This window comes from Microbacterium galbinum, assembly GCF_023101185.1.
Classification (GTDB): domain Bacteria; phylum Actinomycetota; class Actinomycetes; order Actinomycetales; family Microbacteriaceae; genus Microbacterium; species Microbacterium galbinum.
The window spans coordinates 1,548,531-2,005,370 of the sequence record NZ_CP078077.1; the positions used below are offsets into that span (position 1 = coordinate 1,548,531).

The window sequence follows — 456,840 nt, forward strand, 5'->3', positions numbered from 1 at the left end:
ACATACGTATACCTACGCACGATCTTTGAGCTGGCCGCGCGCTATGAGTTCACGAAGTTTGTGATCCTCGTGCCGAGTGTTGCCATCCGTGAGGGCGTCAGCGCGAGCATCCGGCTAATGCGCGAGCACCTCGAGAAGCTCTATAAGCCGCGAGGCATCACTTTCGACACCTCGATTTACAGCAGCAAGAGCGCCGAGGAAGTGCAGTGCTTCGCGACGGCGACCAACGTCCAGATCCTGATAATGACGATCGACTCGATCCGAGGCAATGCGAACACACGCATCATTCATCAGGCCCGCGACAAGCTGAATGGGCTGCGGCCGATCGACTTCCTGAAGGCAACCCATCCGGTTGTAATCATGGACGAACCGCAGAACATGGAGTCGCAACTTTCGCAGTCGGCGGTCGGCGAGCTCGACCCGGTGTTCACGCTGCGGTATAGCGCAACCCATAAGAAGCAGCGCAATGCAACCTACCGGCTAGATCCGGTCGACGCCCACGATCTTGGTCTAGTGAAGCAGATCGTTGTGGCTGAGGTAGCTCAGAAAGGTGCGGACGCGACGCCATACATCAAGCTGGTCGAGGTGCGACGGGAGCCGTCATGGGTGGCTCGACTGGAGCTGTCCTGCCGCAAGGCCGATGGTGCGCTAGAGCGTCGGATCGTAAGCGTGAAGCAGCACCAGGACCTTTCGGATGCGCGTCTCACAAATAACCCCATATACGAGGGCTGGCGCATCAACGAGTTGAGCATCGAGCCCGCCCGCATCGACCTCACCGCGCACGGGTTCCTCCACGAGGGCGAGAGTATCGGCGCTTCGGGGGACGCGATACATAAGGAGATGATTCGCGAGACTGTCCGTGAGCACCTTCGCAAGGAATCAATGCTACGCGTCAAGGGAATCAAAGTGCTGAGCCTCTTTTTCGTCGATAAGGTCAGCGGCTACCTTGGAGACGGCGCAAACAACGATGATGCTAATGGCAACTTCGTGCAGTGGTTCGATGAGGTCTTCCTCGAGGAGCGCGCTAAGTCTGCGCGATATCAAGAAATGTTGCCGTATGCGCCGAGCGAACTTCGCCGCGGCTATTTCTCCCAAATGAAGCGCGGCAAGACCGCTTTCTTCCAAGACTCGTCCGGCATGACGAAGGCCGATGACGACGCCTACGAACTGATCATGCAGCAGAAGGAACGCCTACTCGACGAGAACGAGCCTGTGCGGTTCATTTTTAGCCACTCCGCGCTCCGCGAAGGCTGGGATAACCCGAATGTCTTTCAAATCTGCACCTTGCGTGAGATGAGCGTGGAGACTGAGCGTCGCCAGACGATCGGACGCGGCCTCCGTCTCCCCGTTGCCAAAACCGAGGACGGCTACATCCGCGTGGCTGACCGTGGAATTGCAGCGTTGACCGTGGTGGCGAACGAGTCCTACACTCAGTTCGCGGATGCGCTCCAGCGCGAGTATAAAGATGCGGGCATTGAGATTGGCCGGGTACGCAGAGCAGAATTTTCAAAGATCCCGCTGAGTGACGAGAACGGCTTGCTCACTGACGACCAGCTTGGTTACCAACGCTCCGTTCTCGTCTGGGAGCATCTCAGGGACAGGGGCTTCATTGATAAGGACGGTTCGGTCACCTCGAAGTTTCAACCAAACCAGCTCGGCTTCGATCTCGGCCTCCCAGTCGACATCGTGTGGGCTGAATCGATGATCATTGAGCTAGTTCAGCGCGCCAACATTGGCCAATATATCAAGCGCGTAAGCAAGCGTAAGCCGCGTGTGCTCAACAAGCAGCTGTACTCGAGCCCGGAGTTCGAGGACTTCTGGGAGAGGATTAGTCGGAAGACGACTTATCGCGTCAGAATTAGCCGCGAACAAGTCGTCGAGAATGCCATCCGGGCGATTCGTGAAGCGCCAAACATCGATGCGCTGCGTATTCAGGTCACCCGCGCCGGAGTCAAGGTATTGCGAGGCGGCGCGACGGGAGAGGAACTCGGCACACGCTCGGCAGAACTCAAGGGCAGTTACGAGCTTCCCGACATCATCACGGAACTGCAGGGGGCGACTTCTCTCACCCGCAAGACGATCGTTGACATCCTTATTGGAAGTAAGCGGCTAGGTGAGTTCATCGGCAACCCGAACGACTTCATTGCTATGGCTACACGCGTCTTGAAGAGTGAGCTCGCGAAGATCGTGGTCGAGGGCGTCCAGTACGAGAAAATCGCGGGCTCCGTCTACGAGTTACGCGAGTTGCAGAAAGACGGCGAGCAGGAGAAGGAACGATTTCTCGATCAAATGTATAAGGTGCAGAACACTCGAAAGACCGACTTTGACTACGTCGTCTTCGACTCCAACGTTGAGCGTCAATTCGCTGAGCTGCTCGACTCGCGCGAGGATATCAAGCTGTTCATGAAGCTCCCGGCTAAATTCAGGATTGAGACCCCAGTTGGCCCGTACAATCCAGACTGGGCCATCGTCAAACAGGAAGAGGGTGGAGATCGGGTCTATATGATCCGTGAGACAAAGAGCACTCTTGATGACTCGAAGCTCCGCCCGACCGAGCTCGGTAAGATTCAGTCGGCCATGCGCCACTTCCAAGCTATAGGAATCGGGAGCTACGGGCGCTCTGTCCCTGGGGCGTGGGGTTTATAGGCTCGAAGCGCCGCGCGATAAACGCCATGATGACGTGCGAGGTGATGTACGCCCGTTGTCGTCTGCGTTCTGCGCCGCGATGCTCTTGGTGTCGAACACCTCATGCGTCGTGCCGGCGATCACCGGCGCCCTCCGCAGTCTTTGCCACTGCGCCAGCAAAGACCGCACCGCTCGGCTTCCCCCATTCAGTCGCATACTTCCGATACTGTCTGCATGAACGTGTGTTCAATGTCGATCGGAGTAGCGGTGGAGTTTTCAGAGCGTCTTGATTCGCTGGCGACCAAGGTGAAGAACCAGGCGACGGCGATCGGAACCGAGGAGGCGACGAAGAACGCCTTCGTCATGCCCTTCATCTCGACTATCCTCGGCTACGACGTCTTCGACCCGCTCGAGGTTGTCCCTGAGTTCACTGCTGACGTGGGCACGAAGAAGGGCGAGAAGATCGACTACGCCATCATGCGCGATGGCGAAGTGCAGATCCTCATCGAGTGCAAGCCATCGATGGGTTCACTCAAGATCGAACACGCGTCCCAGCTCTTCCGCTACTTCGCTGTCACGAATGCGCGCATCGCCGTGCTGACGAACGGTGTGGTGTGGCACTTCTACACCGATCTCGACGCTCCGAACCGCATGGACGCCAAGCCGTTCCTCGTGCTCGATCTGCTCGACATCGACGAAACGCTCATTCCCGAGATTCAGAAGCTCAGCAAGGAGAGCTTCGACCTCGACTCGATCATTAGCGCTGCGGAGGAGCTGAAGTACATCGGGGCGCTGAAGCGCGAGATCGCCGGGCAGTTCCGCGAGCCGACTGACGAATGGATCAAGTTCTTCGCCACTCGGGTCTATGAGGGCTCGTACACGCAGAAGGTGCGCCAGCAGTTCACCACGCTTGTCGGCAAGGCGGCGCAGCAGTTCTTGAACGAGCGAGTCAACGATCGGTTGAAGACTGCCCTTGGAGTCAGCGGAATCACGCCCACGACTGACGCGCCTCCCGCAACGAGCGCCCCGGTCGTCGAGGCCGACCTCGATCGCGACACGGAGATCGAGACGACGCTGGAGGAGCTTGAGGGCTACCAGATCGTCAAGGCGATCGCGTGTGGCGAGGTCAAGCCTCAACGCGTCACCCACCGCGACGCCAAGAGCTACTTTGCCGTTCTTCTCGACGACAACAACCGCAAGCCGATTGCTCGTCTCCACTTCAACGGCAAGCAGAAGTACCTGGGTCTTCTCGACAACGGCAAGGTGGAGACGCGGCATCCGATCGAGGATCTCGACGAGATCTACTCGTTCGCCGACGGCATCCGCGAAGCCGTTCAGCGCTATAAGGACTGAGCTGCGGCAGGCGCTGAACGATCGTGGGCGACACCAAGCAAACCAAGACGATCGGCGAGCACCTCGTTGCCTCGGAGCTGGCACGGCGAGGTTGGGCGCCTGCTCTGACTCGAGATGGACTCGAACGCACAGACATCCTTGCGGTTCACACTGGGCATACTCGACGCATGGTCGAGATCCAGGTGAAGTCGGCGCGCTCGGGCCGTTGGGACAAAGCAAACTGGCCCCTCGGAGACAAGTCGCAACAGCCGAGTGCTCATGAGCGCGAGTACTTCGTCATGGTTGCAAGTCCTCAGGACGTGTCGTTGAGGCCACGATGCTTCGTTCTGCCTCGTGCGCACGTCGCCGCCGCGGCGTGGATCGCGCATATGGATTGGCTGACAACGGAAGGCATTCCTGCTGGCAAGAGGAATGCTCCAGTAAGCAGCTCTCGCGTCTCGTTGCCAGTCTTCGCAGCGTACGAAGATCGCTGGGACCTGTTGCATGTTGATGAGAGCGAGTGCCCGGTTCTGTTACCAGCGATCTACCGCGACTACGCACAGTCCGCCCGCGTTGGGCTGCCGCCGGGTCATTCATGGTGGTCAAGCCTGCCTGAGTGGTGATCCGAGCGATACAGACGCCGACAAACAATTCGGCCGAGGTAGCTTCGGCTAGAACGAGACCTTCCCCGGTTCGAAACCGTTCTCGCGAAGATACGCGAGTGCTCGTTCAAGAGTCACGATCTTCTTCTTGAGGTCTTTGAGCGAGGCTGAAGAGCCGTCGGAGAACTCGTCGAGGCGCTCGTACTCGCGCCTCACCTGCGTCTCAGTCTCGCTGAAGTTCTGCCATGCCGAGTGATCTTGATCGAGAGCCTGTCGCTGTCGAAGAATGACGAGGGTGAGCTGACGTTCGGCGAACACTTCCAATGCTTCGGCGCCGGTCCCGAGGCTGGCGAGGCTGTATGCGATGCTGCCGCCGCCAGCGGTCATGAGAGTGCCGGCGGTGAGTAAGCCGCCGATCATCCCTCCTGGCCCGAAAGCCGCCAGCGCGCTGGTCACTGCCGCCGCGCCTGCGAGGCCGGCACCCGCCGCGAGGGCGAGACCTCCGGTCGCGACGACGAGCGCGGTTGCGCCCGCGCCAAGTATCCCGATCTTGACCAAGTTCATTGATCGAGGGCCGGATAGGACTTCTTGCGCTTCTCTCGACGCCACGAAGACATCCTCACCAAAGCGGCTGCTGAGGCCCATTTCGGCGGTCAGCTCTTGCATCGCTGCTTCTCGTTTGCCCTTCGGTACGGCTATGTCGAACGGGCGGATGATGTTCTCTGAGGCGAGCACGGCGAGGAGGACCGCCGCTTCGTCCTTGGGAAGATGTGAACTCGGTGCGGTCGGAGGAACCTCTGCGTCCGGGTCTGAAAAATCGAAGGCAAGTCGAGCGACTATCGAGGGTGTGGACCGCTGGACAACTTCGTTCCGCCGGATGATGCTGTCGACCACCGTCGCCTGTACTTGGCGCATTGCGCCGCGGTATCGGTCACGGAGATCGCCGTCGAGCGTGGCGCTGATGAGGTCGGCGTATCTCAGCGCAAGCACCGCATACGTCTCCGCGGGGTCGAGTGGCACGTCGACGGCCGTCTCGGCGCGAGCGAGCTCCTTGGAACGCGAGCCGAAGATGCCATACCCGATGGCCTCCGCTACGGTCTCGTTCGCGAGGTAGTACGTCGCATCATGCGCGTGAACTGTGGGCAGCGACGTGACGCGAAGGTCTACTAGCCAAGTGAAGACTGAGGAGGCGCCCCGGCTTGCAGCGACGGGGTCGTGTGCGTTCCAACAATTGACCCACCAGCCGAGGTTAGCCGGTGGCTCCGACATCGCCTCGCGGAGCCTATCAACTTCGAAGTTCCCGTTCGCAAGGGGGCTTCCGATCGTCACCATCCCAACGATCTCGATATCGACGGGGAGCCGGCGTACAAGGTCAGCGGCGATCACTGAACCAAGACTGTGCGCGACGATCACGATGCGACCGGAACTTGGTAGCGCTTCGAGGATCTTGTTCAGAACGTGAGCGCGCACATTGGGTTCGTTGAGGTACATGCGCGCTTGTCTGAAGAGCAATGGAAAGTTCACTGCGACATTGACGAGTGCGTCTCCGCCGATAGTTCCGTTCCCGCTGTTGTGGCGCCCGAGGCGAAACTCGACCGCGCCGATCCGCCGCTCGAAGTCCCGACGATTCTTGCGTGCTGCATCTCGCGAGGGGCTCTTGATCGTGATCGGAGGGACGTCTTGTTTGTCGTCGTAGTCCTTGAGCGCGTGAGCGTATTTGGGTGCAATCACCTCGACGCCGTCGAGTGAGGGGTAGCCGATACCGGACAGCGTTTCCGATAGGCGTGCCTTCCACAAGTCATCACGGTCACCCGTGCCGACACCGTGCAGAAAGAGGAGAATCGGTTCGTTCGACAAGGTGACTCCAGCCGAGTAATCGTCGGGTGCGCGGTTCATTCCTGCGCATATGAAATCACCCTAGCGACGATCAGGAGACCGTGTCAGAGTGCGCCGGCCGACACGACCTTCTCCACCTGCCCCCGCAAATCCCGAGCCGAATACCCCGGCCACCCGTGCAACACCCCCACCCACTCCCCAGGCAGCCCCGACGCACCCCACACCGCCCCGCCCAAAGCCCCGGCGATCGCGGCGACCGTATCCGTATCCGCCCCACCCCGCACGGCCCGCTCCAAGGCATCGACCAACGAAGACGCCCCAACAACCGCGGCTAGCGCCCCCTGGAACGCGCGCACGACCCATCCGTTCTGCGGCATGAAGTCCCGCGGATGCGCCCCGGGCATCAGCGCCTCCTCAATCAACCCACCCCAGCGCGCAGCATCCGCCGCCGGCAGCAATGACAGCTGAGCCCGCACGTCGAGCTCGCCGGTGAGGATCGCGTGCCGGATCGCCGCCGACCAGAGGATGCAGGCCGAGGCGCTGTCCTGCTCCCAGTGGGTGAGCTTCGAGATCGCTTCGGCGACGGCCGCGAGTTCCGTGGCGGGCCGGTCGAGATATCCGAGCGCGAGCGGACCCGTGCGCATGAGCGCCCCGTTGCCTCCGCTGCGTCCGGCGCGTTCGTGCTCGGCGCGGGATGCCGCGAGCACATCGGCCTCGGTGAACGGCTGCGGGATGCGCGCGAGCACCGCGCGGGTCTGCGCGCCGACGTCTTTCGCGGTCTGCGCCCATCCGATCCAGCGTCCGACGATCTCCTCGCGCGACGCGGCATCCTCCAGCCGATCGCCGCGCGCGAGCACGTCGAGGATCGGCACGGCCATGCTCGTGTCATCGGTCCACTCGCCGACGCCGTGCCCGAACTGCCCGGCGCCGAACACGGGCGTCACCGCATCGTCGAGCGCCGGACCGAACTCGTACTGCGACCCGAGCGCATCGCCGGCGGCCGAGGCGAGCACGGCGCCGATCGCGCGGTCGAGCTGAGGGGCGGTGAGGGGCATGGGTGGGGCCTTCCGGTCGGCGAAAGCGGATCTCCTCAGAACGCTACAGTTCGATGTATCAATCCCGGAGGACCCGGCTCCTGGGATATGAGGTGCGCGGCATCCGCGCGCCCGTCTTCCCCCACGTCGAGCCATCCGCGCTCGACCCCAGCAGCATGGAGTCCCCGTGAGCAACGTCCCCGCCGGTTGGTACCCGAATCCCGACGACCCCACCCAGGTTCGCTATTGGGACGGAGCGCAGTGGACCCTCAGCACCGCGCCCGCCGTCACGCCCGCACCGGCGGCCGCCGCCGAGACGATGGTGCTGCCGACGACAGGGAACGCCACCTTCGCGCCGCCGCCCGCGCCGGCGTTCGAGGCGCAGCCGGCGGCTCTCGCTCCCGCGCGCCCGTCGTCATCGAAGAAGTGGCTCATCGGCGGCGCCATCGCCGCGGGCGTCATCGTGGTCGGATCCGTCGGAGCCGCGATCGGATCGGGCAATCGAACGGATGCCGCGCCCGAGGCGAGCACCGCCCCGGTGATCTCGACCCCGAGCGCCGAGCCCGTCGTCGAAGAGCCCAGCGCCACGCCGACGCCCACCCCGCAGCCCGTGGTGGTCGAGGTGGTGGATACCGTGGCGTTCCGCGCTCAGGCCGGGTCGCACCTCGACGACATGCAGAAGGACCTCGACGACATCGTCACGACCGTGAACGAAGACGGCTTCTGGCGACTACTCAGCAACAGCGGCGAACTTGCGTTCAACCTGGGACAGCTCGAGGCGCTCGACGTCCCCGCGAACGTCGCCGAGACCTGGCCCGCCGCCCTCACCGGGCTCGAGACCTCTCTCGACGCACTCACCGACGCGATCTCGACGCAGGACGGCCCGACGATCATCGCGGCGGTGGATGCCGTTCGCGGCCAGGTCGAGTCGAGCCGCGGGGTTGTGGGCACCGCGCAGTGAGGCCTGCTGCGAAGTAGACCGGTATTCCTCGCGCCGCTTTCGGCCGGTCGCGCAGAGGTGTCCGCGAGCATCGATACGGTGCCGAAGACACGTGTGTTCGACGAAACGGTAGGTGACGATGTTCGGTCGGTGGCGAAAGCGGAGTGAGGACGAGAAGACGTCGCAGGCTTCGACGGTTCAGCGGCCGTCGGCGGCTGAGATCGATGCGGAGTACGGCGATTACACCGCACGAATCCGCAAATCGTTGGTGTTCGGTGCGATCCTCGGGGTCTTCGGAGCGGGGGCGTTCGGTTTCGTCGCGTGGACGACGCAGACCTCTTCCGCCAGCGAGCGATCCGGAGCCACTGACGTGGGGCCAACGGTGATCCTCGCTGCCCTGCCTGCCTCGATCATGCTCGCCGGCTTCAGCATCCTCGCTGCGCTGGCGATCGCGTTGCAGCTCGCGGTCCGAACTCCTTCGGTGACGGAGACGCGCCCGGCGACTGCTGTCGCCCGCCGCCGCTTCCTCTGCTCGATCGCGAACCTGGTCGTGCCGAGCTCCGTTGCGCTGGCCGCATACTCGACTCCGGCTGCGCTTGCCGGGGCGCCCGAGACCCTCGACCTCGTTCGGGTTTTCGGTCCGTGGTTGTGCGCTGCATTCGTCGCGGTGATCGCGGCGGATGCGGGCGTGGCTTCCGACCCTGAGTACGACCGAGCGGAGATGGGGCGGCTCTACCGAGCCCGCGTCGCGCGCCGGGTGCTCGTCGGTCTGCGGATGGTCGGGGAACGCCGGGACGAAGTGACATCGCGCAGCATTGCGTGGCAATCCTTCGTGCTGGCGGGTGCGCCAGCCGCGACAGCGATCGTGTCGTTCGCCTCGGCCCCCGAACTCTTGCCGAGGCAGGCAGTTGCGCTCGTCATACTCGCCCTGGTCGTCGCCGGTGTCGTCTACGCCGTCGCCACCCGCGTGTACGTCAACATCATCGCGCGTGACTGGATCACCGTCTCGGGAATCATCACCGGGACGATTTTGGTCGGCGCGATCGGCTGGCTCATGCTGATCGGCATCTCCGCACGATGGATGGTCGCGGAACACTCCCTGGTTCCTGCGACGACGACGGTGGCGTGGGCTGTGGTGTACGTGGCCGTTCCGGCGATCGTCGCCGCCTGGTCGTTGATTCCATTCAGCGATGGCCGCCCAAGGCTCCTCGGGCTCGTCGTTCGTCGTGCGCTGCTCAAGAAGCTCAAGAACCGGAACCGGAGCGTGCAGCGGTCCGACGGCGCCACTTTCAACGGACTCGCGCTCGTCGCGCCATGGCTGAGCCCGTTCCTCCCCTTCGGCATCGTGCTCGGCGTTATCGCCAAGCAGCAGATCCGCCGATCGCGGATCGCGCGAGGTCAGCAGGAGCAGAGGGGCGAGTGGGTGGCGAATCTGGCGATCGGTCTCAGCCTGTTCTTCGTGGTCGTACTCATCGTCGCGTTGCTCTGTGTCGGTGCGATCGATACGCCGGAGTGGGATGAGTTCGTCTGGGGCTGAGGGAGGCCGAGTGTCCTCGGGGCGGACCCTTCGACAAGCTCAGGGACCCAGTCTCCGTGTGCGGCCCTTCGTCACTTCGTCTCGCTGCGCTTGCTCAGTACGGCGCTCGTCGGCTCGCACCTCGCTCAGGAACCGGACGTCGCTGTCAACCCTCCGCGACCCCGTCCACCCCACCCGCTAGCCTGGCCCCACCGACAACCGATCCCAACCGGAGGGGACCCGCATGTCATCCGAAGCCACCACCACGTTCCACTCGAACGCCGATGCCGCCGCCACTGCTGCAGCCGTGCAGAAGACCCTCGCCGACACGAAGGCGAAGGTGCTCGGGCAGAGTCCCGACGGCACGCAGATCGACTTCCAGACCCGCAAGACGATGCTCAACTGGGAGCTCATCGGGCGCGCGACGGTCGTGCCCGCGGCATCCGGGTCCGACGTGCACCTGTGGCTGAACGTGCACCACAACCGCCCGGCGGCACTCATGGACGGCGTCAAAAATAAGAAGGCCGTCGAGAAGCTCGCCGGTCAGATTCAGGCGAACCTCGGCTGACGGCATCCGCTGTGTCGTTCGTGCAGGTCGCCGACGGTCTCGCGATCGTCGATGAGATCCTGCGCATCCGCCGGGGTGAGCGTCGCGGACCCGACGGGCGCCCCGACGTCGAGGTCGACTGGCGCGCGCTCAGCCCGTGGATCGTCGAGAACGACCGGGTGAGGATCTTCCCGCTGGCGCGCTCCGAGGGCGACGACTCCGACGAACGGATGCCGGCGCTCCGACGCGAGCTCGAGATGGCGTTCGTCCACTTCTACGGAGGAGACGGGTTCCATGCGGAATCGCCGCTCGACCCCGACGAGGGATACGGCCGCGTGCTGAGTCGGGAGAAGCTCGTGTCGTTCCCGCGAGCGGTGTGGCGGGTGCAGGACTACGCGTTCACGCTCGTGCACGCCGTTGATCCGCACACTCCCGACGCGACGACGCTCGCGCTCCACATCTTCCCCGCCGAGTGGCGCTGGCCGGTGCTCGGCAACGCCGACACCAAACGCGCGGCCTCGCATCGCCGCCGCATCGAGAAGCAGGTGCGCGACGCGAACGCGAGTTGGACCTGGCCGGAGGATGCCGGTGAGTGACCGGCATCCGTGCTGCGATCCGTACCGCGACGGAGACCGCACCGACCCGAACGATGAGCAGCGCGCTGGTCGCGTGCGGATCGTCGAGACATCCGAGCCCGGCTGGTCGATGACCTACCGCGTCGAGTGCGCGACCTGCGCGCGCCGCTTCACCGTGACGCAGATCGACGGCCCGGCGCTGCGGTGGACGTGGGTTCCGCAGGGCGAGAAGCGCCGACGCGCGCACTGATCGGTGCGCAAGCGTGCACCGATCGGTGCCATATGTCGGTTATGGGCGCTCAGAACCGGCATTTCGCACCGATCCATGCACAACCGACCCGTGTACAACCGATCCGTGCACGCGCACCGATCCGTGCACAAGAGGCCGCAGCCCCCGCACCTACGCCCGCCGCACCCGCAATACGAACGCCACCGCCGCCAGCGTGATCACGACCACGCCGTATCCGAAGCACACCGCCTCGAGCCCGACGACGCCCACGAGCAGCCCCGCCGCCACGGCCGGCACCCCGAACGCGAGATACGCCAGCACGTAGATCACGGCGAACGTGTCGGCGCGCTCGGTCGCGGGGATCTTCGGCGCGAGTGACGCGACCACTCCCGAGAACGCGGTGCCGAAGCCCATGCCCGTGACTCCCGCGGCGACGAGATAGAAGGGGAGCGACTGCACCGAGAGCGCCGCGAGCGACAGCGCGGTTCCGACGGCGAGGGCCGCCGTGCCGAACAGGACGGTCGTGCGCGCCGGCATCCGACGCATCGCGAACGCGGTCACCGCGCCGACCCCCGCGAGCAGCACGACGCCCAGCCCCTGCCACACGTGCGCCTCGCCGCCGAGCTCGCCGCGCACGATGTTCGCACCGAGCGAGAGGAACAGCCCGCCGGTCGCCCAGCCCGCGATGATCGCGGGTGCACCGCGCCAGAAATCCGAACGGATGCCGGTGGGCACCGACAACCGGAAACTCAGCGACGCCCAGACTCCGGGCCGACGCGGCGCGGTCTCGGGGATCGCGAAGAACAGCGCGGCGAGCAGCACGTACGCGGTGGTGAGCGGCGCGAAGACATCGAGCAGTGCCTCGCCGGTCACGTCGAGCAGCACCGCCGACACAAGTGCGCCGGACGCGAGACCGATGCCGGGGCTCAGCGAGTTCCAGAGGGCCGCGGCCTTCGGGCGCCCGGCCGGGGCGAAGTCGAGCACCGTCGCCGAGAGCGCCGAGATGAGCAGACCGCTCGCCGCGCCCTGCAGGATACGGGCGAGGAACAGGGTGGCGACGGCATCCGCATGCCAGAACAGCACCATGCTGGCGGCGAGCAGCAGGAATCCGCCGACCGCCACCGGCCGCCGGCCGATGTGGTCGGAGAGCGAACCGGCCGTGAGGAGCGTGAGCAGCAGCGCCACCGCGTACACGGCGAACACCGCACTGATGACGATCGCGTCGAACCCGATCTGCTGCGCGAGCACCGGGTAGAACGGCGACGGCGCGCTCGCGCCCATCATCATCACGATCTGCGCGACGACCGCGAGCGGGAAGCCGAGGTTCCGCCCGGTTGCTGAGCGAGGAGCGGAGCGACGAGACGAAGGGCCCTGAGCGCGCGGCCCTTCGTCTCGCTGCGCTCGCTCAGGAACCGGGGTGGGTACAACCGTGATCGACTCGGTACTGGTCATCCGCTGCTCCTCAACCGTTCGAGTTTTCTCGAACCATCCGACCGTACTCGCCATCCGTCGATTGTTCAACTATTCTCGAACCATGCCTGGCGATCTTCCGCACCCGGAGCGCTCCGAGATCCAGCTGACCGACGTGCTCTTCGCGCTCAGCGACCCCGAACGCCTCGCCATCACCCGCCAGCTCGCCGACGGTCCGCTCGACATGGCCGCCTGCCACGCCACCGACCCGAACCTGCCGAAGTCGACCAAGTCGCACTTCATGAAGGTGCTGCGCGAGGCGGGCGTCATCCGCAACGAGCCCGACGGCCGGCGGCGACGCCTGACCCTGCGCCGCGACGACCTCGACGCCCTGTTCCCCGGGCTGCTGGACTCGGTGCTCGCGACCTGAGCCTCTACTCCTCCGGCACCCACCGCAGCAGGTCTCCGGGCTGACACTCGAGCGCCGCGCAGAGCGCGTCAAGGGTCGTGAACCGCACGGCCTTCGCGCGTCCGTTCTTCAGTACGGCGAGGTTCGTGGGCGTGATGCCGATGCGCTCGGCGAGTTCGCCGACGCCCATCTTGCGCCGCGCCATCATGACGTCGATGTCGACGACGACGGGCATCAGATCACCTCGTCGTCGAGCTCGGAGCGCAGCGCCATAGCCTCGGCATCCCGCGCGATCGCCTGACGGAGCAGCGCCTTCATCACCACGACCAGCAGCGCCATGCCGGCGAGCACCACGCCGATCCCGCCGATCAGGGCGATGATCCCCGGCGCCGCGTCGCCCGGGGCGAGCAGTGCCGCGAGGATCCAGGCGAGCACAGCGGCTGCGAGGATCGCCCCGATGATGACGTCGACGTATCGGAACGACGACGGCCGGAAGATCGACCCACGGCGCACCTTCGTCAGCAGCATCCACACGCACACGCCAAAGACCTGCAGCGTTGCCACCCCCAGCACGGCGATGATCACGAGCGCGATGCGCCCCCACAGCTCGGCGCCCTCGAGGTCGCTCCAGACGAGCGGAACGCCGACCGTCTGCACGATCAGCGAACCGATCAGTGCGAGCGCGATCACGACCCGGAGCGCGGCGATCGTCGCAGTGCCCATGTCTCCACCTTTCGTCGAGGAACAATAGCAATCTATCGTTAATCGTTCGATACGTCGCGATTCTCGCGAAATCGTTGCGATTGATCCACTTCGCGGCGAGGCTCGAAGCATGGCCATCACTGCGACTCGGATCGACGATTACTTCACCCGCTACGCCGCAACGTTGACGAACTTCGACGCCGGCGCGTGGGCCAAGCTGTGGGCCGAGCCGGGGGTGGTCGTCGACGACGCGGCGTCGATGGTGGCCGAGTCCCGTGAGGCGCTCGTGCAGGGGCTCGCGATGTCGTTCCCCCTGCACAAGCGGCTCGGTTTCGCCGCGGCGGGGCACGAGGTGCTCGACATCACTCTCGTGACGGAGAAGCTCGCACTGGTGCACGTTCGTTTCGCGTTCCGTGATGCCGAGGGTGCTCGCCTCAGCGAGATCACCAGCTTCTACCTGCTGCGCGACAACGGTTTCGGGCTGCAGACGGCGGTGTGCATCGAGACGGATGCCGCCGAGAAGACGCGCGAACTCGCCACCGCCCGAGGCGTCGAACTGCCGGGGTGACCGCGGGCTCGCCGTTCACAACTCCGGAGAATTGCACGCCGGACGGGCGTGGTTGCGCAGTTCCGGCCGAATCCGGTGCAGATTCCGGAGTTATGAACGCCGCGCCTACGAAGCCACGCGACCCGGGGCCGCGGCATCCGCGTCGATCTCGGCCCACACGGCGTCGAGGGAAAGACCCAGAACCCCCGCGATCGCGGCGATCGTCGAGAAGGCCGGTGTCGCGACGCGGCCGGACTCGATCTTGCGCAGCGTCTCGGGCGAGACGCCGGCGTCGAGCGCCACGCCCAGCATCGACCGCTCGCCACGCGCGGCGCGCAGCAGGGCACCGAGGCGCTCGCCGCGTTCGACCTCGGCGGGGGTGAGGGGCAGCCGGACCATCATGATGCCAATACTAATCCCGGGATAGGATTGCCGGGATAGTTATTGGTCGCCACCGGAAAGCACCCCATGATCGAAATCCTCACGCCCGACGAACTCGACCGCGCCCGCGCGACCGGCGCCCTCGTCGGCGACATCCTGCACGCGCTGAAGGCTCGGGCATCCGTCGGCACCAACCTGCTCGACATCGACCGCTGGGCGAAGCAGATGATCGAGGATGCCGGCGCCGAATCCTGCTACGTCGACTACGCCCCCTCGTTCGGTGACGGGCCGTTCGGTCACTACATCTGCACCGCCGTGAACGACGCCGTGCTGCACGGCATGCCGCACGACTACACACTCGCCGACGGCGACCTGCTCACCCTCGACCTCGCCGTCTCGCTGCGCGGGATCGCGGCCGACGCGGCGATCAGTTTCATCGTCGGGGAGACCCGCGACCCCGAGGACGAGCGCCTGATCGAGACGACCGAGCGCGCGCTCGCCGCCGGCATCGCCGCGGCCCGCCCCGGCGCCCGCATCGGCGACATCTCGCGCGCGATCGGCACGGTGCTGAAGGCCGAGGGGTACCCGATCAACATGGAGTTCGGCGGCCACGGCATCGGCTCGACGATGCACCAGGACCCGCACGTCGCCAACAACGGACGCCCCGGCCGCGGCTACGTGCTGCGCCCCGGCCTGCTGCTCGCTCTCGAGCCCTGGATCATGGCCGACACCGACGAGCTCGTGACGGATGCCGACGGCTGGACCCTCCGCAGCGCGACGGGTGCCCGCACCGCCCACACCGAGCACACGGTCGCGATCACGGAGACGGGCGCGGAGATCCTGACGCTGCCGACGCGGTAGGTGGGGTCCCCTGGGTGTCGAAGCGTCGCAGGGCAGCATGACCTAGCTGCGATGCAAGGCGCGACGTGCCCTCCGCGCCGACCGCCCGGCCAGGTCGCGCAGTCCCGTGCCCGACCCCTCGCGCTGCAGCTCGACGCCGCCGCTCGAGCCGGTCGTGAGAAGCACGGCGCTGCCGGCCAGCAGCGGTGACGATCCCGCGCGCATCAGCGCACCGGCATCCGACGTCACGGGCACGTCGAACGTCCACCCGGCCCGCCGCACCTTCGCCATCAGGCGCAGGGTCGAGGAGGGGCCGTGGTCGGCGAACACCCTCAACGGATCGATCGCGACCGAGATGCCGGAGCGCGCACGGGGTCGCTCGCTCGCGATGCGACGTTCGTCGCCGGGCTCGTCGCCGAGGAGGAACAGCTCGATCCGGTCGTTGGTGCGCTCCCGCCCGGCGATGAGCGCCTCGGGCGGCAGGTCGGTGAGCGATTCGAGCGGTAGCGACGACAGGCGGTCGGTCTCGGTGTCGAAGACGAGCGCCTCGCGCCCGTCGCGCAGGATGCTGACGTCGATCGACAGGTGCAGTCCGCCGCCGCGCGACCAGTTCGCCGAGGTCACCGCGGCCACACACGACAGCTCCGTCTCGAACTCCGCGAAGCGCACGAGGTCGTCGCGCAGCCCGGCGCGCAACAGCGCCGCGCGGATGCGGTGGGGGAACGACAGTCCGGCGTCCACGCCGGGGCCGAAGCGCCTCTCGACGATGGGGGTCACGACGTCGATCAGTCGGTTCCGGTATTCGGCGGGGTAGCGCAGCATCTGCCGGCCGCTCAGGCGCTTGAGGATCTTGCCGCGGAACCAGTGCCGCAGCAGTCGGTCGCGCAGGGTGCCCGGCTCGGTGTTCGCCTCGACGACGTCGAGCACGTTCTCGAGGTGCGGAAAGTAGGTCTCGGGATCGATGCGCGAAGCGCTCGCGCTGCCCGGATGCTTGACCCACGCGTAGCAGGGCACGCTCGCGAGGATCGAGATCTTCGACGCCGCGAAGTACGCCTGCATCACGTAGAGGTGGTCCTCGAGGCGCACGCGGCCGTCGGGGAAGCGGATGCCGTGGGCGCGCAGGAACTCCGTGCGGAACAGCTTGTGCGGTGTGAGCATCTCGAGCAGCGGGTGCTCGCCGAGCACGGCATCCGGAATATCGCGACGGAAGATGCGGCTCGGCAGGGCGCGTCCGATGCCCACCTCCTTGCCGACGACGACGTCGGAGCCGTTCGCATCGGCGTAGTCGCAGAGGGCCTGGAGGGCGGTGTCGAAGAGGTAGTCGTCCTGATCGACGAACTGCACGTAGGTGCCCTGCGCAGCCGCGACGCCTTCGTTGCGCGGCGTGCCCGGCCAGCCGGAATGCGGCAGATTCAGCACGCGAACATGCGGACGATCCTGAGCGACGCGGTCGAGGCGCCGCTTCGTCGCCTCATCGGATCCGTCGTCGCAGAGCAGGATCTCGAACTGATCCGGGCGCAGGCTCTGCCGGTCGAGCGAGGCGATGAGGTCGCGGAACCCGTCGCCCGGGTTGAAGACGGGCACGATCACGCTGACCCGGATGGACGGCTTCTGAATTCCGATATACGACGACATTGACGCCAGTAGAACAGTCGTCGCTGTGACGCGCACCGGGATTGCATTTCCCCCGGGCGTGTGGTGGGCACGATCGAGGCGGTCGGATCGCGGAGACGGCCTCTCGGCGCAGGGGCCCTTCGACAGGCTCAGGGACCCGGTGTCGGGGGACCCTTCGACAGGCTCAGGGACCCGGTGTCGCGGGACCCTTCGACAGGCTCAGGGACCCAGTTTCGTGCAGGTGCCCACCCCTGGGTCGCTGAGCTTGTCGAAGCGTCGCAGGGGCGGTCTCAGGGGGTCGATGGCCCGTCCGCTTCGCGCGGCGCGTCGGGCGAGGCGTCCGTCTTCTTCTTGTTCTGCGCATCGAACGCCAGCCCGATCGCGATGCCGAGCGACAGCCCGAGCCCCATACCGAGGCCGAGGTTGTCGAAGAACAGCAGACCGGCCACCACGCCGAACGGGATGCCGAGGGCGATGCCCATGACGAGGCCGGTCTGGGTCTCCTTCGCGGACTTCTCTGACTTCTCTCCGGGATCTGTCATGCATACGACGGTACGGAGGCCGGAGGGGCGGCGCATCCCCCTTGTGGGGGACCCGGATTCCCACCCCGCGCCCAGGTGAACGATATATCGTTGAGTATCGTTCACCACCCCATCTGGAGGTCACCATGAACAACGCATTCCCCTTCGGCGGAACCGGCAGCAACAGCAGCAACGCCGACAACCCGCTCGGCAACATCTTCGGCACCGGCGGCCTCGGCGGCCCCAACGGTCCGGCCGGCGCTCTCTTCGACGCCTTCGACCAGCTGCGCAAGTCGTTCGACCAGCAGCGTCCGTCCGGCGGCAGCCGCATGGCCCGCGGTGATGTCCGCGCGGCGGTGCTCTCGCTGCTCGCCGAGCGCCCGATGCACGGCTACCAGATCATCAACGAGATCTCCGAGCGCAGCGGCGGTTCGTGGAAGCCGAGCGCCGGCTCCGTCTACCCGACGCTCCAGCTGCTCGCCGACGAGGGCCTGATCGAGGCCGAGGAGCAGAACGGTCGCAAGACCTACTCGCTCACCGAGGCGGGTCGCGCCGTCGCCACCGAGACGACCGAGACGAAGGCTCCGTGGGAGTCGACCTCGAAGGACGGCCACCGCAACGACCCGCGTTTCCACGCGCTGCCCAAGGCCGGTGTCGACCTCGCCGCCGCCGCCGCTCAGGTCGGCCGCAGCGGATCGCCCGAGCAGGTGCAGGCCGCGATCGACGTGCTCGACGACGCCCGCCGTAAGCTGTACAGCATCCTCGCGCAGGACTGATCCGGCCGGGATGACGCGCTTCTGCCCGCCCGGCCTCCGGGCGGGCGTTCCCGACGGCGGAGGAAGAACACGATGACGGATGCCCCGGCGCAGAGCGCCCACCGCGCTCGCTACCGTCGCATCATCTCCTTCGCCGCTCGGGAGTTCGTGAAGATCTGGTGGTTCGAGCTCGTGCTGCCGCGCTTCGGCATGAGCGGTATCGCGGAGCGCACGCGCGCTCCGCGCATGCAGAAGTTCGCCCGCCGGTTCCACGGCCTCGCGGTCGAGCTCGGCGGCCTCATGATCAAGGTCGGCCAGTTCATGTCGTCGCGTCTCGACGTGCTGCCGCCCGAGATCACCGCCGAGCTCGCCGGCCTGCAGGACGAGGTGCCGGCCGTGCCGTTCGCCGATATCCGGGTGCTCGCCGAGGCCGAGCTCGGGATCCCGCTCGGGCGTGCGTTCGCGTGGGTCGACGAGACTCCTCTCGCCGCGGCATCCCTCGGTCAGGCCCACCGGGCGAAGCTGTCGGAGCAGGATGCCGCCGACACCGGGCTCGACACGGTCGTGGTGAAGGTGCAGCGTCCGGGGATCGACGGCATCGTCGCGACCGACCTCGCCGCCCTGCGCCGGGTCGGCAAGTGGCTCACGCGGGTGCGCATCGTGTCGGACCGGGTGGATGCCCCCGCCCTCGTCGAGGAGTTCGCGGCCACGAGCCTCGAGGAGATCGACTACCTGCACGAAGCGGCATCCGCCGAGCGTTTCCGGGAGGCCTTCGCCGACGACCCGCGCGTCGACGCACCGGAGATCGTGTGGGAGCGGTCGACCCGCCGTGTACTGACCCTGTCGGACGTCACGGCCATCAAGATCAACGACACCGACGCGCTGCGCGCCGCCGGTATCGACCCCGCGCAGGTCGCCGAGGTGTTCGCCGAGGTCATGTTCGACCAGGTGTTCACGCACGGCTTCGTGCACGCCGACCCGCATCCCGGCAACATGTTCGTGACGCCGCGGGCGGCGGGAGCGGATGCCGGTGACCCGCCGTGGCACCTCACCTTCATCGACTTCGGCATGATGGCCGAGGTCCCGGCGAACCTGCGCGCCGGCCTGCGCACCCTCCTGATCGCGGTGACCGCGCGGGACAGCCGCGGACTCGTCGCCGCCGCGAAGGAGATCGGGGTGCTGCTGCCCTCGGCCGACACCGGCGAGCTCGAACGGGCGCTCACCGCCCTCTTCGCACGCTTCGGCGGCATGGGCTTCGCGGAGCTGTCGAAGGTCGACCCGCGCGAGTTCGCCGACTTCGCCGACGAGTTCGGTGACATGGTGCGCCGTCTTCCGCTGCAACTGCCCGAGCACCTGCTGCTGCTGATCCGCGCGGTGTCGCTCACCTCGGGCATGTGCAGCGCCCTCGACCCGACGTTCAACGTGTGGGATGCGGCCGAGCCCTACGCCAACCGGCTGCTGCGCGACGAGAGCGGCAACCTCGTGCAGGACATGGCGCAGCGCGCGATGAAGACCGCCGGCATCACGATGCGCCTTCCCGACCGCATCGACGCGATCATCACCCGCGTCGACGACGGCAACGTCACCTTCGACACGTCCCGGCTCGAACGCCGTCTCGACCGGCTCGACGGCATCGCCCGCCGCATCGGGTCGGGCGTGCTCTTCGCCGCGATGCTCGTGGGCGGCGCACTGCTCGTCGAGCCGGTGCCCGGTCTCGGTTACACCCTGCTCTGGGCATCCGCTCTGCCCCTGTTGCACTCGGTGTTCTCGGGCTTCTTCCGCCGGTAGCCGCGGGGCCGCGCTGCGACGCTTCGACAGGCTCAGCGACCCAGGGCGGGTGTCTTTGAACTGGGTCCCTGAGCCTGTCGAAGGGCCCCGCCGCGGCCGCGAGCGGAGGAGATCTCGCGTTCGGCAGGAGCATCCGCCGCTTTTGGTCCTGCGCAGCGAGAGTTCTCCTCCCGAGCGAACGGATGCTGCCGCCCTGCGACGCTTCGACAGGCTCAGCGACCCAGGGTGGGGGTGTCTCGGAACTGGGCCCCTGAGCTTGTCGAAGGGCCCCGCCCCGCGCAAGCCCCCGTCCCTATGAATGCGCCGTGGGAGAATGGTTTCTCATGGAGACCCCCGAAGAGAAGCCTCCCCGCACGACCGCCACCAATATCGTCCCCAAGGCCACCGAGACGGGCCGCAAGATCGTCCGCGACATGTCGGCCGTTCCGCCGCGCGGACTGCACCCGGCGCTGATCCCCGGCGTCTCGGTCGAAGAGACCGGGCGCACCTATCGCACCGACCACCTCGTGTTCGGCGTTGCGCTCTTCGCGACCGTCGCGTTCATCGCCTGGGGCGTGTTCGCGGGCGACAACCTGTCGGGCACGGCGAGCAGTGTGCTCGCGTGGGTGGTCGAGTACTTCGGCTTCTTCTTCACGACGATCGCCACCGTGATCCTCGTGTTCATGCTGTTCGTCGGCTTCAGCCGGTACGGGCGCATCCCGCTCGGCCGCGACGACGAAGAGCCCGAGTTCTCGATGTTCTCGTGGATCTCGATGCTGTTCGCCGCCGGCATGGGCATCGGGCTGGTGTTCTGGGGTGCGGCCGAGCCGCTCACGTTCTTCGAGACGCCGCCGCCCGGCACCGTCGAGGCCAACACCCTCGAGGCGATGCACACCGCGCAGGCCCAGGTGCTCTACCACTGGGGTCCGCAGGCCTGGGCGTTCTACGCGCTCGTCGGCGGCGCGATCGCGTACGGTGCATTCCGCCGCGGCCGCACCCCGCTGATCTCGTCGATCTTCGCGCCGCTGCTCGGCGAGGGCCGCACGACCGGTCCCCTCGGCCGCACGATCGACATCTTCTCGATCATCGTCACGCTCTTCGGCACGGCCGCCTCGCTCGGACTCGGCGCCCTGCAGATCGGCCACGGCGTGGAGCTCGTCACCGGCATCGGAGAGGTCGGCAACGGCATCCTGATCGCGGTCATCGCCGTGCTCACCGCGTGCTTCATCGCCTCGGCCGTCTCGGGCGTCTCGAAAGGCATCCGCGCGCTCTCCAACACCAACGCCGTGATGGCACTGGTGCTCGCGTTCTTCGTGTTCTTCGTCGGGCCGTCGATGCTCATCCTCAACGTCATCCCCTCGGTGGCCGTGCAGTTCCTCGGAGACCTGCCCACCATGATCGCCCGCTCGGCGTCGCAGGGTGCCGAGGTCGAGATGTTCCTCTCGGGCTGGACGATCTTCTACTGGGCCTGGTGGATCTCGTGGTCGCCGTTCGTCGGCATGTTCATCGCGAAGATCTCGCGCGGCCGCACGCTGCGCCAGTTCGTGGCGGTCGTGATCGTCGTGCCCTCGGCCATCTCGCTCATCTGGTTCGCGATCTTCGGCACCACGGCGATCAGCCAGCAGATGGACGGCGCCGGGCTCGTGGTCGATCCGCCCGAAGAGGTGCTGTTCGGCGTGCTCGAGAACCTGCCGTTCCCGCTGATCACGAGCATCCTGCTGATCCTGTTGATCTCGATCTTCTTCATCACCGGCGCCGACTCGGCCTCGCTCGTGATGGGCACGCTGTCGCAGCAGGGTCGTCCGGAGCCCGCGCGCTGGGTCACGGTCACCTGGGGCGCCCTGGTCGGCGCGATCGCCGCGGTCGTGCTCGTGTCGGGTGACGAGGGGAGCGGGCTGCAATCGCTGCAGAACGTCACCATCATCGCCGCGCTGCCGTTCGCGGTGATCATGGCGTTCATGATGGTCGCGTTCATGATCGACCTGCGCCGCGACCCCATGATCCTGCGCGAGCGGTATGCCCGTGCGGCGGTGCGCCACAGCGTCATGGCCGGGCTCGAGGAGTACGGCGACGACTTCGCCCTCGTGCCCGTCGAGTACGACCACTCGGGTGACGACCTCGCCTGGATCGACGAGGAGACCGTCGACGAGACGCTCTCCGAGGTCTACGAGGCGGCGACCGAGGCCATCGACATCATCCCGCAGGGAGACGTGGACGCCGCGGTGGATGCCGCCGTCGACCCCGAGCAGACGGATGCTCCGGAGCGGCCGCGCGTCGACTGATCGGTGTGCGCGGGGGCCCTTCGTCTCGTCGCTGCGCTCCTCGCTCAGGAACCGGTTCCGGTTCCTGAGCGAGCGCAGCGAGACGAAGGGCCGACCCGGCGAAACCTCAGCCGAGGCGGGTCAGGCGCACGACGAGCAGGCCGACCGAGGTGATCAGCACGAAGTAGCTGAGCACGAGTCCGAGGATCGCGGCGAGCAAGAACCGCCCGCGGTCACGCAGGGCGCGGTGCCCGACGAACACTGCCGCTCCGGCGACGACGATCGCGACGAGATAGCCGATGACGCCGCTCGTGAACGTGAGGAACACGATCAGCGCCACGATCCCCGCGGCCAGCGCGACGAGGTGGCGGTAGGGGTTCGGTTCGGCCTCGGTCATGCCCCCGAGCCTATCCAGGCGCGCTCCGCGTGGTGGGTGCTTCGACAGGCTCAGCAACCCAGTTTCTTGGCTCAGCAACCCAGTTTCTTGGCTCAGCAACCCAGCTTCTTGGCTCAGCAACCCAGAGGCACGGTCGGATCTGGGTCCCTGAGCCTGTCGAAGGGTCCCGCCACGAGTTACTCCGCACCCTCCGCCGTGGCGGTGATGCGAGCGGCCATGCCGGCGAAGATCGCGCCGTGGAAGGGCAGCACCGCGAGCCAGTACAGACGTCCGCTCAGCCCGCGCGGGAAGAACACCGCCCGCTGCTCGTACCGGGCGCCCGTCCCCTCCGGCAGCGCGCGCAGTTCGAGCCAGGCCGAGCCCGGCACCTTCATCTCGGCGCGCAGCCGCAGCAGCCCTCCGCTGGCGGGTGAGGCATCCGTCGTCGTGCCCGGTGCCTCGACGGCTTCGACGCGCCAGAAATCGATCGCGTCGCCGACCCGCGCGTCGGTGCGGCTGCGGCGCCCGCGGCGCAGGCCGACCCCGCCGACGAGGCGGTCCATGAGACCGCGCACCGCCCACAGGAACGGCGACGAGTACCAGCCGTTCGATCCGCCGATGCCCAGGATCACGCGCCACAGCTGATCGACGGATGCCGTCGTCTCGAGCGACCGTGCATCCGTGAACACCGTGCGCCCGGCCCAGTCGGGGTCGCTCGGCAGCGGGTCGCTCGGTGCGCCCGAGACCTCGGCATCCTGCCAGCTCGTCTCGATCGTGTCGTTGTTCGACCGGCCGATCGCGAGCGCGACGGCCCGGCGATACGGGGTCAGGCCGCCCGTCGGCCGCGGGATGAGGTCGTCGACGTCGCGGTTCTTCACGACGCACTCGTTCTGCAGCGAGGCGACGAGCGGGCGCGCGATCGAGCGCGGCACCGGCGTCACGAGGTTCACCCAGTGCGAGGCGAGCCCCGGGGTGAGCACGGGCAGGGCGGCGATCGCGCGCTGGGGGAGTCCGGCCTCGACCGCGTAGCCGTTCATCATCTGTCCGTAGCGCAGCACGTCGGGTCCACCGATGTCGACCGCCCGGTTCACGCCCTCGTCGACCCGTGCGGCGCCGAGCAGATAGTGCAGCACGTCGCGGATCGCGATCGGCTGGATGTGATTGCGCACCCACTTCGGGGCGGGCATGTACGGCAGCACCTCGGTGAGGTGACGGATCATCTCGAACGACGCCGAGCCCGACCCGATCACGACCCCGGCCTGCAGCACGAGCGTCGGCACCCCTGATTCGAGGAACACCTCGCCCACCCGCACGCGCGAGCGCAGGTGCGGCGACAGCTTCACGTCGTCGGGATGCAGTCCGCCGAGGTACACGATGCGGCGGGCCCCGGCCTTCGCCGCGGCATCCGCCACCGTCTGGGCCGCGCGTTCGTCGGCCTCTTCGAAGTCCTTGCCGGCGCCCATCGAGTGGATCAGGTAGTAGACGACATCGACGTCGCGCATGGCCTCGGCCACGGCATCCGCGTCGTCGGCCGAGCCCTCGACGATCTCGCAGTCCGGACCCCAGGGGAAGGATGCCGCGCGCGCCGCGTCGCGCGCCAGAACCCGCACCCGGTACCCGGCGTTGAGCAGGCGCGGGGTGAGGCGTCCGCCGATGTAGCCGGTCGCTCCGAGGACCAGGGCGACGGGGGCGCTGCCGTCGTCTCGGGGGATCGCGCGCAGGTCGTCTTCGCGTCCGGTGGGCTGGGTGAGCTCGGTCATGTCCCGAGCGTAGGTCGGATCACCGGAGATTTCACTAGGCTGGCGTTTCACTAGTCAAACTAGTAATCTTTCTTCCGAGGAAGGTGATTCGATGTCCCCGGCAGTGGAGAAGACCCGCACGATCGGCACCCGACGCGCCCTCCGCCGGACGCCCGGGATGATCCCCGCAGACGGCGTCGACCTCACCCCGCTGTCGGCCCGGCAGGCCGTCGGCCGCATGTCCGGCATCACCGCTCCCGTCGAGCGCCGATCCTTCTGGCGCGCCGCCGGGATCGTCGGCGGCGTCTCGCTCGTCGCCGCGGCATCCGCTCCGCTCATGGCCGGACTGCTGCTCTCCGGATGACCCGGCATCCCCGGATGCCCCACCAGACCATCGCGAACCACCGAGAAGAAAGGAGCCCCCATGGGACTCGACGACAAGATCAAGAACGCCGCAGAGGACATCGCCGGTAAGGCGAAGGAGGCTGCGGGCAAGGTGACCGGCAACGAGAAGCTCGAGGCCGAGGGCAAGGCCGACCAGGCCAAGGCCGACGTGAAGAAGGCCGGCGAGAACGTCAAGGACGCCTTCAACAACTGAGCGAGCCGCAGGAACTTCGGGGAGACGGTGGGTGTACCGTCTCCCCGAACTCTGTCCCGGGGCATCCGTCCCGCGACGGGAAGAAAGTGAGAACGACATGTCCGATCCCGTGAAGAGCGAATCCCTCTGGCAGCGGCTGCTCCGCCGCTTCCGACCGGCGCCCACCGAACCGCGTCGGCTCACGGTCGATGACGTGACGGTGGTCGACCGGCCCATGCTCCGACGGGCGGTCGCCGGAACCGTGGTCGGCAACCTCATGGAGTGGTACGACATCGGCGTCTACGGCTACCTGGCGGTCATCATCGGACGGGCGTTCCTGCCGGATGCCTCGGCCGGGGCGCAGTCGCTCTTCTCGCTCGGCGTGTTCGCCGTGACCTTCGTCGCGCGCCCGCTCGGCGGCATCGTGCTCGGCCAGCTCGGTGACCGGATGGGGCGCCAGCGCGTGCTCGCCTTCACGCTCATCATGATGGCGGCCGCGACGTTCCTCATCGGCGTGCTGCCCGACTTCTCGGTCATCGGGGTCTGGGCGCCCATCCTGCTGATCGTGCTCAAGCTCGCGCAGGGCTTCTCCACCGGCGGCGAGTACGCCGGCGCGACGACCTTCATCACCGAGTACGCGCCCGACAAGCGACGCGGGTTCTACGCCTCGCTGCTCGACCTCGGCTCGTACATGGGCTTCGCGATCGGCGCCGCGTTCGTCTCGATCCTCCAGCTCACGCTGTCGGCCGACGTCATGCAGGGCTTCGCCTGGCGCATCCCGTTCCTGGTCGCGCTGCCGCTGGGACTCATCGCCATCTACTTCCGACTCAAGATCGAAGACACCCCCGCTTTCCAGGAAGCGCAGGATGCCGCGGCCCACGCCGCCGACGAAGCGCAGGCGGCGGCGGATGCGCCCAAGGGTGTCATCGCCCTCATCCGCGCGTACTGGCGCGAACTGCTCACGGCCTTCGTGCTCGTCGCCGCGGCGAACACGGTCGGCTATGCGCTCACCTCGTACATGCCCACGTATCTCACCGGAACCCTCGGCTACGACGAGGTGCACGGCACGCTGCTGACGCTCCCGGTGCTCGTGGCGATGGCCCTCTGCATCCCGCTCACCGGTCGACTCTCCGACCGCATCGGCCGCAAGAAGGTGCTGTTCATCGGCTCGACCTCGGCGATCGTGCTCGCGGTGCCCGCGTTTCTGTTCATGATGCACGGCGAGATCTGGTCGACCGTTCTGGGCCTCGTGCTGCTCGCGTTCCCGGTGACGTTCTACGTCGCCAACCTCGCCTCGTCGCTGCCGGCGCTCTTTCCCACGTCGTCGCGCTACGGCGGCATGGGCATCTCGTACAACCTGGCGGTGGCGCTGTTCGCCGGCACGGCGCCGGTCGTGATGGAAGCGCTCGTGCAGATGACGGGTTCGTCGCTCGCGCCCGCGTTCTACGTGATCGGCACGTCGATCGCCGGGTTCATCGCGGTGGTCGTGCTCAAGGAGTCGGCGCGCCGACCGCTGCCCGGCGCGATGCCGAGCGTGCAGACCGAGCAGGAGGCCATCGAGCTCGTCGAGGGTCAGGACGACAACCCCGACCTCGACCTCGACGAGCTGTTCCCCGAGCGGGTCGAGCAGGCGGCGGATGCCGCGGGTGACGCCGACGGCGCCGAGCCGGCGGAGCCCGAGAAGGTCTGAGGCGGGCGGGCGGGCTAGTCGCCCGCCCCTCCCTCGCCCTGCGCTTCCTCGTGGTCGCGGATCACGTCGCGCAGTTCCTGATCGAGATCGGATGCCTCTTCGATCGCCGAGGTCATCCCGGCGAGGAAGCGGGTGACCACCGCGCGCTCCTTGTCGGACATCTCGTCAACGAGCGAGAGCATCCGCCGGTGCATCGCACCGAGAGTGTGGCGCACCTCGTCATCGCTGCTGACCGTGGGGACGACGATGCCCGCGCGCCGGTCGGTCGGGTGCGCCTCGCGGCGGACGTGCCCGCCCTTCTCGAGGCGGTCGATGAGGGTCGTGGTGGATGCCGTCGAGATGTCGAGCATGCGGGCGATGTCGATCGAGCGCACGATGCGTCCGGCGCGCTGCTCGCGCAGCAGGAAGCGCAGCGCGACGAGATCGGTCTCGTTCATGCGCATCGACGCGCGCGTGCGGGCACGCATCGCGGTCTCGGCCGAGCGGTAGCGGCGCAGCAGGTTGAGCACGTCGACCGTGCTGGCGGACTCGGTATCGGGGTACCAGTAGCCGGAGCGGGTGAACTCCTCGGAACTCTCCATCACGCCACCCCTTCGTTCTCGGCGCTCACGCTCTGCGACTCGCGCTCGAGCATCTCGATCGTGCCGTCCTCGACCTCGGCGGGCACGATCTGCAGCACGCCACCGGTGATCGCGTCGTGCTCGGCGGCCGCGACCTGCTCCAGCCGCCACACCGGCACGGTGGGGAAGCGCTCGCGCAGGCGCTCGACCATGTCGGAATACAGGATGTATCCCGCTTCGTCGAGAGTGAATCGCTCAGCCATGGCATCCTTTCCGGCAGGCGGTATTCCATCTTCTCACCAGAAAGACGCCCTGATCGCCATTGAAAACCGCTAGGCCACCTTGTTACGTGAGCGTCTTGTAGCATGGAGGGGTCAGGGGGTGACACTTGGTGAATGAAACGACGACGATCACATCCGATCTCGTGCACTGCGTCGACGAGTTCCGTCGGGTCGATGCGCAGTTCGCGCGACGCCTCGCTGCGGTGCGCGCTCCGAACGACACCGACCGGGTCGCCATGCGGTTCATCGCGGACGCGCCGGCCGACGCCCCGGTGACGCCCGGTGATCTCGCGGCGCACCTGAGCGTGAGCACCGCGGCCATCACGAGCGTGATCCGCCGCCTGCAGGAGCGCGGTCAGATCGTGGTCGCCCCGCACCCGGCCGATGCCCGGTCGAAGGTGCTGCGCCCCTCGCTGCGCGACATCAACTCGCCCGTGGACGACCTCACGCGCCGCGTCGAGGCGATCGGCGAGGAGTTCACCCCCGAGCAGACCGCCGTGATCACCCGCTTCCTCCGTCGGCTCACCGAGGAGATCGACGACCTTCCGTAGGCTCGCGTCGACCGTTACATCTCTCGATGTTTCAGTCGGCTTTGAAAGTAACTAGGTAACCTAGTAATGTAAATCTCACGCAGTCTCGACCACGAGGAGAGCAGCATGGGACACCTGACCTACGGAAACACCAACGCCCCGATCGACGTGGATGACGCCCTGCTCGTTCACCTCCGGGCCGTCACCGTCACGAAGCTCCGGCGCAACGAGTCGTTCGCCCTCACCGTTCCGACCTTCGACGGCACGGTCCAGACGCTCTGGATCCACGCCTCCATCCCCCTCCGGTTCTCGTTCGACGGCGACCCCCAGCTGCACCGGCCGCTGCTCGCGAAGATGATGGAGGCCGCGAACTCCGCGAACGGTCTCGACCTCTCGCGTGAGGAGTACGCCTCGTCGCTCGAGCAGGCCCGCGAACTCCAGACTGTGAGCGCCTGACATGCCCCATCGAGATCGCAAGGCGTCGCGCGCGTCACTCGCGAAACCGCGCCGCCGGTTCACTGTTGCTCTGCCTCCCCGCGGTCTGTGGGTCGAGGTCGAGCGCGGATTCCACGTCGGCAACGAGCGCGGGGTGTTCCTCGGCTCGGTGAAGGCCGCCGACCCCGAACCCGGTTACCACGCCTTCGGGCCGACCTCCGAGCACATCGGGTGGTTCGACGAGCTCGAAGCGGCGAAGGTCGCCGTGATCGCGGCCACCGGAGTGGGCTCGCTGGCCCGCTGACGGCTCGGCGCCCTTCGTCTCGCTGCGCTCGCTCAGGAACCGGTTCCTGAGCGAGGAGCGCAGAGACGAGACGACGGGCCCGGACACGGAAGAGGGGGCCGCGGGTGAATCCGCGGCCCCCTCTCCGTTCACTCAGACCTGCGCGTTGCGGCGGCGGATCATCAGGCCCGCGCCGGCGAGCAGGGCCAGGATGCCGAGCATCCACAGCAGCGAAGCTTCGCCGCCCGTCGCGGGCAGCGTGCCGTCACCGGCATCCGTCCCGTCTCCGGGGGCGACGACCCCGCCGCCACCCGGCGTGCCGGGGGCACCCGTGCCGGGGTCGGTCGGATCGGCAGGCGGCACCACCGTGACCGCGCTCTGCGCGACCGCCGTCGTGCCGTAGTCGTCGGTCACCGTGTAGACGAGCGCGTACGCGCCCGCCGACGGCCCGACCATGCGCGCCGCGCTGGCCGCCTGCACCAGCTCGACCTCGATCCGGTCGGTCAGATCGACACCGTTCGCGTCCTTCGCCGAGACCCCGGCGAGCTCGTCGAACTCCTCGCCCTCGACGACGGTGCGGGTCGGCGGGACTCCACCGAACGTCGGCTCGACCGCGGTCACGGTCACCATCCGCTCGACGACCGTCTCGTTGCCGGCCAGGTCGGTCACCCGGTAGGTGAGCGTGTAGAGACCGGGCTTGGTGGTGTCGACCGTGCCCTCGACCGTGATCGCCGAGGTCACGTCGCCGTCGATCTCGTCGGTCGCCGAGATTCCGGCGAGCGGCTCGAACGGCTGTCCCTGCGCCACCTCGGACTCGGTGGGAAGGCCCGCGAACTCTGGACCCTTCTCGTCGTTCACCGTGCGGGTGAGCGTCACCTCGTCGATCACCTTGCGATCCATCGTCTGGTAGGTCGTGAGGGTGATCGCCTCGGGCGTCACGTCGACGTCGGTGTACTGCGGCTGGTTCGACTGGTCCTTGATGGCCGCCTCGGGAGACGACGCGTCGAGACCGTAGAACTTGCTGCCGCTCGAGGAGTTGCCGGTCACGTACAGCACCTGCCCCTTCTCGGCCGCGAGCGTCACTCCCGACTTCTCCTGCGCCTCCAGGTCTCCGGCCGGCGTCGTGCCGTCCATGAGGTAGCTGCGCGTGTAGATGTGGTCGTGACCGGCGAGCACCAGGTCGATGCCCAGTTCGCTGAACACCGGTGCGAGGGCCGCACGGCGCTCCTTCACGTCCTGCTCCACGGAGTGGAACGCGGCCGAGTACAGCGAATGGTGCATGACGACGACGATCCAGTTGGCGTCGGCGCCCTGCTCCTCGACGACCTCGCGCAGGAAGGCCGCGTGGTCCTCCTCGTTCGTGCTGCGCGCGTTGGTGTTGATGTTGAGGTAGAGCACGCCGTTGTAGGTGTACCAGTAGTCGCCTCCGGCTCGCCCGTCGATGCCCTCGTACCCGTGGGTCTCGGAGCGGTTCGGGGTGAAGAAGTGCGAGTTGAACTGGTCGGACTGGTTGTCGTGGTTTCCGATCGTCGCCTGGAAGGGCACCTGCTTGAGCAGCTCGGGGGCGATCAGCGAGGCGTACTCGTCTTCGGAACGGTGCGTCTCGATCTGGTCACCACCGCTCACGATCATCGAGGCATCCTTCTCGAACTGGTCGATCTGACCGAGCGAAGCGGCCCAGCGGTCGCGGTCGTTCTGCCAACTGCCCGACGCACCGATCTGCGCGTCCGTCAGGTAGACGAAGCTGTACGTCTCGTCGAACGTGCCGGTCCACAGCTCGTACGAGCGCGACCATCCCATCTCGTCGTTGCCGACCCGGTACAGGTACGAGGTCTCCTCGGCCAGATCGCCGATGACGACCTGGTTCGAGTAGCGCCCGTCGCGGGCCTGCGCAGTGGTGGCGTCGAGCGTGCGCGCCTCGGCGACCGGGAACCCGGCGCCGGTGCGTGCGGATGCCGGGGCCACCTGCACCTGCGCCGCGATCCGACGGTCGGTGTAGAACGTCAGATTGCGCTGCGTCTCGTCGGATCCCACGTGCAGGAGCACGTCGGAGATCGCGGCGGGAGCGCCCTGGGCGGCGATGGTGAGCGAGGTCAGCTGCATGAACACGTCGGAGCTCGTCGCGTTGGTGTTGTGCACCTGCACCGCGATCGTGTTCGTGCCCGCCTGCAGAGCGGATGCCGGAACCGTGAATGCACCCGTCAGCGGCGCCGACCCGTTGTCACCGGCGTAGACCATGTTGCTCGGGCCGTTGCCGATGCGCGCATCCGCGAAGCCGCCGACGAGCTGCCCGTTGACGTACACGCGTGCCGCGTCGTCGTAGGCCAGTTCTCCGTTCAGCTGAGTGATCTGCGCGAGGTCGGCCGCGTCGATGTCGAACGTCGTGCGGAAGAAGAACGCCTCCGTGTTGGTGGTGCCCTCCTTGTACTGGTTCACCAGGGTGCTCGGCGTGTAGCCGCCGCCCAGGTCGCCGATCACGCCGTTCTTCGCGCCGAAGCTGCCGGTGCCGGTCTTCCACGACGCGTCGTCGTAGTCGGCGGCGGTCCAGCCGGTGTGGGTCGCAAGACCCGCGGCGGGGTCGTCGGTCGTGTCGTGGAAGCGCCACACGGTGTCGGCGTTCGTGACCTCGGTGCCGTCGATGTCGATCGGCGCCTGCACGGTCGGCTCGGTCGGCTCCTGCGCATCGGGGCGCGTCGGCAGCGTCGGCTCACCCGGTTCGGTCGCATCGAGCGGGCGCAGTGCGACGTCGAAGACGTGCATGATGCCCTTCGACACGTCGTTCGGCAGGGTGACGCTCTTGACCGTCTTCTTCGTGTCGAGCGGAACGACCGCCGTCGCGAAGAGGGTCGGCTTGGCGGTGTCGGAGCCACCGGCGAGCGTGTTGCGCTTCGTGAGCGGCACCAGGCGGATGTTCCCGGGCTCGGCGCCCGTGTTCGTCCAGTCGGTGAGGCGCACGTCGACCTTCTTCGTCGAGCCGTCGGTGTAGGTCACCAGGGCGGTGCCGCGCGAGGGGCCGTTGGTCGCGAGACCGAGGAAGGAGATCCCGGATGCCGCGACGTCGCCGAAGTCGAGGACCTGGCCGTTCGGGATCCAGTGGTCGACCTCGCCGGCCACCGTGTCGGGCCACGTGAACTCGACACCGGTGTCGCCGAGGGGGAGCTTCGCCCCGCCGGCGACGCCCGCCGCCGCGAGGTCCTCCCGCGAGAGGCCGATGCCACCGGCATCCAGCCCTCCCATGTTGACCGCGCCGTCGGAGGTGATGCCGACCGAGTTGCGGTTGTCGCTGCCGTCGCGGAACGACGGGGGCACGTCGCCCTCGCCGGTGCCCCACATCGAAGCCGTCGCGCCCATCGTGAAGTCGAGCGTTCCGCCCGAGCGCGCGAAGTCGGCGGGCAGCCACGATGCGGTCTGCGCCTGGCCGTTCACCGACAGGCCCGTCGTGTAGCGACGGTCGTCGCCGGCGCCGGGGGCGTCGATCGAGATGGTGCGGTCGGAGCCGATCGAGGTGATCTCGATGTGCTCGAACATCGGTGCCGAGACCAGCAGGTCGGCGGTGCCCCAGATCGCGGGCATCAGACCGATGTTGGCCCACACGTACCAGGCGCTGAACGAGCCGAGGTCGTCGTTGCCGGCCAGGCCGTCAGGAGCCGTGGTGAACAGCTCGTCGGCCGCGCGGTACAGCGTCTCGGTCGTCTTGTGCGGAGCCTGCAGCCAGTTGTAGACCCACGGGAGGCCGAAGCTGGGCTGGTTGGCGATGTACGCGGCGTCGCTGAAGGCGCCGGCGTCGAGATCACGCAGGATGCGGTCGAGCTGCTCGGTGGCCTTGTCCTTGCCGCCGCGCAGGTCGATGAGGTCGGCCATGTTGTGCGACACGTTGAAGCCGTACTGGTACCCGGTCGACTGCTCGAACTGCGCGCCCTGCGTGGTGAGCGAGGTGTTCAGGAAGCCGTTGCGGTTGCGGGCGTCGATGTGCCCGGTGGCCGTGTTGAAGATGTTCTTCCAGTTCTGCGAGCGAGTCGAGAACTGCTCGTACGCGGCCTCGTTGCCGAGGCGCTTCGCCATCTGCGCGATCGCGAAGTCGTTCGTCGTGTACTCGATGGTGCGCGAGGTCGCGGCGCCCTGCTTGTCTCCGTCGATCCATCCGTGGATGCCGTACATCACGGCATCCGATCGTCCGGTGTTCGTCATCGGCAGCGTCTGCGTCGCGAGCATGCTCTCGAGAGCCTTCGCGCGGTCGTAGTCGGTCGAGCCGAAGTCATCCGTCGCCGCGACGATGTTCTGCAGCGAGTCGCCGCTCATCTTCGTCTGGATCTGGTTGTAGGTCGGCCAGCTCGTCCACTTGCCCGACTGCGAGACCATGTCGACGATGGACTGGTTGATGTCGCTCGCGCGCTCCGGGTAGAGCAGGGCCACCAGCTGCGACTGGCCACGGTAGGTGTCCCAGCCCGAGAAGTTCACGTAGAAGTCGCGGCCCTCCTCGACGCTGTGGATCGTTCCGTCGTATCCGGTGTAGCGACCGTCGACGTCCTGGAACGTGTTCGGGTGCAGCAGCGAGTGGTACAGCGAGGTGTAGAAGGTGATGCGGTCCCGGTCGGTGCCGCCGGTCGCGTCGATCGATCCGAGTCCCTCTTCCCAGGTCGCGCGCGACTGAGCGCGGGTCTGGTCGAAGTCGAGGGCGTCGGTCTCTGCCTGCGCGTTCGCGCGGGCGCCGTCGACCGAGACGTAGCTCAGGCCGATCTTGGCCGTGACATCCGCGCCGTCCGCGAAGGTCAGGTAGGCGCCGGCGCCGTGCTTGGTGGCGGCGGATGCTTCGGTGCCGCCGGCCTGCACGCCTGCCGGTGTCCACGTGCCGAACGACTCGACCGGCTGGTCGAAGGTCGCCGAGAAGTAGGCGGTGTACTGCGAGCCGCCGTTGCAGACGATGTTGGCCTTGACCGAGCCGGTGAGCTCACCGGTCGCGGGGTCGAAGGCGATGTCGGAGGCGTGCACCTGGTTGTTCGATCCGCCCGCCTCGAAGAGCAGCGTCGAGGTCGCGGCCGTCTCGTCGAACGAGTAGCGGCTGACCGCGGTGCGGGTGGTGCTGGTGAGCTCGGCCTGCACGTTCTCGAGGCCGACCGAGTAGTAACCGGGCTCGGCGGTCTCGTCGTCGTGCGAGAAGTCGAGGAAGTACTCGCCGATCGCGCTCGCCGGGTTGGTCGGCAGAGCGCCGTCGGTCAGGGCTCCCGTGAAGGGGATGACGGGGAAGTCGAAGCCACCGAAGTTCGACCGGCATCCCGTGCCCGAGAGGCGGGTCATGCCGAAGCCGCGGATCTGGTCGGCGTCGTACTCGTAGCCGCCGAACTGCTGGCCGTTGCCGGTCTCGAACGTGGTGGGGCTGGACTGCACCATGCCGAACGGCACGGTCGCGCCGGGGAAGGTGTTGCCGTAGTGGTCGTTGCCGCGAGTGTTGTTGGCGTCGTTCATCTGGGCGCCGATGAACGGGTCGACGGCCTCGAACGGGGTGAGCGTCGAGACCTCTTCGGCGTAGGCGGCGGGCGTCACGAGGACGGACGACGCTACGAGGGCGGTGATGACTCCGGCGGCGAGGGCCGCGCGGCGTCTTCTCATGTGTCGGCCGGGGGATGCCGAACGCATGGGGGGCATGCGATTACCTCCATGTGGTGGGTGGATGCGCTGCCCGCATTCTGACAACGCTGTCAGGAACACTATGGAGGTTTGTGGACGGGATGTCCAACAACAGGTGAACGAAAGATGTCGGCCCTTCGTCTCGTCGCTGCGCTCCTCGCTCAGGAACCGGGTGTCTTCCGGTTCCTGAGCGAGCGAAGCGAGACGAAGGGCCCGCCCCGCGGCATCCGCTTACTGGGCGGTGTAACCGCCGTCGACGAGGTGGTAGCTGCCGGTGACGAAGCTCGCCGCGTCGCTGGCGAGGAAGGCGATGAGGTTCGCGACCTCGTCGGCCTGGCCGAGGCGGCCGATCGGGTGCTTGCTCACGAGGTACGCCTTCGCCTCTTCGCCCATGGTCGCCAGCAGCGGGGTGTCGATGAAGCCGGGGCCGACCGAGTTCACGCGCACGCCCTGCGCCGAGTACTCGAGGGCGGCCGACTTCGTCATGCCGACGACCGCGTGCTTCGCGGCGACGTAGGCGGGGGAGTTGGCGAAGCCGACGCTGCCGAGGATCGACGCGACGTTGACGACCGAACCGCCGCCGTTGGCGAGGATCGCGGGCAGCTGCGCCTTCATGTTGCGGAAGACGGCGTTGAGGTTGATCGAGATGACCTTGTCCCACGCCTCGTCGGTGTATTCGGCGGTGGGGGCGGATGCTCCGCCGATACCCGCGTTGTTCACGCCGATGCGCAGCGGGGCGAGGGAGTTCGCGAGCTCGACCGAGGAGGCGATCCAGGCCGGGTCGGTCGCATCGCCGACGGATGCCTCGGCGACGCCGCCCGCGGCACGGATCTCTTCGACGACCGCGTTCGCGTGCTCGGCGTTCAGGTCGTTGACGACGACCGCGGTGCCGTTCTTCGCGAGGAGGAGGGCGGTGGCCTTGCCGATTCCGCTGCCTGCTCCCGTGACGATCGCCGAGCGGTCCGAAACGTCGTACTGAGCCATGGGTGGGCTTCTTCCCGGGCGGGCACTGCTTCCGGGAGATCTTCTCGGACGGTCCGTCCTTCTCTCCAGCCTACGCCCGTTCCGAGTGGGTGGATTCGCGTGAATGGAGTTTTCGGGTGGTGTTCGGCATCCGTTCGGGAGGAGTTCTCACGGATGGGAGGAGGAATCTCCCGCATCCGTCCTCCCCACGCGGAGATCTCCTCCCGAACGGGTGCGGGGCGGGCGCTTCGTCTCGCTCCGTTCGCTCAGGAACCGAGGAAGCGGTCAGCGGATGCGGGCGATCTGCAGCTGGATGCGCGCGGTGTCGGGGGTGTGTGCGAGGAGCGTGTCGGCGACGCGGCGCGCGGTGGCGACGCTGCTGTCGTCGGTCGAGGTGGCGATGCGCGTCGAGACGACCGAGGTGCCATCGGGTTCGGTCGAGACGAGGATGTCGGCCACCGGGCCGTCGGAATCCTTCGCGGATGCCGCCGCGACGACCTCCGGCAGGCGGGCGAGCAGCGGCCGCGCCGTGAAGATGTTCGTGACGCCGGGAACGGTGCGCACGTGGCGGGCGAGGTCGACGGGTTCGTCGGGCGTGGTGGTGCTCATGACACATCCTTGATGTCGGTGTGGATGTCTTCGACGGAGATGTTGACGGCGACGACGTTCAGGTCGGTGTGCTTCGCGAGGGCGGCGTAGGCGACCTCGCGGAGCTCGTCGGTCAGGTGCTGGATCGACGTGCCGAAGCGGACGGATGCCGTCAGGTTGATCTCGACGGGAGCACCGAGCGTCTCGGCGTCGCCGACGATCTCGGTGCGGCTGATGAAGACGCCGTCGATCGCGTCTCCGCTGTCACGCAGGAGCGCGCGCACGGCTCCCTCGGTGACCGTGATCTGCACACGCGGATCGGGGTGGCTGATGGGCAGGCTGCGGCCGGCGCGCAGCTCCTCCTGGATGGAGGTGAAGATGCGCTCGAACCAGGACTCGGGAGGTGCGGGCAGCTCGGCGGCATCCGCATCGATGAGGTCGCGCGACAGGCGACCCACGCGTTCGAGCGCCTCGAGCGCGTTGAGGCAGTCCGGGCAGCTCTCGATGTGCGGGTCGCGCGGCGTGCGGTCGCGGTCGAGGTAGTCCGAGAGCTGATCGATGGTCGTGCCGCAGTCGAGCGCGTCATCGTGATCGTGCGCGGTCATCGCCAGCCTCCCATCTGGATCGTGATGCTCGAACGGGCACGAGAGAGGAGTCCTCTGACCGTGCTGGGTGAGGTTTCCATTTCCTCTGCAATCTCGGTGTAGCTGAGCTCTGCGACCTGGCGCAGCAGCCAGCACCGTCGTTGATCTTCGGGCAGCGAATCGAGGGCCTTCGACAGGGCCGCGAGCTGGGCGTTGCGGATCGCGATCTGCTCGGGTTGGGTGCTCTCGGTATGAGGGGCATCGTAGCCGGTGAGCGTGGCATCCGTGGGGCGTCTGCGGATGAAGGCGAAGGCCTCGCGGCTGGCGATGCGCATGAGCCAGGACTTCACGGCATCCGGATCCCGCAGCGAGTCGAGCTGGCGCCACGCCGTGACGAGGGCGTTCTGCACGACGTCGTCGGCCTCGCTCAGGGAGCCGACGATGCGCGACACGTACGCCCGCATCGAACCCGCGTACCGCCGCACGATCTCGCGGAAGGCGGAGGAGTCGCCGTCGACGGAGCGATGCACCAGGACGCGATCCGAGACGACCGTCAGATCGCCGCTGCGCGGATCCGTCGAGCGGGCCATCGGACCTCCACCAGAACTTTCTGAAACTTTTTTGTGACGGATCGCGTGATCCGCGCCTCTTACTTGTGAGCGACGTTATCGCTCCCGATCCGGATCCCCCAGGGGTTGTGGTCGGCCGTCGAAAGAGATAGGACACGTCATGGCAACGCAGGACCAGAAGAACACGTCGACCAGCCCCGCCGAGAAGGAGCTGCCCGACACCACCGGCACCCCGGCGCCGGCCGCCGTCGCTCCCCGCGTGGACCGTTCCGCCGGGTTCTCGACCTCTCGCATCCCCGCGGATGTCGACGCCGCCGGTACGACCACGATCGCCGAGGGCGTGGTGGCCAAGGTCGCCGGTATCGCCGCTCGTGAGGTTCCCGGTGTGTACGCACTGGGTGGCGGCGGAGCACGCGCGTTCGGCGCGATCCGCGACGTGATCAACGCCACCGACCTCGCACAGGGCGTGAAGGTCGAGGTCGGGGAGACCCAGGCCGCGGCCGACCTGACCATCGTCGTCGAGTACCCCGCACCCATCCAGACCGTCGCGAACAACGTCCGCGCCGCGGTCGCCGGGGCGATCACCCGTCTCGTCGGCCTCGAGGTCGTCGAGGTCAACGTCGAGGTCAACGACGTGCACGTGCCCGGTGACGACAACACCCACGAGAACGAGGAGTCGCGCGTCTCATGAGCCCCACCACCACCGGCGCCCTGATCGGCGCACTTCTCGCCCTCGCCGCCCTGCTCTTCGGCTTCTGGGGATTCCTCCTCATGGCCGTCTTCGCAGGGATCGGAGCGATCGTCGGACGCATCGCCTCCGGCAAGCTCGACGTCCGCGGTCTCGCCGACGTCATCACGGGGCGGCGAACCTCCTGATGCGCGTCGACCAGAACGTCATCGCCGGTGGCCGCCCCGCGGGGCAGGCCACCGGCGGGGAGTCCGTCCCGGGCCGCGTCGAGGTGAAGGAACGCGTCTATCGCACGGTCGCGGAACAGGCATCCGCATCGGTGATCGGCGTCTCCCGCAGTGACGTGAAGGCCGACGTCGTCGCGCGAGGTGCGGGGTTCGCCCTGCGCATCTCGTCACCGCTTCCCGTGCCCGATCTCGACGACACCGCCGCGATCGCCCAGACCACCCCGGTGCTCGACCGGGCCCGCGAGCTGCAGGAGCACCTGCAGCGGGAGCTGACCGGCCTCTTCGGCCACGAGGTCACCCGCGTCGCCCTCACCATCACCGGCGCCATCATCCCCGAAAGGAGACGAGTGCGATGAGCACCCCCGCACTTCGCCGCGTCATCCGACGCGAGACCCACTCGCCGCGCACCGTCGCGATGTTCGTCGCGGTCGTCCTCCTCATCCTCGCCCTCGCCTACGTCGCCCTCGAGATCGTGCTGAGCCTCGCCGCTCAGCCCGCGCTCCTCGTCGGCCCGGCGGCAGCCGCGGGCTGGCTGGTCGGCCTACCGACGCAGCCCGCCGGTCTCGTCATCGCCGGCAGCGTCGTGCTCGCGCTCATCGGCCTGGTGTTTGTCATCCTGGCGGTCACCCCGGGGCGACTGTCGAAGCACACCCTCGATGCGGGCGACCGCGCGGTCGTCGTCGACAACGGCGTGATCGCGAGTGCCCTCGCCCAGCATCTCTCCGAGGAGACCGGGATCGCGCGCGACGCCATCACCGTCGGCGTCGGCCACCGCAGCATCGACGTGACCGTGCGCCCCGGTGCCGGAGTGCCCCTCGAGCAGAGCGAGGTTCTCGCCCTCGCCGAGTCCGAGCTGCAGACGTATCGGCTGACCCGCAGCATCCGCACCCGCGTTCGCATCGAGCGCGCGACCGAGAAGGACGCAGACCTGTGAACGCCACTAACCGTGCGCTGAACCGCACCCTGCTGCTCCTCATCGGCCTGATCTTCCTGGCCCTCGGTGCCGTCGGCATCACCCTCCTGAGCTGGCCGACCGCGGCCGACGTCTGGACGGATGCCGGCAAGAACGCCGAGACCTGGCTCGATCAGGCGGGCGCCGCGACCGCGATCGCCGGCGGGGCCGCCTCGTGGATCGGTGTCGGAGCCGTCGTCGCGATCGTCGTCGTGATCGCGCTGCTGATCCTCGCCCTCACGAGCGTCTCGGGCCGTCGGTCGAAGACGGCGCTGCGTTCCTCCGGCGCGCAGAACCCGCTCGGACGCGTCACCGTCACGGAGTCGTTCGTGTCGGATGCCGTCAAGAAGTCGCTCGCGGGCCGCGACGAGATCCTCTCGGCGAGCGTGACCGCCAACGACGTGCGCCACGAGCCGGTGCTCCACGTGGCCGTCACCCCGCGGCAGAACACGGATCCGCGCGAGCTGGTCGATCACCTCGATCGGCTGCTGACAAACCTCGCCACGCTCACCGGCCGCGAGACCACCGCCTACGTGTCGATCCACACCAGCCTGCGCGCCCGTCTCGCCCACGATCAGAGGCGGTTGTCGTGACGGCATCCGCCCGCTGACCGGGCTGCACAGACTCGCCGTCGGTCGCGCATGGGCCGACGGGAGGACGGCGGGGGCAGGACCCCGCCGCCAGAAACACCATCACGAAGGGAAACATCATGGGACTCGACGACAAGATCAAGAACGCCGCAGAGGACATCGCCGGCAAGGCGAAGGAGGCTGCGGGCAAGGTGACCGGCAACGAGAAGCTCGAGGCCGAGGGCAAGGCCGATCAGGCCAAGGCCGAGGTGAAGAAGGCCGGCGAGAACGTCAAGGACGCGTTCAAGGGCTGACATGATTCCCAGCCGCGCGCTGGGTGAGACCTGCTGGGGACAGTGGGAGGGGGCGGGGCCATTCGACGGCCCCGCCCCTGTTTTCGTGCCTGCGGTTCCGACGGCGAGCGCACCGAAGACTGTTGCAGATCGAGAATGCTAGCTAAGCTAGAGATCATGGAAAAGCACGAGAGGCTGCGGTGGGTCGGCCTGGTCTTCATCAGCATCGCGGTGTCGTTGATCATCGTCGACTCGACGATCGTGAACGTCGCGATCCCGGCCATCGTCGACGACCTCGGCATCACCTCCACCGAGGTGCAGTGGGTGCAGGAGTCCTACACCCTCGTCTTCGCCGCCCTGCTGCTGGTGTTCGGCAGTCTCGCCGACCGGTTCGGGCGACGGCGGATGCTGCTGATCGGCGTCGTCGTCTTCGCGGGGTCGTCGGTGCTGGCGTCGCTCGCCTCGGACGGCGGTGCGCTGATCCTCGCCCGCCTCGCCCAGGGCGTCGGTGGGGCGATGATCCTGCCGACCACGCTGTCGATCATCAACGCCACCTTCCGCGGCCGTGAACGCGGAATCGCCTTCGCGGTGTGGGGGTCGACCATCGGAGGCATGGCCGCCGTCGGGCCGCTGCTCGGCGGATGGCTGACGACCGCGTTCTCGTGGCGGTGGGCCTTCGGCATCAACATCCCGCTCGGCGTGCTGATCATCATCGGCGTCGCACTCACCGTCGCCGAGACGCGCAGCGACCGTACCGAGCGCATCGACGGGGTGGGGGCCCTGCTCTCGGTCGTCACGATGGGCAGCCTCGTCTTCGGTCTGATCGAGGGGCGCACCTACGGTTGGTGGGGCGTCGAGCAGCGGCCCGAGATCGGCGACTGGACCTGGCCCTTCGACATCTCGCCCATCCCGTTCGCGTTCGCGCTGGCGCTGGTCGGGCTCGTCGCCTTCATCGCCTGGGGCGTTCATCGTGAGCGCGCCGGTCGCTCGACCCTCCTCGCCCTGCGGCTCTTCTCGATCACGTCGTTCCGCAACGGCAACATCGCCGCCGCGGTCGTCTCGCTCGGCGAGTTCGGGATCATCCTCGCCCTGCCGCTGTGGCTGCAGTTCGTGCTCGGCTTCGACGCGCTGCAGACGGGTCTTCTACTGCTCTCGCTCGCCGGCGGTTCGTTCCTCGCGAGCGGCATCGCGGGGGCGACGAGCGGTCGGATCGCGCCGGTATGGATCGTTCGCATCGGACTCCTCGCCGAGATCGTCGGTGTCGCCGGCGTCGGCCTCGCGATCGGTCCGGATGCCTCGTGGGTTCCGCTCATCCCTCTGCTGTTCGTCTACGGGGTCGGTGTCGGGCTCGCGACCGCCCAGCTCACCGGCGTCGTGCTGGCCGATGTGCCGGTGGCCGACAGCGGCGCCGCCTCCGGCACGCAGTCGACCTCGCGACAGCTCGGGGCGGCGCTCGGAGTGGCGATCCTCGGAACCGTGCTCTTCACCAGCACGGCCGGCATCCTCGCCGCTTCCCTCGACGACCAGGGCGTGCCGGCCGCGCAGCGCGATCAGGTGGTCTCGTCGGTGGTCGACAGTGCGGGCGCGGCGATCAGCGGACTGGCGGCGAACCCCGAGACGGCGGACGCCGCGGATGCCGCGCGCGAGGCCTTCTCGGACGGCACGCGCTACGCGGCGTGGACCGCCGCGGGCTTCCTCGCCCTCGGCCTCCTCGCGACGGTGTCGCTCGGGGGTGCGGCGGCGCGCCCGTCGGAGCGCGAGGAGAGCGGACGCGAGGCCGAGGACCCCCGATAGGTTCCCGGCCCTCGGTGCGGCGTCCCCTCGGTGCGACGTCCCCCGGTGCGACGGCGCGCCGCACCGGGAGCGACGTCGAGTCTCGATGCTGATTAGCGTCGTCGTATGCATCGACCGTTCATGAAGACGCCCGAGCAGCTCGAGTCCCTGGAAGGGCAGCAGTATCTCGTGCTGCGTCCGACGGGGGAGTTGGCGGATCGCTACAGCGCGGAACAGACCGACGCTCTGGCGCTGAGTCGACTCCCGCATCCGCACACCGGCCACGTGACGCTGCGGGGCTTCTACGAACCGGAGCGTCGTGCAGAGCTGAGCGCACTCGTACACGCGTGGGCGATCGAGCAGGACCCGATCGAGATCACCGGCGAAGCCATCGACGCCTTTCCGGAACCCTGGCAGATCCTCATCCTCCGCCTGGCACGCACCGACTCCCTCCTCTCCGCCTATGCGACTCTGACCGACAGGCTCGATGCGACGGATTTCCGGCGGCTCGGCGAACTGCCGCTCGACGAGTGGACGTTCCACATGTCCGTCGTCTACGGCGCGACGCTGTCGGGCCCGGAGTGGAAGGCGCTCGAGTCTGCGCGAGTCTCGGAGTTCGCACGCCCCGTGCGCGAGACGGCCACCCAGGTCGAGCTGGTCTCGTACTCGAACGGCGTGGAACACACCGAGGTGATCCCGCTGGGGCGCTGAGGACGGGTCCCGGGGGCGGGAGCCTACCCTTCGGTTTAGTTCTGTTTAGTGCCTGGCCGACATCGGCAATGTCCTTTTCGCGCGATTATTAGCTCCTTCTGTGTGCGCAGAGCACACTCTTGACGCATGGTTACAAAACCGGTTTACTTAGGTCGAGCGATCCTCCGCGATCGCCCCACCACAGCAGGTAGCCGACCCGAGGCGACCGAACGAAGGAGTTTCTCGCAATGAAGCGTTATGCAGGTGTTCTCGCCCTCGCCGCCCTCGCGCTGCCCCTCGCGGCATGCGGCTCGTCCGGCGGCGACGCGGCCCCCGACGGCGGGGAGCTGACCTCCGGCCCGATCTCGATCTGGTACTCGACGAACGAGCAGGAGATCGAGTGGGCCGAAGCCGTGGTCGAGGCGTGGAACGCCGACCACCCCGACGAGCAGGTCGCCGCCGCGGCCATCCCGTCGGGCAAGTCGTCGGAAGACGCGATCGGTGCCGCCATCACCGCCGGCAACACCCCGTGCCTCGTCTACAACACGGCGCCGGCCGCGGTTCCCGCTTTCCAGAAGCAGGGCGGTCTGGTCAACATCTCGAAGACGTTCGACGACGGCGAGTCCTTCATCACCGAGCGATCCGGCGACGCGGCCGACGGCTTCCGCTCACCCGACGGCGACCTGTACCAGGTGCCGTGGAAGGCCAACCCCTTCATGCTCTACTACAACAAGGACGTCTTCGCCGCGGCCGGACTCGACCCCGAGAATCCCGAGCTCGCGACCTACGACGACGTGCTCGCCGCCGCTGCGGCCGTGAAGGAGAGCGGCGCCGCCGACTACTCGCTGTACCCGCCGGCATCCGGCGACTACACGAACTCGCTCTTCGACTTCTACCCGTTCTTCCTCGCGAACTCGGGAGGCACCCAGCTCGTGAGCGACGGCGCCGCCGCCTTCACGAGCGAGGAGGGCCTCGAGACGCTCGAGTTCTGGAAGACCATGTACGCCGAGGGGTACTCCTCGGCCGAGGCCTACAGCGGTGACGCCTGGGCCGGTCCCTTCGCCGACGGAGTGTCGGCCATGGGCATCGCCGGGCCCTGGGGCGCCGGAGCGTTCGACGGCAAGGTCGAGTACGGCGTCGTGCCGCTGCCGACCGCCGCGGGCACGGCCGCCGCAGACACCTACACCTTCGGCGACTCGAAGAACGTCGGCCTCTACACGTCCTGCGAGAACAAGCAGACCGCGTGGGACTTCGTGAAGTTCTCGATGGATGCCGAGAACGACCTGGCCCTCCTCGAGACCACGGGGCAGTTCCCGACCCGCACCGATGTCGATGCGATCGCCGCCGACTACCTCGCGACGAACCCCGTGCTGGCGACCTTCGCCGCCTCGGTGCCCCTCACGGTCGACGTGCCGAACGTCGCGGACGCCACCGAGATGTGGCAGACGTTCCGCGACGCCTGGGGTCAGGCCGTGCAGGCGGGAGAGGGTGACCTCGAAGAGACCTTCTCGACCGCCGCGGACAAGATCGATGCCCTGATCGCCCAGGGCTGATCGATCTCGACCGGCTCCCCGGCCGGTCACCACCCCGGGGTGCGCGTGTCATGGCGCGCACCCCGGGACTCTTCGCTCCGCCGTCGTGCCGGAGCCCCGCCGCCGCACCCGCAACGGTGCCCGGCAACGCAGAAACCCGGCAAAGGAGCCCCGCTATGAAGCGCATCGCCGCGTTCATCGCCTTCACCCTCGCTCTCGTCCTCGGATCGTCCGCGCTCGCGGCTCCGGCATCCGCCGCCCCGGAGGACGACGTCGCGACCGTCATCGATCGCCTCGAGGAGTACTACCTCGGGCAGGGCGACGAGATCATCATCGCCAACGGCATCTACCTCGCCCGCACGTCGGAGGCGCTCGACTACGTCGCGTCGCAGAACGCCGACGGCTCGTGGTCCGACGTGAACTACGCCGATCGCACCAGCTCGGCGAACGGCAGCGTGTGGTCGGCGTACACCGCGCTCTACCGGATGCTCGCGATGACGCAGGCGTACAAGGACCCGAACGCCGAGGGCTTCGGCGACCCCCGCCTCGTCGACGCGGTCGGTCGGGCGCTGCTGCACTGGGATCGCGTGAACCCGGGCAACACCAACTGGTGGGAGACCGAGATCGGCGAGTCGATCGCGATGGGGCGCATCTCGATGTTCCTCGGCTCGGCGCTGAGCCCCGAAGCGTTCGACGTCGCGCTGAAGCACAACACCGGCAAGCTCGACCCGGTCGGCGCGAACGGCGCATGGCGCACCTCGAACTACATCTTCGAGGCGCTGTCGACCCGCGACATCGCGAAGGTCAAGGAGGGGTTCGCGACCATCGTCGCCACGATCGCGGTCGATCACTCCGGCACCGTGCAGGAGGCCGTGCAACCCGACGGCAGCTTCTGGGCGCACGGCGCGCAGCTCTACAGCGAGGGCTACGGCATGGTGCTCTTCACCTACGCCGCACTGTGGTCGGATGTCGCCCGCGGCACCGGTCTCGCCTTCACGCGCGACCAGCTCGACTCGATCGCGTTCTACTTCATCAGCGGTACGCGCTGGCTGATCCGCGGCGAGATCGGCATGCTCTACCTCAACTACCGTCCGCCGAAGACGGTGAACGACATCACCAGCCATGCCTCCGAGTTCATCGAACCGCTGCAGCGGATGGCGCGCACCGACGCCCTGTACGCCACCGCGTACCAGGCGGTGCTCGATGGCGTGCTCGGCAAGACCGAGACGAACGGCGTCACCGGCAACAAGTACTTCTGGCGCTCCGAGTTCTCCTCGCACCTGCGCGACGGATACGGCATCTTCACGCGCCTCAACTCGTCGCGCACCTTCGGCGCCGAGCTGCGCACCTCGTACCGCGATGAACTCGGCAACCCCGTCTACTGGAACGCGATGGGCTCGACGGCGATCCAGGTGAACAACCGCGAGTACCTCGATCTCGGACCCGCCTTCGACTGGTGGCACTACCCCGGGGTGACCGCTCCGAACGTCAAGCGCACCGAGCGCGGCTTCGAGAACCGCGGCCGCAACGGCGACGGCGGAAGCTTCACCGGCGGCACCTCGAACGGCGAGTTCGGAGCGAGCGTGCTCACCCTCGACACCGCGGGGACCACGGCGCAGAAGAGCTACTTCTCGTTCGACGAGGGCATGGTGGCGCTCGGCGCCGGCATCGCGTCGACCAGCGACGCGGCCGTGCACACGACCATCAACCAGGCAGCCGCGAAGCCGAACGCGAGCGTGGGCGGACGGCCCGTGGCCGGCGGCACCGATCAGCAGGGCGTCGGGTCGGCCACGTGGGCGTACAACGACGAGGTCGGGTACGTGTTCGCCGCGGGCCAGGACGTGAAGGTCTCGAACAAGACGCAGTCCGGCAGCTGGGAGGGCGAGGAGGCGATCAGTCGAGATGCGTTCTCGCTGTACGTCGACCACGGGGCGAAGCCCGCGGCCGGCACCTACGACTACACGGTCCTGCCCGCCGCCACTCCCGCGGAGGTCGAGGCCTACGCGGCGAAGCCCACGATCCGCACCCTGCGCAACGACACCGCGGTGCAGGCGGTGCGCAGCAGCGACGCGGGAATCACGATGGCCACCTTCTTCGCACCGGGATCCCTCGACCTCGGCGACGGCCGCACCCTGACGGTCGACCAGCCGTCGATCGTGCTGCTCGACGAGCGGAGCGATACCCCGGTCGTGAGCCTCTCGAACCCCGACCGTGCCGGCCTGTCGGTCGGTGTCACCCTGGCCGGGGGCGGGGCCGAGAAGCACGCGGTGTTCCGACTCGGTTCGGGCGAGAACCTCGGTAAGACGGTGACCGCGCCGCTCGTCGACGGGACCCTCCCGGCGTCTTCGCCGTTCGCCGCCAGCAGCACCGCCGACGGCTCGTCCGTCGACGCCCTGGGCGATCGGGACACCGCGTCGGTGTGGCGCTCGGCAGCCGGGGGGACGCAGTGGGCCGCGGCCGCGCTGCCCCGTGGATCGTGGGTGACGAAGGTCACGATCGACTGGGCGGATGCTCACGCCACCGACTACGTGGTGCAGACCTCGCCGAACGGCGTCGACTGGACCGACCGCGCGAACATCTCCGGCGGCGACGGCGGCCTCGACGAGGTGCCGATCACCCCCACCGCTGCCGAGAACGTCCGTGTGCTCCTCCTCGGCGGAGAGGGTGCGGGCTACGGCATCCGTGAGCTGACCGTGGCGTCGAGCGTGAATCTCGCTATCGACAGTGCCACGCGGGCGTCCGGCTACGCCGGATACAACCTCGTGTTCTCCCTCGCGGACGGCGACCCCGACACGCGCTGGCGGGGCAACAACGCCGACAGTGCCTGGGCGCAGATCGACCTCGGATCCTCGAAGCCGGTCTCCACGGTGCGTTTGTCGTGGGAGGCGGCGTTCGCCAAGACCTACAAGATCCAGCTCTCCGACGATGGAAGGTCGTGGCGCGACGCGTACACGACTCCGTCCGGCGGCAGCGACGGGGGGATCGACGTCATCACGCTCGACGGGCAGACCGCGCGCTACGTGCGCATGCAGACGCTCACCCGTGCCCTCAACTACGGACCCTCGCTCTGGGAGTTCGAGGTGTTCTCGGACCGCCTGGTCGTCGAGGCCCCGGCCGTGCCCGCCGCCAACGCGAACCTCGCCCTGGGCCGACCGACCACCGTCGACAGCGTGCACCAGAACAACGCCACCATCACCGGGCCCAGGGCCACCGACGGCTCGAAGTCGACCAAGTGGTCGTCGGCGCGCGCGGTCGCCGAGCACTGGCTCCAGGTCGATCTCGGGAGTGTGCGCTCGGTCTCGCGCGCCGTGGTGGCGTGGGAGGCCGGTACGTCGAACGACTACCGGATCGAGGGTTCGGTCGACGGTGCGACGTGGAGGCCGTTGGCCCGTGTGCAGACGGCGCAGCCCACGCTCACCCACACGCACGACTTCGCGCCCGCCGAGGTGCGGTACGCGCGCCTCGCGGGTCTCCCCTCGACGCAGTACGGACTCAACATCTGGGAGTTCGAGCTCTACGGCGGATACACCTTCGAGTGCACGGGTCCGGTGACGGCGCCACGCGACTCGACGGCGGTCGTCGCCGCCACCGTGTCGCCCGTGGCCCCCGACGACGTCTTCACCGCGATCTCGATGGACGAGTCCATCGTCACCGTCGCGGGAGAGGCGCGGGTGTCGCCCGACGGGCGGGTCGAGGTCGACCTCCAGGCCCGCGAACCCGGACGCACGACGGTCGGCATCCGTCATCAGGGCGGTACCGAGATCGCGTGGTGCGGGGTGACGGTCGACGCCGACACCTCGCGGTTGCAGGCGCAGATCGATGCGGCGAACGCCCTCGACAGCACCGCCTACACCCCCGAGAGCTGGGCGCCGCTGCTCCCGGCGCTCGAGGCGGCGAAGCAGGTGCGCGGCACGCCCGGCGCTCCCCAGGAGGATGCGGATGCCGCGGCCGCTGCTCTCGAGGCGGCGCTCGCCGGCCTCGTGCGGCTCGACGCCGTGTCGAGCGCTCCGCGCGATGTCGTGGCGACGGCCTCACGGGATGTCGTGACCGTGCAGTGGTCGGCTCCCGAGCGTCTCGGCGGATCGCCCGTCACCGCCTACGAGGTCACGGTGGGCGATCACGTGGTGCAGGTGGAGGACGGTGCGCTGACGGCATCCGTCGCCGACCTCGCCCCCGGCGACTACGGCGTCACCGTGCGCGCGCAGAACGTCGGCGGATGGTCGGAGCCCTCGGCGCCGGTGACCGTCACGGTCGATCCCGATGTCGTGGCGCCCGTGGTGACGGTCGAGGGATCACCGAAGGTCGGCGGCCGCATCGACATGACGGGCAGCGGCTTCGAGCCGGGCGTCGAGTACGTCATCCAGCTGCGATCGACCCCCGCCGACCTCGGTGTCGTCATCGCGGACGACGACGGGGCGATCGCCTTCCGCGGTGTCGTCCCCGAGGACACCGATCCCGGCGAGCACACGATCGTCGTGATGCAGGCGGATGCCGACATCGCCTCGACTCCGGTGCTGATCCTCGCCGCCGACGAGCCGGGCGTCCCCGGTGGACCGGGCACCCCCGGCACTCCCGGCGGTGGTACCCCCGGCGGTGGTACCCCCGGAGGAGGAGCCGAAGGCCCCGGTGGCCTGCCGGCGACGGGCGGCGACCTGACGTGGTTGCCCTGGACGCTCGCCATCGCGTTGCTGTTGCTCGGATCGGGCGCGGTCGCTGTGCGGTTGCGGAGAGGCGCCACGACCGATTGAGTGCGAGTGCGAAGGGGGCCGTCCCACCCGGGGCGGCCCCTTCGTCGTGGCCTAGCGCGCGTGGCGGGTGCTTCGACAGGCTCAGCAACCCAGTGAGGGAGCCTGTCGAAGGGTCCCGGGTGGGCGTGAGGGTACTGGGTCCCTGAGCCTGTCGAAGGGTCCCGGACGAGGAGCCCGGGCGGGGGGACACGACGAAGGCCGCCTCCCGAGGGAGGCGGCCTTCGAGGTCCGCGGCTCAGAGGTGCGTGAGCTCGGCCACGCCGATCGACGAGTCGGCCATGCCGTAGAACACGAACGTGCGCTCGCCGATCTTCTCGACCGCGGTCGGGAAGACGACGTTCGCGAGCGTGCCCTGCGTCTCCTCGGCGGTCTCGGGCGCGAGCAGCGGCTCGGGCGAGCGCGCGAGGATGCGCCGCGGATCATCGGCGTCGAGCAGGATCGCACCGGCGGAGTACACCGACCCGTGCGCCAGCTCGAAGCCCTTCGGGGTCGCGCCGGAGACGCCGTGGTGCAGCAGCAGCCACCCCTCCGGCACGCGCAGCGGCGAGGGGCCGGCGCCGATCTTCGCACTCTCGTACGCCATCTCGGGCGCGGCGATCATGGCCGAGCCGTGCACGCGGGTGAGGGCGGAGGCATCCGCTCGTGCCGCCTCGACGTCGACGTAACCGATCCAGATCGACGGACGGTCGTCGTCGATCCCGGCCGGCGGGCGCGCACCCTCACCGGGGCGCAGCCAGTCGAGGTCCCACATCGGGCGATGCAGCAGGGCGATGCTCGGGCGGCCGTCGGGGCCGGGGACGAGTTCGGGGAAGAACACGATGTCCTTATTGGCGAACAGGTTGAGATCGCTCGCGAGCTCGGGCTGGTACGCGAACTGGATCGGTCCGAGCCGTTCCCACGAGACGGTGTCGCGTGAGATCGCGAGGGCGGGCCGCGGGCCGAGCGGGCCGTAGGCGATGTAGGTCATCACGTGCAGGCCGAGGGGCTCGAGGAAGGTGATGCGGGGGTCCTCGACCCCGCCGTTCTGGCGCCCGTGCTCCCACTGCTCGTCGGGGGCGAGCACGACGCCGAGGCGCTCGACACCGACCGGCACACCGTCCTCGACGATCACCCTCGCGCGCGCGATGCGCGAGACGTTGCCCGCGGCCACGACGCGCGGGAAGAGGTAGAGCTCGCCGTCGGGGCCCCAGGCCGTGCCGGGGTTGAGCACCCCCTCGGCCTCGAGCGGGTCGTCATCGCTCGCCGTCATGATCGTGCCGAGACGGGTCAGTGCGTAGGGGATCCGCGTCGTGAGGTCGGCGGCGGGTGGGGAGGATGGAGTCATGGCGATGCCTTCGGGATCTTTCGGTGTCGAGTGCTCAGCCCTTGATGGCCGAGCCGAGGTTCGCGGACGTGAAGTGCCGCTGGAACAGGAGGAAGAGCACGACCACCGGCACAGCGAGCACGCAGGCGCCGGCGAGCACGGCGCCCATCGGGTTCTCGAGGAACGAGCCGTTCGTCTGCGAGAAGTTCGCCAGGCTCACGGCCAAGGTCTGCTTCGTCGCGTCCTTCGTGACGAGGAACGGCCACAGGAACTCGTTCCAGGGCCCGATGAAGGTCACGAGCATCGCGGTGAGCACGGCGGGGCGCACGAGCGGGACGGCGATGAAGAGCAGGATGCGCACCTCGCTCGCGCCGTCGATGCGCGCGGCGTCGAACACGTCGCGGGGGATCTGCAGGAAGTACTGGCGGAAGATGAGCACGGCGACCGAGTTGATCGCGAAGGGCAGAATCATGCCGATGAAGTTGTCGGCGAGACCGAAGTAGCGCACGACCATGACGTACAGCGGGATCATGAGCAGTTGGAACGGGATCGCCTGCACGAGCAGCACGAGCGCGAAGACCATCCCTCGACCGCGGAACGAGAGAACCGCGAGCGCATAGCCGACGAGCAGACCGAACACGAGGGTGCAGCCCACCACACCGGCGGTGAAGATCAGGGAGTTCAGCAGTGAGCCGAGCAGGTTCACCGACTGGTTGATCGCGACGAAGTTGTCGAAGGTGAGGTTCTGCGGAAGCGGCAGCAGACCGAACAGACTGGTGTCGCGCGTGCGCTGGAGGGCGCCGATGATCATGTAGTAGAAGGGCACGAGCGCCGCGAGCGCCCCGATGAGCAGCAGCACGAAGCGCAGCACACCGAGCACCCGTCCGCTGCGCGCGGGGCGGGCGGCCTTGTCGGGAGCGGTGCGGGTCGTCGACGTGATCATCGGTTCTTGCCTTCCGTGATGCGGCGCGAGACGAGCGAGACGATCATCACGGCGATGACGAGGATCATGCCGATCGCGGCGGCGATGTCGGGCTTCCCCTGTTGGATGCCCTGCTGGTACATGAGCAGCGCGGGGGTCATCGAGGCGTTGTTGGGTCCTCCGCCGGTGAGCAGGTACGGCTCGGTGAAGATCTGCCCGGTGGTGATGATCGACAGCAGCACGACGAGCGAGGTGACCGGGCGCACGGCGGGCAGCGTCACCGAGCGGAACCGTTGCCAGCGTCCGGCACCGTCGAGCTGGGCCGCCTCGTGCAGTTCCTTGGGCACGTTCTGGAGCGCGGCGAGGTACAGCAGGATGTAGAACCCGAGGTTCTTCCAGGTGACGTACACGGCGATGAGCGGCATGATCAGCGCCGGGTTGGCGAGCCACGACGGGTCGGGGGCGAGAGAGCCGAGCAGGGAGTTCACGACGCCGTTGCCGTTGAACAGGAAGATCCAGACGGCGAGCGTCGCGACGGATGCCGTCACGTAGGGCACGTAGTACGAGATGCGGAAGAAGCCCTTCCAGTGCACGACGGCGTCGAGCCCGGACGAGAGCAGCAGACCGAGCACGACGGTGAGCGGCACGTTGATGACGAGGAAGATCAGCAGGTTGCCGAACGCCTGCCGCACGATCGGGTCGGCCAGCACGGTCGCGAAGTTCTCGAAGCCGACGAACGGATGCTCGACCGCGACGCCCGGGGCGGTGAAGTAGAAGTCGTGCACCGACATCCAGATCCCGAATCCGAACGGGATGAGGAAGACGACGACGACGAAGAGGATGTACGGAGAGCTCAGCAGGAGGCCGAGGGGATTGTCGCCGAGCCATCGGTGCAGCGCGCCGCCGCGACGACGCGGCGGGTCGGCCTTCGATCTCTGCGCTGGTGCGGCACTGCCCATGGCGATTGTTCCTCACTGATACGACCGTTCCGTCGTCGCATCCGGCTGTGGTCCGGTGGTGCGCGACGGTGACAACTCCTTTAGTAAACCGGTTTTGCTGTGCGAGGTCAACCTGCCGGACTTCCGGTGGAAGACGGAGCTAAATCTCGCTAAACGGTCGGTTACACTACAACCATGAACGCGACTCCCCCCGACGGCGTCGGCGCCGATCGGCCCGCCTCGCCCGTGCTGCAGCGCAAGATCACCATCGGCGACGTCGCGGCCAGGGCCGGTGTCTCGAAGAGCGCCGTGTCCTTCGTCTTCAACGGCCGCTCCGGCGTGGGTGAAGAGGCGCGCGAGCGCATCCTCGAAGCCGCTCGCGCTCTCGAATGGCGTCCGGATGCCCGGGCGCGCGCTCTCTCGCGCAGCCGGGCCCAGGCGCTGGGCCTCGTGATCCGTCGCGCCCCCGAGCTGCTGAGCACCGACCCGTTCTTCCCGCAGTTCGTCGCGGGGGTCGAGAGCTTCCTCTCGACCGTCGGCTACGCCCTCGTGCTGCAGGTCGTCGATGGCGAGGAGGCCGAGCGCGAGGCCTACTCGCGCTTCGCCCACGAAGCCCGGGTCGACGGCGTCTTCCTCACCGACCTCCGCGTCGAGGACGAGCGTCCGGCCGAGCTCGCCGGACTCGGGATGCCCTGCGTGCTGCTCGGTTCCGGGACCGGCGAGGGCACGGCCCCCATCGGGCTCGACGACGCCGCCGGCATCCGTCGCGCCGTCCGCCATCTGCACGCCCTGGGTCATGAGCGCATCGCGCACGTCTCGGGTTCCGATCGCTACGTGCACTCGCGCGTGCGTCGCGAGGCCTGGGCCTCCGAGCTCGCCCAGCTGGGGCTGCGCCCCGGCACCGTCGTCGAGGCCGACTTCACCGGCGCGGCCGGCGCGCGCGCGACCCACGAACTGCTCGACGACCCCGAACCGCCGACCGCCATCATCTACGCGAACGACATCATGGCGATCGCCGGCATCTCCGCCGCGATCGATCGGGGCGTCCGCGTGCCCCACGATCTCTCGATCATCGGCTTCGACGACATCCCGCTCGCGCCGTACATCATCCCGCCGCTGACGACCGTGCGACAGGACGTCTTCCAGTGGGGCAACGCCTGCGCGCGCGCCCTCGTCTCGATCGTCGAGGGGAACGAGCCGGGAGCGATCGAGCTGCCTCCGGTCGAGTTCATCGTGCGGGGCAGCACGGGGCCCGTGCGGGGGCAGGGCGAGGCGATCATCGAGGCGGCGGGATGACCGCGCCCGCTCCGCGCCTCGTGGCCTTCGATCTCGACGACACGCTGGCGCCGTCCAAGAGCGCGATCGACCCCCGGATGGGGGCGCTCCTGGTGGCGCTCGCCGAGCGCGTGACCGTCGCCATCATCTCCGGCGGGCGACTCGAGCAGTTCACGGCGCAGGTCGTCGACAGGCTGCCCGCCGCCGGCCCGGAGACGCTGGCGAACTTCCACCTGCTCCCGGCCTGCGGCACCCAGTACTACCGCATCCGTCCGCACGGGATCGAGACCGTCTACGCGCTCGACCTCGCTGCGGGGCGTCGCGCCGCAGCGACGGCCGTGTTCGAAGAAGAGGCGCGCCGGCTCGGCCTGTGGGAGGAGACGACCTGGGGCGACGTCATCGAGGACCGCGGCTCGCAGATCACCTTCTCGGCGCTGGGGCAGCAGGCTCCGCTCGATGCCAAGGCGGCCTGGGATCCGACGGGCGAGAAGCGCAACGCGCTCAGCGCCGCCGTCGCCGCTCGGTTGCCGGATCTCGAGGTGCGCTCGGGAGGGTCGACGTCGATCGACGTCACCGAGCGGGGCATCGACAAGGCGTACGGCATGCGACGGCTGGTCGAGCAGACCGGCATCCCGCTCGACGACATGCTGTTCGTCGGCGACCGGCTCGATCCCGCCGGGAACGACTACCCCGTGCTCGCGATGGGCGTCGCGTGCCATGCGGTCATCGGTTGGGAATCGACGGCGGAGTTCCTGGAGGGTCTCCTCCCTCGGTTGTGAGGCGGGGCCGACACCCGTTCGGGAGGAGATCACACGGATGGGAGGACGGATTCCGAGAATTCGTCCTCCCATCGCGGTGTTATCCTCCCGAACCGAGGGCGGGAAGAGTGCCCGGGATCAGCCGGCGGCCGGCGCGATCTCGTTCGGCGTGACCTCGAGCTCGGTGCTCGCGAGCACCTCGCCGGTGGTGAGGTCGACGGCGTGCACGCTGTTCGCGGCGGGCTCGGTCACGTAGGCGATGTCACCGGCCACGACGATCGCGGGGTGAGCGTCCTGCCACTCGGCGGGGCCCTCCCACGCGTCGATCACGGGGTAGGTGTCGGTGATCTCGCCGGACTCGGGGTCGAGCACGTGGATCGACCCGTCGGATCCGAGGATGTACGCGAGCTCACCCGGGCCGCGGGCGACGTCGCGGAACGTGTACTCCGCGCCCTCGGGCAGGTCGACGACCTCGTACGTCAGCGCCTCGGTGTCGATGAGGGTGACGGCGCCGAGCAGGTAGCCCTCGGCGTCGGGGTCGTTCTTGTAGTCGCCGACGATGATCGGGCTGGATTCGCTCACGTAGGCGTTGCCCATCCGGCCGTAGGGCTGGTCGGGAGCGGAGAGCTTCGTGATCTCGCCGTCGGCGTAGACCAGGGCGCCGTCCTCGCAGCCGAAGACGACGACCTCGTTCGCGGCCGTGCCCTCGCCGTGCACGCCGGGGCACTGGTCCGACGAGGCGATCTCCGCGCCGTCGGCGTCGCGCACGACGATGCCGTTGCGCCCGTCGGCGTTGCCCACGGTGGTGAGGAACGTGCCGTCCTCGAGCACGATCGAGACGCCGTGGTGCGCCTCGACGCCCGCGATCGTCTCGACCTCGGGAAGTCCCTCGGATGCCGCGAGATCGGCCGTGTCGAAGATGGTCGTGTCGCTCGTGCCGTCGGCGTAGAGGATCGTCTTGCCACCGTGGCGAACGACGTGACCGGGGGTGTCGGCCGCGAAGACCGTGTCGGTGAGGGCCGCGTCGTCGGAGGAGCCGGCGCCGGTGTCGAGCACCTGGAAGCCCTCGCTCATCGTGACCATGACGTGCCGGTCGTCGCCGGCCGGATTGAGGCGGGTGAACTCCTCGGAGTCGAAGTCCGCGACGGTCTCGAGGGTCTCGCCGTCCAGCACCAGGATGCCGCCCTCATAGGCGACGGCGACCCGGGGGCCGGCCTCGGTGGCGGATGCTGCGCTCGCCGGGGCATCCGCGGCGGGGGTGGTCGAGCAGGACGCGAGGGTCACGACCGCGCCGAGGGCGACGGCACCGACCAGCGCTCTGCGCAGGGGGAGTTTCTTCATGCAGGTGCTTCTTTCTCTGTGGGGGTGGTCTCAGCGGGTGAGACCGGAAACGATGCGCTCGGTGTTGACGCGCATCATGGTCAGGTAGTCGGGGGCGCCGCCGTCGGCGTCGGTGAGCGACTCGGTGAAGAGCTCGATCACCTCGACGTCGATGTCGGCCTCATCGGCGAGAGCCCGTGCGAGACGATCGGGCGACGACGACTCGGCGAAGATCGCCGGGACACCGGTCTCCTCGACCGCGTCGACGAGGTCGGCGAGATCGGATGCCGAGGGCGCGGCGAGCGTCGTGCCGCCGGGGATCACGGCCCCGACGACGTCGAAGTCGAAGCGCTCCGCCAGGTAGCCGAAGACGTGGTGGTTGGTGACGAGGGCGCGACGGTCGGCGGGGATGCGCGCGAAGGCATCCGTCATCTCGGCATCCAGGTCGTCGAGCTCGGTGCGATAGTCGGCGACGCTCGACTGCAGGGCGTCGGGATCGATCCCCTCGATCTCGGCGAGCGCGGGTTCGAGCGCGTCGACGACGGCGAGCATCTGCGCTGGGTCGGTCCAGAAGTGCGAATCCGGCATGCCCGCGGCATCGCCCTCGCTGTAGTCGAGCACCTCGATCGCATCGCCGGCGACGAAGGTGCGGGCGTCGGAGGCGGATGCCGCATCGAGGTGCTGCTGCAGACCCTCCTCGAGTCCGAGTCCGTTCGAGACGATCAGGTCGGCCTCGCGCAGGGTGGCCGCCTCCTGCGCCGAGATCTCGAAGGAGTGCGGGTCGGCGTTCGGCTTCATGAGCGTGACCACGCGCGCCTGATCACCGACGAGCTGCTCGACGACGTCGCCGAGGATGTTCGTCGAGACGACGACGAGGGGGCGCGCGTCGGTCGCGGGCGGCGCGCACGCCGTGAGGGTCGCGGTGAGCAGGCCGACGGCGGCGAGGGCGGTCGCGGCGCGGGAGTGGAGGCGGGGCGGTCGCATGTCAGCGTCCTGTCTCGGCGACGAAGGCCGGCTCGGTGGCGGTCTCGAACGTGCGGGCGATGCGGGCGGCATCGGCGTAGTCGATCTCGTACAGCTGCCGCTCGACGGGGGCGCTGAGGTAGGCGCGGTGCTGGTCGGCGACGAGCACCGGGGCCGCGCCCGACGCGAGCGAGGCGGCGACGAGGGGCGCCGTCTCGGCGAGCAGCGAGCCGTCGGCGGCGCTGAGCACGAGCATCCGCCCGTCCTCGGCCAGCCCGAGAAGGTGGCCGTCCTCGTCGTCGACCGCGGTCACGTGCACGAGCGGTGCCGGTGCCGTGAGCAGCGTCCAGGTGCGGGCTCGGGTGTCGAGCAGTCGGATGTCGGTCGGGCTCGCGAGGCCGGCGACGGTCGGGCGGCCCTCGCGGTTGTCGAACGAGGCGACCGCGCCGGTGGGAGCATCCGCGGGGTACGGGATGCGCTCGACGACGAGCTCGCCGTCGCCGACGTGGGCGAGCAGGGCGCCGTCGGCGCAGCCGATCACGGCGCCGACCCGGGTCGTGATCGTGCCCGAGGGAGTGGCGCACGTCTCGTCGAGTCCGGTCGGTTCGCCCTCGGCGGTGTAGCCGGCGACGCGTGCCCCGACCCCGTCGACCGCTTCGGTGACGAGCGCGAACGACCCGACGGGAACGACGAGTCCGGCGTGCGGCTCGCGCTCGAGGCGGAACTGCTCGCGGATCTCGCCCTTCGAGAGAGCCTCGGTGCTGAGCAGCACGGCATCCCCCGAATCGGTGAACGAGATGCCGGTGCCGCCGGAGGTCGAGCTGTTCGTCGTGGCGACGGTCGCCGAGCCGTCGCCGTCGACCGTTCCGAGCATGGCCGGGGAGGCGCGGTAGTAGTGGAAGTGGTCGACGTGGTCCCACGTCCACACGCCGCTGTCGACGATCTCGATGCCGTCGCCGACGTCGGCGAAGAGGTAGCGGCCGTCGGTGGTCATCGCCCGCGGTGCGTCGATCGCGCCGATCCCGGTCACGGTCTCGTCGAGCAGGTCGAGGTGCGTGACCGTTCCGGCGGGATCGATCGCCGTGAGTCCGAGCGGGGGTTCGGCGACCTCCTCGGCTCCGGCGATCGCGCCGTGACCGTCGCCGGTGGAGGGGGTGTCGGTCGCGGTCTCGGCTGGGAGGTCGGCGGGCGCGCCGGTGCAGGCGGCGAGGCCGAGCGCGAGGGCGCCCAGGAGGGCGAGGGAGGTCGAGCGGGAACGCACGGGGTCCTTTCGGGGGCGGGTGGGGCCGGTTCGGGCGGTCATGCCGACACCGGTGCGGTCGTGGCGTGGGTCGTCGAGCGGATGCCGGCGACGGCTGCGCGGACGACCCACGAGAGGCAGGTCAGGGCGATCGCCGCGGCGGCGACGGATGCTCCGGCGGCGGTCGCCGCGAACCAGGAGGTGACCAGGCCGAGGAACACGGCGACGATGCCGAACAGGCAGGCGAGCAGCATCCGTGTGGGGATGCGGGTGGTCCAGTGGCCGGCGGCGACCGCGGGGGCGAGCAGCAGACCGACCACGAGCATCGAACCGACGGCCTGGTACGAGGCGACGACCGCGAGGGTGACGAGGCCCACGAGCGCGGCCTGTGCGAGCCGCGGGCGCAGGCCGAGCACGGTGGCGATGCGGGTGTCGAGCGCCAGCGCGACGAACGAGCGGTGGAATCCGCAGGTCACGGCGAGACCGATCGCGGCGGCCGCGGCCAGCAGCACGAGATCGGCCGAGGTGATGGCGAGGATGTCGCCGAAGAGGATCGCGGTCGCGTCGGTGGCGAAGCTGCCCGAGTGGGAGATGATGATGACCCCGAGCGCCAGCATCGAGACGAAGAGCAGTCCGATGCTCGTGTCGTAGGAGAGTTTCGCTCGGCGCTGGAGCGCACCGATCCCGACACTCATGGCGACCGCGCTCAGTGCGCCGCCGACCAGCACGGGCAGGCCCAGCACCGTGGCCAGCGCGACGCCGGGGAGCATGCCGTGGGCCAAGGCCTCACCGAGGAAAGCCATGCCGCGGATCACGACCCACGTGCCGACGACGCCGCAGAGGATCGCCACGAGTGCGCCGCCGAGCATGCCGCGCTGCACGAACTCGAGCGCGAAGGGGGCGAGGAGAGAAAGGGTCACGTTGAGCGAGCCTAGGGCTTTTTGAGAATGATTATCAAACTCATATGATCGAGACATGACTTCGCCCCCTGTGCTCGCCGATCCGATCGCCGTCCTCGACGACGTGCACGTCGCCTTCGACGGCGTCGACGTGGTGTGCGGCGTCGATCTGCACATCGTGCCGGGGGAGTTCGCGGTCATCGCCGGGCCCAACGGCGCCGGCAAGTCGACCCTGCTCGAAGTGCTCGCCGGCACGCGCTCGCCGCGGCGCGGTCAGCGTTCGGTGCCCGGCGCCGTCGCCTTCGTGCCGCAGCGCGCGGCGATTCCGCCCCGGTTGCCCGTCACGGTGCGCGACGTCGTCGCCGTCGGGGTCTGGGGTCGGCTCGGCCCGTGGCGACGGATGGACGGCGAGGCGCGCACGGTCGTGGCTCGGTCGCTGGAGCGACTGGACATCACCCGCCTCGCGTCGAGTCCGTTCGCCTCACTCTCGGGCGGGCAGCAGCAGCGCGCCCTGCTCGCTCAGGGTCTCGCGCGGCAGGCCGACCTGCTGCTCCTCGACGAGCCCACGACCGGGTTGGATGCCGAGAGCAGTCGGCGCATCCGTTCGGTGCTGCGCGAGGAGGCCGATCGGGGCGTGGCGGTGGTGTGCGTCTCGCACGATTCGGCATTGCTGGATGCCGCGGATCGGGTGGTGCGGGTGGACGAGGGGCGGGTCGTTCGGTAGCTCCGCCCCGCCCCATTCTCAGTTCTCAGGTCTCGGTCGGAGTCGGGGCCGACCGCTTCTGCGGCACCGGCTCCCACACGACGAGCAGGAACGCCGCGATCGGTCCGAAGAAGAGCGTGAGCAGGAACCACGTCCACGCCGAGCGGTTGCGCGTGCGGGCGTAGCCGCCCGCGAGCAGCGCCACGGAGGTCCACATCGCGGAGACCAGGGGGAACAGGGAGTTGTAGTCCATGCGCTCGACCCTAGGTCGAGGTTCCGGGCGGTGGCGGCGCCGGTCGGGCGCGCCCGCCGATCACCTGCAGGGAGTTCTGACACGTGCAGGGGGGAACCGGCGGATGCTCCCTGCATATGTGTTCTCTCCCTGCAGGTGAGCGCGGAACTGGGGCGCTTCGACGGGCTCAGCGACCCAGATCGGCGTGGTTCTGGGGGAACCTCTTGACACGCCCCCCGCCCGGGTCTAACGTACAACCAAATGGTTGCACAACGAGAACTCACCGAAGCGGAGGTCGACCGTGTCTTCCACGCACTGGCCACGTCGACCCGGCGCGACATCCTGCGCCGGACGATCGAGAACGAGCAGTCGGTCTCGACCCTCGCCGCCGAGTACGAGATGTCGTTCGCCGCGGTGCAGAAGCACGTCGCCGTGCTGGAGGCCGCGAACCTCATCGTCAAGCGCGCCGAGGGACGCGAGCGCCTCGTGCGCGCGAATCCCGAGATGATCGCCCGGGCCAAGGCGCTGCTCGCCCGCTACGAAGAGCTGTGGCGATCGCGCATCGCTCGCCTCGACGACCTGCTGGCCGCGCCCGCCCCGAGCACCGACAGCACCACGAGCACCACGAAGAACACCGAACACACCGAACACGAACAAGGAGACTGACAATGCCTGTCACCGATGTGATCACGGATGCCGAGAACCTCACCATGACGGTCGTCGCCGATCTGGCGGCCCCGGTCGAGCGGGTGTGGGACGCCTACAGCGACCCGCGTCAGCTCGAGCGCTTCTGGGGTCCTCCCGGATGGCCCGCGACCTTCACCCACTGGGACCACACCGTGGGCGGAAAGGCGAACTACACGATGAACGGACCGCGCGGCGAGAAGGCCTCCGGCACCTGGGAGTTCCTCAACATCGACGGCCCGAACGGCTTCGAGGTGCTCGACGCCTTCGCCGACGAGGACGGAACCCCGAACCCCGACCTGCCGTCGATGCGCATGACGTTCACGTTCACGCCGACCGCCGAGGGCACGCGCATGGTCAACACGAGCTACTTCGCCTCGGCCGAGGCGCTCGAGCAGGTCGTGGCGATGGGCGCCGTCGAAGGCACGACGCTCGCGATGAGCCAGCTCGACGCCGTGCTGCAGGACCTCCGCGACTACGCGCAGGGCAAGGGCACGCGGGTCGAACTGCTCGACGACACCCATGTGCGCATCACGCGCCTCGTCGAGGGTCCGCGCGACCTGGTCTGGCGTGCGCACAACGAGCCCGAGCTCATGAAGCAGTGGCTGCTCGGCCCCGACGGCTGGGTGATGACGGAGTGCACGGTCGCGACCGAGGTCGGTCAGGGCTACGTCACCTCCTGGGCTCCGGTCGGCGACACCGAGGGCGAACCGTTCGGATTCGAGGGGGAGGCGCTGCTGATCGACGCCCCGAAGCGGTCGGTGCAGACCGAGCGGATGATCGGGATGCCGGTCGAGACGCTCAACGACCTCAACCTCTACGAGGAGGACGGCGCGACCCTCATCACGCTGTACATCGAGTACCCCGACAAGGAGACGCGCGACATGATCCTCGCCACCGGCATGGCCGACGGCATGGAGACCTCGTACGCCCGCCTCGAGCGGGAGCTGCTCGCCGTCTGACCGTTCACAACTCCGGAGAAACCGGCCGATTCCGCACGGATCGGCCGGTTTCTCTGCGATTCGGGAGCAGATCTCCGGAGTCGTGGACGGTTGCCGGTGCCCAGCGGAACCTGTCGATGAACCGGCCCAGCCGAGGCATCCGCACGAGGAGGAGCAGGATGCCGTAGCCCAGAGCGCCGCCGGTGATGTTCGAGAGGAAGTCGTTGATGTCGGCGACGTGCCCGCCCGCGAAGAACCGCTGCGCCGCGAGCTGGGAGAGCTCGACGGTAAGGCTCACTCCGGCGCTGATCCCGACGACACGCGGCCACGTCGGGCTGGCGAGCAGCAGGGCGACGAGGATGCCGAGCGGCACGAAGACGAGAACATTCGTGAGAGCGTCGGCGATCTCGTAGTCGGCGAAGGGCACGAGCGCGAGCGCTGGAGTCCAGGGTTCCCCGCTGCTCGGCTTGTTCAGGAAGATCGGAAAGATCGTGTTGCCGACGATGCCTGCTCCGTAGACGGCGAGGGCCGCGGCCACCGCGGCGCGGGGCCACGAGAACGCACGGCGGATCTGCAATCGCCACAGCATCAGCAGGAAGACCACGAGCGCGAGGGGAATGACGACCGGCAGCACCGGCACTTCGCCGAAGGGATTGTCCATCGCATTCGACGTTACGGTCAATGCCGTCGCCGCCGCGTCATCCTGCGGAGTGATGTTCGGCGCTCGCCCGTGGCACCAACTCAGGAGGAATGGACGATCCGGGCCCGAATCCGGGGGTTTCCGTGCCCGACGGCCGCACTCTTCCTGAGTTGGGTACGCCCTCCCGAGGAGCCACCGTCCACCCGGGCGGGATAAAGTGGCGACACGATGAGGATCACGCGCCGCACTCTGCTTCTGGGCGCCGGGGCCGGAGCCCTTTCGGTGCTGCTCGCCTCGTGCACGCCCGAACCCGAGCCCACGCCCACGCGCACTCCGACGCGTTCGCCCGAGCCGCAGCCCACGAACGGCGTGCCGCTTCCGGCCGCCAGCATCCGCTCGACCTGGACGAGCGACCAGTACGCGTTCGGTGCCGTCAGCTTCGTGCCCGCCGGCGTCGGGGCCGAGACCCGCAGCGCCCTCGCGCGTCCGGTCGACGACCGCCTGTTCTTCGCCGGCGAGGCCACCGATGAAGAGGCCCCGGCCACCATGCGCGGAGCGATCGCCTCGGGTGAGCGCGCCGCCGATGAACTGCGGGATGCCGCGGGCGACGGCGAGCGCATCGCCGTGATCGGTGCGGGGCTCGCCGGCGCCACGGCAGCCGCGCGGCTGAACGACGCGGGCTTCGAGGTCACCGTTCTCGAAGCGCGCGACCGCGTCGGCGGACGCGTGTACTCGCGGGTCGACGACGCCTGGCCACTTCCTCCGCAGCTCGGTGCGTGGCTGTTCGGCGAGGCGGATGCCGACCTCGTGCAGACCCTCGAGGCCGAGGACATCTCCGTCGTCGACCTCGCGGGCTCGCTCTGGCGCTCACCCGACGGAGACACGGATGCCGTCGCCACCGAGTCCCTCACGGCGGCGATCGCCACCGCTCAGGCCGCCCCCGTCGACAGCTCGGTCGCGGATGCTCTCGTCGCGGCCGGCGTCGACACGGCCGACCCCACGATCCTCGCCCTGCTCGCGCTTCTCTCGACGGCCTCGGGCGCGGAGGCCGCGAAGCTCTCGAGCTGGTTCGCCCCGCCGCTCCCTCCGACCGAGCCCGGCGCCGCCCGCGACAGCCTGCTGCCGTTCATCGAGCACACGCTCGACGGCGTGCAGGTCGGTCTCAACCAGCCGGTCACCCGCCTCGCCTACGACGACACCGGCGTGAGCGTGCGCATGGGCACCGGTGAGGCGCTGTCGTTCGATCGCGTCGTCGTGACGGTGCCGCTCGGAGTGCTGCAGGAGCAGGGCATCGAGTTCGACCCGCCGCTGCCGTTCGCCAACCGCGGCGCGATCTCGGCGCTCGCGATGGGGTCGATCGAGACCGTGTGGCTGCGCTGGGACGAGCCGTTCTGGAATGCCGAGGAGGCGGTGTGGCACACGGTCGGCGGCGATGTCGGCATCCGCACCTGGATCAACCTGCTCCCCGCGACCGGCGAGAACGTGCTGGTGGGGATCGTCGGCGGCGACGCTGCGGCGAGGTTCTCGGAACTCGGCAAGGACGAGGCGATCACCCTGGCGCTGGAGGCGCTCGGGCCCTACGCCGCCTGACGCGAGGCCGTGCCGCCTGACGCGGCGGCATGCGGCCGGTCCGTCGTCTACTCGGCCTGATCCTGCCGCAGGCGCCGGGGCAGCGGCATCCGACTGATGAGCACGAGCGCGGTCGCGACGGTCGCGAACGTCGCGAGGGCGATGCCCGACGACACCAGGAACTCGGCCGGTCCGCTGATCTGCCGAGGGTCGAGGAAGTAGTACGGGTACCAGCCGATGATCGGGCCGCGGATCATCGTGAACCCGCCCCACACGAGCGGGTAGATCAGCGTCGCCGGGATGACCCGCCACGGCACCGCGCGATGGCCGGGCGCGAGCGCCCAGGCGAGTGCGGCGCAGGCCGGCAGGTAGAAGTGCAGCACCTGATCGGACCAGGGCACGTCGATGCGGATGCCGCGCAGCCCCGCCTGCCAGACGAGGATGGCGAACACGATGCCGGCCGTGATCGTCCAGGTGAGCACGAGGGCGAGGGTGACGGTGAGCCAACGCGGATCGCGGGCCTTGCGGAGCGCGATGATGCCGGCGATCGTGAGCAGCACCACGAACGCGACGTTCGACTGGTTGGTCAGGTAGGCGAAGAAGTTCTGGCTGGCGATCGTGTGCGAGGCGAGCCCCCACGCGAGACGGTGGATGAGGGCGACCAGGCACAGCGCGGCGGCGCCGAGTCGGAGCAGGCCGAAGACGGTACGCGTCCTCACCGCTGCGTCACCCGCCGTCCACCCATCCGCCGAGTCTACTTTTGGTCGGCTCCGCGGGTCGTGGGAACGCGCCTCAGCGGCGCGTGCGGGTCGACCACAGAGCCAGTGCGACCAGCGCCGGCTGGAAGAACAGTCGCACGAAGCGCTTCATGTCGGTGTCGAGGCCGAAGCCGTCACGCTGGTGCATCCACTGCGAGACGTTGCCGGGGAACACCGCGATGAAGAACAGCGCGGCGATCGTGCCGACGCGACGGCGTCGCTTGCGGGCCAGGAGCAGCGCCGAGCCGAGACCGACCTCGACGACGCCCGAGGCGAGCACGGTGACGTCGGGGTCGAGTGGCAGCGATTCGGGAACCTGGGCCTGGAACTCCCGGCGGGCGAACGTCAGGTGCGAGACGCCGGCGAAGACGAGGGAGGATCCGAGGAAGATGCGGCCGATCGTGCGCGCGGTTGTCGACATGAGGCGAGTGTACGCGCGTCAGATCAGACGGCGCAGGGCCGCTTCGAGCGAGATGCCCTGCGCCTCGGCGCGGTCTCGCAGGCGGGCGTGCTCGTCGCCGGTGAGGCTCAGGCGCAGCTCGATCGGGTCGGCCGAGGGAGTGTCGAAGTCGTCGAACAGCGACGACGTCTCTGCCCAGAGCGGGGCATCCGAGGGGGCGGTCGTGACCGGTGCGGATGCCGTAGACGGGGCGTGCTGCGCGGATGCCGCGACCGGGGCGGATGCGGCGACGGCGGCGCCGGCGCCGGACGCGAGCGTGAACCCGGGGCCGCGGCGCGGTTCCTGCTTCGCCTGATAGGCCTTCGCCGCGGCGTTCGCCCGCTCGTCGGCGGCTTCGTTCAGCCGGTCGCCGGCATGCCCCTTGACCCACGAGAACTCGACGTCGCGCCCGCGCATCGCCTCGTCGATGCCCTCGAGGATGTCGCGGTTGAGCACGGGGCCGCCGTCGGACTTGCGCCAGCCCTTGCGCTTCCAGCCCGGCATCCACTTCGTCACCGAGTCGATCACGTACCGGCTGTCGCAGCGGATGAGCAGCTTCTCGTCGGTGCCGGCCGTCGCGCGCAGCAGTTCGAGCACCGCCTGCAGCTCGCCCTGGTTGTTGGTGCCGTGAGGAGACCCGCCCGCCGCCCAGTTGTCGTCGTCGATGTACCAGGCCCAGCCGTTGGGGCCGGGGTTGCCCAGGGCGGAGCCGTCTGCGGCGGCGGTGATCGTCATCCCTCCACCGTAGCCCGGGCCGCCGACGTCACACGGCGGGGGCGCGTCTCGTGAGGGGTCGCAACACGCCGTTGCGGATGCCGGTCGTGCGGCGTGTTTTGACCCCTCACATGAGGGTGTGCGGGCGCGCGGGCGTGAGGGGTCAAGACACGCCGTGTCGGATGCCGGTCGTGCGGCGTGTTGTGACCCCTCGCGTGGATAGAGGGCGGGTCAGCGCAGGGTTCGGCGCATCCGGATCTCGCGGCGACCGTCGGGGAGCAGGTCGCCGGGCTCGTCGAGGGGTGTGAAACCCGCGCGCTCGTAGGCGCGGTGCGCCGACGGGTTGTCTGGCATGACCGAGAGATCGAGGACGGATGCTCCGGCCTCCGTCGCCCAATCGACGATGCGATCGATCAAATCGGCGGCGAGTCCCGTGCCGCGCGCCGACGGAGCGACCCACATCGAGATCAGTTCGGTGCGGGAGGGGTCGTCGGCCACCGGCATGCCGGTGATCATTCCGACGACGTGCTCGCCGTCGACCGCGAGCAGGTCGTGCGCCCCGGGAACCGACAGCCGCTCGCGCCACCGCGACTCGGGCGCCTCGATCCAGTCGGTGAGCTGCGAGCCGAAGGCGGCGGGTGATTCGCGCAGGGCTTCGAGGCGCGCGGCGCGCCACAGCATCCATTCGTCGGCCGTCACACGGCGGACCTCGATGCCGTCGGATGCGGGGGAGGTCATGTCAGTCCTCGTCCGGTTCGCGGTTCTCGGTCGACACCGCGGATGGCGCCGGGGGCGCGACCGGGAACACGATCGAGCCGAGCTCGGCGCCGAGGCCGATCGACAGTGGGTCGACGGCGGGCGTGGTGGCGAGCGCGTCGACGCCGTCACGTTCGAGCGGCTCGGACGGAAGCCCGGCCCACTGGTTCTCTTCTTCTTCCGGGCGGTGCTGGAACAGTCCCATTCGCCCATTGTCTCTCCGTCGCGGCCGGGTGGGGTGGGATTCACACCGGATTGGTCGGTTGTCGCCGGAGGCCCGGTCAGGTCACGGTCAGACCCGCCGCCGTCGCTTCTTCTACGGTGGGGGCATGGCCGAAGACTTCTCGTGGAACCCGTGGCTCTCGACGGTCGTCGCCGTCGGTGTCGCCCTGCTGACCGCTGCCGCCGCGCTCCTGCTTCTCACCCTGATCGTCGTGCTCGTCAGCCGCAGGGTCGAATGGGTGAGGGAGCTGGCGCGTCGCGCCCGCAACGCCCTGTTCGCGGTCGTCGCGGTGGTGGCCGTGTGGATCTCCTGCTCGGTGTCGGAGCCGGCGAACGCGGACTGGTGGCCCGCGATCTCGCGACTGTTCCTCATCGCGACGATCCTCACGGGGGCATGGTTGCTCGGGGCGCTCGCCTCCTTCGGGTTCGAAAGGCTCATGGAGCGCGAGGAGCAGGAACGGATGGGCCCCGATGCGCGGCGCCGCCGGACGCAGCTCCTCGTCATCCACCGGCTCGTGCTCGTCACGATCGCCATCCTCGCGCTCGGCACGGTGCTGTTCACCTTCCCCGAGATGCGAGCGGTCGGGGCCAGCCTTCTCGCCTCGGCGGGAATCGTCAGCATCATCGCGGGCCTCGCGGCGCAGTCGATCCTCGGCAACCTCATCGCGGGCGTCCAGATCGCGTTCACCGATGCGATCCGGGTCGGTGACGTCGTGGTCGTGGAGGGCGAGTGGGGACGGATCGGCGAGATCAACCTCTCGTACGTCGTCGTCTACATCTGGGACGAGCGGCGGCTCGTGGTTCCCTGCAACTACTTCACCACGACTCCGATCGAGACCTGGACGCGGCGGTCCGACAAGATCCTCGGCACCGTGTTCATGGACCTGGACTGGCGTGTGCCGATGGCGGAGGTGCGGGCCGAGTTCCAGCGGATCGTCGAGGAGTCGCCCTACTGGGACGGGCGGTCGTCGAGCGCGCTGGTCACCGACTCGCAGGGCGGGTGCGTGACGGTGCGCTTCGTGATGTCGGCGAAGAACTCCTCGGATCAGTGGGATATCCGATGCGAGGTGCGGGAGCAGATGATGACGTGGCTGCAGCGCACCCACCCCGAGGCGCTGCCGCTCACCCGGGTGGCGATGGAACAGCCCCGCTAGACCCTGAACCGGGGTGCCCGGGGTCAGCGTGCCGGGGTCGGCGTGCCGGGGTCAGCGTGCCGCCGCGCGGACGGCGTCGACGAGGTCCCGCCACGGTCCGGACAGGGCCGTGTCGGGGACATCGCGCTCGCGCCGCTCGCGGGGCGTGCGCGCACGGATGCTCCAGACGAAGCGGTCCGCCCCGGAGCTGCTCTCCAGATCGGCGTCCCACGGGCAACGGTCGATGCGATCGATCCACTCGCCCGCCTGATCGGGGGCGGCCTCGATGGTCCACCGACGGGAGATCCCGGCGATGCCGCCCGTGCGGACGACGGCGATGACCACCGGTGTTGCTTCGTCGTCGGCGGGCACCGATGCCGGATCAGTCGGCTGCGGGGACTCGCTCATCCTCATAGACTCCCACGGTCGTCCAGGCGCGTCGAGCGGCTGTCGCGGTGGCCTCATCGACCTCGGATGCGGCCGCGACCGTTGCGTCGGCGAAGGCCGTGAACGTCGCCGTGCTCGACAGCCCTCCGGTGAGCGCGCGGTACCAGACGGTGCCGGCGGTCTCCCACGCGTTGCCGCCGAGGTCGGTGGCGAAGAGGGCGAAGGCGCGGTTGGGGATGCCGGAGTTGATGTGCACGCCGCCGTTGTCTTCGGTCGTGCGCACGAAGCCGCTCATGTGGTCGGGCTGGGGGTCCTTGCCGAGCTCGTCGTCGTCGTAGCCCGTTCCGGGCGCGATCATCGAGCGCAGCGCCACGCCTTCCACCGCCTCGGTGAAGATCTCGGCGCCGATGAGCCAGGTGGCGTCGGCGGCGCTCTGCCCCTGCGCGTACTGCTCGGTCAGCGCGCCGAACACATCGGCGATCGACTCGTTGAGCGCGCCGGGCTGCCCCTGGTACTCGAGGTTCGCGGTGTGCTGCACGACCCCGTGGGCGAGTTCGTGGCCGATCACCGTGAGCGATCCGGTGAACCCGCGGAACACCTCGCCGTCGCCGTCGCCGAACACCATGCGCTCGCCGTCCCAGAAGGCGTTGTCGTAGTCGACGCCGTAGTGCACCGTCGCGTCGAGAGGTGCGCCGGCATCGTCGAGCGAGTTGCGGCCGAACGCCGAGAGCAGCAGTTCGAACGTCGCCCCGAGCCCGTCGTAGGCCTCGTTGACCGGCGCATCGGCGACGGGCGGGTCGTCTTCGGAGCGCACGACCGCGCCCGGAAGGTCTTGCGTGTTCGCCGCGTCGTTGATCGTGCGGTTCGGGGCATCCGACAGCTGCGCGACCAAGTCGCCGTTCTCGTCGATCGAGAGGTCGATGCGGGCGCGGAACGGCGGCCGGCCCGCGGTGAGGGTCTGCCGCGCGGCGGCGGCCGCACGCGGGAACCGCCCCGATGCGGCCAGCCGGGCGAGCAGATAAGACGGGACGACTCCGTGGCTTTCGATCTGTGCGCTCATGCAGCGACCCTACGCCGGGTCTCCGACACTGCGGCAGGCTCTTGCGCCCGTCACGCCGGTTCGATGCTCATCACCGTCGTGCGCAGCACCCCGCCGTCGAGCGGCACCTCGTAGCGCACCGGCATGCCGGGGTGGGCGGGCGAGAACCAGTACGTCTCCACCGGGGCATCCGGGCCGTCGGACGTGTCGTAGCGCGTGCACTCGACGCGGCCGAGGGGGATGTCGATCGCCTCGGTCGTGACGGTGGTGTGGTCGGCGGGGAACGCCGCGTGGTGCTGCAGATCGGTCCAGGTGACCCGGCTCGTCACGACATCGGCGGGGTTCTCGGCGAACCAGGCGCGGAGGGTGGCGCCCTCGGCATCCGTCTGCTCGAATCGGTTGAACCGCTCGTGCTGAGATCCGTCGGGTGACTCGACGAACAGGCGGATGGTCTTACCGGCGCCGGTCGCCTCGCGGATCTCGTCGGCCGTGAACGGCGTCGGCAGCAGGCCGGGGCCGAGGACATGCGCATCAGTGGGCATGCAGACATTGTGCCCCCGTCGGGTGGCTCGGGTCGAGGGCTGCTCCCGCCCGCAGGGCACGCCCGGGTTTCTCGCGTAAAATCGGCACAATGACCGATGCGCCCCGCGACGACCCCAGCGATTCCGGCGACCTCGGCCCCGGCATCGATCCCGACGATCTCGCCACGACCCTGCGCGTGCTGAGCGAGCTGCACGAGATCGACAACGAGCACCCAGACTTCGTGGCCGTGCGCCACGCGACCGCCGCGATGTTCAAGGCCGTCAAGCGCGTGCGCCGCAAGGAGATCCGCGACGCCATCGCCGAGGCCGACAAGGCCGTCGTCGCCCGCACGGCGACCGGTGCCCCCGACCGCATCGATGACGAGACGCGCGGCAACGACCTCGCCACGAGCGTCGTCGACGCCCCCATCGCCGGCGAGCTGCTCAAGCCCCGCAACTGCTACATCTGCAAGCAGCCGTACACGCTGGTCGACGCGTTCTATCACCAGCTGTGCCCGGACTGCGCCCGCTTCAGCCACGGCAAGCGCAACGCCCGCACCGACCTCACCGGCAAGCGCGCACTGCTCACGGGCGGCCGCGCGAAGATCGGCATGCACATCGCGCTCCGGCTGCTGCGCGACGGCGCGCACACCACGATCACCACGCGCTTCCCGCGCGATGCCGTGCGCCGGTTCACCGCGCTGCCCGACTCCGCCGACTGGCTGCACCGCCTGCGCGTGGTCGGCATCGACCTGCGCGACCCCGCCCAGGTGATCGGCCTCGCCGACTCCGTCGCGGCCCAGGGCCCGCTCGACATCCTCATCAACAACGCCGCGCAGACCGTGCGCCGCTCGCCGGGTTCGTACTCGCTGCTGGCGGATGCCGAACTCCACCCGCTTCCCGACGGCCCGCTCCCCGAGATGGAGACCTTCGGGCACACCGCCGACCCGCACCCGCAGGCGCTGCAGGCATCCGTCGATGCCCACCCGCTGCTGTCGGTCGCGGCTCTCGGCGGAACCGTCGCCGAGCAGGGCGGCCAGGCGCTGACCGCCGAGGACCTCGCCCGCGTCGCGATGGCGCCCGGTTCGTCGTCGCTCGAGAAGCACGCCGACGGCACCGCGATCGACGCCGGCGGACTCGTGCCCGACGTCAACACCGTCAACAGCTGGGTGCAGTCGGTCGACCAGGTCGATCCGCTCGAGATGCTCGAGGTGCAGCTCGCCAACACGACCGCGCCGTTCCTGCTCATCAGTCGCCTGCGCGCGTCGATGGCGGCGTCGTCGGCGCACCGCAAGTACGTGGTGAACGTGTCGGCGATGGAGGGGCAGTTCTCGCGCCGGTACAAGGGTCCGGGGCATCCGCACACCAACATGGCCAAGGCCGCGCTCAACATGCTCACGCGCACCAGTGCGGGCGAGATGCTCGAGAAGGACGGCATCCTGATGACCGCCGTCGACACCGGCTGGATCACCGACGAGCGCCCGCACTACACGAAGGTGCGCCTCGCGGAGGAGGGCTTCCACGCCCCGCTCGACCTGGTCGACGGCGCCGCCCGCGTGTACGACCCGATCGTGCGCGGCGAGGCGGGCGACGACATCCACGGCGTCTTCCTCAAGGACTACGAGCCCAGCCCCTGGTGAGTCGCGCGCCGAGATCCGTCGCCGAGAAGTACGGATACTCTGGCGCAGCGGATGCCGTCGGGCGGGCGGATGCCGTCGTCAGCGGCGTACGAGGTTGGCGGATGCCCAGGTGCCGAGGTCGTCGAGGATCGGCAGCAGTCCCTCGCCGCCGGGTGTGAGTGCGTAGGAGACGGTGACCGGCGGGCCGGCGTCGACGGTGCGTGCGACGAGACCAGCGTCGGCGAGTTCGGCGAGGCGGTCGGAGAGCACGGTGTCGCTGATGCCCGCGACGGCGCGGCGCAGGGCGACGAACGTGGAGGGGCCGCCGCCGAGCGACGACACGATCATGCCGTTCCAGCGCTTTCCGAGCACGCTGAAGGCGAGTGTGACGGCGGCGTCGCACCGGTGCAGATCGTGCTCGATCTCGGCCATGCCCCCATTCTAGCGTGCTACGTTAACCGGTATCGCTAAGAAAAACCGAGCGACTACGAAAACGAGAGATGTCATCCATGTCCCTGTTCCGCCTCGATGCGAGCATCCTTCCCGCGTCGTCCGCCAGCCGGTCGCTCGCCGACCTCGTCGAAGCCGAGTGGACCGCGTCGCACCCCGATTCCCCCGTCACCCGGCGCGACCTCGCCGCCGACCCCGTGCCCGCGACCGCGTGGGCGGATGCCGTCACCGGCGGCTTCGTCGACGAGGCCCAGCGCACTCCCGGACAGGTCGAGGCCCGCGCCCTCGCGACCTCGTTCGCCGACGAGCTGATCGGCGCCGACGCGCTGCTCTTCGCGGTGCCGCTGTACAACTACGGCGTCTCGCAGCACTTCAAGACCTGGTTCGACGTGGCCTACACCGACCCGCGCATCGACCCGACCGGCACCGCGCTGCGCGGCAAGCCCGCCACCCTCGTCACGGTGCTCGGCGGCAACTACGCGCCCGGCACTCCCAAGGAGGGCTGGGACCACTCGACCGGCTGGCTGCGTCGCGTGCTCGAAGACGTGTGGGGCCTCGACCTGCGCGTCGTGGAGCGTCCGTTCACGCTCGTCGGTGTGAATCCCGCGCTCGACGCTTTCGCCGACACCGCGCGTGAACTCAAGGAGAACGCCGAGACGGATGCCCGCACCTACGGGCGCGAGATCGCGGCGCTGCGCGGCAACGTCGCCTGAGCCGGGGCGGGGCGGGGCGGCCGCGCGCTCGTCTGCACGGAGATGTCACGTCTGCACGGAGCATCCGGTGGTTTCGTCGTGCGGGTGTGATCGATCCGTGCAGATGAGACGGCGGGAGGCTCGGTACCGGGGGCCCCGAGGTCGTCGAAGGGCCCGCCGTCGTGTGCACGTGCAGGGAGGATGCACACGTGCAGGGAGGACCGGGGGGATTCTCCCTGCACGTGTGCATCGCACCTGCAGGTGCATGTTCAGCAGCCGGGGGCGGTGGGTTGTTCGGTGCAGGTGTGGGCGACGAGGGCGGTGTGGGCTTCGTAGATGCGGATCTGTTGGGTGGGTCCGGGGATGGTGAGGGTGCCGGTGAGGGGGATCCACCCGGTGCCGAGGTCGATCTCGGCGGTGTAGTGGATGGTGACGGTGGTGTCGTAGATGCCGCGGTCGGTGTAGCTGTGGCTCGTGGCGGTGGGGGTGAACTGGGGCTGGCCGAGGGCGTCCCAAGTGGCGCCGGGAGTGGTGGTGTGGACGGTGATGCCGTCGCCGTAGATGAAGTCGTAGCCGGCGGGGGTGAATCGGGCGGTGAGGGGTGCGCCGAAGAGGGTGCCGGTGCGGGTGTGCACGGATGCGGTCGTGACGAAGTTCGTGGGGAGTCCGGCGATGCCGACGTTGGAGGGGTCGGCGGTCGGCGTCGCGGTCGCCGGGGTGAGGGTGACGAGGTCGGTGATGGAGATCGTCGGGGCGGCGGGGGCGGATGCCGGGGCTGGAGCCGAGGGCTCGGTGCGGCGGCGGGGCTCGAGGCAGACGCGTGCGCGGCCGGCGTCGGCGCGGCAGCGTTCCAGCTCACTCGGGCCGGTGTCGACCGGGGCGCCCGAGGTTCCCGGAGTGCCGGAGTTGGAGGGGGACCAGGAGGAAGACGGGGAGCCGGGGGACTGCGCGGCGGGTTGAGTGCCGGTGACGGTTACTGAGGTGCCGTTGGTCGAGCCGCAGACTCCTGCATATGTCGCCTCGGCGGTGCACGTGTTCTGCGTCGAGACACCCGTGGCGACGCTCGTAACGAGTCCTGAAATGACAACGAGCACGGCAAGCCTTGAGGTCAACACGTCGGATCCTCGGGAAGTTCAGAGTTCGAGATCTGATATCTCCCATCGACAGACACGAAAGTCACTCGCAACAAGGAGGTCTCCGGGCGATCCTTCGGTGTGACGTCTGCGCCTTCGTCGGTGACCACTCGTGTGCGCGTCGCGTCGAGACAGACTGCGGCGACGACTGTGGTGGCGGCGGTGCTCAGATCTGCCGATTCGCCCGAGAACGAAGCCACCACGGAGGTTCCTTCCAGGTGAATCTTCCGTGCGCTGAAGAGGTTCAGAGTGTCAATATCCGCCTCTAAGGCTGAGCCGATCAGATAGTCCTGAGGGTCCGGAGTCGAGGCTCCAGCTATACGGGCAGTCACTGCCTCGTTGTACTCCCGGTACACCTCCTCCGCGGCCGCGAATGCCTCTTCCTCGCTGGCGAACGCCGGCGTCGGGGTGGGCGAAGGCTCCGGGGCGGGTGCGCAGCCGCTGAGGGCGGCGGCGACCACGGCGAGTGCGAGGGTGGCAGTGGGGTATCGAGTCGACATCACCGCCACAAAGTAGCCCGAATCTGAGCGCACCCGCGGGAGTTATCCACAGGTCGCCGTCGCGCATCGCGGGCGGGCCCTTCGACAGGCTCAGGGACCCAGTTCCGGTGCGGGGTGGGGCCTTTTGACAGGCTCTCAGGGGCCCAGTTGCGGTGGGGCGGGACCCTTCGACAGGCTCAGGGACCCAGTTGCGGTGGGGTGGGGCCCTTCGACAGGCTCAGGGACCCAGTTGCGGTGGGGTGGGACCCTTCGACGGGCTCGGGGACCCAGTTCCGGTGGGGTGGGGCCCTTCGACAGGCTCAGGGACCCAGTTGCGGTGGGGTGGGCCCTTCGTCTCGCTGCGCTCGCTCAGGGGCCGGCGGGCCGGGGCAGCCACACCGTCACGATGAGGCCGCCGTCGGGGCGCGGGGTGAGCACGAGACTCCCGTCGTGGGCCTGGGCGATCCGCTCGGCGATCGCGAGGCCGAGACCGACTCCGACATGGTCGTCGCCGCGGGCGCGCTCGGCACCCCGCTGGAACGGTTCGACGAGCACCTCCACGCGATCGGCCGAAACGACCGCCCCGGTGTTCTCGACCACGACCGCGAGCCCCTCGGGGAGGTCATGGGTGCGCACGGCGACGCGTCCGTCGAAGTCGAGGTTGTGCACGATCGCGTTGTGCACGAGGTTCGTCACCAGCTGCTGCAGCAGCGCCCCCGACCCCGAGACGACCGCGGGAACCCCACCGACCTCGACCGTGACCCCGCGGCGGTCGGCCAACGGCAGCAGGGCCTCGACCGCCTCTTCCGACACGAGCGACAGATCGACGGGCTCATGCGTGAACGTCCGCCGGTCGGCACGGCTCAGCAGCAGCAGCGCCTCGGTCAGTTCGATCGCCCGGACGTTGACCTCGTCCAGCCGCGAGATCAGGGCGTCGACGTCGCGATCGGGGTCGGTGCGGGCGACTTCGAGCAGCGTCTGCGAGATCGCCAGAGGGGTGCGCAGTTCGTGCGAAGCGTTCGCGGCGAATCGGCGCTCCTCCTCGACATGGGCCTCGATCCGTTCGAGCATCGCGTCGAACACGTCGGCCAGGTCGCGGAACTCATCGGCCGGCCCCTCCAACCGCACCCGATGCGACAGCGACCCCTGGGCGGCGAGCTGAGCGGCGGCGCCTATGCGCGACAGCGGCGCGAGCATCCGTCCGGCCAGCAGCCATCCGCCGGCGAGCCCGACGGCGATCAATCCGATCATCGCCCAGGTCGCGAACGGGGTGAACGCGCGGATCAGGTCGGAGCGATTCGGCACGAAGAATCCCGCATCGATGTTCTGATCCGGCACGTACCGCAGCAGCCACAACCACACGACCGCCAGCAGCACGAAACCCGCCAGCGCGACGACCCCGGCGTAGCTGATCGCGAGTCGCAGACGTGCGCTCATCCCGCGGTGTCTAAGCATCGGCATCCGCCCTGGCATCCGCCCCGGCATCCGCCGCGGAACCCCCGGCATCCGATACCGCACCCCCGGCATCCGCCGCCGCATCCGTCGCGATCCGATACCCGACGCCCGGCACCGTCACGATCACCCAGGGTTCCCCGAGCCGCTTGCGCAGCGATGACACGGTGATGCGCACGGCGTTGGTGAAGGGGTCGGCGTTCTCGTCCCAGGCGCGCTCCAGCAACTCCTCGGCGCTCACCACCCCTCCCGCCGCGTCGACGAGCACCTCGAGCACCGCGAACTGCTTGCGGGTGAGGGCGACGTACCGCTCGTCGCGGAAGACCTCGCGGCGGAACGGGTCGAGCCGCAGCCCCGCGACCTCGAGCACCGGCGGCCGGGCGCGCTCGCGGCGCCGCCCCAGCGCACGCAGGCGCAGCACGAGTTCGCGCAGTTCGAAGGGCTTCGTGAGGTAGTCGTCGGCGCCGAGCTCGAACCCCGAGGCCTTGTCGTCGAGGCGGTCGGCGGCGGTGAGCATGATGATCGGGATGCCGCTGCCCGACGCGACGATCGCGCGGGCGATGTCGTCGCCCGACGGGTCGGGGATGTCGCGATCGAGCACCGCGATGTCGTAGGAGTTGATGTCGAGCAGCTCCAACGCGACGTGCCCGTCGCCCGCGATGTCGGCGGCGATCGCCTCGAGCCGCAGCCCGTCGCGGACGGCCTCGGCGAGGTAGGGCTCGTCCTCGACGATCAGCACACGCATGGCTGCGATCCTACGCACCCGCGCATATCGGGAGCATATGCAGAACCGCATACGCCACGGCAACAGCCCGGCGACTGCACTGGGGGTTATGAACAGCACCACCTCCACCGCCCGCCGAGCGCGGCGGATCGTCTGGTCGGCGATCACACTGATCGTCGCCGTCATCGCCGCCTTCGCCGTGCAGCAGTCGCTCGCCGCAGCGGATGCCGTGCTCTCGCACAGCTTCACCGCCGGCCCCGGATCCGACGCCTCCACCGACGACAGCGCCGCCGAGACCTCGGCGGGTGCCGCCTCGATCCCGCCGGGAGGATCGGTGCTCGCCCCGAGCGACGCCGACGGTGTGATCCGCGACGGCGACCAGCCGACGGTCTTCGACACCGACCGCGTGGCCGTCGGCAACCTCGACCCGGCGCTGCTCGACGCGCTGCAGCGCGCGGCATCCGACGCCGACGTCCCCTTCCTCGTCAACAGCGGCTGGCGCTCGGCGGCCCTGCAGCAGCACATGCTCGACCAGGCCGTGATCAGCTACGGATCGGCCGAGGAGGCGGCGCGCTGGGTCGCGACGCCCGAGACCTCGCTGCACGTGTCGGGCGAGGCTGTCGACCTCGGCGGTCTTCCGACCCTCGACTGGCTCGCCCAGCACGGCGCCGGCTACGGCCTCTGCCAGATCTACGCGAACGAGTCGTGGCACTACGAACTCCGGCCGGATGCCGTCACTCAGGGCTGCCCCGAGATGTACGCCGACCCGACCGAAGACCCGCGGATGCAGCGATGAGCGCCGTCATCGAGGGGGTCGCGCTCTCGCGGCTGCACGCGCCGACGCTCACCGTCCTGCCGACGGGCGTCGCCGCGAACGTCGCGCGGGTGCGCGCCTCGACGGGCGCCGCCGTCATGGCGGTCGTCAAGGCCGACGGCTACGGCCTCGGGGCCGTGCCGATCGCGCGTGCCGCGGTCACCGCCGGGGCGACCTGGCTGGGAGTGACGGATGCCGCCGACGCCGTCGAGCTGCGTGAGGCCGGGCTCACGGAGCCGATCCTCGCGTGGCTGAATCCCTCGGGCGTCGATGCGCGGCTCGCGCACGAGCATCGCGTCGACATCGCGGTGGGATCGGTCGAGGAGCTGCGACAGCTGGCCGCGGATGCCGCCGCTCCCGTGCGCGTGCACCTGCATCTCGACACCGGGATGGCCCGCGGCGGATGCCCGGCCGAGGACTGGGCCGAACTGCTGCGGGTCGCGCGGTCGGCCCGCGGACGGATCGAGGTCACAGGTGTCATGGGGCATCTGCCGCGGGCCGACGCCGGCGACCCGTGCGCGAACGCGGCGGCGGTGCGGCGATTGCGCCAGGGGAGGGATGCCGTGCTGCGCGCCGGCTTCGGGCCGCTGACCGTGCACCTCGCCGCGACCGCCGGGGCGCTCACCGACCCCGCCACCCACTTCGACCTCGTGCGGATCGGAGCCGGCCTCGTGGGGATCGATCCCTCCGAGACCACGGCGCTCGCCGGGGCCGCACGGTGGACGGCATCCGTCGTGCACAGCGCGCGCGTGCCGGCCGGAACCCCGGTCGGGTACGGCGGAGACCACGTCGCGGAGCGCGCGACGCACCTGAGCGTGATCGGCGTCGGATACGCCGATGGGGTGCCCCGCGAGCTGTCGCCGGCGGCGGGTGTCGCGATCGAGGGGGCGCGGCATCCGATCGTCGGACGGGTGTCGATGGATCAGATCGTCGTCGACACGGGAGGCACCGCGGTTCCGCGCGGTGCGGAGGCGGTGCTGCTCGGGCCGGAGGGCGGTGCGGTGCCGTCGCTGCAGGACTGGGCGCGCTGGGCCGGAACGATCCCGCACACCATCCTCACGGGAATCGGCCCCCGCGTGCAGAGGAGCATCGCATGACCGTGCACGTGCTGGTGATCGGGGGAGGGCAGAACGCCGAGCACGAGGTGTCGCTCGCCTCGGCGGCCGCGGTCGCGGCGGCCCTGCGGATGGGGGACCACACGGTGACCTGCGTCACGATCGACCGGGAGGGGATCTGGCGGGCCGACGGCATCCGGGCGGGAGCGTCGGCGGCGGAGTCGCTGGCGCTCGCGATGCCGCTGATCGCGCAGGCCGATGTCGTGTTCCCTGCGGTGCACGGAGCGCCGGGCGAGGACGGCGCGCTCGCAGCGCTCTGCGCGCTCGCCGGAGTACGCGTGGTCGGCTCGGGGGTACGCGCCGGCGCGCTCGGGATGGACAAGTGGGCGACGAAGGTGGTGGCGGATGCCGTCGGCATCCGGACGGCGCGGGGACGCGTGATCTCGGCCGAGGACATCGGCGACGTGGAGTTCGGCGGTGCCGTCGTCGTCAAGCCGGTCTCGGCCGGATCGAGTCACGGGGTCGCGTTCGTGCGCGAGGAGGCCGAACTGCTTCCCGCGCTGCGCGCGGCGGCGCGACTCGACCGGCGCATCCTCGTGGAGGAGGTCGTGCGCGGACGCGAGATCGACGTCGCCGTGCTGTGCGAGACGGGCGGAATCCGCTGGGCGGCACCGCCGCTCGAGATCCATGCCGAGGGGCTGTTCGACACGGCGACGAAGTACGACGGAACCGCGCGCTTCACGGTGCCGGCGCAGCTCACGTCCGACGAGTCGGCGGGCCTCAAGCGAGCCGCGCTGGCGATGTTCGACGCGCTCGGATGCGGGGGCCTGGCCCGCATGGACTTCTTCCTCACCGACGAGGGGCCGGTGTTCAATGAGGTCAACACCATGCCCGGGCTCACCGCCGCCTCGCAGGCGCCGCGCATGTTCGCCGCCGCTGGGGTGGCGTATCCCGACCTGGTGGCGCGGCTCGTGAAGGGGGCTCGGGTGCCGCGCTGACTCGCTCCCCGTGGCCGACTAGAGCCGGTCGACCGCCGTGACCGTCACGATCGCTTCCCCGGCCTCATCGGATGCCGCGAGGTCGACGGTCGCCGAGATGCCCCAGTCGTGGTCGCCGGCCGGGTCGTCGAAGATCTGGCGCGCCGTCCACGTCGTCTCGCCGGGGGTCAGGATCAGCAGCGCGGAGCTGCGCGCATCCGCCCCGGTGAGGATCTGGTCGTGCTCGGCGAAGTAGCCGTCGAGGGCGTCGTTCCAGGCATCCGCTCCGAAGGCGGGATCGAGTTCGGCGAGGGCGTCGACGTCTTCACGTGCGGCGAGCTGCACCCGGCGGAACAGCTCGTTGCGCACGAGGGTGCGGAACGCGCGCACGTTGCTCGTCAGGCGCTTCGGTGCGGGCGGCACGATCTCGTCGGGGGAATCGACGCGTCCGTTGTCGATGCCGGCCCGCAGCTCTTCCCACTCGTCGAGCAGGCTCGAGTCGACCTGGCGCACGAGTTCACCCAGCCACTCGATCAGGTCGCGGAGGTCTTCGGTCTTGAGCTCTTCGGGGATGGTCTGGGACGCCGCGCGGTAGGCATCCGACAGGTAGCGCAGCACCACGCCCTCCGAGCGCGCGATCTTGTAGAAGGCGACATATTCCCCGAACGACATGGCGCGCTCGTACATGTCGCGCACGACCGACTTCGGGTGCAGTTCGAAGTCGCGGATCCACGGCTGCGCGGCGCTGAAGGTCTCGAACGCGGCGGTCAGCAGCTCGTCGAGCGGCTTCGGGTAGGTGACCTGCTCGAGCAGCTCCATGCGCTCGTCGTACTCGATGCCCTCGGACTTCATCGCCGCGACCGCCTCGCCGCGAGCCTGGAACTCCTGCTGGCTCAGCACGGCGCGCGGATCGTCGAGAGTGGCCTCGACGATCGAGATCATGTCGAGGGCGTAGCTGGGGGACTCCTCGCCGAGAAGCTCGAACGCCGCGAGGGCGAACGGAGACAGCGGCTGGTTGAGGGCGAAGTTCGGCTGCAGATCGACCGTGAGTCGCACTTCGTCTCGTCGCTGCGCTCCTCGCTCAGCAACCGGGCCTTGTGGGACCTGCTCCACCACTCCGGATTCGAGCAGGGTGCGGTAGATGCCGATCGCCCGCAGGGCGAGTTCGCGCTGGCGTGCGCGCGGCTCGTGATTGTCGTATACCAGCGCGCGCATATTGCCGAACACGTCGCCTCCGCGGCCGATGACGTTCAGCATCATCGCGCTGGTGATCTGCATGTGCGAGGTGAGCGTCTCGGGTGTCGCATCGATGAGCTTGCGGAACGAGGGCTCGCCCCACGACACGAAGCCGTCGGGCGCCTTCTTGCGGATGATCTTGCGCTTCTTCTTCGGGTCGTCGCCCGCCTTGCGGATGGCGGCGAGGTTCTCGCTCTCGTGCTCGGGCGCCTGCGCGACCACGGTTCCGGCGGTGTCGTAGCCCGCACGACCCGCGCGGCCGGCGATCTGATGGAACTCGCGGGCGTTGAGCTGCCGCATCCTCGTTCCGTCGAACTTGGTCAGTGCGGTGAGCAGCACCGTGCGGATCGGCACGTTGATCCCGACGCCGAGCGTGTCGGTTCCGCAGATCACGCGCAGCAGACCGCGCTGCGCGAGCTGCTCGACGAGACGACGGTACTTGGGCAGCATCCCCGCGTGGTGCACGCCGATCCCCGCCCGCAGGAAGCGCGAGAGCGTCTTGCCGAACGCCGTCGTGAAGCGGAACGCACCGATCAGATCCGCGATCGCGTCGCGCTGCTCGCGGGTGGCGACCTTCGTGCTCGACAGCGCCTGTGCCCGCTCCATCGCCGCGGCCTGCGAGAAGTGCACGACGTACACCGGTGCCTGGTTGGTGTTCAGCAGTTCCTCGATCGTCTCGTGGATCGGGGTCTGCTCGTAGAAGAAGTGCAGGGGCACCGGGCGCTCGACACCCGTCACCGTCGCCGTGTCGCGGCCCGTGCGCCGGGTCAGGTCGGACGCGAGCGCGGTCACGTCACCGAGCGTGGCCGACATCAGGATGAACTGCGCCTGCGGCAGCTCGAGCAGCGGCACCTGCCAGGCCCATCCGCGGTCGGGGTCGCCGTAGAAGTGGAACTCGTCCATCACGACCTGGCCGACCTCGGCATCCGTCCCCTGCCGCAGCGAGAGGTTCGCGAGGATCTCGGCGGTGCAGCAGATGATCGGAGCATCCGCGTTGACCGAGGAATCACCCGTGACCATGCCGACGTTCTCGGCGCCGAATACCTCGACCAGTGCGAAGAACTTTTCGCTCACCAGGGCTTTGATCGGCGCGGTGTAGTAACTGCGGCGTCCGTCGAGCAAGGCGGCGAAGTGCGCGCCGATCGCGACGAGCGACTTCCCGGTGCCGGTCGGGGTCGACAGGATGAGGTTGTTGCCCGACACGATCTCGATGATCGCCTCGTCCTGCGCGGGGTAGAGGGTCAGGCCGGTCGACTCGGCCCATTCGACGAACGCCGTGTAGACGGCATCCGCATCGGATCCGTCGGGAAGGGTGGCCGGGTCGAGGAGGGATGCCATGGTGCTTCGATCATCCCATCCGGCGCGGGCGGTCGATGCCTCAGACCGAGGTCGCGGCGCGCAGCGCGATGCGGATCATGTCGCCGAAGGTCTGCTCGCGCTCCTGCGCCGTGGTCTCCTCGCCCGTGACGATGTGGTCGGAGACCGTGCAGATCGCGAGCGCGCGGCGGCCGTGGAAGGCGGCGAGCGTGTAGAGGCCCGCGGCCTCCATCTCGACGCCGAGGATGCCGTGCTTCACGAAGGGCTCCGTGAGTTCGGGACGCGTGCTGTAGAACTGGTCGCTCGAGAACAGCTGGCCCACGTGCACGGCCGAATCGAGTTCTTCGCTCTCGCTCGCCTCGACCGCCGCGCGCAGCAGGGCGAAGTCGGCGACGGGGGCGTAGTCGAGCCCGTGGAAGCGCACCCGGTTGATGCCCGAGTCGGTGCTCGCGGCGTTCGCGATGATGATGTCGCGCACCTTGAGCTTCTCGGTCAGCGCACCGCACGAGCCCACGCGCACGATCGTCTGCACGTCGTACGAGTCGAACAGCTCGTTCGCGTAGATCGCCATCGAGGGCTGGCCCATGCCCGAACCCTGCACCGAGACGCGGTGACCCTGCCAGGTACCGGTGAAACCGAGCATCCCGCGGGTCTCGGAGTACAGCTCGGCGTCATCCAGGAAGGTCTCGGCGATCCACTTGGCCCGCAGCGGGTCGCCGGGGAAGAGGACGATGGGGGCGATCTGACCGGGCTCCGCCGCGATGTGGGTGCTCATCATTCCAATGTACTGATGCTCCTTGTGTGCAGAACTGGCGGGTCGCGTCCTCGTTTGACATCATCGGAGCGCGACGCGGCGACGATGCCGGGTCGTGATGCGGCTCACGACGCCGCCGAAAGGGAGACCATGTCAGACCAGATCTTCACGTTCGCCGCTCTCGCGCTGTACTTCGCCGGGATGCTCCTCATCGGATGGTTCGCGTTCCGCCGCACCTCCGACCACGAGGACTACATGCTCGGCGGGCGCAACCTGCCGCCGTGGGTCGCGGCGCTCAGCGCCGGAGCGTCCGACATGTCGGGGTGGCTCGTGATGGGTCTGCCCGGTGCGATCTACGTCTCCGGCCTGATCGAGGCGTGGATCGCCATCGGCCTGACGATCGGCGCGTACCTGAACTGGCTGCTCGTCGCTCCGCGCCTCCGCGCGTACACGGAGGTCTCGCGCAACTCGATCACGGTTCCGAGCTTCTTCGAGAACCGGCTGCGCGACGGCACGCGCCTGTTGCGCATCATCTCCGGTGTCGTCATCCTCGTGTTCTTCACGCTCTACATCTCGTCGGGAATGGTCGCCGGAGGCGTGTTCTTCGAGAGCTCCTTCCAGGGCGACTACCTCGTCGGGATGCTCCTCGTCACCGGGGTCACCCTCGCGTACACGCTGTTCGGCGGTTTCCTCGGGGCATCCCTCACCGACGTCGTGCAGGGCCTGATGATGGTGATCGCGTTGATCGTGGTGCCCGTCGCGGCCATCGTGGCGATCGGCGGATTCGCGGAGACGGGCGACCTGATCGCCGAGGTCGCCCCCGATCACCTCTCGCTGCTGTCGGGCACGGCTCTCACGGGCGGCACCCTGCTGGCGATCGTCTCGGCCCTCGCCTGGGGCCTCGGCTACTTCGGTCAGCCGCACATCATCGTGCGCTTCATGGCGCTGCGCTCGCCGCAGGAAGCCAAGAGCGCCCGCCGTATCGGCATCTCGTGGATGGTGCTCTCCCTCGGCGGCGCCGTGTTCTCGGGCCTGGTCGGCATCGCGTTCATCGCCCAGCGCGGCATCGATCTCGCCAACCCCGAGACCGTCGTACTGCTCATGTCGCAGACGCTGCTGCATCCCTTCGTCGCCGGTCTCGTGCTCGCGGCCGTGCTCGCCGCCATCATGAGCACGGTCTCGAGCCAGCTGATCGTGAGTTCGTCGGCCCTGGTCGAAGACATCTACAGGGTGTTCCGCAAGACGCCGCCGTCGAGCAAGACGCTCGTGCTGCTGGGGCGCATCGGCGTGCTGGGTGTGACCGTCGTCGCGGCCGTGCTCGCGGTCACGCCGAACGACACGATCCTCGGCCTCGTCTCGTTCGCCTGGGCGGGCTTCGGTGCGGCGTTCGGCCCGATCATCCTGCTCAGCCTCTTCTGGCGACGGCTCACCAACTGGGGTGCGCTCGCGGGCATGGTCGTCGGCGCGGCGACCGTGTTCCTGTGGAAGCCGCTGAACACGGGGCTCTACGAGCTGCTCCCGGCCTTCGTCTTCGCGCTGATCGCCGCTGTGGTGGTGAGCCTGCTCACGTATCGTGCGAACGCCGAGATCGACGAGGAATTCGCCGAAGCCGGCGCCATGGTGGCCGCGAAGTAGCTCAGCCCTCGGCTCGCCGCACCATCTCGCCGATCCAGATCGGGGCGAACGGAGAGGTGCAGCCGGGTGCCGTCGGGTAGTCGGCGAGCACCTGCAGGCGGTCGCCGATCGCGAGGGCGCGCTCGCGCAGATCCGGATGATGGATGCCGATCTGCGCGAGCGTCTCGTTCATCGACCATTGCGGCCGTGCCGGGGCATCCTTCATCTGCGCCTCGATCAGGTCGAGCAGACGGTCGAGGTCGAGACCGTCGGCGTCCTTGACGACCCGCACCGAGGTGAGCGACCAGGCCGCCGCAGCGACCGTCGGATCGGCGTCGTCGAACCAACGCAGGCGCATCTCCTCGGCGAGCGGGGTCTTCTTGGCGACGTAGTTCACGAACCAGTCGTTGACCTTCGGCGGATCGGTCTCGCGCAGCATGGCGTCGAGTTCGTCGGCGCTGAAGTCCTTCGGGCGGCAGACGAGGAGGGCGAGCAGGCGGGCGGGCGTCTCGCCCGTCGCCCACAGCTCCTGCGCGAGCGGGTGGTCGACCTTGATGGTCTTCGCCAGCGCGCGCAGGCGGCTCAGGTTCATGCCGTGGTCGTCGCCGCGCTTCTCGTTGGCCGCGCGCATCTTCGGGTCTTCGAGGGCGGCGAGTTCGGCGAGTGCCCGGTCGAGGGTGACGTCGCTCATGGGACCAGAGTAGGCCGCCCGGCCGACATTCCGACGTGCGGATGCCGCCGCCGGATCACTCGTCGTCGACGAGCTCGCCGCGGATACGGCGGAGATCCTCCATGAGCGATCCGATGAGGATCCAGTGCTGGCTCGACGGCGGCCGGATCACGAGCGGCGCGGTGAGGGCCGGGATGGCGGAGGTCAGCGTCTCGGGTTCGGGGGCGACATCGGCGATCTGCACGGCGAGGCGCACGTCGTGCCCGGCTCGTCGAAGTTGCTCGGCGATGGCGATCACCGCGGGTTCCTCGCCGATCGAGTCGTCGTAGTGGTCGGCGTAGGCGCGGGTCATCCCGATCACCTGCGTGACGATCGGCGACAGCCGTTCGAGCAGCGCGCGCATCTCCCGCAGATCTGCGCGGTGCGTGGATCTGCGCGGGTTGAGGGTGAGCGATTCCTCGCCCGCGGCGATCGCGGCATCCGCGGCATCCTTCATCGGGCGCAGCAGGCGGGCCTCGAGCATCAGCTCCTGCATCCGTGCCGGGGGTTGCGGGTTCGGGAGAGCGTCGGCCAGCCGGTCGAGGCTCGCCGCGAGCTCGGCACCGAGCAGGCCGAGGTGGTGACGCGCGGGGGCCACGAGCACGGGCGGCACGATCAGGGCGTTCACGACGATGCCGATCGCGACGCCGATGAGCGTCTCGATGATGCGGGCGAACGCGTACTCTGGGCTCGACGAGCCCAGGGCGAGCACGAGCATGGCCGAGATCGCGACCTGGTTGCCGGTGCCGGGGGAGGCGCGAAAGATCCAGGCCACGAGCATCGCGACGACGATCGCGAGCAGCACGATCCAGCTCGGGGACCCGAGGAGCAGACCCAGGCCCATCGCGATCACGACGCCCGCGATCACCCCGATGCTGCGCTCGAGGGCCTTCGAGAGCGACTGGTTGACGCTCGGCTGCACGACGAGGAGGGCGGCGATCGCGGCGAACACGGGCAGCTGAGAGGGGAAGACCCATCCGGCGACGAGCCAGGCGGCGATGGTCGCCGCCGCGGATTTCACGACCTGCAGCAGCGGGGATCGCTGGCTGGCGCGGATCGCGGCGGGAATGCGCATGTCCCCACGGTAGTCCCGGAGCACCGCTTCTCGCGGTGTGCGCGGGAACGGGTGGATGCTTCGACCAATTGCTGATATACCGGCGTAACCAGTTAGTGGTTCGATGTACCCATGGACCAGGGACAACGGCTGCGCGGCGAGACCGTCGCGGTCTGGGCCACGGTCGTCTGCTTCGTGCTCGGCACCTCCGCCGGCTTCCTGCTGCTGGGCCCCGAGCCTCGGATGCTCATCGGCTCCGGCTCCCTGGCGCTTCCCGCCGCCTCCGCCGCCGGTGTCATCGCCGGCGGCGCCTTCGTCGTGAGCACGCTCCGGCATCGTCGGAACGAGACCGCACCCATGCCGCGCTGGCAGCGCATCATCACCGATATCTCGGCGATCGCCCTCACCGTCGCCTTCGCCGGTGTCGCGGGCATGGGCGTGCTCCTCGGCACCCAGGTGCTGGCGATCGGGCTGCAGGGCCTCGAGCTGACCCTCGTCGGCGGCGCCCTCGTCACCGGGTTCGCCGCGGCCGTGGGCGGACGATTCGCCTTCGCGGCGGGCATCGGGCTGCGAACAGCCGACCTGTCGAGCATCCTGTTCGGCTATCTGGTGATCGGCACCCTCTTCGCGATGGTGACCGCCGCAGACCCCCGATGGTGGGAGATCAACTTCTCGCAGCTCGGCATGGGCGACGACGCCTGGGCGTTCAACGGCACCCTGGTCGTCGCCGGTGCGCTGGTCGGCACGGTCGGTGCGTACATCGGCCGCGACCTGCACCGCATCCTCGGAGACCCGGCGCTCGGACGCATCGCGGTCACCTCGGGACTGTGGATCGTCACCGGGTTCGCGCTCGCCGGGGTGGGCCTGCTGCCGCTGCACCGCTTCCCCGAGGCGCACAACATCGTGGCGCCCATCACGCTCCTGTTCTTCGCTGCGTCGATGACCGTGACGGCGATCGTCGTGCCCGGGGCGCCGCGCGCACTGAGCATCACCACGATCGGGGTGGGGGCGCTGGTCACGGTCGCGTTCGTGCTGTTCGCGGTGTTCGGTCTCATCACGATGACCGCGCTCGAGGCGATGGCCGTCGGTCTCGGGCTGCTCTGGATGACGACCCTCGTGCGCGTGCTCGCGATCCTCTCGCCCGACGTGCCGCGTCCGTCGGCGCGCGCGCACCTGCTGCACGCCTGACCCGGGCGCCGAGCGTCCGCCTTCGAACGGGTGCTGTCAACCCCGTCGTCTCGATCGGCGATGCCGTGCTGAATAGGACTCCGACTTACAAGGAGGAATCACCATGGCGCAGATCATCGAGACCATCGACGTGGACGTCCCCGTCACCACCGCCTACAACCAGTGGACGCAGTTCGAGAGCTTCCCGCAGTTCCTGTCGGAGGTCGAGTCGATCACCCAGATCGACGACACCCACAACCGCTGGAAGGTCAAGGTCGGCGGTGTCGAGCGCGAGTTCGACGCCGAGATCACCGAGCAGCACCCCGACGAGCGCGTCGCGTGGAACAGCATCGGCGGCGACACCGAGCACGCGGGTGTCGTGACCTTCCACAAGCTCTCCGACATCAAGACACGGGTCACCGTTCAGATCGACTGGGAGCCCGAGGGCTTCGTCGAGAAGGTCGGCTCTCTCGTGGGAGCCGGATCGCACGCCGTGAAGAAGGACCTCGAGAACTTCAAGGAGTTCATCGAGACGCGCGGCGCCGAGACCGGCGAGTGGCGGGGCGACGTCGACGCCTGACGTACGCGGGCTCGATCGCCGAGCCACCCCTCTGCAGTCCAGCCACCCCCTTCTGCCCCGTGCAGGAGGGGGTGGCTGGCGCATAAGGGGGTGGGTCGGCCGAAGATAGGGAATCCGTCCGATGTCGGGAGGGGGCCTCAGAGCGTTGTCTAGGGATATCGACAACGAGGAGGCCTCATGTACGAGCAGACCTATTCGCACCAGGTGGTCACTGCATTCGAGCAGCAGCAGCGGGAGCAGGCGATCGAACGGCGCCGGTCGATCCGCGAGCACGCCGACCAGATCGTGCCGCGGCCGGTGGGAGTGATCGGGCGGATGCTGGGGCGTCGGGCGAGCGCACTTCCTGTCGTGCGTGGCCGGCGTCGGGCGCCCGCCCCGCAGGGCTCGACGACGGATGCAGCGCCCGCACGCAGCCGCGCCGCCGGTGTGACGCGCGAGCCGGTCGCGGCCCGGTGAATCCGGTCGTCGCACTGCGCCGAGACCGGCCCGGCGCCGGTGATCGGGCGAGCCCGGCGGATGTCGGAGGGGAGTGGCACGATGAAGGCATGTCCTCCTTCGCGCCGAGCTCCGCGATGGTCGGGCGCGAAGCCGAGATCGGCCTCGTGCGCCGGCTCTTCGAGGGTGCGGCCGACGGGGTCCCGGTCGGTGTGCTGATCGACGGCGAGGCCGGTATCGGCAAGTCGCGGCTGCTGCGCGAGTTCGCGACCGAGGTCTCGACGCGCGCCGACGTGCACGTGGGCTGGTGCCTCGATCTCGGCGCGGCCCGCACCGCCTACGGCCCGCTCACGGCGATCCTGCGCTCGATCGTGGGGCATCTGGGTGCCGAACGCGTGCGCGAGGCCGTCGGCGTCGGTGCCGAGGCACTCGGCATGCTGCTGCCCGAACTCGTCGACGAGCCCGCCGACCGGGCGCGCACGAGCCCCGACCGCCTGCGCGACGCGATCGCCACGCTCATCGAGACCGCGGCCGAGGCGGCCCCGCAGGTGCTCGTGATCGAAGACCTGCACTGGGCCGACGAGTCGACACTCGCGCTCCTCTCCTTCCTGCTGCGCACCCTCGCGCGGGGCCGGGTGCTCCTGCTGCTCAGCTGCCGCAGCGACGACGTGCGCCGGGGTGATGCCGTGAGCCGGTTCATCGTCGAGGCGACGCGGTCCCGCCTGATCGAGCGGGTGACTCTGCCGCGGCTCGACGGCGACGCCGTGCGCGCCCTGGCCGAGCAGCTCACCGGCCGCTCGGTCTCCGACGGCGCTCTCGCCCGCATGCAGGAGCGCGCCGAGGGAGTGCCGTTCTTCGTCGAGGAGATCGCCGACTGCACGACGGGTCCGCTGCCCGACGGCCTGCGCGACGTGCTCCTCACCCGCTTCGACCGCCTCGGCGACGACGCGCAGCGGGTGGTGCAGGTCGCCTCGGGAGCCGAGCGCCCCCTCTCGCACCCGCTGCTGTCGACGCTGGCGGGGCTGCCCGAGGATCGGCTCGACGAGGCGATCCGTGAGGCGGCGCGCGGCGGCATCCTGGTGATCGATTCCGACCTCTACCGGTTCCGGCACGCGCTGCTGCGCGAGGCCGTGCACGACGACCTCCTGCCCGGAGAGCGGTCTCGGCTGCACCGCGCCTACGCCGAGGCGCTCGAGGCGCAGCGCGACGGAACCGACGGCGTCGACACCGCCTCGCTCGCACATCACTGGCATCTCGCGCAGGACGAACCGCGGGCGCTCCTCGCCTCGATCGACGCGATGCGCGATGCGAAGGGGCGCTTCGCGTTCGCGGCCGCCGCGCGCTTCGGCGAGCTCGCGCTCGAGATCTGGCCGAGCGTGCCCGACGCCGCGACCGTCGCCGGGCTCTCGCACGTCGACCTATTGCAGACGCTCGGATCCGTGCTCCGCAACGCCGGTGACGGCGAACGCGCACTCGCCGTGATCAGCGCCGCACTCGACGAGATCGACCCCGAGACGGTCGCGCCGAGGCTCCATGCCCGTCTGCTGCGCGACAAGGCCCAGTACCTCGCCAACCTTGGCCGCCCCGGGGCGATCCCGCTCACCGAGCAGGCACTCGACCTCGCGGCGCGGGTCGGCGACGACGCGCTGCACGCCACCGTTCTCAACCAGCTCGCCAGCCGCTACATGGTCGCCGGGCGACTGCACGATGCGCTCCGCGTCGCCGACGAGGCCGAGCGGATCGCGAGCCGTGCGGGCGACCGCGATCAGATGTCGATCGCGGCGAACGTGCACGGCGTCTCACTCGCACACCTGGGCGACATCACGGGCGGCATCCTGGAGTTCGACCGCGCGCGCGACCTCGCCCGCAGCTCCAACGCCGACCTGCGCTACCGCGTCAACTACTCCGACGCCCTCACCCTGCTCGGTCGCTACGGCGAGGCGGTGCTCATCGCCGAAGAAGGCCTCGCCCTCGCGCGATCGCTCGGTGTCGGTCGCAGCTCGGGCTCGATCATGATGCAGAACATGTCGGTCGCGCTGTTCGAACGCGGCGAGATCGAGCGGGTCGACGAGATGATGTCGCGCGATCACCGGCAGGGAGCGCTGCGGGTCTTCCGCATGTACTCGAGCATGACGCGGGTGCGCGCACTCGCCTGGCGCGGGCGGTCGACCGAGGCCGCCGACATGCTGCGCGAATGGCGCCCGGCCTTCGTCGAGACCGGGCAGACCGAGCGGCAGATCTGGTACGACCTCATCACGATGACCGTCGCCGTGGCCGAGAGCGCGGGCGACCTGCGCGGTGCGCTCGCCGAGATCGTCGCGATGCTCGACGACGACGGCCCCGTGCTGCTGCACCAGAGGCGGCTGCTGCTGCAGGCGGCGGCGATCATCGCCGATCTGCGCGCCGAGGGCGACGACACCGCTGCGGTGTCGGAACGGGTGGCGGATGCCTGGGCGGCGCAGCCCGCTCAGCTGCTCGCCGACTCGTGGTCGCCGATCGTCGAAGCGCTGCTGTCGCCGTCCGACCCCGCGTTGCAGCGAGCGATCGACCTGGCCGAGGGAGACGACGTGCCCGTGGTGTTCCGCGTCATCACCCGTCTCGAGCGAGCGCGACTGCTGCTGCGCACGGGCGACCGAACGGCGGCGGGGACCCTGCTGGCCGAAGCCGCGACGATTGCGCGGACGCTCGGCCACGCCCGCCTCACGACCACGGTCACGACCTTCGCGCACGCGGCGGGGCTCTCGCTCGATCCGGTGCGCGGTGACAGCGCGGCGACGGCATCCGCGTCCGATCCCGACGCGCTCACCGCCCGCGAACGGCAGGTGCTCGACCTCCTGGCCGAGGGGCTGAGCAACCGCCAGATCGGCGAGCAGCTCTTCATCAGCGTCAAGACGGTGAGCGTGCACGTCTCGGCCGTGCTGCGCAAGCTCGGCGTCAGCACCCGCACCGAGGCGGCCATCGCGGCGGGTGCGCGCATGCCCGCCCAGGTGAACTCCCGACCGGGCGTGATACGGTGACCTTGCTCCTCCTTCCGGGGGATCGTTCATCACCGGCCCGCGAATCTCCACGAGACGTGTGCGGCCCTCTACACGGATCCGACTTCTGCGCCGATCGGTTCGGCACGGATTCCGAAAAACCTTCATCTCACGCCTCCTCGCCGGAGAGCGTCACCCTGTACCCATCGGATGCTCCGGTGCGGTGCTGCGGCCGTGTACAACAGCGGCCACATCAAAAAAGAAAGAAGAAAACACATGGCCACTGGCACTGTGAAATGGTTCAACGCGGAAAAGGGCTTCGGCTTCATCGCTCCCGATGACGGCACCGACGACCTGTTCGCCCACTACTCGGCGATCACCGGAAGCGGCTTCAAGGAGCTGCGCGAGAACCAGAAGGTCGAATTCGACGCTGAGCGCGGCCCCAAGGGCATGCAGGCTGCGAACATTCGCCCCCTCTGATCCCTCGTGATCGTATGAGGCCGGTCGGCTCCTTCGGGAGCCGGCCGGCTTCTTCGTTTCCGGGGTGAGGCCCTTCGTCTCGCTCCGCTCGCTCAGGAACCGGATCCGGCTCCGCTCGCTCAGGAACCGGCTCGGGGACCACTGGAATACGGGTAACGATGCGGCCACCCGAATTGAGGTTCGCCTTACTTCAGGTTACATTAGGTCAGCCTTACCAAACCGGCGCGACTCTGCGCCTCACCCCTCCTCAACCCGAAGGGATCTGCTGTGCGCACTTCTCGTCTCCTCGCCGTCGGTGCCGCCGCGGCACTCGCGCTGAGCCTCACGGCCTGCGCGACGTCCGCCTCCGAGAGCGGTTCGGATGCCGGCGCCAACCCGGCCTCCGACGACGCCTTCCCCGTGACGATCGAGCACGTCTACGGCGAGACCACGATCGAGTCCAAGCCCGAGCGCGTGGCGACGGTCGCCTGGGCGAACCACGAGGTGCCGCTGGCGCTCGGCATCGTGCCGGTCGGTTTCAGCAAGGCCAGCTGGGGCGACGACGACGACAACGGCATCCTGCCCTGGGTCGAGGAGAAGCTCGACGAGCTCGGCGGCGAAGAGCCGGTGCTCTTCGACGAGGCCGACGGCATCGACTACGAGGCCGTCGCCGACACGAACCCCGACGTCATCCTCGCCTCGTACTCCGGCCTGACGCAGGAGGAGTACGACACCCTCTCCAAGATCGCTCCGGTCGTCGCCTACCCCGAGATCGCCTGGGGCACCCCGGTCGACGAGATGATCGAGATGAACTCGAAGGCCCTCGGCCTCGAGGAGGAGGGTCAGGCCCTCATCGACGACCTCCACGCCGACGCCGATGCAGCGCTCGAGGAGAACAGCGTCCTCAAGGACAAGAAGGTGCTCTTCGCCTTCTTCGACCCGACCGACCTGAGCCAGATCGGCTACTACACGGCCGTCGACACGCGCCCCGGCTACCTGCACGACGACCTCGGTCTGCCGTTCCCCTCGATCGTCGAGGAGTCCGCCGACAGCAAGGAGTTCTACCTGTCGGTGAGCGCCGAGGACGCCGCGAAGTTCGACGACGTCGACGTGATCGCCACCTACGGCGACGAGTCGCTCATCGCGACCCTGCAGGCCGACCCGCTGCTGTCGAAGATCCCGGCCATCGCCGAGGGACGCATCGCGATCCTCCCCGACGCCACCCCGATCGCGGCATCCGCCAACCCGTCGCCGCTGTCGATTCCGTGGGGTCTCAGCGACTACCTCGCCCTGCTGGCCGCGCCGCTCGCTCAGTAATCGATCAGTCCGCTCGCGCGGAGTGACACCTCAGTGACCGCCACCACCACCATCGCACCGGGCGCCGCAGACCTGCGGCGCCCGGTGCTGGTGCGCACGCTCTGGCTTCTCGCCGGAGTCGTACTCCTGCTGGTCCTCAGCATCCTGTCGGTGTCGTTCGGCGTGCGCGCCGTGTCGTTCGACGACATCGTCGCGGCGTTCAGCGGCCACAGCGACACGATCGAGCAGGCCGCGATCGTCAAGCGCATCCCGCGCACGGTGCTCGCTCTGCTCGTCGGCGCCGCGCTCGCTCTCTCGGGTGCCACGATGCAGGCCGTCACCCGCAACCCGATCGCCGACCCCGGCATCCTGGGCGTCTCGAACGGCGCATCGCTCGCCGTCGTCATCGGCATCGCCTTCTTCGGACTGGCCAACCCCTACGGGCAGATGGCCTTCGCGATCGTCGGTGCCGCTGCCGCGGCGACCTTCGTCTACACGGTCGGGTCGCTCGGCCGCGGCGGTGCGACCCCCCTCAAACTCGCCCTGGCGGGCGCCGCTACCTCGGCCGCGTTCGCCTCGCTCATCAGCGCCATCATGCTGCCCCGCGTCGATCTGCTGCAGACGTTCCAGTCGTGGCAGGTCGGTGGCGTCGGCGGCGCCGAGTGGCCCCGCATCGCTCTCACCGCCCCGGTGCTCCTCGTCGGTGCTCTCATCTGCTTCGCCAGCTCGCGTGGCATGAACTCGCTCGCGCTGGGCGACGACATGGCCAAGGGGCTGGGCGAGCACGTCTTCCGCACCCGGATGCTGTCGGCCCTGGGCGCAGTCATCCTCGCCGGTGCCGCTACCGCCATCGCCGGACCGATCGGATTCGTCGGCCTCGTCATCCCCCACGTCTGCCGCATGCTGATCGGCACCGACCACCGCTGGCTGCTGCCGTTCTCGGCGGTCGCCGGCGCCGCGCTGCTGACCGCGAGCGACATCGTCGGCCGTGTGATCTCGCCGTCGTCCGAAGAGATCCAGGTCGGCATCATCACCGCGATCATCGGCGCCCCGTTCTTCATCTGGATCGTCCGCCGTCAGAAGGTGCGTGAGCTGTGACCACGACCGACCGCACGAAATCCTCGGGAAGCACCGGCCCCGCCGGTGCCCCCGAACACACGCTCGACCGCCCGGAGCAGACGGCATCCGCCCGCGTCGCCGCCATCGTCGCCGGGCGCCGTGCGCGCCACCGCCGCCACGCCAGCGCGACGATCGTGCTCGGCATCCTCGTCTTCGCGCTGTTCGCCGTCGCGCTCATGGTCGGCAACACGTTCTACACGCCCGACGAGGTCATCCGCGTGATCCTCGGCGAGACCGTGCCCGGGGCCTCGTTCACGGTCGGCGACCTGCGTCTGCCGCGCGCGGTGCTCGCGATCCTCACCGGTTTCGGATTCGGCATCGCAGGCGTGAGCTTCCAGACCCTGCTGCGCAACCCGCTCGCCTCGCCCGACATCATCGGCATCTCGGCGGGGGCGGGCGCGGCGGCCGTGTTCGGCATCATCGTGCTGTCGCTCAACGGCCCGGTCGTCTCGGTCTTCGCGCTGGCGGGAGCCGTGCTCACCGCGCTCGTGATCTACCTGCTCTCGATCAAGGGCGGCTTCGCGGGCACCCGGCTCATCCTGATCGGCATCGGCGTCGCGGCCATGCTGCAGAGCCTCATCTCGTACATGCTGTCGCGCGCCGCGAACTGGGACATCCAGACCGCGATGCAGTGGCTCACCGGCAGCCTCAACAACGCCTCGTGGGAGCGGGTGCTGCCGATGGCGATCGCCGCGGCCGTGATCGTTCCGCTGATGCTGTCGCAGGGGCGGGCGCTGGGCGCCCTGCAGCTCGGCGACGACTCGGCATCCGGCCTCGGCATCCGCGTGAACGTCACCCGCCTGCTGTTCATCCTCGGGGCCGTCACCCTGCTCGCCTTCGCGACCGCCGCGACGGGGCCGATCGCCTTCGTCGCGTTCATGGCCGGTCCGATCGCTGCACGCATCACCGGCCCCGGCGCGAACCTGCTGCTGCCCAGCGCCTTCGTCGGCGCCGTGCTCGTGCTCGGCAGCGACCTGATCGCCCAGTTCCTGCTCGGCACCCGCTACCCGGTCGGCGTCGTCACCGGCGTGCTCGGCGCGCCGTATCTGATCTACCTGCTCATCCGCACCAACCGCTCGGGAGGATCGCTGTGACCGTCTCGCACAGCCTGTCGGCCGAAGGGGTCACCCTCTCCTACGGCGACCGCACCATCATCGACGGCCTCGACCTCACGGTCGCGCCCGGCAAGATCACGACGATCGTCGGGGCGAACGGATGCGGCAAGTCGACGCTCCTGCGCTCGCTGGCGCGCCTGCTCTCGCCGGCCGCCGGGCAGATCGTGCTCGACGGCAAGTCCGTGCACGCGCGACCGACCAAAGAGGTCGCCCGCATCCTGGGACTGCTGCCGCAGTCGCCGGTCGCCCCCGAGGGGATCGCCGTCGCCGACCTCGTCGGGCGCGGACGGCATCCGCATCAGAAGACGCTCGCCCGCTGGAGCGCCCACGACTACGAGGTCGTCGCCGATGCGCTCGACGCCACCGGGGTGACCGAGCTCGCCGACCGCAGCGTCGACGAACTCTCGGGCGGACAGCGCCAGCGCGTGTGGATCGCGATGGCGCTCGCGCAGGAGACCGACATCCTGCTGCTCGACGAGCCCACCACGTTCCTCGATGTCGCCCACCAGGTCGAGGTGCTCGACCTGCTCACCGACCTCAGCGTCGCCCGCGGCACCACGATCGTGATGGTGCTGCACGACCTGAATCTCGCCGCGCGCTACGCCGACGAGCTCGTGGCGATGAAGGAGGGGCGCGTGCACGCGATCGGCGCCCCGGCCGAGGTCGTCACCGCCGAACTCGTCGAAGAGGTCTTCGGCCTCGCCAATCAGATCACCATCGACCCGGTCTCCGGCAAGCCGATGGTCACACCCATCGGGAGGCACCATGTCCGCTGAGACCACCACCACCGAGAAGCCCGCGTACATCCTCGCCCGTGCCGAGGTGCGCCGGGTCGAGCGCGTCTCGCCCAACTTCGTGCGGGTGACCTTCGGTGGCGCGGACCTCGACGAGTTCGGCACGCCGGGTGGGGTGTTCGACGCCCGCATCAAGCTGATCTTCCCGCCGGCATCCGGCATCCTGCCCCCGCTGGAGCGCGACACCCCCGACTGGTGGGCGTCGTTCCTGGCCGTGCCCGAAGACGAGCGCGGAACCATGCGCACGTACTCGATCCGCGACCTGCGGGTCGATCCGGCCTCGGGCGACACCGAGGTCGACATCGACTTCGTGCTGCACCTCGCGCCCGGCCTCACCGGTCCCGCGTCGCGCTGGGCGAGCGCGGCCGAAGCTGGCCAGGAGCTCATCATCATCGGACCGCGTCGCGGCGTGGTCGCGGGCGGCGGCACCGAGTACCGACCCGGCGATGCGCCCTCGGTCGTGCTGGTGGGCGACGAGACCGCGGCCCCCGCGATCGCGCGCATCCTCGAAGACGCCCCGCGCGACCTGCGCGGCACGGCGTTCATCGAGGTGCCGTCGGCGGCCGACGAGCTCGCGATCGACGCTCCCGCCGGGGTCGAGGTGCACTGGCTGGCGCGCGACGCCGACCAGGCCCACGGGCTCCAGGTCATTCCGGCGGTGCTCGCGCACCTCGGAGACGCGGATGCCTCGGACGAGATCGCGGTGAAGGACATCGAGAGCGACGATCTGCTGTGGGAGACGCCGGCGTACTCGGGGCTGGGCGAGGAGATCGCGGCATCCGACGCCCCCGGCGATCGGTACTTCTGGATCGCCGGCGAGAGCGGTGTGGTCACGACCCTCCGCCGTCACCTCGTCAAGGACCTCGGCATCGACCGCGGCCAGGTGGCGTTCATGGGCTACTGGCGCCGCGGCGTCGCCATGCGCGGCTGAGTTCGCGAGGCTGAGTTCGCGAGGCCGCCCCACAAGCGCACTGATCGGTGCGAAATGTCGGATATGGCGGTCCAGAACCGACGTTTCGCACCGATCGATGCAGAAGTCCCGCCACCCGGATGGGCGGCGGGACTTTCGCTGGGCCGGACGGATGCCGTGAGGCGGGGTTACTTCGCGAGGAAGTCCTTCAGCGCCGCGTTGACCTCGTCGGCGTGGGTCCAGAGGAGGCCGTGCGGGGCGCCCTCGACCTCGACGTACTCGGCCGCGGGAACCGCCTGGTGGAAGCGGCGGGCGGTGGCGTCGATCGGGAGGATGTTGTCCTTCGTGCCGTGCAGGATCAGCGTGGGCTTCGCGGCGGCGGCCACGGCCTCGACGTCGGCGCGGAAGTCCTCGATCCACGACGAGACGACGGCGTAGGCGGCGACAGGCGCGCTGCCGATCGCGACGTTCCAGCTGCCGGTGACGGCCTCCTGGCTGATGCGCGATCCGAGGTTCTCGTCGAGGTTGTAGAAGTCGTTGTAGAACTGCGTGAACCAGGCGAAGCGGTCGCCCTTGGCAGCGGCCTCGATGCCGTCGAAGACATCCTGCGGCACGCCCTCGGGGTTGTCGTCGCGCTGCACGAGGAAGGGCTCGAGCGAGGCGAGGAAGGCGAGCTTCGCGACGCGGTCGGAGCCGTAGCGGCTGACGTAGCGGGCGAGCTCTCCGGTGCCCATCGAGAAGCCGACGAGCACGACGTCGCGCAGGTCGAGGGTCTCGAGCACGGTGTTGAGGTCGGCGGCGAAGGTGTCGTAGTCGTAGCCGGCGTTGACCTTCGACGATCCGCCGAAGCCGCGGCGGTCGTACGTGATGACGCGGTAGCCCTGGGCGAGGAGTTCGCGGGTCTGGCGCTCCCAGCTGTGGCCGTCGAGCGGGTAGCCGTGGATCAGCACGACGGGCTGACCCGAACCCTGGTCTTCGTAGTAGAGCTCGATCGGGGTGCTGTTCTCGTTCCCGACGGTGATGTAACCCATGATCCTGATCCTTTCGGTTCGGTGAGAACGATCGTTCTCGCCTGATGTGATCAATCTAGAGAACGATCGTTCTCATGTCAAGTAGACTTCTCGCATGACCGAAGACGAGGCACGCGAACGCATCCTCTCCGCCGCCGAGGAGCTCTACTACCGCAAGGGATACGCGGCCGTCGGCATGGACGAGCTGCGCCAGTCCGCCGGCGTGTCGCTGCGCCGCCTCTACGGTCTCTTCCCCGCGAAGAACGACATCGTCGCGGCGGTGCTCGAGCGCAAGCACGGCGAGTGGGAGTCCGGCCTGACGGCCGCCGTGACGGATGCCGGGGGCGACCCTCGCGCCCGCCTGCTCGCCGTCTACGGGTACCTCGAGGACTGGTTCTGCACCGACGACTTCCGCGGCTGCGCGTTCATCAACGCGTTCGGCGAGCTCGGCGGCACGAATCCCGAGGTCGCCGAGATCGTGCGCTCGCACAAGGCGTCGTTCCAGGAGTACATGTCGGGCCTGGTCGCGAGCACGGGCGCCTCGCCCCTCCTCGCCGCGCAGCTGTCGATCCTCGCCGAGGGTGCACAGAGCACGGCGGCCATCTCGGGCGACGCGGCGGTCGCGGCTCAGGCGCGGGGTGCCGCCGAGGTGCTGATCGACGCGGCGGTTGCGGCCTGAATCCGGCCGATTCTCGAAGCGCAGTGCGGCCGGCCCAATTCGCTAGCCAGGCTAGACAATTGCCAGGCGAGAGTCAAGGCCCCTGCGGCGGCGCCGACCCCTCGGTATCGTCCGGGGCATGGAGTCACAGACGAAGGGCATCGCCCGACAGAGCCTGATCATCGCCGCGGCATCCTTCATGCTGATCGCGGCCGCCGTCGGCGCCGGAGCGTTCGGCGGAGCATCCGTCGACGATCTGCAGGACGGCGCACTCTCGGCGCAGGGGTCGTACCTCGCGCCCGCCGGCCCCGCGTTCTCGATCTGGTCGCTGATCTACATCGGCCTGCTCGCGTACACGGTGTGGCAGGCGCTGCCCGCGCAACGGGCGGATGCTCGGCAACAGGCCGTCGGCGGATGGATCGCCGCATCGATGGTGCTGAACGGCCTCTGGTTGGTGACCGCGCGGTTCCTGACGCTGTGGCTCACGGTGATCGTGATCGCGCTGCTGGTGGCGGTGCTCGCCCGGGTGATCGTGCTCCTCGGGCGGTTCCCCGCGAAGAACCTCGCCGACCGCATCCTCACCGACGGCGCCAACGGCCTGCACTTCGGCTGGGTCACGATCGCGACGGTGGCGAACACCGCGGCGTGGTTCACCCAGATCGCCCCGGCGGACTGGGCGGATCAGGCGGATGTCTGGGCCGTCGCCGTGCTCGTGGTGGTGGCGGTCATCGGTGTCGCGGCGGCACTCGTGACCGGCCGCATCGCCCCGGCGCTCGCGACGGCATGGGGCCTCGTCTGGCTCGCCGTCGGACGCTTCACCGACGCCCCGGAGAGCGTGCCGACCGGCATCGCGGCCCTCGTGGTCGCCGTCGTGCTCGTGCTCGCGGGCGTGATCGGGGTCGTGCGGGGGCGGGCGGCTCGCTGAGACATCACTTCGGTATCGTGTGCGCATGGCCACCGAGAAGAAGACATTCACCACGGCGATCGGCGTCGACGTCAAGGGCGAGACGTGGAGTTGCGTCGAGATCCCGGATTCGGCCGAGTTCTTCGGCACGGGGAAGACCGTCAGGGTCGATGCCGTGGTCGACGACCTCATCCTGGAGAACGTCGGTGCGATGGTCACGGGAACCGGCGGTCACATGGTCTCGCTGAGCGCGAAGGTTCGCAAGGCACTCGGCAAGGACATCGGCGACGAGGTTCAGGTGACCGTCACCCCGCGATAACGCGGCTCAGACGACGAGGCGGTAGCCCATCCCCGACTCGGTCAGCAGGTGCACGGGCGCGCTGGGCTCCTGCTCGAGCTTCTTGCGCAGCTGCGACATGTACAGCCGCAGGTAGCCGGAGTCGGAGACCTGCTCGCTGCCCCAGATCTCCTTCAGCAGGTCCTGGCGGGTGACGAGGGCTCCCGGATGCCGCGACAGATGCTCGAGCATCCGCCACTCCGTCGGGGTGAGGTGCACGCGCGATCCGCCGCGCGTGACGGTCTTGGTCGCGAGGTCGACGACCACGTCGCCGAACGCCACGGTCGACTCGCCGCCGGCCGGAACCGCGCGCCGCGACAGCGCCCGCAGGCGGGCGAGGAGCTCGTCGACCTGGAACGGCTTGGTGACGAAGTCGTCGGCCCCGGCATCCAGCGCCTCGACCTTGTCGGCTGAGCCCGTGCGTCCCGAGACGACGATGATGGGCACGTTCGTCCAGCCGCGCAGGGCCTGGATCACCTCGATGCCGTCGAGTCGCGGCATGCCGAGGTCGAGCATGATGAGGTCGGGGTGGGTCTGGGCGGCGGCGGCGACCGCGGCGGCACCGTCGGCCGCGACGACCACCTCGTATCCGTGCGCGGCGAGCGTGATGCGCAGCGCCCGCACCATCTGCGGATCGTCGTCGGCGATGAGGAGCTTCACTCCGTGTCCTCCGTGTCGGCGCCGGCCAGCGGCAGTGAGATGACCATCGTGAGGCCGCCCCCGGGGGTGTCCTCGGGAGTCAGGCTACCGCCCATGCCCTCGGCGAAACCGCGCGACAGGGCGAGTCCGAGACCCAGGCCGGTCGTGTTGTCGGTGTCGCCGAAGCGCTGGAACGGCTGGAAGATGCTGTCGCGCCGCTCCACCGGCACGCCCTCGCCGCGGTCGATGATGCGGATCTCGGCCCGCTCGCCCAGGGCGCTCGTCGACACGAGCACGCGGGTTCCGGCGGGGGAGTGGCGGTGCGCGTTCGCGAGCACGTTCACGATCACGCGCTGCAGCAGCACCGGGTCGGCCTGCAGGGCGGGGAGAGCCGGATCCAGGGCGAGCTCGACGTCGGCCGGCCCGAGACCGAGTTCGTCGACCGCGGCGAGGACGGGGCCGGTGGCATCGAGGCGCGTCGACGAGACCGCGAGCACGCCCGCTTCGACCCGGCTGACGTCGAGCAGGTCGGTGACGAGGGTCGACAGGGTCGCGAGACTCTCGTCGGCCGTGGCGAGCAGCTCGGCGCGGTCGTCGGGCGAGAGGTCGTGGGCTCCGCGCAGTCCGCCGATCGCCGCGACCGCCGAGGCGAGCGGGCGGCGCAGATCGTGGCTGAGCGCCGAGAGCAGGGCGCTGCGCACCTGGTCGGTCTCGGCCAGTGCGGCGGCCTCCTTCGCCGTCTCGCGCAGCCCGGTGTGCTCGATCGCGGCCGAGAGCTGCGCCACGATCGCATCGAGCAGGCGCCGGGCCGGGGCGTCCAGCGCATCGCCGCTGAGTTCGAGCACGGCGTGCGAGGCGCCGACCTCGACCGTCGTGGTGCGACCGTCGGCGAGCGGCTCGCCGTCGCTGGCCAGCACCTCGCCCTCGGCCGTGAGCAGTCGCACGCCGCTCAGCCCGAACGCCTCGCGCGTGCGGCTGACCATCGCCAGCACGGCATTGTCCCCGCGCAGCACGTTGCCGGCGACGGCCGCGAGCAGTTCGGCCTCGGCGGTCGCTCGCTTGGCGGTGCGGGCACGGCGGGCGGCCTGGTCGACGATGATGCTCACGAGGATCGCGATCACGACGTAGAGGGCGAGGGCGAGCACGTGCAGGGGGTGCGCGACGGTGATCGTGAACAGCGGCGCGACGAAGAGGAAGTCGAGGGTGATGCCCGACAGCACGGCCGCGAACACGGCGGGACGGATGCCGCCGATCAGGGCCACCACGACCACGAGCAGTTGATACGCGAGCACCTCGGAGGTGATCGACTCGGGGCTGCGGAACGCGAACATGATCCACGACAGCAGCGGCCCGAAGGCGAGCGCGACCGCGAAGCCGAGCAGTTGCCGTCGCCAGCCGAGCGCCCCGCCGGTGATCCGGGGGAGGGCGATGCGTCCGCCCGCCGCGGCGTGCGTGACGATGTGCACGTCGATGTCGCCCGAGCGGCGGATGACCTCGGACCCGATGCCCGGTCCGGTCAGTGCCGCCATCAGCCGTCCGCGCCGGCTCACGCCGATGACGAGCTGCGTGGCATCCGCTCCCTGCGCGAATTCGACGAGGGCGCCGGGGATGTCGTCGCCGATGATCTGGTGGAAGCTGCCGCCGAGCGACTCGACCAGCGCACGCTGCGCCGCGAGTGCGCCGGGGGTCTCGTCGCGCAGGCCGTCCTGCGTGGAGATGTGCACCGCGAGCAGTTCGCCGCCCGCCGAACGGGCGGCGATGCGGGCGCCGCGACGCAGCAGGGTCTCGCCCTCGGGGCCTCCGGTCAACGCCACGACCACGCGCTCGCGGGCCTGCCAGGTGCCTTCGATGCCCTGCTCGGCGCGGTAGCTGCGCAGGGCGCTGTCGACCTCGTCGGCGAGCCACAGCAGGGCCAGTTCGCGCAGCGCCGTGAGGTTGCCCAGCCGGAAGTAGTTCGAGAGAGCGGCGTCGATGCGCTCGGCCGGGTAGACCAGACCCGCCGAGAGGCGGTCGCGGAGGGTCTGCGGGGCCAGGTCGACGACCTCGATCTCGTCCGCGGCCCGCACCACGGCATCCGGGATCGTCTCCTGCTGCGCGATGCCGGTGATCTTCTCGACCACCGCGTTGAGCGACTCGATGTGCTGCACGTTCACGGTCGTGACGACGTCGATCCCGGCATCCCGGATCGCCTCGACGTCCTGCCAGCGTTTCGGATGCCGCGAACCCGGAACGTTCGTGTGCGCGAGCTCGTCGACCAGGGCGATCTCGGGCCGGCGGGCGATCACGGCGTCGACGTCGAGCTCGGTGAGCGCGATGCCCCGGTGCTCGGTGGTGCGCCGCGGCACCTCGGGCAGACCGATCGTCTGGGCGAGGGTCGCGGCACGGCCGTGGGTCTCGACGACCGCGATCACGACATCGCGGCCGTCGTCGAGCAGGCGTCGCCCCTCGGCGAGCATCTCGAAGGTCTTGCCGACGCCGGGGGCCGCGCCGAGGAGAACGCGGAGACGGCCCCGCCGCTCTCGTGTCATTCGCCCTCCCGCTCATCGAGCGCGAGATTGAGTTCGGCGACGTTGATGCGCTCTTCGCCGAGGAATCCCAGATCCCGCCCTTGAATCCTAGACTCCACGAGCTGGCGCACCGTGCCCTCGTCGAGGTCGCGCGCTGCCGCCACGCGCGGCACCTGCAGCAGGGCGTACGCGACGCTGATGTGCGGGTCGAGTCCCGAGCCGGATGCCGTCACCGCATCGGCCGGCACCTCGGCGGGGCTGACGCCCTCGCGCTCGGCGATGGTGGCTGTGCGCTCCTCGATCGCGGCGATCAGGTCGGCGTTCTCGGGGCCGAGGTTGCTGCCGCTGGAGGCCGCGCCGTCGTAGCCGTCGCCGGCGGCCGAAGGGCGGGACTGGAAGTACTCGGGAAGCGCGTCGCCGTCGGCATCCGTAAAGGACTGGCCGATCAGCGCGCTGCCCCTGTCGTCGGCGAGGTGCGAACCGTTCGCCTGCGCGGGCAGGATCAGCTGGCCGATGCCGGTGACGACGAGCGTGTATCCGACGCCGAGCACGAGGGTGAGGACGAGCATCGCGCGGACGGCGACGCCCGCGGTACGGACGGTGGTGCGGGTGGACGACATGAGGGGCCTTTCGGAGAGTCTTGTGGTGGCCCTTCGTCTCGCTCCGCTCGCTCAGGAACCGGTTCCTGAGCGAGGAGCGGAGCGACGAGACGAAGGGCGGACGGCTAGAAGCCGGGGAGGAGGCTGACGACGAGGTCGATCAGCTTGATGCCGATGAACGGGGCGATCACGCCGCCGAGCCCGTAGACGAGCAGGTTGCGCTGCAGGATCTGCGAGGCGCTCGCCGGGCGGTACTTCACCCCGCGCAGCGCCAGCGGGATGAGGAACACGATCACGATCGCGTTGAAGATGATCGCGCTGGTCACGGCGGATGCCGGGGAGTGCAGTTGCATGACGTTGAGCACCGCGAGGCCGGGGAAGACGCCCATGAACATCGCCGGGATGATGGCGAAGTACTTGGCGATGTCGTTCGCGAGCGAGAACGTGGTGAGGGCGCCGCGCGTGATGAGCAGCTGCTTGCCGATGCGCACGATGTCGATGAGCTTGGTCGGGTCGGAGTCGAGGTCGACCATGTTGCCGGCCTCCTTCGCTGCCGATGTGCCCGTGTTCATCGCCACGCCGACGTCGGCCTGCGCGAGTGCCGGGGCGTCGTTCGTGCCGTCGCCGGTCATCGCGACGAGGCGCCCGCCCTCCTGCTCGCGCCGGATGAGGGCGAGCTTGTCCTCGGGGGTCGCCTCGGCGAGGAAGTCGTCGACCCCGGCCTCGGCGGCGATCGCCTTCGCGGTGAGCGGGTTGTCACCCGTGATCATGACGGTGCGGATGCCCATGCTGCGCAGCTCGTCGAACCGCTCGCGCAGGCCGTCCTTGACGATGTCCTTCAGGTGCACGACGCCGAGGATCTCCTCCTTGCCGGTCCCTGGGCCTGTCGACGGGCCCTTCACCGCGACGACGAGGGGCGTGCCGCCGCTGGAGGCGACGGCATCCGTCAGCTCGTCCAAGAGCTGGGTCCCTGAGCCTGTCGAAGGGTCCCCACTCAGCCACGCCCGCACCGCGGAGCCGGCGCCCTTGCGGATCTGCGTGCCGTCGGCGAGGTCGAGGCCGCTCATGCGCGTCTGCGCCGTGAACGGCACGACGACGGCATCCGTCTGCTCGTCGATGCGGATGCCGCGGCTCGCCGCCAGATCGACGATCGACGCGCCCTCGGGCGTGGGGTCGGCGAGCGAGGCGAGAGCGGCGACGCGCAGCAGTTCGTCGGCGTCGACGCCGGGCAGCGGCAGCACCTCGTGGGCGCGGCGGTTGCCGTAGGTGATCGTTCCGGTCTTGTCGAGGAGGAGCGTGGTGACGTCTCCGGCGGCTTCGACCGCGCGGCCCGACATCGCGAGCACGTTGCGCCGCACGAGGCGGTCCATGCCGGCGATGCCGATGGCCGAGAGCAGCGCGCCGATCGTCGTCGGGATGAGGCACACGAGCAGGGCGATGAGCACCGGGATGCTGACCGGCGACGCCGCGTACGACGCGATCGGGTTGAGGGCGAGCACGACGATCACGAACACGATCGACAGGCTCGCGAGCAGGATGTTCAGCGCGATCTCGTTGGGAGTGCGCTGACGGCTCGCACCCTCGACGAGTGCGATCATGCGGTCGACGAACGTCTCGCCCGGCTGGGAGGTGATGCGCACGACGATCCGGTCGGACAGCACGCGCGTACCGCCGGTGACGGCGCTGCGATCGCCGCCCGACTCGCGGATCACCGGGGCGCTCTCGCCCGTGATCGCCGACTCGTCGACGGTCGCGATGCCCGCGACGATGTCGCCGTCGCCCGGGATGAGCTCGCCCGCCTCGACGATCACGAGGTCGTCGCGCTGCAGTTCGGCCGACGAGACGCTCTCGGTCGCCGTCTCCGCGTCGAGAAGCTGGGTCCCTGAGCCTGTCGAAGGGCCCCCCGCGAGAACCCGTCGCGCCATGGTGCTCGTGCGGGTCTTGCGCAGGCTCGCGGCCTGCGCCTTGCCGCGGCCCTCGGCGACCGACTCGGCGACGTTCGCGAAGAGCACGGTGAGCCACAGCCACACGGCGATCCCGGCGGTGAACGGCGCGGGCACGGGGGTGCCGCCCGACTCTCCGGGGCCGCCGAGGAACGGCTCGGCGATCGCGAGCACGGTCGTGAACGCGGCGCCGACCCAGACGATCAGCATCACGGGGTTGCGCACGAGGGCGGTCGGATTGAGCTTGCGCAGCGCACCGGGCAGGGCGGCGGCGAGCTGCGGCCAGCCGAACGTGCGCGGCGCCTTCTCGGTGGACGGGGCGGATGCCGCGGCATCCGCTTCTCGAGTGGTGATGAGTGTCATGGTCAGACGAGTCCTTCGGCGAGCGGGCCCAGGGTGAGCACCGGGAAGTAGGTGAGCGCGGTGACGATGACCGTCACGGCGAGGAGCAGGCCGACGAACTGCGGCCGGTGGGTGGGCAGGGTGCCGACGGTCTCGGGCACCTTCTCCTGCGCGGCGAAGGAACCTGCCAGGGCGAGCACGAGAACGATCGGCAGGAAGCGCCCGAGCAGCATCGCCACGCCGAGCGCGGTGTTGAACCACGGGGTGTTGGCGGTGAGACCGGCGAACGCCGAGCCGTTGTTGTTCGCCGCCGACGTGAACGCGTAGAGCACCTCGCTCATGCCGTGCACACCGGGGTTCAGGATGCTGGTGGCCTCGACGTCCGCCCGGATGCCGGGGATCGCGAAGCTCAGCGCCGTGCCGAGGAGCACGAGGGTCGGCGTGACGAGGATGTACAGGCTCGCGAGCTTGATCTCCTTCGGGCCGATGCGCTTGCCGAGGTACTCGGGCGTGCGGCCCACGAGCAGCCCGCCGACGAAGACGGCGAGGATCGCGAGGACGAGCATTCCGTAGAGACCCGATCCGACGCCACCGGGGGCGACCTCGCCGAGCATCATGTTGAGCATCGGCATCATGCCGCCGAGCGCCGTGTACGAGTCGTGCATGGAGTTGACCGCACCGGTGGAGGTGAGGGTGCTCGCGCTGCCGAACAGGGTCGAGCCCAGGATGCCGAAGCGCACCTCCTTGCCCTCCATCGCGGCTCCGGCGAGCTCGGGGGCGGTGCCGCGGCCGGCGAGTTCGAGGGCCGAGAGCGCGAACGTCGAGACGAGGAAGATCGTGCCCATCACGGCGGCGATCGCGTAGCCCTGGCGGTGGTCGCCCACCATGCGGCCGAACGTGCGGGGGAGCGCGAACGGGATCGCGAGGATCAGCAGGATCTGCAGCAGGTTGGTGAACCCGGTGGGGTTCTCGAAGGGGTGCGCGGAGTTGGCGTTGAAGAAGCCGCCGCCGTTCGTGCCGAGCAGCTTGATGGCCTCCTGCGAGGCGACGGGTCCGCCTGGAATCGTCTGCGGGTTCCCCGCGACCGTGGTGATGTCGGTGAAGCCGGCGAAGTTCTGCACGACACCGCCCGCGAGCAGGGCGAGCGCCGCGAGGATCGAGATCGGCAGCAGCAGGCGTCCGAGTCCGCGGATGAGGTCGACCCAGAAGTTGCCGATCGTGGTCGAGCCGCGGCGGGCGATGCCGCGGATCAGCGCGACCGCGACCGCGAGGCCCACCGCCGCCGACACGAAGTTCTGCACCGTGAGACCTGCGAGCTGCACGGTGTAGCCCATGGTCTGCTCGGGCGAGTACGACTGCCAGTTGGTGTTGGCCACGAACGACGCCGCGGTGTTGAACGCGAGGCCCTCGGGCACGGCGGGCAGGCCGAGCGACTCGGGCAGGAACGCCTGCAGCCGCTGCAGTCCGTAGACGAGCAGCAGACCCACGACCGAGAACGCCAGCACACTGCGGGCGTAGGCCCGCCAGGTCTGCTCGGATGCCGGGTCGACGCCGATCACGCGGTACACGCCGCGCTCGACGCGGGCGTCGCGCGGGCTCGTGAAGACGTGCGCGATGTAATCGCCGAGCGGGCGGTAGAGCAGCACGAGGGCGACGATGAGGACGGCGGCCTGCAGCACGCCGAACCAGATCTCGGCGCCCATCAGATGCGCTCCGCCGCGACGAGGGCGATCACGAGGTAGACGACGGCCGCGGCAGCGAGGGCCGCGGCGATGATCTCGAAGACGATCACAGCTTCTCCACCCCCTTCGCGGCGAACGAGACGAGGGCGAACAGCGCGAGAGTCAGCGCGAGGTAGAGGATGTCGAGCACGTCACCGATACAACTCCGCGGGCGCCGGGCATTCGACGATCCTCACGGTTCCCGTACGGTGCTCGCGCCGATGCATGCGCCTTGCTCACGGCATCCGCTCCTCCGGGGCTCGGGAGATCTATGCTCACGAGGTGGGAGACAAGACGCGGCGACTCGGGGCCGGCACGTGGATCGTCGGCGGGCTCGTCGCGGTCGCGGTCGTGTGCGTGCTCACCGGCATCCTGCCGGGGGCGGATGCCGGGGCGCTCGGCGCGCGCATCGCCCCTGTTCTCGGGTTCGTGGTCGCGATCACGATCGTCGCCGAGCTCGCCCGCGACGCCGCCGTGTTCGACGTGGTCGCCCAGCGCCTCGCCCGCTGGGGTCGCGGCCGGGTTCTGTTGCTCTGGGGGCTCGTGATCGCGCTCGCCGTGGTGAGCACGGTGTTCCTTTCGCTCGACACGACCGCCGTGATCGTCACGCCCGTGGTGGTGGTGCTGGCGCAGAGCATCGGGGTGCCGCCGATCCCCTTCGCGCTGGCGACCGTGTGGCTCGCGAACACCGCATCGCTGGCTCTGCCGGTGTCGAATCTCACGAACCTGCTCGCAGCGTCGCAGATGGGCGGTCCCGGGACGTTCTTCGCGCTGAGCTGGGCGCCCACGCTCGTCGGCATCCTGATCCCGGTGGCGATCCTCACCCTCGTGCATCGGCGCACTCTGTTCGCCGCCTACGAGGTGCCGCCGCCGCGCCGCTCGGCCGATCCCGTGCTCTTCTGGTCGGCCACCGGCATCCTGGTCGTGCTCATGCCGCTGCTCGCCCTGTCGCACGACGTCTGGATTCCGGCATCCGTCGCCGCCCTCGCCCTGATCGTGCTGTTCGCCGTACGCCGGCGGCGTGCACTGCGGCTCGGTCTCGTGCCGTGGCAGGCGCTCGCGCTCGCCGCCGCGCTGTTCGTGATCGTCGAGACGCTCCATGCCCGCGGCATCCTGGACTTCCTGACGACCCCGATCGCCGGCGACGGTCCTGGCGACCTCTTCCGTCTCGCCGCTCTCGGCGCGGTCAGCGCCAACGCGATCAACAACCTGCCGGCCTATCTCGTGCTCGAGCCGGCGGCCGGCGACCCCGTCGCGCTCATGGCACTGCTGATCGGAGTGAACCTCGGTCCGCTCATCACGCCGTGGGCATCGCTCGCGACCCTGCTGTGGCACCACCGAATCGCCGCTCTCGGCGTCGAGATCCGTTGGGGCCTGTTCATGATGTGGGGCACGATCGCGGCGATCCCGACCGTCGCGGTGGCGGTACTGGCGCTGCTGCTGGTGGCCTGAAACCGTCAGTGCTCGCGGCGCGCCATGGTGACAAAATGCCCGTATCGTCCGCCGGCTTCACGATCAGCGAGCTGTGCTGCCCCGAGGTGCATCGAGCTGTGGATCTCGTCGACCGCGTGGGGGAGTCCGCGGATGCCCGGGGGCACCGCACGCATCCACGCCGCGTCGATCGCGCTCGGGTCGCGCTCGAGCACGGAGTCCAGTGCGGTATCGCGCTCGCGTTCGATCGAGGCGCGGGTAGCCGCGTCTACCCTCCCCCACGCATCGACGATCGCGCCTTCCGTTTCGTCGAGGACGGACTGCAGGACGCCACGGCGGAGGTGATCCGCGTCTCGGTCGGTGAAGCGATCGCCGGCAGCCGTGCGCCTTCGCGAGACGCCCACCGCGAGGGCGAGGGCGAGGCCGAGGACTCCTGCGGCGACCGCGACGCACCACCAGGCGAAGGTGTCGTCCGCCCACTGGCTGCGGCGCAGCTGCAGTGCGACGACGGAGCCGAGGGTGCCGACCGTCGCGATCCAGAGTGCTCCGGCCGCGAATCGACTCGGTACACCCATCCGGGCGGGGCGGACCAGAGAGCCGCCGAGTGCGCCGACGGCGATGGTTCCGGCCACGGCGATCACCACGGCGCCTGTCGCCGGATCGAGCACTGTGCTGCCGCGGCCCAGCCCGAGCCCTGCCAGGATGCCCGCCGGGGTCGCCGCCGCCGCGACGACGCCGATCACGCGCAGGGAGTTCCGCCAGGGTGACGGGGCGAGCTCGTCGCGCGCCCCGGGATTCGACCGGATCTTCTCGGCCACGGTGGACTCCCATCGCGCGCGTGCCTCGGGTTCCATCGCGGCGCGTAGAGCCGCGACCTTCCGCGCATAGGGCGGATGCCACGACACCACCTCGCGATCGATGAAGGCTTCGATCGGGTGGTCGGCGCTGTTGCGGGCGATGGCGCCCAGTGCCTGGCCCCGACCGTCGGTGATGTCCGAATCGGCGGCGCTCATGGCTGCGAGATGTCGGTCCACCGGAAGGTCGCGCTGTCGTCGAAGGTTCCATCGCCGCGACCGGGCCGCTGGGAGAAGTAGAGGATGACGCCGGCGATGAGGGTCAGTGGCCCGAGGCTCAGCCCGGCGGGCGCGAAACCGTCCGATACCGGGATTCCGAAGAAGAACTGCGGGACGGACGCCAGGATGAGCAGGCTTCCGATCCAGATCAGCCACAGACCGGGTGTGCGATACGGGCGTTTGCGGATGCGGCGCCGACGACGGGTCATGCACTCACGATAGCGGCCGGCCCGCCGACGCGAGGCGCTACTCCTGCGGCGGACCCTCCGGCCGGTGCGCGCGACGGCCCGAGACGACCACCGGGGCGACCGGGCGACCGGCTCGCTCCTGCCCGGGCAGCGGGCGGGAGCGACGGCCGTAGATGAGCTCCGACGAGTCGAGCAGCCACGGCACGAGCGTGATCGAGACGCCGTGCACCAGCATGAGCTGGTTCGCGAGGCGGCGGGCGCGGCGGTTGTGCAGGAACGATTCCCACCAGTGCCCGACGATGTACTGCGGCAGGTAGACGGTCACCACCGACGAGCCGTGCTTCTCGCGGTACTGCGTGATGAACTGCGTGACCGGCTGCGCGAACGACCGGTACGGCGACTCGACGATCACCAGCGGGATCGGCACGAGGTGATCCTTCCAGTCCTTCTGCACGGCGGCGGCGGCATCCGCCGAGACGGCCACGTGCACGGCCAGGGTCTTGTCGTGCTTCGCGGCGATCGCGTAGTCGATGGCCTTCATGACCGGCTTCTGCAGGTGGTTGACGAGCACGATGGCGACGTCGCCGGATGCCCCGAACCGCGTCGTGTCGTCGATCGCGATCTCGTGGTCGACGTCGCGGTAGTACCGCTTCACGCCGAGCATGAGGAACGCCAGGATCGGGATGGCGAAGAACACCAGGTACGCGCCGTGCGTGAACTTCGTGATCGTGACGATGAGGAGCACCAGCACGGTGAGCGTCGCGCCGGCCGAGTTGATCACCAGGCCCACGCGGGCGGATCGGCGATCGGATGCCGCGCCCCCGTCGTGAGACGCCGCACCGTGCCCGCGCAGCACGCGCCGCCAGTGCCGCACCATGCCGATCTGCCCGAGCGAGAACGACACGAACACGCCGATGATGTACAGCTGGATCAGCGTCGTCAGCTTCGCCTGGAACACCACGAGCACGACGATCGCGGCGATGCCCAGCAGGATCATGCCGTTCGAGAACACCAGGCGGTCGCCGCGGGTGTTGAGCGACTTCGGGGCGTAGCCGTCGCGGGCGAGCACGGCGCCCAGCAGCGGGAATCCGTTGAACGCGGTGTTGGCCGCGAGCAGCAGCACGCACGCGGTGGCGGCCTGCACGACGAAGAACAGGATGCTTCCACCGCCGAACGTCGCGGAAGCGATCTGCGCCATGAGGCTGGGTTGCGGGTTCGTGCAGTCGAACCCGATGAGATCGCAGGGGTTCTCGGCGTAGTGCACGCCGGTGATGAGCGCGAGGGCGGTGAGGCCGGAGAACAGGCAGATGGCGATCGTGCCCATGAGCACCAGGGTGGACTGCGCGTTGCGTACCTTCGGCGCGCGGAAGGCGGGCACTCCGTTCGACACGGCCTCGACGCCGGTGAGGGCGGAGCATCCGCTCGAGAAGGCGCGAAGGATCAGCAGGATCACCGCGGCCTGGCTGAGGTTCTCGGCCTGCACCGAGAAGTCGGCACTGGAGGCGACCGGCGCATCGCCGAGGAACGTGCGCACCAGTCCGGTCACGATCATCAACCCGACCGAGCCGATGAAGACGTAGGTGGGGATCGCGAAGACGAGGGATGCCTCGCGCACTCCGCGCAGGTTCACGATGATGATGAGGATCACGAACCCGACCGCCAGCTCCACGCGGAACGGGTCGAGGCCGGGCAGCGCCGAGATGATGTTGTCGACACCGGAGGCGACCGACACCGCGACCGTCAGCACGTAGTCGACGAGCAGGGCGGCCGCCACGATCACGCCGGGGATCTCGCCCAGGTTCTTCGAGGCGACCTCGTAGTCGCCGCCGCCCGAGGGATACGCCTTGATGAGCTGGCGATAACTGAGCACGACCACGATCAGCAGCACCACGACCGCCACCGCGACGAGCGGGGTGAAGGAGAGGAACGTGAGCCCGCCGATCAGCAGGATCATCACGAGTTCCTGCGGGGCGTAGGCGACCGAGCTGAGGGCGTCCGACGCGAAGATCGGCAGGGCCATGCGCTTCGGCAGCAACTGGTCGTCGACCTGGGCGCTCGTCAGGGGTTCGCCGATGAGGATGCGCTTGACCGCCGGCGCATCGCCGCCCTCTCTCAATTCTTCCGACACGTCCGGCGACACTACTCCTGCCGAACGGCATCCTGACGGCATCCTCACGGAATCCCTACGGCCCGGGCGGGCGCCCTCACGAAATCCTCACGCGGCGGAACCGTGCCGCAGCATCCACCTCTCCCCTCGATCGATACTGCATCGATCGGTGCGAAATGCTTGTTTACCCGCCCCATGACCGACATTTGCCACCGATCGATGCCAACGACGCGGCGGACGGACGGATGCACAGCCGTTTCCGATCACGGGTGGATAACGTCGACATCATGACCACCCTCCCCGTCGATGAGATCTCGATCCAGGAGACCAAGGCCCTGCGGGACCAGTTCCAGCGGTTCCTGCGCGAGTACGAGTTCGGCATGCGCGAGGTCGAGACGAAGATCTCGATCCTGCGCGACGAGTTCACCCACGACCACGCGTACAACCCGATCGAGCACGTCAAGAGCCGGCTGAAGTCTCCCGACAGCATCGTCGAGAAGCTCGCGCGCAAGGGCATCGACGAACCCGACTTCGAGCTCATCCGCTCCGAGATCACCGACATCGCGGGCGTCCGCGTCACGTGCAGCTTCGTCGCCGACGTCTACCGGCTGTTCGATCTGCTCACCGCGCAGGACGACATCACCGTGCGGGTCGTGAAGGACTACATCGCCACGCCCAAGCCCAACGGATACAAGAGCCTGCACGCGATCATCGAGGTGCCGGTGTTCCTCTCGACCGGTGCGCTGTCGGTGCCGGTGGAGGTGCAGTTCCGCACGATCGCAATGGACTTCTGGGCCAGCCTCGAGCACAAGATCTACTACAAGTTCTCGAACCAGGTGCCCTCGCATCTCGTCGACAGCCTGAGCGATGCGGCCGAGGCCGCCGCCGAACTCGACACCCGGATGGAGCGGCTGCACCGCGAGGCGCACGGGGTGCCGAAGCGCCAGCTCGCCCCGCCTCCCCCGCCGCGCATCGTCGAGGTGTAGCCTCGGCGCCATCCGATCGGTCGTCCGCTCCGAAGAACCGGCGAGCACCGTCACCGGTGGACGAGGAGGGCATCATGGCCGATCGGCGTAGTGGAAAGCGGTTCATCGCGTGGGCGGCGCTGGCGGGCCTGATCAGCGGCGCGGTGTTCCTCGCCGTCGCCGAGCTGTTCGCCCTGCTCGTCGCCCGCGCGGCGAGCCCGGTGCTGGCCGTCGGCGGGTTCGTCATCGACATCGTGCCGCAGCCGTTCAAGGAGTTCGCGATCGCGACCTTCGGCGAGTACGACAAGATCGCCCTGCTCGCCGGTCTCGGACTGGCGGTGGTCATCGCCTCGGCGATCGCCGGCATCCTGCAGCTCGTGCGCGCCCCGCTCGGCGTGATCGCACTCGGCATCGCCGGAGTGCTGTCGACCGCGGCGATCGTGACGCGCGCCGGGGTGACGCCCCTGGCCTTCCTGCCTCCCGTGCTCGGCACGGTCGCGGGCACCGTCATCCTCGTGCTGCTGATCCGCCGCCTGCGCCGCTGGCGCGAGGCCGCCCTGGCCCCGGCCGCGGCGAAGAAGCCCGCCGTCGACCCCTCGACGCCCCCGATCACCAAGCCGTCTCCCACCGACCTCGCTCCCGCCGACACGAAGGTCGGCGTCAGCCGTCGCGGGTTCTTCGGCCTCGCCGCGATCGCCGGCATCTCGGCCGTCGTCGTCGGGGTGGCATCGCGCGCGGTGAGTATGACCGTCTCGTCGGTGGAGAGCATCCGCAAGGCGTTGAAGCTGCCCACCCCCAACAGCACCGTCACCATCCCCGACGGCGCCGAGCTCGACGTGCCGGGGATCAGCCCGCTCTTCACCCCGAACGAGGACTTCTACCGGGTCGACACGGCGCTCACCGTTCCGACGATCGACCCCGACACCTGGCGCCTCGTGATCGACGGAATGGTCGATGAGCGGGTCGAGATGAGCTTCCAGGATCTGCTCGACATGGGGCTCGACGAGTACGTCATCACCCTGACCTGCGTGTCGAACGAGGTCGGCGGCGAACTCGTCGGCAACGCGAAGTGGCTCGGCGTGCCGATCCGCGACGTGCTCGCGAAGGCCGGCGTGAAGTCCGGTGCCGACATGGTTCTCTCGCGCAGCGTCGACGGCTACACCGCCAGCACGCCGTTGGCGTCGCTGACCGACGACAACCTCGACGCGATCCTCGCGGTGGCGATGAACGGCGAGCCGCTGCCGCTCGAGCACGGGTTCCCGGTGCGCATGGTCGTGCCGGGTCTCTACGGCTACGTCTCGGCGACGAAGTGGCTCACCGAGCTCAAGGTCACCACCTTCGCCGATGACGAGGCCTACTGGACCCCGCGCGGGTACAGCGCCGAGGCGCCGATCAAGTTCTCGTCGCGCGTCGACACCCCGAAGCTCGGCGAGGCGGTCGAGGCCGGACGCATTCCGATCGCCGGGGTCGCCTGGGCGCAGTCGGTGGGCATCGACCGGGTCGAGGTCAGCATCGACAACGGCGAATGGACTCCGGTGACGCTGTCGAAGGCCATCAACGACGACACCTGGGTGCAGTGGTTCATGGAATGGGACGCGACCCCGGGCACCCACTACGTGGCGGTGCGGGCGATCAACAAGAACGGCGACACGCAGATCGAGGAGCGCGCGCCGATCGCGCCGAACGGCTCATCGGGCTGGCAGCGCTCGCTCGTGCGGGTCAACTGATCGGTGCGGGTGGCCCCGGCGCGTCCTAGGGTGGACGCATGACCTCGCCCTCCGCCTGTGTGATCACCGTGTCCGACCGATCGTTCGCGGGAGAGCGCGAGGATCGCGGCGGCCCCATCGCCGTCGGGCTGCTCCGCGAAGCGGGATGGCACTGCCCGGATGCCGAGATCGTCGCCGATGGCGCCGACTCCGTCTCCGACGCTCTACGTCGCGCGCTGGCCCGCGGTGTGAAGCTGATCGTCACGACCGGCGGCACGGGGATCGCTCCGCGCGACGAGACGCCCGAGGGCACTCGTCCGGTGATCACGCGCGAGCTTCCCGGGCTCGCCGAGGAGCTGCGTCGTCACGGTCTCGCCGACACCCCGAAGTCGGTGCTGTCGCGGGGCCTCGCCGGCGTCGTCGACCCGTTCGGCGCGCTCGTGGTGAACCTGCCCGGCTCCACGAACGCCGTCTCGTCCGGCATCCCGATCGTGCTCACCGTCGCCGCGCACATCGTCGACCAGCTCGCCGGCGGGGACCACGGATGAACGACGTCCGCATCGCCGCGATCGTCGAGCACCCGCTCGACCTCGACGCGCACCTCGCCGCGGTCGACGACCCGCGGCTCGGCGCGGTGACGACCTTCGTCGGGCGCGTGCGCGACAACGACCCGGATGCCGACACCCCGGTGATCGGACTCGAGTACAGCGCCCACCCCGACGCCACCGTCACCCTGCGGCGTATCGCCGCGGAGGCCGAGGGCGGGGCCGGCGCACTCGTCGCGGTCAGCCACCGCATCGGTCAGCTGGCCGTGGGGGACGCCGCCGTCGTGATCGCGGTGGCATCCGCGCACCGGGCCGAGGCCTTCGCCGTATGCCGCGAGATCATCGAGGCGATCAAGCGCGACCTTCCGGTGTGGAAGCGCCAGCACGAGTCCGACGGCACCTCGTCGTGGAAGGGCATCGGCGGCTGACCTCCCCCAGCCCTCGTAAGGATGGACATCATGAAGACCCGCGTTTTCGCCAGCGTCGCTCTGCTGGCCACACTTCCGCTCTCCGGGTGCGTCGGCACGACGGCTGAGACGGCAGACGAATCCGACGCTTCCCAGAGAGAGGCGTCCTGCCAGATCGTCGTCGACGAGCTCCCGGAGTACACCGCCCAGCTCGCTGAGAGTGCAGATGGCCTCACCACCTACGGCCCGTCCACGATGCTCTCGTTCCACACCGGGGCCGATGAGAAGCTGGCCGCCGTTGCGGCGAAGCTCGATGACACCGAGGTGAAAGACGCCGTTCTCGCCGTGCGTGACGCCGCTGCACGGTTCATCCCGATCTGGGAGAGAGCTCACGAGGATCCCGACACATGGGCGGATGGAACTCTGACCGCCGACATCGCAGCCGCCGATGAGGCCACCACCACTGCACTCGCTGAACTCGGCGACATCTGCCCTGGTGTGAACGACGTCACCCCTTAGCGATCGGGTGACACCCCGGACCGGATTCTGATTCAGTCCAGGTGAGTTCCGTTCTCGTCACCGAATCTCGAGAAGCCGCGAGGGTCACGGACAGGTGACCGTGAAGGATACGGTTCCGTCGCGCTGCTCGAATCCCTGGAAGTCGTACTCTCCGATCGACGTCTTCTGGGGATCGCGAGGAAGAACCGACACCCTTCCGGTTGCCGCGACCGTGGAGTAGTTCGTGCCGCCGTCTGCTGCGGGGGCAGACTCGACCACCCCGTCGGCGAGAACTTGGACGGCGTAATCTCCCTTGATCGCCCACGCGCCGACGTGGGCCGAATCGCCTTCTCCTGCATCGAAGGACACCCCGAGAGTGTCCTCTGGAGACTTGCCGGCAATCACGATCATCCCGTCCTCCGGGCACGACCGCAGACCATCGGGGATCTCGCCCGTCACGGTGTGTCTCTCGCCGTCCACCTCGAACTCGATGGCCACGGTCGGAATGCTGGGGTCGTCCCAGGGCACGGTCGCAGGTACGGTCGCGGAGGCCGTCGGAGAACTGGAGGAGGTCTGTGCAGGACTGCTGAGCGAGGTGGAGCAGCCAGTGACGGCCACGACACTCACCGCACCTGCCACAGCCAGGAACAGATACCGCGTCGTTCTCTGCGTGATCGGTCGCACATTCACAAGCTACACGCCCGCATCGCCACGCGAGAGTATCGATCAGCCGCCCGCGAAGGGCGGGAGCACGTCGATGAGCTCGACCCCGTCGAGAGAGCGATCGTCATCGCTGCGCACGCCGTCGACCATCACGGCGCAGCGCGGCAGGATGTCGGCGAGTGCCGGGTGGTCGGCGACGACCGCGGCCCGGAGCTCGGCCAACGTGGGCTCGGTGCGCTCCTCGGCGTCCGTCCCCGCGGCTTCGGCGGCGGCGGCGAAGTAGCGCACGCGGGTCATGCGGATGCCTCGCCGGGATCGGACTCGCCGGGCCGCACCCAGTCGCCCGAGCGGCCGCCCGACTTGGCGGTGATGCGCACGTCTTCGATCACGACCGAGCGGTCGAGTCCCTTGACCATGTCGACGACCGCGAGCGCCGTGACCGAGACCGCGGTGAGCGCCTCCATCTCGACGCCGGTGCGGTCGGCAGTGCCGACGGTGGCCTCGATCTGCACGCCGTCGTCGACGATCTCGAGGTCGACGCTCGCCCGGTGCACGCCGATCACGTGGGCGAGGGGCAGCAGGGATGCCGTCGACTTCGCAGCCTGGATACCGGCGATGCGGGCGACGGCGATGACGTCGCCCTTCGGGGTGGTGCCGTCTCGCAGGGCGGCGACCACGTCGGTGCTGCAGCGCACGAATCCCCGAGCGGTGGCGGTGCGGACGGTCGGCTGCTTGAGAGTGACGTCGACCATGTGCGCGTGACCGGCGGCATCCAGGTGGGTGAAGCTCATTCCACCAGCATGACATCGATCCGATCGCCGACGGCGACGGCTTCCACCTCGGCCGGGACGATCGCGAACGCCTGCGCCCGTGCGAGTCCTCCCGCCAGGTGCGAGCCGGAGCCTCCTGCGGTCGCGGGACGCACGGTGCCGGCGACGAGGTCGACGACGGCCGGAAGATACTGGCGCCGGCCCGGAGGGGTGGTCCACGCGGCATCCGCGGTCAGCGATGCGAGCGGCCGGTGGATCGCGGCCCGGCCCTGCATCGCCAGCAACGCCGGCCGCACGAACACCTCGAACGACACCGCGACGCTCACCGGATTGCCGGGCAGGCCGAAGACCAGCGTGCCGGAATCGAGCACGCCGAACGCCTGCGGCTTGCCGGGCTGCATCGACACGCTCGCGAACTCGACCTCGCCGCCGCCGTCGAACGCCCCGCGCACGGGCTCGTAGGCTCCGGCGCTCACACCGCCCGTGAACACGATCACGTCGGCGCCGAGGGCGACCGCTTCGGCCGTGACCGCACGCACGGCATCCGCCTCGTCGACCACGCGGGCGACCAGCACCACCTCGGCATCCGCCCCACCGACCAACTGTTCGAGGAGCGGGCCGTTCGAATCGGGGATGCGCCCCCGCACGACGGCATCGCCGGGGGCGAGCAGCTCGCTGCCGGTCGACACGACCGCCACGCGCGGCGCGCGGCGCACGGCGACCTCGGCGATCCCGGCGGCGACGGCCGCGGCGAGCTGGAACGCGCCGAGCCGTTCGCCGGCCCGCACGACGGGGTCGCCGGCGGAGAGGTCGGCTCCCCGGCGTCGGACGAACACGCCCGCCTTCGCCGGCGCGCGCAGCACCCGCACCTCGCCGAGAGAGTCGGCGAGGCCGCCCGTGGTGTCTTCGAAGGGGACGATCGCGTCGGCGTCGGTCGGCGCCGGCGAACCGGTCATGATGCGGGCAGCCTCGCCGGGGGCGAGCGCCGGGTCGTCCGAGACCCCGGCCGGCAGATCAGCGACGACGCGCAGGGTGACGGGGGCATCGGCGGATGCCGTCGCGACATCCGCGTACCGCACGGCGAAGCCGTCCATCGCGGAGTTGTCGAAGAGCGGGATGTCGTGCGCGGCGGTCGCATCGGCGGCGAGGGTGCGGGCGGAGGCGTCGCGGATCGCGCGGGTCTCGGACGGCAACGGACGCACCGCGTCGAGCACGCGCGCGAGCTGCTCCTCGACCGTGCGGCGGCCTCCGGGTGCGGCGCTCACGCCGTGACCTCCGTCGCGACGCGCGCCGGGCCCGCGGGGCGGATCGCGACCTCGTGTTGCCGCGCCGAGAGGGCGTCGATCACGGCCAGGCGACCGAGCAGCGGGTCGCCGGCACCCGTGATGAGCTTCACGACCTCGCCCGCCAGCATCCCGCCGACCTGCACGCACAGCGCGCCGAGCACGCCGACCTGCGCGCAGCTGGGCGGTTCGCCCTCGGTGCCGATCGGGAAGAGGTCGGCCAGCACGACGGCATCCGATGCGGGCGGATCCGACCAGAACACCGTCACCTGCGCGTGCCATTCCTGCACGGCGCCCCAGACGAGGGGAACGCCCAGGACTTCGGATGCCGCGGCGACGGCTCGCCGCGTCTCGAAGGAGTCGCTCGTGTCGACGACGATGTCGGCGCCCACGAGCAGCCTCTCGGCGTTGTCGGGGGAGAGGCGCTCGGAGATCTGCACGACGGAGGTCTGCGGGGCGAGGGCCGTGATCGCGCGCGCCGCAGAGGCGGTCTTCGGGGTGCCGATGTCGTCGACGCGATGGGCGAGCTGGCGCTGCAGGTTCGTGAGTTCGACCACGTCGTCGTCGATCACGGAGAGGGTGCCGATGCCGGCCGCGGCCAGCGCGAGCAGGGCGGGCGAGCCGAGGCCGCCGGCGCCGACGACCGCGACGTGCGCGGCGTTGAGGCGACGCTGGCCCTCTTCGCCGATACCGCCGAGCACGGCGTGACGCGCGGTGCGCACGAGCTCGGTCGGGTCGAGGGTCGGTGCGGGGGCGACGAGCGGGTCCATGGGTTCAGGGTATGCCGTGCGCTCGCCGTTCCGGAGGCCCATGAGGGGTCAAGACACGCCGCGACTCGTGGCCCGCATCCGGCGTGTTGTGACCCCTCACGAAGAGATCGGTTGCGGGCGAGAGGTTTGTGATCCGTTTGTGCGGATTCTTGGGTTCATAATCTCCGCATGTGCGGTAGGTTCGAACCCATGCAGACGTATCGGATCGCACGAGCCGCCCAGCTTCTCGGGGTCAGCGACGATACGGTGCGCCGCTGGGTCGATCAGGGTCTGCTGCCCGTGACCGACTCCACGCCCGCCGAGATCCCCGGCGATGCCCTCGCCGCCCGCGCGCTCGAGCTCGCCGACGAGGCGACCGCGCAGAGCGACTCCCTCTCGAGCGCCCGCAATCGCTTCGTCGGCATCGTCACGCGCGTGCAGATCGAGGGGCTGATGGCGCAGGTCGACATCCAGGCCGGGCCCCACCGGGTGGTGTCGCTCATGTCGGCCGAGGCCGCGCGCGACCTGCGGCTCGAGATCGGCTCGCTCGCCACCGCCTCCGTCAAAGCGACCCAGGTCGTCATCGAGGTCCCGAAGGGGTGACCATGCACCGCTCCCTGCGCCGCTCCACCGCCGTCGGCATCGCCGCGCTCGCACTCGCGCTCGCCGGGTGCGCGAACGCCGCGCCGTCGGCGCCCGCCCCATCGTCGACGGATGCCGCGGCCGACACCCTCGACGGTGAGGTCTCCGTCTACGCCGCGGCCTCGCTGGCGGGCGCGTTCGACGAGATCGCCACGGCGTTCACGGCCGAGCACCCCGACGTGACCGTGGTGCCGGTGTACGACGGCTCCTCCACCCTCGTGACGCAGATCCTCGAAGGAGCCCCGGCCGACGTGTTCGCCTCGGCCGACGAGGCCAACATGGACAAGGCCGGAGATGTCGCCGTCGATCCGGAGCTGTTCGCCTCGAACACCCTCGTGATCGCCGTTCCCGCCGGCAATCCGAAGGGCATCGCCGACCTCGCCGATCTCGCCGACGTGACGACGGTGCTGTGCGCGGCCGAGGTGCCGTGCGGTGCGGCATCCGCGAAGCTCCTCGATGCGGCCGGCGTTTCGATCGAGGCCGCGAGCCTCGAGCAGAACGTCACCGCGGTGCTCACGAAGGTCGAGACCGACGAGGCCGACGCCGGCCTCGTCTACGCCACCGATGTGATCGGCCGTGACGACGTCGAGGGCGTCGTGCCCGACAACGCCGACGACGTCGTGAACCACTATCCGATCGCCGCCCTCGCGGACGCCCCGAACCCGGATGCCGCGCAGGCCTTCGTCGCCTTCGTGCTGTCGGATGCCGGACAGGCCATCCTCGCGGAGTTCGGATTCGGGAAGCCGTGAGCGCCGCCCGCGTGCCGGGGTACGCCCCGCGCACACTCGCGATCCCCGCGACGATCGGGCTCGTCTTCCTGCTGCTGCCGCTGATCGCGCTGATCTCGCGGGTCGAGTGGGCGACGTTCCTCGACGACGTGACCTCGGATGCCGCGCGCTCCGCACTCGTTCTCTCGCTCGGCACGGGACTCGTCGCCACGCTGCTCTGCATCGTCGTCGGTGTGCCGCTCGCCCTGCTCATCGCGCGCTCCGGCCCCCGCGTCGCGGCGGTGCTGCGCGCCGTGGTGACCGTGCCGCTCGTGCTGCCGCCGATGGTCGGCGGCGTCGCGCTCCTCTACCTCTTCGGGCGCGCGGGGTGGCTCGGCGGGCTCGGCCTGTCGTTCAGCACTCCTGCGGTCGTGCTGGCGCAGTCGTTCGTCGCCCTGCCGTTCCTCGTGCTCGCGGTCGAGGGAGCCGTGCGCGCCGCCGGGGTCGATCACGAACGCACGGCCGCCGCGCTCGGTGCCGGACGCTGGACGATCCTGCGCCGGATCACCCTCCCCCTCGCGGCTCCCGGCATCGTCGCGGGCGTCGTGCTGTGCTTCGCCCGGGCGATCGGCGAGTTCGGGGCGACCGCGCTCTTCGCGGGCAACCGGCCGGGGGTCACGCAGACCATGCCGCTGGCGATCTACACCGCGTTCAACGGTGCGGGCGTCTCGCAGGGTGCGGCGGTGGCCCTCGCGCTGCTGCTGCTCGCGACCGCGATCGCGGTGCTCCTGCTCGTGCGGGGCTGGCGGCCGGGGGCGGCGCGATGACGGCGATGCGGGCGCATGTGGTCGTCGAGCGCGAGCACTTCGCGGTCGACGTCGCCCTCGCCGTGGCCGCCGGTGAGACGGTCGCGGTGATGGGCCCGAGCGGGGCGGGCAAGTCGACGCTGCTGCAGGCGCTCGCCGGGCTCGTGCCACTCGGCGGCGGCGAGATCTCCGTCGGTGAGCGGGTCGTCGACCGCACCGCCGCGCCCCGCGTGCAGGTCGCCCCGATGCACCGCGGAATCGTGCTGCTCGGACAGGACGCCCGCCTCTTCCCGCACCTCTCCGTGCGCGAGAACGTCGCCTTCGGCCCGCGGTCGGCCGGCGTCGCGGCTCGCCAGGCCCGGGCATCCGCCGATGCCTGGCTGGAACGCGTCGGCCTCCCCGGCGCCGGCGATCGGATGCCGCACGAGCTGTCGGGCGGCGAGAGCCAGCGCGTCGCCGTCGCCCGCGCGCTCGCCGCCTCGCCGCAGGCCGTGCTGCTCGACGAGCCGCTCGTCGCCCTCGACCCCGACACGGCGGCCGGCATCCGCCGAATGCTGCGCGAGCAGCTCGCTGGCGTCACGACCGTCGCCGTCACCCACGATGCCGCCGATGCGGTGGCGCTCGCCGACCGGCTGCTCGTCATCGAGGCGGGGCGGGTCACGCAGAGCGGACCGGTGCGTGAGGTGCTGGGCGAGCCGGCGTCGGACTTCGTCGCCAGCATCGGCGGGGTGAATCGCCTGGTCGGCGTCGCGGACGGCGGGGACTGGAGGGCCGGCGAGGTGCGACTCGCGAGTGCGGATGGCGCGTCGCGGGCGCTCGCCGCGGTCGATGGGGTCCCGTTGGCCGCGGTGTTCCGCCCGGAGGATGCGCGCCTGGTCGGGGAAGAGCGGGCGGATGCGGACGCCTGGACGGTCACCGTGACGGATCTGGAGCAGACCCTCACCGGCGTGCGCGCGCGGACCGGTCTCGGGGTCGTCGACGTGCCGCTGGCGGATGCCGGGGGGCTGGCGGTCGGGAGCACGGTGCGGGTGAGCGTCGATCCGGCTGCCGTGCGGTTCGTGGCCGTCGACTGAATCGGCGGCGGCATCCGTTCGGCCGGGCCGACCGCCTCGCCCTGGCAATCCCCCGTCGATCGCCGACGCACCCGCCCTGACTGGTATTCCAGCGGCTATCCTCGGAGGATGACGGGGATCGAGGGGGAGCGATGACGGCCGTACCGGTCGTGATCGGCCGCCGAGCGCCCGCTGCCGAGTCCCGTGAGCGGGCGGCGGTCGACCCGCGCGGACTCGTCGACACCCACGGCCGCGTGCACCGCGACCTGCGCATCTCCCTCACCGACCGCTGTTCGCTGCGCTGCACCTACTGCATGCCCGAGCAGGGCAACGAGTGGCTCGCACGCACCAGCATCCTCTCGACCGACGAGATCGTCGAAGTCGCCGAGGTGGCCGCCGCCCTCGGCATCCGCACGTTCCGTCTCACCGGTGGCGAGCCGCTCCTCCGGCCCGACATCGTCGACGTCGTGCGGCGCATCTCACGCATCCAGGGGGAGGACGGCCCGGTCGAGGTCGCGATGACGACCAACGGGATCAGCCTGGCCCAGAAGCTCCCCGCACTCATCGACGCGGGTCTCACGCGCCTGAACATCAGCATCGACACGATCGACCGGCAGCGCTTCGCCGACCTCACCCGGCGCGACCGGCTCGACGACGTGTTCGAGGGCATCGCGGCGGCCGCGGCATCCGAACTGCGACCGCTCAAGCTCAACGCCGTCGCCATGCGCGGCGTCAACGACGACCAGCTCGCCGACCTCGTGGCGTTCGCGATGGGCGTCGGCGCGCAGCTGCGCTTCATCGAGCAGATGCCGCTCGACGCGGGGCACACCTGGGATCGCGCGACGATGGTCACGCGCGAGGAGATCCTCGAAGCCCTCGGTGAGCGGTGGTCGCTCGAGCCGGTTCCCGGACGCGGGGGAGCGCCCGCCGAGAAATGGCGCATCGACGGAGGACCCCACGAGGTGGGCGTCATCGCCTCGGTCACCGCCCCGTTCTGCGGTGCCTGCGACCGCCTGCGGCTCACCGCCGACGGGCAGCTGCGCAACTGCCTCTTCTCGAACGACGAGTACGACCTCACGACGCTGCTGCGGGGCGAAGCATCCGTTCCCGGACAGCGCGACGACCGGATCGCCGACCTGCTGCGGTCCTGCATCCTCGGAAAGCTGCCGGGCCATGCGATCGACGACCCGTCGTTCCTGCAGCCCGCCCGGGGGATGAACGCGATCGGCGGCTGAGCGGGCGGTTCTCCGCGGAGTCATGTGCGGGCGGGTGGTCCTAACTCAGGAAGAACTCGCCGAAACGCGCTGAAAACGGGCTCGAACGGGCAATCCGACCTGTTCTTCCTGAGTTAGTGCACGGGCCCGCCGTCGCCTCAGCCCAGGAACTCCCGCGCGGCGGCCGACATCGCGGTGACCCCGACCTCGATCGTCGGGTGGATGACCGGCGCGAAGTACGGCGAGTGGTTGGTGGGGATGTCCTTGTCGAGCGTGCCGCCGGCCATCGCCGCCGCGAACGTCGCCGGGTCGACGCCGCCCCAGAACCAGAACACGAGGGGCGCGCCGGTGTCGCGGGCGAACCAGGAGACGTCCTCACTGCCGGTGAACATGCCGGGATCGACGACGGATGCCTCCCCGAGAACACTCTGCAGCGCACGGGTGACGCGGGCCGTGGCATCCGCATCGTTGATCGTGGGCGGCAGGGTGTGGTCGGTGCGGATCTCGGGTTCGCGCTCGGCTCCGGATGCCGCGGCCTCGGCGCGCACGATGCGCTCGACGCTCGCGAGCACGCGGTCGCGCATCTCGTCGTTCGGGTAGCGCAGGCTGAGCTCGAGCTTCGCCTCGGCGGGGATGATGTTGTTCTTGAGCCCGGCGTGGATCGAGCCCACGGTCACGACGGCGACATCGCGCGGGTCGACCTCGCGCGAGGCGATGGTCTGCAGGCGCATGACGGTGGCCGCGGCCATCACGATCGGGTCGATCGTGGAGTGCGGGCGAGAGCCGTGCCCGCCGCGTCCGTGCAGGGTGACGGTGAGGCCGTCGGATGCCGCCATCTGCGTGCCGGGGCGCACACCGATCGTGCCGGCGGGCAGCGGGGTGACGTGCTGGCCGAGCACGATGTCGGGCTTCGGGGCGATGTCGAGCAGCCCGTCGTCGAGCATCGCGCGGGAGCCGGCGCCATATTCCTCGGCGGGCTGGATGAGCACGACGAGCGTGCCCGACCACTCGGCGCGATCGGCGACGAGCTTCTCGACGGCACCGATCATCGCGGTCACGTGCATGTCGTGGCCGCAGGCGTGCATGACGGGCACGGTGTTGCCGGCGGGATCGATGCCGGTGGCGGTGCTCGCGTAGGCGAGGCCGGTCTGCTCGCCCACGGGCAGTGCGTCCATGTCGGCGCGCACCCACACGACCGGGCCGTCGCCGTTGGTCAGGATGCCGACCACGCCCGTCACCCCGACGCCCTCGTGCACCTCGAGTCCGAGGTCGCGCAGGTGGCCGGCGGCGATGCCGGCGGTGCGGGTCTCCTGGAAGGAGAGTTCGGGGTGCTGGTGCAGGTCGACGTAGAGCGCTTCGAGATCGATCGTCATGGCCCGAGCCTATCCGGCGGGGAGCGGGTCGCGCCTGGTGCACCGATCGGTGCAGAACGTCGGGAATGCGCGTTGAGAACCGGCGTTTCGCACCGATCAGTGCACAGGGTCGCCCAGGGGTCAGGCGCCCGCGACGTAGGTCTCGAGAGCGGGGCCGGGGCGCAGTACCGCGGTGACGATCGCCTGGATGGCGAAGGCGCTGGTCTCGCCGAGCTCGATGAGGTCGGGGTGCAGCAGCCACTGAAGTTGCAGGCCGTCCATGACGGCGAGGATGCTGGCGGATGCCGCGGCGATCGTGTCGGGCGCGGTGACGCCCTCCTGCGCGCAGAGCTCGTGGAACGCGGCGGTCACCTCGCGGCGGAGGGTCGTGTAGCGCTCCTCGAAGTACTCGCGTCCGGGGTGGTGGTCGGTGACCGACTCCGAGGAGAGCACGGTGTACGCCTGCACGATGCCGGGGCGCAGCTCGTTAGCGAACGCGGTGCGCACGAGGTGCAGGAACAGCTCGGGCCCGTCCGGGATGTGCTTCTCGGCGAGGTCCGCGACGTCGGCCTGGTCGCGATACGCGAGCACTTCGAGCAGCAGCTTCTGCTTCGAGCCGAAGTGGTGGAGCACGCCGGCGTGGGTCATGCCCACCTGTTCGGCGACATCGGCGAGGGTGCCGTTGGTCGATCCCTTGTTGCCGAAGATCTCGACGGCGGCCTGGAGGATCAGCTCGCGCTTGGCGCGGGTCGCCGGGCGCACCCGCGACTTCTCGCTGCTCTCGTTCACGGGACCCCCGTCGTTGGTGTTCAGGCTTGCCATCTTACTCACCAGTAGGTAACCTCACGAAAGCTTACTTTCTCGCCAGTAAGCAAATCACGACGCCGTCGATCGACCGACCGCTCGACGGCAACGCAGCACAATGACCCGTGCCCCCAAGGAGAAGCAATGAAGCTCAGAAGGTCCTTGATCGCCCTCGCGGCGGTCACCGCGCTCGGCACCACCGCGCTCGCCGGATGCTCGTCCGGTGGATCATCGGATGCCGGTGACGGCGCCGGCTCCGCCGCCCTCACGATCGCCAAGCCCGACGGCGCGATCACCACCGAGTCGAACAACCCCTACGTCGGCGACTCCGCCGCCTCGAAGTACGGATACGGCAAGGTCATCTTCGAGACCCTCGGACTCGTCAACCAGACCGGCGACCGCGGCGTCACCCCGTGGCTCGCCGAGAGCATCGAGTGGAACGACGACTACACGCAGCTCACGGTCGTGCCGCGCGAGGGCGTCACCTGGAGCGACGGCGAACCCTTCACCGCCGACGACATCGTCTTCACCTACGAGCTCGTCTCGACCCCGGCGCTCGACACCGCCGGCCTGAAGTTCGAGGGGGCGACCGTCGACGGCGACGCCGTGACCCTCACCTTCGGAGAGTCGAAGTACGTCAACCAGGCGCGCGTGCTGCACGTGCCGATCGTGCCGAAGCACATCTGGGAGAACCTCGACGAGCCGGCCACCGACCCGGTCACGGGTGACGACCTCGTGGGCACCGGCCCCTACGTCCTCTCGAACTGGTCGACCGAGTCGGTCACCCTCGAGGCCCGCGACGACTACTGGGGCGGCGACCTCGCCGTGCCCGAGCTGCACTACGTCTCGTACGGCGACAACACCGCTCTGACCACCGCCCTCGCGCAGGGCGAGGCGGACTGGGCGCAGGCCTTCATCCCGCAGATCGAGGAGCAGTTCCTCTCGGCCGACCCCGAGCACAACAAGTTCTTCGTCGCCCCGACCACGGGATCGGCGACGCTGTTCATGAACCTGCAGGAGAAGCCGTTCGACGACCCGGCGTTCCGTCAGGCGCTCGCCTGGGTGATCGACCGCGACGCCTACGTCGACATCGCCCGCGAGGGCGCGAGCGAGCCGGTGTGGTCGGTGACCGGTCTGTCGTCGATCCTCGAGGACGAGATCCAGCCCGAGTTCGCGGGCCAGAACTACGAGGTGGATGCCGAGAAGGCGCGCGACCTGCTGGAGGGCGCGGGCTACACGTGGAAGGACGACGCGCTCGTCGACCCCGACGGCACGCCCGTCTCGTTCACGCTCTCGGTGCCCTCGGGCTGGAGCGACTGGAACACCGCGCAGGAGCTCATCGCCGAAGACGTCAAGGAGTCCATCGGCGCCGAGGTCAAGATCGACATGCCCGACTGGGGCGGCTGGGCCGACCCGCGCGACAATGGCACGTTCTCGGCGATCATCCACTGGCTCGAGGACAGCGGCACGGCCTACGGTCTGTACACCTCGACCATGGATCCGCGCTGGATCTCCCCGGAGGGCATCGCCGGCTTCAACTTCGGCCGGTTCGAGGACCCCGCCGCGACCGAGGCGCTGAACACCTACGCGAACGCCTCGTCCGACGAGGAGCGCACCGCATCGCTCGACACGCTGCAGAAGATCTTCGTCGAGCAGGTGCCGGCGATCCCGCTCGGTGCGCACCCGCTGCTGGGCGAGTACAACACGCGCAACTACGTCGGCTGGCCGTCGGAGGAGGACCCCTACGCCTCGGGTGACCCGACGCAGCAGAACATCGTGCAGATCCTCACGAAGCTCAAGCCCGCCGAGTAGCCCTTCGTCGAGGAGGCCGGGCTTCGACAGGCTCAGCCACCCATTGGGTCATCGACCACCCACTGGGTCCCTGAGCCTGTCGAAGGGCCCCGGCCTCCTCTTCTGAACTGGGTCCCTGAGCCTGTCGAAGGCCCCGGCCTCCTCTTCGGAACTGGGTCCCTGAGCCTGTCGAAGGGCCCCCACGCCGCACCCCACGAAGGAACCCCCCATGCCAGACCCCCTCCTCACCGTGCGCGACTTCTCGGTCGTGTACGACGTCGATCCGCCCGTCGCGGCGGTCAAGAACGTCACCCTCGAACTGCAGCGCGGCGAGATCCTCGGTCTCGCCGGCGAGAGCGGATGCGGTAAGACCACGCTCGCGTACGGCGTGCAGCGTCTCTTGCGGGCGCCGGCCGTGATCACCGGTGGCGACGTCACGTTCCACGACGCCTCCGGTGCGGATGTCGACATCAACTCGCTCGACGTCGATGCGATGCAGCGCTTCCGCTGGGACAAGGTGTCGATGGTGTTCCAGGGCGCCATGAACGCCCTGAACCCGGTGGCGACGATCGGGTCGCAGCTCGAGGACGTGTTCGAGATCCACCGCCCCGACATGAACCGCCGCCAGCGCCGGGCCGAGGCCGAGGAGCTGCTCGAGATCGTGAAGGTCGGGCGGCAGCGGGTGCGCTCGTTCCCGCACGAGCTGTCGGGCGGCATGCGCCAGCGCGTGATGATCGCGATGGCGCTCGCGCTGCGTCCGCAGCTGATGGTGATGGACGAGCCGACCACCGCGCTCGACGTTCTGGTGCAGCGCGAGATCCTTAAGCAGATCTCGCAGCTGCGGCACGAGTTCGGCTTCTCGGTGATCTTCATCACCCACGATCTGCCGCTGCTGCTCGAGATCAGCGACCGGATCGCGATCATGCGCGAGGGAGAGATCATCGAGCTCGCCACCGCCGAGCAGATCTGGCGGCAGCCGCAGCAGGAGTACACGCGCACGCTGCTGTCGTCGTTCCCCCGGCTCACCGGGGAGAGAGGGGTGCTGGTGCGATGACCACCCTCGAGTTCCAGAACATCACCAAGACCTACACGGTGCGCGGCGCCGGGCAGATCACCGCTCTCGACGACGTGAGCTTCACCCTCGACTCGGGGCGCACGCTCGGCCTCGTCGGTCAGTCGGGCAGCGGAAAGTCGACGATCGCGAAGATCCTCACGCAGCTCGAGACCCCCACGAGCGGTCGGGTGCTGCTCGACGGCGCACCCGTGCCGCGACGCGGCAAGGGCCTGCGGCGGTACCGCCAGCAGTTGCGCATGGTCTTCCAGGATCCGTTCGCCTCGCTCAACCCGTACCACTCGATCCGCTACCACCTCGAGCGGCCGATCCGCCTCGACGACGTCGTGCCGAAGAAGGACACCGAAGACGAGGTGCGGCGCCTGCTCGCGCGCGTCCGGCTCGATGCGGATGCCGTGATCGATCGCCGCCCGCACGAGCTGTCGGGCGGCCAGCGCCAGCGCGTCGCGATCGCCCGCGCGCTGGCCTCGCGTCCGTCGATCCTGGTGGCCGACGAACCGGTGTCGATGCTCGATGTCTCGATCCGCCTCGGCGTGCTCACCCTGCTCGCCGACCTCCAGCGCGAAGAGGGGCTCGGCGTGCTCTACATCACGCACGACCTCGCCACCGCGCGCCACTTCAGCGACGAGATCATGGTGCTCAACCAGGGGCGCGTGGTCGAGTACGGCACCGCCGACGACGTCATCCTGAACCCGCAGGACCCGTATACGCGCGAGTTGCGCGCGGCATCCCCCGATCCCGAGAAGCACTTCGCCTCGGCATCCGCGAACGGAGGCGCGCTGTGAGCACCGCATTCCCCCAGCTCGACGACAACGACCTCATCCAGCAGGACGCGCTCGAGGTCGGCACGACCGCGACGACGGCCGAGCGCGGGCGACGCCCGGTCGCCTGGCGCTTCTTCCTCGGGCGCGCGGGCTTCTACCTGTTCACCCTCTGGGCCGCGATCACGATCAACTTCTTCCTGCCGCGCTTCATGAAGGGCGACGCGGTCAGCTCGTACCTCGCGCGCAACCGCAACGTCAGCCCGGAGGCTGCGGAGTCGCTGCGCATCCTTCTCGGCATCGACAGCGACAAGTCGATCTGGCAGCAGTACATCGAGTACTGGGGGATGCTGTTCCGCGGCGACCTCGGCATCTCGACGCTGCACGGGCTCCGACCGGTGGGCGAGGTGCTCGCCGCCGCCCTGCCGTGGACGCTGGGCCTGGTGGGCCTCGCGACCATCATCTCGTTCCTCATCGGCACCGTCGGTGGCGCGATCGTCGGCTGGAAGCGGGGGAGCAGGCTCGACGCGCTCATCCCGATCACGACCTTCTTCAACACGATCCCGTACTTCTGGCTGGGGCTCATCGCGATCGCGATCTTCTCGTCGACGCTGAAGTGGTTCCCGTCGTCGCACGCCTACGACAAGGGCCAGTCTCCCGAGTGGAGCCTCGACTTCATCGGCCAGGTGATCATGCACGGCACGCTGCCCGCGATGACGATCATCATCGCGTCACTCGGCGGATGGATGCTCGGCATGCGCAACATGATGCTGACCGTTCTCGACGAGGACTACATCACCGTCGCGCAGGCGAAGGGCATGCCGAATCGGCGCGTGCTCTGGGCGTATGCCGCGCGAAACGCGGTGCTGCCGCAGATCCAGAGCTTCGCGCTCTCGATCGGCTTCATCGTCGGCGGCACGATCGTCATGGAGATGGTCTTCAGCTACCCCGGCCTCGGCAAGCTGCTTCTCGACGCCACCAACGCCAAGGACTTCGCGCTCATGCAGGGCGTCTTCCTGGTGATCACGCTCTCGGTGCTCGCGGCCAACATCCTCGCCGATGTCGTCTACGCGTACCTCGACCCGCGCACCCGCCAGACGGAGGCTTGAGATGACCGATACACGCAAGACCTTCTGGTCGCAGCTCGCGCAGGCGTTTGCGATGTTCCGCAACCGCAAGTCGATCGCCGGGCTCATCATCCTCGGTATCTTCGTGCTCATCGCGATCCTCGCCGACTGGATCGCGCCCTACGGCCCGACCCAGAAGGACCGCTCGGCGCTGCGCCAACCGCCGTCGTTCGAGCACTGGCTCGGCACGACGCACATGGGCGAGGACGTGCTCAGCCAGATCATCTTCGGCACCCGCGGCGTCATCGTGGTCGGCTTCCTGTCGGCCGCGATCGCGACGGTCATCGCGATCACGATCGGCGTCATCGCCGGCTACGTGCGCGGCTGGAAGAGCGAGTCGCTGTCGGCGCTGACGAACGTGTTCCTGGTGATCCCCGGCATCCCGCTGATCATCATCATCGCCTCGCAGTTCGACAACCCGCCGATCATCCTCATCGCCGCGGTGCTCGGCCTCACCGGCTGGGCGTGGGGTGCGCGCGTGCTGCGCGCGCAGACGATGTCGCTGCGCAACCGCGACTTCATCCAGGCGGCGCGCGCCAACGGCGAGCCCCTGCGCCGGATCATCACGGTCGAGATGCTGCCGAACCTCATGGCGCTCATCGCGTCGAGCTTCGTCGGCACCGTGACCGCCGCGATCCTGGGCCTGACGACGCTCGCGTTCATCGGGGTGATCCCGGTGAACAACCTCAACTGGGGAACGATCCTGTTCTGGGCCCAGCAGAACGGCGCGTTCCCGCGCCTGTGGTGGTGGTACGTGCCCGCCGGGCTCTGCATCGCGATCATCGGCGTCGCCCTGTCGCTCATCAACTTCGGCATCGACGAGTACGTCAACCCGCGCCTGCGCTCAGCGGGCGAGCGGGCGCGCGCGATGAAGAAGAAGGGGCTCGACGTGAACGACGCCGTCACGGCGGTGCGCAGCATCCCGATGGCGAACACGGATGCTCCGCCCAGCTCGACCCGAGACGATACGACCACGCAGAACTCCTCGACCATCCTGACCCGGAACGCGAAGTGATGACCTCTCCCACCCTCACCACGGCTCTGCCGTACCAGGACCCCGCCCTCTCTATCGACGAGCGCGTCGCCGACCTCCTCGGGCGCATGACGCTCGAGGAGAAGGTCGGGCAGATGCTGCAGCTCGACGCGCGCGATGATCTCGACGACCACGTCCTGCGCCGTCACGCCGGGTCGATCCTGCACACGTCGCCCGAGCGCATCCTGCGCGCGAACGACCTGACCGCCCAGACCCGCCTGCGCATCCCGCTGCTGGTCGCCGAGGACTGCATCCACGGCCACTCGTTCTGGCCGGGGGCGACGATCTACCCGACCCAGCTCGGCATGGCGGCGTCGTGGGATGCCGAGCTCGTCGAGCGCGTGGCCCGCGCCACCGCCGAGGAGGTCGCGGTCACCGGCATCCACTGGACCTTCTCCCCCGTGCTGTGCATCGCCCGCGATCTGCGCTGGGGCCGCGTCGACGAGTCGTTCGGCGAGGACCCGTTCCTCATCGGCGAGCTCGCCTCTGCGATGGTGCGCGGCTACCAGGGCGACGGTCTCGACGACCCGACCGCGGTGCTCGCGACCGCGAAGCACTTCGCCGGCTACTCCGAGACGCAGGGTGGGCGCGATGCCAGCGAGGCCGACATCTCGCGCCGCAAGCTGCGCTCGTGGTTCCTGCCGCCGTTCGAGCGGGTCGCCCGTGAGGGCTGCCGGGTGTTCATGCTCGGATACCAGACGATGGACGGCATCCCGATCACCACCAACGACTGGCTGCTCACCGACGTGCTCCGCGGCGAGTGGGGATACACCGGCACCCTCGTCACCGACTGGGACAACGTCGGTCGGATGGTGTGGGAGCAGCACGTGCAGCCCGACTACGCGCACGCCTCGGCCGCCGCGACGCGCGCCGGCAACGACATGATCATGACGACGCCGCGCTTCTTCGAGGGCGCGCTCGAGGCCGTCGAGCGCGGGTTGCTGCCGGCGGATGCCTTCGACGCCGCCGCCGCGCGCATCCTCACCCTCAAGTTCGAGCTGGGGCTGTTCGAGGACCCGCGTCTGCCGCGCGACGACCTCGACGAGATCGTCGGCAGCGCCGCGCACGCCGAGTTGAACCTCGAGATCGCGCGCCGGTCGATCGTGCTGCTCGAGAACGACGGCGTGCTGCCGTTGGATGCCGCGGCGCCGACGAAGGTCGCGGTCGTGGGTCCGCTCGCCGACGACGCGCAGACGCAGCTCGGCGATTGGGCCGGAGGGTCGGGCCAGGCCGGATGGCTCGACAGTCAGCCGCGCGAGATGATCACGACCGTGCTCGACGGGCTCTCGGGTGTCGGAGGCTGGGAGGTCTCGCACGCGCGCGGCGCCGACATCCTCACCCTCGAGGACGACCCGCAGGGAGCGCTGTTCCCCGACGGGCAGCCGCGCCCGCGCATCGTGAAGCCGTGCGCCCCCGACGAGGCGCTGATCGCCGAGGCCGTCGCCGCCGCAGAGACCGCCGATGTCGTGGTCGCCGTCGTCGGAGACCGCATCGAACTCGTCGGCGAAGGCCGTTCGACCGCCACGCTCGAACTCATCGGCGGGCAGAACGCCCTGCTCGACGCGGTGATCGCGACCGGCACACCCGTAGTGGTGGTGCTGATGGCGTCGAAGCCACTCGTGCTGCCGGCATCCGTCTCGCAGGCCGCGGCCGTGATCTGGGCCGCGAGCCCGGGCATGCAGGGCGGCCGTGCGATCGCCGAGATCATCGCGGGCGAGGTCGAGCCGTCGGGCCGTCTGCCGATCTCGTTCGCCCGGCACGTCGGCCAGCAGCCGACGTACTACAACCAGATCCGCGGGCAGCACGGCGATCGCTACGCCGACCTCACGCAGGCGCCGGCCTGGGGCTTCGGCGAGGGGCTGTCGTACACGACGGTCGCGTATTCGGACCTCGCGCTGGAGCGTTCGGAGCTCGGCCGCGACGACATCGTCGTCGGGCACGTGACGGTGACGAACACGGGTTCGCGGCCGGTGCGCGAGACGGTGCAGGTCTACGTGCGGGATGCCGTGACGAGCGTCAGCTGGACCGATCGCGAACTCAAGACCTATCGCCAGGTCGACCTCGCGCCGGGGGAGTCGGCGCGGGTGCGGGTCGAGGTGCCGGTCGCCGACTGCACGATCGTGGATGCCGCGGGCGTGCGGGTCGTGGAGCCGGGGGAGTTCGCCCTGCTGGTCGGCCCCTCGTCGCGCGAGGAGAAGCTGCTCGGGGTGGGGTTCACGGTGGAGTGACCGTCCGGCGGCGGTACGAGCACGGCGGATAACCTAGCGTCGTGCATCGATATCGCGAGATCGCCCGCGACCTCACGATCCGGATCGCCGAGGGCGCATTCGACGCCACCGGGATGCTGCCCTCGGAGGCGCATCTCGCGGCCGACTACGAGGTCTCGCGCGGCACCGTGCGCAACGCGCTCGTGCTCATGGCGCGGCAGGGCGCGATCGCCCCGCGACGCGGTTCGGGCTGGCTGGTGCGCACGGCGGTGCAGAGCCAGCGGTTCTCGGAGATGCGGTCCTTCGCGCAGTGGGCATCGAGCCGCGGCATGGAACCCGGCGGGCACGTGCTCACGCAGCAGCGCCGCCCGGCGACCGCGACCGAGGTGCGCCGGTTCCGAGGCGGTCGCGGCATCGGCGAGGTGCTCGAGGTCGTTCGTCTGCGGTCTCTGAACGGGCGCGTCGTCATGCTCGAACGAACCGCGTATCCGTCGTGGATCGCCCCGATCGTCGAGGAGCTGTCGCCCGATGAGCCGTCCGTGGTCGGTGCGCTGGAATCGCGCGGCGTGCGCATGGTCTCGGGCGAGCAGTCGATCGACGCGATCGCGGCTCCGAGCGAAGACGCCCGCCTTCTGGGCGTGAGACGTTCGAGCCCGCTCCTGCGCGTGAATCGCGTCAGCTACTCCGCCGACGGTCGTGCGATCGAGGCGGGCGACGACCGCTACCTCCCGGATGTCATGTCGTTCCAGATGCAGGCGTCGCTGCAGGGATACTCGCTCACGCGCGAGCTGGGCTGAGCGGCTCGACCTCGGCCCACGGCATCCGTGGTCCTGGGTGTACAACTGTGCATCGTGGGCTCCGGGATTCGGAGCGGATGCCGCAGCCGTCGCCGTTCGGACGAATCGCGTTCATCGACCGGTCATCTTGCGGCTGTTCTGTCGCTACAGGAGGCGATCACGACCTCCGATGGGCGTCCCGTCGGGGACGCCGACACTGTTCCCGGAAGGATCACGTCAGACATGTCCTCGTCACCTCCCCCCGTGGTGCGCCGTCGTCGGAGCGCGTCCCTGCTCGCCGCACTCGCCGCAGCCGGGGCGCTCCTCGTGTCGCCGCTGCTCGCCGCGTCGCCCGCAACCGCCGCGGCATCCGAGATCACCCTCGAAAGCTCCGACGTCGCCGTCGGGGATACCCTCTCGGTCGCCTACTCGACCGATCGCCCGACGGCCACGAACTGGCTGGCGATCTACCCCGAGTCCCGGCCCGAGCCCTGCGACGCGTGCGGCATGGCCTGGGCGTACGCGCCCGGTGCGACCGGCACCGTGAAGCTGCCCACGAACGACCGTGCGGGCAACCCGCTGGCCGCGGGGAACTACCGCGTCGAGTACCTCTACAACGACGGCTACTCCCGCGTCAGCGAGCCGGCGACGTTCACCATCGCGGCAGAGCCGGGCACCGAAGAGCCCGGTGAGGGCCCGGAGGTCGACCCGACGAAGCCGATCGATCTGTCGGTCGTGCAGCTCAACGTCTGGGGCAAGACCACCGACGCGACGATGCTCGCCGAGATCGGCGCCGACCTGATCTTCGTCGAGGAGGCGCAGAGCGCGGCGGCAGCCGTCGCCCGCGACCTCGGCTTCGATTTCCACTCCACGGGCGGCAGTGCGGGTGTCATCTCGCGCTATCCGATCGTCGACGTGGGCGTCGTCACGACGCCCGGCACCCAGGGCGGATGGACCAAGGCGATCGTGCAGGTGGGCGACACCCAGATCGCCGCGTACGGAGGCCACCTCGAGTACCGCTACTACGCCACCTACCTTCCCCGTGGATACGCGGGCGACGTGCTCGGCTCCGGGTTCCCGACCGAGTGGCGCGGGTGGAACAAGCTGAGCGGTCCCGTGACCGACGTGCCGCAGATCCTCGCGGCGAACGAGGCATCCGGGCGACCGGCATCCGCTGCGGCCCTCACCGCCGACATGGCGAACGAGCGCTCCGCCGGACGCCTCACGATCATGGGCGCCGACATGAACGAGCCGTCGGTGCTCGACTGGACCGAGAGCACGGCGAACCTCTACGACCACAACGGGGTCGTCGCCCCGTGGCAGACCTCCCGCATCCTGCGCGACGGCGGTCTCGTCGACGCGTACCGCGCCGTGTACCCCGACCCCGTGACCCACCCGGGCTTCACGTGGCCGGCCGACACCCCCAACGTCAGCGTCTCGCAGCTCGCGTGGGCGCCCGAGGCCGACGAGCGCGACCGGATCGACTACATCTTCTTCGCGCCGGACGACCGCCTCACCCTGACGGGCACGCGCATCGTCGGACCGAAGGGCGACATCGTGCGCGGTGCCCGCGCCCTGCCCGTCTCGGACGAGGAGATCTTCACCCCGCAGACGCTGTGGACCAGCGACCACAAGGGCCTGCAGTCCGACTTCGTGATCTGCGGCGAGGCCTGCCAGGCGGCGGAGCCCGAGCTCGGCGAGCTCGTCGTCGGCACGCCGTCGATCACCGGAACGGCGGCGGTCGGCGCCGAGGTCACCGCGGTGACCGGCGAGTGGACCGCGGGCACCGCCTTCTCGTTCCAGTGGCTGGCGGATGGCGAGGCCATCGCGGGTGCGACCTCGGCCACGTTCTCGATCCCGGCGGACTTCGCAGGTCGTGCGCTCTCGGTACGCGTCGGCGGGACGCTCGAGGGATACGTCCCGGCCGAGGCGACGAGTGCTGCCGTGAGGGTGACCGCTGCCGAGGAGCCGGGTTCGGATGCTCCGGCGGTGGTGCTCGGATCGTCGAGCGTGGTCGCGGGCGGAAGCCTGAAGGTCAGCGGCGCGGGCTTCGCGGCGGGCGCTCAGCTGAAGCTCGAGCTGCGCTCCACGCCGGTCGCCCTCGGTACGGTGACCGCCTCGGACGCGGGCGCCTTCTCGACGACCGTCACGATCCCGGCATCCGTTCCGGCCGGAGTGCACACGCTCGTCGTGATCCTGCCGGACGGCACCGAGGTGACCGCCGCCGTCACCGTGACCGCGGCGCCGAGTGCGGGTGCGGATGCCGGTGGCGATGCGCTTGCCCAGACCGGTGGAGAGATCCTGATGCCGGCGGTGTGGGCCGCGGTTCTCGCGCTGCTGGTCGGCGCGGGGCTGATGGTGCGCCGCCGGATGCGTCGGTCGTAACGGCATCCGTGCCTGGTGCTGAGCCACCCCTCTCAGTGCGAGCCACCCCCTTCCGCGCCGTGCGGAAGGGGGTGGCTCGTTCGTGAAGGGGTGGTTCGGCCGGGTCAGTCCTCGAGCTGGTCGAGGACCAGTTCTCCTCGCGAGTTGAGCGACTCCATCAGACGCTCGATGCGACGGCCGTCGATCGGCGGCAGCGCAGCCTCATCGAACGCGAAGACCAGAGGGATGCTCGGATGCATCCAGATGGTCAACCGGCCGGCCGGGTTCTTTGCCTCCGGAAGCCACGTCATCATGAAGCTCTCCTGGCGACGCAACTTCGTGCCGATCACGATCTTCAGATGCGCCAGCGTCCGATCATCGATCTCGATCGGAGGGCGGGCGCTGTTGTACTCCAGGGTTCCCATGGAGTAACCATACGTCCTCGCCGGTCGTCTCTTGCAGGTCATCCGTGCGCGCGCAACCCCGGTCGCGCTCGGGTCGGCGCGGGCGTATCGTGCCCGGATGGACGGCATGCGCACGATGGAGAGAACAGAGATCCTGATCGACGGCGTCAGCGCATACCTCGCCCAGGAACAAGACCTCGACGTGCTCCTGCGGCAGATCGAGACGGCCGCGAGCGGACCCGCGGTGTTCGTCGAATTCGTCGTCGTGGGGAATCGGCGGGTGAAGGTTCTCATCACCCCGAGCTCCCGCGTCGTGATCTCCACCGAGACGGTGCAGCACGACCCCCGTGACACGGGGAACGACGCCTTTCCCTACGGGGGTCTTTACGACTTCGACCCCGAGCCGCTCGGCTGACCCTGGCCCGAGCGATCGGAACAGAACTGCTTGACCTAGAGTGCTCTAGGTTTCGAGACTGGGTGCATGACCATGATCGCGCCCGCGTCAGACTCTCCCCACATCACGATGAAGGAGATGGTTCTGCGCTCCGGGCTGAGTGAGCACACACTGCGGTACTACGAGCGCATCGGGTTGCTCGGCCGTATCGCGCGCGATAGGTCGAGTCGGCATCGGTATTACAGCGAGAGCGACGCGGTCAAGGTCGTCACGCTGGCCTGCCTGCGCGCCACGGGGATGTCGATCGAACAGATGCGTCGATACGTGTCGCAGAACGACGCGGGCGTTTCTGCCGCAGCGGACCAGATCGCGCTCTTCGATCAGCATCGAGAGTTCTTGCAGCGTCAGATCACCCGTGCGCAGCACCAGCTGGAGTACCTCGACGGGAAGGTCGCCTACTGGAACGCGCTCTCCCGCGGCGATGGGGAATCGGCGTCGAAGATCGGCTGGAAGAACTTCGAGATGGCCCTCGAGATCAACAACGAAATGAAGGAGGAACAGGCATGAAGACCTGGCTCATCACAGGGACGTCCAAGGGCTTCGGCCGGGTGTGGGCAGAAGCGGCGTTGGAGCGGGGAGACCAGGTGGTCGCCACAGCGCGCAATCTCGACAGCATCGCTCCGCTGACCCAGGCATACCCCGACACCGCGCTCGCCCTCGCCCTCGATGTCACCGACCAGGATGCCGTTCTCGCGGCAGTGCGCCAGGCGAAGGAGCGGTTCGGGCGCATCGATGTGCTCATCAACAATGCCGGCTACGGCCTGTTCGGTGCCGTCGAGGAGATCAGCCCCGAGCAAGCTCGAGCTCAGTTCGAGACGAACGTGTTCGGTGCGTTGTGGGTCACGCAAGCCGTGCTGCCGCTGATGCGTGAACAGGGCTCGGGTCACATCATCCAGATCTCTTCCATCGGTGGGGTGAACGCGTTCCCGTACCTGGGCATCTACCACGCGAGCAAGTGGGCGCTGGAAGGGTTCAGTCAGACCCTCGCCCAGGAGGTTGCGGGCTTCGGGATCACGGTGACTCTGGTCGAGCCGGGTGGATACAGCACTGACTGGGGCACCGCGTCTGCGGACTTCGCCGAGCCGATCGACGCGTATCAGCCGCTGCGCGAGGGTCTCGCGAAGACGCGCGCCAACAGTGCCAACGGTTCCGGCGACCCGGAGGCGACAGGCCCGGCCATGCTGGAGCTGGCGGACATGGAACAGCCGCCGTTGCGGATCTTCTTCGGAAAGGGCCTCAACGCGCTCATCCATGGCGAGTACCAGAAGCGACTCGACGAGTGGGATGCACACAACGCGCTCTCCGAACGGGCTCACGGCTGAGCTCGCGACGTCGCGTCGAGGGCCCGTCTCGTCATCGAGCGGGTCCTCGATCGCGTGGGGGGGGGTGTGTCGCCGGATCACTCGCCGATGGTGCGGACGAGTCGGGCGGGGGAGCCGAGGGCGATCGTCCCGGCGGGCACGTCTTTCGTGACGATGGAGCCTGCGCCGACGACGGCATCGTCGCCGATGGTGACGCCGGGGAGTACGGTGACGTTCGCGCCCAGCCACACGTTGCGCCCGATGGTGACGGGAGCGGGGAGGAGGTCGGCGCGTCGGCGGGGGTCGATGCCGTGCTGCAGTGTGGCGATCGCCACGTTGTGACCGATGAGGCTGTCGTCGCCGATCGTGATCCCGCCCTGATCCTGAAAGCGGCACCCGGAGTTGATGAAGACCCGCTTGCCGATCGAGATGTTCTTGCCGAAGTCCGCGGTGAACGGCGGGAACAGCGTGACCGTGTCATCGACGGGTGTGCCGATCAGCGCGCCCAGGAGTTCTCGCACACGGTTGGGCTCGTGGTATCCGGTGTTGAGTTCGCCGGCGATGCGGAGCGCCTCCTGGCTCGTCTCGTGCATCACCGCGTGGCCGGGTGATCCGCCGGGGATGGTCTCCCCGGCGTTCAGGAGGGTGAGGAGGTCGGTGAGGTTCATGCGACCCACCATAGGTCGGCGCGGCCGGATGAGGGATGCCCTGTCGGTACACGCTCCGATGGGGCGACCTCGCGATGAGGGGGCATGGTACGTCGTGCCGGGGCATCCGTCGAGGGGCGCGGTGAAGTCGCCGCGGGGGCGCACGGTGAGCACCACACCCACAGAGCCGACGGAGGCGCACAATGTATTTCCACGTGCAGGAGTTCATCAACGAGATCGCCGCGGACGAGCCGGATCCCGCAGCGGCGAACGCGCTGCAGGAGGGGCTCGGCGGTCAGTTCGGCGAGATGCGCACCATGATGCAGTACCTGTTCCAGAGCATCAACTTCCGCGGCCCCGACGGCAAGCCGTACAAGGACCTCATCCAGGGCATCGGCACCGAGGAGATCAGCCACGTCGAACTGATCGGCACCACGATCTCCCGGCTCCTCGACGGTTCGCCGAAGTACCAGGGCAAGCCGACCGACCCGGTGGATCAGCCCGGTGCGGGCGGCGCGACGCCGCTGAGCATCGCCGTCGACACCAGCAATATCCACCACTATCTCGTCGGGGCGCAGGGCGCGCTACCGGTGGATGCCGTCGGCAACCCGTGGTCGGGGAGCTACGTGTACAACTCGGGCAATCTCGTGCTCGACCTGCTCTACAACCTGATGCTCGAGTCGACCGGGCGGCTGCAGAAATGCCGGCTGTACGAGATGACCGACAACAAGACCGCCCGCACCACGATCTCGTACCTCATCGTGCGCGACCAGGCGCACGAGAACGCCTACGCGAAGGCGCTCGAGACCCTCGGTGTGAACTGGCGCACGTCGCTGCCGATCCCGAAGACGAACGCCGAGCAGTTCCCCGAGGTGAAGAAGCTCCTCGACCTCGGTCTGCAGAGCAAGAACTACTCGTTCGACCTCACGGCGCAGTCCGAGGCCGGCAAGATCTTCCAGGGCGCATCGCCGTCGAACGACGGCACCGAGCTCGACGCGAGCGAGCAGGCGCCCGAGGGCTTCCCGATGACCATCTCGCCGGAGCGTCCCGAGGAGTTCTCACCGGGCGCCGACGACGAGCTGCGCAAGCTCATCGAGGCGACCGCGGCGATGGAGATGGCCGACATCGATGCGACGTTCGGGCGGATGACGTAACTAAGAGGGAAGACGTCGACTCGAAAGCCAGTCGGTGGATGCTTGCTCGAGCAGGGCCGCGAGGTTGGCGAGTCCGGGGTCGGCGCGATCGGAGGCGCGCGTGACGAGGTGGATGCTGCGGGTGACGGGTGCGTCGAGTTCGAGCAGCTTGACGCCGGCGGGCGTCGCGGCGACGGTAAGGGCGGGGACGAGAGCCACCCCCACTCCGGCAGCGACGAGCTCGAGCTGCACGGCGAAGTCCATCGACTCAGCGACGATCCGCGGACGGAAGCCGGCGAGGCCGCAGGCACGTTCCATCATGTCGAAGCACGATACGTCTGATGTGGGCGCGATCCACGCCGCGGACGCGTAGTCGGAGAGCGTGGCAGTGGCCGCCGCTGAGTGCGCTGGGGCGCTCACTGCCAGCCACACGGGTTCGCTGCCGAGGAATCGGACGTCCACACTGCTCGGAAGATCGCGGGGCACGTTGGAGTAGGAGTGCACCACGGCGAGGTCGACGTCTCCGGCGGCGAGCGCACTGATGGAAACGCTGGGCTCGGCCGTCGTGAGGTGAACATCCAATGCGGAACCGGCATCCGACAACAGTGTTCGATACGCGTCGGCAACAAGGGTTCGCGCGGCGGAGGGGAAGGCGGACAGCGTGTAGCGCCCCACAGTTCCCGCTCTCAGAGCATCCACCTCGAGTTCCGCGAGTGAGAGCCGACCCAGGATGTCGTGCCCGTGGTTCGCGAGTGCTGAACCCGCGGCGGTCAACGTCAGCCGGCGTCCCTGTCGGCGGGTCAGCGCGATCCCCAGCTCCTTCTCGAGAGCGGTGATCTGCATGGAGACGCCCGGTGCGCTGAGGTGAACTTCCTCGGCGACGGCCGCGATCGTGCCGAGGCGTTGCAGAGCGGCGAGCAGTCGAAGCTTGCGAACATCAATCATTTTATTAGTAAGTCTTGTTTAGGTTACTAGTCACAGATCGTCAGTAGTGCTTAACGTGCGATTTTGGCACGCTGACAGCATGAGAGTCAACAGAGCACTCCTCGCGGGACTACTCGTCGTCGTTCTCTGGGCGTCGGCGTTCCCGGCGATCCGAGTTGCCGCGCCCGCGCTGGGCGTCATCGGGCTGTCGTTCGCACGGTTGGCAGTAGCTGCGGTCGCTCTTCTGATCGTCGCGGTGGTTGTGAAGGCGCGATTTCCGAGGCGCGAGGATCTCGGCTGGATCGCGGCATGCGGATTCTTCGGCATGGCCGTGTACCAGCTGCTGTTGAACTGGGGGGAGCTCTACGTCCCTGCGGGCACAGCGAGCATCATCGTCGCGGCGGCGCCGCTCGTTTCCGTCGTGGTCGCCCGTGTTCTGTTCTCCGAACGAATCTCGCCCGTCACGGTCGTCGGCAGCGTCATCGCTCTCGCCGGAGTAGCCCTCGTGTGTCTTGCGCGTGCAGGCGTATCTCTCTCCGCTGCGGTCTGGATCGTCGTCGCCGCGATGGTCGTGCAGGGCATCTATCATCCTTTGCAGCGTCCGTTGCTGAAGAGGTACACCAGTATCGAGGTCGCTTGTTACGCGATGATCGCCGGCACGATCATGACGCTTCCCCTCGTGCCGTTCGATATCGACGCGCTTCTCACGGGGGGACTCGCGCCGTGGCTTGCGGCGATCTATCTCGGTCTGCTGCCGTCCGCGGCGGGGTTCGTCCTCTGGGCCTATGCCGTCGCCCGGATGCCTGTTGCCGTGTCGACATCCCTTCTGTACCTGGTACCTCCCGTCGCGGTGCTCATCGCCTGGGTGTGGCTCGGTGAGCTGCCCATCCTGTCCGAGTTGCTGGGGGGCTTGGTCGTCGTCGCGGGAGTGATCACCATCTCCCAGGTGCCGCGGATACTTGCACGTACGAAAGCCCGTCGAGAAGTCCGCGGCTCGATCGCGGCCGAATAAGGAAAGCAGAACACGCATGCGCATCCTCATCGTGGGCGCCGGAGCAGTGGGTGGGTATTTCGGATCCCAGCTCATCGCCGCGGGCGCCGATGTCACCTTCCTCGTCCGCCCTGCCAAGGCGGAACAGCTCTTCGCCACAGGCCTTGTCATCATCGACCCGGAGGGCCGCCGAGAAACCACGCATGTGACGACAGTGACCGCCGACAGCCTCGGAGTCGGGTGGGACCTCATTCTCCTGGCGGTGAAGGCCACGGCGCTCGACGGTGCGCTCGCCGACATCTCCCCCGCCGTCACGCGCGACACCGCGATCCTCCCCTTCCTCAACGGAATCGACCACCTCGAAACTCTGAGTACCCGATTCGGGCGTCAACACGTGCTCGGTGGTGTGGCCGTCGTTGCGGCGGAACTCACGGAACACGAAGAGATCGCGCTTCTCGCACCCGGCGCGTCCATCGGGTTCGGAGAGCTCGACGGCCACATGACGGACCGAGTCTCACGCATCGCGAATTCGTTCGCCCCCGCGGCGCTCGAGTCATCCGTGTCTGACTCGATCATTCAGGACATGTGGGAGAAGTGGCATTTCATGGCTGCGGGAGGTGCCGCCACGACACTGCTCGGAGGCTCCGTCGGCCAGATCGTCAGCACTCCCGGTGGACTCCAGTCGATCGAACGCATCATCGACGAGGCATCCGCCATCCAACAGGCGGAGGGTCATTCCCCCCGCGCGGCCGCGCTCTCCCGAACACGGGCAATCCTCACCCAACCCGGATCAGGGTTCACCACGTCGATGTACCGCGACTTCGCCGCACACCGTCGCACTGAGGGAGAAACCATCCTCGGCAGCCTTCTTTTCCGCGGAGCGGAACACCAAATCGCCACGCCACTGCTGGAAGCGGCAACGGTCAAGCTGCGCATCTTCGACGCGATCCACGCGTAGCGCAACCACCAACTCCGGAGATGCTCGGCGCTCCCCCTCAGCGTCCACCGCCGTTGAGAATGTCCATCCAGTCGGCGGGAAGCCGGTCGCTCGGACCGGGAACGGCCTGTGATTCGGGATGGCTCGTCGGTGCGGCGAGCGACGGGCCATCGAAAGCGGCCTCGTCACGGAAGTCCCAGAACCAGTCCTCCCCGGGTTCGAAACTCTGCATCACGGAGTGGCCGGTCTCCTGCCAGTGCTTCGTCGCGTGCGTGTTCGGGGAGTCGTCGCAGCATCCGATGTGTCCGCATGCGGCGCACCGTCGCAGGTGAACCCACCACGAGCCGGTCTCATCGCATTCCACGCACCCCGTACCGCTGGGAGGCACTGTCACGTCGATCATCTCGGGATCTGTCGTCATGCCGCCATCATCGCGGTTCCCTCGCCGCTTGGACAGGCCCTCCTGGGGCCACCACCGACGGAGCCGTAACCTGGCTGAGTGAATGTGCTCTTCGTGTGCAGCCGCAATCGGCTCCGCAGTCCGACGGCGGAGAACGTCTTCCGTGACTGGCCGGGCATCCGCGTCGCCTCCGCAGGCCTCAAGGCCGACGCCGAAGAGCGCCTCACGCCCGATGACCTCGACTGGGCGGACCTCGTGCTGGTGATGGAGAAACGGCACAAGAGCGAGATCAGTAGACGGTACATGCCGCACCTGCGGGATGTGCGGATCGTCGTGCTCGGCATCCCCGATGACTTCGAATTCATGGACCCGCAGTTGGTCGACCTTCTTCAGCGCAAGGTCCCTCCGCACCTTCGAGGGCGCTGAGGGTTCGTGTCGAGGCACTGCTAGGTTCGGAGCTTCAGGGGAGAGGAACGGGCATGACCGCACCCGAACATGATGTCTGATGCGTGACGTCAAGGTCGGCGGGATGAACACAGCCGACGAGTTTGCAAGGCCGGCGAAGCCGCTGGGCGCGCTCGCCTGGAGCGCACTGGTCCTGTCGTTGCTGTCCTTGCCGTCACTTATGCCCTACGGATGGCTCGACCCCGTGGGCGCTCTGATGCTCATGCGCGTCGGCGTCATCGCCCTCATCCTGAGCGTCATCGCGACCATCCGGAGATCGCGGCCGCGCGGGGTCGCGATCTCCGCCCTCGTGATCAGTGGCCTGTTCGTGCTGGTCGTCGTTCTTGCTGCAGGGCCGCTCGGGTTCCTGCGTCTCCTGATCGCCTTCTGACTCGGACTAGTCTCCGACAGGGGGGCGATGGACCGCCGCGCATCTTCGAAGGATCCCTGGGGAGGCTTGGTCAGCGGACTCGTGGCCGCGTCCCGGGTCGAACGCAGCGCCGATGCTGTGAACCTCACGTTTACACATTCGCTTCGCGCGAGTAGACTTTCTATCGGTAGCTAGGGATGAAATAGTTCCCCGAGCGCCGATCCGAGGAACCCACGCTTAGGCGTGGGTTTCTGCGTTGTAGGAGATACTAGTCGCGTGTTTCTGGCCTACATCGACGAGATCGGCGAGACCGGTGCGTTCATCAGCAGTGACCACGCCCGATTCAACACGAGTCCAGCGTTCGGCTATGCGGGCTTCGTGATCCCTGCGGACAAGGCGCGACTCTTCGGAGCCAAGTTCAACTTCGTCAAGCGTGGTCTCTTCAAATCGGAGATCGCCGCAGCCGCGCATCCTGGGCGGTGGGAGCGTAAAGGTGCGAGCATCTTTCGCCGGGACACCCATCAGACGTTTCCCAATCAGATTCGAGCGTTTAATGGCCTCGTGGAACAGCTGCGGTCTCTCGGTGGACACATCTTCTTCTACGCAAACGAGAAGCCGCTCGGCACGCCCGGGCAGACGAAGCTCGACACGACAGCTCGCGAGACCGCGGCCATGCAAGAGACCCTCAATCGCATTGCTCGCCACGCAGACAACGCACAGTCCAACGTCATGGTCGTGATCGATCAGATCAACGAGAAGACGCGCGCTGAACGGTTGCCAGTGATGTACAGCCATATCCTCGGTCGCGCTTCGGACCATCCTGAGATGAGACGCATCATCGAGCCCCCGATGCACGTCGACAGCGCCTTGAGCTCGAACATTCAGTTCGCCGACTGGATTGCCGCTTGCCTCACGCGCGCTATCCACTTCCACCTCATCGAGGACTCCCCATTTGGCTGGGTGACCCACCGAAACCGCGGAGGGCTTCTACCGGCCCTCCATGGGGGATTCACACTTGAGTCGAAGCTCCACCTTCAGAGCCATCGAACTGTGAAGGATCTCAATAACTCCGACATCGTGCGTGCGAAGCGACCGCTCTACCCGATAGGGAGTGGCAACCGAATCGGGTCGGCGATTACACCCGAGGCGCAGCGCCGTCTTCAAGCGATCGCCCAGATCCGAGCCGCCCAGAAATAGCTGTCGTGCGTTACTCGACGTCGGACAAGTCGCGAGTCGAGCGACTGCTCCGTGGCGGATGAACCGCTGAACCCGCCCGGTCTCCGAACCAAGCCCCCTCTCCCCGCGGCATAGAGTGGATCGGCCCCATCACCCCCCTCTGGAGCATCCGTGACCTCCGTCGACGACCGCGCGCGCTATCGCGCGAATCCCTCCGTGCTCACCGCGCTGAAGAGTCCTCGTTTGCTGACGCGCGAGGTGCTCGCCGGTCTCGTCGTCGGCCTCGCACTGATCCCCGAGGCGATCTCGTTCTCGGTGATCGCCGGCGTCGACCCGGCCGTCGGTCTGTTCTCGTCGTTCATCATGGCGATCGCGATCTCGTTCCTCGGCGGACGCCCCGCCATGATCACCGCCGCGACCGGAGCCGTCGCCCTCGTGATCGCACCCGTCGCCCCGACGTACGGCATGGACTACTTCATCGCCACCGTCATCCTCGCCGGCGTCTTCCAGGTGCTCATGGCCGTGCTCGGCGTCGCGAAGCTCATGCGCTTCATCCCCCGCAGCGTCATGACCGGATTCGTGAACGCGCTCGCGATCTTCGTGTTCAGCGCCCAGGTGCCGCAGCTCATCGGGGTGCCGTGGCTGGTGTATCCGCTCGTCGCCCTCGGCATCCTCGTCATGATCTTCATGCCCAAGATCACCAAGCTGGTGCCGGCGCCCCTCGTGTCGGTCGTCATCGTGACCGCCGTCGTGCTGGTGTTCGCGATCAACGTGCCCACCGTGGGTGACCAGGGCGCTCTGCCGCGCAGCCTCCCCGAACTCTTCATCCCGAACGTGCCGTTCACGTGGGAGACGTTCACGATCATCGCGCCGTACGCGCTCGGCGTCGCACTCGTCGGACTCATGGAGTCGCTGATGACCGCGAAGCTCGTCGACGAGATCACCGACACCCACTCCCGCAAGACCCGCGAGGCCTGGGCGCAGGGCGCGGCGAACATGCTGTCGGGCATCTTCGGCGGCATGGGCGGCTGCGCCGTCATCGGCCAGACCATGATCAACGTGCGCTCCGGCGCCCGCACGCGCATCTCGACGTTCTTCGCCGGCGTCTTCCTCTTCTTGCTCGTGGTCGTGTTCGGCGACTTCGTCTCGACCATCCCGATGGCCGCACTCGTCGCCGTCATGATCATGATCTCGATCAGCGCGTTCGACTGGCACAGCATCCGTCCGTCGACCCTCAAGCGGATGCCGAAGAGCGAGACGTTCGTCATGATCGTCACCGTCGTCGCCGTGGTGCTCACCCACAACCTCGCGGTCGGGGTCGTGGCGGGGGTGATCACGGCATCCGTCCTGTTCGTGCGCCGGGTGGCGCACGTCGTCTCGGTCACCCGCACCGTCTCGGACGACGGCGAGGTCGCGACCTACGTGGTCGACGGGGCGCTGTTCTTCGCGTCGAGCAACGACCTCACCACGATGTTCGAGTACGCCGCCGACCCCGCACGGGTGGTCATCGACCTGTCCCGATCGCACGTCTGGGATGCCTCGACCGTCGCCGCGCTCGACGCGATCGAGACGAAGTACGCGCGGCACGGCACGTCCGTCGAACTCGTCGGGCTGAACGAGGCGAGCGGTGCGTTCCACGGACGACTGACGGGGCAGCTCGGCGGCGAGGGGTAGCGCGCATTACGCTGCATCACGGCGACCGGCCCTCGGGGCTCCGGGGTGATTTAGCGTGAGGGTATGACTGCAGAGCCCCGCGTGTACGTGATCCACGAGAACGCCGAATGGTTCCCGCCGTTCGCCGCGGCCTTCGAGGCCGAAGGCGTGCCCGCGCAGGAATGGCTGCTCACCGACGGGTCGATCGACCTCAATGCCGAACCGCCCGCGGGCGTGTTCTGGTCGCGGCTGAGCGCCTCGGCGCACACGCGCGACCACGGCGACTCGAAGGAGTTCGGCCGTGCCGTGCTGCGGTGGCTCGAAGCATCCGGTCGCACCGTCGTGAACGGCAGCCCCGTGCTCGAGCTCGAGGTCAGCAAGGCCGCCCAGCACGCCGCACTGCAGCGCGCCGGCATCGAGGTGCCGCGCACCATCGCCGTCTTCGGCACCGCCGCGCTCAAGGAGCGCGCCCGCGAGTTCACCGCCCCCTTCATCAGCAAGCACAACCAGGGCGGCAAGGGTCTCGGCGTGCGCCGCCACGACAGCCACGACGAGTTCGACGCCTGGGTCGACGGCCCCGAGTTCGAGGCCTCGCCCGACGGCATCACGCTGCTGCAGGAGAACCTCTTCGCCGCCGCCCCGTTCGTCACCCGGGTCGAGTTCGCCGGAGGGGAGTTCGTCTACGCCGTGCGCGTCGACACCAGCGCCGGCAGCTTCGAGCTGTGCCCGGCCGAGGCGTGCGCGCTGCCCGGCGCCGACGGCGTCGAGCCCGAGCCGCTGTTCCGCATTCGCGAGGAGATCACGGCGCAGCATCCGCTCGTGCAGCAGTACCTCGCGTTCTTGAAGGACGCCGGCATCACGGTCGCGGGCATCGAGTTCATCGAGACCGTCGACGGCCGCTTCGTCACCTACGACGTGAACACGAACACGAACTACAACCCCGACGTCGAGGCCACCGCCGCCGTCTCGGGCCCGCGCACGATCGCGAGTTTCCTCGGCGGACTGCTCGCTCGCGACACCGCGCCGGTCGGAGTCTGACGCCTCGCGCGTTCATAACTCCTGAGAATCGGGCCCTTAAGCCTGCGAAAGCCCCCGGAACCCGCGTTCCGGGGGCTTTCTTCCGGAGTTGTGCACCGGGAACTCCGTACCTAACTCAGGACAAACCGCCTCGAAGTCGCCAGAATGCCCCCGATTCCGCGGATTCGGGGGCATTCTTCCTGAGTTAGTGCCACGTGCCGCCGACGCGCTACCGCCCGCTGCCGGCGATGACGCCCTCCTTCACGTACCGCTGAGCGGCGAGAACCAGCACGAGCGCCGGGAGGCTCGCGATGAGGGATGCCCCCATCGTCGCCGCCCACGTGTTCATGTTCGAGTTCGCGAGCGCGTAGATGAACACGGTCACGGGATACATGTCGGTCTTCGTGACGAGGGTGAGGCCGAACAGCAGATCACCCCAGGCGAAGAGGAACGTGAACACCCCGGCCGTGATGATCGCGTTGCGCGACAGCGGCACGACCACACGCCACAGCGACCCGACCGGTCCGAGTCCGTCGAGGGTGGAGGCCTCGATGACCTCGGTGTCGAGGCGCAGCATGAACGAACGCAGCAGGATGATCGCGAACGGGATGCCGGCGGTCGCATTCGCGAGGATCAGCCCGATGTAGCTGTTCAGCGCGCCCCACGTGTTGAACATCGCGTAGAAGGAGTTCGCGAGCACGATGCTCGGGATCATCTGCGCGAGGAGCAGGATCACGAGCCCGAGGCTCACCGCCCGCGACCGCAGCCGACTGAGCGAGTAGGCGGCGGGCACCGCGATGACGAGGGTCAGCAGCACCGATCCGATCGCGGTGATCAGGCTGACGCGCAGGCCGTCGAGGCCGCCGTCCTCGAACGCCGTCACGTACCCGTCGAGGGCCGGGGCGGTCGGGAACCACGCGGTGTCGGTGGAGTTGGCATCGGGCTGGAGGGATGCCGAGATCATCCAGTAGATGGGGAACAGGTAGACGATGAGGATCGAGACCGTGAGCACGGTCCAGAACCAGCCGCGGCTGCGGCGGGGAGTGCGTGTGTTCATCGCTCGGCACGCTCCTGTCGGGCGGAGAGCCACGTGTAGACGGCGGCGAAGCCGAGGCTGATGACGAGCAGCAGCATGCCGTAGGCGCCCGCGTGCCCGAACTCGAACAGGCTGAACGCCGAGCGGTACGAGAGCACGCCGAGGGTCATGGTGCTGTTGGCGGGGCCGCCCTGGGTGAGCGCGAGCACGAGGTCGACGATCAGCAGGTTGAAGACGACGCTCATGACGACGAGCACCGAGATCACGGGCCAGATGCTGGGGATGATGATGTGCCACAGGCGCTTGAACGCCCCGGCCCCGTCGAGGGATGCCGCTTCGAGGTGCTCGACCGGCACCTGCTTGAGGGCCGCGGCGAGGATCGTCGACCAGTACGGCAGGCTCGCCCACACGGTCACGATGATCACGGCGGCGAGGGCGGTGGCGGGATCGGCGAGCCAGGCGTTGCCGGGCAGGCCGAGGAACCCGAGGATGTCGTTGATCGCCCCGTCTCCCGCGAGCAGCGACTTCCAGATCGTCGCGACGACGACGGCCGGCAGCAGCCAGGGGATGAGGATGAGCGCGGGCAACCAGCGGCTGCCCGGGAAGCGCCGCGTGAACAGCAGCGCGAGCGCGAGGCCGATCACGAGCTCGGAGATCACGGCGACGACCGTGATGGTGAGGGTGTTCACGATCGCGATACCGGTGGCATCCGCGCGGAAGATGTCGATGAAGTTCTGGAACCCGACGAACGGCGCCTCGCCGGTGATGAAGGTGCCGGTCGTGAAGTCGGTCGTGCTCATGAACACGCCGTACCCGAGCGGGAACAGGAAGAACGCGGCGAAGAACAGGATCGCGGGCACCAGGAAGGCCCACAGCTCGAGGTTCCGTCGCCGCACCAGGGTCAGGCCGAAGCGGCCGGAGACACGAGTCCCCGGCCGCTTCGGCGCTGTGGCAGCGGCTGTCATCAACCCTGGTCGGCCTTGCTCAGCGCTTCCTCGGCGCTCACGCCGTTGACGGTCGCGTTCTGCAGCGCGTCGACGTACTTCGCCTGCAGGGCGCTCCACTCGGTTCCGAGCGTCGCCGGGTTGAAGGCGTTCGCGACGGGGGTGACGAAGGCCTCGGCGGCCGGGACCTCGGCGACGAAGGCATCCTGGGCCGACGTCAGCGCCGGGACGTACCCGCCCTGCACCGCGGTGTCGACCTGGTTCTCCTCCGAGGCGCGGCACTCGATCAGAGCGGCCGCCGCCTTCTCGCGCTTCTCGTCGCCCTGCACCGGCACGGTGTAGGCGTAGCCGAGGAGTCCGACGCTGCTCTCGTCGGCGCTGGTCGCGGCCGGCACCGAGAACGTGCCGTACTCGAAGTCGAGGCTCGTGTCGACGAGGTTCCAGGGGCCCGAAACCGTGATCGCGGCCTTGCCGGACTTCCACTGGTCGATGCCGTCCCAGCCCCAGTTGACGAACTCCTTCGAGAGGCTGCCGTCGTCGACGAGGGTCTTGTAGAGGTCGACCGCCGCGACCGCGCCGTCACTGGTGAGGTCGGCCGGGTCGCCGCCCGCGCTCAGCAGGAACGGCAGGAAGTACGACGACGTCGAGCCGTCGCCCGCGATGCCGGGCAGCGCGATGCCGTAGTGGTCGGCGGTGGTCGTGGCCTTGGCGGCGGCGATGAGCTCGTCGAAGGTGGTGGGCAGCTCGGTGATGCCCGCCTCTTCGAAGTACGCCTTGTTGTAGAAGACCGAGTAATCCTCGACCTGCGTGGGCAGACCGTAGAGGGTGTCCTCGTATTCGCCGAGGGCGGCGACCGGCTCGGCGAGACCGTCGGTCGTGAGGCCGAGGGTGTCGAGGTCGGAGAGCACTCCTTGCGCTGCGAGCGTCGGCAGCTGGGTGTCGGTGTTGACGAGGGCGATGTCGGGCAGCGACTTCGAGCTCGCCGCCTGGAGCAGGCTGGTCGTGTAGTCGCCCGAGAGGGTCTGGGCGTCGATCGTGATGCCGAGGTCAGCGGCGCACTTCTCGAAGTACTCCTTCTGCAGCGTCTGGTACGGGTCGAAGTCGATGCTGCTCCACGACGTCAGCTCGACGCCCTCGAAGTCATCGGCGTCACCGGAGGAGCTCGACGGGGCGGGCGAACCGGTGCAACCGGCGAGGAGGACGACGGAGGCGACTCCGGCGGCGGCCGACAGCGCGACCCGGGTGGCGCGCGTGCGAGAGGTGCTCATGAGGGTGCGGGATCCTTAGCTCGACCGGGCTGTGACCGATCGTCGGGAGAAGGTCGGGCGGATGCCCGTGGCATGAGTCTCTCGGACGTGGGGGCATGCGGTCACGGGTTCGGAAACACGGCGAAATGATGTGACGCAGATCGTCATTCCCGCGAAATCTGCGCGTTACGCAGGGGCGGTTTCGGGACGCTTCGACAGGCTCAGCGACCCAGTTTCCGAGACTGGGTCCCTGAGCTTGTCGAAGGGCCCCACCCCGCGAAACCCCCTCAGCGCCGCCGAGCCCCCGCGGGGTGGTCGGCGCCGAGCCGGTCCGCGCCGTCGGTGCGCAGGCGCGAGCGCAGCGTTCCTTCCGACGGGCGTCCGCCGAACAGCCCCCGCTCGCGCAGCCGGGGCGCGAGCAGCGTCGAGAAGTCGTCGAGCGACCCCGGCGACAGGTACTGGTGCAGCAGGAATCCGTCGACCCCCGACTCCTCGACGAACTCCTCGATGTTCGCGGCGACCTCGTCGGGAGTGCCGATGAACCGGTCGTCGGCGAAGGCGGTCACCGAGGCGAAGCGGCCTCGCACGTCGCCCGCGGTGAGGGGCGGAGCATCCGATCGGGTCTCCTTCGTCTGCGTGTGATTCGTCGACTGCTTCACGATGGGCTCGTCGTCGGCGTAGGCGGCGAAGTCGATCCCGCTCCAGCCGGCGTACGCGGCGAGCTGGGCGTCGGCGTTGTAGTGCGACTGATAGGCGTCGAGCTTCTGCTGCACCTCGATGCGGGTGGGCGCGAGCACCGGGTTCATCCCGACGACGGCGCGGATCTGCTCGGGGTCGCGGCCCAGCTCGGCGGCGCGGGCGCGGATGCCGGAGAGCCCCTCCCGAATGGCCTGCGGGTCGGAGTCGCCGACGAAGATCAGCTCGGCGTGCCGAGCGGCGAACTCACGCCCGCGCGGTGACCAACCGGCCTGGATCAGGTAGGGCGTGCGCTGCGGCGACGGCGGGCTCACGTGCGGACCGGCCACGCGGAAGTGCGCGCCCTCGTGATCGACGCGGAGCACCTTCGACGGGTCGGCGAAGCGCCGCAGCTCGCGACTGCCGACGTAGGCGTCGTCGTCCCAGCTGCGCTCCCACAGGTCGTAGACGACCTCGAGGAACTCGTCTGCCCGGTCGTAGCGACTGTCGTGCGCGAGCACGTCGAGGCCGAAGTTCGCGGCTGCTCCCGGCAGGTACGAGGTGACGATGTTCCAGGCGATGCGCCCGGCGGTGAGGTGGTCGAGCGTGCTGAAGCGGCGGGCGTGGGCGAACGGATGCTCGTACGTCGTCGAGACCGTCGCCCCGAACGCGATGCGCTCGGTGACCGCTGCGAGAGCGGGGATGTGCAGGAGCGGGTCGTGCGCGGGAAGCTCGACCCCCCACTCGAGCGCGGTCGCGGGGCCGCCGCCGAGCGTGTCGTACATGCCGAGCACGTCGCCGAAGAAGAACAGGTCGAACTCGGCCTCTTCGGCGCGACGGGCGAGGTCGATCCAGTAGCGCAGGTCGAGTGCGCCGAGGCGCCGGTCGTCGGGGTGGGTCCACAGGCTCACGGCCCCGGACCCGTTGCCGACGCACGCCTGCTCGTACAGGCCGAAGAAGAGGGGCTTCGTGTCGGTCATGCGCGGGCTCCCTCGAACGCGCTCCCTGAGCCCGTCGACGGGCCGCGCCCCACGGAACCCGCCTCCCACAGCATCCGTCCGTCGACCACCGTGCCGAGCGCCTCGGGCGCGCTCTCGACGATCTCGGCGAGCGCGTCGCGCGGGTCGGCGGATGCCGTCGCGAACACCGCGAGGTCGGCCCGGGCGCCCTCGATCAGGGTGCCCGCCGGTGCGGGCCCGTCGGCGAGTCCGAGGGCGCGGGCGCCACCGGCCGTCGCCGCGTGCAGCAGCCGGGAGTGCAGATCGTCGGCCGAGTACCCCTGGGCGCGGGCGAGCCGGTGCAGTTCGGCGACGTCGTCGAGCACCCGCAGCGAGGGCGAGGACGACAGCGAGTCGGTGCCCACTCCGATCGGATTGCCCTCGGTGAGGTACGCGGCGATGGGCGGGGCATCCAGTCCGATGACGGCGTTCGAGCGCGGACACAGCGCGACCGACACCCCGCGTTCGCGCAACAGGGCGCGGTCGGCGGCGTCGACGTAGATGCCGTGCGCCAGGTGCGAGTGCGGCGTGAGCACGCCGACCGTGTCGAGGTAGTGCACGACGCCGTTGCCCGACCCGTTACCCGAGAGCAGCTGCATGTCGGAGTGGCCGAGGCCGCGCCAGCGCTCGGCGAGGGGTCCGGTGCCGAAGCGGGCGAACTCGTCTTCGGATGCCGACTCGGCGGCGTGGATGTGCAGACGCACGCCGTGCGCCTCGGCGAGCCGCTGCAGTTCGCGGAACACATCGGTGTCGAGCGAGTAGATCGCGTGCGGCGAGAGGCCGGTCGCGGGAGGAGAGGGGAGCGCGTCGAGTTGGGCGAGCACGCGCTCGGGGCCGTCGTGCTGCCAGGCCGCGCGCTTCCAGCCGAACACCTCCCAGAACACGACTCCGTGCAGCCCGGCGTCGTGCACCGCGCGCCCCGCCTCGGGGTCGGTGACGATCTCGGCGACGGCGGTCGTGCCCGACTCGATAGACAGGCGCACGCCCTCGGCGGCCGACGCCGCCCAGTCGTGCTCGACGCGGTAGCCCTTCTCGAACGCGAGCGCCCAGGTCTCGAAGCTCGGGTACTGCCCCCGGCCCACCGCTGCCATGTCGGTGTACTGCAGGTGCGTGTGGGCGTTGACGAGTCCGGGCGTGAGGGCGCCGTCCCATTCGCGGCGCTCGCCGATCGCGTCGCCGAGCTCGGCGGTGAGGGCGTCGTGCGCGCCGATCGCGACGATGCGTCCGTCGCGCACGGCGACCGCGCCATCGGCGATCGGGGGTGCGGCGACGGGCAGCACGGTACGCGCGCGGTGGAGGGTGATGTCGCTCATGGTCGTCTCTCGGGTGTGCGGGTCGGGTCGGGTTCAGGGGGTGACGTCGCGGGGGCGCCACGAGGTCAGATAGTCGCTCTGCGCGGACGAGACGGCATCCAGTCCGCCGCCGAAGGCGCCGAGCGCCAGCGCCGCCACGCGATCGTCGGCGCTGCGGGGCAGGATGTGCACCGCGGGCGTGAGGGTGCCGCGCCCGGCCAGCAGGTGGTCGACGGCCGAGAGCTGCACCCCGAACGACAGGTCCATGACCTGGATCGGATTGCCCTCGGCGGCGCTCACGTTGATGCAGTGGCCGTCGTCGAGCACGCGGATGCTGCGCCCGTTCGCGAGCCGCAGCACCGACACCGCGCCGCGACGCGACGTCTCGACGGCGCCGGCGTCGAGGGCCGCGAGCAGCGAGATCTCCTGGAAAGCCCCACCGCCGACCGCGACCGCGGCGCCCTCGGGCAGCCGCTCGAGGTGCTCGACCGCGACGGTGTGTGCGATGCCGGTCGTGGAGATGAGCACATCGGCGTGCGCCGCGGCATCCGCCAACGGCTCGACGGCGTACCCGGCGAACGCCGCCTGCAGAGCGGCCACCGGATCGACCTCGGAGACGGTGACGCGCGCGCCGAGGGCGGCGGCGTGGCGGGCGACGCCGCTGCCGACGCGTCCGAAGCCGACGACCACCACGTCGCTGCCGGCCCACGACTGGTCGAGCAGATCGGCGACCGCCAGCACCACCGACTGGCCGGTGCCGTGCGCGTTGTCGAACAGCGACTTGGTGCGGGCGTCGTTCGCGGCGACGATCGGGATGCGCAGCGCTCCCTCGCGCTCCATCGTGCGCAGCGGGCGCACGCCGCTCGTGGTCTGCTCGGTCGCGCCGGCCATCGAACCCAGGATGCCGGGGCGCTCGGTGTGCGCGAGACGGATGGTCGCGGCACCGTCGTCGACGATCACCTCGGGGTGGTGGTCGAGCAGGGCGAGGACGTTGTCGCGGTCCTCGGCATCGGTCGCCCCGCGGTGCGCGTAGGTCGGGATGCCGGCGTGCACGAGCGCTGCGGCCACCGCGTCGTCGGTGTCGCGCCCGACGCACGAGACGGCGACGTCGGCACCGGCCTCGGCGAGCAGCAGCGCGACGGTCGCGGTCTTCGGCTCGAGCACGTCGGAGACGGCGATGCGGATTCCGTGCACCCGCCCGCTCTCGCGCAGCTCGGCCGCGAGAGCCGTCGTCGCGGGCATGAACTGCCGAGCCCACGCGATGCGTTCGGTGCCCTCGCGCCAGAGGGTCGGATCGGCGATGCGGCCGGTCATGCGAGCACCAGCTCGGCGAGGCGGGTGTCGGCCAGTGCTGCGGGGCGGGGCCCTTCGACAGGCTCAGGGACCCAGTCTCCAGGGGTGTCCGCCGCACCTGGGTCGCTGAGCTCCGCACCTGGGTCGCTGAGCCTGACGAAGCGTCCCCCGCCCTCACTCGGGAGGAGATCCACGTTCGGGAGGACGATATCGCCGGATCGATCCTCCGTAGCGTCGATCTCCTCCCGAGCGGCGGATGCCGAGGCAGCGGCGGATGCCGAGGCCCGGGCCGTGAGGATCGACAGGGCGACGAGCGCGTCGGCGAGGAGGCTCGACTGCCCGAGCGTCTCGAACACCCCCGGGGCCTCGACGACCCAGGTGCCTTCTCCGACGCGGGTGACGAATGGACGAACCGTGTCGCCTGCCGACGGCACCAGGCCGTTCGCATCCACGGACGCGTCTATCAGCACCCCGGTCACGGATGCCGGGTCGACGGGGGAGTGTCCCTCGCCGGTCGCCAGCACGAGGTCGGCCACGGGCCACGGCTCGTCGACCGTGCGGGAACCGGCGAGGTGCGCGCGGAGGCGCACGACCGGATCGGCGATCCCGCGGATCACCCGGGTGCCGCCGACGGTGAGCGTGGCGGCGAGACGATCGGCGAGCGGGCCGTCGCCGATCACGAGAGCGGATGCCGCGGGCAGCACGAGATTCGTGCGCCGGGCGAGCGCCCGCACGATCTGCTCGGCGCGCGCGTGCGCGAAGATCGCCGCGAAGGCGGGCAGGTCGCGGGGGTCGGGTGCAGCGGCATCCGACACGACATCGACGCCGAAAGCCGCGCGCGCGTCATCCGCCACCTGCTCCGGCAACGCCGCGAACCGCCACGACACGGCGGCGGGCGCATCGCCCGGCTCAGCGAAAGGCGCCGGGAAGGCGGATGCCGCGGCCGTCGCCCACCGGAATCCCCGGGGCGTCTCGGCATCCGTCGACGGGGTGCAGGAGGGGGCATCGGTCACGGTCGCGACGCTATCCGTTCGCCGTCGCGCGCCGCCGGTCTGTGACCTCTCATGACGCGCAGGCGAGCGCCGCGGGCGCGCGTTGTCTAGCGTCGGGGCAATGAGCGAAGGCATCCGTCCCGAATCCGTCCCGCACGAAGTGCTCGAACCGGTGTACGACTGGACGGGCTTCGGCTTCGACACCCGCCAGATCCACGCGGGGGAGTTCGACGAACCCGCCCACGGGTCGCGCATCGCGCCGATCTACCTGAGTGCGGCGTTCCGCTTCGACTCGTTCGACGAGAGCACGCGCCGCTTCGGGGGCGAGGACGGGCAGATCTACTCGCGCAACCTCAACCCCACGAACGAGGTCGCCGAGCGTCGCATCGCCGCACTCGAGGGCGGCGTCGGGGCCATCGTGGTGTCGTCCGGGCAGGCGGCGATCAGCGCCGCGATCCTGTCGATCGTCGGCAACGGCGACCGGTTCGTCTCGACCGCGAGCATCTACAGCGGCACGCGCATCCTCTTCGGTCGCTCGTTCGCCCGCTTCGGCGTCGGCGTCGACTACGTGCAGGATCCGACCGACGAGGCCGAGTGGGAGGCTGCGATCGGCCCCGACACCAAGGCGATCTTCACCGAGACCATCCCGAACCCGAAGAACGACGTGGTCGACATCGCGGCGGTCGCCCGCATCGCCGAGCGCCACGGCATCCCGCTCATCGTCGACAACACGATCGGCACGCCCTACCTCGTGCGCCCGCTCGAACTGGGCGCGCACATCGTGGTGCACTCGGGCACCAAGTTCCTCACCGGCCACGGTGCAGCGATCTCGGGCATCGTCGTCGACGGCGGCACCTTCGACTGGGCCGGCAGCCCGCGCGACTACCCCGGCATCACCGACGCGCCGGCGCCCGGCGTGCCGAGCGCCCTCGAGACCTACGGCCCCCGCGCCTACGAGTACTTCGTGCGCGGCGGCATCGTGAACGATCTCGGTCCGGCGCTCTCGCCGTTCCACGCGTTCCTGCTGCAGCAGGGCATCGAGACCCTGTCGCTGCGCATGGAGAGGCACGTGTCGAACTCCCGCGCGATCGCCGAGTTCCTCGCCCAGCACCCTGCGGTCGAGTACGTCGACTACGCCGGTCTCCCGGGGCATCCGCAGCACGAGATCGCCCAGCGCACCCTCGACGGCCGCAGCGGATCGGTGTTCGCCGTCACCGTGCGCGGCGGGCGGGCAGGCGCCGAGATCTTCATCGACAGCCTGCGGGTGTTCAGCCGCATGACCAACATCGGCGATGTGCGCTCGATGGTGCTGCACCCGGCCACCACCACCCACCTCTCGTTCACGCCCGAACTGCGGGCCCAGCTCGGTATCGACGAGGGGCTCGTGCGGCTGTCGGTCGGCATCGAGACGGTCGCCGACCTGATCGCCGACCTCGATTCGGCGCTCGCCGCGGTGAGCGCGTACCTTTCCGGCGATCCGGATGCCGCGGAGGTCGCACCGTGACCGCCCGCAGCCAGTGGACCGGGGTCGCGACCCGCGAGGAGAACGCGCACTGGCGCTCCGTCGCGCAGGCGGTGGCCGCGGAGCTCGCGGTCGACGTGCTCGCCCGCGAACGCGCCGGCGCCGTGCCGCGCGCCGAGTCGGCACTGCTGCAGCGCTCGGGACTCACGACCCTGCTCGACCCGGCACCGCTGGGCGGCGGGGGAGGCCACTGGTCATCGGCCTTCCTCGCGGTGCGCGAGATCGCCCGGGTGGATGCCGGCATCGCGCAGTTGCTGGGCTACCACTACGCCAACTCGGCCACGATCGCCCTGGTCGCGAGCGCCGAGGAGCGCGACGACTGGTACCGCCGGTCGATCGAGGGCACGTGGCTCTGGGGCGACTCGGTCAACCCGGTCGATCCGACGCTCTCACTCACCCCCGACGGAGACGGGTTCCGGCTGGCGGGGGTCAAGCGCTTCTCGACGGGATCGTCGGTGGGCGATGTGATCCTCGTGAACGCGGTGGTCGATTCGGGTCCGGACGAGGGGCGCTTCGCCTTCCTCGTGCTCCCGGCGGGGCATCCGGGTGTCGAGGTGCAGGACGACTGGGACTTCCTCGGTCAGCGCCTCTCGGCCAGCAACTCGGTGCGGTTCACGGATGCTCCGGTCGGCCCCGAGCACCTGCTCGGCTTCGGCACCGACGAGTGGTTCCAGGCGCTGCTCACGCCCGCCGTGCAACTGCTCTTCGGCAACCTGTACCTCGGCATCGCGCAGGGCGCGCTCGACCAGGCGCGCGAACTCACCAACGCGCGGCCGAACGCGTGGTTCCTGAGCGGCGCCGAGCGGTACCGCGACGACCCCTTCGTGCAGCGCCTCTACGGCGAGCTCGTCGCGCAGGTCGCCGCGGTCGAGGCGCTCGCCGATCGAGTGAACGAGGAGTACGACGCGGTCGTCGCGCGCGGGGCCAAGGTCGACGAGCAGGCCCGCGGCGACATCGCGATCCGCGTCGCGCAGCTCAAGGTCGTCTCGAGCGAGACGGCGACCGACGTCGCCCACCGGGTGTTCGAGGCCACCGGGTCGAGCTCCACCGCCTCCAAGATCGGCCTCGACGCGCACTGGCGCAACATCCGCACGCACTCGCTGCACGATCCCATCGACTACAAGAAGCTCGAGGTCGGCGCCGACTTCCTCCTCGGCATCCGTCAGCCCCTGTCCCTCTACACCTGACCTTTCTCCGGTCCCTGAGCGAGGCCCTTCGTGTCGCTGCGCTCCCTCAGGAACCGCGGCGCGACGAGACGAAGGGCCGCCACGCGATGCGTCGTCTGGATCAGCGGCGGATGCTCGGACGAGACAGGTCGCCGTAGTCGACGACCAGATCTGCGGCACCGCGCGGGTCGCACTGCTCGAGATAGATCCGTTGGCCGCCGACATAGCGTGCGTTCTCGGGGGCGGCGGGGTCTGCCGGGAGGCCATCGCGCGTCGCCATGCGGCGAGCGGACTCGCGGAACGGAACGTCGAGGAAGATTGTGAAGTCCCACGCATCGCGCAGCTCGGGGCGATGCAGGAAGATCCCGTCGACGATCACGAGCGACCCCGCCACCACCGCCTCGCGCGGTCCATCGAGCAGGTCGTCGGTGTCGACGTCGTGAGTAGCGCGGAGGAAGGTTCCCTCGTCGGCGAGGAAGGGGCGAACGACCTCTCGGTGGAACGCAGCGTAGTCGTAGGAGTCGCGCCAGAATCCTTCGGCCGAGTGCCGTCCGCGGCGGTAGCGCTCCGCCCGGACCCGATGGAAGCCGTCGATCGAGATGCGCTCCACACGTGTGCGATCACGCAACGCGCCAGCGAGTTGATCTGCGAGCACGGTCTTGCCGGCACCGTCGACACCGTCGATTCCGACGAGGATGCTCGGTCCGGTCGGTGAGGGCAGGGGCACGGCATCCGCCAACTCACGCAAGAACGTCGAGCGGTGATCTTTCATCGCGGGGCTCCTCGGTCGTGCGAACCGCACCAACCTGCCACGACTTCTCTGACAGACCCCTGAGCTTGCTGTGTCCTGCGGGGGCGCTTCGACAGGCTCAGCGACCCAGGAGCTGGGTCCCTGAGCTTGTCGAAGGGCCCCACTACGTGAAGCTGTGTCGTGTGGGGGACGCTTCGACAGGCTCAGCGACCCAGTTTCCATGACTGGGTCCCTGAGCTTGTCGAAGGGCCCCACCGCGAGACGCTTCGACAGGCTCAGCGACCCCCGCCGTGACCTACCGGGTCTCGAGGTCGTGCAGGCGGGTCCAGAAGTGGTGGAGGCCGTGCTCCGACAGGGTGGCCGAGGCGCCGAGCGTCTCGAACAGCGCCCGAACGGCATCGCCGGCGAGGGGCACGAGACCCGCGGCCACGAGTTCGACATCGGCGACGGACGCCGTGCCCTCCTCGGCACGACGCAGCACCGACTCTGCGGCGGCCGAAGCCACGGCCGAGCGGGCGGCGGAATCGGCGAGCACCCGCAGGAACTGGGGGTCGTCGGCGGCGCGCTCGGTGTTGCCGTGCTGCTGACGGCGGGTGCGCGCGGCGGTCTGCGCGGCGCCCGTCTCGGTGACCTCGGCGATGAGGTCGGCGAGGTCGCGCACCAGCCCGGTGGCGCGGTCGGACGGCAGAGCGGAGGCGGGCATGGTGCTCCTCGGAGAAGAAGGCGGCGGGATGCTCCGACTGTATCGAACGGCATCCGTCGCGAACGTCATGCGCGTTAACAGGGAGGCCCGCCCTCCCCGGTGCTGGATACGCTGAAGCCATGACCTCCCGTCCGTTCGGCTCCCTGGATTGGGCGCGGAGAACCCCCGGAATCCCGGCGCTCCTCGACGAGATCCGCCAGGCGAGCATCGCCGATGCCCCCGAGCTCCCGCAGAGCTTCTTCACCCGTCTCGCCGCCGCCGGCTTCGGCCGCATCCGCGTGCCCGTGGCCGAGGGCGGTCTGGGCGGCGATGTGCTCGACCTGCTCGACGCGCTGCTCGCGATCGCGGCGGCCGACTCGAACCTCGCCCAGGCCTGGCGCACGCACGTGCTCGCCACCGAGCGTCACGTGAAGTCGCCCGCGGGCGCCCTCCGCGACCGCTGGATCTCCCGCGTCGCCGCGGGTTCGATCATCGGCGGCGGCTGGACCGAGGCCGACGGCTCCGGCCCGAGCGTCTTCACCACCCGCCTCTCGACCGAGACCGGCGTCCCGCGGCTCACCGGCCGCAAGTTCTACTCCACGGGCAGCCGTTACGCCGACTGGCTCGAGTACAGCGCGGTCGACGATGCCGGCGACCTCGTGATCGCGGCGCTGCCGGTGGATGCCGAGGGCGTCACGCTCCTCGACGACTGGACCGGCTTCGGCCAGCGCGCCACCGCCAGCGGAACGACCGTGCTCGATGGAGCCCCGGTCGATCCCGACGACGTCGCCCCATGGCAGACGCAGCACCTCGGTACCCCGGGCTGGCAGCAGATGATCCTGCTCGCGGTGCTCGTGGGCATCGGCGAGGGTGCTCGCGCCGCGGCATCCGATCTCATCGACCAGATCGACCGCGCGCACGGCGGATCGCCGATCCTCGTGCTCGAGGGCTACGGCCGCATCAGCGCGCTCGTCGCCTCGGCCCGCGCCTCGCTCGGCGAGATCGGTCGGCTGAGCGAGATCGCGCACCGGGCGATCATCGCCGGAGATGCGGATGCCGAGACCCTCGCCGACGACGCGGTCAACGCCGTCTTCCAGGCGCAGGCCACGATCGTGCCGCAGGTCATCGAGGCCACCGACAGGCTCATGACCCTGCCTGCGCTGCTCGCCGATGGTTCAGAAGCCGTCGCCGAAGCGCAGAACCTGCGCAGCTCCCTGCGTCTCGACCGGTTCTGGCGCAACGCCCAGACCCTGTCGACGCACAACCCCGTGCTGCACCGCCTGCGCGCGATCGCCGACCGCGAGATCTACGCGATCGACCGCATCGCCGATCCCGCCGAGCGCGAGGCCGCCGTCGCGCAGTCGATCGCCGACGGCATCCGGCCTCTGACCGTCGTGCGGCTCGATGCCGCGCTCGCCGCCCACCTTGCCGCCGATCCGCGCTCGCTCGACGCGGTGGCCGCGGCGTTCGGCGGTCGCGAGCCCGTGCTCTTCCAGTTCGACGAGCGCCCGGGCGCGCACTTCGACGCAGCCGTCGCGATCGCGACCCTGCTGCACCGCCTGCCCACGGCGTGGTTCGCCGTCGGCACCGGCGATCTGTCGCTCACCGGCCACCCGTACAACCTCGCCCGGCGCATCGCTTCGCTCGAGCAGCTGTCGGGCGGACGCACCGCCTGGGTGCTCGACGACGGCGACACCGAGACCGAGGAGCAGCGCGACCGCATCCGCGTGGTGCAGCAGCTGCTGCGCACCTGGCCGCGGGAGAGCATCGCCGCGGATGCCGGTGCCCGCCACTTCGCGCAGACCGAGAGCATCCGTCGCATCAACGCCGACGGCGCCTTCCCGACGGCGGGCCCGCTCAACGTGCCGAGCAGCCCGCAGCACCTGCCGGTGTTCGTGTCGTCGCGCCGGTTCGACGACGTGCACCGCTACGTCGACCTGCTCGTGCGCGACGACACCTGGGTGCTGCCCTACGCGGATGCCGCCCGCCACCCGCTCGCGACCGGCCATGCGGTGGATGACATCGACGGACTGCTCGCGATCGCCGGTGCGCTGCCGCAGATCGCGGATGCCGGGTCGGATGCAGCGTCGGATGCCGCTCCCCAGACCCTGCGCGCCCGGCTGCGGTTGCCCGCGCCCGCCCTGTACGAGCTCCCCGGAGCATCCGCCCGCTTCGAGCGCGGCAGCGAGACGGAGGCATCATGAGCGACGAGAACCGCCTGCTCACGGTCAACATCAACGTGCTCGGCGTCGGGCAGCGACCCGCCGCCTGGCGCGCCCCCGACATCCGCCCTGACGCGATCGTCGACCTCGCGCACTGGCAGAACGTGGCCCGTATCGCCGAGCGCGGTCTCGTCGACGCGATCTTCCTCGCCGACCGCCCGGCGATCACCGACCCGCGCAGCCGTCCGGTGCAGTACCTCGATCCGGGCGTTCTCGTGCCGGCGATGGCCGCGGCCACCGAGCATCTGGGCTTCGTGGCGACGGCATCCACCACCCTCAACGAGCCGGTCGAACTCGCGCGCCGCCTGTGGGCGCTGCACACCGCGACGCAGGGCCGCTTCGCGTGGAACGCCGTCACCAGCTGGGACGTCGAGGCCGTGCGCAACTTCGGCATCACCGAGGTGCCCGAGCGTGCCGTGCGGTACGCCCGCGCCGAGGAGTTCGTGACCGTCATCAAGCGCCTGTGGGAGACCGCGGGCACGTCGGACGTGGTGGATCACGACGGCTCGTTCTCGGTGCATGCCGGGCTCGAGATGGACGCCCTCGTTCCCGAGCGGCCGGCCATCGTGCAGGCCGGGGGATCGGAGCCGGGCTGGCGTCTCGCGGGGCTCGTCGCCGACGGGGTGTACTCGGTCGACCACGACCCGGCATCCGCGGCGGAGCACCGTCAGAAGATCCGCTCCTACGCCGTCGAGGCCGGTCGCTCGGCCGACGACGTGCGGGTCTTCCCGGGGCTCGCGGTCGTGATCGGCAGCACCGAGCAGGAGGCCTGGGACCGCTTCGACCACTGGGAGCACCTCGCCCCCGCGACCTACAGCCTCAACGAGCTGTCGAAGGCGCTCGGTGCCGACTTCTCGGGGCTCGACCTCGACGCGCCGGTGCCCGAGAAGGTGCTGGCGGATGCCGAGGCGCAGGATGCCGGATGGTCGGCGGCGTACCGCCGGGTGCTCATCGAGCGGATCCGGTCGGAGCAGCCGACGATCCGCCGCCTGCTGCGCGACTTCGGCGGGTACGGGCAGCGGTTCCTCGCCGGGACGCCCGAACAGATCGCCGACACGATGGAGGAGTGGTTCCGGGCGGGGTCGGCCGACGGCTTCAACATCATGCTCGACCTGTTCCCGTCCGGGTTGGAGGACTTCGTCGACCAGGTCGTGCCCGAGCTGCAGCGCCGCGGGATCTTCCGCCGCGAGTACGGCCAGGGCGGGGTGCTGGAGCGCTTCCGTCGTCCGTAAGCGGGCGCGCTGTCGTTGAACTGCATCGATTTCGGATGCGGCGGGCTGAAGCATCCGAAATCCGTGCGCTTCTCCGGAGCCGTGGTGGATGCGGCGGGGTGGGGCCCTTCGACAAGCTCAGGGACCCAGCCGTGTGAAGAAACTGGGTCGCTGAGCCTGTCGAAGCGTCCCGCCGCGCTAGTCTCGGCGTCGATGGAAACTCCGAATGGCCGCGAACTCACCACCCGCGAGCGCGAGGTGCTGGTCGCGATGATCACGCACGCGAAGCCCTCCCACGGCTCGTTCGACGAGGGAGAGCGAGCGGCGCTGCTCGAGAAGGTCGACGACTTACGCGTCTGGGGGAGATGCGCATGCGGTCACTGTCCGTCGATCGACCTCGGGGATTCCTCCGGCGAGTATGCGAGCGTGGGCCCGCGGGTCATCCTCGACGGGTGGCGGGGGACCGAGGGGCTGATCCTCTTCATCGATCAGGGGCGACCGACGTACCTCGAGCAGTACAGCGGCACGGACGACGTGTTCGAGGAGTTCGCCCCGGTGGACGAGATCGAGTTCTCCTGACGGGTGCTGTGGGGTGGGGCCCTTCGACAAGCTCAGGGACCCAGCCGTGTGAAGAAGCTGGGTCGCTGAGCCCACAACGGGGTCGCTGAGCCTGTCGAAGCGCTCGCGCACGCGCGAGGGGAGGAGATCTCGCCTTGTGCAGGAGGCATCCGCTGTTCTGATCCTGCGGAGCGTGTGATCTCCTGCGGTGCGGTGCGGTGCGGTGCGGTGCGGTGCGGTGCGGTGCGGTGCGGGTGCTGTGGGGTGGGGCCCTTCGACAAGCTCAGGGACCCAGTGCCCTCAGGGATCCAGTCGCATGCAGGAACTGGTTCGCTGAGCCCACAACTGGGTCGCTGAGCCTGTCGAAGCGTCCCGCCCCGAAACCTCAGACCTGGTCGAACCGACCCGACCCGGCGAACGCCGGAGCGCCGACTGCGATCGCCGCAGACGCACCGAGGCCGAAGGCCGTGCGCGCCCCGACGATGTCCTCATCGCCCTCGTCACCGATCACCGGCACCGTTCCCCACACCGGCAGTGCCCCGCCGTCGAGCACCACATCGACCCCCGGCTCCACCTGGGCCGACGACGACAACAGCACCGTCACGGGCTTGTCCGCGACATCCACCGGCACCGTCAGCGGCCCGCCGATCGCGGGGAAGGCGGGGTCTGAGATCCGCACGATGCACGAATCGTCGACGTACACCCCGGCCTCGGAATCACCGACCATCGCATCGAGCGGCCACGACTCGAACAGCCGCGAGATCAGCGCCAGCACCGGTGCCGACGTCCCGGCCAGACCGATCCGCCGCCCGTGCAGGTTCGACAGGGTCGAGATGTTCCGGCCGAGGTTGATCGGATGCTGCCGCTCACCGATGATCGGCACCACGACGACCCGCTGCGTGATCGCGAGCAACGCCCCCGCGGCGGCGGTGCGGTCGGGCCCGGGGCCGGAGAGGTCGCCGAGCAGCAGCACGTCGGCCGCGGCATCCAGTTCGGCGCCGAGTGCGGCACGCGCCGCACGTCCGGAGCCCGAGCGCACGGCGAAGGCGGCGAGGGTGGCGTCGTCGACGCGCAGCAGACGGGTCATCAGCGGGCCTCTCTCATCCAGCGGGTGAACGGCTGATCGCCGTGCGAGGCGAGCAGCCCGCGCGTGCGCAGCACGGGCGTCACGTGCTCGGCGAACTCGCGCAGGCCCCACGGGTTGGTGTCGAACAGCAGGTTGAAGCCGTCGGCGGCCCCGGCATCCACCCAGTCGGTCATGATGTCGACGAGCCGTTCAGGCGAGCCGACGAAGAGCTGGTGCCCGAAGCCTGCGAAGTACCGCAGCAGCTCGCGCACCGTGAGGTTGCCGGCCGCGCCGTAGGCGGCGATCGCCTTGCGGAACCCGATCGGCGCGGCCGAGGGGTCGCCCGACAGGCGCTGGATCTCGCCCTCGGCCGGGGCGTCGAGGTCGAGCCGCGAGCCGTCGATGCCGAACATCGCGGTGAAGCGCTTGAGCACGTAGCCGTCGGGGCTGAGCTCGTGGATCGTCTGGAAGCGGCGCTCGGCCTCCTCGTCGGTCGAACCGACGACGAGGTGGATGCCGGGCAGCACGAGCGGCGCGGGCCGCCCGAGCTCCGCCGACCGGCGGCGCAGGTCGAGGCGGTTCTCGGCCGCCGTCTCCTTCACGGTCTCGGCCGCGAACACGGCCTCGGCGCTCGCGGCGGCGAGCTGACGCCCGCGCGGCGAGCCGCCGGCCTGCACCACGAGGGGCGCGACGTCGGGCAGCAGAGCCCGGATCGCGGGATCGACGCCCAGATCGGCACGACGGATGCTGTCGCCGAAGTACTCGCCCTCGTGCACGTAGTCGGTGTCGCCCTGCACGGCGGCGAGGAACGCGGTGTAGGCATCGACGAACTCCTCGGCGCGGGCGTAGCGCTCCTCGCGTCCGGGGTCGGAGGTGTAGCCGAAGTCGGTGACGGCGGGACCGGTGACCCCCGTGACGACGTTCCACCCGAACCGCGAGCCGCTGAAGGCGCTGACGCTGAGCAGACGCCGGGCGAGTTCGACCGGGTCGTTTGTGCTCGACGAGACGGTCGAGATGATGCCGAGGTGCTCGGTCTCGGCGGCGACCGTGGCCAGGGCCGCGAGGGGTTCGAGGAGCCGGCTCGGACGGATCGCCGGGTTCGATGCGAGTCCCGGGGTGTCGGCGAGGAAGATCGCGTGGATGCCGGCGTCCTCGGCCGTGCGGGCGGCGTCGCGCCAGAAGTCGGCGCCGAACACCCGCAACGGGTCTTCGCCCGGCGCGCGCCAGGCACCGGCATCCGTGCCGTAGTCGTAGACGTTCGCGCCGATCACGAGGGGGCGGGTCATCGGGCGGGCTCCTTCTCAGCGGTCGCGGATGCTGTCGTGGATGCGGTGGCGGATGTCGGAGCCGATGCCCCGAGCCGACCCGTGCCGACGTACCAGATCTCGGGCAGGTCGCTGCCGACCAGCGCGCGCTCGCCGAGCGCCCGGGCCTTGAGGTGAACGGGGTTGTGGTTGCTGAGCGTGCGGGCGTTGCGCCAGTGCCGATCGAGGGCCAGGCGGCCGTCGACGAGCGATCCGCCGCCCAGGTCGAAGACGCTCTGCGCGGCCTGCTGCACGAGCGCCGGCACCGTGATCTGCGCGCGCGTGACGGCGAGGTGCCCGTCACCGGTCTGCTCGGCGAGGGGGCGATCCAGGTCGGCTCCGAGCAGCGCGGCCGCCGTGCGCACCGACGCCACCACGGCCTGCGCGAGACCGTCGAGAGTGCCGATGCGCTCCTGCAGCTGCGGGTCGTCGGCGGGCACGGCGGTCGAGGCGTGGCTGAAGTTGCGGGTGCGCGAGCGCAGCCAGGTGATCGCGTCGTCGCGGGTGCGCAGCGCGATCCCGGCCAGCGTCGCGAGATGCGTGAGCTGCAGCACGGCGTCGAGGTTGCCGAGCCGGTCGGTGCGCGAGCCCTCGCCCACGCGCACGCGCCCCGGGTCGACGACCACGTCGGTGAACTCGACCGTGCCCGACGTGGTGAGCCGCTGGCCCACGCCGTCCCAGTCGTCGTGCAGCACGACGCCCTCGGCATCCGCAGCCACGATCGCGACCAGGTGGCGGCCGTCCTCGTCGGAAGCGAGCACCGAGATCCGGTCGGCGTAGCCCGTGCCGGTCGCATAGGCCTTGCGTCCGTTCAGACGCAGGATGCCGTCGGCATCCGTGCGCAGCGTCGTGCCCACCGTGCCGATCTCTCCGGCGCCCTCGGTGGTCGCGCCGGCGAAGAGCAGGCCGGCCGCGATCTCGGCGGTCGCGGCATCCGTCTCACCGCGGGCGATGGCGCGGGCGGCGCGGTCGCTGGTGGTGAAGTGCGTGCGCAGGCTCTGCGTGATGTTCGCGTCGGCACGGGCCAGGAGGATCTGCAGGTCGACGAGCTGCGGGTACGTGAGCCCCGCGCCCCCGGCGGCGACGGGCAGGCGCGCTGCCGTCAGCCCGAGGCGGGCGAGCTCGCGCACGTCGGCGCGGAGTCCCCGCTCGGGGTCGCGGTCGTGGTCGCGCGCCGGCGACTCGGCGGCGATGCGGCCGATGACCTCATCGATCTCGGCGACGTTCGCCAGGGCGACCCCGACGTCTGCGACCGAGGTGAACGCGAGCAGATCCTCCGGCATCCGTCAGTCCGTCCCGCCCGCTCCCGACGGGCCGGAGTTCGGCCAGCCCGCGGGTGCCGTGCGACCGGCCGGGTCGAGCGCCGGACGCGTGCGGCCGTAGGCGAGCGCGTGCACGAAGCGGCGGCGGAACTCGGTCAGATCGAACGAGGTCACCGCCCGCGTCGAGGCGCCCTCGGGCGTGCCCCACACCAGCGGCAGGCCGTCGCTCGTGAGAGCGACCCGGGTCGCGAGCGAACCCGCGGCCGGGGTGAAGTCGACCGGGCCCTCGATCCAGCCCGTCACGATCTCGGGGCGATGCAGGATCACCGACGACAGTCCGTCGTGGGCGGCCGAGATCCGGCGCCCCCACTTGTACTGGTAGAAGTCGTTGTACGCATCGAGGATCGTGCCCGCGAAGTGCGCCGTCGGTAGGTCGGAGCCGAGCAGCAGCGCCGTGACGTCCTCCTCGAGCAGCGCCTGCGAGCTCACGTTGACGCCCACCATGATCACGTTGCCGTTGTTCACGGCACCGAACACGGCCTCGGCCGCCGCGCGGTCGTTGTTCGTGTTCGCATCGGTCACGGTCGGGGTTCCGGGCGCCGGGTACGGGCCCGCGCCGCCCATGATGACGACCGAGCGGAACTTCAGGAACAGCTCCGGGTCCTTCTCGAGCGCCAGCGCGATGTTCGTGAGCGGTCCGAGCGGGTGCAGGTCGATCTGACCCGGGTGCTCGTTGGCGATGCGCACGAGGTAGTCGGCCGCGGACTCCGCCTCGAGCGTGGGCTCAGGGCGCTCGAAGCCGCGGTCGCCGAGGCCGTCGTGTCCGTGCACGAACCAGGCGATCGACGGGTCGCCGTCGAGGGGACCGCTCGCGCCCAGGTAGATCGGGATGCGCGGGGCGTCCGCCACGTCGAGCACGTACGCGACGTTGCGGGCCGAGTCCTCGACCGCGCAGTTCCCGTAGATCGTCGTGATGCCGACGATCTCGACGTCGGGCTGCGCCAGCAGGTAGAGCAAGGAGTGGGCGTCGTCGATGCCGGTGTCGGTGTCGACGACGATCCACTGCTTCTCGGGGGCGAAGTCGGGCATGATCCTGCTCTCAGTGCTGGTGCTGGTGCGCGGGCTCGGCGAGCTTGAACGCCAGGCGTCCGTGCGCGAATCCGCCGCCCGCGCGGATGGCGGTCGCGACCCAGGCGGCCTCGGCCAGTTCGGCCTCGTCGGCACCGGCCGCGACGGCCTTCTGCGAGTGCGCGTCGATGCAGTACACGCACTGCGTGGTGATGCCCACGGCCAGCGCGATCAACTCGCGGTACTTCAGCGGGATCGCCCGCGACTCGTCGGGAGCGAACACGGCGCTGTCGAAGGCCGCGAACGCCGCGAGGATGTCGGGGGTGTGTTCCTTGTAGACCTTCGTGTAGGTCTTGTCGGCTTCGCTGTCGAAGTAGGCGCTCATGCTCTGCTCTCTGCTGGTGTGCGTCGGGTGCTCCCGCCGCCGGGCGCGACGGCGCCACCGAGGAAGGAGGGTCTACCGCGACGCTAAGACCTGCGGCATCCGCCCCGCACCTCGGAGTGCAACACGAGGTCATCCGGAGCGAGCGGTCAGACCTCGTCCTCGTCGCTGAGTCGGCGGGGGCCCGCCCCGAGACTGCCGAGTGCGTCGTCGGGGTTCAGCAGACCGCACGCCTTCATCGACAGGCATCCGCAGCCGATGCATCCGGTCAGTTCGCGTTCGAGGCGTTCGATGCCCTCGCGACGCTTCTCGAGCGCGCGCTTCCAGCGGCGCGAGGCGCGTTGCCAGTCGTCGTGGCTCGGGGTCTCGGTGAGCGGCACGTCGGCGAACGCCGTCTGCACGTCGGCGAGCGGGATGCCGAGGCGCTTCGCCACCGCGATCAGCGAGACCCGCCGGATCATGTGCCGCGGGTAGCGGCGCTGGTTGCCGGGCGTGCGGAAGGAGGCGATGAGGCCGATCGACTCGTAGAAGTGCAGAGCGGATGCCGCGACCCCCGTGCGTCGCGTCATCTCGCCGATCGAGAGGGCGTCCTCGGCGGTGTGCGCGGCATCGGCGTGCGAGGTCATCGCTGCCTCCGGAATACTGTGGCTCATGCCCGCGGATCCTGGCCCGCGGATTTGACCTAAAGTGTACTTGAGGTTTTAGCGTGGAACGCTGACCCGAAGGAAGACCCGATGACCTATGTGATCGCCCTGCCGTGCGTCGATGTCAAGGACCGCGCGTGCATCGACGAGTGTCCCGTCGACTGCATCTACGAGGGTGAACGCTCGCTCTACATCCACCCCGACGAGTGCGTCGACTGCGGGGCGTGCGAGCCGGTGTGCCCCGTCGAGGCGATCTTCTACGAAGACGACCTGCCCGACGAGTGGACCGACTACTACAAGGCGAACGTCGAGTTCTTCGACGAGGTGGGCTCGCCCGGGGGCGCGGCCAAGGTCGGCATGATCGCGCACGACCACCCGCTCATCGCCGCACTTCCCCCGCAGGAGGGCGCCGAGTGAGCACCGCAGAATCCGGCATCCCCGTCCCCAGCGCCGTCGGCGAAGGGCTCAAGGCGGCGTTCCGCACCCACCCCGCCGGCGTCGCGATCATCACCGCGGCGACCCCCGAGGGCCCCGTCGGACTCACCGCGTCGAGCGTGGCATCCGTCGCCGTCGACCCGGCCGCGATCGTGTTCTCGGTCACCCGGGCGACCGGAAGCGCGGGCGGGCTTCTCTCGGCCCCGACCTTCGTCGTGCACCTGATCGATCACGATCACTCCGAATTGGCGCAGAGCTTCGCCGTGAGCGGGTCGGAGCGCTTCACGCCCGAGCAGCAGTGGAGCACCCTGCCGACGGGCGAGCCATACCTCCCCGCCGCCCGCTTCGCCCTGCGCTGCCGCGCGCTGCAGACCGTGCCCGTCGGCACGTCGAGCGTGGTGATCGCCGAGGTGCTCGAGGTGTTCGCCGGCCCGCAGGGCCGCCCCCTCGTCTACGTCGACCGCAAGTTCCACAGCCTCCCGCACCAGCCCTGACCGGCCCCGCGCGTACCCAACTCAGGAACATCGGCCTTCGAACGGCAGTTTCGGCCGTTGAATCGGACGATCGCGCCCGTTCTTCCTGAGTTAGGTACGCCGCCCGCGGCGCATAACTCCTCAGAACCGGCCCCCGAACCCCGGTTCTGGCCGAAAACCACCCCGGAACGCCCGTTCTCTCCGGAGTTATGAACCCCGATCCGCTCACACCGCGGCGGTCGAACCCCGGTCGGTGAGCACGAACGGCAGATCGGCGGGCGGGACCTCGCCTTCGCCCAGCTGCGCGAGCACCGCGGCGGCCGCGCGCTCGCCCTGCTGCAGCGGGAACTGGTCGACCGTGGTGAGCCCGAAGATCTCGCCGAGCTCGTGCCCGTCGATGCCGATCACCGAGAGATCCTCCGGAACGCGGATGCCGTGCTCCCGCGCCGCGAGGATCGCCCCGATCGCCATCTCATCGGATGCAGCGAACACCGCGGTCGGCCGTGGACCGCCCCCGCCGAGCAACTGATGAGCGGCGCGCAGGCCGCCCGCGATCGTGAAGTCGGCGGCCACCACGAGCGACGGGTCGACCGGGATGCCCGCGTCGGCCAGCGCCTCCTCGAACCCGCGGCGACGGTTGGTCGGCACGTGGAACTCCTCGTCGAACTCGGCGGTCGCCCCGATGTACGCGATGTCGCGGTGGCCCAGCCCGATCAGGTGCTCGGTGGCGAGGCGGGCGATGCCGAGCTCGTCGACCGTGAGGGTCTCGAGGGTCGGATGCGGTCCGCCGATCGCGATGATCGGCATCCCCAGCTCGAGCAGCCGGCGCGTCTCGTCGTCGTCGAGCCGGATCGACACGGCGATCACGGCATCCACACCTTGCCGTCGTAGGAAGGTGTCGAACACGTGCCGCCGCGTCTCGCGGTCGGGGGTGATGTTGTACAGCGTGATGTCGAAGCCGGCGCGCATGAGCGCCGACGACACCCCCGACAGCACGGTGCTGAAGAACCAGCGGTCGAGGTAGGGAACGATCACGCCGACCGTGCGCGTGCGCCCGGAGGCGAGGCTCGACGCACGCGACGACACCACGTAGCCGAGGCTGTCGGCGGCCGCCAGAACCCGCGCACGCGTCTCGTTTGACACCTTGCCTCGCCCGCTCAGGGCGCGCGAGACGGTCGCCGTCGAGACGCCGGCCAATCGTGCGACGTCGTCGATGCTCGCCATCGCGCCGCCTTTCGAATCGGGTGATCGGGTGGGTGAGCGGATGCCGGGGCCGCACGCACGTGCGGCCCCGGCCGGAGGGCATCAGCCCCGCGTGAACCAGACGGTCGTGTCGACGGGGAGCTCCGAGCCCGCGAAGGGCTGGCTCTTCACGAGGAACGTCGCGTCGCCGGGCAACGCGATCGGTGCAGTGCCGAGGTTCGCGACCACGTGCACGTCACCGCGGCGGAAGGCGACGGCATCCGCACCGAAGTCCTCCCAGACCAGCGAGCCCGAGCCGAAGCCGTGCGCACGGCGCAGCGCCAGCAGTTCGGTGTAGAGCGAGAGGGTGGAGTTCGGGTCGGCCAGCTCGACGTCGCGCGCGTACGTCGCCCATTCGTCGGGCTGCGGCAGCCACGAGAGTCCGGTGTCGTTGAAGCCGAACGCCGGGGCATCCGCCTCCCAGGGCAGCGGCACGCGGCATCCGTCGCGTCCGTAGCGCTCGTGCTTCGTGCGGAACCAGGTCGGGTCCTGACGGTACTCGTCGGGGATCTCCATGGCCTCCGGCAGGCCCAGCTCCTCGCCCTGGTAGAGGTACGACGATCCGGGCAGCGCGAGCATGAGGGTCGTCGCCGCGCGGGCGCGGGCGAGGCCGATCACGGCGTCGGGCTTGTTCGGGGTGTGGGGGCCGATGCCCTCGCCCTGCGGGTTGTCGACCGTGAGCGCGAGGCGGGTGGCGTGGCGCACCACGTCGTGGTTCGAGAGCACCCAGGTGCTGGGGGCGCCGACCGCTCCGAAGTCGTCGAGCGATTCGCGGATGACGTCACCGAGTGCCTTCGCGTCCCACGCGGTCATCAGGTACGGGAAGTTGAAGGTCTGGTGCATCTCGTCGGGGCGCACCCACAGCGAGGTCTTCTTCAGCGTCGGCAGCCAGGCCTCGCCGCAGAGGGCGCGGTCGCCGTCGTACTGGGCGAGCAGTTCGTGCCAGTCGCGGTAGATGTCGTGCACGCCGTCCTGACCCCAGTACGGCACGTTCGCCTCGCCGCCGCCCATCGAGTCGGCATCCGACGGAGGGGTGTAGTCGGGCAGGCCGTCGGCCTTGATCATGCCGTGCGCCACGTCGACGCGGAAGCCGTCGACGCCGCGGTCGAGCCAGAAGCGCAGGATCGAGCGGAACTCCTCGCGCACCTCCTCGTTGGTCCAGTCGAAGTCGGGCTGGGTGGCGTCGAAGATGTGCAGGTACCACTGGCCGGGGGTGCCGTCGGCCTCGGTCACGCGCTGCCACATGCCGCCGCCGAACACCGACTCCCAGTTGTTCGGGGGCAGTTCGCCGTTCTCGCCCGTGCCGTCGCGGAAGATGTAGCGGGCGCGTTCGCGGCTGCCGGGCGCCGCCTTCAGCGCCTCCTGGAACCACACGTGCTGGTCGGAGGAGTGGTTGGGCACGAGGTCGACGATCACGCGGATGCCGCGGGCATGGGCCGCCTCGAGCATGGTGTCGAAGTCGGCCAGCGTGCCGAAGAGCGGGTCGACGTCGCGGTAGTCGGCGACGTCGTAGCCGGCGTCGCGCTGCGGGCTGGTCATGAAGGGGCTCAGCCAGATCGCATCGACGCCGAGGTCCTTCAGCGAGTCCAGGCGGCTGGTGATGCCGGGGAGGTCGCCGATGCCGTCGCCCGAGGCGTCGGCGAAGGAGCGGGGGTAGATCTGGTAGATGACGGCGCTGCGCCACCACTCGGATCCGGGCGCGGCGAACTGTTCGATTTCAGGCATCCCCCGAGCCTAATGCAAGCGCTTGCATCACTCGCGCACCGCGCACCCGGGAGTACGCTGACGGCACCATCACGAGGAGGTGTCGCATGATTCCCGAGATCAACTACTGGGCCGTTCTGCTGGCCACGCTGTCGAGCATGATCGTCGGCTCGATCTGGTACTCGCCGAAGGTGTTCGGTACGCGCTGGTCGAAGCTCGCGAACGTCGACATGGATCGTCCGGCGGCCACCGCGGTCTGGCCGATCATCACGACGGTGATCGTGAGCTTCATCACGGCCTGGGTGCTCGCCGGAGCATCCGCCATCGCCTGGCACTTCTACGGCGGATCCTGGTTCTGGGGTGCCGTCATCACCGCGGTCACCCTCTGGGCCGGCTTCACGGCGGCCCGCTTCATCACCCACGACGCCTTCGAGGGGCGCTCGACCCGGCTCACGACCCTCAACATCGCGCACGAGCTCGTGACGGTGCTCGTGATGGCGGCGATCATCGGGGTGTGGCCGCCCGCGATGACCGTCTAGGCGGCTCCGGTACCGGCCGGTTATCCACAGATTTGGGTATATCGGTTAGGAGCTTTTCCCCGTCGCTACGCTGGCCCGGCACCGTCATGTGGTGCGCGGCGACAGGGGGTCGGGGTGAGCAGGATTCAGGCGGATGCCGGGGTCGACTATCGGGTGGATCCGGACGGGGTCCTCGGGATGCTGACGGGGCTGGACACCCTCGGCGGCGACTTCGAGTCCGCGCATCGTGAGATCGTCAGCGCCGCAGCCGAGGGGCCGGCGGCGCTGACCGTCGACGGGCGAACGGCCGTCGCGAACGCGTGGCGCACCTTCATGGAGGATCGTCGCATCGTGCCCGGTGCCGTCATGTATTCGATCAGCGCGTCGGCGAAGGCGGTGGGCGACGCCACGGTGGTGATCGTCACCGGTGATGAGCAGATGGCGCAGGCCCTCGTCGATGCGAGCTTCGGTGTGGACGTGATGCTGTGAGCGCGGTACGTGGCGAGCTGCCGCTGCTGCTCGATCCGACGGTGCTCGAAATGCTGGGGACCCAGGTGTTCACCGCCGCGAGCACCCTCGCCGATGCGGCGAACCAGGCGAACGATCAGTGGAAACGCCTGCCCGAGGTGTTCGTCGTCGAGGATGCCGGCATCGCCGAGACGATGCTCGACGGACCCGCCGGGACCGCCGCAGACTTCGTCGAGGCGATGAAGTCGGCCCGTCGGGTGCTCGATGAGTTCACCGTGACCACGATCCCTGCGTTGCAGAAGCGACGCGACGAGCTCGAAGCGCGCATTCTCACCGTGAATCAGGAGCACGAGACGGCGCAGTCGGGGCTCGAGTCGGCGGATGCCGCGTACTGGCGGTCGTACGAGACCGATCCGGCATCCGACTCGACCCGGCGGGCGGGCGAGGCGCAGACCGATGCCACGGATGCCTGGCGCGACGCGCAGGATGCCGTCATCGCTCTCGAAGCCGACATCCGCGTCTTCCGTATCGACGTCGAAGCAGCCGAGGACTTCCTCGCCTCGGATCTGAAGGGAATCAGCGGGGGCGACGATCCGCGCGGAGCGTGGGGTGTGCCGGTCACCAGCACGCAGAGCTCGTGGGGTGACACGGCCGCCCCGTACCCGGGCGGCCCCGTGAGCGACGAGACATTGGCCGACCGGCTGCGTGGAGACATGTCGGATGCCGTGGCGGCCCGGATCACCGCGCTCGGCAACGGCGACCCCGACGGTGCGAAGGAGTGGCTCGGGGCGCACCCGGACTTCGCCGGGACCGTCGGGTTCGTCGATGTCGATCGGGCGCGGGCGCTGTGGGATCAGCTCGGGCGTGCGTCCACCCGCGGCGATGACGGAGCCTGGGCGATGGGGCCTCTCGCCGTGCTGCTGGGTGGGGCACCGACCGTGATCGGGAACCTGAACGGCATCCCCGCGGCCGCGAAGGACGAGTTCAACCGGGCGGAGCTTGAGCGGTTGCTCGATGGTGAGCTGACGGATGATCAGCGGCGGAAGTTGGAGAGTGTGCAGGATCTGCTTGCGGACTCGGACGCGGAGACGGCGCCGGTGATTTCGCTTCTGTCCTTGTTCTTTGAGACCGATGACGGGAGCCCCCGTGTCAGCCTCGGGTTCGGTGAGGTGGATAACGCTGGTCAGGTCACCACGCTGACCCACGGCATTTCGACCGACGTTACTCAGATTGGAGAGTGGTCCGATTCGGCGATTGCGTTGCAGAAAGCCACGATGACCGAGCTGTCTGAGATCGGGTCATCGGCGACGACCGCCGTCGTGCTCTTCATGGAGTGGGACTCGGGAGGGCCGTCGAACGTGTGGGAACTCGAGAGGCCACACGCCGGTGCAGAGAGACTCGCGCAGTTGCTTCGCGGGTTCGACCGGTCGAATCCGAACGTGCAACTCGATCTCGGTCTGCATTCGCTCGGCACGACAATGGGGGCTGAGATGGTCGCGAACAATCCCGGGCTCGTGCAGAACGCGTGGCTGTACGGATCGGCGGGCATTGCCGAAGAGACGGCGGCGGACCTGGAGAACCTCATCCGGCGGAACGAGTTGAACCTCTTCGCGACGCATGCCGAAGACGACTTCATCGCTCCGATGGGCAGGTTCGACGTGTCCACTCATACGGTCGACCCGCGAACCATCGCCGGCGCCGAGACGTTCGGGTCCGACGGTGGGTGGGTGCTCGGCTACGGCGACGGTGACAGGGATTGGGGAGAGAGAGTCGAGGGGCACAACTCGCAGGCGAGTACGGAGTGGTTCTATCTCCTCGACGGATTCAAGACCCAGCAGACGGGAGGAATGTCACCGTCGTTCATCCCGCAGTGGGACGACGAGGCGGTCGGTTACCTCGACCCGCGTTCGCAGTCCTTCAAGCAGACGGTCGTCGATCTCGTCGATTCGATCGTTCTATCCGAGGGAGCGCGTTCGTGAACGACGTGCGACGTGCGACGAGTGCAGCGCTGATGGCGGGGCTGCTTCTGGTGATGAGTGGATGTGGCGAACCGATGACGGATGAAGAGTTGCTCGAGCAGGCGCGTGGAGTGAACTTCGCGTACAAGGCTCAGATCGCCGACGTGCAGATGCAGATCTTCGATGGAGAGTGGGACGTTACCGGATATGGAGACTCCCCTGAAACATGTGGGAACGATGGATACGAGTTTGATCTGATTCGATACACCCCGGAGGGCTGGCACCTCGACGCCGCGCCGATGGCTATTGCTGAGAGTCTGGCGGAGTGGATGGACGAGAATGGCTGGACGAACGTCAAGATCCGAGGTTATTCCGGGGAGATAGCCGACGCTGTCGTTGAGGGAGCTTTCCCTGAGGCGCACGTGAAGTTGCTGGTCGCGGACATCAGCCCTGGGGAACTATACGATCACGTTGCGCTTTACGCGACGAGCACCTGCGAGCCGGGTGACGCCCATACGATCTCGACGATGAGGCGGCCTGGAGACGGTGAGCGCGAGAAGCTACCGGCGTCTGAGCATCCGACCGCGCCGCCGAGTTTCGGTCATACCGAGGACGGCAAACGTCGCTTCTGGAACGACAGCGAGTGACGCCGCCATCGCGGGTGCTCACCGCCGCGTCCTCGGCCTTCTTGCTTGTCTGCGGTCTGAGCGGATGCGGGACACCCGTCTCTGACGAAGAGGTGTTCGAGCAGGCGCGCGAGGTGAACTTCGCGTACAAGGAAGCGGTTGCGGGGGTGCAGCTGGAGATTTTGGATGCGGATTGGCAGATCAGCGCGTATGGGGATTCTCCGTGGGAGTGCCCGGTGATGCGTCGAGGTACGAGTTTGATTTGACGAGGCGTACGCCTGAGGGGTGGCGGCTCGACGGCGCGCCGATGGAGTTGGCGGAGGAGGTCGCTGCGTGGCTGGACGAGAACGGGTGGTCGGATATCAAGACGCGGGGGTACTCGGGGGAGATCGCGGATGTCGTGGTCGAGGCAGAGTATCCGGAGAAGCATGTCGATCTTCTCGTCGTAGATATCAGTCCGGGGGAGCTCTTCGACTCTGTGACCGTTTCGGCGACGTCCACATGTCAGCCCGGTGACGCGCACGACGTATTGGCGCTCGTGTATGCGGACGGTGACTTGGACGGCGGTCCGGTGGACCAGTTCCCGGAACTCGAGCACCCCCGAGCTGAGCCGAGTTTCGGCTTCACCGAGGATGGCAAGCGGCGATTCCCGTGACGCTGCACTCCAACCCCGCACCGATGAAGCCTTTATTCATACACGAGCAGAAACTGTAAGAAATCCCCTTCCCTCTCGGCGACGGAACTGCGATGATCATCGCGTGACCTTCGGGTCGCCCGTGTGCGTTCCCCCACCGCGCACGGAGTTTGACGAGAGGTCCCCCAATGTCTCGTTCCCGTTCTCCCCGTCGTGCCGTCGGCTGGACGGTGGTCGTCGCGCTCGTCGCCACCGCCGTGCTCGCCGGCGCGGCATCCGCTGCCACCGGAGACCCCGTCCCCGCCGACGAGACCGCCGACCCGACCGCTCCGGAGCCCTCCGTGTCGATCGCCCTCGCCTACGAGTTCCTCGACGCGCGCACCGACCAGTTCTGCGACGGCGAGGGCATGTGCCTGCCCCGCAGCTACGAGGGCGGGTTCTTCACGACGCCGACCTGGGACTTCACACCGTCGTTCGTCTACGACGACGCGCTGGTCATCATCGCGTACACCGCCCGCGGTCTTCCCGACGACATCCGCCGCGCGAAGAGCATCGGCGAGACGCTGCTCTTCGTGCAGGAGAACGACCCGATCGGCGACGGACGCGTGCGCACGCACTACGAACCCCACGCCATCCGTCAGGGCCGCATGGAGATCACCGGACCCGGCACGTTCACCGGAAACCAGGCCTGGGCCGGCCTCGCCCTCGCCCGCCTCTTCCACGCCACCGGCGATCAGCGCTACCTCGACGGTGCGCTCGACATCGCGAACTGGATCCAGACGAACACCGCCGACATGGTGCGCGCCCCCTTCGGCTACACCGGTGGACAGACGGATGCCGGTGACTCGCTCGTCTGGAAGTCCACCGAGCACAACGCCGACATCGCCGGTTTCTTCGGGCAGCTCGCCCAGCTCACCGGTGACACCGTCTGGGCCGACCGCGCCGCCGTCGCCGCTGCGTTCGTCACCGCGATGCAGAGCCCCGACGGCCACGTCGACACCGGCACGCTGCTCGACGGCAGCACGGTCAACACTCACCCCATCCCGCTCGACGCGCAGACCTGGACCTCGCTCGCGACCGGCGACCCGCGCTACGACGCGGCACTCGACTGGACGCTCGCGAACCTCATCGGCACCGACGGCCCCTACACGGGCCCCGGGATCAGCGATGTCGACACCTCGAAGGTCTGGTTCGAGGGAGCAGCGCACCTCGCACTGGCCCTGAAGCTGCGGGATGCCGCCGGCGATGCCGCCTACGCGGGCACGTTGCTCGACAGCATCCGTCTCGGTCAGCGCGATGCCGAGAACGGCGACGGCAAGGGGATCGTCGCGACCTCGACCGACGGCCTCGACTCCGGCTTCGGCGACCTCTACTACGCGAGCCTGCACACCGGCGCGACCGCCTGGTACCTGCTGGCCGAGGCCGGCGACAACCCCTTCGCCCTGCCGGCCGACTGACCGGCGGCAGGAATGACGGAGGGGGCGGATGCCGAAGCATCCGCCCCCTCCGTCGAAGAAGTTACGCGGCGACGCGCGCGACCGCGGCGATCGCGCTCGCGAAGAAGCCGATCCCGTCGATGCCGGAGCGCATGGCCGCCGAGGTGTCGGGGCCGAAGCCGGCCTCGGTCGCGTGCTCGGGGTGCGGCATGAGCCCCACGACGTTGCCCGCCTCGTTCGTGATGCCCGCGATGTCGCGCAGCGAACCGTTGGGGTTGACGCCCGCGTAGCGGAAGGCCACGAGGCCCTCGCCCTCGATGCGGTCGAGGGTCTGCTCGTCGGCGATGTAGCCGCCGTCGGCGTTCTTGAGCGGGATGACGATCTCCTGCCCGCGGCGGAACTCGTTGGTCCACGCCGTGTCGGAGTTCTCGACCGTGAGCTTCTGGTCGCGACGGATGAAGTGCTGGTGGCTGTTGCGGATGAGGCCGCCGGGCAGCAGGTGCGACTCGACGAGCATCTGGAAGCCGTTGCAGATGCCGAGCACGGGCAGGCCCTTGGCGGCGGCATCCTTCACCTCGGCCATGATCGGCGAGAGCGCGGCGATGGAGCCGGCGCGCAGGTAGTCGCCGTAGCTGAATCCGCCGGGCAGCACGAGGGCGTCGACACCCTCGAGGTCGTGCGAGCCGTGCCAGAGGGCGACGGGCTCGGCGCCGGCGATGCGCACGGCTCGCTGCGCGTCGCGGTCGTCGAGCGAGCCGGGGAAGGTAACGACCCCGATGCGTACGGTCATTCGACGACCTCGATGCCCACGACGTCTTCGATCACGGAGTTCGACAGCACCTCGTCGGCGATGCGGGTCGCCTCGGCGAGCAGCTCGTCGGTGACCTCGCCCTCGACCGTGAGCTCGAAGCGCTTGCCGATGCGGACGTCGGAGAAGCCCTCGACGCCGAGGCGTGCGAACGCTCCGGAGACGGCCTTCCCCTGCGGGTCGAGCAGTTCGGACTTGGGCATGACGTCGACGACGATGGTGGGCATGAACGGCTCCAGAAGTCGCGGGCAGGAAGGCGCGTCCAGTCTACCGCCCTGCTCCGGTCGCGATTCGCCGCCGGGCGTGGCGCGCGGGGCGTCGCTCAGGCGTGGAAGACGGTGTGCAGATCGCCGATGAGCTCGCGGCCGCCGAGGCCGTCGATCTCGAACAGCACCGAGATGCCGACCACGTGGCTGCCGAGGCGCTCGACGAGCTGGCGGCCGGCGGCGAGGGTGCCGCCCGTCGCGAGCACGTCGTCGATGAGCAGCACGCGCGATCCCGCGGGCAGGTCGTCGTGCATCTCGATGGTGGCGGTGCCGTATTCGAGGGCGTAGTCGACGGATGCCGCGGGGCGGGGCAGCTTGCCGGCCTTGCGGATCGGGATGAGTCCGGTGCCCGCGGCGATGGCGGCGGCACTCGCGAGGATGAACCCGCGGGCCTCGATCCCGGCGATCACGTCGAACTGTCCGGCGAACGGCTCGATGATGGCCTCGGTCGTGACGCGGAGGGCCTCGGCGTCGGCGAGCAGCGGCGTGATGTCGCGGAAGACGATGCCCGGCTGCGGGTAGTCCGGCACGTTGCGGATCAGCGACTGGGCGCGGACGAGGGCAGAGGAGAGTTCGGCTTCGGGCACTGAGCAAGGGTACTCCTCGTGTTCGAGGGTTTCGAAAACGGGGACCCTTGACAATCGTGGGAGCGCTCCCATATCGTGGCCGGAACGTCGTGGGAGCGCTCCCATCGCGGAGCCCACGGCTCAGCACCATCCCGACGCACCACCCACCGCACCACCTCACAAAGGAGTGAACTGTGAACGCACGCGCCCGCCACCGGGTCCTCACGACCGCAGCCGTGGCATCCGTCTCGGCCCTCGCCCTCGCCGGCTGTTCCACCGGCGGAGGAGGCGAGGGCGGCTCGAACGCCGACGAGGAGATCACTCTCACCGTCACCACGTTCGGCACCTTCGGCTACGACGACCTGTACGAGGAGTACGAGGCCGCCCACCCGAACATCACCATCGAGGCCACCAACATCGACACCGGCGGCAACGCCCGCACCGACGCCTTCACCAAGATCGCGGCCGGCTCGGGTCTCAGCGACGTCGTCGCGATCGAGGAGGGCTGGCTCGGCGCCGTCATGGACGTGTCCGACACCTTCGTCGACCTGCGCGACTACGGCATCGAGGACCGCAAGGACGACTGGGTCGACTGGAAGTACGGTCAGGCCACGGACGCCGAGGGCCGGGTCATCGGCTACGGCACCGACATCGGCCCCTCGGGCATCTGCTACAACGGCGCCGCGTTCGAGGCCGCCGGGCTCCCGAGCGACCGCGAGTCGGTCGCCGAGCTGCTGAACGGCGACTGGGAGAACTACTTCCAGGTCGGTGCGGACTACACGGCCAAGACCGGCAAGGCCTGGTACGACCACTCCGGCTTCGTCTGGAACGCGATGGTCAACCAGCTCGACGAGGGGTACTACACCGCCGACGGCGAGCTGAACGTCGAGGGCAACGCCGAGCTGCAGGAGCGCTTCGAGCTGCTGGGAGCGGCGACCGAGGGTGGCCAGTCCGCCGCCCAGACCGCGTGGGACTGGAACGGCGGCAAGTCGTTCGTCGACGGCACCTTCGCGACGTTCGTGTGCCCGGGCTGGATGCTCGGCGTCGTACAGGGGCAGGTCGAGGCCGGCGGCGGCGACGCATCGACCGGCTGGGACTTCGCGGATGTCTTCCCCGGCGGAGCGGCGAACTGGGGTGGCGCGTTCCTGTCGATCCCCGAGTCCTCGCAGCACAAGGAGGCCGCGGCCGAGCTCGCCGACTGGCTGACGCAGCCCGAGCAGCAGGTGAAGCAGTCGGCCGCCGCGGGCAACTTCCCCTCGACGGTGAAGGCGCAGGAGACCCTCGCCGCCGACGCCACCCCGAACCCGTTCTTCAACGACGCCCCCACCGGCGCGATCCTCGCGGAGCGCGCGAAGGGCGTGGTCGCGCAGTTCAAGGGCGCCGATGACTCGGTGATCCAGGAGAACGTCTTCGGCCCGGCGCTCAGCGCGCTCGACCGCGGCGAGACCGACACGAAGGGCGCCTGGGATCAGGCGATCTCCCTCCTGAACGACCTGGTCGGCTGACCGGCCCTTCGCCCTTCGTCTCGTCGCTGACGCTCCTCGCTCAGGGACCGGTTCGTCCGGTCCCTGAGCGAGCGGAGCGAGACGAAGGGCCCCTCCGATCAAGGAAACCCTCATGACTCTCACCGCACCGCCCGCGCAGCAGCGGGTGGCGGCATCCGCCCCTGAATCGGATGCTCCGCCGAAACGCTCCTGGCGCCATCGCGTCTCCCGTTTCGACCAGAACGCCTCGCCGTACTTCTACATCTCGCCGTTCTTTCTGCTGTTCGGGCTGGTGGGCCTGTTCCCGCTGCTGTACACGGTGTACGTCGCCGTGCACGAGTGGGATCTGCTCAAGGGCGAGGGCGGGTTCGTCGGCTTCGGCAACTTCGTCGAGATCCTCGGCGACGGGATGTTCTGGAACTCGATCTTCAACACCCTCAGCATCTTCCTGCTGTCGGCGATCCCGCAGCTCGCGGTCGCGCTGACGATCGCCTACCTGCTCGACCGCGGGCTGCGCGCCCCGACGTTCTGGCGCATGAGCGTGCTCATCCCGTTCGTGGTCACCCCGGTGGCGGTCGCGATCATCTTCTCGAGCATCTTCAACGAGGCCGACGGTCTCGCCAACAACCTGCTCAACCTCATCGGCATCGCCGACCAGCAGTGGAAGCACGACACCGCGCTGTCGCACATTGCGATCGCGGTGATGGTGAACTTCCGCTGGACCGGGTACAACGCGCTCATCCTGCTCGCCGCGATGCAGGCCGTTCCGCGCGACCTCTACGAGTCGGCGGCCCTCGACGGCGCGGGCGCCGCCCGCCGCTTCTTCTCGATCACGATCCCGACGATCCGCCCGACGCTGATCTTCGTCATCATCACGGCGACCATCGGCGGACTGCAGATCTTCGCCGAGCCGCGGCTGTTCGACGTCTCGACCGCCGGCGGCATCGGCGGCAGCGATCGGCAGTTCCAGACGACCGTGCTGTTCCTCTGGGAGCTCGCGTTCTTCCGGCGCGATCTGGGCGAAGCATCCGCCGTCGCCATCCTGCTGTTCCTGTTGATCGTCGGCATCGGCGTGATCAACTTCCTGATCTCGCGACGGATATCGACGGGGGATGCCGGCCGCAACCGCGCCGCGCGCCGCCGGGCCCGCGCGACCGCCGCCACCCTCGAGGAGGACGCACGATGACCGCGACGATGGCACTGAGCGTGCCCGAGAAGATCCGCCGTCGCCGGGGCAGCGCCCTCGGCAACGCGGGGATCGGCAGCCGGCCGGGCTTCCTCACCTACGGCCTGCTGGCCGCGTTCGTGATCGGCAGCGTGTATCCGCTGTGGTGGTCGGTCGTCGTCGCGAGCGGCACGAACGCCACGCGCGGCGAGACCCTGCCGCTCATCCCGGGCGGCAACTTCCTCGCGAACGCCGCCAAGGTGTTCGACGCGATCCCGTTCTGGCTGGCGCTGGGGAACTCGTTCCTCATCTCGGGCATCATCACGATCTCGGTCGTGACGTTCTCGACCCTCGCCGGCTACGCGTTCGCGAAGCTGCGCTTCAAGGGACGCGACGGCCTCATGGTGTTCGTGATCGCGACCATGGCGATCCCCACGCAGCTGGGCATCATCCCGCTGTTCATGCTCATGCGCGAGCTGGGTTGGACGGGGTCGATCGGGGCCGTGATCGTGCCGACGCTCGTCACCGCGTTCGGTGTCTTCTTCATGCGGCAGTACCTCGTCGACGTCATTCCCGACGAACTGATCGAAGCCGCACGCGTCGACGGCGCCAACCAGTTCCGCACGTTCCTGACGGTCGGGATCCCGGCCGCCCGCCCCGCGATGGCCATCCTCGGACTCTTCACGTTCATGACCGCGTGGACCGACTACCTGTGGCCGCTCATCGTGCTCTCGCCCTCGAATCCCACCCTCCAGACCGCGCTCAGCCAGCTGCAGTCCGGTTACTACATCGACTACTCGATCGTGCTCGCCGGTGCGGTGCTCGCGACCCTTCCGCTGCTCGTGCTCTTCGTGGTCGCGGGCAAGCAGCTGGTCAGTGGCATCATGGCGGGCGCGGTGAAAGGATGACTCCATGACCCGTGCGTTTCCCCAGAACTTCCTCTTCGGCGCCGCCACCGCGGCCTACCAGATCGAGGGGGCGGCTTTCGAAGACGGGCGCACCGCGTCGATCTGGGACGCGTTCTCGCGCGTACCCGGAGCGGTGATCAACGGGGACAACGGCGATGTCGCCTGCGACCACTACCACCGGTACCGCGACGACGTGGCGCTGATGAAGGACCTCGGTCTCCAGACGTACCGCTTCTCGACCTCGTGGTCGCGGGTGCGCCCCGACGGCGGTGCCGTGAACGCGCAGGGCGTCGACTTCTACGAGCGCCTGGTCGATGAGCTGCTCGCCGCCGACATCCTGCCGTGGCTGACGCTGTACCACTGGGACATGCCGCAGGCGCTGCAGGAGACCGGCGGCTGGACGAACCGCGACACGGTCGACCGCTTCCTCGAGTACGCGGGCACCATGCACGACGCGCTCGGCGACCGGGTGAACGTGTGGACCACGCTGAACGAGCCGTGGTGCTCGTCGTTCCTGTCGTACACGGGCGGTGAGCACGCCCCCGGTCACACGAGCGTCGCCGAGGGTCTGCTCTCGGCCCACCACCTGCTGCTCGCCCACGGCGAGACGGTGCGCGAGCTGCGCGGGCGAGACGCCTCCCTCAACCTCGGCATCACGCTCAACCACACGGTCGCCGACCCCGCCGATCCGACCAACCCCGCCGACGTCGACGCCGCGCGCCGCATCGACGGGCAGTTCAACCGCTGGTTCCTCGACCCCATCTACCGGGGCGAGTACCCGGCCGACATCGTCGAAGACATCCGGGCGGTGGATGCCGCGGCCGTCGAGACCTTCGAAGCCGCGATCCACGACGGCGACCTCGCCACCATCGCGCAGCACATCGACACGCAGGGCGTGAACTACTACCACGGCGACCTCGTCTCGGGCGCGGTGCCCGAGAACGTCGCCGTCGAGAGCGTGCCCGACACCGAGCGCAAGGTGCGCAGCCCCTACCCGTCGTTCGAGAACATCCACAACGTCGAGCGCGGCCTGCCCCGCACGGCGCAGAACTGGGAGGTGCAGCCCGAGGGGCTCACCCGCCTGCTGCAGCGCGTGTGGACGGAGTACGCGCAGCCCGCCGGAACCGTGCTGTACATGACCGAGAACGGCGCCGCTTACGACGACGTCGCGGTCGTCGAAGACGGCGAGACGCGCGTGCACGACGACGACCGCGCCGAGTTCCTGCGCCTGCACCTCGCCGCGGTGCTCGACGCGGCGGATGCCGGGGTCGACGTGCGCGGATACTTCTACTGGTCGCTGTTCGACAACTACGAGTGGGCGTGGGGCTACGACAAGCGCTTCGGCATCGTGCGCGTCGACTACGACACCCAGGAACGCACGCTCAAGGACTCCGCGCGGGAGTACGCTCGCATCATCGCCGCTCGCTCTCTCTGAGACCGGGCGGCGAGGGCGGTCGGAGCACCCGATCGCCCCGCCGGATCGGAGGAAGAGCTGTGTCGCGAGCGACGATCGAAGAGGTGGCCGCTGCCGCCGGAGTGTCACGGTCGACGGTCTCGCGCGTCGTCAACGGTTCGACGGCGGTCAGCCCTGAGGCGCTCGCCGCGGTGCACGATGCGATCGAGCGGCTGAACTACGTGCCGAACCGTGCGGCGCGATCGCTCGCGTCGCGTCAGACGCACGCGATCGCCCTGATCGTTCCCGAAGACACCACGCGCTTCTTCGGCGACCCGTTCTTCGCCGCGATCGTCGCCGGCATCACCGGCACGCTCCGCACCTCCGACTACCTGCTGAACCTGCTCATCGCGAGCGACGACCCGGGCGACAAGATGACCGGCTTCGTGCGCAACGGCGGTGTCGACGGGGCGCTGCTGGTGTCGCACCACACGAGCGACGCGTTCATCGACCGGATCGCGGATGCCGTGCCGGTCGTTTACGGCGGGCGCCCCGTGCGCACGCGCGAGACCGACTACGTGGTCGACGTCGACAACGTGGCCGGGGCGCGTGAGGCGGTGCGCCGCCTGGTCGACATCGGCCGCACCCGCATCGCCACGATCTCCGGTCCGCTCACGATGCTCTCGTCGATCGACCGCGTGCAGGGCTTCCGCGAGGCGTTGGCGGATGCCGGGCTCACGCCGTTCGCCGAGGAGGAGGGCGACTACAGCGAGGCCAGCGGCGCCGACGCCGCCCGCCGCATCCTCGCGGCGGGCCGCCCCGACGCGATCTTCGTCGCGAGCGACCTGATGGCCCGGGGTGCGTTGACAGCGCTGCGCGCCTCCGGCATCCGCGTTCCCGACGACATCGCCCTCGTCGGGTTCGACGACTCGTCGGTCGCGCTCAGCTGCGACCCGCAGCTCACGACGATGCGTCAGCCGATGTACGCGCAGGGCGAGGCGATGGCGCAGGTGCTGCTGTCGCGGCTCGCCGGGGGAGACCCGCCCCGCACGACCATCCTGCCGACGGAGCTCGTGGTGCGGGGTTCGGCCTGACGTCGGTCTCTCGGGGTGGGACCCTTCGACAGGCTCAGGGACCCAGTTCTGTGGGAGTGGGCCCTTCGACAGGCTCAGGGACCCAGTTCTGTGGGAGTGGGCCCTTCGACAGGCTCAGGGACCCAGTATCGAAACTGGGTTGCTGAGCCTGTCGAAGCACCCGCCACGGGAACTGCACGGGTGCGCCCCTGTTGCCCCCTCCGAGACAGGGGCGCACCCGCGATTTCAGGGGCCGCCCAGGAGCGACGTGAAGAAGTCGCCGCCGAAGAGCGTCAGCGCGGTGACGCCGGCCGAGAGCAGAACCACCCCCACGGTGCCCGCCACGGCCAGTACCGAGATGCCGTGCCCGCCGAGGCGCTGTCCTCGCAGTCCCACCGAGACGCCCGCGCGCGCCGCGATCTCGCCCGCGGCATCGTCGCGGTAGAGCTCGGTGCGTGCGGCGAACCGGCGGTGGAACTCCTCGGCGAGAACGAGCGCCGCGGACATGGTGGCGGGGCGATCGAAGCGCGTGCTCCCCGGCAGGTACACGTACAACCGGTCGGAGACGAGCTCGATCTCGGCGCCGCGTCCGAGGTCGAGCACGCGCGCCATCAGGTCGGGCGTGAAGACGTACAGAGCGTCGGTCTGGTAGCCCTCCGGCACGATCAGCCGGAACACCTTCGCGAACTCGCCCTCGAGCTCCATCCGGGCAGCGCCCCGGCCGAGGCCCAGCGTCGGGACGATGCTGCGTCGCCGGTTCGCCAGCACGATGTGCGGCACCGATGACGGCAGCGGCAGCTCGATGAACGCGAACGGTCTCTGCACGGTCGCGCCCTCCTGACCGCGCGACAGCGAGTGATGGATGCCGAGCTCGAACGGCATCCGCGGATCGTCGCCCGCGACCACCGCGCGCTCCTGGCCGCGCAGCACGCGGGTGAAGGGAGCGCCGGGGCGGCGGGTGTGCTCGAGTCGATCCGCGTAGGCCCAGCCGTTCTGCCAGGCGAACGCCGCGATCTTCACGCGGCGGCTGAGGCCCACCGCGAACCACACGAATCCGACGGCCGCGAGCAGCGTGTAGCCGATCACGAACACCGCGAGGATCGGTGCGACGGCGAGGATGTCGGTGCGCCCGAGGAACCACAGACCCGCGAGCATCGCCGCCGCGAACAGCAGCACGACCACGAGCAGGAACACGAAGCGCCGGTGCAGCGGGGTCTTCGTGATCCGCTCATAGGCGACGATGTCGCGGATGCCGGCGCTGCGCTGCAGCGGAGCGAGGTCGACGGCTACAGCGTCCACGGCAGGGTCGCCCACGGACCGTTGCGCGTCTCGGTCGCCGCGGCCTTGAAGTCCGCCCATCCGTCGCCGAACTTCTCGAACGACTTCTCGTCGACGCGGCCGTCGGACCAGTGCATGACCCGGCCGGCGATGTAGCTGAGGCCGAAGTCGGCCCACGACGAGAACGCCGGCCGCGCCTCGACGTTGATCGCGTGGATGATCGACCGGGCTTCGGGTACGTCACCGTGTCCGAGCGCGACGCCCCAGGTCGCCATCGCGACGGCCTGGCCGATCGCGTACCCGTCAAGGGTCTGCACGAACAGACCCGGCGTCACGATGTCCTTACCGACGCGCTTGCGCACCTCGGACTCGATGTACTCGATCGCGGTGATGAACGCCTTGGCGTCGCGCTTGTCGCCGCCCTCCTCGACGATGGCCGCCAGCCATTCCTTCGCCTTCGGGACACGGCCGAGGCGCTCGGCGAGGGCGACGCGCACGGCGAGGTACAGCACCCAGACCTCGCGGCGGCGGCGCACCGTGGTGAGGCGTTCGATGTTCGACAGCCACTCCTCACGGGTGTGCACGCCCCACTGCTCGACGAGCACCGACTTCTCCGACGGGCCGAGGTCGCTCGCGGTCGGGTCGTTCCACGGGCCGGAGGGCAGATTGCGGATCTGCAGGAAGCCCAGGGCGATCTCGTTCGCCTCGGCATCCGACGTCGAGAATTTCTCGGAGGGCTTCACCTTGGCCGCGGGGATGATCCAGAGGATCAGGAAGAAGAGGGCCGCGGCGCCGACGATCGCCCACACCCACCACTGGCCGATCAGCCAGCCGACGATGGATCCGAGATCGTTGAGATCGACGGGCGCGAGACGGTGCATGGAGGCTCCCCAGAGATAATTAAACTGAACGTACATTCAGCGAGTAATCTATAGTACGGGGACGCACATCGGTGCACATTCGGGGGCAACGGGGAAGTGAACTTCACATGGCGCGATCGGAAGACCAGAATCGACGTGCGCGCGAACGAGCCAAGGAGGTCATCCTCCAGGCGGCGATCGAGGTGTTCGAGGAGCGGGGCGTCTCCGGCGCCAGCATCGCCGAGATCACCAAGCGCGCCGGTGTCGCCCAGGGGCTCGTCAGCTATCACTTCGGCGGCAAGGATCAGCTGATCGCCGCGGTCATCGACCGCTGGTTCATCACGCTCCTCGAGCTGCCGAGTGTCGAGGGCAGTCCCGACGAGGTGCTCGCCTCGATCATCGACAGCGTGTTCCAGGCGACGGCCTACGCCGTGCCGCTGCAGCGCGTCGTGCTCGCGATCCAGCAGCAGCCGGCCACGCACCGCCTCTTCGCCGAGTCCGAGGACCGCTTCAGCGAGCAGGTCACGATGGCCGAAGACGCGGTGCGCAACCTGTTCCGCGCGCGCGGCGCAGCCGATCCCGGGCTCGAAGAGGTCATGTTCCGCAGCGTGCTCGAGGGCGTGTTCGTGAAGTACTCGGTGTACCGCGACACGTATCCGCTCGAAGACGCCCGCCGCTGGGTGCGTCGGCTCTACGACCTGCCGGAGCCGACCGTGCCCCTGCCGCTCGCCGTCGCCCCGCACGAGGGTGAGCCGCGCCCCCGGGCTCGCGGCGGGGTGTGCGAGGGCGCCGGCTCCGAGGACTGACGGTCTCTCGGGCGGGACGCTTCGACAGGCTCAGCGACCCAGTTTCCGTAGGGGCCGGCTTCTGTAACGGGGACGCTTCGACAGGCTCAGCGACCCGGTTCCTCTAGGGCCCCGCATCTGGGCTGGGTCCCTGAGCCTGTCGAAGGGCCCACCCCGCAGCAACACGAAGGTCCCGGATGCTTCGCGCCGAAGCATCCGGGACCTTCTGTCGTGCGGGCCGGGGTCAGGCCGGGTCGCCGCCCAGCGGACCGACGGGCTCGAGCGGCTTGGGGTCGTCGGCACCCGTCTTGCGCGCGCGGGCGATGAAGTTGCCCACGTGGTAGATCAGCAGCGCCGCGACGGTGCCGAGCACGATGCCGCCGAAGGCGAAGTCGCCCAGGTTCATCGAGAACCCGGCGATGCCGATCACGAGCGACACCGCGGCCGTGTACTGGTTCACCGGACGCGAGAAGTCGACGCGGCTGTCGACCCAGATCTTGATGCCGATGATGCCGATGAGGCCGTAGAGCGCGGTGGTCGCGCCGCCCAGCACACCGGCGGGGATCGAGTTGAACACCTCGCCGACCTTGGGCGAGAAGGCGAGGAGGATCGCGAACAGACCCGCGACCCAGTAGACGGCGGTCGAGTAGACGCGGGTGGCGGCCATGACGCCGATGTTCTCGCCGTACGTCGTGGTTCCCGAGCCTCCGAAACCGCCGGCGATGGTCGTCGCGACACCGTCGGCGATGAGCGCGCGACCGGTCTGCTTGTTGACCGTCGGGTCCTCGGTCATGGTGGCGACGCCGCGCACGTGGCCGATGTTCTCGGCGACGAGCACGAGCACGACGGGCAGGAACATCGCGATCGTCGACCAGGTGCCGGGGGCGACGAAGTCGGGGAACTGGAAGTCGGGCAGGCCGACCCAGGATGCCTCGGCGATCAGCTCGTTCGGGGTCTTGCCGCCGCGCAGTTCGTTCGGCACGTCGAACGAGCCGTTGAACGCCGCCCAGATGAAGCCGACGGCGACGCCGAGGAAGATCGAGATGCGGCCGAGGAATCCGCGGAACAGCACAGCGAACACGATGATCGCGACGAGGGTGATCGTGGCGGTGACCGGGTCGAGGGTGAAGTTGTTCCACGCGGTCGGCGCGAGGTTGAAACCGATCAGGGCCACGATCGCGCCGGCGACGACCGGGGGCATGAGCGCATCGACCCAGCGCAGGCCGGCGAACTGCACCACGAGACCGACGAGGGCGAGCAGGATGCCGACGGCCACCACACCCGCGAGCGCCGAACCCGTGCCGCCCGCGGCGACCGCGGCGGTGATCGGCGCGATGAACGCGAACGACGAGCCGAGGTAGCTGGGGAGGCGGTTCTTGGTGATCAGCAGGAAGAGCAGGGTGCCCACGCCGCTGAACAGCAGCGTGGTCGAGACGGGGAAGCCCGTCAGCGTGGGCACGAGGAACGTGGCGCCGAACATCGCGACGACGTGCTGCGCACCGATCGCGATCGTGGCGGGCCAGTTCAGACGCTCTTCGGGGGCGACGACGGCGCCGGCTTCGACGGTGCGGCCGTTGCCGTGGATCTTCCACAGGGGCATGCGGGCTCCTCAGGGATTCGGGGTGGGGGAGTGCTGGAGCAACACTACCGATTCCTGAGTGTTCCCTGGGTGCCCTTCGTCTCGCGTGGGGGACGCTTCGACAGGCTCAGCGACCCAGCCACTGGGTCCCGGAGCCACTGGGTCCCTGAGCTTGTCGAAGGGTCCCGCCCTGCCTGACTACGCCCCGAGGCGGTCGATCAGTTCGCGGTAGCGGTCGGCCGTGCGCGAGACGATGTGCTCGGGCAGCGCGGGGGGTTCTCCCTGCTTGTCCCAGTGCGACGCCAGCCAGTCGCGCACGATCTGCTTGTCGAAGCTCGCCATGCGCTGGCTCGGCGTGACGCCGGTGCGCCAAGCCTCGGCATCCCAGTACCGCGACGAATCGCTCGTGAGCACCTCGTCGGCCAGGCGCAGCGTGCCGTCGGCATCCGTGCCGAACTCGAACTTGGTGTCGGCGAGGATCAGACCCTTCTCCTCGGCGATGGCGGCCGCGCGCGTGTAGAGGTCGAGCGAGACGTCGCGCAGCTCGGCGGCGCGCGCTTCGCCCACCAGCTCGACGGTCTGCGCGAAGGTGATGTTCTCGTCGTGCTCGCCCATCGGAGCCTTGTACGCGGGGGTGAACAGCGGCTCGGGCAGGCGGTCGCCGTTGTTGAGCCCGGCGGGCAGCGGGATGCCGCAGACCGTGCCGCTCTCCTCGTATTCCGCCCAGCCGGAACCCGTGATGTAGCCGCGCACCACGCACTCGACGGGCAGCATCTCGAGGGACTGCGCGAGCATGGCGCGGTCGGCGACGGCATCCGGGATCTCGCCCTCGGCGAGGTGGTTGGGGGTGTCGAGCTGCGCGAACCACCAGCGACTCAGCCGCGTGAGCAGGGCGCCCTTCTTCGGGATGCCGGGTGACAGCACGAAGTCGAACGCGCTGACGCGGTCGCTCGCCACGACCAGGATGCGCGTGTCGGCGGGATCCTCCGAGGCGTACAGGTCGCGGACCTTGCCCGAGTAGAGGTGACGCCAGCCGGGGATGCTCTGGGACGTGCTGTCTGCAGGAGTGCTCACCTGCCCCATTATCCCGGTCGCGCGACCGCGCCGTGTCAAGGGGAGTGGCGGATGCCGCGGCATCCGCGATGCTCTCCGCAACGAACGGAGGATGCATGTCGGAGGAACTGTCGAAGGGTGACCGGGTGAGCTGGAACACCTCACAGGGGCGCACACGAGGAACCGTCGAGGAGAAGCGCACGAGGGACTTCGAGTTCGCGGGGCAGCATTTCACGGCGACGGCCGATGACCCGGCCTACATCGTGGAGTCGGAGAAGAGTGGTGATCGCGCCGCGCACAAGGGATCGGCTCTGCGGCGACTGAAGAGCTGACGGCGCGCCCCCGCGGCGCCGTCAGCCCGGTCGGTGTCAGTCGTTCAGGTGCGCGATCGCGTAATCCGCCTCTTCGGGCGTGAACTTCTCGCCGTACTCGCTGACGAGCTGGTCGCGGATCGCCGACGGTGACATGGCCATCGTCTCCTGGTAGGTCTTCGCCTTCTCGAGCGCGTTCGCGTTCCAGTCGGCGACCATCGTGTCGACCGCGTACTGCGCCGCCTCGGGCGAGAACTTCTCGCCGTACTCCGAGGTGAGCTGGTCGTAGATGCCGGCCTTGCTCATGTGCATGAAGTCGGAATAGGTCTCGGCCTTGGTCAGCGCCGAGGCGTACTCGGCGGGGACGGCCGGTGCCTCGGGCTCGGCCGGCGCCTCTTCTTCGACCGGCTCGGCGGATGCTTCTTCGACGGGCTCCTCGGCGGCGGTCGTCTCCTCGGGTGCGGCCGACTCGACCGGGGCCGAGACCGCGGGTCGGTCGGAGATCGGGCGCGACGACGCCTGCGAACCGTTGACGGCGCTGCTGACGATGCCGAGCGCGATCACGATGCCCGTCACGATCCAAGCGATCTTCTTGTGCTCCTCGTGCCCGGCGAGCGCGAACCCCTTCGAGTCGCGGGTCGAGTTCGTGAGCACCAGGATCAGGTCGATGAGTGCCCAGATGCCCAGGCCGCCGAACGTGACGAGCTTCAGGATGCCGGTGCCGACCTTGCCCAGGTAGAAGCGGTCGACGCCCAGCACGCCCAGCAGCAGCGCGAGCAGCCAGGTCACGAGGAACGACTTCTCGCCGATCGCGACGGGCGGTGCGGCCGGGGCGGGGGAGCCCGCCGCCGGTGCGGGGTAGCCCGGGGCCGGGGCGCCGGGTGCGGGGTAGGCCGCCGTGGGTGCGGCGGGCAGCGGGGAGGGCGGGGGCGGGGGCGTGGAGCCCGTGTTGTCGAAAGTCATGACGAATCCTCGGTTCAAGGGGTGGGGACGGGGGTGGCGGATCGCGCCCTGGTCGGCGCTCGTCCATCACCTTCGCAGCCCCGCTCGGCCGGGGGTATCGGCCATCCGTCCACACCCGGGTACGCCGTTCGGCAGAGGCTTCTCGTGCCGTCCGGCAGGCGCGCGCGAGGCGCGCGGGGCAATACGCTCGGTCTGTGTCGGCATCGAACCCCTCCTCAGCGCGCTCCCGCGGTCGCGCCGTGACGTACACGGCCGGGTCGATCGCGCTCCTGATCGTGGGCGCGGTGCTCGACATCTGCGCCGTCGCCAACGTGCCCGGCGCCGCGACGTACCCGACCGTCGACGGGGCGGCCGGAGGCACCCTGCGGATCACCCCGGTGGGTGTGGGCATCGCCCTCTTCGCGATCGCCGCGTGGTTCACGGTGCTCTGGCGGCGGCGGCATCCGCTGGTCGTCGTGATCGCCGGTGGCGTGCTCGCCGTCGTCGGCACCTCGTATCTGCTGCTGCTGATCGGCGCCGTCGCGCTCATCCGTCAGAAGCCGACGAAGGTCGTGCCGATCGGCGCCGTCGTCGGCGGGAGCGTGCTGCTGTTCGCGCTGCGCGAGGCGTTGACGCCGTGGGGCGGGGCCCTGCCCTGGTTCCTCACGACCAGCATCGGCGCGGTCGACAGCGTCGAATGGAACGTCGCGGTGATCGTCTGCGCGCTCGTGTCGCTCGGTATCGCCGCCGGGTCGGTGGCACTGACCCGCACGCGGGACCGCGCGGAGCGCAGCGAGCAGCGGGCGGCCGTGCAGACGCAACGAGCCGACGTGCTCGCCGAGCAGACCGTGCGTCAGGCCGAGCGCGAGCGCATCGCCCGCGACATGCACGACGCCCTGGCCCACCGCCTCTCGGTGGTCTCGCTGCACGCCGGAGCGCTCGAGGCGGCGGCCGACGCGGGGGTGACCGGTCAGATGGCGAGGACCGTCCGCGAGCAGACCCACGCCGCACTGCAGGACATGCGCGGTCTGATCGGCGAGCTGCGCAGCGGATCGGATGCCGAGAGCTCCGCTCCCGCGACGATGCGGGCCGTCGGTGCCCTCGTCGCCGGTCTCCGCGGCGCGGGTCATGCGATCACCTCGCTGATCCTGATCGAGTCGCCCGAGCGTGCGGGCGCGCTCTTCGACGGCGCGGTGTTCCGGATCGTTCAGGAGTCGCTCACCAACGCCGTCAAGCACGCGCCGCGCGCACCGATCGACCTGATCGTGCAGGTCGCTCCCGAGTCGGGCGCGCGGATCCGCGTCGTGAATCCGGTCGGCGCCGGGGTGCCCGCGGGTGCGCCGGGGAGCATTCCGGGCGGAGGGAACGGCGTGCTCGGCATCCGCGAACGCGCCACGGCGCTCGGCGGCCAAGCCTGGATCGGCGCGTACGAGGGCTCGTTCATCGTCGACGTGACGCTGCCCTGGCAGGAGCGCGGCTGACCCGCGCCGATATGCTCGGTGCGTGACCGGCTTCGACGACTCCCCCGTGCGGGTGCTGATCGTCGATGACGAACCCCTCATCCGCAGCGGGTTCCGGTTCGTGCTCGGTGCCGACCCGTCGATCGAGGTCGTCGCCGAGGCATCCGACGGCGCCGCCGCGATCGAGCTCGTGCGCACGCACCGACCTGACGTGGTGCTCATGGACGTGCGGATGCCGGTGATGGACGGGCCCGAGGCGACCGCCGCCATCGTGGCCGAATCGGGCGCGCGAGTGCTCGCGATGACGAGCCTCGACGCCGAAGGGCAGCTCGTACGGATGCTGATCGCCGGGGCGCTCGGTTACCTCCTGAAGGACGAGTCGCCGACGCGCATCATCGATGCGGTGCGACGCACCGCCGCGGGCGAGAGCGTGTTCTCGGCGCAGAGCACGGCGCAGCTGGTGCGACGCGCGGTCGAGGGCGAACAGGGGCAGGGGCGCGCCGCGGCGGTCGCCCGGATCTCGGTGCTCACCGAGCGCGAGCGCGATGTCGCCGTGCGGGTGGCTTCGGGCGCCACGAACCAGGAGATCGGCGCGGCGCTGCACATCGCCCCGGGCACCGTGAAGACGCATCTCGAGCAGGTCTTCGCCAAGCTCGCGGTGCGCAATCGCGTGCAGGTCGGTGTGCTCCTCGAACGCGCGGGGCACGGACCGATCGACGTCTGACGGCTGCGGTCGCAGCATCCGCCTCCTCGCCGGGGGCGTGCTTGATCGCGCCGCGGAACAGGCGTATAGTCCACGTGGACTAATCGAAGTGGAGCAGGTGATGAAGGATCCGATCGACACGCTCACGCCCATGGGTGTGATGGTGCTCGCGCTGCTGCGCGAGGGCGACATGCACCCCTATGAGATGGTCCGTCTGCTGCGCACTCGTCAGGACGACCGCCTGCTCACGATCACCAACGGCACGCTCTATCACACGGTCGCGCGCCTGCAGAAGACCGGCCTGATCGACGAGATCGGCATCGATCGTGACGGCAACCGTCCCGAGCGCACCACCTACACGCTGACCGATGCCGGTCGCGACACCGTCATCGCGTGGGTGCGCCGCGAACTGCCCCGCACCGACAGCGAGACCGACTTCCGCATCGCGCTCGCCGAAGCGCACAATCTCGAGCGCGACGACGTCACCGCGCTGTTGCGCGAGCGTCGTTCCGCTCTCATCGAGAGCCACGTGGCCCACCGCGACGGGCTCCGCGCAGCACACGAACGGGGTACTCCCGCACAGGTGCTCGTCGAGATAGAACGCCAGGAGGCACTGCTCGAGGCCGAGGTGCGCTGGCTCGACACCCTCCTCACCCGACTCGACAGCGACGGGCTCCGCTGGGGCCCGAACGACTTCGACGACACAGACCGCTACATCGCTCAGCGAAAGGCTGCACAGCAATGACCGAATCCCGACAGGCCGTCGGCCCCCAGACCGGCCCCTTCGCCGCGGGGCAGGCACCGAAGAGCCCCTGGCCCGCCCTCTGGGCGCTCGTCATCGGCTTCTTCATGATCCTCGTCGACACGACGATCGTCTCGGTCGCGAACCCCGCGATCAAGGCCGCCCTCGACCCGAACACCAACAACCTCGACAACGTCGTGTGGGTGACCAGCGCCTACCTGCTCACCTACGCCGTGCCGCTGCTGATCACCGGCCGCCTCGGCGACCGCTTCGGACCGAAGAACATCTACCTCATCGGACTCGCGATCTTCACCGCGGCATCCCTCTGGTGCGGTCTGTCGAGCTCGCTCGAGGGCCTGATCGCGGCCCGCGCCGTGCAGGGTCTCGGCGCCGCGTTCATGACCCCGCAGACCATGGCCGTCATCACCCGCACCTTCCCGCCCGAGCGCCGCGGCGCGGCCATGGGCCTGTGGGGTGCGACCGCCGGTGTCGCGACGCTCGTCGGCCCGCTGCTCGGCGGCGTGCTCGTCGACGGCCTCGGCTGGGAGTGGATCTTCTTCGTCAACCTGCCCGTCGGCGTGATCGCCTTCGTCGCCGCGTGGATCCTCGTGCCCAAGCTCAAGACGCATCCGCACCGCTTCGACATCCTCGGCGTCGTGCTGAGCGCCGTCGCGATCTTCCTCGTGGTCTTCGGCCTGCAGGAGGGTGAGAAGTACGACTGGGGCGTCATCTGGGGCCCGATCTCGGTGTGGGGCATGATCATCGCCGGCATCGTGGTGCTCGCGATCTTCATCGTGCAGCAGTGGAAGACGAAGTCCGAGGCGCTCGTGCCGCTGGAGCTCTTCAAGGACCGCAACTTCTCGGGCGCGAACGTCGCGATCGCCGCAGTGGGCTTCACGGTGACGAGCATGTCGCTGCCGCTGATGTTCTTCCTGCAGACGGCCCGGGGGCTCACCCCGACCGAAGCCGCGCTCCTGATGATCCCGATGGCGGTGCTCTCGGGCGTGCTGGCTCCGGTCGCGGGCAAGATCCTCGACCGCACCGACCCCCGCATCATCCTGATCCCGGGTCTGCTCGCCGTCTCGGGAGCCCTGTTCTGGTACTCGTCGCTGGTGAACATGGACACCCCGATCTGGATGTTCCTGTTCCCCTCCGCCCTCATGGGCCTCGGCAACGCCGGTATGTGGGGTCCGCTCGCGACGACCGCCACCCGGATGCTCCCGATGCGCCAGGCCGGCGCGGGCGCGGGCATCTACAACACCACCCGCACGATCGGATCGGTGGTCGGATCGGCCGCGATCGCCACGTTCATGCAGGCGCGCCTCGAGGCGAACCTGCCGGGCATGGACGACGCCGGCGGGTCGATCGGCTCGGGTGGAACCCTTCCGGATGTCGTCGCCGAGGGCTTCTCGACGGGCATGTCGCAGGCGATCCTGCTGCCGGCCTGCGTGATCCTCGTCGCGCTCATCGCGTCGCTGTTCCTGCGCGGTGCGCCGAAGCATCCGGCCGTCTGATCCTCCGACGAACGCCCCGCCCCGAAATGGGCGGGGCGTTTCGCGTTGACTAAGGTAGACGGGCGGCGACCGGCCGGTCGCCACCCCGATCCGAGGAGCATCCGTCGTGATCCCACACCCCTCTTCCCTGCGCGCCCGGCTCCGCCGCCTCGCCCGCACGACCGGAGCCGCCGTGCTCGCGACCGCCGTCGCGGGCGCCGCGCTGCTCGGCGGAGCCGCCCCCGCCACGGCCGCCGACGGTGAGACGTACGTCATCGGCACCGACACGACCTTCGCGCCGTTCGAGTTCACGAACTCCGACGGCGAGCTCGTCGGCATCGACATGGACCTGCTCCGCGCGATCGCCGACGACCAGGGCTTCGAGGTCGAGATCCGCCAGCTCGGATTCGACGCGGCCCTGCAGGCCCTGCAGTCGAACCAGGTGGATGCCGTCATGGCCGGCATGTCGATCACCGAGGAGCGTCAGCAGACGTTCGACTTCAGCGAGCCGTACTTCACCAGCGGCATCCAGCTCGGCGTTCTCGAGTCGAGCGACATCGATTCGCTCGACGACCTCGACGGCAAGACCGTCGCGGTGAAGACCGGTACCCAGGGCCAGACCTTCGCCGAGGACAACCAGGACGAGTACGGTTTCCGCATCACGCCCTACTCCGACACGACCGACATGGTGGATGCCGTCAAGGCGAACCAGGCCGTCGGCTACTTCGAGGACTTCCCGGTGCTGGCTTACGGCATCCAGCAGGGCTCCGGTTTCCGTCTCGTGGGCGAGCCCGAACTCGGCGGCGAGTACGGTTTCGCGGTCAACAAGGGCATGAACCCCGAGCTGATCGAGAAGTTCAACGCCGGCCTGGCGAACCTGCAGGAGAGCGGCGAGTACGACGAGATCGTCGACACCTACCTCAGCGCGGGCGAGGCATCCGCCCAGCCGACCGACATCATCTCCGTCGCCGTGAAGTACTGGCCGGCGCTGATGAGCGGTCTCTGGCTGACGATCCTCGCGACGCTCGTCGCCCTCGTCGCCGCCTTCGTGCTCGGCATCGTGTTCGGCTTCGGACGCCTCTCGAAGTTCCTGCCGTTCCGCTGGATCGCGACCGCCTACGTGTTCGTGTTCCGCGGCACCCCGATCCTGGTGCAGGCGTTCTTCGTCTTCTTCGCCATCCCGCAGCTGTTCCCGGGCCTGCAGTTCAACCCGTTCGTGGCCGGAGCGATCACGCTCTCGCTCAACACGGGTGCCTACATGACCGAGATCATCCGCGGCGGCATCCAGGCCGTCGACCCCGGTCAGAACGAGGCATCGCGTTCGCTGGGTCTCGGCCACTGGAAGACCATGCAGAAGGTCGTGCTGCCGCAGGCGTTCCGCATCATGATCCCGTCGTTCGTGAACCAGGGCATCATCACCCTCAAGGACACGTCGCTGATCAGCGTCATCGGCCTCGCCGAGCTGACGTTCCAGTCGCGTCAGATCATCGCCTCGACCTATCTGTCGGCGCAGGTGCTGACGATCGTCGCCATCATCTACTTCGTCGTGATCACGCTGCTGACGCTGCTCGCGAACCGCCTCGAGAGGAAGTTCAACGCATGAGCAAGATCGCCGTGCAGAACCTGCACAAGTCGTTCGGAAGCAACGAGGTGCTCAAGGGCATCGATCTGACGGTCGACGACGGCGAGGTCGTCGCGGTCATCGGGCCCTCGGGTTCGGGCAAATCGACACTGCTGCGCTGCCTCAACAAGCTCGAGGAGCCCACGTCGGGCAAGGTCGTCATCGACGGCGTCGACCTCACCGACAAGAGCGTCAAGCTCGACGAGGTGCGCCAGCGCATCGGCATGGTCTTCCAGCACTTCAACCTGTTCCCGCACATGACGGTGCTCGAGAACATCACGCTCGCGCCGATCGAGCTGGGTCGTCTGTCGAAGTCGAAGGCCCGCGAGCGCGCGCTGGCCCTGCTCGAGCGGGTCGGCCTGTCGGAGAAGGCGGATGCCAAGCCCGCCTCGCTCTCGGGCGGTCAGAAGCAGCGCGTGGCGATCGCCCGTGCGCTCGCGATGGACCCCGAGATCATGCTGTTCGACGAGGCCACCAGTGCCCTCGACCCCGAGATGGTGGGGGAGGTGCTGCAGGTCATCCGCGATCTCGCCGAGGGCGGCATGACGATGGTGCTCGTGACGCACGAGATGGGCTTCGCCCGCGAGGTCTCCGACCGCACGGTCTTCATGGACGGCGGCGTCGTCGTCGAGGAGGCCGCGCCGGCCGACCTGTTCGAGGCACCCAAGAACGAGCGCCTGAAGGAGTTCCTCTCGAAGGTGCTGTAGTTCGCGGCATCCGCTCTTCGTCGAGACCTGCTTCGTCGAGACTTGCTTCGTCGAGACCCACCACCCGCGTCGAGACCGACCGGTATCGGCGTCGGGAAGGGTGGGTCTCGACGTTTGCGGTGGGTCTCGCTCGACGGCACGCGGGCGGTTTGCGACCGGACACCGCCATCTGATGGGGTGGGGCGATGACCGTGCAGCTCGTTCGACCGACCGCCGACCTCTTCGACTCGTGGGCAGCCGCCGTGGCGGAGTTCGGCGAGGGGCATGTCGACGGGTCGGGTCTGACGGCTCCCGTGACGCCCGACCGAGCGACTCTGGATGCCCTGATCGCGGATGCCGAGCGCCTCGCCGACACCGCGATCGCCCCGCCCGCCGACCGGGTGCACAACGACCTGTACTGGGTGGTCGACGGAGCCGAGGTGGTCGGGTTCCTGTCGTTCCGGCACGCGCTCAACGAGTGGCTCGCCGAGGCCGGCGGGCACATCGGCTACTCGGTGCGGGCCTCACGTCGCCGCGAGGGGATCGCCTCGGCCGCGCTCACGCTCGGCCTCGAACGAGCGCGCGAGATCGGCCTGCAGCGGGTGCTGATCACCTGCGACGTCGACAACGAGGGCTCGTACCGCACGATCGAGCGTGCCGGCGGGGTGCTGCAAGACATCAGCGACCAGTCGGCGCGCGGCATGGGGATGCTGCGACGGTACTGGGTCGCGCTGTAGAGCAGCGTTACTCGGCGACGCGGGCGGCGATGTCGCCGCGGTAGTGCGCGCCCTCCAGACGGATGCGTCCGATCGCGTCGTACGCGCGAGCGCGGGCAGTGCCGAAATCGGATGCCGTCGCCACCACGTTCAGCACGCGACCACCGGTGGCGAGCAGGTCTCCGCCCGGAGCATCTGGACCCGCCGTTGCGGCGTGCACGATGCGCACACCCTCGACGGACGCGGCATCCGCGAGCTTCTCGATCGGGCGACCGGTCTGCGGGGCCTCGGGGTAGCCCTCGCTCGCGAGCACCACGGTGATCGCGACGTCGTCGCTGAAGACGGGCTCGGGCTGGTCCTCGAGGGTGCCGGATGCCGCGGCGAACAGCAGCTCCGATAGCGGCGTGACCAGGCGCGGCAGCACGACCTGCGTCTCGGGGTCGCCGAAACGGGCGTTGAACTCGATCACGCGCACACCCGCGGGGGTGAGGATGAGACCGGCGTAGAGCAGACCGATGAAGGGGGTGCCTTCGGCGTCGAGCTGGCGGATCACGGGCACGGCCACGTCGCGCGTGACCTCGGCGACGAACTCCTGCTCGCTTCCGAACTGCTCGGCGAGCCAGGGCAGCGGCGAGTAGGCGCCCATGCCGCCCGTGTTGGGGCCGGCGTCGCCGTCGAGCGCGCGCTTGAAGTCCTGCGCGGGGCTGAGGGCGCGCACGGTGTCGCCGTCGCTGAGGAAGAAGAGCGAGACCTCGGGGCCGGAGAGGAACTCCTCGACGAGCACCGGGCCGGCGGGCAGATACTGCTCGGCGTGCGCGAGGGCCTCGGCGCGGTCGGAGGTGACGATGACGCCCTTGCCGGCGGCGAGACCGTCGGCCTTCACGACGTGCGGGGCGCCGAGGTCGTCGAACGCCGCCTCGACCTCGGCGGTGGTGGTCGCACGCACGGCGCGGCCTGTGGGAACACCCGCGGAGTCCATGATGCGCTTGGCGAAGGCCTTCGAACCCTCGAGCTGGGCCGCCGCCTTGCCCGGGCCGAAGACCGGGATGCCGCGCTCGCGCAGCGCGTCGGCGACACCAGCGACCAGCGGTGCCTCGGGGCCGATGACGACGAGGTCGATCGCGTGCTCGTTCGCGAACGCGGTCACCGCGCCGCCGTCGAGCACGTCGACCGCGACGGGGGTCGCATCCTGTGCGATGCCGGCGTTGCCGGGGGAGACGAAGATCTCGTGCTCCGCCTTCTCTGCTCGCAGAGCGAGGATGATCGCGTGCTCACGGGCACCGGAACCGAGGACGAGAATCTTCACCCGCCCAGCCTATCGAGCCTCGCCCGTCGGGTTTCGGCGGGTTGCGGCGGGCATAACTCCGGAGATCTGCGCCGAATTGCTCCGCATCTGCGTGATCCAGACCGAATCGCCGCGTTTCTCCGGAGTTGTGAACAGGAGTCCCGGTCATTGAGCCCGTTGAAGGGCCCCGCCTCGAGGACCCTCAGACCGGCCGCTCGTCGGCGACGTTCCACGGCACGGTCCACCCGGCCGCGTCGAAGATGCCGCTGAGCACCATGGCCGTGAAGCCCCACACGATCGTGCCGTCGACGTCGAACGCCGGAGCCCGGAACGTGCGGTCGCCGAACGTGCGCACCGAGGTGTACCGTGTCGCCGGGTCGAGCAGCTGCGCCACCGGCACCCGGAACACCTCCACCGTCTCGGCGTGATCGATCGCCGCCACCCGCGACGGTGTGCGCCACCACCCCAGAACCGGGGTCACGCGATGGTTGCTGGCCGCGAGGGGGATCTCGGGCAGGGTCGCCAGCACGTCGACGCCCGCCGGGTCGAGTCCGGTCTCCTCTTCGGCTTCGCGGAGCGCGGTGGCGGCGGCGTCCTCATCCCCCGGCTCGACCCGCCCACCCGGGAACGACACCTGCCCCGGATGCGACGAGAGCGTGGAGGCGCGGCGCTGCAGCAGCACGTCGAGGTCGCGCGCGACGGCCGCATCGGGCACCACGGCCGGTTCGCGATCGAGCACGCCGAACAAGATGAGCACCGCCGCATCGTGCGCGTTCTCGGGATGGAGGAGTGCGGGGAAGGGGCCGCCCCAGCCGTGCCCGGATGCCGCGGCGAGCAGCTCGGCGCGGGCGCCCTCGGGATGCATGCTCATGCTGCGAGCCTACGCGCGGTCGTAGTGTGGGGAGATGGCCAAGAAGATCGACATCGTCGACGGACGCACGGCGCTCGACGTCGTGAAGCAGGCGGATGCCGCGGGCGAGAAGCCCCCGCGTCTGGCCCTCGCCACGGCCGTGCGGTATCTGCTGCAGCTGCTCGACGAGAAGGCGCCGGGCAACAGCGTCGAGGTGCGGGTGCCTCCGTTCGGCGCGGTGCAGGTCATCCAGGGGCCGCGGCACACGCGCGGCACGCCCCCGAACGTGGTCGAGATGGATGCCGCGACGTGGCTCGCGGTCGCGCTGGGCGAGGAGCAGTGGGCGGATGCCGCGGCATCCGGTCGCATCGCCGCCTCGGGCACGCGCGCCGACCTCGTCGACGTGCTGCCCCTGCGCCCGTAGCGCGCCGGTACCTAGCGCCGCGCGACCACCAGCGGAACCCCCGTGACGGGGTGGGGGAAGACGTCGACGGGCTGACCGTAGACCTCTTCGATGCGCGGCGCCGTGAGCACCTCGGCGGGGGCGCCGGTGGCGACCACGCGCCCCTGCGACAGCAGGGTGACACGGTCGGCATGCGCCAGTGCGGCGTTGAGGTCGTGCAGCACGATCGCGACGGCGACGCCCTCGGCCGCCTGCAGGCCGATGAGCCGCATGACGTCTTCGTGGTGCTTGAGGTCGAGAGCGGCGGTGGGTTCGTCGAGCAGCAGGATGCCGGTGCTCTGCGCGATCACGCGGGCCAGCGCCACGCGGGCGCGCTCACCGCCCGACAGAGACGTGACCGAGCGGGCGCTGAGCGGCAGCACCTCGGTGGATCCCATCGAGGTCGCGACGATGGCATCGTCGTCGTCGGCCGCGGGGGTTCGCGCCCAGGGCGAGCGCCCCATGCGCACGACCTGCTCGGCCGTGAACGGGAACGTGACGGTGTTCTCCTGCAGCAGCACCGCCCGCTGCCGCGCGAGGGTGCGCGAACGGATGCCGGTGACCGGCGCCCCGTCGAGCTCGACCCGTCCGGTCTGGGCCGTCACGTCGCCGGCGAGCACGCCGAACAGGGTCGATTTGCCGGCGCCGTTGGGGCCGACGAGGGCGTGGATCTGCCCGGCGTGGATGTCGATCGAGGCGTCGTCGAGGATCGCGCGACCGTCGCCGACGCGCACGGTGAGCCCGGTGCCCCGCAGGCGGACGGTCATGCCCAGCCTCCCGCCCGGCGGCGTGTGCGCACGAGCAGCCAGAGGAAGAAGGGGCCGCCGACGAGCGAGGTGATCATGCCGATCGGCAGGTCGGCGAGGGGCACGGCGGTGCGGGCGACGAGATCGGCCACGGCGATGAGCAGCGCGCCGCCGAGAGCCGAGGCGATCACGAGCGGCAGGTGCGCGGGGCCGATGATCATGCGCATCAGGTGGGGCACGACGAGGCCCGCGAACCCGATGATCCCGGCGAACGCGACGGCCGCGCACACCAGCAGCGCCACGGTGACGATGACCGTGATGCGCAGCAGCTCGACGTTGAGTCCGAGGTGACGTGCGGTGCGCTCGCCGAGGGCGAAGAGGTCGAGGCTCGGAGCGACGATCAACGCCACGACGATGCCGATCGCGACCAGCGGTGCGACGAGGGCGACGTTCTGCCACAGCGCGCCGTTGAGTGATCCGAGCTGCCAGAACACGATCTGCTCGCGCGTCGAGGTCGTGCCGATGAACGTGAGGAACGCCATCCCGGCGCCCGCGATCGCGTTGATCGCGATACCCGTGAGCAGGAGCGTGACGACCTCGGTGCGCCCGCCCGAACGGCTGATGAAGTAGACGGAGAGCACCGCCACGAGTCCACCGATGAAGGCGAACGCGGGGGTCGTCCACATCCCGAACGAGGCGAGTCCCAGGGTGATGCTCGCGGCCGCGCCGAGGGCGGCGCCCGACGAGACGCCGACGACACCGGCATCCGCCAGCGGGTTGCCGAAGATCGCCTGCATGAGCACGCCCGACACCGCGAGCGCGGCGCCGACGAGCAGGCCGAGCACCAGCCGCGGCATCCGGATGCTGTTGATGACGCCGTAATCGGTGGCGTTCGACGGCGCCCAGGCGGTGTCGATGCCGATGCCGTGCAGCAGCACGCCGACGAGATCGGTGGGGGAGAGGTCGTACTGGCCGCTCGTGATCGATGCGATGCAGGTGATCACGAGCGCCGCGAGCAGGCCGATGACGACCAGCGCGAAGCGCAGCCCCCGGCGCGTGGTCGGCGTCGGGGTGACGACCTCCGAGGTCATTTCGCGGGCTCGGGCGCGTAGAGGGCGCGGGCGAGGGCGCTGATGATCTCGGCCGAGCGCGGCCCGAAGCTGAGGATCTCGCTGTCGGCCATGTCGATCACGCGGCGGTGGGTTCCGGCGGGCGTCTGGGCGACGGCGGGGACACGTTCGATCAGACCGTCGATGCCCCCGACCGATTCGAGTCCGTCGGTCATCATCACGAGCACGTCGGGCTTCGCGGCGACGAGGGCTTCGGCGGTCATGGGCTTCATGCCCTCCCAGCCGATCTCTTCGGCGACGTCGACGCCGCCGACCGCGTCGATGAGGGAATCGGCGCCGGAGTCCTCGCCGAAGATGTAGTAGACGTTCGCGCTGCCGCGCACGTAGAGGAAGAGCATGCGGGCGCGATCGGCCTCGTCGGCGGGCACGATCTCGGCGATCTCGGCCTCGGCGTCGTCGAGCTCGCCCGCGAGGCGTTCGATGAGGGCCGCTCCGCGGGTGGGCACGCCCAGGGCGCCGGCGATCTCGGTGACGAGCTCGTCGGTGGTGTCGATGCGCCGGTCGCTCGAGATGACGACGACCGCGATGCCCGCGTCGCGCAACTGCTGGCGCACCTCCTTGGGTCCGATGGTCGTGTCGGTGAGCACGACGGTGGGGGCGAGCTCGAGGATCGCCTCGGCGTTCAGGCTGTGCCCGCTCTGCGTGACGACGGGGAGGTCTTCGGTGCCCACGAACTGGGTCGACGCATCCCGCCCGACGACCTGGTCGCCGAGGCCCAGGGCGAAGACGGTCGAGGCGATGGTGCCCGAGATGTCGATCGGCAGGATGCGGTCGGCCGAGGTGATCGTGACCTCGCGGTCTTCGCTATCCGTCACCGTGACCGGCAGGTCGGGCGCGGTGTCGTCGTCGATGGGGGTGATGGCATGGCTCGACAGGCAGGCGGTCGATCCGCCCTCGACGGCGCGGACGTCATCGACGAGGTCGAGATCGGCGAGAGGGACGGATGCCTGGGGGCAATCGTCCACGGGCGTTGCCGAGGCGTCGGGGGTTGCGGCATCCGCGCCGGGCTGTGCGCAACCGGCGAGTCCGATCGCGAGCGAGGCAGCGAGGAAGACAGCAAAGACGCGGCGCATAAGGCAAGGCTATCCTAAAACTTGACGCGAGCCTCGCGCACAGCTTACGCTCAGAAACGGTAGCTGCTTAGTGCAGCCTAACCTAATCCCTTCGCCCGACTGCATAGCGGCACCGCCGGCGTGCGTGCCCGCGCACCCCGGGGCCCGGAGAGAAACCGTGAACTCCACAGCACCCAGCACCACAGCGACAGGCCGCGTCCGCGCGGCGATAGCTGCCCTGATATCGCTCTTCCTCGTCGTGACCGGCCTCACGGTCGCTCAGCCCGCGCTCGCGGCCGACACCGTCGTCACCACCAGCGTCACCGTGGCCGATACGTCCGGTGTGACGGTGCGGGCCACGGCATCCGCTCTTCCCGAGGGAACGGCCGGCGCCTACGCCGCCGTCATCGAGAAGGGCAGCGAGAGCGGCGTGACCGCGGGTGGCGGATTCGCGGCCATGCAGTTCGTGCGCACCGTCACCGACGGCGGCTTCACGGTCGACCTCGCGGGGGCGGCATCCGCCTTCGACCGCACCAAGGTGTACGAGGTCATCGTCTGGCAGCAGCACACGATCCCGGACGCCACCAACATCTACGCCCGCGCCGATGTCGCCATCAGCGCGGAGCAGTGGGATGCCGTCTTCCCGCCCGCGACCGAGCCGGAGACCCCCGCTGAGCCGGAGACGCCCGCTGAGCCGGAGACGCCCGCTGAGCCGGAGACGCCCGCCGAGCCGGAGACGCCGACCGAGCCGGAGACGCCCGCTGAGCCGGAGACGCCGACCGAGCCCGAGGTTCCGGCTTCCGCCGCGATCTCCGTCTTCCTCGCCGACGGCACCACGCCCGCGGCCGACACCGCGCTCAAGGCCGGCGACAAGGTCGTCGTGAAGGGCACGGGCTACGACCCGACCGCCAACGTCGGCGGCCGTGGCGCTCCGATCCCCGCGAACCTGCCCCAGGGCACCTACGTCGTGTTCGGCAACTTCGCCGAGAACTGGAAGCCGTCCGCCGGTGCCGCAGCCGCGACCCGCTCGGGTTCGGTGCAGGCGTGGGCGCTCGCCGAGAGCGTGCTCGACCAGGTTCCCTCGCAGTACCAGGCCGCCGTGCGCGGCCAGTGGGTGCCCCTCGCGGCCGACGGTTCGTTCACGGCGACCCTGACGCTCAAGGACACCACGGCGACCCCCGGCTCGTACGGCGTCTACACCTACGGTGCCGGTGGCGTGAGCAACGCCGACCAGGAGCGCAGCGTCGCCCTCAACTACGCGCCGGCCCCGAAGGTCGCCGTCTCCGACCTCGCCGTCAGCGATGCGGGCATCACGGCCAACGTCACGGGCACGCTGTTCGGCGCCGCGACCGGCGTCTACGCCGCGATCATCGAGACCGGCACCGAGGCGAACGTCACCGCGGGCGGCGGATTCGCGGCGATGCAGTTCGTGCGCAACGTCTCGGGCGGAGCCTTCTCGGTCGCGCTCGCGGCTCCGGCCTCCGCTCTCGACCGCACGAAGACCTACGAGGTCATCGTCTGGACGCAGCACACGTTGCCGAACGCGCAGACCATGCTCGCGCGCACGCCCGTCACGATCTCGACGGCGCAGTGGGACATCGTCAAGCCGGTTCCGGCTGCCCCGTCGATCTCGGTCTTCCTGGCCGACGGCGTGACCCCGGCGGAGGGCACCGCTCTCAAGACCGGTGACAAGGTCGTCGTGAAGGGCTCGGGATACAGCCCGACCGCGAACGTCGGTGGCCGAGGCGTGCCGATCCCCGCGAACCTGCCCCAGGGCACGTACGTCGTGTTCGGCAACTTCGCGGAGAACTGGAAGCCGTCGGCATCCGCTCCTTCGGCGAACCGCTCGATCGGCTCTCAGCTCTGGGCGCTCTCCGAGGCCGTGCTGAACCAGGTTCCGGAGGCATTCCAGCCGACCATCCGCAGTCAGTGGGTCGACATCGCGGCGGACGGCACGTTCACCGCGACGCTCACGCTGAAGGACTCCGCGGCCAAGCCCGGTGCCTACGGTGTCTACACCTACGCCGCCGGTGGCGTCGTGAACGCCGAGCAGGAGCGCAGCGTCGCCCTGAACTACAACGAGGCACCCGTCGCGACCGCGACGGTGAAGGCGGCGACCGAGGACGGTCTGACCGTCACGGCGGGAGGCTCCCAGCTGGGGTCGATCACGGGTGCGTATGTGGCGCTGATCGAAGCGGGTGCCGAGGCGGATGTGACCGCCGGTGGTGGGTTCGCGGCGATGCAGTTCGTGCGCAACGTGTCCGGTGGTGCGTTCAGCGTTGATCTGGTGGCGGCGAAGGCGGGTCTTGACCGGTCGAAGGCGTACGAGGTCATCGTCTGGCAGCAGCACACCCTCCCGACCGCGTCGACGATCTACGCGCGTCAGGCCGTGAACGTGACGGATGCGCAGTGGAACACGGTGTTCCCGCCGAGCAGCCCGACGGTGTCGGGTGCGGTGTCGGTGGCGTCGACCGAGGGTCTGACGGTCGCTGCGTCGGGGTCGAACCTCGGGTCGATCACGGGTGCGTATGTGGCGCTGATCGAGGCGGGTACCGAGGCGGATGTGACCGCCGGTGGTGGGTTCGCGGCGATGCAGTTCGTGCGCAACGTGTCCGGTGGTGCGTTCAGCGTTGATCTGGTGGCGGCGAAGGCGGGTCTTGACCGGTCGAAGTCGTACGAGGTCATCGTGTGGCAGCAGCACACCCTTCCGACCGCGTCGACGATCTACGCGCGTCAGGCCGTGAACGTGACGTCGGCCCAGTGGGATGCGGTGTTCGGTCCCCAGGACGGCCCGAAGGTGACGACCGCGGTGAAGTCCGCGACCGCCCAGAACGGCCTGACCATCACGGCGACCGGTTCGAAGCACGGCTCGATCACGGGTGCGTACGTCGCGCTCATCGAGAAGGGCACCGAGGCGGACGTCACCGCCGAGGGCGGCTTCGTCGCGATGCAGTTCGTGCGCAGCGTCTCGGGCGGTGGCTACTCGGTCGACCTCACGGCGGCGGCGAGCGCGCTCGACCGCACCAAGACGTACGAGGTCATCAGCTGGCAGCAGCACACGATGCCGACCGCATCGACGATCTACGCGCGCAGCGCGGTGACGGTCACCGAGGCGCAGTGGGACAAGATCTTCGGCCCGAAGCCGCCGCAGCCCCCGAAGCCCCCGAAGCCCCCGGTCACCCCGACCGCTCCGGTCGCGACCGTCCCCGGCGGCTCGCTGCGCTGGGACGTGTCGAGCTCGTTCCTGAGCTACATCACGGGCAACATCGCCAAGGGCGCGATCGAGGTCACCGGTGGTGCCACGCGCGCCGACGGACTGTTCCAGTTCGGACAGGCGACCGGCAGCACCTACGACCCCGCGACCGGCCTCGGCACGGTCTCGTACGTGGGCGCGGTCCGGTTCACCGGTCACGGCGGCATCCTCGATGTCACGGTCGCGAACCCGCAGATCCGCTTCACCTCGGCGAACGCGGCGACGCTCTACGTCACCAACGGCGGAAGCCAGGTGCCGTTCGCGACGCTCGACCTGTCGCGTGCGGGCAAGACCACGGCGAACGGCGCGGTCACCTACACCTCGGCCCCGGCATCCATCACCTCCGCCGGCGTCAACCAGGTGTTCCAGGGGTACTCGACGACTCTGAGCCCGGTCACGTTCACGATCGGTTCCGCAGCCGCGGCTCCGAGCGGATCGACCGGCACCGTCGCGGCGGCCGCGGCGGTCGTCAAGAAGGCGGCTCTCCCGGCCACGCCTCCGGCGACCACCGGTATCGAGATCGACGACGAGAACCTCACCGCCCTGCAGTCGGGCAAGACGGCGACGATCACGGCATCCGGTTTCGAGCCGAACGAGGAGGGTATCCAGGTCGTCGTGTACTCGACGCCCGTCCTGCTCGGCACGGTGGATGCCGACGCCAACGGTGTCGCCACGTGGACCGGCACCCTGCCCGCCACGCTCGAGAACGGTGAGCACACGCTCACCCTCCAGGGCTCGGTGACCCGCGGACTCGTCTTCACGCTGGCTCGTGAGACCGTCGTGATCGGCGCCTGCACCGTCGACGGCGCGAGCCTGAACTGGGGATACAAGGAGTCGTTCCGCACCTACATCGAGGGCATCGCGAAGGGCGGCTGGACGCTCACCGACGTGGTCTACCAGTACCCCGACTTCGTGTGGTCGAACGGCTCCGGCTCGTACGACGACGAGAGCGGCGCGGGCCTCGTGACCTACGGCGGCAGCATCAACTTCACGGGCCACGACGGCGCGCTGAACACGACGCTGGCGAACTTCCGCCTCGAGCTCGCGGGCGACACCGGCTACATCGTGGTCGACGTCACCGGCACCACGCAGTCCGGTGAGGCCATCGACCTGAAGGACGTGCGGTTCGCCGAGTTCTCGCTGGCCGACGTCACCGCGGTCGACGGAGTGATCACGCTCGACGACATCCCGTCGACGCTCACCGAGGCCGGTGCCGCCGCCTTCGGCACCTACGCCGCGGGCGAGGCGCTCGACCCGGTCAGCGCCGTCATCCCCGTCGGTGCGGACTGCGGAGTCGCGGCCCCGGCCGACGACGAGGAGACCGAGGCGGAGGCGACCACCGCGGTCACCGCCGTCACCGAGGTCGCGGACGGGCAGGGCGGCGTGCCGGTCTGGGTCTGGATCGTCGGCGGACTCGTCGTCGTTGCCCTCGTCGGCACGGGCGGTGTGCTCATCGGACGCCGCAGCCGCTCGACGGCAGAGTCGTCCGTCACGACCACCGAGGTCTGACACCCGATCGAACCGCCCTTCCGCATCGCGCGGGAGGGCGGTTCGTCGTGGGTGGGTCGGGCGGAGGTCTCCGTGATGGGCGGAGCGACGCAGTGATGGGCGGAGTTCTCGGTGATGGGCGGAGGTTTCTGGGCGAAGCATCCGCCCGACGCGGAGTTCTCCTCCCGTGACGGAGGAGATCTCGCCTTCCGCAGGATCAGAACGGCGGATGCTTCCTGCGGAGCGCGAGTTCTCCTCCGCTGCGTGCGGGGTGGGGTCCTTCGACAAGCTCAGGGACCCAGCCTTCTGCGCAGGACCGATTCCCGGGTCGCTGAGCCTGTCGAAGCGCCCCGGGAGCGACGCGGTGGTGGGCGGAGTTCTCGGTGATGGGCGGAGGTTTCTGGGCGAAGCATCCGCCCGACGCGGAGTTCTCCTTCCGTGACGGAGGAGATCTCGCCTTCCGCAGGATCAGAACGGCGGATGCTTCCTGCGGAGCGCGAGTTCTCCTCCGTTGCGTGCGGGGTGGGGCCCTTCGACAGGCTCAGGGACCCAGCCTTCTGCGCGGGACCGACTCCCGGGTCGCTGAGCCTGTCGAAGCGTCCCGCGGAGCGACGAGACGAAGGACGTGCCGCGGCCCGCAGGGAACGGTGGGAGAATGGGGGCATGTCCTCTTCCGAGACCCCGCAGACCGTCGAAGCGACCGTGCGCCACGTGCCGCGGTACGGCGTGTTCATGGGTATCGGTGTCGTGCTGGGTGTGATCGCCGCCGGCATCCTCACCTTCACCGGCAGCTTCGAGGAGTCGCAGGCTCTCGACGTCGTCTACCCGCCCGGGCAGGTCTTCGGATTCCTGCTGCTGTGGACGGTGCCGATCGGGATCGCCCTGGGCGGTGTCGTCGCGTTGATCCTGGAGCGCACCGGCCGCCGGCACGACCGGGTCGTGCGCGTCGACCGCGAGACGATCATCGAGATCCACGACGAGGCACCCGAAGCACAGACGGCACCCGGAGCGCAGACGGCACCCGAGGCCGCGGCATCCGACGCACCCGCCCCCGAGCGCGACTGACCCTCAGGCCAGTTCGGCGATGACCGGCCGGATGGCCGAGTCGAACGCCACGATGTCTCGGCGCAGGCCGTCGGTCACCGCGACGGTCAGATCACCGATCCACCAGATCCCACGCTGCGAGAACGGCAGCACCTGCACGTTCAGCTCGAACGAGTGGGCCCGCCGGCCGATGTCGCGCTCGAACTCGGCGATCGCGCTGGCGTACGCCCGGTAGGCGTCGCCGCCGGTGTGGCTCTTCATCGACTTCACGTAGCGGTCGTGCGCGGCGCGCGCGTAGCGCAGAGCGGATGCCGCGTGCGCGGCGATCCCCGCCCCGAGCTCTTCCGCGCCGGAGGCGGGCAGCGCCACGAGCGTGTCGAAACCGTCGATCAGTTCGAGGGGCACACCGGAGGGGTGTGCGCGCGGCTCGACCGTCATGTCCCAGTAGTCGCGCCACTGCTTCTCGATGGCCGACGTGGCGTCGGCGGCATCCGGCGCGCGCACCGGCAGATCGCGCAGAGTCGGCAGATCGTCGGGAACGCGGATGCCGAGGGCCTGGCGCAGCGCGAGCGCGACGAGCACCGGAACGCTCGCGTCTTCGCGGATGAGCCACTGCGGCTTGTCGGCCATGGCCCCATCGTAGGGCTGTGGCCGCGCTCGGGGTGAGAATCCGGGAAGCAGTGCTAACCGCTGCCGCGCGCCGCGTCAACCCGCGCGCCCTTTCGACCGTCGAGGCGTAGACCGGGGGAAGTGGGCCATCCGCTGCCCGCGGACGAGAGGAAGAGATGATGCGCAATCAGGAGAACGAACGCACGGGCGAGGGCCCGGCAGCCGACGGCGCCGACGGAGAGTCCGGAGCGATGAGCGGGATGGAGACGGGGACCGCGCCCTGGGGCGTGACCGGCGAAGGCGACGCGCGGCACGGCGACGCCGCGGATGCCGGAGGAGAACGCGACACGGCCGACGATGTCGACGGGGCTGACGACGCTCAGCACTGACGGTGACGCCGATGCGATCGCCTCCCTCCGCAGGAGCCGATCGCATCTCGGCACGCCCGGCGGGCGGTAGGCTGGACGCGTGGCTGCCTCCCCCACCAATCCCTATTCCGAAGCCGGCGTCGATACCGCTGCCGGCGACCTCGCCGTCGAGCTGATGAAGTCGTCCGTGCGGGCGACGCACGGCCCCGAAGTGCTCGGAGGCGTCGGCGGATTCGCCGGTCTCTTCGACGCGAGCGCGCTGCGCGACTTCCGCCGCCCGCTGCTCGCGACCAGCACCGACGGCGTCGGCACGAAGGTCGCGATCGCCCAGGCGATCGACAAGCACGACACGATCGGCCAGGACCTGGTCGGCATGGTCGTCGACGACATCGTCGTGGTGGGTGCGAAGCCGCTCTTCATGACCGACTACATCGCCTGCGGCAAGGTCTTCCCCCAGCGCATCGCCGACATCGTGCGCGGCATCGCCGAGGCGTGCGCCGCGACGGGCACCGCGCTGGTGGGTGGCGAGACGGCCGAGCACCCGGGTCTGCTGGGTCCGCGCGACTACGACGTCGCGGGTGCCGCGACCGGAGTCGTCGAGGCCGATGCGATCCTCGGCGCCGACCGCGTGACCGACGGCGACGCGGTGCTCGCGATCGCCTCGAGCGGTCTGCACTCCAACGGCTACTCGCTCGTGCGTCACATCATCACGGGCGCCGGCATCTCGTACGGCGACAACTCGGCCGACCTCGGTGGCACGTGGGGCGAGGCCCTGCTCGAGCCGACCCGCCTCTACACGCTTCCCCTGCTGCGTCTCATCGACGCCGTCCCGGGCGCGGTGCACGCGCTCAGCCACGTCACCGGCGGCGGCATCGCGGCGAACCTCGCCCGCGTGCTCCCGCAGGGCAGCTGGGCCGAGGTCGATCGCAGCACGTGGTCGCCGAGCCCGGTCTTCCGCGTGCTCAGCGACATCGCCGGTTCGTCGCTCGAGTCGGCGGAGGGCACCTGGAACCTGGGTATCGGGTTCCTCGCGGTGGTCTCCGACAGCGCGAAGGATGCCGCGATCGCGGCGCTCCAGGCCGAGGGCATGCCCGCGTGGCAGGTCGGCACGGTGCGTTTCGACGGGCGTCCGGCAGGAGAGTTCGAACAGGGCGCCAAGGGCGTCGACGGTGGAGCGGTGCGCCTCGTGGGCGCCTACGCGGACGGAGCGAAGTAAAACCCCATGTGCGGCATCGTCGGAATGGTGGGGACGGCCCCGGTCAACCAGGACATCTACGACGCTCTCCTCCTGCTGCAGCATCGCGGCCAGGATGCGACGGGCATCGCCACGGCAGAGGCGAACGGCGTCATGCACAACGCCAAGGCGCAGGGGATGGTGCGCGAGGCGTTCCGCACCCGCGACATGCGTGCGCTGCTCGGCAACGTCGGTCTCGGTCACGTGCGATACGCGACCAAGGGCACGGCGTCGAACGAAGAGGAGATGCAGCCGTTCTACGTGAACGCGCCGTACGGCATCATCCTCATCCACAACGGCAACCTCACCAACACGCGTGAGCTCACCGCCGAGATGGCGAAGCGCGATCGCCGCCACCTCAACTCGTCGAGCGACACCGAGCTGCTGCTCAACGTGCTCGCGGGCGAGCTGCAGAACACCACCTCGACGGTCGACCTCGACCCCGAGCGGGTCTTCGAGGCCGTCGAGCGCACGCACGAGCGCATCGAGGGCGCGTACGCCGTCATCGCCGTGATCGCCGGCTACGGTCTGCTCGCCTTCCGCGATCCCTTCGGCATCCGCCCGCTGATCCTGGGACGTCGCCCGTCGACCGTGCCCGGCAACGAGGGCAAGGACGAGTGGGTCGTCGCGAGCGAGTCGCTGGTGCTCGAGAACGGCGACTACGAGGTCGTGCGCGAGGTCGAGCCCGGTGAGGCCGTCTTCATCACGACCGAGGGCGAGCTGCACACCAAGCAGTGCGCCGCCGAGACGCAGCTCTCGCCGTGCGCGTTCGAGTACGTCTACCTCGCGCGTCCCGACTCGGTCATGAACGGCATCTCGGTCTACGAGTCGCGTCTGCGCATGGGCGACCGTCTCGCCGACACCATCGCGAAGCACGTGCCGATGAACAAGATCGACGTCGTCATGCCCATCCCCGACTCGTCGCGCCCCGCCGCGATGGAGGTCGCCCGCAAGCTCGGCATCGAGTACCGCGAGGGCTTCTACAAGAACCGCTACGTCGGCCGCACCTTCATCATGCCGGGGCAGGCGGTGCGCAAGAAGAGCGTGCGCCAGAAGCTCAACGCGATGTCGACCGAGTTCCAGGGCAAGAACGTGCTGCTCATCGACGACTCGATCGTGCGCGGCACGACGTCGAAGGAGATCATCCAGATGGCGCGGGATGCCGGCGCGATCTCGGTGACCTTCGCCTCGGCGGCGCCGCCCGTGCGGCACCCGCACGTCTACGGCATCAACATGCCGTCGCGTCACGAGCTCATCGCGCACGGCCGCACGATCCCCGAGATCGCCGAGGTGCTGGGCTGCGACCACCTCGTCTACCAGGAGGTCGACGACCTGAAGGCCGCGATCACCGAGGGCTCGGTCGTCGACGACCTCGACATGAGCTGCTTCGACGGCCGATACGTCACCGGAACCGTGAGCGACGAGTACCTGGCCTGGGTGGAGAGCTCGCAGACCTCATGATCGCGGAGGGCCGCCCGCTCTGGCAGGGGCGGGCTCTCGCGCTGATCGGGATCGTGCTCGTGGCGTTCTCGCTGCGTTCGGCGGTCGCCTCGCTGTCACCGGTGATCGACCACATCTCCCGCGACTTCCCGGTGTCGCCCGTGATCGTCGGCCTCATCGGCGCCGCGCCGCCGGTGTGCTTCGCCGTGTTCGGGCTGATCACCCCGCTCGTCGAACGACGCTTCGGGCTCGAGCGCGTCGCGGTCGGTGCCCTCGCCCTGATGTCTCTCGGACTCCTGCTGCGCGGCTTCGCGGGCGATTCGACGAGCCTGCTCGCCGCGACCGTGGTCGTGTTCGCCGGTGTCGGCGCGGGCAACGTGCTGCTGCCGCCGCTGGTGAAGAAGTACTTCCCCGACCGTCTCGGCGTCATGATGACGCTGTACTCGACCATGATGGCGGTCTCGACCTTCGTGCCGCCGCTCGTCGCCGTGCCGGTCGCCGACTCGCTCGGCTGGCGGGTGTCGCTCGGGCTCTGGGGCGGGTTCGCGGTGCTCGCGCTGCTGCCGTGGATCGCGCTGCTGATCGGTGAACGCGGGCGCGCGTCGACGGCATCCGCTCGTGCCGCCGACGTCGTGCTCGACCCGACCGACGGGGTCGACGACCTGACGGATGCCGCGGCCGTCGCCACCGGACCCATCGCCACCGTGCCGGCCAGCCCGCGCGTGTTCGGCCGGCTGTGGCGGATGCCGTTGCCGTGGGCGCTCGCGCTGGTGTTCGGCACGTCGTCGACCATGGCCTACGTCGCCTTCGCCTGGCTGCCGACCATGCTCGTCGACATCGCCGGCGTCACCCCCGCGACGGCCGGATTCCTGCTCTCGCTCTTCGCCCTCGCCGGTCTCCCGTGCGGGCTGCTGGTGCCGATCCTCATCGTGCGTTTCCAGGCGACGCGGCCGCTGTTCCTGTTCGCGGTCGCCTGCGGTGTCGTGGGTCTCGGCGGTCTGCTGCTCGTGCCGACGGTCGCCCCGGCGCTGTGGGCGATCATCTACGGGCTCACGGCGATCCTGTTCCCGCTCAGCCTCGTACTGCTGAGCATCCGTGCGCGCACGCCCGAGAGCGCCGTCGCGCTGAGCGGATTCGTGCAGAGCATCGGCTACGGCATCGCCGCGGTCTTCCCGCTGCTGATCGGTCTGCTCCACGAGACCACCGGAAGCTGGCAGGTGCCGTTGATGGTCGTCATCGGCGTGCTCGTCGTGTCGATCCCCGCGGGTCTCGTCGCCGGGCGCCGCCGCACGATCGAAGACGAGTGGGAGGCGCGGCACGGCCGCTGGTGAGCTCGACGCTCAGAGCACGTGCACCTCGTCGCCGACGCGGATGACTCCCGCCGGCGCGTTCTCATCGCTCTGAGGGGTGACCGGGAGGAACAGGCGTCCGAGCGTCGGCTCGTCCTGTCCGAGCGCACCGGTGAGGGTCGTGAGCACCTTGACGTCGCGTTCGCCGGTGTCGGGGTTCGCGTGGGTCGCGAGGCAGCGCACGATCGGTCCCTCCGTGGTCAGCGTGACGTCGCCGATCCGCACCTCGCCGTCCCAGTCCAGCTCGGCCCACGCATCGACCCCGTCGATGACGATGTTCGAGCGGAAGCGTCGATCGTCGATCCCCGTTCCCACCGCCTCGCCCAATGCCTCCGCGCTGCCGTGGCTGTGCAGAGAAACGTAGCCTCGGGCTCGGTCCTGGAAGCGCGAGGTCTCGCCGTCACCGACCAGCACGAGGGGGAGTCGCCCGGGACGCTCGAGGCGTCGACCCTCCCGCGTCGCGCGCACGAATGCGGTGACGGCATCCGTCAGCTCTGCGCGTCCGTCGCCGTCGAGACCCGCCTCCGCGAGCAGCGCGCCGTCGTGCTCGATCCGCACTCGTGCACGGGCGTCGTCGTAGTGCGTGCGCAGGGCGGCCAGTGCCGGGAAATCCTGCAGGGCAAGACCCTTCGCCTTCGGCCAGTGCTCGAGGCCGTCGCGCTCTTCCGGCGTCGCGGCATCCGCGAAACGGAACGCGAGCACGCGATCTCCCGCGACCCGTCCGTCGGCCTGAACGGTCAGGGACCCGACCGACTCCGGAGTGAAGCCCTTGATGGGGTGACGGTAGAGAGCGACGACATGGGGCATGCGTCGATCCTCGCAGATCGTGTCACCCGGGTACGACGAAACCCCCGTAGGTCATACGGGGGAGAAGTCGAACAGAGGGGCGGTCAGGCCTTCTCTAGTTCGTCCTCGTCTTCGTCGGCATAATCGTCCGCCCACTTATCGACGTAGGCGTCTTCGTCGGTCGGGTGACCCAGCTCGCGCTCGAGCGCGGAGTAGTTCACCGACGGACTGTACGCCTTGAGTTCGCGGGCGATCTTTGTGTGCTTCGCCTTCTGACGGCCACGGCCCATGCGCGAGACCCCCTCACGAGTTAAGCGGCGGGTGGTCAGGACCCGCGGCATTCACGACACCGGCGCGCAGCCGGTAAGAGTAGCATTCAGAATAGCACGCGGGTAATACCCTCTGGCTGATGCCAGGCTGGTGAAGGGAGCGATCATCATGACCGAGAACACCTCCACTCCGTCCGACGAGGCCGCACAGAACGCGGCTCTGCAGAAGGCCGTGATCGTCGGAGTGCAGCCCCATCAAGACGGCCGCGTGGTCGACGAAGCCGTGCGCTACGCGCGACTGCTCGGCGTGCCCCTCGTGGTCGCCCACGTCGACGTGACGCGTTTCGTCACCTACGAGGACCCCGACGGCTACGTGCACTCGGCCCCCATCGACATCAACTTCGACGCCGGTGCCGCCGAGTTCGAGGCCGTGCAGGCGGCGGTCGCCCCGGCCCTCGACGCCTCGGGCATCACCTGGACCGCCCGTCAGCTCGTCGGAGACCCGGCGCTCGCGATCAAGCAGCTCGCGCACAAGCTCGACGCGCAGCTGATCGTGATCGGCACCCGCAAGCGGGGCATCGGCGAGAGCATCCGAGAGTTCTTCACCGGATCGGTCGCCGCTCGCCTGGCGCATCGCCAGCACCGGTCGATCCTCGTCGTGCCGCTCGGCGACCTCGTGCCCGACTCCCAGAAGGAGATCTGGCCGGAGGCTGCGGAGTAGTCCACCGGCACCGGAGCGTCTCAGCCGACCCAGCTCGGGTCGTCGAACAGCCGCTGGAGGTCATCGACGAGGCGGCCGGTGTGGAAGCCGTCCGCTGCCGCGTGGTGGATCTGGATCGCGAGGGGCTGGATCACTTGGCCCGCGCGCTCGACGTAGCGGCCGAGGGTGAAGATCGGCGGGAGATGCGTCCCGGCATCCTTGATCTGCAGTGAGAACGCGGTGAACGTCGTCCACGGCAGGCTCGAGACGTCGAAGGTGTTGGGCGGCGTATCGGACTGCGGGAACATCTCCGTCGCCGAGCGGTGCGTGCTCAGGAGGTCGACGGCGTGCTCGTGGAAGGTCGCGAAGTCGGGATCGTACGGCGTCCACACGCTCGCGAACGTCTCGCGTTCGGGGTTGAACACGGTGAACGCAGGGTGCACGACGTCCCAGATGCCGGGTGCGCCGTCGGCGGTCAGGCCCATCCGGAACTGCTCGTGACGGTTGACCGCATCGGCAAGGGCCCAGATCTGTGTCGGATAGGTCTTGCGCGCGGCGTTGCGGATCGCCGCCGTGAGCCGCGTCGCATCGAGCTCGACCGTGATGGCATACGTGCACGGGACGTCGGTCGAGTAGTGCCGGAAGTGCTCGGCGCGCGGCCACGAATCGACATCGATCGGGCGGAGAGTGCTCATGCCGTCATCCTCTCATCGGCGCGTTGGGTCATCGCGGACATGCCCGAGTTCGAATTGCCGGAGGTGATGCAGTACGCCATCGTGGCGCCGCACCGCGATGGGGCCACGAGCTTCATCATTACCAAGGCGTTCAAGCGCGTCGAGAACGGCGACGAGGACAGCCTCGCGTTCTTCGGAGAAGCGCTGCTGGCAGGCGTGAACAACAGCTCGAACGACTGACTTGGGGCGTGCATAACTCCTCAGAACCGAGGTCGAATTCGGCCGATTCCGACCGTTCGAGGAGGGAACGGCGAATTTCTCCGGAGTTATGAACGGGGAGATGGCGCTGAAGACGCGGAAGTCCCGGTATCGGCGGGCGATACCGGGACCTTCTCGTGGCGGGTGATGCGGGGCGGGGCGCTTCGACAGGCTCAGCGGCCCAGTTCCGTCGGCGGCGGCCTAGCGGGTCGTCGAGATGCCGACGGTCACCGCGCGGGCGGCGGCGTCGAGGGCGTTCTCGAGATCGGTCACGACGTTCGCGGGGAGCGCGCCGCCCTGTGCCACGTGCGTGCGCAGATCGGTGCGGATGCGTGCACGGAACGCGTTGATCACGGCATCCGCCCGGTGCATCTCCTCACGGCTCGTCACCCGGGTGTCATCGGATGCCGAGCGCGGACGACTCTTCGCCGACTGGCGTTCGTCGTGCGCAGCGGAGGCGAGGTCGGCGCGGAGGGTCTTCATCGCGTCCTGCACGCTCTGACGCACCTCGTTGGCGATGAGGCGCACCGAGTCGGCGAGCCCGGATTCGATCCCGGCCAGGTCGTTCTCGCGGGAGGCGAGTTCGGCGCGGCCCTCGTCGGTGATCGCGTAGATCGTGGTGCGCCCGTCGACCGTCTTGGTGACGAGCCCCTCTTCCTCGAGCTTCGCGAGGCGCGGGTAGATGGTGCCGGCGCTCGGGGTGTAGGTGCCGCCGGTGCGATCGGTGAGCGCCTGGATGATGCCGTAGCCGTGCTGGGGCGACTCGGCGAGCAGCGACAGCAGGTACAGGCGCAGGTCGCCGTGCGAGAAGACGGCGGGGGTCATGCCTCTTCCTCCCACTCCGCGTCGTTCGTGATCGACTCGGGGGTGCGGCGCAGAACCGTGACGCCGCCCGAGACGGAGTTCACCCGCAGGTCGACGAAGCGCCCGGCGAGCTCGCCCTTGGTGCCGGTGTAGTTGCTCGGTCCCGAGGAGCTGCGCTCGATGCCGTCGATGAGCAGGCGTCCGCTGAGCGAACGGATGACGTAGTTCGCGGCGAGCGACTCGTCGAGGCGCACCGTGGTGCCGCCCGAGACCGAGTTCACCGAGATGGTGTTCACGTCGCCGGCGGCGTCGACGGTCGTCGAGCCCGAGACGATGTCGACGGTCGCCTTGCGCACGACACCGGTGACGGCCACGTCGCCCGACACGCTGTTCGCGTTGATCGAGCCGGTGAGACCGCGCACCTGCACGTCGCCCGAGACGGTGTTGACGGTGAGGTCGCCGATCAGGGTGTCGACGATGAGGTCGCCCGAGACGGTGCTGAGGCGAGCATCGTTGCGGATGCCGGAGACGAGGGCGCCGGCGCTGACGACGCCGAGGTTCAGCGCGATCGAGCGGGGCACGGCCACGCTCACCTCGGCGCGCGGACCCCCGCTGCCGAAGTTGCGGAACACCTCGAGGAAGTTGTCCCAGCCGAGCTGCGGGTGGTCGATCTCGACCTCGCCGTCGTGGGATTCGATGCGGAGGTCCTTGGTGGTGACGCCGTGGACCTCGATGCGGATGCCGGGCTCGTCGTGCGCGATCACGTCGACCTGTCCGCCGACGAGGCCGACCTTGAGGCGCGTCACGGATTCGATGTCGATGACGCGTTCTTCGCCGGGGGCGATGAGCCACTTCTCGGTCATGTCTGCTTCTCCTGGTTCGAGGATCGAGATATATCGTGTTCGAGAAAGATAACACGATATATCTCGATATTGTCAAGAGGTCGGGAAACTCTCGGGTTCGGGCCGCTTGACATTGACGCAACGTCAACTTCTACGGTGGAGACATCCACACGGAAGGAGAAGCGCATGAGCAGTCGGGACTGGTCGATCCAGGAGATCGCCCGCCTCGCCGGCACGACCAGCAGAACCCTGCGTCACTACGACGACATCGGACTGCTGGCGCCGACGCGCATCGCGGCGAACGGCTACCGCCACTACGACGAGACCGCCCTCGTGCGCCTCCAGCGCATCCTGCTGCTGCGCGAGCTCGGACTCGGGCTGCCGCAGATCGCGGAGGTGCTGGGCCCTTCGACAGGCTCAGGGACCCAGGGTGCCGAGGGCGCAGGGACCCAGGGGGCCGAGGGTGCAGGAACCAAGAGCGCCGAGGCATCCGCTCTCGAAACCCACCTCGCGCTGCTGCACGAGGAGCAGACCCGGCTGGCGCGACAGATCGCGTCGGTCCAATCCACCATCGACGCTCTGAGAGGAGGTGAAGAACTCATGGCAGAGAACATGTTCGACGGCTTCGACCACACGCAGTACAAGGACGAGGTCGAGCAGCGCTGGGGCGCGAAGGCCTACGCCGACGGCGACCGCTGGTGGCGGAGCATGACGGATGCCGAGCGCACCGACTGGAAGCAGAGGGTCGCCGACCTCGGTCGCGACTGGATCGCCGCCGCCGAGAGCGGCATCGACCCGGCATCCGAAGAGGCGCAAGCCCTCGCCCGCCGCCACGTCGAGTGGCTGACGGGAGTGCCGGGGACTCCGGCATCCGCCCCCGACGGTGACGTGAAGGCGTACGTGCTCGGACTCGGCGAGATGTACGTCGCCGACCCGCGCTTCGGCGCGAACTACGCCACCTCGTCGGGTGGCACCCACGGCGCGGAGTTCGTCCGCGACGCGCTCCGCGTGTACGCGGAGGCGAATCTGTAGGCCGCCCTGCGTCTCGCCCCGCTCGGTCAGGGACCGGTTTCACCAGCCGGCCCCTGACCGAGGAGCGAAGCGACGAGACGAGATGAGATGAGACGAAGGGTCGCCCAGGGCATTCGTTCGGGAGGATTTCTCGCGTTCGGCAGGATCGAAACGGCGGATGCTTCCTGCGGAGGGCGAGTTCTCCTCCGCTGCTGCGCGCGGGGGCCCTTCGTCTCGCTGCGCTCGCTCAGGAACCGGGAGGGTGCCGTACCCACAGGGGTGTTTCGCGCGCAAGGGGTGGTTCGGCGGAGGGGGCGCGGGCGTAAGGTCGGGGCATGACGTGGAGGCGAAGGCGGCGGCGGAGCACGGCCGCACCGCTGTTCGTCGTCGCGGCATCCGCCTACGGGGCCAATGCCGCGCTCGGCACCGCCGTGGCCGCGAAGGTCATCGACACGCGGAACTTCCGCTGGGTGCACCACGCCCTCTACATCGCGACGTGCGCCACCTGTGGCCTCGCCGTCGCCGCCGGTCTGTGGGCGCGCCCGCGCCGAGCGAGCCGTCGCGCCGCCCTCGCCCTGCTCCCCGCTGCCGCGCCGCTCGCGGCGATCCCCTACCTCGGCACGCACAGCGCACGGCATCCGCTCGTCGCGCTGGCCGCCGCCCCCTTCATCGTCGCGGGCGTCGTGTGCTCGCGCGTGCCGTCCGCCGACCGGAAGTGACCCCATGGAACTGCTCGACGCCATCCGCCGCCGCAAGACCACCAATGGCGGATTCCTGCCCGATCCGGTGAGCGAGGAGCACCAGCGCATCCTGCTCGAGGCCGCCGGGCGTGCGCCCTCGCAGCTGAACAGCCAGCCGTGGCGGTTCGTCGTGATCGAGAACCCCGACACGATCGCGCAGATCTCGCGCATCTCGGGCGAGAGCATGACCGAGGCGATGTCGAACGGCACGTTCTTCGAGCGCTACAAGCCGTACTTCCGTTTCAGCCAGGCCGAGATGGACGAGAAGCGCAGCGGGATGCTGTTCGACAAGCTGCCCGCGGCGCTGCGCCCCTTCACGAGCCAGGTGTTCACCAAGCGCGGGCAGAAACTCATGAACACGTTCGGCGTTCCGAAGACGCTGGGCGAGGAGAACCGCAAGCTCGTCGCCGGGTCGCCGCTGCTGCTGGGCGTGATGCTCGACCGCAGCGAGTACCGACCCGGGCAGCTCTCGTCGTTCTACTCGGTGTTCAGCATGGGCGCCGCGATGGAGAACATCTGGCTCACGACGGTCGAGCTGGGGATGGGTATCCAGTTCATCTCGTTCCCGATGGAGGTTCCGGGGCGGTGGGACGAGATCGTGCGGCTGCTGCGCGTGCCCGACGAGCTCGAGCTCATGGCCGTGTACCGGCTCGGCTACCTGCCGCCCGAGCAGCGCCGCCCGGCGATCGACTGGTCGAGCAGTCAGCGCAAACTCGCCTCGCAGTACGTCTTCCGCGAGGACTGCGAGACACCGCAAGAGGGGTGGGATGCCGCGCCCGCGCACGCGGACTGACCTCACCCGCTGAGGGGTCAAGACACGCCGCGCCCGCGGCATCCGATGCGGCGTGTCTTGACCCCTCAGCGGATGCCCGGGGCGCGTCAGCGCCGGCCGGTGCGGGGGAGTTCGCGGAGGTCCTTCAGTGCCGGGCCCTCGATGCGCGTGCCGTCGGCGGCGAAGCGCGAGGCGTGCAGCGGGCAGTCCCACGTGCACTCGGCGTCGTTCCAGGCGAGCACTCCGCCCAGATGCGTGCAGACGGCGTCGACCGCGCGCGTGACGCCGTCGACGGTCGAGACGCCGACCGGGAGACCGGCGCGGTTCGCGATGACCCCCTCGCCCTCGGCGGGGCGCGGTATCGGCACGGGGTGCGTCTCGGCATCCGTCCACCCCTTCACCGCCTCCTTGCCGACCTCGAGGCCCTCCTGCGCACCCTGGGCGAGATCGGCGGGAACCGTCATGCGCGTGGCGATCGTCGTCATCCAGTGCGGTCGCTCGCGCCACGGCGTGCCGAGGATCTCGGACGACAGGCGGATCGCCGCCGCCGGGCCGTTCGACAGCCCCCACTTCGCGTAGCCGGTCGCGAAGCGGATGCGGCCGAGGCCGCGCGGCATCGCGCCGACGAAGGGGATCCGGTTGTGCGACTGGTAGTCCTGCGCCGACCAGCGGTGCGTCTCCTCGGCGCCGGGGAAGTGCTCCTGCGTCCACCGCACGAGGTCTTCGACCGCCGCCTCTTCGCTGTCGGATCGTCCGACCGGATGCCCGTTCCCGCCCACCACGAGCTGGGCGATCCCGCCCGGGCCGTCGGCATCCGCCACCGGACGGATCGATCGGCTGGGCGAGTCCACCGAGAGGAACGTCTCGGCGGGCACCTCGCCCGGCACGCGGAACGAGACGCAGTACGACCGCATGCCGCTCGTCTTCGTGAAATACAGCCCGCGGTCGAGGATCGCGCTGCCGGTCGCCAGCACGACGTCCTTGGCGAAGATCGGCCCGACGGCGGTCTTCACGTGCGTCTCGGGGATCACCCGCACCCCGGTGGCGCGGATGCCGGTGTGCAGCGTGCCGCCCGCGGCGAGGAAGACGCGGGCCAGGGCATCCGCGACCTCGACGGGATCGATCGTCACCTGATCGTCGAGGGCCACCGCCCCGGCGATGGCGAACGGAAGCGCGCCGAGGTCGCCGGCCCCGAGCATCCGCGTCGGCAGGCCTGCTTCCTGCGCGGCGGCGTGCTGCGCCTCGAGGGTTTCGAGTCCGCTGCGGCCCTGGGCGTACGAGTGGTCGGTGCGGCGGAGGTACGAGACGTCGGCGCCGTCGGCGAAGGCGGTGAGCCAGTCCATCCCCGCGCGGTTCGACTCGACGTACGCGCGCACGAGCGCAGCCGGATGGTGCTCGCGGATCTCGGCCAGGCGCTTCCCCTGCAGGAGGGAGAGCTTGCCGGTGTTGCCGCCGGTCGCGAGCTCGGCGACATCGCCCGATTCGATGACGGCGACGTCGAGGCCGGCGCGGCTGAGCATCACGGCGGTCGAGAGACCCGTGATCCCGGCGCCGACGATCACCACGTCGTGACGCGCGCCCGGCTCGAAGGGAGTGCCGAGGGGAGCGGGGGCGTCGGACTTCCACAGGGGCTTCATGCGGGCCAGTCAACGCGGCCCGCACCGCACCGCCCACGCCCTTGACAAGTGCTCGGCGCGCCCTCGCGAGGAGTAGCGTGATGCCGTGACCCTCCGCCGCCTGCTCCTCGTGCTGGCCGGCGGCACGATCGGTACGGCGGCGCGGTTGGCTCTGATGCTGCTGATCCCCGATCACGGCGGATTCCCCTTCGCGATCCTCATAGCGAACATCGTCGGGGCGTTCCTCATCGGCGTCGTCGCGGCGCGGCTGCCCGCGTCGAGGGATCTGCGCGTGTTCCTCGCCACCGGCATCCTGGGCGGTTTCACGACGTACAGCACCTTCATGACGGGCACGCTGGCGCTCTGGGCGGATGCTCCGCTCGTGGGTGCCGCGTACGCCGTGGGGTCGCTCGTGTTCGGCCTCGTCGCCGCGGCGGCCGGGCTGCGCATCGGCCGTCCCCGACGTGATGCGGGAGTGCGTGATGCGGGAGCCCCGTCGTGAGTCTGCTGCTGTTCGTCGCGGCCGCGCTCGCGGGAGGTGCGGGCAGCGTGCTGCGGTACGTCGTCGATCAGGGCGTCGCCCGCTTCGCGGGCCGTCGGTACCCGTGGGGCATCCTGCTCATCAACCTCACCGGATCGTTCGCGCTCGGGCTCGTGACCACGGCTCTTCCGGAGCAGCTCTTCCTCATCGGCGCGGGGCTGATGGGCGGCTACACGACCTTCAGTACGGCGATGCTCGACACCGTCGCACTGCAGCGGGGCGGCGCACGTCGGGCGGCGGCCTTCAACGCCGTCGGGATGCTCGTCCTGGGGCTCCTCGCCGCCGGCGCGGGGCTCGCGCTCGGCGCGGCGCTGCGGTAGACGGCATCCGCTCCCAGCTTCCTCCCACCCCAAAAATGTACAAATGTACATGTACGGACGTACGGGAGGACTCCGATGGTGACGAAAGCGCGGCGCAGACGCGACCCTGAAGCGCGCCGCCGCGAGATCGTCGAAGCGGCCGCCGAGCTGATCGTCGAGATCGGCGTCGACGCCCTCACCCACCGCAAGGTCGCCGCCCGGGCGTGCGTTCCGCTCGGAGCGACGACCCAGTACTTCGACACCCTCGACGACCTGCGCGATGCCGCGCTCGGCTTCCTGGTACGCGAGATCGAACTGCGCATCGAGGCCACCCGTCAGGCCGTCGAATCGGTCGGTGTGACGCCCGAGGCGCTGGCCCGACTCATCACCGAGAGCCTCGCCGACGCCCGCGCCCTCGAGACCGACCGGGCCGTCGTGACCGCCGCCGTGCACGATCCGCGCGTGCGCGAACTGGCTCGGCGCTGGTCCGACCAGGTCGTCGAGTTCATCGCCCCCGTTCACGGACTGGACAGGGCGAAGGCCGCAGCCGTCTTCATCGACGGCGTACTCTGGCACGCCCAGATCAGCGACGACCCCCTCGAGGAGCGCCTCATCCGAGACGGCCTCGCCGGGATACTCACCCCGGGCAGCACCGCACCCGCAGCATTCGCACCCGCAGCACCTTCCCTCGCACCCGCACAGACAGCACCCTGAGGAACAACCTTGTCGAAACTCGCCGTCCTGAGCCTCAAGAACCGCGCGCTCATCGCCCTGATCACGATCGTCGCCGCGGTCTTCGGTGGGCTCGCGCTCACGAACCTCAAGCAGGAACTCATCCCCTCGCTCGAGCTGCCCGCGCTCGTCGTGATGACCACCTACCCCGGCGCCTCGCCGGAGGTCGTCGAGAACGACGTCTCGACGCCGATCGAGGCGGCGATCCAGGGCGTGCCCGACCTCGAGTCGACCACCGCCACGAGCACCACCAACGCCTCGATCATCCAGGCGAGCTTCACGTACGGCACGAACCTCGCGACCGCCGAGCAGAAGATGCAGCAGGCGATCAACCGCATCTCGTCGACGCTGCCCGAAGACATCGACCCGCAGGTGCTCGCGATCTCGATCAACGACCTCCCGGTGATCCAGGTCGCCGTGTCGGGCTTCGACGACGCCGACAACGCGCAGGCCGAGCTCGAGACCGTCGCGATCCCCGAGCTCGAAGACGTCGATGGCGTGAACGCCGCCGAGATCGTCGGCGGGGTCGGCCAGCGCATCACCATCACTCCGGACGTCGCGGCGCTCGCCGCCGCAGGTCAGAGCACCCAGGCGATCAGCGACGCGCTCGAACAGAACGGCACGCTGTTCCCCGGCGGTGACATCACCGAGAACGGCGAGACGCTCACGGTGCAGACCGGCGCGAAGATCGCCTCGGTCGACGAGATCGCCGCCCTGCCGCTCGTCGGCACCGACCTCACCGTCGGCGACGTCGCGACCGTCGTCCAGGAGTCCGACCCGATCAGCTCCATCTCGCGCGTCGACGGCCAGGATGCGCTGTCGATCTCGATCACGAAGCTCCCCGCCGCGAACACCGTCGAGGTGTCGGCCGGGGTCATCGCCGCGCTCGACGAGATCGGCGAGGCGTTCCCCGACGCCACGTTCACCGTGATCTTCGACCAGGCGCCGTTCATCGAGCAGTCCATCGAGACGCTCGCGGTCGAGGGCCTGCTCGGACTCGTGATGGCCGTGCTCGTCATCCTGCTGTTCCTGATGTCGGTGCGCTCGACGCTCGTCACCGCGATCTCCATCCCGACCTCGGTGCTCGTCACCTTCATCGGTCTGCAGGCCTTCGGGTATTCGCTGAACATCCTCACCCTGGGCGCGCTCACGATCGCGATCGGCCGCGTGGTCGACGACTCCATCGTGGTGATCGAGAACATCAAGAGGCACTACGTCGGCGACGCCGACAAGGGCGATGCGATCCGGCTCGCGGTGCGCGAGGTCGCGATGGCGATCACGGCATCCACCATCACCACGGTCGCCGTCTTCCTGCCGATCGTGTTCGTCGGCGACATGGTCGGCGAGCTGTTCCGGCCGTTCGCGATGACCGTGTCGATCGCGATGATCGCGTCGCTCCTCGTCTCGCTGACGATCGTGCCGGTGCTCGCGTACTGGTTCCTCAAGCCCGGCAAGCCGCTGCTCGACGAGAACGGCGCAGCCATCGACCCCGAGCACCAGGATGCTCCGCCCACCCGCCTGCAGAAGGCGTACCGCCCGATCCTCGGCTGGACGCTCAAGCACTCGGGCGTCACCGTCGTGCTGGCCGTCGTCGTGCTCGGTGCGACCCTCGCCGCAGCCCCCTTCATGAAGCAGAACTTCCTCGGCGACTCCGGTCAGAACACCATGACCATCACGCAGGACCTCGGCCCGACGGCCAGCCTCGAGACCAAGTCCGATGCCGCGATCAAGGTCGAAGACGCGCTCAGCGGCATCGACGGGATCGAGCACGTGCAGGCCTCGATCGGATCGAGCGGCTCCTCGGTGCGCGACGCGTTCTCGGGCGGATCCTCGGGCGTGACCTACTCGGTGCTCACCGATGAGAGCGCCGACCAGGAGAAGCTGCGCGCCGATGTGCAGGACGCGATCGACGGTCTCTCCGACGTGGGCGACGTGTCGGTGGCCTCGTCTGCGGGGTTCGGCTCGAGCGACATCGAGATCACGGTCTCGGCGTCGAACGGCGACGACCTCTCCACGGCGACCACCGCCGTGATGGACGAGCTCGACGGGCGCGACGGCATCGATCAGGTGAGCGACAACCTCGCCGCCGCCCTGCCCTACATCGCCGTGGTCGTCGACCGTGAGGCCGCAGCCCAGCGCGGGCTCTCGGAGGTCGCCGTCGGAGCGATCGTGTCGAACACGATGCGCCCGCAGCAGCTCGGCTCGGTCGAGATCGACGACACCGCACTCACCGTGTACCTCGTCACCTCCGAGCCGCCGACCACGGTCGAGGCGCTGCGCGAACTGACGATCCCGACGCCGCTCGGCCCGGTCGCGCTCAGCGATATCGCCACGGTCGAGCAGCGCAACGGCCCTACCTCGATCACCACCGAGCAGGGGCAGCGCACCGCCACGATCACCGTGCCCCCGGCATCCGACGATCTCGCCGTGGCGACGGCATCCGTCTCCGCTGCGCTCGCCGCGGTCGACCTGCCCGCGGGCGCGTCCGCCGAGATCGGCGGCGTCGCCTCGCAGCAGGCCGACTCGTTCTCGCAGCTGGGTCTGGCGATGCTCGCCGCGATCCTCATCGTCTACGTGGTGATGGTCGCGACCTTCAAGTCGCTGCGCCAGCCGCTGCTGCTGCTCGTGTCGGTGCCGTTCGCGGCCACCGGTGCGATCCTGCTGCAGATCATCACGGGCGTGCCGCTCGGTGTCGCCTCGCTGATCGGTGTGCTGATGCTCATCGGCATCGTGGTGACGAATGCGATCGTGCTCGTCGACCTCGTCAACCAGTATCGGGAGAAGGGGCTGTCGACGGTCGCCGCCGTGCAGGCCGGATCGGAGAAGCGTCTGCGGCCGATCCTCATGACGGCGCTCGCGACGATCCTCGCCCTCACCCCGATGGCGCTCGGCATCACCGGGCACGGAGGGTTCATCTCGCAGCCGCTCGCGATCGTCGTGATCGGTGGACTCATCTCGTCGACCGTGCTCACGCTGATCGTGCTGCCGACGCTCTACAACCTCGTCGAGGGTGCGAAGGAGCGGCGCCAGGCGCGCAAGGGCGGGGGAGCGGATGCCGCGCCGACGGACTCCGCCCCGGATGCGCCGGAGGGGCCCGATGCGGGTTCGGCGGGGTCCGCGGTGGCGGTGGACGAGCTGGAGCTCACCGAGGCCGAGGTGTCGGTCGTTGCGCACGGAGCGACGCTCAGCCGCCGGGAACTGCGCGAGCGCCCCTGGTTGTCGCAGTGATGCGCTGTCCCTGACTCAGGACGAAAGGCCCCGAATCCACGCGAAAGCCGTCGGATCCGGGGCCTTTCGGGTCGATCGTCCTGAGTTATTGCACGCGTCTGCCGGAGAGTCAGCCCAGCGAGATGCCCCAGTCGAGGGTCCAGGTCTCGCCCGGAGCGAGGCGTCGGACGCCGACGCCGCTGTTGAACGCGTCGGCGGGTGCGGTCATCGGTTCGATCGCGACGGCCAGGTCGTGGCCGGGGTAGTTCGTCGCCGTGTAGACCTGCACGAAATCGAAGCCCTCACCCTGCCAGAGCGTGAGGCGCCGGCCATCGGGCGCGGTCAGCGAGTGCCGCACGCGTCCGTCGGGGTCGCGCGCGAGATCGGTGAAACCGGTGTCGAGCTTCGCATCGCCCAGGCGGATGCCGTCGCGCAGGGCCGCCTCGACCGGACGGGTGCCGGTGGGCAGCATCCGCTCGTCGGTCTCGAAAGCGGTCGACGCCGGCACGCGCAGCACGAGGTCGTGCGCGTCGACATCGCCGATGGTCACGTACGGGTGGGTTCCGAGGGCGACGGGGGCCGCGGTTTCCGATCGGTTCGTGAGGGTGTGCGTCACCGCGACGCCGTCGTCGGTGAGGGCGTAGGTGACCGAGGTCTCGATCAGGTACGGGTAGCCGGTCTGCGGCACGATCGTCGCGCGCAGGGTGGCCGAGGCATCCGTCTGCTCGATCTCATAGGCGGTGAACCGCAGGAGTCCGTGGCTGGCGTTGCCGAACTTCGGCTCGGTGATCGCGAGCTGGCGGTCGGTGCCGTCATCGCTCCATCGGCCGTCGCGGATGCGGTTGGGCCAGGGTGCGAGGACGACGCCCGAGCACCCCGGAGTCGGCCGATCGAGCGGATACGGGGAGATCAGGTCGACGTCGCCGATGCGCAGCGCGCGCAGCGAGGCGCCGACCTGGGCGATCTGCGCGGTGACGTCGCCGCGACGGAGGGAGACCTGGATGCCGGTGGGATTCACCTCGCCATCGTATGGCCGCGGGGGAGTCTTTCAGGTGCGACCGGTATGCTGGGGAAGTCGGCTTCGGACACCCGCGCAGCGCGCGGACGTTTTACCTGTTTGAAGTGTGAGTCCAGGGGCCGATGGTGAGCGTCCATCGACGCGCATTCAACCATCACATGAATGGCCCCGGCCCTTGAGCGTCCGGCACCCCTGATCCACGGGTGCTTCTCCGCGTGCGCCGTGCTGTTCTCGTGCGAGAACGAAAGACACACATGCCGAAGAACAAGAAGCCCCAGGGCGGCCGAGCCGCTCGCAACTTCGAGCCGCGCTACGGCGCGAACAAGACCTCCTTCCACGACCGTCACCACGGCGCATCGTCGCGTGACGGCGGTCGCGACGAGCGCGGCGCACGATCGGATGCCGGCGACCGCCGCTCCGCTCCCGCCGCCGGTGGGTACGACCGTCGTCCCGGAAGCCGTAGCGCCGGCCACCGCGGATACCGTCCGGCCGAGGCCGAGTCGGGCGCCCCGAAGCAGCGCTGGGGTGCGCAGGAGCGCGCCGGCCGCGACGAGGCCCGCAGCATCCGCAACCGCGCCGAGTCGGGCCGCCGTGAGGCGCCGCACCGTCGCGACGAGCGTCCCCGTTTCGAGGGCGGCTCCGAGCGCCCCCGTTACAACGACCGCCCCTCGGCCGGCCGCCGCTTCGACGAGCGTCCGCGTCGTGACGACCTTGGGGGCGCCGAGCGTCCGCGGTTCAACGACCGCGGTGCCGACCGTCCTCGTTTCGATCGTGACGAGCGTCCGCGTCGTGACGATCGCGGCGGCGCCGAGCGTCCCCGGTTCAACGACCGCGGTGCCGACCGTCCCCGTTTCGATCGTGACGAGCGTCCGCGTCGTGACGACCGTGGTGGCGCCGAGCGCCCTCGGTACAACGACCGTGGCGCCGAGCGTCCCCGCTACAACGACCGCGGCAACGACCGTCCCCGTTTCGACCGTGACGAGCGTCCGCGTCGTGACGACCGTGGTGGTGACCGCCCCCGGTACAACGACCGTGCGGCATCCGATCGCCCCGAGCGTTCGTACGATGCCGACCGCGCCCGCCGCGCCTTCGACCGCGACCGCACGCAGCGCTCCTACGACGCGCCGGGCGAGCGCAGCCGTCCCTCGACCGGTGGCGCGTACCGCACCGACCGCCCGCGCCGCGACGAGCGTCCGAGCCGTGACGCGCGCCCCGGCCGCAACGACTGGAACGCCAAGCCGAAGGCCGCCTTCGAGCCGACCGACGACGTCGTGCACGAGCGCCTCGAGGCGAAGTCCGTCGCGGCCGTCGAGGTCGACGGTGTGAGCTTCGGCGACCTGGGCCTCGGCTCGAACATCGTCGAGACCCTCGCCGGCATGGGCGCGGCGACGCCGTTCCCGATCCAGGCGGCCAGCATCCCGGCCGTGCTCGGCGGGCGCGACGTGCTCGCCCGTGGACGCACCGGCTCCGGCAAGACCATCGCCTTCGGCGCCCCGCTCGTCGAGCGCGTGCTGCAGTCGCAGGCCGGCAAGCGTCGCGAGTTCGGTCGTTCGCCGCGCGCGATCATCCTCGCTCCGACTCGCGAGCTCGCCCTGCAGATCGACCGCACGATCCAGCCGATCGCCCGCAGCGTGGGTCTCTTCACCACCCAGATCTACGGCGGCGTGCCGCAGGGTCGCCAGGTGGGCGCGCTCAAGAAGGGCGTCGACATCGTGATCGGCACCCCCGGTCGCGTCGAGGACCTCATCAACCAGGGCAAGCTCGACCTCTCGGACTGCCGCATCGCGGTGCTCGACGAGGCCGACCACATGTGCGAGCTCGGATTCGTCGAGCCCGTGCAGCGCATCCTGCGTCACACCGCCGACGGCAGCCAGAAGCTGCTGTTCTCGGCGACGCTCGACCGCGAGGTCGCGGCTCTCGTCGACGAGTTCCTCGTCGACCCGGCCGTCTACGAGGTCGCCGGTGAAGACCAGGAGTCCAGCACGATCGAGCACCGCGTGCTCGTGATCGAGCACCGCGACAAGGCCGAGATCCTCACCTCGCTCGTCGACCGCGAGGGCAAGACGCTCGTCTTCGCCCGCACCCGCGCTTACGCCGACATGCTCGCCGAGCAGTTCGACGACGCCGGCATCCCCGCGGTCTCGCTGCACGGAGACCTGAACCAGGCCAAGCGCACGCGCAACCTCGAGCGTCTGACCTCGGGCCGGGTGAACGTGCTCGTCGCCACCGATGTCGCCGCCCGCGGCATCCACGTCGACGACATCGATCTCGTCGTGCAGGCCGACGCTCCCGATGAGTACAAGACGTACCTGCACCGTTCGGGCCGTACCGGCCGCGCCGGTCGCTCGGGCCGCGTCGTCACGCTCATCACGCGTCAGCGTCAGCGTCGCATGACCGAGCTGCTCGACCGGGCCGAGATCGACGCGCCGTTCGAGAACGCGCGCATCGACGACGACATCATCGACGAGATCACCGGTCGCACCCCCACGGCGGAGGTGCTCACGCGCTGAGCCGCGGGCGTGCGCCGCTGAGTCTTGGCCGCGCGCGGCTGAGGGTCGCGCGGGGTGAGGCGCGCGCGGGGTGAGGCGCGCGCGGGGTGAGGGTCGCGCGGGGTGAGGCGCGCGCGGTCTGAGGGTCGCGCGGGCTGAGGGTCGCGCGGGCTGAGACGCACGTGGGCTGAGGTTCGCGTGACCTGAGGAGTCACGAAAGGCCGGGTCGGAAGCATCCGACCCGGCCCTTTTCGACCCCTCGCGCGTGAGCCGCGGCACAACTTCGGAGTTCTGAGGCGACACGCCGGAGTACAGGGCGGTCGGCGCGGCGTGTCTCGCCCGATCTCCGAAGTTGTGCGGGCGGGCCGGGCCGGCGGGCGGGGCGTGCCGGTGCGCGGACGGGGCCGGCCGGCGGGCGGGCCGGTGCGCGGCGGGCGCACGCACATGACGGAGGAGATCGCACGATGCGCAGGAGCGGATCCGCGAGAGGCTCCTGCGGAACGAGAGATCTCCTCCCCAGGGCGCGGACGGTGCGGCCCCGTGAGGGGTCAAGACACGCCGTAGCGGATGCCGGGGGCGCGGCGTGTCTTGACCCCTCAGGGGGCTACCCGAGCTCGTGCTCGTGGATCGCGGTGGTGAGGTTGGCGCCGTTGAGATCGAGGTAGAGCACCTGCTCGGTGACCGTGAGGGTGAGCGTGTTGCGGCGCTCGATGTGCGGCGTGACCTGGTCGATGAACCCGGGGTCGAAGCTGAACACGCGCAGGTCCTCGGAGCGATGGATGCGCTTGCCGGCCCAGGGGAGCATAACCTTCTCGGGGTCGCGATGCGTGTAGACCACGGTGCGCTCGGCGAGGCGGCTGCCGTAGTGCAGGCGTTCGGCGTCGGGAGCGCCGACTTCGATCCAGGCGGTGATCGCGCCGGTGAGGTCGCGGACGAGAACGGCCGGCTCATCGGTCTTCGAGATGCCCTCGCTGAATCCGATGCCCTCGGCGAACTCGAGGCCGTAGGCGAGGATGCGGGTGATCATGTAGGCGTCGGTCTCGGACGGATGCCTCGCCACGCGCAGCGAATAGTCCTCGTAGACCCCGCGGTCGGTGTCTGCGAGTTGCACGTCGAACGTGTGGATGGTGGAGCCGGTAGCCATAGTCACCGAGCCTACGGGCCTGCGGCCCTCCGCCCCGACCAGCGGATGCCGCAGCCCACGCTCAGAACAGCATGGGCTGCGCGGGGGTCGAGGTCGCCGAACCGGTGGTCCGGAACGTGACGGCCGGGCTCGGACTGCCCGGTGCCCGCCCCGTCGTCGACACCCCGTCCTGACTCCAGATCGAGTCGACGTGGCCCTGTCCCGGACGGAATCCGCGCCGGGGGTAGTCGTCTTCGTGGCGCGCGTCGAGGCCGTGCAGCCGGATCAGCGGTTTGACCCGCTTCGCGAGCCACTGCCGATAGGGCTTCGGCGCCTCGGCGGACGCTCCCGGGTAGAGGCCGCGGTACGACGAGACGAGGTCGGGCCGGTGCTCTCCGAGCCACTGGAAGAACCACGGCTTCACACCCGGCCGCAGGTGCAGCGCTCCGTAGATCACCGTGCGCGCGCCCGCCATCTTGATGCGCTCGAGCGCGTGCGCGATCGCGTCGACCGAGTCGGTCATGTGCGGCAGGATCGGCATCAGGAAGACGGTGACGGGGAAACCGGCATCCGACAGCGCCTTCACCGTGTCGAGCCTCGCCTGCGTGCTCGGGGTTCCCGGTTCGATCGCCTTCTGCAGCTCGTCGTCGTACATCGCGATCGACATCTGCACGTCGATCGGCACGCGCTGCGCGGCCTTCACGAGCAGAGGGATGTCGCGGCGGATCAGCGTGCCCTTCGTGAGGATCGAGATCGGGGTGCCGGATGCCGCGAGCGTCTCGATGATCCCGGGCATGAGCTTGTAGCGCCCCTCGGCCCGCTGGTAGGGATCGGTGTTCGTGCCGAGAGCCACGGTCTCGTGCTGCCAGCTGCCCTTGCGCAGTTCGCGCTCGAGCACCTCGACGACATTCACCTTGACCACGATCTGAGAGTCGAAGTCCGACCCGCCGTCGAGGTCGAGGTATTCGTGCGTCCCGCGGGCGAAGCAGTTGTGGCTGATGACTCCGTTGGCGACGAAATCGCCGGTCCCGGTCGTGATGTCGAGGAGGTCCTGCACTTCACCGAGGGGTTCGATCGACACGACCCGGAGATCGGATGCCGTTTTCACAGCGGTTCCGATGATGTCGAGTTTTCGCGTGATGGCAGGTGAGGCGATCGCGAAGAACCTCTGGCGGCTGGGTAGCCCGCCCGTCACGCGCACGTCGCGGACTCCGTTAGCGCGCGCGCCTTCGACGATGTGGGGAACGTCGAAGGCGCGCATGCCCTGCTCGATCAGGCGGATGAGTTCGGGATCCCCATTCGAGATGCGGAGCACTCCGCGCGAACAACTCCCTTCCGCATCAAAGATGCCGCCGAGGAATCCAGCGAACCAGCTCTCGTTCGGTTCCTCGGGCGAGAGGATGAGTTGCTCGATCCGCTCGACTCCCGCCCGAGCCGCCGTGTGAATCGCGTTCGCCGCGCTCCGAGTCTCGGTCTGAGCGGCGAATGGTCTGGTCCTCGTCGGCACATCCTCAGCTTCGAGGAACTCCCGAGTCCGGTCGAGAGCCTCCGGATCGACCAGCGCCAGGCGGAACATGTGTACCTTCCGCACCCGCTCCGGGCTGGGATAGGTGCCGTGGAAGATCATTCCGTCTCCACGAATCATCCCGGCCAGGTAACCGCGTCGATAATCGGTGCTCGTCTGATCGATGTCTGCCCCCGCCGGCCCGATGCCGAACCCCGACAACCGGTTGTTCGTGGTGAGGTGTGGTCTCTGCCCGGACTCTGCGTCGGTGACGTGCTTCCATCCGCGCTCGGTCAGGAATCGGTGATCCCCGCTCGCGATGATCTCGGTGCCGTCGGCCAGCGTCACCCGATACGCCGCCTTGCGGGTCGACCACTTGGCGCGGATTTCGGTAGGCACATAGCGGCGGTACGCGCCCTCGCGCTCGGTGCCGATGATCTGGTCACCGATCTCCAGGTCGCGTAGGGGGCGCTGGTGCCCGTCGGCGCAGAGGATCAACGTGTCCGGCGAGACGCAGTAGACGCACGCATGACTGCATCCCCGATAGGGGTTGATCGTCCAGGCGAACGGCATGCGCGATGCGCCGGGAACCTGGTTGAGCGCCGACTTCGAGAGCACCTCGTGGAAGGTCACCCCGGCGAACTCGGGGGTCGCCACCGACCGCAGCACGCTCGACCGGTCTTCGAGACCGGGGAGTGCCGCGGCATCCGTGTCTCCGAGCTTCTGTCCCTGCCAACGCATGCTTTATTCGAACATGCATCCGAAGTTAATGCAAGCGAGGTTCGAAGAAAATGACGAAGAGGCTATCCCGTCGGTTCGGTCGCCCGGATCAGCCCGCACTCCACGCACGACCACACGACGAGGAAGCGCTCGTCGTCGAGGATCTCGAACGTCAGTGCTCCACCGCAGGTCGGGCAGACCAGGGGGTTCGGCACGTGCGCGTCCATCTCCTCAGCCTACGGACGTCCTCCTACCCCCGGGTCGGCAGGAACGGGTCGATGCCGGTCGGCGCACCCAGCGGATGCCGTCGCTCCGACACCGGTCGCGGCCCGGCGCCGCGCACATCCGGCACCCGGATGCCGAGACCCCCCGCCGGCGACCCCTCCCGCACGCGCAGATCGCGCGCTGCGGCATCCATGAACAGCGGATCGGCGGTGATCGAGTGCCGGTCGTGACCGAGTGCCGCCCACTCGTCGTCGAGGCGCTCGACGATCTCGAAACCGACCCGCCCATCCGGTCCCGTCGAGCGATCGGCGTTCGCCGCCCGCACCGCTCCGTCGAGCGGCGTCGCATCCCAGAACAGATTCAGGTCGCTGTCGATCCCGAAGCGCCGCAGGTCGCGGTGATCGGGGTAGCCGACGAACGCGGGCATGCCCTCGCCCACCACGATGTTGCGGTGGAACGTGAACGACACGTGCTCTTCGGGGCGGGTGATCGACACCTGGCCGTTGCGACCGAACGCCCACACGTTGTCGCGGATGATCACCTCGCGCCCGTAGTGCTGGTGGTAGGCCTGGCTCGACACGTCGTGCACCACGTTCTGCTCGATCACCACGTGCGACGAACCCTCGTCGAGGTAGATGCCCCAGCCGCCGTAGTTCGCGCACTCGATGTCGTGGATGTGGTTGCCGCGTACGACCGTGCCCGGCGCGATGCCGAGCAGGTAGACGCCGCCCATGTCGTTGAGCAGTCCCTGGCCGAGGTGGTGGATGTGGTTGCCCTCGATGAGGTTGCCCTCGGACGGGCTGTGCAGGTAGTCCCACATCCAGCCGACCGAGATGCCGGAGTAGAGGAGATCGCTGATCTCGTTGTGCGCGATCACGTTGTGCGATCCGTGCTGGAAGAGCACGGCGACGGCGTTGGGATAGACCTGACCGCCGCGCGCGATCGTGCAGTCGGAGACCTCGTTCGCGCGGTTGTACTCCGCCGCCAGGGCATCGATCCCTCCGCCCGAGCGCACGGCCCCGGCCCCCAGATCGCTGAACGAGACACCGCTGATGAGCGCCCCGCGCGTGCCGGGGCCGAGGCTCACGCCGTAGCCGCCGACGCGTGCGATGCCGCCGCCGATGAGCGCGCACGAGCGGGCGAAGTCGAATCGTACGGCGGCGGGGACGGTGCTCGCCGCCTGCACGTCGGCCGCGTACCGGCCAGCCGACGGCAACTGCGGGTCTTCGCGTACCCCGAACGGCGGCACCGCGGGCGGCACGACCTCGAAGTCCGCCTCCGCGAAGTGCACACCTTCGAACCGCACCTCGCGCACCGGCGCGTCGGCGGTGCCGTCGAGCGTCACGAAGGCGTCGGTCACGGGCATCCGCACGTCGAGCGCGTCGATGTCGACGCCGGGCTCCGGCAGGTAGAGCACGTGCGGACCCGACGCGCCGACCAGCTCGCCGGTCGCGTCGAGGTACCACTCGCCGGCGACCTCGCCGAAGCGTTCGGCGACGTTGTCGAGCCAGTAGCGCGCGAAGAGCTTCGCGGCATCGTCGCGCAGTGCGAAGATGCTGCGCAGCGAGCTCGTGAGGGTGCGGGTGTCGCGGTCGATCGCGGTGATCGGCATCCGCTCCTGCACCCAGTAGTGCGGCACGACGACCTCGACCGCGCGCTGCTGCGCGAGCTCGGGGACGTCGCCCTCGGTGAAGCGGAAGGACGCCGCCCCGTCGAACAGCGTGCCGACGAAGCTGCCCGCCGGGTCAAGGCCCTCCTGCTGCTCGACGCGCAGGAATCCCTCGCGCGGATGCCGGGGGCGCTCCGCCGCGACGCCGTCGACGTAGAGCCGCCGAGCCGCCGCCCGCGGCGAAGGCGCGGCGTAGGCCGCGACCCCGTTCACCGTCACCGGACGCCAGCCCGCCAGGCGCACGGATCCGCGCAGCACCGGCGGGTTCGCGGCATCCGTCGCCACCACCGCGGTGAAGGAGTCGGATGCCGTGAACGAGACGGGCTCGTGATGCCGGTACTCGCCTCCGGCCATCCAGATCACGGCCCGCTGACCCGGCTCGCGCCGTGCCCGCACGAGGGCGAGGCCGTGCGCCAGGTCGTTCGCGGGGTAGCCGTGCGAGCCGTCGGCGTAAGGCGACCCCTCCGGGTCGACGTACACCTCGATCCGGTCGGTGCTCATGGGATCAGCCCTTCGTGGCTCCGGCCGTGACTCCGGCCGAGATCTGCCGCTGGAAGATCAGGTACACGATGATGATCGGCAGCACCGCCAGCAGCACGCCGGCGATGTACGTCGGCACGTTGTCGGGGTACTGGCCGCGCAGCGCGCTCACGCCGACCATGACGGTGCGGTTCTGCGGCGACTGCATGATCAGCAGTGCGATGAGGATGTCGTTCCAGACGAACAGCGCGTTCAGGATGCCCATCGAGATCAGCGCCGGCTTGCCGACCGGGATCATGATGCGCGCCCACACGCCGAACAGGCCGTTGCCGTCGACGCGCGCCGCCTCGGTGAGCTCCTTCGGGATGCCCGAGTAGTAGGAGGTCATGAAGAACACGGTGAACGGCAGGAACTGCGCCACGTACGCGGCGATCAGACCGGGGAAGGTGTTGATCAGTCCCATGTCGCTGAGCACCTTGATCGTCGGCACCATGATCACCTGGAACGGGATCATCATCATCGCGAGGATGATGAGGAACGCGACCTTGCTGCCGCGGAAGGTGAGGTGGCTGAGCGCATAGCCACACATCGACGCGAGCACGAGCAGGATCGCGACCGAGAACACGGTGACGATGATCGTGTTCGCGAAGTAGCGGCCCATGTCGGCGTTGTTCCACGCGTCGAAGAAGTTCTGCACGTTGAAGGTCTGCGTGACCCCGAGACGATCGAGGACGTAGTCCTTGCGCGTCTTGAGCGAGATGTTCAGGCCGTAGAGCATCGGTGCGATCGTGGCGATCGCGAGCAGCATCATCGGTACGGCGATGATCCACTTGCCCAGGCGTTCGCGGCGCATCATGCCTCCTTCGTGGCGCGACGCAGCACGCGGATCTGGATCAGGCCGATGACGAGCACGATCAGCAGCAGGAAGACGGATGCCGCGGACGCGAGCGCCGGGCGGGCCTCGCCGTTGAGCTTCCAGATGAGGAACTCGGGCAGGTAGCTCGCCGCCCCCGGACCGCCGGCGGTCATCGTGTACAGCAGGCCGAAGAGGCCGGTGAGCATGCCGATCGTGGTCGTGACGAACACGAACTGGATGGTCTGGCTGAGACTCGGGATGATGACGTGCACGATCTGCTGCCAGAGGTTGGCGCCGTCGATCTTCGCGGCGTCGAGCAGCTCGGCGTCGAGGGTCGCGAAACCGGCGAGGAAGATCGTGAACGCCATGCCGAACGTCGCCCAGATGTGCACGACGAGCACCGAGGGCAACGCCGTGGTGGGGAGGCCGAGCCAGTCGACGCCCGGGACGTTGATGGTGTTCAGGGCGCCGTTGATCGGACCGTTCGCGGCGAGCAGGATGTTGAAGATCGCGCCGATGATGATCGGCGAGAGCACCACCGGCAGGAAGTACACGCTGCGGTAGAAGCGGTGGCCCGGGATCTTCAGGAAGACGAAGGTGGCGAGGATGCCGGCGACGAAGACCTGGATCGGCACGAACAGCAGCACGACCAGCACGTTGCGGGCGGATGCCTGGAACCGGGCGTCGCCGAGGAGGGTGAGGTAGTTGTCGAGGCCGACGAACTGCCCGTTGAGCTCCTTGTCTCCCGTGAACGAGAAGTTCACACCGAGCAGGAGGGGGTAGAGGCGGAAGACCGCGAGGATGAGGATGACCGGCAGCACCATGAGGTAGGGCGCGAGCCGTTCCGACGTCCACGGCTTTTTGCGCAGCGGCTGGCCGAGATCGCGGCGTGCGCCGCGTTCCCGGCGGCCGCGGCCCGGACCCTTGTTCGCGAGAACGAGGGTCCGGGTCGAGGTGGTGTCGATCGCCAAGGGATCAGCCCTCCGACGCTGCCAGCTGGGCTGCGGCGTCCTGCACGGTGACCTCGCCGCCGAGCAGCTGCTGGCCGAGGCGGTGCAGCAGGTCGAGCGTCTCGGCCTCGAGGGCGGTGTGGAGCAGCGGCTTGCTGCCCGCCGACTCCGCGACGATGTCGTTCGCCGACACGATGTCGGTGTCGAGCTCGATGGTCGTGTCGGACGTGATCTGACCGCCCGCGAGCGAGTAGGCGGCGAGGGCGTCGTGGTCGACCGTGGCCTTGATCCAGTCGACGCCGAGCTCCTTCTTGTCCTCGTTGAGCACGCCGTATCCGATGCCGCCCTCGGCCGGGAGGGCCAGGGTGGTGCCGTCGTTGACGGTGACCGGCATCATGAACCCGAGATCCTCGCCGAGGAACTCGTCGAACTGCTTCCAGTGCGCCGTGCCGCTCATGAGTCCGATGACCATGGCCGACTTGCCGCCCGAGAACAGGTCGAACGAGTCGTTGAACATCGCGGTGGAGTTCGCGCCCTCGTTGTACCAGCCGTCGGCAGCGGTGTCGGCCCACATCTGCAAGACCTGCACCGCATGCTCGCTCGTCCAGTCGCGGTCGCCGTCGATCCAGGCGTCGTACTCCTCGGGGGTGAAGACGCCCGAGCCGAAGCCCGAGAGGAAGAACTCGATGCCGAGGCCCTCCTTGTTGCCGAGCGCGAAGCACGAGGCATCCGTCTTCTCGGTGATCGAGGTGCAGGCGGCCGCCAGCTCGTCCCAGGTCTGGGGCGGGTTGTCGGCGTCGAGGCCGGCCCCGGTGAAGAGGGCCTTGTTGTAGTAGATCGGGAAGCCCTGGAGGAACATCGGGGCGGAATAGGTCTCGCCGTCGGCCTGGAAAGCGGGCCAACCGGCGAGGGTGTCCTCGAGGTCGGCGAGCTCGTCGGTGACGGGGATGAGGGAGTCGGCGCGGCTCTTGAGCTGCGTGCCGCCGTTGAACAGGGCGACGTCGGGGCCGGTGCCGGCCTCGATCGCGCTGCCGAGCAGGGTGTAGTACTGGTCGAACGGCTGGTTGACGATCTCGACCTCGACGTCGGGGTGCTTCTCGGCGAACGCCGCCTTGACGTCTTCGGTGTATGCGGCCGCGGCCTCGTCGGCGTCGCCCCAGTTCCAGACGACGAGCTTGTCGCTCGTGCCCGAGCCTCCGCCGGTCGATCCGTTCGGCGATGCTCCACCGCATCCGGTGAGTGCCAGTGCCGCCACGCCGATGGCGGCGGGGATGGCGATCCTTCGCTTCATTGCGATCCTCTCAACATTGATAGGGAAGTTGCTGCAGGGACCCGAGGGTGCAGGCCTTGCGTCGAAACATACTACGTCTTACGAAAACGATCAAGCAAACATCACATGACTGACGTTCGTCCATCGGTGCGAAGGGGGCTCGGTGAATACGATAGCCAACATTCGATGCGGAACCGGTCGAAAACTCGTACGACTTTTTGGACGATTAAGAGGTACGATTTACGTATGGTGAACTCGTCCGCACTGCCGATCCCCGTACTGCCGACGTCTGAAGCTCGGGCGCAGTTGCCGGACGCGCTGCGACGATTCCGCAAGGAGGGCGCTCTCTCGCGCCCGCTGGTGTTCGGGGGTCACCGTCGCGCCGAAGGCGTCGTCATCCCGTTCGACCTCTACGTCGATCTGATCCCGGCGATCGAGGATCTCGAGATCGCGTACCTGGTTCGTCAGAGGTCGGAGGCCGGCGAGACCGGCGAGCTGGCCGACATCGCGTCCGATCTGGGTCTCGACCCCGACGACTACCGCTGATGGCGGTGCCGCTGCGGCTGACAGCGCTTCTTCCCGGATTCCAGCACGACATCGACGCGCTTCCGGACCAGGCGACGAAGAAGATGGCACTCGACATGCTGGTGCTCGTCCGCGACGGGAGGGTGGCCGGCGTGAAGCTCGACTCTCGCGTCGCGACCGGCGATCTGGGTGACTGCTACGAGCTGTATTTCGACCCGGACGGTTCCGGGAAGCCTCGATACCGCCTCGTCTATCGATACACGCCCGATGAGGTCAGAGCCGTTGCCGTCGAGGCCGTCGCCGTCGGGCGACGAGCGAATCTCGACGCCTATCGACGCGCGATCGCCAACCTCGCGCGCTGAACGGTCGAGGTTCCGTCAGGAACGCTTCTTCGACGGCAGGCGGCGGCGCGACCACGAGCCGAGGATGTGCTCGCTCATCGCGAGGCGCGCGGCCTCGGCGTCGCCGGCCGAGATCGCCTCAAGGATCGCGGTGTGCTCGGCGAGGGTCAGCTCGAACGCATGCGCGGGGTCGACACCGGTGAAGCGGTCGCTGCCCACCGCATGAGCGATGAGCACGCGCGCGATGTTCTCGGCGAGACCGTTGTCGGCGAGCTCCATCACGGCGAGGTGGAACTTCACGTCGGCCTCGCGGAATGCCGCCGAGTCGTCGACGTGAGCCTCCATCGTCTCCAGGCTCTCGCGCAGGCGGGTGCGGGCGTCGTCGTCGACCGTGCGGGCGGCGGCGGCGGCCATCGCCGCTTCGAGCGCCCCGCGCACCACGCTGAGGTCGTCGAGCACGCCGAGGGTCGAGTCGTTCTCGATCATGGCGGTGAGCACCGAGGGGTCGAGCACGTTCCAGCTCGTGGAGGGATTCACGTGCGTGCCGCGCCCCTGGGCGACCGTGACCATGCCCTTCTCCTGCAGGCGCTTCATCGTCTCGCGGATGACGGTTCGGCTCACGCCGAACTGCACGCTGATGACGCTCTCGGGCGGCAGCAGGTCGCCCGGGGCGTACTCCCCGGTGACGATCGACTGGACGAGCTCGTTCAGCACGGTCGCGCCGATGCGATCGATGGGGGTGCGTGCGCGACCGGCGGTGGTGGCGTCTGCGGGCGGGGTCATGCCTGACACTCTATTGACCTCCGGAATGGGGCGGCAGAGGACACTCGCGAAACGACAGACATATGATGTATGTTGTTTTCACATTCGATCTCTCACACTCAAGGGCGACATGAAGATCACCGGCTACCGCACGCTGCGCACCGTCCACGACTGGGGGCGCCCCGTCGGCGACGTCAACGGGTTCATCGCATCCGGCGTCACCGACGTGCCGCTCGTGATCCTCGAGACCGACGAGGGCATCGAGGGTGTCGGCATGGGGTCGCACGCCGACCTCGAGCGCCTGTTCCCCGCCCTCGAGGGGCAGGACCCCCGCGCCGTCACCACCCTCTACGACGCCATGCTCGCGCGGGTGTTCAAGTCGTCGCACGGAGGCGCGACCTTCGGTGGCATCGGCGCCTTCGACACCGCGCTGTGGGACATCAAGGCCAAGCTCGCGGGTGAGCCGCTATGGCGTCTGCTCGGAGCCGGCGACCGCTTCGTGCCCGGCTACGCCTCCGGCCTCGATGCCGCCCTCGACGACGAGCAGCTCGCCGCCCTCTACCGCCGCTTCGGCGAGCGCGGCTACACCGCCGCCAAGCTCAAGGGCGGGCGCAACGTCGAGGCCGATCTGCGCCGCTTCGGCATCCTCTCCGACGTGCTCCAGGCCGGCGGTGCGGCACCCGCGCTCATGCTCGACGCGAACGAGTCGTGGAATCTCAAGCAGGCCGTCCGGCACGTCAGCGCCCTCGAGGAGCGCATCGACCTCACCTGGGTCGAGGAGCCGCTGCGGCGGTGGGATGCCGCGGGGCATGCGCGCCTGAGCGCGGCGATCAAGGCCTCCGTCGCCACCGGCGAGAACCTCACCGGACTCGAGCAGTACCGTCCCCTTCTCGACGCCGGCGGTGCCGACATCGTGCAGGCGGGCGCGGTGTGGGGCGTCACGCACTTCCTGCGCGTGGCGATCGCCGCGCACGCTCGCGATCTGCCCGTCAGCCCCGTCGGGCTCACCGCGAACCACACCGTGACGGCGGCCGCGGCGGCCGTACCGAATCACCTGTCGGCCGAGGTGCAGGATCTCGGGTCGCCGTTCGGCCTCGTGCTCGATCAGGAGTTCGCCGACGGCGGCGTCGTGCTCGGCGACCGTCCGGGCGTCGGCATCGAGGTCGACGAGGCGCTCATCCTCAAGGCCCGCAGCGAAGCCACCTGGCAGGAGCCCGCCGGGCCCCACGTGCGCTCGAAGCGCGCCGGACTCCGCCTGATCGACCACGGCACCTGGAGCGAATGATGCAGGTGCGTCACGGCATCCACCGCATCCAGGCGCCGCTCGGCGAGCGCTTCATCGCGATGTACCTGCTCACCGGCCCTGCGGGCGCCCTGCTGTTCGACACCGGTGTCGCCGACTCCGTCCCCGGCACCCTGCTGCCGACGCTGGAGGAGATCGGGTTCGATCTCGCCGACCTGCGCTGGGTGATCAGCTCGCACTGCGACTTCGATCACACGGGCGGCAACGCGGCGCTCGCCGCGGTCGCCCCGCACGCCGAGTTCCTGGCGGGCCGCGCCGATGTCGCCATGACCGAAGACGTCGAGGAGCTCATCGCCGGGCGCTACGGCGAGTTCGCCGCGCGCGACGGCTTCGACGATCCGCCCGAGACGACCGCCGAGGTGCGGCGTTCGACCGGTCTCGTGCCGGTGACCCGCGCCCTCGACGGCGGCGAGACGTTCGACCTCGGCGACCGCACGATCGAGGTGCTCGCGGTGCCGGGGCATTCCCCGGGCCACCTGGCACTGTGGGATGCCGCGAACGGCACCCTTCTCATCTCGGATGCCGTGCTCGGCGAGACGGTGCCGACAGCCGACGGTCGGGCCGCGTTCCCGCCCACCTATCGCGACACGGCCCGGTACGTCGACAGCATCCGTCGATTGCGCGCCCTCGACGCCGAGCTGCTGCTCACAGCCCACTACCCGGTCTACGAGGGCGCGGCGGTGGCGGGGTTCCTCGACGACTCGCTCGCGTACGTCGAGCGCGTCGACCGCGTGATCGAACAGGTTCTCGCCGGCGGGGAGGAGCTCACTTCGCTCGAACTCATCCGGCGCGCAGCGTCCGATCTGGGGCCGTGGCCCGCAGCTGCGGCCGCGTACCTGATCTTCCCGATGACCGGCAATCTCGAGCGCCTCGCGCAGCAGAACCGTGTCGCCGAGGGTGATCGCGACGGCATCCGCACCTGGCGGTGGGTCCCATGACCGCCGCGACGGTGCGCCTCGGCGCGATCGGTGCCGGCTGGTGGGCGACGAGCAATCACTTCCCGCTGTTCGCGGCGCGCGACGATGTCGAGCTCGTGGGCGTCTGCGGCAAGGGCGACGGCCTCGAAGCCGTGCGCGAGAAGTTCGGCTTCGGGTTCGCGACGGAGGACGCGACGGAACTGCTGGATGCCGACATCGACGCGGTCGTGATCTCCACCCCGCACGATTTGCACCACCCGCTCGCCGCTCAAGCGCTCGACCGTGGACTGCACGTGCTGTGCGAGAAGCCGATGACCCTGCACGCCGACGAGGCGTGGGATCTCGCCGCCCGCGCCGAGCGCGCCGGCACCGTCTTCCTCGTGCCCTACGGCTGGAACTACAAGCCGTTCACGGTGGCGGCCAAGCGGATGCTCGACGCCGGGGCGATCGGCGAGATCCAGTACGCCCTGTGCCATATGGCGTCCCCCACGCGCGGACTGTTCGGCACCGACCCGACGCACATGCTCGAGCGCTGGAACTCCGACACCGCTCCCGACCCGACCACGTGGTCGAGCCCCGAGCACGGCGGCGGGTATGCGCACGGCCAGATCACCCACTCCTCGGCGCTGCTGTTCTGGCTCACGGGGCTGCGCGCGGCATCCGTCGCCGGTCGTGCGATCACCGCCGGGGCACCGGTCGACCTGTTCGACGCGGGAGTGATCCGCTTCGAGGGCGGGGCGCTGGGGTCGCTCTCGGGGGCCGCGACGCTCGCCGACGGCGACAAGTACCAGGTCGACATCCGCCTGTTCGGCACCGAGGGCGTGCTCATGATCGACGTCGAGCGCGAGCGCGTGACCCTCAGCCGCTACGACGGCCGCCGCGAGGAGCTTGTGATCCCCGAGGGGGAGGGCGAGTACGAATGCCTCGTGCCGCCGGCCCGCTTCATCGAGCTGATCACCGGTGCGAGCCGTGAGAACAACTCCGACGTGACCGTCGCCGCCCGCTCGGTCGAGCTGATCGACGCGCTGCTGCGCTCGTCAGCCGCCGGCGGCGCCGACACGCCCGTCTGATCACGCCCGTCTGACAACCAGAGGAACGACATGTCCGACACCCCCACCCGCGGCATCCTCGATGGATACCGCGTCATCGACTGCTCGATCGCGATGGCCGGGCCCTTCGCCGCGCAGCGCCTCGGCGACCTGGGCGCCGACGTCATCAAGGTCGAGCCGACCGCCGGTGAATGGCAGCGCTTCGCCTCGGCCGGCGGAGCGCAGGGCAACGAGATCAACGTCTCGTTCCTCTCCCTCAACCGCAACAAGCGTTCGCTGGCCGTCGACCTGAAATCGGATGCCGGGCGCGAGGTCGTGCGCGACCTCATCGCCGGGGCCGACGTGTTCCTGCAGAACTACCGCCCGGGGGTCGCCGCGCGTCTCGGCCTCGACTACGAGAGTCTGGCGGCGATCAACCCCTCGCTCGTGTACGTCTCGATGTCGGGCTACGGCGAGGACGGTCCCTACAAGGACCGTCCGGGCCAGGACCTCATCCTGCAGGCCATGAGCGGCGCGATGCTGTCGGCCGGGCGCGCGGGCGAGCCGCCGACTCCGGCGGGTCAGTACCTGGCGGACGCCGTCACCGCATCGACCGCGTTCGAAGCCGTGCTCGCGGCGCTGCTGCACCGCGAGCGCACCGGTGAGGGGCAGCTCGTGACCGTCAACATGCTCGACGCGCTCACCACCCTGCAGATGCAGGAGCTGAGCGTCTACACGGTCGGCGGGGTGCCGCAGAAGCGCGGCACCGAGCCGAACGCGCACGTCTACATCCGCGCCCCCTACGGCGTCTTCGCGACCAGCGACGGCTACCTCGCGCTCGGGTTCGCCGACCTCGAGAAGCTCGGCGAGGTGCTCGACGAGCCCTCGTTCGCGGGTCTCGACCCCGAGGTGCACGGCTGGACGCACCGCGACGAGCTGTATGCGACGGTGGCCCGTCACCTGCGTGAGCGCTCCACGCAGCACTGGCTCGACACGCTGCTGCCCGCCGGCATGTGGGTGGGTCCGGTCTACGGCTACGAAGACCTCGTGGCCGACCCGCAGATCATTCACAACGGCACGTTCGTCGAGTACGACCACCCCACCGAGGGGCGTATCAAGACGCCCGGGTTCCCGTACCGGTTCGCGAAGACGCCCGCCCGCATCGACCGCGGCGCCCCGCTCACCGGTGAGCACACGGCCGAGATCCTCGCCGAGCTGGGCGTCTCGCCCGAGCGCACGCAGGAGCTGCTCGATGCCGGGGCGGTGGCGCAGACCGCCGTGCCGATGCCCGTGGGTTCGAGTGCGGTGCCGTCGTGACCGAATACGTCGGCCTGACCTGGGATCACCCGCGCGGCCGTCACGCTCTGGAGGCGGCGGCCGGCGACCTCGGCGACGGCGACACCCTGCGCTGGGAGGTGCAGTCGCTCGAGGGGTTCGAGTCCGCGCGGATCGACGAGCTCGCCCGCCGCTACGACCTGCTCGTGCTCGATCACCCGCACCTCGGCGACGCTCTCGCGAGCGGCGGCATCCGTCCCCTCGACGAGCTGTTCGACACCGCACGGATCGCGGAGTGGGCGGATGCCGCGGTGGGACCGAGCATCGCCTCGTACACGCTCGACGGGCGGCTGTGGGCTCTGCCGCTGGATGCCGCGACGCAGGTGTCGGTGCGCCGCCGCGACCTCGTGGCCGAGGCGCCCGAGACCTGGGACGACGCTCTCGCTCTCGCCGAGCGCGGGCTCGTCGCGACGAGCCTGGCCGGGCCGCACGCATTCCTGTCGCTCTGCTCGATCGCGGTGTCGCTCGGCGACGACCCGGGGCGCGATGAGGGACTGTTCGACCGCGCTGTCGCGCGGCGGGCGCTCGATCTGCTCGCCCGCCTCTCGGCGCACGCCCCCGCGGGCACCGAACTGCTCAACCCGATCGGCCTGCTCGACCGGATGCGCGACCGCGGCGACATCGGCTACATCCCCCTCGTGTACGGCTACGTGAACTACAGCTCGCCGGTCGTCGCGTTCGACCGCGTCCCGGCGGGGGCGAGCGGACTCGGATCGACGATCGGCGGCACCGGCATCGCGGTCACCCGTCGCTCCGCGCCCTCGCCCGCCCTGCTCGCGCACCTGGAGCACCTGCTCAGCGACGACGCGCAGCGCGGGTTCATCCCCGCGCACGACGGTCAGCCCGGCCTGCGCGCGGCGTGGACGGATGCCGTGGTCGACGAGGCCGCGTACGGCTTCTACTCGCGCACCCTCTCGACCATCGAGGCGTCGTGGGTGCGACCCCGGATCGCCGGGTACATCCCGTTCCAGTCCGCGGCATCCGCTCTTGTGCGCGATGTCGTCGCCGGGCGCCGACATGCCGACGACGTGCTCGACGAGATCGAGGCGCGCTTCGCCGCTCTTTCTCCCGATGCCGCGACCGCCGACGACCGCCTGCAGAAGGAGACCGCATGACCGACTCGGCCATCACCGACGACCCGTTGATCGTCGTCACACGAGAGGGGCACGTCGCGACCGTGCGACTCAACCGCCCCGCCAAGCTCAACGCCGTCACCCAGGCCATGAGCGACGAGCTCGTGGACATCGTGCGCCGCCTCAACGACGACCCCGAGGTGCGGGCCGTCGTCTACACCGGCACGGGTCGCGCGTTCAGCGCCGGCAGCGACATCTCGACCCTCGACCAGTACGAGACGCCGTGGGAGTTCCGCAACCGCCGCGACTACTGCGACGCGCTGCGCGACCTGCGCAAGCCCGTGATCGCCGCGATCAACGGGTACGCGTTCGGGGGCGGGCTCGAGGCGTCGCTGACGTGCGACATCCGCATCGCCGCCGACACCGCGAGCTTCGCCGCCCCCGAGATCAAGCTCGGCTGGATCGGCGGGGGAGGGATGTCGGTGCTGCTGGCGAACTCCATCGGCGCGAGCAACGCCGCCCTCATGCTGCTCAGCGGCGACCCGATCGACGCGCAGCGCGCCCTCGCTTGGGGCCTCATCAGCGAGGTCGTGCCCGCCGATGATCTGCTCTCCCGGGCGCAGGAGCTCGCCGCGACGATCGCCTCGCGTCCTCCGATCGCGGCCGAGACCGCGAAGGCCAACCTGCGCGCCGCGTTCAACCTGCCGCAGGACCAGGCCATCGCCTACGAGCGCGAGATGCAGGGCATCACCTTCGCCACCGCGGATGCCGCCGAGGGGCGTGCCGCCTTCGCCGAGAAGCGCCCCGGCGTCTTCCACCGGCGCTGACGCCCGGTGATCCCGCCGATATCGACCGAGCTCCCGACCTACCTCCCGAGGAGAGACATGAGCGACACCTGGACCGGAGACGCCGCCGGCATCCTCCCCGCCGATGCGAGCGACGCCCTGCTCGTCGGGCGTGTGCAGACGCCGGCCGGCCCGAGCGTGGTGGTGCTGCGCGACGGCATCCTGCATGACCTGTCGGCCACCTTCCCGACGATGACCGCGCTCACCGAGAGCGCCGACCCGGCAGCCGCCGCGCGTGCCGCCGACGGGCCGTCACTCGGTGCGTTCGCCGACGTCTGGGCGAACACCGCCCCGGACACCCGCGACGACGCCCACCCGTGGCTGCTCTCGCCGATCGACCTGCAGGTCGTCAAGGCCTCGGGCGTGACCTTCCCCGTATCGATGCTCGAGCGCATCATCGAGGAGAAGGCGCGCGGCGAGGCCGAGTCCGCCGACGGCATCCGCGCCACGATCCTCGACGCGCTGGGCGGCGACGTGCGCGACCTCGTGCCCGGATCGCCCGAGGCCGCCCGCCTCAAGCAGGTGCTCATCACCGCGGGACTGTGGAGCCAGTACCTCGAGGTCGGCATCGGCCCCGACGCCGAGATCTTCACGAAGGCGCCCGTGCTCGCCACGGTCGGCGGTGGATCCGACGTCGGCGTGCTCGCCGAATCCCGATGGAACAACCCCGAGCCCGAGGTCGTGCTCGTCGTCTCCTCGCGCGGCGACATCGTCGGGGCAACGCTCGGCAACGACGTCAACCTGCGCGACATCGAAGGGCGCTCGGCCCTGCTGCTCGGACGCGCGAAGGACAACAACGCCTCGGCATCCGTCGGCCCGTTCATCCGCCTCTTCGATGAAGGGTTCTCGATCGATCACGTGCGCGCCGAATCGGTCACGCTCTCGGTCGAGGGCGACGACGGCTTCGGTATGCGGGCCGAATCGCACATGGCGCAGATCAGCCGCGACCCCGCCGACCTCGTGCGGCAGGCGTCGGGCGACCACCACGCCTACCCCGACGGCTTCGTGCTCTACTTGGGAACGATGTTCGCCCCCACCGACGACCGCGACGAGCCCGGCCACGGCTTCACCCACCACCTCGGCGACGTCGTGCGCATCTCGTCGCCGCACCTCGGCGCACTCGTCAACCGCGTGCAGCACAGCGAGGATCTCGCCCCCTGGAGCGTCGGCATCGGCGCGCTCATCACCAGCCTCGCTCAGCGGGGACTGCTCGGAAAGGCCAGTGCATGACCACCCTGACGACCACCGATCCCCGCACCGGCGCGCACTCCGACACCGGCATCGAAGCGACGGATGCCGCGGGCGTCGCTGCGACCACCGCCGCTGCGGCATCCGCCTTCGCCGACCTGCGCTCGCGTCCGCGCGCCTGGCGGGCCGGGCTTCTGCGCGCGCTCGCCGACGGGCTCGAGGCCGACCGCGCCGCGCTCGTCGACGCCGCTCTCGCCGAGACCGGGCTGCCCGAGGCGCGCCTGAACGGCGAGCTCTCGCGCAGCGCCTTCCAGTTCCGTCTCTTCGCCGACGCCGTCGACGAGGGCGGCTACCTCGAGGCGATCATCGACCACTCCGGCCCCACGCCGCTCGGCCCGGGCCCGGACGTGCGGCGGATGCTCGTGCCGATCGGCCCCGTCGCCGTCTTCGGCGCCAGCAACTTCCCCTTCGCGTTCTCGGTCATCGGCGGCGACACCGCCTCGGCGCTCGCCGCGGGCAACCCGGTCGTCGTCAAGGCGCACAGTTCTCACCCGGTCACCTCGCAGCGCTCGTTCGAGTCGCTCGTGCGCGCGGCGTCGGCGTACGGGGCGCCGGAGGGCACGTTCGGGATCGTCTACGGGCAGCAGGCGGGAGCCGTTCTCGTCGCCGACCCGGTCATCACGGCCGTCGGGTTCACGGGGTCGCTGTCGACCGGCAAGATCCTGCAGGCGATCATCGACGAGCGCGAGACGCCCATCCCGTTCTACGGCGAGCTGTCGAGCCTGAACCCGCTCGTCATCACGCCGGGGGCGGCGTCCGCGCGCACCGCGGCCCTCGGCGAGGGTCTGTTCGGGTCGGTCACGGGATCGGCCGGGCAGCTGTGCACCAAGCCCGGCATCGCCTTCGTGCCGGCCGGGGCCGAGGGTGACGCGCTCGTCGCCGATGTGGTGACGAGGGCGCAGGATGCCGCGGCGCAGACCCTCCTGAACTCGCGCATCCACGGGGCGTTCGACGAGATCCGCGAGCGGCTGATCGCCGAGGGCGGGGCGCGCAGCCTCGTCGCCCCGCACGCCGGAGCCGATGGCTTCTCGCTGACGCCCGCGGTGCTCGAGATCGCCGCGACGGATGTCACTCCGGCCGTCGCCGAGGAGGCGTTCGGCCCCCTCGTGGTGCTCGTGCGGTACGCCTCGACGGGCGAGATCACAGCGGCCCTGCAAGCCGTGCCGCACTCGCTGACCGCCACGATCCACTCGCAGCCCGAGGAGGCCGAGGTGCGCGGCGAGCTCACCGACGCCGCACGCGACCTCGTCGGCCGCATCGTCTACGACGGGTATCCCACTGGGGTGCGGGTGTCGTGGGCCATGAATCACGGCGGCCCCTGGCCCGCGACCAACACGCAGCACACCTCGGTGGGCGTGACGGCGCTGCGGCGGTTCCTGCGCCCGCTCGCCTGGCAGGATGCCCCGGCCGACGTGCTCCCCGCCGAACTGCGCGACGGCACGGTCGATGTGCCCCGCCGCGTCGACGGCGTGCTGGAGTTGGCCGGCGCCTGACCCTCTTGTGGGGACCCTTCGTCTCGCTGCGCTCGCTCAGGAACCGGTTCCTGAGCGAGGAGCGCAGCGACGAGACGAAGGGCCGCGCCCCGCGGCATCCGTTGGGGAGGCTTTCTCGCTGTTGGGCGGAATTTTCGCGCGGATTCTTCCGCCCAACGCGGAGTTCTCCGCCTGAGTCGCGCGTGGGGACGCTTCGAGGGGCTCAGCGACCCAGGGCGGCTCAGCGACCCGGCGTCTGAAACTGGGTCCCGGTGTTTGCCACTGGGTCCCTGAGCTTGTCGAAGGGCCGCGCCCCGCGGCATCCGTTCGGGAGGAGTTCTCGCGTTCGGGAGGATCGAAACGGCGGATGCCTCCTGCGGAGCTTGTGTTCTCCTCCGTTGGGTGAGGGCGAGTGCCCTTCGTCTCGCTGCGCTCGCTCAGGAACCGGTTCCTGAGCGAGGAGCGAAGTGACGAGACGACGGGCCCTCAGCCGAAGACGCCCTCGGGCAGCAACCCGCGCGAGATCAGTGCGTCCCAGAGGCCCTCGTCGACCACGGCATCCATACGCTCGACCCCTTCGGCGACCTGGCGCGCGTCGCGGCATCCGAGAACCACCGAGGTGACGGCCGGATGCCGCAGGCTGAACTGCATGGCGGCGGTCGGCAGGTCGGTGCCGAACTCCTCGCACACCTCGGCGATCGCGTTCGCCCGGGCGATGAGCGTGGCCGGGGCCTGCACGTAGTCGTAGGTCGCGTCCGCCGCGACCCGCGGTCGCGCCAGCAGGCCGGAGTTGTAGACACCGACGTTCACGATGCCCACGCCCGCCTCGAGCGCCGCGGGCAGCAGGTCGGCCAGCGGCCCCTGTTCGAGCAGGGTGAACCGCCCGGCCAGCATGACCACGTCGATGTCGGTCTCGCGCACGAACCGCGCCGGCAGTGCCGACTGGTTCATGCCCACACCGATCGACGTGACGACGCCCTGGTCGCGCAGCTCGATGAGCGCCCCGATGCCCTCGATCGACGCCTGCTCCCAGTGGTGGTCGGGGTCGTGCAGGTAGACGATGTCGAGCCGGTCGACGCCGAGCCGGTCGAGGCTCTGCTCCACTCCGCGCAGGATCGCGCCGCGCGAGAAGTCGAACTCGCGGCGGTACGCCGCGGGCACCGCGAAGCCGCCGTCGTCGAGCTGACCGGCCGAGTACACCTGCGGCACGAGCGTGCGCCCCGCCTTGGTCGAGAGCACGTACTCGTCGCGCGGATGCTCGGCGAGCAGTTCGCCCAGTCGCCGCTCGGAGTAGCCGAGACCGTAGTGCGGGGCCGTGTCGAACAGGCGCGATCCGCGCACCCATGCCTCCTCGACCGCACCCCGCGCTTGCTCGTCGGTGGTGACGCGGCCGAGGTTCCCGAGCTGCGCGCCGCCGAGCCCGAACCGGGTGAGCGGGGTGCCCGTGCGCAGGCGCGCCCTGGCCATGGGGGTGGACATCAGCGCCCGAGCCATCCGCCGTCGACCGGCAGCACGACGCCGTCGACGTAGTCGGAGGCCGCCGACGACAGGAACACGGCGGCGCCGCCCAGGTCGGATGCCGCGCCCCACCGCCCCGCCGGAATGCGGGCGAGGATCGCCGCCGACCGCTCGGGGTCGTCGCGCAGGGCCTGCGTGTTGTCGGTGGCGATGTAGCCGGGGGCGATCGCGTTGACGTTGACGCCCCGCCCCGCCCACTCGTTCGCGAGCGCCTTCACGACGCCGGTGATGCCCGACTTCGCCGCCGCGTATCCGGGCACGTTGATGCCGCCCTGGAAGCTGAGGAGCGACGCGGTGAACACGATCTTGCCGCGTCCGCGCTCGAGCATCGATCCGCCCACGGCCTGCGCGAGAGCGAACTGGCTGGTGAGGTTGATGCGCAGCACGCGCTCGAACCACTCCATCGGATGCTCCGCCGCCGGCGCCCGCAGGATGGTGCCGGCGTTGTTGACGAGGATGTCGACCTCGGCCGCGCGCAGTTCCGCGCCGAGGTCGGAGACGGCGTCGGCATCCGACAGATCGCACCGGATCGCACGGAACCCGCGCCCGCGTGCGGTGACGGCCCGCTCGATGTCGCTGCCGGAGGGCTCGATGCTCGTGCTGACCGCGATGATGTCGGCGCCCGCGTCGGCGAGCGCCGTGGCGATCCCGAAGCCGATGCCGCGGTTCGCGCCCGTGACGGCGGCGCGCTGACCGGTGAGGTCGAAGAGCCCGCTCATGCGCCGGCCTGCACGTCGACGAGGATCTTCATCGCGCGCCCCGCTTCGAGCTCGGCGAAGGCGTCGGCGGTCTCGGCGAGCGGCACGATGCGCGTGATGACCCGGTCGGTGGGGATCACGCCGTCGGCGAGGAGCTCGATCGCGGTCTCGAAGTCGGCGCGCTGGTAGACCCGTGCGCCGAGCAGGCGCAGCTCGCGCCAGAACACGCGCTGCAGGTCGACCTCGCGCGGGGTGGGGTGGATGGCGACGACGACGATCGTGCCGCGCACCTTCGCGAGCGCCGTCATGCCGCGCACTGCGGCGGCCGCGCCCGAGACCTCGAACACGACGTCGGCCCCGGTGCCCGCGGTCCACTCCTCGACCCAGGCGACCTGGTCGGATGCCGAGGGGTCGAGCGTCGTGAATCCGAGCTCTTCGGCCTGGGCGCGGCGCTGCGCATCGATCTCGATCACGACGACCTCGGCGCCGGTGTGCCGGGCGACGGTGGCGATGAGCGTGCCGATCGGGCCGCCGCCGATCACGACGGCCTTCTGCCCGGCGGTGAGGTCGGAGCGCCGCACGTCGTGCACCGCGACGGCGACCGGCTCGACGAGCGCGGCGTGATCGAGGGGGATGTCGGCGGGGAGTGCGAGGAGGGTCTCGGCCGGAACGTTCCACAGCCCCTGCAGCGAGCCGGGGGAGTCGATGCCGATGAAGTTCAGGTTCTGGCAGATGTGCTCGTTGCCGGCGAGGCAGGCGGGGCAGGTGCCGTCCCAGTCGAGGGGCATGACGGTGACCTTGTCGCCGACGCTCCAACCGGTGACCCCGGCGCCGAGGGCCTCGATCGTGCCGCTCATCTCGTGTCCGAAGACGAGCGGGCGCTCGACGCGGGCGTCCATGTTGCCGTGCAGGATGTGCAGGTCGGTGCCGCAGAGACCGGTGTAGGCGACGCGAATCCTCACCTCTCCGTCGCGCGGTTCGGTCTGATCGGCCGTGCGCACGTCCAGCGTGCGATCGCCTACGTAGTTCACAGTCAGCACTGATTGCTCCTCTTCTCGCAGACCTCCAGATTACTCATACGTATGATGAATCTCCACCTGCCTGTGAATGCATATCGGTCACCGCGCGGTGATCGGGGCAGAATGGAGATCATGCCCGAATCGCCGCACGCTCAGCATGCGGCTCCGCGCTCCCCGATCCGTGGTCCCGCCCTGCCGATCGGCGTCGCGGTGACCGCCATCGGCATCCTCCTCTCCCTCGCTTCGGCGCCGGCATCCTCGACGCACGAAGCCTCGCGGATGCCCGAGCCGGTCGCGGTCGTGCAGGTGCCCTCGGTCGACGTCGGCTCCACCCCGGCCGCCGACCCGTGCGCCGAAGCATCCGTGCAGGAGTCGCTCGCCGCCGGAGACGACGCGGCCACCATCGCCGGCTTCGGCGGGGGCGAGGCGTTCCGCGCCGCCGTCGTGGCGGGCAACGCGCCGTGCATCTCGCTCTCCGACCCCGCGCGGGTGTGGGTCGTCGTCAACAAGGCGCGACCGCTCGACCCCGCCGACTACGCGCCCGGCGCCCTCGCCGACGTGCCGCTGCAGATGACCACGGCATCCGGGCAGGTGCGCACCGACGTCGCGACCGCGGTCGGCGACATGGCGAACGCGGCCATCGAGGCCGGGGTCGGGCGCCTCGGTGCGAACAACGGCTACCGCTCGTACGGCCTGCAGGTCACGACCTACGAGTCGCACGTGCGCGACCAGGGGCAGGCCGGGGCGGATGCCGGATCCGCGCGCCCCGGACACTCGGAGCACCAGACCGGCCTCGCGGTCGACGTCGTCGCGTGCGGCCTGGGCTGCGGCGGGCTCGACGGGTTCGGCGGCACCACGCAGAGCGACTGGGTCGCCGCCCACGCGTGGGAGTACGGGTTCATCGTGCGCTACGAGGACGGGGGCTCCGGCGTCACCGGGTACGCTCCCGAACCGTGGCACCTGCGCTACGTGGGGCGCGACCTCGCCGCGGCCTACCAGGCGGGCGGGTTCCACACGCTCGAGGAGTTCTTCGGCCTTCCGGCCGCGCCCGACTACCTGCCCTGAACGACGCTCGGAGGCATCCCACAATCGCGGTACCCAGTACCACTAAACGCGGGATGCATTCCCACAACGTCCTGTCGCGGCATCCGTCGTCGCCCTAGAATCGCGGGAGCAAAGACGCCGACACGTTCAGGAGGACGCGCAATGGAACGCGACATCTATGAAGAGGATCACGAGGCCTTCCGCGACCTCGTCAAGGACTTCGTCAAGCGCCACGTGACGGGTGCGGACATCGAGCGGTGGGATGCCGCGGGCGAGGTCGACCGCGACACCATGCGCGCGGCTGGCGAGGCCGGGATCATCGGCCTGTCGGTTCCCGAGGAGTTCGGCGGGGCCGGGATGCTGCAGGACTACCGCTTCCGCGCGGTCGTGAACGAAGAGGTCATCGCCGCCGGTGCGGGCTCGCTCGCCGGGGCCTTCGGCATCCAGGACGACCTGGCGGTTCCGTACCTCGTGCACATGGGCACCCAGGAGCAGAAGTCGAAATGGCTGCCGCGGATGGCGACGGGCGAGGTCGTCGGCGCGCTCGCGATGACCGAGCCCGGCGCGGGAAGCGATCTGCGCGGCATCAAGACCACCGCCAAGAAGGTCGACGGCGGGTACATCGTCAACGGCGCCAAGACGTTCATCTCGTCGGGCGCGACCGCCGACCTGGTCGTCACGTTCGTGAAGACCGGTGAGGGCAACCGTCCGGATGCCTTCAGCCTCGTGCTCATCGAGAACGGCATGGAGGGCTTCGACCACGGCAAGAAGCTGCACAAGATGGGCTTCCAGGGCCACGACACGGCGGAGCTGTCGTTCAGCGACGTGTTCGTGCCCGACGAGAACCTCATCGGCGGGGTCGAGGGTAAGGGGTTCGTGCAGCTCATGATGAACCTGCCGCTCGAGCGCCTGTCGATCGGCGTCGCGGGTGCCGCGGCCGCGCAGGCCGCCCTCGACTGGACCGTCGCCTACACGAAGGACCGCGAGGCGTTCGGCGAGCGGATCATCGACTTCCAGAACAGCCGCTTCGCGATCGCCGACATGGCCACGACCGTCGACGCGCTGTGGGCATACATCGACCGCGCGCTGCTCGCGTACTCGCAGGGCAAGCTGTCGGCCGAGGAGGCCGCGAAGGTCAAGTTCTGGGCCACCGAGCGCGAGTGGGAGGTGCTCGATCAGGGCGTGCAGTTGCACGGCGGCTACGGCTACATCACCGAGTACCCGATCGCCCGCGCGTTCCTCGACGCCCGCGTGCACCGCATCTACGGCGGCACGAACGAGATCATGCGCGAGATCGTCGGCCGCCAGATCGCCGGCAAGCGCTGACTCCCGCCCGGTTCCTGAGCGAGGAGCGCAGCGACGAGACGAAGGGCCCCGCCCCCGCACTCGAGCGGGGTCCCTGAGCCTGTCGAAGGGCCCCGCGCGACGTCCCAAGCGCGAATGCTAGGCGGTGGCAATATCTTTGCTACCCGAGTAGCATTGAGTCATGACGAACAGCAAGGTCAGCCTCAGCCTCAGTGCGAGTGACGTAGCGTTCCTCGACGCGGAGGTCTTGATGGGAAAATACGCCACCCGGTCGGCGGCGGTTCAGGATGCTGTGTCGCTCTTGCGCGAGAGCCGCCTGGCAGATGCCTACGCCGAAGCATTCGCTGAAGGCTATGACGACGAATGGGACACGGCTGCCAGCGACGGACTCGCCTCAGCGTGAGTGCGCCGTCGACCACGCTGCTGCGGCGCGGCCAGATCGTGCTGGTCGCCTTCGACCCGGTTGTCGGGGCCGAGGCCGCGAAGACCCGTCCTGCCGTTGTCGTCAGCAACAACACGGCCAACACCGCGGCTGTACGCAGCACGCGCGCGACGGTAACGGTCGCGCCGGTCACGTCCAATGTCGCGCGAGTCCTCCCGTTTCAGGTTCTGTTGCCTGCGGCGGGCACCGGGCTCAGCGTCGATTCGAAGGTTCAGATCGAACAAGTCCGCACGATCGCGACCTCGCGCATTGTTCGGCCGGTGGGATGGGTGCCTGCCGAACTGATGGGAGAGGTCGACGAGTGCCTTCGCATGCACCTCGCACTGTGATCGTCGTCGGGCATTAACGCCGCCCCTCAGCGCCGTCCGCCGACGCCGGCGCGGCGTAGGCGATCCGCGATCAGGATGCCGAGGGCCGTCGCCGCGACGCAGCTGGCCATCGTGACGGCGAAGAACGCCGCCTGGTACCCGAGGCCGAAGCTGCCCAGGTCGAACCACGCCCATGCCGAGATCGGGTAGACGATCGCGACGGTGACCGCTCCGACGTAGTGCATCCAGGTGCCCCAGTAGCGCCACAGCACGAACAGGAACGGCAGCTCGGTGAACGCCGCCCACCAGAGGTTCGTGGCAACGCTGCCGAAGCCGTACCCCGAGAACGGCACCATGACGAGCCCCGCGATCAGCGCGACGAGCAAGCCGACGAGCGGACGCTTGAGCAAACGCAGCGCGATCACCGAGGGCAGCAGCCACAGCCCGGCGAGGCCCATCCCGAGGAAGGGCAGTGGTCCGGTGAGCAGGGTCGAGAGCCAGTTCATCGGCGCGAGCAGAACCGCCCCGGCGACGCCGAGCGCCGCGCAGGTCAGCAGCAGGGCAGTGGGGAAGCGCACCCGTCCACGCGCGGGCCGCGTCGCCACGGCATCCGCTTCTGTCGCCGCATCCGCATCCGAACCGGCAGCCGACGAAGCGGCATCCGCCCCGTTCATCCGAGCGGCTCCGCGGCGGCCTCGCGAGCGGCCTTCGACGTCGGGGAGGCGGCGCCGATCTTCCAGTAGCCGCAGAAGCTGACGGTGTTCTTGTCGACGCCGCGCTCGCCGACGAGCAGCTTGCGTACACCCGAAGCGAGCGACTGCTCGCCGGCCGCGTAGGTGTGGAACGTCTCGGCCGGCAGGTCGAGCTCGGCCACCCGCTGCAGCGCGAGGGCTCCCGGCTGCTCGTCGTGCGGGCGCAGCACCCACTCGACCGACAGTCCCTCGGGGTGGGGGAAGTCGAGGGCGTCGTCGAGCGACGGCACCTCGATGATCGCGGTGCCGATGGCGCGCGCGGGAACGGATGCCGCGATCGAGGCGATCGCCGGCAGGGCCGTCTCGTCGCCCACGAGCAGCACCCGGTCGACACCGCGCTCGGGGTTGAAGGTGAGGCCCTCGTCGATGATGAGCACGTGCTCGCCCGGGGTGCAGGTCTCGGCCCACCGCGATGCGGGTCCGGCGGTGCCCTCGGCGGCCGATCCGTGCAGCACGAAGTCGACGTCGATCTCGGCGCCGCGCTCGCCCTCGGCCGGTCGGTACGCGCGCACGCTGTAGTTGCGCATCACGGGGCGCTCGCCGTCGGGGATGCGCAGGAACTTCAGGTAGCCGAACATCTTGTTGGCCTTGGCGGGCACGCGGTCGAGTCCGGCATCGCCGCCGATCGGCAGGAACAGGCGGAACCACTGATCGAAGCCCATCGGCCGGAACTTCTCGATCTCACCACCGCCGAGGGTCACGCGCATCCAGTGCGGGGAGAGGCGCTCGGAGCGCAGCACGGTGAGGTGCACGAGTTCCTGCGTCTCGGGCTTGACGAGCTTGCTGAACGCCATCGGGTGCCTTTCAGAGGGAGGGCGGTTGCCAGGGGAAGAACACGAGGAGGATCACCGCGGATGCCGCGAGGCTCAGCGCGACGAAGATCGTGTCTCGCGTGCGGAACGGCACCAGGTGCCGCTCGGTGCGGGTGGGGTGTGCGCCGAAGGCCCGGGAATCCATCGCGAGGGCGACGCGCTCGGCGTGCCGGATGGCCCCGGCGAGCAGCGGCACGATGTAGCCCCAGCCGCGCGCGATGCGCGAGAAGGGGCCGTTGCCGCCGTGGTGTCCGCGCACGCGATGGGCTGCGCGGATGACCGAGAGCTCGTAGCCGAAGCGCGGCACGAAGCGGAACGCGGCCAACGCCGTGTAGCCGATGCGGTACGGAACCCGCAGCTGTTGCACGCTCGCCCGCACGAGGTCGGGTCCGCTGGTGGTGAGCCCGCCGATGAGGGCGAGCGAGATGATCGCGCCGAGGCGCAGCGCCGTGGCGAAACCGATCATCAGTGCTCCGCTGTAGAGCGTCCAGTCGCCGATCCGCAGCACCGGGGTCGTGTCACCGACGAGCGCGGTGTCGACCCAGAGCGAGAAGCTCACGCCGATCACGGCCATGCCGACGGGCAGCACCGCGAGCAGCAGGAGCAGACGCCAGGTGAGGCGGGCGCCGACGAGCAGCAGCACATAGGCGAGCAGCAGGAACGCGGCCGGAGTGGCGAGGTCGCGCACGAACACCAGGAAGATCATCGCCGGGGCGAATCCCGCCACCTTCGCGAGCGGGTTGAGGGCGTAGAGGAACTGACGCCGCGAGGTGACGGTCATCGTGGCGTACGGGTCGACGATGGTCGAGGTCATGCCTCGGCCCCCCGTGCGTGCGCCGCGAGCACCCGCTGCAGAGCGGGCAGGCGGAGCCCCGCCGAGGTGAACGTCTGCTCGTCGCGGAAGAGATCGGCCGTGCGTCCGCTCGCGTGCACGCGCCCGTCGGCGAGGATCACGGTGTGCGTCGTGTGCTCGGCGACGAGCTGCAGGTCGTGGGTGACGATCACGATCGTCGTGCCCTCGGCGCGCAGACTCTGCAGCAGCGCGAGCAGCTCGGTCGCCCGCGCGCGATCCTGGCCGAATGTCGGCTCGTCGAGCGCGAGAACGCGGGGGCGGGTGATCAGCGCGGTGCCCACCGACAGGCGGCGCTTCTCGCCGCCCGACAGCAGGAACGGATGCACGTCGGCCTTGTGCGCGAGGCCGAAGCGCTCGAGCATCTCGGTCACGCGCTCGGTGATCTCGGCATCCGTGATCTGCTCGCTCTTGGGTCCTTGAGCCTGTCGAAGGGTCAGCCCGTGCGCGAGCTCGTCGAACACCGTATGCGCGATGAACTGATGCTCGGGGTTCTGGAACACGAAGCCGATGCGGGCGGCGAGGTCGCGGGGAGCGGCCCGCCCGGGATCGATGCCGTCGACGTCGACCTGCCGCTTCGGCGGGGGCACGACGCCGGCGAGTGCCTGGATGAGCGTCGTCTTGCCGGCCCCGTTGGCGCCGACGATGGCGGTGAGGCTGCCGGGCGTGAGATCGAGGTCGATGCCGTGCAGGATCTCGGTGCGGCCCCGGCGCACGGTGAGCCCGCGCGCCCGGATGATCGCCTCGCCCGAGGGGGCGGCATCCGTCGTCGGGTCGGTCGCGGTCGCGGTCGCGGCCGCGCTCGGGCGATCGGATGCCGGGGGCAGCTGTGCCGCCAGCTCCTCGGGTGTCAGGGGCAGGGGGTCGAGACGGATGCCGTCGTCGCGCAGTCGCAGCGCCGCCAGCGTCGCCGCGGGCAGCCACACCCCCATCGCGACGAGCTCGTCGGTGTGCGCGCGGAGGATCTCGGCGACGGGACCGTCGTAGGCGACGCGCCCCTCGCGGTCGAGCACGATCGTGCGGGTGACGAATCCCATCGCGGCGTCGAGGTTGTGCTCGACGAGGAGGATCGCCCGGTCACCCGCGGCGATCACGTCGGCGAGGGCGGCGTAGACGTCGTCGATGCCCTGCGGGTCGAGGTTCGCGGTCGGCTCGTCGAGCACGATCAACGGCGACCCCATGGCGAGGGCGCAGGCGATCGCGAGGCGCTGGCGGCCGCCGCCGGAGAGCCGGTCGGGGTTGTCGTCGCGGCGCTCCCATAGCCCGACGCGGCTCAGGGCGTCTTCGGTGCGGGCGGTGACCTCGGCGAGCGGCAGGCGAAGGTTCTCGGGGCCGAACGCGACCTCGTCGTAGAGGGTTCCGGTGACGATCTGGGCATCCGGGTCCTGGAAGACCATCGCGACCCGCGTGCTCAGCTCGGAGGTCTGCGCGTCGGCGGTGGCGACCCCGCCCGCCTCGACCGTGCCGGTCATGGTGGCGGGAAGCGCGTGCGGGATGAGCCCGTTCAGCGCGAGCGTGAGCGTCGACTTGCCCGAGCCCGAGGGGCCGAGCAGCAGCACGACCTCGCCCGGGTCGATGTCGAAGGTCACGTCGCGCGGGGAGGGGTGCGCGGCATCCGCGTGGGTGAGAGAGACATCACGCACGCGGAGAAGAGGCGCGGATGGGCGCACGGCGAGACCCCGGGTCGGTGGACGTACGTCTTCGGTGGAACGTACGTCTCTAACTTAGCCGAGCCTTACCTGACCTCGCGACGTGCTCCGCAGTCGCTACTGAGTGAGGCTGTTCAGGGCCTGCCCGAGTTCTTCGCCGATCTGGTGACTGAGTTTTCCGTGTTCCATGGTCATGCCACCTTGGAAGTAGAACTTGTAGTTCTTCTCTGGCGTGCGCAGCGAGAAGTGAGCGAAAGGTGCCCATTTGTTCTCGTATCCGATGATCGAGGAGAGTGGCAACGCGAACAGGGTCTCGCTGGTCTTGTCGGTCACGAACCGAATGCTGTCGCGGGTGAGTGTGAGAACCCCCGGTTTCGCTCCGACCGGCGTGAATGCGAGCTTGAGCAGCAGCGCCGGCACTTCGTGAACGGCATCATTCGACGGCGCAGCAGAGTCCTGGGTATCGGTCACGCCCTCCAACGTATATTTCCGCGCGCTGGTTAACCCCCGGCCAACCAGAAAATCACCCTCGGCGGCTTCCCGGGCGCTCAGCGACGGGCGACGCCGGCGCGGCTGAGCGCCGTGCCGACCGCGAGGCCGATCGCGGTCCACGCGATGGGGCCGAGCACCGAGATCGCGAGATATGTGATCTGCGCCCACAGCGGCATCGTGCCGAGATGCGCGGCGAAGAACACGGCGACCGCCACGACGACGCCGATCAGCGCCGCCGAGATGAAGAAGCGCCAGGCGCCCCAGGCGCGGTAGCGGGTGAGGGCCGCGACGCCCTCCTGGATCGCGCCGAACAGCAGCGCCGTGCCGATGAAGCGCAGCGCCCAGGCCGGATTGAACGCGCTCGAGACGAGGGCGGCGATCAGGTGCGTGATGAGCGCCACGAACGGACGCCGCAGCACCTCCTGAGCGATGATCCCCGGCAGCACGTGCGAGCCGAGCACGAGCCCGTAGAGGAAGAGCAGGGGGCTCGCGAGCAGGATCGGCGTGACCCATCCGGCGATGCCTCCGATGAGGCCGGTCGCGACGCCGATCGCGGCGCAGATCAGCAGCACGCGGGTCGGCAGGACAGAGGTTCGGGCCACGGTTCCAGCCTACTTGCGCGCACGATGCGCGGATGCCGAGGGGGCCGTGCAAAAGCACGGCGTCGGTGGTCAGCGCAGGCGTTCGGCCAGGTAAGGCGCCGTGCGGCTCGCGGGATTCCGCGCGACGTGCTCCGGGGTTCCGGCCGCGATGACGCGGCCCCCCGCGTCGCCTCCGGCGGGCCCGAGGTCGATGACCCAGTCCGCCGCAGCGACGAAGTCCATCTCGTGCTCGACGACGACCACGGTGTCGCCGGAGTCGACCAGCGCATGCAGCTGCGCGAGCAGCCGTTGCACGTCGGCGGGGTGCAACCCGGTGGTCGGCTCGTCGAGCAGATACAGAGTGTGGCCCCGGCGCACGCGCTGCAGCTCGGTCGCCAGTTTGATGCGCTGCGCCTCGCCGCCGGAGAGCTCGGTGGCGGGCTGACCGAGGCGGAGGTATCCGAGCCCGACGTCGAGGAGAGCACGCAGGCTGCGTGCCGCCGCCGGAATCGAGGCCAGCGCCTCGGATGCCTGCTCGACGGTGAGGGCGAGCACGTCGGCGATCGTCCGGCCGTCGTAGGTGACCTCGAGCGTTTCGGCGTTGTACCGCGCGCCGTCGCACGTCGGGCAGCGCCCGTAGCTGCCGGGCAGGAACAGCAGCTCGACCGAGACGAATCCCTCGCCGAGGCAGGTCTCGCAGCGCCCGCCGGCGACGTTGAACGAGAAGCGTCCGGCGCCGTACCCGCGCTCGCGGGCGAGGTCGGTGCGGGCGAAGACGGCACGCACGGCATCGAACAGGCCCGTGTAAGTCGCGAGGTTCGAGCGCGGTGTGCGGCCGATCGGCTTCTGGTCGACCCGCACGAGACGATCGATGTGCTCGAGACCGCGCACGTCGCGCACGGTCAGGGAGTCGGCGCCCGCATCCGGCACCGTCGCCTCGGCCGGCCGGGAGTCGTCGCCTCCGGCATCGATCGGGGTGTCGTCGATCTCGTCGGGGGTGTCGTCCGAGCGCAGGTGCGCGCGCACGACTTCGGGGAGCACCCGACTGACGAGTGTCGACTTGCCCGACCCCGAGACACCCGTCACGGCGACGAGGGTGCCGAGCGGGACGGATGCATCGATGTCGGCGAGGTTGTGCAGGCTCACGCCCTCGACCGTGAGCCACGCCGACGCCTCTCGGCGGTCGCGTCGCGTCACGGATGCCGCATGCGCGTGGGGGAACAGGAACGGCCGGGTGACGGATGCCTCGACAGCGGCGAGCCCCGGGACCGCGCCGCTGTAGAGCACGTGCCCACCGCCTTCGCCGGCACCGGGGCCGACGTCGACGATCCAATCGGCGTGGCGGACGATGTCCATGTTGTGCTCGACCACGAAGACCGAGTTCCCGGAGCTCTTGAGCTGTGCGAGCACCTCAAGCAGCTGCTCGGCGTCGGCGGGATGCAGACCGGCCGAGGGCTCGTCGAGCACGTAGACCACCCCGAAGAGTCCCGACCGCAGCTGCGTCGCGAGCCGGAGCCGCTGCATCTCACCGGGGGACAGGGTGGTCGTCGCTCGGCCCAGCCCCAGGTAGCCGAGCCCCAGGTCGGTGAGGACCTCGATGCGCGCGAGGAGGTCGGTCGTGAGGGCGACGGCGACGTCGGTGCGCTCGCCCGAGAGAGTGGTGGGGAGCGCAGGCGTGACCTCGGTGAGCTGCGTCGTCGGGCGGATGACGTCGGCGAGGTCGGTCAGCGGGAGAGCGTTGAGCTCGGCGATCGATCGGCCGGCGAACGTGACGGCCAGGGCCTCGCGTCGCAGCCCCGTACCCCCGCACAGCGGGCACGGCCCGGATCGCACGAACTGGAGCACCTTGGTGCGCATCATCTGGCTCTTCGAGTCGGCGAGCGTGTGGAAGACGTACTTCTTGGCGCTCCAGAACATGCCGTTGTAGGGCTTGGCCACGCGGTCGCGCTGCGGAGTGATCTGCACCACCGGCTGCTCGTCGGTGAAGAGCAGCCACTCGCGATCGGCGGGGGGAAGATCCCGCCAGGGGACGTCGACGTCGTAGCCGAGCGCGATCGTGATGTCGCGCAGGTTCTTCGCCTGCCACGCGCCCGGCCAGGCGGCGATCGCACCTTCGCGGATGCTCAGCGAAGGGTCGGGCACGAGCGAGTCCTCGGTGACGGTGTGCGCGACGCCGATGCCGTGACACTCCGGGCAGGCTCCGGCGACGGTGTTGGGAGAGAACGCATCGGAGTCGAGCCGGGTCGTGAAACCCTTCGGGAAGGTGCCCGCCCGGGAGAAGAGCATGCGCAACGAGTTCGACAGCGTCGTCACGGTGCCGACGCTCGATCGCGAGCTGGGCGCGCCGCGTCGCTGCTGCAGGGCGACCGCCGGGGGCAGGCCCGAGATCGATTCGACGTGCGGATCGTGGCCCTGCTGGATGAGCCTCCTCGCGTACGGCGCCACCGACTCGAGATATCGGCGCTGGGCTTCCGTGAAGATGGTGCCGAACGCGAGCGACGACTTGCCCGATCCCGAGACTCCGGTGAACGCGACGATCCGATCGCGTGGCATGTCGACATCGACGGAGCGGAGGTTGTTCTCGTTCGCCCCGCGGACGCGGACGAACGAGTCGGGTGCGTTCTCAGAGGGGGAGGGCATTGTCGCGAGTGTATCCGCGACGTCGGACATCGCCCTGGGTGCCATTCAGGAACGGATGCCGCGGCGTCCGTTCGTCGCATCGTCGATGCCGCTCGTCGCACGGCATCCGCTCCCGCCCCTCGACCCCCGCGCCCGTTTCCTAGCGTGGGGGAACGCAATGACGCGCACCCCGAGGAGAACCCCATGACTGCACCTTCGTCGCGCCGACGCGGCGCCGGAACCGTCGACGACGAGCCCATCATCGTCACCGACCCGAAACTCCCACCCGTCGCCCTCTCTCCCGAGCACGAGGAGAAGAGCCGGCGCTGGACCCTCCCGAAGATCCTGATCTGGACGGCGATCGCGCTGCTCGGCGGTGTCGCCTGGGTGATGCTCGCGATCGTGCGCGGCGAGACCGTGAACGCGATCTGGTTCGTCTTCGCGGCGGTCTGCACCTATCTGATCGGCTACCGCTTCTACTCGAAGGTGATCGAGAAGTACATCACCCGCCCCGACGATCGCCGCGCGACACCGGCCGAGGTCAAGCAGGACGGTAAGGACTACGTCCCCACCGACCGCCGCGTGCTCTACGGGCACCACTTCGCCGCGATCGCCGGCGCCGGCCCGCTCGTCGGTCCCGTGCTCGCCGCGCAGATGGGCTACCTGCCCGGCACGATCTGGATCATCGTGGGTGTCGTGCTCGCGGGCGCCGTGCAGGACTACACCGTGCTGTTCTTCTCGATGCGCCGCGGAGGCCGCACGATCGGCCAGATGGCCCGCCAGGAGCTCGGGCGGATCGGCGGCACCGCCGCGATCATCGCCTCGCTGCTGATCATGCTGATCATCGTCGCGATCCTCGCGCTCGTCGTCGTCAACGCCCTCGGTGAGAGCCCCTGGGGCGTCTTCTCGGTGGCGATGACCATCCCGATCGCGATCTTCATGGGCATCTACCTGCGCTTCCTGCGCCCGGGCAAGGTCACCGAGGTCTCGATCATCGGGTTCGTGCTGCTCATGGCCGCGATCATCGGCGGCGGCTGGGTCGCCGGCACCGAGTGGGGCCAGGCGATCTTCCACCTCGACCGCACCACGATCGCGTGGGGCATCATCATCTACGGCTTCATCGCCGCGGTGCTCCCGGTGTGGCTGCTGCTCGCTCCCCGCGACTACCTCTCGACGTTCATGAAGATCGGTGTGATCGTGATGCTCGCCGGAGCGATCATCCTGGTGCGCCCCGAGATCACGGTGCCCGCGGTCAGCATCTTCGGCGAGAACGGCATGGGGCCGGTGTTCGCCGGTCCTCTCTTCCCCTTCCTGTTCGTGACCATCGCCTGCGGAGCGTTGTCGGGCTTCCACGCCCTGATCGCCTCCGGCACGACGCCCAAGCTCGTCGAGAAGGAGCGTCAGACTCGCTTCATCGGCTACGGCGGCATGCTCATGGAGTCGTTCGTCGCGATCATGGCGCTCGTCGCCGCGATCTCGATCGACCAGGGCATCTACTTCGCGATGAACGCGCCATCGGCGGTGACGGGCGGCACGGTCGAAGGCGCGGTCGCCTTCGTGAACTCGCTGGGTCTGACGGGGGTGAACCTCACCCCCGAGATGCTCACCGGCACGGCTCAAGCGGTCGGCGAGGAGTCGATCGTCTCGCGCACCGGCGGCGCCCCGACCCTCGCGCTCGGCCTCGCGCACATCATGCAGCAGGCGCTCGGCGGGCAGGCGCTCATGGCGTTCTGGTACCACTTCGCGATCATGTTCGAGGCGCTGTTCATCCTCACGGCGGTGGATGCCGGCACCCGCGTCGCCCGCTTCATGCTGCAGGACTCGATCGGCGCCTGGTTCCCGAAGTTCCGCGACGTCTCGTGGCGGCCCGGCGTCTGGATCTGCACGGCGATCATGGTGGCCGGCTGGGGAGCGATCCTCATCCTCGGCGTCACCGACCCGCTCGGCGGCATCAACACGTTCTTCCCGCTGTTCGGCATCGCGAACCAGCTGCTCGCCGCGATCGCGCTCGCCGTGGTGATGGCGATCGTCGCCAAGCGCGGCCGCAGCTACGTCAAGTGGGTGTGGATCATCGGCCTGCCGCTCGCCTTCACCGCGGTCGTCACGGTCACGGCCTCGCTCTACAAGATCTTCTCGCCGGTCCCGGCGATCGGATACTGGGCGAACCACTTCCGCTACCTCGAGGCGCTGAACACCGGTGACACGTCGCTCGGAGAACGCGAGGTGCTCGAGGCGGTCATCCGCAACACGGCCGTGCAGGGCACGCTCTCGATCATCTTCGTGACGCTCGCGCTGATCGTCATGATCGCGGCGATCGTCGTCACCATCAAGGCGATCCGCAACGGCGGCGGCGAGAACACCGAAGACGAACCGGTCGCCTCGCGGCGGTTCGCCCCGGCGGGATTCCTGCCCAACGCCGACGAGCGCGAGCTCGAGAAGCAGTGGGAGCCGATCCTCGCCGACGAGCGCAAGGTCCCGAGCCACTGACATGGTGATCCATCACACGGATGCCGCGCCCACGCCGCTGCGTGCACTGCTCGGTGCCGCGGCGCGGGTCGGGCGCGGCATCCGCTGGTACATGACGACGCTGATGGGCGACACGGCCTACGCGACCTACGTCGCCCATCACCGTCGCCATCATCCGGACGAGGACCCGATGACCGAGCGCCAGTTCTGGCGTCAGCGCATGGACGACCAGGACCGCAACCCCGGCGCCCGGTGCTGCTGACCGGTGCGCCCGGCGGGGCCCTTCGACAAGCTCAGGGACCCAGTTGTGCGTGGCGGCGCCCTTCGACAAGCTCAGGGACCCGCAAGGGCTGGGTCGCTGAGCCTGTCGAAGCGTCCCCCACGAGGCACCCTGCCTAGGCTGATCACATGACCGACGTCGTTCTCGCCGCCGTGCTGGGCGTGCTCGGCGGCATCGCGCTGACGGTGCTGCTGCTGCTCGCCCGCCGTCTCGCGCGCGGCGCGGCCGATCTCGGCAGCGAGGGTGAGCAGGCGGCTCTGCGGGCGCTGCATCACGCGAGTCTCGCCGCTCCGCACCTGCGCGCGGGCCTCTCGGCTCCGGAGGTCGTGAAGGCCGCCCGGCACCTGCGCGTGCTGCTCGGCAGTGCCGCCGTCGCGATCGTCGCCGACGACGACACCGTCTCGTTCGACGGCGCGCCCGACGGGCTGGAAGCCGCGGCCGTGCGGATCGCGAGCCGCGTGCGCGAATCGGGTCGCCGACAGGTCTTCCCCTCGCAGGCCGCCGACGACCATCTCGAGGGCGTCGGTGCGCCGATCGTCGTCGACGGCCACGTGATCGGCGTGGTCGTCGCGTTCGCGGCCCCGGTGCGCGCGGCGCTGGTGCGGGCGGCCGAAGAGGTCGCCGACTGGTGCGCGGCACAGGTCGAGCTGGGCGGACTCGACGCCTCGCGCACCCAGCTCGCCGAGGCCGAACTGCGCTCGCTGCGCGCGCAGATCTCGCCGCACTTCATCTACAACGCCCTCACGGCGATCGCCTCTTTCATCACGACCGATCCCGCCCGCGCCCGCGATCTCGTGCTCGAGTTCGCCGACTTCACCCGTTACTCGTTCCGGCGGCAGGGCGAGTTCACGACCGTGGCCGATGAGCTCGAGAGCATCCGTTCCTACCTCGAGCTGGAGCGCGCCCGCTTCGGCGAGCGTCTGCGCGTGACGCTGCAGATCGCGCCCGAGACTCTCGCGACGGTGATCCCGTTCCTCTCCGTGCAGCCGCTCGTCGAGAACGCGGTGCGCCATGGTCTCGAGCCGGGCGAGGGCGGCGGCGAGATCCGGATCGCGTCGCGCGACGAGGGCACGCACACCGAGATCACGGTGGAGGACGACGGCATCGGCATGGATCCGGATGCTCTGCGCTCCACCCTCACGGCGGCCGACGACGGCCTGCACGTGGGGCTGCGCAACGTCGATACGCGTCTGCGCCAGCTCTACGGGGCGGACGGCGGCCTGGTCGTCGAGACGAACACCGGCGCCGGTACCCTGGTGCGCATGCGGGTGCCCAAGTCGCAACCGCTGAACGACCCGGACAACGACTGAGGTGCGGCCATGATCGACGTGCTCGTCGCCGACGACGAGAGACCGGCGCTCGACGAACTCGTGCACCTGCTGCGCACCGATGAGCGCATCGGCGACATCCTCACGGCCACGACGGGTGCCGACGCCCTGCGGCAGCTGTCTCAGCGTGCCGTGCGCATCGCCTTCCTCGACATCCACATGCCCGGTCTGCTCGGCACCGAACTCGCGCGCGGGCTGCTCTCGCTCGCCGAGCCGCCCGCCGTCGTCTTCGTCACCGCCGACGACGCCCGCGCCGTCGAGGCCTTCGAACTGCGCGCGGCCGACTACCTGCTCAAGCCCGTGCGCGCCGCGCGCCTGCGGCAGGCCGTCGACCGGGTGATCGAGCGCGGCGACGCGCCCTCGGCGGGTGACGACGAGGTGCTGCCCGTCTCGATCGGCTCGGCGGTGCGCTTCGTGCGCCGCAGCGACATCCGCTGGGTGCGGGCGCAGGGCGACTACTCGCGGCTCCACGCCGACGGCGATGTCGGGCATCTCGTGCGCATCCCGATCTCCGAACTCGAGGCGCGATGGGCGGATGCCGGATTCCTGCGCATCCATCGCTCGACACTGGTGCGGGCATCCGCCGTCACCGAGGCCCGGCTCTCTGGCACCGATCCGTCGGTGTCGGTGGGCGAGATCGTGCTGCCGGTGAGCAGGCGTCTGGTGCCGACCGTGCGCGAGGCGCTGGTGCGCAGCGAGGGGATGCCGTGACCGAGGCGCCGAAGCGGGTGCGGGTGACGGCGGATGCCGCGCCGCGCCGCCCGACGACGGCGACGCGCGGGATCGCCCTGCCGGGCTCCCCGGTCGACGAAGCGGATGCCGTGTATGCGCGCGCCCTGATGCGCAGCCAGTTCCGGCTCGCCCTCGGCACGATCGCCGGTTTCGTGCTGGTGGTGCTGGCGATGGCGTTGACGATCGCGCTGATCCCCGAGATCGACCGGATCGTGCTGTGGGGGCTGCCGCTGTCGTGGCTGCTGCAGGCGTTCGCCTTCTATCCGGTGATCCTCGTGTTCGCGCTGCTGTACGTGCGCACCGCCGCGCGCAACGAGCGCCGGTACCGTGCGCTGCGGGACCGCGAATGAACGCGGTCCTCGATCTCGTCGGCGTCGCGCTCGTGGTCGTCGCGACGCTGCTGATCGGCGTCTACGGTCTGCGGATCTCGCGCACGACGAGCGACTTCTTCGTCGCCTCCCGCACCGTGCGCCCGGTGTGGAACGCCTCGGCGATCAGCGGGGAGTACCTCTCGGCGGGCACCTTCCTGGGGCTTTCGGGGCTGGTGCTGCTCGACGGGGCGCGCGGGTTCTGGTTCCCGATCGGCTACGCGGCGGGGTATCTGCTGGTGCTCGCGTTCGTCGCCGCCCCCCTGCGCCGCAGCGGGGCGTACACGATCCCCGATTTCGTCGAGGCCCGATTGGAGTCGACCTCGGCGCGACGGGTGACGAGTGCGGCCGTGCTCATCATCGGTTGGCTGTACATCGTGCCGCAGCTGCACGGTGCGGGCATCACCCTCGTCGTCGTCGCCGGGCTGCCCGAGTGGGTGGGCGCGGTGACCGTGGCGGTGCTCGTGGCCGCCGCCGTCGCCGCGGGCGGCATGCGCGCGATCACCTACGTGCAGGCGTTCCAGTACTGGCTCAAACTCACGGCACTCCTCGTGCCGGTCATCCTCATCGCCTTCGCGCTGAGCGGCGGTCCGCACGACTTCGACCCCGCGCTCGTGTTCCCCGCCGAGGCCGGCCCCTCGGGGTTCGACGCCTATGAGACGGCATCCCTCCTGCTCGCCCTGCTGCTGGGCACGATGGGGCTGCCGCACGTGCTCGTGCGCTTCTACACGAGCCCGACCGGCGTCTCGGCGCGCCGCACCACCGTGATCGTGATCGCGATGGTGAGCGCGTTCTACGCGGTCTCGAGCGGCATGGGACTGCTGGCGCGCATCGCCGCCCCCGACCTCGCGGTGCCGGGTCTCGCCGACACCGTCGTGCTGCAGCTGCCGTCGCGGGTGTTCCCCGGCATCATCGGCGAGCTGCTGACGGCCCTCATCGTCGCCGGGGCCTTCGCGGCATTCCTCGCGACGTCGGCGGGACTCGTCGTGTCGCTCGCCGGGGTGATCAGCCAGGACGTCTTCTCGGGCTCGGTGCGCTCGTTCCGCGTCTCGGCGCTGCTGTGCGCGCTGGTGCCCCTCGCGATCGCGCTGCTCACGGTGCCGGCGGGGCTGGTCGCGAGCGTCGGCGTGGTGTTCGTCGTCGCGGCATCCACGCTGTCGCCGGTCGTGCTGCTGGGGGTCTGGTGGCGCGGGCTCACCGCGCGCGGGGCCGTGACCGGCATGGTGAGCGGAGGGGTCGCGTGCGGGCTCGCGCTGCTCGTGCATGCGGCGATCGACGGGGTCGGAATCGCCGCACCGTATCTCGCGCAGCCGGCCGCGTGGACGATCCCGCTCGCCGTCGTCGTCACGATCGTCGTGTCGGTGCTCGACCCGCGCGGGCCCTCGCCTCGCACCGACCGGTTCCTCGCCCGCGTGCACACCCCCGAGCGCGGGTGAGGGTTCGCCGCGGGCGGGGCCCTTCGACAAGCTCAGGGACCCAGTTCGTGCCGCGACCGCTTACTGGGTCGCTGAGCCTGTCGAAGCGTCCCCCACGAGAACGCGGCACCGCGGGCGTCAGAGCTTGCGGCTGCGGGGCATCAGGCGCACGGGCGGCAGCGGAGGAGCCGGGATGCGCACGTCGTGCCCCTCGACCTCTCCGAAGCGGGCGGATGCCGCCTCCCACTCCTCGCGCGCCTCGGCGATCTCGTCGTGCGAGCGGCCCGCGAAGTTCCACCACATGACGATCTCGTCTTCGAAGGGCTCGCCGCCGAGGACGAACAGCAGGGCGCCCTCTGCGCTCTCGACCGTGACCGTGTCGCGGGAGTCGCCCAGATAGAGGGTGTCGTTGAGGGAGAGCGGATGCTCCGCCACCTGCGCATCGCCCTCGACGAGCATCACGGCGTGCTCCCACTCGGGGCGCAGCGGCAGCCGCACGCGGGTTCCCGCGGGCACGACGATCTCGGCGCCGACGATCGGGGTGTGCACCGTCGCCGGTGAACGGACGCCGGCGAACTCGCCGAGAACGACGGTGGCGGAGGCATCCGCTCCCTGTTCGGCGGGCAGGGCGAGCCCGGGCAGCGACGTGTGCCGCTCGAAGCCGGCGGCCCCGTGGCGCGCGGACTCCGGCAGCACCACCCAGAACTGCAGGGCGTCGAGGGGGATCGGGTTGTCGCCGATCGAGTACTCGGAGTGCGAGATGCCGTTGCCCGCCGTCATGAGGTTGAGCTGCCCGCGGCGCAGGTCGGCATCGCTGCCGAGCGAGTCGCGGTGGCGGATCTCGCCGACGAGCGGCCAGGTCACGGTCTGCAGGCCGATGTGCGGGTGGGGCTCGACGCGCATGCGGGTGTCGGCGGGGCCGAAGCGGTCGAGGAAGCACCACGCGCCGATGGTCGGCAGGTTGCGGTGGGGCAGCGCACGCAGCACGTTCATGCCCCGGACTCCGCCGAGGGGAACCTCGCGGGGTTCGAGGACGATGCGCCGCTCGCCGATCATGCGCCCGGTCGCTTCGGCCAGCGGATCTCGGCGCCCGGGATCTCGTGCGTCTCGAGGTAGGAGGCGATGTAGGGGCACAGCGGCACGATCGCGTCGCCGCTCGCCGCGGCATCCGTCAGCGCGGCCTTCGCGAGCTTCCCGGCCAGCCCCTGCCCCTGGAACGCGGGGTCGATCTCGGTGTGCGTGAACCGGATCTGACCGTGCTTCGTCACGAACGTGGCGAAGCCGGCGAGCAGGTCTCCGGTGCGGATCTCGTAGCGCGAGGCGTCGTCGTTGCGGGTGACGGTGATGTCGGTCATCGGGTGCTCCTTCGGGCGTCTGGTTCAAACCTACGCCCGCGCGCGGGAGCGCGGCCGACCCCTCAGGGTGTGGGGATGGCGATGCGGATCACGAGGTAGGCGATGCGGGCGCCGACGGCCAATAGAAGAATGCCTCCCGCGGGTATCCACCACGTGCGTTCCCAGCGTTTCGCGCGCAGAACGTAGAGAGGCATCACCGCCGCGAACAGGATGCCGTCGAAGGCGAAGAAGGTGACGGTCGTCCACCAGGTCGTCGTGCTGTCGCATGCCTCGCCGCACCCCGCGGCGCCGAGGTGCAGCACGAACAAGTAGCACGGGAGCAATAGAGACATCGCAATGAAGATCGTCACCAGGACGAGCCCGACATCGGCCTCGTCGAGCCATCGTCGTCGTGCCATCACGCCGTTCAACATAGAGGTCCCTGTGCAGGAAAAGTGGGCGTGCAGCAGATTTGTGGATAACCGCTCCGGGTGTCGGTGGCCGTCAGCAGGATCGCCTTATGACGATGACGCACGGCATAGTTCCCGACGACTACCTCACCACGCTTGAGGATCTCAAGACGCACGTCCGGCAGGCGCGGGTGAGGGCTCAGCGCGTGGCGAACACGGAGCTTCTGATGCTCTGGTGGCGGATCGGGAGAACGATCCAGCAGCGTCTTGCTGCAGAGGCATGGGGATCTGCAGTACTCGTGCGACTCGCGGCCGACCTGCGGGCGACGTTCCCGAGTATGACGGGGTTTTCTCCAGCGAATCTGCGCTACATGCGCCGCTTCGCCATAGCTTGGCCTGCTCCCAATTCAATTCGCCAACAAGCCGTTGGCGAATTGCCCTGGAGCCATGTTCCGGAGGAGGTCTCACGTTCTGCAGGACGGAAACGGGGAAGCGCTCCTGCGTTGCGTGAGATCTCCTCCGATACGGAGCACGCCCGCCCGGCGACGGACCTGTGGAGAGGGGCGGGCCGGCGTCGGCGGGGGTCGTTACGCTGGAGGGATGCCGCAGACTCCCCGTGACCCGTACGCGGACCTGCCGTACGCCGACGAGCCATACGACGACGGGTGGGAGCCCAGCGCCCCGCCCGAGCCGATGGACTGGGAGCCGCAGGGCGCCGGTTTCGAGCCGCCCCTCGACTGGGGCCCCGGCCCCACGACCCCGGTGTCGACGGCATCCGCGCCGCGGCCGAGCAGCGAACCCGTCACCCGCCGCGCCACGCCGAGCCGCTACGCGACCGCGCGTGAGGCGCTGCACACGGTCTTCGGCTACGACGATTTCCGCGGCGACCAGGCCGCGATCGTCGATCAGGTGATCGCCGGCGGCGACGCGGTGGTGCTGATGCCCACCGGTGGCGGTAAGAGCATCACGTATCAAGTTCCCGCACTCGTGCGCGAGGGCACCGGACTCGTCGTGAGCCCCCTCATCGCTCTCATGCACGACCAGGTCGATGCGCTGCGCGCCAACGGCGTCAACGCCGCCTACCTCAACTCCACGCAGTCGCCGCAGGAGCGTACCGAGGTCGAGCGCTCCTACATCGCGGGTGAGCTCGACGTCATCTACGTCGCCCCCGAGCGTCTGTCGAACGCGCAGACCACGGCGCTCCTCCAGCGCGGCACCCTCAGCGTGATCGCGATCGACGAGGCGCACTGCGTGTCGCAGTGGGGGCACGATTTCCGCCCCGACTACCTCGCGTTGGGCGACCTGGGCGAGCGGTTCCCCGGGGTTCCGCGCATGGCGCTCACGGCCACCGCCACCCGGGCCACGCACCAGGAGATCACCGAGCGTCTTCAGCTCGGTACCGCGCAGCACTTCGTCGCCAGTTTCGATCGCCCGAACATCCAGTACCGGATCGTGCCGAAGGTCGACCCGCGCAAGCAACTCGTCTCCTTCATCAAGTCGCAGGAGTCCGCCGAAGGCGCGGCCACCGGTCCCGCGGGAATCGTCTACGCGCTCAGCCGCAAGTCGGTCGAGCAGACCGCCACGTATCTCGCCGCGCAGGGCCTCGACGCCCTGCCCTACCACGCGGGTCTCCCCGCCGAGGTGCGGGCCGCCAACCAGTCGCGGTTCCTGCGCGAAGACGGCGTCGTCATGGTGGCGACGATCGCTTTCGGCATGGGCATCGACAAGCCCGATGTGCGCTTCGTCGCTCATATCGACCTGCCCAAGTCGGTCGAGGGCTACTACCAGGAGACGGGCCGGGCGGGGCGTGACGGCGAGCCGTCCGTCGCCTGGATGGCCTACGGCCTGGGCGATGTCGTGCAGCAGCGGCGCCTGATCGACCAGAGCCCCGGCGACCGCACCTTCAAGATGCGCATGGGACAGCACCTCGACGCGATGCTGGCCCTGTGCGAGACGGTCGAGTGCCGCCGGCAGAACCTGCTCGGCTACTTCGGCCAGGAGTCGCAGCCCTGCGGCAACTGCGACACCTGCCTCGAAGACACCGAGACCTTCGACGGACTCGTCCCCGCCCAGAAGCTGCTCTCGACGATCGTGCGCCTCAAGCGCGAGCGCAACCAGGCCTTCGGCGCGGGGCACCTGATCGATATCCTCCGCGGCGCGTCGACCGAACGCATCCGCCAACAGGGCCACGACAAGCTCGCCACCTACGGCATCGGGTCCGATCTCTCGGATCAGGATTGGCGCAGTGTGGTTCGCCAACTTCTCGCCCGGAGCATTCTCATGGCGCAGGGGGAATATGGCACCCTCGCGCCCGGCGAACAGGCCGCCGGAGTGCTGCGCGGAGAGACCGCCGTGCCCCTGCGCAAAGACACGATCGGGCGTGCGACGACCACGCGCGTACGCAAGGCGACGGCCGCGGATTCGGTGGATGCCGACGACCGGCCGCTCTTCGAAGCCCTCCGGGTCTGGCGTGCGGAAACCGCTCGTGAACTGGGCAGACCCGCGTACATGGTGTTCAGCGACGCCACGCTCCGCGCCCTCACGGAGAACCGCCCGGCCAGCCTTGCCGACCTCGATGGCATCAGCGGCATCGGAGCGAAGAAGCGCGACGACTACGGCGACGCCGTGCTCTCGGTCATCGCCGCCAACTGATCCTCTCCACCAGCGTCTCCGTCGATGACACGGGGCGCACAACGACGTTTCGCGACCCCGAATATTCTTGAAATGGAATTCACTGAACGCCTAGACAACCATCGAAATCTCCCGTAGAAACACTCTTACTTGCGCCTGACCGGTAAAGAAGCCGGTTCCTGGGGGGGCCTAGTGACGACGAACTTCGTTCGACATCACGGGAGGGCAAATGAGCAGTACACGAAGGAGGACTCTGCCCAAAAGCAGAATCCTCGCAGTAGCAGCAATCAGTGCAGTGGTGGTCGGGAGCGTCATCGCCCCGACAGCGGCGGTGGCAGCTCCAGGGGACGAGTCTGCCTCCAGTTCGCGGTTCCTCACGGGCAGTCTTCTGCTCGGCGGACTACCGCTCGATGACGTCGTAGCCCTGCAAGGGGTCGAGACGACGAACGACGGGTCGACCGGGCAACCGAACGTCTCGACCGGGGCGCTGAACCTCACCGCGTTGAACGCGCTGAGCATCGGCATCCCGAGCGGACTCAGCGTTCCCGCGCTCTCGAACTTCCTGTCCCTCGGGGCGGTGAATCAGTACTCCGTATCGAATCCCGACGGTTCGAGCCGTGCCGTAGCCGGCGCGGTCGCCGACAACGGCGTGGTCGATACGACCGGCACCGGGGCCTACCCGGCGAATGCCTCGCTCAACCTGCAGGGTCTGCTCGGCTCGACGGTGACCAGCGTCGTCGGCGATCTCGACGTCTCGCTCGGGGCGATCAGCTCCGAGGTTTCTCTTGCGGGCGACGGGACCGTCTCCCGCGACTACAACGTCGCCGGAGGAACGGTGACGCTCCAGCTTCCCGCGGTGGCCGGCCTCACGAACACGCTCGTCGGTACCGGCGGTGTCGCCTCGACCGTCGACACGGCCGTGGGCACGCTCACCGGACCGGACGGCCTCCTGGCCGGTGCGATTGCAGGTCTCAACGCCGCGCTGACACCGATCCTCGGCAACCCGAACCTGAACATCACCATCACCACCCAGGTGAATCAGGCGCTGAACACCCTCCTCGACACGCCCATCGGCGATGACGTGGTGACGGTCAACCTGCGCACAGGAGTCGTCTCGGCTGATCTCGATGAGTTGCTGAAGGATACGACTGGCCGGGGACTCAACAGCCTCGAGGTCGATGAGGAAGTGCTCTCGGCGGAAGTGCTCAACAACCTGATCACCCGCGTCGGGAACGTGCTCGGCACGGTTCCCGAGCTCGTGCGCACGACGCTCACCACCACGCTCAACGCCGCGGTCCTGAACATCTCCGGCACCGTCTGCGTCGTGGGCACCGGCGCCACCTGCTCCACGACGCCGATCGACCTCGGAACCGGCGTCGTGATCGCGGTGACGAACCAGACCCTCGGCAGCATCACCGGCGCTCCGGGATCGCCCGCTCCGGCGGCCACGATCACGGTCAAGGTGGCGGGAGCGAACGTCCCGATCCCCCTCGGCACGCTCGTCGCGGCTCTCGCAGGGCCGATCAACACCGTGCTGCTCGGACCGGGTGGTGTCGTCAACACCGTCGTGCCCACCGTGACAACGGCGGTCACGGGGATCGTCACCGCGATCGCCCCGGCGGTCAGCCTGCTCAACGGCGTCGTCTCGCTCCGCGGTAACGTGCAGCCCGACAACGGCCCGATCTACAGCCAGGAGGCGTTCGTCCTCACGGTCGGCGCGATCGCCGGCGGAGGCGGGGTGGGCACGCTCGTGCTCGCTCGAGCCGAAGCAGGGCCGAACGCGCTCGCTCCTCTGCTCGAGGCGACGAGTCCGGTGAAACCGGGACAGCCCACCACGCTGACCTCCAGCGGTTGGCCGGCGAACACCGCCGTGAGCGTCCAGCTCGCCGATGCGGAGGGAACGGCGGTCGGTGATCCGATCAGTGTGACGACGAACGGCGACGGAGACTTCCCCGCCGGAACGACGCTGACGGTTCCGCCCACGGCGGCAGCCGGCGACTACACGATCACGGCATCCGCCGGTGATCAGACGGTCGAAGCGCCGCTGGTGGTCGAGGCCTACACGCCGACGGTCTCGGCGACCGGTCCGATCACGGTCGGAGAGTCCACGACGCTCACCTCGGGCGGCTGGCCCGCCGAGGCCGAGGTCACCTTCGAACTCGAAGACCCCACCGGCGCCGCTGTCGGCACCCCGGTGACGGTGACGACCGACGAGGACGGCAACATCCCCGCGGGCACGACGCTGACGGTTCCGGCCGGCTCCGCGATCGGCGACTACACGGTCGCCGGTGAGGACGAGTTCGGAAACACGGCCGAGGGCACCGTCACGGTGCTCGCCGTTCCGGGCACGCCGCAGCTGACGGCATCCGGTCCGGTGAAGCCGGGCCAGACGACCACGATCGCCTCGGGCGGGTGGCCCGCCGCGGTCGACGTCACCTTCCAGATCGAGACCGAGGCCGGCGATCCCGTCGGCGACCCGGTCACGGTGACGACCGACATCGACGGCAACATCCCGGCCGGCACGACCCTCACGGTCCCGATCTCGACCGACCCGGGCGACTACGTCGTCGTCGGTGAGGGCGAGGGCGATACGGCTGAGGGGCCGCTCGTGGTGGCTCCGTGGACCCCGTCCGTCGAGGCGTCGGGTCCGGTGAAGCCGGGTCAGGCGACGACGATCGCGTCGGTCGGATGGCCGCCGGCGACGTCGGTGACGTTCCAGTTGGAAGACGCCGAGGGTGAGCCCGTCGGTGCTCCGGTGACGGTCACGACGGATGCCGAGGGCAACGTGCCCGCAGGGACCGTACTCACGGTTCCCGTCGGCACGGAGCCGGGCGACTACACGGTCGTCGGTACCGGCGTCGAAGGGATCACCGCGGAAGCGACGGTCACGGTGGAGCCGTGGACGCCGACGGTCGAGCTCTCGGGTCCGGTGAAGCCGGGGCAGCCCACGACGATCACGTCGGGTGGGTGGCCGCCGCTGGCGAGCATCACGTTCCAGCTGGAGGATGCCGACGGCAACCCGGTCGGTGACCCGATCACGGTCGAGGCGGATGCCGATGGCAACATCCCGGCCGACACGGTCCTGACCGTTCCGGTCGGCACCGATCCCGGCACACTGACGGTGGTCGGCACGGATGCCGATGGCAACACGGGTGAGGGGGATGTGGCGGTGGAGGCCTGGACCCCGACCGTCGAGCTCTCGGGGCCGGTGAAGCCGGGGCAGCCCACGACGATCACGTCGGGTGGGTGGCCGCCGTTGGCGAGCATCACGTTCCAGCTGGAGGATGCCGACGGCAACCCGGTCGGTGACCCCATCACGGTCGAGGCGGATGCCGATGGCAACATCCCCGCGGGGACGACGCTGACGGTCCCGGCCGACGCGGATCCGGGCACTTTCACGGTGGTCGGCACGGATGCGGATGGCAACACGGGTGAGGGTGATGTGACGGTGGAGGCCTGGGCCCCGACCGTCGAGCTCTCGGGTCCGGTGAAGCCGGGGCAGCCCACGACGATCACGTCGGGTGGGTGGCCGCCGCTGACGGAGGTCACGTTCCAGCTGGAAGACGAGAACGGCGACCCCGTGGGCGAGCCCGTCATCGTCACGACCGACGAGAACGGCGACGTTCCGCCCGGAACGACGATCACGGTTCCGGCCGATGCCGACCCCGGCACCTTCACGGTCGTCGGGACCGACGAGAACGGCAACACCGGTGAGGGAGACGTGACGGTGGAGGCGTTCGCGCCGACGCTCGACGTGACCAGCCCGGTCGCGCCGGGAGCTGCGACCACGGTCACCTCTGACGGCTGGCCGCCGCTGACCGACGTCACGTTCCAGATTGAGGACGCTGCGGGCGACCCGGTGGGTGCTCCCGTCACCGCCGAGACCGACGAGAACGGCGTGGTGCCCGCGGGGACGCAGCTGACGGTTCCGGGAACGGCCGAGCCGGGTGACTACACAGTGGTCGGCGAGGACGTGAACGGCAACACCGTGGAGGCCGACCTTGTGGTCGAGGCCACCGGAACCGACACCGATCCGGTGACGGACCCGGGCACCGACACGGATACCGATCCGGGTACGGACACCGACACGGGTACGGATACGGATACGGGTACGGACACGGACACGGGTACCGACACGGACACGGATACGGGCACGGACACGGGTACGGACACCGACACGGGTACGGATACCGACACCGGTACGGACACCGATCCGGGAACCGACACGGACACGGGTACGGACACCGACACGGGTACGGATACCGACACCGGTACGGACACCGATCCGGGAACCGACACGGATACCGATCCGGGTACGGACACGGACACGGGTACGGACACGGACACGGGTACGGACACCGACACGGGTACGGATACCGACACGGGTACGGATACCGACACGGGTACCGACACGGACACCGGTACGGACACCGATCCGGGAACCGACACGGATACCGATCCGGGTACGGACACCGACACGGGTACGGACACCGACACGGGTACGGACACGGACACCGACACGGGTACGGACACTGACACCGGTACGGACACGGACACGGGTACGGACACCGACACGGGTACGGACACGGACACCGACACGGGTACGGACACCGACACCGGTACGGACACGGACCCGGGTACGGACACTGACACGGGTACGGACACCGACACGGGTACGGACACGGACACCGACACGGGTACGGACACCGACACCGGTACGGACACGGACACGGGTACGGACACCGACACGGGTACGGACACGGACACAAGTACCGATACCGACACCGGTACGGACACGGACACCGCTACGGACACGGATCCGGGAACCGACACCGACACGGATCCGGGCGCTGACCCCGGCACCGACACGGACACGGGTACGGACACCGACACGGGTACCGACACCGGAACCGACACGGGTACGGACACCGGAACCGATCCGGGTTCCGAGCTCGGGATCACGATCCTCTACCCGCAGCGCGCACAGGGCGAGTCCCAGTCCGCGACGGGAACCGGGTTCCGGCCGGGTGAGGTGGTGACGGGCGTCATGCAGTCCGCGCCGCTCAACCTCGGCACGCAGGTCGCGAACGCGGCCGGCCAGGTGACATTCACCTGGACGATCCCGGCAACGCAGGATCTCGGCATCCACACCGTGACGCTCACCGGAGCGGAGTCCGGATCGGTCTCCATCCAGTTCCGAGTGACCCCGTCGGGTCTGGCGACCACGGGTGCGGAATCCGGACCGTCGCTGGTCTGGGGCCTGGCATTCCTGTTGGCCGGTGCGGCCCTCGCGGCCGGCGCGCGGAGGAGGCGGATGTCGGTGACGTCGAAGACGTGACCGATCACGATCGGCGGCACCCGGGATCCCCCGGCTCGGGTGCCGCCGTACGTCTCCGCAGCACGCCGAGCAGAGGACGCAGATGACCCACACGTCGACGAGAGCGCAGCCGATTCCGAAGGCGGCGAAAGTCGCCAGCGCGGCAGCGCTCCTCCTGGCGGCGGTGCACATCGCTCTCACCGCCGTGTTCAACGTCCCGTCGACGGAGGTCAAATACGAGGCGCTGCCCGGTCGGGCGGCGGATGCCTGGATCCGGCCCTACTTCGTGCAGGACTACCGGATCTTCGCCCCCGACCCGGCCAGCGCCGACCGCAACCTCTGGGTGCGGGCGTGGGTCGAGACGCCGGACGGCGAGCGGGTCGAGACGAAGTGGGTCGACGTCACGGCCATCGAACTCGCCGAACCGTACCGCCGCGTGCTGCGCAAGCAGCTCACGGTGATCGGAGCCGAGCAGCTCATGACCTCGTTCGGCAAGCTCACCGAGGCGCAGAAGGCGGTCGTCGAGGAGAACTTCCACACGAGCCCTGACCTGGCCGAACTGAACGAGGCTCTGCTCGCGGCCGACGATGCGAACGCGGGTGATGTGCGTTCCTTCATCCGCGCCACGAACTACACGACGTCGTACGCGACGCAGGCGGCGCGCGCACTCTGGGGCGACGACGGCGAGATCCTCGCCGTGCAGACCCGGTCGGTCTACAGTCCGGTGATCCGGTGGGACGACCGCAACGACCCGGATGCCGTCCGCCCCGACTCCTCTTATACGCAGCTGGGCTGGCGCCCCGTGCTCGACTGGTCGCAGCAGAGCGAAGACGCGTTCGCGCGCACGTTCCTGCACTGGGCCGAAGCGGCCGGCGTGACCGGCTCGCTGACCGGCGACGAGGAGGATGCCGGATGAACGCGGTCACCCGACTCTGGGATTCCTTGCTCCACTGGCTGCTCGATCGCCGGCACGCGACCTACGGCCTCGCCGTGATGCGCATCGGTTTCGCGGGACTCACGATCGTCAGCATCCTGCTCTATCTGCCGGACTACTCCTATACCTTCGGTGAAGGATCGCGCTGGGGAGAATCGCTGTATCGACCGAGCGGGGTGAACACCTACATCTGGCCGATCTCGATCCTGTTCTCGCGCAGCGATCCGGACTGGTTCACCTATCTCAAGCTCGCCCTGCTGCTCGCGGTCGCCGTGGCGTACCTGCTGGGCTGGCGGATGCGGATCATCGCTCCGCTCTTCGTCTTGCTGTGGCTCGGCTACGCGTCGACGAACCCGCTCGTGCTCAACACCGGCCACTACCAGACGTTCCGGGTGATGCTCCTCTTCCTCCTGCTCGCCGACACGTCGCGGCGCTGGTCGCTCGATGCGCGCCGTCGACGGGTGACCCGTGACGAGCATCCGCTCTCGTTCCGCGGCCGTGTGCTGCCGCGCTGGGTGCCGGTGCTGTCGAACAACGTCGCCGTCATCCTCATCGGCGCGCAGCTGTGCATCGTCTACATCACCAGCGCGCTGTGGAAGCTGCAGGGGTCGATGTGGACCGAGGGCATCGCCGCCTACTACCCGTTGCGTCTCGAGCAGTTCATTCTGTTCCCCTGGCTCAACGAGATCGCCTGGCACGTGACTCCGGCGATCTTCATCGCCTCCTGGCTGAGCGTCTACATGCAACTGCTCTTCCCGCTGACGCTCCTCAACCGGTGGACGCGCATCTTCGGACTGATCGCGATCACCGGCATGCACGCGGGCATCGGCGTCCTGATGTCGCTGCCGTTCTTCTCGCTCGTGATGATCTTCAGCGACATGATCTTCGTGCGTGACGTGACCTGGCGCAAGGTGCAGCTCTGGGTCGTGCGGAGGTGGAAGCGACGCCGGACTGTGAGCAACCGACAACCCGACGCGGGCACATCCCGACAGGGACTTGGAGAGGATGCACAGGTGACTTCGCCCGAAGTTGTCGGAGTTCTACGATAAGAGCACTCCACCTTCTTCTCCGAGAGGAATGCTCATGGTCGACGCCGCCGTCCGCACCACGAAGACCCCGATCGTCGAGGCCACCAGCCCCGCCATCGATGTCGCCCGCGTCAACGATCTCCTGCTGGGGACCTGGGGCGACACCCGCCGCGAGGCCCGCGAGATGATCAAGGACTCCGCCTTCTGGCGGCAGGACGACCTCGGCAAGGACGAGCACCGCGAGCGCGTGCTCAGCCAGCTGCACCTGCTCGTCGAGAAGAAGGCCGTGCACCGGGCGTTCCCGAAGTCGCTCGGCGGCGAGGAGAACAACGGCGCCAACATCGCGAGCTTCGAAGAGCTCGTCGTCGCCGATCCGAGCCTGCAGATCAAGTCGGGTGTGCAGTGGGGCCTCTTCGGATCGGCCGTGCTGCAGCTCGGCACGAAGGAGCACCACGAGAAGTGGCTGCCCGGCATCATGGACCTCTCGATTCCCGGCGCGTTCGCGATGACCGAGATCGGCCACGGATCGGACGTCGCCGCGGTCGGCACCACCGCGACCTACGACCCCGCGACCGAGGAGTTCGTCATCCACACCCCGTTTCGCGGGGCGACGAAGGAGTACCTCGGCAACGCGGGTCTGCACGGCATCGCCGCGACCGTGTTCGCGCAGCTCATCACGAACGGTGTGAACCACGGCGTGCACTGCTTCTACGTGCCGCTGCGCGGAGACGATGGCGTCGATCTCCCCGGCATCGGCCGTGAGGACGACGGACTCAAGGGCGGACTCAACGGCATCGACAACGGGCGCCTGAGCTTCGATCAGGTGCGCATCCCGCGCACCAACCTGCTCAACAAGTACGGCGACGTCGCCGCCGACGGCACCTACACCAGCGCCATCGACAGCCCCGGTCGCCGCTTCTTCACGATGCTCGGCACCCTCGTGCAGGGGCGCGTCTCGCTCGACGGTGCGGCATCCTGGGCGTCCGCCCTCGGCCTGCACATCGCGATCACGTATGCGACCCAGCGCCGCCAGTTCGACGGCGTCGACGGGCAGGAGGTCGTGCTGCTCGACTACGGCAAGCACCAGCGCCGCCTGCTCCCGCGCCTGGCCACGACCTACGCGCAGATCTTCGCGCACGACGAGTTCCTGCGGAAGTTCGACGGCGTCTTCTCGGGGCGCACCGACACCCCCGACGACCGCGAAGACCTCGAGACCCTCGCCGCGGCGCTCAAGCCGCTGTCGACCTGGCATGCGCTCGACACGCTGCAGGAGGCGCGCGAGGCGTGCGGCGGTGCGGGCTTCATGTTCGAGAACCGTCTCGTCGGACTGCGCGCCGACCTCGATATCTACGTCACCTTCGAGGGCGACAACAACGTGCTGCTGCAGCTCGTCGGCAAGCGCCTGCTCACCGACTACGCGAGCCAGTTCAAGGGCAAGGATGCCGCTGCCCTCGCCAAGTACGCGGTGGGGATGACCGCCGGCAAGCTCTTCCACGGTGCGGGACTGCGCCAGTTCGGTCAGTCGGTCGCCGACCTCGGACAGGTCTCGCGGTCGGTCGAGAACGGACTGCGCGAGGAGCAGCAGCACCAGCTGCTCACCGAGCGCGTGCAGCAGATGGTGGCCGACATCGCGAACCGACTGCGTCCCGGTGCGAAGGACAGGGCGCTCGGCGCCCGCCTGTTCAACGAGAACCAGGCCGAGCTCATCGAAGCGGCCCGCGCTCACGGTGAGCTGCTGCAGTGGGAGGCGTTCACGGATGCCGTGCACACCGTCGACGACGAGCAGACGAAGGCCGTGCTCACGTGGCTGCGCGACCTCTTCGGCCTGCAGCTCATCGAGAAGCACCTCGCCTGGCACCTGATCAACGGGCGTCTGTCGACGCAGCGCGCCGCGGCGGTGTCGAGCTACATCGACCGGCTCTGCGCCCGCCTGCGGCCGCACGCGCTCGACCTCGTGAACGCGTTCGGCTACGAGCCCGAGCACGTGCGTGCGCCGATCGCCTCGGGTGCGGAGAAGGCCCGGCAGGACGAGGCCCGCGCGTACTACGCCGACCTCGCGGCCTCGGGCGAGGCTCCGATCCAGGAGAAGGCGCTGCGCGCCGCGAAGAAGCACTGAGCCGGGGTTCACAACTCCGGAGGAACTGCATGGAAAAGGGCCCGATCGGCGTGATCGGGCCCTTTTCGTCGATTCTCCGGAGTTATGAACGGGTCGGACCGGTGCCCGGGGCGGGCGGGTAGGTCGGAATCGCCGGGGAGTGCGCCGCAGGACCCATCCCCGTTCCCGGGAAGTACTGTGCGGGCGACGGCGGGTAGATCGGATGCTGACTCGGGAGCTGCTCGGACGACGAAGCCGCGACCGGGGCTGCCGGGGTCTGCTGCGCCCGCGAGCGCACCCGTTGCAGCACGAACGTATAAGAGAGGTACAAGAAAGCCGCTGCCGTGCCGGTGCCGAAGAGCAGAAGGGCCGGGAGCGTGCTGCTGATCTCCCGCGGCAACTGGAAGAGCGCAGGGAAGAACACGTCGGGGAGAAGCACGAGCGCGTTGACCACGAGAAGCGCGAGCGCGGGCAGCAGGAGCGCGAACGGCGACCAGCGCGTCACCGCGATCCCGATCACCACGAGGATCACCCCACCGAGCACCGCGGCCACGGCGACGGGTTGCACGGCCATCTCGAAGCGCTGGTAGGCGTACAGCATCCCGGTTCCGATCCCCCAGGCGAGGAGTCCCGCGCCGAAAGCGAGCAGGACGGGGGCGAGGATGCCGCCGACGATGCCGAGGCCCGCACCCTTGGGCTCGGGGCGTCGACGCGCGAGGGCCAGGACCACCCCCATCGTTCCGAGCGCGGGGAAGAGCACGAGCGGCACGCCGTAGATGATGCCGTCGGTCCACTCGAGGGGGAGGCGGACCGCGCGCTGCGAGGTGATCAGCGCGGCCGGGAACATCGCGAAGACGATCGGTGCGAGGGAGAGCACGCCGACCGCGATGAGCCCCGCCGAGCTCCAGATCCCCGTGACCACCACGGCGACGAGCAGCAGGATGCCGAAGACCTGCAGTGCGGTCGGTCCGGCCAGCTCCGCGAGGTCGAGCTCACGGGCGTACTGGAAGACCGAGGACATCCAGACCCGGCCCCCTCCGGCGAGGAGTCCGGCGCCGACGGGCGCGAGAACCACGGCGACGATGACGGTCAGGACACGCGCGAGCGCGGACGATCGGTGCATGGGACTTCCCCTCCAGAGTCTCGTGCTCACCGTATCGACTCGGGGCCGTTGCGCGGAAGACGGGATAATCGTCGGCATGAGCTTTCTCTGGCGATACTTCCGTCGCGAGGTCGACTATTCGTCACTCGATGACGGCACGCCCGACGACGACGCTCCGCTCCCGGCGCCGTCCCGGGCCGGGCGAGTGCTCGCCTGCACCGTGGTGATCCTGTTCGGCGCGGTCTTCCTCGTCGCCGTGGTGGCCGTCGGCATCCGAGTCGAGTGGGTGCTGACCGACACGATCCCCTGGCGCAACACCGAGATCTGGGCCTGGCCGCCCATGGTCTTCTGCGCGATCGTCGGCGTGGCCGTGACCGGCTTCGGCGTGCGTCTGCTGATGACGGCGATCCGCGGTCCGCGACTCTGAGAAGACGCGACTCTGAGAAGAGGGGACAGGCGGCGCGGGTAACGTCGTGTGCATGACCCGCGTGAACGCCTATGCCGCCCCCTCCGAAGCCGCTCCCCTCGAGAAGACGACGATCGAGCGGCGAGAGCTCGGCCCCCACGATGTTCTGATCGATGTCGCCTTCGCCGGCATCTGCCATTCCGACATCCACACGGTGCGGGGCGACTGGGGTGCCCGCGAGTACCCTCTCGCGCCGGGACACGAGATCACCGGCACGGTCGCGGCCATCGGTGCCGAGGTCACGAAGCACGCGGTCGGCGACCGCGTCGGTGTCGGCTGCATGGTCAACTCCTGCGGGGAGTGCGACCAGTGCCGGCGCGGCGAGGAGCAGTTCTGCCGCAACGGCGCCGTCTTCACCTACGGCAGCGTCGACCGCGACGGCACGATCACGCAGGGCGGCTACTCCGAGAAGGTCGTCGTGACGGAGGGCTTCGTCGTGAGGATCCCGGATGCGCTCGCGCTCGATGTCGCCGCGCCCCTGCTGTGCGCGGGCATCACGACCTACTCGCCCCTGCGGCACGCGGAGGTCGGGCCGGATTCGCGGGTGGCGGTCGTGGGTCTCGGCGGGCTCGGTCACATGGGTGTGCAGATCGCTCACGCGCTCGGGGCGGAGGTCACCGTTCTCTCCCAGACGCTGAGCAAGAAGGACGACGGTCTGCGCCTGGGCGCCGACCACTACTACGCGACGAGCGACGACGACACCTTCCGCTCGCTGCGCGGCTCGTTCGACATGATCCTCAATACGGTCAGCGCGCCGATCGATCTGCGGTCGTACCTGGGAATGCTCGACGTCGACGGGGCTATGGTGTGCGTGGGGATGCCGTCCGATGCGCTTCCCCTGTTCGTCGGATCGCTCATCGGCGGACGCAAGTCGATCTCCGGCTCCAACATCGGCGGCATCCGCGAGACGCAGGAGATGCTCGACTTCTGCGCCGAGAAGGGCATCGCCGCCGAGATCGAGGTGATCCCGGCATCCGACATCAACGCCGCCTACGAGCGCGTGCTCGCGTCGGACGTGCGCTACCGCTTCGTGATCGACGCCTCCACCTTCGCCGACTGAGGTGCGCGGGGTGGGCCCTTCGACAAGCTCAGGGACCCAGTGCTTTGGGTCGCTGAGCCCTCACTGGGTCGCTGAGCCTGTCGAAGCGCCCCACCGCGAGGGGCCGTGTCGGTGGCCGCCGCTAGCGTGGGGGCATGAGCTCGTTGATCACCGGTCCCGACGAACGCGCGCGCTGCGGCTGGGTGGGTGACGACGCCGAGTACCGCCGCTATCACGACGAGGAGTGGGGCACCCCGTTGCACGGCAATCGGGCCCTCTTCGAGAAGATGGCGCTCGAGGGCTTCCAGGCCGGTCTGTCGTGGATCACGATCCTGCGCAAGCGCCCGCGATTCCGCGAGGTGTTCGCAGGGTTCGACCCGGCGGTCGTCGCGGAGTTCGGCGACGACGACGTCGAGCGCCTGATGGGCGACGCCGGCATCATCCGCAACCGAGCGAAGATCCTGGCGACGATCGGCAATGCGCAGCTCGTGCGCGGCATGGCCGAGGGCGAGCTCGATGAGCTGATGTGGTCGTTCGCGCCGCCGGCATCCGACACCCGCCCGGCGTCGTTCGCCGATGTGCCGGCGGTGACCGCGGAGTCGACCGCGATGAGCAAGGAACTGCGCAAGCGGGGGTTCCGCTTCGTCGGTGCGACGACCATGTACGCGCTGATGCAGTCGGCGGGAATGGTCGACGATCACATCGAGGGATGCTGGCGCGCCTGAGCGCGTCGCCGGTCGCGGTTATACTCGTGCGCGGGGGAACCCGCGGTGCGCTCGTGCCGCGGCGCTTTCGATGCGACCCCCGTCGATGACAATTCCCGGGGGAGGGCGAGTGGCGAAGCGGATTGCCTCCACGCCTCCGGTGCTGTCGGGCTACAGCTACGTGCGCCCGCTGGGCTCCGGTGGGTTCGCCGACGTCTTCCTCTACGAGCAGGACATGCCCCGCCGCGTCGCCGCGGTGAAGGTGCTGCTGGCGGATGCCGTGAACTCCGACGTGCTGCGCGCGTTCAACGTCGAGGCCGACATCTCCGCCCGCCTCAGCGCGCATCCGTCGATCGTCACGATCTATCAGGCGTCGATCTCGTCGGACGGGCGCCCGTACTTCGCGATGGAGTACTGCCCCGACACGATGAGCGCCCGCTACAAGAAGGCACCGCTGCCGCTCGCCGAGGTGCTCGACATCGGCGTGCGCATCGCCGGCGCGCTCGAGACCGTGCACCGGGCGGGACTGCTGCATCGCGACATCAAGCCCTCGAACGTGCTCATCAACTCGCTCGGTGCCCCTGTGCTCGCCGACTTCGGCATCGCGGCCGCGGTGCTCGACGAGGGGGACTCCGAGACCATCGCGATGTCGATCCCGTGGAGCGCCCCCGAGGTGCTGCAGGAGAAGGTGTCGGGCTCGGTGCCCAGCGAGGTCTGGAGCCTCGGGGCGACGCTGTACACCCTCCTTTCCAGCCGCAGCCCCTTCGAGCGCGACGACCGTGCGTCGAACACGCGTGAGCTGCTCACGCAGCGCATCGTGAAGGCCAAGTACACACCGCTGCCGCTCGCGGGCATGCCGAAGGTCATCGACGAGATCCTCGCCACGGCGATGGAAAAGGATCCGGCGCGCCGGTTCCCGAGCATGGCCGCGTTCGCCGACCGTCTGCGTCATGCGCAGTACGAGCTCGGCATCGCGCCCACCGCCTTCGAAGCGGCATCCGCCGAGTGGGCCGCGGCCTCGCCGGTCAGTTTCTCGGATGCCGCGCCCCGCGGCCCCGTCGTCACCACCGTCGCTCCCGACTCCCGTCGCGCCGCACGCGCCGCGAAGCAGCAGGGCGCTGCCCGTGACCGCGACGACCTACCGGTCGCGACCCGGGCCCCGTCGCGTTCTCCGTTCGTCGCCGGAGTGATCGGCGCGCTCGTGGGCGCCGTCGTGATCGCGGGCGTCGGCGTCGGCATCCTCTTCCTCACCGGGGTCCTGTGATGGCGATCGGCGACCGCGACCGCACCGCGACGAAGCCCCGCTCCCGCGGGCGGGTCATCGCCGCGATCTCGGGCGTCGCGGCTCTCGCCGTGGTCGTCACCCTCGCCGTCACGGCGCAGGGCTACCAGTCGCAGGAGGTGCCCCGTCTGGAATCGGCCGTCTGGGTCATGCGCGACAGCGGCCAGTACGCACGGGTCAACACCGACCTCGCCGAGATCGACACGGTGCGCAACGTCGACGATCCCGAAGCCGTGTGGCAGAGCGGTTCCTCGGCCGTGCTCTACGCGCAGGGCAACCGCCAGCGCTGGGACCTCGATCCCGCGAGCCCCGGAGACCTGATCGCGGATGCCGGCGAGGAGGGCATTCCTCTCGCCTCCGAGCCGACCCCGGCCGGAACCCGAGAGATCGTGTCGGCCGGGCCGTACGTGGCCTATCGCACCGACACCGGACAGGTCTCGGTCACCACTCTCGAGGCGGGGGCGGGCACGGCTCTGGTCGACCCCTTCGCCGCGGTCGAGGTCGAGGAGGGCGAGGACCCGCCGTCGTACACGGCCGATGCGATCGGCCTCTCGCCCGAGGGCGTGCTCGCGCTCTACTCGGCCGAAGAGGGCGCGGTGCGCCGGTTCGACATCGATGAGCACCGCTTCCTCGGTGACGGTGCCGAGGTGTCCGACGCCCCCGAGGGCGGTGACGGTCTCGAGCTCACCGTGGTCGGCGATCGCTGGGCGATGCTCCAGTCCGCGGAAGGGCGACTCTGGGCGTCGGGCGCCGACGCCCCGATCACGATCGACGTCGCCGAGGGCGCACGACTGCAGGCGGGCGCGGCATCCGGCGACGACGTCGTCGTCGCGGACTCCGACGGTCTCGTCTCGGTGGCGCTCGCCTCGGGCGACTCGGAGCGGATCGCCGAAGCATCCGGCGTCCCCGCGCGCCCCGTCGTCGTCGGCACGACGACCTACGCCGCCTGGCTCGACACCGGGTCCGGCACCCTGTGGGCCGGCGGCGAGACCACGTCGCTGTCCGTCCCCGAGGACGCGCTCGAGTCCGCGACCATCGAACCGGTCTTCCAGGGCAACGGCGACCGCGTGGTGCTCAGCGAGATCGGCACCGGTCTGCTCTGGACGGCACCGGACGGCGTGCTCATCCCACTCGAGCAGTGGGCGATCGACGACGACACCGAGCAGCAGGAGGGCACAATCATCGTCGAGGACGTGGCGGAGCAGATGCCGCCCGTCGCCGTCGACGACTCGTTCGGCGTGCGGGCCGGCGAGCAGGTCATCCTGCCCGTGCTGCTCAACGACCACGATCCGAACAAGAAGGACGTCCTGACGATCGACCCTGAGTCGGTGTCGGCGGGGCTCGGCGACGACGGCTTCGGTCGGCTGTCGCTCGTGTCCGACGGACAGTCGCTCGTCGTCGACGTGACCGCGACGAGCGGACAGGCCTCCTTCACGTACGCCGTGACCGACGGGGCCGCGGTGTCGCCGCCCGCCACCGTCACGCTCACCGTCGTCGATCCCGAGGTGAACTCCGCCCCGGTCTGGTGCGGTGTCGACGCGTGCCAGCAGGAGTGGCCGACACCGCAGTTGCTCCCGGGCGGCAGCACGGTCGTCTCGGCGCTGTCGGGGTGGGTCGACCCCGAGGGCGATCCCTTCGTGCTCGTCGACGCCTACGAGACCGACTCCGCCGCCCCCGTGATGGTCGTTCCCATGGCCGACGGTCGGGTCGCGATCCGCCACACCGACCCGAACGCCTCGGATGCCGTCATCCCCGTGACCGTCGTGGTCGAAGACGTGCACGGTGCGCGCGCCGAGAAGAACCTCGACGTGCAGGTCACCGGCAGCCCCGCGCTCCTCGCCTCCCCGGTCGCCCTGACCGCGCGGGTGGGGGAGCCCCAGTCGATTCGCATCTCCGATCACCTCTCCGGGGGCTCCGGGTCATACCGCCTGGTCGACGCCGTGCAGACGGCGGCGACGGCGGCGGGCCTCGAGGTCGCGCCGAACCTCGCCTCCGGCGACGTCGAGCTCACGGTCGCCGAGCCCGGTCAGTACGTCGTGACGTACACCGCGCAGGATGCCACGACGCAGGCCGAGCAGTCGGCCGTGATCCGCATCACGGCGGTCGACGGGGCGGCTCCCCTCGCGATGGCTCCGCTCACCGCTTTCGTGCGCGAGGGCGAGGACACCACGGTCGACGTGCTCAGCGCCGTGCAGAACACGACGGGCCGCGTGCTCATGCTCTCGGGAGCCGTGAGCTCGTCGCCGCAGTTGAGCGTGCGCGTCGTCAACAACGAGAGCATCCGCGTCAACGGCACGACCGACGACGGCGAGCCGGGCGTGATCGGCCGGGCACGCGTCACCGTCGCCGACGGCTCGGGTGCGGCCGTCGAGGGAACGGTCACCGTCTTCCTCACGCCGCCGTCGACCGTCACCCGCCCGATCGTCTTCCCCGACGCGATCACCGTGCGGGCGGGGTCGCTCACCCGCATCAACGTGACCGCCAACGACGTCGCACCGCGGGGCGAACCCCTCGTCGTGCAGCCGGAGGTGACCGGTTCGGGTGAGGCGGGAGAACTCGTCTTCGCCGACGGCAACGCGCTCCGCTATCTCGCCCCGTCGACGCCCGGCACCTACCGGCTCACGTACTCGGTGTCGCTCGAGCGCAACCCGTCCCTCTCCGACGACGGCGCCGTGACGGTGACCGTCGTGCCGCCGGGCACCAACCGTGCTCCCACGCCCACCACGCTCACGGGTCGGGTGCTGAGCGGGCAGACCGTCTCGCTGTCGGTGCCCGCCACCGGGATGGACAGCGACGGCGACCGCGTCGTGCTCGCCGGCATCGATCAGCCCGGCAAGGGCGCCGGCACCGCCACGATCTCGGCGCGCGGCGACGCGATCGTCTACCGCGCTCCGGCCGCAGGCGTCGACGGCGGCCAGGCGACCTTCCGCTACACCGTGCGCGATCCGCAGGGCGAGACGGGCACCGGACTCGTGCGGATCGGCGTGCTCGACGCCGACATCGACGATGCGGCCCCGGTGACCTTCAGCGACTACGTGCGGGTCGAGGCCGGGTCGTCGACCCCGATCGTGCTCGACCCCCGGGCGAACGATCTCGACCCGGCGCAGGGGGACCTCGAGATCACCGAACTGGTGCCCAACGCTCCGCCGGTCGCCGGCAACCCGCTCTACGAGCGGCTGAAGTCGCTGATCGACCCCGACACGTCGCTCGAAGACGGACGCGTCGTGCTGCGCGCGGGCGACGTGGCGGGCACGAACTCCTACTTCTACACGGTGACGTCGAGCCGCACGCAGAGCACCGCGCAGGGCCTCATCGTCGTCTCGGTGACCGATGGCGCCGTGACCGACCAGCCCACCGTCGCCGACACGGTGCTCACCGCGCGCGACCGCGACGATCTCGCCGACCGCGGCATCGACGTCGTCACCGACCGGGTCAGCTGGCCGTCGGGCGACGCGAGCTCGCTGAAGCTCAGCCTCTGGGGTGACCAGCCCGGCTTCTCGGTGCAGGGCGACCGCATCGTCGGCGCGGCCCCGGCCGAGGGCACCCTCGTGCCGTTCCAGCTCACGGGCACTGCCGCGGGCGGACGCGACGTCGTCGCCTACGGGTTCCTGCACATCCCCGCGTTCAACGACATGCAGGTGCAGATCACGCCGGGCGCGACCCCGGTCGTGGTCGACGAAGACGCCGAGGCGACGTTCACCGTGGCCGACTACCTCGACCTCGCGGCGAACGACGCGGTCGAGATCGGAACGGGCGAGTTCACCACGCAGCGCGCCGCCGCGGTCTGCCTCCCCGCAGGCGGGGGAGAGGCGACCTATCGCGCCGGCCGCGAATCGCCGTGGTCCGACACGTGCCTCGTGCCGGTGCGGCTCCAGGGCCAGGAGCGCTGGTCGTACATCGACGTGCCCATCAGCATCCGTCCTGCCGAGCCGCAACTGCTGCTCTCGTCGATCGCCCACACCGTCGCGCCGGGCGCGAGCGCGGACTTCGACCTCTACGCGAACATGGCGAGCTGGGAGGGCGGCCGCGAGGGCGACGCCCGTTCGCTCGACTTCCGCACCGTCTACAGCGGCGCCTCGTTCACGGTCACGCAGAACGGCCCGACGCTCACCGTCGAGGCGCACGCCGACGCGCGGCCCGGCACCGCCGAGGCCGTCGAGGTGACCGTCTCGCAGTACGGCGAGGCCGCGGCATCCGTGCGCCTGGTCGTCGGGGCGGCGCCGCCGGATGCTCCGCGCGGGGCGACCTTCACGAAGCAGTGCGTCGTGACCAGCCCCAGTTGCTCGATCGACGTCGTCGACATCGCCGGCGAGTACGACCCGTTCGCGGGCAAGCAGGGCTCCGGCTTGAAGCTGGTGTCGCTCGGCTCCGGCGCCCGGTGCGACGTCGCGACGCTCGCCGCGTCCGGCGAGCGCGCGATCACCGCGAGCTGGCCCGGCGGCGGGCAGGCTCCCGGCGGGCAGTGCGTGGTGCCGTTCGTGGTGGCGGATGCTCAGGGCCGCACCGGCACGGGCACCCTCACCCTCGATCTGCAGGGCTACCCGCAGGCGCCGGCGAGTGTCACGACCGTCGGGTACACGCGCTCGACCGTCGTGCTCGAGGTGCCGCTCGGTGAGGCCGGACGCGCGCACCCCTCGGTGACCGGCGTGACGATCCAGCAGGACGGCGCGGCCGCGAACGCCTCGTGCGGGCCGGCCGGTGGCGGCCTGTACCGCTGCACGGTGAACGGCCTGGTCAACGGCGAACCGCACGCGTTCACGGCATCCGCGGTCAACTCCGTCGGCGCATCCGCCCCGACCTCTGCGCACACGAGCTGGGCGTACGCGGCGCCGACGGTGTCGAACGCGACGGCGGCGCCGGTGTATCGCCAGGGGGTCACCGACCGGGGCCGCGGCGTCGTCTCGCTCTCAATTGATGCGCCCGATGACGCGCGCGCCTTCCGCGTCGTGGAGACAGGTCAGGTCATCGAACGTGCGGGTGGCACCACGACGGTCGACGTCGCGCTCGAACCAGGTCCTCGGACGCTCACCGTCGTGCCGGTCAGCCAGTTCCAGCCGCCCACCGGCGACGCGGGCAACGAGGGAGGCGCGTTCAGCACGCAGGTGACGGTGGCGGGAACTGTGTTCTTCGATCCGTCCAATACGCAAGCGTCGGCGACCTCGAACACATCGGTCAGTGTCACCAACGTCGGCGCGCAGCCGAACGGCAGCGCGCAGGCCGTCGAGGTCGCCTATGTTGCCTGGCGAGGGGGGAACGCGCCGACCTGCGAGATGCGCCCCGACGGGCGGTTGCGAGTGTCCGGCGGAGAGGTGCAGTCGACGTCTCCGCAACTCACGGGGCTTGCACAGTACTCGACCTACTTCGTCAAGGCCTGCGCCTCGAACGGATTCGGCGCCGCCGAGTCGTCGACCGCGACGGTCGTGACGTTCACGTTCGTCGACGGCCCCGGGGGAAACACGTCCTACACCGTGTCCACGACGCCGACGCAGACCGGTCAGCGCTCCTATTCCTACGGTCTGCAGTCGGCGCCGTCGATCACCGTTCAGGACAATTTCGCCCCGCAGTACAACCTCTACGGTTCGTGGCAGAGCAGTTTCTCGTTGAGTGCCGACGCCGCGCCGTCGAATCCGTCTGCACGTTCCTGCCACGTGAATCTCGGCGCGATCTGTTCGGGCGCGGTGGGCCTGTCCGCTGCCACCGCGCCGACGATCGTCGATGTGTGGTTCGGTGAGTGCGTGCCCGAGAACACCGGCGACGTCGTCAACGTCTCCAGCGCCGCGCGCGGCTCCTACAACCTCAGCGACCCCGTGCCCGTCGACCCGGCCGTGCCGGACGGCCCTGCCACCGTCACGCTTTCTTGGTTCGGTGCGTACTCGGACCTCGCCCCGATCACGCAAGAGATCCCCGCTGCCTGCACCCCGACCCCCTGACCCGTCCGAGACCATCGAGAAGAATACTGTTGCTCCTATGCCTGCTTCCTCCGCTGCACCCGTGACCATCGCCCCCGAACAGGCCGCCTGGTTCGCCGAGACGTTCTCGATCCTCACCGGCAACGTCGAGCAGGTCGTGCTCGGCAAGCGCCACATCGTCGAGCTGGTGCTCGCGGCGGGCATCAGCGGGGGGCACGTGCTGCTCGAGGACTACCCGGGCACCGGCAAGACCGCGCTCGCCCGGGCCATCGGCCAGACCATCTCGGGCACGAGCACGCGCATCCAGTTCACCCCCGACCTGCTCCCCGGCGACGTCACGGGCATCACCGTGTACGACCAGAAGGAGGGCACATTCGAGTTCCACGCGGGTCCGGTGTTCGCGAACATCGTGCTCGCCGACGAGATCAACCGGGCGAGCCCGAAGACGCAGTCCGCGCTGCTCGAGGTCATGGAGGAGGGCACCGTCACGGTCGACGGCGTCACCCGCCCGGTCGGCTCGCCGTTCCTCGTGATGGCGACGCAGAACCCCATCGAGCAGGGCGGTACCTACCGTCTGCCCGAGGCGCAGCTCGACCGCTTCATGATCAAGACCTCGATCGGCTACCCCGACGACGCGGCGACCATGCGCATCCTGCAGGGTGCGGCGCAGCCGACCCGCGTGCTCGACGGCATCGTCGGCACCGACACCATCCTGACGATGACCGAGATGGCGCGCGGCGTGTACGTGAACCCGCTCGTCTCGGACTACATCATGCGCATCGTCGACGCCACGCGCCGGGCATCCGAGGTGCGTCTGGGGGCCAGCGTGCGCGGCGCGATCGCGCTGTCGCGGCTCGTGATGACCTGGGCGGCGAAGAACGGTCGCACCTACGCCACCCCCGACGACGTGCGCGAGCTCGCCGTCGTCGCTCTGGCGCACCGACTCGTGCTCGAGCCCGAGGCCGAGTTCGACGGGGTGACCGCGGTGGCCGTGGTCGGCCAGATCCTGCTCGACGTCGAACCCCCGCGCGAGAACGGCACTGCGTGAGCTTCAACACCGAATCGCGCCTGACCCGCACCACCGCCGGCACGTCGACCTCGACGCGCACGGCGACGGTGACGCGGTACTCGCGTACGCGCCGCGGCCCCGTGCGGGGAGCGGTGTTCGGCATGCGCCGAGCGGCTCGCACCGTGACGCGCGCCGGTCGCCGCACGGCCGGCTGGGTGCGCGAGACGGTGACGGCTGCGGGGATGCTCGTGGCCGCGGCCCTGGTGCTCGGCGTCGTCGCGGGGCTGCTCTTCGGCTGGGTCGAGGCGTGGGCCGTGGCCGCGATCGCGCTGGTGCTCCTGATCGTGTGCGTGCCCTTCGTGCTGGGCGCGCACGACTACCGCATCCACCTCGCTCTCGACCGTGATCGTGTGGTCGCGGGGGCTGAGATCGGCGCGACGCTCGACGTGCGCAACAACGGCACCCGCCTGTCTCTGCCCGGCGTGGTCGACGTCCCGGTCGGTGAGGGCCTGGTCGAGGCGCACGTGCCGCTGCTGCGCCCCGACGGACACCACCGCGAAGAGCTCACGATCGCGGCGCACCGTCGCGGCGTGATCGACGTCGGGCCGATGACGATCACGCGTGGCGACCCGATCGGCATCCTCCGCCGTGAGATGCGCTGGCCCGAGGTGCAGCGCATCCACGTGCACCCGGTCACCGTGCGCATCCCGAGCACCAGTGCGGGGCTCATCCGCGACCTCGACGGCACCCCCAGCACGACGCTCGTCGACGCCGACCTGTCGTTCCACGCCGTGCGCGAATACGTCGTGGGCGACTCGCAGCGCCACGTGCACTGGAAGTCGACGGCCAAGACCGGCACGCTCATGGTGCGGCAGTACGAGGAGTCCCGGCACGCCCGCATCGCGATCATCCTCGACCTCGACGCCGAGTCGTACGACAGCGACGACGAGTTCGAGAACACGGTGAGCGCCGCGGCATCCCTCGCGCTGCAGGGTGTGCGCGACGGCCGCGACGTGCTGTTCTCGGTGAGCAACGAGATCCCCGAGCACAGTCGCACCGAGGTGCTGTCGATCCGCACCCTTCCGACCGTCACCCCGAAGGCGATGCTCGACGCGACCTCGACCCTCGACGCGTCCGACCGGGTCATGTGCCTCGAGGCCGTGGCAGCGCTGACGGTGCAGTCGTACCCCGACCTCTCGATCGGCTTCCTGCTCACCGGATCGCGCACACCGCTCGAGCGACTGCGGCACGCCGCGGTGAAGCTGCCCGCCCAGGTCGACGCCGTCGCCGTGCGCAGCGAGCTCGGCGAGCAGCCCACGATGCGCACCGCCCGCGAGCTGTCGGTCATGACTCTCGGAGCGCTCGGCGATCTGCCGCAGATGCTGGCCCGAGGAGCGCTCCGATGAGCGGCACGCGCACGCCTCTCCGGGGTGCGAACGGCCCCGCGCTCCGGTTCTCGGCCCTCACGTTCTGGGCGCTCGGTTTCGTGGCGGTCGGCATCGCGCTCGCGACGGCCGCCGCCTGGCCGGTGTACGAGTCGCCGCGCGCACTCGTCGTCGGTGTCGCCGGCGGCCTGCTCGGGATGGGGGTGGCGGTCCTCGCGCGGATGCTGCGCTGGGGCGCTCTGCTCGCCGCGCTCGCGGCCGTGGCGACGTACCTGATCGTCGCCGTCCCCCTGGCGGTCCCCTCGGCGCTGTCGTCGGTGCCCGCGTTCCTCGGCGGCCTGCGCGACGCCGTGTTCGGCGTCGTGCTGGGCTGGAAGCAGATGCTGACCCTGGCCCCGCCGCTCGGCGAGTACCAGGCGGTGCTCATCCCGTTCCTCGTCGTGATGCTGTTCGGCGGATTCCTCGCGACCTTCCTCGCCCTCCATCCCGGGCGTCGTGCCCTGGCGGCGGTCCCGGTCGTCGCCGCGATGAGCGTCTTCGGGGTGGCCTTCGGGTTGAGCGCGACGAGTTCGCCGGTCGTCGTCTTCGGCATCGAGGTGCCCGCTCCGCGCGAGTGGCTCATCGGGGTGGGGGTGTTCGCCGCCGCCCTGGTCTGGGTGATCGGCCGGGCGCGCATCGAGCGGGCGCAGGCGCTGCGCATCGTCGCGGCGACCGGCGTCTCGCGCCGGGCGGCGCCGGTGTGGCTCAGCATCCGCCGGCACCTGCTCGCGGGCGCGCTCGTGGTCGTCGCGCTCGTCGCCGGCGTCGCGGCGGCCCCCGTCGCCGCCGGTTGGACCGACCGGTCGGTGCTGCGCGACGAGGTCGAACCGATGATCGTCGTGCAGCAGCAGACGAGCCCGCTCGGCTCCTACCGCGCGTGGTTCGCGGGCGATCGCCTCGACGAGACCGTGTTCGGCGTGCAGGGCGACCCCGGAGCCGTCGATCGCGTCCGTCTCGTGACGCTCGACGCATACGACGGCAACGACTTCCACATCGCCGAGGACGACCGCTTCAGCCGGCTCCCGCGCACGGCCGGCCCGGGCGAGGGTCGCATCGCGCTCGACATCACGGTGGGGGATGCCTACCGCGGCATCTGGGTTCCGACCCCCGCCGGACTCGCCGAGGCGCCGGCGTTCGCCGGATCACGGGCGGATGCTCTCGCCGACGGGTTCCACATCGACGCCGACGGCGACACGGCCATCACGATCGCGGATGCTCCGGGCGGGGGGAGCGGACTGGTTCCGGGCGACCGGTACTCGGTGCTCGTCGACCCTCCGGCCACCGGCGACGGAATCGCGTCGCTGCAGGGCGGCGACTCGACGCTCGACGCCGACGCGTTCCCCGCGCTGGTCGAGTGGGCCGAGATGCAGGAGCAGCCGCGCACCGGCGCCGGCTACGTCGAACTGATCGACCGACTGCGCTCGCGCGGCTACCTCAGCCACGCGGTGCTCGACGACGCCGCGTCGGCCGGGTGGATCGCCGCGCTCGACGGGGCGGAGGGCTACGGCTTCGCCTCGAGCTACGCCGGTCACTCGGCGGCGCGCATCGAAGAGGTCTTCACCGCGATGGTCGAGCAGGAGCGGCGGGCCGGGTCGGATGCCGCGCCCGAGCTGCTCGTGTCGGCGATCGGAGACGACGAGCAGTTCTCGACGGCCGCCGCGCTGCTCGCCGAGCACTGGGGTCTCGAGTCGCGGGTGGTCATCGGTGCGCGTCTCGCGGGCGCCGAGGAGGTGCCCGGCATCCCGGCCTGCACCGAGGTCTGCACGGGCGCGAGCATGAGCGCCTGGGTCGAGGTGCGGTCCACCGGTGGCGAATGGATGCCGATCGACGTCACGCCGCAGTACGCGATGCTGCCGAGTGCGATCACCGAGGGCGAGCAGCTGCCCGAGCATCCGACCGTTCCGGAGCAGCCGCGCTCGGAGGCGCTCGATCCGCCGCAGGCGCAGAGCGACTCGAACGACGACGCTCCGCCGCTGGAGGCCCCCGAATCGGAGTTCCTGGCCGTTCTGCTGCCGATCCTGCGCGCCGTCGGTCTCGGTGTCCTCGCGCTCGTGCTCCTGACGCTTCCCCTGCTGGTGCTGTTGATCGCGAAGGGCCGCCGGGCACGCGCACGGCGCGACGCCGGTGATCCCGAGGTGCGGCTCGCGGGCGCCTGGGAAGAGCTCGTCGACCTGTACACCGATCACGACGTCGCCCTGCAGACCCAGGGCACGCGCGTGCAGCGCGCCCGATCGACGGATCGCTCGGCCGCCGTGCGACCGGCGGTGCTCGTCGACCGCGGCATCTTCGCGGGGCATCCGCCCACCGATGCGGATGCCGCCGCCGCCTGGCAGATCGTCGACGACGAACGAGCCGCGCTGTCGACGGCCGACAGCCGGTGGCGGCGGCTGGTCGCGCGGGTGCGCCTCACCTCGTTGCTGAGCCGGGCGAGGCCGACGAGCGGTCCTCGTTTCGCGGGTCGCCGTCCGGTGATCGGTACGCTCGCAGTAGCCGGTTCGCCCCACGACCGGCAGAAGGAGACCCCATGACACCGTCAGCAGAGTCCGGACTGCTCTCGATGCTCCTCATCGGATGGGGTGTCGGCCTGCTCCTCGGCCTCGGCATCTACGTCTGGTACGCGGTGGCGCTGTCGCGCCTGTTCCCGCGGCTCGGGGGAGAGGCGTGGAAGGGCTGGGTGCCCATCCTCAACGAGGCCGAGATCCTCGCGCGCGGAGGCGTCGCCGCCTGGAAGGTCGTGTTCTACCTGATCCCGATCGTGCAGATCTACGGCATCTATCTCAAGGTGATCGCGACGCATCGGATCAACCAGCAGTTCGGTCGCGGCGCCGGGTCGACGGTGCTCGCGATCCTGCTGCCGCCCGTGTGGGCGACGATCCTCGCCGCCGGGGCGCCGCCGTACCCGGAGGGCGACCGCCTCGCGGCCCTGCAGCCGGGGCCGCGCCGCACCCCGCAGCCGCTGCTCGAGCCGACCACCGGAGACACCCGCGACTACGCACTCCCGGCCTTCGCGCCGCAGCGCCCCGCTTCGGCACACGCCGGAGCGGCTCCGTCGGGGGGATTCATCCCGGCCCCGCGCTCGACGAACGCCGGGTCGGAGGCATCCGCCCCGCCCGCCGGGAACGCCGGGATCCCGGCGGAGTGGCAGGCGTTCGCCCCTGCCCCGCAGGCTCCGGTTCCGCAGTCCTCCGTGGCCGCCCCTTCCGAGGCCGCGCCGCAGCCGCCTGCCCCCGCCCCGCAGCCGCCTGCGCCCGCCCCGCAGCCGCCGGCTCCGTCCTTCGCCCCGCCCACGGCACCCGCTCCGCAGCCGCCGGTCGTCTCCGCTCCGGCCGCGCCGCCGGCCGCGCCGCCTGCCCCGGCCGCCGCCCCGGTTTCGCCCGCCGCTCCGGCCGCACCCGCGGCTCCCGCCGAGGAGTTCCCGCTGCCGCCCGCCTTCGCCCCGACCCCGCCCGTCTTCACGCCCCCGGCACCCCCGGCCGCTCCGGCCGCGACAGTGCCGCCCGTGACGGAGACCCCGGCACCCGGCATCCGTCCCGTCCCCCTGATCGCCACGCCTCCGGTCGCTCCCGCCGCGCCGACCGAGACGTCGGCGGCGGAGGCTCCGCTCGCGCACGACGCCGAGTCCGACGACCTGCTCGCCGACGACCTCGCGCAGACGATCATCAAGCCCCGCCAGGTCGCCGTCGACGACGACCTCGAGGCGACCGTCGTCGTGGCACGCAAGCGCGGAGTGCGTCGCTCACTCGTGCTCGACGACGGCCGCAGCTTCGCGCTCTCGGGCGCGAGCGTCGTGATCGGGCGCAACCCGGTGGGCGACCCGGGCGAGCAGCGTCTGTCGATCACCGATGCGACCCGTACCCTCTCGAAGACCCACGCGCGTCTCGTCGTCACCGATGACGAGTGGCGGCTGACCGACCTGCACGCGACCAACGGCGTCGTCGTGGTGGCCGAGGACGGCACCGAGGTGCTGCTCGACCCGGGCGAGAGCGTGGTCGGAACCGGACGCTTCATCCTCGGCGAGGTCGGGATGCACGTGATCGCGGAGCGCGATTCGTGACCGTCGACCAGGTCGTCCTCAACGTCGCGTCACTGACCGACACCGGTCTCAAGCGCGCCGCGAACGAGGACTCCCTGCTCACCGCGGCCCCCGTGTTCCTCGTGGCCGACGGCATGGGCGGGCACGAGGCCGGCGATCGGGCGAGCGCTGCGGTGGTGGCCGCCTTCGAGCCGCTCCGGGGCACTGCCGTCACGATCGGCGACGTGCGCCTGGCGCTGGGCCGCGCGACCGCCGTGGTCGAGTCGATCGCCGCCGCGCACAAGCAGGGAGCCGGCAGCACGGTCTCGGGCGTGGCCCTGGTCGAGCACGAAGGGCTGCCGCACTGGCTCGTCTTCAACGTCGGCGACTCGCGGGTCTACCGCCATCACGCCAACGATCTCGTGCAGCTGACGATCGATCACTCGCTCGGCCAGGAGATGGTCGACGCGGGAGAGTTGCGTCCCGAAGACCTCGCGACCTTCGCGCAGCGCAACATCATCACCCGCGCGATCGGCGCGGCCGACAGCGAGGCCGACAGCTGGCTCCTCCCGGTGATCGACGGCGAGCGCCTGCTGCTGTGCTCCGATGGTCTCAGCGGCGAGGTGAGCGACGAGGCGATCCGCGCCACCCTCACGATGTGCGGACGCCCGGAGACCGCGGCATCCGCTCTGGTGCGCCGGGCGCTGCAGGCGGGCGGACGCGACAACGTCTCGGTCGTCGTGATCGACGTCGTCGCCGGCGGCCTGCGCGCCGGCCGTGACGACGACACGGCCGGCCGGTTGGCGGTGTCGGTCGGCACCGATTCGATGCTCGAGGGCACGACGATCCCGGTGCGCGCGCGATGACCGACGAGAGCATCGACGAGGAGACCGTCATCGTCACGCGACGCGACCGTCGCCGCGCGGTCGAGCAGGCGGAGTCCGTGCAGGCGGATGCCGAGTCGCAGCCGGCGTCGTCGCAGGCGGATGCCGACGCCCACGTCGAGGACGACGAGGCGCACCAGGAAGACAACGAGGCGACCGTGGTCGTCGGGCGCGCCCGCTCCGTGGCATCCGACCTCGACGAGGCGACGATCGTCGTCGACCGCACCCGCGGCGCAACGTCGGACGATGACCACGAGGCGACCGTCGTGGTCGACCGCGCCCGCCCGGCATCGTTCGAGCCGGACGAGTCGACGGTCGTCGTCGATCGCTCGGGCGGTGCTGCCGTCGCACCGTCGGGTCTCGAAGAGACGATCGTGCGTCCCCGGCGCGGCCTGCGTCGCCGGCGGACCACGGTGTTCGATGATCCGTCCGACCTCGATGCGACGATCCCTCGGGGACCGGTCTCGTTCGAGCGCCCCACCGAGCCCGAGCCGCCGGCGATCTACAAGCCGCGCCCGGCTCCCCTCGTGCCGAAGGCCCCGCCCGCGGTCGGCGGCGGTCCGGCACCGACCCGCATCGAGGACCCGGCGCTCCCGTCCGTGGCGCGGCAGGGAGTGCGCCGCAGTCGCGCGGCGCTCCTCGCCTTCGTCGGTGCGTGCGCGGTGTCGGTCGCGGGTCTCGTGACGCTCGGCTTCGTCGTCTTCGCCTGACGCCGCCACGCATCGCCTGATACGTACCGCACCGCATGGGGAACTCTCCCCATGCGGTGGCATTCCAGCACGCGGTTAGGATGATCAGGTGCGCCGAGCGGCCCGAGGCCGTTCGGCCCCAGTCGAGCACGGACCTGTGGGGGGAACACGGAATGAAGGCGCTGTCCTGGATGCGCGCGCGACCGAAGACGCTGGCGTCCGCCGCCGGCGTCACCGTCGGTGTGATCGCGATCACCACCATGGCCTTCACCTACGAAGGTTTCCCGACCACCAAGGTCGACCTGAACGACGGCGGCGTCTGGATCACCAAGACGTCGAGCCTGCTGGTCGGCCACTTCAACCACGAGTCCACGGTGCTCGACGGCGGGCTGCGCACGACGGGTGAGAACTACGACATCCTGCAGGATGCCACGAACATCCTCGTCGTCGACGAGAGCGCCTCCACGATGACCGCGGTCGATCCCGCCCGCGTCGCCCTCGGCGATTCGGCCGCGATCCCCGCCGCCTCGAAGGTCGCCCTCGGCAACCGCACCACCGCGATCCTCGATCAGAAGACCGGCGAGCTGTGGGTCGTCCCCGTGCAGGGCGTGCCCGGGTTCGAACCCGAGGTGCAGGACCCGGTAGCCGAGCTCGGCGCCGACGCCGACGTCGTGGTCGGTACCGACGGAACCGTCTACGGTCTCTCGGCCGAGCGGGGCGAGGTCGTCACGGTCCCCGTCGACGCCGAGGGCGAGGCGGGCGACCCCTCGGCCGCCTCCGTCGGCGAGATCGACACCTCCGCACGGCCCACCATCACCGTGGTCGGCACGACCCCGGTCGTGCTCGACGCCGCAGCCGGCATCGTCACCTCTCCCGGCGGCTTCCGCGCCGAACTCCCCGGGGCGAACGAGGCGGTGCTGCAGCAGGCATCCGCCGAGACGGATGCCGTCGCCATCGCCACCCCGGATGCCCTGGTGCGTCTGCCCTTCGACGGCAGCGAGCCGAGCACGACCCAGGCCGGGGGCACCGGAACGCCCACCGCGCCGGTCTGGCTGCGCGGCTGCACGTACGGCGCCTGGGCGGGGACGGCGACGTTCATCCGCGAATGCCCCGGCAGCACCAACGACGTCAACGCGACGGTCGAGGGCGCCGAGGAGTCGCAGAGCCTGGTGTTCCGCGTCAACCGCGACGTCATCATCCTCAACGACGCCGTCGGCGGTGCGGCCTGGCTGGCCGACGAGAGCCTGCAGCGCGTCGACAACTGGAACGACCTCACCCCGCCCGAGGGCGAGACCGAGAACGAGGACGACTCCACCGAGGAGACCGTCGAGACGACTCTGCCCGAGCGCAAGGAGGAGAACACCCCTCCGATCGCCGAGGACGACTCGTTCGGCGTGCGCCCCGGTGTCACGACCATGCTCCCGGTGCTCGACAACGACAACGACCCCGACGGCGACGTGCTGGTCGCGACCCTGGCCGAGGCGCAGCCGTCGATCGGAGAGATCCAGCAGGTGCAGAACGGGGGTTCGCTGCAGATCGCCGTCGCGAAGGACGCGAAGGGCTCGACGACCTTCACCTATGAGGCCGACGACGGCCGCGGTGGCAAGGACACGGCGACCGTCACGCTCACGGTGTACGACGAGAGCATCAACACCGCTCCGGTACCCAAGCGCAAGACGAGCCTCACGATCGAGACCGGCGGCACGGTCTCGTACAACATCCTCCCGGACTGGATCGATCCCGAAGGCGACGACGTCTACCTGAAGGACGTCGTCCCCGCTCCGGGTGACGAGGTCGACTTCAGCACCGACGGCCAGATCACCTACAAGGCCACCGCGAGCCTGCAGGGCCGCAAGGAGGTGCAGGTCACGGTCGCCGACGGCTACGGCGAGAGCGCGACGGCATCCCTCACCCTCGACGTGCGCCCCGAGGGATCGACGAAACCGAAGACCAACGCCGATCACGTCGTCACCCGCGTCGGCGAGCAGGTCACGGTCGCCCCGCTCGCGAACGACACCAGTTCGGGGCGCGAACCGCTGCGCCTGGGCCGGGTGAGCGAGGTGCCCGGCGCCACCGTGCTGCCCGACGCCCCGAACAAGACGTTCACCTTCACCGCCGACAACCCGGGCACCTACTACGTGCTGTACCTCGCGACGGCCGGTCCCGAGAACGGCGAGGGCATCGTGCGCGTCGACGTGCTCGAGGCGACCGAGACCGATCTGCCCCCGGTCGCCGTGCGCGACGTCGCACTTCTGCCCACCGGTGGCGACGTGCTCGTGGGTGTGCTCGCGAACGACGTCGACCCCGCGGGCGGCATCCTCGTCGTGCAGTCGGTGTCGATCGAGGAGGACTCCGGCATCTCGGTGTCGGTCATCAACCACGAGACGCTGCGCATCACCGACCAGGGTGCGCTGACCGATCAGGCGCGCATCACGTACCGCATCTCGAACGGCTCGAAGTCGGCCGAGGGCGAGGTCGTGGTCATCCCGATCCCGGCGCCCGACAAGTTGCTCCAACCCGTCGTGAACGACGACACCGCGACCGTGCGCGCGGGTGACGTCGTCACGATCCCGGTGCTCGACAACGACACTCACCCGAACGACGACGTGCTGCACGTCGTGCCCGAGCTCGTGGAGCCGCTCGTCGACCCCGAGGACGGCGAGGCCTTCGTGTCGCAGGACACGGTGCGCTTCAAGGCCGGCCCGGTCGCGAAAACGGTCTACCTGACCTACGAAGCCGTCGATTCGCGTCAACAGAAGGATGCCGGCTACGTCACCATCCAGATCCTGCCGGTCGACGAGGAGACGAACGCCGCTCCGCGCCCGCAGGACCTCGTGGCGCGGGTGCTCGCCGGGTCGACCGCCAACATCGCGGTGCCGCTCGATGGCATCGACGCCGACGGCGACTCGGTCGAGCTGATCGACATCGCCTCGAACCCGACCAAGGGCCGCATCACCGAGACCGCGCAGAACTACTTCACCTACGAGGCCTTCGACGGCTCGGCCGGTGTCGACGTGTTCAAGTACCGGGTGCGCGATCGCCTCGGCAAGGAGGGCATCGCGACGATCCGCGTCGGCATCGCCCCCGCCGAGAAGGTCAACCAGGCGCCGTATGCGGTGAAGGATGCCGTCGTCGTGCGACCCGGTCGTGAGATCGCCGTGCCGGTGATGGAGAACGACTCCGACCCCGAGGGCGACAAGATCGTGCTGGTCGAAGACGGCCTCGAGGTGCCCACCGAGACGGGCATCGAAGCGCGCGTCTCGGGCGACCGCGTGCTCGTGCAGGCGCCGGATCGCTCCCTCGAGACCTCGCTGCAGTACACGATCCGCGACACCCGCGGCGCGACCGCGACCGCCGCCCTGCAGATCACGGTCGACGACGACGTGCCCCTGCAGGCACCGATCGCCCGCGACGACCGCGTGCGGCCCACCGACCTCACCGAGGGGACGATGGATGCCGACATCGACATCCTCGCGAACGACGAAGACCCCGACGGCACCACCGACCGGCTCGAGGTGACCCTCGGCGAGGGCGCGACGCAGCTGGAGAACGGGATGGTGCGGGTCACCGTCACGGAAGAGCTCCAGCTCATCCGCTACACCCTCACCGACCAGGACGGCCTCGAGGCATCCGCGTTCATCTTCGTGCCGGCCGAGTCCGACCTGCGCCCGATCCTCGACTCCACCGAGCCGCTCGAGGTCATGAGCGGTGAGACCAAGGAAGTGCCGCTCGCCGACTACGTCACGGTCGCCGGCGGCGGCACGGCCCGCATCACCGAGCACGCCCGCGTGAGCGCCGTGCACGCGAACGGCGCCGACCTCGTTCAGGACGAGACGACGCTGGTCTACACCTCGGCCGACGGCTACTTCGGGCAGGACGCGCTCACCTTCGAGGTCACCGACGGCACCGGGCCCGACGACCCCGAGGGGCGCAAGGCCACGCTGAGCATCCCGATCAACGTGCTGCCGCCCGACAACCAGCAGCCCGAATTCATCGGCACCGAGATGGTCGTCGCCGCGGGCGAGGACCCTGTGAGCCTCGATCTCGTGCCGCTGACGACCGACCCCGATCCCGAAGACGCCGGCGTGCACACGTACAAGTACGTCAGCGGCGCGGGCGACGGCATCAGCGCGCGCATCGACGGACAGGAGCTGCTCGTCGAGGCGGGATCGGACGTCGCGAAGGGCACGGTCGCCTCGCTCAAGCTCGAGATCTCCGACGGCACGACCGACCCCGTCGAGGGCACGGTGACGGTGCGCGTCGGGGCATCGACGCGTCCGCTCCCGGCCGCCAACACCGACACGATCTCGGAGGCCGACCAGGGCAAGAGCATCACGGTGCCCGTGCTCGCGAACGACTTCAACCCGTTCCCCGAGACGCCGCTCAAGCTCATGAACGCGTCGACCGAGTCGGGGTCGGGCGGTGCCGAGGTGCAGGGCGACGAGGTCGTGGTGACTCCCGCCGCGGACTTCGTCGGCACCATGGTCGTGCGCTACCGCATCCAGGACGCCACGAAGGACCCCGACCGCGAGGCCAACGGCCAGATCATCGTGACCGTGCAGGGTGTGCCGGATGCCCCGGGCACCCCCACCGTGTCGAGCGTGCAGGACCGCACGGTCGTCGTCTCGTACGGCGCACCCTCGAACAACGGCGCTGAGATCACGAAGTACACGGTGCGCTCGGTGACCGGCAATCCGTACTCGAAGGAGTGCGGCTCGACGACCTGCACCCTCGACGGCCTCACCAACAACGTCGAGTACTCGTTCCAGGTCACGGCCACCAACCGCGTCGGCGAGTCCGAGCCCTCGGGCGGCTCGGCGATCGCGCGGCCGGACGCGCGCCCCGACACCCCGAACCCGCCGACTCTGAAGTTCGGCGACAAGTCGCTCGACGTGAGCTGGCAGACGCCCACCACCCCGGGGTCGCCGGTCGAGAGCTACACCCTCGAGATCTCGCCCGCCCCGCCGTCCGGCGTGACGCAGAAGCAGGTCACGGGCAACTCCATGACCTGGGAGGGCCTCGAGAACGGCGGCAACTACCAGGTGCGCGTTCAGGCCCACAACCGTGCGCCCGAGCCGTCCAGCTGGAGCGGATGGTCGGCATCCGAGATCCCGGCAGGGCCCCCGATGCCCGCCGCCGCGCCCACGACCGCCGAGATCCAGGGCGTCGGCAACCAGGCGCAGATGCAGGTCTCGTGGGAGCCCGGCAGCGCCAACGGTGACGCGATCGACTCCTTCCAGCTCGAGGTGTGGGAGGGCAACACCCTCCGCAACACCCTCACTCCGAATGCCGGAGCGCGCACGCAGGCTGTCACCGTCGCGACGTCGGAGACGCCGTACACCTACCGCGTCCGCGCGATCAACAAGGCGGGCTGGGGTGAGTGGAGCCCGATGTCGGCGCCGCGCCGTGGCGTCAACAAGCCCAGTGCGCCGTCGTTCTCGTCGGTCACCGACGGCGACCGGGCACTCACGCTCTCGTGGACGCCGGGTGCGCTCAACGGCGCGAAGAGCAGCGAGGTCCAGCACCAGTACTCGCTCAACGGCGGGGGGAGCTGGGCAGGCATCCCGGGCAACAACGTGATCTCGGGCCTCACCAACGGCACGACCTACAACGTGGTGCTGCGCTCGGTCTCGACCGTCGACGGCACGACCTACGCCAGCGACGGCTCTGCCACGCGGTCGGGCCGTCCCTACGGGCCGCTCAGCCAACCCGGCCTCTCGACGCAGCAGAACGCCACCAGCGTGACGTTCTCGTGGAACGGCAACCAGTCGATGAACGGCCGCGAGCTGAGCTCGGTGCAGATCCGGATCGACGGCGGCGGATGGGAGGGCGTCGGCGCGACCGGCTCGCGCACGGTCGGCAACGGCTACAGTCAGCAGCACTCCATCACGGTGCGCGTGACGGACTCCGCCGGTCAGACGATCGAACGATCCGCCAGTGAGACCTCCGGCTCGAAGCCGCCGCCCAAGGCCTGGGTCACCTCGAGCGGCAACGCGAACGGCCAGCCCAACTGCAACGACGGCACCTGCTCGTACTTCTACGTCACGATGCGCGACTTCCCGCCCAACAAGACGATGTACCTGCAGTGCGCGAGCAACGCTCCCGCACCGTACGGCGGCACGTTCGGCGGCCGCAACGTCACGACCGATGGCAACGGCAACTACGAGGAGCGGATCGGCTGCTACCTCGGCATGCGCCGCGGCACGATCGAGGCCTGGGTCGTCATCGACGGCACGGCCTACGAGCACAGGGTCTGGCAGTGATGCCGCACCACGCCCCCGCACACGAAGACACCCCACGAGAACAGGGAACGACACACTCATGACCATGACTCCCGAGCAGGCCACCTGGTTCCAGGGCACCTTCCACCGTCTCGTCGAGAACGTCGACAAGGCGGTGCAGGGCAAGCAGGAGATCGTGGGCCTGGTGATCTCCGCGATGCTCGCCGAAGGGCACGTGCTGCTCGAGGATGCGCCGGGGACGGGCAAGACGAGCCTCGCGAAGGCTCTCGCCGCCACCGTGCAGGGCACCAGCGCGCGCATCCAGTTCACCCCCGACCTGCTGCCGTCCGACGTGACCGGCGTCACGATCTACGACCAGCAGCAGCACCGGTTCGAGTTCCACAAGGGGCCGATCTTCGCGTCGATCGTGCTCGCCGACGAGATCAACCGCGCCTCGCCGAAGACGCAGTCCGCCCTCCTCGAGGTCATGGAGGAGTCGCGCGTCACCGTCGACGGCGTCACGCACGAGACCGGGCGCCCGTTCCTCGTCATCGCGACGCAGAACCCCATCGAGCAGGCCGGAACCTACAAGCTCCCCGAGGCCCAGCTCGACCGCTTCCTCATCAAGACGTCGATCGGCTACCCCGACCTCGCCGTCACCGAGAGCATCCTGGCCGGGGCATCCGACCGCAACCCCTCCGCCGGCCTCGGCGCGATCATCACCACCAGCGCGGTCGCCGACATGGCCGACCTCGCCGCGACCGTGCACGTCGAGCCCGCAGTGCTGCGGTACACCGCCGAGCTCGCCGAGGCGACCCGCACCGACTCGGCGACCCGCCTCGGAGTCTCGGTGCGCGGGGCGATCGCGATGATCCGCATCGCGAAGGTCTGGGCCGCCGCCCACGGTCGCCACTTCGTGCTGCCCGACGACATCAAGGTCCTCGCCCGCCCCGTCTGGCAGCACCGCATGCTGCTCGACGCCGAGGCCGAATTCGCCGGGACGTCGAGTGAGACCGTGATCGCCCGGGTTCTCGACTCCGTGGCGGCCCCGCAGGCGCGAACGGCGGCCTGATGACCACGGAGGCCCTGCAGAGCACGCAACCCACGATCGACCGCGACGCCGGCTGGCGCGACATCGCGGCGGTCTTGGCTGTGCGGATGCTCGCGCGCCTCCGTCTCATCGCGCAGGCGGTGCGCCCGCTCGCGTGGGTGCTCATGGGCCTGGCGGTCGGATTCTGGATCCTCGGGCAGGTCGCCGGGTGGGCGGAGTTCACGATCACCGCCCTCGTCATCGCGATCGTCGTCGCGCTGTGCGCTCTGTTCCTCATCGGCCGCACGGCCTACGACGTCTCGCTCGACCTCGCCCGCACCCGGGTCGTGGTGGGGGAGCGGGCGATCGGCGCCCTGAAGCTCGCCAACCTCGGAACGCGCGCCATCCTGCCCTCGCGCGTGGTGCTGCCGGTGGGGTCGGGACGAGGAGAGTTCGGCATCCAGCGCCTCGCCCCGGGAGCCGAGGCCGAGGAGCTCTTCGCGATCCCGACGCAGAAGCGCGGCGTCGTGAAGGTCGGTCCGGTGAGCGTCGTGCGCGGCGATCCGCTCGGTCTCTTCGAGCGCGCCCGCCGCAGCGACGACCCGGTCGACCTGTTCGTGCACCCGCGCACGATCCTCTTCGACGGTCAGTCGCTCGGCTTCCTGCGCGACCTCGAGGGGATGCCGGCGGCCGACCTGTCGCGCGACGACGTCTCGTTCCACGCCCTCCTCGAGTACCAGCCCGGCGACGACCTGCGTCACGTGCACTGGAAGTCGACCGCCCGCACCGGCACCATGATGGTGCGGCAGTACGAGGAGACCCGTCGTTCGCACTTCGTGATCGGCCTCTCGCGCTCGACCGGCGACTACGCCCGTGACGAGGACTTCGAGCTCGCGATCTCGGCCGCCGGATCGATCGGCCTGCGCGCGCTGCGCGATTCGCAGCGCGTCGACATGCGGGTGCAGGGCAGGGAGCTGCCCTCGAGCACCGGCAAGCAGCTGCTCGACTCGCTCTCGGCCGTCGAGAACTCCAAGCCCCGCGAGGGCGGCATCGCCGAACTCGCCGGCGTGCTCGCCGCGAGCATGCCGCTCGCCAGCATCGTCGTGCTGGTGTGCGGATCGAAGGTGCGCACCGAAGATCTGCGGCTCGCGTGCGCGCGGCTGCCCTTCGGCGCGCGGGTGCTCGCGATCGTCACCGACTCCACGCTCTCCTCGCCCGAGCTGCGGCGCATCGGCGACGCCGACGTCGTCACGGTCGGCGCGCTCGAGCAGATCCCCCTCGCCCTGCAGAAGGTGCTCGCATGACCGCGCCCGCGATCCCGGCCGCGCCGACCGCCCTTCCGCTGCGTCGCTGGATCCTCGATCTCCTCGCCACCGCCCTGCTCGTCGGCGCGATACTCCTCGGCTTCTGGCCGACCTTCGCCGGCGGGTCGTTCCTGCCCGCGGCGATCGGCGGACTCCTCCTCGGCCTGGCGGTCGCCGGCGTCTCGGCCTGGCGTCGCTGGGGCATCCTGATCGTCACCGGTCTCACGATCGCGGTGTATTTCGTCTTCGGTGGGGCGCTCGCGTTGCCCGGCACGACCATCGCCGGTTTCGTGCCCACGCTCGAGACGCTCCAGAAGCTCGCGCTGGGAGTGGTGACGTCGTGGAAGCAGATGCTCACGACCGTCGCCCCGGTCTCGGCCGCCGACGGCCACCTGCTCGTACCGTTCCTGCTGGCCCTCGTGGCGTCGACCGTCACGGCCTCGCTCGCTCTTCGGCTGTCGAACGTGGCCTGGGCGCTGATCCCCGCGGGCACGCTGCTCGTGCTGGTGATCGCGCTCGGCACTCCCGAGGCGGCGTTCCCGATCGTGCAGGGACTCGTGTTCGCGGTCGTGGCCATCGCCTGGCTGGCACTGCGTCAGCTGTGGGCCCCGCAGAACTCGGCCGTCTCGGTGAGCGAGGTCGACCCCTCGCGTGCCGCTCACATGCGCCTGCGCCGGTTGCTGGCCGGAGCGGCCGTGCTCGCGATCGCCGCGGGAGCGGGCATCGCCTCGTCGGCCATCGCCGCTCCCGCCGAGACCCGCCACGTGTTCCGCGACGTGATCATCCCGCCGTTCGACATCCGCGATTACCCGAGCCCGCTGCAGGCGTTCCGCAAGAACGTGCGCGACGAGAAGGTCAAGACGCTCTTCACCGTGCGGGGCCTGCCCGAGAAGGCGCGCATCCGCATCGCGGTCATGGACCAGTTCGACGGCATGGTCTACAACGTCACCGACGGGGGACCGGGGTCGTCGAGCGCGTTCACTCCGCTGCGCTCCGACATGTCGCCCGAGGCCGAGGGAATCCCGGTCACGCTGCAGGTCGAGATCGCCGAGTACGGCGGCGTGTGGGTTCCGGATGCCGGTGCGGTCTCCGAGATCGAGTACACGGGCGACCGTGCCGAGGAGCTGCGCCGCGGCACGTTCTACAACACCGAGACCGGCACCGCAGTGGCGACGCCCCGGCTCACGGCGGGCGACACCTACACGGTCGACACCGTCATCCCGAACGAGATCGACGACGACCGGCTCGCCGAGGTCGCGTTCGGCAACGTCACCCAGCCCAAGCAGAGCAACGTGCCCGAGGAGCTCACCTCGCTCGCGGCCGAGACGGTCGCGGATGCCGAGTCCCCGATCGAGCAGGTGCGGGCGCTCGAGACGATGCTGGCCGACGGCGGGTTCTTCAGCCACGGCCTGGAGGGCGAGGTCATCTCGCGCGCCGGCCACACGGCCGAGCGCATCTCGACCCTCGTGGGCGGCGACCAGATGATCGGCGATGACGAGCAGTACGCCGTCGCGATGGCGCTGCTCGCCCGCGAGGTCGGCATCCCCGCACGCGTCGTGATGGGGTACTACCCCGACGAGGAAGACGCGAAGGCCGCCGAGTTCGCCGCCACCGGCGACGACGTGCACGCCTGGGTCGAGGTGAACTTCGAGGGCGTGGGCTGGCTGCCGTTCAACCCGACTCCTCCCGAGGACCAGGTGCCGAACGACCAGAACACCAAGCCGCGCGTCGATCCGAAGCCGCAGGTGCTGCAGCCGCCGCCCCCGCCGCAGGAGCCGGTCGATCTGCCCCCGACGCTGCCCGATGACCGCAAGTCCGAGGACGAGACGCTCAACATCCTCGGCATCCTGGGCGCGATCCTCGCGATCGGCGGCATCACGCTCGCGATCCTCGCCATCCTCGCCTCGCCCTTCATCGTGATCGGTGCGTGGAAGGCGGCCAAGCGCCGTGCGCGTCGCAGCGCCGCGCGCACCTCCGACCGCATCAGCGGCGGCTGGGACGAGCTCACCGATCGCGCGACCGACTACGGCGCGCGGATCGCTCCGGGAGGCACGCGCGTCGAGGACGCCGCGACCGTCGTCGCCACGCTCGATGTGCCGAAGGCGGCCGCGCTGGCGCAACGGGCGGATGCCGAGATCTTCGGCCCGACCGATCCGACGCCCGCCGATGTCGAGGCGTTCTGGAGCGAGGTCGACGACATCGTCGGCGGCCTGGGCAAGGAGGCCGGCTTCTGGCGGCGCTGGAAGGCGCGGGCGAATCTGCGCTCGCTCCTCGGCGGAACGGCTCTCTCGCATGGCTTCCAGAACCTGAAGGATGCCGCGGCCGCCCGCGTCGCCGACTCCGCGGACGCGCGCGCACGCCGCGAACCTGGCACCATCGAGAACAACGACCGCACCACCGCCCCCGAGAGCGAGAACCCATGACCCAGCTCCCCTTCGGTCAGATCGCCCCGATCTCCCGACGCGCGGTCGCGTACCTCATCGACGCGCTTATCGCCGGCGGTCTGGCCATCGTGCTCAGCGTGGTGCTCGGCATCGCCACCGCGCTCTCGGGTGGGCTCGAGGCGTCGTTGCTCACGGTGACCATCGGCGGGCCGCTCGTCGGGCTCGTGCTGCTGGGCTGGTTCGTGGTCTACACGAACATGCAGGCCGGTGCGGGCTCCATCGGCATGCGCGCACAGGGCCTGCGCCTCGTGTCGGAGACCGACGGGTCGTCGATCGGCTTCGGCCGCGCCCTGCTGCGCAACATCATCTTCGGTCTCGCCGCCGGCATCGTCGTGGGGTACTTCACACCGCTGTTCGACGGATCGGGTCGCTTCCAGGGATGGCACGACAAGGTCGGCCGTTCGCTCGTGCTCGACGCCCGCGCCGAGGGCGGGATCGTGCCGATCGCGGCGCCGGCGACCACGGCGATGCCGACCGTCGACGGTGCGTCGCCGACGTCCCTCGCGCCGACCGCTCCGTCGCAGCCGCCCGCGATCCCGGGTCTGCCCCACCCCGGATCGTACGGGGCCCCGCATGCCCCGACCCCCCACGCGTCGGCCTCGCACGCTGCGGTCTCGCCCTACGCACCGCCGGCCGCTCCCGGTCAGGCGCCCGCTACTCCTCCCGCAGCCGCGGGGGTTCCGCAGAGCCCGCCCGCTCCGGCCGAGGCCTACGCGCCGTCGGCGCCCGTGTTCCCCGCCCCGGCGACGCCGGTGGCACCGGCCGCGCCGATCGGCGAGGGCGGCGACCTGATCGCCTTCGTCCCCGGCGTGACGCAGGATGCTCCGCCCCGCCCGCCGCAGCCCCCGGCCTCGGCCCCCGTCGAGCCCGAGCCCGTCGCCCCGGCATCCGCGCCGACGCCGCCCGCGCCCCCGGCGCCGGCCGCCGCACCGGCGCCTGCCGCGCCCGCCCCGGCGGCGCCGGCCGCGCCGGCTGCGCCCGCCCCGGCACCGCTCGTCGACGACCCCGACGTCGAGTCGACCCGCATCAGCATCCCCGGGCACCGTCTCGTCTTCACGTGGGACGACGGCACCCGCGTCTCCGTCTCGCGGCGCACGGTCTTCGGCCGCAACCCCTCCCCGGAGGAGGGCGCGGCGACGGTCGCGGTGCGCGACGAGACGCTCTCGCTGTCGAAGACGCACTTCGAGGCCGCCGCCGAGACCTCGGGCGGATGGGTGCTCGATCGCCACTCGACCAACGGCACCACGATCGTGCGCGAGGGTCAGCGCATCGCCTGCCCGCCCGGTCAGCGCGTGCCGATCCGGCTCGGTGACGCGATCGAGATCGGCGACCGCATCGTCACGGTCGGGGGCTACGCATGAGGCCCGGACTGGTCGTCTCGTCGGGCGCGGCGACGCACGCGGGTCTGCGCCGACCGCTCAACGAGGACGCCTACCTCGCCACCTCGCCCGTGTTCGTCGTCGCCGACGGCATGGGTGGGCATGAGGCGGGGGAGCGCGCGAGCGCGGCCGTCATCGCCGAGTTCGCCTTCTCGATCGGGCGCGCGGCGCTCGAACTCGACGACGTGCGCCGGGCGCTGGCCACGGCCCGCGAGCGTGTCGAAGAGCTGTCGACCTCGGGCAACGGCCGTGCGGGCACGACGCTCAGCGGCGTCGTGATCGCCGATGTCGACGGCATGGGCTACTGGCTCGCGGTGAACATCGGAGACTCGCGCACCTACCGCTTCGCCGACCGCGAGCTCGAGCAGATCACCGTCGACCACTCGGTCGTGCAGGAACTCATCGAGGCGGGCGAGCTCACGCCGCTCGACGCGCTCACCGATCGTCGGCGCAACATCATCACCCGGGCGATCGGCGCCTCCAGCACCGGCGACGCGGACTACTGGATGTTCCCGGCCGAGCTGGGCGATCGGATGCTGGTGTGCTCCGACGGCCTCACCTCGGAGGTGTCGGACGAGCGGATCCGCGACATCCTCGGCACGACGCCCGACCCGCAGCGGGCTGCCGACGCGCTCATCGAGGCGGCCGTGGCCGCCGGCGGGCGCGACAACATCACCGTCGTCATCGCCGATGCCGTCTCGGTCGCCTCGCGCCCGGGCACACTGCTCGCCACCGACGACGACATCGACATGAACACGCGTCCGCGTGAAGCCGCAGCAGGAGGGGGTCGCTGATGCAGACCATCTATCGCCCGGGCCAGTGGAATCTCATCGTGATCCCCGGCGCGCTCGTCGCGCTGCCGCCGGATGCCCCGACCGAGGTCGTGTCGACCCTCTGGGAGCGGCTCCCCGCGCACAAGACGCTGGCGACGGTGGTCGACGTGCTCACGACGCAGGCGGGCGGATCGTTCACCGCGCTGCCGCCGTTCGTCGCGGCGGTCGCCGAGGGCGCCGATGTGCGCATCGCGCTGCGCGGCGGGGTCGCCGCCCGAGTGACCGCGGCCGACGGTGCGCACGAACTCTCCGGCGCCGAGGTGACGACGTGGAGCGAGCGCTTCATCGGCGGAGCCACGCGCATCGAGATCACCGTCGAGACCGTCGAGGGCGACGCGGGCCTGCCGGTGCATACCGGAATCGTGCGCGCGGCCGCGGTGAGCGCCGATCTCGAATCCGACGACGCCGCTCCGCTGACGGGTGCGCTCGGGCCGGCGCCGGTCGTCGTCGCCACGCACGAGGGCGCCTCGGCCACGGCGCTCGCCGCAGCCCCGGTGCCGCTCGCCCTGTTCGGAGGTGCAGCGCTCGGCGGTGCAGCGCTCGGAGCGGATGCCGCCGTCAGCACCCCGCTCGTCGGTGCCGTCCCGGTGCCCCCGGTCGTGTCGCCCCCGGTCGTGACGCCACCGCCCGTGCCCTCGGCCGTGACGCCTCCGGCCGCGCCCCCCGTGCCTGATGCTCCCGTGCCTGATGCTCCCGTGGCTGAGCCGCCGGTCGCGCCGGTGACCGAGGAGATCCCCGAGCAGTCCTCCGACTCGGCTCCTCTGCCCGTCATCGAGGATGCCACCCTGGTGCCCACCGAAGACACGATCACCCCCGACGACGACGACATCTTCGACCAGCTCTTCGGGGCGACGGTACACACCGCACCGGCGCCGGCCGATGCCCCGCTGGTGCCGCCGCTCCCCGCCCAGGGCGACCACGACGGCGCGACGATCTCGGCCGCCGAACTGCGCGCCCTGCGGCAGCAGCCCGCCTCGGCCGACGAGACGCCGACCGCCGTGCTGCCCGTGGCGGGAGCATCCGACGGTCCGACCATCGGCCGTCTGCGGGTGTCGAGCGGACAGGTCGTCGAACTCGACCGCACCGTGATCATCGGGCGTCGTCCGCGCTCCACGCGGGCCAGCGGGGCGAGCCTCCCGCACCTGATCGCGGTCGAGAGCCCGCAGCAGGACATCTCCCGCAGCCACCTCGAGGTGCGCCCCGAGGGCGACACCGTGGTCGTGATCGACCTGCACACCACGAACGGGTCGACGCTGCTGCGTCCGGGCGCCGACCCCGTGCGCCTGCACCCGGGGGAGCAGACGCTCGTGCTCACCGGCGACGTGGTGGACCTCGGCGACGGGATCACCGTCGCCTTCGAGGACCTGCCGTGAATCGTCGCCCGTCACCGCCGCCCGTCCTTCCCGGCTTCACCTACGTGGAGCCGCTGGGCACGGGCGGCTTCGCCGACGTCTTCCTCTACGAGCAGGAGATGCCGCGCCGTCGGGTCGCCGTGAAGGTGCTGCTCGCCGACCGCATCTCGAGCGGGTCCGCCCAGGAGTTCGCCGACGAGGCCAACGTCATGGCGATGCTCTCGACGCACCCCGCGATCGTCACGATCTACCAGGCCGGTGTCGCGGGCGACGGCCGCCCGTACCTCGTCATGGAGTACTGCCCGCGCCCGAACCTGCAGCTGCGCGCCCGCAAGGAGCCGTTCTCGGTCGCCGAGGCGCTGCGCGTCGGCGTGCAGGTCGCCGGCGCCGTCGAGACGGCGCATCGCGCCGGGGTGCTGCACCGCGACATCAAGCCCGCGAACATCCTCGTCACCGAGTACAACCGCCCTGCCCTCACCGACTTCGGCATCGCGTCGACCACCGGTGCGACGACCGAGGCATCCGGCATGTCGATCCCGTGGTCGCCGCCCGAGTCGTTCGCCGAGCCGCCCACGAGCGGCCCGCGCACCGACGTCTGGGCACTCGGAGCGACGCTGTTCACGCTGCTCGCCGGGCGCTCGCCGTTCGAGCGACCGGGCGAGCGCAACTCCAGCGCCGACCTCATCGAGCGCATCGAGCGCGCGGCCCTGCCGCACCTCGGCCGAGCCGACTCCCCGGAGAGCCTCCAGCGGCTGCTCGAGCGGGCCATGGCGAAGAACCCCGACGACCGGTTCCCGAGCGCGGTCGCGTTCGCGCGGGCGTTGCAGAAGGTCCAGATCGAGCTGTCGCACTCGGTCACCCCGATCGACATCGTCGACGAGCATCCGTCCGCCGAAGAGCTCGAAGACGACGACGACGGCCTGACCCGGGTGCGCGAGGTCGTCAGCATCGACCCCGACGTGGCCACGTCGACGCGGCCCTCGGCCACGACGCAGCGCCACATGCCGCCGCGCACGCCGGAGGTGCCCCGCTTCGACGCACCTGTCGCGCCCTCGGCGTTCGAGCAGACGCAGCTGCGCCCCTCGGCCGTGCCGGTGCCCCCGCCCGTCCCCGACGACGAGCACACGCTGCTCCGCGCGCCGCAGGTGGTCGCGCCCGAGACCCCGGCGTTCGTCCCGGCTCCGCCGACACCCGGTTCCCCGGCGGCTCCCGCACCCGCGGCGACGGGTGCCCGGCGCTCGCGCGCGGGTCTCTGGATCGGTCTCGCCGCCGCAGCGGTGGTGCTCGTGATCGGCGGAATCGTCGGACTCAACCTGCTCGTCGCGGGTCTCGAGCCCGAACCCGCCCCTCAGGCATCCGAAGACGCGCAGCCGCAGGACGTCGTGCCGGACGTGGTGCCCACGCTCGCCGCGCCGACCGGCACGCGGGAGGGCTCGACCGTCACGTTCACCTGGACGAACCCTTCTCCGCAGGAGGGCGACAGCTACCTCTGGCACCAGGTGCGCCTCGACGACGTCGGCGAGCAGAAGCAGACCGCGGAGACGACGGTGCAGGTCGAGAGCCCGGCGGGCGATATCGTGTGCATCGAAGTGATGCTTCGGCGCGAGGACGGAAGAGCCTCGGAGCCGGTACGGGGGTGCGTGGAGTGAGCGGTACGACCGGAGTGACCGTCGAGTTCGCCGGGGAGTACTTCCCCATCGAGCGCGGGGGACGATTCATCGTGGGCAGGGAGGGGGATCTCGAGCTCGACGACAATCTCTTCCTGCACCGGCATTTCCTCGAGATCACGGATGCCGACGGGCTGTGGTGGCTGTCGAACGTCGGCACGCGGCTGACGGCGACCGTGACCGATTCGGCCGGCGGGGTACAGGCCTGGCTCGCGCCCGGGGCACGGTTGCCCCTGGTGTTCGAGAAGACCACGGTGGTCTTCAGCGCGGGGCCGACGACCTACGAGCTCACCCTGCACGCCGCCGAGCCCGCGTTCCGCGCGACCCGGCGCGACCACGACGACGGCGGTGCGTCGACCATCGGGGACGTGCCCCTGACCCTCAGTCAGAAGCTGCTGATCCTCGCGCTCGCCGAGCCGCAGCTGCGCCGCGACGGCACGGGCATGAGCGACATCCCCACGTCGGTGAAGGCCGCCGAGCGCCTGGGCTGGACCGTCACCCGCTTCAACCGCAAGCTCGACAACGTGTGCGACAAGTTCGACCGCGTGGGCGTGCCCGGTATGCGCGGAGGGCAGCGCAGCTTCGCCACCAACCGCCGTGCCCGCCTCGTCGAGCACGTGATCGCCTCGCGCCTCGTCAGTCGCGAAGACCTCCCGCTGCTCGACATCTCGCACGCCGACGAGGTCGAAGGGGAGCAGGAGTGATCTGGGAGATCAACGACGGCGCGTCCGTCGTCGAGGGTCTCGACGCGCACGGACGCCCGGATCCCGCCTACGCCGCCTCGCTCGGGCTGCTGCCCGCGCGCAAGGGATCGCGCGTGCTCGCCTCGCTCCTCGAGGCGGCCGTCGCCGTGCTCCTCGCCCTGCCCGCCCTCATCGTGCTGCCTCCGATCCTCGCCGACATCGCCTCCGGCGGGTTCGACGTCGATGCGTTCTTCGCCCGGGGCGACCTGGTCTGGGTGATCGTCGCGCTGGCCGTCTCGCAGGTGCTGACCCTGGCCTACGTGATCGTGCAACTGGTGATGCACGGGCGAAAGGGTGTGACGCTGGGCAAGGCGGTGTGCGGCATCCGCTCGGTGAACGTGCGCACCCTCGAACGCCCGAAGTTCTGGCGCGGAGCGGTCGTGCGCTACCTCGTCGCCTACGCCTCGCTCATCGTGCCCGTGATCGGCCCGGTGCTCGTGATCGCCCTGTCGCCGCTCTTCGACATCGAACGTCGCGGGCGCGGGTGGCTCGACCTCGCCGCCGGCACCTGGTTCGTCGACGTGCGCCGGGGCCTCAACCCCTACGACCAGAAGCGCATGCGCATCGCCCGCAAGAGCGTCAAGATCTCGGAGCACGAGGAGAGGGCGCCGCTGCCCTCGCTCGCCACCCCGGTCGACCGTGACGCCCCCGCCGAGTACGTGCCGAGCGCGCGTCTCTCCGGCGGGGTCATCGGCGCGCATCGGTCGCAGACGCCGCAGCCGGAGAAGACGGATGCCGCCGCTCCGGGCTCGATGGTCGCGGCGGTGCCGCCGTCGCTCGCGACCGGCGCCCCTCCCGCGTTCCCGGTCGCCCCGGCCGCAGCTCCCGCTCCGGCCGTGCCCTCGCCCGCACCGCCGGCCTCGGTGCCGGCCGGGCCCGTCGTGCCCCCGCCCCAGGCGCCGGCGGCCCCCGCGCCGGGACCCGCCGTCGCGCAGCCCGCCGCCCCGGCGGCAGCCGAACCCGGCCCCGCGGTCGCGGCTCCGGCAGCGCCCGCTTCGGCGGCGCCCGCTCCGGCATCGCCTTCTCCGGCAGTGCCCGCTCCGGCATCCGTTCCCCGGGCCGACGCCGGCGACGGCATCCGCGCCGTGCTCGTGCTCGACTCGGGCGCGCGCGTCGAGGTGCGCGGAACCACGCTGTTCGGCCGCTCGCCCGCCGCCGCGGCGGGCGAGGGGGAGGCGCAGCTGATCCCCGTTCCCGATGAGACCCGGTCGGTCTCGAAGACCCATGTGGCCGTGATGCCCGCGCGCCGCGGTGTGTTCGTGGTCGACCGTGCGTCGACGAACGGGAGCGCGATCATCCGCGACGGAGCCGAGACGCCGCTCGTCGCCGGGCACCCCGCCGAGCTGCGCACGGGCGACACCGTGCGCTTCGGCGACCGCACGATGCGGGTGGAACACGCATGACCGGGGCCGAGTGCCCCACCGCCGGAAGACGTGAGACGCGCCCCGGGCGCGGTGAGGATCGACGATGAGAGTCAAGCTGACCCTGCGCCGCCCGGCGGCGCCCCTGACCGACATCGTCGTGATGGCCGACTCGACCGCGACCGTGGCCGACGTCGCGCGCCAGATCGCGTCGACCGATCCGACCCGGAGCATCCCGGCCTCGCCGGCCGACGTGCTCACCCTCTCCGTCGCCCCGCCGACCAGCGAGCAGCTCACCATGCTCACCCCCGACCTCCTCGTCGGTGATGCCCCGATCGGTTCCGGCTTCCTCGCCGAGGTCGTCAACCTCGGCCCGAACCGGGCGTCGGTCGGCACCGCCGGGGCGCGCCCCGCCGCCGTGCTCACGGTGGTCGCTGGCCCCGCGCAGGGCCAGGAGTTCGCCCTGCCCCTCGGACACTTCCTCATCGGTCGCGACGCCGCGAACGACGTGACGATCGCTGATCCGCTGGTCTCGAAGCGCCACGCGCGCATCGAGGTCGCGACGACCTTCGTCGAGATCGTCGACCTGAACTCCGCCAACGGCATCCTCGTCGACGGCGGCCTCGTGCAGCGCCTGCGCGTGATCCCCGGCCAGCGCTTCACCCTCGGCGACTGCGAGTTCGTCGTGCACCTCGTGAGCGACTTCGACGGCTCGGCCGCCGGCGACCCCGTGCTCGAGCGCGGGGGCGCGCTGCTGTTCAACCGCAGCCCGCGGGTCGAGGCGCGATTCACCGGCGAGGAGCTCGACGAGCCCCGCTACCCCCGCGACCAGGTGCAGCGGCTTTTCCCGTGGCCCATGCTGGTCGCGCCGATCCTGCTGGGCGCGGCGATCTTCGCGATCAGCGGCAACCCGCGCTCCCTGCTCATCGTGTTCATGTCGCCGCTGATGATGTTCGGAAACTTCATCTCGCAGAAGACGAACCTCGGGCAGCGCCTGCGCAAGGAGGTCGAGAAGTTCGAGGAGAACTTCGAACGCCTCGAAGAGAAGCTCTACCTCGCCCAGCCGCGAGAGCGCGAGGTGCGCCAGAACGAAGTGCCCGCCGTCGCGGTCGTGTTCGACGAGGCGATGCGACTCGGCCCGCTGCTGTGGACCCGTCGACCCGAGCACTGGAACTTCCTGGCCGTGCGGTTGGGGAGCTGTACCGACGAATCGCGTACGCGCATCAAACGCGCCGACATCCCCGAAGCGCTGCCCGAGTACATCGAGCGCGTGGACCGCCTCGAGGAGCGGTACAAGATGATCGACGACGTGCCGATCCTCGAGTCGCTGCAGAGCTCGGGATCGATCGGCGTCGCCGGCCCCACCTCGCTCGCCAGCGATGCGCTGCGGGGACTCGCGGTGCAGCTGTTCGGGATGCACTCGCCCAACGAGCTCGTCGCGGTCGCCCTCACCGAGCCCGGGTGGGCGAACGAACTCGACTGGCTCAAGTGGCTCCCGCACACCTCCAGCGAGCGCAACCCGTTCAAGGACGTCGCGCTGGCCGACTCGGCCTCGACGGGCACGGCCCTGCTCAACGGCCTCGAGGAGATCGTGCTCCGCCGCTCGCGCGAGGCGAAGTCGCAGCGCCCGCCCTACGGTGACGACTGGGACCCGATGTACTACGGCACCGACGTCAAGCGCGCCGCCGAGGAGGCGACGTTCCCCGGCCAGACCGCGATCCTGGTGATCGTCACCAACGATGCCCCGGTTGACCGCGCGCGCCTCACGCAGATCCTCGAGCGGGGAGCGGATGTCGGCGTCTACGGCCTCTTCGTGGCCCCGGTCGTCGAGTCGCTGCCGGCCGCGTGCCGCTCGTTCGTCGACGTCAGCCCCGGCCTCGAGCACGCGCGCGTCGGCACGGTGCGCAACGGCGTCGCCTACGAGGACGTGCGCGTCGAGGGCGTCTCGCACGCGTACATGACGATGTTCGCCAAGCGTCTCGCGCCGGTCGTCGACTCGAGCACCGTGATCGAGGACTCCTCCGACATCCCGAACTCGGTGATGTTCCTGTCGCTCGTCGGCAGCGAGCTGGCCTCCGACCCGAACGCCGTGATCGACCGCTGGCGTCAGAACAACACCATCCTCGACCGTTCGGGTGCTCCGCAGTCGCGCCTGAAGAAGGCGGGCAACCTGCGCGCCATTATCGGGCAGTCGCAGACGGATGCCATGACCCTCGACCTGCGCACGCAGGGGCCGCACGCACTCGTCGGTGGAACCACCGGCGCCGGTAAGAGCGAGTTCCTGCAGGCCTGGGTGCTCGGCATGGCGGCGGCGCACAGCCCCGACCGGGTGACGTTCCTCTTCGTCGACTACAAGGGCGGTTCGGCGTTCGCCGACTGCGTCGATCTGCCGCACTGCGTCGGCCTGGTCACCGATCTCAGCCCGCACCTCGTTCGCCGCGCGCTCACCAGCCTGCGCGCCGAGCTGCATCACCGCGAGCATCTCTTCAACCGCAAGAAGGCGAAGGACCTCCTCGAACTCGAGAAGCGCCGCGACCCCGAGACCCCGCCCGCTCTCGTGCTCGTGATCGACGAGTTCGCGGCGCTCGCCGGAGAGGTGCCCGAGTTCGTCGACGGCGTCGTCGACATCGCGCAGCGCGGTCGCTCCCTCGGCATCCACCTGATCATGGCGACCCAGCGGCCCGCGGGTGTCATCAAGGACAACCTGCGCGCCAACACCAACCTGCGCGTCGCCCTGCGCATGGCCGACGAGTCGGATTCGAAGGACGTCGTCGACGACCCGGTGGCGGCGTCGTTCCCTCCGTCGCTCCCCGGTCGCGGCATCGCGAAGACCGGCCCCGGTCGTCTCGTGCCGTTCCAGTCGGCGTACGCCGGTGGGTGGACGACCGACGAGGTGCAGCAGGCAGAGGTCAAGGTGGCCGAGCTGCGGTTCGGATCCATCCAGACGTGGGAGGCCGACCAGGCGCCCGAATCCGACTCGCACGACGAGGACCTCGGCCCGAACGACCAGAAGCGCATCGTCTCGTCGCTCGTCGCGGCATCCTCGATCGCCGGCATCCCGGCCCCGCGCCGCCCGTGGCTCGACGACCTCGAGCGCGCGGTCGACATCCGCGACCTGCCGGTGCTCGGTGACGGGCAGATCTTGCTCGGAAAGATGGACGTGCCCTCCCGCCAGATGCAGGAGCCCGCGTACTTCGTGCCGGACAAGGACGGTTCGCTCCTCGTCTACGGCACGAGCGGCTCGGGCAAGTCCACCGTGCTGCGCACCGTCGCGATCGCGGCCGGGTTCCACGCCGGGCACTCCGACGTCGAGGTCTACGGCCTCGACTTCGGGTCGGGTGCGTTGAAGAGCCTCGAGGTCCTCCCGCACGTCGGATCGATCATCGGCGGCGACGATGCCGAGCGCGTGCAGCGCATCCTGCGCTCGCTCGCGCGGGTGCTCGACGATCGCGGCAAGCGCTTCAGCGCCGCGAACGCCTCGAGCCTCACCGAGTACCGCGAGATCACCGGGTCGCGCGAGCCGCGCATCCTGCTGCTCATCGACGGATTCCCGCAGTTCCGTAGCGAGTGGGAATCGACCACCGCGCGGATGCCGTTCTACCAGACCTTCATGCGCATCCTCGGCGAGGGGCGCCCGCTCGGCGTGCACGTGATCGCGAGCGCCGACCGCTCGGGTTCCGTGCCGACGGCGGTCAGCGCGAACGTGTCGCGCCGCGTGGTGCTGCGTCTCTCCGACGACTCCGGCTACGCGATGCTCAACGCCCCGAAGGACGTGCTCGACGAGACGTCCGCCCCGGGCCGTGCCATCGTCGACGGCCTCGAGACGCAGATCGCGACGCTCGGCGGCACCCCCAACGTGGCCGAGCAGACCAAGCTGCTCGAGCAGCTCGCGGCCCAGCTGCGCGGAGCCGGGGTGCGCGAGGTCGAGGAGATCGGCGCGCTGCCCACCCGCCTCTCGGTGCGCGATCTGCCCGATCGCCTGGGCGAGTTCCCGGTGCTGGGTGTGGCGGAGGACACGCTCGCCGCACGCGACTTCGATCCTGTCGGCACGTTCGTCGTGGCCGGTCCCCCGCAGTCGGGCAAGACCACGGCGCTCAAGGGGCTCATCACGTCGATGCGGCGGCTCGACCCGACGGTCAAGCTTTTCCACTTCGGCGGACGGCGGGCGCAGCTCAAGGGATACGCCGACTGGACGCGCAGCGCCACCACGCCCGAAGAGGCGAAGGAGCTCGCGAAGGAACTCGTCGAGCTCGTCGCCGACGAGACGCTCGGAATGCGCATCCTCATCGTCGTGGAGGACGTGCCGCAGTTCGCCGACTCGCCCGCCGAGCGCGATATGAAGGCGCTGTTCCAGGCGATCAACCGCAGCGACCACCTCATGATCGGCGACGCCGACGTGACGCAGGTCACCAGCGGCTTCGGGTTCATCGGCGACTTCAAAGCCGGCCGCAAGGGCATCATCCTCAAGCCCGACTCGTTCGACGGCGACGCGGTGTTCAAGGTGCCGTTCCCGAAGGTCAAGCGCACCGACTTCCCCGAGGGTCGTGGCATCTTCGTGCAGGCCGGCCGCCAGGTCACGGTGCAGATGCCGCTCGTCGAGGGCGACCGGGTCGGGTGATCGCTCCATGGGGAATGCTCCCCATGGAGCGTATGGAGGACTCGCCCTAAAGTGATGAGGGGTCGCAGACCAGGAGTCCGCGAAGCGCGATCGGAGGAGGAGTGACATGGGCCAGGACATCAACATCCCGATGTCTCAGTTGGAGAGTCTGAACACGTCGCTGGGCAACATCATCGCGGAGTTCGAGGACGCGGGGTCCCGGAGCGATGCTCTGGAGTCGGCGATCGGCGCTCCTCACGGGGAGACCGCTCTCCGCAGCGAGGTCAGCCGCTTCGAGAGCGACTGGAACGACAAGCGCGACACCCTGAAGGACAAGCTCGTGACCGCCAAGGAACGGGTCGTCGATTTCGTCGCGGCGTGGACGGACTTCGATCTCGAGGCCGCGCGGAACCTCGACACGACTGAGAACCCGGCGCAGGTCGCGCCGCCGGAGGTACGTTGACATGGACCGCACACCCACCGCGGGAAAGCACTACGAGATCCTTCCGATCGCCGGTGAACCGTCGACGATCGAGGCGCGCGGCATCGAGATCGAGAGCCTGGGCGACCAGATGCTCGCCGCCGCCGGCTTGCTCGATTCGATCGACCTCGGCGCCGAGTGCCGCGGCAAGAGTCTTGATGCGCTGAAGGGAGACGTCACCGACGTCCGGGAGGACCTCCGCAAGGCCGGAGAGCGCTACCAGCCCAGCGGCACGCACATCGCGGAGTACGCGCGGACGCTCGACGGCGTGCAGACCACCCTGAGCTCGCTGATCCCCGACCTCGAGGCGCTGTGGAGCACCTATCAGACGACGGCGGGCAGCTTCGAGGACGACTCCCGCCTTCCGGAGCCGGAAGAGGGCGAGTCCACCGACGACCGCACCTCGGCGGCGGACGTCGAGGGCGACCACGACGCGTGGAAGGCGCGGGCGGTCGAGTACGAGACGGCTTACGACACGTGGTGGGATGCGTACGAGCGAGCGCGCTCCGGCATCCAGGCGGCCAACGACGACGGCGTCAGCGACTCGTGGTGGGACGATCAACTGCCGTGGCTGGAGACTCTGGGGACGATCCTCTCCTACGCAGGCATCGTCCTGGCCGTCGCGGCGTGCATCCTGGGTGGACCGTTCATCCTCATCGCGGCGATCGTGGGGCTCGCCGCGCTGGCGGTCACCGTGTGGAAGGTCTCCTGCGGGCGCGGCAACGGGTGGGACATCGCCATGGCCGCGGTCGGGGTCTTCCCCTTCGGCAAGGCGTTCTCGCTGTTCAAGGCCATGCGCGCGGCACCCGGGCTCGCCACGCTGGGTCGCGGGCTGCTCGGCATGGGCGGAGACATGATCGGCGCAGGATGGCGCGGCGGGTCACGCCTGACCGGTCTGCTCGGCGAGGGTCGCCTCGGTCAGGTCTTCCATGCCGGTGGAGACCTCAACCGTCACGGCACATCCGTCATGCGGAACTTCTTCAATGGGCTGGAGTCCCCCTCGATGCTCAGCCGCCTGCTGCGCGGCGGCGACGGTGCGTGGGCGGGCGCCATCGGCGATGGGGCATCCGGACTGTCGAACGCGGCCTTCAACAACCTGCGGTCGTTCCTGGGGAACGCTCCGAACGGCGCCATCATGGACGACATGCTGTCGGGAGGGAATGCCGCCCTCGATTTCATCGACAATCTCGGTAAGGCCGGTGCCGGCTTCGCCTACGACCGCTCGCAGGGCGGATGGAGTTGATGCGCGGCGTGGAGATCGAGCTCGACGATCGATGGCTGCTGCCGGTTCCCACCGGCAGCGACCTCGGAGTGTGGGCGCGCGAGCAGGTAGCGACGCTGCAGTCGGAACCCGATCGTGATCCCGAAGACACGGTCGCGGCGCTCGTCGCCCTGGCGGAGGGCGCCGATCCCACGGCGTTCGCCACGATGCTGTTCTGCCCGGACGGTCTCCCGGGTCGCGCCCTCGTGGCGGTCTACGCGTCGCAGAGCGCCCTCGCGTCACTCGAAGACCTCCCGGAGGCAGCGCCGGCAGCGCTCCCGCGCCAGATCCTGCCGCTGGGCGAGTTCGACGCCTCCGTCGGCCGGGTCATCTCCACGCTCACCCAGGTTCCCGATCTCGGTATCCTGGGAACACTGCAATACGAGCTGCTGCGCGACGGCGCACTCCTGGAGGTCGTCGTGACGAGCCCGAGTCTTCCGCACCTGGGTGCGGGCATGCCGTTGTTCGAGGAGCTCATCCAGCGGATCGTCGTCGCGCCTGCGGGCGGAGGTGAGCGTGTCACTGCGTGAGGAACTGCTCGGTCTCGCGCCCGCTGTGCCCCGCTTCCGTATTCTGCTGCCGCCCGAATGGGCCAGTTTTCCCGTGACGCCCGAACTCGGCGGTCAGTTCGAGCAGAAGGCGCGCGAGGTGTTCGCGCGCGCAGGCCGACCCGACCTCGACGGTGTCTTCAGCGCCCAGCTCGCCCGCGCGATGAGAGGCCTGCAGGAAGCCGGCGCGAAGTACGTCTTCCTGCCGTCCGAGCGGACCCCGGGAAAGGATCCGTTCGCGCTCTCGATGGTGGCGACGTACATCGACTCGCCCGACGGCCCGCTCGACGGGTGGATCACCGCACGCGTCCGCGCCGGAGCGGAGATGCTCGATCCCGAGGGGCGAATCGTGTTCTGGAGGGATCGTGGTCCCGGCCTGGACGGCGAGACGCACAAGTCGCAGAGCACCTACGTGATCGCGGTGCCCGGCTCGAACCGGCGCAAGGCGCTGATGCTCACCGGAAGCACGATCGTGGGAGCGGAGACCGATGACGATGACGAGTACGCCGTCGCCGTGAGGATGATTTTCGACGCGATGGCCGCGACCGTCACCTGGATCGCTGATGATGCCGAGGGCACCGCATGAAGCCGGTCGTCCGTCTCGCCGGCGACGACGCGAGCGTCTCTGCGGTCGCGAAGGAGGCCGTGGAGGTGCTCCGCGCACAGCCGCAGGCGGCATCGGCGCTGTTCTCCCGCCTGTGGAACCTGCATCAGCGCCGCCGGCGCTTCGTCTCTGCATCCGCGGCGCCGGCCATCGCCGTCGCGGCCGCACCGGCGCGGGCGCGATCGAGTGCGGGATATCGAGCCGTGTGGGGAACACTGCTCGGCCTCGGGCTGACGGCCGCGCTGACCTCGGCGGTGATGCTCGGTCCGTCCGACCGCAGGAACGCATTCATGAATCCCGAGCTCGCCATGTCGACCGCTGTCATTGCCGGCGCGATTGCCATCCCCGTTCTTCTGATCACGCTCCTCCTCAAGGTGCCGGACGTTCGGAGCGCCCGCATCGGTGAGACGTTCTCGGTGCTAGTCGGTCTGCTGTGCGTCGCGATGCTGGTGGTGCGCCTCCTCCTCGGTACCGGCGACGACCGGGGGTTCACGCCGGACGACCTCGCGATCTGGCTGCCGATGACGGCGGTGATCGCCCTCCTCATCGCGGGGGTCGCGATCCGGAGCGACCTGGCGCGGCGACAGGATGCTGCGCTCACGCCCCGCGCGCGAGCATCCGTCGATCCGGGCGACCTGCGCCAGATGCGGCGTGATGCGGAATGGGCGGCGTCGTCGTCCTCGCCGACGCCCTCCGACAAGGCCGAGTGGTCCCGTCGACTCGACACCCTGGCGAGCGCGGGAATCGACGCCACGACCATCGCCCAGGCGCGCACGCTCGCGCCGGCCGCCTGGGTCGCGTGGCTCGCCTACGACGGCGAGATCGACATCGCCGGCGTCATCCCCCGCCCCTGATTCCTGTTCTTCGCCCCGTGCGAACCGGGATGGGGAGGTCTCCCCATCGACGGTGGGGGTGGGGGTTGTTAGGTTTGTGGGTATCGGGCCGGAGGGGTCCGGTTCATTCGATTTCCGGAGGTGTGGACGATGGCCGATTTCGGTGCGTCTTATGCAGAGATGGAGCAGGTGGCGTCGTCGCTGTCGCAGGCTCGTGATGACATTCAGGGTCAGTTGGACACGCTGAAGGGTCAGGTGGACACCCTTCTGGGTGAGGACTTCAAGACGCAGCATGCGTCGGGCAAGTTCGGTGAGGGGTACACGGAGCTGACGACGGGTCTGAAGACCGCGGTCGATGGCATCAATGACATGTCGGAGTCGCTGCTGGGCATGATGCGTGCGATTCAGGACCTCGACACGCAGCTCGCCGGCAGCTGACCGAGCGATCTTCGTGGGGCGTCGACCGATCGGGTCGGCGCCCCCTTTCGACCGGTGACCAGGGGAGGGGACACGTATGCCTGATGTGAGTATCGACTACTCGGCCATGGAGGCGAGCAAGACCGCGTACGCGAACATGCGCACGTCGTTGGATGCCGCGACCAGCGCTCTCGGCAGCGTCTCGGCCTCGGCCGTCCCGCAGCAGGAGCTGCGGCGCCGTCTCGAAGACCTCCACGATTCGTGGGGTGGCGGCATCGACAAGCTCGGCCGCTACGCCGAAGATGCGAGCACCGGGCTGCAGGGCATCCTCGAGGCGTTCCGCGGGCTCGACTCCGAGCTCGCCGCCAGCATGGAGCCCGAGGAAGGGGCATCCGCATGACCGCGTTCCCCGCTCTGGGATTCGATCCCGCTCCCGGCAATCTCGGCGAGCTCGAGGGCTTCGTGCTCGGGCTCTCGACCGGCTGCGACAGCGTCGACGACGCGCTCGCGATGCTCAACGGCGACGATGACGCCGCCTGGACGGGCGAAGCCGCCGTGGCGTTCCGCGCCGCGATGAGCGAGGACTTCCGTCCGCACCTGGTCGACACGGGTTCGGCCCTGCGCACCTCCCGTGATGCGCTCAGCACCTGGGTGACCCAGCTGACCGGCTACCAGCAGCGCGCTCGCGAGCTCGAGGACCGGGCGGCCACCGCCGTTGCCTCGGTGAGCAGCAAGGCGACCGCGAAGGACAAGGCCGTCGACGGCGCCGACGCCGAGGATGCCGATCCCGACGCCGTGTCGAATGCGACCACTGCCCTCGCGACGGCGCAGGGCGCGCTCGACGACGTGATCGCCGAGGCGCAGCGCCTCAAGATCGAGGTCGACGACGACGCGGCGATCGCCGCGCAGCACCTCGTGAGCGCGAGCGACACCCTCAACTCCTATGCGGGCAACGCGTTCTCGAACTTCCTCGAGGGGGCGGGCGACTGGCTGGCGGATGCCGGCGAGTGGCTCATGGACAACGTGGTGCCGATCCTCGAGGACATCCTCCGCGCGGCGCTGCCGATCATCGCCATCCTCTCGCTCTTCATCCCGGTGCTCGGCACCGTGGCGCTCGTCATGGCGATCGCGCTGGTCGCGATCGACGGGCTGCAGGCGCTCACCGGCCGTGGGTCGTGGACGGACTTCGCGATCGGCGCGGTCGGGTTGCTCGCCGGTGGGCTGCTGGGTGTCGCGGCGAAGACGCTCATCGGCCCCGGTGGTGCGGTGCTCATCCCGTCGATCCAGCGCATGACTCCGGCTCTCGCCGGTGGCGGCACGGCGGCGGGAACCCTCGCCGTCACCCTGAACATCAACATGAGCAACATGGTCGCCAACACCTACTGGATGACCAACACCGCGATGGACGCGCACAGCAAGGGGCAGGACTTCGTCGACAGCCTGTTCGGTCCGTGGCAGAACCTCGCCGAACGTGTCGACAACACGGTCCACGGCAACGGCCCGAAGACGGACGACGAGCTGTGAGCGTCGAACAGGCAACCGGCCACCGGGTCTGGCAGCGGATGCCGCAGGGCTGGATCGAGTTCCGTGCCCTGGGCGATCGCTCGCCCGATGAATGGCTGGAGCGTTACCTCGAGGGCGGCAAGGGCTGGCTCCCGGACGAGGCGCGCGAGGCGATCGTCGCCGGCTTTCACGAGGGTGTGCGCACCTTCGCCGACACCGGATTCGACTTCGCCGGGGTGTCGATCGTGCTCGGTGAGCGGCCGGCGGTGTCGTTCCTGTGCACGAACGTGGTCGTGACGGGTCCGGAAGACACTGCGGATGCCGTCTCGCTGCACCGTCTCCTGCCGCTCGGTCGCTTCGGCGACGACGCGACCGCCGAGACCTTCGCGTCGCCGGACGGGCGGGTCGGCACCGTGACGAGCGGACTGGTGTCGCGCGGGGGTATGGACGCGGTCATGACGGTGGGCGAGATCCGTCTTCCCGACGAAGCGGGAACCGTGGTCGTCATGGGCATGTGCTCCGACCCGGCGCAGCGGCAGGAGCTGGCGGTGATGACGGCGTTCGCGCTGTCGATGACGCAGTACCTTCCCGAAGGCGTCGAGCCGCAGCTGCCGGAGGGCGCGCGATTCGAGACGCCGCTCGACGACGGCCTAACCTGAATCCATGCCCTTCGCCCTGATCCTCCCGGCCTCGCGTCCTCTCATCGCCGAGGCGGGATCCGATGACGCTCGCCCCGTCGAGGCCGACCGTGCCGCCGCGGCGCTGCGGGCGGACTTCGAACGATGGTCGCGGTGGGGGCTCGGCATCCTGGGCTTCGCCCTCGCTGCCGGCGGTGCGTTCGTGGCGGTCGGTCTCATCGAGACGGTGCGGATGCTGGGCGGCACGCCCGCCGGCAGCGACCTGGTGGCGATCGTGGTCGCCGTCGTCGTCGCTCTCGCGGGCGTCGCCCTGCTGGTGCTGCTGTGGTGGTCAGGGCGGCGGCTCCTCTCCGCGGCGGCCTGGTGGATGCGCCTGCCGTACACGCGCGGAGGGCGCCAGCGCCGCGCCGGCGGCTGGCTGCAGGCCCGCACCGTGAACTTCGAACCGCGGGTGTTCGCGCGCATCGTCACGGCGACCCTGGCACTGCTGATCGCGGTGGGCGGGATCGCGCTGTTCGTCCGCGACCTCATCGAGGGGCCGACGTCGATGACCGCGGCCGCGGCGACGGTCGGCATCGTCGGTGCCGTCTCCGGGATCGGCCAGATCGGCGGGGTGATGCGGATCGTGTCCGGTCTCTCGGAGCGGGACCCGCTCTGGGTGCGGATCCGGTCGGGCGTGATCGGCCGCTGACCTCGCCGTCACTCGCGGCTCGATGGGGAGGTCTCCCCATCGACGGTGGGGGTGGGGGTTGTTAGGTTTGTGGGTATCGGGCCGGAGGGGTCCGGTTCATTCGATTTCCGGAGGTGTGGACGATGGCCGATTTCGGTGCGTCTTATGCAGAGATGGAGCAGGTGGCGTCGTCGCTGTCGCAGGCTCGTGATGACATTCAGGGTCAGTTGGACACGCTGAAGGGTCAGGTGGACACCCTTCTGGGTGAGGACTTCAAGACGCAGCATGCGTCGGGCAAGTTCGGTGAGGGGTACACGGAGCTGACGACGGGTCTGAAGACCGCGGTCGATGGCATCAATGACATGTCGGAGTCGTTGCTGGGCATGATGCGTGCGATTCAGGACCTCGACACGCAGCTCGCCGGCAGCTGACCGAGCGCAGTTTTCGAGGGGTCGACGGTTCGCCGTCGGCCCCTTCGTCGTGTCCCCGACCCCGTCACCGGCACAGGGCGGATGGGGAGTCCTACCCATCGTGGCTTCCCGATATGCCCCATTAGCGTGAAACCACGGAGCACCGGGGGTGAAAATGTCGGACGTCGAGATCGACAAGGCGGCGCTCGAAGGGGCGATCCTGCAGATCGACCTTTCGATCGGCAATTACGTGATGTATGCGAACGACATCTGGGCCCGCGACACCGGCGTCGGCAACCCAGTGGGGCGCACGAGCCTCCGGGTCATGCTCGAGAACGCACTCGGTCAGGCGTCGATGGAGGCGAAGGCGCAGCACCTCGACGGCATCGCGATCGGCGACCGCCTCAAGAGCATCAACGATTCGTTCGATGACCTCGACGTCTCGCTCGGCGCCGGATGGGATTCCGACTATGTCGCTGACTTCTCCTAATCGCGGCTGGACGCTCGAGGAGATCGAGTACGACAGCGGCTCGCTCGAAGGCATCCATCGTGACCTCGAGACGTTGATCGATGAGGGTGGCAACGCCCGGATCGTGCTGCGCAACATCGACGGCGGACTCGAAGGGCGCGGCGAGAGCATCGATCGCGTGCAGACCGAATCGGGCGCCCTCGCGAGCCGGATGAACCCGACGATCCTCACCCTTGAGCGCATCGCCGATGTCGTCCGCGCCTACGGCGAGGCCGTGGCGCAGCACGCGAAGGCGGCGAACGACCTCATCGACGACATCGAGACGGCCCACGCCGCGAAGGAGACTGCGGCGGCCGATCTCGATGCGGCCGAGCTCGCGCAGCGTCAGTGCACGCCCGACGACACCGCGCAGACCCGCAACACGGCGGAGCAGGATGTCACGGATGCCGAGAGCGGTCTCGCCTCGGCCACCAGCACCCTCGACGATCTGTGGGAGCAGTGGGAATCCGCGTACTCGCTGTGGGATGAGGCCTATGGGGCTGCGATCTCGGGCCTGGTCCGCTCCGATGGCACGACCCTCAGCGACTCGACGCTCTCGGCGATCGATGCGCTCGCGAACGCCGACAGCCCGGCCGAGGTGGCCGAGATCTGGGACAGCCTCACCGATGCGCAGCGCGCGGCGTTGGCCCGCACCTACCCGGAGTTCGTCGGCAACCTCGAAGGCGTTCCCTACCTCGACCGGTTCCTCGCCAACAAGGCCGCCTACGACCGGGTGATCGAGGGCGGCCCGTATGGCGAGCCACTCGACTCGCAGCTCGAGCAGCTCGGGCGCGAGGTCACGGACTTCGATGGCCAATTGCTGATGTTCCACCCGTTCGAGCACCCGCAGGCAACCGCCGCTGTGATGTACGGTGTGCGCATCGTCGACGATGAAGGCAACCCTGTCGATCCGATGGACGGCATCACCAACGTTAACGTGCTGGTCGGTGGGATGTTCTCGAGCCTCGACGACCTCAAGGCATGGGGGGCGAGTGGCCGCAACCTTAACAAGTTCGCGAACGAGTACGGTGAGGGCGTGGGGTCCGCGACGATTGCCTGGTACGGCTACGACTCCCCAAATCTGGCGACCGAACACGTGATGGGCAGCGCGACCGAGGGCGCGGCGAGGCTCAGTTCCACGCTGCGAGGGCTCGACAACGAGGTTTCTTCACAGGTCACGACGTCGGTGATCGGGCACTCATACGGCAGCACGACCGCGTTCCTCGCGGTGGGCGGATCGCCCGACAACCTTGGAGTCGACAACCTCATCGCAGTCGGCTCGGCAGGAGTCCCCGACGGATATCACGCAGGCTGGACCGGAGACGCGCCAATGGACTACTCCGGCACGCAAATCTACGCCTCGCGTGCTCCCGGGGATGTGGTCGCACGGTACGGGGAGCACAGCTCGTTCGGCCACGGGATGAATCCCGAGGCGTTGCCGGGTGCGGTCAGTTTCGAAAGCGACGGGGGCGAGGTGCCGAGCCTGGGCGGTGGTACCGAGATGGCGGTCGGAACACCCGGGCACGCGGCCCACGACGGCGGCAACACGGTGTGGGGGTGGTGGGAAGCGGGTAACGGGTACCTTTCTCGCGACTCGGAATCGTTCCGTAACATTGCCAACATCATCGCCACCGGCGAGCCGATCGATTGACTGGTACGCGGTGACGATACACGAGGAGTAGAGGCGTGCAGATGAGGAAGCGCTGGCGGGTGTCCGCTGCTGTGGTGGTGTTGTCGGTTGCCCTTACGGGGTGTGTGAACGGAGGCGGAATGATTCCCACGGGTGACGAGCTTGTTGCTCAGGCGAAGCAGCACTACTTCGACTACCGGGCCATCACGAATGATGTCCAGGCGCTCATCTACGACGGGCCCTGGGAGTCGGATATCGGTTTGTTCGGGATGCAGCCTTCGGGCGCCGGGTGCGGTGACGACAGTTACAATTTCGATCTCACCCGCAACACGAAGATCGATCCGGATGAGCGGGATGGGATGCGCGAGAAGGTGCAGGATTATCTTGCCGATGCGGGCTTCGAGGTGGAGGGTCAGGAACTCGGCTCCGGTGACGCGCAGTCGTCCGATGTGATCGTGCGTCGGCAGGGCGACTTCTCGTTGCTGATGGTGACGTTCATCGCCAACGGCTCGGTTCTCGTCACCGCGACCACAAAATGCTGGCCCGGCGACCCGGCAGAGCTCAGCAAGCTCATCTTCGGCGGTGTCACCCTCTCGGAGGGGTATCTGCCGCGCGAGGAGTCGCCCAGCGACCCGCTCTTCTTCGGCGTCACGCCGGGTGAGCCGGCGTTCGGTCCCACACCCGCACCGTAAGCGTTCGTCAGCGCGCGAGATCCGCCAGGTGGCGCGCGTCGTGGTTGAGCACCTTGACGATGATGCCGCGGCGACGGAGGTCGGCGACCGTGCGCGACTCCTCTTCGCCGTCGCGCCCGAGCGCGTGCGTGTTCGCGACGACGAGGACGTCGCCCTTGTGCAGGGTGTCGATGAGGCGGGCGAGGCGATCGCCCCAGCTCTCGAGGATGTCGGGTGCGGGGTGACGGAACCCCTCGATCGGAACGCCGAAGCGCGTGAGATCATCGCGCTGCTGCACGACCGGAGGCATGCCCTCGCGGGAGACCACGAGTCCGACGAGGCGTGAACCGTCGGGGCGAGCGAGCCAGAAGTCGCGGTTCTGCTGCAGTTCGGTGAAGCACTTGGGGCACTCCGCCGCGGCGTGCGGCAGGTGCAGCGGGCTCGTCAGCGCGTCATCGACCGATGCCGTGCCGGTGGTCCGGTCTGTCGTTTCGCTCATGGGCGCACCTCCGGACTCCATTCTGCCCTGTCGGTGCCGAATCCGTATCGACTCCGCCGACGGGATCGGATGCCGCTCAGAGCTGTTGCAGGCGACGGGGAGGTCCCTCGAGCCGGGCGATCGTGATCTTCACGTCGACCAGCTCGTGCTCGACGCCGAGGAGGCGTTCCTCCACCCGGTCGATGCGGGCGTCGACGCGATCGAGTCGGGCGTCCACCTGGTCGAATCGGCGATCGACCTGCTCGAACCGGGCGTCGACCTGCTCGAACCGGGCGTCGACCTGCTCGAACCGGGCGTCGACCTGCTCGAACCGGGCGTCGATCCGCGCATCCATCTGCACGAATCGCGCGTCCAGGCCGCGCGTCTGGTGGGCGAGCATCGCGCCCACGCCGCTGAGCACCGTCGCCGTGAAGGCGAAGAGCGCGATGATCATTCCGATCGTGTCAGGAGACAAGGTCACCGGTCCATTCTGCTCCGCGGAGCGTCGTCAGTCCAGTAACCATATGTTGGCGAATCGCGTACGTGTGGGGACAGTGGATAAGTCAGTTATCCACACGTTCGCGCCGGAGGAGTGGATCAGATCAGACCGAGCGACCGCACCGCATCGCGCTCCTCGACGAGTTCGGCGACCGAGGCGTCGATCCGCCGCCGGGCGTCCTCGCCGATCTCCAGACCCTCGACGACCCGCCACTCGCCGTCGACCGCACGCACGGGGAACGACGAGATCAGGCCCGCGGGCACCCCGTACTCGCCGTGCGATACGACGCCGGCCGAGGTCCAGTCCTCGGTGCCGCGCACCCAGTCGCGCACGTGGTCGATCGTGGCGCTCGCCGCCGAGGCGACCGACGACGACCCGCGCACCCGGATGATCTCGGCACCCCGCTTGGCGACCCGCGGGATGAAAGTCTCGTCCAACCACGCCGGCACGTCGCCGACGATCGCGGCGAGAGCCTCCGCCGCAGGCTCGCCCGCCACGGTCGCGTGCGACACGTCGGGGAACTGCGTCGCGGAGTGGTTGCCCCAGATCGGCAGGCGCCCCACCGTCGCGACAGGCACGCCCAGCGTCTGTGCGAACTGCGCCCTGGCGCGGTTCTCATCCAGGCGGGTCAGTGCCGTGAATCGTTCGGCCGGCACGCCGTCGGCGGATGCCGCGGCGATGAGCGCGTTCGTGTTCGCGGGGTTCCCGACGACCGTGACCCGCACGCCGGGTGCCGCGTTCGCGGCGATCGCCGCCCCCTGCGGGCCGAAGATGCCACCGTTCGCGGCGAGCAGGTCGCCCCGCTCCATGCCGGGTCCGCGCGGGCGCGCGCCCACGAGCAGCGCGAGGTCGGCACCGTCGAAGCCGGTTGCCGCGTCATCCGTCACCTCGACGTGCTCGAGCAGCCCGAAAGCGCCGTCCTGCAGCTCGAGCGCCGCGCCCTCCGCCGCTCCGATCCCCTGCGGGATCTCGAGCAGCCGCAGCCGCACCTTCTCGTCCGGTCCGAGCAGGTCTCCCGCCGCGATGCGGAACAGCAGCGCGTAGCCGATCTGTCCGCCCGCGCCCGTGATGGTGATCGTCGTGGTCATATCCCGAGCCTACGACCGTCCGAGGGGCGGAGTACCCTCGGAGCCATGACGTTCAACCCCGACGCCGACCTGTCGACCAACACCACGCGCCGCCGCGGTCGCAACGCGGCGATCGCGGGAGGCACAGGAGTCGGGGTGCTCGGCCTCATCGCCCTGATCGCGGGGCCGCTGCTCGGGATCGACCTGACGGGGCTTCTCGGCGGCGGTACATCGACGGGTGGTTCGGGCTCCGACTCCGGGAGCTCGGTCATCGAGAACTGCGACACGGGGCAGGACGCGAACGAGAACGTCGACTGCCGCATGGCCGGCGCACAGGTCGCACTCGACGCGTTCTGGGAAGACAACGTCGAGGGGTACGTGCCGCCGACCCTGACGGTGGTCGACGGTGCGACCTCGACGCAGTGCGGCACCGCCTCCAACGCCGTCGGGCCGTTCTACTGCCCGCCCGAGCAGGGCGTCTACCTCGACCCCACGTTCTTCTCGCTCATGCAGCAGCAGTTCGGGGCATCCGCCGGCAACCTCGCCCAGCTCTACATCGTGGGTCACGAGTGGGGCCACCACATCCAGAACATCGTCGGCACGATGGATCAGTACCCGAACAACGGCACCGGAGAGGGCAGCAACGGCGTGCGCATGGAGTTGCAGGCGGACTGCTACGCCGGTGCCTGGATCGGGCGGATCTCCGAGCAGACGGACGCCGACGGTACGCCGTACCTGCAACCGACCACCGAGGAGCAGCGGCGGGACGCATTGGATGCCGCTGCCGCGGTGGGAGACGACCACATCCAAGAGATGTCGGGCGTTTCGAACCCCGACAGCTGGACGCACGGGTCGAGCGAGCAGCGGCAGTATTGGTTCGCGCTCGGCTACAGCGAGGGCCTGGGGGTCTGCGCCGAGACGTTCACCCGCTCGGTCGACGACCTCGACCCCTGAGACTGACCCAGGGGTGCGTCAGGCGCGCAGCGCCGCCAGCAGGGTCTTCACGAGGCCTCCCACGCCGCCGCTTGCGCGGAATCGGGTGAGCCCCTCGCTTACCTCGGCGCCGGTGCGCGAGGTCACGAACCACGGGGGCGTCGGCAGGATCGTGACTCGACCGCCGCCGTTGAGGCCCGGCGCGGAGCGCGGGAACGGCCGGAACGGGCCACGCAGCACCGATCGCTCGACCCGATCGAGCAGCAGGGCGTTGTGCACGACGCCGATGCCGCTGCCGACGTCGTCGATCGTGCTGCCGGGGAAAGCGCCCCAGGTCAATGTCGGGGTGATGAACGCGAAGCCGGTCCAGCCGTTGATCGCGATCGATCCGTACCGGAGGTCGGCGATCGCTCTCTCGAATCCGGTGCCGAGCGACTTCTCGGTCGCCGGGTCGATGAGCACGTTCGCCCCGAGCGTGCCCTGCAGCTCGTCGTTCGCGTAGGCGACGGCGGCGTCGAGGAACTCCTGGCCCGTCCCGGCGACGCTCACGACGCCGAGGACCGGTGCGAAGTACTCGGTGCTCTGCAGGGCCGAGGCGTCGTCGTCGTCGATCTCCACGAGCAGCCGGTCGCCGAGCACGAGGGCATCGGGGTAGGCATCGGATGCCTCGTGCATGCGGTTCGTCGACCCCGGGTACCAGGTGGGTCGCTCGGGCGCGCTCGCGTAGGCCCGACGGAGCGCGGCGCGGAAGGCATCCGCCTGGTCCCAGTCCTCCGACAGGACCACGACCTGCCCGGCGATGCAGTTGTGGCCGCTGTTCTGCAGCCGCATGGTCGCGACGTGCTCGGCCTGGTACCGCAGGTCGGCGTCGGACCAGTCGCCGGGCACGACGATGATCGGCGAGACCCCGCCGAGCTCGGCCGTGATCGGCTTCGACATCGACGGCTTCTTGCGGCGGGCGCCGCGCGCGGTCTTCGGGCCCCAGACGATCGCGTCGAACGTCGCCGCGGACCCGGTGATGTGCACGTGCGAGAGGTCGGGATGCGCCGTGAGGTAGGCGCCGACCGCCGGGCCGCCGCGCACGATGCGCAGGAACCCCGGCTCGATGAGCGGGGCGAGCGCGCGCTTGTAGATCGGCACGAGGGGATCCTGCGTCGGGTTCACCTTGAGCAGCGCGGTGCGGTTCGAGGCGAGCAGTTCGTAGAGCACGTCGAGCACGGGGATCGAGGTGACGTTGCCGGCGCCGAGCACGAGACCCACTCCGCCGGAGACGGTCGGGGTGCGCTGGCCGAGCCCGGCGGCGGCTCGGGCCGCGCGCGGCGTCGTGCCCGGTTCGAGCCAGACCTCGCCGGTGAATCCCGACAGCAGGAAGCGATCGATGCCGGTGAGGGGGAACGCGTGCACGCGCGTGCGGCCGCCGGGGGCGCGGTCGATGGTGACCCCGTCGAGCGGGTTGGCGCCGCGGGCGAGCCGCGAGAGCGTCTCGATGTAGGCGTCGAGGGCACCGAGCACACCGTAGGGCCCGCTCAGCCATTCCTCGCCTCGGAGCGGATGCCGCGCATCGAGCCCCTTCGTCGCCGCGGCGGTCGTGGCCCAGTCCTCGGCGGTCGCGGCCACGCTCGTGCGCACCTGACGCAGCAGCGTCACGCGCTGCGCGACTGTGAGCGCCGACCACACGCGGGCGCCCGTGTGCAGGTCGTCGATCGCCGTATCGAGCCGCGCGTGCTCGCTCTCGCCGATCTCGGGCGTGGTCGTGGCGACGGGCGTGGCGGTCACGGGCGGCTCCTTCGAACGGGATCCCAGCTTATGCGTCGATGTCGTGGCGGCGCAGGCGGTAACGGTGAAGAGGCAAGAGGCTCGCGAGCATGATCAGTGCGGGAAGGATGCTGAAACTGAGCACGATGCCGGTGATGGCGGCATCCGGCTGCTCGACCATCGTGCCCGCGACCGTCGAGACGTACCCGGTCAGGGCGAGGGTGAGCGAGACCGTCGTCGCACCGAGAGCGAAGCCGACCGTCTCCCCGGCGGTCCAGATGCCGGTGAAGGTGCCCGCGCGCCCGCTGCCGTGGGTGCGCTCGTCGTGCGAGATGACGTCGGGCAGCATCGCCATCGGCAGCGACTGCAGACCGGCGTAGGCGATTCCGGCCACCGCGACGGAGGCGTAGATCCAGGCACCGGGCGTCCAGACCGCGATCGTGAGGGATGCCGCGGCGAGAGTGAACAGCACGCTCGCGATGCCGAACGCGCGCTCCTTGCCGACCCGCCGGGCGATGACCGTCCAGGCTGGCGTCGCCACGAGCGCGGGGCCGACGAGCGCGACGAACACGAACGTCACGGCGTCCTCCGACCGCAGTACCCAGGTCGCCACGTACTGCGCCCCGGCGAGCATGGTGCCGGTCGCGAGCGCCTGCAGCAGGAACGCGCCCAGCAGCGCACGGAACGGCTGGCTGCGCCGCAGCGCCCGGTACCCCGAGGCGTACTGCTCTCGGATGCCGGCAGCCGTGGCCACCGCGCTCTCGTCTCCGATGTGGCGTGCGGCCGCGGCATCCGCCGTGCGCGTCGCCACGAACATGCCGATGCCGATCGCGAGACCCGCGACGATCCCCATCAGCAGATATCCGAGAACGGGGTCGTCGCCCGCCTTGCGCAGAGCGGGGCCACCCGCGCCGAACAGGAGGATGGATGCCGTCAGCACGACGACCCGCCAACCGAGCAGGCGCGTGCGCTCGTCGTAGCCGTCGGTGAGCTCGGCGGGCAGCGCCACGTACGGCACCTGGAACAGGCTGAACGCCGTGGCCGTGGCGAGGAAGGCGAGCAGCACGCACACCGCACCGGCCATCGGACCCCACGACGGAGGTACCGCGAACGTCAGCGCGAAGAACACGGGCAGCGTGACGGCGCCCAGCACCATGAACCCGCGACGCGAGCCCGTGCGCGCGAGCTGACGGTCGGAGGCCGCGCCGATCAGCGGGTCGATCACGACGTCCCAGATCTTGGCGGCGGTGACGATGACTCCGGCGGCCAGAGCGGCGACCCCGAGGTTGTCGGTGAGGAAGTACGTCAGCACCAGCCCGGGCAGCGTGGCGTATCCGCCGGTGCCGACGGAGCCGATCGCGTACAGCACGATCGTGCGCGCGGACAGGCGGACGGATGCTCGTTCGGGCCGAGCCTCTGTGCTCATCGCGCCAGTGTAGCGGTGGCCCTTCGTGCCGGGGCGGCGCTCAGATCAGGGAGAGCTCGCGCAGCTTCGCCTCGACGTCGGCGTTCGACGGCTCGACCTGGTGGGAGGAGTCGGGGTACAGGACGACGGGGATGTTCGTGCGGCCGGAGATGTCCTTCGCGACGTCGGCACCGGAGGGGTCGGCGACGAGATCGACGTACGTGTACTCGACACCGAGGTCGTCGAGCTGCTTCTTGGTGCGGATGCAGTCGCGGCACCAGTCGGCGCCGAACATCGTGATGGTGGATTCAGCAGGAGAAGTCATGACACAAGCGTAGAACGCCCTGGCGGGGAGAGGGCCGAGAGGGGCTTGTCGGTAAGGGTAGCCTTACCTATAATCGAAGCCATGAACCACGCGAGCGAGCACCTGGACGACCCCGACTGGGAGAACATCGAGGGCGCTGTGCTCGTCGCGGGAGACGCGGCGGACGCCGGGGTGATCGCGGGGATCGCCGCCCGACTGCCGTGGGACGCGACCGGCGTGATCCTGCTCGAAGCGGCCGCGCGCATCCAGATGCGTCACATCGACGTGCCCGACGGGGTGTCGGTGCGCTGGCTCGTGCGCGGCGACGGCATCCGTGCGCACACCAAGGGCGAGCGCCTCGCCAATGCCGTGCACTCGTGGTGCGTCGAGTGGGCGTGCAGCGAGCCGCCGGCGCAGTGGACCGTCTGGCTGGGGCCGCACACGCCACCCCACGTGGCGCGCATGGCCCGCAGCCTGCTCGGCGTCGCGAACTGACTCCGTCGGCGAACCGGCCCGTCAGCGCGCGAGCGCCGGAGCCCCCGCACCCGCGGTGATCGCGTCGAGCGCTCGCCGCAGTGACGAGCTCGAGGTGTGCGCCGTGTACGGGAAGTACACGACCTCGACGCCGACGCGCGCGAAATCGCGCTCGAGCCGCAGCCCCTTCTCGGTGCCGCGCCAGTCGTCGCCCTTGAAGAAGTGCGTGAAGCGCACGTCTTCCCAGGCGTCCAGCTTCGACGGCGTCGTCTCGACGTGCACGTCGTCGACGAACGAGATGTGTCGCACGATCTCCGCGCGCTCCGCCGTCGGGATGACGGGCTCGATGCCCTTCACCTCGCGCAGCATCTCGTCGCTCACGACGCCGGCGATCAGAATGTCGCACTGCTGCTTGGCGTGGCGCAGAAGGTTCAGATGCCCCACGTGGAACAGGTCGAAAGCTCCCGCGGCATAGCCGATACGCGTCCCCATGATCTCCCCAGATCAGTGATTCCCCAGTAGGCGGATCCCCATCCACCTGCGACTCCCACAGCCGCACGGGTCAGTCTAGACCTCCCGCGCGCGAAAGCGCACCCCCGGATGCGGCCGTGCGGCAGGGCGAGGTCAGGTTTCGAGCGCATAGGAACCCGTGGCACGATGAGATGCCGCACCGCGGCGCGCGCAGAGGGGGCGACATGGACACGAAGGTCACGGTCATCGTGCCCACCTTCAACGAACGCGAGAACGTCGCCGAGCTCGTCGCCCGCACCGCCGCCGCGCTGACGGGGTTCGACGCCGAGATCCTCTTCGTCGACGACAGCAGCGACGACACCGCCGACGAGGTCGCGCGGGTCGCCGCGGATGCTCCGTTGCCCGTGCGCGTGATCCATCGGGTCGAGAACACGGGTGGGCTCGGCGGTGCCGTCGTGGTCGGCCTGGAGGCCGCGGCATCCGATCTCTGCATCGTCATGGACGGCGACCTGCAGCATCCTCCCGAGCTCCTGCCCGTCCTGCTCGCCCGGCAGGCCGAGGGCGATGCCGATGTCGTCGCCGCCTCGCGCTACATCGGTGGCGGCGACACGAGTGGGCTCGGCACCGCGGTGCGCTTCGGCGTCTCGCGCGCGGCCACCTGGCTGACGCGGGCCATGTTCCCGATCCGCCTCGCCCGCAGCACCGACCCGATGACCGGGTTCTTCCTCGTCGACCGGAGTCGCCTCGACCTCTCGACGCTCCAGCCGCAGGGCTTCAAGATCCTGCTCGAGATCCTCGCGCGCACCGATCTGCGCATCGCCGAGGTGCCGATGGAATTCGCGGAGCGGCGCCACGGCACCTCCAAGGCGAGCCTGCGCCAGGGCGGCACGTTCATCGCGCATCTCGCTCGACTGCGCTTCGGCAAGATGTCGCTGTTCGCCCTGATCGGCGCGGTGGGCGCCGTCGCGAACCTCGCCATCATGTGGCTGCTGACGGCGGCCGGCGTGCCGTACATCTGGGCGGCGATCATCGGGGCGGTCGTCACGATCGTCGGCAACTTCCTGCTGCAGGAGCGGTTCGTCTTCGCCGACATGCGCACGAATGCCCGCGGCGTGTGGCAGCGTTTCGCGGCGTCGTTCGCGTTCAACAGCATCGAGGCGGCGCTGCGCATCCCGGTGATGGCGCTGATGGTCGAGACCTGGCACATCTCGAGCGTCCTCGCGACGGGGCTCTCGCTGATCGTCGCGTTCTTCGCGCGGTTCCTGTTCCACTCGCTGGTGGTCTACGCGCCCCGACGCCGGGGGCAGAGCGGCGAGCCGAAACCCGACACCGCCACGCTGCGCATCATCCGTGCGATCGACGAAGAGGCGATGCGTCCGGGCGAGCTCTGACCCCGCTCGCCTCGCGACGGGATGCCAGCCGCGCCACCGGGATCGCCGTGAGCGCGAAGAGCAGTGCCAGGGTGCGCGACGACGTCAGCAGCGGGCTGAAGAACGTGTCCCAGGCGCCGAGCAGCACGAGCCACACCGCGATCCCGGCGGCGGCCTTGACCGAGACGCTGCGGGCGACGGCGTAGATCGCGCACCCGATCAGCGCGACGGCGAAGATCGCCCCGACCGGGCCGAAGCGCAGCCACAGGTCGCCGACCACCGAGTGCACCTCGTACTGGCCGCCGAACATGTATCCCTCGACGTAGCCGTTGTCGGGGTCGTAGTTCAGCTCGCTCATGCCGGTCTTCGCGATCCACACGTCGTGCGAGACGGGGAGCACTCCGCTGCCGAACCCCTGCGGCCGCTCGGCGACGAGCGCGGTCGCCGCTCCGAGTTCGGGGCGTCCGCCGGCGATGAGCGACCCGGAGGTGTCGATCTGCGCCTGGGTGCGCTGCTGGGCGGCGTCGCCGAGCGCCCCCTCCAGGATCAGCGCCTGCAGCAGGCTGAAGGCTGCGAGGCTCAGCACGCCGAGCAGCACGAGAGTTTGCAACGGGCGAGGCCGCCGGGTTCCCGGCGGCATGAACATCTGCCACAGCACGATGACGGCGGCCAGCAGCAGGAACGAGGTCATCGATCGGGAGTCCGACGCCAGGCACACCACGGCGAGCGCCCCGAGCGCGAGCAGGTCGAGCCACCGCCGTCCGCTCATCGCGGTGAGCCCGAGCACGATAATGATCACGGGCACCGCGAGCGAGTACTTCCAGAGGTTCGCCGGGTTGCCGCCCGTGAGCACCACGTTCGCCAGCGCCCCGACGCCGAACGCCACGGCGGTGCCACCGAGACCGATCTGCGTGCGCGCCCACAGCAGCACTCCGATACCGCCGGCGAGCGAGAGCAACGTGAAGGTCTGCTCGAGCAGCAGGCTCGTCGACACCGGGCGCATGGTCTCGAACAGCGTGAGCACCCCGCCCCACACGGCGGCGATCGCGGCGAGGGCGAGCAGCAGGCGTGCGAAGCGGAACCTCGCCAGCACGTGCCACCACACCGGCAGCAGCACGACGGCGGCGATCAGCGAGAGGCTCACGCCCGGCCCGAACTGGTACCGGACCGCGGTCGCCGCCGCAGCGGCCGCCGCGACGATCGAGGTGGTCGTGTACTGCTCGGCGCGCCCCATTCCGGGTGTGCCGATCAGCGCAGGTCTCCGCGGAACACGGCGACCTTGGCGCCGAACAGGTAGTCCACGGTCAGGGTGACGTCGTCGCGGTCGGCCTCGGGCACCGAGAACAGGTAGGTGCCCTCAGCGGAGTCGCCGGGTTCCACGGTGCCCTCGAACGGTGCGCCGCCGGGCTGCGTCAGCGTGCCGGCCGGTGCACGATCCTCGCCGATGTAGGCGTTGACCGCCACGTACTCGAGGTCGAGTGGCTCGTCGCCGGTGTTCGTGATGCGCACGGTCGCGCGGATCGCGGGACCCGAGGTCTCGCCCGCGAGAGTGGCCTGACCGTCGACGGCCTGCAGCGACGACAGCGAGATCTCGATGCCCTCCTCGGTGACGATCGTCTGGTCGGGGGCGACCGGGCTCAGTTCGGCGAAGGGCTCATCGGTCGCGCCGGCCGCGGGCGTCGGCGTCTGCGTCGGTCGCGGGGCATCGGGATCGACGATGTCGCGCGGAGGAGTGGTGGGAGTGGCGGATGCCGAAGGCTCGGTGCTCGGCGTTCCGGCGAGCAGCGGCGGCACGAAGATCGCGCCCAGGACCGCGAGCGCGATCACCACGACCAGTGCCGACAGTGTGATCCACACGCGCCGACGATTCGGCTGCGTCTCTTCGGTTGCGTCCATCGCAGACCCCCTGCTCCCCGTGTCTCCCCATCCGGCGCCGCAGTGGCGGCGGCCGGTGATGAGAGTTTAGACCGCGGGCCCGCGCTGCGAACCAGCCTGTGCAAGAAGTCGTCGTCCGTCGCGCACACCGCGCCAGGCCGCGCGCAGCGGAGCGATCGGGCGGAGGAACTGCCGGCGTCCCCCGCGCAGCAGAACCTGGCGCGCATTGCTCCAGGCGGTGCGCGACCAGGCCTCGGCATCCGCGGCGTCGAGCAGCAGACCCGCGAAGAGCAGCCGGTTGCGGATGTTGTAGTAGTAGTACAGCTCGGACTTCGCCTCCGGTCGCTGGGCGCTCGCGCGATGCGTACCGCCCTCGTCGTGCACCGCCAGAGCGTCGTCGACGACGAGCAGGCGCGCTCCCGCGCGGGCGGCGCGCACCGAGATGTCGACGTCCTCCCAGTACAGGAAGTACGCGTCGTCGAAGCCGCCCGTGAGGTCCCAGGCCTCGTGTGTGAACCACAGGCAGGCTCCGCTGAGCCAGGGCAGGCGTCGGGCGTCCGGGTGCTCGCGGCGGCGACGCGGCCCGCCCATCGATCCGTCGCCGAGGTACACGTCCATGCCGGCGAACCACACCCGGCCCGCGGCGTCCTCGACGCGCGGCGAGGCGACGCTGGGCCCCTCCGCGGTCGCCGCGGACAGGGCGGCGACGGAGCGACCGTCGATCCGGGCATCCGGATTCAGGAGCAGGATGTCGGTGACCCCGAGCTCGTCGAACGCCACGGCGGCACCGGCGTTCACTCCGCCGCCGAACCCCGCGTTGTCGTCCATCGGCACGAGTCGCCACCCGTTCGCGACGCTCAGCGCCTCGACGCGTGCGCGCTCCTCCGGGGTCGAGCGGTTGTCGACGACGACGATCCGCGCGTCCGGCACCGCCGCGGCCGTCGCGGTCAGGTTCTCCGCGAGAAGACCCGCCGAGGCGTAGTTGACGACGATGATCCCCAGCATCCGTCGTTCGTCCATTCGTGCATCCTCCCCGTCGTCACGAAACCCACGGACCCGTGCGAGGGCACCTGTGGCTATAGTGAAGGCTACATTTGACGCCACCTGGGGAGATGTCGTGTCAGAGATTCGTGGGGCGATGCTGCGTCTGAAACAGGCGCAGAAATCATCGAAGGGCGCGGCGGCATACTCGCGCTACGTGAACCGGCCCTTGGGGCGCCCGCTCGCGGCGACGGCCTACGCGTGGGGGATGACCCCGTCGCAGGTCACCATCGTGAGCGCGCTGTGCACCCTGAGCGGGGTGGCGCTGATCGCGCTGCTCGCGCCGACCGTCTGGTCGTCGGTGCTGGTGGCGGCGCTGCTCGTGCTCGGCTACGCGCTCGACTCGGCCGACGGGCAGCTCGCGCGGCTCACCGGAACGGGCTCGCTCGCGGGGGAGTGGCTCGACCACTTCTTCGATTCGCTCAAGCTCGCGACGATCCATCTCGCCGTGCTCGTGTGCTGGTTCCGGTTCTACGATCTCGACGACCTGTGGCTTCTCGTACCGCTGGCGTTCGCCGCGATCGCGAACACGTTCTTCTTCGGCATCATCGCCGCCGACTTCCTGCGGCGCATCCACCGGCTTCAGTCCCCGGCCGAGACCGAGGAGGCGCCGCGCGAGGCCTGGCGCTCCGGCTCGCTGTACTCGCTCGCGGTGATCCCCAGCGACTACGGATTCCTCTGCCTCGCCTTCGTGCTGCTGTGGTGGCAGCAGGGCTTCGTGGTGATCTACACGGCGCTCGCCGCGATCAATGCGCTGCTCCTGCTGCTCGCCGCACTGCGCTGGTACCGCTCGATCAAGGGCCTGCAGGCCGATGGCTGAGCGCCCGGGGCCCGTGCGCGTCATGCAGTCCTTCGGGGCGCCGCGAGTGACGACCAACCCCTACATCACGATGCTCGATCGGGCACTCGCCGACTCCGACGAGGTCGATCACCTCCGCTTCTCCTGGCGCGGCGCGATCCTCGGCCGCTACGACGTCTTCCACTGGCACTGGCCCGAGGTGAAGCTGCACGGCGGGAGTGCCGTGTCGTCGGTGGGCAAGTACGTGCTGACCGCGCTGCTGTCGCTCCGGCATTCGCTCTCCCGGCGGATCGCCGTCGTGCGCACCGTGCACAACCTCGAGCTTCCCGACGACAACGCCGCCCGGCTGTGGCTGCTGCGACGCATCGAGCACCAGGCCGATCACCGGATCGTCCTGAACGAGACCACGCTGCTGCCGGAGGGCACCGCGCGCTCGGTCATCCTGCACGGGCACTATCGCGACTGGTACGCGCCGCAGCCCCGCGCCGACCGGGTGCGCGGGCGCCTCGGAACCTTCGGCGGCGTGCGCCGGTACAAGGGCGTCTCGGGATTCGTGGATGCCTACGCCGAGGCCCGCGGAGATGATCGCGAGCTCAGCATGACGATCGGCGGCAAGGCCTCGACGCAGGAGTTGGCCGACGATCTGCGCGCGCAGGTCGAGGGGCTGCCCGGGGTGACGCTGCAGCTCGCGTTCCTCAGTGATGCCGAGCTGGTCGAGCTGGTCACGGCATCCGAACTGGTCGTGCTCGCCTATCGCTTCATGCACAACTCCGGCAGCGTGCTCGCGGCCCTGTCGCTCGACCGGCCGGTGCTCGTGCCGCGCAACGAGCCGAACGAGGCGCTCGCCGCCGAGGTGGGCGCGGAGTGGGTGCAGATGTACGAGGGCGAGGTCGACGGCCGCGCGCTGCTCGAGGCGCTGCGCGCGGTGCGGCGGATCGAGGCCGAGCGGCCGGATCTCTCGCGCCGGGAATGGGCGGATGCCGGGGCCTCGCACGCGGCCGCCTACCGGGCGGCGCTGCGCAGCCGCTGGCTCGGCGCGAAGCCCCGGGGGGTGGACGCGTGATCCGCGAGGCGGCGTTCCGCCTGAAGACCGCGATCGGCGGACGGTCGAGCATGGAGGCCTACCGGGCGTTCCTGCAGATGGACGCGCTCGCACCCGAGGAGATCGCCGACATCAGTGCGCGTCGGTCGGCGGAGCACGCGCGGTTCGCCTTCGCGCACAGCCCCTTCTATCGCGACCTCTACTCGTCGCACGGGTTCTCCGACGACGACCTGCGCGACCCCGCATCGTTCTCGTCGCTGCCGATCGTCGGCAAGGCCATGCTGCGCGAGAACTTCGACGGCATCCGTACCGATGAGGCCGACCAGCGCACCAGTGTGGTGTCGAAGACGGGCGGCAGCACGGGGCTGCCGCTGCATCTGCTGCGCGATCTGCGCTTCCCGGCGCGGGCGCTCGAGTGGCGGCTGTTCGAGTGGTGGGGCGTGACGCCGTGGGACGACCGCGGCATCGTCACCCGGCACGTGCTCGCGGGAGCCGCGCGGCTGCGGCACGATCTCGGGTGGTTGCCCTCGCGGCGCGTGCAGTTGGACGCCTTCCAGATCACGGATGAGGCGGTGACGCAGTTCGCCCGCGAATGGAACCGCGTGAAGCCACGGTTCCTCATCGGCTACGGCGGCGGGGTGCTCGACACCGTGCGCCGCCTGCGGCGTCTGGGTCTGGAGGTGCATCCGCCTCGTGCGATCGCGGTGACCGCGGCTCCGCTCACCCCCGGCACGCGCGCCGAGATCGAGACGGCCTTCGGCGCCCCCTGCTACGACCACTACCGCTCGGCCGAGATCCCCTGGATGGCGGGGGAGTGCAGCCACCAGAGCGGCTTGCACGTGTTCGCGGACGTACGGCGGATAGAGATCGTGGACGCCGCGGATGCTCCCGTGCCCGACGGCGTCGAGGGCGAGGTCGTCGTCACCGACCTGAGCAACCGGGTGTTCCCGGTGGTGCGCTACCGCCTCGGCGACATCAGCAGCTACCTGCCCGGCACCTGCGCCTGCGGGCGCGGCCTGCCGAGACTGGGCGCGATCTCCGGTCGGTCGTCGGATGCCGTGCGCCTGCCCGACGGCACGACGATCGCGGGTGCGCTCGGCCACATCTTCGACGATGCGCCGCTGTCGATCCGGCAGTTCGAGATCGTGCAGGAGGCCGACTACGCCGTCACCCTCCGCTGCATCCCGAGCGATGCGCCGGATGCGCAGGCCGGGATCGACGCGGCCGCCGCGAAGCTGCGCTTCGCCACCAAGGGCCTGGTTCCGGTGACGGTGGAGCGGGTCGAGAGCATCCCGCAGGTGGGCGGCAAGATGCGTTTCATCCGCAGCGCAGCGCCGGTCCCTCCGGCCTGATTCCGGCCCGTCGGGCTTCCGATATATTTCAGTTCCGCAACGATCTTCCAGTAGGCGTGTGTACACTGACCCCTGGCCGCCGCCCTCCGGGTAGGCGGTGCGTACCGATACTGCACACCATCTCGCCCGGAGGGGGCAAGTTGGAGGGGCGCGGTGTACGCGGGCTGAAACCCCTAGGAGAACCCTGTTGCGTCTTCGACGTCACCATCACCGTCCCGATCCCTCCCCTCGTCTGGCGACCGCCGGTGCCACCGCTGCGGTCGCAGCCGTGACGCTGCTGCTCGGCCTGGTCGGCGCTCCCGCCTCGGCGGCTGAGACCCCGGCACCCGAGCCGACGACGACCGAGACCCCGGCCCCGTCCCCGGAGCCGCAGCCGAGCGCGAGCGAGGTGCCGGCCCCCGATCCGGCGTCACCCGATCCCGCCCCCGGCGATTCCCCGGCCACGGATGCTCCCGCGCCCGAAACCCGCAGCGCGGCGGCAGCGGCACCGACCGTGCTGCTCGCCGACGACTTCGAGCGCACCTCGCCCGCGGGGTGGGGCAGCTCCGACAACGGGCTGGCCTACACCTCGTGGTCGTCGCGTGCGGGTGTCGCGAGCGTCGCCGACGGCGCGGCGACCATCGCGCTGAAGCCCGGCGAATCCGCCTATCTCACCCCTCGCGCCGTCCAGGCGAAGGACGTGCGGCTCTCCGCCGACGTGCGCCTGTCGTCGACGGGCGGGCGGGGCTACTACGCCTACACGACCCGCGTGCAGAGCGACGGCGCCTCGTACCGTGTGCGCCTGCTCACCGACGCGAAGGGGCAGGTGCAGCTCTCGGTGCTGCGCACCCAGGGCGGCAAGGACACCGAGCTGAAGTCGGCGTCGGTGCCGTTGAGCATCCTCGGTGATTCCTGGTACACGTTCGACGCGACCGTCACCGGAACGGATGCCGTCAGTTTCGAGGCCCGCCTCACGCCGAAGGGCACCACTCCCGGTGCACCGCAGCTGACCGTCACCGATTCCTCGTCGAGCAAGATCGGCGGAGCTGGCGGATTCGCGCTGTGGGGCTATGCCTCCAGCAGCGGCGCCTCGGCATCGGCGCTGCAGATCGATGCCCTCGAGGCCACGGTCGCCACGGGGCCGTTGAGCAGCGAGGTCGTGACCGATCCGGAGCCCGAGCCCCAGCCGGAACCGCAGCCGGAGCCCGAACCCCAGCCCGAGCCGGAACCGCAGCCCGAGCCCCAGCCCGAGCCGGAGCCGCAGCCCCAGCCGGGCACCGGTCTCGAGGCCCGCGGTTCCGCCCCGGTCGGCACCGCGTCGTACGCCGTGCCGCAGGGGGCCGTATTCGTCAACGGTTCGTCGACGTCGCAGACCCAGAACGGCAGCGCGGCGGCGCCGTACCGCAGCGTGCAGAAGGCGGTCGACTCCTCTCCCGCCGGCTCGACGATCGTCGTGCGCGCCGGTGAGTACCACGAGTCCGTCGAGGTGCCCTTCAACAAGACCATGACCATCCAGGCCTACCCGGGCGAGGCGGTCTGGTTCGACGGATCGACCCGGGTGACGTCCTGGACGAAGTCCGGATCATCGTGGGTGAGCGGCGGATGGACCGCGGAGTTCGACGACGACATGCTCAACGGCAACGCGAGCTGGTTCGTCGACCCGAACTACCCCATGGCCAACCACCCCGACATGCTGTTCATCGACGGGGTGGCGCAGAAGCAGGTGGCCTCGGCATCCCAGGTCACAGCCGGCACCTTCGCGGTCGATTACGCAGCCGACCGACTGATCCTCGGTACCGACCCGAGCGGTAAGCAGGTGCGGGCCAGCGATCTCGGGCAGGCGTTCAACGTGCGCTCCGCGAACTCGCAGCTCAAGGGCCTCGGCGTCCGCCGCTACGCGACCTCGTACGACGTGCTCGGCACCATCCGCATGCACAACGTCGGGGTCACGCTTCGCGATCTGGTCATCGAGGACAACGCCACGATCGGACTCTTCGTGGGCAACGACCGCGCCACGGTCGACAACCTCACGATCCGCCGCAACGGTCTGCTCGGCATGTCGTTGACCACGGCGTACGACTCGACCGTGTCGGACTCGCTCATCACCGACAACAACAACGAGCGCTTCAACGGCTCGCCCGTCGCCGGTGGTATCAAGGTCACGCGCTCCCGCGGGGTCGACATGACCAACGTCGACACGAGCCGCAACGTCGGCAGCGGAACCTGGTTCGACGAGTCCTGCTACGACGTGAACATCGTCGACGTCACGTCGAACGACAACACCGAGATCGGCATCCACGCCGAGCTCTCATCGAAGGTCACGATCGCCCGCAGCCAGACGTTCGACAACAAGGAGGGCATCCGGATCTTCGATTCGGAGGGCGTGCTCATCACCAACAACGACCTCGGCAACAACTCCCGGCACGACATCAACCTCATGCAGGACGAGCGACGTCAGGCCACCCACAAGGTCGGACGCGACCCGCGCGTGACCGGTGCCGACCCGACGGTGACGTGGATCACCCGCAACATCACGATCCGCAACAACGTGTTCGGCGCGGGCGGTCCGCGGGCGATCTTCGCTCACGACACCCAGACCGGGCGAGCCGTCGACACGTGGAACCTCACGATCGATGGAAACCTCTTCAGCAGTTCGAAGGGCGGACCGTCGATGGTCACCTGGGGTGGCTCGGGCAACGTCTACGAGACGTTCTCGACGCCGCTCGCGCTCGCCTCGGCGAAGAACACCGGATGGCGCAACGCGATGACCACCACCGCCGAGCCCTTCTCGGGCATGGCCGACGAGATCGCCGCCAACAGCGGCATCGCGCGTCCGCTCACCGGCGCGGCTGCGACCCTTCTCGGGGTCGGCAGCGGCACCGTGCTGCTGGGCAGCGGCCGCTGACACCCACCCCCACCGAATCCGCCCGCCGCGTCCGTGATGCGGCGGGCGGATGGGTGGCGGGGGCGCGCCGAGCGGCCGTGCCGTGCAGAATGGTCGGGTGACAGCCGACACCCGCCGCCCGCATCTGCTCGTGCACGCCGGGTGGGAACTGTTCGGTTCCGACCGGATGCTCCTCGAGAGCGCACGGGGTCTGCGCGAGGCGGGCGAGCGGGTCGTCGTCGCGCTTCCCGCGGCGGGGCCGCTGGTCGGCGAGCTCCAGGCCGCCGGCGTCGAGGTCCTGATCCCGCCGACCTTCGCGTTGCGCAAGTCGGCTCTCCGCCCGCGCAACTGGCTGCGCTCCCTGCGCGATGCCATCCGCGGGTTCGTCGCCGCCGTCATGATCACCCGTCGCCTGCGACCTCGGACGCTGTACGTGAGCACGATCGTGCTGCCGCTCTGGCCCCTCGTCGGCCGCCTGCTGCGCGTGCCGACCGTGACGCACGTGCACGAGGCCGAGGCATCCGCCGCCCGCATCATCAACACGGTGCTCTATGCGCCGCACCTCGCCGCGCACCGCATCATCGTGAACAGCGAGTTCACGATGCGCACGGTGGGCTCGGTGATCCCGGCGCTCGGTCGTCGCGCGACGCTCATCCCCAACGGGGTCGACTCCCCGGACTCGGTGCCCGAGCCGCGCGCGGTGATCGATCGCCTGCGCATCGCCTACGTCGGTCGCATCTCCCACCGCAAAGGCCCCGACGTGGCCGTCGAGGCGGTCGCTCTCCTCGGCGACACGGGGATCGAGGCGGAGCTCGATCTCATCGGGGCCGTCTTCGAGGGCAACGAGGCGTACGACGAGACCCTGCGGCGTCGCACCGACGAGCTGGGCGTCGCGCATCTCGTGCAGCACCACGGCTTCCGGTCCGACGTGTGGCCGGCGCTCGGAGCGGCCGACGTGCTGGTGGTGCCTTCCCGCCAGGACGAGTCCTTCGGCAACACGGCTGTGGAGGGTGTCCTCGCCGGGCGCCCCGTCGTGGCGAGCGAGATCCCCGGACTGCGCGAGGCGGTCGGCGCGTACGGCTCGGCCGCGTTCGTCGCGCCGGGCGATGCGTCGGCGCTGGCGGATGCTCTCGCCCGCGTCGTCGCGGACTGGTCGGCGCTCCGCGTGACGGCGCTCGCCGATCGTGACCGGGCGAAGGAGCGCTTCGCCCCGGAGGTGTACCGGGCGACGATCGCGGCCTTCCTCAGCGACCTCGCACGGGGTCGCTGAGATCGAGGGCGCTGAGATCGGGGTCGCTGAGGTCGAGGGCGCAGGGGTCCGAGACCGCTGACGTCAGCGCGAACCCGCCGCGGAGTCGAGGAAAGCCGCAGCCTGACGCAGGAACTGCCCGACCTCGGCCGACGTCGAGGTCAGCATCGCGCGGTGCTCGCGCGCCGAGTCGTGGTGCGCGTCGGCGATGTCCAACGGGTTCCGGCGGCGGCGACCGAACAGCGTGCGGTTCGTCTTCGGCGGTGCGGTGAAGCCGCGACGGGCGTGGAGCGCCTCGGCGTATCGTGCCAGGCCCGTGGTGCTCGCGGCATCCGCATCGAATTCGGCGATGATCTCGAACTCACGGGCATCGACGGGCTCGGCCCCGAGGTGGATCGCTTCGCGCAGGGTGAATGCGCGGGAACGGGCCTCGGGCGCGGCGGCGGCGACCGCCGAGCGCTCGGCGCGACTGGCGGTGAGGATCAGATCGGCGGCCCGCAGCGCCTCGGCGTCGATCGCCTCCGAGCGGTGGCCGGCGGCGAGGATCGGCGTCTCGGCATCGCCGGAGGCCTCGGCGATCTCGGCCGAGGTCACGCACATGCGATTGCCCGCGGTCCCCACGCGGGTACCCGCGCTCGAGATCTGCCACCCGGCCGCATCGCCCTGCGCGCGGAGCACCAGCTCCATCAGCGGCGACCGGCAGATGTTCGCCTCGCAGACAAAGATCAGTCTGTGCGTCACGTGTTCCCCCGTCGTGCCCCGCAGAGATCTCTGCGGTCCGATCCTCCAACATAGGTGATAATGGTCGCGGGGAAGGCACCGTGCGAGACACTGAGGCACGTCGAGGTGCCGAGGGGATACGGGGACACATGACACTGCAGGACTATTTCCAGTCGCTCAGGAGCCACTGGATCGTGATCGTCGTGCTGATGGTGCTCGGCGCGGGTTCCGCGTACGGCTACTCGCAGTTCATCGACCCCGAGTACCGGGCCGAGTCGCAGGTGATCGTGATCCCGACCCGGGGCGAGAACACCAGCGAGCTGGTGCAGGGGTCGAACTACGTGCAGAGCCTGGTGCAGACCTACACGCTCCTCGTGAAGTCGCCGACCGTGCTCGACCCGGTGATCGACGACCTCGGGCTCGACGAGACCGCCAACCGTCTGGCGCGACGGGTCGACGTCAACGTGCCCCTGAACACCGTCGTCATCGAGATCGGGGTGACGGATGCCAGTGGCGAGAGCGCGGCCGAGACCGCGAACGCGATCGCCCAGGAGCTCGCGACGGCCGTCGAGGGCGTCTCTCCGGTCAGTGCCGACGGCGAGCCCGCCGTGCGCGTCGACACGATCTCCGCCGCACGCACTCCGACGGTTCCGATCTCCCCGAACACCCGTCTGAACGTGATGGTGGGTGCCGTCGCCGGAATCGCGCTCGGTGTCGTCTTCGCGCTGCTCCGACGGCTTCTGGCCACCCGCATCACGACCGCGCGCACGCTGAGCGACGCCACCGAGGTCGCCCTCCTCGGCGAGATCCCCGAAGCATCCGACACCCACACGATCGCCCGCATCATCCGCTCGCAGCCCGACGGCCGCGTCGCCGAGGCGATGCGGCAGGTCGCCGCGAGCCTCAAGTTCGTCGACGTCGACAAGAACCGTCGCGTCATCCTCGTCACCTCGTGCTCGGCGCAGGAGGGCAAGTCGTCGGTGAGCCTCGGACTCGCCCTGACCCTCGCCGAGGGAGGGCGCTCGGTGCTGTTCATCGAGGCAGACCTGCGCCGCCCGAGCACCGCCCGCTACACCCAGCTCGAGGGCTCGATCGGCCTGACCACCGTGCTGATCGGCGATGTGGAGCTCGCCGACGCCGTGCAGCGGTGGGGTCGACCCGGACTCGACATCCTCACCGCCGGAGCGCAGCCCCCGAACCCGGGCCAGCTGCTGTCGAGCGGCGGACTGCACCGCATCGTCGACGAGGCGCGCGATTCGTACGACTACGTCATCATCGACACCGCGCCCGTGCTGTCGGTCAGCGACGCGCTGTGGCTGTCGACGATGGCCGACGGCACCCTGTTCGTCGTGCGCTCGAACCGCACCAAGGCCGCCGATCTCACGCGCGCCCTGGGTTCGCTCGAATCGACCAGGACCCCGGTGCTCGGAATCGTGCTGAACGGTGTGCGCGGCGCGGCGAAGAGCCCGTACTACACCGACGAGCCGAGACGCGGCGTCCGCCCGCGCCTCGCCGCCCGCGCCCCGCGTTGACACCGCCATGAACTCGCTCCTGGCCCTCGGCGCTCGCGCGCTGACGATGGTCGTCTCGCTGGTCTGCGGGGTCATCACGACCCGCATGATCCTCGGCGAGACCGACATCCAGCACTACGCCCTGTACTCGCTGCTCATCACGATCCCGTCGCTGCTGACGTTCACCGACCTCGGCAGCGGCGCGGTTCTCGTGAACGCCGTCGCGACCAGTGACGACATCCGCACCGATCGCCGGCTCCGACTGCAGGTCACCTCGGTCGGCCGCATCCTGCTGATGTTCGCGACCGGACTCATGCTCATCAACACCGCGCTGCTCGTCACGGGCGGATGGCGCGCCCTGTTCGGCGACGCCGGTGCGATCCCGGGGGCGGCGCTCGCCGCCTTCCTGTGCATCACGCTGTTCAGCCTGTCGATCACCCTGGGTGTGTGGTTCCGCATCCTGCTCGGGCAGCGGCGCAACCACCTGGTGATCCTGGTGCAGGGCCTCATATCGCCGGTCACCCTCGGTGGTGTCTGGCTGATGCTCCACCTCGGCGGGCGTGATTTCGATTCGTATCTCGCGATCGCCTCGTACGGCGCCTCGCTGCTGTCGGCGATCATCGGCTTCCTGCTGGTGACGCGGTCGACGCGGCCGCTGATCCCGGATGCTCTGCGGATGCTGTTCCGGTGGCGCAGCATCCCCGGGGTGAGGGTCATGGACGTCGGCTGGCCGATGCTCGCGCAGATGATCACCTACCCGATCGCCGTCGGGTCGCAGCGTTACGTGCTCGCCCAGTTCGGCACGCCGACCGACGTGGCCGAGTACGGCGTCACGGGTCAGGTGTTCTTCGCCCTCAACGGCCTGGTGATGGCCGCGGGCGTCGCGCTGTGGCCGCAGTTCGCCCGTCTGCGGCACAGGGGTGAGCTGAAGCGCGGACCGTATCTGCTCTCGCTGCTCTTCGTCGGAGCCGTAGCGGCCGCTACCGCGTTCGTCTGGCTGATCGCACCGTGGCTGTTCGAGTTCATCACTCAGGGCGAACTCGAGGTGCGCACCTCGACGATCCTCGCCTTCGGCGCGATGATCATGCTCACCGCGGCCGTGTATCCGCTCGGGATGTTCATCATGGACAAACCCGGCATCCGCTTCCAGGTCATCCCGACCCTGGCGATGGCCGCGGTCAGCATCGTGCTCTCGCTCGTGCTGACGCCGGTGCTCGGCATCGTCGGACCGCTGCTCGGCGTGAGCTTCGCGCTGATCGTCTGCCAGGTGATCCCGTACGCGATCTACATCCACCGCCACCGGGATCGACTCCTGAAGAGCGAACCCGATACCGTGGCCGAGACCGCGGTCGACGCGGTCTAGCCGGGCCACTCCGTCTCCGCGCGGTGCGCGCGGCGCGCGAGGAGGTGGATGCTGTCGCCGGCCGCCAGGCGCCGGGCGAGGTCTTCATAGGTTGCGGCGACGTCGTCCCACGAGAACGCATCGGCCGCGCGGCGGCGGACGGCAGCGGATGCCGCGGCGACGGCTCCGGCATCCGATTCCGCCGAGTCGACCGCAGCTGCGACATCCGCCGGCGTGCGGAAGTACCAGCCCTGCTCGTCGAGCACCTCGCGGTTGAAGACCACGTCGAACGCGATCACGGCCGTGCCGGCGCCCATCGCGCGCAGCAAGGAGGGGTTCGTGCCGCCGACCGAATGGCCGTGCAGGTACGTCGAGGCGTGGTGGTAGAGCGCGTCGAGGAGGTCTTGGTCGTAGACGGCGCCGAGCAGTCGGATGCGTGGATCGGCGGCGGCGATCCGGTCGATCGCGGCCGTGTACTCCGCGGCGTAGGGCGCGGAGCCGACCACGACGAGCGGTTTCGTGGCCTGCGACATCGCATAGCCCTCGACGATCTCGCGGACGTGGTTCTCGGGTTCGAAGCGGGCGACGACCAGGTGGTAGCCCCCGGGCTCGAGACCGAGTTCGCGGATGCCGTCGGATGGAGCGTCGTCGAGCAGGGGGGCGCCGTAGCGGATCAGCTCGCTCGCGACACCGAACTGGTGGTCGTAGTAGTCGGCGATGCCGGGGGCGTCGGCGATGATCGCGTCGGCCTGACGCACCCCGAACGACTCGGCGGCGCGGTAGTACGCCTTGCCGCGCGGGCCCCACTTCGAGCGTCGCCACTCCAGCCCGTCCATGTGGAGGGCGACCGGGATGTGACGAGCGCGCAGCAGCGGGAGGAAGGGCGAGTTCGCGGCGTTGAACACGAACGCTGCATCCGGTCGGGCCTTGGTGACGGCGTGCACCGTCGACAGCGCGGTGTGGCTGAGGGTCTCCAGCGCCTTCTGACGCACCGCAGGCAGGGTCACGCGGCGCATGCCGAGGTGCACGTCGCCCGCTGTGCCGGCATCGCGCCCGTAGACCAGCACCCGATGCCCGCGTTCGACGAGGCGCCGTCCGACTTCTTCGACGGCGGTCTCGAATCCGCCGTAGGCGGCGGGGATGCCGCGCGTGCCGATGAGGGCGATGCGCAGGGACGTCGACGACGGAGCGGAGGCGGTCTGCATCGCATCAGTATGCCCGAGGCGGCCGACAACGCCGGAAGACCGCGGGCTATCCTGGGGCGGTGTCCACGCCGCCGCACGAACGCCGCCCGCTGATCTGGGGATTCCCTGCCGAGCAGTCGGTGACGCGCTGGGAGCGCCGGCACTCCGCCGGCGAGGTGCCGAGCGTATGGCCCTACGGGCTCGACGGTCTGTGCGAGTACGCGCCGGTCGCGGTGCTCGACCTCCCGGCCCCCGGACGCCTCTCGCGCCTGCGGTCGCGCGTGGGGATCGGACCCCGACCACGCGCCCAGACGGCGTTCACGTGGGACGAGAACGCGGCGTTCCGCATGCAGGTCGCGAGCCCCTACGAGCGGTTCGCCTCCGGAGTGATCTGGCTCACCGACATGATCGAGCGCGGAGCCGACACCGGTCGTCTCGTCGAGGTGCTCCGTGGCGCCGAGACGCTGTGGGTGCTCAGCGAGGCGCAGGTCGAGCCCCTGCGCGCCCTCTTCGGAAGCGCGGGGCCACGGATCGTCGCGGTGCCGTTCGGCGTCGACGCCGAGTTCTTCTCGCCCCGCCCGTACCCCGATCGCCCGCGCATCGTCAGCGTCGGCAACGACCGCGACCGCGATCCGCAGACGCTGTTCCGCGCGCTGGCGCGCGTGCACGAGCAGCGCCCGGACGTCGAGCTCATCGTCCAGTCGTCGGCGTCGACGGATGCTCCGGCCGGTGTCGAGGTCGTGCAGCGGATGAGTCATGGCGAACTGCACGAGCTCTACGCGACGGCATCCGTCATCGCCACCGCGACCCGGCCCAATCTGCACGTCTCGGGCATGACGGTGACGCTCGAGGCCTTCGCGACCGGTCGGCCGGTCGTGAATACCGACACCCCCGGAATGTCCCAGTACGTCACGGAGGAGCGCACCGGCCATCTCGTGCCGCTCGGCGACGACGAGGCCCTCGCGCGGCGGTTGATCGGCCTGATCGACGATCCGCAGCGCGCGGCGGAGATGGGGCTGGCGGGGCGTCGGGACGTCGAGGAGCGCTTCACGACGCACGAGATGTGCGCTCACCTCGCGCAGATCCTGGTCTGACCCCGGGGTGAACTTTCCGACCCGAGACGCCTGATCCGGGGTGTCGCGGAACCGGCGCGAAACTTCTTCTGGTATCCGAGGCGGTTGTGCGCTATCGTTACCGCGGATGCGTCTATGGGGGACGCGGGGGAATCCACTTCTTTTGCCGATCACTCGGCAGCCGCCTGGGGAGGCGCTATGCGAGTCCGTCGACTCGACGCGATCGAAAACGATCACGATTCGAATTCACGTCCATTCCGTCGTATCGCACTGGGGATCGTCACCGTTCTGGTGACAGCGATGCTCGGTGCCACACTGACGGCTCCTGCCGCGCAGGCCGATACGGTTCCGACCGATCCGGCGCTGCCGACGACCATGAGCGCCGATCCGCTGCCGACCGTGCAGATCAACGGCATCGTGTGGGCTCAGGCCGTCGCGGGCAACAAGGTCTTCGCCGGTGGCCAGTTCACCAGCGCGCGCCCGGCCGGCGCCGCCGCCGGCACGAACGAGACAGCGCGGTCGAACCTGCTGGCGTACAACCTCGCCACGGGTGTGCTCGACACGTCGTTCAACCCGAACGTGAACGGTCGCATCCTCGCGGCCGCCGTCTCGCCCGACGGCTCCCGCCTCTACATCGGCGGCGGTTTCACGGCCGTCGACGGGCAGAACCGCTACCGTCTCGCGGCGTTCAACACCGCGACCGGTCAGCTCATCTCGACCTGGACCCCCGGGACGAACACGATCGTGCAGGGCATCGTCGCCACCGACACGACCGTCTACGTCACGGGTGAGTTCACCAACATCAACAACGTCGCCCGCACCGGTGTCGCCGCGCTGAGCGCATCGACCGGTGCCGTGCTCGACTTCAACCCGCAACTCGCGGGCGGCTACGGCGTGCGCGCCGTGGTGGTGTCGCCCGACAAGTCGAAGGTCGTCATCGGTGGTTCCTTCACCTCGACCAACGGCTCGACCAACCCCGGGCGCGGCATGGCCGCCCTCGACGCGGTCACCGGCCAGAGCCTGCCCTGGGCGATCAACAGCGTGATCCGCAACGCCGGCACCGGGGCATCGATCTACGCGCTCGCCTCCGACGGCGACAGCGTGTACGGCAGCGGCTACGACTTCGGCGGCTCCAAGACCGAGGACGACTTCGAGGGCGCATTCCGTGCGAACTGGAGCGACGGATCGATGGCGTGGATGGAGGACTGCCACGGCGACACGTACTCGATCTTCCCGACCGGGGGCGTGCTCTACACGGCGTCCCACACCCACTACTGCGGCAACATCGGTGAGTTCCCGCAGCTCGACCCGTGGAACTTCAACCACTCGCTGGCGTTCGACAAGAACCCGTCGAACCGCACCATCACGCCCGACCCCTACGGTTACCGCAGCTTCACCGGCAACCCTGCCGCGAAGCTGCTGCACTGGTACCCGAAGTGGCAGCCGGGCTCGGTCTCGGGCATGGACCAAGCCGGATGGTCGGTCACGGGTGCCGGCGAGTACCTGATCTACGGCGGTGAGTTCACGGCCGTCGGCGGCGTCGCCCAGCAGGGCCTCGTGCGTTTCGCGAAGCCGTCGACCGCGCCGAACAAGGTCGGCCCGACCATCCAGGGCGGGGCCTACCAGATCAGCACGCAGTCCTTCCGCGCCGGTCAGGTGCGCATCGCCTGGTCGGCCAACCACGATGCCGACAACGCGAAGCTGACCTACGAGGTCTTCCGCCGCGACATCGCGCAGCCGATCTACACGACCACGGCCGAGTCGACGTACTGGGTGCGTCCGCGCCTGACGTACTCCGACAACGCGGTCACCGCGGGTCAGACGTACCAGTACCGCGTGAAGGTCACCGATCCGAACGGCAACTCGACGACGTCCGACTGGACCTCGGCGACCGTGGCCGCGACCGGCACCGAGAACGCCTACAACATCGCCGTGCTCAACTCGCAGCCGAAGTACTACTGGCCGCTGAACGAGGCGTCCGGCACCTCGGGCATCGACTGGATGGCGGGCAACGACGTCACCCTCGCCGGCGGGACCACCCGCGGGCAGGCCGGCCAGGTCGTCGGAGCGGCGTCCTCGTCGACGGCGTTCAACGGCTCGAACGGCACGGGTGCATCCTCGGTGTCGGAGGTCGGACCCAACACCTTCTCGGTGGAGGCCTGGTTCCAGACCACCAGCACGAGTGGCGGCAAGATCGTCGGCTTCGGTAACAACGCCACCGGCAACTCCGGCAGCTACGACCGTCACATCTACCTCAACAACACCGGCCAGGTGTCGTTCGGTGTCTACCCGGGCACCACCCGGGCGGTCACGAGCAGCGCCGGTTTCAACGACGGGCAGTGGCACCACGTGGTCGGCACGATGAGCTCGTCCGGCATGGTGCTGTACCTCGACGGCAAGCGCGTCGGTTCGCGTTCCGACACCACGACCGGTCAGAGCTACTCGGGCTACTGGCGGATCGGCGGCGACTCGCTGGGCAGCTGGCCCTCGGCCGGCAGTTCGGGGTACCTGAACGGTCGGATCGCCGACGTGGCGGTCTACAACACGGCGATCACCCGCGACGTCGTCGACGCCCACTGGGTGGCCTCCGGTCGCACGTCGGCTCTGCCGGCGGCGCCGGCGGATGCCTACGGCAAGGCGGTCTACGACCTCGACCCGACCCTCTACTGGCGTCTGGGCGAGACCACGGGAACCGTGGCAGCCGACTCCGGCCGCGACGGCAGCACCGGCAGCTACAAGACGAGCGGCAACGCCTCCATCCAGCGCGGTGAGACCGGAGCCCTCGCGGGAGTGACCAACAAGTCGATCCGGTTCACGTCCTCGAGCTTCGGCAGCACGTGGAACAACCGTCAGAACGTGATCAGCGATCGTCAGTACGCGGCATCCGACATCTACTCCATCGAGACCTGGTTCAAGACGACCGCGACCGGCGGCGGCAAGATCGTCGGCTTCGGCAACAGCAACTCGAACAACGCCAACGCCAGCTCGAACTACGACCGCCACATCTACATGGACACGGTGGGCCGCTTGAAGTTCGGCACCTACAACGGGGGGACGAACATCCTCACCGCGCCGAGCACCTACCGCGACAACCAGTGGCATTATGTCGTGGCGCAGCAGTCTCCGAGCGGCATGCAGTTGTACGTCGACGGTGAACTGGTCGCATCGAACTCGGTGTCCAACGCCGAGGACTACGCCGGATACTGGCGGGTCGGCGGAGACTCGACATGGGAGGGCAACCCGTTCTGGGTGGGCTCGGTCGACGAAGTGGCGATCTACTCCGCGCCGTTGTCCGCGAGCCAGATCCTGCAGCACTACCAGCTGGGTAAGACCGGACAGGGCAACGAACTCCCGGTCGCGCAGTTCACGACCACGCCGACCGACCTGTCGGTGGCCTTCGACGCCTCGAGCTCGAGCGATGTCGAAGGGCCGATCGCCGACTACAGCTGGAACTTCGGTGACGGCGAGACCGGCAGCGGGGTCGCGCCGACCCACGCCTACACGACGGCCGGAACGTACACCGTCACGCTGACGGTGCGCGACAGCGGGTCGTTGACTTCCTCGGTCAGCCACGACGTCGTCGTGCGCAACCCGAACGTGCTGCCGACATCGGCGTTCACCGCGAGTGCGGAGTTCCTGGCGCTGTCGGTCGACGGCTCGGCCAGCGCCGACCCGGACGGCACGATCGCGAGCTACTCGTGGAACTTCGGAGACGGAGCATCCGCGACGGGCGCGACCGCGGCGCACACCTTCGGCGCGAGCGGCACCTATGCGGTCTCGCTCACGGTCACGGACGATCGCGGCGGCTCGGCGACGAGCACGCAGCAGATCGTGGTCGAGGCGGCGAACGTGCCGCCCAAGGCCGTGGCCAACGTCGTGCGCGGTGCGGGCGGCATGACCGTCTCGGCCGACGGCAGCGGGTCGACGGACACCGACGGCACGATCACGGCCTACGCGTGGAACTTCGGTGACAACGCGACCGCGACCGGAGCGACGGCCAGCCACACCTACACGACCGCCGGCACGTACACCGTGACCCTGACGGTCACCGACAACCGCGGTGCGACGCACCAGGCGACCTCGTCGGTCGTCGTGGCTCCGGCCTCGACCGAAGACGTGATCGCCCGCGACGCCTTCGCACGGTCGGCGAGCGCCTCGTGGGGCAGCGCCGACGTCGGAGGCGCCTGGACGACCACCGGCGGGGCAGCGGCCTTCTCGGTCGCGGGCGGCGTGGGCAAGATGGCTCTGGCAGCCGGGCAGACCCGAGAGGCGCGCCTCACCGGCGTCAGCTCGACGAACACCATCACCTCGTTGACGATCTCGTCGAGCAACGCGACCTCGGGCGGCGCCTTCAACCTCACGGTCAACGGCCGTCAGGTCGGGAGCGACGTCTACTCGGGCCGCATCAAGGTCGAGTCGACCGGAGTGATCCGCCTCTACCTGCTGCGCAACGAGACAGCGATCGGCAACAGCGTGGTGCTGCCCGGCAACTACGTCGCGGGTGAGAGCCTGTCGGCCGTGCTGTCGGTGCGGGGAACCTCGCCGACCAATCTGTCGCTCAAGGTGTGGCGCACGGGAACGACCGAGCCGACCACGCCGCAGCTCCAGACGACCGACACCACGGCCGCGCTGCAGCAGGCGGGATCCGTGGGGCTGAAGATGGCCGTCAGTTCGGTCTCGACCGTGTCGACCGTGATCAGCATCGATGACTACAAGGTGGTCACCGGTGCGGTCGTCGCGCCGCCGAACCAGGCGCCGGTCGCCGCGTTCGTGTCTTCGACGACGGGCCTCACGGCCAACGTCAACGCGAACGGTTCGAGCGACTCCGACGGCACGATCGCGTCGTACGCCTGGAACTTCGGAGACGGAGCGACGGGTACCGGCGTCACGGCGTCGCACCCTTACGCCGCGGCCGGCACCTACACGGTGACGCTCACGGTGACCGACGACGACGGAGCGACGCACACCGTCACGGCCCCCGTGACCGTGACCGCGCCGCCCGTCGACCCGCCGGCGGGACCGACGCCGCTCGCGACCGACGAGTTCAACCGCACTCTCACCGGAGGGTGGGGGACGTCGGATCTCGGCGGAGCCTGGGCCACGTCGGGCGGTAACGCCGCCTTCGGCGTCGCCGCCGGTCAGGGAACGGTGACTCTGGCACCCTCGCAGACCCGTGAGGCCCGTCTGGGCGTCTCGGCGACGAACATCGTGCTCGACACCCTGTTCTCGTCCGACGTCGCGTCGACCGGCGGCACGGCGAGCGTGACGGTGCTCGGACGCACGGTCGGAACCTCGAACTACTCGGCCCGCGTGCGGTTCGAGCCGGCCGGGGTCATCCGCCTCTACATCCTGCGCGACGAGACCGCGATCGGGAACAGCTACGTGCTGCCGACCGCGTACACGCCCGGGCAGGTATTGCACACCAAGCTGTCGGTCACGGGCACGAACCCGACCACGATCGCCGCGAAGATCTGGGTCGAGGGGCAGCCCGAGCCCACCGCGTGGCAGCTGCAGGGCACCGACACGACGGCAGCTCTGCAGGCGGCCGGCGGGGTCGGGATCAAGACGTCGATCAGCTCGGCGTCGACCAACCCGGCGACCAAGCTGTCGTTCGATCGCATCGCCGTGGTGGTTCCGCAGTAGGCACGGTGCGGGGAGGGCCAGGCCAGGCGCTCGCCCTCCCCGCATCTGGGCGATCCGGGAGTGCCCGATACGCTCCCGTCGCTGGAAGGCCCGGCATCCTCACGGATGCCGGGCCCTTTCCGTGCTCGAGTATCCACGTGAGGGGTCACAACACGCCGCCCGCGGGCCGTCCCGCTGGGCGTGTCTTGACCCCTCGCCCGGAGGTGGGGGGCGAGGACCCCTGTGAGGGGTCACGACACGCCGCCCCGGAGGGCTCGACAGGGCGTGTCTTGACCCCTCGTGACTGCACACGCCTGCACGGGTGCACACGCCTGCACGGGTGACCAGAGATGGCCAGAGACGACCAACGACGCCCGCACGGGCAGTGCTGGCGCCGCGCGGACGGCTACGCCGGAGCGGTGTTCGGCTTCGGGGGCCGCGCGTACTCGGGCGTCACGTGCCCGATGGCGCCGAGCATGCGACCCTGCGCGAACCAGGTGCGTCGTGTCAGCACGGCATGGGCCGCGATGTCTCCCCGTAGACGCGCGAGCGCGCCGCGAGCCGAGAACACGATCAGGCGGGCGACGCCGCCGAGCAGATGCACACCGCGCAGGAGAATCCGCCGCGGCGTCGACGACGTGCGCGTGAGCAGGCGCGTGCGCATCTGCCCCTGCGAGATGGTCCGGCGCCGCACGAACTCTCGCGTCGTCCGGGCTGCGGGAACCTCGTCGCGCACGACGGAGTCGGCGGAGGCGATGATCGACCCGCCCGCCGCGAGGATCGCTCGCCCGAACAGCATGTCCTCGCCGCCGGCCAAGCCGAGGTTCGTGTCGAAGGAGACCCCGAGCTGCCGCACCTGGGCGGCATCGACCAGCACGTTCCCGGTGGCGAGAGCATCGAGGTGCTGCCCGGTGACGCGTCGTCGGCGTCGCATGAAGCCGCCGGCGACGATCCACGGGTCCGTGCTCTCTGGCCACACGTACTCGACGTAGCCCATCACCACCGCGGGATGCTCCGCCGCCCAGACCCGCAGGAGGGCATCGAGCCAGCCCGGTTGCGGGACGACATCGTCGTCGACCATCGCGACGAGCTCACCGGCGCGGGCGGCGTCGAGCGCAGCCTGACGAGCCGCCGCGATCCCGGGAGTGGGCTCCGAGACGTAGTCGGCGCCGAGGCCGGTGGCGACCGCGGATGCCGATCGCTCCGGGTCGTTGTCGACGAGCGCGATCCGCATCCGGGTGCCCGCGGCTCCCGCGGAGTCTCGGATCGCGGCGACCAGCGGTGGCAGCAGCTCGGTGCGTCGGAAGGTCGTCACGGCGACAAGGACGGCAGGGCCCTCGTCGGGCATGGCGGCGCTCATGCGTTCAGTATGCCCCGCTGGGCTGCACCATGACCTTCGCCGTACGCCACATGATCTGCAGGTCGTTCATGACCGACCAGTTCTCGACGTAGCGAAGGTCGAGACGCACGCTCTCGTCCCACGACAGGTCGCTGCGACCCGAGACCTGCCACAGACCCGTGATGCCGGGTTTGATGTAGAGGCGCCGGAACACCGTGCCGTCGTACGCGGTGACCTCCGTCGGCAGCGGCGGGCGAGGCCCGACCACGCTCATGTCGCCGACGAGCACGTTCCAGAACTGCGGCAGTTCGTCGAGCGACAGCTTGCGCAGCACCCGCCCGACCCGCGTGACACGGGGGTCGTCCTTCATCTTGAACAGGAGACCCGAGCCCTCGTTCTGCAGCTTGAGCGCCGCGAGCTTCTGCTCGGCATCCGTCGCCATCGAGCGGAGCTTGACCATCCTGAAGCGCCGGCCGTCGCGCCCCACCCGTTCCTGGTGGAAGAACACGGGGCCGGGGGAGTCGAGCTTGATGAGAAGGGCGAGCGCCGGAAGGATCAGGCCGATCGGGATGAGGGCGAGGGTCGCGACGACCACGTCGAGCGCCCGCTTGAGCACGTGCTTGCCGCCCTCGTAGGTCGGGATCTGCACCTGGATCAGGGGGAGCCCCTCGACCGAGGCGAACGAGATGCGGGGGCCGGCGACGTCGGTGAGCCGGCTCGACAGCACCAGTTCGGCGGCCGTGCCCTCGAGCTGCCAGCTCAGGTGCTTGACGAAGTCGGGGTCGCGCTCCGGACGGCTGGCGACGATGATCGTGTCGGCGCCGAGCTCGGTGGCCACGGTCGCCACGGAGTTCGAGTTGCCGAGCACCGGGAAGCGGATGTCGTCGATCTCGACGTCGCGGGCGTTGCCGTCGAGCAGTGTCGCCCCGACCACCTGATAGCCGGAGGCACCGATCGGGTGCAGCGTACGGATGACGTACTCGACGTCGTCCCGGTTGCCGACGACGAGCGTGCGGGAGGCGAAGCGCCCGTGACGGCGCTCGCCCTGCAACCAGTGCCGCCATCCCCAGCGCGTGACGAGCAGTGCGAGCAGTCCGACCGGCAGTCCGACGACGAGCATCAGCTGCATCGACTCCCATGCCAGCAGCACGTCGATGATCGCGACCAGACCGAACGCGAGTCCGCTCGCGTTCGCGACGCCGCGGTACTCGGTCGCGCTCGCCTGGAACAGCGCGGCGTCACGGGTGTGGAGCGCGCCGAGCATCAGGAACCACAGCACGGCCAGCGGCGCGCTGGCGCGCAGCACTTCGAGCACCGTGAGGCCGATGGACAGCTGGATCGCCGCCGTCAGTGCGACGGCGAGCAGGATGACAGCCGCATCCGTCGTCCGCAGTCGCATCCGATATCGCCGCTCCCACTGACGGCGGCGTTCCAGCGTTGCGGAGACGCGCGGTGAGACCACCGAGCGCGGCACCGACTTGACGGCTCGCGGAGCGGCAACCGGCACGAATGCCGTTCCTGCGCGAGTGATGCTCACGGCATCCTCTACGGAGGTCATGCCGAGGCTCCTCGAGCCGGTGATGTACGCAAAAATCCCCAGTGCGCCATTGTTTCCCCAGATATTCCCCAGACCGCCAGCCCCACGCTCGCGGTTTCGTCTGCATTCCCGACCCCTCGGGTCCCTCTGACGTTCCGTGATCCCACATCACGGGCGAGCAGACACCGTCCCACACGGTGAATGCATACAGAGAGCACTGCAGACTCCCGTCAGCATAGCCCACCGCGGTCGCGTTCGGTAGGTTCTCCGCGCAACGATCCGAAACGATATTCCGGTGGCCCGGCACGCCGCCGCGACAGCGGGTCTATCCTGGCGCGGTGACACCCAACGCCACTTCGCCGAGACTGCGTCTCACCCGCATGATTCCGCGTGACGCCGCCCAGCCGCACCGGGTCGCCAGCTCGCTCGAGCTGTTCTTCGACCTCGTGTTCGTCGTCGCCGTGAGCATCGCCTCGGCGCAGCTCCACCACGCCCTCAGTGAGGGGCATCTGCAGCACGGCATCATCTCGTACGCGATGCTCTTCTTCGCGATCTGGTGGGCGTGGATGAACTTCACGTGGTTCGCGACCGCGTTCGACACCGACGACTGGCTGTACCGCGTCACCACGATCGTGCAGATGAGCGGAGTACTCGTGCTCGCCGCCGGCATCCCCAGCGCGTTCGAACACGGCCACTTCGGGCTCGTGGTCATCGGATACGTGGTGATGCGCATCGCCATGGTCGCCCAGTGGTTGCGGGCGTCGCGCGCCGCGGGTCCGCTGCGCCAGGCGACCCGGCGGTACGCCTTCGGCATCGCCGCGGTGCAGGTGCTCTGGATTCTCTTCCTGCTGGTGCCGGACGGGCCCTTCCAGCTCGTCGCCTTCGCCGCGTTCGCGCTGCTGGAGATGTCGATCCCGGTCTTCGCCGAGCACGAGCGGCAGACCCCCTGGCATCCGCACCACATCACCGAGCGCTACGGACTGTTCACCCTGATCGTTCTCGGCGAGAGCCTGCTGGCGTCGGCGAACGCGATCATCGAGGCGCTGCACGAGGCCGAGTCCTTCGTGCCCTTCATCTCCATCTCCGTGCTCACCCTGGTGGTGACGGCATCGCTGTGGTGGATCTACTTCTGGCCGGAGCACCATCGTGCGGTCGGATCGTTCGGCAGCTCGCTGCGCTACGGCTACACGCACTACCTGATCTTCGCGGCGGCGGCCGCCTTCTCGGCCGGCATCGAGGTCGAGCTCGACGTGCTCACGGGCAAGAGCGAGCTGTCGAGTACGGCCGCGTCCTTCACGGTGACGGTGCCGATCGCCGTCTTCCTGCTCGGCGTCTGGTGGGTCGCCATCCGCAGGAGCGCTGACCGCGTCGTGAACACGGTCGTGCCGATCGGTGCGGTGCTCGTGCTGCTCGACCCGATCCTTCCGGTCCCCGTAGCGCTCACCGCGGTGATCATGGTGATCATCGTGGTGTTCCTGGTGCTCCACCCGCCGGTGCCGGAGAAGAAGGCCGCCGTCATCGAGAACGCATAGCCCGCGCAGGGGCGACGCATCGCTCGCCGCGCGACCATGGATGCTCCCGACCCGCACACGAGGAGCGCGACCATGACCCGGATCCCCGAGCCCGACCGTACGCCCGAGGGCCCCGCCTACGAAGGTCGCCTTCTCGATCGTCCCGATGAGGAGGTGGTCGATCAGGGCGCGGCCTTCGACCTGCGCACCCTGCTGACGCGCCGCGGAGTGCTGAGCCTGGCGGGGATCGGCGTGGGCGCGGTGGTGCTCGCCGCCTGCGCGCCGTCGGTCACGGCATCCGGTTCTCCTTCCCCGACCGCAACGCCGACGCCCAGCCCGACTCCCACCCCCACGCCGACGTCGGATGCCGTGGCCGCCGACGTCTCGGAGATCCCCGAGGAGACCGCGGGGCCTTACCCGGGCGACGGCTCGAACGGTCCGGACATCCTCGAGGACTCGGGCATCGTCCGCCAGGACATCCGCTCCTCCATCGACGGCGGCGCGACCGCCGGGGGAGTGCCGCTCGTGTTCGAGCTGCAGATCGTCGATGTCGCCAGCGGGGCGCCTGCCGAGGGCGTCGCCGTGTACGCCTGGCACTGCACGGCACAGGGCGAGTACTCGATGTATTCTTCGGGGCTGCAGGACGTCACCTACCTGCGGGGCGTGCAGGTGGCGGATGCCGCGGGCACGGTGTCGTTCACCTCGATCTTCCCCGGCTGCTACGCCGGGCGCTGGCCGCACATCCACTTCGAGGTGTATCCGGACGTCGCGTCGATCACCGACGCGAGCAATGCGATCGCGACGTCTCAGCTGGCGCTGCCCGAGGCCGAGTGCGCGGCGGTCTACGCGACCTCGGGCTACGACGGCTCGGCTCGGAATCTCTCTGGGATCACGCTCGCCAGCGACAACGTTTTCGGGGAGGATTCGGCCGTGTCGCAGCTCGCGACGATGTCAGGGGATGCGTCCGTGGGGTACCGTGCGGTGCTGGCCGTGGGAGTGACGGTCTGACACGGCCAGCGCAAATCTGCTAGTCTATCTAAGCAACGTGTGTGCACGCCCCTCTCGGCGCCCACGTCGCCACTGATCAGGGCCATTCCGGACCACGCACATCGACGCGCGCGGCATCCGCCCACGATCTTCCATCGCGGAGCGCCGACGCGCCCGCCACACAGCAATGATGAGCATGACCATGAGTACGACAACTTTCCATCCGACCGATCCGTTGACCTGGAAGCAGGCCGACCTCGATGTGCACGTCGCGACCCGCGACGGCGAGTTCGCCGGTTTCGTCGAGTTTGACGGCACCGCCCACGTCGTGCGTGATGCGCGCGGTGCCGATCTCGGCACATTCGCCGATCTCGACGACGCCCAGCGGGCTCTGGAGTTCTCACACGAACCCCACAGCAAGCGCCGGAACCTCGGTTTTCCCGCGGTTTTCCGCCGCCGCCCGCGCCGCGCACGCGCCTGAACGACCCCGCCCCTCCGGAATCACATGCCGGAGGGGCTTTCGTATGCCCTCCCGCGTATGCGGGCGGGGTTAGCCTGAGGTCAGCGATCGGCATCTGCCCTTGGCTTCTGAAGCTCAAGGGCTCCCGATCGGAAGGAGAGCATCATCTCCACTTCACAGCTCGAATCCACCGCTTCCACGCTCGGCCCCATCCGGCAGACCTATTCCGGAAACGCCGACTTCCCGCCGATGGCGAAGGCGTATCGCGATGTGCAGCAGGTGGTCAAGGAGACCGGCCTGATGCAGCGCACCCCGGTCTTCTACTCTCTCGTCGCGGGGGCGCTCGCCCTCGGCTTCGGTGGTGCGATCACCGGGTTCATCCTGCTCGGCGACAGCTGGTTCCAGCTCCTCATCGCCGGAGCCCTCGGCATCCTCTTCACGCAGGTGGCGTTCCTCGCTCATGAGGCCGCCCACCGCCAGATCCTCGCGTCCGGGCCGGCGAACTTCCGCCTGGCGCGGATCCTCGCGGCCGGCGCCGTCGGGATGAGCTACCACTGGTGGGACTCCAAGCACACCCGCCACCACGGCAACCCGAACCAGGTCGGCAAGGACCCCGACATCCAGGTCGACACGATCTCGTTCCTCGAGACGGATGCCGCGCAGTCGCGCGGTCTCGTGCGCCTGATCACCCGCAAGCAGGGCTGGCTGTTCTTCCCGCTGCTCACGCTCGAGGGGATCAACCTCCACTACATCAGCCTCAAGCACCTCACCACGCAGAAGAACGTGAAGGGCCGCTGGACCGAGCTGAGCCTCATCGCGCTCCGCCTCGCGCTGGTCATCGTGCCGGTCTTCCTCTTCCTCCCCTTGGGCATGGCCTTCGCGTTCATGGGCGTGCAGCTCGCCGTCTTCGGCGTCTACATGGGCGCGTCCTTCGCTCCCAACCACAAGGGCATGCCGGTCATCGCGCCCGATGCCAAGCTCGACTTCTTCTCGAAGCAGGTGCGCACCTCGCGCAACGTCAACGGCGGCTGGTGGGCCACCTGGTTCATGGGCGGGCTCAACCACCAGGTCGAGCATCACCTGTTCCCGAACATGTCGCGCCTGCACCTCTCGAAGGCACGCGGAATCGTGCGCGACTACTGCGCGGCCAACAGCATCCCCTACACGGAGACGAGCCTGTGGCGGTCGTACGCGATCGTCATCGCTTACCTCAACCGTGTGGGGCTCGCCGCGAGCGATCCGTTCGACTGCCCGGCCGCGTCGCAGATGCGCCGCGCATAGACGACGACCATGACGAAGGCCCGAGCGGAATCCGCTCGGGCCTTCGTCATGCCGGGGTGTGTCAGCGTGACGAGTCGTCGTCGCTCTCGACGACCTCGATCGTGATCTTCTCGAGCGGACGATCGTCGTCGATCGCCTCGTCATCCAGCACCTCGTCGCCCAGGAACTCCTCAGCGGGCTCGTCGTCGACCGTCGCGACCTCGCCGAGCGACGCGGTCGCGCCGCCCTCATCGGAGAAGACGCCGTCGGGGCGGATGAGCTCGCGCACCTCGGCCATGAAGCTCGTGAGCTGCTGCTGCTGCCAGCGCAGCTGACGGGTACGGTCCTCGGCATCCCGCAACACCGTGTTGGTGTGCGTCGTGACGGCGTCGACGATCTTCTGCGACTTCACCCGCGCGCGGTCGAGCGTCTCGCGGGCGCGCACCTGGGCGTCTGCCTCGATGGACTGCGCCTGCGAACGCATGAGGCGCTCGTAGTCGTCGGCCTTCGCCGAGATGCGCTGGGCGTGGTCGAGAGAGGCCGAGACCTGCTCGTTCGCATCGCTCGTGATGCGCTCGGCGTGGGCGACGGCCTGGTTGTGCAGCACGAGGAACTCCTGCTGGGCGTCGTCCTGGCGGCGGGTCAGCGTCTCTTCGAACTCGAGCACGCGGGCGTTCATCTCGCGCACGTCGCGCTCGGCGTCGGCACGCAGCTGCGTGGTCTCGCGGGTGACGAGCGAGCGCAGTGCGGCCGCTCCCTTCTCCGCCTCGGTGCGGATGGCCGTGGCCTCCTGCGAGGCCTGGTTGACCTTCTCGGTGGCGTGGGCGCCCTCGCGCTCGATGCGCGCCTCGTGCGCCGTGTACTCGGTGTCGATCTTGAGGCGCACCTGGTCGGCATCCCGCTCGGCCTGGGAGATGATGCGGGCGACGTCGGCCTCGGCCTCGGCGCGCTGGGCGGCGACCTCTTCGCGGGCGGCGGCCATGAGGCGGTCGGCCTGCACCGCGGCGTTCTGGATCAGGACGTTCGCCTGCTCCTCCGCCACGCGCAGGATCGCCTCGAACTGCTGGCGCGACGGCGCCTCCTCACCGTCCGGGGCGGGGGCGTCGACGAGCTCGGACGTCAGCGTCGCGACCTGCTGCTCGGTCTCGGCGACCTTCGCCTTCAGGGCCGTCAGCTCGCTCTCGAGCTCTTCGCGGGCGGCGCCCTCCTCCGACTTCAGCGCGTCGATCGCGTCGGCGTGGCGCACCTCGGCGTCGGCCAGATCGGCGTTCGCCTGCTGCAGCTGGTTGCGCAGCGTCGACAGTGCGGAGTCGACCTCCGCCTTGTCGTAGCCGCGGAAGCCGATCGTGAACGCCGCCGGAGACGACGAGGAGCCCTGCGGAGAAGAGGCTGCGGGCGGCGTGGTCTCGATCAGCTGGTCGAAGAAGTCGGGGGAGCGGTCGCCGCTGCGGTCTTCGGACTCGGAGGATTCGCTCATGGTTCGTGCCTTTCTGGGGCAGGTCCGTGAGGACCGGGGAGGGATCGTGAAGGGCCGATGCCGTGACAGCCGCTGCGAGCCGCTGTCGCCGTCGCAGTCCAGCCTAGTTGCGTCGGGCGGGAGTTGCGTGCCGGTTTCACCCGGCGCGAAAGGCGAATTCACCCCGCGCGAGGGGCGATCAGGCGTCGAGTGCCCAGCGGGCGTTCTGGGGGTCGAGCAGGTGACCGCGAAGGTATTCGAGGTGCGGGCCCTCCGACACCGTGACCCCGCGCGCTGCGGCGGCGGTCGAGATGCGCGTGCGCAGGTCCTGCCAGAACGAGACGGTCTGGGGGAAGCCCATGTACTCGCGGAACGTCTCGACCTGCACGCGCGTGCCGGCGGGATCTGGCACCAGGCGCACGATCGTGTCATCGGGCTCGACGAAGCGGATGCCGAAGCCGCCGTCCGCGCGTCCCGGGAAGTCCTTGGGCTTCTTGCCCGCGGCCTCGGCGACGATCTCGCGCGCCGCGTCTTCGGGGGCATGGATGACGACGGTGGTTCCGAATTCGACGAGCACGTTCACCAGTTGCTTCGCGGCGAACTTGCGTCCGGCGTTCTCGCCGGCGGCTGCGGCCTTGCGGTTCGCCCACCTCTTGATGAAGGGGCCGCCGATGATGAGTACGAGGACGAGAATGCCGAGAAGGATGATTGTCGGGTCCACGGCCACAGCGTAGCGGGTGCGTGCGGTCGGCTGGCGCGCACCGATATTTCGGTTAGCTCGACAGCACGTGATCGAGCACCAGCTCGCCGCTGGCGTTGAGGTGCTGCATCAGTTCGGCGATGCGCTGCGGGTCGACGGCGGGCGGCTGCTCCTCGTCGAAGCCGAACTGCAGGGGGATCGCCGGATGGATCCAGACCGTCGACCGCTTGTTGGGGCCGCTGTCACGCGGCGCCCACGTCATCATGAAGCTCTCCTGTCGGCGCAGCTTCGTCGCGATGATGATCTTGAGATGCGCGAGCGTCACGTCCTCGATGATGATCGGGTCGGAAGTGCCGTCGTACCTGAGCCTGCCCATAGAAGAACCGTACGCCCTAGCTCGTTCCGTGCGCGAAACCTGGTTCGAGAAAAATATCGGTGTACTCGCGTGATGAAACGCGTCTGGCAGAGTCTCATCAGTGGGGAGGCACGAGCTAAACGAGCGCGTGCTCGATTTCCGAGCGGGGAGGCTCAGGATGACGATTCGACAGCAGGCCGGCGTGCGCGTTCTTGCGACGTTGGCGACGGCAGCGCTGGTCACGGTGGGGCTGTGGGGTGCGGTCGCGCCCGCAAGCGCCGATGTGCCAGTTGATCCGGCGGGGCAGTTCGTCGCACCGCTGTGCGCCGGCGAGACGCTGGACGATCCCACGAACGCGGAGGGCACAGTCGAGAACCTCGCGCTCGTGTTCGGGGCGCGGCTCGACGACTACAACGCCGGGAAGGTCGTGCCGCTGTACGACACATTCGGTCTCAACGAGCTCAACGGCTATCCGGCGGTGTGCGGAACGCGATATGTCGATGGCGTCGGCCCCGTCTCGGAGTGGATGTTCTGCACCGACTACTTCTCGCACGTCTGCAGCGGTGTCGATGCCGAGGGCAATCTCGTCGACATCGACGGTGTTCCGATTCCCGGGATGGACTCCCTGCCGGGTGCGAACGCCAAGCTCAACGCCGACCAGGAGAAACTGATCGCGTATCTCGTGCAGCACGGTCACGCGACCTACGACGGCGTCGGATACTTCGAGTTCGGCGGCACATCCAGAGCGGTGGCGGATGGGGGATCCTTCGAGCGCGCGGCTCTGCAGATCCTGGTCTGGTGCATCAGCGACCCGGTTGCCGCGGAACCCACGGGTGCCGAGATCGATCGGGCCGCCACGTGCGAGGCGAACATGAACGCCGAGACCCAGGCATCGATTCTCGCCGATCTGCCGGATGACCCGACACTCGTCGTCGACGGGCCCGAGGTCGCGCTCGAGGCCGGTCAGCCCGCGGAGTTCACGGTGACGACCGACGTCTTCACCTCGCCGCTCGCCGTCTCGGCGACAGGAGCGGCCGGATCCTTCGCCGTGCTCAGCGGGCCGGGAACGCTCGACGGCACGAGTCTCACGGTCACGGGCGCGGGGGAGCCCGTGAGCGTCGTGCTCGAGTACACCTCGACCGAAGCGGGAACGGTCACGCTCGATATCGTCGCGACGCCGTCGGCGATCTCTCACATCGGGTGGAATCAGAGCCCCGGTATCTCGCTGGATGGTCGTCCGTGCCAGGTCTTCGCGACGTTCCACGTCGCCGACCAGGTGGTGCTCACCGGTGCCGCCTCCGCGACGTTCCTGGCGGACGGAGGTACGGACGGAGGTACGGACGGCGGTACGGACGGCGGTACGGACGGCGGTACCGGCGGCGGTACGGATGGCGGTACGGACGGCGGCACGGACACCGGCACGGTTGGCAACGCCGGAGCAGGGTCATCCGGATCGAACGACCAGACCTCCCTCGCTGCCACAGGTGGCGAGCCGGTCGGAGTCGTGGTGCTGATCGCGGCGTTCGCCGCGGTGCTCGTGGGTGCGATCCTCGCAGCCCGGAAGCGTCGCAGCACCGCCGGCACGGTCGCCCACCAGGACTAGTGGGTCGTCGCCGCCCGGAGACACGCCGGGCGGCGACGGCTGCGCACCCGCGAGAGAGCCGTCTGCGCTGGTACCGTGACGGCGGGGGACATCATGTCCGCTGGGGCCGAACGACCACGGGAGAGCGCGACATGAAGCGACAGTCACGCTTGCGGCGCGCCCGAGTCGGTGTTCTGGCGCTCCTGGCGGTGGTCCTCGCCTCCTTCTTCCCGTCGCTCACGTCGTCGGCACCGGCATCCGCTGCCACCGACGGGCAGATGGTCGTCCCCTCGTCCGGGAACATCCAGTCGAAGGTCGGCGACGGATGCCGTAACAACTACCGCAAGCACGACGGCATCGATATCGGCGGAGGCGGCGGAACGCCGATCCTGGCGGCCTATGACGGCGTGATCAAGGCGCGAACCGCGAACAGCGGGTACGGCAACTACGTCGACATCGAACATCCCGGCGGCTACGTCACCCGCTACGGGCACATGGCCGCGCCCGGCATGCAGGCGGCAGGCACGCGCGTCAGCCGCGGCCAGCAGATCGGCGTCGTCGGCAAGACCGGCGCCACCGACGCGTACCACCTGCACTTCGAGGTGTGGCGCAACGGCAGCGTGTACAGCGCGATCAACAACGGCTTCACGTGCCTGACGAACGTCACGCGCGGCAGTTTCATCCCGATGAACTTCCCCGGTCTCGGAACCCCGGTAAACCCCAAGGTGCTGACGGCCGACTACAACCGCGACGGCAAGGCCGATCTCGTCGGTGTGGCCGCCGATGGCGATCTCCACTTCCTCGGGGGGAACGGCACCGCGGCGCTCAAGCCGCGCGTCGTCATCACCTCCGGCTGGGCGGGCCGCGGACAGATCGCGCACGGCGACCTCAACAACGACGGCCACTCCGACCTGATCGTGGTCCGCAACGACGGAACGCTGGAGTTCTACGGGGGCAGTCCTGCGGCCGGAGGAGGGTTCGCCTCCCAGCGCGACATCGCGACCGGATGGGGCGGACTGCTGCATCTCGTCTCCGGGGCCGACTACACCGGCGACGGCCTCCACGACGTCATCTCCGTCCGTCCGGACGGCAATATGACGATCCATCTCGGAGACGGCAAGGGCGGATTGTCAGGGCAGACGCGTCCCGGCGGACCGGAGTGGAATTCGATGGTCTACCTCGTGGGCGGCGACTTCGACCGCGACGGGCGCGGAGATCTCATCGCGATCGATGCCGCCGGCACCCAGTACTTCTACCCGGGCATCCCCAACGGCTTCGCCGCGCGTCAGATCGTCGGGCGCGGATGGACCGGGTTCACGGCCATGACGGGCGGCGTCGACTACAACGGCGACGGGCGCCCCGACCTCGTCGCGCGGATGGCGAACGGCGACCTTCGGGTCTACCCCGGCGGCGGGAACGGCGGGTTCGGCGCCTCGTACGTCATCGGAACCGGGTTCGGCTCCTACCTGCAGATCGAGTGATCGCGACCGGCGTCAGCCGAGAAGCAGCATGATCAGGAGCAGCACGGGCAGGCATCCGATCGTCGTCAGGAAGACGGTGTCACGGGAGATCGCCTCGCCGACGCCGTAGCGCTGCGAGTAGTTGAACACGTTCTGCGCGGTCGGCAGAGCCGCGAGCACCGTGACGATCAGCACCTCGTGCGCGGTGAGCCCGAACACGAACTGGGCGAAGACCCACGCGACCAGTGGCATGACCGCCAGCTTCAGGATGCTGGCCACGACGACATCGCGTCGGTGACCCCGCGTGCCGAGCACGCGCTGGCCGTGCAACGACATGCCGTAGCTGATGAGGAGCACCGGCACCGCGGCATCCGCGATCAACTGCGCGGGTGCCAGGACGATCTCCGGGAGTCGCAGGCCTGTGACCGACACCAGGGTTCCGAGCAGGGCGCCGATGATGATCGGGTTCGTCGCGGTGCGCAGCAGCGTGCGGCGCAGAGAGGTGCGCTCGGCCGTAGCGGCGTCGAGGATCGTGAGCGAGACCGGCGTGAAGACCAGGAGCTGCAGAAGGATCACCGGCGCGGGGAACGCCGCACTCCCCAGCAGATAGAGGGAGAGGGGCAGGCCGATGTTGTTCGAGTTGACCTGACCGGCCGAGAGAGCGCCGATCGTCGTCTCGGCCACCGACCGACGCCAGGCGAAGCGCGCGACGAGGGTGTGGATCAGGATCACGACGACCGCGGCGATGGCCGACACGGGCAGCAACGACGAGAACAGCATCGTCGCGTCGGCGTGCGCGAGAACGGTGAAGAGCAGGAACGGCGAGAGCACGAAGAAGACCAGGCGGCTCAACACCGGACGCGCGTGCTCGCCGAGCAGATCGATCCGTGCCAGCACGTAGCCGACGATGATCGCGACGCCCACCACGACGAATCCGGTGAGTGTCTCGAGCATTCTTCGAGCGTATCGAGGTGCCGCCAGCCGGACGAATCCGGGGCCGGTCAGCGCCGGGTACGCGCTCGCGTCTTCGTGACGCTGCCGAGGGTCGCGCGCACCGGGGTGCCGAGGTACAGACCGAGCGACGCCCCCGAGGCGAGACCGATCCCGATGACGGCGGCGTCGATCAGCGATCCGCCTGCGCCGACGACGCCCATGCTGGTTCCGCCGTTGTGCACCATCTCGAGCAGACCCTGGAATACCGCGACTCCGGGCACGAGCGGCACGATGGCCGCGGTCGTCACCGCGACCGACGGAACGTGCAGGTTGTGGGCGATCAGCACCCCGACGAAGCTCGCGAGCAGAGCGCCGATCGCGCTCGCCGCGGCCGGGTGCAGATTGAGGGCGACGGATGCCGTGTACCCGGCGATCGTGATCGCGCTGAGCAGAGCGCTGACGAGGATGATGCGGATGCCGGCGCCGTTGAACACGGCGACGGCGACCGCGATGATGATCGCTCCGGCGAAGACCCCGAGCAGGGGACCGAACGGGGCGGGGTCGTCGGGCAGGTCCATCGTGAACCCGAGCACGCTACCGAGCTCGAGTCCGACGAGGATGCCGATCACCACACCGAGGGTCTGCATCGTGAGGTCGAGGATGCGTCCGCCGGCGGTGAGCGCGAACCCGTCGATCGCATCCTGCGCGGCGCCGACGACCGTGAGCCCGGCGAGCATGAGCACGATGCCCGAGGCGACGATGATCGAGGGGCGGATGCCGACGAACGGCTCGATCCCGGCAGATCCGAGCGCCGATACGGCGACCGCGACCACGGTGGTGACGAATCCTCCGGCGATCTGACTGAAGAAGAGGGGAACACGCACGCGCGCGAGGCCGGCCTGCGTGAGGGCGGCGGCGAGAGCGGCGATGAAGGTGAGGCCCACGATGATCGGCGAGGCACCGAGCAGGATGCTGACGCCGACGGCGAGCATCGCCCGGGCGACGACGACCACGGACTGCTGGTAGCGGAACGGCACGCGCCGGATCACACGGAACGCGGTGCGGGCGGACTCCAGATCGAGCCCCGCTTCGATGTCGGCGACGAGCGCCTGCACGCGCTGCAGCTTGGCGTGGTCGGGAGCGGCGACGCGCACGACGCGCAGCAGTGTCTCGGGCCACACCTCGCCGCTCAGGTGGAACGAGACGGTCACCGAGTTGTAGGTGACGTCGACCTGCACCCCCTTGAGGGCATAGGCCTCGCACACACGGGTGATCGCGAGCGTGACCTCGTGAGCGGAGGCGCCGACCGCGAACATCGATTCGCCGATGCGCGTCGCGAGGTCGAGCACGCGGGGCACCGTGCGCTCGTCGATGATCGGCATGGCCTCGGTGTGCGCGACGTTCGAGGGATCGTTGTGCAGGATCCGCTGCATCGAGGCGAGCAGTCGCCGGCGCGAGTTCGAGGGCATACCTCCATCCTCTCGTCCGGGTCAGGTGAACGAGGAGAGAGCACGCCGATATACCACGCTGTCGGCTCGTGTGCCGGCCGTGACGAGGAGGGCGTTGTCACCGACACGGCGGGTGTGCTCGCCCTGGCAGGGGATCGTGATGATCGTCGTGAGTCCTACCCGCCACGCGGGGACGAGGGCCTCGAGGTCGCAGTGCTCCGGGTTGTCGGTGAGGGTGTGCGGGCGCGCGGCGGCGCGCTCCTCGGGGGTAGAGCGCTCGCGGTCGGTGTAGGAAGGGTCGTCGAAGGCGGCGTCGCCGAACTCGTCGCGCCAGGTCGGGCCCATCATGTCGCGGAGGAGGTTCTCGCGATCGGGATCGCCCGGTTCCATCGCGAGCAGTCGCGGGAACTGGTCGTGATCCTGCTCGCGGCCGGCATGGACGGATGCCGCCCGCCAGAGTCGAGTCCACGCTCTCTCCCAGTGAGCCCGGGTGTCCGCGTCGAGCACGGCTGCAGCCGGCGCGGGAGTCCGGACGAGGAGCGGCGGAAGGTCGTCGCCGGTGGGCTGCAGCCCGTACGCCTCGCGCAACCAGAGGAGTTCGAAGAGCGCATGCGGTGCGTCTTCGATACGGATGACCATGTCGTGCGGCCAGGGGTTACCGGGGATCGGATTCACGGATCGCATCGGAGAAGTACACCCGAGATGCGCGCCGGGCGAAAGACCTCCCGGGGCTATTGCGCTCCAGGCCAGCGGATGCCCGCGGGCAAAGCAAAACCCCCGCCATGTAGAAGCTAGGCGAGGGTTTCTGGGCTGATTGTAATGATCAGCCGCCTTGTGGCTCCGACCGGCATCGATCCGGTGACCTTTCGATTTTCAGTCGGATTTCGTGGGCTAACAGGTGCTCGTTGGTCGCCGTCAGCCGATTGACTCCGCCGGGGTTGTGACGGTTTTGGTCGCGACTGGTTGAGAGCGATCTCAGCGGAGCTAGCGGCACAGAACCGGTGCACAGCGCTCACATCGTATTCGCCGTTTGCGGCCCGCTCAAATTGATTGCTGCCTTCCTGGTGCGGACGTAAGTCAGGACAGCAGCCGTGAAATCTCCGGACTGCATTTGTAGATCTATGAGCTCGCCGAGCCTATCGCGTGTGTAGCCCTGCGAGGACTCGTAGCGCCGGAGCAGGCCTTCGATCTCCCGCAGCGTTCGATCTCGCGCTTCCACCCTGTGGGAATCGTTAAGTTCGAGTTCGTTTAACGTGTAGTCGCCGCGGTCAGAAACCCCGAATACAAGGGGGCCAAGAAACGAAAGGTGCTCTTGAATGGCGTCTTCGTATGGGTTGACGAATGGAAGGGCAGGGTCCCATTTTGCACCCTTCGCCTGGTTGCAACGCGAGCAGGCGAGCGTGAGATTCGCCCATTCGACGACCAGCTCGGGGAAGATCCTCTTGGGTCTAAAATGTTCTATATCACCGTATGATACAGCCAACATCTTTGCCTCGCAGTAGGCACATTTTCCAGCTGTCTCGCTCGCGAGTGCTTGCTTGATGGCGTCAATGGCCCAGGGGCGGGTCCTCTGACCTGATTCGAGATAGCGAGCCGTCCAGCGTTCGGCATTCTCTTTCAGAGAATCTGGCGCGGCAGACTTCTCCAGCTGTCTCACGCCTCATCCATCCTGTTCGATGAATCGTTCAGGTTCTCTGCCACAGCATCAGTGACAGAAGGCATCGTAAGCCTCAGCCCAGCAGCGTTCAGGCTGTCGAGAAGATCCTGCATCGACGCAGAGTCCTTCGGCCGGCCCTGAAAGTCGTCGAGGATCGACTCGAGACTGCGCTCTGCCCAGATCGGGATGGTGGTACCTACGCCGAGAACGTCATTGAGTATTTCGTCTGCAGTGAATGCTTGCTCCTCCAGATCGAGTTTCTCCGTGTAAACCTTGCCATTCTTCCGTCGTCGAAGTGCATAAACCGAAGCGGCACGAGTTGACGTCACGACGAACGGGCTGTGCGTAGCGACCACGAAGTGGACTGATGGGAAGGCCTCCAGCAAAGACGGAAGGATCGATCTCTGAAGCGAGGGATGTAGGTGATTTTCTGGCTCGTCAAAGCAAACTGTGAAACGACCAGAGGATTCGAATGAAGTTAGGTAAATTTGCCAGGCTAGGCTCAAAATCGCCGCAATACCCCCGGAGGACGCTTCCAGAGCGAAAGGGCCGCTCGCGGATTGCAGGATCACTTCGCCTTGGTCAATTCGCAGGCCCTTAAAGCCGAGACTCTCAGGGAAAAGTTTCTCGAGGATCTTCTGAAACCCATTCCAGACTTCGGCGGCACGAGGATCTCGCGCGAGAACTGCACTGCCCTCGCCATAGAGAGCCGCCGCGATAAGAGCCTCCTTGATGAGCAGGCTTGGACTCTTCACCACCATGTGCGGGATCCACAGGTTCTTGATCTGTTCGCGGTACATGCGCGCGATCTCGGAGGCTGAATTGAACCTCGGAGGGATACTCTCAACTCGCTGATATGGGCCGATCAAACGCTGGGCATCCAAGTACATGCCAGCCACGCGGCGGTACGGCACGATTTCCGGGGCAAACGACGGCTGATCCTGATGCTGCCATTGCCTGATGCCGACGTGGGCGCTGGCGCCAGACGCGAAGGTGATGGTGCCGATCTTGTCGATTTCTCCGCTCGTGGCCGGCCGGCGACGTCCATGCTTGAAGAAGAAGCCCTCCTTGTCGCGGGTTGGTGTTCCAACGAACTCGGTTCCCTGCTCGAACGTTTGGCCGAGTACCTGGAGTAGTGAGGTTTTGCCAGTTCCGTTCTCTCCGGTGATCAGAGTTAGTTGGGCACTGAGATCAATATCGACGCGATCGAACTGCCTCCAGTCCCTGATCGTCAATCTCCTGAGGCCGTACTCGTCTGGCTCCTGAGAGCTCGATCCCGGGCCGCCGTAATACCCCGAGCTTTCACGCATTCCGTACGCGTATGCGCGATAGTAGTTGGCCTGTTCCTCGGAGAGCTCCCAGCGAGCTACGCCCTCCGGTAGCGGACCAAACAGGAAGGCCAAAGTGGCGCGAACGTCCTTCTCTGATGTGCCGAACTCGACGGCGAGAAGCGCAGGGGTGATCTCGGTCATGTACTGACGTTATCGCCTCGCTCCCTAACCGCACGGTTAGCGTGGGCGGCGACAAGCGAAGATCAGACTCACGGTAGATTCTCGTTCGGGCTGCCGGCCCGGGCGCTTCGCCTCGCTGCGTTCGCTCGACGTTCGCGAGTTCCGCTCGATCGACGAGGGCTAGAACAGGCCGGTGCTCGATACCTCATCGCCTATCGAACCGCCAGGGCAAAGCAAAACCCCCGCCATGTAGAAGCTAGGCGAGGGTTTCTGGGCTGATTGTAATGATCAGCCTTGTGGCTCCGACCGGCATCGATCCGGTGACCTTTCGATTTTCAGTCGAACGCTCTACCAACTGAGCTACAGAGCCGCGCGACCGGCGAACCTGTCGCGTCCTAGACGAAGAGCCCTCTCCGAAGAAAGAGCTCATCGCACGGAGCGACCCTGACGGGACTTGAACCCGCGACCTCCGCCGTGACAGGGCGGCACGCTAACCAACTGCGCTACAGGGCCATACTTGTTTTCAATTATATCGGACGTGGTGACCCCAACGGGATTCGAACCCGTGCTACCGCCGTGAAAGGGCGGCGTCCTAGGCCGCTAAACGATGGGGCCGAGTCAGTCCCGGGGGACTTCCTTGCCGACGCTCAAGCATAAGCGATAGTCGGGGCAAATCGCGAATCGAGGGCGAGTCAGCGCGCTCCCGGGCGTGTTCCGGGAGACGATGTACCCGTCAGCATGCCCTTCGACCGACCCGCGCGCCCTGGTGCGCATGTGAAAGTTGTTGTTACTGTGACATGTGTGAAACCGGCGGAAGGGGCCGTGTGAACGACCAGATCACGAAGGATGCCGCAGCAGCTGCAGCATCCGAGGAATGCGGCTGCGCGCCCACGCCCGCCGAGCGCGACGCTCTCTGGAAGCAGAGCTTCAGCCGTCGCAGCGCGCTCGGGCTCGGCGCGCTCAGTGTCGTCGCCCTCAGCGCCTTCGGGGTCACCTCCGGCGTCTCCGCCGCCTACGCCGCGTCGTACCCGAGCTGGGACGACGTGCAGAAGGCCAAGAACAACGAGGCAGCCAAGGGCGCCGAGATCCAGCGCATCGAGGGCCTGATCCAGTCCCTCACGCAGAAGGTCGCGCAGACCCAGGCGGCTGCCAAGACCGCCTCCGACGAATACTTCACGGCCCAGCAGGAGTTCTTCGCCGCGATCGCCGAGGCCGACACGCTCCAGGCGAAGGCCGACGAGCAGGCGGGCGTCGCCGACGAGTCGGCTCGCAAGGCCGGCCAGGTCGCTGCGCAGATCTACCGCAACGGTGGCGACGACACCTCGCTCGAGCTGTTCTTCGCCGGCTCCGCCGCGAACGCCGATGAGCTGCTCTCGCGCCTCGGCACGATGGACAAGCTCCTCGAATACAACCAGTCGGTCTACGACGATGCCGTCGCCGCCCGCAACTCCGCCCAGTCGCTCAGCGACCAGGCGAAGGTCGCACGCGACGAGCGCGACCGCCTGCAGAAGATCGCAGAGCAGAAGATGGTCGCGGCCCAGCAGGCGGCGGATGCCGCGCAGGCTGCCCTCGACGAGCAGTCGGCGAACCTCAACACCATGCAGGCGCAGCTCGCCGCCCTCAAGGACACGACGACGAAGACGGTCGCCGGCTACCAGGCCGGTGTCGCGGCTCGCGAGGCCGAGGAGAAGAAGCGCCGTGAGCGCGAGGCCGCCGAAGCCGCGGCGAACGCCGGCGGCAACAGCGGCGGCGGAGGCGCCCCCGCCGGCAGCGGCAGCGGTTGGGTGCGCCCGCACGGCGGTTACCGCAGCTCGGGTTACGGTCCCCGTTCGCAGCAGTGCAACGCGAACGGATGCTCGTCGAGCTGGCACTACGGCATCGACCTCGCCAACGGTTGCGGGGCGGCGATCTATGCCGCGTACGCCGGTGTCGTCGACGCCGCGTTCTACAACGGCGGGTACGGCAACTACGTCCGCATCCAGCACGGCACCGGCGTCGCGACCGGCTACGCGCACATCCGCGACGGCGGCTTCGCGGTCAGGGCCGGCCAGCAGGTGCAGGCCGGGCAGATCATCGCTTACGCGGGCAACACCGGCGGATCCTTCGGCTGCCACCTCCACTTCGAGGTCTACATCAACGGGTACTACACGAACCCGGCCGACTTCATGGCCGCGCGCGGCATCTCGATCTGAGCATCCGCCCCCGACATGCAGAAGACCCCCGGCCGCTGAGCGGATCCGGGGGTCTTTCGCTTCGACAGGCTCAGCGACCCAGGGGCGGGTCAGTGGCCCAGGGGTCAGTGACCCTGCTCGCCGAAACGGACGATCGCCTCGTCGAGGATGCGCTCGGCCTCGGCCTTGTCGCCCCACGCGTCGACCTTGACCCACTTGTTGGGCTCGAGGTCCTTGTAGTGCTCGAAGAAGTGCGCGATCTCCTTCTTCGTGTACTCGGCGATGTCGTCGATGTCCTGGATGTGCGCCCAGCGCGGGTCCTTCGACAGCACGGCGACCAGCTTGTCGTCGCCGCCGGCCTCGTCGCTCATCTTGAGCACGGCCACGGGACGCACCTCGACGACGACGCCCGGGTAGATGGCGTGGTCGAGCAGCACGAGCACGTCGAGCGGGTCGCCGTCCTCGCCGAGCGTGTTGTCGAAGTAGCCGTAGTCGGCCGGGTAGCCGAAGGTCGTGTAGAGCACGCGGTCGAGGTGCACTCGCCCGGTCTCGTGGTCGACCTCGTACTTCACGCGGCTGCCGCGCGGGATCTCGATGACGGCGTCGTGTGCGCCCATGCGTGTGCTCCTCAGGAGAAAAATCGGTTGGATGCCGCGGACAAGCCTACTCGGCAGGTCCGGGCGTCTGAACGTCGGAGTCGCGCGAACGCCCGCGAGACAGCCGATCGACCAGCCGGGAGACGGGGGCGTTCAACAACAGCAGGAAGAGGGCGGCGTACCCGATCTCGGGAACGAGCACGGCGACGAGCAGTGCCGCAGCGAACAGGATGATCGCGGCCAGGTCGCCGAGCACCCCCTCGCGGTAGGTCGAGGGCGGCGCGGTCGAGAGCTCCGGGCGCCGTCCGAGATACATGCCGCCGGCCAGCGTCGCGAGCTGCGTGGCTATCAACGTGCCGATGTACACGACCTTCTGCAGTGGGTCGGTGTCGATCTGCCCCAGCATGGCCGTCGGCACGGGCAGCCACACGATCGTAGCCATCCACGCCACGTTGATCCAGATCAGCGGCGTGGTGATCCGCTCCACATCGCGGTACTGACTGTGGTGCCCCATCCAGAAGGTCGCGATGAGCAGGAAGCTCAGTGCGAAACTCAGCAACTGCCCCGAGTGCTCGTGGAAGAACTCCGCCGTCGTCAGCTTGCCGGACGCGGCATCCGACACCGCCTCCATGAGCGGCAGGATGAGCAGCGTCATCGCGATCGCGACGACGGCGTCGACGAACGCCTTGAACCGCTCGGTACGGAATGGCGGGGTGCGGTGCGGTGCGGTCACGGCGTCAGGATAGTGCCGTCGCCGGGGCGGGCGCACGCCCCGCGGATGCCGTGCCCTAGCGTGGAGGGATGCCGTCACTCGACCCCGCCATCGCCGAGATCCGCCGCGCCGTGCGCACCGCACTGGCCGATCTGCCCGAGGGTGCCGCCGTCGTGGCCGCACTGTCCGGGGGAGCGGACTCCCTGGCACTGACCGCCGCGGTCGCCTTCGAGGCGCCGAAGCTCGGCATCCGAGCGACCGCCGTCACGATCGATCACGCACTGCAGACGGGATCGGATGCTGTCGCCGCGCGGGCCGCCGAGCAGGCGACGGCCCTCGGTCTCGAAGCCCGCGTCGTGCGGGTCGAGGTCGACGACGCGACCGACGACGGCCCCGAGTCGGCGGCGCGGGACGCGCGCTATCAGGCGCTGCGGGATGTCGCCGACGAGGTCGGCGCGCGAGCGGTGCTGCTCGGCCACACGCTCGACGACCAGGCGGAGACAGTTCTGCTCGGGCTGGCCCGCGGCGCCGGAGCCGCGAGCCTGCAGGGCATGGCGCCCGTCCGGGAGGACGACGACCGCGTGCGCTGGATGCGCCCGTTGCTGGCGGTGCGTCGCACGACGACGCGCGCTTTCTGCGCGGCATCCGCTCTCGACGTCTGGGACGACCCCCACAACCTCGACGATCGTTTCGCCCGGGTGCGGGTGCGGGAGCGTGTGCTCCCCGTGCTCGAGACCGAGATCGGGCCGGGGATCGCCGAGGCCCTCGCGCGCACCGCCGAACAGCTGCGCGAAGACGCCGAGGCGTTCGACGAGATGATCCACGAGACCATCGAAGACATCGTCGAGCACGCCGAGGCCGGCATCTCGGTGAGCGTCGCGGCGCTCGCCGCGAACCCCGCGGCCCTGCGCAATCGCGTGATCCGCCTCGTGGTCGACAGCGAGTTCGGGGTGAGCCTCACCCGGCTGCAGACGCTGGAGGTCGCGCGCCTGGTGACCGACTGGTCGGGTCAGGGCCCGATCGACCTGCCCGGGTGCGCCGCCGCCCGCCACGGTGGGCGCATCGTCTTCACGGCGCGCACCTGACCTGCGGCGGGCGGCGCACGTTACTTCTTGCCGCCGAAGAGGCCGCCGACGATGTTGCCCAGATCGATGCCGCCGTCACCCGACTTGTTGCCGCCGCCCAGCAGCCCGCCGATGATGTCGCCGACGCCACCGCCGCCGGAGTTGCCGTTGCCGCCGCCGAGCAGACCGCCGATGATGTCGCCGATCCCGCCGCCGCCCTGCGACTCGGTCGAGGCGGAGCCGCTCTTGCCCTTGCCGGCGTTCGCGATCAGACCCATCACGATCGGCGCGAGGATCGGCAGGAGCTTGCCGAAGTCGATGCCCGCCGTCTTGTCGGACTGCGTGAGCTTCTCGGTGACCTTCTTCTTCTCCTCGGCTCCGAGGATGTGCGTGACGATCTTGTCGCCGTCGGCCTGATCGATGTCCTTGATCGAGGCGGCGCCGCCCGTGCCCTCGTGCTTCTTCAGCGCCTTCTGGATCGCCGCCGAGCCCTCGTCGGTCGAGGCGTTCTTCGCGAGCCCTCCGAGAAGCACCGCACCGCCCTGCTCGACCGCGGTCTTCGCGACGTCGGGTGAGACGCCGAGCTGCTTCGCGATGTCGTCGATCGGGACCTGCTTCAGGATGTCGTCGAGAGCCATGGGAATCCTTCCGTCGGTGGGCTTCCGCCCGTCTCACGGCTCAGAGTAGTGCGGATGCCGGGGCAGGGGGAGAGCGGCGTCATCGATCGCCTAAAATCGATCCATGCGCGCCACGGAAATCCAGGCTGACCTGTCCGAGATCCTCGTCACCGAGGAGCAGATCCTCGCCAAGCTCGACGAGCTGGCCCTGCGGGTCGCCGACGATTACGCGGGCAAGGACCTCATCCTGGTCGGCGTGCTCAAGGGCGCGGTCATGGTGATGGCCGACTTCGCGCGGGCGCTGCCCTTCCACGCGCCGATGGACTGGATGGCCGTGTCGAGCTACGGTGCGAGCACGAAGTCCAGCGGTGTCGTGCAGATCCGCAAGGACCTCGACACCGACCTGAACGGCAAGCACGTGCTCATCGTCGAGGACATCATCGACTCGGGGCTCACGCTGAGCTGGCTGCTCGAGAACTTCGAGTCGCGCGGCGCCGAGTCGATCGAGGTGCTCGCCCTGTTGCGCAAGCCGGAGGCCGCGAAGGTGGTCATCGACTGCAAGTACGTGGGCTTCGACATCCCCACCGATTTCGTCGTCGGCTACGGCCTCGATTTCGACGAGCGCTACCGCAACCTGCGCGACGTCGCGGTGCTCGCCCCGCACGTCTACTCCTGACGCGCTACGCCGTGGGTGAACGCACAGCAGGCGCCTAGTACGCGCGCGATACGCTGATCCGATCATGGATGTGAAGAAGCTCGGCAAGAATCCGCTGATCTACGTACTGGTGATCGGCCTGCTGCTGATCCTCGGGTTCGTGCTGGTCTCGAACATCGCGGCACCCAAGCAGATCACCACGCAGGAGGGTCTGAAGCTGCTCGGCGGCTCGACCGTCACCGAGGTGGTCAACACCGACGGCGACCAGCGCGTCGACCTCACGCTCTCGAAGCCGTTCGAGGGCGCCGACAAGGTGCAGTTCTACTACGTCGACGCCCGCGCCGACGAGGTGGTCACGGCGATCAACGACGCCGACCCCAAGGAGGGCTTCAACGACGCCGTGCCGCGCGCCACGTGGTTCGACGGCTTCCTCTCGCTCCTCCTGCCGCTCGTGCTCCTGGGCCTGCTGTTCTGGTGGCTCCTGTCGTCGATGCAGGGCGGCGGCGGCAAGGTCATGCAGTTCGGCAAGTCGAAGGCGAAGCTCGTCAACAAGGAGACCCCGACGGTCACCTTCGCCGACGTCGCCGGCGCCGACGAGGCGATCGAAGAGCTCCATGAGATCAAGGAGTTCCTGCAGGACCCCGCGAAGTTCCAGGCGATCGGCGCCCGCATCCCGAAGGGCGTGCTGCTGTACGGCCCTCCCGGAACCGGTAAGACCCTTCTCGCCCGCGCCGTCGCCGGTGAGGCCGGAGCCCCCTTCTACTCGATCTCGGGTTCGGACTTCGTCGAGATGTTCGTCGGTGTCGGAGCCTCGCGTGTGCGCGACCTGTTCAACCAGGCCAAGGAGAACTCCCCGGCGATCATCTTCATCGACGAGATCGACGCCGTCGGTCGTCACCGCGGCGCCGGCATGGGCGGCGGCAACGACGAGCGCGAGCAGACGCTCAACCAGATGCTCGTCGAGATGGACGGCTTCGACCCGAACGCGAACGTCATCGTGATCGCGGCGACGAACCGCCCCGACATCCTCGACCCCGCGCTGCTGCGTCCCGGCCGTTTCGACCGCCAGATCGGTGTCGACGCTCCCGACCTCAAGGGCCGTCAGAAGATCCTCGAGGTGCACAGCAAGGGCAAGCCGCTCTCGCAGAGCGTCGACCTCGAGGTCGTCGCCCGCAAGACGCCGGGCTTCACCGGTGCCGACCTCGCGAACGTGCTGAACGAGGCGGCGCTCCTCACCGCCCGCTCGAACGCGCAGCTCATCGACAACCGCGCGCTCGACGAGGCGATCGACCGCGTCATCGCCGGTCCGCAGCGTCGCACCCGAGTGATGAAGGACCGCGAGAAGCTCATCACCGCGTACCACGAGGGCGGGCACGCGCTCGCCGCCGCGGCGATGAACTACACCGACCCGGTCACCAAGATCACGATCCTGCCGCGCGGCAAGGCCCTCGGCTACACGATGGTGCTGCCGCTCGAAGACAAGTACTCCGTCACGCGCAACGAGCTGCAGGACCAGCTCACGTACGCGATGGGCGGCCGCGTCGCCGAGGAGATCGTGTTCCACGATCCGACCACTGGCGCCTCGAACGACATCGAGAAGGCGACCTCCATCGCCCGCAAGATGGTCATCGAGTACGGCATGACGACCGAGGTCGGTCCGGTCAAGCTCGGCTCCGAGGGCGGCGACATGTTCGTCGCGCGCGACATGGGCCGCGGACGCGAGTACTCCGAGAAGGTCGCCGAGCGCGTCGACGCCGAAGTGCGCGCGCTCATCGAGCAGGCCCACGACGAGGCCTACGAGGTGATCAGCGCGAACCGCGACATCCTCGACCGTCTCGCCCTGGCGCTGCTCGAGGAGGAGACCCTCGACCACAACCAGATCGCCGAGATCTTCACTGAGATCCGCAAGCTCCCCGAGCGCCCGCTGTGGCTGTCGAGCAGCGACCGCCCGGTCTCGGACGTGCCGCCGATCGAGGTTCCCAAGAAGGTCGTGCCGGTCGCGGCGTCCGTCGAGGAGCCCTCGGCGACCGCCCGCGCACAGGAGCCGTCAGGAGCCACGAACCCGCGTCCCGCGACGGCCTGATCGTGGGCGTCGACAGGGCGCGGATCGAGCGGCTGACGCGTGAGCTGCTCGAGGCGATCGGTGAAGACCCGGATCGTCCGGGACTGCGCCAGACGCCCGCGCGCATGGCCGAGCTGTACGCGGAGTTCTTCGGCGGCGTCGGCGAGGATGCCGCGGCTCCGCTCGAGCGCACGATCAGCGTGACCCGGGGCCCCGCCCCCGACACGCTGCCGTCGGGCGCGGTGCTGCTGCGCGACATCCGTTTCCGTTCGGTGTGCGAGCACCACCTGCTGCCCTTCGCCGGCCGGGCCCACCTGGCCTACCTCCCGGGAGAGCAGGTCGTGGGTCTGGGTGCGCTGGTGCGGGTCGTCGAGATCCTCGCCGCCCGCCCGCAGGTGCAGGAGCGGCTGGGCGAGCAGATCGCCGACACGATCGCCGAGAACCTCGACACCCGCGGCGTGCTCGTCGTGCTCGACGCCAGCCACGGCTGCGTGACGATGCGAGGCGGACGCCAACCCGAGGCATCCACCCTCACCATCGCCGCCCGCGGCATCTACGAGGACCCGATCGCGCGCGCCGAGCTCATCGCCCTCATCGGTCCGTCGTCCGGCGCGCTCTCGTGACCGGCATCTGGGGCATCGTCAACGTCACGCCCGACTCGTTCAGCGACGGCGGACGCTACCTCGACGTCGACTCGGCGGTCGCGCGGGGACTGAAGCTGCGCGCCGACGGCGCCACCGTGCTCGACATCGGCGGGGAGTCGACGCGTCCCGGCGCGGAGCGTGTGGATGCGGCCACCGAGCAGTCGCGCGTGATCCCGGTGATCGAGCAGCTGGCCGCGGCCGGCGTCGCTCTCAGCATCGACACGTTCAACGCCTCGACGGCCGCGGCGGCGGTGCGCGCGGGGGCCCGCATCGTCAACGACGTGTCGGGCGGGCTCGCCGACCCCGAGATGCGCGCGGCCGTCGCCGAGTCCGGTGCCGACTACGCGATCGGGCACTGGCGCGGTTTCTCCGACGACATGTACGCCCGCGCCGACTACCATCGCATCGCCCGCGAGGTCGCCGGAGAGCTGCAGGAGCGCCTGGGCGAAGCCGCTGCGGCTGGCATCGCACCGTCGCGGGTGATCCTCGACCCGGGCATCGGATTCGCCAAGGCAGGTGCGCAGAACTGGGATCTGCTGCGGGGACTCGACGACATCGTCGCCCTGGGACCCCGCGTGCTCATCGGCACCTCGCGCAAGCGGTTCCTGGCCGAGGCGTTGGGCCAGGCGGATGCCGACGTCACCGAGCAGCGTCGCGACCTCGCGACCGCCGTGACCAGCGCTCTCGCGCTGCGCGCCGGCGTGTGGGCGGTGCGCGTGCACGACGTCGCCGCGACCCGCGACGCGCTCGCGATCGCGCACGCCTGGGAAGGGCGCTGAGCGCCGGCCGCTGCGTCGTCGGTGCTCCCGCGTACGCTGGGGTGATGGACTCCCTCGATGAGATCGTGCTGACCGGGCTGACGGTGTTCGGCCGGCATGGCGTGTACGACCACGAGCGCGCCGACGGGCAGGAGTTCACGATCGACCTGCGCCTGCGTCTCGACCTCGCCCCGGCCGCGGCATCCGACGACGTGGTCGACACGGTGCACTACGGCGAGTTGGCCGAGAAGGTGGCGGCGATCGTCGCGGGGGAGCCGGTCGACCTGATCGAGACGCTCGCGTCGCGCATCGCCGACGCCGCCCTCGGTGACGAGCGGGTGCACGACGTCACCGTCACGGTGCACAAGCCGCACGCCCCCATCCCCCTCACGTTCGCCGACGTCTCGGTGGTTCTCACACGCGGGCGCATCACGACAGGAGGCGTCGCATGAGCCGCAACCTCACCCGACCGCCCGAGGTTCCGCTGCCGGGTCCCGATCGCGAGCCGGTCACGGCCGTCGTCGCCCTCGGAGCCAACCTCGGCGACCGGCACGCCACGATCACCGCCGCGGCCGAGCGCATCGCGCGCCTTCCCCTGGTCACCGACGTACGACTCTCTCCGCTGCACGAGACCGTCGCCCTGCGCGTCGACGGGCCCGACCCCGACGCGCCGGGCTACGTGAACGCGGTCGCCCTGGTGACCACGCGCCTCGCCCCCGAGATCCTGCTCGGCATGCTGCATGCGATCGAAGACGAGAACGGGCGCGAGCGCCACGAGCGGTGGGGCGACCGAACCCTCGATCTCGACCTCATCGCGTACGGCGACGAGGTCTCCGACGACCCGCGTATCGTGCTGCCGCACCCGCGTGCGTTCGAGCGCCTCTTCGTGCTCGACCCGTGGCTCGACATCGACCCCGACGCCGAGCTCGCAGGTCACGGACGTATCGCCGACCTCGCCGCCGCGCTGCGCGCGCAGGGGGAGTGATGCAGCGCACCTCCGCCGGGCTCCTCGTCATCCTCGCCGTCGTCGGCGCCGGTCTCGGGTTCCTCCTCGATCAGCTGCTGACGGCGATGGGCCGCGCGACCTTCACCCCTTCGGTCTTCCTCCCGGTGCTGCTCGTGCTCATCGCGGCGGCGGCGCTCGCCGTCGCCTGGCCGGTGCGGCGCAGTGTGCGCACCGGCATCCGCATCGATCCGTTCCGTGCGCTCCGCGCCGCGACGCTCGCTCGCGCCTCGAGTCTGCTCGGAGCCCTGCTCGCGGGCTTCGGCGCCGGTCTCCTGGGCTTCCTCCTGACACGGCCGATCGATCCCCCGGTAGGGTCGACAGTGGCGATGATCGCCCTGATCGCGGGAGCAATCGTGCTCGTGGTCGCCGCCCTCGTCGCCGAACAGTTCTGCACCCTGCCGAAGGATCCTGATGACTCAGAGCCCAGAGAACGCGCCCCTGAACCCGGCCGAGGGCACTGACCTCGCCGCCCTCGACCAGGGGGTGTACACCTCTCTCCGCACGGCGCGCAGCGAGGCCCGCCTCGAGCTCGACGGCACCTGGCACCAGATCTCGCCGCGCTACGCCGTCTCGCAGTTGCTGCAGAACGCGCTCCTGCTCGTCGTCGTGATCGTCGCCGCCGTCGTGCTCGCGCTCGTGCTGCACCAGAGCTGGGTGTGGATCCCCGGCGCCGCGCTGACGCTGCTGATCGTCGTGACGATGATCATCCTGCCGCGGCAGGCGCGGGCGATCGGCTACATGTTGCGCGCCGACGACATCGTCTTCCGCAAGGGCATCCTCTGGCAGCGCATGATCGCCGTGCCCTACGGGCGCATGCAGCTCGTCGACATCACGCAGGGTCCGGTCGACCGCGGCTTCGGCATCTCGCAGCTCAAGATGGTCACCGCCGCCGCGACCACCGGCGTCCAGATCCCCGGCCTCACGCAGGCCGCGGCCGAGGCGCTGCGCGACACGCTCATCGAGGTCGCCGAGACCCGCCGGACCGGCCTGTGAGCGAGCCGCAGTTCCCCGCCCCGCCGACGCCGGCGGACGCCGCGCCCGCCGGGAAGGCGGATTCGTCGAACCTCGCCGACGGCGAATGGCATCGGATGCATCCACTCACGCCCCTGTTCAAGGGCGGGCTGGTGCTGCTGATCGTCGCGGGCATCACGTTCGCGAACCTGCGCGACCGGGTGATCGCCTGGTTCGTGAACATCACGACGCCGAGCGACACGCACTACAGCGACTACTCCTCGGGCGACCCGGTCGACTGGGTGCTCGAGAACAACCTGATCCTCATCGCCCTTCTGGCGGTGCTCGGGCTCCTGATCGTGCTGGTCGCGATCTTCTGGTTCGTCTGGCGCTTCCAGCAGTTCCGCATCACCGGCGACCACGTCGAGGTGCGCAAGGGCATCATCTTCCGCTCGCACCGCCGCGCCCCGCTCGACCGCGTGCAGGGAGTCAACCTCACGCGGCCGTTCCCGGCGCGCATCATCGGCCTCGCCAAGCTCGAGGTCGTCGGCGCCGGAACCGACGCGAACGTCGAGCTCGAGTACCTCGCCACCCCGCGCGCCGAGGCCGTGCGCGCCGACATCCTTCGCCTCGCGTCGGGCGTGCGTGCGGCGCGGCAGGCCGCGGCATCCGGTGCACCCGCCGGGCCGACGACCACCCGCGCCCAGCTCGTCGACTCGATGAACAACGGCGTCACGGGACTCATCGCCGGCGTCGATCTCGAAGACGTGGCGCCCGAGAGCGTCGTGAAGATCCCGACCGGCCGACTGGTCGGCTCGCAGCTGCTCGCGGGCGTGCTGTGGTTCGTCTTCTTCGCGCTGATCTTCGGCATCACGATGGGGTTCATGTTCTTCGGTGCCCTGCTCGACGGAGACGTGGGCGGGAGCTTCATCTCGCTGGGGCTCGCGCTCGGCATCGGCATCCCCCTCGTCATCGCCGTCGTGGGTATCACCTGGGCGCAGATCTCGAAGTCGCTCCGGTACTCGATCGCTCCGACGCCGGACGGCGTGCGCATCACCTACGGTCTGCTCACGACGGTGACCGAGACGCTGCCCCCGGGCCGTATCTTCGCGGTCGAGGTCACGCAGTCGCTGCTGTGGCGCCCGTTCGGCTGGTGGTCGATCAAGATCAACCGCATGAGCGGCAAGAGCGCCGCGCAGCAATCGTCGGGGAGTGCGCAGCAGTTCAACATCGTGCTGCCGGTCGGCAAGCGGGCAGACGTCGAGCGGGTGCTCGGGCTGATCCTGCCCGACGTGCCGGCGGCCGACATCCCGCTCATCTGGGAGCACGGCATCCTCGGACCGGTCGAGGGCGACCCGTACCGCACCATGCCGCGTCGCGCCGGATGGCGTCGCCCGCTCTCGTGGAAGCGCCACGGGTACACGGTCACCGACTTCGGCCTGATCCTGCGTCGCGGCGTCATGTGGCGCAAGCTCGCGGTGTTCCCGCTCGCGCGGCTGCAGGGCGTCTCGCTCTCGCAGGGACCGATCGACCGTGCGCAGCGCGTCAGCGGCGCGCAGGTGCACACGGTTCCCGGTCCGATCCACGGCATCCTCTCGGGCCTCGAGCGCGACGACGCCCTCGCCCTGATCGGCGACGTCTCGAGCCGGGCCGCTGCCGCGGCTGCGCGCGACACCTCGCACCGCTGGAGCGAGCATGCAGAAGAAGCGGATGCCGCGGCCGCGGGTGCGCCCGAGCCGCCGCCGTATGCGCCGGTGCCTCCGCCGTATGCGGGGCAGCCCGGTGCGGGTGCGCCGATCCCTCCGCCGTACGTGGGGCAGCCCGGTGCGGATGCGGGTGCGCCGCCGGTTCCGCCACTGCCTTCGGGTGCGCCGCCTGCTCCTCCGGCGTCGGCTGCTCCTCCGGCACCGCCCGCGCCTGCCGCACCTCCCGCACCTCCTGCGTCGACGGAGGAGTGACGTGGTGGAGCGCGACGGACGCCTCGGCGTCGGCATCATCGGCGCGGGTCTCGTGGGGCCCGTCATCGGCGCGGCCCTCGGCGGCGCCGGGCATGCGGTCGTGGGGATCACGAGCGGATCCGACGACGAGCGGGCTTCGGCCGTTCTGCCCGACGTGCCCGTGCTCGACGCACTCGAGGTCGTGCGCCGCGCCGAGCTCGTGGTGATCGCGGTGCCGCACGACCAGTTGGAATCACTCGCCGCCGGTATCGCCGAGGTCGGCGGGTGGCAGATCGGCCAGCTCGTGCTGCACACCGACCCCGCCTTCGGTATCGAGGTACTGCGTCCCGCCGCCGAGAAGGGGGCGATCCCGCTCGCCGTGCACCCGGCGATCACGTTCACCGGAACCTCGATCGATCTGCGTCAGTTGCAGGCGGGGTTCGCGGCGGTCACCGCTCCCGCGGCCGTCCTCCCGATCGCCCAGGCCCTCGCCGTCGAGATCGGTTGCGAACCGGTCGTCGTCGCCGAGGCCGATCGCGCCGCCTACGCCGATGCGATTCAGACGGCCACCGAGTTCTCGCGCTCGATCATCGGACAGGCCACGGGTCGCCTCCGCGAGATCGGCATCGACAACCCCGGCGGCTACCTCTCGGCCCTCGTGCAGTCCACCGTCGAACGGGCGCTGCGCGAAGCATCCGATCCTCCGCCTTTGCTCTGACGGGCGCCCGCGAACGCGTGAGGGGGAGCGCGAGGTGCGGGTCAGCGTCCGCCGGAGAAGCCGCCGCCTCCTCCGCCGCCGGAGAACCCGCCGCCGCTCGAGCCGCCGAAGCTCGACGAGCTGCCGGTCGATGGCGCCGTGTACGACGATGCCGATGCGGTGGAGACGGCGAAGGCCGCGAGCGAGGTGCTCAGATACGGTGAGCGACCGTCGCCGATCCAGCCGGGACCCCGCTGCTCGTACGTGTACGCGTGCTCGAGGACCTTGCCCCATTCGTCTTCCATGCCGAAGAGCATCGCGTAGGGGAGCAGACGCTCGTAGAGCACGATGACGTTCGCGCTGCCGTCCTGCCGGCGCTCCGCTCCCGTGTACGACTGCAGCATCTGCAGACGGTCGGCCTCGGCGACGCGGATGAACTCGCGCACCCCCTGCAGATACTCGTACTGCCGGGCACCCTCCGCGGTGAGCATGACGTGCTTCGAGAATGCGTAGAGGCTCGCCAGGAGCACGAAGAAGGCCCCGAAGGCGACGACCACGAGCGCCGGAATCGCTCCGACCCGACCGGTGGCGACGCCCCAGATCGCCACCGCCAGTCCGATCGCGGCGACGGCGATCGCGATCCACTGCAGGATCACGGCGCCGCGGGCGCGCTCGCGCACGGTGAGCCCGCGAGTCTCGGCCTGCTTCTTGCCCAGCGCCTGCAGCACGCCCATGCGCGCGGCGAAGGTCTCGCTCGCGGCGGGGATGTCGACGACGCCGGTGTCGTCGGCGCCGAGGAACAGGTTGTCGACCGCATCCGCGTCGAGCTGGTCGGGGAGACGTCCGTCGGGAAGGCGTCGCAGCCGCGGCCGCTCGGGCTCGGCGCCTTCCTCGATCCGCAGCACCCCGCGGACGGCGAGGTGCACGATCTCGGCGGGGATCACGGCCTTCGCGCCGGGCAGGATCGCGGCCGCGAGCAGCGGGGGCATCGCATCCGGCACGTCGTACTGGGCCACGACGATGCCGGTGGCGGTGCGTCGCCTTTTGCGCACCGCCGAGACGGCGAACCAGCTCGCGACCGTCAGCCCCAGGCCGCCGACCGCGGCGAACATCGGTGCGGCGTCGGTGACCGGGTTCGGGGTGCGGGCAGAGGGTTGCGTGACGGTCCCCGCGTCGAAGCCGATCGCGACGGTCACTCCGTCGCCGGCGGCGCGCTCGCCCGATTCGACGCGGAAGAGGGCGCCGTCGGCGGTGTCCGTCGGGCCTTCGAGCGTGCATGTCTCCGACGACCCGGAGTATCCCTCGTAGCAGCCGCTGGCGCCGGTGAGGGCGGCGGTCAGGGTGTCGTCGAAGAGGATGTCGGCGCGGAAGGACTCGATCGCCTGCGTGCTGTCGAGGGGGAGGAGGTCCCAGTAGAACTCGTCGACTCCGGTCTCGGCGGCGAGGACGACGTCGCGCATCTCGTACTCGATCACGTAGGTCTGAAGCCCCTGCACGTAGTCGTCGTCGCCGGTGAGCACGTAGAGCACGCCATCGTCGGTGTCGGTCTCGTAGGGAACGTCGGCGCCCGTCTCGTCGGTGACGGAGAGGATGCGGGTGTCGATGCCCGCGTTCTCGTAGGAGGTGGCGAGGCCCCGGACGATTCCACGGTTCTGGTCGAAGTCGGGGAATCGGGCGACGAGCTCCTCGGTGACGTGCATGGTGGCTCGGCCTTCGTCGTCGACGCCCACCGTGTAGGTGGCGTCCCACGACGCGTAGGAGAAATCGTCGACGTCGGCGGAGACGGATGCTCGGGCGCTCGCGGGGCTCGATGAGAGCAACACGAGGCCGGCGACGGCGGCAGTGGTGGCGAGGGCGCGGAGGATCCGTGGGGCGGCCATTCTTCGAGGCTACCCAGCCTCGGCCTCGGATCGGCCCACGGCCTCGGTAAACTGGAACGACTTTTCCAAGGAGCCCCGAATGACCGACGCGTCCGCCGCGCCCGCGCAGAACCCCACCGACCCTTCGAGCACGGAGCTCGGCGACGACGAGATCCACGAGCAGAAGGCCGTGCGTCTCGCCAAGCGCCAGCGTCTGATCGCGAAGCGGACGGATGCCGGTGGCGGGGCGTTCCCGGTCGGTGTCCCGGTGACCCACACGATCCCGGCGCTGCGCGCCCAGTACGGCGAGGGTGGTGCCGACGAGCTCGAAGCGGGAGCCGAGACCGGCGTCGTGGTCGGCGTCGCCGGCCGCGTCGTGTTCAGCCGCAACACCGGCAAGCTCTGCTTCGCAACCCTGCAAGCGGGTGACGGTTCGCGCATCCAGGCGATGATCTCTCTCGCGAACGTCGGCGAGGAGTCGCTGGCGGACTGGAAGGAGTACGTCGACCTGGGAGACCACGTCTTCGTGCACGGCGAGGTCATCTCGAGCCGCCGCGGCGAGCTGTCGATCATGGCCGACGGCTGGGAGATCGCATCGAAGGCGATCCTGCCTCTGCCGAACGCGTACGCCGAACTGAGCGAGGAGGGCCGTGTCCGCAGCCGCTACCTCGACCTGATCGTGCGTGAGCAGGCCCGCCAGACCGTGCGCGCCCGTGCCGCGGTGAACGCGAGCCTGCGGGCCACGTTCACCGGTCACGACTACCTCGAGGTCGAGACCCCCATGCTGCAGGTGCAGCACGGCGGGGCATCCGCTCGCCCGTTCATCACGCACTCGAACGCGTTCGACACCGAGCTGTACCTGCGCATCGCCCCCGAGCTGTACCTCAAGCGTGCGGTCGTCGGAGGCATCGAGCGCGTCTATGAGATCAACCGCAACTTCCGCAACGAGGGCGCCGACTCGACGCACAGCCCCGAGTTCGCGATGCTCGAGGCCTACCAGGCCTACGGCGACTACGACCAGATGGCCGCTCTCACCCAGGAGCTCGTGCAGAACGCGGCGATCGCGGTCGCAGGTTCGACGACGGTGACCTGGGCCGACGGCACCGAGTACGACCTCGGCGGCGAGTGGGACCGCATCTCGATGTACGAGTCGCTGTCTGCCGCGGCCGGACGCACGTTCACCCCGCAGGACCCGGTCGACGATCTCATCGCCTTCGCCGAGGCCAACGGCGTCGATCTGCCCGCCCAGGCGACCCACGGCAAGCTCATCGAGGAGCTGTGGGAGCACTTCGTGAAGGGCGACCTGGTGCGCCCCACGTTCGTCATGGACTTCCCCGTCGACACCTCGCCCCTCGTGCGCGAGCACCGGTCGATCGACGGAGTGGTCGAGAAGTGGGACCTGTACATCCGCGGCTTCGAGCTGGCGACCGGGTACTCCGAGCTCGTCGACCCCGTGATCCAGCGCGAGCGTTTCGTCGAGCAGTCCAAGCTCGCCGCGCGCGGCGACGTCGAGGCGATGCCGATCGACGACGAGTTCCTGCGGGCGCTGGAGCACGGCATGCCGCCGTCCGGTGGCATGGGCATGGGCATCGATCGCCTGCTCATGGCGATCACGGGTCTCGGCATCCGCGAGACCATCCTGTTCCCGCTGGTCAAGTAGTCCGCCCCGCGGTGCGTCGGAAGGTCCATTCCGGCAGCACCGCGGCGTTGATCATCGATCCCACGAGCGCGGCGAGTCCGTAGTCAGGGTCGATCTCGCGCACCACGTCGAGGTAGTGCGCCGCGTGCGTGGACCGGCCGAGCGCCCACGAGAGCCACGCCGCCGCGGTGAGCGGGGCGGGGCGGGCGGCACGCGGTGCTCGCGACGCGGCGGTGCGCACGACGTCGAGGGCGAAGCTGAGCCGATCGGGGTCGGGCGTCGGACCGCGCCCGAGGAAGATGTCGCCGAGCTCGTCGGGGATCGACCGGCCGTGCTGGGCGAAGTCGAGCTGCGCCCCGAGCGATCGTCGACCGGAGGCGTGGTCCGACGCCCACTGCAGCAGTGCCACGTCTCGGTAGACGGGGCGCTCGAGGCACCACAGCAGTGCGGCGACCGCGAAGGGCGGCAGAACGCCACGGGAGTCGAGCAGCTGCTCGTAGAACGCGGGGATGTCGTCGAGGATCGCGAGGGCGGCCAGGGCCTCGGGGTTCTCGTCGTCGGACAGCGACGACACCGGGCGCCCGAGCAACCCGGAGAGGTCGCGCAGGGCCCGCCCGACGCGCTCCTTCTGCGCGAGGTCGGCGACGGGGAGCACGGCACCGGAGTTCTGATCGCCCGAGACGTCTCCGATGCCGGGCACCCTCTCGGCGCGCACCGGCTCGACGGGATGCAGAAGAGGTTCCTCTTCGAGGTAGCTCGCCCATCCGCCGGGCGTGACGCACAGCGCGTCGACGATGCGGAGGCCGGCGTCCTCGGCGCAACCGAGCAGTTCGTCGAGGGCGACGGCGTGGGGGAGGACCCACCCGTCCGGTGTGCTCTGAGCCGCCTCGTCGACGTAGGCGACGACCGCGACCGCGTCGATCGCGGCCACGCGTGAGACGAGGCCGATCGCGGTATCCGCGTAGTGTTCGAGCGGCACGTCGTCGCGGGGGAGGTCGATGCGCATCGCGCCGTAGGCGCGGGAGCCCTGGAACGGGAGCATGACGATGCTGCGCCGGGGCGTGAAGCCGGCGAGGAGGGGGACGATGCCGAGGAACTCGGCGGAATCTGCGGCACGGAGGACGGTGTTCATGAGGCGAGTGTGCCCGGTGGCGGCATCCGCCCGTTCCGGAAAACCGGGCCTGTGGAGGGATTGCCCCGCCCTTCGGATCGGCGCAGGAGGAGTGAGGTCGCGTACCATGGGGGTATGGACAACTTCTGGGTCGCCGCCGCGTGGTCGATCCTTCCGACCCTCGGGGTCAGCGCCATCTTCTTCATGGTGCTCCGCGGCATCCTGCGATTCGACCGCACCGAACGCAAGGTGCACGCGCAGATCGAGGCGGAGGAGCGCGCGGCCCGCGGCCTTCCCCCGCGCTCCTGAGGCACTGTCCCACCCATCCGCTACTGTGAAGCGAACACCGCCGGACGGTGACGCGCGACGGAACCCTTCATCGGTGAGGTCCGTCAGGAAGAGAGCAGTATGACCGCGGAGGGCGTCGCCTGGGCGATCACGGCGTTCCTCGTGGTGCTCGATCTGACCATCCGCATCACGGCGATCATCGTCATCCCGCGCAACCGCCGCCCCACGGCTGCGATGGCCTGGCTGCTGGCGATCTTCTTCATTCCGTTCGTCGGGGTCTTCCTGTTCCTCGTGATCGGAAACCCGCGACTGCCGCGCGCCCGCCGCCGCAAGCAGGACCAGATCAACGAGTACATCGCCGCGACCAGCGAGCACCTGCACTTCGGCACCCTCCGTCCCCACGCGCCGGACTGGTTCGGTCCGCTGGTCGAGATGAACCAGCGCCTCGGCGCTCTGCCGCTCTCGGGCGACAACGGAGCGCACCTGATCTCCGACTACCAGGAGTCCCTCGACGCGATGGCCGACGCCATCCGCGAGGCGAAGGACTACGTGCACGTCGAGTTCTACATCCTGCAATCGGATGCCTCGACCGACAACTTCTTCCGTGCGCTCGAAGAGGTCGCGGCGCGCGGCGTCTCGGTGCGGGTGCTTCTCGATCACTGGGCCAACCGCTGGAAGCCGCGCTACAAGCAGACGATCCGGCGCCTCAACGCCATGGGCGCCGACTGGCACCTCATGCTCCCGGTGCAGCCGTTCAAGGGGCGGATGCAGCGCCCCGATCTGCGCAACCACCGCAAGCTGCTCGTGGTCGACGGCGTGACCGCCTTCCTCGGCTCGCAGAACGTCACCGACTCGACCTACAACCTGCCGAAGAACATCAAGCGGGGCCTGCACTGGGTCGACCTCATGGTGCGCCTCGACGGGCCGGTCGTGCTCAGTGTCAACGCGATCTTCCTCAGCGACTGGTACAGCGAGACCGACATCGTGCTGGAGGAGATCGACATCGCCCACGCCGACATCGGTTCGGGGGACCTCGACTGCCAGGTCGTGCCCTCGGGCCCCGGGTTCGAGGTCGAGAACAACCTGCGTCTCTTCCTCGGCCTGCTGTACGCGGCGAAGAATCGCATCATGATCGTGAGCCCGTATTTCGTGCCGGACGAGGCCCTGCTGCTCGCCGTCACCGCGGCCGTCGACCGCGGTGTCGAGGTCGAGTTGTTCGTCTCGGAAGAGGGCGACCAGGCGATGGTCTACCACGCGCAGCGCAGCTACTACGAGGTGCTGCTCAAGGCGGGCGTGCGCATCTGGATGTACCGCAAGCCGTACATCCTGCACACCAAGAGCCTGACGGTCGACGACGAGGTCGCGGTCATCGGCTCGAGCAACATGGACATGCGCTCGTTCGGTCTCAACCTCGAGGTCTCGATGCTCGTGCGCGGCGAGGAGTTCGTCGCCGAGATGCGCGAGGTCGAAGACACCTATCGGTCGCTCAGTCGGGAGCTCACCCTCGAGGAGTGGATGCAGCAGCCGCTGCGCTCGACCGTGCTCGACAACCTGGCGCGCCTCACCTCCGCCTTGCAGTGATCGCTCCCGACTTCCGATGGAATATCGCCACCGGTACCCTGGGGGCATGGTCCTTCCCTCGCGCGTCGTCGCCGTCCTCTCCGCTTTCGCCGCGGCGCTGCTGATCGCCGGGTGCACCGCCACCCCCGGATCGACCTCACCCACGAGCACACCCGGTGCATCGGCCGCGCCCGGGGCCGGCGATGACGACTTCGCCGACGTCGAGGCCGCACTGCTCGACGAGGGCCGCATGTTCGCCGTCGTCACCTGGGGCTCCTCGACGTGCGTTCCGCAGGTCGACACGGTGACGGCCGAGGGCCAGAACGTCTCGGTGACGCTCGTCGACGGTTCAGCCGACCAGGTCTGCACCCAGGACATGGTGCAGCGCGCCAGCATCGGCGGCCTGCCCGCCGGTGTGGACCCGACGAAGGACATCACGCTGCAGGTCACCTACGGCGATATCTCGGATGACGCCGAGATCGGCGGGGCACCCGTCACCGGCGTTCCCGGGGAGTCGACCGAGTACCAGCCCTCCGCCGGATGGTTCGACGACGGCAGCCTCGTGCTCCTCACCTGGGGCTCGTCGGGATGCCCGCCGGTCGTCGAGTCGCTCGAGGGTTCGGGCAACGCGGGCACGGCGACCTTCGTCACCGACGACACCCAGATCTGCACCATGGACATGGCGCCGCGCGCGACGATCCTCTCGTTCGGCGACGACGCGGTCGACGACGACGGCTTCACCCTCACCCTCGTGGGCGGCGGCCTCGACGGGACGGTGTCGGTGCTCGCCGACTGACACCGCCGGCTGAGCGCATCGCCGGAGCGCATCGCCGGCGCAACACCGGAAGGAAGGCCGCCCGTCAGAGCGAGTCGACCGGATGCCCCTCCGGCAGCGCGAGCAGGAGCGCGCTCGGATCGACCCGGCACGTGATGCGCACGGCATTGCCGAACTCGTCACCGTCGAGCTCGACCGGCGTGGGCACCGACGTCGCAGCTTCTGCGGCGAAGCCCTGGAAGTAGTGCACCGCGGCATCCTTCCCCCGGAGCTCGAGGATGCGCCTGCCGGCGGCGAAGCGCCGCAGCACCGAGTTCTCCCACCAGATCCTGCGCCAGACGTTGAACCAGCCGAACGCACCGGAGGGCCGGATCACGGCGACGTCGAGGGTCCCGTCGGAGATCGAGGCATCCGGCACCAGGGCGATGCCGGCGGGCAGTGTGCCGCAGTTGGCGAAGAGGATGCTGTGCACTTTCGTCGAATGCAGGCGGCCGTCGTCGATCTGGTACACCGAGCGGAAGGGCGAGGCGTTGGCGAGCGAGCGCGCGGCGCCGTCGACGTAGGCGATCCACCCGACCGACTTCTTGAGGTCGGGGCGGGTGTTCGCGATCATGTCGGCATCGAGCCCGATGCCCGCGAGCACCACGAAGGCGTGCTCGCTCTCGTCACCGCTCTCACGCGTGATGCGCGCCCATCCGATGTCGATCGCGTGGCGGGATCCGGTCAGCGCCGCACGGATCATGTCGTCGGGCGAGCCCAGTGGCAACGCCAGGTTGCGTGCGAGCAGGTTGCCCGTACCGCTCGGCAGGATCGCGAGGGGAACACCGGTGTTCGCGATGGCCTCGGAGACCGCGCGCACGGTGCCGTCGCCGCCGGCGACGAGCACGACGTCGACCCCGCGGGCGAGAGCCTGCGCCGTGGCACCCTGCCCGGCATCCTGGATCGTCGTCGGATAGAACGCCGGATGCTCCCACCCCTCGGCCTTCGACAGCTCGCGTACGGCAGCGCGCAGTCTCTTCTCGTCGACCTTGATGGGGTTGTAGACGAGCGCGGCCTGTCGTCTCGCGGCCGGGGGCTTCGTCATGGCGATACTCTATTCCCGGCATGTGTCATGCAGGTGACACGGGGACGGGTGCCCGAGCGCTCTGGGGAGGGGCCGGAATGGGTGCGCAGGCGAGGAGCGAGTCGATCGGCGATGCGCGTGCACTGCTGACCGAGATGATCACGGACGAGCCCGATCGACTCCGGCGCCGCAGCATCTCGCTCGGCGTGCCTGTGGACGATGCCGACGACGCCGCCCAGATGGCGCTCTTGCGCGCCTGGAGATCGGTCGCCCACCTCGAGACTCCCGAGCCGGGACGGGTGTGCTCGTGGCTCGATGCGATCGCCAGGAACGTCGCGATCGACCTCTCCCGTCAACGGGCACGCCGCCCGCAGGCCGAGCTCGACGACGAGATGCCCGACGCCGTGAACGTGGCCGGAGCAGCCGAGATCCGCGTGATCCTCGACGGCGCGCTCGCCGCTCTGCACGATCTCCCCGACTCGTTGCGGGAGCCACTGCTGCTCACCGCCGTCGACGGGTTGTCGGCCGGCGAAGCGGCGGAGCGCCTCGGCATCGACCCCGCGGCGGTCCGCCAGCGCGTCGCCCGTGCGCGCAAGGCGCTCGGCGCCTGCTGGCAGAGCGGCATGGGCGCCGACTGACGGGTTCTTCTCGGTCCGGGGTGACGCCCTGGTCCGCCCGTCGAGACCCATCGAGCCCGCCGAGCCCCACCGTCGCCGCCGTCGGTACCGGTGGGTCTCGACGCGCGTGGTGGGTTTCGACGGGCTCGCAGGATGCCGCGCTGCGCGGGTCAGACGGTGCCGAAGGGGTTGTCGACCGCGTAGCGCCAGCCGTGCTCCTCATCGAAGACGGCCACGTCGGCGGTCGTGCCGGCGAGGGCGATCTCGGATCCGTCGGGGCCCGTGCCCGTGATCGTCCAGTCGGCGATCGCGAGGCCGGTGCCGGCGCTCTCGAACACGTGGCGGACGGTCATCGAGATCGGCAGGTCGAGGCCGAGGAACTGCTCGAGCGCGCCGCGGACGGCCGCCTCGCCGGTCACCGGGGTGCCGGGAGTCGGGACGAAGACGACGTCGGCGGTGTTCAGGGCCATCAGGCCGTCGAGGTCGCGGGCGTTGAAGCGGTCGGCGAAGGCCAGGTTCAGCTGGTCGAGCGAGGTGACACGGGTGGTCATGGGTATTCCTTTCACAGCGGCGATCGGCCGGATGCCGACCACCGAGGAGAAAGACGCTGCACGGCCCCGGGTGTGACATCCGGCGAGCCTGAGGGGGTGGGAGACCCCCGTAGAATCGTGGAATGATCGACCTCGCTCTTCTCCGCGACCACCCTGATCTCGTCCGCCGCTCGCAGGCCGCGCGCGGCAACGACCAGGCCACCGTCGACATCGCACTTGAGGCCGATCGATCGCGCCGCGCGGCGCTCGCCGCGTTCGAGGAACTGCGGGCCGAGCAGAACGCGTTCGGCAAGGTCATCGCGAAGGCGCCGAAGGAGGAGAAGCCCGCGCTCGTCGCGCAGGGCAAGCAGCTCGCCGAGCGCGTCAAGCAGGCGCAGCAGGTCGCGAACGACGCCGGAGAGGCAGCATCCGCCGCCCTGGCCCGCATCGAGAACGTCGTGATCGACGGCGTGCCCGCCGGTGGCGAGGCCGACTTCGTCGAGCTGCGTCGCGTCGGCGAGGTGCCCTCGTTCGACTTCGAGCCGCGCGACCACCTCGAGATCGGTGAGATCCTCGGGGCGATCGACATGGAGCGCGGGGCGAAGGTCTCGGGCGCCCGCTTCTACTTCCTGCGCGGCATCGGCGCCCGTCTCGAGATCGCGCTCATGAACCTCGCGCTCGACAAGGCGCTGCAGAACGGATTCGTGCCGCTCATCACGCCGACGCTCGTACGCCCCGAGATCATGCAGGGCACCGGCTTCCTCGGAGAGCACGCCGACGAGGTCTACCACCTCGACAAGGGCGACGACCTCTACCTCGTCGGCACCAGCGAGGTCGCCCTCGCCGGATACCACAAGGACGAGATCGTCGACCTGTCGGACGGAGCGCTGCGCTACGCCGGCTGGTCGACCTGCTACCGCCGCGAGGCCGGATCGCACGGCAAGGACACCCGCGGCATCATCCGGGTGCACCAGTTCAACAAGCTCGAGATGTTCGTCTACACGGAGGCGGAGGATGCCGAGGCCGAGCACCTGCGCCTCGTCGCGCTGCAGGAGGAGATGCTGACCTCGCTCGGCCTCGCCTACCGCGTGATCGACGTCGCCGCGGGCGACCTCGGATCGAGCGCCGCGCGCAAGTACGACATCGAGGCCTGGGTGCCCACGCAGGGCGCGTTCCGCGAGCTGACGTCGACGTCGAACTGCACGACCTACCAGGCGCGCCGCCTCGACGTGCGCCACCGGCCGGTCGTCGACGGGGCGGACTCCGGCTCCGCACCGAAGACCCAGCACGTCGCGACGCTGAACGGCACGCTCGCGACCACCCGCTGGATCGTGGCGCTGCTCGAGACGCACCAGCAGGCCGACGGCTCGGTGCGCGTGCCCGAGGTGCTGCGCCCCTACCTCGGAGGGCTCGAGGTTCTGACGCCGGAGAACACGAAGGCGACGTCGAAGGTCACCGCATGACCGCGCCCTGGCTCGTCGCGCTCGACGTCGACGGCACCATCCTGCTCCAGGACGAGACGATGAGCCCGGGCGTGCCGGAGGCCGTCGCCCGCCTGCGCGATGCCGGTCACGTCGTGACGATCGCCACCGGTCGCAGCTGGATGGCCACCCGCCGGTACGTCGAGCAGCTCGAACTCGACGCCGAGTACGTCGTCTGCTCGAACGGCGCCGTCACGATGCGCCGCGTCGGCGACGACTGGGAGCGCTGGAACGTCGAGACCTTCGACCCCTCGCCCGCGCTCGCCCTTCTGCGCGAGCGCCTGCCGGACGCCCGCTACATGGTCGAGCTCGCCTCGGGCCAGCGGCTCTTCACCGACCAGCTCGACGACTGGACGCTCGACGGCGGCCGGCGGGTGAGCTTCGAGGAGCTCGCGGCCGAGCCCGTGTCGCGCATCGTCGTGGTCTCGCCCGGTCACGACGAGGAGGACTTCCATCGGCTGGTGGCGGATGCCGGCCTGAACGAGGTCTCGTACGCGATCGGGTGGACGGCCTGGCTCGACATCGCCCCGCAGGGGGTTGACAAGGGCACCGCGCTGGAGCGCGTGCGCGAAGAGCTCGGCCTCGTCGGGGAGCGCGTGCTCGTCGCGGGTGACGGGCGCAACGACATCGGCATGTTCGGCTGGGCGCGCGCGCTCGGCGGGCGCGCGGTCGGCATGGGGCAGGCGCCGGCCGAAGTGAAGGATGCGGCATCCGAGATCACCGACGACGTCGTCGACGGCGGGCTGGCGAGTGCGCTGAATACACTTCCAGCGCCCGCCCAGGTCAGCGCGGGAGAATAGAACTCGGCTAGACTCACGGCTTGTCGGCAGATCCGTCTGTCGGGAGGGTTGTCCGAGCGGCCGATGGAGCTGGTCTTGAAAACCAGTGGGCAGAGATGTCTCGTGGGTTCGAATCCCACACCCTCCGCTTCCTGAGCCCGGTGCCCCCTCACCGCAGGCAGAACCGAAAGGCACCGTGTGACCGAGAACACCCGACGCCGTCGAACGATCGCGCGCCACGGCCAGTTGCACTCGCCGGGACCCCTCAGCCAGCTGCTGAAGTTCATCGCGATCGGACTCGCGGTGGTGCTGGTGAGCGGTGTGGGCGTCGCGGCGTACGTCGTATACGACCTGCGCAGCACGCAGCTCGCGAACTCCGTCGAACTCGAGGGCCAGTCGGCCGACGCGGTTCCGCCGGACATCAGCGAGTACGAGGGCGGATTCAACTTCGTGCTCGCGGGTGTCGACACCTGCGAAGAGGCGTATGCCGGCTATTTCGGAGACCGCTGCAGCGGCAACGACTCGGAGGGCAACCTCAACGACGTCAACCTGCTCGTGCACGTCTCCGACAACCCCCGCCGCATCACGGTCGTCAGCTTCCCGCGCGACCTCATGATCCCCATCCCCGAGTGCACCGACGACGACGGCAACGTGCACTCCGCGATGAGCAAGCAGCCCCTCAACGTGGCCTACAGCGACGGCGGCCTCAACTGCGTCGCGAAGACGATCTCCGAGCTCACCGGTCAAGAGGTGCAGTTCGCGGCATCCGTCACCTTCGGCGGCGTGATCGAGATCACGAACGCGATCGGCGGCGTCGACGTGTGCCTCGCGAACCCGATCCGCGATCGTTACACGGGCCTCGACCTCACGGCCGGCACCCACACCGTCCAGGGCCTCGAGGCGCTGCAGTTCCTGCGCACCCGTCACGGCGTCGGCGACGGCAGCGACCTGGGCCGTATCGGCAACCAGCAGCAGTACATGTCGAGCCTGGCACGCAAGCTCATCAGCGGCGAGACCCTCGGCAACGTGGGCACCATGCTGAAGCTCGCGAACGTCGGTCTCAGCAATCTCGAGACGAGCACGACGCTGAACGACCCGATGACGATCGTGCAGATCGCCCTCGCGGTCAAGGAGGTCCCGTTCGAGGACATCGTGTTCGTGCAGTACCCGACGGGTACCGACTCGCAGAACGCCAACAAGGTGGTGCCGAACTACACGGCCGCCGGCGAGCTCTTCGACGCGATCGAGGCGAACGCGCAGCTGCAGATCACGCACCAGAACACCAGCAACGACGGTGTGATCGTGCAGGAGCCCACACCCGCCGAGACGACCCCCGAGGAGACGGCCCCCACCGAGGAGACGGCTCCGACCGAGGAGGCTGCTCCGACCGAGCCGGCGACGCCCGACAACGTCGTGGCGCTCCCCGACACCATCAAGGGCAACTCGGCCGCGCAGCAGACCTGCTCGAACGGCAACGTGCGCTGACCGACGGTCAGTCAGGTGTGCGGCGTGTAGCGCACGGGGGCGTGCGTCGCGGCCACGAGGGCACGCAGCTCCTCGAGCGTCGCCGGCGCTGCACCGAGCGCTCGCGCCTGCACGAGCACGTTGCCGAGCGCGGTGGCCTCGACGGGGCCGGCGAGCACCGGGAGCCCGGTGCGGTCGGCGGTCGCCTGGCACAGCAGGGTGTTGAGGGATCCGCCGCCGACGATGTGCACGACGTCGAGGCGGCGCCCGGTGAGAGCGGATGCCGTCGCCACAGCCTCTGCGAACGCCACCGCGATCGACTCGACGATGCCGCGCGCGAATGCGGGTCGGTCGGTCGGAGCCGTCTGCCCGCTCGCGGCGAGCAGGGCGCCGATACGCGCGGGCATGTCACCCGGCGCCGAGAGCGACGGGTCGTTCGCGTCGAAGGTCGGCACGGGGGCGGTGACGGCGGATGCCGCGGCCAGCAGAGCGACCAGGTCGATCGGGGCGCCGTCCTCGGCCTCCCAGGCCCGCACGGTCTCGCTCAGCAGCCACAGGCCCGCCACGTTGTGCAGGAACCGGAAACGCCCGTCGACACCCCGCTCGTGCGTGAAGTTCGCCGCGCGGGCGGCATCCGTCAGCACGGGCTCCGCGAGTTCGACGCCGACGAGTCCCCACGTGCCGCACGAGATGTACGCGGCGGAGGGAGACGTCATCGGCACCGCGGCGACGGCGGAGGCCGTGTCGTGCGAGCCGACGGCGATCACCGGGAGCGCGGCGCCGATCCGGCGGGCGATCTGCGGACGCAGGGTGCCGATGAGCGCGCCGGGGTCGACGAGGGCGGGCAGGAGCGCGGGAGCGATGCCGAGACGGGAGGCGAGGTCGGTGTCCCACTCCCCGTCGTCGACGCGGAGGAGCCCGGTGGTCGAGGCATTGGTGCGCTCGGCCACACGCGCGCCCGTGAGGAGGAAGGCGAGCAGGTCGGGCACGAGCAGCGCGCTCTCGGCCTCGGGGGCGCGGTCGTCGACGCGCAGCTGATAGAGCGTGTTGAACGGCAGGAACTGCAGCCCGTTGCGGCGGTAGAGCTCGTCGAACGCGACGATCTCGTGCACCTCCGCGACGCCGCGAGCGGATCGCTCGTCGCGGTAGTGGAACGGCTCGGCGAGCACTTTCCCGTCCGCGATCAGCCCGTAGTCGACGGCCCAGGAATCGATCCCGATGCTCTCGATCCCGGGCTCGCGGCGGACCGCCTCGGCCAGGCCGTCGAGCACGTTCTCGGAGAGGGCCTCGAAGTCCCAGTGCAGGCCGTCGGCGCGTTCGACGGGACCGTTCGGGAACCGCGAGACGGGCTCGAGGTCGAGCACGCCGTCGCCGATGCGGCCGATCATCACCCGGCCGCTGGTCGCGCCGAGATCGACGGCCGCGACGGCGCGGGTGCTCATCGCAGGAACGCGGCGGCGACGCCGGAGTCGACCGGGATGTGCAGTCCTGTCGTGCGGCTCAGTTCGGGGCCGGTCAGCACGTACACGGCATCCGCCACGTTCTCGGGAACGACCTCGCGCTTGAGGATCGTGCGGTTGGCGTAGAACTGGCCGAGGTCCTCTTCGGCGACCCCGTAGGTGGCGGCGCGGTTGGCGCCCCAGCCCGAGGCGAAGATGCCCGAGCCGCGCACGACGCCGTCGGGGTTGATGCCGTTGACGCGGATGCCGTACTCCCCGAGCTCGACCGCCAACAGCCGCACCTGGTGGGCCTGGTCGGCCTTGGTCGCCGAGTACGCGATGTTGTTCGGACCGGCGAAGACGGAGTTCTTCGACGAGATGTAGATGATGTCGCCGCCGAGCTTCTGGTCGATGAGCACGCGCGCGGCGGCCTTCGACACGAGGAACGAGCCCTTCGCCATGACGTCGTGCTGCAGATCCCAGTCCTTCTCGGTGGTCTCGAGCAGCGGCTTCGAGAGCGAGAGGCCGGCGTTGTTGACGACGAGGTCCACGCCGCCGAAGGCGAGGACGGCGTCGTTCAGCGCCGCCTGGATCGCGTCGGCATCCGCCACGTTCGCCGCAACGCCGATCGCGACGTCGGTGCCTCCGAGCTCCGCCGCCGCGGCCTGCGCCTTCTCGAGGTCGAGGTCGGCGATGACGACGCAGGCACCCTCGGCCGCGAGACGAGTGGCGATGGCCTTGCCGATGCCGGACGCGGCGCCGGTCACGAACGCGATGCGCCCCTGGTGCGACTTCGGCTTCGGCATCCGCTGCAGCTTGGCCTCCTCCAGCGCCCAGTACTCGATGTCGAACTTCTCGGCATCGGAGATGGGGGAGTAGGTCGAGAGCGCCTCGGCCCCGCGCATGACGTTGATCGCGTTGACGTAGAACTCGCCGGCGACGCGGGCGGTCTGCTTGTTCGCGCCGTACGAGAACATGCCCACGCCGGGAACGAGCACGATGAGCGGGTCGGCGCCGCGGATCGCGGGCGACTCGGCGGTCGCATGTGCGTCGTAGTACGCCTGGTAGTCGGCGCGGTATTCGGCGTGCAGCTCGTGCAGGCGTGCGATCTGCTCCTCGACGGATGCCGTCGCCGGCAGGTCGAGGATCAGCGGCTTGACCTTGGTGCGCAGGAAGTGGTCGGGGCAGCTCGTGCCGAGCGCGGCGAGGGCCGGGGCCTTCTCGGAGGCGAGGAAGTCGAGCACCTCCGCGGCATCCGTGAAGTGGCCGACCATCGCGCGGTCGTGCGAGGCGATGCCGCGGATCGTGCCGGCCAGAGCGGCGGCGCGCTCGCGCCGCTCGCCGGCCGGCAATGCCTCGAAGCCCGCGCGGACACCGCCGAACGGGTCGGTCTTCCCGTGCTCGGCGATGTAGGAGGCCGCGGTGTCGATGATCCACAGCGAGTTCATCTCGGCCTCCTCGGACGTGTCGCCCCACGCCGTGATGCCGTGGCCGCCGAGGATGCAGCCGATCGCCTGCGGGTTCGCCTTCTTGATCTCGGCGATGTCGAGTCCGAGCTGGAAGCCGGGGCGGCGCCACGGCACCCACACGACCTTCTCGCCGAAGATCTTCGAGGTCAGGGCCTCGCCGTCGGCGGCGGTCGCGATCGCGATGCCGGAGTCGGGGTGCAGGTGGTCGACATGCGCGGCATCCACGAGTCCGTGCATCGCGGTGTCGATCGAAGGAGCGGCTCCGCCCTTGCCGTGCAGGCAGTAGTCGAACGCGGCGACCATCTCGTCTTCGCGGTCGATGCCGGGGTACACGTCGACCAGCGCGCGCATGCGGTCGAGACGCAGCACGGCCAAGCCCTTCTCGGTGAGGGTGCCCAGGTCGCCGCCCGAGCCCTTCACCCACAGCAGCTCGACGGGCTGCCCGGTCACGGGGTCGATCTCGGTGCCCTTGGCGGAGGTGTTGCCACCGGCGTAGTTGGTGTTCTTCGGGTCGGCGCCCAGGCGGTTGCTGCGCGCGATCAGGTCGGCGGCGGTCGGGTTCGTCATGAGTGGTGTTCCTTGATCGAGGGGTCGAGGGACGGCGCGCTCAGGCGCCCCAGCCGGCCTGCACGCCACCGACTCGTTCTGCGGCGATCTTCTGCTGGTAGCCGGATGCCGCGTAGGCGGCCATCGGGTCGGCGGCGAGGCCGCGCGACTCGCGCCACTCGGCGAGGGCGGGGCGCACGTCGGTGTAGAACGCGTCCATGAAGATCGCGTTCGCGGCGAGCACGTCGCCGGACTTCTGCGCGGCGGTGAGGGCGTCGCGGTCGACGAGCAGCGCGCGGGCCGTCATCTCCTGCACGTTGAGCACCGAGCGGATCTGGCCGGGGATCTTGTCCTCGACGTTGTGGCACTGGTCGAGCATGAACGCGACATCGGGGTTGTTCAGACCGCCGCCGCGCACGACCTCGAAGAGGATGCGGAAGAGCTGGAACGGGTCGGCGGCGCCGACGATCAGGTCGTCATCGGCGTAGAAGCGCGAGTTGAAGTCGAACGACCCGAGCTTGCCGAGGCGCAGCAGCTGCATGACGATGAACTCGATGTTCGTGCCGGGGGCGTGGTGGCCGGTGTCGAGGCAGACGGATGCCTTGTCGCCGAGCGAGACCACCTGCGCGTACGAGGTGCCCCAGTCGGGAACATCGGTGTGATAGAACGCCGGCTCGAAGAACTTGTACTCCAGCACGAGTCGCTGGTCGTCGCCGAGGCGGGCGTAGATCTGCTGGAGCGATTCCTGCAGGCGGTCCTGGCGGCCGCGGAGGTCGGCCTGGCCGGGGTAGTTCGATCCCTCGGCGAGCCAGATCTTGAGGTCGCGGCTGCCGGTGGCATCCATGACGTCGATGCACGCGAGGTGGTGGTCGATCGCCTTCCGGCGGATCGCGGCGTCTTCATGGGTGAGGGCGCCGAACTTGTAGTCGTCGTCCTGGAAGGTGTTGGAGTTGACCGTACCGAGCGTCACGCCGAGATCTTCGGCGTGCTTGCGCAGATCAGAGAACGAGTCGACGAGGTCCCACGGGATGTGCAGCGCCACGCTCGGCGCCAGAGCCGTGTAGGTGTTGACCTGCGCGGCATCCGCGATCTTCTCCCACGGGTCGCGCGGCGTGCCGGGGGTGCCGAACACCTTGAAGCGCGTGCCGGAGTTGCCGAAAGCCCAGCTGGGAAGCTCGATGCCCTGCTTCTCGAGCGCGGCGAGGTGGTCAGGGGTGAGGACGGACATTGTCACTCGCTTTCTGTGGGGATGAATCGTTTCATAAGTTACGGCAGTACAAGAGATCCGTCAACTGCCGACGGCAAGCGAATGGGTATCATCGGGCGATGACCGACGATGTCGAATGGGAGACGAGGCTTCGGGCGCTCCCCTCCACCGAGTGGCCCGATTTCCTCACCGCGCATTCCGGGCTTCCCGGACCCCGCGCGAACCTCGCACTCGTCTCCGCAGTAGCTCGCACAGCCGAACCGGCGGTGATAGCCGAACTCGAGAAGACGGATGACGAGTTCGCGATGATGTGCGTCGCCGCATCCCGCGGTGCTCGATCCGACGACGCCGACGTCCTCCGGCGACAGCGTGGCCACGCCGAGGACCAGCGGTGGCGCGTGCGCGAAGGAGCGGTCATCGGTCTGCAGCTTCTCGGCGATCGGGACATCGCCGCGCTTCTCTCCATCGTGAAGTCCTGGGCGGAAGAGACCGACCCGCTCCTCCAGCGCGCGGCGGTTGCGGCGATCTGCGAGCCGCGGCTGCTGCGCGACCCGCGAACGGTCGGCGATGCTCTCGGCATCTGCGCGACGACCACGGCGCACTTCGTCACCTGGCCGAGCGAGCGCCGTCGTGCTCCGGACGTGCGAGTCCTGCGCCAGACCCTCGGCTACTGCTGGAGCGTCGTCGTGGCGGCGGACCCCGACATAGCCCTGGACGCCTTCCTCGGGCTGGATCCCGACCATCCCGACGTGGGCTGGATCGTCGCGCAGAATCTGCGCAAGAGTCGTCTCTCCCGGATCCTGCGCGACAGAGGTGAGGGGGTGGCTCGGTAGCCTGTGGCCATGGGATTCTCACCGTGGGGCTTGGGTATCTCCCTGGCGGTGCTGGCTCCCACGTTTCTGCTGTGGGTGCTTCCGCCGCGGTCGCCGCTCCCCCGACCGCGAGTTCCCGGCGTGCTCGCCGTGCTGGAGCGCAGCGGCCAAGCGCTGTGTCTGGTCGTGCCGGCCGTCACGCTCCCCGGCGCGATGAGCGTGTGGTGGTCGGTGCCCGGCGGGCTGGCGCTGGTCGCGTACTACGCCCTGTGGGCACGGTACGTCGTCGAGCGCACCCCGGACTCGCTCTATCGGCGAACGTGGGCGCTGCCGGTACCGATGGCCGCGCTCCCCGTGCTGGTCTACCTCGCTGCGAGTGGGCTGCTGAGCAGTCCGTTCATCGCCGCCAGCGCTGTCGTCCTCGCGGCGGGGCACGTGCCGACATCTCTGATCATCGCGAAGGAACTGCGCACGCCACGCGATCGACTCGCGCTCTAGCGAGCCCCGCCCCGCACCGCCTCGAACAGCCCGTCGTCGCCGACCTGCCCGCCCTTGGGGAGCACTTCGACGCCGTCGACCGAGGCATCATCGCTGCGGGTGCGCAGCACCACCACGTTCGCGCCGGGATTCGCGGCGATCGACAGGCTCGCGATGCCGAGCGAGCGCACGACGCGGCTCGACGTGTCGCCGCCGCAGACGATCAGGCGGCGGGTCGCCCCGGCGCCGAGAGCCCCGCGGATGACGGACGTCGCCGCATCGGCGATCGCCGCCAGCACATCGGGATGACCGGCGAACGCCGGGGCATCCTCCGACGAGAGGGCGACGCTGCGGCCCGCCCGCAACAGCGCGACGACCTCGGCCTGTGCATCGGCATCCGGGGAGAGCGGGCGCACTGCCCAGCCGGCCGCCTGCGCCGCGGCGACCTGGCGCCGGGTCTGCGGCGAGCGGCTGCCCGACACGGCCAGCACCGGCCCGCCGGCGGTGCGCTCGTCGTCGAGGGCGGATGCCGGACGCCCGAGCGCGAGCGCCCTGCTGAGTCCGCCCGATCCGATCGCGAAGAGCGGATGCCGTTCAGCGCTCAGCTCTTCCAACGCCGTGCCGATCAGCGCGAGATGCGCGTCGTCGAGGGCGTCGAGCACGAGAGCGGCCGTGGGGGAGCCGTCGATCTCTGCGGCGAGCGACGTCGCCGTCGAGTACCGGGTGAACGGCACACCGTCGACCGGCAGCGGGGTCTGCCGCGAGAGGTGCGCCGCGAGGTCGGAGTCGTCCATCGGCGTCGACGGATGCTGAGACATGGTCGGTTGACGGTCGAGCCGGTGCACGGTGCCGCCCTCGGCCGCGAAGTGGTGGCCGAAGACCGTGTAGCGGCCGAAGTCGGGCTGGGCGAAGAGCACCGGAACGGTTCGTGAACCGAAGACCTCGCGGCCGATCTCGATCACCCGGCCGAGGCTCCCGACGGTCGGCGAGGAGTCGGCCGTCGAGCACGCCTTGTACTGAACGATGCGGGGCGACAGATCGCGCAGGGCCGTGAGAGCGGGGCGTACCTCGGCGTCGAGCGCATCCGGTGAGAGCGAGCGGGCGATGCCGGCGATCCCGACCACCTCGTGGGAGCCGGCGGCATCCGCGAGAGCCGCGGCCGAGGGCGTGCCGATGAACAGGCATCCGCGCACCCCGTGCCGGGCGAACTGCAACAGCACGTCGACGCTGCCGGTGACGTCATCGCCGTAGTAGCCCACGGCCGGTGCGACGGGCGGCGAATCAGTCACGGACCGCCCCGAAACGCTCGGTCGCCCGACGCAGTTCGGGCGATGCCGCCAGCGCCTGCGCGGTCGTCTCACCGCGCTCGGCCGAGGCCCACGCGGCGCGCATGCTCTCGACGCCGGCCGCGGCGCCGTCGGGATGACCGTGGATGCCGCCGCCCGCGAGCACGAGCAGGTCCGACGACCCGACCGCGCGCCGGGTCGCATGGGCGAGCCCTCCCCACTGGCCCGACGACAGCACCGGCACCGTGTCGCCCACCCCGTCGAGCGGCGTGCGCACATCGGCGATCGACGCGAGCACCTCGTCGTCGGACTCGTAGAACTTGTTCGAGATACCGTTGGTGTGCAGATGGTCGGCGCCGCTGAGCCGCGCGAGCTTCTGCCAGGCTCGGAACGAGAAGCCGACCTGCGGGGAGCGGCTGATCGCGCCGAACATCGCGCGGTGGCCGTGGATCGGCACCTGCGTGAAGCGCCGCACGTGCGCGAGGCCAGCGAGGCCCACCATGTTGATGCACACCATGACGCAGGTGCCCCCGGCGGCGACCACGAGGTCGTGGTTCTGCTCGAGCAGATGGATGTCGTCGGTGATGTTGAACGCGTACATGGGCATGCGCCCGGTGCGGTCGGCGTAGCGCTTCAGCACCGGCATCACGGCGGCCACCCGCTCGGCGAGTGGCGCGGTGGGGCTGTTGCCCTGCAGCTCGTCGTCCTTGATGAAGTCCACGCCCGCCTCGGCCAGCTCTCCCACCACCTCGGCGAGGTCCGACGGCGAGAGACCGATGCTCGGCTTCACGATCGTGCCGATCAGCGCGCCGTCCGGGCGTCCCATCCGCTCGCGCGTGCCGGCGAGTCCGAAGCGAGGGCCGCCGTAGCGCTCGCCGAAGGCCGCGGGGAGGTCGAGGTCGACCAGCTTGACGGCCGCGAGCTCCTTGATCTCGAACAGGTTGCCGGCGACGGCCGCCTGCAGATTCGGGATCGACGGTCCGAAGTTGTCGAGCGGAAAGCGCAGACGCATCCGTGCGCGCCGCCGCTGCGCCGGGTCACCGACGGTGCCGGGCAGGGCGCTGTCGCCGGTGAGGGGCAGCTCCTCGAGGTCGACGACCTGCGCCGCGAAGCGGGCGCGCAGATCGTCGGATTCGCGCTCGACCCTCACGAAGGTGCCGGTCGACTGCTCGCCGGCGAGGGTCTCGGCGGCCTGCTGCAGCGGCAGCGAGGTCTCGATGACGTATGTCGCGGTGACGTGGGCCGCGGTCATGTGGTCGCTCATCGGGTCACCAGACGATCGGGAGCCAGACCGACATCTCGCCCGGGCCGCGATTGCCCCACGCGAAGTACGGCACGAGCCGGGTCGGGATCTCGACGAGCGGCGCCGCGTCGATGTCGGCGTAGAGGGCGTCGTCGGAGGTGCCGGGAATGGCCTGGAGCGTCGTGGTCACGGCGAGAAGGCGTTGCCCGTCGATCTCGATCCGTTCGGTGCCGAACGTCGCACCGCGGCGCAGCGCCGCCTGTTCGAGCAGAACGTCATCGGGGAGGTCGGCCTCCTCGACGCAGTAGACGACCGGACCGCGCTGCACGGCGACCTGGTTCGCGGCCTCCTCGGCGAGGCGGTGGGCGCGCAGCACCCGCACCGGCATCGGCAGATCGAGCACGATCTCGTCGCCGACCGCGAGGGGCCGATCGATCCGCGTGTAGGTTCCGGGGGTGCTCGCCGCGACGGATTCGCCCGCGACCGTGAGCGCGGCATCCGACGACCATCCGGGGATGCGCAGGTGCACGGGCAGTCCGCCCGCTTCGACCGCGGTGACGGTGAAGACGATCCGTCCATCCCATGGGTAGTCGCTGTGTTCGGTGAGCGCGAGCATCCGCCCGTCGCCGAGTACGGCGCGCAGTTCGCTGCCGCCGTACTGGTGCACGTGCAGACCGGCGTCCGAGACGGACGCCGCACGCTCGTGCCACCGCGAGAGTGTCCTGGTCGTGTTCGGCGGACAGCAGAAGCAGCTGAGGTACCGCTCGCGCAGACGCTCGTCGGACTTCGGCGGGGCGGGCACCGGGTGCAGGCCCGTGTCGCCCGCACGACGCAGCTCGAAGGGCAGCTCGCGCACCTGACGCAGCGGGTTCGTATAGAAGTACGAGGTGCCGTCGAGGCTGATCCCGGCGAGCAGCGCGTTGAACGCGATCTGCTCGATCACATCGGCGAATCGCGCTTCGCCGGTGAGCGCCAGCATCCGCTCTGCCCAGAGGATCATGCCGATGTTCGCGCACGACTCGGCGTGCGCGGTGGTGTGGGGCAGCTGATACGCGCGGCCGTAGGCCTGGTGCACGCGGCTGATCTGCTCCTGCCAGGGATGCCCGTCGGGCGAGGCGCCGTCGTAGAGCGCGCCGCAACCTCCGGTGATGTAGAGCTTGGTGTCGATCACGTCGTCCCAGAGGCGCGTGAGCACCTCGACGATGTCGGCATCGCCGGTCTCGAGGGCGAGGTCGGCGAGCCCGGCGTAGAGGTAGTTCGCCCGCACGGCGTGCCCGGCGACCACGTACTGCTCGCGCACGGGGAGGCGATCCTGGTTGTCATCGCCACCCTGGAAGTCGTCGCGCACGCGCAGGAACGACTGGGCGAGCCCGAGCCAGCGGCGGTCGTCGGTCGCGCGGTACAGCTCGATCACGGCCATGTAGTGCGAGGGGCAGATCGCGCTGCGGGCGAGCTCGACCGGCTTGTTCTCGGCGAGATCCTCGAGGTACCCGGCGGCGCGCACGGCGACGTCGAGCAGCAGCGGCGATCCGGTGACCTCGTGATGCCGCACGCACATCGTGATGAGGTGGCCGAGGTTGTAGGTCTCGAAGTGGAACCGGTCGGCGAGGTCTGTGGCCGCCACCGGCCCGAGCGCCGCGATCAGCGTGGGCGTGTGCAGGTACCCGTCGGCGCGCTGCACCGAGGCGATGAGTCGCGCCAGTTCGTCGATCGTCTCGGCGAGGGCCGGATCGGAGCGCACCTCGAGCTGGGCGATCGCGGCTTCCATCCACTTGTAGAAGTCGCCGTCCATGAAGGGCGGTCCGACGTGCTCGCCCTGCTCGAGGCCGGCGGCGATGCGGAAGTTGCGCAACCCCGCGCTCACGGCGGGATCGCGGAGCGAGTCCCACATCGACGGAACGGTGACGTCGCGGGTGCGCTCCTGCACGGCGCCCCAGAAACCGCTCGCCCAGCGAGCGTGGTCGGTGCCGAGCGGAGTCAGCGTGCGCGGTCGTGTGCCGGTGGTCATCGGGCGTCCTCCGGGGTCGCGGTGCGGGTATCGGGATCGTCGTTCGCGAGCAGCTCGGCGAGTCGTGCGACCCCCGGCGCGATGCTGGTGAGCACCGGCACGGCGACCCGTGCGCTCTCGGCCGCCGAGGCCATCGAGGCCTGGGCGAGCACGACGACGTCGGCGTGGGCGGCCAGTCGTTCGATCGCGGCGGCGACGAGTGCGTCGTGCTGCGGGCGATCCCCTCCCGAGACCGCGGCGAACGCTCCGTCGACGACCTCGTCGAGGATCGTCGGCTCGACGCCGGCGATCGCGGCGCGCTCGCGCAGCAGCGCGACGGTCGGGGCGAGGGTGGTCGGGAGGGTGGCGATCACGGCGATGCGTTCGCCGGTGGCGACGGCCCGATCGGCCATCGCCTCGTCGATGCGCAGCACGGGGATGCCGGCACGCTCGGCGGTGGGAGCCGCGTAGCCCGAGATCGACGAGCACGTGAGCATGACGACGTCGGCTCCGGCATCGCGCGCGGCGCCGGCGAGGTGCGCGAGACGGTCGGCGACGGATGCCGCGCGCTCCGCGTCGCCCAGATCGGCGACGATCCGGTCGTCGAGGTAGTTCACGAACGTCGCGTCGGGCAGGGCCGCGCGGGCGGCGTCGACGACCGGGGCGATCACGACGGCCCCGGTGTGCAGGAAGGCGACGCGGGTCATGCGGTCACCTCCGCGGCGGAGTAGGTGGCGTCGGCATCCGCTCCGTCGACCGTGACGGAACGCGTGTGCGTGCCGTGCCCGACCTCTTCCTCGGGCTGCCCCGGGAGGGCGAGCACGCCGGTGGTGCCGACGGGCAGCTCGGCGGTGACGTGGAGCACGCCCGCGTCGATCCGCCACGAGACCGCGGCCTCGCCGAACGGGGTGCGATGCCGGGCCGCTGCCGAGGTGAGCCCACCGCCGGGGCGCGGGGCGACGCGGATCCGTCGGTAACCCGGCGCATCGGCGGCGAGGCCGGCGACGACGCGGTGCATCCAGTCGACCACGGCGCCGAGCGCGTAGTGGTTGAACGAGGTCATCGACCCGGGGTTCACCGAGCCGTCGGGGCGCATCGAGTCCCAGCGTTCCCAGACCGTCGTCGCGCCCATGCCCACCTGGTACAGCCACGACGGGCACTCCTTCTCGAGGAGAAGGTCGTAGGCGGCGTCGAGCTGACCGTTCGCGCTGAGGGCATCGGTCACGAGCGGCGTGCCCACGAACCCGGTGCCGATGCGGTTGCCCCCGGCCCGCACGAGAGCGGCGAGCCGGGCGGCGGCGGGGGCGCGCAGCTCGTCGGGGAGCAGGTCGAACTCGAGGGCGAGAGCGTAGGCGGTCTGCGCGTCGGAGGTCATCCGCCCGTCGTCGCCCACGTAGGCGCCGATGAACGCCGCCTTCGCCTCGGCGGCGAGGGCGGTGTAGTGCGCGGCATCCGTCGTCTCGCCCAGCGTCGCGGCCATGTCGGCGACCAGCCGTGCCGAGTACGCGAAGTAGCCCGAGGCGACGAGGTAGCGATCGGTGAGGGCGTCGGCCGGGTCGTGCGGGGGAGCAGCAGGGTCGAGCCAGTCGCCGAGCTGGAACCCCGTGTCCCACAGCCGCGAGGGACCCGCGATCTCGGCCTGCAGATCGACCCACGCGCGGGCGCTGTCGAACTGCGCGCGCAGCACGCCCTCATCGCCGAAGCGGCGGTGCAGGGTCCACGGCACGATCGTCGCGGCATCGCCCCAGGCGGCACCCGGGCGCTGCGGGGTCCACATGGTGTCGGCCGGGATGACGGGCACGTACCAGGGCACGGTGCCGTCGGGCAGTTGCTCGGCCTCCAGGTCGCGCAGCCAGCCGGCGAGCATGCCGGAGGAGTCGTACAGGAAGGATGCTGCCGGCGCGAACACCTGGATGTCGCCGGTCCATCCCAGGCGCTCGTCGCGCTGCGGGCAATCGGAGGGGATGTCGACGAAGTTTCCGCGCATGCCCCAGACGACGTTCTCGTGCAGGCGGTCGAGCTGGGGGTTCGAGGATTCGAACCAGCCCGTGCGCTCCATGTCGGTGTGCAGCACGCGGGCGACGAGAGCGCCGGCCGCGGCATCCGCATCGATGTCGCCGGGCCAGCCGTCGACCTCCACGTAGCGGAAGCCGTGATAGGTGAAGCGCGGTTCCCACTCCTCGCCCTCGGGGCGCCCGGCGAACGTGTAGACGTCGGTCGAGACCGCGTCGCGCAGCGGGCGCGTGTAGAGCTCGTCGTCCTGCAGCACCTCGGCGGTGCGCAGCGTCACGGTCGTGCCCGCGGCGGCCGTGGCGCGCAGGCGCACGACGCCGACGAGGTTCTGCCCGAAGTCGAGCACGCGCTTGCCGGCCGGGGTGCGCAGCACGGTGACCGGGTGCACCTCCTCGGTCACGCGCACGGGCGGGCCGGTCGGCGCCACGAGCGTCGCGGGGTCGCGGCGGCGCAGCTGCACGCGCTGCCAGTCGCCGTCGTCGTACCCCGCGCGGCTCCACCCCGGCAGCTCCTCGCGGGCGTCGTAGGTCTCGCCGTCGTAGATTCCCGAGTGCAGGATCGGGCTCGGCGCCGACCGCCACCGGGTGTCGGTCGCGACGGTCTCGGTCGTGCCGTCGGCGTAGGTGAGCTCGAGCTGACCGATGAAGGAGAGATCGTCGCCGAAGACGTTGCGGAAGCCGCCGCGCCAGCCGAGACGCCCGCGGTACCAGCCGTCGCCGAGCCACGCGCCGATCGCGTTGTCGCCCTCGGCGAGCAGGTCTGTCACGTCGTAGGTGTAGTAGCGCAGGCGCTCGCGGTAGACGGTCCAGCCGGGGGAGAGCACGTCGGTGCCGACACGCTCGCCGTTGATCTCGGCCTGGTAGAGGCCGTGGGCCGACGCATAGAGGCGGGCGCGCACGAGGTCGGGGCGCACGGTGAAGTCGCGGCGGACGAGCGCGGGCCGGCGGTCGTCGCGCATCGGGTTCTCGTTCCAGATCGCGCCGATGGGGCCCGCGGTCCAGTCCTCGGGGTGCAGCAGTCCGGTCTCGACCGTGGCCCAGGGGCTCGGGTCGCTCCATTCGCCGTCGGTGCCGCGCACCCGCACGCGGACGGATGCCCGGGCGCGCGAGTCGAGTGCCCGACCCGGCCACGGCACGAGCACCTGCGCGTCGGAGTCGATCTCGAAGGTGTCGACGGCGCCATCGGTGTCGATCTCGATGCGGGAGGCGGCCTGCGTCCATCCGGTGGGAGCGGTGTCGATCACCCACGACAGGCGCGGGCGTGACTCGCCGATGCCCAGGGGCTCGCGGTGGTGCTCGAAGCGAACGGCGGATACGGTGGCCGGCATTGGACACTCCCAAGATTTCGAAACGTTTCAGAGACCCAGACAAGGCGCTGTCGTGGCGAATCGCGTTAGAATTGTGACGTTTCAATACTAGGGCATGAAGGTCGGCGAGGTCGATCACCTGCCAGACTCGGACGCGGAGGTCCCCATGGTCATTGCGGTCACAGGAAGCAGCGGCACGCTCGGTCGCGCGACGGTCGAACGACTGCGCGCCGGCGGAGCCGAGGTCATCGGCTTCGACCTCGCCGGCCCCGCCGGGGCGGGCTTCACGCGCGTGGACCTCACCGACTACGGGCAGACGCTCGACGCGCTGCTCGGGGTGACCGCGCGCCATGAGGGCATCGACGCCCTCGTGCACCTCGCCGCGATCCCGGTGAACGGGCTCGTGCCCGATGCCGCGACCTTCGAGAACAACGTGCTGGTCTCCTCGCACGTGCTGCTCGCCGCGCATCGCGCCGACATCCGCACCGTCGTGCTCGCGTCGAGCATCACGGCCATGGGCTTCCCCTTCGAGGTCGCGCCGCCGTCGCTCCCGGTCGACGAGACCTACACGCGCGCGTTCAACACCTACGGCCTCGGCAAGGTCGTCGAGGAGGCGATGGCCGCGCAGCTCGTCGGATGGCATCCGGATGCCTCGATCACCGCGCTGCGGTTCACCAACGTCGTCGCGCCCGAGGCCTACGACACCTTCGCCGCGGCATCCGAGCCCGACTACCGCCGCGACCTGCTGGGGTCGTGGGTCGATGCGCGCGACGGAGCCGAAGCCGTGGCGCTCGCGCTCGAGGCGGCGACCCCCGGGTTCCGCATCTACAACGTCGCCGCTCCCGAGTCGGGCAATGCGGCGCCCTCGCGCGAGGTGGCGGAACGGTGGTTCCCCGGCGTTCCCGTGGCCGAGGATCTCGCCGAGTTCGGATCGCTCATGTCGACCCGCCGCATCCAGGACGAACTCGGCTTCCGCGCCCTGTACGACTGGCGCTGACGCGTACCCGCTGAGGGGTCAAGACACGCCGCGCGTCCGCGTACGGTCGCGGCGTGTCTTGACCCCTCACGTGCCTGTGTCCGCGCGCAGCGACCGCACCATGCCCTGGAGCAGGTCGAAGGCGACCCGCTGATCGTCGGCGCTCATGCCCGACAGCATCCGTTTCTCGACCGCGCGCACCGCGGCGGTCGCCTGCGCAAGCAGGTCGCGCCCGGCGGGCGTGAGGTCGGTGGGGAGCGCCTTGCCGACCGGGGCTTCGGATGCTCGCACGACGAGTCCCTCGCGTTCGAGCTGCTGCAGCAGCACGTTCATCGACTGCCGGGTGACGAAGGCGCCGCGGGCGAGGTCGGAGTTCGAGAGGCCGGGGCGCTGCGCGAGCAGTTCGAGGCAGGAGTATCGCGTGATGGTCATGTCGAGGGGGCGCAGGGCCTCTTCCATCGCGAATCGCAGGGCGCTTGCGGCCTCCTTCAGCAGGTATCCGAGGGAGGTCGGCAGGTGGATGCCGTCTTGACTCATGTCAGTATTCTGACATAGATTAATGCATGTCAGAAAACTGACACGTATCGAAGGAGCATCCCATGCCCGTCACCGGCCCCGACTTCATCTCTCTGCAGACGCGCGACCTCGACGCCTCGCAGGCGTTCTACGAGAAGTACCTCGGCCTCGTGCGCTCGCCCGCCGGGCCTCCGCACGCCGTCGTCTTCACGACCACGCCGATCGCGTTCGCGCTGCGCGACATCGTTCCCGGGACCGACCTCGCCGCAGCGGCGCAGCCCGGCATCGGCGTCGCCCTCTGGCTGCACGCGACGGATGTGCAGAGCATCCACGACGCCCTGGTCGCCGATGGGCGCACGATCGTCGCCGCCCCCATCGACGGACCGTTCGGGCGCACCTTCACCTTCGCCGACCCCGACGGCTACCACGTCACCCTCCACGACCGCGCCTGACGCTCTCGGAGGGGACGCTTCGACAGGCTCAGCGACCCACTGTCTGGTCGACGTCAGCGCCCCACTCGCGAGGGGTCAAGACACGCCGCGTTGTGGCATCCGCTCGCGGCGTGTCTTGACCCCTCGCGCGCAAGCCCGGAGCGAGCGAAGCTCGGGACTGCACCGTTCGGGAGGAGATCTCACCCAGGGGAGGAGCGTTTCGCGGATTCGCTCCTCCCTTTCGCGAGTTCTCCTCCGTTGGTGCGCGGGCGGGGGCTTCGACAGGCTCAGTGACCCCGTCGCACGCGAGGGGTCGAGACACGCCGCTGACGCGTGGCCGCGCGCGGCGTGTTGTGACCCCTCACCACCCGGACGGGGACGCGAAAGGGGGCGGATGCCGCAGCATCCGCCCCCTTCGTCGTCGCGGGTCTCAGCCCTTGACCGCGCCGGCCGCGAGGCCCTTCATGATGCGCTGGTTGAGGAAGAGATACATGATCAGGATGCCGAACACCGTCACGCAGATCGCGGCGAACAACGGGCCGTAGTTGATCGCGCCGTACTCGCCCGAGAAGTTGAGGAGCCCGACCTGGATCGTGTTGAGGCTCCTCTTGCCGCCGAAGACGAGGGCGATGAGCAGGTCGTTCCAGATGAGGAAGAACTGCACGATCGCGACCGTGAAGATCGCGTTCTTCATCATCGGCAGGCCGATCGCGAAGAACGAACGCAGCATCGAGGCGCCGTCGATCGTCGCGGCCTCGAAGATCTCGCGGGGGATGGCGCGGAAGTACGTCGCCATCATGAACACCGTGAGCGGGAGGCCGCCCGCGACGTAGATGAGGATCATCGGCAGGTACGAGCCACTGAGGCCCATCTTCGAGAAGGCGTTGAACAGCGGCAGGATGATCATCTGCCCGGGGATCATGATGCCCGCCAGGAACAGCAGGAGCACCGAGGCGCGGCCCTTGAAGACCATGATCTCGAGCGCGTAGCCCGCCGCCGTGCCGAGCAGCACGATGAACACGAGCGACGGCACCGTGACGATCAGCGAGTTCGTGATTGTGGTGGCGAGGTTGCCGGTCTCCCAGGCGACGGCGTAGTTGTCCCACCGCCAGTTCTCGGGGAGCGTGTACGAGGGGTTGTTGAGGAACTCGTTGTTCGACTTCAGCGAGTTGATGAACATCCAGAACAGCGGGTAGGCCGTCACGATGACGAGCACCGCGATGGTCAGCCAGGTCGGGATCTTTCGCAGGATGCCGAGGGCGATCGCTGCGGGACCGCGGCGGTGCGGAACGAACGCCTTCGCGCTGGGAACGGCCGTCGTGTCGAGTGTGGTGGTCATGATGCTGTCCTCAGACGGTGTTGTCGCGACGCGACGAGCGGAAGATGACGAGCGTGATCAGCAGACACATGATCGTGAGCACGAGGGCGACGGTCGAGCCGTAGCCGAAGTCGCTGTACTGGAACGCGGTGCGGTACATGTACATCGTCAGCGGCGTGGTCGCGTTGCCGGGGCCGCCGCCGGTGAGGGCGAAGACCGAGTCGAAGACCTTGATCGTGCCGTTGATGCTGAAGATCATCGAGGCGAAGAGGATCGGCAGCGACATCGGGAGCACGATGTAGCGGAAGAGGCTGAACGACTTCGCGCCGTCGAGACGGGCCGATTCGATGATTTCGTCGGGGATGTCGAGCAGGCCGGAGAAGACGAGGATGCCGTAGAAGCCGGCGGAGCGCCAGACGTCCATGATGACGATGACGACGAACGCGGTCGCGCCGTCGCCGAGCCAGTCGATGTTGCTGAGGCCGACGTTCACGAGCAGCTCGTTGACGAGGCCGTCGCCGGGGGCCGACTGGAAGAGCTTCTGGTACAGGATGCCGATCGCGACGGTCGGGAGCACGACGGGGAAGAACACCAGCGTGCGGACGATGACCGAGCTGCGGCGGAGCACGAAGTGGTAGAGCAGCGCGAGCCCGAAGCCGAGCACGACCTGGAACAGGGTGGTCAGCAGCGCGTAGCGGATCGTGAACCAGAAGGCGTCGGCGACGTACTGGTCGGAGAAGAGCCGCTGGAAGTTCTCGATGCCGTTGAACTCGAAGCCTTCGAGGATGCTGCCGGTGAAGAACGTGAGGCCGAACGACCAGAGCACGGGGACGATGGTGATGAGCGTATAGATGACCAGTGCCGGCAGGAGCAGCAGCAGGATCGTCTTCCGGTCGCCGAGGACGGACTTCATGCGTGGCGGCCTTTCGGGTGTAGAGGGGGTGAGACGAGAGAACCGGCTCCGCGCACTCCGGGTACGAGTGCGCGGAGCCGGTGCGGATCAACCGGCGTCGAGAGCGTCCTGGACGAGGGTCATGAACTCCTCGGCCGTGAGCTGGCCCGTCACGAGCAGCGCGGCGTTGGTCGACGAGATGTTGCTCGCCTTCGCGTTGAAGAGCGCCTCGAACCACAGCACGCTGTCGGTGCTGGTGGAGATCTCGTCGGCGATCGTCTGCGAGATCGCGGGCAGCTCGACGTCGGCGTCGTCGGCGATGAAGCCGGTGATCTGGCCCTGCTCGAGCGCCTCGTTGCCGTAGTTCTCGGCGATGCAGCCGAGCCAGGCGCCGGTGCCCTCGTTGTAGGCGGCGTTGCTCATCGTGGCCGGCAGGCCGACGTTCGACGGGTAGGCGTCGGGCGTGCCCTTGCCGCCCTCGACGGCCGGGAAGTTGAAGAACCCGACGTTGTCGGCGCCGATCTGGTTGCCGTCTCCGTTGATGTTGCCGAGGATCCAGCTGCCCATGTAGATCATGGCGGCCTTGCCCGTCAGGAACTCGTTGTACGAGCTGTCGATGTCGAGCGAGGTGACGTTCGCGTCGAAGTAGCCTTCGGCGCCGAGGTCGGCGATCGCCTGCGCGGCGGCCACGTACTCGGGGTCGGTCAGCTTGGCGTCGCCGGACGCGACCTTCTCGAGCGCGTCGTCACCGACCGAGCGGAAGAGGTAGCTCGAGATGAGGCGGGTGATGGGCCAGCCCTGCTCGCCGGATGCCGTGAACGGCGTGTAGCCCGCGGCCTTGGCCTCGGCGGCGATGGTGGTGAGGTCGTCCCAGCTCTCGGGGACGTCCCAGCCCTGCTCCTCGAAGATCTGCTTGTTGTACCAGATGCCCTCGATGTTGTACTGGAACGGCAGGAAGTTGAACTCGCCGCCGTAGAGCTTCTTGATGGTCGAGACGGCGCCTTCGGCGATCTTGTCGCGCACGCCGAGCTCGGTGAGCTTCTCGTCGAAGTCGACGAGGTAGCCGCCCTTGGCGAGCTTCGCCCCCTCGGAGGGGTTGCCGCCGGCGGAGAAGATCGGGGGCAGTTCGTCCTGCGTGGCGAGCAGCTGCACCTGGGCGTCGAGATCGGCCTGCGGTGCGGAGTTGAACTCGAGGGGCATAGCCTCTTCTTCGGCGGCGCACTGGTCGCCGGCGAGGGCTTCGAGCACCGGCTGCGTGGTGGTGTTCTCGGAGTTCTTCAGGAACTCGAAGGTGGTCGCACCCGATCCGCTGTCACCGGCGCAGCCGGAGAGGACGAGAACCCCGGCGCTGGCCAGAGCGGCAACGCTGAGGAGCGGCTTGCGAAGGCGCCGCCGTTCTGCTGTGAACACATTTCCTCCTTGAAAGTGATATCTCGTTATTGAGACGTTTCAAAACTGATGTTAGGGGGAGATCTGTGGCCTGTCAAACGAAAACTGTTCTGAGGCACGGTGAGGAAGTTCGGCGGCCGTCGGGCGGATGCGCAAGGATGAATCCATGAGCATTGAAACGTCACAATCAGCCGTGATCGACGACGAGGTGGTCGTCGACGACGCGGTCGATCGACTCATCGCCGAGATGACGCTCGCGCAGAAGACGGCCCAGCTCGTGGGGCTGTGGGCGGGCGCCCGCCGCGACGACAACGCCGCCCCGATGCAGGATCAGTTGATCGCCGATGGCATGCACGTCGACGAGTTCGCCGCGCACGGCCTCGGCCAGCTCACGCGCCACTGGGGAACGACGCCGATCGCGGTCGAGGCGGGCACGGCCGAGCTGCGTCGACGCCAGGCCGCTCTCGCCGAGCGGACCGGCATCCGCGCTCTCGTGCACGAGGAGTGCCTCACCGGCGTCCTCGCCTGGGGAGCCACGACCTACCCGACCCCGCTGGCCTGGGGCGCCGCGTTCGACCCGGAGCTCACCGAACGCCTCGGCCGGCGGATCGGCGACGACCTGCGCGCCCTCGGCGTGCATCAGGGACTCGGCCCCGTGCTCGACGTCGTGCGCGATGCCCGCTGGGGCCGCGTCGAGGAGTGCATCGCCGAAGACCCGTTCACGGTCGGCGTCGTCGGCAGCGCCTACGTGCGCGGCCTCGAGTCGGCGGGGGTGGTCGCAACCCTCAAGCACTTCGCCGGATACTCCGGGTCGCGCGCCGGCCGCAATCACGCACCGGTCTCGGTCGGTCCGCGCGAGCTCGCCGATGTCCACCTGCCGCCGTTCGAGCGGGCGATCCGCGCGGGGGCACGCTCGGTCATGAACGCCTACAACGACGTCGACGGGGTTCCGGCCGCGGGATCCGCCGACCTGCTCACCGGCACTCTGCGCGACCGCTGGGGCTTCGACGGCACCGTGGTCGCCGACTACTTCGCCGTGCGGTTCCTCGAGACGATGCACGGGGTCGCCGCCGATGGCGAAGACGCGGCGGTGCTCGCGCTCTCGGCCGGCATCGACGTCGAACTCCCCACCGGCTCCGACTACCTCGCCCCGCTCGTCGCCGCGGTCGAGAGCGGGCGGATCGACGAGTCGCTCATCGACCGCGCCCTGCGCCGCGTGCTGCGGCAGAAGCTCGATCTGGGGTTGCTGGGGGCGGCCGAACCCGAGGGTGATCCGACCGTCGACCTCGACTCCGCGGCCAATCGTGCGCTCGCGCGCGAGATGGCGGATGCCTCGATCGTGCTGCTCCAGAACGACGGTGTTCTGCCGCTCGATGCAGGGCGCACCCCACGGCTCGCCGTCGTCGGTCCGAATGCCGACCGCTTCGGGGCGGTGTTCGGGTGCTACTCCTTCGTGAAGCACGTGCTGCCGCGGCATCCCGAGGTCGATCCGCTGATCGCCGCGCCCACGGTCGCCGAGGCGCTGCGCGGGCGCTGGCCGGGTGAGGTCGATGTCGTCGAGGGCTGCGCCGTCATGGACGACGACGTCTCCGGGATCGACGCGGCGGTCGCGGCCGCGACCGCCGCGGACGTGGTCGTGGCGGTGATGGGCGACGACTCCGGGATGTTCGGACGCGGCACGTCGGGCGAGGGCTGCGACCGCGAGGACCTGAGTCTGCCCGGGGTGCAGGAGCAGCTGCTCCACGCGCTCGTCGAGACCGGTCGCCCGGTCGTGCTCGTGCTGCTGACCGGTCGCCCCTACGCGCTCGGCGCCGCCGCCGACCGATGCGCGGCCGTCGTGCAGGCTTTCTTCCCCGGGCAGGAGGGCGGGCCGGCCATCGTGGATGCTCTCCTCGGGGTCACCTCGCCCTCGGGACGTCTCCCCGTGCAGATGCCCCGGCCGGGCACCCCGCAGCCGGGCAGCTACCTCGCCCCGAAGCTCGGATCGCTCACGGGTGTCAGCTCGGCCGACCCGACGCCGCGGCATCCGTTCGGCCACGGCCTCGGGTACACGACCTTCGTGCGGGAGGGACTGAGCGTCGCAGAGACCCGGGTCGCCGTCGACGGCGTCGTCGAGGCCGAGGTCACGGTGCGCAACGCGGGCGACCGCGAGGGAGCCGACGTGCTGCAGGTCTACGCGAGCGACCCGGCGGCGCAGGTCGTGCGTCCTCTCCGCCAGCTCGTCGCGTTCCGCAAGGTGCCGTTGGCCTCGGGGGAGGCGCAGACGTGGCGGGTGAGCATCCCCGCTGCCGCCTTCGCCTTCACCGGTGTCGCGGGGCATCGCATCGTCGAACCCGGTCGCATCGTGCTAAGGGTGGCCGCGGATGCCGCGGACGAGGGGCAGGCCATCGAGATCGACCTGATCGGAGACGTGCAGCGCGTCGACGTGATCGCCGACGAACCGGTCTGGGAACGCCGTGGCTGAGCGTGCGTGTGCCGCTCCGGGTGCGTCGCAGAGGAGCCGGTAAAGTGACTGATCGATCACCGAGCCGAAGGAGGCCGCGCATGGCCCGAGTCGGAATCCGTGACGTGGCGGTGCTCGCGGGTGTGGCCGTGGGTACCGTGTCGAACTACCTCAACCACCCCGACCGCGTCTCGGCCGACAAGGCCGAGCGCATCCGCGCCGCGATCGACTCGCTCGGGTTCGTGCCCAGCAACGCCGGTCGGCAGTTGCGCCTCGGGGTGAGCAGCGCGATCGGCTACATCGCGCCCGACGTGAGCAACCCGTACTTCGCCGAGATCGCCGAGAGCGTCGAGCTGCGCGCCAGCGAGCTCGGCTTCACCGTGTTCCTCGCCAACTCCCACCGAAGCCGCGACCGCGAGAACGACTACATCCAGCTCTTCGAGCAGTACCGCGTGCAGGGACTGCTCATGTCGTCGCACCTGCCCGTCGAAGACCGCCTCGCGCAGGTGCGCCGTCGCGGCACGCCCTCGGTGCTGGTCGGCCAGCGCGGGCAGTCCGACGAGCAGCCCTCCGTCTCGCTCGACGAGGTCTCGGGCGGGCGCCAGGCGATGCAGCACCTGATCGAGGTCGGATGCCGTCGCCTGCTGTTCGTCGGTGGCCCGCTCGACATCCCGCAGGTCTCGGGGCGTCTGGCCGGTGCGGGAGAGGTCGTGCGCGAGTTCGGGGCGGCGACGCTCGAGGTGATGGACGAGCCCGATCGCACGGTGCGCGGCGGCAAGCGGATCGGGGCGGCGCTGCTCTCGCGCCCGGCGGACATGATGCCCGACGGCATCTTCGCCGCGAACGACCTGCTCGCCCTCGGCATCATGAACGCGCTCGTCGCCGGCGGGGTCGAGGTTCCGCGGCAGACCGCGATCGTCGGCTACGACGACATCGAGTTCGCGGAAGCCTCGCTCATCCCGCTCACGAGCGTCATGGGCCGCCACGACGGCTTCGGCATCGCCGTGGTCGACCTGCTCTTCGACGCGATCGGCGGCAACGCGATCGCCGCGCCGCATCGGATGTTCGAACCCCAGCTCGTGGTGCGCGCGAGCACCGGGAGGGCATGACCGTGGCCGCGAGCATCCGCGACGTCGCCGACCGCGCCGGGGTGTCGGTGGGCACCGTCTCGAACGTGCTCAACCACGTCGACCGCGTCAAAGAGGACTCCGTCCGGCGCGTGCACGAGGCGATCGCCGAGCTCGGGTACGTGCGCAACGACGCCGCCCGTCAACTGCGCGCGGGGCACAGTCTGATGGTCGGCCTGGTGGTGCTCGACGTGCGCAACCCGTTCTTCACCGAGCTCGCCCGCGGCGCCGAGCGCGAAGCCGCCCGACACGGGCTCTCGGTCGTGCTCGCCAACAGTGACGAGGACGTCGCGCAGGAGGCCCGGCACATCGACCTCTTCGAGCAGCAGCGCGTGCGCGGCATCCTGCTCTCGCCCTATCAGGAGGCGGGACCGCGCCTGCGCCGGATGCGCGACCGGGGCATCCCCGCCGTGCTCGTCGACCGGCGCGGCGCCGACGACTCGTTCAGCAGCGTCTCGGTCGACGACGAGACCGGCGGGTACCTCGCGGCTCGCCACCTGCTCGACACCGGGCGTCGCCGCATCCTCTTCGCCGGCGGCCCCCTCGACATGCGTCAGGTGGAAGACCGCCTCGGCGGTGCACGCCGCGCGATCGCGGAGGTGCGCGGCGCCGTGCTCGACACGCTTCCCTCGGCGGCGTCGACGGTCGACGCCGGTCGTCTCGCGGGCGATCAGGTCGCCACGCTCGCGGCGTCGGAACGCCCGGACGCGATCTTCTGCGCCAACGACCTCGTGGCGCTCGGGGTGCTGCAGGGACTGCTGACGAACGGCATCCGCGTGCCCCAGGACGTCGCCCTGATCGGCTTCGACGACATCGACTTCGCGGCGGCTGCGGCCGTGCCCCTCTCGTCGGTGCGGCAACCGAGCAACCTCATGGGCGAGACGGCGATGCGCCTGCTGCTCGAGAGCGCCGACGACCCGGGCCGGGCGCCCGAGCACATCGTGTTCCAGCCCGAGCTCGTCGCGCGCGCCTCGACGGCCTGAGCCTTGGCCCGCCCGCGCGGACTCAGAACTCCGCGACGACCGGGCGTCCGTCGAGGTACGCGATGAGGTTGAGCACGAGGAAGTTCCAGTTCTGGAAGTTACGCGTCATGATCGCCTCCCCGTTGTCGGGGTTGTAGAACTCGTGCAGGCATCCTGTCGTGGCGAGGTCTCGACCGAACAGCTCGACGGTCTGCTCCGCGAGCTCGCGGGCGTCGTCGGTGAAGCCGTACTTCTCGAGGCCCCGGAAGACCAGGTAGTTGCTGATGCCCCACACCGGTCCGAGCCAGTTGGAGGGGTTGTTCGACGCACGCAGGTTGTAGGGCTTCTCGAGGCGCGACAGGGTGCGCACCCCGAAGTTCGCCCGGAACGTGCGCGTGTCCTGCAGGCGTTCGCGCATCCGCTCGGCCTGCTCCTGCGACGCGAACCCCGCCCACAGCGGCAGGAAGCTCGACCAGTTGTCGACCCGCAGCAGCAGTGCCGACCACGATCGCGGAGCGCCGCTGTGCAGCCAGTCGTCGCCGTCGATCTCGCGGAAGGCCAGGTCGGCGCTGTAGTAGGTGCCGTCGCGCTCGTCCCACAGGTGCGTGTTGATCGCATCGGCGAGGTCCTGTGCGCGTCCGCGCCAGCGGTTCGCCTCGGGCAGCCGGTCGAGGTCTTCGAGCAGCGACCCGAACGCGAGCAGCTCGCGGTAGAGCAGCGAGTTGAGGTAGATCGAGGCCGTGCTGCGGTCGGGGCGGTAGTAGACCGAGGGGTCGTTGTCGACGCCGATCGCGAAGTCGGTCTGCCAGTAGGCCAGGCCCGTCTCGGCGTGGATGTGGCTCTCGAGGTAGCGCTCGAGGAACGACTGGATCACCGGGATGCCGTCACTGATCCACTCGGCGCTGCCCCGGCGGCGGCTGAGCAGTGCGGCCTGCTGGGCGATGATCGGCTTGTGCATGTTCTGCGAGAACCCCGCGGCGCGCGAGGGGTCGCCGTGCAGCAGCGGACCCTCGGGCTTGAGCAGCAGGGGCATCACGCCGTCGGCGTCGGTGTGGTCGAGGAAGTTGCGGATCGTGCCCTCCTCGTAGACGCCGAAGCGCCCCGCCTCGCCGGTCTCGAGCTCGACCTGGCCGAGCACGACGCTGATGAACCAGGAGTCCCAGTCCCACAGCGCGTTCGAGTAGTAGGGGGAGTCGGGCGAGCTGGGCACCGTGTACGGGTGGGCGAGCACGCCGGAGGGCTCGCGGGTCATCTGCGTCGCGTGCTCGGTGACGTAGGTGCGGAGGTCGGACTTCCAGGTGTCGATCATGCGTGCGGGTCCTCGGTTCGGGGGAGGGAGATGCGGGTGAAGGCGGAAGGGGCGAGCGCGACGGCTGCTTCGCCGCTGTCGGTCGAGATGTGCAGGGAGCGCGGCTCGTCGGCGATGTTGGCCACGAGGATGTCGTCGCCGGCGTAGGTGCGGGCGCCGATCGCCCAGGTCAGTCCGTCGGGGCTGGGTCCGGTGAGCAGCGTCGCGCCGTCGCGCGCCGCGAGGGCGGCGAGCGCGTGCAGGGCGGACGCGACGGGGAAGTCCTCTCCGTCGGCCGAGCGAATGCCGCGCGGTCCCCACTCCTCGAACCACACGAGCGAGGCGACCCCGGGCACGGCGAGGGCCGCGGCGCTCGCGATCGTCCAGGCGGCGAGTTCGGGCGCCTGCTGGCGGTCATCGTCGGTTCCCGTGAACTCCGGGCCGTAGCCGTCGCGCAGGTCGTCGTGCGGCGAGAGCGGCTGCAGCGAGGCGGCCACGTCGTTGAAGCGCGGGCGGAGGGAGACCGGGCCGATGTGCACGGGGCGCCCGGCCGCGCGCGCGACGGTCTCCTCGGCGACGAGGCGCTGCATCGCGACCGACTCGACGATCTGATCGGTGTCGGCCGAGTGGAACAGCGGGGTGACCGTGACCGCGATCCCGTCGAGGTCGTCGGGCAGGCGGTGGAGTTCGCGGTTGAGCTCGGTGAAGTGCGAGCGGCTGCCGCCGATCACCGCGGGTGTGCGGCCGTGCGCGGCGAGGGCGGCGCGCAGCAGGTCGATCGCCTCGCCGTCCGAGACGTGCCGGGCATCGCTGACCTGGTGGAAGGCCGTGGCGCGCACGAGGTCGATACCCGCGAGGGCGGCGACGGCATCCGATATCTTCTCGGGCGCCGCCGGGTCGATCACGAAGCGCACGTCGAGGGGGAGACCGGAGGTGGAGGCCCGGGCGATGGCCGCCCGCCAGTCGCGACTCGCGAGGTCGAGCTCGACGAGCAGGGTCGCGCCGATCGGGTCGACGGTCGGGGCGGGGTCGGGAGCGGATGCCGCGGCGACCCCGACCGACGGGAAGGGGCCGGCAGGGGTGAGGCGGATCGTGTCGGAAGCGGCGCGGATCTCGGTATGCGCAGTTTCCTGTACCTGGATCCGGAGGGTCTGCACGACGTGCTCGCCCTCGATGACGCGGTAGGGGAAGGGGAGCGAGAGCGGCCGGTTGTAGGTCTTGAACGAGGCATCCGTCCAGTTGCGCTGGTCTTCCATCTCGAACACGTCGCCGTCGAAGGCGAGGTCGACCCGCGCTCCGTCGTGCGTCCAGCCGAGGGACGTGATGTCGAAGACCGGCTGATGCGCGCTGATGCGCTCGGGGAACGCGGTCTGCTCGGTCGTGCCGTCGGAGTGGCCGACCTGCAGGGGCGCTCCCGCGACCTGCGGTGGGTGCAGCACGACGAGTCCGGTGCGGTTGGTGTCGACGTCTCGCATCGCCCGCAGGTCGAGGGTGATGGCGAGTTCCGCGGCGTCTGCCGTGGCGCGGAGCACGCCCTCGAACGCGGGCTCCGTCGTGCGCACGGCGATCTCGATACCCGTGCCGTGCCCGGAGATCTCGCCGACGGTCAGGGGCAGGGTGTTCCAATCGCTGTCGCGCACCACGGCGCGGATGCTGCGGAGCACCCGATGCCCGCGCCACTGCAGGTCGGCGAGCTCATCGTCGCGGCGCTCGATCGTCCAGTCCCCGAGGGTGCGCTCGTCGCGTTCGGGGCGGTTCCACGTCATGATGCGTCCTTGCACGGGGTGGGCCGTAGCCCGGATTGGTACGTTTCAATCCTGCCGTACGCGCCGGGTGTCGGGCAAGGCGAGCGGGGGAATCCGGCGGGGATCGGACCGGGTTCGGTCCCGGTTCGTGGGATGCCGCGGAATCCGTTACGATGGCTAGGTGCATCCGAGCTTTCGGGCGAGGATGCCTGGAGACGTCGCATAGTCCGGCCTAGTGCACCACCCTGCTAAGGTGGAGACCTCTTTAAGGGGTCCAGGGGTTCAAATCCCCTCGTCTCCGCACTGAAGCCCCCGAGTGATCGGGGGCTTTTTCGCGCTCTCCGGTGGAGTCGTGCCGCCGATCCATACCAAAGGGTACGGGCCGATCCTTTGGTATGGATCGTGGGTGCGACCCGATCGAATCCGTCCGGACTGATCGGGTGAGGGGAGCCGGACGCGCGGGATGCTGGGGGCATCCACAGAGGAGGAACGCATGATCGGCACCCTGAACGCTCTGGTCGACCTGGTCGAGAGCACCGACGTCGATGATCTCGATGTCGCCGGATTCGCTCGCGTGCGCGGCACCACGGGGTACCACCTGCGCCGGATGTTCTCGACGCTGGCGGGCATGCCGCTGTCGGAGTACGTGCGACGTCGCCGCATGACTCGGGCAGGCGCGGAACTCGTCGCCGGGGCATCCGATCTTCTCGATGTCGCCGTGCGGCACGGATACGGCTCGGTCGAAGCCTTCGGCCGAGCTTTCCGAGCCGTGCACGGGATCGGACCTGCCGATGCGCGCCGTGACGGCGGACCTCTTCGCACACAACCCACGCTCCGGTTCCGCCTGAGCGTTGAAGGGAGAACTCCCATGCACGTCACCATCACCCATCACCCTGCGATCGTCCTCGTCGGGCACGCGGTCGACGTCCCGCTGATCCACCGCGGGGTCAACCCGAGCATCCAGGAGCACATCGCCGCGATCGCTCCCGAAGAGCACGCGCGCCTCAAGGCGCTGTCGGATGCCGAGCCCACCGGCATCCTGGCCGTCACCGCCGACGTCGAGCCCGACGCACCCGAAGGCAGCCCCCTCACCTATCTGCACGGCGTGGCCCGGAAGAAGTCGTCGCCCGTGCCCGCCGACCTCGATGCGATGCCGCTGCCCGCCGGCTCCTGGGCGGTTTTCGCGGCCGACGGGCCGTTCCCCGAGACGCTGCAGAACCTCTGGGCGGCGACGGCGACCGAATGGTTCCCCTCCAACCCGTGGCGGCTGCGGCCCGGGCCCTCGATCGTGCGGTACCTGGAGTTCACCGGTGCGCACGCGTCGTGCGAGCTCTGGTTGCCGATCGAAGAGGCGTGACCGGGTCGGCGACGCGCGTCAGTGACCCAATGCGCCCAGCGCGGCAATCAACTCCTCGGTCGTCGTGACCTCGGCCAGCAGGGGAACGATCTGCGCGAGGTGCGCTGCACCGACGTCCGGGCGGAAATCCATGACGGCATCCGCCGGGAGCGCCACCGAGTAGCCGAGCGCATAGGCGTCTCGCGCGGTCGATTCCACACCGATGCTGGTGGCGACGCCGGTCACGACCACCTGCGTCACCCCGCGGCGGGAGAGCTGGTCGTGCAGATCGGAGTCGGCGAAGGCGCTCCACGGTGCGCGACGGATGCGGATGTCGGCGGCATCCTTCGCCAGGGAGGGGAGGAGCTCGTCGCCACCGGCGGGCACCGTCGAGACCCCGTGCGCCTTGACCATCTCGGTGCGCCCGGGCAGCGACCCGCTGACCGTGGCGATGACCACCGGCTGGCCGGATGCCCGGAACGCGGCGGCGAGCGTGTTCGTGTTCGCGACGACCCGCTCGAGGGTGTCCTGCTCCATGCGGGGCGCGGTGGCGACCTGGAGGTCGACGACGATCAGCGCGACGTTCTCGTCGAGGGGTGCGAGTGGCATCAGTCGTTCTCTCCGCCGAAGGTGACGACGACCTTCTCGGCCTGTCCGGGCGTTGCGGCGAGGGCGAGCGCGTCCTGCACGCGGTCGAAGGGGATCTCGTCGCTGATGATCTGCGCGTACTTCTGCCAGTTGTCGATGATGTCGTCGGTCACCTCGAAGATCTCGGTGGGGTATCCCATCGACAGACGGATGTCGAGCTCGGTGGTCAGGAGCCCGCCGAGGTCGATCTCGACCGGAGCCTTGTGCACGGCGACCACGCTGAGCACGGCGCGCTTGCCGGCGACACCGAGCACCGTCCGGATCACGTGCGGCGCACCCGCGGCGTCGATGTATCCCTCGGTGGAGGATCGCTCGCCGCGCAATCCGATGCCCGTCGACCGGCCGTGCAGCTCGATCAGCCGCGCGGCCACGTCTTCGGTGCGGGAGTCGATGACGGCATCCGCTCCGAGCGCCAGCGCCTTCTCGAGGCGGTTCGGCACGATGTCGATCACGACGACGTGCGCGACGCCGCGACGCTTGAGGCTGAGCAGGGCCCCGAGGCCGATCGGGCCCGCGCCGAAGATCGCGACCCGGTGCTCCGGCGCGGGGTCGAGCCGGTTGACCGCGTGGCGGGCGACCGCCATCGGTTCGTTGAGCGCGGCCACGCTGAACGGCACGTGCGGCGGGACGACCCGGAACTGCTCACCCGGCTTCGCATCGAGCAGCACCACGTACTCGCTGAGCGCGCCCTGCGCGCCGCCGGAGCCGAGCAGGCCGTCGACGGTGGCCATGACGTTGATGACGACGTGGTCGCCGACGGTGACGCCCTCGACCTCGGCGCCGACCTCGACGACCTCGCCTGCCGGTTCGTGCCCGAGCGGCGTCGCGCCCTGGCGCGGAGGGATGCCGCCATAGGTCGTGTACATGTGGTCGGAGCCGCAGATGCCGCAGGCGCGCACGCGCACGAGCACGTCGCGCGGGCCGGCGGTGGGGGCGTCGACGTCGACGACGGTCGTCTCGCCGGGGCCGGTCACCAGTACTGATCTCATCGGGGGCTCCATTCGGGTCGGAAGTTCACGCGGCACTTATGTTACACATGTCACATAAGTAGCGGAACACCTTCGGTACTCTCGACTCATGGCGGAATCTCGGATCGGGCGGCCCCCGGATCAGCGCACCCGCGTGGCCGCGCTCCGCGCCACCCGCGAGCTCCTCCTCGCCCGCGGCTACGAGGGCGTCGCGATGAGCGACATCGCCGCCGCAGCCGGCGTGCCGCGCCAGACGCTCTACCGCCGCTGGCCGACGAAGCAGGCGCTCGTCGCCGACTGCGTGCTCGACGACGTGCTGCCGGTCGAACTGGTCGTCGTCGCCGCGACCGGCGACCTCCGCGCCGACATCGACCTCTGGCTGCAGAGCTCGATCGCCTCGATCGAAGCGGATGCCGACGCCGCACTGTTCCGGGCGCTGCTCGTGGCCTCGGCATCCGATGAATCGGCGCGGCAGCGCATGGTCGACCACTTCCTCGCTCCGCTGCGGAGTGCGATCGAGCGTTCGTTCGCGGCGGCGGGGCGTGAGGGGCACGAGCTCGTCGCGGATGCGCTGCTCGGGGCGATGGTCGCGGCGATCGTCTCCCGCGATGCCGAGGCGCTACGCCGCGTGCGGGACCTCGGCGACCTGCTCACCCGCGGATGACGGAAGGACTCGCGATGCCGGCCACCGATCTGAAGAAGACGCTCGACGCCTACCAGGCGAAGCGCGGGGTGTTCCGGCTCGTCGACGTGCCGCCGATGCAGTACCTGATGATCGACGGTGCGGGTGATCCGAACGTGTCGCAGGCCTACGCGGATGCCCTCGCCGCGCTGTATCCGATCGCCTACGGGGTCAAGTTCGCGAGCCGCGCGCAGCTCGGCGTCGACACCGTCGTCATGCCGTTGGAGGGCCTCTGGCATGCCGAGGACATGGCGTCGTTCACCTCGCGCCGCGACAAGTCGACGTGGCTGTGGACGATGATGATCATGGTTCCCGACCATGTCAGCGCCGAGATGGTCGAGGCGGCGCGCGACAAGGCCGCGGCGAAGAAGGATGCCTCGCCGAGCCTGTCGGCGGTGCGGCTCGAGACCTTCGACGAGGGGCTGTGCGTGCAGACGCTGCACGTGGGGTCGTACGACGACGAGGCGCCCGTGCTCGAGGATCTGCACCACCGCTTCATCCCCGGGAACGGGTTGGAGATGCGCGGCATCCACCACGAGATCTATCTCAGCGACGCGCGCCGGGTCGAGCCGGCCAAACTCCGCACGATCCTGCGGCAGCCGGTCGCTCCCGCCGGTCCCTGAGCGAGCGAAGCGAGACGAAGGGCCACCGCCCGCGCTCACGCCGTCGCGGGCTTCTCGCTCCACAGCAGCAGGAAGGCGCCGAGCCCGATCATCATGCCGCCGCCCGTGGCCGACATTGTCGAGAGGCGGCGCGGTGAGCGGCCGAACCAGTCGCGCGCCGCGCTCGCGAGCAGCACCCAGATCGCGTCGCAGCTGACGCCGATCGCGACGACGATGACGCCGAGCACGAAGAGCTGCAGCGGCACGGAGCCCGCGTGCAGGTCGACGAACTGGGGGAGGATCGCGAGGAAGAACGCGATCGACTTCGGGTTGGTGAGCCCCACGGTGAAGCCTTCGAAGAGCAGCCGGGTGCCGGACTTGCGCGTGGCTGGTGCGGTCGCGGCTGCGGCGGCATCGTGCCGGTGCCGGATCGCCTGGATGCCGAGGAACACGAGGTAGCCGGCGCCGAGCACCTTCACGATCGTGAACAGGATCACGGACTGCGCGATCACCGTACCGACGCCGAGGGCCACGGCGAGCACCAGCACGATCGATCCGACGGCGGTGCCGAGGATGCTGAGGAACCCGCCGACCCGGCCCAGAGCGATCGATCGACCGATGGTGAAGAGCACCGTCGGCCCGGGGATCACGACCATCACGAACGCGGCGACGACGAACGCGAGCAGCGTCTCGGGAGCGAACATGAGCCGATCCTAAAGGCATATCAATATGCTCTCCACAGATGCGGTTTATATGTCTTCATCTGGGGTCGATCTGTCGTAATCTCGCCTTCGAGATCGGAGGTTCGAATGGTTGATGATGGGTGGTCGGTATCGCCCGAGCAGGTATCGGTCGTGCTGCAGGGTGTCGACGTCGCGGGAGAGCCGCTGGGCTCAGACGTCAAGACGGCGCAGACGCTTTCGGAACGACGGGCAGACCTCATGGCGAGCGGCCGGGCGGAGATCGCGAATGCGTGGGATGAGTTCCTCGAGACGCGCTCGCTGGTGCCCGGGATGCTGATCGATGCCGTTACGTCGGCGGCGGCGTCTGTTATCGAGGGGACTCTCGCCATCGTTGCGGGTGACGAGGCGATGGCGCGCGAATGGCGGGGCAGCCATCCGGAACTCTTCGAGTCGGCGGACAGCAAATGAGCGCATTCGTGGCTCACACTCTTCGGGACGTTCCGTCCTCCGCAGCTATGTCGACGCTCGGAACCGACTCCGAATCTCTCGGCGTGTCAGTCGTGGGGAACATGGAAGCGGTGACCGCCATGTGGTCAATGATCGAGGGCGCGCTGACCATCATCCCTGACGGCAGTCCGACGAATGCCCTCGACGAGCCCCTGGCCTCCGCAAAGGAGTTCGCCGAAGCGATGTCGCAGGTGAAGTCGGTGCTGGTCAACGCCGCAGGTGAAACGTTCGCGAAGTTGGAGCAGACGCGTGCAGAGCTCCAGGGCACCATTCAGAACTTGAATGATCGCCACCGGTCGCATTCGCTGATCCTCGATCAGGAGATCGCGGCATATGTGGCTGATCCGGAGAACGATCCGACCATCACCGGGCGCAACCACCCCGAGACGGATGCCTACGCTACGGCGAAGGTCAATCTCGATCTGCTCGACGAAGAGGCCGCGCGGCTCGCTCTGGAGGTCGACCTCTTCCACCGCGAAATGGCGCAGGCGGAGCAAGACCTCGCCGACAAGATCCGAAACATCTCCGGCGGCGATGAGGTCACCCGGCGTGATGGCAGTCGAGTGACCACGTCGCAGACGGCGTGGGGGCTCTATCCGCCAGCGGCAGCGCCCGGCCCGGGGGAAGCGCCTCGAGTCGTGTCGCTCGACGACTACTTCGGCCTTGCAGTGGCACGGGCAACGGCGCAACGAATCGAGTGGTTCGCGACCGCGACCGACCAGGACCTCGAAGACTGGCTCGCGACTCATCCAGACTTCTTCGCGACAGTCGGGTTCATCCCGCCCGCACAGGCGCAAGCACTCTACGACCGACTTAGGTCACGCTCGACCCAGGATGCATCGGGCATTTGGGTGACTGGACCGCTCTCCGCGTTGTGGAATCGCGCCCCCGCAACGATCGGAAACCTCAACGGCATCCCTGCCTCGGTCAGAGCGGAGTTCGGCGCACGAGAACTCGAGCGACTGCTCGGGGAGTCGACTCTCACAGAAGATCAGCGCGCGAGGCTCAACCTCATCGACAAGGAGCTCGGTAAAGGTTCGAATGTGCTCTCACTTTTCCTCGACGGCGACGGAGAAGTTCGAGGATCGCTCTTTGTGGGGGATCTGGACGCCGCGGGGCAAATCATCACGGTCACGCATGGAATCGGAACAGATACGAGCGCTATGGGCGAATGGGGAACGATCCTGCGTGATCTACAGCGCGAATCCGCTCAACAGCTCGATCAGCGAGGGATCACTTCGGGGACCGCAGCCGTCCTTTTCATGGAGTGGGACTCCGGCGAGTGGAACACGGTGCAGGGAATGCGCGAGGCTGTGCTGGGAGCGGATCGAGAAGCCGCTCTCGTGTCAGGCATGCGCCGCGTAAATCCAACAGCTTGGCAAGAGGGCTGGGCGCACTCGCTGGGTACAACTATGGTCGCGACCAACCAGGCGCACAATCGAGGGATCTTCGACCACCTCACCCTATTCGGCTCTGCGGGCGTCACCGATGGAGCTGCAACGAAACTCGCCACCCAGATCGAGGACGATACCGTTTCCGTTTCCGCTGCCTCGTCTTGGCTCGATCCGATCGCATGGATGGGGCGAACCGATCTCTCGACGCATCCTGTAGATCCGAAGACGATCCCGGGGGTCGAGGAGATCGGGGCGCACGGTGGTGTCGTTGAGAACTACCTGACGGCGGACGGGCATCCGGTTGTAGGGATGTCGACGCAGGGCCATAACGCTGGAGCCTCGACGGAGATGCTGTACCGCCTTCACAGAGCTCCCTATTGGACGCTCGGCTTGATCCCCGAGGACAGCGTCGGGTATCTAGATCCACGATCGGAGTCTTTCCTGCAGGCCGTGGCGGACTACGCGGAGCGTGCTGAGGAACGTCAATGAAACGCACGAGAGCTCGAACCAAGCCACGCAGATTCGGGTATCGCTTGCTCGCCCTGACAGGAGGAATTCTGATGTTGACCGGTTGCACCCACTCGAGCAGCGATCTGTACGCGGAAGCGCAGAGAGCCAACGCTGCGATGAAGACCGAGGTCTCCTTGCTACAGGTTCACATCTTCGATGGCGATTGGGACGTGATCGAATATGGGGACATTGCCGAGGCCTGCGGGAGTGGATATAGCTTCAGCGTGCATCGCGCCACACCGTTGGGTATTGAATGGCGTCTGCCCAGTAAGAGCGTTCAAGCGCAGGCCAACGACATCGTGGCTTGGCTCGAGGCGAACAAGTGGGCAGGAATCGTTAATCGGTCATACGCAAGTGAGGTCGGGGCCGTAACGATCGAGGCTTCAAAGCCCGTGGCTCATATCGACGATCTCCTCGTGACGATCTCCGCCGGTGAGAAGTCCGACGCAATCAGCTTGAGAGCGAAAGGCACGTGCGAACCGGGCGACATTGACGAGCTCGACAAGCTGATGTTCCCCGATGGATTCTCGGGAAACACCTTCCCGCCAACAGAGCATCCTACGGAGGCTCCCAAGTTCGGCATGGCAACTCCCGCCCCAACCGCTTCGCCCAAATCATGATCGAGGACAATGGGGGTGCACCGCCGATTACGCCCGTCCAGTCGCCGACAGCGAAGGCGAAGCGCGACAGAGCCGAGACCTTCGGTGCGATCGTGGTGTTCACACCACTGATCGACCGAGATCATCTATCGCATTCACCGGGCGCCGTACTGGCATCTGGGATTCATCCCCGAGGAAAGCGTCGGGTACCTGGATCCCCGCTCAGAAGCCATGATGCAAGCTGTGGCCGATTTCGCCGAGCGCGTCGAGGCGCGCCAGTGAAAAGCGGATCGCGGTGCCGACGTCGTCTTCTCGCAGCACTCACGCTTTTTTCGACAGGAGCAATTCTCACGATGACTAGTTGTGCGCAGACGGGCGTGACTCTGTACGAGCACGCTCGCGAAACCAATCTCACGATGAAGCAGGAGCTGTCCGAATTGCAACTCCACATCTTCGACGGTGAGTGGACGGTAGGGGAGTACGGCGACATACCTAATGGATGCGGGGCAAACGGATACAACTTCTACGTTCAGCGTGGAACGCCGCTCGAGAGCGACTGGCGGATGTCGGCACCGACAGCCCCGGACATAGCGGACGAGCTGATGGATTGGCTCGAGGGCCGTGGGTGGACGGGAATCGTCGGACGGACATACGCCGCTGGAGTCTCATCCGTCACCGTTGAGGCGGAGAAGAGATCGAGTTACATCGATGACTTACTCATCACGATCTCCAGTGGCGTGGAGAACGACATTGTCACGATACGCGCCACGAGTACGTGCGAAGCAGGAGACCGTTGGGAGCTCAGAGAGCTCATGTTTCCGGATAATCTATTCGACTACGACGTCGTTGAGCGGGAGCATCCTACGGAGACTCCCAAGTTCGGCATGGCAACTCCGGCCCCAACCGCTTCGCCCGAATCATGATCGAGGACAACGCGGGTGCACCGCCGACTACGCCCGTCCAGTCGCCGACAGCGCCGAAAAAGCGCGACAGAGCCGAGACCTTCGGTGCGATCGTGGCGTTCACGCCACTGATCGTGACTGCGGTGTCGTTCATCATCCTGGCGGTGCCGATCTACGGCATCATCGGGCTCGCGATCTTCGGCTATCTCGCGATGGCCTGGTGGGTGTTCGGGGCGGCCTCGCTGTTGGTGCTGTTCTTCGCGCTGTGGGGCAACCGGCAGGCGGCGCTCTATGGGGCGCTCGGAATGCTCGAATCGCTGGTGCTGGGCATGATCTACTCACAGTTCCCGGGCGCATGAGCGGCGACAACGACCGCGCGGCAGGGCCCGAGCATCCGTATGTCCCGAACTGGGCGCAGAGGGAGCGGGCCCGCGCAGCGGCCTGGATGACAATGGTCGTGGCTGGAGCGCTCTGGGCGGCGTTCCCACTCTGGACGATCTGGTCCGTGTACTTGAACTTCGTCCCGATATGGCAGTACGTGCAGTACGGGATGTCGATCGTGCTCGCGGCGTTCATCTACAAGAACGTGCACTTCCGAACCCGATTCGGATCGCTCGCGACCAAGATCTTCGGCGCGATGGGAGCACTCGCCATCGCGGCGCTCGGCCCCGTCCTGCTCCTCTACATGCTCGAGCATCCGTGGGGGTGGTCCTGAGCACTCGGCTTCCTCATCTTCCGGTGACGGCGCCCACCGAGCCTCCGCCCGCCGCACGCCGCCATCGCCCCACAGATCAGAACCGAGACGATCGAACCCCGCTCAGCGCGGCGGGTTCGCCGGCAGCCACTCCTCGAGCGTCGTCGCGAAGATCTGCACCCCGTCGACCGGCAGGAGCGTGCGCTCCTCGATGTGTGCGCCGAAGTACTGGGCGTCGGGGTCCTGCACGACGACGCGGTCGTCGCCGCGGAACGCCAGCCCGCGGCGGATGAAGTCGTCCATCGTGAACACCTCCGGGCCGGCGATCTCGATGCCGCCGTCGAGCGGTTCGCCCACGGCGGTCCGGGCGACGGCCGTCGCGACGTCGTCGGCGGCGATCGGTTGGATGAGCGCGCCGGGCAGCCGCACTTCGGCTCCGGCGGCGACGGTCGAGGCGATGCTGCCGATGAACTCGAAGAACTGCGTCGCGTGCACGAACGAGTAGGGCACGCCCGACTCCGCGATCAGCTTCTCCTGCGCGGCCTTGGCGTGGAAGTAGTCGATGCTCTGCGGGCGGTCGGTGCCGACGATCGTCAAGGCGACGTGGTGCCCGACGCCGGCGGCCTTCTCCGCGGCGAGCAGGTTCTGCGTCGACGTGGTGAAGAACGCGAGCACGGCATCCTTCTCGAACGACGGCGAGTTCGACACATCGACCACGACGTCTGCACCGGTCAACGCCTCGGCGAGGCCCTCTCCGGTGATCGAGTTCACCCCGGTGTTGGGTGAGGCGGCGATCGCCTCGTGGCCGTGGGCGGTGAGCTTCGCGACGACTTTGGAACCGATGAGTCCCGTGCCACCGATGACGACGATCTTCGACATGTCATGCCTTTCTCTGGGTCGCGCCGCGGAGAGCGGCGTCACCAGTACTGACCGCACACCCCCGTGAGATGTGACGTCAGTGCCGAGCCCAGTTCGCCAGCTTGGCCGGATCGCGCACGATCCAGAGCTCGGCGATGCGTCCGCCGCGCTCCGAGGCGCACACCGTCGCAACCGCGCGTTCGCCGGCGAGCGCCACGAGGCCGGGGTCGCCGTTGATCGACACCCTCCGCAGCTCCCGGCCCGCGAGCGCGATCCGCAACTCGCGGGCCGCGGCATCCGCTCCCCGCAGCGCATCGCGCGAACGGGCCTCCCGTCCACCATCGTCGACCAGCGTCACGACGTCCGGCCGGAGCATCGCGAGCAGCGCCCCGGCATCCGTTGCGGTCACCGCGCCGGCGAGCGCATCGATCATCGGGATGCCGGCCGCACGGGTTGCGCGCCACCAGCGCGCAGGCCGTCTGCCCGTCATGCCGACAGAGCCGTGACATGTCGCAGCTTGTCGGGGCTCATCACCCAGAGCAGCTGGCGGATGCCGTCGCCCGATGTCGTGATCGTGACCATGGTCGTGACGACCCCGTCTTCGACGAGCGTCGCGGCGGGCTGGCCGTTGACGTGCACCCACCCGATCGTCTTACCCGTCCAGAAGTGATGCGCGAACGCGGCGACGAACGACGCGACCCGGCCCCGCCCGATTACGGGGATGCGGGCGGCGAGCTTGGCCCCGTTGCCATCGGTGTAGCTGACGACCTCCTCGGCGAAGAGCTTCTCGAGCTGCGCGGCATCGCCCTTGCGCGCGGCGACGAGAAAGGCTTCGAGCAGACTGCGCTGGGCGGTGGGGGCGACCGCGATGCGCCGTTCCGAACTCAGGTGCGCGCGGGCCCGGCTGACGAGCTGTCGAGCACTGACCACGCTCACCGAGATGACCTCGGCGATGCGCGGGTACGGGTAGTCGAAGGCTTCGCGCAGCACGTACGCCGCGCGCTCGGTGGGGGTGAGCTTCTCGAGCATGATCAGCACCGCGAACTGCAGCGCCTCGGCGCGTTCGGCGCCGAGCGCCGGGTCGTCGTCGGTGTTCACGGGCTCGGGCAACCAGGGCCCGACGTAGGTCTCGCGACGCGCCCTGGCCGATGTCAGCGCATTGATCGACAGGCGGGTCGCGATGGTCGTGAGAAAGGCCACGGGCTCGCGGATGCCGGCGCGCTCAGCACCCTGCCAGCGGATCCACGTCTCCTGCACGATGTCCTCGGCATCCGACACGCTGCCGAGCATTCGGTAGGCGACGCCGAAGAGGCGACGGTGATGAGCGTCGAAGGTCTCGAGCGCGTCGTTCAGGCCGTCGGCGGGCGACAGTTCGTCGGGCATGGTCTCCTCTTCTCCACGCGGAGCGCGGTCGCTCCACCCGCTATGACCGGACAGCGCGGCGATCTGTGACGCCGGGCGCGATGAAGAGAACTGCCGATGCTAACCGCTGGCCTACCGCTCTGGCAATGGCATTCTCCGATTCCCCGCGCGCGCCTATCGTCGACACCACAAACAGAATCACAGGAGCCCGCATGACTGCACAGACCCGCACATCCCCCGGCTCCGCATGCGGCGGTGACGAGCACGGACTCGTCCACTCGCCCGCCGCCAATACCCCGGCCACCGCAGACGCTCCGAGCGAGGTCTCGTACGAGCGCGTCGACCCCGACCGCTACGTCGTGCTGCACGACGGCCCGGTCGGCTTCGTCGAGGTCGTGCCGCCCGTGTTCGTCTGCTACGTCGGCCACCCCTACGCCCAGGCGAGCGAGATCGCTCAGGTTCACGACTTCCACCGCGCCGTGGAGATCGTCGCCGAAACAGCCGCGTCACCGCGTGCGCCTAAGATCACGGCATGAGCCTCGAGATCTGGCCGGGAACGCCCTACCCCCTGGGGGCCACCTACGACGGACAGGGAACCAACTTCGCCCTCTTCAGCGAATGCGCCGAGAAGGTCGAGTTGTGCCTGTTCGACGCCGACGGCACCGAGCAGCGTGTGGAGCTGACCGAGGTCGATGCGTTCGTCTGGCACGGCTACCTGCCGGCGGTGCAGCCGGGGCAGCTCTACGGCTACCGCGTGCACGGCCCCTACGACCCCACCGAGGGTCAGCGGTTCAACCCGAACAAGCTGCTGCTCGACCCCTACGCCAAGGCCGTCGCGGGTGACATCGACTGGGGGCAGTCGCTCTTCGGCTACGACTTCGGCGACCCCGACTCCCGCAACGACGAGGATTCGGCCGCGTCGATGGCGAAGGGCGTGGTCATCAACCCGTTCTTCGACTGGGCGGGCGACCGGCTTCTCAAGACGCCCTACGCGCAGACCGTGATCTACGAGGCGCACGTGAAGGGCCTCACCGTTCAGCATCCCGACGTGCCCGACGACCTGCGCGGCACCTACGCGGGCATCGCGCATCCCGCCATCATCGACCACCTCGTGCGCCTCGGGGTGACGGCGATCGAGCTCATGCCGGTGCACCAGTTCGTGCACGACTCGGTGCTCCAGGACAAGGGCCTCACCAACTACTGGGGTTACAACACGCTCGCATTCTTCGCGCCGCACAACGACTACGCCTCGAACGGCCAGCAGGGTCAGCAGGTGCAGGAGTTCAAGGCGATGGTCCGCGCCCTCCACGCCGCGGGCATCGAGGTCATCCTCGACGTCGTCTACAACCACACCGCCGAGGGCAATCATCTGGGACCGATGCTCTCGATGCGCGGGATCGACAACCGGGCGTACTACCGGTTGGAGGAGGACAAGCGGTACTACACCGACTACACCGGCACGGGCAACAGCCTCAACGCCGGCAGTCCGCACGCGCTGCAGCTGATCATGGACTCGCTGCGCTACTGGGTGACCGAGATGCACGTCGACGGGTTCCGCTTCGATCTCGCCT

The 456,840-nt window shown here is 69.5% G+C and carries 421 protein-coding genes and 5 tRNA genes (2 of these 426 running past the window's edge); 250 read left to right on the top strand and 176 right to left on the bottom strand.

Features of this window, described 5'->3' with window-relative positions; genetic code table 11:
* The 3 genes from KV396_RS07640 to KV396_RS07650 all read left to right on the top strand — a co-directional run.
* Window positions 1-2,646, top strand: partial view of a restriction endonuclease gene (locus KV396_RS07640; protein WP_247957411.1) — the 3' portion only. Its footprint begins 336 nt before the window's first position; the window shows 2,646 of its 2,982 coding nt (coding positions 337-2,982); its start codon lies off the left edge, out of view; the stop codon is at window positions 2,644-2,646.
* A 246-nt stretch (window positions 2,647-2,892) separates the two neighbouring features.
* A complete protein-coding gene (locus KV396_RS07645) occupies window positions 2,893-3,978 on the top strand; it encodes a type I restriction endonuclease (protein ID WP_247957569.1) in 1,086 nt (361 codons plus the stop codon).
* A gap of 167 nt (window positions 3,979-4,145) precedes the next feature.
* Entirely contained in the window at window positions 4,146-4,580 is a 435-nt protein-coding gene (locus KV396_RS07650; protein ID WP_247957412.1) for a hypothetical protein, read from the top strand.
* A 48-nt stretch (window positions 4,581-4,628) separates the two neighbouring features.
* Here the strand turns inward: KV396_RS07650 and KV396_RS07655 are convergent, their stop codons facing one another.
* On the bottom strand, window positions 4,629-6,455 hold the full coding sequence (locus KV396_RS07655) for an alpha/beta hydrolase family protein (protein WP_247957413.1): 1,827 nt from the start codon (window positions 6,453-6,455) through the stop codon (window positions 4,629-4,631).
* Between the two features lie 44 nt (window positions 6,456-6,499).
* Window positions 6,500-7,450 (bottom strand): ADP-ribosylglycohydrolase family protein, encoded by a 951-nt coding sequence (locus tag KV396_RS07660; RefSeq protein WP_247957414.1) that lies wholly within the window; start codon window positions 7,448-7,450, stop codon window positions 6,500-6,502.
* Between the two features lie 166 nt (window positions 7,451-7,616).
* On the opposite strand from KV396_RS07660, the gene KV396_RS07665 reads away from it, so the two are divergent.
* From KV396_RS07665 to KV396_RS07685, 5 genes are all read left to right on the top strand, one after another.
* Complete coding sequence (locus KV396_RS07665; RefSeq protein WP_247957415.1) at window positions 7,617-8,390, top strand: DUF2510 domain-containing protein; 774 nt, start codon at window positions 7,617-7,619, stop codon at window positions 8,388-8,390.
* 112 nt (window positions 8,391-8,502) lie between these two features.
* The gene (locus KV396_RS07670; protein WP_247957416.1) at window positions 8,503-9,906 is read left to right on the top strand and encodes a hypothetical protein; all 1,404 of its coding nucleotides are present in this window, start codon (window positions 8,503-8,505) and stop codon (window positions 9,904-9,906) included.
* Window positions 9,907-10,129: 223 nt separating this feature from the next.
* Entirely contained in the window at window positions 10,130-10,453 is a 324-nt protein-coding gene (locus tag KV396_RS07675; protein WP_247957417.1) for a hypothetical protein, read from the top strand.
* A gap of 11 nt (window positions 10,454-10,464) precedes the next feature.
* Window positions 10,465-11,028 (top strand): hypothetical protein, encoded by a 564-nt coding sequence (locus KV396_RS07680; RefSeq protein ID WP_247957418.1) that lies wholly within the window; start codon window positions 10,465-10,467, stop codon window positions 11,026-11,028.
* Window positions 11,021-11,257 carry a hypothetical protein gene (locus tag KV396_RS07685; protein ID WP_247957419.1) on the top strand — a complete coding sequence of 79 codons (237 nt, stop codon included), beginning with the start codon at window positions 11,021-11,023 and terminating at the stop codon, window positions 11,255-11,257. The genes KV396_RS07680 and KV396_RS07685 overlap by 8 nt, the downstream gene beginning before the upstream one ends.
* Before the next feature lie 150 nt (window positions 11,258-11,407).
* On the opposite strand, the gene KV396_RS07690 is transcribed toward KV396_RS07685, so the two are convergent.
* The gene (locus tag KV396_RS07690) at window positions 11,408-12,688 is read right to left on the bottom strand and encodes an MFS transporter (RefSeq protein WP_247957420.1); all 1,281 of its coding nucleotides are present in this window, start codon (window positions 12,686-12,688) and stop codon (window positions 11,408-11,410) included.
* Between the two features lie 82 nt (window positions 12,689-12,770).
* Here KV396_RS07690 and KV396_RS07695 point away from each other — a divergent pair, with 82 nt between their 5' ends.
* Entirely contained in the window at window positions 12,771-13,076 is a 306-nt protein-coding gene (locus KV396_RS07695) for an ArsR/SmtB family transcription factor (protein ID WP_247957421.1), read from the top strand.
* 4 nt (window positions 13,077-13,080) lie between these two features.
* Here KV396_RS07695 and KV396_RS07700 read toward each other — a convergent pair whose 3' ends face one another.
* Together KV396_RS07700 and KV396_RS07705 are read right to left on the bottom strand one after the other, a co-directional pair.
* The gene (locus tag KV396_RS07700; RefSeq protein WP_247633218.1) at window positions 13,081-13,290 is read right to left on the bottom strand and encodes a helix-turn-helix domain-containing protein; all 210 of its coding nucleotides are present in this window, start codon (window positions 13,288-13,290) and stop codon (window positions 13,081-13,083) included.
* Entirely contained in the window at window positions 13,290-13,778 is a 489-nt protein-coding gene (locus tag KV396_RS07705) for a DUF2975 domain-containing protein (protein WP_247957422.1), read from the bottom strand. The genes KV396_RS07700 and KV396_RS07705 overlap by 1 nt, the downstream gene beginning before the upstream one ends.
* Window positions 13,779-13,887: 109 nt before the next feature.
* On the opposite strand from KV396_RS07705, the gene KV396_RS07710 reads away from it, so the two are divergent.
* Window positions 13,888-14,325 (top strand): hypothetical protein, encoded by a 438-nt coding sequence (locus KV396_RS07710; RefSeq protein WP_247957423.1) that lies wholly within the window; start codon window positions 13,888-13,890, stop codon window positions 14,323-14,325.
* Between the two features lie 105 nt (window positions 14,326-14,430).
* Here KV396_RS07710 and KV396_RS07715 read toward each other — a convergent pair whose 3' ends face one another.
* The gene (locus KV396_RS07715) at window positions 14,431-14,703 is read right to left on the bottom strand and encodes a helix-turn-helix domain-containing protein (RefSeq protein ID WP_247957570.1); all 273 of its coding nucleotides are present in this window, start codon (window positions 14,701-14,703) and stop codon (window positions 14,431-14,433) included.
* A gap of 69 nt (window positions 14,704-14,772) precedes the next feature.
* On the opposite strand from KV396_RS07715, the gene map reads away from it, so the two are divergent.
* The gene (gene map / locus KV396_RS07720; protein ID WP_247957424.1) at window positions 14,773-15,546 is read left to right on the top strand and encodes a type I methionyl aminopeptidase; all 774 of its coding nucleotides are present in this window, start codon (window positions 14,773-14,775) and stop codon (window positions 15,544-15,546) included.
* Window positions 15,547-15,588: 42 nt separating this feature from the next.
* Here the strand turns inward: map and KV396_RS07725 are convergent, their stop codons facing one another.
* Both KV396_RS07725 and KV396_RS07730 read right to left on the bottom strand, forming a co-directional pair.
* Entirely contained in the window at window positions 15,589-17,160 is a 1,572-nt protein-coding gene (locus KV396_RS07725; protein WP_247957425.1) for a glycosyltransferase family 2 protein, read from the bottom strand.
* Between the two features lie 269 nt (window positions 17,161-17,429).
* On the bottom strand, window positions 17,430-17,681 hold the full coding sequence (locus tag KV396_RS07730; RefSeq protein ID WP_247957426.1) for a hypothetical protein: 252 nt from the start codon (window positions 17,679-17,681) through the stop codon (window positions 17,430-17,432).
* A 125-nt stretch (window positions 17,682-17,806) separates the two neighbouring features.
* Here KV396_RS07730 and KV396_RS07735 point away from each other — a divergent pair, with 125 nt between their 5' ends.
* From KV396_RS07735 to KV396_RS07745, 3 genes are all read left to right on the top strand, one after another.
* Window positions 17,807-18,436 (top strand): PadR family transcriptional regulator, encoded by a 630-nt coding sequence (locus KV396_RS07735; protein ID WP_247957427.1) that lies wholly within the window; start codon window positions 17,807-17,809, stop codon window positions 18,434-18,436.
* Between the two features lie 72 nt (window positions 18,437-18,508).
* Window positions 18,509-20,203 (top strand): ABC1 kinase family protein, encoded by a 1,695-nt coding sequence (locus KV396_RS07740; RefSeq protein WP_247957428.1) that lies wholly within the window; start codon window positions 18,509-18,511, stop codon window positions 20,201-20,203.
* Between the two features lie 323 nt (window positions 20,204-20,526).
* Complete coding sequence (locus KV396_RS07745; RefSeq protein WP_247633210.1) at window positions 20,527-22,464, top strand: BCCT family transporter; 1,938 nt, start codon at window positions 20,527-20,529, stop codon at window positions 22,462-22,464.
* Window positions 22,465-22,570: 106 nt separating this feature from the next.
* On the opposite strand, the gene KV396_RS07750 is transcribed toward KV396_RS07745, so the two are convergent.
* Together KV396_RS07750 and KV396_RS07755 are read right to left on the bottom strand one after the other, a co-directional pair.
* On the bottom strand, window positions 22,571-22,840 hold the full coding sequence (locus KV396_RS07750) for a hypothetical protein (RefSeq protein ID WP_247957429.1): 270 nt from the start codon (window positions 22,838-22,840) through the stop codon (window positions 22,571-22,573).
* Window positions 22,841-23,016: 176 nt separating this feature from the next.
* Window positions 23,017-24,579 (bottom strand): SDR family oxidoreductase, encoded by a 1,563-nt coding sequence (locus KV396_RS07755; RefSeq protein ID WP_247957430.1) that lies wholly within the window; start codon window positions 24,577-24,579, stop codon window positions 23,017-23,019.
* Window positions 24,580-24,670: 91 nt separating this feature from the next.
* Between KV396_RS07755 and KV396_RS07760 the strand changes: the two genes are divergently transcribed.
* The 3 genes from KV396_RS07760 (at window position 24,671) to KV396_RS07770 (ending at window position 26,825) form a co-directional block, all read left to right on the top strand.
* Window positions 24,671-24,922: a hypothetical protein gene (locus KV396_RS07760; protein ID WP_247623803.1), complete on the top strand. Its 252-nt coding sequence runs from the start codon at window positions 24,671-24,673 to the stop codon at window positions 24,920-24,922.
* Window positions 24,923-24,982: 60 nt separating this feature from the next.
* Window positions 24,983-25,156, top strand: coding sequence for a CsbD family protein (locus tag KV396_RS07765; RefSeq protein WP_247623802.1), 174 nt, complete (start codon window positions 24,983-24,985; stop codon window positions 25,154-25,156).
* 97 nt (window positions 25,157-25,253) lie between these two features.
* Window positions 25,254-26,825 carry an MFS transporter gene (locus KV396_RS07770; RefSeq protein WP_247623801.1) on the top strand — a complete coding sequence of 524 codons (1,572 nt, stop codon included), beginning with the start codon at window positions 25,254-25,256 and terminating at the stop codon, window positions 26,823-26,825.
* A 14-nt stretch (window positions 26,826-26,839) separates the two neighbouring features.
* Here the strand turns inward: KV396_RS07770 and KV396_RS07775 are convergent, their stop codons facing one another.
* Together KV396_RS07775 and KV396_RS07780 are read right to left on the bottom strand one after the other, a co-directional pair.
* Window positions 26,840-27,406: a MarR family winged helix-turn-helix transcriptional regulator gene (locus KV396_RS07775; RefSeq protein ID WP_247957431.1), complete on the bottom strand. Its 567-nt coding sequence runs from the start codon at window positions 27,404-27,406 to the stop codon at window positions 26,840-26,842.
* Complete coding sequence (locus KV396_RS07780) at window positions 27,406-27,648, bottom strand: hypothetical protein (protein WP_247623799.1); 243 nt, start codon at window positions 27,646-27,648, stop codon at window positions 27,406-27,408. The genes KV396_RS07775 and KV396_RS07780 overlap by 1 nt, the downstream gene beginning before the upstream one ends.
* Window positions 27,649-27,776: 128 nt before the next feature.
* Between KV396_RS07780 and KV396_RS07785 the strand changes: the two genes are divergently transcribed.
* The 3 genes from KV396_RS07785 (at window position 27,777) to KV396_RS07795 (ending at window position 28,935) form a co-directional block, all read left to right on the top strand.
* Complete coding sequence (locus KV396_RS07785) at window positions 27,777-28,217, top strand: MarR family winged helix-turn-helix transcriptional regulator (protein WP_247957432.1); 441 nt, start codon at window positions 27,777-27,779, stop codon at window positions 28,215-28,217.
* A gap of 105 nt (window positions 28,218-28,322) precedes the next feature.
* Window positions 28,323-28,652, top strand: coding sequence for a DUF7882 family protein (locus KV396_RS07790; RefSeq protein WP_247623797.1), 330 nt, complete (start codon window positions 28,323-28,325; stop codon window positions 28,650-28,652).
* A gap of 1 nt (window position 28,653) precedes the next feature.
* Window positions 28,654-28,935 carry a hypothetical protein gene (locus tag KV396_RS07795; RefSeq protein WP_247957433.1) on the top strand — a complete coding sequence of 94 codons (282 nt, stop codon included), beginning with the start codon at window positions 28,654-28,656 and terminating at the stop codon, window positions 28,933-28,935.
* 132 nt (window positions 28,936-29,067) lie between these two features.
* Here KV396_RS07795 and KV396_RS07800 read toward each other — a convergent pair whose 3' ends face one another.
* From KV396_RS07800 to KV396_RS07820, 5 genes are all read right to left on the bottom strand, one after another.
* On the bottom strand, window positions 29,068-34,548 hold the full coding sequence (locus tag KV396_RS07800) for a GH92 family glycosyl hydrolase (protein ID WP_247957434.1): 5,481 nt from the start codon (window positions 34,546-34,548) through the stop codon (window positions 29,068-29,070).
* A gap of 222 nt (window positions 34,549-34,770) precedes the next feature.
* Window positions 34,771-35,523: an SDR family NAD(P)-dependent oxidoreductase gene (locus KV396_RS07805; protein WP_247957435.1), complete on the bottom strand. Its 753-nt coding sequence runs from the start codon at window positions 35,521-35,523 to the stop codon at window positions 34,771-34,773.
* A gap of 264 nt (window positions 35,524-35,787) precedes the next feature.
* Window positions 35,788-36,111 carry a hypothetical protein gene (locus tag KV396_RS07810; protein WP_247623792.1) on the bottom strand — a complete coding sequence of 108 codons (324 nt, stop codon included), beginning with the start codon at window positions 36,109-36,111 and terminating at the stop codon, window positions 35,788-35,790.
* Complete coding sequence (locus tag KV396_RS07815; RefSeq protein WP_247623791.1) at window positions 36,108-36,695, bottom strand: Asp23/Gls24 family envelope stress response protein; 588 nt, start codon at window positions 36,693-36,695, stop codon at window positions 36,108-36,110. The genes KV396_RS07810 and KV396_RS07815 overlap by 4 nt, the downstream gene beginning before the upstream one ends.
* The gene (locus tag KV396_RS07820) at window positions 36,692-37,264 is read right to left on the bottom strand and encodes an RNA polymerase sigma factor (protein WP_247957436.1); all 573 of its coding nucleotides are present in this window, start codon (window positions 37,262-37,264) and stop codon (window positions 36,692-36,694) included. The genes KV396_RS07815 and KV396_RS07820 overlap by 4 nt, the downstream gene beginning before the upstream one ends.
* A gap of 139 nt (window positions 37,265-37,403) precedes the next feature.
* On the opposite strand from KV396_RS07820, the gene KV396_RS07825 reads away from it, so the two are divergent.
* From KV396_RS07825 to KV396_RS07870, 10 genes are all read left to right on the top strand, one after another.
* Window positions 37,404-37,934: an Asp23/Gls24 family envelope stress response protein gene (locus tag KV396_RS07825; RefSeq protein WP_247957437.1), complete on the top strand. Its 531-nt coding sequence runs from the start codon at window positions 37,404-37,406 to the stop codon at window positions 37,932-37,934.
* A complete protein-coding gene (locus KV396_RS07830) occupies window positions 37,931-38,119 on the top strand; it encodes a DUF2273 domain-containing protein (protein WP_247633199.1) in 189 nt (62 codons plus the stop codon). The genes KV396_RS07825 and KV396_RS07830 overlap by 4 nt, the downstream gene beginning before the upstream one ends.
* A complete protein-coding gene (locus KV396_RS07835; protein ID WP_247623787.1) occupies window positions 38,119-38,514 on the top strand; it encodes a hypothetical protein in 396 nt (131 codons plus the stop codon). Before KV396_RS07830 ends, KV396_RS07835 begins: the two co-directional genes overlap by 1 nt.
* Window positions 38,511-39,092, top strand: coding sequence for a DUF6286 domain-containing protein (locus KV396_RS07840; RefSeq protein WP_247957438.1), 582 nt, complete (start codon window positions 38,511-38,513; stop codon window positions 39,090-39,092). Before KV396_RS07835 ends, KV396_RS07840 begins: the two co-directional genes overlap by 4 nt.
* Window positions 39,089-39,703 (top strand): hypothetical protein, encoded by a 615-nt coding sequence (locus tag KV396_RS07845; RefSeq protein WP_247957439.1) that lies wholly within the window; start codon window positions 39,089-39,091, stop codon window positions 39,701-39,703. Before KV396_RS07840 ends, KV396_RS07845 begins: the two co-directional genes overlap by 4 nt.
* A gap of 116 nt (window positions 39,704-39,819) precedes the next feature.
* Entirely contained in the window at window positions 39,820-39,993 is a 174-nt protein-coding gene (locus tag KV396_RS07850; protein WP_247957440.1) for a CsbD family protein, read from the top strand.
* A 156-nt stretch (window positions 39,994-40,149) separates the two neighbouring features.
* Complete coding sequence (locus tag KV396_RS07855; RefSeq protein WP_247957441.1) at window positions 40,150-41,766, top strand: DHA2 family efflux MFS transporter permease subunit; 1,617 nt, start codon at window positions 40,150-40,152, stop codon at window positions 41,764-41,766.
* Window positions 41,767-41,871: 105 nt separating this feature from the next.
* Window positions 41,872-42,456, top strand: a complete 585-nt coding sequence (locus KV396_RS07860) for a 2'-5' RNA ligase family protein (RefSeq protein WP_247957442.1) — start codon at window positions 41,872-41,874, stop codon at window positions 42,454-42,456.
* Between the two features lie 227 nt (window positions 42,457-42,683).
* A complete protein-coding gene (locus tag KV396_RS07865; protein ID WP_247957443.1) occupies window positions 42,684-43,988 on the top strand; it encodes an ABC transporter substrate-binding protein in 1,305 nt (434 codons plus the stop codon).
* A 155-nt stretch (window positions 43,989-44,143) separates the two neighbouring features.
* Entirely contained in the window at window positions 44,144-48,715 is a 4,572-nt protein-coding gene (locus tag KV396_RS07870) for a galactose-binding domain-containing protein (RefSeq protein WP_247957444.1), read from the top strand.
* Between the two features lie 235 nt (window positions 48,716-48,950).
* Here the strand turns inward: KV396_RS07870 and KV396_RS07875 are convergent, their stop codons facing one another.
* Genes KV396_RS07875 through KV396_RS07885 form a run of 3 tightly spaced genes read right to left on the bottom strand, consistent with a single transcriptional unit; the run spans window position 48,951 to window position 51,899 of the window.
* Window positions 48,951-50,039, bottom strand: coding sequence for a glycoside hydrolase family 130 protein (locus tag KV396_RS07875; protein WP_247957445.1), 1,089 nt, complete (start codon window positions 50,037-50,039; stop codon window positions 48,951-48,953).
* A 34-nt stretch (window positions 50,040-50,073) separates the two neighbouring features.
* Window positions 50,074-50,961, bottom strand: coding sequence for a carbohydrate ABC transporter permease (locus KV396_RS07880; RefSeq protein WP_247957446.1), 888 nt, complete (start codon window positions 50,959-50,961; stop codon window positions 50,074-50,076).
* Entirely contained in the window at window positions 50,958-51,899 is a 942-nt protein-coding gene (locus KV396_RS07885) for a carbohydrate ABC transporter permease (protein WP_247957447.1), read from the bottom strand. Before KV396_RS07885 ends, KV396_RS07880 begins: the two co-directional genes overlap by 4 nt.
* A 174-nt stretch (window positions 51,900-52,073) precedes the next feature.
* Between KV396_RS07885 and KV396_RS07890 the strand changes: the two genes are divergently transcribed.
* Window positions 52,074-53,174: a LacI family DNA-binding transcriptional regulator gene (locus KV396_RS07890; RefSeq protein ID WP_247623777.1), complete on the top strand. Its 1,101-nt coding sequence runs from the start codon at window positions 52,074-52,076 to the stop codon at window positions 53,172-53,174.
* On the top strand, window positions 53,171-53,932 hold the full coding sequence (locus tag KV396_RS07895; RefSeq protein ID WP_247633190.1) for an HAD-IIB family hydrolase: 762 nt from the start codon (window positions 53,171-53,173) through the stop codon (window positions 53,930-53,932). The genes KV396_RS07890 and KV396_RS07895 overlap by 4 nt, the downstream gene beginning before the upstream one ends.
* 117 nt (window positions 53,933-54,049) lie before the next feature.
* Here the strand turns inward: KV396_RS07895 and aztD are convergent, their stop codons facing one another.
* The 4 genes from aztD to aztB are packed head-to-tail and all read right to left on the bottom strand — an operon-like array spanning window position 54,050 to window position 58,303.
* On the bottom strand, window positions 54,050-55,252 hold the full coding sequence (aztD, locus tag KV396_RS07900; protein WP_247957448.1) for a zinc metallochaperone AztD: 1,203 nt from the start codon (window positions 55,250-55,252) through the stop codon (window positions 54,050-54,052).
* A gap of 30 nt (window positions 55,253-55,282) precedes the next feature.
* Window positions 55,283-56,215 carry a zinc ABC transporter substrate-binding protein AztC gene (gene aztC / locus KV396_RS07905; RefSeq protein WP_247957449.1) on the bottom strand — a complete coding sequence of 311 codons (933 nt, stop codon included), beginning with the start codon at window positions 56,213-56,215 and terminating at the stop codon, window positions 55,283-55,285.
* A gap of 1 nt (window position 56,216) precedes the next feature.
* The gene (locus KV396_RS07910) at window positions 56,217-57,497 is read right to left on the bottom strand and encodes an ABC transporter (RefSeq protein WP_247957450.1); all 1,281 of its coding nucleotides are present in this window, start codon (window positions 57,495-57,497) and stop codon (window positions 56,217-56,219) included.
* Window positions 57,494-58,303, bottom strand: coding sequence for a zinc ABC transporter permease AztB (gene aztB, locus KV396_RS07915; protein ID WP_247957571.1), 810 nt, complete (start codon window positions 58,301-58,303; stop codon window positions 57,494-57,496). Before aztB ends, KV396_RS07910 begins: the two co-directional genes overlap by 4 nt.
* A gap of 106 nt (window positions 58,304-58,409) precedes the next feature.
* On the opposite strand from aztB, the gene aztA reads away from it, so the two are divergent.
* Window positions 58,410-59,057, top strand: coding sequence for a zinc ABC transporter ATP-binding protein AztA (gene aztA, locus KV396_RS07920; RefSeq protein WP_247957451.1), 648 nt, complete (start codon window positions 58,410-58,412; stop codon window positions 59,055-59,057).
* Window positions 59,058-59,082: 25 nt separating this feature from the next.
* Here aztA and KV396_RS07925 read toward each other — a convergent pair whose 3' ends face one another.
* Complete coding sequence (locus tag KV396_RS07925; RefSeq protein WP_247957452.1) at window positions 59,083-59,289, bottom strand: hypothetical protein; 207 nt, start codon at window positions 59,287-59,289, stop codon at window positions 59,083-59,085.
* A gap of 240 nt (window positions 59,290-59,529) precedes the next feature.
* Between KV396_RS07925 and KV396_RS07930 the strand changes: the two genes are divergently transcribed.
* Both KV396_RS07930 and KV396_RS07935 read left to right on the top strand, forming a co-directional pair.
* Window positions 59,530-59,934, top strand: a complete 405-nt coding sequence (locus tag KV396_RS07930; RefSeq protein ID WP_247957453.1) for an ArsR/SmtB family transcription factor — start codon at window positions 59,530-59,532, stop codon at window positions 59,932-59,934.
* Between the two features lie 2 nt (window positions 59,935-59,936).
* Window positions 59,937-60,914: an SRPBCC family protein gene (locus KV396_RS07935; RefSeq protein WP_247957454.1), complete on the top strand. Its 978-nt coding sequence runs from the start codon at window positions 59,937-59,939 to the stop codon at window positions 60,912-60,914.
* A 4-nt stretch (window positions 60,915-60,918) separates the two neighbouring features.
* Here KV396_RS07935 and KV396_RS07940 read toward each other — a convergent pair whose 3' ends face one another.
* Window positions 60,919-61,554 (bottom strand): VanZ family protein, encoded by a 636-nt coding sequence (locus tag KV396_RS07940; RefSeq protein WP_247957455.1) that lies wholly within the window; start codon window positions 61,552-61,554, stop codon window positions 60,919-60,921.
* 207 nt (window positions 61,555-61,761) lie between these two features.
* On the opposite strand from KV396_RS07940, the gene KV396_RS07945 reads away from it, so the two are divergent.
* Window positions 61,762-63,123 carry a flavin monoamine oxidase family protein gene (locus KV396_RS07945; protein WP_247957456.1) on the top strand — a complete coding sequence of 454 codons (1,362 nt, stop codon included), beginning with the start codon at window positions 61,762-61,764 and terminating at the stop codon, window positions 63,121-63,123.
* Between the two features lie 47 nt (window positions 63,124-63,170).
* Here the strand turns inward: KV396_RS07945 and KV396_RS07950 are convergent, their stop codons facing one another.
* From KV396_RS07950 to KV396_RS07970, 5 genes are all read right to left on the bottom strand, one after another.
* A complete protein-coding gene (locus KV396_RS07950; protein ID WP_247957457.1) occupies window positions 63,171-63,821 on the bottom strand; it encodes a Pr6Pr family membrane protein in 651 nt (216 codons plus the stop codon).
* Between the two features lie 73 nt (window positions 63,822-63,894).
* The gene (locus tag KV396_RS07955; protein WP_247623757.1) at window positions 63,895-64,281 is read right to left on the bottom strand and encodes a DoxX family protein; all 387 of its coding nucleotides are present in this window, start codon (window positions 64,279-64,281) and stop codon (window positions 63,895-63,897) included.
* An 18-nt stretch (window positions 64,282-64,299) separates the two neighbouring features.
* Window positions 64,300-65,034, bottom strand: a complete 735-nt coding sequence (locus KV396_RS07960; RefSeq protein ID WP_247957458.1) for a ribonuclease H family protein — start codon at window positions 65,032-65,034, stop codon at window positions 64,300-64,302.
* A 210-nt stretch (window positions 65,035-65,244) separates the two neighbouring features.
* Window positions 65,245-65,751 carry a GNAT family N-acetyltransferase gene (locus tag KV396_RS07965; RefSeq protein WP_247623755.1) on the bottom strand — a complete coding sequence of 169 codons (507 nt, stop codon included), beginning with the start codon at window positions 65,749-65,751 and terminating at the stop codon, window positions 65,245-65,247.
* A gap of 1 nt (window position 65,752) precedes the next feature.
* A complete protein-coding gene (locus tag KV396_RS07970) occupies window positions 65,753-65,974 on the bottom strand; it encodes a hypothetical protein (protein WP_247623754.1) in 222 nt (73 codons plus the stop codon).
* 124 nt (window positions 65,975-66,098) lie between these two features.
* Between KV396_RS07970 and KV396_RS07975 the strand changes: the two genes are divergently transcribed.
* On the top strand, window positions 66,099-67,145 hold the full coding sequence (locus KV396_RS07975) for a mechanosensitive ion channel family protein (RefSeq protein ID WP_247957459.1): 1,047 nt from the start codon (window positions 66,099-66,101) through the stop codon (window positions 67,143-67,145).
* A 51-nt stretch (window positions 67,146-67,196) separates the two neighbouring features.
* Here the strand turns inward: KV396_RS07975 and KV396_RS07980 are convergent, their stop codons facing one another.
* Genes KV396_RS07980 through KV396_RS07990 form a run of 3 tightly spaced genes read right to left on the bottom strand, consistent with a single transcriptional unit; the run spans window position 67,197 to window position 69,092 of the window.
* The gene (locus KV396_RS07980; RefSeq protein ID WP_247957460.1) at window positions 67,197-67,532 is read right to left on the bottom strand and encodes a protealysin inhibitor emfourin; all 336 of its coding nucleotides are present in this window, start codon (window positions 67,530-67,532) and stop codon (window positions 67,197-67,199) included.
* A complete protein-coding gene (locus KV396_RS07985) occupies window positions 67,507-68,571 on the bottom strand; it encodes a M4 family metallopeptidase (protein WP_247957461.1) in 1,065 nt (354 codons plus the stop codon). The genes KV396_RS07980 and KV396_RS07985 overlap by 26 nt, the downstream gene beginning before the upstream one ends.
* Before the next feature lie 50 nt (window positions 68,572-68,621).
* Window positions 68,622-69,092 (bottom strand): hypothetical protein, encoded by a 471-nt coding sequence (locus tag KV396_RS07990; protein ID WP_247623751.1) that lies wholly within the window; start codon window positions 69,090-69,092, stop codon window positions 68,622-68,624.
* Window positions 69,093-69,181: 89 nt separating this feature from the next.
* Between KV396_RS07990 and KV396_RS07995 the strand changes: the two genes are divergently transcribed.
* Complete coding sequence (locus KV396_RS07995; RefSeq protein ID WP_247957462.1) at window positions 69,182-70,711, top strand: SDR family NAD(P)-dependent oxidoreductase; 1,530 nt, start codon at window positions 69,182-69,184, stop codon at window positions 70,709-70,711.
* A 78-nt stretch (window positions 70,712-70,789) separates the two neighbouring features.
* Here KV396_RS07995 and KV396_RS08000 read toward each other — a convergent pair whose 3' ends face one another.
* Complete coding sequence (locus KV396_RS08000; RefSeq protein WP_247623749.1) at window positions 70,790-71,122, bottom strand: winged helix-turn-helix transcriptional regulator; 333 nt, start codon at window positions 71,120-71,122, stop codon at window positions 70,790-70,792.
* 77 nt (window positions 71,123-71,199) lie between these two features.
* Between KV396_RS08000 and KV396_RS08005 the strand changes: the two genes are divergently transcribed.
* The gene (locus KV396_RS08005) at window positions 71,200-71,853 is read left to right on the top strand and encodes an FMN-dependent NADH-azoreductase (protein ID WP_247957463.1); all 654 of its coding nucleotides are present in this window, start codon (window positions 71,200-71,202) and stop codon (window positions 71,851-71,853) included.
* Window positions 71,854-72,101: 248 nt separating this feature from the next.
* Here KV396_RS08005 and KV396_RS08010 read toward each other — a convergent pair whose 3' ends face one another.
* From KV396_RS08010 to KV396_RS08025, 4 genes are all read right to left on the bottom strand, one after another.
* Window positions 72,102-72,926, bottom strand: coding sequence for a hypothetical protein (locus KV396_RS08010; RefSeq protein ID WP_247957464.1), 825 nt, complete (start codon window positions 72,924-72,926; stop codon window positions 72,102-72,104).
* A gap of 14 nt (window positions 72,927-72,940) precedes the next feature.
* Window positions 72,941-73,426: a hypothetical protein gene (locus KV396_RS08015; RefSeq protein WP_247957465.1), complete on the bottom strand. Its 486-nt coding sequence runs from the start codon at window positions 73,424-73,426 to the stop codon at window positions 72,941-72,943.
* A gap of 387 nt (window positions 73,427-73,813) precedes the next feature.
* Window positions 73,814-74,881 (bottom strand): sensor histidine kinase, encoded by a 1,068-nt coding sequence (locus KV396_RS08020; protein WP_282185383.1) that lies wholly within the window; start codon window positions 74,879-74,881, stop codon window positions 73,814-73,816.
* Window positions 74,882-74,891: 10 nt separating this feature from the next.
* Window positions 74,892-75,641 carry a response regulator transcription factor gene (locus KV396_RS08025; protein WP_247957467.1) on the bottom strand — a complete coding sequence of 250 codons (750 nt, stop codon included), beginning with the start codon at window positions 75,639-75,641 and terminating at the stop codon, window positions 74,892-74,894.
* Window positions 75,642-75,729: 88 nt separating this feature from the next.
* Here KV396_RS08025 and KV396_RS08030 point away from each other — a divergent pair, with 88 nt between their 5' ends.
* The 3 genes from KV396_RS08030 to KV396_RS08040 are packed head-to-tail and all read left to right on the top strand — an operon-like array spanning window position 75,730 to window position 78,487.
* Complete coding sequence (locus KV396_RS08030; protein WP_247957468.1) at window positions 75,730-76,416, top strand: M15 family metallopeptidase; 687 nt, start codon at window positions 75,730-75,732, stop codon at window positions 76,414-76,416.
* Window positions 76,413-77,531 carry an alanine racemase gene (alr, locus tag KV396_RS08035; RefSeq protein WP_247957469.1) on the top strand — a complete coding sequence of 373 codons (1,119 nt, stop codon included), beginning with the start codon at window positions 76,413-76,415 and terminating at the stop codon, window positions 77,529-77,531. The genes KV396_RS08030 and alr overlap by 4 nt, the downstream gene beginning before the upstream one ends.
* On the top strand, window positions 77,528-78,487 hold the full coding sequence (locus KV396_RS08040; protein ID WP_247957470.1) for a D-alanine--D-alanine ligase family protein: 960 nt from the start codon (window positions 77,528-77,530) through the stop codon (window positions 78,485-78,487). The genes alr and KV396_RS08040 overlap by 4 nt, the downstream gene beginning before the upstream one ends.
* An 18-nt stretch (window positions 78,488-78,505) precedes the next feature.
* Here the strand turns inward: KV396_RS08040 and KV396_RS08045 are convergent, their stop codons facing one another.
* Together KV396_RS08045 and deoD are read right to left on the bottom strand one after the other, a co-directional pair.
* Window positions 78,506-81,040 (bottom strand): DEAD/DEAH box helicase, encoded by a 2,535-nt coding sequence (locus KV396_RS08045; protein WP_247957471.1) that lies wholly within the window; start codon window positions 81,038-81,040, stop codon window positions 78,506-78,508.
* A 40-nt stretch (window positions 81,041-81,080) separates the two neighbouring features.
* Window positions 81,081-81,794 carry a purine-nucleoside phosphorylase gene (gene deoD / locus KV396_RS08050; protein WP_247957472.1) on the bottom strand — a complete coding sequence of 238 codons (714 nt, stop codon included), beginning with the start codon at window positions 81,792-81,794 and terminating at the stop codon, window positions 81,081-81,083.
* 129 nt (window positions 81,795-81,923) lie between these two features.
* Here deoD and putP point away from each other — a divergent pair, with 129 nt between their 5' ends.
* Window positions 81,924-83,408, top strand: a complete 1,485-nt coding sequence (gene putP, locus KV396_RS08055; RefSeq protein ID WP_247957473.1) for a sodium/proline symporter PutP — start codon at window positions 81,924-81,926, stop codon at window positions 83,406-83,408.
* 1 nt (window position 83,409) lies between these two features.
* Here putP and KV396_RS08060 read toward each other — a convergent pair whose 3' ends face one another.
* Window positions 83,410-84,078, bottom strand: coding sequence for a DNA alkylation repair protein (locus tag KV396_RS08060; RefSeq protein WP_247957474.1), 669 nt, complete (start codon window positions 84,076-84,078; stop codon window positions 83,410-83,412).
* A gap of 55 nt (window positions 84,079-84,133) precedes the next feature.
* Window positions 84,134-85,171 carry an FUSC family protein gene (locus KV396_RS08065; RefSeq protein ID WP_247957475.1) on the bottom strand — a complete coding sequence of 346 codons (1,038 nt, stop codon included), beginning with the start codon at window positions 85,169-85,171 and terminating at the stop codon, window positions 84,134-84,136.
* Window positions 85,172-85,282: 111 nt separating this feature from the next.
* On the opposite strand from KV396_RS08065, the gene KV396_RS08070 reads away from it, so the two are divergent.
* The 10 genes from KV396_RS08070 (at window position 85,283) to KV396_RS08115 (ending at window position 96,021) form a co-directional block, all read left to right on the top strand.
* The gene (locus KV396_RS08070) at window positions 85,283-86,338 is read left to right on the top strand and encodes a DUF998 domain-containing protein (protein ID WP_247957476.1); all 1,056 of its coding nucleotides are present in this window, start codon (window positions 85,283-85,285) and stop codon (window positions 86,336-86,338) included.
* Between the two features lie 103 nt (window positions 86,339-86,441).
* On the top strand, window positions 86,442-86,897 hold the full coding sequence (locus KV396_RS08075) for an SRPBCC family protein (protein WP_247957477.1): 456 nt from the start codon (window positions 86,442-86,444) through the stop codon (window positions 86,895-86,897).
* Window positions 86,898-87,074: 177 nt separating this feature from the next.
* Entirely contained in the window at window positions 87,075-87,353 is a 279-nt protein-coding gene (locus tag KV396_RS08080; RefSeq protein WP_247957478.1) for a hypothetical protein, read from the top strand.
* Window positions 87,354-87,442: 89 nt separating this feature from the next.
* Entirely contained in the window at window positions 87,443-90,349 is a 2,907-nt protein-coding gene (locus KV396_RS08085; RefSeq protein WP_247957479.1) for a helix-turn-helix transcriptional regulator, read from the top strand.
* 234 nt (window positions 90,350-90,583) lie between these two features.
* Window positions 90,584-90,787 carry a cold-shock protein gene (locus tag KV396_RS08090; protein WP_247623732.1) on the top strand — a complete coding sequence of 68 codons (204 nt, stop codon included), beginning with the start codon at window positions 90,584-90,586 and terminating at the stop codon, window positions 90,785-90,787.
* 267 nt (window positions 90,788-91,054) lie between these two features.
* Window positions 91,055-92,083 carry an iron-siderophore ABC transporter substrate-binding protein gene (locus KV396_RS08095; RefSeq protein WP_247623731.1) on the top strand — a complete coding sequence of 343 codons (1,029 nt, stop codon included), beginning with the start codon at window positions 91,055-91,057 and terminating at the stop codon, window positions 92,081-92,083.
* Window positions 92,084-92,116: 33 nt separating this feature from the next.
* Window positions 92,117-93,160 (top strand): FecCD family ABC transporter permease, encoded by a 1,044-nt coding sequence (locus KV396_RS08100; RefSeq protein WP_247957480.1) that lies wholly within the window; start codon window positions 92,117-92,119, stop codon window positions 93,158-93,160.
* Window positions 93,157-94,275: a FecCD family ABC transporter permease gene (locus KV396_RS08105; protein WP_247957481.1), complete on the top strand. Its 1,119-nt coding sequence runs from the start codon at window positions 93,157-93,159 to the stop codon at window positions 94,273-94,275. Before KV396_RS08100 ends, KV396_RS08105 begins: the two co-directional genes overlap by 4 nt.
* Window positions 94,272-95,072 carry an ABC transporter ATP-binding protein gene (locus KV396_RS08110; protein WP_247623728.1) on the top strand — a complete coding sequence of 267 codons (801 nt, stop codon included), beginning with the start codon at window positions 94,272-94,274 and terminating at the stop codon, window positions 95,070-95,072. Before KV396_RS08105 ends, KV396_RS08110 begins: the two co-directional genes overlap by 4 nt.
* Entirely contained in the window at window positions 95,062-96,021 is a 960-nt protein-coding gene (locus KV396_RS08115) for a siderophore-interacting protein (protein WP_247957482.1), read from the top strand. Before KV396_RS08110 ends, KV396_RS08115 begins: the two co-directional genes overlap by 11 nt.
* Window positions 96,022-96,188: 167 nt before the next feature.
* Here KV396_RS08115 and KV396_RS08120 read toward each other — a convergent pair whose 3' ends face one another.
* Window positions 96,189-97,031 carry an alpha/beta fold hydrolase gene (locus KV396_RS08120; RefSeq protein ID WP_247633154.1) on the bottom strand — a complete coding sequence of 281 codons (843 nt, stop codon included), beginning with the start codon at window positions 97,029-97,031 and terminating at the stop codon, window positions 96,189-96,191.
* Between the two features lie 94 nt (window positions 97,032-97,125).
* On the opposite strand from KV396_RS08120, the gene KV396_RS08125 reads away from it, so the two are divergent.
* The 3 genes from KV396_RS08125 to KV396_RS08135 all read left to right on the top strand — a co-directional run bounded on the left by KV396_RS08125 (window position 97,126) and on the right by KV396_RS08135 (window position 98,891).
* Window positions 97,126-97,689 (top strand): TetR/AcrR family transcriptional regulator, encoded by a 564-nt coding sequence (locus KV396_RS08125; protein ID WP_247623725.1) that lies wholly within the window; start codon window positions 97,126-97,128, stop codon window positions 97,687-97,689.
* 118 nt (window positions 97,690-97,807) lie between these two features.
* On the top strand, window positions 97,808-98,593 hold the full coding sequence (locus tag KV396_RS08130) for a tryptophan-rich sensory protein (RefSeq protein WP_247957483.1): 786 nt from the start codon (window positions 97,808-97,810) through the stop codon (window positions 98,591-98,593).
* A gap of 25 nt (window positions 98,594-98,618) precedes the next feature.
* A complete protein-coding gene (locus KV396_RS08135) occupies window positions 98,619-98,891 on the top strand; it encodes a DUF1905 domain-containing protein (RefSeq protein WP_247623723.1) in 273 nt (90 codons plus the stop codon).
* Window positions 98,892-98,897: 6 nt separating this feature from the next.
* On the opposite strand, the gene KV396_RS08140 is transcribed toward KV396_RS08135, so the two are convergent.
* From KV396_RS08140 to KV396_RS08165, 6 genes are all read right to left on the bottom strand, one after another.
* Window positions 98,898-99,569: a response regulator gene (locus tag KV396_RS08140; RefSeq protein WP_282185384.1), complete on the bottom strand. Its 672-nt coding sequence runs from the start codon at window positions 99,567-99,569 to the stop codon at window positions 98,898-98,900.
* Window positions 99,566-102,076: an ATP-binding protein gene (locus KV396_RS08145; protein WP_247957484.1), complete on the bottom strand. Its 2,511-nt coding sequence runs from the start codon at window positions 102,074-102,076 to the stop codon at window positions 99,566-99,568. The genes KV396_RS08140 and KV396_RS08145 overlap by 4 nt, the downstream gene beginning before the upstream one ends.
* Window positions 102,073-102,675, bottom strand: coding sequence for a potassium-transporting ATPase subunit KdpC (gene kdpC / locus KV396_RS08150; RefSeq protein ID WP_247957485.1), 603 nt, complete (start codon window positions 102,673-102,675; stop codon window positions 102,073-102,075). The genes KV396_RS08145 and kdpC overlap by 4 nt, the downstream gene beginning before the upstream one ends.
* Before the next feature lie 104 nt (window positions 102,676-102,779).
* Entirely contained in the window at window positions 102,780-104,960 is a 2,181-nt protein-coding gene (kdpB, locus tag KV396_RS08155) for a potassium-transporting ATPase subunit KdpB (protein ID WP_247957486.1), read from the bottom strand.
* Between the two features lie 2 nt (window positions 104,961-104,962).
* Window positions 104,963-106,642: a potassium-transporting ATPase subunit KdpA gene (kdpA, locus tag KV396_RS08160; RefSeq protein WP_247623719.1), complete on the bottom strand. Its 1,680-nt coding sequence runs from the start codon at window positions 106,640-106,642 to the stop codon at window positions 104,963-104,965.
* Window positions 106,642-106,731 carry a potassium-transporting ATPase subunit F gene (locus KV396_RS08165; protein WP_247623718.1) on the bottom strand — a complete coding sequence of 30 codons (90 nt, stop codon included), beginning with the start codon at window positions 106,729-106,731 and terminating at the stop codon, window positions 106,642-106,644. The genes kdpA and KV396_RS08165 overlap by 1 nt, the downstream gene beginning before the upstream one ends.
* A gap of 211 nt (window positions 106,732-106,942) precedes the next feature.
* Here KV396_RS08165 and KV396_RS08170 point away from each other — a divergent pair, with 211 nt between their 5' ends.
* Entirely contained in the window at window positions 106,943-108,112 is a 1,170-nt protein-coding gene (locus KV396_RS08170) for an SLC13 family permease (RefSeq protein WP_247957487.1), read from the top strand.
* 5 nt (window positions 108,113-108,117) lie between these two features.
* Here KV396_RS08170 and KV396_RS08175 read toward each other — a convergent pair whose 3' ends face one another.
* From KV396_RS08175 to KV396_RS08185, 3 genes are read right to left on the bottom strand one after another with little or no spacing between them, the layout of a single operon-like run.
* A complete protein-coding gene (locus KV396_RS08175) occupies window positions 108,118-109,104 on the bottom strand; it encodes a serine/threonine-protein kinase (protein ID WP_247633148.1) in 987 nt (328 codons plus the stop codon).
* Window positions 109,101-109,373 carry a hypothetical protein gene (locus tag KV396_RS08180; RefSeq protein ID WP_247633147.1) on the bottom strand — a complete coding sequence of 91 codons (273 nt, stop codon included), beginning with the start codon at window positions 109,371-109,373 and terminating at the stop codon, window positions 109,101-109,103. The genes KV396_RS08175 and KV396_RS08180 overlap by 4 nt, the downstream gene beginning before the upstream one ends.
* A 37-nt stretch (window positions 109,374-109,410) precedes the next feature.
* Complete coding sequence (locus KV396_RS08185; protein ID WP_407665596.1) at window positions 109,411-111,522, bottom strand: APC family permease; 2,112 nt, start codon at window positions 111,520-111,522, stop codon at window positions 109,411-109,413.
* Window positions 111,523-111,746: 224 nt separating this feature from the next.
* On the opposite strand from KV396_RS08185, the gene KV396_RS08190 reads away from it, so the two are divergent.
* The 5 genes from KV396_RS08190 to KV396_RS08210 all read left to right on the top strand — a co-directional run bounded on the left by KV396_RS08190 (window position 111,747) and on the right by KV396_RS08210 (window position 115,601).
* Window positions 111,747-112,445, top strand: coding sequence for a GTP pyrophosphokinase (locus tag KV396_RS08190; RefSeq protein ID WP_247623715.1), 699 nt, complete (start codon window positions 111,747-111,749; stop codon window positions 112,443-112,445).
* Window positions 112,446-112,519: 74 nt separating this feature from the next.
* A complete protein-coding gene (locus tag KV396_RS08195; RefSeq protein WP_247957489.1) occupies window positions 112,520-114,151 on the top strand; it encodes a molybdopterin-dependent oxidoreductase in 1,632 nt (543 codons plus the stop codon).
* 38 nt (window positions 114,152-114,189) lie between these two features.
* Window positions 114,190-114,678 carry a MogA/MoaB family molybdenum cofactor biosynthesis protein gene (locus KV396_RS08200; RefSeq protein ID WP_247633144.1) on the top strand — a complete coding sequence of 163 codons (489 nt, stop codon included), beginning with the start codon at window positions 114,190-114,192 and terminating at the stop codon, window positions 114,676-114,678.
* Window positions 114,675-115,103: a molybdenum cofactor biosynthesis protein MoaE gene (locus tag KV396_RS08205; RefSeq protein ID WP_247957490.1), complete on the top strand. Its 429-nt coding sequence runs from the start codon at window positions 114,675-114,677 to the stop codon at window positions 115,101-115,103. The genes KV396_RS08200 and KV396_RS08205 overlap by 4 nt, the downstream gene beginning before the upstream one ends.
* A gap of 21 nt (window positions 115,104-115,124) precedes the next feature.
* Window positions 115,125-115,601, top strand: coding sequence for a hypothetical protein (locus KV396_RS08210; protein WP_247957491.1), 477 nt, complete (start codon window positions 115,125-115,127; stop codon window positions 115,599-115,601).
* 84 nt (window positions 115,602-115,685) lie between these two features.
* On the opposite strand, the gene KV396_RS08215 is transcribed toward KV396_RS08210, so the two are convergent.
* The 5 genes from KV396_RS08215 to KV396_RS08235 all read right to left on the bottom strand — a co-directional run bounded on the left by KV396_RS08215 (window position 115,686) and on the right by KV396_RS08235 (window position 119,066).
* Window positions 115,686-116,078 (bottom strand): hypothetical protein, encoded by a 393-nt coding sequence (locus tag KV396_RS08215; protein WP_247633141.1) that lies wholly within the window; start codon window positions 116,076-116,078, stop codon window positions 115,686-115,688.
* A gap of 228 nt (window positions 116,079-116,306) precedes the next feature.
* Window positions 116,307-116,540: a MoaD/ThiS family protein gene (locus tag KV396_RS08220; RefSeq protein WP_247623709.1), complete on the bottom strand. Its 234-nt coding sequence runs from the start codon at window positions 116,538-116,540 to the stop codon at window positions 116,307-116,309.
* Window positions 116,537-117,034, bottom strand: coding sequence for a cyclic pyranopterin monophosphate synthase MoaC (gene moaC / locus KV396_RS08225; protein WP_247623708.1), 498 nt, complete (start codon window positions 117,032-117,034; stop codon window positions 116,537-116,539). The genes KV396_RS08220 and moaC overlap by 4 nt, the downstream gene beginning before the upstream one ends.
* Entirely contained in the window at window positions 117,031-118,278 is a 1,248-nt protein-coding gene (locus KV396_RS08230) for a molybdopterin molybdotransferase MoeA (protein WP_247957492.1), read from the bottom strand. The genes moaC and KV396_RS08230 overlap by 4 nt, the downstream gene beginning before the upstream one ends.
* On the bottom strand, window positions 118,275-119,066 hold the full coding sequence (locus KV396_RS08235; protein WP_247957493.1) for a HesA/MoeB/ThiF family protein: 792 nt from the start codon (window positions 119,064-119,066) through the stop codon (window positions 118,275-118,277). Before KV396_RS08235 ends, KV396_RS08230 begins: the two co-directional genes overlap by 4 nt.
* 189 nt (window positions 119,067-119,255) lie before the next feature.
* On the opposite strand from KV396_RS08235, the gene KV396_RS08240 reads away from it, so the two are divergent.
* The 5 genes from KV396_RS08240 (at window position 119,256) to moaA (ending at window position 123,487) form a co-directional block, all read left to right on the top strand.
* A complete protein-coding gene (locus KV396_RS08240) occupies window positions 119,256-119,648 on the top strand; it encodes a TOBE domain-containing protein (RefSeq protein WP_247957494.1) in 393 nt (130 codons plus the stop codon).
* A 2-nt stretch (window positions 119,649-119,650) separates the two neighbouring features.
* Entirely contained in the window at window positions 119,651-120,436 is a 786-nt protein-coding gene (gene modA, locus KV396_RS08245; RefSeq protein ID WP_247957495.1) for a molybdate ABC transporter substrate-binding protein, read from the top strand.
* A complete protein-coding gene (modB, locus tag KV396_RS08250; RefSeq protein WP_247957496.1) occupies window positions 120,433-121,221 on the top strand; it encodes a molybdate ABC transporter permease subunit in 789 nt (262 codons plus the stop codon). The genes modA and modB overlap by 4 nt, the downstream gene beginning before the upstream one ends.
* Entirely contained in the window at window positions 121,218-122,273 is a 1,056-nt protein-coding gene (locus KV396_RS08255) for an ABC transporter ATP-binding protein (protein WP_247957497.1), read from the top strand. Before modB ends, KV396_RS08255 begins: the two co-directional genes overlap by 4 nt.
* Window positions 122,274-122,404: 131 nt before the next feature.
* Window positions 122,405-123,487 (top strand): GTP 3',8-cyclase MoaA, encoded by a 1,083-nt coding sequence (gene moaA, locus KV396_RS08260; protein WP_247957498.1) that lies wholly within the window; start codon window positions 122,405-122,407, stop codon window positions 123,485-123,487.
* Between the two features lie 137 nt (window positions 123,488-123,624).
* Here moaA and KV396_RS08265 read toward each other — a convergent pair whose 3' ends face one another.
* A complete protein-coding gene (locus KV396_RS08265; RefSeq protein ID WP_247957499.1) occupies window positions 123,625-124,839 on the bottom strand; it encodes an amidohydrolase in 1,215 nt (404 codons plus the stop codon).
* A 120-nt stretch (window positions 124,840-124,959) separates the two neighbouring features.
* Window positions 124,960-125,640 (bottom strand): TetR/AcrR family transcriptional regulator, encoded by a 681-nt coding sequence (locus KV396_RS08270; RefSeq protein ID WP_247957573.1) that lies wholly within the window; start codon window positions 125,638-125,640, stop codon window positions 124,960-124,962.
* A gap of 126 nt (window positions 125,641-125,766) precedes the next feature.
* On the opposite strand from KV396_RS08270, the gene KV396_RS08275 reads away from it, so the two are divergent.
* The 8 genes from KV396_RS08275 to KV396_RS08310 all read left to right on the top strand — a co-directional run bounded on the left by KV396_RS08275 (window position 125,767) and on the right by KV396_RS08310 (window position 136,774).
* Window positions 125,767-127,434 (top strand): ABC transporter substrate-binding protein, encoded by a 1,668-nt coding sequence (locus KV396_RS08275; RefSeq protein WP_247957500.1) that lies wholly within the window; start codon window positions 125,767-125,769, stop codon window positions 127,432-127,434.
* Between the two features lie 208 nt (window positions 127,435-127,642).
* Window positions 127,643-128,467 carry an ABC transporter ATP-binding protein gene (locus KV396_RS08280; protein WP_247623698.1) on the top strand — a complete coding sequence of 275 codons (825 nt, stop codon included), beginning with the start codon at window positions 127,643-127,645 and terminating at the stop codon, window positions 128,465-128,467.
* Window positions 128,464-129,270: an ABC transporter ATP-binding protein gene (locus KV396_RS08285; protein WP_247633128.1), complete on the top strand. Its 807-nt coding sequence runs from the start codon at window positions 128,464-128,466 to the stop codon at window positions 129,268-129,270. Before KV396_RS08280 ends, KV396_RS08285 begins: the two co-directional genes overlap by 4 nt.
* Complete coding sequence (locus KV396_RS08290) at window positions 129,267-130,355, top strand: ABC transporter permease (RefSeq protein WP_247633127.1); 1,089 nt, start codon at window positions 129,267-129,269, stop codon at window positions 130,353-130,355. Before KV396_RS08285 ends, KV396_RS08290 begins: the two co-directional genes overlap by 4 nt.
* A 1-nt stretch (window position 130,356) precedes the next feature.
* Window positions 130,357-131,388, top strand: coding sequence for an ABC transporter permease (locus tag KV396_RS08295; RefSeq protein WP_247623695.1), 1,032 nt, complete (start codon window positions 130,357-130,359; stop codon window positions 131,386-131,388).
* Entirely contained in the window at window positions 131,388-133,634 is a 2,247-nt protein-coding gene (locus tag KV396_RS08300; protein WP_247957501.1) for an exo-beta-d-1,3/1,6-glucosidase, read from the top strand. The genes KV396_RS08295 and KV396_RS08300 overlap by 1 nt, the downstream gene beginning before the upstream one ends.
* A 41-nt stretch (window positions 133,635-133,675) precedes the next feature.
* A complete protein-coding gene (locus KV396_RS08305; protein WP_247957502.1) occupies window positions 133,676-134,410 on the top strand; it encodes a GntR family transcriptional regulator in 735 nt (244 codons plus the stop codon).
* Window positions 134,411-134,632: 222 nt separating this feature from the next.
* A complete protein-coding gene (locus KV396_RS08310) occupies window positions 134,633-136,774 on the top strand; it encodes an endonuclease/exonuclease/phosphatase family protein (protein WP_247957503.1) in 2,142 nt (713 codons plus the stop codon).
* Between the two features lie 104 nt (window positions 136,775-136,878).
* Here KV396_RS08310 and KV396_RS08315 read toward each other — a convergent pair whose 3' ends face one another.
* Window positions 136,879-137,178: a DUF7882 family protein gene (locus tag KV396_RS08315; protein WP_247633122.1), complete on the bottom strand. Its 300-nt coding sequence runs from the start codon at window positions 137,176-137,178 to the stop codon at window positions 136,879-136,881.
* Between the two features lie 97 nt (window positions 137,179-137,275).
* Here KV396_RS08315 and KV396_RS08320 point away from each other — a divergent pair, with 97 nt between their 5' ends.
* From KV396_RS08320 to KV396_RS08330, 3 genes are all read left to right on the top strand, one after another.
* The gene (locus tag KV396_RS08320) at window positions 137,276-137,572 is read left to right on the top strand and encodes a hypothetical protein (RefSeq protein WP_247957504.1); all 297 of its coding nucleotides are present in this window, start codon (window positions 137,276-137,278) and stop codon (window positions 137,570-137,572) included.
* Window positions 137,573-137,644: 72 nt separating this feature from the next.
* Entirely contained in the window at window positions 137,645-138,118 is a 474-nt protein-coding gene (locus KV396_RS08325) for a MerR family transcriptional regulator (RefSeq protein ID WP_247957505.1), read from the top strand.
* Window positions 138,115-138,933 (top strand): SDR family oxidoreductase, encoded by an 819-nt coding sequence (locus tag KV396_RS08330; RefSeq protein WP_247957506.1) that lies wholly within the window; start codon window positions 138,115-138,117, stop codon window positions 138,931-138,933. Before KV396_RS08325 ends, KV396_RS08330 begins: the two co-directional genes overlap by 4 nt.
* Window positions 138,934-139,010: 77 nt before the next feature.
* On the opposite strand, the gene KV396_RS08335 is transcribed toward KV396_RS08330, so the two are convergent.
* Window positions 139,011-139,580 carry a sugar O-acetyltransferase gene (locus KV396_RS08335; protein ID WP_247957507.1) on the bottom strand — a complete coding sequence of 190 codons (570 nt, stop codon included), beginning with the start codon at window positions 139,578-139,580 and terminating at the stop codon, window positions 139,011-139,013.
* A gap of 182 nt (window positions 139,581-139,762) precedes the next feature.
* On the opposite strand from KV396_RS08335, the gene KV396_RS08340 reads away from it, so the two are divergent.
* Window positions 139,763-140,713 carry a manganese catalase family protein gene (locus KV396_RS08340; protein ID WP_247957508.1) on the top strand — a complete coding sequence of 317 codons (951 nt, stop codon included), beginning with the start codon at window positions 139,763-139,765 and terminating at the stop codon, window positions 140,711-140,713.
* Here KV396_RS08340 and KV396_RS08345 read toward each other — a convergent pair whose 3' ends face one another.
* Window positions 140,714-141,637 (bottom strand): LysR substrate-binding domain-containing protein, encoded by a 924-nt coding sequence (locus tag KV396_RS08345; RefSeq protein ID WP_247957509.1) that lies wholly within the window; start codon window positions 141,635-141,637, stop codon window positions 140,714-140,716.
* Window positions 141,638-141,683: 46 nt separating this feature from the next.
* Here KV396_RS08345 and KV396_RS08350 point away from each other — a divergent pair, with 46 nt between their 5' ends.
* Both KV396_RS08350 and KV396_RS08355 read left to right on the top strand, forming a co-directional pair.
* Window positions 141,684-142,628: a DMT family transporter gene (locus KV396_RS08350; protein ID WP_247957510.1), complete on the top strand. Its 945-nt coding sequence runs from the start codon at window positions 141,684-141,686 to the stop codon at window positions 142,626-142,628.
* A gap of 16 nt (window positions 142,629-142,644) precedes the next feature.
* Window positions 142,645-143,565, top strand: coding sequence for a ketopantoate reductase family protein (locus tag KV396_RS08355; protein ID WP_247957511.1), 921 nt, complete (start codon window positions 142,645-142,647; stop codon window positions 143,563-143,565).
* Window positions 143,566-143,602: 37 nt separating this feature from the next.
* On the opposite strand, the gene KV396_RS08360 is transcribed toward KV396_RS08355, so the two are convergent.
* Window positions 143,603-143,965 carry a UBP-type zinc finger domain-containing protein gene (locus tag KV396_RS08360; protein ID WP_247957512.1) on the bottom strand — a complete coding sequence of 121 codons (363 nt, stop codon included), beginning with the start codon at window positions 143,963-143,965 and terminating at the stop codon, window positions 143,603-143,605.
* A 78-nt stretch (window positions 143,966-144,043) separates the two neighbouring features.
* On the opposite strand from KV396_RS08360, the gene KV396_RS08365 reads away from it, so the two are divergent.
* The 5 genes from KV396_RS08365 (at window position 144,044) to KV396_RS08385 (ending at window position 148,625) form a co-directional block, all read left to right on the top strand.
* Window positions 144,044-144,370, top strand: coding sequence for a low molecular weight protein tyrosine phosphatase family protein (locus KV396_RS08365; RefSeq protein WP_247957513.1), 327 nt, complete (start codon window positions 144,044-144,046; stop codon window positions 144,368-144,370).
* Window positions 144,371-144,449: 79 nt separating this feature from the next.
* Window positions 144,450-144,779 (top strand): hypothetical protein, encoded by a 330-nt coding sequence (locus tag KV396_RS08370; protein ID WP_247957514.1) that lies wholly within the window; start codon window positions 144,450-144,452, stop codon window positions 144,777-144,779.
* A 255-nt stretch (window positions 144,780-145,034) separates the two neighbouring features.
* The gene (locus tag KV396_RS08375) at window positions 145,035-145,955 is read left to right on the top strand and encodes a DUF3800 domain-containing protein (protein ID WP_247957515.1); all 921 of its coding nucleotides are present in this window, start codon (window positions 145,035-145,037) and stop codon (window positions 145,953-145,955) included.
* Between the two features lie 150 nt (window positions 145,956-146,105).
* The gene (locus KV396_RS08380) at window positions 146,106-147,608 is read left to right on the top strand and encodes a SulP family inorganic anion transporter (protein ID WP_247633112.1); all 1,503 of its coding nucleotides are present in this window, start codon (window positions 146,106-146,108) and stop codon (window positions 147,606-147,608) included.
* Window positions 147,609-147,671: 63 nt separating this feature from the next.
* Entirely contained in the window at window positions 147,672-148,625 is a 954-nt protein-coding gene (locus KV396_RS08385; protein WP_247957516.1) for an ATP-grasp domain-containing protein, read from the top strand.
* 208 nt (window positions 148,626-148,833) lie between these two features.
* On the opposite strand, the gene KV396_RS08390 is transcribed toward KV396_RS08385, so the two are convergent.
* The 7 genes from KV396_RS08390 to KV396_RS08420 form a co-directional block, all read right to left on the bottom strand.
* Window positions 148,834-149,661, bottom strand: a complete 828-nt coding sequence (locus KV396_RS08390; RefSeq protein WP_247957517.1) for a carbohydrate ABC transporter permease — start codon at window positions 149,659-149,661, stop codon at window positions 148,834-148,836.
* A complete protein-coding gene (locus KV396_RS08395) occupies window positions 149,658-150,605 on the bottom strand; it encodes a carbohydrate ABC transporter permease (RefSeq protein WP_247957518.1) in 948 nt (315 codons plus the stop codon). Before KV396_RS08395 ends, KV396_RS08390 begins: the two co-directional genes overlap by 4 nt.
* Window positions 150,605-151,852: a sugar ABC transporter substrate-binding protein gene (locus tag KV396_RS08400; RefSeq protein WP_247957519.1), complete on the bottom strand. Its 1,248-nt coding sequence runs from the start codon at window positions 151,850-151,852 to the stop codon at window positions 150,605-150,607. Before KV396_RS08400 ends, KV396_RS08395 begins: the two co-directional genes overlap by 1 nt.
* A gap of 266 nt (window positions 151,853-152,118) precedes the next feature.
* Window positions 152,119-153,486, bottom strand: coding sequence for an NtaA/DmoA family FMN-dependent monooxygenase (locus tag KV396_RS08405; RefSeq protein ID WP_247957520.1), 1,368 nt, complete (start codon window positions 153,484-153,486; stop codon window positions 152,119-152,121).
* Window positions 153,483-154,817 (bottom strand): amidohydrolase family protein, encoded by a 1,335-nt coding sequence (locus KV396_RS08410; RefSeq protein ID WP_247957521.1) that lies wholly within the window; start codon window positions 154,815-154,817, stop codon window positions 153,483-153,485. Before KV396_RS08410 ends, KV396_RS08405 begins: the two co-directional genes overlap by 4 nt.
* A 33-nt stretch (window positions 154,818-154,850) precedes the next feature.
* The gene (locus KV396_RS08415; protein WP_247957522.1) at window positions 154,851-156,110 is read right to left on the bottom strand and encodes an adenosylhomocysteinase; all 1,260 of its coding nucleotides are present in this window, start codon (window positions 156,108-156,110) and stop codon (window positions 154,851-154,853) included.
* Window positions 156,107-157,102 (bottom strand): hypothetical protein, encoded by a 996-nt coding sequence (locus KV396_RS08420; RefSeq protein WP_247957523.1) that lies wholly within the window; start codon window positions 157,100-157,102, stop codon window positions 156,107-156,109. Before KV396_RS08420 ends, KV396_RS08415 begins: the two co-directional genes overlap by 4 nt.
* Window positions 157,103-157,202: 100 nt before the next feature.
* Here KV396_RS08420 and KV396_RS08425 point away from each other — a divergent pair, with 100 nt between their 5' ends.
* Both KV396_RS08425 and KV396_RS08430 read left to right on the top strand, forming a co-directional pair.
* Window positions 157,203-158,585: an O-acetylhomoserine aminocarboxypropyltransferase/cysteine synthase family protein gene (locus tag KV396_RS08425; RefSeq protein ID WP_247957524.1), complete on the top strand. Its 1,383-nt coding sequence runs from the start codon at window positions 157,203-157,205 to the stop codon at window positions 158,583-158,585.
* Window positions 158,582-159,790 carry an acyl-CoA dehydrogenase family protein gene (locus KV396_RS08430; protein ID WP_247957525.1) on the top strand — a complete coding sequence of 403 codons (1,209 nt, stop codon included), beginning with the start codon at window positions 158,582-158,584 and terminating at the stop codon, window positions 159,788-159,790. Before KV396_RS08425 ends, KV396_RS08430 begins: the two co-directional genes overlap by 4 nt.
* Window positions 159,791-159,890: 100 nt before the next feature.
* Here KV396_RS08430 and KV396_RS08435 read toward each other — a convergent pair whose 3' ends face one another.
* Together KV396_RS08435 and KV396_RS08440 are read right to left on the bottom strand one after the other, a co-directional pair.
* Window positions 159,891-160,541, bottom strand: a complete 651-nt coding sequence (locus tag KV396_RS08435; protein WP_247957526.1) for a nucleoside/nucleotide kinase family protein — start codon at window positions 160,539-160,541, stop codon at window positions 159,891-159,893.
* 274 nt (window positions 160,542-160,815) lie between these two features.
* Window positions 160,816-161,223, bottom strand: a complete 408-nt coding sequence (locus tag KV396_RS08440) for an acyl-CoA dehydrogenase family protein (RefSeq protein WP_247957527.1) — start codon at window positions 161,221-161,223, stop codon at window positions 160,816-160,818.
* A 119-nt stretch (window positions 161,224-161,342) separates the two neighbouring features.
* Between KV396_RS08440 and KV396_RS08445 the strand changes: the two genes are divergently transcribed.
* The 3 genes from KV396_RS08445 to KV396_RS08455 all read left to right on the top strand — a co-directional run bounded on the left by KV396_RS08445 (window position 161,343) and on the right by KV396_RS08455 (window position 165,214).
* The gene (locus KV396_RS08445; RefSeq protein ID WP_247957528.1) at window positions 161,343-163,406 is read left to right on the top strand and encodes an acyl-CoA dehydrogenase family protein; all 2,064 of its coding nucleotides are present in this window, start codon (window positions 161,343-161,345) and stop codon (window positions 163,404-163,406) included.
* Window positions 163,403-164,656: an LLM class flavin-dependent oxidoreductase gene (locus tag KV396_RS08450; RefSeq protein WP_247957529.1), complete on the top strand. Its 1,254-nt coding sequence runs from the start codon at window positions 163,403-163,405 to the stop codon at window positions 164,654-164,656. Before KV396_RS08445 ends, KV396_RS08450 begins: the two co-directional genes overlap by 4 nt.
* A 192-nt stretch (window positions 164,657-164,848) precedes the next feature.
* Entirely contained in the window at window positions 164,849-165,214 is a 366-nt protein-coding gene (locus KV396_RS08455) for a hypothetical protein (protein WP_247957530.1), read from the top strand.
* A gap of 364 nt (window positions 165,215-165,578) precedes the next feature.
* Here the strand turns inward: KV396_RS08455 and KV396_RS08460 are convergent, their stop codons facing one another.
* From KV396_RS08460 to soxR, 6 genes are all read right to left on the bottom strand, one after another.
* Window positions 165,579-166,280 (bottom strand): hypothetical protein, encoded by a 702-nt coding sequence (locus KV396_RS08460; RefSeq protein ID WP_247957531.1) that lies wholly within the window; start codon window positions 166,278-166,280, stop codon window positions 165,579-165,581.
* A complete protein-coding gene (locus tag KV396_RS08465; RefSeq protein ID WP_247957532.1) occupies window positions 166,280-167,545 on the bottom strand; it encodes an LLM class flavin-dependent oxidoreductase in 1,266 nt (421 codons plus the stop codon). The genes KV396_RS08460 and KV396_RS08465 overlap by 1 nt, the downstream gene beginning before the upstream one ends.
* Window positions 167,542-168,846 carry an acyl-CoA dehydrogenase family protein gene (locus KV396_RS08470; protein ID WP_247957533.1) on the bottom strand — a complete coding sequence of 435 codons (1,305 nt, stop codon included), beginning with the start codon at window positions 168,844-168,846 and terminating at the stop codon, window positions 167,542-167,544. The genes KV396_RS08465 and KV396_RS08470 overlap by 4 nt, the downstream gene beginning before the upstream one ends.
* Window positions 168,847-168,849: 3 nt before the next feature.
* Window positions 168,850-169,914, bottom strand: coding sequence for a nucleoside hydrolase (locus tag KV396_RS08475; protein ID WP_247957534.1), 1,065 nt, complete (start codon window positions 169,912-169,914; stop codon window positions 168,850-168,852).
* A 10-nt stretch (window positions 169,915-169,924) separates the two neighbouring features.
* Window positions 169,925-170,278, bottom strand: coding sequence for a carboxymuconolactone decarboxylase family protein (locus tag KV396_RS08480; RefSeq protein ID WP_247623661.1), 354 nt, complete (start codon window positions 170,276-170,278; stop codon window positions 169,925-169,927).
* A gap of 146 nt (window positions 170,279-170,424) precedes the next feature.
* Window positions 170,425-170,901 (bottom strand): redox-sensitive transcriptional activator SoxR, encoded by a 477-nt coding sequence (gene soxR / locus KV396_RS08485; RefSeq protein ID WP_247634004.1) that lies wholly within the window; start codon window positions 170,899-170,901, stop codon window positions 170,425-170,427.
* Between the two features lie 108 nt (window positions 170,902-171,009).
* On the opposite strand from soxR, the gene fdxA reads away from it, so the two are divergent.
* Together fdxA and KV396_RS08495 are read left to right on the top strand one after the other, a co-directional pair.
* A complete protein-coding gene (gene fdxA, locus KV396_RS08490; RefSeq protein ID WP_247623660.1) occupies window positions 171,010-171,336 on the top strand; it encodes a ferredoxin in 327 nt (108 codons plus the stop codon).
* Complete coding sequence (locus KV396_RS08495) at window positions 171,333-171,848, top strand: flavin reductase family protein (protein WP_247633092.1); 516 nt, start codon at window positions 171,333-171,335, stop codon at window positions 171,846-171,848. Before fdxA ends, KV396_RS08495 begins: the two co-directional genes overlap by 4 nt.
* Before the next feature lie 204 nt (window positions 171,849-172,052).
* Here KV396_RS08495 and KV396_RS08500 read toward each other — a convergent pair whose 3' ends face one another.
* Both KV396_RS08500 and KV396_RS08505 read right to left on the bottom strand, forming a co-directional pair.
* Window positions 172,053-173,051: a LacI family DNA-binding transcriptional regulator gene (locus KV396_RS08500; protein WP_247957535.1), complete on the bottom strand. Its 999-nt coding sequence runs from the start codon at window positions 173,049-173,051 to the stop codon at window positions 172,053-172,055.
* Window positions 173,052-173,132: 81 nt separating this feature from the next.
* On the bottom strand, window positions 173,133-174,794 hold the full coding sequence (locus tag KV396_RS08505; RefSeq protein ID WP_247957536.1) for a glycoside hydrolase family 13 protein: 1,662 nt from the start codon (window positions 174,792-174,794) through the stop codon (window positions 173,133-173,135).
* An 86-nt stretch (window positions 174,795-174,880) separates the two neighbouring features.
* Between KV396_RS08505 and KV396_RS08510 the strand changes: the two genes are divergently transcribed.
* From KV396_RS08510 to KV396_RS08535, 6 genes are all read left to right on the top strand, one after another.
* Window positions 174,881-175,312, top strand: a complete 432-nt coding sequence (locus KV396_RS08510) for a DUF1761 domain-containing protein (RefSeq protein ID WP_247633089.1) — start codon at window positions 174,881-174,883, stop codon at window positions 175,310-175,312.
* 114 nt (window positions 175,313-175,426) lie between these two features.
* Window positions 175,427-175,780 carry a hypothetical protein gene (locus tag KV396_RS08515; RefSeq protein WP_247957537.1) on the top strand — a complete coding sequence of 118 codons (354 nt, stop codon included), beginning with the start codon at window positions 175,427-175,429 and terminating at the stop codon, window positions 175,778-175,780.
* The gene (locus KV396_RS08520) at window positions 175,777-177,738 is read left to right on the top strand and encodes an alpha/beta hydrolase (RefSeq protein WP_247957538.1); all 1,962 of its coding nucleotides are present in this window, start codon (window positions 175,777-175,779) and stop codon (window positions 177,736-177,738) included. Before KV396_RS08515 ends, KV396_RS08520 begins: the two co-directional genes overlap by 4 nt.
* Window positions 177,735-178,364 carry a hypothetical protein gene (locus KV396_RS08525; protein ID WP_247957539.1) on the top strand — a complete coding sequence of 210 codons (630 nt, stop codon included), beginning with the start codon at window positions 177,735-177,737 and terminating at the stop codon, window positions 178,362-178,364. Before KV396_RS08520 ends, KV396_RS08525 begins: the two co-directional genes overlap by 4 nt.
* Window positions 178,365-178,566: 202 nt before the next feature.
* Window positions 178,567-178,998, top strand: coding sequence for a hypothetical protein (locus KV396_RS08530; protein WP_247957540.1), 432 nt, complete (start codon window positions 178,567-178,569; stop codon window positions 178,996-178,998).
* Window positions 178,999-179,165: 167 nt separating this feature from the next.
* The gene (locus KV396_RS08535) at window positions 179,166-180,434 is read left to right on the top strand and encodes a hypothetical protein (RefSeq protein ID WP_247957541.1); all 1,269 of its coding nucleotides are present in this window, start codon (window positions 179,166-179,168) and stop codon (window positions 180,432-180,434) included.
* Window positions 180,435-180,495: 61 nt separating this feature from the next.
* Here the strand turns inward: KV396_RS08535 and purQ are convergent, their stop codons facing one another.
* The 3 genes from purQ to KV396_RS08550 all read right to left on the bottom strand — a co-directional run bounded on the left by purQ (window position 180,496) and on the right by KV396_RS08550 (window position 182,074).
* Window positions 180,496-181,203: a phosphoribosylformylglycinamidine synthase subunit PurQ gene (gene purQ / locus KV396_RS08540; protein WP_247957542.1), complete on the bottom strand. Its 708-nt coding sequence runs from the start codon at window positions 181,201-181,203 to the stop codon at window positions 180,496-180,498.
* Entirely contained in the window at window positions 181,200-181,448 is a 249-nt protein-coding gene (gene purS, locus KV396_RS08545) for a phosphoribosylformylglycinamidine synthase subunit PurS (RefSeq protein WP_247623653.1), read from the bottom strand. The genes purQ and purS overlap by 4 nt, the downstream gene beginning before the upstream one ends.
* 95 nt (window positions 181,449-181,543) lie before the next feature.
* Complete coding sequence (locus KV396_RS08550; RefSeq protein WP_247955434.1) at window positions 181,544-182,074, bottom strand: adenine phosphoribosyltransferase; 531 nt, start codon at window positions 182,072-182,074, stop codon at window positions 181,544-181,546.
* Between the two features lie 173 nt (window positions 182,075-182,247).
* On the opposite strand from KV396_RS08550, the gene KV396_RS08555 reads away from it, so the two are divergent.
* The 5 genes from KV396_RS08555 (at window position 182,248) to KV396_RS08575 (ending at window position 188,097) form a co-directional block, all read left to right on the top strand.
* Entirely contained in the window at window positions 182,248-183,558 is a 1,311-nt protein-coding gene (locus KV396_RS08555; RefSeq protein ID WP_247955435.1) for an ABC transporter substrate-binding protein, read from the top strand.
* A gap of 112 nt (window positions 183,559-183,670) precedes the next feature.
* Complete coding sequence (locus tag KV396_RS08560) at window positions 183,671-184,723, top strand: carbohydrate ABC transporter permease (RefSeq protein WP_247623650.1); 1,053 nt, start codon at window positions 183,671-183,673, stop codon at window positions 184,721-184,723.
* Window positions 184,720-185,610: a carbohydrate ABC transporter permease gene (locus tag KV396_RS08565; protein WP_372491944.1), complete on the top strand. Its 891-nt coding sequence runs from the start codon at window positions 184,720-184,722 to the stop codon at window positions 185,608-185,610. Before KV396_RS08560 ends, KV396_RS08565 begins: the two co-directional genes overlap by 4 nt.
* A gap of 4 nt (window positions 185,611-185,614) precedes the next feature.
* Window positions 185,615-187,045 (top strand): GH1 family beta-glucosidase, encoded by a 1,431-nt coding sequence (locus KV396_RS08570; RefSeq protein WP_247955436.1) that lies wholly within the window; start codon window positions 185,615-185,617, stop codon window positions 187,043-187,045.
* 59 nt (window positions 187,046-187,104) lie between these two features.
* Entirely contained in the window at window positions 187,105-188,097 is a 993-nt protein-coding gene (locus KV396_RS08575; protein WP_247955437.1) for a LacI family DNA-binding transcriptional regulator, read from the top strand.
* A 225-nt stretch (window positions 188,098-188,322) separates the two neighbouring features.
* On the opposite strand, the gene KV396_RS08580 is transcribed toward KV396_RS08575, so the two are convergent.
* On the bottom strand, window positions 188,323-189,375 hold the full coding sequence (locus KV396_RS08580) for a hypothetical protein (protein ID WP_247955438.1): 1,053 nt from the start codon (window positions 189,373-189,375) through the stop codon (window positions 188,323-188,325).
* Window positions 189,363-190,235, bottom strand: a complete 873-nt coding sequence (locus KV396_RS08585) for a DUF1266 domain-containing protein (RefSeq protein WP_247955439.1) — start codon at window positions 190,233-190,235, stop codon at window positions 189,363-189,365. The genes KV396_RS08580 and KV396_RS08585 overlap by 13 nt, the downstream gene beginning before the upstream one ends.
* Window positions 190,236-190,342: 107 nt before the next feature.
* Here KV396_RS08585 and KV396_RS08590 point away from each other — a divergent pair, with 107 nt between their 5' ends.
* Window positions 190,343-191,020, top strand: coding sequence for a TetR/AcrR family transcriptional regulator (locus tag KV396_RS08590; protein ID WP_247633077.1), 678 nt, complete (start codon window positions 190,343-190,345; stop codon window positions 191,018-191,020).
* A 223-nt stretch (window positions 191,021-191,243) separates the two neighbouring features.
* Here the strand turns inward: KV396_RS08590 and KV396_RS08595 are convergent, their stop codons facing one another.
* Both KV396_RS08595 and KV396_RS08600 read right to left on the bottom strand, forming a co-directional pair.
* The gene (locus KV396_RS08595) at window positions 191,244-192,599 is read right to left on the bottom strand and encodes a uracil-xanthine permease family protein (RefSeq protein WP_247955440.1); all 1,356 of its coding nucleotides are present in this window, start codon (window positions 192,597-192,599) and stop codon (window positions 191,244-191,246) included.
* Window positions 192,600-192,776: 177 nt separating this feature from the next.
* Entirely contained in the window at window positions 192,777-193,661 is an 885-nt protein-coding gene (locus KV396_RS08600) for a phosphoribosylaminoimidazolesuccinocarboxamide synthase (protein ID WP_247955441.1), read from the bottom strand.
* Window positions 193,662-193,747: 86 nt separating this feature from the next.
* Between KV396_RS08600 and KV396_RS08605 the strand changes: the two genes are divergently transcribed.
* Window positions 193,748-193,963 (top strand): hypervirulence associated TUDOR domain-containing protein, encoded by a 216-nt coding sequence (locus KV396_RS08605; protein ID WP_247955442.1) that lies wholly within the window; start codon window positions 193,748-193,750, stop codon window positions 193,961-193,963.
* Between the two features lie 36 nt (window positions 193,964-193,999).
* On the opposite strand, the gene KV396_RS08610 is transcribed toward KV396_RS08605, so the two are convergent.
* Window positions 194,000-194,905: an Ltp family lipoprotein gene (locus KV396_RS08610; protein ID WP_247955443.1), complete on the bottom strand. Its 906-nt coding sequence runs from the start codon at window positions 194,903-194,905 to the stop codon at window positions 194,000-194,002.
* Between the two features lie 194 nt (window positions 194,906-195,099).
* Here KV396_RS08610 and KV396_RS08615 point away from each other — a divergent pair, with 194 nt between their 5' ends.
* The 7 genes from KV396_RS08615 (at window position 195,100) to KV396_RS08645 (ending at window position 202,326) form a co-directional block, all read left to right on the top strand.
* Complete coding sequence (locus KV396_RS08615) at window positions 195,100-196,365, top strand: sensor histidine kinase (RefSeq protein WP_247955444.1); 1,266 nt, start codon at window positions 195,100-195,102, stop codon at window positions 196,363-196,365.
* A 22-nt stretch (window positions 196,366-196,387) separates the two neighbouring features.
* Window positions 196,388-197,068 (top strand): response regulator, encoded by a 681-nt coding sequence (locus KV396_RS08620; protein WP_247623630.1) that lies wholly within the window; start codon window positions 196,388-196,390, stop codon window positions 197,066-197,068.
* Window positions 197,069-197,168: 100 nt separating this feature from the next.
* On the top strand, window positions 197,169-197,792 hold the full coding sequence (locus KV396_RS08625) for a PadR family transcriptional regulator (RefSeq protein WP_247955445.1): 624 nt from the start codon (window positions 197,169-197,171) through the stop codon (window positions 197,790-197,792).
* Window positions 197,789-199,303 carry a DHA2 family efflux MFS transporter permease subunit gene (locus KV396_RS08630; protein ID WP_282185330.1) on the top strand — a complete coding sequence of 505 codons (1,515 nt, stop codon included), beginning with the start codon at window positions 197,789-197,791 and terminating at the stop codon, window positions 199,301-199,303. Before KV396_RS08625 ends, KV396_RS08630 begins: the two co-directional genes overlap by 4 nt.
* 106 nt (window positions 199,304-199,409) lie before the next feature.
* A complete protein-coding gene (locus KV396_RS08635; protein ID WP_247623628.1) occupies window positions 199,410-200,885 on the top strand; it encodes an amino acid ABC transporter substrate-binding protein/permease in 1,476 nt (491 codons plus the stop codon).
* Complete coding sequence (locus tag KV396_RS08640; RefSeq protein ID WP_247633069.1) at window positions 200,882-201,610, top strand: amino acid ABC transporter ATP-binding protein; 729 nt, start codon at window positions 200,882-200,884, stop codon at window positions 201,608-201,610. The genes KV396_RS08635 and KV396_RS08640 overlap by 4 nt, the downstream gene beginning before the upstream one ends.
* Before the next feature lie 185 nt (window positions 201,611-201,795).
* Window positions 201,796-202,326, top strand: coding sequence for a GNAT family N-acetyltransferase (locus KV396_RS08645; RefSeq protein WP_247955446.1), 531 nt, complete (start codon window positions 201,796-201,798; stop codon window positions 202,324-202,326).
* Between the two features lie 7 nt (window positions 202,327-202,333).
* Here KV396_RS08645 and purD read toward each other — a convergent pair whose 3' ends face one another.
* Together purD and KV396_RS08655 are read right to left on the bottom strand one after the other, a co-directional pair.
* Entirely contained in the window at window positions 202,334-203,611 is a 1,278-nt protein-coding gene (gene purD / locus KV396_RS08650; RefSeq protein ID WP_247955447.1) for a phosphoribosylamine--glycine ligase, read from the bottom strand.
* Between the two features lie 181 nt (window positions 203,612-203,792).
* Entirely contained in the window at window positions 203,793-204,461 is a 669-nt protein-coding gene (locus tag KV396_RS08655) for an NUDIX hydrolase (protein ID WP_247955448.1), read from the bottom strand.
* Window positions 204,462-204,495: 34 nt separating this feature from the next.
* On the opposite strand from KV396_RS08655, the gene KV396_RS08660 reads away from it, so the two are divergent.
* Window positions 204,496-204,864, top strand: coding sequence for a sterol carrier family protein (locus tag KV396_RS08660; RefSeq protein WP_247633065.1), 369 nt, complete (start codon window positions 204,496-204,498; stop codon window positions 204,862-204,864).
* Between the two features lie 11 nt (window positions 204,865-204,875).
* On the opposite strand, the gene KV396_RS08665 is transcribed toward KV396_RS08660, so the two are convergent.
* From KV396_RS08665 to KV396_RS08675, 3 genes are read right to left on the bottom strand one after another with little or no spacing between them, the layout of a single operon-like run.
* Complete coding sequence (locus tag KV396_RS08665) at window positions 204,876-205,649, bottom strand: heme ABC transporter ATP-binding protein (protein WP_247955449.1); 774 nt, start codon at window positions 205,647-205,649, stop codon at window positions 204,876-204,878.
* Window positions 205,646-206,719: a FecCD family ABC transporter permease gene (locus KV396_RS08670; RefSeq protein WP_247955450.1), complete on the bottom strand. Its 1,074-nt coding sequence runs from the start codon at window positions 206,717-206,719 to the stop codon at window positions 205,646-205,648. The genes KV396_RS08665 and KV396_RS08670 overlap by 4 nt, the downstream gene beginning before the upstream one ends.
* Window positions 206,716-207,831: a heme/hemin ABC transporter substrate-binding protein gene (locus KV396_RS08675; protein WP_247955451.1), complete on the bottom strand. Its 1,116-nt coding sequence runs from the start codon at window positions 207,829-207,831 to the stop codon at window positions 206,716-206,718. Before KV396_RS08675 ends, KV396_RS08670 begins: the two co-directional genes overlap by 4 nt.
* A 157-nt stretch (window positions 207,832-207,988) precedes the next feature.
* On the opposite strand from KV396_RS08675, the gene KV396_RS08680 reads away from it, so the two are divergent.
* Window positions 207,989-212,572 carry an HtaA domain-containing protein gene (locus tag KV396_RS08680; protein ID WP_247955452.1) on the top strand — a complete coding sequence of 1,528 codons (4,584 nt, stop codon included), beginning with the start codon at window positions 207,989-207,991 and terminating at the stop codon, window positions 212,570-212,572.
* Window positions 212,573-213,214: 642 nt separating this feature from the next.
* Complete coding sequence (locus KV396_RS08685; RefSeq protein WP_247955453.1) at window positions 213,215-213,616, top strand: potassium transporter Trk; 402 nt, start codon at window positions 213,215-213,217, stop codon at window positions 213,614-213,616.
* Between the two features lie 3 nt (window positions 213,617-213,619).
* Here the strand turns inward: KV396_RS08685 and KV396_RS08690 are convergent, their stop codons facing one another.
* Entirely contained in the window at window positions 213,620-214,225 is a 606-nt protein-coding gene (locus KV396_RS08690; protein ID WP_247623617.1) for a zinc-binding alcohol dehydrogenase, read from the bottom strand.
* 158 nt (window positions 214,226-214,383) lie between these two features.
* On the opposite strand from KV396_RS08690, the gene KV396_RS08695 reads away from it, so the two are divergent.
* The 4 genes from KV396_RS08695 (at window position 214,384) to KV396_RS08710 (ending at window position 218,577) form a co-directional block, all read left to right on the top strand.
* Window positions 214,384-214,593: a hypothetical protein gene (locus KV396_RS08695; RefSeq protein WP_247955454.1), complete on the top strand. Its 210-nt coding sequence runs from the start codon at window positions 214,384-214,386 to the stop codon at window positions 214,591-214,593.
* A 79-nt stretch (window positions 214,594-214,672) separates the two neighbouring features.
* Complete coding sequence (gene purM, locus KV396_RS08700; protein ID WP_247633057.1) at window positions 214,673-215,788, top strand: phosphoribosylformylglycinamidine cyclo-ligase; 1,116 nt, start codon at window positions 214,673-214,675, stop codon at window positions 215,786-215,788.
* Window positions 215,789-215,794: 6 nt separating this feature from the next.
* Window positions 215,795-217,267, top strand: a complete 1,473-nt coding sequence (gene purF / locus KV396_RS08705; protein ID WP_247623614.1) for an amidophosphoribosyltransferase — start codon at window positions 215,795-215,797, stop codon at window positions 217,265-217,267.
* Complete coding sequence (locus KV396_RS08710; protein WP_247955455.1) at window positions 217,264-218,577, top strand: MFS transporter; 1,314 nt, start codon at window positions 217,264-217,266, stop codon at window positions 218,575-218,577. Before purF ends, KV396_RS08710 begins: the two co-directional genes overlap by 4 nt.
* 9 nt (window positions 218,578-218,586) lie before the next feature.
* Here KV396_RS08710 and KV396_RS08715 read toward each other — a convergent pair whose 3' ends face one another.
* Both KV396_RS08715 and KV396_RS08720 read right to left on the bottom strand, forming a co-directional pair.
* Complete coding sequence (locus tag KV396_RS08715; RefSeq protein WP_247955456.1) at window positions 218,587-219,402, bottom strand: MOSC domain-containing protein; 816 nt, start codon at window positions 219,400-219,402, stop codon at window positions 218,587-218,589.
* A gap of 83 nt (window positions 219,403-219,485) precedes the next feature.
* Window positions 219,486-219,671 (bottom strand): DUF3073 domain-containing protein, encoded by a 186-nt coding sequence (locus KV396_RS08720; protein ID WP_029259537.1) that lies wholly within the window; start codon window positions 219,669-219,671, stop codon window positions 219,486-219,488.
* A 148-nt stretch (window positions 219,672-219,819) separates the two neighbouring features.
* Between KV396_RS08720 and KV396_RS08725 the strand changes: the two genes are divergently transcribed.
* Window positions 219,820-220,371: a universal stress protein gene (locus tag KV396_RS08725; RefSeq protein WP_247623611.1), complete on the top strand. Its 552-nt coding sequence runs from the start codon at window positions 219,820-219,822 to the stop codon at window positions 220,369-220,371.
* 20 nt (window positions 220,372-220,391) lie between these two features.
* Here the strand turns inward: KV396_RS08725 and KV396_RS08730 are convergent, their stop codons facing one another.
* Window positions 220,392-221,045: a CatA-like O-acetyltransferase gene (locus KV396_RS08730; RefSeq protein WP_247955457.1), complete on the bottom strand. Its 654-nt coding sequence runs from the start codon at window positions 221,043-221,045 to the stop codon at window positions 220,392-220,394.
* 39 nt (window positions 221,046-221,084) lie between these two features.
* Between KV396_RS08730 and KV396_RS08735 the strand changes: the two genes are divergently transcribed.
* Window positions 221,085-221,264 carry a hypothetical protein gene (locus KV396_RS08735; RefSeq protein ID WP_247955458.1) on the top strand — a complete coding sequence of 60 codons (180 nt, stop codon included), beginning with the start codon at window positions 221,085-221,087 and terminating at the stop codon, window positions 221,262-221,264.
* Window positions 221,265-221,483: 219 nt separating this feature from the next.
* Here KV396_RS08735 and KV396_RS08740 read toward each other — a convergent pair whose 3' ends face one another.
* Window positions 221,484-222,107, bottom strand: coding sequence for a PadR family transcriptional regulator (locus KV396_RS08740; RefSeq protein WP_247623608.1), 624 nt, complete (start codon window positions 222,105-222,107; stop codon window positions 221,484-221,486).
* Window positions 222,104-222,949 carry a DUF4097 family beta strand repeat-containing protein gene (locus KV396_RS08745; protein ID WP_247623607.1) on the bottom strand — a complete coding sequence of 282 codons (846 nt, stop codon included), beginning with the start codon at window positions 222,947-222,949 and terminating at the stop codon, window positions 222,104-222,106. The genes KV396_RS08740 and KV396_RS08745 overlap by 4 nt, the downstream gene beginning before the upstream one ends.
* Window positions 222,950-223,114: 165 nt before the next feature.
* Between KV396_RS08745 and KV396_RS08750 the strand changes: the two genes are divergently transcribed.
* The 3 genes from KV396_RS08750 (at window position 223,115) to KV396_RS08760 (ending at window position 225,472) form a co-directional block, all read left to right on the top strand.
* Window positions 223,115-223,960, top strand: coding sequence for a MerR family transcriptional regulator (locus KV396_RS08750; protein ID WP_247955459.1), 846 nt, complete (start codon window positions 223,115-223,117; stop codon window positions 223,958-223,960).
* Between the two features lie 314 nt (window positions 223,961-224,274).
* Window positions 224,275-224,658, top strand: a complete 384-nt coding sequence (locus tag KV396_RS08755) for a hypothetical protein (protein WP_247955460.1) — start codon at window positions 224,275-224,277, stop codon at window positions 224,656-224,658.
* Window positions 224,659-224,662: 4 nt separating this feature from the next.
* Window positions 224,663-225,472 (top strand): nitroreductase family protein, encoded by an 810-nt coding sequence (locus tag KV396_RS08760; protein ID WP_247955461.1) that lies wholly within the window; start codon window positions 224,663-224,665, stop codon window positions 225,470-225,472.
* A gap of 86 nt (window positions 225,473-225,558) precedes the next feature.
* Here KV396_RS08760 and KV396_RS08765 read toward each other — a convergent pair whose 3' ends face one another.
* Window positions 225,559-227,088: an FAD-dependent oxidoreductase gene (locus tag KV396_RS08765; protein WP_247955462.1), complete on the bottom strand. Its 1,530-nt coding sequence runs from the start codon at window positions 227,086-227,088 to the stop codon at window positions 225,559-225,561.
* Window positions 227,089-227,173: 85 nt separating this feature from the next.
* Between KV396_RS08765 and KV396_RS08770 the strand changes: the two genes are divergently transcribed.
* The 4 genes from KV396_RS08770 to KV396_RS08785 all read left to right on the top strand — a co-directional run bounded on the left by KV396_RS08770 (window position 227,174) and on the right by KV396_RS08785 (window position 231,867).
* Window positions 227,174-227,569, top strand: coding sequence for a fluoride efflux transporter FluC (locus KV396_RS08770; protein ID WP_247633048.1), 396 nt, complete (start codon window positions 227,174-227,176; stop codon window positions 227,567-227,569).
* Complete coding sequence (locus KV396_RS08775; protein WP_247955463.1) at window positions 227,566-227,928, top strand: fluoride efflux transporter FluC; 363 nt, start codon at window positions 227,566-227,568, stop codon at window positions 227,926-227,928. The genes KV396_RS08770 and KV396_RS08775 overlap by 4 nt, the downstream gene beginning before the upstream one ends.
* 75 nt (window positions 227,929-228,003) lie before the next feature.
* Window positions 228,004-228,621, top strand: a complete 618-nt coding sequence (locus KV396_RS08780) for a TetR/AcrR family transcriptional regulator (RefSeq protein WP_247633046.1) — start codon at window positions 228,004-228,006, stop codon at window positions 228,619-228,621.
* Between the two features lie 9 nt (window positions 228,622-228,630).
* Window positions 228,631-231,867 (top strand): efflux RND transporter permease subunit, encoded by a 3,237-nt coding sequence (locus KV396_RS08785; RefSeq protein ID WP_247633045.1) that lies wholly within the window; start codon window positions 228,631-228,633, stop codon window positions 231,865-231,867.
* 109 nt (window positions 231,868-231,976) lie between these two features.
* Here KV396_RS08785 and KV396_RS08790 read toward each other — a convergent pair whose 3' ends face one another.
* Window positions 231,977-232,864, bottom strand: coding sequence for an aldose 1-epimerase family protein (locus tag KV396_RS08790; protein WP_247955464.1), 888 nt, complete (start codon window positions 232,862-232,864; stop codon window positions 231,977-231,979).
* 254 nt (window positions 232,865-233,118) lie between these two features.
* On the opposite strand from KV396_RS08790, the gene KV396_RS08795 reads away from it, so the two are divergent.
* A complete protein-coding gene (locus KV396_RS08795; protein ID WP_247955465.1) occupies window positions 233,119-235,374 on the top strand; it encodes a DEAD/DEAH box helicase in 2,256 nt (751 codons plus the stop codon).
* A 583-nt stretch (window positions 235,375-235,957) separates the two neighbouring features.
* On the opposite strand, the gene KV396_RS08800 is transcribed toward KV396_RS08795, so the two are convergent.
* The 7 genes from KV396_RS08800 to KV396_RS08830 form a co-directional block, all read right to left on the bottom strand.
* Window positions 235,958-236,497 (bottom strand): YaeQ family protein, encoded by a 540-nt coding sequence (locus KV396_RS08800; RefSeq protein ID WP_247633042.1) that lies wholly within the window; start codon window positions 236,495-236,497, stop codon window positions 235,958-235,960.
* A gap of 61 nt (window positions 236,498-236,558) precedes the next feature.
* The gene (locus tag KV396_RS08805) at window positions 236,559-238,721 is read right to left on the bottom strand and encodes an intein-containing Rv2578c family radical SAM protein (protein ID WP_247955466.1); all 2,163 of its coding nucleotides are present in this window, start codon (window positions 238,719-238,721) and stop codon (window positions 236,559-236,561) included.
* Between the two features lie 62 nt (window positions 238,722-238,783).
* Complete coding sequence (locus tag KV396_RS08810) at window positions 238,784-238,927, bottom strand: hypothetical protein (RefSeq protein ID WP_247623594.1); 144 nt, start codon at window positions 238,925-238,927, stop codon at window positions 238,784-238,786.
* A 23-nt stretch (window positions 238,928-238,950) separates the two neighbouring features.
* On the bottom strand, window positions 238,951-241,095 hold the full coding sequence (locus KV396_RS08815; RefSeq protein ID WP_247955467.1) for a right-handed parallel beta-helix repeat-containing protein: 2,145 nt from the start codon (window positions 241,093-241,095) through the stop codon (window positions 238,951-238,953).
* Window positions 241,096-241,099: 4 nt separating this feature from the next.
* A complete protein-coding gene (locus KV396_RS08820; protein ID WP_247955468.1) occupies window positions 241,100-241,927 on the bottom strand; it encodes a carbohydrate ABC transporter permease in 828 nt (275 codons plus the stop codon).
* Window positions 241,927-242,901 (bottom strand): carbohydrate ABC transporter permease, encoded by a 975-nt coding sequence (locus KV396_RS08825; RefSeq protein ID WP_247633038.1) that lies wholly within the window; start codon window positions 242,899-242,901, stop codon window positions 241,927-241,929. Before KV396_RS08825 ends, KV396_RS08820 begins: the two co-directional genes overlap by 1 nt.
* A gap of 4 nt (window positions 242,902-242,905) precedes the next feature.
* Entirely contained in the window at window positions 242,906-244,171 is a 1,266-nt protein-coding gene (locus tag KV396_RS08830; protein WP_247955469.1) for an ABC transporter substrate-binding protein, read from the bottom strand.
* Between the two features lie 225 nt (window positions 244,172-244,396).
* Here KV396_RS08830 and KV396_RS08835 point away from each other — a divergent pair, with 225 nt between their 5' ends.
* Window positions 244,397-244,696, top strand: coding sequence for a hypothetical protein (locus KV396_RS08835; RefSeq protein ID WP_247633037.1), 300 nt, complete (start codon window positions 244,397-244,399; stop codon window positions 244,694-244,696).
* Window positions 244,696-245,037, top strand: coding sequence for a hypothetical protein (locus KV396_RS08840; RefSeq protein WP_247955470.1), 342 nt, complete (start codon window positions 244,696-244,698; stop codon window positions 245,035-245,037). The genes KV396_RS08835 and KV396_RS08840 overlap by 1 nt, the downstream gene beginning before the upstream one ends.
* Window positions 245,038-245,052: 15 nt before the next feature.
* On the opposite strand, the gene KV396_RS08845 is transcribed toward KV396_RS08840, so the two are convergent.
* Window positions 245,053-245,799, bottom strand: a complete 747-nt coding sequence (locus KV396_RS08845) for a FadR/GntR family transcriptional regulator (RefSeq protein WP_247633035.1) — start codon at window positions 245,797-245,799, stop codon at window positions 245,053-245,055.
* 109 nt (window positions 245,800-245,908) lie between these two features.
* Between KV396_RS08845 and KV396_RS08850 the strand changes: the two genes are divergently transcribed.
* The 8 genes from KV396_RS08850 to KV396_RS08885 are packed head-to-tail and all read left to right on the top strand — an operon-like array spanning window position 245,909 to window position 255,020.
* Window positions 245,909-247,063, top strand: a complete 1,155-nt coding sequence (locus KV396_RS08850; protein ID WP_247955471.1) for a mandelate racemase/muconate lactonizing enzyme family protein — start codon at window positions 245,909-245,911, stop codon at window positions 247,061-247,063.
* Window positions 247,060-248,019 carry an MBL fold metallo-hydrolase gene (locus KV396_RS08855; RefSeq protein ID WP_247955472.1) on the top strand — a complete coding sequence of 320 codons (960 nt, stop codon included), beginning with the start codon at window positions 247,060-247,062 and terminating at the stop codon, window positions 248,017-248,019. Before KV396_RS08850 ends, KV396_RS08855 begins: the two co-directional genes overlap by 4 nt.
* Window positions 248,016-249,068, top strand: coding sequence for a Gfo/Idh/MocA family protein (locus tag KV396_RS08860; RefSeq protein ID WP_247633032.1), 1,053 nt, complete (start codon window positions 248,016-248,018; stop codon window positions 249,066-249,068). The genes KV396_RS08855 and KV396_RS08860 overlap by 4 nt, the downstream gene beginning before the upstream one ends.
* Window positions 249,069-249,098: 30 nt before the next feature.
* Complete coding sequence (locus KV396_RS08865; RefSeq protein WP_247955473.1) at window positions 249,099-250,343, top strand: CaiB/BaiF CoA transferase family protein; 1,245 nt, start codon at window positions 249,099-249,101, stop codon at window positions 250,341-250,343.
* Window positions 250,340-251,476, top strand: coding sequence for a type 2 periplasmic-binding domain-containing protein (locus tag KV396_RS08870; RefSeq protein ID WP_247955474.1), 1,137 nt, complete (start codon window positions 250,340-250,342; stop codon window positions 251,474-251,476). Before KV396_RS08865 ends, KV396_RS08870 begins: the two co-directional genes overlap by 4 nt.
* On the top strand, window positions 251,473-252,261 hold the full coding sequence (locus KV396_RS08875; RefSeq protein WP_247955475.1) for an enoyl-CoA hydratase/isomerase family protein: 789 nt from the start codon (window positions 251,473-251,475) through the stop codon (window positions 252,259-252,261). The genes KV396_RS08870 and KV396_RS08875 overlap by 4 nt, the downstream gene beginning before the upstream one ends.
* A 57-nt stretch (window positions 252,262-252,318) precedes the next feature.
* Window positions 252,319-253,509: a fumarylacetoacetate hydrolase family protein gene (locus KV396_RS08880; RefSeq protein ID WP_247955476.1), complete on the top strand. Its 1,191-nt coding sequence runs from the start codon at window positions 252,319-252,321 to the stop codon at window positions 253,507-253,509.
* The gene (locus KV396_RS08885) at window positions 253,506-255,020 is read left to right on the top strand and encodes an aldehyde dehydrogenase (NADP(+)) (RefSeq protein WP_247955477.1); all 1,515 of its coding nucleotides are present in this window, start codon (window positions 253,506-253,508) and stop codon (window positions 255,018-255,020) included. Before KV396_RS08880 ends, KV396_RS08885 begins: the two co-directional genes overlap by 4 nt.
* 465 nt (window positions 255,021-255,485) lie before the next feature.
* Here the strand turns inward: KV396_RS08885 and KV396_RS08890 are convergent, their stop codons facing one another.
* From KV396_RS08890 to KV396_RS08900, 3 genes are read right to left on the bottom strand one after another with little or no spacing between them, the layout of a single operon-like run.
* Complete coding sequence (locus KV396_RS08890) at window positions 255,486-256,478, bottom strand: aldo/keto reductase (protein WP_247955478.1); 993 nt, start codon at window positions 256,476-256,478, stop codon at window positions 255,486-255,488.
* The gene (locus KV396_RS08895) at window positions 256,478-257,236 is read right to left on the bottom strand and encodes an SDR family oxidoreductase (RefSeq protein WP_247955479.1); all 759 of its coding nucleotides are present in this window, start codon (window positions 257,234-257,236) and stop codon (window positions 256,478-256,480) included. The genes KV396_RS08890 and KV396_RS08895 overlap by 1 nt, the downstream gene beginning before the upstream one ends.
* Window positions 257,233-258,255, bottom strand: coding sequence for a zinc-dependent alcohol dehydrogenase (locus tag KV396_RS08900; protein ID WP_247955480.1), 1,023 nt, complete (start codon window positions 258,253-258,255; stop codon window positions 257,233-257,235). Before KV396_RS08900 ends, KV396_RS08895 begins: the two co-directional genes overlap by 4 nt.
* A gap of 111 nt (window positions 258,256-258,366) precedes the next feature.
* Between KV396_RS08900 and KV396_RS08905 the strand changes: the two genes are divergently transcribed.
* From KV396_RS08905 to KV396_RS08920, 4 genes are all read left to right on the top strand, one after another.
* A complete protein-coding gene (locus KV396_RS08905; protein ID WP_247955481.1) occupies window positions 258,367-259,299 on the top strand; it encodes a M15 family metallopeptidase in 933 nt (310 codons plus the stop codon).
* Between the two features lie 141 nt (window positions 259,300-259,440).
* A complete protein-coding gene (locus tag KV396_RS08910; protein WP_247623576.1) occupies window positions 259,441-260,604 on the top strand; it encodes an acyl-CoA dehydrogenase family protein in 1,164 nt (387 codons plus the stop codon).
* A 160-nt stretch (window positions 260,605-260,764) separates the two neighbouring features.
* Window positions 260,765-260,986, top strand: a complete 222-nt coding sequence (locus KV396_RS08915; protein WP_247623575.1) for a ribbon-helix-helix domain-containing protein — start codon at window positions 260,765-260,767, stop codon at window positions 260,984-260,986.
* Entirely contained in the window at window positions 260,983-261,354 is a 372-nt protein-coding gene (locus KV396_RS08920; RefSeq protein WP_247633021.1) for a type II toxin-antitoxin system PemK/MazF family toxin, read from the top strand. The genes KV396_RS08915 and KV396_RS08920 overlap by 4 nt, the downstream gene beginning before the upstream one ends.
* Before the next feature lie 26 nt (window positions 261,355-261,380).
* On the opposite strand, the gene KV396_RS08925 is transcribed toward KV396_RS08920, so the two are convergent.
* From KV396_RS08925 to KV396_RS08955, 7 genes are all read right to left on the bottom strand, one after another.
* Window positions 261,381-262,007, bottom strand: coding sequence for an ECF transporter S component (locus KV396_RS08925; protein WP_247955482.1), 627 nt, complete (start codon window positions 262,005-262,007; stop codon window positions 261,381-261,383).
* On the bottom strand, window positions 262,004-262,879 hold the full coding sequence (locus KV396_RS08930) for a siderophore-interacting protein (RefSeq protein WP_247633019.1): 876 nt from the start codon (window positions 262,877-262,879) through the stop codon (window positions 262,004-262,006). The genes KV396_RS08925 and KV396_RS08930 overlap by 4 nt, the downstream gene beginning before the upstream one ends.
* A gap of 10 nt (window positions 262,880-262,889) precedes the next feature.
* Entirely contained in the window at window positions 262,890-263,711 is an 822-nt protein-coding gene (locus tag KV396_RS08935) for an energy-coupling factor transporter transmembrane component T family protein (RefSeq protein WP_247955483.1), read from the bottom strand.
* On the bottom strand, window positions 263,708-265,417 hold the full coding sequence (locus tag KV396_RS08940) for an ABC transporter ATP-binding protein (RefSeq protein WP_247955484.1): 1,710 nt from the start codon (window positions 265,415-265,417) through the stop codon (window positions 263,708-263,710). Before KV396_RS08940 ends, KV396_RS08935 begins: the two co-directional genes overlap by 4 nt.
* Window positions 265,418-265,513: 96 nt before the next feature.
* Window positions 265,514-265,867, bottom strand: a complete 354-nt coding sequence (locus tag KV396_RS08945; RefSeq protein WP_247633016.1) for a hypothetical protein — start codon at window positions 265,865-265,867, stop codon at window positions 265,514-265,516.
* Window positions 265,868-265,944: 77 nt separating this feature from the next.
* A complete protein-coding gene (locus tag KV396_RS08950; protein WP_247623569.1) occupies window positions 265,945-266,490 on the bottom strand; it encodes an ECF transporter S component in 546 nt (181 codons plus the stop codon).
* A gap of 69 nt (window positions 266,491-266,559) precedes the next feature.
* Window positions 266,560-269,109: an excinuclease ABC subunit UvrA gene (locus tag KV396_RS08955; protein WP_247955485.1), complete on the bottom strand. Its 2,550-nt coding sequence runs from the start codon at window positions 269,107-269,109 to the stop codon at window positions 266,560-266,562.
* 183 nt (window positions 269,110-269,292) lie between these two features.
* Here KV396_RS08955 and KV396_RS08960 point away from each other — a divergent pair, with 183 nt between their 5' ends.
* From KV396_RS08960 to KV396_RS08985, 6 genes are all read left to right on the top strand, one after another.
* The gene (locus KV396_RS08960; protein ID WP_247955486.1) at window positions 269,293-271,575 is read left to right on the top strand and encodes a carbon starvation CstA family protein; all 2,283 of its coding nucleotides are present in this window, start codon (window positions 269,293-269,295) and stop codon (window positions 271,573-271,575) included.
* Window position 271,576: 1 nt separating this feature from the next.
* Window positions 271,577-271,816: a YbdD/YjiX family protein gene (locus KV396_RS08965; protein WP_247633013.1), complete on the top strand. Its 240-nt coding sequence runs from the start codon at window positions 271,577-271,579 to the stop codon at window positions 271,814-271,816.
* Between the two features lie 146 nt (window positions 271,817-271,962).
* Window positions 271,963-273,144 carry a sensor histidine kinase gene (locus tag KV396_RS08970; protein WP_247955487.1) on the top strand — a complete coding sequence of 394 codons (1,182 nt, stop codon included), beginning with the start codon at window positions 271,963-271,965 and terminating at the stop codon, window positions 273,142-273,144.
* Between the two features lie 9 nt (window positions 273,145-273,153).
* On the top strand, window positions 273,154-273,873 hold the full coding sequence (locus KV396_RS08975; RefSeq protein WP_247955488.1) for a LytR/AlgR family response regulator transcription factor: 720 nt from the start codon (window positions 273,154-273,156) through the stop codon (window positions 273,871-273,873).
* Window positions 273,870-274,244, top strand: a complete 375-nt coding sequence (locus KV396_RS08980; protein WP_247955489.1) for a heavy metal transporter — start codon at window positions 273,870-273,872, stop codon at window positions 274,242-274,244. The genes KV396_RS08975 and KV396_RS08980 overlap by 4 nt, the downstream gene beginning before the upstream one ends.
* The gene (locus tag KV396_RS08985) at window positions 274,241-275,698 is read left to right on the top strand and encodes a sodium/solute symporter (RefSeq protein WP_247955490.1); all 1,458 of its coding nucleotides are present in this window, start codon (window positions 274,241-274,243) and stop codon (window positions 275,696-275,698) included. Before KV396_RS08980 ends, KV396_RS08985 begins: the two co-directional genes overlap by 4 nt.
* Window positions 275,699-275,815: 117 nt before the next feature.
* Here the strand turns inward: KV396_RS08985 and KV396_RS08990 are convergent, their stop codons facing one another.
* The 3 genes from KV396_RS08990 to KV396_RS09000 form a co-directional block, all read right to left on the bottom strand.
* A complete protein-coding gene (locus tag KV396_RS08990; RefSeq protein ID WP_247955491.1) occupies window positions 275,816-276,733 on the bottom strand; it encodes a pirin family protein in 918 nt (305 codons plus the stop codon).
* Complete coding sequence (locus KV396_RS08995) at window positions 276,730-277,032, bottom strand: GNAT family N-acetyltransferase (RefSeq protein ID WP_247955492.1); 303 nt, start codon at window positions 277,030-277,032, stop codon at window positions 276,730-276,732. The genes KV396_RS08990 and KV396_RS08995 overlap by 4 nt, the downstream gene beginning before the upstream one ends.
* A 62-nt stretch (window positions 277,033-277,094) precedes the next feature.
* Window positions 277,095-277,430: a hypothetical protein gene (locus KV396_RS09000; RefSeq protein WP_247955493.1), complete on the bottom strand. Its 336-nt coding sequence runs from the start codon at window positions 277,428-277,430 to the stop codon at window positions 277,095-277,097.
* Between the two features lie 107 nt (window positions 277,431-277,537).
* Here KV396_RS09000 and KV396_RS09005 point away from each other — a divergent pair, with 107 nt between their 5' ends.
* From KV396_RS09005 to KV396_RS09030, 6 genes are all read left to right on the top strand, one after another.
* On the top strand, window positions 277,538-278,041 hold the full coding sequence (locus KV396_RS09005) for a DUF1016 N-terminal domain-containing protein (protein WP_247957575.1): 504 nt from the start codon (window positions 277,538-277,540) through the stop codon (window positions 278,039-278,041).
* Window positions 278,022-280,073, top strand: a complete 2,052-nt coding sequence (recQ, locus tag KV396_RS09010) for a DNA helicase RecQ (protein ID WP_247955494.1) — start codon at window positions 278,022-278,024, stop codon at window positions 280,071-280,073. Before KV396_RS09005 ends, recQ begins: the two co-directional genes overlap by 20 nt.
* Before the next feature lie 310 nt (window positions 280,074-280,383).
* Window positions 280,384-285,390, top strand: a complete 5,007-nt coding sequence (locus KV396_RS09015; RefSeq protein ID WP_247955495.1) for a choice-of-anchor G family protein — start codon at window positions 280,384-280,386, stop codon at window positions 285,388-285,390.
* 82 nt (window positions 285,391-285,472) lie between these two features.
* On the top strand, window positions 285,473-286,285 hold the full coding sequence (locus tag KV396_RS09020) for a DUF5819 family protein (protein ID WP_247633005.1): 813 nt from the start codon (window positions 285,473-285,475) through the stop codon (window positions 286,283-286,285).
* Entirely contained in the window at window positions 286,282-287,352 is a 1,071-nt protein-coding gene (locus KV396_RS09025) for an HTTM domain-containing protein (protein ID WP_247955496.1), read from the top strand. Before KV396_RS09020 ends, KV396_RS09025 begins: the two co-directional genes overlap by 4 nt.
* A 34-nt stretch (window positions 287,353-287,386) precedes the next feature.
* Window positions 287,387-289,447, top strand: coding sequence for an acyl-CoA dehydrogenase family protein (locus KV396_RS09030; RefSeq protein ID WP_247955497.1), 2,061 nt, complete (start codon window positions 287,387-287,389; stop codon window positions 289,445-289,447).
* A gap of 82 nt (window positions 289,448-289,529) precedes the next feature.
* On the opposite strand, the gene KV396_RS09035 is transcribed toward KV396_RS09030, so the two are convergent.
* Window positions 289,530-290,549 carry a hypothetical protein gene (locus KV396_RS09035; protein ID WP_247955498.1) on the bottom strand — a complete coding sequence of 340 codons (1,020 nt, stop codon included), beginning with the start codon at window positions 290,547-290,549 and terminating at the stop codon, window positions 289,530-289,532.
* Between the two features lie 76 nt (window positions 290,550-290,625).
* On the opposite strand from KV396_RS09035, the gene KV396_RS09040 reads away from it, so the two are divergent.
* The 36 genes from KV396_RS09040 to KV396_RS09215 all read left to right on the top strand — a co-directional run bounded on the left by KV396_RS09040 (window position 290,626) and on the right by KV396_RS09215 (window position 341,072).
* Window positions 290,626-290,955 carry a hypothetical protein gene (locus KV396_RS09040; RefSeq protein WP_247623553.1) on the top strand — a complete coding sequence of 110 codons (330 nt, stop codon included), beginning with the start codon at window positions 290,626-290,628 and terminating at the stop codon, window positions 290,953-290,955.
* Between the two features lie 52 nt (window positions 290,956-291,007).
* The gene (locus KV396_RS09045) at window positions 291,008-292,054 is read left to right on the top strand and encodes an NAD(P)-dependent alcohol dehydrogenase (protein ID WP_247633000.1); all 1,047 of its coding nucleotides are present in this window, start codon (window positions 291,008-291,010) and stop codon (window positions 292,052-292,054) included.
* A 134-nt stretch (window positions 292,055-292,188) separates the two neighbouring features.
* Complete coding sequence (locus KV396_RS09050) at window positions 292,189-292,758, top strand: DNA-3-methyladenine glycosylase I (RefSeq protein ID WP_247955499.1); 570 nt, start codon at window positions 292,189-292,191, stop codon at window positions 292,756-292,758.
* Window positions 292,759-292,867: 109 nt separating this feature from the next.
* Window positions 292,868-294,001 carry a serine/threonine-protein kinase gene (locus KV396_RS09055; protein WP_247955500.1) on the top strand — a complete coding sequence of 378 codons (1,134 nt, stop codon included), beginning with the start codon at window positions 292,868-292,870 and terminating at the stop codon, window positions 293,999-294,001.
* A complete protein-coding gene (locus KV396_RS09060) occupies window positions 294,001-299,949 on the top strand; it encodes an Ig-like domain-containing protein (RefSeq protein ID WP_247955501.1) in 5,949 nt (1,982 codons plus the stop codon). The genes KV396_RS09055 and KV396_RS09060 overlap by 1 nt, the downstream gene beginning before the upstream one ends.
* Window positions 299,950-300,010: 61 nt before the next feature.
* The gene (locus KV396_RS09065; protein WP_247624732.1) at window positions 300,011-300,976 is read left to right on the top strand and encodes an AAA family ATPase; all 966 of its coding nucleotides are present in this window, start codon (window positions 300,011-300,013) and stop codon (window positions 300,974-300,976) included.
* Complete coding sequence (locus KV396_RS09070) at window positions 300,973-302,343, top strand: DUF58 domain-containing protein (RefSeq protein WP_247955502.1); 1,371 nt, start codon at window positions 300,973-300,975, stop codon at window positions 302,341-302,343. Before KV396_RS09065 ends, KV396_RS09070 begins: the two co-directional genes overlap by 4 nt.
* Entirely contained in the window at window positions 302,340-304,889 is a 2,550-nt protein-coding gene (locus KV396_RS09075; RefSeq protein WP_247955503.1) for a transglutaminase-like domain-containing protein, read from the top strand. Before KV396_RS09070 ends, KV396_RS09075 begins: the two co-directional genes overlap by 4 nt.
* A complete protein-coding gene (locus KV396_RS09080; protein WP_247955504.1) occupies window positions 304,886-306,415 on the top strand; it encodes a DUF5684 domain-containing protein in 1,530 nt (509 codons plus the stop codon). The genes KV396_RS09075 and KV396_RS09080 overlap by 4 nt, the downstream gene beginning before the upstream one ends.
* Entirely contained in the window at window positions 306,412-307,239 is an 828-nt protein-coding gene (locus KV396_RS09085) for a PP2C family protein-serine/threonine phosphatase (RefSeq protein WP_247955505.1), read from the top strand. The genes KV396_RS09080 and KV396_RS09085 overlap by 4 nt, the downstream gene beginning before the upstream one ends.
* On the top strand, window positions 307,236-307,967 hold the full coding sequence (locus tag KV396_RS09090) for a hypothetical protein (protein ID WP_247955506.1): 732 nt from the start codon (window positions 307,236-307,238) through the stop codon (window positions 307,965-307,967). The genes KV396_RS09085 and KV396_RS09090 overlap by 4 nt, the downstream gene beginning before the upstream one ends.
* A 152-nt stretch (window positions 307,968-308,119) precedes the next feature.
* Window positions 308,120-314,209 (top strand): Ig-like domain-containing protein, encoded by a 6,090-nt coding sequence (locus KV396_RS09095; RefSeq protein ID WP_247955507.1) that lies wholly within the window; start codon window positions 308,120-308,122, stop codon window positions 314,207-314,209.
* Between the two features lie 58 nt (window positions 314,210-314,267).
* The gene (locus KV396_RS09100; RefSeq protein WP_247623542.1) at window positions 314,268-315,239 is read left to right on the top strand and encodes an AAA family ATPase; all 972 of its coding nucleotides are present in this window, start codon (window positions 314,268-314,270) and stop codon (window positions 315,237-315,239) included.
* Window positions 315,239-316,501 carry a DUF58 domain-containing protein gene (locus tag KV396_RS09105; protein ID WP_247955508.1) on the top strand — a complete coding sequence of 421 codons (1,263 nt, stop codon included), beginning with the start codon at window positions 315,239-315,241 and terminating at the stop codon, window positions 316,499-316,501. Before KV396_RS09100 ends, KV396_RS09105 begins: the two co-directional genes overlap by 1 nt.
* Window positions 316,498-318,924, top strand: coding sequence for a transglutaminase domain-containing protein (locus KV396_RS09110; protein WP_247955509.1), 2,427 nt, complete (start codon window positions 316,498-316,500; stop codon window positions 318,922-318,924). The genes KV396_RS09105 and KV396_RS09110 overlap by 4 nt, the downstream gene beginning before the upstream one ends.
* Window positions 318,921-320,306, top strand: a complete 1,386-nt coding sequence (locus tag KV396_RS09115; RefSeq protein ID WP_247955510.1) for an RDD family protein — start codon at window positions 318,921-318,923, stop codon at window positions 320,304-320,306. Before KV396_RS09110 ends, KV396_RS09115 begins: the two co-directional genes overlap by 4 nt.
* Entirely contained in the window at window positions 320,303-321,118 is an 816-nt protein-coding gene (locus KV396_RS09120; protein WP_247623538.1) for a PP2C family protein-serine/threonine phosphatase, read from the top strand. Before KV396_RS09115 ends, KV396_RS09120 begins: the two co-directional genes overlap by 4 nt.
* Window positions 321,118-322,530 carry an FHA domain-containing protein gene (locus tag KV396_RS09125; RefSeq protein ID WP_247955511.1) on the top strand — a complete coding sequence of 471 codons (1,413 nt, stop codon included), beginning with the start codon at window positions 321,118-321,120 and terminating at the stop codon, window positions 322,528-322,530. The genes KV396_RS09120 and KV396_RS09125 overlap by 1 nt, the downstream gene beginning before the upstream one ends.
* Complete coding sequence (locus tag KV396_RS09130; RefSeq protein WP_247955512.1) at window positions 322,527-324,158, top strand: serine/threonine-protein kinase; 1,632 nt, start codon at window positions 322,527-322,529, stop codon at window positions 324,156-324,158. The genes KV396_RS09125 and KV396_RS09130 overlap by 4 nt, the downstream gene beginning before the upstream one ends.
* Window positions 324,155-324,880, top strand: a complete 726-nt coding sequence (locus KV396_RS09135) for a hypothetical protein (protein ID WP_372491565.1) — start codon at window positions 324,155-324,157, stop codon at window positions 324,878-324,880. Before KV396_RS09130 ends, KV396_RS09135 begins: the two co-directional genes overlap by 4 nt.
* A complete protein-coding gene (locus KV396_RS09140; RefSeq protein ID WP_247955513.1) occupies window positions 324,877-326,322 on the top strand; it encodes an RDD family protein in 1,446 nt (481 codons plus the stop codon). Before KV396_RS09135 ends, KV396_RS09140 begins: the two co-directional genes overlap by 4 nt.
* Before the next feature lie 64 nt (window positions 326,323-326,386).
* The gene (locus KV396_RS09145; protein ID WP_247955514.1) at window positions 326,387-330,898 is read left to right on the top strand and encodes an FtsK/SpoIIIE domain-containing protein; all 4,512 of its coding nucleotides are present in this window, start codon (window positions 326,387-326,389) and stop codon (window positions 330,896-330,898) included.
* A gap of 106 nt (window positions 330,899-331,004) precedes the next feature.
* The gene (locus tag KV396_RS09150; RefSeq protein ID WP_247955515.1) at window positions 331,005-331,340 is read left to right on the top strand and encodes a hypothetical protein; all 336 of its coding nucleotides are present in this window, start codon (window positions 331,005-331,007) and stop codon (window positions 331,338-331,340) included.
* A 1-nt stretch (window position 331,341) separates the two neighbouring features.
* Entirely contained in the window at window positions 331,342-332,601 is a 1,260-nt protein-coding gene (locus tag KV396_RS09155) for a hypothetical protein (protein ID WP_247632981.1), read from the top strand.
* Window positions 332,601-333,149: a hypothetical protein gene (locus KV396_RS09160; RefSeq protein WP_247955516.1), complete on the top strand. Its 549-nt coding sequence runs from the start codon at window positions 332,601-332,603 to the stop codon at window positions 333,147-333,149. Before KV396_RS09155 ends, KV396_RS09160 begins: the two co-directional genes overlap by 1 nt.
* Window positions 333,136-333,753, top strand: coding sequence for a hypothetical protein (locus tag KV396_RS09165; protein WP_247955517.1), 618 nt, complete (start codon window positions 333,136-333,138; stop codon window positions 333,751-333,753). Before KV396_RS09160 ends, KV396_RS09165 begins: the two co-directional genes overlap by 14 nt.
* Window positions 333,750-334,625, top strand: coding sequence for a hypothetical protein (locus KV396_RS09170; RefSeq protein ID WP_247955518.1), 876 nt, complete (start codon window positions 333,750-333,752; stop codon window positions 334,623-334,625). The genes KV396_RS09165 and KV396_RS09170 overlap by 4 nt, the downstream gene beginning before the upstream one ends.
* Window positions 334,626-334,754: 129 nt before the next feature.
* On the top strand, window positions 334,755-335,042 hold the full coding sequence (locus tag KV396_RS09175; RefSeq protein ID WP_247623521.1) for a WXG100 family type VII secretion target: 288 nt from the start codon (window positions 334,755-334,757) through the stop codon (window positions 335,040-335,042).
* A gap of 76 nt (window positions 335,043-335,118) precedes the next feature.
* Window positions 335,119-335,421 (top strand): hypothetical protein, encoded by a 303-nt coding sequence (locus tag KV396_RS09180; protein WP_247632977.1) that lies wholly within the window; start codon window positions 335,119-335,121, stop codon window positions 335,419-335,421.
* The gene (locus tag KV396_RS09185; protein WP_247955519.1) at window positions 335,418-336,545 is read left to right on the top strand and encodes a hypothetical protein; all 1,128 of its coding nucleotides are present in this window, start codon (window positions 335,418-335,420) and stop codon (window positions 336,543-336,545) included. The genes KV396_RS09180 and KV396_RS09185 overlap by 4 nt, the downstream gene beginning before the upstream one ends.
* Window positions 336,542-337,183 carry a hypothetical protein gene (locus tag KV396_RS09190; RefSeq protein ID WP_247955520.1) on the top strand — a complete coding sequence of 214 codons (642 nt, stop codon included), beginning with the start codon at window positions 336,542-336,544 and terminating at the stop codon, window positions 337,181-337,183. Before KV396_RS09185 ends, KV396_RS09190 begins: the two co-directional genes overlap by 4 nt.
* A 4-nt stretch (window positions 337,184-337,187) precedes the next feature.
* Window positions 337,188-337,853, top strand: a complete 666-nt coding sequence (locus KV396_RS09195; protein ID WP_247955521.1) for a hypothetical protein — start codon at window positions 337,188-337,190, stop codon at window positions 337,851-337,853.
* A gap of 122 nt (window positions 337,854-337,975) precedes the next feature.
* Window positions 337,976-338,263, top strand: a complete 288-nt coding sequence (locus tag KV396_RS09200; RefSeq protein WP_247623521.1) for a WXG100 family type VII secretion target — start codon at window positions 337,976-337,978, stop codon at window positions 338,261-338,263.
* Window positions 338,264-338,417: 154 nt separating this feature from the next.
* Window positions 338,418-338,732 carry a hypothetical protein gene (locus KV396_RS09205; protein WP_247632973.1) on the top strand — a complete coding sequence of 105 codons (315 nt, stop codon included), beginning with the start codon at window positions 338,418-338,420 and terminating at the stop codon, window positions 338,730-338,732.
* Window positions 338,713-340,401 carry an alpha/beta hydrolase gene (locus KV396_RS09210; RefSeq protein ID WP_247955522.1) on the top strand — a complete coding sequence of 563 codons (1,689 nt, stop codon included), beginning with the start codon at window positions 338,713-338,715 and terminating at the stop codon, window positions 340,399-340,401. Before KV396_RS09205 ends, KV396_RS09210 begins: the two co-directional genes overlap by 20 nt.
* 41 nt (window positions 340,402-340,442) lie before the next feature.
* Entirely contained in the window at window positions 340,443-341,072 is a 630-nt protein-coding gene (locus KV396_RS09215) for a hypothetical protein (protein ID WP_247632971.1), read from the top strand.
* Window positions 341,073-341,079: 7 nt separating this feature from the next.
* Here the strand turns inward: KV396_RS09215 and KV396_RS09220 are convergent, their stop codons facing one another.
* The 3 genes from KV396_RS09220 to KV396_RS09230 all read right to left on the bottom strand — a co-directional run bounded on the left by KV396_RS09220 (window position 341,080) and on the right by KV396_RS09230 (window position 343,116).
* Entirely contained in the window at window positions 341,080-341,550 is a 471-nt protein-coding gene (locus KV396_RS09220) for a recombinase family protein (RefSeq protein ID WP_247623517.1), read from the bottom strand.
* 76 nt (window positions 341,551-341,626) lie between these two features.
* On the bottom strand, window positions 341,627-342,010 hold the full coding sequence (locus KV396_RS09225; protein ID WP_247955523.1) for a coiled-coil domain-containing protein: 384 nt from the start codon (window positions 342,008-342,010) through the stop codon (window positions 341,627-341,629).
* 116 nt (window positions 342,011-342,126) lie between these two features.
* The gene (locus KV396_RS09230; protein WP_247632969.1) at window positions 342,127-343,116 is read right to left on the bottom strand and encodes a malate dehydrogenase; all 990 of its coding nucleotides are present in this window, start codon (window positions 343,114-343,116) and stop codon (window positions 342,127-342,129) included.
* Window positions 343,117-343,161: 45 nt separating this feature from the next.
* On the opposite strand from KV396_RS09230, the gene ypfJ reads away from it, so the two are divergent.
* The gene (ypfJ, locus tag KV396_RS09235; protein WP_247623514.1) at window positions 343,162-344,049 is read left to right on the top strand and encodes a KPN_02809 family neutral zinc metallopeptidase; all 888 of its coding nucleotides are present in this window, start codon (window positions 343,162-343,164) and stop codon (window positions 344,047-344,049) included.
* An 18-nt stretch (window positions 344,050-344,067) separates the two neighbouring features.
* Here ypfJ and KV396_RS09240 read toward each other — a convergent pair whose 3' ends face one another.
* The 3 genes from KV396_RS09240 to KV396_RS09250 are packed head-to-tail and all read right to left on the bottom strand — an operon-like array spanning window position 344,068 to window position 347,513.
* Window positions 344,068-345,804 (bottom strand): aldehyde dehydrogenase family protein, encoded by a 1,737-nt coding sequence (locus tag KV396_RS09240; protein ID WP_247955524.1) that lies wholly within the window; start codon window positions 345,802-345,804, stop codon window positions 344,068-344,070.
* 28 nt (window positions 345,805-345,832) lie between these two features.
* Window positions 345,833-347,209, bottom strand: coding sequence for an MFS transporter (locus tag KV396_RS09245; RefSeq protein WP_247955525.1), 1,377 nt, complete (start codon window positions 347,207-347,209; stop codon window positions 345,833-345,835).
* Window positions 347,210-347,249: 40 nt separating this feature from the next.
* Window positions 347,250-347,513: a glutaredoxin family protein gene (locus KV396_RS09250; RefSeq protein ID WP_247623511.1), complete on the bottom strand. Its 264-nt coding sequence runs from the start codon at window positions 347,511-347,513 to the stop codon at window positions 347,250-347,252.
* 81 nt (window positions 347,514-347,594) lie between these two features.
* On the opposite strand from KV396_RS09250, the gene KV396_RS09255 reads away from it, so the two are divergent.
* Window positions 347,595-347,987, top strand: a complete 393-nt coding sequence (locus tag KV396_RS09255; protein WP_247623510.1) for an SIP domain-containing protein — start codon at window positions 347,595-347,597, stop codon at window positions 347,985-347,987.
* A gap of 21 nt (window positions 347,988-348,008) precedes the next feature.
* On the opposite strand, the gene KV396_RS09260 is transcribed toward KV396_RS09255, so the two are convergent.
* Window positions 348,009-348,458: an adenylyltransferase/cytidyltransferase family protein gene (locus tag KV396_RS09260; protein WP_247632965.1), complete on the bottom strand. Its 450-nt coding sequence runs from the start codon at window positions 348,456-348,458 to the stop codon at window positions 348,009-348,011.
* Window positions 348,459-348,661: 203 nt separating this feature from the next.
* On the opposite strand from KV396_RS09260, the gene KV396_RS09265 reads away from it, so the two are divergent.
* Entirely contained in the window at window positions 348,662-349,828 is a 1,167-nt protein-coding gene (locus tag KV396_RS09265) for a glycosyltransferase (RefSeq protein WP_247955526.1), read from the top strand.
* On the opposite strand, the gene KV396_RS09270 is transcribed toward KV396_RS09265, so the two are convergent.
* The 3 genes from KV396_RS09270 to KV396_RS09280 form a co-directional block, all read right to left on the bottom strand.
* Window positions 349,782-351,041 carry a hypothetical protein gene (locus tag KV396_RS09270; RefSeq protein WP_247632964.1) on the bottom strand — a complete coding sequence of 420 codons (1,260 nt, stop codon included), beginning with the start codon at window positions 351,039-351,041 and terminating at the stop codon, window positions 349,782-349,784. The genes KV396_RS09265 and KV396_RS09270 overlap by 47 nt on opposite strands.
* Window positions 351,042-351,055: 14 nt before the next feature.
* Window positions 351,056-351,703 carry a DUF4232 domain-containing protein gene (locus KV396_RS09275; RefSeq protein ID WP_247632963.1) on the bottom strand — a complete coding sequence of 216 codons (648 nt, stop codon included), beginning with the start codon at window positions 351,701-351,703 and terminating at the stop codon, window positions 351,056-351,058.
* 66 nt (window positions 351,704-351,769) lie between these two features.
* On the bottom strand, window positions 351,770-352,702 hold the full coding sequence (locus tag KV396_RS09280; RefSeq protein ID WP_247955527.1) for a glycosyltransferase family 2 protein: 933 nt from the start codon (window positions 352,700-352,702) through the stop codon (window positions 351,770-351,772).
* Window positions 352,703-352,820: 118 nt separating this feature from the next.
* Here KV396_RS09280 and KV396_RS09285 point away from each other — a divergent pair, with 118 nt between their 5' ends.
* From KV396_RS09285 to KV396_RS09305, 5 genes are all read left to right on the top strand, one after another.
* On the top strand, window positions 352,821-353,543 hold the full coding sequence (locus KV396_RS09285) for a CDP-alcohol phosphatidyltransferase family protein (protein WP_247955528.1): 723 nt from the start codon (window positions 352,821-352,823) through the stop codon (window positions 353,541-353,543).
* Window positions 353,536-354,585 (top strand): glycosyltransferase family protein, encoded by a 1,050-nt coding sequence (locus tag KV396_RS09290; protein WP_247632960.1) that lies wholly within the window; start codon window positions 353,536-353,538, stop codon window positions 354,583-354,585. Before KV396_RS09285 ends, KV396_RS09290 begins: the two co-directional genes overlap by 8 nt.
* Complete coding sequence (locus KV396_RS09295) at window positions 354,582-355,916, top strand: phenylacetate--CoA ligase family protein (RefSeq protein ID WP_247955529.1); 1,335 nt, start codon at window positions 354,582-354,584, stop codon at window positions 355,914-355,916. Before KV396_RS09290 ends, KV396_RS09295 begins: the two co-directional genes overlap by 4 nt.
* 187 nt (window positions 355,917-356,103) lie before the next feature.
* Window positions 356,104-358,800, top strand: a complete 2,697-nt coding sequence (locus tag KV396_RS09300) for a right-handed parallel beta-helix repeat-containing protein (RefSeq protein ID WP_247955530.1) — start codon at window positions 356,104-356,106, stop codon at window positions 358,798-358,800.
* Window positions 358,801-358,897: 97 nt separating this feature from the next.
* The gene (locus KV396_RS09305) at window positions 358,898-360,049 is read left to right on the top strand and encodes a glycosyltransferase (protein WP_247955531.1); all 1,152 of its coding nucleotides are present in this window, start codon (window positions 358,898-358,900) and stop codon (window positions 360,047-360,049) included.
* Window positions 360,050-360,112: 63 nt separating this feature from the next.
* Here KV396_RS09305 and KV396_RS09310 read toward each other — a convergent pair whose 3' ends face one another.
* Window positions 360,113-360,769 (bottom strand): arsenate reductase/protein-tyrosine-phosphatase family protein, encoded by a 657-nt coding sequence (locus KV396_RS09310; protein ID WP_247955532.1) that lies wholly within the window; start codon window positions 360,767-360,769, stop codon window positions 360,113-360,115.
* A 128-nt stretch (window positions 360,770-360,897) separates the two neighbouring features.
* Here KV396_RS09310 and KV396_RS09315 point away from each other — a divergent pair, with 128 nt between their 5' ends.
* The gene (locus KV396_RS09315) at window positions 360,898-362,280 is read left to right on the top strand and encodes a polysaccharide biosynthesis tyrosine autokinase (RefSeq protein WP_247955533.1); all 1,383 of its coding nucleotides are present in this window, start codon (window positions 360,898-360,900) and stop codon (window positions 362,278-362,280) included.
* Between the two features lie 7 nt (window positions 362,281-362,287).
* The gene (locus tag KV396_RS09320) at window positions 362,288-363,622 is read left to right on the top strand and encodes an MATE family efflux transporter (RefSeq protein ID WP_247955534.1); all 1,335 of its coding nucleotides are present in this window, start codon (window positions 362,288-362,290) and stop codon (window positions 363,620-363,622) included.
* Here KV396_RS09320 and KV396_RS09325 read toward each other — a convergent pair.
* A complete protein-coding gene (locus KV396_RS09325) occupies window positions 363,619-364,806 on the bottom strand; it encodes a DUF1972 domain-containing protein (protein ID WP_247955535.1) in 1,188 nt (395 codons plus the stop codon). The genes KV396_RS09320 and KV396_RS09325 overlap by 4 nt on opposite strands.
* A 59-nt stretch (window positions 364,807-364,865) precedes the next feature.
* Between KV396_RS09325 and KV396_RS09330 the strand changes: the two genes are divergently transcribed.
* Complete coding sequence (locus KV396_RS09330) at window positions 364,866-365,879, top strand: glycosyltransferase family 4 protein (RefSeq protein WP_247955536.1); 1,014 nt, start codon at window positions 364,866-364,868, stop codon at window positions 365,877-365,879.
* A 279-nt stretch (window positions 365,880-366,158) separates the two neighbouring features.
* Window positions 366,159-371,501 carry a PKD domain-containing protein gene (locus KV396_RS16815; RefSeq protein ID WP_282185331.1) on the top strand — a complete coding sequence of 1,781 codons (5,343 nt, stop codon included), beginning with the start codon at window positions 366,159-366,161 and terminating at the stop codon, window positions 371,499-371,501.
* 385 nt (window positions 371,502-371,886) lie between these two features.
* On the opposite strand, the gene KV396_RS09350 is transcribed toward KV396_RS16815, so the two are convergent.
* Together KV396_RS09350 and KV396_RS09355 are read right to left on the bottom strand one after the other, a co-directional pair.
* Window positions 371,887-372,840 carry a glycosyltransferase gene (locus tag KV396_RS09350; protein ID WP_247955537.1) on the bottom strand — a complete coding sequence of 318 codons (954 nt, stop codon included), beginning with the start codon at window positions 372,838-372,840 and terminating at the stop codon, window positions 371,887-371,889.
* Window positions 372,841-372,844: 4 nt separating this feature from the next.
* Complete coding sequence (locus KV396_RS09355) at window positions 372,845-374,377, bottom strand: sugar transferase (RefSeq protein ID WP_247623493.1); 1,533 nt, start codon at window positions 374,375-374,377, stop codon at window positions 372,845-372,847.
* Between the two features lie 359 nt (window positions 374,378-374,736).
* Here KV396_RS09355 and KV396_RS09360 point away from each other — a divergent pair, with 359 nt between their 5' ends.
* The 4 genes from KV396_RS09360 (at window position 374,737) to KV396_RS09375 (ending at window position 378,595) form a co-directional block, all read left to right on the top strand.
* On the top strand, window positions 374,737-375,888 hold the full coding sequence (locus KV396_RS09360; protein WP_247955538.1) for a low temperature requirement protein A: 1,152 nt from the start codon (window positions 374,737-374,739) through the stop codon (window positions 375,886-375,888).
* Window positions 375,889-375,960: 72 nt separating this feature from the next.
* Window positions 375,961-376,875: an intradiol ring-cleavage dioxygenase gene (locus KV396_RS09365; RefSeq protein ID WP_247955539.1), complete on the top strand. Its 915-nt coding sequence runs from the start codon at window positions 375,961-375,963 to the stop codon at window positions 376,873-376,875.
* A gap of 175 nt (window positions 376,876-377,050) precedes the next feature.
* A complete protein-coding gene (locus KV396_RS09370; RefSeq protein WP_247955540.1) occupies window positions 377,051-377,335 on the top strand; it encodes a hypothetical protein in 285 nt (94 codons plus the stop codon).
* A gap of 228 nt (window positions 377,336-377,563) precedes the next feature.
* Complete coding sequence (locus KV396_RS09375; RefSeq protein WP_247955541.1) at window positions 377,564-378,595, top strand: fatty acid desaturase family protein; 1,032 nt, start codon at window positions 377,564-377,566, stop codon at window positions 378,593-378,595.
* A 61-nt stretch (window positions 378,596-378,656) separates the two neighbouring features.
* Here KV396_RS09375 and KV396_RS09380 read toward each other — a convergent pair whose 3' ends face one another.
* From KV396_RS09380 to KV396_RS09390, 3 genes are all read right to left on the bottom strand, one after another.
* The gene (locus KV396_RS09380; protein WP_247955542.1) at window positions 378,657-380,051 is read right to left on the bottom strand and encodes a cell division initiation protein; all 1,395 of its coding nucleotides are present in this window, start codon (window positions 380,049-380,051) and stop codon (window positions 378,657-378,659) included.
* 178 nt (window positions 380,052-380,229) lie between these two features.
* Window positions 380,230-380,751 (bottom strand): hypothetical protein, encoded by a 522-nt coding sequence (locus KV396_RS09385; RefSeq protein ID WP_247955543.1) that lies wholly within the window; start codon window positions 380,749-380,751, stop codon window positions 380,230-380,232.
* Between the two features lie 52 nt (window positions 380,752-380,803).
* Window positions 380,804-381,106 (bottom strand): DUF7882 family protein, encoded by a 303-nt coding sequence (locus KV396_RS09390; protein WP_247955544.1) that lies wholly within the window; start codon window positions 381,104-381,106, stop codon window positions 380,804-380,806.
* A gap of 157 nt (window positions 381,107-381,263) precedes the next feature.
* On the opposite strand from KV396_RS09390, the gene KV396_RS09395 reads away from it, so the two are divergent.
* Both KV396_RS09395 and KV396_RS09400 read left to right on the top strand, forming a co-directional pair.
* Entirely contained in the window at window positions 381,264-382,688 is a 1,425-nt protein-coding gene (locus KV396_RS09395; RefSeq protein ID WP_247955545.1) for a hypothetical protein, read from the top strand.
* A 131-nt stretch (window positions 382,689-382,819) separates the two neighbouring features.
* Window positions 382,820-384,148 (top strand): VCBS repeat domain-containing M23 family metallopeptidase, encoded by a 1,329-nt coding sequence (locus KV396_RS09400; protein WP_247623485.1) that lies wholly within the window; start codon window positions 382,820-382,822, stop codon window positions 384,146-384,148.
* Window positions 384,149-384,160: 12 nt separating this feature from the next.
* On the opposite strand, the gene KV396_RS09405 is transcribed toward KV396_RS09400, so the two are convergent.
* The 8 genes from KV396_RS09405 to KV396_RS09440 form a co-directional block, all read right to left on the bottom strand.
* Window positions 384,161-385,081, bottom strand: a complete 921-nt coding sequence (locus KV396_RS09405) for an AEC family transporter (RefSeq protein ID WP_247955546.1) — start codon at window positions 385,079-385,081, stop codon at window positions 384,161-384,163.
* A 47-nt stretch (window positions 385,082-385,128) separates the two neighbouring features.
* Window positions 385,129-386,529, bottom strand: coding sequence for a threonine/serine exporter family protein (locus tag KV396_RS09410; RefSeq protein WP_247955547.1), 1,401 nt, complete (start codon window positions 386,527-386,529; stop codon window positions 385,129-385,131).
* A gap of 21 nt (window positions 386,530-386,550) precedes the next feature.
* Window positions 386,551-387,192 carry a hypothetical protein gene (locus tag KV396_RS09415; protein ID WP_247955548.1) on the bottom strand — a complete coding sequence of 214 codons (642 nt, stop codon included), beginning with the start codon at window positions 387,190-387,192 and terminating at the stop codon, window positions 386,551-386,553.
* A gap of 328 nt (window positions 387,193-387,520) precedes the next feature.
* Window positions 387,521-388,165, bottom strand: coding sequence for an HNH endonuclease (locus tag KV396_RS09420; protein ID WP_247955549.1), 645 nt, complete (start codon window positions 388,163-388,165; stop codon window positions 387,521-387,523).
* Window positions 388,162-389,637, bottom strand: coding sequence for an AAA family ATPase (locus KV396_RS09425; RefSeq protein ID WP_247955550.1), 1,476 nt, complete (start codon window positions 389,635-389,637; stop codon window positions 388,162-388,164). Before KV396_RS09425 ends, KV396_RS09420 begins: the two co-directional genes overlap by 4 nt.
* Before the next feature lie 276 nt (window positions 389,638-389,913).
* Window positions 389,914-389,986: transfer RNA gene (locus KV396_RS09430), tRNA-Phe, on the bottom strand.
* Between the two features lie 69 nt (window positions 389,987-390,055).
* A tRNA-Asp gene (locus KV396_RS09435) sits at window positions 390,056-390,129 on the bottom strand.
* A 26-nt stretch (window positions 390,130-390,155) separates the two neighbouring features.
* Window positions 390,156-390,231 (bottom strand) — tRNA-Glu (locus KV396_RS09440).
* 209 nt (window positions 390,232-390,440) lie between these two features.
* On the opposite strand from KV396_RS09440, the gene KV396_RS09445 reads away from it, so the two are divergent.
* Complete coding sequence (locus KV396_RS09445) at window positions 390,441-391,808, top strand: M23 family metallopeptidase (protein WP_247955551.1); 1,368 nt, start codon at window positions 390,441-390,443, stop codon at window positions 391,806-391,808.
* A gap of 104 nt (window positions 391,809-391,912) precedes the next feature.
* Here the strand turns inward: KV396_RS09445 and KV396_RS09450 are convergent, their stop codons facing one another.
* On the bottom strand, window positions 391,913-392,404 hold the full coding sequence (locus tag KV396_RS09450) for an inorganic diphosphatase (RefSeq protein WP_045254862.1): 492 nt from the start codon (window positions 392,402-392,404) through the stop codon (window positions 391,913-391,915).
* Window positions 392,405-392,450: 46 nt separating this feature from the next.
* Window positions 392,451-393,116, bottom strand: a complete 666-nt coding sequence (locus tag KV396_RS09455) for a TMEM175 family protein (RefSeq protein ID WP_247955552.1) — start codon at window positions 393,114-393,116, stop codon at window positions 392,451-392,453.
* Between the two features lie 68 nt (window positions 393,117-393,184).
* Between KV396_RS09455 and tilS the strand changes: the two genes are divergently transcribed.
* Window positions 393,185-394,180 (top strand): tRNA lysidine(34) synthetase TilS, encoded by a 996-nt coding sequence (tilS, locus tag KV396_RS09460; RefSeq protein WP_247955553.1) that lies wholly within the window; start codon window positions 393,185-393,187, stop codon window positions 394,178-394,180.
* A gap of 20 nt (window positions 394,181-394,200) precedes the next feature.
* Here tilS and KV396_RS09465 read toward each other — a convergent pair whose 3' ends face one another.
* On the bottom strand, window positions 394,201-394,797 hold the full coding sequence (locus tag KV396_RS09465) for a DUF937 domain-containing protein (protein ID WP_247623477.1): 597 nt from the start codon (window positions 394,795-394,797) through the stop codon (window positions 394,201-394,203).
* A gap of 103 nt (window positions 394,798-394,900) precedes the next feature.
* On the opposite strand from KV396_RS09465, the gene hpt reads away from it, so the two are divergent.
* From hpt to KV396_RS09520, 10 genes are all read left to right on the top strand, one after another.
* Window positions 394,901-395,452 carry a hypoxanthine phosphoribosyltransferase gene (gene hpt, locus KV396_RS09470; protein WP_247623476.1) on the top strand — a complete coding sequence of 184 codons (552 nt, stop codon included), beginning with the start codon at window positions 394,901-394,903 and terminating at the stop codon, window positions 395,450-395,452.
* 64 nt (window positions 395,453-395,516) lie between these two features.
* A complete protein-coding gene (gene ftsH, locus KV396_RS09475) occupies window positions 395,517-397,514 on the top strand; it encodes an ATP-dependent zinc metalloprotease FtsH (protein ID WP_247623475.1) in 1,998 nt (665 codons plus the stop codon).
* Between the two features lie 2 nt (window positions 397,515-397,516).
* The gene (gene folE / locus KV396_RS09480; RefSeq protein ID WP_247623474.1) at window positions 397,517-398,116 is read left to right on the top strand and encodes a GTP cyclohydrolase I; all 600 of its coding nucleotides are present in this window, start codon (window positions 397,517-397,519) and stop codon (window positions 398,114-398,116) included.
* A complete protein-coding gene (gene folP / locus KV396_RS09485; protein ID WP_247955554.1) occupies window positions 398,113-398,916 on the top strand; it encodes a dihydropteroate synthase in 804 nt (267 codons plus the stop codon). Before folE ends, folP begins: the two co-directional genes overlap by 4 nt.
* 44 nt (window positions 398,917-398,960) lie before the next feature.
* Window positions 398,961-399,347: a dihydroneopterin aldolase gene (folB, locus tag KV396_RS09490; RefSeq protein ID WP_247955555.1), complete on the top strand. Its 387-nt coding sequence runs from the start codon at window positions 398,961-398,963 to the stop codon at window positions 399,345-399,347.
* Window positions 399,344-399,880, top strand: a complete 537-nt coding sequence (gene folK, locus KV396_RS09495; RefSeq protein WP_247955556.1) for a 2-amino-4-hydroxy-6-hydroxymethyldihydropteridine diphosphokinase — start codon at window positions 399,344-399,346, stop codon at window positions 399,878-399,880. Before folB ends, folK begins: the two co-directional genes overlap by 4 nt.
* Window positions 399,880-400,362, top strand: a complete 483-nt coding sequence (locus tag KV396_RS09500; RefSeq protein ID WP_247955557.1) for a DUF3180 domain-containing protein — start codon at window positions 399,880-399,882, stop codon at window positions 400,360-400,362. The genes folK and KV396_RS09500 overlap by 1 nt, the downstream gene beginning before the upstream one ends.
* Entirely contained in the window at window positions 400,313-400,894 is a 582-nt protein-coding gene (locus tag KV396_RS09505; RefSeq protein ID WP_247632930.1) for a PH domain-containing protein, read from the top strand. Before KV396_RS09500 ends, KV396_RS09505 begins: the two co-directional genes overlap by 50 nt.
* Window positions 400,891-402,810 (top strand): PH domain-containing protein, encoded by a 1,920-nt coding sequence (locus tag KV396_RS09510; RefSeq protein WP_282185332.1) that lies wholly within the window; start codon window positions 400,891-400,893, stop codon window positions 402,808-402,810. The genes KV396_RS09505 and KV396_RS09510 overlap by 4 nt, the downstream gene beginning before the upstream one ends.
* 4 nt (window positions 402,811-402,814) lie before the next feature.
* Window positions 402,815-403,507, top strand: coding sequence for a DUF2520 domain-containing protein (locus tag KV396_RS09520; RefSeq protein WP_247957577.1), 693 nt, complete (start codon window positions 402,815-402,817; stop codon window positions 403,505-403,507).
* Between the two features lie 41 nt (window positions 403,508-403,548).
* Here KV396_RS09520 and KV396_RS09525 read toward each other — a convergent pair whose 3' ends face one another.
* Complete coding sequence (locus tag KV396_RS09525; protein ID WP_247955558.1) at window positions 403,549-405,366, bottom strand: DUF2207 domain-containing protein; 1,818 nt, start codon at window positions 405,364-405,366, stop codon at window positions 403,549-403,551.
* A 79-nt stretch (window positions 405,367-405,445) separates the two neighbouring features.
* Here KV396_RS09525 and lysS point away from each other — a divergent pair, with 79 nt between their 5' ends.
* On the top strand, window positions 405,446-407,005 hold the full coding sequence (gene lysS, locus KV396_RS09530) for a lysine--tRNA ligase (RefSeq protein ID WP_247955559.1): 1,560 nt from the start codon (window positions 405,446-405,448) through the stop codon (window positions 407,003-407,005).
* On the opposite strand, the gene KV396_RS09535 is transcribed toward lysS, so the two are convergent.
* Entirely contained in the window at window positions 406,998-408,116 is a 1,119-nt protein-coding gene (locus tag KV396_RS09535; protein ID WP_247955560.1) for a DUF4192 family protein, read from the bottom strand. The two genes, lysS and KV396_RS09535, sit on opposite strands and share 8 nt — an antisense overlap.
* 114 nt (window positions 408,117-408,230) lie before the next feature.
* On the opposite strand from KV396_RS09535, the gene KV396_RS09540 reads away from it, so the two are divergent.
* From KV396_RS09540 to KV396_RS09550, 3 genes are all read left to right on the top strand, one after another.
* A complete protein-coding gene (locus KV396_RS09540; protein ID WP_247623465.1) occupies window positions 408,231-408,404 on the top strand; it encodes a hypothetical protein in 174 nt (57 codons plus the stop codon).
* Window positions 408,405-408,503: 99 nt separating this feature from the next.
* Window positions 408,504-409,964 (top strand): cardiolipin synthase, encoded by a 1,461-nt coding sequence (gene cls / locus KV396_RS09545; protein ID WP_247623464.1) that lies wholly within the window; start codon window positions 408,504-408,506, stop codon window positions 409,962-409,964.
* A gap of 46 nt (window positions 409,965-410,010) precedes the next feature.
* Entirely contained in the window at window positions 410,011-410,739 is a 729-nt protein-coding gene (locus KV396_RS09550; RefSeq protein ID WP_247955561.1) for a hypothetical protein, read from the top strand.
* A gap of 64 nt (window positions 410,740-410,803) precedes the next feature.
* Here KV396_RS09550 and KV396_RS09555 read toward each other — a convergent pair whose 3' ends face one another.
* Window positions 410,804-411,802, bottom strand: coding sequence for a diacylglycerol/lipid kinase family protein (locus KV396_RS09555; protein ID WP_247955562.1), 999 nt, complete (start codon window positions 411,800-411,802; stop codon window positions 410,804-410,806).
* A gap of 77 nt (window positions 411,803-411,879) precedes the next feature.
* Between KV396_RS09555 and KV396_RS09560 the strand changes: the two genes are divergently transcribed.
* On the top strand, window positions 411,880-412,419 hold the full coding sequence (locus tag KV396_RS09560; RefSeq protein ID WP_247955563.1) for an RNA polymerase sigma factor: 540 nt from the start codon (window positions 411,880-411,882) through the stop codon (window positions 412,417-412,419).
* Between the two features lie 149 nt (window positions 412,420-412,568).
* Here the strand turns inward: KV396_RS09560 and KV396_RS09565 are convergent, their stop codons facing one another.
* Window positions 412,569-412,949: a YybH family protein gene (locus tag KV396_RS09565; RefSeq protein ID WP_247632924.1), complete on the bottom strand. Its 381-nt coding sequence runs from the start codon at window positions 412,947-412,949 to the stop codon at window positions 412,569-412,571.
* A gap of 122 nt (window positions 412,950-413,071) precedes the next feature.
* Between KV396_RS09565 and serS the strand changes: the two genes are divergently transcribed.
* The 4 genes from serS (at window position 413,072) to KV396_RS09585 (ending at window position 416,673) form a co-directional block, all read left to right on the top strand.
* Window positions 413,072-414,391, top strand: coding sequence for a serine--tRNA ligase (serS, locus tag KV396_RS09570; RefSeq protein WP_247632923.1), 1,320 nt, complete (start codon window positions 413,072-413,074; stop codon window positions 414,389-414,391).
* Entirely contained in the window at window positions 414,388-415,209 is an 822-nt protein-coding gene (locus tag KV396_RS09575; protein ID WP_247632922.1) for an HAD family hydrolase, read from the top strand. The genes serS and KV396_RS09575 overlap by 4 nt, the downstream gene beginning before the upstream one ends.
* A gap of 42 nt (window positions 415,210-415,251) precedes the next feature.
* Window positions 415,252-415,336, top strand: a tRNA-Ser gene (locus KV396_RS09580).
* Between the two features lie 50 nt (window positions 415,337-415,386).
* Complete coding sequence (locus tag KV396_RS09585) at window positions 415,387-416,673, top strand: LCP family protein (protein ID WP_247632921.1); 1,287 nt, start codon at window positions 415,387-415,389, stop codon at window positions 416,671-416,673.
* 11 nt (window positions 416,674-416,684) lie between these two features.
* Here the strand turns inward: KV396_RS09585 and KV396_RS09590 are convergent, their stop codons facing one another.
* Genes KV396_RS09590 through rhaI form a run of 3 tightly spaced genes read right to left on the bottom strand, consistent with a single transcriptional unit; the run spans window position 416,685 to window position 421,334 of the window.
* Window positions 416,685-418,094, bottom strand: coding sequence for a rhamnulokinase (locus KV396_RS09590; RefSeq protein WP_247955564.1), 1,410 nt, complete (start codon window positions 418,092-418,094; stop codon window positions 416,685-416,687).
* On the bottom strand, window positions 418,091-420,127 hold the full coding sequence (locus KV396_RS09595) for a bifunctional aldolase/short-chain dehydrogenase (protein WP_247955565.1): 2,037 nt from the start codon (window positions 420,125-420,127) through the stop codon (window positions 418,091-418,093). Before KV396_RS09595 ends, KV396_RS09590 begins: the two co-directional genes overlap by 4 nt.
* 40 nt (window positions 420,128-420,167) lie before the next feature.
* Entirely contained in the window at window positions 420,168-421,334 is a 1,167-nt protein-coding gene (gene rhaI, locus KV396_RS09600; protein WP_247624729.1) for an L-rhamnose isomerase, read from the bottom strand.
* A 98-nt stretch (window positions 421,335-421,432) separates the two neighbouring features.
* On the opposite strand from rhaI, the gene KV396_RS09605 reads away from it, so the two are divergent.
* Window positions 421,433-422,146: a HEAT repeat domain-containing protein gene (locus KV396_RS09605; protein WP_247955566.1), complete on the top strand. Its 714-nt coding sequence runs from the start codon at window positions 421,433-421,435 to the stop codon at window positions 422,144-422,146.
* 9 nt (window positions 422,147-422,155) lie between these two features.
* Window positions 422,156-422,623: a hypothetical protein gene (locus KV396_RS09610; protein ID WP_247955567.1), complete on the top strand. Its 468-nt coding sequence runs from the start codon at window positions 422,156-422,158 to the stop codon at window positions 422,621-422,623.
* On the opposite strand, the gene KV396_RS09615 is transcribed toward KV396_RS09610, so the two are convergent.
* Genes KV396_RS09615 through KV396_RS09635 form a run of 5 tightly spaced genes read right to left on the bottom strand, consistent with a single transcriptional unit; the run spans window position 422,620 to window position 430,458 of the window.
* Window positions 422,620-423,891 (bottom strand): four-carbon acid sugar kinase family protein, encoded by a 1,272-nt coding sequence (locus tag KV396_RS09615; protein ID WP_247955568.1) that lies wholly within the window; start codon window positions 423,889-423,891, stop codon window positions 422,620-422,622. The two genes, KV396_RS09610 and KV396_RS09615, sit on opposite strands and share 4 nt — an antisense overlap.
* Window positions 423,884-425,152, bottom strand: a complete 1,269-nt coding sequence (locus KV396_RS09620) for a RuBisCO large subunit C-terminal-like domain-containing protein (RefSeq protein WP_247955569.1) — start codon at window positions 425,150-425,152, stop codon at window positions 423,884-423,886. The genes KV396_RS09615 and KV396_RS09620 overlap by 8 nt, the downstream gene beginning before the upstream one ends.
* A gap of 4 nt (window positions 425,153-425,156) precedes the next feature.
* Complete coding sequence (locus tag KV396_RS09625) at window positions 425,157-427,139, bottom strand: glycoside hydrolase family 127 protein (protein ID WP_247955570.1); 1,983 nt, start codon at window positions 427,137-427,139, stop codon at window positions 425,157-425,159.
* Window positions 427,136-427,825: an aspartate/glutamate racemase family protein gene (locus KV396_RS09630; RefSeq protein ID WP_247955571.1), complete on the bottom strand. Its 690-nt coding sequence runs from the start codon at window positions 427,823-427,825 to the stop codon at window positions 427,136-427,138. The genes KV396_RS09625 and KV396_RS09630 overlap by 4 nt, the downstream gene beginning before the upstream one ends.
* Entirely contained in the window at window positions 427,822-430,458 is a 2,637-nt protein-coding gene (locus KV396_RS09635) for an alpha-L-rhamnosidase (protein WP_247955572.1), read from the bottom strand. The genes KV396_RS09630 and KV396_RS09635 overlap by 4 nt, the downstream gene beginning before the upstream one ends.
* A 145-nt stretch (window positions 430,459-430,603) precedes the next feature.
* Between KV396_RS09635 and KV396_RS09640 the strand changes: the two genes are divergently transcribed.
* The gene (locus tag KV396_RS09640) at window positions 430,604-431,434 is read left to right on the top strand and encodes an NAD-dependent epimerase/dehydratase family protein (RefSeq protein ID WP_247955573.1); all 831 of its coding nucleotides are present in this window, start codon (window positions 430,604-430,606) and stop codon (window positions 431,432-431,434) included.
* Between the two features lie 66 nt (window positions 431,435-431,500).
* Here KV396_RS09640 and KV396_RS09645 read toward each other — a convergent pair whose 3' ends face one another.
* A complete protein-coding gene (locus KV396_RS09645) occupies window positions 431,501-431,950 on the bottom strand; it encodes a MarR family winged helix-turn-helix transcriptional regulator (RefSeq protein WP_247955574.1) in 450 nt (149 codons plus the stop codon).
* A 62-nt stretch (window positions 431,951-432,012) separates the two neighbouring features.
* Here KV396_RS09645 and KV396_RS09650 point away from each other — a divergent pair, with 62 nt between their 5' ends.
* Window positions 432,013-432,381 (top strand): VOC family protein, encoded by a 369-nt coding sequence (locus KV396_RS09650; RefSeq protein ID WP_247623445.1) that lies wholly within the window; start codon window positions 432,013-432,015, stop codon window positions 432,379-432,381.
* Window positions 432,382-432,790: 409 nt separating this feature from the next.
* Here KV396_RS09650 and KV396_RS09655 read toward each other — a convergent pair whose 3' ends face one another.
* The 3 genes from KV396_RS09655 to KV396_RS09665 all read right to left on the bottom strand — a co-directional run bounded on the left by KV396_RS09655 (window position 432,791) and on the right by KV396_RS09665 (window position 435,980).
* Entirely contained in the window at window positions 432,791-433,699 is a 909-nt protein-coding gene (locus tag KV396_RS09655; RefSeq protein WP_247623444.1) for a carbohydrate ABC transporter permease, read from the bottom strand.
* A 10-nt stretch (window positions 433,700-433,709) separates the two neighbouring features.
* Window positions 433,710-434,591 (bottom strand): carbohydrate ABC transporter permease, encoded by an 882-nt coding sequence (locus KV396_RS09660; protein ID WP_247623443.1) that lies wholly within the window; start codon window positions 434,589-434,591, stop codon window positions 433,710-433,712.
* A gap of 87 nt (window positions 434,592-434,678) precedes the next feature.
* A complete protein-coding gene (locus tag KV396_RS09665; RefSeq protein ID WP_247632907.1) occupies window positions 434,679-435,980 on the bottom strand; it encodes an ABC transporter substrate-binding protein in 1,302 nt (433 codons plus the stop codon).
* 145 nt (window positions 435,981-436,125) lie between these two features.
* Here KV396_RS09665 and KV396_RS09670 point away from each other — a divergent pair, with 145 nt between their 5' ends.
* The 3 genes from KV396_RS09670 (at window position 436,126) to KV396_RS09680 (ending at window position 440,512) form a co-directional block, all read left to right on the top strand.
* Entirely contained in the window at window positions 436,126-438,423 is a 2,298-nt protein-coding gene (locus KV396_RS09670) for a beta-glucosidase family protein (RefSeq protein WP_247955575.1), read from the top strand.
* 80 nt (window positions 438,424-438,503) lie between these two features.
* The gene (locus KV396_RS09675; RefSeq protein WP_247632905.1) at window positions 438,504-439,511 is read left to right on the top strand and encodes a LacI family DNA-binding transcriptional regulator; all 1,008 of its coding nucleotides are present in this window, start codon (window positions 438,504-438,506) and stop codon (window positions 439,509-439,511) included.
* Entirely contained in the window at window positions 439,508-440,512 is a 1,005-nt protein-coding gene (locus tag KV396_RS09680; protein WP_247955576.1) for a LacI family DNA-binding transcriptional regulator, read from the top strand. Before KV396_RS09675 ends, KV396_RS09680 begins: the two co-directional genes overlap by 4 nt.
* 22 nt (window positions 440,513-440,534) lie before the next feature.
* Here KV396_RS09680 and KV396_RS09685 read toward each other — a convergent pair whose 3' ends face one another.
* A complete protein-coding gene (locus tag KV396_RS09685; RefSeq protein WP_247955577.1) occupies window positions 440,535-441,800 on the bottom strand; it encodes an MGH1-like glycoside hydrolase domain-containing protein in 1,266 nt (421 codons plus the stop codon).
* Window positions 441,797-443,545: a hypothetical protein gene (locus KV396_RS09690; protein ID WP_247955578.1), complete on the bottom strand. Its 1,749-nt coding sequence runs from the start codon at window positions 443,543-443,545 to the stop codon at window positions 441,797-441,799. The genes KV396_RS09685 and KV396_RS09690 overlap by 4 nt, the downstream gene beginning before the upstream one ends.
* 190 nt (window positions 443,546-443,735) lie before the next feature.
* On the opposite strand from KV396_RS09690, the gene KV396_RS09695 reads away from it, so the two are divergent.
* Window positions 443,736-443,825 (top strand) — tRNA-Ser (locus KV396_RS09695).
* Window positions 443,826-444,017: 192 nt separating this feature from the next.
* Window positions 444,018-444,881 carry an AraC family transcriptional regulator gene (locus KV396_RS09700; protein WP_247955579.1) on the top strand — a complete coding sequence of 288 codons (864 nt, stop codon included), beginning with the start codon at window positions 444,018-444,020 and terminating at the stop codon, window positions 444,879-444,881.
* Between the two features lie 18 nt (window positions 444,882-444,899).
* Here KV396_RS09700 and KV396_RS09705 read toward each other — a convergent pair whose 3' ends face one another.
* Both KV396_RS09705 and KV396_RS09710 read right to left on the bottom strand, forming a co-directional pair.
* Window positions 444,900-445,469: a cysteine hydrolase family protein gene (locus KV396_RS09705; protein WP_247632900.1), complete on the bottom strand. Its 570-nt coding sequence runs from the start codon at window positions 445,467-445,469 to the stop codon at window positions 444,900-444,902.
* Complete coding sequence (locus KV396_RS09710; protein ID WP_247955580.1) at window positions 445,469-446,497, bottom strand: zinc-dependent alcohol dehydrogenase; 1,029 nt, start codon at window positions 446,495-446,497, stop codon at window positions 445,469-445,471. The genes KV396_RS09705 and KV396_RS09710 overlap by 1 nt, the downstream gene beginning before the upstream one ends.
* An 88-nt stretch (window positions 446,498-446,585) precedes the next feature.
* On the opposite strand from KV396_RS09710, the gene KV396_RS09715 reads away from it, so the two are divergent.
* Both KV396_RS09715 and KV396_RS09720 read left to right on the top strand, forming a co-directional pair.
* The gene (locus KV396_RS09715) at window positions 446,586-447,140 is read left to right on the top strand and encodes a TetR/AcrR family transcriptional regulator (protein WP_247632898.1); all 555 of its coding nucleotides are present in this window, start codon (window positions 446,586-446,588) and stop codon (window positions 447,138-447,140) included.
* A 14-nt stretch (window positions 447,141-447,154) separates the two neighbouring features.
* The gene (locus tag KV396_RS09720; RefSeq protein WP_247955581.1) at window positions 447,155-447,781 is read left to right on the top strand and encodes a GyrI-like domain-containing protein; all 627 of its coding nucleotides are present in this window, start codon (window positions 447,155-447,157) and stop codon (window positions 447,779-447,781) included.
* 35 nt (window positions 447,782-447,816) lie between these two features.
* Here KV396_RS09720 and KV396_RS09725 read toward each other — a convergent pair whose 3' ends face one another.
* Entirely contained in the window at window positions 447,817-448,464 is a 648-nt protein-coding gene (locus KV396_RS09725) for a LysE family translocator (RefSeq protein ID WP_247632896.1), read from the bottom strand.
* Window positions 448,465-448,569: 105 nt separating this feature from the next.
* On the opposite strand from KV396_RS09725, the gene KV396_RS09730 reads away from it, so the two are divergent.
* The 6 genes from KV396_RS09730 to KV396_RS09755 all read left to right on the top strand — a co-directional run bounded on the left by KV396_RS09730 (window position 448,570) and on the right by KV396_RS09755 (window position 453,070).
* Window positions 448,570-448,911, top strand: a complete 342-nt coding sequence (locus tag KV396_RS09730) for a DUF6507 family protein (RefSeq protein ID WP_247955582.1) — start codon at window positions 448,570-448,572, stop codon at window positions 448,909-448,911.
* Window positions 448,912-449,030: 119 nt separating this feature from the next.
* Window positions 449,031-450,833, top strand: a complete 1,803-nt coding sequence (locus tag KV396_RS09735; protein WP_247957578.1) for an alpha/beta hydrolase — start codon at window positions 449,031-449,033, stop codon at window positions 450,831-450,833.
* A 137-nt stretch (window positions 450,834-450,970) separates the two neighbouring features.
* Window positions 450,971-451,474 (top strand): hypothetical protein, encoded by a 504-nt coding sequence (locus KV396_RS09740; protein WP_247955583.1) that lies wholly within the window; start codon window positions 450,971-450,973, stop codon window positions 451,472-451,474.
* Window positions 451,475-451,869: 395 nt separating this feature from the next.
* Window positions 451,870-452,376, top strand: a complete 507-nt coding sequence (locus tag KV396_RS09745) for a hypothetical protein (RefSeq protein WP_247955584.1) — start codon at window positions 451,870-451,872, stop codon at window positions 452,374-452,376.
* Entirely contained in the window at window positions 452,373-452,714 is a 342-nt protein-coding gene (locus KV396_RS09750; protein WP_247955585.1) for a hypothetical protein, read from the top strand. Before KV396_RS09745 ends, KV396_RS09750 begins: the two co-directional genes overlap by 4 nt.
* A complete protein-coding gene (locus tag KV396_RS09755; RefSeq protein WP_247955586.1) occupies window positions 452,711-453,070 on the top strand; it encodes a hypothetical protein in 360 nt (119 codons plus the stop codon). The genes KV396_RS09750 and KV396_RS09755 overlap by 4 nt, the downstream gene beginning before the upstream one ends.
* 102 nt (window positions 453,071-453,172) lie before the next feature.
* On the opposite strand, the gene KV396_RS09760 is transcribed toward KV396_RS09755, so the two are convergent.
* The 3 genes from KV396_RS09760 to KV396_RS09770 form a co-directional block, all read right to left on the bottom strand.
* Complete coding sequence (locus tag KV396_RS09760; RefSeq protein WP_247632890.1) at window positions 453,173-453,928, bottom strand: SDR family oxidoreductase; 756 nt, start codon at window positions 453,926-453,928, stop codon at window positions 453,173-453,175.
* Between the two features lie 76 nt (window positions 453,929-454,004).
* Window positions 454,005-454,397, bottom strand: coding sequence for a sigma-70 family RNA polymerase sigma factor family protein (locus tag KV396_RS09765; RefSeq protein WP_247955587.1), 393 nt, complete (start codon window positions 454,395-454,397; stop codon window positions 454,005-454,007).
* Window positions 454,394-455,290 carry an RNA polymerase sigma-70 factor gene (locus KV396_RS09770; protein WP_247955588.1) on the bottom strand — a complete coding sequence of 299 codons (897 nt, stop codon included), beginning with the start codon at window positions 455,288-455,290 and terminating at the stop codon, window positions 454,394-454,396. The genes KV396_RS09765 and KV396_RS09770 overlap by 4 nt, the downstream gene beginning before the upstream one ends.
* A 191-nt stretch (window positions 455,291-455,481) precedes the next feature.
* Here KV396_RS09770 and KV396_RS09775 point away from each other — a divergent pair, with 191 nt between their 5' ends.
* Both KV396_RS09775 and glgX read left to right on the top strand, forming a co-directional pair.
* Window positions 455,482-455,805, top strand: coding sequence for a hypothetical protein (locus KV396_RS09775; RefSeq protein WP_247955589.1), 324 nt, complete (start codon window positions 455,482-455,484; stop codon window positions 455,803-455,805).
* A protein-coding gene (gene glgX, locus KV396_RS09780) for a glycogen debranching protein GlgX (protein WP_247623399.1) crosses the window boundary here: on the top strand, window positions 455,802-456,840 show its 5' portion. It continues 1,214 nt past the right edge of the window; the window shows 1,039 of its 2,253 coding nt (coding positions 1-1,039); the start codon lies at window positions 455,802-455,804; its stop codon lies off the right edge, out of view. Before KV396_RS09775 ends, glgX begins: the two co-directional genes overlap by 4 nt.

Bases quoted from the DNA above. Each gene is read 5' to 3' on its own strand.
- KV396_RS07650 (WP_247957412.1), top strand. From the start codon at position 4,146: ATGGTCGAGATCCAGGTGAAGTCGGCGCGCTCGGGCCGTTGGGACAAA.
- KV396_RS07655 (WP_247957413.1), bottom strand. From the start codon at position 6,455: ATGAACCGCGCACCCGACGATTACTCGGCTGGAGTCACCTTGTCGAAC.
- KV396_RS07660 (WP_247957414.1), bottom strand. From the start codon at position 7,450: ATGCCCCTCACCGCCCCTCAGCTCGACCGCGCGATCGGCGCCGTGCTC.
- KV396_RS07675 (WP_247957417.1), top strand. From the start codon at position 10,130: ATGTCATCCGAAGCCACCACCACGTTCCACTCGAACGCCGATGCCGCC.
- KV396_RS07690 (WP_247957420.1), bottom strand. From the start codon at position 12,688: ATGACCAGTACCGAGTCGATCACGGTTGTACCCACCCCGGTTCCTGAG.
- KV396_RS07695 (WP_247957421.1), top strand. From the start codon at position 12,771: ATGCCTGGCGATCTTCCGCACCCGGAGCGCTCCGAGATCCAGCTGACC.
- KV396_RS07700 (WP_247633218.1), bottom strand. From the start codon at position 13,290: ATGCCCGTCGTCGTCGACATCGACGTCATGATGGCGCGGCGCAAGATG.
- KV396_RS07705 (WP_247957422.1), bottom strand. From the start codon at position 13,778: ATGGGCACTGCGACGATCGCCGCGCTCCGGGTCGTGATCGCGCTCGCA.
- KV396_RS07710 (WP_247957423.1), top strand. From the start codon at position 13,888: ATGGCCATCACTGCGACTCGGATCGACGATTACTTCACCCGCTACGCC.
- KV396_RS07715 (WP_247957570.1), bottom strand. From the start codon at position 14,703: ATGGTCCGGCTGCCCCTCACCCCCGCCGAGGTCGAACGCGGCGAGCGC.
- map (WP_247957424.1), top strand. From the start codon at position 14,773: ATGATCGAAATCCTCACGCCCGACGAACTCGACCGCGCCCGCGCGACC.
- KV396_RS07725 (WP_247957425.1), bottom strand. From the start codon at position 17,160: ATGTCGTCGTATATCGGAATTCAGAAGCCGTCCATCCGGGTCAGCGTG.
- KV396_RS07730 (WP_247957426.1), bottom strand. From the start codon at position 17,681: ATGACAGATCCCGGAGAGAAGTCAGAGAAGTCCGCGAAGGAGACCCAG.
- KV396_RS07735 (WP_247957427.1), top strand. From the start codon at position 17,807: ATGAACAACGCATTCCCCTTCGGCGGAACCGGCAGCAACAGCAGCAAC.
- KV396_RS07740 (WP_247957428.1), top strand. From the start codon at position 18,509: ATGACGGATGCCCCGGCGCAGAGCGCCCACCGCGCTCGCTACCGTCGC.
- KV396_RS07745 (WP_247633210.1), top strand. From the start codon at position 20,527: ATGGAGACCCCCGAAGAGAAGCCTCCCCGCACGACCGCCACCAATATC.
- KV396_RS07750 (WP_247957429.1), bottom strand. From the start codon at position 22,840: ATGACCGAGGCCGAACCGAACCCCTACCGCCACCTCGTCGCGCTGGCC.
- KV396_RS07755 (WP_247957430.1), bottom strand. From the start codon at position 24,579: ATGACCGAGCTCACCCAGCCCACCGGACGCGAAGACGACCTGCGCGCG.
- KV396_RS07760 (WP_247623803.1), top strand. From the start codon at position 24,671: ATGTCCCCGGCAGTGGAGAAGACCCGCACGATCGGCACCCGACGCGCC.
- KV396_RS07765 (WP_247623802.1), top strand. From the start codon at position 24,983: ATGGGACTCGACGACAAGATCAAGAACGCCGCAGAGGACATCGCCGGT.
- KV396_RS07770 (WP_247623801.1), top strand. From the start codon at position 25,254: ATGTCCGATCCCGTGAAGAGCGAATCCCTCTGGCAGCGGCTGCTCCGC.
- KV396_RS07775 (WP_247957431.1), bottom strand. From the start codon at position 27,406: ATGGAGAGTTCCGAGGAGTTCACCCGCTCCGGCTACTGGTACCCCGAT.
- KV396_RS07780 (WP_247623799.1), bottom strand. From the start codon at position 27,648: ATGGCTGAGCGATTCACTCTCGACGAAGCGGGATACATCCTGTATTCC.
- KV396_RS07790 (WP_247623797.1), top strand. From the start codon at position 28,323: ATGGGACACCTGACCTACGGAAACACCAACGCCCCGATCGACGTGGAT.
- KV396_RS07795 (WP_247957433.1), top strand. From the start codon at position 28,654: ATGCCCCATCGAGATCGCAAGGCGTCGCGCGCGTCACTCGCGAAACCG.
- KV396_RS07800 (WP_247957434.1), bottom strand. From the start codon at position 34,548: ATGCGTTCGGCATCCCCCGGCCGACACATGAGAAGACGCCGCGCGGCC.
- KV396_RS07805 (WP_247957435.1), bottom strand. From the start codon at position 35,523: ATGGCTCAGTACGACGTTTCGGACCGCTCGGCGATCGTCACGGGAGCA.
- KV396_RS07810 (WP_247623792.1), bottom strand. From the start codon at position 36,111: ATGAGCACCACCACGCCCGACGAACCCGTCGACCTCGCCCGCCACGTG.
- KV396_RS07815 (WP_247623791.1), bottom strand. From the start codon at position 36,695: ATGACCGCGCACGATCACGATGACGCGCTCGACTGCGGCACGACCATC.
- KV396_RS07820 (WP_247957436.1), bottom strand. From the start codon at position 37,264: ATGGCCCGCTCGACGGATCCGCGCAGCGGCGATCTGACGGTCGTCTCG.
- KV396_RS07825 (WP_247957437.1), top strand. From the start codon at position 37,404: ATGGCAACGCAGGACCAGAAGAACACGTCGACCAGCCCCGCCGAGAAG.
- KV396_RS07830 (WP_247633199.1), top strand. From the start codon at position 37,931: ATGAGCCCCACCACCACCGGCGCCCTGATCGGCGCACTTCTCGCCCTC.
- KV396_RS07835 (WP_247623787.1), top strand. From the start codon at position 38,119: ATGCGCGTCGACCAGAACGTCATCGCCGGTGGCCGCCCCGCGGGGCAG.
- KV396_RS07840 (WP_247957438.1), top strand. From the start codon at position 38,511: ATGAGCACCCCCGCACTTCGCCGCGTCATCCGACGCGAGACCCACTCG.
- KV396_RS07850 (WP_247957440.1), top strand. From the start codon at position 39,820: ATGGGACTCGACGACAAGATCAAGAACGCCGCAGAGGACATCGCCGGC.
- KV396_RS07855 (WP_247957441.1), top strand. From the start codon at position 40,150: ATGGAAAAGCACGAGAGGCTGCGGTGGGTCGGCCTGGTCTTCATCAGC.
- KV396_RS07860 (WP_247957442.1), top strand. From the start codon at position 41,872: ATGCATCGACCGTTCATGAAGACGCCCGAGCAGCTCGAGTCCCTGGAA.
- KV396_RS07865 (WP_247957443.1), top strand. From the start codon at position 42,684: ATGAAGCGTTATGCAGGTGTTCTCGCCCTCGCCGCCCTCGCGCTGCCC.
- KV396_RS07870 (WP_247957444.1), top strand. From the start codon at position 44,144: ATGAAGCGCATCGCCGCGTTCATCGCCTTCACCCTCGCTCTCGTCCTC.
- KV396_RS07875 (WP_247957445.1), bottom strand. From the start codon at position 50,039: ATGACTCCATCCTCCCCACCCGCCGCCGACCTCACGACGCGGATCCCC.
- KV396_RS07880 (WP_247957446.1), bottom strand. From the start codon at position 50,961: ATGATCACGTCGACGACCCGCACCGCTCCCGACAAGGCCGCCCGCCCC.
- KV396_RS07885 (WP_247957447.1), bottom strand. From the start codon at position 51,899: ATGGGCAGTGCCGCACCAGCGCAGAGATCGAAGGCCGACCCGCCGCGT.
- KV396_RS07890 (WP_247623777.1), top strand. From the start codon at position 52,074: ATGAACGCGACTCCCCCCGACGGCGTCGGCGCCGATCGGCCCGCCTCG.
- KV396_RS07895 (WP_247633190.1), top strand. From the start codon at position 53,171: ATGACCGCGCCCGCTCCGCGCCTCGTGGCCTTCGATCTCGACGACACG.
- aztD (WP_247957448.1), bottom strand. From the start codon at position 55,252: ATGAAGAAACTCCCCCTGCGCAGAGCGCTGGTCGGTGCCGTCGCCCTC.
- aztC (WP_247957449.1), bottom strand. From the start codon at position 56,215: ATGCGACCGCCCCGCCTCCACTCCCGCGCCGCGACCGCCCTCGCCGCC.
- KV396_RS07910 (WP_247957450.1), bottom strand. From the start codon at position 57,497: ATGACCGCCCGAACCGGCCCCACCCGCCCCCGAAAGGACCCCGTGCGT.
- aztB (WP_247957571.1), bottom strand. From the start codon at position 58,303: ATGCTCGGCGGCGCACTCGTGGCGATCCTCTGCGGCGTCGTCGGCACG.
- aztA (WP_247957451.1), top strand. From the start codon at position 58,410: ATGACTTCGCCCCCTGTGCTCGCCGATCCGATCGCCGTCCTCGACGAC.
- KV396_RS07925 (WP_247957452.1), bottom strand. From the start codon at position 59,289: ATGGACTACAACTCCCTGTTCCCCCTGGTCTCCGCGATGTGGACCTCC.
- KV396_RS07930 (WP_247957453.1), top strand. From the start codon at position 59,530: ATGGTTGCACAACGAGAACTCACCGAAGCGGAGGTCGACCGTGTCTTC.
- KV396_RS07935 (WP_247957454.1), top strand. From the start codon at position 59,937: ATGCCTGTCACCGATGTGATCACGGATGCCGAGAACCTCACCATGACG.
- KV396_RS07940 (WP_247957455.1), bottom strand. From the start codon at position 61,554: ATGGACAATCCCTTCGGCGAAGTGCCGGTGCTGCCGGTCGTCATTCCC.
- KV396_RS07945 (WP_247957456.1), top strand. From the start codon at position 61,762: ATGAGGATCACGCGCCGCACTCTGCTTCTGGGCGCCGGGGCCGGAGCC.
- KV396_RS07955 (WP_247623757.1), bottom strand. From the start codon at position 64,281: ATGTCGACAACCGCGCGCACGATCGGCCGCATCTTCCTCGGATCCTCC.
- KV396_RS07960 (WP_247957458.1), bottom strand. From the start codon at position 65,034: ATGACGATCACCGCCGCCGCAGACGGCTCCGCCCTGGGCAACCCCGGC.
- KV396_RS07965 (WP_247623755.1), bottom strand. From the start codon at position 65,751: ATGACCTCCCCCGCATCCGACGGCATCGAGGTCCGCCGTGTGACGGCC.
- KV396_RS07970 (WP_247623754.1), bottom strand. From the start codon at position 65,974: ATGGGACTGTTCCAGCACCGCCCGGAAGAAGAAGAGAACCAGTGGGCC.
- KV396_RS07975 (WP_247957459.1), top strand. From the start codon at position 66,099: ATGGCCGAAGACTTCTCGTGGAACCCGTGGCTCTCGACGGTCGTCGCC.
- KV396_RS07980 (WP_247957460.1), bottom strand. From the start codon at position 67,532: ATGAGCGAGTCCCCGCAGCCGACTGATCCGGCATCGGTGCCCGCCGAC.
- KV396_RS07985 (WP_247957461.1), bottom strand. From the start codon at position 68,571: ATGAGCGCACAGATCGAAAGCCACGGAGTCGTCCCGTCTTATCTGCTC.
- KV396_RS07990 (WP_247623751.1), bottom strand. From the start codon at position 69,092: ATGCCCACTGATGCGCATGTCCTCGGCCCCGGCCTGCTGCCGACGCCG.
- KV396_RS07995 (WP_247957462.1), top strand. From the start codon at position 69,182: ATGACCGATGCGCCCCGCGACGACCCCAGCGATTCCGGCGACCTCGGC.
- KV396_RS08000 (WP_247623749.1), bottom strand. From the start codon at position 71,122: ATGGCCGAGATCGAGCACGATCTGCACCGGTGCGACGCCGCCGTCACA.
- KV396_RS08005 (WP_247957463.1), top strand. From the start codon at position 71,200: ATGTCCCTGTTCCGCCTCGATGCGAGCATCCTTCCCGCGTCGTCCGCC.
- KV396_RS08020 (WP_282185383.1), bottom strand. From the start codon at position 74,881: ATGAGCGCACGTCTGCGACTCGCGATCAGCTACGCCGGGGTCGTCGCG.
- KV396_RS08025 (WP_247957467.1), bottom strand. From the start codon at position 75,641: ATGCGTGTGCTGATCGTCGAGGACGAGCCCTACCTCGCCGAGGCCGTC.
- KV396_RS08030 (WP_247957468.1), top strand. From the start codon at position 75,730: ATGAACAGCACCACCTCCACCGCCCGCCGAGCGCGGCGGATCGTCTGG.
- alr (WP_247957469.1), top strand. From the start codon at position 76,413: ATGAGCGCCGTCATCGAGGGGGTCGCGCTCTCGCGGCTGCACGCGCCG.
- KV396_RS08040 (WP_247957470.1), top strand. From the start codon at position 77,528: ATGACCGTGCACGTGCTGGTGATCGGGGGAGGGCAGAACGCCGAGCAC.
- KV396_RS08045 (WP_247957471.1), bottom strand. From the start codon at position 81,040: ATGGCATCCCTCCTCGACCCGGCCACCCTTCCCGACGGATCCGATGCG.
- deoD (WP_247957472.1), bottom strand. From the start codon at position 81,794: ATGAGCACCCACATCGCGGCGGAGCCCGGTCAGATCGCCCCCATCGTC.
- putP (WP_247957473.1), top strand. From the start codon at position 81,924: ATGTCAGACCAGATCTTCACGTTCGCCGCTCTCGCGCTGTACTTCGCC.
- KV396_RS08060 (WP_247957474.1), bottom strand. From the start codon at position 84,078: ATGAGCGACGTCACCCTCGACCGGGCACTCGCCGAACTCGCCGCCCTC.
- KV396_RS08065 (WP_247957475.1), bottom strand. From the start codon at position 85,171: ATGCGCATTCCCGCCGCGATCCGCGCCAGCCAGCGATCCCCGCTGCTG.
- KV396_RS08070 (WP_247957476.1), top strand. From the start codon at position 85,283: ATGGACCAGGGACAACGGCTGCGCGGCGAGACCGTCGCGGTCTGGGCC.
- KV396_RS08075 (WP_247957477.1), top strand. From the start codon at position 86,442: ATGGCGCAGATCATCGAGACCATCGACGTGGACGTCCCCGTCACCACC.
- KV396_RS08080 (WP_247957478.1), top strand. From the start codon at position 87,075: ATGTACGAGCAGACCTATTCGCACCAGGTGGTCACTGCATTCGAGCAG.
- KV396_RS08085 (WP_247957479.1), top strand. From the start codon at position 87,443: ATGTCCTCCTTCGCGCCGAGCTCCGCGATGGTCGGGCGCGAAGCCGAG.
- KV396_RS08090 (WP_247623732.1), top strand. From the start codon at position 90,584: ATGGCCACTGGCACTGTGAAATGGTTCAACGCGGAAAAGGGCTTCGGC.
- KV396_RS08115 (WP_247957482.1), top strand. From the start codon at position 95,062: ATGTCCGCTGAGACCACCACCACCGAGAAGCCCGCGTACATCCTCGCC.
- KV396_RS08120 (WP_247633154.1), bottom strand. From the start codon at position 97,031: ATGGGTTACATCACCGTCGGGAACGAGAACAGCACCCCGATCGAGCTC.
- KV396_RS08125 (WP_247623725.1), top strand. From the start codon at position 97,126: ATGACCGAAGACGAGGCACGCGAACGCATCCTCTCCGCCGCCGAGGAG.
- KV396_RS08130 (WP_247957483.1), top strand. From the start codon at position 97,808: ATGGAGTCACAGACGAAGGGCATCGCCCGACAGAGCCTGATCATCGCC.
- KV396_RS08135 (WP_247623723.1), top strand. From the start codon at position 98,619: ATGGCCACCGAGAAGAAGACATTCACCACGGCGATCGGCGTCGACGTC.
- KV396_RS08145 (WP_247957484.1), bottom strand. From the start codon at position 102,076: ATGACACGAGAGCGGCGGGGCCGTCTCCGCGTTCTCCTCGGCGCGGCC.
- kdpC (WP_247957485.1), bottom strand. From the start codon at position 102,675: ATGTCGTCCACCCGCACCACCGTCCGTACCGCGGGCGTCGCCGTCCGC.
- kdpB (WP_247957486.1), bottom strand. From the start codon at position 104,960: ATGACACTCATCACCACTCGAGAAGCGGATGCCGCGGCATCCGCCCCG.
- kdpA (WP_247623719.1), bottom strand. From the start codon at position 106,642: ATGGGCGCCGAGATCTGGTTCGGCGTGCTGCAGGCCGCCGTCCTCATC.
- KV396_RS08175 (WP_247633148.1), bottom strand. From the start codon at position 109,104: ATGAGCGCCGCCGATTCGGACATCACCGACGGTCGGGGCCAGGCACTG.
- KV396_RS08180 (WP_247633147.1), bottom strand. From the start codon at position 109,373: ATGACCCGTCGTCGGCGCCGCATCCGCAAACGCCCGTATCGCACACCC.
- KV396_RS08185 (WP_407665596.1), bottom strand. From the start codon at position 111,522: ATGCCGTCAGGATGCCGTTCGGCAGGAGTAGTGTCGCCGGACGTGTCG.
- KV396_RS08190 (WP_247623715.1), top strand. From the start codon at position 111,747: ATGACCACCCTCCCCGTCGATGAGATCTCGATCCAGGAGACCAAGGCC.
- KV396_RS08195 (WP_247957489.1), top strand. From the start codon at position 112,520: ATGGCCGATCGGCGTAGTGGAAAGCGGTTCATCGCGTGGGCGGCGCTG.
- KV396_RS08200 (WP_247633144.1), top strand. From the start codon at position 114,190: ATGACCTCGCCCTCCGCCTGTGTGATCACCGTGTCCGACCGATCGTTC.
- KV396_RS08205 (WP_247957490.1), top strand. From the start codon at position 114,675: ATGAACGACGTCCGCATCGCCGCGATCGTCGAGCACCCGCTCGACCTC.
- KV396_RS08210 (WP_247957491.1), top strand. From the start codon at position 115,125: ATGGACATCATGAAGACCCGCGTTTTCGCCAGCGTCGCTCTGCTGGCC.
- KV396_RS08220 (WP_247623709.1), bottom strand. From the start codon at position 116,540: ATGACCCGCGTGCGCTACTTCGCCGCCGCCGCCGAAGCCGCGGGGACG.
- moaC (WP_247623708.1), bottom strand. From the start codon at position 117,034: ATGAGCTTCACCCACCTGGATGCCGCCGGTCACGCGCACATGGTCGAC.
- KV396_RS08235 (WP_247957493.1), bottom strand. From the start codon at position 119,066: ATGGACCCGCTCGTCGCCCCCGCACCGACCCTCGACCCGACCGAGCTC.
- KV396_RS08240 (WP_247957494.1), top strand. From the start codon at position 119,256: ATGCAGACGTATCGGATCGCACGAGCCGCCCAGCTTCTCGGGGTCAGC.
- modA (WP_247957495.1), top strand. From the start codon at position 119,651: ATGCACCGCTCCCTGCGCCGCTCCACCGCCGTCGGCATCGCCGCGCTC.
- KV396_RS08255 (WP_247957497.1), top strand. From the start codon at position 121,218: ATGACGGCGATGCGGGCGCATGTGGTCGTCGAGCGCGAGCACTTCGCG.
- moaA (WP_247957498.1), top strand. From the start codon at position 122,405: ATGACGGCCGTACCGGTCGTGATCGGCCGCCGAGCGCCCGCTGCCGAG.
- KV396_RS08265 (WP_247957499.1), bottom strand. From the start codon at position 124,839: ATGACGATCGATCTCGAAGCGCTCTACGTCGACCTGCACCAGCACCCC.
- KV396_RS08270 (WP_247957573.1), bottom strand. From the start codon at position 125,640: ATGGCAAGCCTGAACACCAACGACGGGGGTCCCGTGAACGAGAGCAGC.
- KV396_RS08275 (WP_247957500.1), top strand. From the start codon at position 125,767: ATGAAGCTCAGAAGGTCCTTGATCGCCCTCGCGGCGGTCACCGCGCTC.
- KV396_RS08280 (WP_247623698.1), top strand. From the start codon at position 127,643: ATGCCAGACCCCCTCCTCACCGTGCGCGACTTCTCGGTCGTGTACGAC.
- KV396_RS08285 (WP_247633128.1), top strand. From the start codon at position 128,464: ATGACCACCCTCGAGTTCCAGAACATCACCAAGACCTACACGGTGCGC.
- KV396_RS08295 (WP_247623695.1), top strand. From the start codon at position 130,357: ATGACCGATACACGCAAGACCTTCTGGTCGCAGCTCGCGCAGGCGTTT.
- KV396_RS08300 (WP_247957501.1), top strand. From the start codon at position 131,388: ATGACCTCTCCCACCCTCACCACGGCTCTGCCGTACCAGGACCCCGCC.
- KV396_RS08310 (WP_247957503.1), top strand. From the start codon at position 134,633: ATGTCCTCGTCACCTCCCCCCGTGGTGCGCCGTCGTCGGAGCGCGTCC.
- KV396_RS08315 (WP_247633122.1), bottom strand. From the start codon at position 137,178: ATGGGAACCCTGGAGTACAACAGCGCCCGCCCTCCGATCGAGATCGAT.
- KV396_RS08320 (WP_247957504.1), top strand. From the start codon at position 137,276: ATGGACGGCATGCGCACGATGGAGAGAACAGAGATCCTGATCGACGGC.
- KV396_RS08325 (WP_247957505.1), top strand. From the start codon at position 137,645: ATGATCGCGCCCGCGTCAGACTCTCCCCACATCACGATGAAGGAGATG.
- KV396_RS08330 (WP_247957506.1), top strand. From the start codon at position 138,115: ATGAAGACCTGGCTCATCACAGGGACGTCCAAGGGCTTCGGCCGGGTG.
- KV396_RS08335 (WP_247957507.1), bottom strand. From the start codon at position 139,580: ATGAACCTCACCGACCTCCTCACCCTCCTGAACGCCGGGGAGACCATC.
- KV396_RS08340 (WP_247957508.1), top strand. From the start codon at position 139,763: ATGTATTTCCACGTGCAGGAGTTCATCAACGAGATCGCCGCGGACGAG.
- KV396_RS08345 (WP_247957509.1), bottom strand. From the start codon at position 141,637: ATGATTGATGTTCGCAAGCTTCGACTGCTCGCCGCTCTGCAACGCCTC.
- KV396_RS08355 (WP_247957511.1), top strand. From the start codon at position 142,645: ATGCGCATCCTCATCGTGGGCGCCGGAGCAGTGGGTGGGTATTTCGGA.
- KV396_RS08360 (WP_247957512.1), bottom strand. From the start codon at position 143,965: ATGACGACAGATCCCGAGATGATCGACGTGACAGTGCCTCCCAGCGGT.
- KV396_RS08370 (WP_247957514.1), top strand. From the start codon at position 144,450: ATGCGTGACGTCAAGGTCGGCGGGATGAACACAGCCGACGAGTTTGCA.
- KV396_RS08385 (WP_247957516.1), top strand. From the start codon at position 147,672: ATGACTGCAGAGCCCCGCGTGTACGTGATCCACGAGAACGCCGAATGG.
- KV396_RS08390 (WP_247957517.1), bottom strand. From the start codon at position 149,661: ATGAACACACGCACTCCCCGCCGCAGCCGCGGCTGGTTCTGGACCGTG.
- KV396_RS08395 (WP_247957518.1), bottom strand. From the start codon at position 150,605: ATGACAGCCGCTGCCACAGCGCCGAAGCGGCCGGGGACTCGTGTCTCC.
- KV396_RS08400 (WP_247957519.1), bottom strand. From the start codon at position 151,852: ATGAGCACCTCTCGCACGCGCGCCACCCGGGTCGCGCTGTCGGCCGCC.
- KV396_RS08405 (WP_247957520.1), bottom strand. From the start codon at position 153,486: ATGACCGACACGAAGCCCCTCTTCTTCGGCCTGTACGAGCAGGCGTGC.
- KV396_RS08410 (WP_247957521.1), bottom strand. From the start codon at position 154,817: ATGAGCGACATCACCCTCCACCGCGCGCGTACCGTGCTGCCCGTCGCC.
- KV396_RS08415 (WP_247957522.1), bottom strand. From the start codon at position 156,110: ATGACCGGCCGCATCGCCGATCCGACCCTCTGGCGCGAGGGCACCGAA.
- KV396_RS08425 (WP_247957524.1), top strand. From the start codon at position 157,203: ATGAGCGAAGGCATCCGTCCCGAATCCGTCCCGCACGAAGTGCTCGAA.
- KV396_RS08435 (WP_247957526.1), bottom strand. From the start codon at position 160,541: ATGAAAGATCACCGCTCGACGTTCTTGCGTGAGTTGGCGGATGCCGTG.
- KV396_RS08440 (WP_247957527.1), bottom strand. From the start codon at position 161,223: ATGCCCGCCTCCGCTCTGCCGTCCGACCGCGCCACCGGGCTGGTGCGC.
- KV396_RS08445 (WP_247957528.1), top strand. From the start codon at position 161,343: ATGACCTCCCGTCCGTTCGGCTCCCTGGATTGGGCGCGGAGAACCCCC.
- KV396_RS08450 (WP_247957529.1), top strand. From the start codon at position 163,403: ATGAGCGACGAGAACCGCCTGCTCACGGTCAACATCAACGTGCTCGGC.
- KV396_RS08455 (WP_247957530.1), top strand. From the start codon at position 164,849: ATGGAAACTCCGAATGGCCGCGAACTCACCACCCGCGAGCGCGAGGTG.
- KV396_RS08460 (WP_247957531.1), bottom strand. From the start codon at position 166,280: ATGACCCGTCTGCTGCGCGTCGACGACGCCACCCTCGCCGCCTTCGCC.
- KV396_RS08465 (WP_247957532.1), bottom strand. From the start codon at position 167,545: ATGACCCGCCCCCTCGTGATCGGCGCGAACGTCTACGACTACGGCACG.
- KV396_RS08470 (WP_247957533.1), bottom strand. From the start codon at position 168,846: ATGCCGGAGGATCTGCTCGCGTTCACCTCGGTCGCAGACGTCGGGGTC.
- KV396_RS08475 (WP_247957534.1), bottom strand. From the start codon at position 169,914: ATGCCCGACTTCGCCCCCGAGAAGCAGTGGATCGTCGTCGACACCGAC.
- KV396_RS08480 (WP_247623661.1), bottom strand. From the start codon at position 170,278: ATGAGCGCCTACTTCGACAGCGAAGCCGACAAGACCTACACGAAGGTC.
- soxR (WP_247634004.1), bottom strand. From the start codon at position 170,901: ATGACCTCGCACGCCGATGCCGCGCACACCGCCGAGGACGCCCTCTCG.
- fdxA (WP_247623660.1), top strand. From the start codon at position 171,010: ATGACCTATGTGATCGCCCTGCCGTGCGTCGATGTCAAGGACCGCGCG.
- KV396_RS08500 (WP_247957535.1), bottom strand. From the start codon at position 173,051: ATGGCGAGCATCGACGACGTCGCACGATTGGCCGGCGTCTCGACGGCG.
- KV396_RS08505 (WP_247957536.1), bottom strand. From the start codon at position 174,794: ATGCCTGAAATCGAACAGTTCGCCGCGCCCGGATCCGAGTGGTGGCGC.
- KV396_RS08510 (WP_247633089.1), top strand. From the start codon at position 174,881: ATGATTCCCGAGATCAACTACTGGGCCGTTCTGCTGGCCACGCTGTCG.
- KV396_RS08535 (WP_247957541.1), top strand. From the start codon at position 179,166: ATGTCTCGTTCCCGTTCTCCCCGTCGTGCCGTCGGCTGGACGGTGGTC.
- purQ (WP_247957542.1), bottom strand. From the start codon at position 181,203: ATGACCGTACGCATCGGGGTCGTTACCTTCCCCGGCTCGCTCGACGAC.
- purS (WP_247623653.1), bottom strand. From the start codon at position 181,448: ATGCCCACCATCGTCGTCGACGTCATGCCCAAGTCCGAACTGCTCGAC.
- KV396_RS08560 (WP_247623650.1), top strand. From the start codon at position 183,671: ATGACTCTCACCGCACCGCCCGCGCAGCAGCGGGTGGCGGCATCCGCC.
- KV396_RS08565 (WP_372491944.1), top strand. From the start codon at position 184,720: ATGACCGCGACGATGGCACTGAGCGTGCCCGAGAAGATCCGCCGTCGC.
- KV396_RS08570 (WP_247955436.1), top strand. From the start codon at position 185,615: ATGACCCGTGCGTTTCCCCAGAACTTCCTCTTCGGCGCCGCCACCGCG.
- KV396_RS08585 (WP_247955439.1), bottom strand. From the start codon at position 190,235: ATGCACCGTCTCGCGCCCGTCGATCTCAACGATCTCGGATCCATCGTC.
- KV396_RS08590 (WP_247633077.1), top strand. From the start codon at position 190,343: ATGGCGCGATCGGAAGACCAGAATCGACGTGCGCGCGAACGAGCCAAG.
- KV396_RS08595 (WP_247955440.1), bottom strand. From the start codon at position 192,599: ATGCCCCTGTGGAAGATCCACGGCAACGGCCGCACCGTCGAAGCCGGC.
- KV396_RS08600 (WP_247955441.1), bottom strand. From the start codon at position 193,661: ATGGGGCAGGTGAGCACTCCTGCAGACAGCACGTCCCAGAGCATCCCC.
- KV396_RS08605 (WP_247955442.1), top strand. From the start codon at position 193,748: ATGTCGGAGGAACTGTCGAAGGGTGACCGGGTGAGCTGGAACACCTCA.
- KV396_RS08610 (WP_247955443.1), bottom strand. From the start codon at position 194,905: ATGACTTTCGACAACACGGGCTCCACGCCCCCGCCCCCGCCCTCCCCG.
- KV396_RS08625 (WP_247955445.1), top strand. From the start codon at position 197,169: ATGAAGGATCCGATCGACACGCTCACGCCCATGGGTGTGATGGTGCTC.
- KV396_RS08630 (WP_282185330.1), top strand. From the start codon at position 197,789: ATGACCGAATCCCGACAGGCCGTCGGCCCCCAGACCGGCCCCTTCGCC.
- KV396_RS08640 (WP_247633069.1), top strand. From the start codon at position 200,882: ATGAGCAAGATCGCCGTGCAGAACCTGCACAAGTCGTTCGGAAGCAAC.
- KV396_RS08645 (WP_247955446.1), top strand. From the start codon at position 201,796: ATGACCGTGCAGCTCGTTCGACCGACCGCCGACCTCTTCGACTCGTGG.
- KV396_RS08655 (WP_247955448.1), bottom strand. From the start codon at position 204,461: ATGAGCATGCATCCCGAGGGCGCCCGCGCCGAGCTGCTCGCCGCGGCA.
- KV396_RS08660 (WP_247633065.1), top strand. From the start codon at position 204,496: ATGGCCAAGAAGATCGACATCGTCGACGGACGCACGGCGCTCGACGTC.
- KV396_RS08665 (WP_247955449.1), bottom strand. From the start codon at position 205,649: ATGACCGTCCGCCTGCGGGGCACCGGGCTCACCGTGCGCGTCGGCGAC.
- KV396_RS08670 (WP_247955450.1), bottom strand. From the start codon at position 206,719: ATGACCTCGGAGGTCGTCACCCCGACGCCGACCACGCGCCGGGGGCTG.
- KV396_RS08675 (WP_247955451.1), bottom strand. From the start codon at position 207,831: ATGCGCCGCGTCTTTGCTGTCTTCCTCGCTGCCTCGCTCGCGATCGGA.
- KV396_RS08685 (WP_247955453.1), top strand. From the start codon at position 213,215: ATGTCCTCTTCCGAGACCCCGCAGACCGTCGAAGCGACCGTGCGCCAC.
- KV396_RS08690 (WP_247623617.1), bottom strand. From the start codon at position 214,225: ATGGCCGACAAGCCGCAGTGGCTCATCCGCGAAGACGCGAGCGTTCCG.
- KV396_RS08695 (WP_247955454.1), top strand. From the start codon at position 214,384: ATGCGCAATCAGGAGAACGAACGCACGGGCGAGGGCCCGGCAGCCGAC.
- purF (WP_247623614.1), top strand. From the start codon at position 215,795: ATGTGCGGCATCGTCGGAATGGTGGGGACGGCCCCGGTCAACCAGGAC.
- KV396_RS08710 (WP_247955455.1), top strand. From the start codon at position 217,264: ATGATCGCGGAGGGCCGCCCGCTCTGGCAGGGGCGGGCTCTCGCGCTG.
- KV396_RS08715 (WP_247955456.1), bottom strand. From the start codon at position 219,402: ATGCCCCATGTCGTCGCTCTCTACCGTCACCCCATCAAGGGCTTCACT.
- KV396_RS08720 (WP_029259537.1), bottom strand. From the start codon at position 219,671: ATGGGCCGTGGCCGTCAGAAGGCGAAGCACACAAAGATCGCCCGCGAA.
- KV396_RS08725 (WP_247623611.1), top strand. From the start codon at position 219,820: ATGACCGAGAACACCTCCACTCCGTCCGACGAGGCCGCACAGAACGCG.
- KV396_RS08730 (WP_247955457.1), bottom strand. From the start codon at position 221,045: ATGAGCACTCTCCGCCCGATCGATGTCGATTCGTGGCCGCGCGCCGAG.
- KV396_RS08735 (WP_247955458.1), top strand. From the start codon at position 221,085: ATGCCCGAGTTCGAATTGCCGGAGGTGATGCAGTACGCCATCGTGGCG.
- KV396_RS08740 (WP_247623608.1), bottom strand. From the start codon at position 222,107: ATGACCCCCGCCGTCTTCTCGCACGGCGACCTGCGCCTGTACCTGCTG.
- KV396_RS08745 (WP_247623607.1), bottom strand. From the start codon at position 222,949: ATGACCGAGAAGTGGCTCATCGCCCCCGGCGAAGAACGCGTCATCGAC.
- KV396_RS08750 (WP_247955459.1), top strand. From the start codon at position 223,115: ATGAGCAGTCGGGACTGGTCGATCCAGGAGATCGCCCGCCTCGCCGGC.
- KV396_RS08755 (WP_247955460.1), top strand. From the start codon at position 224,275: ATGACGTGGAGGCGAAGGCGGCGGCGGAGCACGGCCGCACCGCTGTTC.
- KV396_RS08760 (WP_247955461.1), top strand. From the start codon at position 224,663: ATGGAACTGCTCGACGCCATCCGCCGCCGCAAGACCACCAATGGCGGA.
- KV396_RS08765 (WP_247955462.1), bottom strand. From the start codon at position 227,088: ATGAAGCCCCTGTGGAAGTCCGACGCCCCCGCTCCCCTCGGCACTCCC.
- KV396_RS08780 (WP_247633046.1), top strand. From the start codon at position 228,004: ATGGTGACGAAAGCGCGGCGCAGACGCGACCCTGAAGCGCGCCGCCGC.
- KV396_RS08795 (WP_247955465.1), top strand. From the start codon at position 233,119: ATGCCGAAGAACAAGAAGCCCCAGGGCGGCCGAGCCGCTCGCAACTTC.
- KV396_RS08800 (WP_247633042.1), bottom strand. From the start codon at position 236,497: ATGGCTACCGGCTCCACCATCCACACGTTCGACGTGCAACTCGCAGAC.
- KV396_RS08805 (WP_247955466.1), bottom strand. From the start codon at position 238,721: ATGCGTTGGCAGGGACAGAAGCTCGGAGACACGGATGCCGCGGCACTC.
- KV396_RS08810 (WP_247623594.1), bottom strand. From the start codon at position 238,927: ATGGACGCGCACGTGCCGAACCCCCTGGTCTGCCCGACCTGCGGTGGA.
- KV396_RS08815 (WP_247955467.1), bottom strand. From the start codon at position 241,095: ATGAGCACCGACCGGATCGAGGTGTACGTCGACCCGGAGGGGTCGCCT.
- KV396_RS08820 (WP_247955468.1), bottom strand. From the start codon at position 241,927: ATGCGCCGCGAACGCCTGGGCAAGTGGATCATCGCCGTACCGATGATG.
- KV396_RS08830 (WP_247955469.1), bottom strand. From the start codon at position 244,171: ATGAAGCGAAGGATCGCCATCCCCGCCGCCATCGGCGTGGCGGCACTG.
- KV396_RS08835 (WP_247633037.1), top strand. From the start codon at position 244,397: ATGGTGAACTCGTCCGCACTGCCGATCCCCGTACTGCCGACGTCTGAA.
- KV396_RS08840 (WP_247955470.1), top strand. From the start codon at position 244,696: ATGGCGGTGCCGCTGCGGCTGACAGCGCTTCTTCCCGGATTCCAGCAC.
- KV396_RS08845 (WP_247633035.1), bottom strand. From the start codon at position 245,799: ATGACCCCGCCCGCAGACGCCACCACCGCCGGTCGCGCACGCACCCCC.
- KV396_RS08850 (WP_247955471.1), top strand. From the start codon at position 245,909: ATGAAGATCACCGGCTACCGCACGCTGCGCACCGTCCACGACTGGGGG.
- KV396_RS08855 (WP_247955472.1), top strand. From the start codon at position 247,060: ATGATGCAGGTGCGTCACGGCATCCACCGCATCCAGGCGCCGCTCGGC.
- KV396_RS08860 (WP_247633032.1), top strand. From the start codon at position 248,016: ATGACCGCCGCGACGGTGCGCCTCGGCGCGATCGGTGCCGGCTGGTGG.
- KV396_RS08865 (WP_247955473.1), top strand. From the start codon at position 249,099: ATGTCCGACACCCCCACCCGCGGCATCCTCGATGGATACCGCGTCATC.
- KV396_RS08875 (WP_247955475.1), top strand. From the start codon at position 251,473: ATGACCGACTCGGCCATCACCGACGACCCGTTGATCGTCGTCACACGA.
- KV396_RS08880 (WP_247955476.1), top strand. From the start codon at position 252,319: ATGAGCGACACCTGGACCGGAGACGCCGCCGGCATCCTCCCCGCCGAT.
- KV396_RS08885 (WP_247955477.1), top strand. From the start codon at position 253,506: ATGACCACCCTGACGACCACCGATCCCCGCACCGGCGCGCACTCCGAC.
- KV396_RS08890 (WP_247955478.1), bottom strand. From the start codon at position 256,478: ATGTCCACCCCCATGGCCAGGGCGCGCCTGCGCACGGGCACCCCGCTC.
- KV396_RS08895 (WP_247955479.1), bottom strand. From the start codon at position 257,236: ATGAGCGGGCTCTTCGACCTCACCGGTCAGCGCGCCGCCGTCACGGGC.
- KV396_RS08905 (WP_247955481.1), top strand. From the start codon at position 258,367: ATGCCCGAATCGCCGCACGCTCAGCATGCGGCTCCGCGCTCCCCGATC.
- KV396_RS08910 (WP_247623576.1), top strand. From the start codon at position 259,441: ATGGAACGCGACATCTATGAAGAGGATCACGAGGCCTTCCGCGACCTC.
- KV396_RS08915 (WP_247623575.1), top strand. From the start codon at position 260,765: ATGACGAACAGCAAGGTCAGCCTCAGCCTCAGTGCGAGTGACGTAGCG.
- KV396_RS08925 (WP_247955482.1), bottom strand. From the start codon at position 262,007: ATGAACGGGGCGGATGCCGCTTCGTCGGCTGCCGGTTCGGATGCGGAT.
- KV396_RS08930 (WP_247633019.1), bottom strand. From the start codon at position 262,879: ATGGCGTTCAGCAAGCTCGTCAAGCCCGAGACGCAGGAACTCGTGCAC.
- KV396_RS08935 (WP_247955483.1), bottom strand. From the start codon at position 263,711: ATGACCTCGACCATCGTCGACCCGTACGCCACGATGACCGTCACCTCG.
- KV396_RS08955 (WP_247955485.1), bottom strand. From the start codon at position 269,109: ATGCCCTCCCCCTCTGAGAACGCACCCGACTCGTTCGTCCGCGTCCGC.
- KV396_RS08960 (WP_247955486.1), top strand. From the start codon at position 269,293: ATGACTGCACCTTCGTCGCGCCGACGCGGCGCCGGAACCGTCGACGAC.
- KV396_RS08965 (WP_247633013.1), top strand. From the start codon at position 271,577: ATGGTGATCCATCACACGGATGCCGCGCCCACGCCGCTGCGTGCACTG.
- KV396_RS08970 (WP_247955487.1), top strand. From the start codon at position 271,963: ATGACCGACGTCGTTCTCGCCGCCGTGCTGGGCGTGCTCGGCGGCATC.
- KV396_RS08975 (WP_247955488.1), top strand. From the start codon at position 273,154: ATGATCGACGTGCTCGTCGCCGACGACGAGAGACCGGCGCTCGACGAA.
- KV396_RS08985 (WP_247955490.1), top strand. From the start codon at position 274,241: ATGAACGCGGTCCTCGATCTCGTCGGCGTCGCGCTCGTGGTCGTCGCG.
- KV396_RS08990 (WP_247955491.1), bottom strand. From the start codon at position 276,733: ATGATCGGCGAGCGGCGCATCGTCCTCGAACCCCGCGAGGTTCCCCTC.
- KV396_RS08995 (WP_247955492.1), bottom strand. From the start codon at position 277,032: ATGACCGACATCACCGTCACCCGCAACGACGACGCCTCGCGCTACGAG.
- KV396_RS09000 (WP_247955493.1), bottom strand. From the start codon at position 277,430: ATGGCACGACGACGATGGCTCGACGAGGCCGATGTCGGGCTCGTCCTG.
- KV396_RS09005 (WP_247957575.1), top strand. From the start codon at position 277,538: ATGACGCACGGCATAGTTCCCGACGACTACCTCACCACGCTTGAGGAT.
- recQ (WP_247955494.1), top strand. From the start codon at position 278,022: ATGCCGCAGACTCCCCGTGACCCGTACGCGGACCTGCCGTACGCCGAC.
- KV396_RS09020 (WP_247633005.1), top strand. From the start codon at position 285,473: ATGACCCACACGTCGACGAGAGCGCAGCCGATTCCGAAGGCGGCGAAA.
- KV396_RS09025 (WP_247955496.1), top strand. From the start codon at position 286,282: ATGAACGCGGTCACCCGACTCTGGGATTCCTTGCTCCACTGGCTGCTC.
- KV396_RS09030 (WP_247955497.1), top strand. From the start codon at position 287,387: ATGGTCGACGCCGCCGTCCGCACCACGAAGACCCCGATCGTCGAGGCC.
- KV396_RS09035 (WP_247955498.1), bottom strand. From the start codon at position 290,549: ATGCACCGATCGTCCGCGCTCGCGCGTGTCCTGACCGTCATCGTCGCC.
- KV396_RS09040 (WP_247623553.1), top strand. From the start codon at position 290,626: ATGAGCTTTCTCTGGCGATACTTCCGTCGCGAGGTCGACTATTCGTCA.
- KV396_RS09045 (WP_247633000.1), top strand. From the start codon at position 291,008: ATGACCCGCGTGAACGCCTATGCCGCCCCCTCCGAAGCCGCTCCCCTC.
- KV396_RS09050 (WP_247955499.1), top strand. From the start codon at position 292,189: ATGAGCTCGTTGATCACCGGTCCCGACGAACGCGCGCGCTGCGGCTGG.
- KV396_RS09060 (WP_247955501.1), top strand. From the start codon at position 294,001: ATGGCGATCGGCGACCGCGACCGCACCGCGACGAAGCCCCGCTCCCGC.
- KV396_RS09075 (WP_247955503.1), top strand. From the start codon at position 302,340: ATGAGCGGCACGCGCACGCCTCTCCGGGGTGCGAACGGCCCCGCGCTC.
- KV396_RS09080 (WP_247955504.1), top strand. From the start codon at position 304,886: ATGACACCGTCAGCAGAGTCCGGACTGCTCTCGATGCTCCTCATCGGA.
- KV396_RS09090 (WP_247955506.1), top strand. From the start codon at position 307,236: ATGACCGACGAGAGCATCGACGAGGAGACCGTCATCGTCACGCGACGC.
- KV396_RS09095 (WP_247955507.1), top strand. From the start codon at position 308,120: ATGAAGGCGCTGTCCTGGATGCGCGCGCGACCGAAGACGCTGGCGTCC.
- KV396_RS09100 (WP_247623542.1), top strand. From the start codon at position 314,268: ATGACCATGACTCCCGAGCAGGCCACCTGGTTCCAGGGCACCTTCCAC.
- KV396_RS09105 (WP_247955508.1), top strand. From the start codon at position 315,239: ATGACCACGGAGGCCCTGCAGAGCACGCAACCCACGATCGACCGCGAC.
- KV396_RS09110 (WP_247955509.1), top strand. From the start codon at position 316,498: ATGACCGCGCCCGCGATCCCGGCCGCGCCGACCGCCCTTCCGCTGCGT.
- KV396_RS09115 (WP_247955510.1), top strand. From the start codon at position 318,921: ATGACCCAGCTCCCCTTCGGTCAGATCGCCCCGATCTCCCGACGCGCG.
- KV396_RS09120 (WP_247623538.1), top strand. From the start codon at position 320,303: ATGAGGCCCGGACTGGTCGTCTCGTCGGGCGCGGCGACGCACGCGGGT.
- KV396_RS09125 (WP_247955511.1), top strand. From the start codon at position 321,118: ATGCAGACCATCTATCGCCCGGGCCAGTGGAATCTCATCGTGATCCCC.
- KV396_RS09145 (WP_247955514.1), top strand. From the start codon at position 326,387: ATGAGAGTCAAGCTGACCCTGCGCCGCCCGGCGGCGCCCCTGACCGAC.
- KV396_RS09150 (WP_247955515.1), top strand. From the start codon at position 331,005: ATGGGCCAGGACATCAACATCCCGATGTCTCAGTTGGAGAGTCTGAAC.
- KV396_RS09155 (WP_247632981.1), top strand. From the start codon at position 331,342: ATGGACCGCACACCCACCGCGGGAAAGCACTACGAGATCCTTCCGATC.
- KV396_RS09160 (WP_247955516.1), top strand. From the start codon at position 332,601: ATGCGCGGCGTGGAGATCGAGCTCGACGATCGATGGCTGCTGCCGGTT.
- KV396_RS09170 (WP_247955518.1), top strand. From the start codon at position 333,750: ATGAAGCCGGTCGTCCGTCTCGCCGGCGACGACGCGAGCGTCTCTGCG.
- KV396_RS09175 (WP_247623521.1), top strand. From the start codon at position 334,755: ATGGCCGATTTCGGTGCGTCTTATGCAGAGATGGAGCAGGTGGCGTCG.
- KV396_RS09180 (WP_247632977.1), top strand. From the start codon at position 335,119: ATGCCTGATGTGAGTATCGACTACTCGGCCATGGAGGCGAGCAAGACC.
- KV396_RS09185 (WP_247955519.1), top strand. From the start codon at position 335,418: ATGACCGCGTTCCCCGCTCTGGGATTCGATCCCGCTCCCGGCAATCTC.
- KV396_RS09195 (WP_247955521.1), top strand. From the start codon at position 337,188: ATGCCCTTCGCCCTGATCCTCCCGGCCTCGCGTCCTCTCATCGCCGAG.
- KV396_RS09200 (WP_247623521.1), top strand. From the start codon at position 337,976: ATGGCCGATTTCGGTGCGTCTTATGCAGAGATGGAGCAGGTGGCGTCG.
- KV396_RS09205 (WP_247632973.1), top strand. From the start codon at position 338,418: ATGTCGGACGTCGAGATCGACAAGGCGGCGCTCGAAGGGGCGATCCTG.
- KV396_RS09210 (WP_247955522.1), top strand. From the start codon at position 338,713: ATGTCGCTGACTTCTCCTAATCGCGGCTGGACGCTCGAGGAGATCGAG.
- KV396_RS09215 (WP_247632971.1), top strand. From the start codon at position 340,443: ATGAGGAAGCGCTGGCGGGTGTCCGCTGCTGTGGTGGTGTTGTCGGTT.
- KV396_RS09220 (WP_247623517.1), bottom strand. From the start codon at position 341,550: ATGAGCGAAACGACAGACCGGACCACCGGCACGGCATCGGTCGATGAC.
- KV396_RS09230 (WP_247632969.1), bottom strand. From the start codon at position 343,116: ATGACCACGACGATCACCATCACGGGCGCGGGCGGACAGATCGGCTAC.
- ypfJ (WP_247623514.1), top strand. From the start codon at position 343,162: ATGACGTTCAACCCCGACGCCGACCTGTCGACCAACACCACGCGCCGC.
- KV396_RS09245 (WP_247955525.1), bottom strand. From the start codon at position 347,209: ATGAGCACAGAGGCTCGGCCCGAACGAGCATCCGTCCGCCTGTCCGCG.
- KV396_RS09250 (WP_247623511.1), bottom strand. From the start codon at position 347,513: ATGACTTCTCCTGCTGAATCCACCATCACGATGTTCGGCGCCGACTGG.
- KV396_RS09255 (WP_247623510.1), top strand. From the start codon at position 347,595: ATGAACCACGCGAGCGAGCACCTGGACGACCCCGACTGGGAGAACATC.
- KV396_RS09260 (WP_247632965.1), bottom strand. From the start codon at position 348,458: ATGGGGACGCGTATCGGCTATGCCGCGGGAGCTTTCGACCTGTTCCAC.
- KV396_RS09265 (WP_247955526.1), top strand. From the start codon at position 348,662: ATGGACACGAAGGTCACGGTCATCGTGCCCACCTTCAACGAACGCGAG.
- KV396_RS09270 (WP_247632964.1), bottom strand. From the start codon at position 351,041: ATGGGGCGCGCCGAGCAGTACACGACCACCTCGATCGTCGCGGCGGCC.
- KV396_RS09275 (WP_247632963.1), bottom strand. From the start codon at position 351,703: ATGGACGCAACCGAAGAGACGCAGCCGAATCGTCGGCGCGTGTGGATC.
- KV396_RS09280 (WP_247955527.1), bottom strand. From the start codon at position 352,702: ATGGACGAACGACGGATGCTGGGGATCATCGTCGTCAACTACGCCTCG.
- KV396_RS09285 (WP_247955528.1), top strand. From the start codon at position 352,821: ATGCTGCGTCTGAAACAGGCGCAGAAATCATCGAAGGGCGCGGCGGCA.
- KV396_RS09290 (WP_247632960.1), top strand. From the start codon at position 353,536: ATGGCTGAGCGCCCGGGGCCCGTGCGCGTCATGCAGTCCTTCGGGGCG.
- KV396_RS09315 (WP_247955533.1), top strand. From the start codon at position 360,898: ATGACACTGCAGGACTATTTCCAGTCGCTCAGGAGCCACTGGATCGTG.
- KV396_RS09320 (WP_247955534.1), top strand. From the start codon at position 362,288: ATGAACTCGCTCCTGGCCCTCGGCGCTCGCGCGCTGACGATGGTCGTC.
- KV396_RS09325 (WP_247955535.1), bottom strand. From the start codon at position 364,806: ATGCAGACCGCCTCCGCTCCGTCGTCGACGTCCCTGCGCATCGCCCTC.
- KV396_RS16815 (WP_282185331.1), top strand. From the start codon at position 366,159: ATGCTCGGTGCCACACTGACGGCTCCTGCCGCGCAGGCCGATACGGTT.
- KV396_RS09350 (WP_247955537.1), bottom strand. From the start codon at position 372,840: ATGAGCGCCGCCATGCCCGACGAGGGCCCTGCCGTCCTTGTCGCCGTG.
- KV396_RS09355 (WP_247623493.1), bottom strand. From the start codon at position 374,377: ATGACCTCCGTAGAGGATGCCGTGAGCATCACTCGCGCAGGAACGGCA.
- KV396_RS09360 (WP_247955538.1), top strand. From the start codon at position 374,737: ATGATTCCGCGTGACGCCGCCCAGCCGCACCGGGTCGCCAGCTCGCTC.
- KV396_RS09365 (WP_247955539.1), top strand. From the start codon at position 375,961: ATGACCCGGATCCCCGAGCCCGACCGTACGCCCGAGGGCCCCGCCTAC.
- KV396_RS09370 (WP_247955540.1), top strand. From the start codon at position 377,051: ATGACCATGAGTACGACAACTTTCCATCCGACCGATCCGTTGACCTGG.
- KV396_RS09375 (WP_247955541.1), top strand. From the start codon at position 377,564: ATGGCGAAGGCGTATCGCGATGTGCAGCAGGTGGTCAAGGAGACCGGC.
- KV396_RS09380 (WP_247955542.1), bottom strand. From the start codon at position 380,051: ATGAGCGAATCCTCCGAGTCCGAAGACCGCAGCGGCGACCGCTCCCCC.
- KV396_RS09390 (WP_247955544.1), bottom strand. From the start codon at position 381,106: ATGGGCAGGCTCAGGTACGACGGCACTTCCGACCCGATCATCATCGAG.
- KV396_RS09395 (WP_247955545.1), top strand. From the start codon at position 381,264: ATGACGATTCGACAGCAGGCCGGCGTGCGCGTTCTTGCGACGTTGGCG.
- KV396_RS09400 (WP_247623485.1), top strand. From the start codon at position 382,820: ATGAAGCGACAGTCACGCTTGCGGCGCGCCCGAGTCGGTGTTCTGGCG.
- KV396_RS09405 (WP_247955546.1), bottom strand. From the start codon at position 385,081: ATGCTCGAGACACTCACCGGATTCGTCGTGGTGGGCGTCGCGATCATC.
- KV396_RS09410 (WP_247955547.1), bottom strand. From the start codon at position 386,529: ATGCCCTCGAACTCGCGCCGGCGACTGCTCGCCTCGATGCAGCGGATC.
- KV396_RS09415 (WP_247955548.1), bottom strand. From the start codon at position 387,192: ATGCGATCCGTGAATCCGATCCCCGGTAACCCCTGGCCGCACGACATG.
- KV396_RS09425 (WP_247955550.1), bottom strand. From the start codon at position 389,637: ATGACCGAGATCACCCCTGCGCTTCTCGCCGTCGAGTTCGGCACATCA.
- KV396_RS09450 (WP_045254862.1), bottom strand. From the start codon at position 392,404: ATGGGCGCACACGACGCCGTCATCGAGATCCCGCGCGGCAGCCGCGTG.
- tilS (WP_247955553.1), top strand. From the start codon at position 393,185: ATGCCGTCACTCGACCCCGCCATCGCCGAGATCCGCCGCGCCGTGCGC.
- KV396_RS09465 (WP_247623477.1), bottom strand. From the start codon at position 394,797: ATGGCTCTCGACGACATCCTGAAGCAGGTCCCGATCGACGACATCGCG.
- hpt (WP_247623476.1), top strand. From the start codon at position 394,901: ATGCGCGCCACGGAAATCCAGGCTGACCTGTCCGAGATCCTCGTCACC.
- ftsH (WP_247623475.1), top strand. From the start codon at position 395,517: ATGGATGTGAAGAAGCTCGGCAAGAATCCGCTGATCTACGTACTGGTG.
- folB (WP_247955555.1), top strand. From the start codon at position 398,961: ATGGACTCCCTCGATGAGATCGTGCTGACCGGGCTGACGGTGTTCGGC.
- folK (WP_247955556.1), top strand. From the start codon at position 399,344: ATGAGCCGCAACCTCACCCGACCGCCCGAGGTTCCGCTGCCGGGTCCC.
- KV396_RS09500 (WP_247955557.1), top strand. From the start codon at position 399,880: ATGCAGCGCACCTCCGCCGGGCTCCTCGTCATCCTCGCCGTCGTCGGC.
- KV396_RS09505 (WP_247632930.1), top strand. From the start codon at position 400,313: ATGACTCAGAGCCCAGAGAACGCGCCCCTGAACCCGGCCGAGGGCACT.
- KV396_RS09525 (WP_247955558.1), bottom strand. From the start codon at position 405,366: ATGGCCGCCCCACGGATCCTCCGCGCCCTCGCCACCACTGCCGCCGTC.
- lysS (WP_247955559.1), top strand. From the start codon at position 405,446: ATGACCGACGCGTCCGCCGCGCCCGCGCAGAACCCCACCGACCCTTCG.
- KV396_RS09535 (WP_247955560.1), bottom strand. From the start codon at position 408,116: ATGAACACCGTCCTCCGTGCCGCAGATTCCGCCGAGTTCCTCGGCATC.
- KV396_RS09540 (WP_247623465.1), top strand. From the start codon at position 408,231: ATGGACAACTTCTGGGTCGCCGCCGCGTGGTCGATCCTTCCGACCCTC.
- cls (WP_247623464.1), top strand. From the start codon at position 408,504: ATGACCGCGGAGGGCGTCGCCTGGGCGATCACGGCGTTCCTCGTGGTG.
- KV396_RS09550 (WP_247955561.1), top strand. From the start codon at position 410,011: ATGGTCCTTCCCTCGCGCGTCGTCGCCGTCCTCTCCGCTTTCGCCGCG.
- KV396_RS09555 (WP_247955562.1), bottom strand. From the start codon at position 411,802: ATGACGAAGCCCCCGGCCGCGAGACGACAGGCCGCGCTCGTCTACAAC.
- KV396_RS09560 (WP_247955563.1), top strand. From the start codon at position 411,880: ATGGGTGCGCAGGCGAGGAGCGAGTCGATCGGCGATGCGCGTGCACTG.
- KV396_RS09565 (WP_247632924.1), bottom strand. From the start codon at position 412,949: ATGACCACCCGTGTCACCTCGCTCGACCAGCTGAACCTGGCCTTCGCC.
- serS (WP_247632923.1), top strand. From the start codon at position 413,072: ATGATCGACCTCGCTCTTCTCCGCGACCACCCTGATCTCGTCCGCCGC.
- KV396_RS09575 (WP_247632922.1), top strand. From the start codon at position 414,388: ATGACCGCGCCCTGGCTCGTCGCGCTCGACGTCGACGGCACCATCCTG.
- KV396_RS09590 (WP_247955564.1), bottom strand. From the start codon at position 418,094: ATGAGCACCCGCGCCGTCGCGGCCGTCGATCTCGGCGCGACCAGCGGC.
- KV396_RS09595 (WP_247955565.1), bottom strand. From the start codon at position 420,127: ATGACGAACCCGACCGCCGCCGACCTGATCGCGCGCAGCAACCGCCTG.
- rhaI (WP_247624729.1), bottom strand. From the start codon at position 421,334: ATGTCCGTCCTCACCCCTGACCACCTCGCCGCGCTCGAGAAGCAGGGC.
- KV396_RS09605 (WP_247955566.1), top strand. From the start codon at position 421,433: ATGACCGACGATGTCGAATGGGAGACGAGGCTTCGGGCGCTCCCCTCC.
- KV396_RS09610 (WP_247955567.1), top strand. From the start codon at position 422,156: ATGGGATTCTCACCGTGGGGCTTGGGTATCTCCCTGGCGGTGCTGGCT.
- KV396_RS09620 (WP_247955569.1), bottom strand. From the start codon at position 425,152: ATGAGCGACCACATGACCGCGGCCCACGTCACCGCGACATACGTCATC.
- KV396_RS09625 (WP_247955570.1), bottom strand. From the start codon at position 427,139: ATGACCACCGGCACACGACCGCGCACGCTGACTCCGCTCGGCACCGAC.
- KV396_RS09630 (WP_247955571.1), bottom strand. From the start codon at position 427,825: ATGACCCGCGTCGCCTTCCTGCACACCGGGGCCGTCGTGATCGCCCCG.
- KV396_RS09635 (WP_247955572.1), bottom strand. From the start codon at position 430,458: ATGCCGGCCACCGTATCCGCCGTTCGCTTCGAGCACCACCGCGAGCCC.
- KV396_RS09640 (WP_247955573.1), top strand. From the start codon at position 430,604: ATGGTCATTGCGGTCACAGGAAGCAGCGGCACGCTCGGTCGCGCGACG.
- KV396_RS09645 (WP_247955574.1), bottom strand. From the start codon at position 431,950: ATGAGTCAAGACGGCATCCACCTGCCGACCTCCCTCGGATACCTGCTG.
- KV396_RS09650 (WP_247623445.1), top strand. From the start codon at position 432,013: ATGCCCGTCACCGGCCCCGACTTCATCTCTCTGCAGACGCGCGACCTC.
- KV396_RS09655 (WP_247623444.1), bottom strand. From the start codon at position 433,699: ATGACCACCACACTCGACACGACGGCCGTTCCCAGCGCGAAGGCGTTC.
- KV396_RS09660 (WP_247623443.1), bottom strand. From the start codon at position 434,591: ATGAAGTCCGTCCTCGGCGACCGGAAGACGATCCTGCTGCTGCTCCTG.
- KV396_RS09670 (WP_247955575.1), top strand. From the start codon at position 436,126: ATGAGCATTGAAACGTCACAATCAGCCGTGATCGACGACGAGGTGGTC.
- KV396_RS09675 (WP_247632905.1), top strand. From the start codon at position 438,504: ATGGCCCGAGTCGGAATCCGTGACGTGGCGGTGCTCGCGGGTGTGGCC.
- KV396_RS09680 (WP_247955576.1), top strand. From the start codon at position 439,508: ATGACCGTGGCCGCGAGCATCCGCGACGTCGCCGACCGCGCCGGGGTG.
- KV396_RS09685 (WP_247955577.1), bottom strand. From the start codon at position 441,800: ATGATCGACACCTGGAAGTCCGACCTCCGCACCTACGTCACCGAGCAC.
- KV396_RS09690 (WP_247955578.1), bottom strand. From the start codon at position 443,545: ATGACGTGGAACCGCCCCGAACGCGACGAGCGCACCCTCGGGGACTGG.
- KV396_RS09700 (WP_247955579.1), top strand. From the start codon at position 444,018: ATGATCGGCACCCTGAACGCTCTGGTCGACCTGGTCGAGAGCACCGAC.
- KV396_RS09705 (WP_247632900.1), bottom strand. From the start codon at position 445,469: ATGCCACTCGCACCCCTCGACGAGAACGTCGCGCTGATCGTCGTCGAC.
- KV396_RS09710 (WP_247955580.1), bottom strand. From the start codon at position 446,497: ATGAGATCAGTACTGGTGACCGGCCCCGGCGAGACGACCGTCGTCGAC.
- KV396_RS09715 (WP_247632898.1), top strand. From the start codon at position 446,586: ATGGCGGAATCTCGGATCGGGCGGCCCCCGGATCAGCGCACCCGCGTG.
- KV396_RS09720 (WP_247955581.1), top strand. From the start codon at position 447,155: ATGCCGGCCACCGATCTGAAGAAGACGCTCGACGCCTACCAGGCGAAG.
- KV396_RS09725 (WP_247632896.1), bottom strand. From the start codon at position 448,464: ATGTTCGCTCCCGAGACGCTGCTCGCGTTCGTCGTCGCCGCGTTCGTG.
- KV396_RS09730 (WP_247955582.1), top strand. From the start codon at position 448,570: ATGGTTGATGATGGGTGGTCGGTATCGCCCGAGCAGGTATCGGTCGTG.
- KV396_RS09735 (WP_247957578.1), top strand. From the start codon at position 449,031: ATGTGGTCAATGATCGAGGGCGCGCTGACCATCATCCCTGACGGCAGT.
- KV396_RS09740 (WP_247955583.1), top strand. From the start codon at position 450,971: ATGAAGACCGAGGTCTCCTTGCTACAGGTTCACATCTTCGATGGCGAT.
- KV396_RS09745 (WP_247955584.1), top strand. From the start codon at position 451,870: ATGAAGCAGGAGCTGTCCGAATTGCAACTCCACATCTTCGACGGTGAG.
- KV396_RS09750 (WP_247955585.1), top strand. From the start codon at position 452,373: ATGATCGAGGACAACGCGGGTGCACCGCCGACTACGCCCGTCCAGTCG.
- KV396_RS09755 (WP_247955586.1), top strand. From the start codon at position 452,711: ATGAGCGGCGACAACGACCGCGCGGCAGGGCCCGAGCATCCGTATGTC.
- KV396_RS09760 (WP_247632890.1), bottom strand. From the start codon at position 453,928: ATGTCGAAGATCGTCGTCATCGGTGGCACGGGACTCATCGGTTCCAAA.
- KV396_RS09765 (WP_247955587.1), bottom strand. From the start codon at position 454,397: ATGACGGGCAGACGGCCTGCGCGCTGGTGGCGCGCAACCCGTGCGGCC.
- KV396_RS09770 (WP_247955588.1), bottom strand. From the start codon at position 455,290: ATGCCCGACGAACTGTCGCCCGCCGACGGCCTGAACGACGCGCTCGAG.
- KV396_RS09775 (WP_247955589.1), top strand. From the start codon at position 455,482: ATGACTGCACAGACCCGCACATCCCCCGGCTCCGCATGCGGCGGTGAC.